Origin of the sequence: Nonomuraea sp. B10E15, from assembly GCF_039871615.1 — a bacterium.
GTDB lineage: Bacteria > Actinomycetota > Actinomycetes > Streptosporangiales > Streptosporangiaceae > Nonomuraea.
Genome location: NZ_JBDPMB010000008.1, coordinates 1 through 332,157 on the forward strand (window position 1 = coordinate 1; position 332,157 = coordinate 332,157).

General features: G+C 70.3%; 330 protein-coding genes, 4 tRNA genes, 2 pseudogenes and 1 riboswitch. Of the genes and pseudogenes, 174 read left to right on the forward strand and 162 right to left on the reverse strand.

Annotated elements, in window-relative coordinates; all coding sequences use genetic code 11:
* Positions 1 to 517 precede the first annotated feature (517 nt).
* Positions 518 to 1,117 carry a hypothetical protein gene (locus tag ABGB14_RS22915; RefSeq protein WP_347645866.1) on the forward strand — a complete coding sequence of 200 codons (600 nt, stop codon included), beginning with the start codon at positions 518 to 520 and terminating at the stop codon, positions 1,115 to 1,117.
* Positions 1,118 to 1,165: 48 nt separating this feature from the next.
* Here the strand turns inward: ABGB14_RS22915 and ABGB14_RS22920 are convergent, their stop codons facing one another.
* Positions 1,166 to 2,569, reverse strand: a complete 1,404-nt coding sequence (locus tag ABGB14_RS22920; protein ID WP_347645867.1) for an MFS transporter — start codon at positions 2,567 to 2,569, stop codon at positions 1,166 to 1,168.
* 84 nt (positions 2,570 to 2,653) lie between these two features.
* Between ABGB14_RS22920 and ABGB14_RS22925 the strand changes: the two genes are divergently transcribed.
* The 3 genes from ABGB14_RS22925 (at position 2,654) to ABGB14_RS22935 (ending at position 6,335) form a co-directional block, all read left to right on the forward strand.
* Positions 2,654 to 3,457, forward strand: a complete 804-nt coding sequence (locus ABGB14_RS22925; protein ID WP_347645868.1) for an AraC family transcriptional regulator — start codon at positions 2,654 to 2,656, stop codon at positions 3,455 to 3,457.
* A gap of 28 nt (positions 3,458 to 3,485) precedes the next feature.
* Positions 3,486 to 4,421, forward strand: coding sequence for a hypothetical protein (locus ABGB14_RS22930; protein ID WP_347645869.1), 936 nt, complete (start codon positions 3,486 to 3,488; stop codon positions 4,419 to 4,421).
* A gap of 147 nt (positions 4,422 to 4,568) precedes the next feature.
* The gene (locus ABGB14_RS22935) at positions 4,569 to 6,335 is read left to right on the forward strand and encodes an alpha/beta fold hydrolase (protein ID WP_347645870.1); all 1,767 of its coding nucleotides are present in this window, start codon (positions 4,569 to 4,571) and stop codon (positions 6,333 to 6,335) included.
* A 47-nt stretch (positions 6,336 to 6,382) separates the two neighbouring features.
* On the opposite strand, the gene ABGB14_RS22940 is transcribed toward ABGB14_RS22935, so the two are convergent.
* The gene (locus ABGB14_RS22940) at positions 6,383 to 7,282 is read right to left on the reverse strand and encodes an aminoglycoside phosphotransferase family protein (protein ID WP_347645871.1); all 900 of its coding nucleotides are present in this window, start codon (positions 7,280 to 7,282) and stop codon (positions 6,383 to 6,385) included.
* Positions 7,283 to 7,599: 317 nt separating this feature from the next.
* On the opposite strand from ABGB14_RS22940, the gene ABGB14_RS22945 reads away from it, so the two are divergent.
* From ABGB14_RS22945 to ABGB14_RS22960, 4 genes are all read left to right on the forward strand, one after another.
* On the forward strand, positions 7,600 to 8,301 hold the full coding sequence (locus tag ABGB14_RS22945) for a VWA domain-containing protein (RefSeq protein ID WP_347645872.1): 702 nt from the start codon (positions 7,600 to 7,602) through the stop codon (positions 8,299 to 8,301).
* Between the two features lie 83 nt (positions 8,302 to 8,384).
* Entirely contained in the window at positions 8,385 to 9,362 is a 978-nt protein-coding gene (locus ABGB14_RS22950; RefSeq protein ID WP_347645873.1) for a protein phosphatase 2C domain-containing protein, read from the forward strand.
* A gap of 21 nt (positions 9,363 to 9,383) precedes the next feature.
* A complete protein-coding gene (locus tag ABGB14_RS22955) occupies positions 9,384 to 10,421 on the forward strand; it encodes a hypothetical protein (RefSeq protein ID WP_347645874.1) in 1,038 nt (345 codons plus the stop codon).
* Positions 10,422 to 11,612: an FHA domain-containing serine/threonine-protein kinase gene (locus ABGB14_RS22960; protein WP_347645875.1), complete on the forward strand. Its 1,191-nt coding sequence runs from the start codon at positions 10,422 to 10,424 to the stop codon at positions 11,610 to 11,612.
* Here the strand turns inward: ABGB14_RS22960 and ABGB14_RS22965 are convergent.
* Positions 11,602 to 13,008, reverse strand: a complete 1,407-nt coding sequence (locus ABGB14_RS22965) for a hypothetical protein (protein WP_347645876.1) — start codon at positions 13,006 to 13,008, stop codon at positions 11,602 to 11,604. The two genes, ABGB14_RS22960 and ABGB14_RS22965, sit on opposite strands and share 11 nt — an antisense overlap.
* 316 nt (positions 13,009 to 13,324) lie before the next feature.
* Here ABGB14_RS22965 and ABGB14_RS22970 point away from each other — a divergent pair, with 316 nt between their 5' ends.
* Positions 13,325 to 14,056 carry an aminoglycoside phosphotransferase family protein gene (locus ABGB14_RS22970; protein WP_347645877.1) on the forward strand — a complete coding sequence of 244 codons (732 nt, stop codon included), beginning with the start codon at positions 13,325 to 13,327 and terminating at the stop codon, positions 14,054 to 14,056.
* Here ABGB14_RS22970 and ABGB14_RS22975 read toward each other — a convergent pair.
* Entirely contained in the window at positions 14,037 to 14,672 is a 636-nt protein-coding gene (locus tag ABGB14_RS22975) for an NAD(P)H-binding protein (protein ID WP_347645878.1), read from the reverse strand. The genes ABGB14_RS22970 and ABGB14_RS22975 overlap by 20 nt on opposite strands.
* Before the next feature lie 81 nt (positions 14,673 to 14,753).
* On the opposite strand from ABGB14_RS22975, the gene ABGB14_RS22980 reads away from it, so the two are divergent.
* Positions 14,754 to 15,110, forward strand: a complete 357-nt coding sequence (locus ABGB14_RS22980; protein WP_347645879.1) for a helix-turn-helix domain-containing protein — start codon at positions 14,754 to 14,756, stop codon at positions 15,108 to 15,110.
* Here ABGB14_RS22980 and proS read toward each other — a convergent pair.
* Entirely contained in the window at positions 15,104 to 16,546 is a 1,443-nt protein-coding gene (gene proS, locus ABGB14_RS22985; protein ID WP_347645880.1) for a proline--tRNA ligase, read from the reverse strand. The genes ABGB14_RS22980 and proS overlap by 7 nt on opposite strands.
* Positions 16,547 to 16,821: 275 nt before the next feature.
* Between proS and ABGB14_RS22990 the strand changes: the two genes are divergently transcribed.
* Positions 16,822 to 17,502, forward strand: coding sequence for a hypothetical protein (locus ABGB14_RS22990; protein WP_347645881.1), 681 nt, complete (start codon positions 16,822 to 16,824; stop codon positions 17,500 to 17,502).
* Here ABGB14_RS22990 and ABGB14_RS22995 read toward each other — a convergent pair.
* A complete protein-coding gene (locus ABGB14_RS22995) occupies positions 17,499 to 17,897 on the reverse strand; it encodes a PIN domain-containing protein (protein WP_347646175.1) in 399 nt (132 codons plus the stop codon). The genes ABGB14_RS22990 and ABGB14_RS22995 overlap by 4 nt on opposite strands.
* A gap of 558 nt (positions 17,898 to 18,455) precedes the next feature.
* Between ABGB14_RS22995 and ehuB the strand changes: the two genes are divergently transcribed.
* Genes ehuB through ehuA form a run of 4 tightly spaced genes read left to right on the forward strand, consistent with a single transcriptional unit; the run spans position 18,456 to position 21,588 of the window.
* Positions 18,456 to 19,388, forward strand: a complete 933-nt coding sequence (gene ehuB / locus ABGB14_RS23000) for an ectoine/hydroxyectoine ABC transporter substrate-binding protein EhuB (RefSeq protein ID WP_347645882.1) — start codon at positions 18,456 to 18,458, stop codon at positions 19,386 to 19,388.
* A gap of 7 nt (positions 19,389 to 19,395) precedes the next feature.
* Entirely contained in the window at positions 19,396 to 20,130 is a 735-nt protein-coding gene (ehuC, locus tag ABGB14_RS23005; RefSeq protein ID WP_347645883.1) for an ectoine/hydroxyectoine ABC transporter permease subunit EhuC, read from the forward strand.
* Positions 20,127 to 20,780, forward strand: coding sequence for an ectoine/hydroxyectoine ABC transporter permease subunit EhuD (gene ehuD, locus ABGB14_RS23010; RefSeq protein ID WP_347645884.1), 654 nt, complete (start codon positions 20,127 to 20,129; stop codon positions 20,778 to 20,780). Before ehuC ends, ehuD begins: the two co-directional genes overlap by 4 nt.
* 46 nt (positions 20,781 to 20,826) lie before the next feature.
* Positions 20,827 to 21,588: an ectoine/hydroxyectoine ABC transporter ATP-binding protein EhuA gene (gene ehuA / locus ABGB14_RS23015; protein WP_347646176.1), complete on the forward strand. Its 762-nt coding sequence runs from the start codon at positions 20,827 to 20,829 to the stop codon at positions 21,586 to 21,588.
* A gap of 78 nt (positions 21,589 to 21,666) precedes the next feature.
* On the opposite strand, the gene katG is transcribed toward ehuA, so the two are convergent.
* The 3 genes from katG to ABGB14_RS23030 all read right to left on the reverse strand — a co-directional run bounded on the left by katG (position 21,667) and on the right by ABGB14_RS23030 (position 24,896).
* A complete protein-coding gene (gene katG, locus ABGB14_RS23020) occupies positions 21,667 to 23,898 on the reverse strand; it encodes a catalase/peroxidase HPI (protein WP_347645885.1) in 2,232 nt (743 codons plus the stop codon).
* Positions 23,899 to 23,929: 31 nt separating this feature from the next.
* Positions 23,930 to 24,367: a Fur family transcriptional regulator gene (locus ABGB14_RS23025; RefSeq protein WP_347617628.1), complete on the reverse strand. Its 438-nt coding sequence runs from the start codon at positions 24,365 to 24,367 to the stop codon at positions 23,930 to 23,932.
* 79 nt (positions 24,368 to 24,446) lie between these two features.
* Positions 24,447 to 24,896: a hypothetical protein gene (locus ABGB14_RS23030; RefSeq protein ID WP_347645886.1), complete on the reverse strand. Its 450-nt coding sequence runs from the start codon at positions 24,894 to 24,896 to the stop codon at positions 24,447 to 24,449.
* 150 nt (positions 24,897 to 25,046) lie between these two features.
* Here ABGB14_RS23030 and ABGB14_RS23035 point away from each other — a divergent pair, with 150 nt between their 5' ends.
* A complete protein-coding gene (locus tag ABGB14_RS23035) occupies positions 25,047 to 25,790 on the forward strand; it encodes an NUDIX domain-containing protein (RefSeq protein WP_347645887.1) in 744 nt (247 codons plus the stop codon).
* Here ABGB14_RS23035 and ABGB14_RS23040 read toward each other — a convergent pair.
* A complete protein-coding gene (locus tag ABGB14_RS23040; protein WP_347645888.1) occupies positions 25,769 to 26,185 on the reverse strand; it encodes a MerR family transcriptional regulator in 417 nt (138 codons plus the stop codon). The two genes, ABGB14_RS23035 and ABGB14_RS23040, sit on opposite strands and share 22 nt — an antisense overlap.
* A 52-nt stretch (positions 26,186 to 26,237) precedes the next feature.
* Here ABGB14_RS23040 and ABGB14_RS23045 point away from each other — a divergent pair, with 52 nt between their 5' ends.
* The gene (locus tag ABGB14_RS23045) at positions 26,238 to 27,179 is read left to right on the forward strand and encodes an NAD(P)/FAD-dependent oxidoreductase (protein WP_347645889.1); all 942 of its coding nucleotides are present in this window, start codon (positions 26,238 to 26,240) and stop codon (positions 27,177 to 27,179) included.
* Positions 27,180 to 27,214: 35 nt separating this feature from the next.
* Positions 27,215 to 28,591: an MFS transporter gene (locus ABGB14_RS23050; RefSeq protein WP_347645890.1), complete on the forward strand. Its 1,377-nt coding sequence runs from the start codon at positions 27,215 to 27,217 to the stop codon at positions 28,589 to 28,591.
* 31 nt (positions 28,592 to 28,622) lie between these two features.
* On the opposite strand, the gene ABGB14_RS23055 is transcribed toward ABGB14_RS23050, so the two are convergent.
* Genes ABGB14_RS23055 through ABGB14_RS23070 form a run of 4 tightly spaced genes read right to left on the reverse strand, consistent with a single transcriptional unit; the run spans position 28,623 to position 32,048 of the window.
* Entirely contained in the window at positions 28,623 to 29,234 is a 612-nt protein-coding gene (locus ABGB14_RS23055) for a methyltransferase domain-containing protein (RefSeq protein WP_347645891.1), read from the reverse strand.
* A complete protein-coding gene (locus tag ABGB14_RS23060; RefSeq protein WP_347645892.1) occupies positions 29,231 to 29,845 on the reverse strand; it encodes a TIGR04282 family arsenosugar biosynthesis glycosyltransferase in 615 nt (204 codons plus the stop codon). Before ABGB14_RS23060 ends, ABGB14_RS23055 begins: the two co-directional genes overlap by 4 nt.
* Positions 29,846 to 29,874: 29 nt before the next feature.
* Entirely contained in the window at positions 29,875 to 30,735 is an 861-nt protein-coding gene (locus ABGB14_RS23065; protein WP_347645893.1) for a molybdopterin-dependent oxidoreductase, read from the reverse strand.
* The gene (locus ABGB14_RS23070; RefSeq protein ID WP_347645894.1) at positions 30,732 to 32,048 is read right to left on the reverse strand and encodes a glycosyltransferase 87 family protein; all 1,317 of its coding nucleotides are present in this window, start codon (positions 32,046 to 32,048) and stop codon (positions 30,732 to 30,734) included. The genes ABGB14_RS23065 and ABGB14_RS23070 overlap by 4 nt, the downstream gene beginning before the upstream one ends.
* 130 nt (positions 32,049 to 32,178) lie before the next feature.
* On the opposite strand from ABGB14_RS23070, the gene ABGB14_RS23075 reads away from it, so the two are divergent.
* The gene (locus ABGB14_RS23075) at positions 32,179 to 33,159 is read left to right on the forward strand and encodes an NAD-dependent epimerase/dehydratase family protein (protein WP_347645895.1); all 981 of its coding nucleotides are present in this window, start codon (positions 32,179 to 32,181) and stop codon (positions 33,157 to 33,159) included.
* A complete protein-coding gene (locus ABGB14_RS23080; protein ID WP_347645896.1) occupies positions 33,156 to 33,812 on the forward strand; it encodes a glycosyltransferase family 2 protein in 657 nt (218 codons plus the stop codon). The genes ABGB14_RS23075 and ABGB14_RS23080 overlap by 4 nt, the downstream gene beginning before the upstream one ends.
* A gap of 12 nt (positions 33,813 to 33,824) precedes the next feature.
* On the opposite strand, the gene ABGB14_RS23085 is transcribed toward ABGB14_RS23080, so the two are convergent.
* The 3 genes from ABGB14_RS23085 to ABGB14_RS23095 all read right to left on the reverse strand — a co-directional run bounded on the left by ABGB14_RS23085 (position 33,825) and on the right by ABGB14_RS23095 (position 35,847).
* Entirely contained in the window at positions 33,825 to 34,406 is a 582-nt protein-coding gene (locus ABGB14_RS23085) for a hypothetical protein (protein ID WP_347645897.1), read from the reverse strand.
* A 74-nt stretch (positions 34,407 to 34,480) separates the two neighbouring features.
* On the reverse strand, positions 34,481 to 35,407 hold the full coding sequence (locus tag ABGB14_RS23090) for an NAD(P)H-binding protein (RefSeq protein WP_347645898.1): 927 nt from the start codon (positions 35,405 to 35,407) through the stop codon (positions 34,481 to 34,483).
* On the reverse strand, positions 35,404 to 35,847 hold the full coding sequence (locus ABGB14_RS23095) for a nuclear transport factor 2 family protein (protein WP_347645899.1): 444 nt from the start codon (positions 35,845 to 35,847) through the stop codon (positions 35,404 to 35,406). Before ABGB14_RS23095 ends, ABGB14_RS23090 begins: the two co-directional genes overlap by 4 nt.
* A gap of 98 nt (positions 35,848 to 35,945) precedes the next feature.
* On the opposite strand from ABGB14_RS23095, the gene ABGB14_RS23100 reads away from it, so the two are divergent.
* Positions 35,946 to 36,551 carry a TetR/AcrR family transcriptional regulator gene (locus ABGB14_RS23100; protein ID WP_347645900.1) on the forward strand — a complete coding sequence of 202 codons (606 nt, stop codon included), beginning with the start codon at positions 35,946 to 35,948 and terminating at the stop codon, positions 36,549 to 36,551.
* A 277-nt stretch (positions 36,552 to 36,828) separates the two neighbouring features.
* Here ABGB14_RS23100 and ABGB14_RS23105 read toward each other — a convergent pair whose 3' ends face one another.
* Positions 36,829 to 37,698, reverse strand: a complete 870-nt coding sequence (locus tag ABGB14_RS23105; RefSeq protein WP_347645901.1) for a hypothetical protein — start codon at positions 37,696 to 37,698, stop codon at positions 36,829 to 36,831.
* A 400-nt stretch (positions 37,699 to 38,098) separates the two neighbouring features.
* Between ABGB14_RS23105 and ABGB14_RS23110 the strand changes: the two genes are divergently transcribed.
* The gene (locus tag ABGB14_RS23110) at positions 38,099 to 39,769 is read left to right on the forward strand and encodes a serine/threonine-protein kinase (protein ID WP_347645902.1); all 1,671 of its coding nucleotides are present in this window, start codon (positions 38,099 to 38,101) and stop codon (positions 39,767 to 39,769) included.
* Positions 39,770 to 39,809: 40 nt separating this feature from the next.
* Here ABGB14_RS23110 and ABGB14_RS23115 read toward each other — a convergent pair whose 3' ends face one another.
* On the reverse strand, positions 39,810 to 41,156 hold the full coding sequence (locus ABGB14_RS23115) for a hypothetical protein (protein WP_347645903.1): 1,347 nt from the start codon (positions 41,154 to 41,156) through the stop codon (positions 39,810 to 39,812).
* A gap of 229 nt (positions 41,157 to 41,385) precedes the next feature.
* Between ABGB14_RS23115 and ABGB14_RS23120 the strand changes: the two genes are divergently transcribed.
* From ABGB14_RS23120 to ABGB14_RS23135, 4 genes are all read left to right on the forward strand, one after another.
* Complete coding sequence (locus ABGB14_RS23120; RefSeq protein WP_347645904.1) at positions 41,386 to 43,203, forward strand: NAD(P)/FAD-dependent oxidoreductase; 1,818 nt, start codon at positions 41,386 to 41,388, stop codon at positions 43,201 to 43,203.
* 14 nt (positions 43,204 to 43,217) lie between these two features.
* Complete coding sequence (locus ABGB14_RS23125) at positions 43,218 to 43,649, forward strand: hypothetical protein (protein ID WP_347645905.1); 432 nt, start codon at positions 43,218 to 43,220, stop codon at positions 43,647 to 43,649.
* Positions 43,650 to 43,746: 97 nt separating this feature from the next.
* Positions 43,747 to 44,904 carry a histidine kinase gene (locus ABGB14_RS23130; protein WP_347645906.1) on the forward strand — a complete coding sequence of 386 codons (1,158 nt, stop codon included), beginning with the start codon at positions 43,747 to 43,749 and terminating at the stop codon, positions 44,902 to 44,904.
* Positions 44,895 to 45,536 carry a response regulator transcription factor gene (locus ABGB14_RS23135; RefSeq protein ID WP_347645907.1) on the forward strand — a complete coding sequence of 214 codons (642 nt, stop codon included), beginning with the start codon at positions 44,895 to 44,897 and terminating at the stop codon, positions 45,534 to 45,536. Before ABGB14_RS23130 ends, ABGB14_RS23135 begins: the two co-directional genes overlap by 10 nt.
* Positions 45,537 to 45,568: 32 nt before the next feature.
* Here the strand turns inward: ABGB14_RS23135 and ABGB14_RS23140 are convergent, their stop codons facing one another.
* Positions 45,569 to 46,000 (reverse strand): VOC family protein, encoded by a 432-nt coding sequence (locus ABGB14_RS23140; RefSeq protein ID WP_347645908.1) that lies wholly within the window; start codon positions 45,998 to 46,000, stop codon positions 45,569 to 45,571.
* A 31-nt stretch (positions 46,001 to 46,031) separates the two neighbouring features.
* Between ABGB14_RS23140 and ABGB14_RS23145 the strand changes: the two genes are divergently transcribed.
* The 5 genes from ABGB14_RS23145 to ABGB14_RS23165 all read left to right on the forward strand — a co-directional run bounded on the left by ABGB14_RS23145 (position 46,032) and on the right by ABGB14_RS23165 (position 49,266).
* On the forward strand, positions 46,032 to 46,829 hold the full coding sequence (locus ABGB14_RS23145; protein WP_347645909.1) for an MBL fold metallo-hydrolase: 798 nt from the start codon (positions 46,032 to 46,034) through the stop codon (positions 46,827 to 46,829).
* Positions 46,830 to 46,897: 68 nt separating this feature from the next.
* Positions 46,898 to 47,470 carry a PadR family transcriptional regulator gene (locus tag ABGB14_RS23150; protein WP_347645910.1) on the forward strand — a complete coding sequence of 191 codons (573 nt, stop codon included), beginning with the start codon at positions 46,898 to 46,900 and terminating at the stop codon, positions 47,468 to 47,470.
* Between the two features lie 110 nt (positions 47,471 to 47,580).
* The gene (locus ABGB14_RS23155) at positions 47,581 to 47,958 is read left to right on the forward strand and encodes an SgcJ/EcaC family oxidoreductase (protein ID WP_347645911.1); all 378 of its coding nucleotides are present in this window, start codon (positions 47,581 to 47,583) and stop codon (positions 47,956 to 47,958) included.
* Complete coding sequence (locus tag ABGB14_RS23160; RefSeq protein ID WP_347645912.1) at positions 47,955 to 48,302, forward strand: hypothetical protein; 348 nt, start codon at positions 47,955 to 47,957, stop codon at positions 48,300 to 48,302. The genes ABGB14_RS23155 and ABGB14_RS23160 overlap by 4 nt, the downstream gene beginning before the upstream one ends.
* Before the next feature lie 10 nt (positions 48,303 to 48,312).
* Positions 48,313 to 49,266 (forward strand): GNAT family N-acetyltransferase, encoded by a 954-nt coding sequence (locus ABGB14_RS23165; protein WP_347645913.1) that lies wholly within the window; start codon positions 48,313 to 48,315, stop codon positions 49,264 to 49,266.
* On the opposite strand, the gene ABGB14_RS23170 is transcribed toward ABGB14_RS23165, so the two are convergent.
* The gene (locus ABGB14_RS23170) at positions 49,245 to 50,780 is read right to left on the reverse strand and encodes a HAMP domain-containing sensor histidine kinase (RefSeq protein WP_347645914.1); all 1,536 of its coding nucleotides are present in this window, start codon (positions 50,778 to 50,780) and stop codon (positions 49,245 to 49,247) included. The genes ABGB14_RS23165 and ABGB14_RS23170 overlap by 22 nt on opposite strands.
* A complete protein-coding gene (locus tag ABGB14_RS23175; RefSeq protein ID WP_347645915.1) occupies positions 50,777 to 51,448 on the reverse strand; it encodes a response regulator transcription factor in 672 nt (223 codons plus the stop codon). The genes ABGB14_RS23170 and ABGB14_RS23175 overlap by 4 nt, the downstream gene beginning before the upstream one ends.
* A 124-nt stretch (positions 51,449 to 51,572) precedes the next feature.
* Here ABGB14_RS23175 and ABGB14_RS23180 point away from each other — a divergent pair, with 124 nt between their 5' ends.
* Complete coding sequence (locus ABGB14_RS23180; RefSeq protein WP_347645916.1) at positions 51,573 to 52,007, forward strand: hypothetical protein; 435 nt, start codon at positions 51,573 to 51,575, stop codon at positions 52,005 to 52,007.
* Between the two features lie 84 nt (positions 52,008 to 52,091).
* Here ABGB14_RS23180 and ABGB14_RS23185 read toward each other — a convergent pair whose 3' ends face one another.
* The 3 genes from ABGB14_RS23185 to ABGB14_RS23195 form a co-directional block, all read right to left on the reverse strand.
* On the reverse strand, positions 52,092 to 53,672 hold the full coding sequence (locus ABGB14_RS23185) for a hypothetical protein (protein ID WP_347645917.1): 1,581 nt from the start codon (positions 53,670 to 53,672) through the stop codon (positions 52,092 to 52,094).
* A 164-nt stretch (positions 53,673 to 53,836) separates the two neighbouring features.
* Positions 53,837 to 54,250, reverse strand: a complete 414-nt coding sequence (locus ABGB14_RS23190) for a hypothetical protein (protein WP_347645918.1) — start codon at positions 54,248 to 54,250, stop codon at positions 53,837 to 53,839.
* Between the two features lie 192 nt (positions 54,251 to 54,442).
* On the reverse strand, positions 54,443 to 54,880 hold the full coding sequence (locus tag ABGB14_RS23195) for a hypothetical protein (protein WP_347645919.1): 438 nt from the start codon (positions 54,878 to 54,880) through the stop codon (positions 54,443 to 54,445).
* Positions 54,881 to 55,101: 221 nt separating this feature from the next.
* On the opposite strand from ABGB14_RS23195, the gene ABGB14_RS23200 reads away from it, so the two are divergent.
* On the forward strand, positions 55,102 to 55,641 hold the full coding sequence (locus ABGB14_RS23200) for a peptidylprolyl isomerase (RefSeq protein ID WP_347645920.1): 540 nt from the start codon (positions 55,102 to 55,104) through the stop codon (positions 55,639 to 55,641).
* Between the two features lie 178 nt (positions 55,642 to 55,819).
* Complete coding sequence (locus tag ABGB14_RS23205) at positions 55,820 to 56,683, forward strand: rhomboid family intramembrane serine protease (RefSeq protein ID WP_347645921.1); 864 nt, start codon at positions 55,820 to 55,822, stop codon at positions 56,681 to 56,683.
* Positions 56,684 to 56,718: 35 nt separating this feature from the next.
* Here ABGB14_RS23205 and ABGB14_RS23210 read toward each other — a convergent pair whose 3' ends face one another.
* Complete coding sequence (locus tag ABGB14_RS23210) at positions 56,719 to 56,964, reverse strand: cell division protein CrgA (protein ID WP_132590961.1); 246 nt, start codon at positions 56,962 to 56,964, stop codon at positions 56,719 to 56,721.
* 157 nt (positions 56,965 to 57,121) lie between these two features.
* Here ABGB14_RS23210 and ABGB14_RS23215 point away from each other — a divergent pair, with 157 nt between their 5' ends.
* Genes ABGB14_RS23215 through ABGB14_RS23225 form a run of 3 tightly spaced genes read left to right on the forward strand, consistent with a single transcriptional unit; the run spans position 57,122 to position 58,468 of the window.
* Positions 57,122 to 57,739, forward strand: a complete 618-nt coding sequence (locus ABGB14_RS23215) for a class E sortase (RefSeq protein WP_347645922.1) — start codon at positions 57,122 to 57,124, stop codon at positions 57,737 to 57,739.
* A gap of 1 nt (position 57,740) precedes the next feature.
* Complete coding sequence (locus ABGB14_RS23220) at positions 57,741 to 57,899, forward strand: hypothetical protein (RefSeq protein WP_347645923.1); 159 nt, start codon at positions 57,741 to 57,743, stop codon at positions 57,897 to 57,899.
* Positions 57,896 to 58,468: a gamma-glutamyl-gamma-aminobutyrate hydrolase family protein gene (locus tag ABGB14_RS23225; RefSeq protein ID WP_347645924.1), complete on the forward strand. Its 573-nt coding sequence runs from the start codon at positions 57,896 to 57,898 to the stop codon at positions 58,466 to 58,468. Before ABGB14_RS23220 ends, ABGB14_RS23225 begins: the two co-directional genes overlap by 4 nt.
* 138 nt (positions 58,469 to 58,606) lie before the next feature.
* Here the strand turns inward: ABGB14_RS23225 and pknB are convergent, their stop codons facing one another.
* The 7 genes from pknB to ABGB14_RS23260 all read right to left on the reverse strand — a co-directional run bounded on the left by pknB (position 58,607) and on the right by ABGB14_RS23260 (position 67,347).
* Positions 58,607 to 60,472 carry a Stk1 family PASTA domain-containing Ser/Thr kinase gene (gene pknB, locus ABGB14_RS23230; RefSeq protein WP_347645925.1) on the reverse strand — a complete coding sequence of 622 codons (1,866 nt, stop codon included), beginning with the start codon at positions 60,470 to 60,472 and terminating at the stop codon, positions 58,607 to 58,609.
* 83 nt (positions 60,473 to 60,555) lie between these two features.
* On the reverse strand, positions 60,556 to 61,926 hold the full coding sequence (locus ABGB14_RS23235; protein WP_347645926.1) for a protein kinase: 1,371 nt from the start codon (positions 61,924 to 61,926) through the stop codon (positions 60,556 to 60,558).
* Between the two features lie 21 nt (positions 61,927 to 61,947).
* On the reverse strand, positions 61,948 to 63,408 hold the full coding sequence (locus ABGB14_RS23240; protein ID WP_347645927.1) for a penicillin-binding protein 2: 1,461 nt from the start codon (positions 63,406 to 63,408) through the stop codon (positions 61,948 to 61,950).
* The gene (locus ABGB14_RS23245) at positions 63,405 to 64,823 is read right to left on the reverse strand and encodes an FtsW/RodA/SpoVE family cell cycle protein (protein ID WP_347645928.1); all 1,419 of its coding nucleotides are present in this window, start codon (positions 64,821 to 64,823) and stop codon (positions 63,405 to 63,407) included. The genes ABGB14_RS23240 and ABGB14_RS23245 overlap by 4 nt, the downstream gene beginning before the upstream one ends.
* Positions 64,824 to 66,122, reverse strand: a complete 1,299-nt coding sequence (locus ABGB14_RS23250) for a Stp1/IreP family PP2C-type Ser/Thr phosphatase (protein ID WP_347645929.1) — start codon at positions 66,120 to 66,122, stop codon at positions 64,824 to 64,826.
* Positions 66,119 to 66,589 (reverse strand): FHA domain-containing protein, encoded by a 471-nt coding sequence (locus ABGB14_RS23255; RefSeq protein ID WP_132590700.1) that lies wholly within the window; start codon positions 66,587 to 66,589, stop codon positions 66,119 to 66,121. The genes ABGB14_RS23250 and ABGB14_RS23255 overlap by 4 nt, the downstream gene beginning before the upstream one ends.
* Before the next feature lie 17 nt (positions 66,590 to 66,606).
* A complete protein-coding gene (locus tag ABGB14_RS23260; RefSeq protein WP_132630681.1) occupies positions 66,607 to 67,347 on the reverse strand; it encodes a DUF3662 and FHA domain-containing protein in 741 nt (246 codons plus the stop codon).
* A 199-nt stretch (positions 67,348 to 67,546) separates the two neighbouring features.
* Here ABGB14_RS23260 and ABGB14_RS23265 point away from each other — a divergent pair.
* A tRNA-Leu gene (locus ABGB14_RS23265) sits at positions 67,547 to 67,629 on the forward strand.
* 441 nt (positions 67,630 to 68,070) lie between these two features.
* Here the strand turns inward: ABGB14_RS23265 and ABGB14_RS23270 are convergent.
* Entirely contained in the window at positions 68,071 to 69,087 is a 1,017-nt protein-coding gene (locus ABGB14_RS23270) for a hemolysin family protein (RefSeq protein ID WP_347645930.1), read from the reverse strand.
* The gene (locus ABGB14_RS23275; RefSeq protein WP_347645931.1) at positions 69,084 to 70,430 is read right to left on the reverse strand and encodes a hemolysin family protein; all 1,347 of its coding nucleotides are present in this window, start codon (positions 70,428 to 70,430) and stop codon (positions 69,084 to 69,086) included. The genes ABGB14_RS23270 and ABGB14_RS23275 overlap by 4 nt, the downstream gene beginning before the upstream one ends.
* A 292-nt stretch (positions 70,431 to 70,722) precedes the next feature.
* Here ABGB14_RS23275 and ABGB14_RS23280 point away from each other — a divergent pair, with 292 nt between their 5' ends.
* Positions 70,723 to 71,988, forward strand: a complete 1,266-nt coding sequence (locus tag ABGB14_RS23280; RefSeq protein ID WP_347645932.1) for an LCP family protein — start codon at positions 70,723 to 70,725, stop codon at positions 71,986 to 71,988.
* A 5-nt stretch (positions 71,989 to 71,993) separates the two neighbouring features.
* Here the strand turns inward: ABGB14_RS23280 and ABGB14_RS23285 are convergent, their stop codons facing one another.
* A complete protein-coding gene (locus tag ABGB14_RS23285) occupies positions 71,994 to 72,656 on the reverse strand; it encodes a GPP34 family phosphoprotein (protein ID WP_347645933.1) in 663 nt (220 codons plus the stop codon).
* Between the two features lie 23 nt (positions 72,657 to 72,679).
* On the opposite strand from ABGB14_RS23285, the gene ABGB14_RS23290 reads away from it, so the two are divergent.
* On the forward strand, positions 72,680 to 73,285 hold the full coding sequence (locus ABGB14_RS23290; protein WP_347645934.1) for a transcriptional regulator: 606 nt from the start codon (positions 72,680 to 72,682) through the stop codon (positions 73,283 to 73,285).
* Positions 73,286 to 73,331: 46 nt separating this feature from the next.
* Positions 73,332 to 74,210 carry a DNA-formamidopyrimidine glycosylase family protein gene (locus ABGB14_RS23295; RefSeq protein ID WP_347645935.1) on the forward strand — a complete coding sequence of 293 codons (879 nt, stop codon included), beginning with the start codon at positions 73,332 to 73,334 and terminating at the stop codon, positions 74,208 to 74,210.
* A 57-nt stretch (positions 74,211 to 74,267) separates the two neighbouring features.
* Here the strand turns inward: ABGB14_RS23295 and ABGB14_RS23300 are convergent, their stop codons facing one another.
* Positions 74,268 to 75,785 carry an MFS transporter gene (locus ABGB14_RS23300; RefSeq protein ID WP_347645936.1) on the reverse strand — a complete coding sequence of 506 codons (1,518 nt, stop codon included), beginning with the start codon at positions 75,783 to 75,785 and terminating at the stop codon, positions 74,268 to 74,270.
* A 75-nt stretch (positions 75,786 to 75,860) separates the two neighbouring features.
* Between ABGB14_RS23300 and ABGB14_RS23305 the strand changes: the two genes are divergently transcribed.
* From ABGB14_RS23305 to ABGB14_RS23325, 5 genes are all read left to right on the forward strand, one after another.
* Positions 75,861 to 76,295 (forward strand): helix-turn-helix domain-containing protein, encoded by a 435-nt coding sequence (locus ABGB14_RS23305; RefSeq protein WP_347645937.1) that lies wholly within the window; start codon positions 75,861 to 75,863, stop codon positions 76,293 to 76,295.
* Between the two features lie 199 nt (positions 76,296 to 76,494).
* Entirely contained in the window at positions 76,495 to 76,818 is a 324-nt protein-coding gene (locus ABGB14_RS23310) for a rhodanese-like domain-containing protein (RefSeq protein WP_347645938.1), read from the forward strand.
* A gap of 719 nt (positions 76,819 to 77,537) precedes the next feature.
* Positions 77,538 to 77,981: a peptidase inhibitor family I36 protein gene (locus tag ABGB14_RS23315; RefSeq protein ID WP_347645939.1), complete on the forward strand. Its 444-nt coding sequence runs from the start codon at positions 77,538 to 77,540 to the stop codon at positions 77,979 to 77,981.
* Between the two features lie 72 nt (positions 77,982 to 78,053).
* Positions 78,054 to 78,899, forward strand: coding sequence for a hypothetical protein (locus tag ABGB14_RS23320; RefSeq protein ID WP_347645940.1), 846 nt, complete (start codon positions 78,054 to 78,056; stop codon positions 78,897 to 78,899).
* 329 nt (positions 78,900 to 79,228) lie between these two features.
* A riboswitch (TPP riboswitch) is annotated at positions 79,229 to 79,341 on the forward strand.
* Entirely contained in the window at positions 79,332 to 80,666 is a 1,335-nt protein-coding gene (locus ABGB14_RS23325; RefSeq protein ID WP_347645941.1) for a cytosine permease, read from the forward strand. (Overlaps the previous riboswitch by 10 nt.)
* On the opposite strand, the gene ABGB14_RS23330 is transcribed toward ABGB14_RS23325, so the two are convergent.
* The gene (locus ABGB14_RS23330) at positions 80,629 to 81,204 is read right to left on the reverse strand and encodes a methylated-DNA--[protein]-cysteine S-methyltransferase (protein WP_347645942.1); all 576 of its coding nucleotides are present in this window, start codon (positions 81,202 to 81,204) and stop codon (positions 80,629 to 80,631) included. The genes ABGB14_RS23325 and ABGB14_RS23330 overlap by 38 nt on opposite strands.
* 96 nt (positions 81,205 to 81,300) lie before the next feature.
* On the opposite strand from ABGB14_RS23330, the gene ABGB14_RS23335 reads away from it, so the two are divergent.
* Together ABGB14_RS23335 and ABGB14_RS23340 are read left to right on the forward strand one after the other, a co-directional pair.
* Positions 81,301 to 83,181 carry an ATP-binding protein gene (locus tag ABGB14_RS23335; protein ID WP_347645943.1) on the forward strand — a complete coding sequence of 627 codons (1,881 nt, stop codon included), beginning with the start codon at positions 81,301 to 81,303 and terminating at the stop codon, positions 83,179 to 83,181.
* A 119-nt stretch (positions 83,182 to 83,300) separates the two neighbouring features.
* Entirely contained in the window at positions 83,301 to 83,738 is a 438-nt protein-coding gene (locus tag ABGB14_RS23340; RefSeq protein WP_347645944.1) for an ATP-binding protein, read from the forward strand.
* Here ABGB14_RS23340 and yidC read toward each other — a convergent pair.
* From yidC to ABGB14_RS23355, 3 genes are all read right to left on the reverse strand, one after another.
* Positions 83,722 to 84,363, reverse strand: a complete 642-nt coding sequence (gene yidC, locus ABGB14_RS23345) for a membrane protein insertase YidC (RefSeq protein WP_347645945.1) — start codon at positions 84,361 to 84,363, stop codon at positions 83,722 to 83,724. The genes ABGB14_RS23340 and yidC overlap by 17 nt on opposite strands.
* 81 nt (positions 84,364 to 84,444) lie before the next feature.
* The gene (locus tag ABGB14_RS23350; RefSeq protein WP_132505839.1) at positions 84,445 to 84,645 is read right to left on the reverse strand and encodes a DUF6412 domain-containing protein; all 201 of its coding nucleotides are present in this window, start codon (positions 84,643 to 84,645) and stop codon (positions 84,445 to 84,447) included.
* Between the two features lie 4 nt (positions 84,646 to 84,649).
* Entirely contained in the window at positions 84,650 to 84,823 is a 174-nt protein-coding gene (locus tag ABGB14_RS23355; RefSeq protein ID WP_161714338.1) for a hypothetical protein, read from the reverse strand.
* Positions 84,824 to 84,917: 94 nt separating this feature from the next.
* On the opposite strand from ABGB14_RS23355, the gene ABGB14_RS23360 reads away from it, so the two are divergent.
* Both ABGB14_RS23360 and ABGB14_RS23365 read left to right on the forward strand, forming a co-directional pair.
* On the forward strand, positions 84,918 to 85,616 hold the full coding sequence (locus ABGB14_RS23360; RefSeq protein WP_347645946.1) for a response regulator transcription factor: 699 nt from the start codon (positions 84,918 to 84,920) through the stop codon (positions 85,614 to 85,616).
* On the forward strand, positions 85,616 to 86,749 hold the full coding sequence (locus tag ABGB14_RS23365) for an ATP-binding protein (RefSeq protein WP_347645947.1): 1,134 nt from the start codon (positions 85,616 to 85,618) through the stop codon (positions 86,747 to 86,749). Before ABGB14_RS23360 ends, ABGB14_RS23365 begins: the two co-directional genes overlap by 1 nt.
* Positions 86,750 to 86,761: 12 nt before the next feature.
* Here the strand turns inward: ABGB14_RS23365 and ABGB14_RS23370 are convergent, their stop codons facing one another.
* Positions 86,762 to 87,043 carry a hypothetical protein gene (locus tag ABGB14_RS23370; protein WP_347617572.1) on the reverse strand — a complete coding sequence of 94 codons (282 nt, stop codon included), beginning with the start codon at positions 87,041 to 87,043 and terminating at the stop codon, positions 86,762 to 86,764.
* 312 nt (positions 87,044 to 87,355) lie between these two features.
* On the opposite strand from ABGB14_RS23370, the gene ABGB14_RS23375 reads away from it, so the two are divergent.
* The 3 genes and pseudogenes from ABGB14_RS23375 to mptB form a co-directional block, all read left to right on the forward strand.
* A complete protein-coding gene (locus tag ABGB14_RS23375) occupies positions 87,356 to 87,703 on the forward strand; it encodes an STAS domain-containing protein (protein WP_132328427.1) in 348 nt (115 codons plus the stop codon).
* Positions 87,704 to 87,733: 30 nt separating this feature from the next.
* Positions 87,734 to 88,462 carry a glycosyltransferase gene (locus tag ABGB14_RS23380; protein ID WP_347645948.1) on the forward strand — a complete coding sequence of 243 codons (729 nt, stop codon included), beginning with the start codon at positions 87,734 to 87,736 and terminating at the stop codon, positions 88,460 to 88,462.
* Between the two features lie 409 nt (positions 88,463 to 88,871).
* Positions 88,872 to 89,693 (forward strand): annotated as a pseudogene (gene mptB, locus ABGB14_RS23385) (polyprenol phosphomannose-dependent alpha 1,6 mannosyltransferase MptB); the annotation flags it as partial.
* A 265-nt stretch (positions 89,694 to 89,958) separates the two neighbouring features.
* Here the strand turns inward: mptB and ABGB14_RS23390 are convergent.
* A complete protein-coding gene (locus ABGB14_RS23390; protein WP_347645949.1) occupies positions 89,959 to 92,232 on the reverse strand; it encodes a hypothetical protein in 2,274 nt (757 codons plus the stop codon).
* Positions 92,233 to 92,705: 473 nt separating this feature from the next.
* Between ABGB14_RS23390 and ABGB14_RS23395 the strand changes: the two genes are divergently transcribed.
* The 4 genes from ABGB14_RS23395 (at position 92,706) to serS (ending at position 96,699) form a co-directional block, all read left to right on the forward strand.
* Complete coding sequence (locus ABGB14_RS23395) at positions 92,706 to 93,896, forward strand: glycosyltransferase 87 family protein (protein WP_347645950.1); 1,191 nt, start codon at positions 92,706 to 92,708, stop codon at positions 93,894 to 93,896.
* Between the two features lie 22 nt (positions 93,897 to 93,918).
* Positions 93,919 to 94,338, forward strand: a complete 420-nt coding sequence (locus ABGB14_RS23400; RefSeq protein ID WP_347645951.1) for a DUF4446 family protein — start codon at positions 93,919 to 93,921, stop codon at positions 94,336 to 94,338.
* Positions 94,339 to 94,406: 68 nt separating this feature from the next.
* Positions 94,407 to 95,327, forward strand: a complete 921-nt coding sequence (pheA, locus tag ABGB14_RS23405) for a prephenate dehydratase (protein WP_347645952.1) — start codon at positions 94,407 to 94,409, stop codon at positions 95,325 to 95,327.
* 109 nt (positions 95,328 to 95,436) lie between these two features.
* A complete protein-coding gene (gene serS, locus ABGB14_RS23410) occupies positions 95,437 to 96,699 on the forward strand; it encodes a serine--tRNA ligase (protein ID WP_347645953.1) in 1,263 nt (420 codons plus the stop codon).
* Between the two features lie 9 nt (positions 96,700 to 96,708).
* Here the strand turns inward: serS and ABGB14_RS23415 are convergent, their stop codons facing one another.
* The 3 genes from ABGB14_RS23415 to ABGB14_RS23425 all read right to left on the reverse strand — a co-directional run bounded on the left by ABGB14_RS23415 (position 96,709) and on the right by ABGB14_RS23425 (position 99,635).
* Positions 96,709 to 97,872, reverse strand: coding sequence for an FAD-dependent monooxygenase (locus ABGB14_RS23415; RefSeq protein WP_347645954.1), 1,164 nt, complete (start codon positions 97,870 to 97,872; stop codon positions 96,709 to 96,711).
* A gap of 71 nt (positions 97,873 to 97,943) precedes the next feature.
* Complete coding sequence (locus ABGB14_RS23420) at positions 97,944 to 99,269, reverse strand: hypothetical protein (protein WP_347645955.1); 1,326 nt, start codon at positions 99,267 to 99,269, stop codon at positions 97,944 to 97,946.
* 162 nt (positions 99,270 to 99,431) lie between these two features.
* Positions 99,432 to 99,635, reverse strand: coding sequence for a cold-shock protein (locus ABGB14_RS23425; RefSeq protein WP_043619750.1), 204 nt, complete (start codon positions 99,633 to 99,635; stop codon positions 99,432 to 99,434).
* Positions 99,636 to 99,885: 250 nt separating this feature from the next.
* Here ABGB14_RS23425 and ABGB14_RS23430 point away from each other — a divergent pair, with 250 nt between their 5' ends.
* Positions 99,886 to 100,656, forward strand: a complete 771-nt coding sequence (locus tag ABGB14_RS23430; protein WP_347645956.1) for an HAD family hydrolase — start codon at positions 99,886 to 99,888, stop codon at positions 100,654 to 100,656.
* Here the strand turns inward: ABGB14_RS23430 and ABGB14_RS23435 are convergent.
* Positions 100,647 to 101,165, reverse strand: a complete 519-nt coding sequence (locus tag ABGB14_RS23435; RefSeq protein ID WP_132505806.1) for a bacterial proteasome activator family protein — start codon at positions 101,163 to 101,165, stop codon at positions 100,647 to 100,649. The two genes, ABGB14_RS23430 and ABGB14_RS23435, sit on opposite strands and share 10 nt — an antisense overlap.
* A 5-nt stretch (positions 101,166 to 101,170) precedes the next feature.
* Positions 101,171 to 102,127 carry an NAD(P)H-quinone oxidoreductase gene (locus ABGB14_RS23440; protein ID WP_347645957.1) on the reverse strand — a complete coding sequence of 319 codons (957 nt, stop codon included), beginning with the start codon at positions 102,125 to 102,127 and terminating at the stop codon, positions 101,171 to 101,173.
* Between the two features lie 114 nt (positions 102,128 to 102,241).
* Here ABGB14_RS23440 and ABGB14_RS23445 point away from each other — a divergent pair, with 114 nt between their 5' ends.
* Positions 102,242 to 104,425 carry an AAA family ATPase gene (locus ABGB14_RS23445; RefSeq protein ID WP_347645958.1) on the forward strand — a complete coding sequence of 728 codons (2,184 nt, stop codon included), beginning with the start codon at positions 102,242 to 102,244 and terminating at the stop codon, positions 104,423 to 104,425.
* 94 nt (positions 104,426 to 104,519) lie between these two features.
* Entirely contained in the window at positions 104,520 to 108,071 is a 3,552-nt protein-coding gene (gene dnaE / locus ABGB14_RS23450) for a DNA polymerase III subunit alpha (RefSeq protein ID WP_347645959.1), read from the forward strand.
* A 17-nt stretch (positions 108,072 to 108,088) separates the two neighbouring features.
* On the opposite strand, the gene ABGB14_RS23455 is transcribed toward dnaE, so the two are convergent.
* Positions 108,089 to 108,178, reverse strand: a tRNA-Ser gene (locus ABGB14_RS23455).
* A gap of 51 nt (positions 108,179 to 108,229) precedes the next feature.
* Here ABGB14_RS23455 and ABGB14_RS23460 point away from each other — a divergent pair.
* Positions 108,230 to 108,556 (forward strand): STAS domain-containing protein, encoded by a 327-nt coding sequence (locus tag ABGB14_RS23460; RefSeq protein ID WP_347645960.1) that lies wholly within the window; start codon positions 108,230 to 108,232, stop codon positions 108,554 to 108,556.
* 109 nt (positions 108,557 to 108,665) lie between these two features.
* Here ABGB14_RS23460 and ABGB14_RS23465 read toward each other — a convergent pair whose 3' ends face one another.
* Genes ABGB14_RS23465 through ABGB14_RS23490 form a run of 6 tightly spaced genes read right to left on the reverse strand, consistent with a single transcriptional unit; the run spans position 108,666 to position 113,219 of the window.
* Positions 108,666 to 109,511 carry an NUDIX domain-containing protein gene (locus ABGB14_RS23465; RefSeq protein WP_347645961.1) on the reverse strand — a complete coding sequence of 282 codons (846 nt, stop codon included), beginning with the start codon at positions 109,509 to 109,511 and terminating at the stop codon, positions 108,666 to 108,668.
* 10 nt (positions 109,512 to 109,521) lie between these two features.
* Entirely contained in the window at positions 109,522 to 110,253 is a 732-nt protein-coding gene (locus ABGB14_RS23470; protein WP_347645962.1) for a M15 family metallopeptidase, read from the reverse strand.
* A 29-nt stretch (positions 110,254 to 110,282) separates the two neighbouring features.
* On the reverse strand, positions 110,283 to 110,723 hold the full coding sequence (locus tag ABGB14_RS23475) for a universal stress protein (RefSeq protein WP_347645963.1): 441 nt from the start codon (positions 110,721 to 110,723) through the stop codon (positions 110,283 to 110,285).
* Positions 110,724 to 110,770: 47 nt separating this feature from the next.
* Entirely contained in the window at positions 110,771 to 111,007 is a 237-nt protein-coding gene (locus ABGB14_RS23480) for a hypothetical protein (protein WP_347645964.1), read from the reverse strand.
* Positions 111,004 to 111,414: a hypothetical protein gene (locus ABGB14_RS23485; RefSeq protein WP_347645965.1), complete on the reverse strand. Its 411-nt coding sequence runs from the start codon at positions 111,412 to 111,414 to the stop codon at positions 111,004 to 111,006. Before ABGB14_RS23485 ends, ABGB14_RS23480 begins: the two co-directional genes overlap by 4 nt.
* Positions 111,411 to 113,219, reverse strand: coding sequence for an MDR family MFS transporter (locus tag ABGB14_RS23490; RefSeq protein ID WP_347645966.1), 1,809 nt, complete (start codon positions 113,217 to 113,219; stop codon positions 111,411 to 111,413). The genes ABGB14_RS23485 and ABGB14_RS23490 overlap by 4 nt, the downstream gene beginning before the upstream one ends.
* Before the next feature lie 108 nt (positions 113,220 to 113,327).
* On the opposite strand from ABGB14_RS23490, the gene ABGB14_RS23495 reads away from it, so the two are divergent.
* The 3 genes from ABGB14_RS23495 (at position 113,328) to ABGB14_RS23505 (ending at position 116,457) form a co-directional block, all read left to right on the forward strand.
* Complete coding sequence (locus tag ABGB14_RS23495) at positions 113,328 to 113,894, forward strand: TetR family transcriptional regulator (protein ID WP_347645967.1); 567 nt, start codon at positions 113,328 to 113,330, stop codon at positions 113,892 to 113,894.
* 138 nt (positions 113,895 to 114,032) lie between these two features.
* Entirely contained in the window at positions 114,033 to 115,376 is a 1,344-nt protein-coding gene (locus ABGB14_RS23500) for a glycoside hydrolase family 6 protein (RefSeq protein ID WP_347645968.1), read from the forward strand.
* A gap of 94 nt (positions 115,377 to 115,470) precedes the next feature.
* Entirely contained in the window at positions 115,471 to 116,457 is a 987-nt protein-coding gene (locus tag ABGB14_RS23505; RefSeq protein ID WP_347645969.1) for an LLM class flavin-dependent oxidoreductase, read from the forward strand.
* 8 nt (positions 116,458 to 116,465) lie between these two features.
* Here the strand turns inward: ABGB14_RS23505 and ABGB14_RS23510 are convergent, their stop codons facing one another.
* From ABGB14_RS23510 to ABGB14_RS23520, 3 genes are all read right to left on the reverse strand, one after another.
* Complete coding sequence (locus tag ABGB14_RS23510; RefSeq protein ID WP_347645970.1) at positions 116,466 to 116,903, reverse strand: hypothetical protein; 438 nt, start codon at positions 116,901 to 116,903, stop codon at positions 116,466 to 116,468.
* A 10-nt stretch (positions 116,904 to 116,913) separates the two neighbouring features.
* Complete coding sequence (locus ABGB14_RS23515; protein WP_347645971.1) at positions 116,914 to 117,972, reverse strand: DUF6745 domain-containing protein; 1,059 nt, start codon at positions 117,970 to 117,972, stop codon at positions 116,914 to 116,916.
* Between the two features lie 87 nt (positions 117,973 to 118,059).
* Entirely contained in the window at positions 118,060 to 118,407 is a 348-nt protein-coding gene (locus ABGB14_RS23520; RefSeq protein WP_347645972.1) for a MarR family transcriptional regulator, read from the reverse strand.
* A gap of 298 nt (positions 118,408 to 118,705) precedes the next feature.
* Here ABGB14_RS23520 and ABGB14_RS23525 point away from each other — a divergent pair, with 298 nt between their 5' ends.
* Positions 118,706 to 119,038 (forward strand): STAS domain-containing protein, encoded by a 333-nt coding sequence (locus tag ABGB14_RS23525; protein ID WP_347645973.1) that lies wholly within the window; start codon positions 118,706 to 118,708, stop codon positions 119,036 to 119,038.
* Positions 119,039 to 119,066: 28 nt separating this feature from the next.
* Here the strand turns inward: ABGB14_RS23525 and ABGB14_RS23530 are convergent, their stop codons facing one another.
* Together ABGB14_RS23530 and ABGB14_RS23535 are read right to left on the reverse strand one after the other, a co-directional pair.
* Positions 119,067 to 119,528 (reverse strand): VOC family protein, encoded by a 462-nt coding sequence (locus ABGB14_RS23530; protein WP_347645974.1) that lies wholly within the window; start codon positions 119,526 to 119,528, stop codon positions 119,067 to 119,069.
* Positions 119,525 to 120,109: a DinB family protein gene (locus ABGB14_RS23535; RefSeq protein ID WP_347645975.1), complete on the reverse strand. Its 585-nt coding sequence runs from the start codon at positions 120,107 to 120,109 to the stop codon at positions 119,525 to 119,527. Before ABGB14_RS23535 ends, ABGB14_RS23530 begins: the two co-directional genes overlap by 4 nt.
* Before the next feature lie 60 nt (positions 120,110 to 120,169).
* Between ABGB14_RS23535 and ABGB14_RS23540 the strand changes: the two genes are divergently transcribed.
* From ABGB14_RS23540 to ABGB14_RS23550, 3 genes are all read left to right on the forward strand, one after another.
* On the forward strand, positions 120,170 to 121,153 hold the full coding sequence (locus ABGB14_RS23540; RefSeq protein ID WP_347645976.1) for a YafY family protein: 984 nt from the start codon (positions 120,170 to 120,172) through the stop codon (positions 121,151 to 121,153).
* Between the two features lie 175 nt (positions 121,154 to 121,328).
* On the forward strand, positions 121,329 to 121,733 hold the full coding sequence (locus ABGB14_RS23545; RefSeq protein ID WP_347645977.1) for a hypothetical protein: 405 nt from the start codon (positions 121,329 to 121,331) through the stop codon (positions 121,731 to 121,733).
* A 35-nt stretch (positions 121,734 to 121,768) separates the two neighbouring features.
* Entirely contained in the window at positions 121,769 to 122,074 is a 306-nt protein-coding gene (locus ABGB14_RS23550; protein ID WP_347645978.1) for a hypothetical protein, read from the forward strand.
* 10 nt (positions 122,075 to 122,084) lie between these two features.
* Here the strand turns inward: ABGB14_RS23550 and ABGB14_RS23555 are convergent, their stop codons facing one another.
* Complete coding sequence (locus ABGB14_RS23555) at positions 122,085 to 123,035, reverse strand: helix-turn-helix domain-containing protein (protein WP_347645979.1); 951 nt, start codon at positions 123,033 to 123,035, stop codon at positions 122,085 to 122,087.
* 71 nt (positions 123,036 to 123,106) lie between these two features.
* Between ABGB14_RS23555 and ABGB14_RS23560 the strand changes: the two genes are divergently transcribed.
* Positions 123,107 to 123,439, forward strand: coding sequence for a cupin domain-containing protein (locus tag ABGB14_RS23560; protein WP_347645980.1), 333 nt, complete (start codon positions 123,107 to 123,109; stop codon positions 123,437 to 123,439).
* Between the two features lie 47 nt (positions 123,440 to 123,486).
* Here ABGB14_RS23560 and ABGB14_RS23565 read toward each other — a convergent pair whose 3' ends face one another.
* Both ABGB14_RS23565 and ABGB14_RS23570 read right to left on the reverse strand, forming a co-directional pair.
* The gene (locus ABGB14_RS23565; protein ID WP_347645981.1) at positions 123,487 to 123,873 is read right to left on the reverse strand and encodes a hypothetical protein; all 387 of its coding nucleotides are present in this window, start codon (positions 123,871 to 123,873) and stop codon (positions 123,487 to 123,489) included.
* 156 nt (positions 123,874 to 124,029) lie between these two features.
* Entirely contained in the window at positions 124,030 to 125,214 is a 1,185-nt protein-coding gene (locus ABGB14_RS23570; protein WP_347645982.1) for a helix-turn-helix domain-containing protein, read from the reverse strand.
* A 575-nt stretch (positions 125,215 to 125,789) separates the two neighbouring features.
* Here ABGB14_RS23570 and ABGB14_RS23575 point away from each other — a divergent pair.
* The 10 genes from ABGB14_RS23575 to ABGB14_RS23620 all read left to right on the forward strand — a co-directional run bounded on the left by ABGB14_RS23575 (position 125,790) and on the right by ABGB14_RS23620 (position 133,531).
* Entirely contained in the window at positions 125,790 to 126,515 is a 726-nt protein-coding gene (locus ABGB14_RS23575; RefSeq protein WP_347645983.1) for a hypothetical protein, read from the forward strand.
* Positions 126,516 to 126,699: 184 nt separating this feature from the next.
* A complete protein-coding gene (locus tag ABGB14_RS23580) occupies positions 126,700 to 127,092 on the forward strand; it encodes an SHOCT domain-containing protein (RefSeq protein WP_347645984.1) in 393 nt (130 codons plus the stop codon).
* A gap of 279 nt (positions 127,093 to 127,371) precedes the next feature.
* Entirely contained in the window at positions 127,372 to 128,193 is an 822-nt protein-coding gene (locus ABGB14_RS23585) for an FCD domain-containing protein (RefSeq protein ID WP_347645985.1), read from the forward strand.
* The gene (locus ABGB14_RS23590) at positions 128,186 to 128,914 is read left to right on the forward strand and encodes an amino acid ABC transporter ATP-binding protein (RefSeq protein WP_347646177.1); all 729 of its coding nucleotides are present in this window, start codon (positions 128,186 to 128,188) and stop codon (positions 128,912 to 128,914) included. The genes ABGB14_RS23585 and ABGB14_RS23590 overlap by 8 nt, the downstream gene beginning before the upstream one ends.
* Before the next feature lie 19 nt (positions 128,915 to 128,933).
* Entirely contained in the window at positions 128,934 to 129,791 is an 858-nt protein-coding gene (locus ABGB14_RS23595; RefSeq protein ID WP_347645986.1) for a transporter substrate-binding domain-containing protein, read from the forward strand.
* A 3-nt stretch (positions 129,792 to 129,794) separates the two neighbouring features.
* Entirely contained in the window at positions 129,795 to 130,550 is a 756-nt protein-coding gene (locus ABGB14_RS23600) for an amino acid ABC transporter permease (RefSeq protein ID WP_347645987.1), read from the forward strand.
* Between the two features lie 2 nt (positions 130,551 to 130,552).
* Entirely contained in the window at positions 130,553 to 131,194 is a 642-nt protein-coding gene (locus ABGB14_RS23605) for an amino acid ABC transporter permease (RefSeq protein WP_347645988.1), read from the forward strand.
* Between the two features lie 32 nt (positions 131,195 to 131,226).
* A complete protein-coding gene (locus ABGB14_RS23610) occupies positions 131,227 to 132,210 on the forward strand; it encodes an arginase family protein (protein ID WP_347645989.1) in 984 nt (327 codons plus the stop codon).
* Positions 132,211 to 132,276: 66 nt separating this feature from the next.
* Entirely contained in the window at positions 132,277 to 132,705 is a 429-nt protein-coding gene (locus ABGB14_RS23615; protein WP_347645990.1) for a DUF1801 domain-containing protein, read from the forward strand.
* A gap of 10 nt (positions 132,706 to 132,715) precedes the next feature.
* Positions 132,716 to 133,531 carry a class I SAM-dependent methyltransferase gene (locus tag ABGB14_RS23620; protein ID WP_347645991.1) on the forward strand — a complete coding sequence of 272 codons (816 nt, stop codon included), beginning with the start codon at positions 132,716 to 132,718 and terminating at the stop codon, positions 133,529 to 133,531.
* 15 nt (positions 133,532 to 133,546) lie between these two features.
* Here ABGB14_RS23620 and ABGB14_RS23625 read toward each other — a convergent pair whose 3' ends face one another.
* On the reverse strand, positions 133,547 to 134,542 hold the full coding sequence (locus ABGB14_RS23625; RefSeq protein ID WP_347645992.1) for an aldo/keto reductase: 996 nt from the start codon (positions 134,540 to 134,542) through the stop codon (positions 133,547 to 133,549).
* A gap of 128 nt (positions 134,543 to 134,670) precedes the next feature.
* Here ABGB14_RS23625 and ABGB14_RS23630 point away from each other — a divergent pair, with 128 nt between their 5' ends.
* Complete coding sequence (locus tag ABGB14_RS23630; protein ID WP_347645993.1) at positions 134,671 to 135,522, forward strand: helix-turn-helix transcriptional regulator; 852 nt, start codon at positions 134,671 to 134,673, stop codon at positions 135,520 to 135,522.
* 39 nt (positions 135,523 to 135,561) lie between these two features.
* Positions 135,562 to 136,017, forward strand: coding sequence for a tetratricopeptide repeat protein (locus ABGB14_RS23635; protein WP_347645994.1), 456 nt, complete (start codon positions 135,562 to 135,564; stop codon positions 136,015 to 136,017).
* 44 nt (positions 136,018 to 136,061) lie between these two features.
* On the opposite strand, the gene ABGB14_RS23640 is transcribed toward ABGB14_RS23635, so the two are convergent.
* Positions 136,062 to 136,523: a hypothetical protein gene (locus ABGB14_RS23640; protein WP_347645995.1), complete on the reverse strand. Its 462-nt coding sequence runs from the start codon at positions 136,521 to 136,523 to the stop codon at positions 136,062 to 136,064.
* A gap of 75 nt (positions 136,524 to 136,598) precedes the next feature.
* Here ABGB14_RS23640 and ABGB14_RS23645 point away from each other — a divergent pair, with 75 nt between their 5' ends.
* Complete coding sequence (locus ABGB14_RS23645; RefSeq protein ID WP_347645996.1) at positions 136,599 to 137,306, forward strand: SDR family oxidoreductase; 708 nt, start codon at positions 136,599 to 136,601, stop codon at positions 137,304 to 137,306.
* A gap of 567 nt (positions 137,307 to 137,873) precedes the next feature.
* Here the strand turns inward: ABGB14_RS23645 and ABGB14_RS23650 are convergent.
* Entirely contained in the window at positions 137,874 to 138,257 is a 384-nt protein-coding gene (locus ABGB14_RS23650; RefSeq protein ID WP_347645997.1) for a hypothetical protein, read from the reverse strand.
* A gap of 270 nt (positions 138,258 to 138,527) precedes the next feature.
* Entirely contained in the window at positions 138,528 to 138,956 is a 429-nt protein-coding gene (tnpA, locus tag ABGB14_RS23655; RefSeq protein ID WP_347645998.1) for an IS200/IS605 family transposase, read from the reverse strand.
* 25 nt (positions 138,957 to 138,981) lie between these two features.
* Here tnpA and ABGB14_RS23660 point away from each other — a divergent pair, with 25 nt between their 5' ends.
* Complete coding sequence (locus tag ABGB14_RS23660; protein WP_347645999.1) at positions 138,982 to 140,136, forward strand: transposase; 1,155 nt, start codon at positions 138,982 to 138,984, stop codon at positions 140,134 to 140,136.
* A gap of 44 nt (positions 140,137 to 140,180) precedes the next feature.
* Here the strand turns inward: ABGB14_RS23660 and ABGB14_RS23665 are convergent, their stop codons facing one another.
* From ABGB14_RS23665 to ABGB14_RS23690, 6 genes are all read right to left on the reverse strand, one after another.
* Positions 140,181 to 141,242: a questin oxidase family protein gene (locus tag ABGB14_RS23665; RefSeq protein WP_347646000.1), complete on the reverse strand. Its 1,062-nt coding sequence runs from the start codon at positions 141,240 to 141,242 to the stop codon at positions 140,181 to 140,183.
* 763 nt (positions 141,243 to 142,005) lie between these two features.
* Positions 142,006 to 142,191 (reverse strand): hypothetical protein, encoded by a 186-nt coding sequence (locus ABGB14_RS23670; protein WP_347646001.1) that lies wholly within the window; start codon positions 142,189 to 142,191, stop codon positions 142,006 to 142,008.
* Positions 142,192 to 142,308: 117 nt separating this feature from the next.
* A complete protein-coding gene (locus ABGB14_RS23675) occupies positions 142,309 to 142,878 on the reverse strand; it encodes a hypothetical protein (RefSeq protein ID WP_347646002.1) in 570 nt (189 codons plus the stop codon).
* 4 nt (positions 142,879 to 142,882) lie between these two features.
* Positions 142,883 to 144,043: a hypothetical protein gene (locus tag ABGB14_RS23680; RefSeq protein WP_347646003.1), complete on the reverse strand. Its 1,161-nt coding sequence runs from the start codon at positions 144,041 to 144,043 to the stop codon at positions 142,883 to 142,885.
* Positions 144,040 to 144,492: a hypothetical protein gene (locus tag ABGB14_RS23685; protein ID WP_347646004.1), complete on the reverse strand. Its 453-nt coding sequence runs from the start codon at positions 144,490 to 144,492 to the stop codon at positions 144,040 to 144,042. Before ABGB14_RS23685 ends, ABGB14_RS23680 begins: the two co-directional genes overlap by 4 nt.
* Positions 144,489 to 146,132: a hypothetical protein gene (locus ABGB14_RS23690; RefSeq protein WP_347646005.1), complete on the reverse strand. Its 1,644-nt coding sequence runs from the start codon at positions 146,130 to 146,132 to the stop codon at positions 144,489 to 144,491. Before ABGB14_RS23690 ends, ABGB14_RS23685 begins: the two co-directional genes overlap by 4 nt.
* 83 nt (positions 146,133 to 146,215) lie before the next feature.
* Between ABGB14_RS23690 and ABGB14_RS23695 the strand changes: the two genes are divergently transcribed.
* Positions 146,216 to 147,556: a histidine kinase gene (locus ABGB14_RS23695; RefSeq protein WP_347646006.1), complete on the forward strand. Its 1,341-nt coding sequence runs from the start codon at positions 146,216 to 146,218 to the stop codon at positions 147,554 to 147,556.
* The gene (locus ABGB14_RS23700; RefSeq protein ID WP_347646007.1) at positions 147,553 to 148,254 is read left to right on the forward strand and encodes a response regulator transcription factor; all 702 of its coding nucleotides are present in this window, start codon (positions 147,553 to 147,555) and stop codon (positions 148,252 to 148,254) included. The genes ABGB14_RS23695 and ABGB14_RS23700 overlap by 4 nt, the downstream gene beginning before the upstream one ends.
* Positions 148,255 to 148,621: 367 nt before the next feature.
* Here ABGB14_RS23700 and ABGB14_RS23705 read toward each other — a convergent pair whose 3' ends face one another.
* The 3 genes from ABGB14_RS23705 to ABGB14_RS23715 form a co-directional block, all read right to left on the reverse strand.
* Entirely contained in the window at positions 148,622 to 149,047 is a 426-nt protein-coding gene (locus tag ABGB14_RS23705; RefSeq protein ID WP_347646008.1) for a DUF5980 family protein, read from the reverse strand.
* A 344-nt stretch (positions 149,048 to 149,391) separates the two neighbouring features.
* Positions 149,392 to 149,464: transfer RNA gene (locus ABGB14_RS23710), tRNA-Arg, on the reverse strand.
* Between the two features lie 56 nt (positions 149,465 to 149,520).
* Entirely contained in the window at positions 149,521 to 150,066 is a 546-nt protein-coding gene (locus ABGB14_RS23715) for a hypothetical protein (RefSeq protein ID WP_347646009.1), read from the reverse strand.
* 134 nt (positions 150,067 to 150,200) lie between these two features.
* Between ABGB14_RS23715 and ABGB14_RS23720 the strand changes: the two genes are divergently transcribed.
* From ABGB14_RS23720 to ABGB14_RS23745, 6 genes are all read left to right on the forward strand, one after another.
* Positions 150,201 to 151,337, forward strand: coding sequence for a histidine kinase (locus tag ABGB14_RS23720; protein WP_347646010.1), 1,137 nt, complete (start codon positions 150,201 to 150,203; stop codon positions 151,335 to 151,337).
* Between the two features lie 28 nt (positions 151,338 to 151,365).
* The gene (locus tag ABGB14_RS23725) at positions 151,366 to 151,995 is read left to right on the forward strand and encodes a response regulator transcription factor (protein ID WP_347646011.1); all 630 of its coding nucleotides are present in this window, start codon (positions 151,366 to 151,368) and stop codon (positions 151,993 to 151,995) included.
* A gap of 355 nt (positions 151,996 to 152,350) precedes the next feature.
* Positions 152,351 to 152,644 carry a hypothetical protein gene (locus ABGB14_RS23730; protein ID WP_347646012.1) on the forward strand — a complete coding sequence of 98 codons (294 nt, stop codon included), beginning with the start codon at positions 152,351 to 152,353 and terminating at the stop codon, positions 152,642 to 152,644.
* A gap of 3 nt (positions 152,645 to 152,647) precedes the next feature.
* Positions 152,648 to 153,379, forward strand: a complete 732-nt coding sequence (locus tag ABGB14_RS23735; RefSeq protein WP_347646013.1) for a prolipoprotein diacylglyceryl transferase family protein — start codon at positions 152,648 to 152,650, stop codon at positions 153,377 to 153,379.
* Positions 153,376 to 154,920, forward strand: a complete 1,545-nt coding sequence (locus tag ABGB14_RS23740; RefSeq protein WP_347646014.1) for a radical SAM protein — start codon at positions 153,376 to 153,378, stop codon at positions 154,918 to 154,920. The genes ABGB14_RS23735 and ABGB14_RS23740 overlap by 4 nt, the downstream gene beginning before the upstream one ends.
* Positions 154,917 to 155,153, forward strand: coding sequence for a hypothetical protein (locus ABGB14_RS23745; protein WP_347646015.1), 237 nt, complete (start codon positions 154,917 to 154,919; stop codon positions 155,151 to 155,153). The genes ABGB14_RS23740 and ABGB14_RS23745 overlap by 4 nt, the downstream gene beginning before the upstream one ends.
* A gap of 2 nt (positions 155,154 to 155,155) precedes the next feature.
* Here ABGB14_RS23745 and ABGB14_RS23750 read toward each other — a convergent pair whose 3' ends face one another.
* Entirely contained in the window at positions 155,156 to 155,614 is a 459-nt protein-coding gene (locus ABGB14_RS23750) for a MaoC family dehydratase (protein WP_347646016.1), read from the reverse strand.
* Positions 155,615 to 155,888: 274 nt separating this feature from the next.
* Here ABGB14_RS23750 and ABGB14_RS23755 point away from each other — a divergent pair, with 274 nt between their 5' ends.
* On the forward strand, positions 155,889 to 157,070 hold the full coding sequence (locus tag ABGB14_RS23755; protein ID WP_347646017.1) for an ATP-binding protein: 1,182 nt from the start codon (positions 155,889 to 155,891) through the stop codon (positions 157,068 to 157,070).
* Between the two features lie 103 nt (positions 157,071 to 157,173).
* On the opposite strand, the gene ABGB14_RS23760 is transcribed toward ABGB14_RS23755, so the two are convergent.
* Both ABGB14_RS23760 and ABGB14_RS23765 read right to left on the reverse strand, forming a co-directional pair.
* Positions 157,174 to 157,965 carry a MauE/DoxX family redox-associated membrane protein gene (locus tag ABGB14_RS23760; RefSeq protein WP_347646018.1) on the reverse strand — a complete coding sequence of 264 codons (792 nt, stop codon included), beginning with the start codon at positions 157,963 to 157,965 and terminating at the stop codon, positions 157,174 to 157,176.
* A 5-nt stretch (positions 157,966 to 157,970) separates the two neighbouring features.
* The gene (locus tag ABGB14_RS23765; RefSeq protein ID WP_347646019.1) at positions 157,971 to 158,909 is read right to left on the reverse strand and encodes a hypothetical protein; all 939 of its coding nucleotides are present in this window, start codon (positions 158,907 to 158,909) and stop codon (positions 157,971 to 157,973) included.
* A 217-nt stretch (positions 158,910 to 159,126) separates the two neighbouring features.
* Here ABGB14_RS23765 and ABGB14_RS23770 point away from each other — a divergent pair, with 217 nt between their 5' ends.
* On the forward strand, positions 159,127 to 159,621 hold the full coding sequence (locus tag ABGB14_RS23770; protein WP_347646020.1) for a SigE family RNA polymerase sigma factor: 495 nt from the start codon (positions 159,127 to 159,129) through the stop codon (positions 159,619 to 159,621).
* A gap of 64 nt (positions 159,622 to 159,685) precedes the next feature.
* On the opposite strand, the gene ABGB14_RS23775 is transcribed toward ABGB14_RS23770, so the two are convergent.
* Complete coding sequence (locus ABGB14_RS23775; RefSeq protein WP_347646021.1) at positions 159,686 to 160,180, reverse strand: MarR family transcriptional regulator; 495 nt, start codon at positions 160,178 to 160,180, stop codon at positions 159,686 to 159,688.
* A gap of 103 nt (positions 160,181 to 160,283) precedes the next feature.
* On the opposite strand from ABGB14_RS23775, the gene ABGB14_RS23780 reads away from it, so the two are divergent.
* Positions 160,284 to 160,844, forward strand: a complete 561-nt coding sequence (locus ABGB14_RS23780) for a YceI family protein (protein WP_347646022.1) — start codon at positions 160,284 to 160,286, stop codon at positions 160,842 to 160,844.
* Positions 160,845 to 161,035: 191 nt separating this feature from the next.
* A tRNA-Ser gene (locus ABGB14_RS23785) sits at positions 161,036 to 161,124 on the forward strand.
* 300 nt (positions 161,125 to 161,424) lie between these two features.
* On the opposite strand, the gene ABGB14_RS23790 is transcribed toward ABGB14_RS23785, so the two are convergent.
* Positions 161,425 to 161,802 carry a hypothetical protein gene (locus ABGB14_RS23790; protein ID WP_347646023.1) on the reverse strand — a complete coding sequence of 126 codons (378 nt, stop codon included), beginning with the start codon at positions 161,800 to 161,802 and terminating at the stop codon, positions 161,425 to 161,427.
* 844 nt (positions 161,803 to 162,646) lie between these two features.
* Here ABGB14_RS23790 and ABGB14_RS23795 point away from each other — a divergent pair.
* From ABGB14_RS23795 to ABGB14_RS23810, 4 genes are read left to right on the forward strand one after another with little or no spacing between them, the layout of a single operon-like run.
* Positions 162,647 to 162,805 carry a hypothetical protein gene (locus ABGB14_RS23795; protein WP_347646024.1) on the forward strand — a complete coding sequence of 53 codons (159 nt, stop codon included), beginning with the start codon at positions 162,647 to 162,649 and terminating at the stop codon, positions 162,803 to 162,805.
* A 23-nt stretch (positions 162,806 to 162,828) separates the two neighbouring features.
* Positions 162,829 to 163,506: a MauE/DoxX family redox-associated membrane protein gene (locus ABGB14_RS23800; RefSeq protein WP_347646025.1), complete on the forward strand. Its 678-nt coding sequence runs from the start codon at positions 162,829 to 162,831 to the stop codon at positions 163,504 to 163,506.
* The gene (locus tag ABGB14_RS23805) at positions 163,415 to 163,966 is read left to right on the forward strand and encodes a hypothetical protein (protein WP_347646026.1); all 552 of its coding nucleotides are present in this window, start codon (positions 163,415 to 163,417) and stop codon (positions 163,964 to 163,966) included. The genes ABGB14_RS23800 and ABGB14_RS23805 overlap by 92 nt, the downstream gene beginning before the upstream one ends.
* Positions 163,963 to 165,855 carry an ABC transporter ATP-binding protein gene (locus ABGB14_RS23810; RefSeq protein WP_347646027.1) on the forward strand — a complete coding sequence of 631 codons (1,893 nt, stop codon included), beginning with the start codon at positions 163,963 to 163,965 and terminating at the stop codon, positions 165,853 to 165,855. The genes ABGB14_RS23805 and ABGB14_RS23810 overlap by 4 nt, the downstream gene beginning before the upstream one ends.
* Here ABGB14_RS23810 and ABGB14_RS23815 read toward each other — a convergent pair.
* On the reverse strand, positions 165,777 to 166,256 hold the full coding sequence (locus ABGB14_RS23815; protein WP_347646028.1) for a S26 family signal peptidase: 480 nt from the start codon (positions 166,254 to 166,256) through the stop codon (positions 165,777 to 165,779). The genes ABGB14_RS23810 and ABGB14_RS23815 overlap by 79 nt on opposite strands.
* A 197-nt stretch (positions 166,257 to 166,453) precedes the next feature.
* Here ABGB14_RS23815 and ABGB14_RS23820 point away from each other — a divergent pair, with 197 nt between their 5' ends.
* The gene (locus ABGB14_RS23820) at positions 166,454 to 170,623 is read left to right on the forward strand and encodes a phospholipase A2 (protein WP_347646029.1); all 4,170 of its coding nucleotides are present in this window, start codon (positions 166,454 to 166,456) and stop codon (positions 170,621 to 170,623) included.
* A 75-nt stretch (positions 170,624 to 170,698) separates the two neighbouring features.
* On the opposite strand, the gene ABGB14_RS23825 is transcribed toward ABGB14_RS23820, so the two are convergent.
* Entirely contained in the window at positions 170,699 to 173,437 is a 2,739-nt protein-coding gene (locus tag ABGB14_RS23825) for an AAA family ATPase (RefSeq protein ID WP_347646030.1), read from the reverse strand.
* 746 nt (positions 173,438 to 174,183) lie between these two features.
* Here ABGB14_RS23825 and ABGB14_RS23830 point away from each other — a divergent pair.
* A complete protein-coding gene (locus tag ABGB14_RS23830) occupies positions 174,184 to 174,408 on the forward strand; it encodes a hypothetical protein (protein WP_347646031.1) in 225 nt (74 codons plus the stop codon).
* A gap of 59 nt (positions 174,409 to 174,467) precedes the next feature.
* Positions 174,468 to 175,661, forward strand: a complete 1,194-nt coding sequence (locus ABGB14_RS23835; protein ID WP_347646032.1) for an FxsB family cyclophane-forming radical SAM/SPASM peptide maturase — start codon at positions 174,468 to 174,470, stop codon at positions 175,659 to 175,661.
* A 440-nt stretch (positions 175,662 to 176,101) separates the two neighbouring features.
* Here ABGB14_RS23835 and ABGB14_RS23840 read toward each other — a convergent pair whose 3' ends face one another.
* Positions 176,102 to 176,722, reverse strand: a complete 621-nt coding sequence (locus ABGB14_RS23840) for an SMI1/KNR4 family protein (protein ID WP_347646033.1) — start codon at positions 176,720 to 176,722, stop codon at positions 176,102 to 176,104.
* Between the two features lie 177 nt (positions 176,723 to 176,899).
* On the opposite strand from ABGB14_RS23840, the gene ABGB14_RS23845 reads away from it, so the two are divergent.
* Entirely contained in the window at positions 176,900 to 177,886 is a 987-nt protein-coding gene (locus ABGB14_RS23845; RefSeq protein ID WP_347646034.1) for a hypothetical protein, read from the forward strand.
* A 76-nt stretch (positions 177,887 to 177,962) separates the two neighbouring features.
* On the opposite strand, the gene ABGB14_RS23850 is transcribed toward ABGB14_RS23845, so the two are convergent.
* Complete coding sequence (locus tag ABGB14_RS23850) at positions 177,963 to 178,553, reverse strand: CGNR zinc finger domain-containing protein (RefSeq protein WP_347646035.1); 591 nt, start codon at positions 178,551 to 178,553, stop codon at positions 177,963 to 177,965.
* Positions 178,554 to 178,613: 60 nt separating this feature from the next.
* Here ABGB14_RS23850 and ABGB14_RS23855 point away from each other — a divergent pair, with 60 nt between their 5' ends.
* On the forward strand, positions 178,614 to 179,450 hold the full coding sequence (locus tag ABGB14_RS23855) for an alpha/beta hydrolase (protein WP_347646036.1): 837 nt from the start codon (positions 178,614 to 178,616) through the stop codon (positions 179,448 to 179,450).
* 43 nt (positions 179,451 to 179,493) lie between these two features.
* Here ABGB14_RS23855 and ABGB14_RS23860 read toward each other — a convergent pair whose 3' ends face one another.
* From ABGB14_RS23860 to ABGB14_RS23870, 3 genes are all read right to left on the reverse strand, one after another.
* The gene (locus ABGB14_RS23860; RefSeq protein WP_347646037.1) at positions 179,494 to 179,829 is read right to left on the reverse strand and encodes a hypothetical protein; all 336 of its coding nucleotides are present in this window, start codon (positions 179,827 to 179,829) and stop codon (positions 179,494 to 179,496) included.
* A gap of 39 nt (positions 179,830 to 179,868) precedes the next feature.
* Positions 179,869 to 181,173, reverse strand: coding sequence for an MFS transporter (locus ABGB14_RS23865; protein ID WP_347646038.1), 1,305 nt, complete (start codon positions 181,171 to 181,173; stop codon positions 179,869 to 179,871).
* A gap of 160 nt (positions 181,174 to 181,333) precedes the next feature.
* Positions 181,334 to 182,224, reverse strand: a complete 891-nt coding sequence (locus tag ABGB14_RS23870; protein ID WP_347646039.1) for an NAD-dependent epimerase — start codon at positions 182,222 to 182,224, stop codon at positions 181,334 to 181,336.
* A 71-nt stretch (positions 182,225 to 182,295) separates the two neighbouring features.
* On the opposite strand from ABGB14_RS23870, the gene ABGB14_RS23875 reads away from it, so the two are divergent.
* Both ABGB14_RS23875 and ABGB14_RS23880 read left to right on the forward strand, forming a co-directional pair.
* A complete protein-coding gene (locus ABGB14_RS23875; RefSeq protein WP_347646040.1) occupies positions 182,296 to 183,231 on the forward strand; it encodes a helix-turn-helix domain-containing protein in 936 nt (311 codons plus the stop codon).
* A 7-nt stretch (positions 183,232 to 183,238) separates the two neighbouring features.
* Positions 183,239 to 183,655: a TIGR03668 family PPOX class F420-dependent oxidoreductase gene (locus ABGB14_RS23880; protein ID WP_347646041.1), complete on the forward strand. Its 417-nt coding sequence runs from the start codon at positions 183,239 to 183,241 to the stop codon at positions 183,653 to 183,655.
* 23 nt (positions 183,656 to 183,678) lie between these two features.
* Here the strand turns inward: ABGB14_RS23880 and ABGB14_RS23885 are convergent, their stop codons facing one another.
* From ABGB14_RS23885 to ABGB14_RS23940, 12 genes are all read right to left on the reverse strand, one after another.
* Positions 183,679 to 183,966 (reverse strand): YbaB/EbfC family nucleoid-associated protein, encoded by a 288-nt coding sequence (locus ABGB14_RS23885; protein WP_347646042.1) that lies wholly within the window; start codon positions 183,964 to 183,966, stop codon positions 183,679 to 183,681.
* A gap of 3 nt (positions 183,967 to 183,969) precedes the next feature.
* Positions 183,970 to 184,359 (reverse strand): YbaB/EbfC family nucleoid-associated protein, encoded by a 390-nt coding sequence (locus ABGB14_RS23890; RefSeq protein ID WP_347646043.1) that lies wholly within the window; start codon positions 184,357 to 184,359, stop codon positions 183,970 to 183,972.
* A complete protein-coding gene (locus ABGB14_RS23895) occupies positions 184,356 to 185,198 on the reverse strand; it encodes a hypothetical protein (protein ID WP_347646044.1) in 843 nt (280 codons plus the stop codon). Before ABGB14_RS23895 ends, ABGB14_RS23890 begins: the two co-directional genes overlap by 4 nt.
* Positions 185,199 to 185,208: 10 nt before the next feature.
* A complete protein-coding gene (locus tag ABGB14_RS23900; protein WP_347646045.1) occupies positions 185,209 to 185,634 on the reverse strand; it encodes a hypothetical protein in 426 nt (141 codons plus the stop codon).
* Positions 185,635 to 186,164: 530 nt separating this feature from the next.
* A complete protein-coding gene (locus tag ABGB14_RS23905) occupies positions 186,165 to 186,725 on the reverse strand; it encodes a fasciclin domain-containing protein (RefSeq protein WP_347646046.1) in 561 nt (186 codons plus the stop codon).
* Positions 186,726 to 186,978: 253 nt separating this feature from the next.
* On the reverse strand, positions 186,979 to 188,112 hold the full coding sequence (locus tag ABGB14_RS23910) for an aspartyl protease family protein (RefSeq protein ID WP_347646047.1): 1,134 nt from the start codon (positions 188,110 to 188,112) through the stop codon (positions 186,979 to 186,981).
* Between the two features lie 90 nt (positions 188,113 to 188,202).
* The gene (locus tag ABGB14_RS23915) at positions 188,203 to 188,574 is read right to left on the reverse strand and encodes a VOC family protein (RefSeq protein WP_347646048.1); all 372 of its coding nucleotides are present in this window, start codon (positions 188,572 to 188,574) and stop codon (positions 188,203 to 188,205) included.
* 18 nt (positions 188,575 to 188,592) lie between these two features.
* Entirely contained in the window at positions 188,593 to 188,970 is a 378-nt protein-coding gene (locus ABGB14_RS23920; protein WP_347646049.1) for a VOC family protein, read from the reverse strand.
* Positions 188,971 to 189,122: 152 nt separating this feature from the next.
* On the reverse strand, positions 189,123 to 190,130 hold the full coding sequence (locus ABGB14_RS23925; RefSeq protein WP_347646050.1) for a S1 family peptidase: 1,008 nt from the start codon (positions 190,128 to 190,130) through the stop codon (positions 189,123 to 189,125).
* A gap of 304 nt (positions 190,131 to 190,434) precedes the next feature.
* Complete coding sequence (locus tag ABGB14_RS23930) at positions 190,435 to 191,592, reverse strand: MFS transporter (protein WP_347646051.1); 1,158 nt, start codon at positions 191,590 to 191,592, stop codon at positions 190,435 to 190,437.
* Between the two features lie 191 nt (positions 191,593 to 191,783).
* Positions 191,784 to 192,017, reverse strand: a complete 234-nt coding sequence (locus tag ABGB14_RS23935; protein WP_347646052.1) for a hypothetical protein — start codon at positions 192,015 to 192,017, stop codon at positions 191,784 to 191,786.
* Between the two features lie 69 nt (positions 192,018 to 192,086).
* Complete coding sequence (locus ABGB14_RS23940) at positions 192,087 to 192,596, reverse strand: VOC family protein (protein ID WP_347646053.1); 510 nt, start codon at positions 192,594 to 192,596, stop codon at positions 192,087 to 192,089.
* A 196-nt stretch (positions 192,597 to 192,792) separates the two neighbouring features.
* On the opposite strand from ABGB14_RS23940, the gene ABGB14_RS23945 reads away from it, so the two are divergent.
* From ABGB14_RS23945 to ABGB14_RS23965, 5 genes are all read left to right on the forward strand, one after another.
* A complete protein-coding gene (locus tag ABGB14_RS23945; RefSeq protein WP_132341854.1) occupies positions 192,793 to 192,981 on the forward strand; it encodes a hypothetical protein in 189 nt (62 codons plus the stop codon).
* Between the two features lie 169 nt (positions 192,982 to 193,150).
* A complete protein-coding gene (locus ABGB14_RS23950) occupies positions 193,151 to 194,566 on the forward strand; it encodes an FGGY family carbohydrate kinase (RefSeq protein ID WP_347646054.1) in 1,416 nt (471 codons plus the stop codon).
* Positions 194,567 to 194,711: 145 nt separating this feature from the next.
* Complete coding sequence (locus ABGB14_RS23955) at positions 194,712 to 195,386, forward strand: DUF998 domain-containing protein (RefSeq protein ID WP_347646055.1); 675 nt, start codon at positions 194,712 to 194,714, stop codon at positions 195,384 to 195,386.
* Between the two features lie 56 nt (positions 195,387 to 195,442).
* Positions 195,443 to 197,893 carry a nitrate- and nitrite sensing domain-containing protein gene (locus ABGB14_RS23960; RefSeq protein WP_347646056.1) on the forward strand — a complete coding sequence of 817 codons (2,451 nt, stop codon included), beginning with the start codon at positions 195,443 to 195,445 and terminating at the stop codon, positions 197,891 to 197,893.
* A complete protein-coding gene (locus ABGB14_RS23965; RefSeq protein ID WP_347646057.1) occupies positions 197,890 to 198,267 on the forward strand; it encodes a DUF742 domain-containing protein in 378 nt (125 codons plus the stop codon). Before ABGB14_RS23960 ends, ABGB14_RS23965 begins: the two co-directional genes overlap by 4 nt.
* 14 nt (positions 198,268 to 198,281) lie before the next feature.
* Here ABGB14_RS23965 and ABGB14_RS23970 read toward each other — a convergent pair whose 3' ends face one another.
* The 5 genes from ABGB14_RS23970 to ABGB14_RS23990 all read right to left on the reverse strand — a co-directional run bounded on the left by ABGB14_RS23970 (position 198,282) and on the right by ABGB14_RS23990 (position 203,733).
* Complete coding sequence (locus ABGB14_RS23970) at positions 198,282 to 198,854, reverse strand: ATP/GTP-binding protein (protein ID WP_347646058.1); 573 nt, start codon at positions 198,852 to 198,854, stop codon at positions 198,282 to 198,284.
* Entirely contained in the window at positions 198,835 to 199,197 is a 363-nt protein-coding gene (locus tag ABGB14_RS23975) for a DUF742 domain-containing protein (RefSeq protein WP_347617458.1), read from the reverse strand. Before ABGB14_RS23975 ends, ABGB14_RS23970 begins: the two co-directional genes overlap by 20 nt.
* Positions 199,194 to 199,601, reverse strand: a complete 408-nt coding sequence (locus ABGB14_RS23980; RefSeq protein WP_347617457.1) for a roadblock/LC7 domain-containing protein — start codon at positions 199,599 to 199,601, stop codon at positions 199,194 to 199,196. The genes ABGB14_RS23975 and ABGB14_RS23980 overlap by 4 nt, the downstream gene beginning before the upstream one ends.
* Positions 199,598 to 201,709, reverse strand: a complete 2,112-nt coding sequence (locus ABGB14_RS23985; RefSeq protein WP_347646059.1) for an ATP-binding protein — start codon at positions 201,707 to 201,709, stop codon at positions 199,598 to 199,600. The genes ABGB14_RS23980 and ABGB14_RS23985 overlap by 4 nt, the downstream gene beginning before the upstream one ends.
* Positions 201,710 to 202,131: 422 nt before the next feature.
* Complete coding sequence (locus tag ABGB14_RS23990) at positions 202,132 to 203,733, reverse strand: hypothetical protein (RefSeq protein WP_347646060.1); 1,602 nt, start codon at positions 203,731 to 203,733, stop codon at positions 202,132 to 202,134.
* A 329-nt stretch (positions 203,734 to 204,062) separates the two neighbouring features.
* Between ABGB14_RS23990 and ABGB14_RS23995 the strand changes: the two genes are divergently transcribed.
* The gene (locus ABGB14_RS23995; RefSeq protein ID WP_347646061.1) at positions 204,063 to 204,734 is read left to right on the forward strand and encodes a hypothetical protein; all 672 of its coding nucleotides are present in this window, start codon (positions 204,063 to 204,065) and stop codon (positions 204,732 to 204,734) included.
* Between the two features lie 4 nt (positions 204,735 to 204,738).
* Here the strand turns inward: ABGB14_RS23995 and ABGB14_RS24000 are convergent, their stop codons facing one another.
* Complete coding sequence (locus ABGB14_RS24000; RefSeq protein WP_347646062.1) at positions 204,739 to 206,751, reverse strand: glycosyltransferase; 2,013 nt, start codon at positions 206,749 to 206,751, stop codon at positions 204,739 to 204,741.
* 150 nt (positions 206,752 to 206,901) lie between these two features.
* Entirely contained in the window at positions 206,902 to 208,032 is a 1,131-nt protein-coding gene (gene wecB, locus ABGB14_RS24005; RefSeq protein ID WP_347646063.1) for a UDP-N-acetylglucosamine 2-epimerase (non-hydrolyzing), read from the reverse strand.
* 188 nt (positions 208,033 to 208,220) lie between these two features.
* On the opposite strand from wecB, the gene ABGB14_RS24010 reads away from it, so the two are divergent.
* From ABGB14_RS24010 to hisC, 7 genes are all read left to right on the forward strand, one after another.
* A complete protein-coding gene (locus ABGB14_RS24010; protein ID WP_347646064.1) occupies positions 208,221 to 209,771 on the forward strand; it encodes a glycosyltransferase family 4 protein in 1,551 nt (516 codons plus the stop codon).
* 133 nt (positions 209,772 to 209,904) lie between these two features.
* Complete coding sequence (locus ABGB14_RS24015; protein ID WP_347646065.1) at positions 209,905 to 211,152, forward strand: nucleotide sugar dehydrogenase; 1,248 nt, start codon at positions 209,905 to 209,907, stop codon at positions 211,150 to 211,152.
* 19 nt (positions 211,153 to 211,171) lie between these two features.
* A complete protein-coding gene (locus ABGB14_RS24020; RefSeq protein ID WP_347646066.1) occupies positions 211,172 to 212,260 on the forward strand; it encodes a glycosyltransferase in 1,089 nt (362 codons plus the stop codon).
* A 33-nt stretch (positions 212,261 to 212,293) separates the two neighbouring features.
* On the forward strand, positions 212,294 to 214,081 hold the full coding sequence (locus ABGB14_RS24025) for a DUF4434 domain-containing protein (RefSeq protein ID WP_347646067.1): 1,788 nt from the start codon (positions 212,294 to 212,296) through the stop codon (positions 214,079 to 214,081).
* Between the two features lie 58 nt (positions 214,082 to 214,139).
* Positions 214,140 to 214,805 carry an NUDIX domain-containing protein gene (locus tag ABGB14_RS24030; protein WP_347646068.1) on the forward strand — a complete coding sequence of 222 codons (666 nt, stop codon included), beginning with the start codon at positions 214,140 to 214,142 and terminating at the stop codon, positions 214,803 to 214,805.
* A 99-nt stretch (positions 214,806 to 214,904) separates the two neighbouring features.
* Entirely contained in the window at positions 214,905 to 216,440 is a 1,536-nt protein-coding gene (locus tag ABGB14_RS24035; RefSeq protein ID WP_347646069.1) for a serine/threonine-protein kinase, read from the forward strand.
* A gap of 50 nt (positions 216,441 to 216,490) precedes the next feature.
* The gene (hisC, locus tag ABGB14_RS24040; protein ID WP_347646070.1) at positions 216,491 to 217,549 is read left to right on the forward strand and encodes a histidinol-phosphate transaminase; all 1,059 of its coding nucleotides are present in this window, start codon (positions 216,491 to 216,493) and stop codon (positions 217,547 to 217,549) included.
* Between the two features lie 5 nt (positions 217,550 to 217,554).
* Here hisC and ABGB14_RS24045 read toward each other — a convergent pair whose 3' ends face one another.
* The 3 genes from ABGB14_RS24045 to ABGB14_RS24055 are packed head-to-tail and all read right to left on the reverse strand — an operon-like array spanning position 217,555 to position 220,824.
* Positions 217,555 to 219,090 carry a hypothetical protein gene (locus ABGB14_RS24045; RefSeq protein ID WP_347646071.1) on the reverse strand — a complete coding sequence of 512 codons (1,536 nt, stop codon included), beginning with the start codon at positions 219,088 to 219,090 and terminating at the stop codon, positions 217,555 to 217,557.
* 22 nt (positions 219,091 to 219,112) lie between these two features.
* Positions 219,113 to 219,940, reverse strand: a complete 828-nt coding sequence (locus ABGB14_RS24050; protein WP_347646072.1) for a carbohydrate ABC transporter permease — start codon at positions 219,938 to 219,940, stop codon at positions 219,113 to 219,115.
* Positions 219,937 to 220,824 (reverse strand): sugar ABC transporter permease, encoded by an 888-nt coding sequence (locus tag ABGB14_RS24055; RefSeq protein WP_347646073.1) that lies wholly within the window; start codon positions 220,822 to 220,824, stop codon positions 219,937 to 219,939. The genes ABGB14_RS24050 and ABGB14_RS24055 overlap by 4 nt, the downstream gene beginning before the upstream one ends.
* Before the next feature lie 177 nt (positions 220,825 to 221,001).
* Here ABGB14_RS24055 and ABGB14_RS24060 point away from each other — a divergent pair, with 177 nt between their 5' ends.
* Genes ABGB14_RS24060 through ABGB14_RS24085 form a run of 6 tightly spaced genes read left to right on the forward strand, consistent with a single transcriptional unit; the run spans position 221,002 to position 227,844 of the window.
* Positions 221,002 to 222,285: a sugar ABC transporter substrate-binding protein gene (locus tag ABGB14_RS24060; RefSeq protein WP_347646074.1), complete on the forward strand. Its 1,284-nt coding sequence runs from the start codon at positions 221,002 to 221,004 to the stop codon at positions 222,283 to 222,285.
* The gene (locus tag ABGB14_RS24065) at positions 222,269 to 223,267 is read left to right on the forward strand and encodes a Gfo/Idh/MocA family oxidoreductase (protein WP_347646075.1); all 999 of its coding nucleotides are present in this window, start codon (positions 222,269 to 222,271) and stop codon (positions 223,265 to 223,267) included. Before ABGB14_RS24060 ends, ABGB14_RS24065 begins: the two co-directional genes overlap by 17 nt.
* Positions 223,267 to 224,976, forward strand: a complete 1,710-nt coding sequence (locus ABGB14_RS24070) for a heparinase II/III family protein (RefSeq protein ID WP_347646076.1) — start codon at positions 223,267 to 223,269, stop codon at positions 224,974 to 224,976. Before ABGB14_RS24065 ends, ABGB14_RS24070 begins: the two co-directional genes overlap by 1 nt.
* Positions 224,973 to 225,728 carry an amidohydrolase family protein gene (locus ABGB14_RS24075; protein ID WP_347646077.1) on the forward strand — a complete coding sequence of 252 codons (756 nt, stop codon included), beginning with the start codon at positions 224,973 to 224,975 and terminating at the stop codon, positions 225,726 to 225,728. The genes ABGB14_RS24070 and ABGB14_RS24075 overlap by 4 nt, the downstream gene beginning before the upstream one ends.
* Positions 225,725 to 226,525 (forward strand): amidohydrolase family protein, encoded by an 801-nt coding sequence (locus ABGB14_RS24080; protein WP_347646078.1) that lies wholly within the window; start codon positions 225,725 to 225,727, stop codon positions 226,523 to 226,525. Before ABGB14_RS24075 ends, ABGB14_RS24080 begins: the two co-directional genes overlap by 4 nt.
* 2 nt (positions 226,526 to 226,527) lie before the next feature.
* Entirely contained in the window at positions 226,528 to 227,844 is a 1,317-nt protein-coding gene (locus ABGB14_RS24085) for a transcriptional regulator (protein ID WP_347646079.1), read from the forward strand.
* An 18-nt stretch (positions 227,845 to 227,862) separates the two neighbouring features.
* Here ABGB14_RS24085 and ABGB14_RS24090 read toward each other — a convergent pair whose 3' ends face one another.
* Complete coding sequence (locus ABGB14_RS24090; RefSeq protein WP_347646080.1) at positions 227,863 to 228,942, reverse strand: helix-turn-helix transcriptional regulator; 1,080 nt, start codon at positions 228,940 to 228,942, stop codon at positions 227,863 to 227,865.
* 40 nt (positions 228,943 to 228,982) lie between these two features.
* Positions 228,983 to 229,843: a fumarylacetoacetate hydrolase family protein gene (locus ABGB14_RS24095; RefSeq protein ID WP_347646081.1), complete on the reverse strand. Its 861-nt coding sequence runs from the start codon at positions 229,841 to 229,843 to the stop codon at positions 228,983 to 228,985.
* Positions 229,844 to 230,052: 209 nt separating this feature from the next.
* Here ABGB14_RS24095 and ABGB14_RS24100 point away from each other — a divergent pair, with 209 nt between their 5' ends.
* Positions 230,053 to 231,354 (forward strand): glutamate-1-semialdehyde 2,1-aminomutase, encoded by a 1,302-nt coding sequence (locus ABGB14_RS24100; RefSeq protein ID WP_347646082.1) that lies wholly within the window; start codon positions 230,053 to 230,055, stop codon positions 231,352 to 231,354.
* Here ABGB14_RS24100 and ABGB14_RS24105 read toward each other — a convergent pair.
* From ABGB14_RS24105 to purD, 5 genes are all read right to left on the reverse strand, one after another.
* The gene (locus ABGB14_RS24105) at positions 231,235 to 232,248 is read right to left on the reverse strand and encodes an EamA family transporter (RefSeq protein WP_347646083.1); all 1,014 of its coding nucleotides are present in this window, start codon (positions 232,246 to 232,248) and stop codon (positions 231,235 to 231,237) included. The genes ABGB14_RS24100 and ABGB14_RS24105 overlap by 120 nt on opposite strands.
* 400 nt (positions 232,249 to 232,648) lie before the next feature.
* Positions 232,649 to 233,938 (reverse strand): GTP cyclohydrolase IIa, encoded by a 1,290-nt coding sequence (locus tag ABGB14_RS24110; RefSeq protein ID WP_347646178.1) that lies wholly within the window; start codon positions 233,936 to 233,938, stop codon positions 232,649 to 232,651.
* A gap of 201 nt (positions 233,939 to 234,139) precedes the next feature.
* Positions 234,140 to 235,405, reverse strand: coding sequence for a UDP-N-acetylglucosamine 1-carboxyvinyltransferase (murA, locus tag ABGB14_RS24115; RefSeq protein WP_347646084.1), 1,266 nt, complete (start codon positions 235,403 to 235,405; stop codon positions 234,140 to 234,142).
* 79 nt (positions 235,406 to 235,484) lie between these two features.
* Positions 235,485 to 236,321, reverse strand: a complete 837-nt coding sequence (locus ABGB14_RS24120; protein WP_347646085.1) for a phosphoribosylaminoimidazolesuccinocarboxamide synthase — start codon at positions 236,319 to 236,321, stop codon at positions 235,485 to 235,487.
* Positions 236,318 to 237,532, reverse strand: coding sequence for a phosphoribosylamine--glycine ligase (gene purD, locus ABGB14_RS24125; protein WP_347646086.1), 1,215 nt, complete (start codon positions 237,530 to 237,532; stop codon positions 236,318 to 236,320). The genes ABGB14_RS24120 and purD overlap by 4 nt, the downstream gene beginning before the upstream one ends.
* A 403-nt stretch (positions 237,533 to 237,935) precedes the next feature.
* On the opposite strand from purD, the gene corA reads away from it, so the two are divergent.
* Positions 237,936 to 239,015 (forward strand): magnesium/cobalt transporter CorA, encoded by a 1,080-nt coding sequence (gene corA / locus ABGB14_RS24130; RefSeq protein WP_347646087.1) that lies wholly within the window; start codon positions 237,936 to 237,938, stop codon positions 239,013 to 239,015.
* Between the two features lie 21 nt (positions 239,016 to 239,036).
* Here the strand turns inward: corA and ABGB14_RS24135 are convergent, their stop codons facing one another.
* Positions 239,037 to 239,942: a glycerophosphodiester phosphodiesterase family protein gene (locus ABGB14_RS24135; protein ID WP_347646088.1), complete on the reverse strand. Its 906-nt coding sequence runs from the start codon at positions 239,940 to 239,942 to the stop codon at positions 239,037 to 239,039.
* Between the two features lie 109 nt (positions 239,943 to 240,051).
* On the opposite strand from ABGB14_RS24135, the gene ABGB14_RS24140 reads away from it, so the two are divergent.
* Positions 240,052 to 240,708 carry a GNAT family N-acetyltransferase gene (locus ABGB14_RS24140; protein WP_347646089.1) on the forward strand — a complete coding sequence of 219 codons (657 nt, stop codon included), beginning with the start codon at positions 240,052 to 240,054 and terminating at the stop codon, positions 240,706 to 240,708.
* Positions 240,709 to 240,842: 134 nt separating this feature from the next.
* Here ABGB14_RS24140 and ABGB14_RS24145 read toward each other — a convergent pair whose 3' ends face one another.
* From ABGB14_RS24145 to fbaA, 4 genes are all read right to left on the reverse strand, one after another.
* The gene (locus ABGB14_RS24145) at positions 240,843 to 241,370 is read right to left on the reverse strand and encodes a hypothetical protein (protein ID WP_347646090.1); all 528 of its coding nucleotides are present in this window, start codon (positions 241,368 to 241,370) and stop codon (positions 240,843 to 240,845) included.
* Positions 241,371 to 241,667: 297 nt separating this feature from the next.
* Positions 241,668 to 242,951, reverse strand: a complete 1,284-nt coding sequence (locus ABGB14_RS24150) for an adenylosuccinate synthase (protein ID WP_347646091.1) — start codon at positions 242,949 to 242,951, stop codon at positions 241,668 to 241,670.
* A gap of 98 nt (positions 242,952 to 243,049) precedes the next feature.
* Positions 243,050 to 243,460 carry a DUF3151 domain-containing protein gene (locus tag ABGB14_RS24155; RefSeq protein WP_347617423.1) on the reverse strand — a complete coding sequence of 137 codons (411 nt, stop codon included), beginning with the start codon at positions 243,458 to 243,460 and terminating at the stop codon, positions 243,050 to 243,052.
* Between the two features lie 34 nt (positions 243,461 to 243,494).
* Positions 243,495 to 244,517 carry a class II fructose-bisphosphate aldolase gene (gene fbaA / locus ABGB14_RS24160; RefSeq protein ID WP_347646092.1) on the reverse strand — a complete coding sequence of 341 codons (1,023 nt, stop codon included), beginning with the start codon at positions 244,515 to 244,517 and terminating at the stop codon, positions 243,495 to 243,497.
* A gap of 127 nt (positions 244,518 to 244,644) precedes the next feature.
* On the opposite strand from fbaA, the gene ABGB14_RS24165 reads away from it, so the two are divergent.
* Entirely contained in the window at positions 244,645 to 245,346 is a 702-nt protein-coding gene (locus tag ABGB14_RS24165; protein ID WP_347646093.1) for a DedA family protein, read from the forward strand.
* A 65-nt stretch (positions 245,347 to 245,411) separates the two neighbouring features.
* Positions 245,412 to 245,825: a hypothetical protein gene (locus tag ABGB14_RS24170; RefSeq protein ID WP_347646094.1), complete on the forward strand. Its 414-nt coding sequence runs from the start codon at positions 245,412 to 245,414 to the stop codon at positions 245,823 to 245,825.
* Here the strand turns inward: ABGB14_RS24170 and pyrE are convergent.
* The gene (gene pyrE, locus ABGB14_RS24175; RefSeq protein ID WP_347646095.1) at positions 245,822 to 246,355 is read right to left on the reverse strand and encodes an orotate phosphoribosyltransferase; all 534 of its coding nucleotides are present in this window, start codon (positions 246,353 to 246,355) and stop codon (positions 245,822 to 245,824) included. The two genes, ABGB14_RS24170 and pyrE, sit on opposite strands and share 4 nt — an antisense overlap.
* Before the next feature lie 110 nt (positions 246,356 to 246,465).
* Between pyrE and ABGB14_RS24180 the strand changes: the two genes are divergently transcribed.
* Positions 246,466 to 248,835, forward strand: a complete 2,370-nt coding sequence (locus ABGB14_RS24180) for a sigma-70 family RNA polymerase sigma factor (protein ID WP_347646096.1) — start codon at positions 246,466 to 246,468, stop codon at positions 248,833 to 248,835.
* Positions 248,836 to 249,021: 186 nt separating this feature from the next.
* On the forward strand, positions 249,022 to 250,416 hold the full coding sequence (locus ABGB14_RS24185) for an NYN domain-containing protein (protein WP_347646097.1): 1,395 nt from the start codon (positions 249,022 to 249,024) through the stop codon (positions 250,414 to 250,416).
* A 31-nt stretch (positions 250,417 to 250,447) separates the two neighbouring features.
* Here ABGB14_RS24185 and ABGB14_RS24190 read toward each other — a convergent pair whose 3' ends face one another.
* Entirely contained in the window at positions 250,448 to 251,077 is a 630-nt protein-coding gene (locus ABGB14_RS24190; RefSeq protein WP_347646098.1) for a response regulator, read from the reverse strand.
* Between the two features lie 3 nt (positions 251,078 to 251,080).
* A complete protein-coding gene (locus tag ABGB14_RS24195; protein WP_347646099.1) occupies positions 251,081 to 255,256 on the reverse strand; it encodes a HAMP domain-containing protein in 4,176 nt (1,391 codons plus the stop codon).
* A gap of 471 nt (positions 255,257 to 255,727) precedes the next feature.
* Here ABGB14_RS24195 and ABGB14_RS24200 point away from each other — a divergent pair, with 471 nt between their 5' ends.
* A complete protein-coding gene (locus tag ABGB14_RS24200) occupies positions 255,728 to 256,918 on the forward strand; it encodes a GAF domain-containing SpoIIE family protein phosphatase (RefSeq protein ID WP_347646100.1) in 1,191 nt (396 codons plus the stop codon).
* Between the two features lie 200 nt (positions 256,919 to 257,118).
* On the opposite strand, the gene ABGB14_RS24205 is transcribed toward ABGB14_RS24200, so the two are convergent.
* From ABGB14_RS24205 to rho, 3 genes are all read right to left on the reverse strand, one after another.
* Complete coding sequence (locus tag ABGB14_RS24205) at positions 257,119 to 258,885, reverse strand: prolyl oligopeptidase family serine peptidase (RefSeq protein ID WP_347646101.1); 1,767 nt, start codon at positions 258,883 to 258,885, stop codon at positions 257,119 to 257,121.
* A 142-nt stretch (positions 258,886 to 259,027) separates the two neighbouring features.
* Complete coding sequence (locus ABGB14_RS24210) at positions 259,028 to 260,059, reverse strand: putative RNA methyltransferase (protein WP_347646102.1); 1,032 nt, start codon at positions 260,057 to 260,059, stop codon at positions 259,028 to 259,030.
* A gap of 23 nt (positions 260,060 to 260,082) precedes the next feature.
* The gene (gene rho / locus ABGB14_RS24215; RefSeq protein WP_347646103.1) at positions 260,083 to 261,186 is read right to left on the reverse strand and encodes a transcription termination factor Rho; all 1,104 of its coding nucleotides are present in this window, start codon (positions 261,184 to 261,186) and stop codon (positions 260,083 to 260,085) included.
* Between the two features lie 393 nt (positions 261,187 to 261,579).
* Between rho and ABGB14_RS24220 the strand changes: the two genes are divergently transcribed.
* Both ABGB14_RS24220 and ABGB14_RS24225 read left to right on the forward strand, forming a co-directional pair.
* Positions 261,580 to 261,720, forward strand: a complete 141-nt coding sequence (locus tag ABGB14_RS24220) for a hypothetical protein (RefSeq protein ID WP_347646104.1) — start codon at positions 261,580 to 261,582, stop codon at positions 261,718 to 261,720.
* Positions 261,721 to 261,741: 21 nt separating this feature from the next.
* Entirely contained in the window at positions 261,742 to 262,563 is an 822-nt protein-coding gene (locus ABGB14_RS24225; protein ID WP_347646105.1) for an MBL fold metallo-hydrolase, read from the forward strand.
* On the opposite strand, the gene ABGB14_RS24230 is transcribed toward ABGB14_RS24225, so the two are convergent.
* Positions 262,550 to 264,451 (reverse strand): nitrate- and nitrite sensing domain-containing protein, encoded by a 1,902-nt coding sequence (locus ABGB14_RS24230; protein WP_347646106.1) that lies wholly within the window; start codon positions 264,449 to 264,451, stop codon positions 262,550 to 262,552. The two genes, ABGB14_RS24225 and ABGB14_RS24230, sit on opposite strands and share 14 nt — an antisense overlap.
* Before the next feature lie 62 nt (positions 264,452 to 264,513).
* Here ABGB14_RS24230 and ABGB14_RS24235 point away from each other — a divergent pair, with 62 nt between their 5' ends.
* Entirely contained in the window at positions 264,514 to 264,939 is a 426-nt protein-coding gene (locus ABGB14_RS24235; protein ID WP_347646107.1) for a hypothetical protein, read from the forward strand.
* 6 nt (positions 264,940 to 264,945) lie between these two features.
* On the opposite strand, the gene ABGB14_RS24240 is transcribed toward ABGB14_RS24235, so the two are convergent.
* Positions 264,946 to 265,302, reverse strand: a complete 357-nt coding sequence (locus ABGB14_RS24240) for a hypothetical protein (RefSeq protein ID WP_347646108.1) — start codon at positions 265,300 to 265,302, stop codon at positions 264,946 to 264,948.
* A 75-nt stretch (positions 265,303 to 265,377) separates the two neighbouring features.
* Between ABGB14_RS24240 and ABGB14_RS24245 the strand changes: the two genes are divergently transcribed.
* Positions 265,378 to 265,905, forward strand: coding sequence for a DUF6886 family protein (locus ABGB14_RS24245; protein WP_347646109.1), 528 nt, complete (start codon positions 265,378 to 265,380; stop codon positions 265,903 to 265,905).
* On the opposite strand, the gene ABGB14_RS24250 is transcribed toward ABGB14_RS24245, so the two are convergent.
* The 7 genes from ABGB14_RS24250 to xylA form a co-directional block, all read right to left on the reverse strand.
* Positions 265,880 to 266,842, reverse strand: a complete 963-nt coding sequence (locus tag ABGB14_RS24250; RefSeq protein ID WP_347646110.1) for a 2-dehydropantoate 2-reductase N-terminal domain-containing protein — start codon at positions 266,840 to 266,842, stop codon at positions 265,880 to 265,882. The two genes, ABGB14_RS24245 and ABGB14_RS24250, sit on opposite strands and share 26 nt — an antisense overlap.
* Positions 266,843 to 266,883: 41 nt before the next feature.
* A complete protein-coding gene (locus ABGB14_RS24255) occupies positions 266,884 to 267,618 on the reverse strand; it encodes a glycosyltransferase family 2 protein (RefSeq protein ID WP_347646111.1) in 735 nt (244 codons plus the stop codon).
* Positions 267,619 to 267,681: 63 nt separating this feature from the next.
* Positions 267,682 to 268,221 (reverse strand): AAA family ATPase, encoded by a 540-nt coding sequence (locus tag ABGB14_RS24260; protein ID WP_347646112.1) that lies wholly within the window; start codon positions 268,219 to 268,221, stop codon positions 267,682 to 267,684.
* On the reverse strand, positions 268,218 to 269,819 hold the full coding sequence (gene lysS / locus ABGB14_RS24265; RefSeq protein WP_347646113.1) for a lysine--tRNA ligase: 1,602 nt from the start codon (positions 269,817 to 269,819) through the stop codon (positions 268,218 to 268,220). Before lysS ends, ABGB14_RS24260 begins: the two co-directional genes overlap by 4 nt.
* A gap of 218 nt (positions 269,820 to 270,037) precedes the next feature.
* Entirely contained in the window at positions 270,038 to 271,141 is a 1,104-nt protein-coding gene (locus ABGB14_RS24270) for a Gfo/Idh/MocA family oxidoreductase (RefSeq protein WP_347646114.1), read from the reverse strand.
* Positions 271,138 to 271,881: a sugar phosphate isomerase/epimerase gene (locus ABGB14_RS24275; RefSeq protein ID WP_347646115.1), complete on the reverse strand. Its 744-nt coding sequence runs from the start codon at positions 271,879 to 271,881 to the stop codon at positions 271,138 to 271,140. The genes ABGB14_RS24270 and ABGB14_RS24275 overlap by 4 nt, the downstream gene beginning before the upstream one ends.
* Positions 271,878 to 273,029, reverse strand: coding sequence for a xylose isomerase (xylA, locus tag ABGB14_RS24280; RefSeq protein WP_347646116.1), 1,152 nt, complete (start codon positions 273,027 to 273,029; stop codon positions 271,878 to 271,880). Before xylA ends, ABGB14_RS24275 begins: the two co-directional genes overlap by 4 nt.
* An 88-nt stretch (positions 273,030 to 273,117) precedes the next feature.
* Between xylA and ABGB14_RS24285 the strand changes: the two genes are divergently transcribed.
* On the forward strand, positions 273,118 to 274,230 hold the full coding sequence (locus ABGB14_RS24285; protein WP_347646117.1) for an ROK family transcriptional regulator: 1,113 nt from the start codon (positions 273,118 to 273,120) through the stop codon (positions 274,228 to 274,230).
* On the opposite strand, the gene ABGB14_RS24290 is transcribed toward ABGB14_RS24285, so the two are convergent.
* On the reverse strand, positions 274,227 to 274,745 hold the full coding sequence (locus ABGB14_RS24290) for a DinB family protein (protein ID WP_347646118.1): 519 nt from the start codon (positions 274,743 to 274,745) through the stop codon (positions 274,227 to 274,229). The two genes, ABGB14_RS24285 and ABGB14_RS24290, sit on opposite strands and share 4 nt — an antisense overlap.
* A 78-nt stretch (positions 274,746 to 274,823) precedes the next feature.
* A complete protein-coding gene (locus tag ABGB14_RS24295) occupies positions 274,824 to 275,210 on the reverse strand; it encodes a hypothetical protein (protein ID WP_347646119.1) in 387 nt (128 codons plus the stop codon).
* Positions 275,211 to 275,305: 95 nt separating this feature from the next.
* Here ABGB14_RS24295 and ABGB14_RS24300 point away from each other — a divergent pair, with 95 nt between their 5' ends.
* Both ABGB14_RS24300 and ABGB14_RS24305 read left to right on the forward strand, forming a co-directional pair.
* On the forward strand, positions 275,306 to 275,692 hold the full coding sequence (locus ABGB14_RS24300) for a PadR family transcriptional regulator (protein WP_347646120.1): 387 nt from the start codon (positions 275,306 to 275,308) through the stop codon (positions 275,690 to 275,692).
* The gene (locus ABGB14_RS24305) at positions 275,689 to 276,399 is read left to right on the forward strand and encodes an RDD family protein (protein ID WP_347646121.1); all 711 of its coding nucleotides are present in this window, start codon (positions 275,689 to 275,691) and stop codon (positions 276,397 to 276,399) included. The genes ABGB14_RS24300 and ABGB14_RS24305 overlap by 4 nt, the downstream gene beginning before the upstream one ends.
* A 10-nt stretch (positions 276,400 to 276,409) precedes the next feature.
* Here the strand turns inward: ABGB14_RS24305 and ABGB14_RS24310 are convergent, their stop codons facing one another.
* The 3 genes from ABGB14_RS24310 to ABGB14_RS24320 form a co-directional block, all read right to left on the reverse strand.
* The gene (locus ABGB14_RS24310; protein WP_347646122.1) at positions 276,410 to 277,273 is read right to left on the reverse strand and encodes a discoidin domain-containing protein; all 864 of its coding nucleotides are present in this window, start codon (positions 277,271 to 277,273) and stop codon (positions 276,410 to 276,412) included.
* Between the two features lie 12 nt (positions 277,274 to 277,285).
* Positions 277,286 to 278,857 carry an alkaline phosphatase D family protein gene (locus ABGB14_RS24315; protein WP_347646123.1) on the reverse strand — a complete coding sequence of 524 codons (1,572 nt, stop codon included), beginning with the start codon at positions 278,855 to 278,857 and terminating at the stop codon, positions 277,286 to 277,288.
* Positions 278,858 to 278,952: 95 nt separating this feature from the next.
* Complete coding sequence (locus ABGB14_RS24320; protein ID WP_347646124.1) at positions 278,953 to 279,690, reverse strand: DeoR/GlpR family DNA-binding transcription regulator; 738 nt, start codon at positions 279,688 to 279,690, stop codon at positions 278,953 to 278,955.
* A gap of 188 nt (positions 279,691 to 279,878) precedes the next feature.
* Here ABGB14_RS24320 and ABGB14_RS24325 point away from each other — a divergent pair, with 188 nt between their 5' ends.
* From ABGB14_RS24325 to ABGB14_RS24355, 7 genes are all read left to right on the forward strand, one after another.
* Positions 279,879 to 281,180 (forward strand): extracellular solute-binding protein, encoded by a 1,302-nt coding sequence (locus ABGB14_RS24325; protein WP_347646125.1) that lies wholly within the window; start codon positions 279,879 to 279,881, stop codon positions 281,178 to 281,180.
* Entirely contained in the window at positions 281,177 to 282,061 is an 885-nt protein-coding gene (locus ABGB14_RS24330; protein WP_347646126.1) for a sugar ABC transporter permease, read from the forward strand. Before ABGB14_RS24325 ends, ABGB14_RS24330 begins: the two co-directional genes overlap by 4 nt.
* The gene (locus ABGB14_RS24335) at positions 282,058 to 282,870 is read left to right on the forward strand and encodes a carbohydrate ABC transporter permease (RefSeq protein WP_347646127.1); all 813 of its coding nucleotides are present in this window, start codon (positions 282,058 to 282,060) and stop codon (positions 282,868 to 282,870) included. Before ABGB14_RS24330 ends, ABGB14_RS24335 begins: the two co-directional genes overlap by 4 nt.
* Complete coding sequence (locus ABGB14_RS24340) at positions 282,867 to 286,346, forward strand: hypothetical protein (protein WP_347646128.1); 3,480 nt, start codon at positions 282,867 to 282,869, stop codon at positions 286,344 to 286,346. Before ABGB14_RS24335 ends, ABGB14_RS24340 begins: the two co-directional genes overlap by 4 nt.
* 141 nt (positions 286,347 to 286,487) lie before the next feature.
* Complete coding sequence (locus ABGB14_RS24345) at positions 286,488 to 287,312, forward strand: hypothetical protein (RefSeq protein WP_347646129.1); 825 nt, start codon at positions 286,488 to 286,490, stop codon at positions 287,310 to 287,312.
* Between the two features lie 61 nt (positions 287,313 to 287,373).
* Complete coding sequence (locus tag ABGB14_RS24350) at positions 287,374 to 287,784, forward strand: VOC family protein (RefSeq protein WP_347646130.1); 411 nt, start codon at positions 287,374 to 287,376, stop codon at positions 287,782 to 287,784.
* A gap of 25 nt (positions 287,785 to 287,809) precedes the next feature.
* Positions 287,810 to 288,265: a helix-turn-helix transcriptional regulator gene (locus ABGB14_RS24355; protein WP_347646131.1), complete on the forward strand. Its 456-nt coding sequence runs from the start codon at positions 287,810 to 287,812 to the stop codon at positions 288,263 to 288,265.
* 16 nt (positions 288,266 to 288,281) lie between these two features.
* Here ABGB14_RS24355 and ABGB14_RS24360 read toward each other — a convergent pair whose 3' ends face one another.
* A complete protein-coding gene (locus tag ABGB14_RS24360) occupies positions 288,282 to 289,535 on the reverse strand; it encodes a serine hydrolase domain-containing protein (protein ID WP_347646132.1) in 1,254 nt (417 codons plus the stop codon).
* A gap of 246 nt (positions 289,536 to 289,781) precedes the next feature.
* Here ABGB14_RS24360 and ABGB14_RS24365 point away from each other — a divergent pair, with 246 nt between their 5' ends.
* The 10 genes from ABGB14_RS24365 to ABGB14_RS24410 all read left to right on the forward strand — a co-directional run bounded on the left by ABGB14_RS24365 (position 289,782) and on the right by ABGB14_RS24410 (position 301,566).
* A complete protein-coding gene (locus ABGB14_RS24365) occupies positions 289,782 to 290,588 on the forward strand; it encodes an ABC transporter ATP-binding protein (RefSeq protein ID WP_347646133.1) in 807 nt (268 codons plus the stop codon).
* Positions 290,575 to 291,282 carry an ABC transporter ATP-binding protein gene (locus tag ABGB14_RS24370; protein WP_347646134.1) on the forward strand — a complete coding sequence of 236 codons (708 nt, stop codon included), beginning with the start codon at positions 290,575 to 290,577 and terminating at the stop codon, positions 291,280 to 291,282. Before ABGB14_RS24365 ends, ABGB14_RS24370 begins: the two co-directional genes overlap by 14 nt.
* A 34-nt stretch (positions 291,283 to 291,316) precedes the next feature.
* On the forward strand, positions 291,317 to 292,558 hold the full coding sequence (locus ABGB14_RS24375) for an ABC transporter substrate-binding protein (RefSeq protein ID WP_347646135.1): 1,242 nt from the start codon (positions 291,317 to 291,319) through the stop codon (positions 292,556 to 292,558).
* A 9-nt stretch (positions 292,559 to 292,567) separates the two neighbouring features.
* On the forward strand, positions 292,568 to 293,431 hold the full coding sequence (locus ABGB14_RS24380) for a branched-chain amino acid ABC transporter permease (RefSeq protein WP_347646136.1): 864 nt from the start codon (positions 292,568 to 292,570) through the stop codon (positions 293,429 to 293,431).
* Entirely contained in the window at positions 293,428 to 294,435 is a 1,008-nt protein-coding gene (locus ABGB14_RS24385) for a branched-chain amino acid ABC transporter permease (protein ID WP_347646137.1), read from the forward strand. Before ABGB14_RS24380 ends, ABGB14_RS24385 begins: the two co-directional genes overlap by 4 nt.
* A gap of 137 nt (positions 294,436 to 294,572) precedes the next feature.
* A complete protein-coding gene (locus ABGB14_RS24390) occupies positions 294,573 to 296,471 on the forward strand; it encodes a helix-turn-helix domain-containing protein (RefSeq protein ID WP_347646138.1) in 1,899 nt (632 codons plus the stop codon).
* A 128-nt stretch (positions 296,472 to 296,599) separates the two neighbouring features.
* The gene (locus ABGB14_RS24395; protein ID WP_347646139.1) at positions 296,600 to 298,144 is read left to right on the forward strand and encodes an alpha/beta fold hydrolase; all 1,545 of its coding nucleotides are present in this window, start codon (positions 296,600 to 296,602) and stop codon (positions 298,142 to 298,144) included.
* Between the two features lie 112 nt (positions 298,145 to 298,256).
* On the forward strand, positions 298,257 to 299,027 hold the full coding sequence (locus tag ABGB14_RS24400; RefSeq protein ID WP_347646140.1) for a carotenoid biosynthesis protein: 771 nt from the start codon (positions 298,257 to 298,259) through the stop codon (positions 299,025 to 299,027).
* On the forward strand, positions 299,015 to 300,454 hold the full coding sequence (gene crtI / locus ABGB14_RS24405) for a phytoene desaturase family protein (protein WP_347646141.1): 1,440 nt from the start codon (positions 299,015 to 299,017) through the stop codon (positions 300,452 to 300,454). Before ABGB14_RS24400 ends, crtI (ABGB14_RS24405) begins: the two co-directional genes overlap by 13 nt.
* Positions 300,451 to 301,566 (forward strand): glycosyltransferase, encoded by a 1,116-nt coding sequence (locus ABGB14_RS24410; RefSeq protein WP_347646142.1) that lies wholly within the window; start codon positions 300,451 to 300,453, stop codon positions 301,564 to 301,566. Before crtI (ABGB14_RS24405) ends, ABGB14_RS24410 begins: the two co-directional genes overlap by 4 nt.
* On the opposite strand, the gene ABGB14_RS24415 is transcribed toward ABGB14_RS24410, so the two are convergent.
* The gene (locus ABGB14_RS24415) at positions 301,517 to 302,113 is read right to left on the reverse strand and encodes a glycerol-3-phosphate acyltransferase (RefSeq protein WP_347646143.1); all 597 of its coding nucleotides are present in this window, start codon (positions 302,111 to 302,113) and stop codon (positions 301,517 to 301,519) included. The two genes, ABGB14_RS24410 and ABGB14_RS24415, sit on opposite strands and share 50 nt — an antisense overlap.
* Here ABGB14_RS24415 and ABGB14_RS24420 point away from each other — a divergent pair.
* Positions 302,088 to 302,792 (forward strand): spheroidene monooxygenase, encoded by a 705-nt coding sequence (locus ABGB14_RS24420; protein ID WP_347646144.1) that lies wholly within the window; start codon positions 302,088 to 302,090, stop codon positions 302,790 to 302,792. The genes ABGB14_RS24415 and ABGB14_RS24420 overlap by 26 nt on opposite strands.
* Before the next feature lie 5 nt (positions 302,793 to 302,797).
* Here ABGB14_RS24420 and ABGB14_RS24425 read toward each other — a convergent pair whose 3' ends face one another.
* The 7 genes from ABGB14_RS24425 to ABGB14_RS24455 all read right to left on the reverse strand — a co-directional run bounded on the left by ABGB14_RS24425 (position 302,798) and on the right by ABGB14_RS24455 (position 310,102).
* Positions 302,798 to 303,769: a phosphate acyltransferase PlsX gene (locus ABGB14_RS24425; protein WP_347646145.1), complete on the reverse strand. Its 972-nt coding sequence runs from the start codon at positions 303,767 to 303,769 to the stop codon at positions 302,798 to 302,800.
* On the reverse strand, positions 303,766 to 304,665 hold the full coding sequence (locus ABGB14_RS24430; RefSeq protein ID WP_347646146.1) for a phytoene/squalene synthase family protein: 900 nt from the start codon (positions 304,663 to 304,665) through the stop codon (positions 303,766 to 303,768). The genes ABGB14_RS24425 and ABGB14_RS24430 overlap by 4 nt, the downstream gene beginning before the upstream one ends.
* Complete coding sequence (crtI, locus tag ABGB14_RS24435; protein WP_347646147.1) at positions 304,662 to 306,119, reverse strand: phytoene desaturase family protein; 1,458 nt, start codon at positions 306,117 to 306,119, stop codon at positions 304,662 to 304,664. The genes ABGB14_RS24430 and crtI (ABGB14_RS24435) overlap by 4 nt, the downstream gene beginning before the upstream one ends.
* Positions 306,116 to 307,153 carry a polyprenyl synthetase family protein gene (locus ABGB14_RS24440; RefSeq protein WP_347646179.1) on the reverse strand — a complete coding sequence of 346 codons (1,038 nt, stop codon included), beginning with the start codon at positions 307,151 to 307,153 and terminating at the stop codon, positions 306,116 to 306,118. The genes crtI (ABGB14_RS24435) and ABGB14_RS24440 overlap by 4 nt, the downstream gene beginning before the upstream one ends.
* 135 nt (positions 307,154 to 307,288) lie before the next feature.
* Complete coding sequence (locus ABGB14_RS24445) at positions 307,289 to 308,131, reverse strand: phosphotransferase (protein WP_347646148.1); 843 nt, start codon at positions 308,129 to 308,131, stop codon at positions 307,289 to 307,291.
* A 48-nt stretch (positions 308,132 to 308,179) separates the two neighbouring features.
* Positions 308,180 to 308,653: a lamin tail domain-containing protein gene (locus ABGB14_RS24450; RefSeq protein ID WP_347646149.1), complete on the reverse strand. Its 474-nt coding sequence runs from the start codon at positions 308,651 to 308,653 to the stop codon at positions 308,180 to 308,182.
* Between the two features lie 147 nt (positions 308,654 to 308,800).
* Positions 308,801 to 310,102 (reverse strand): aminotransferase class V-fold PLP-dependent enzyme, encoded by a 1,302-nt coding sequence (locus ABGB14_RS24455; RefSeq protein ID WP_347646150.1) that lies wholly within the window; start codon positions 310,100 to 310,102, stop codon positions 308,801 to 308,803.
* A 310-nt stretch (positions 310,103 to 310,412) separates the two neighbouring features.
* Between ABGB14_RS24455 and ABGB14_RS24460 the strand changes: the two genes are divergently transcribed.
* The 5 genes and pseudogenes from ABGB14_RS24460 to ABGB14_RS24480 all read left to right on the forward strand — a co-directional run.
* Positions 310,413 to 310,775 (forward strand): hypothetical protein, encoded by a 363-nt coding sequence (locus ABGB14_RS24460; protein WP_347646151.1) that lies wholly within the window; start codon positions 310,413 to 310,415, stop codon positions 310,773 to 310,775.
* Positions 310,776 to 310,865: 90 nt separating this feature from the next.
* Positions 310,866 to 311,957 carry a PLP-dependent cysteine synthase family protein gene (locus ABGB14_RS24465; RefSeq protein WP_347646152.1) on the forward strand — a complete coding sequence of 364 codons (1,092 nt, stop codon included), beginning with the start codon at positions 310,866 to 310,868 and terminating at the stop codon, positions 311,955 to 311,957.
* Positions 311,954 to 313,201: an MFS transporter gene (locus ABGB14_RS24470; RefSeq protein ID WP_347646153.1), complete on the forward strand. Its 1,248-nt coding sequence runs from the start codon at positions 311,954 to 311,956 to the stop codon at positions 313,199 to 313,201. Before ABGB14_RS24465 ends, ABGB14_RS24470 begins: the two co-directional genes overlap by 4 nt.
* A gap of 98 nt (positions 313,202 to 313,299) precedes the next feature.
* On the forward strand, positions 313,300 to 313,686 hold the full coding sequence (locus tag ABGB14_RS24475; RefSeq protein WP_347646154.1) for a metalloregulator ArsR/SmtB family transcription factor: 387 nt from the start codon (positions 313,300 to 313,302) through the stop codon (positions 313,684 to 313,686).
* Positions 313,683 to 314,297, forward strand: a pseudogene (locus ABGB14_RS24480) (cation transporter); the annotation flags it as partial. The gene ABGB14_RS24475 and the pseudogene ABGB14_RS24480, both read left to right, overlap by 4 nt.
* A gap of 78 nt (positions 314,298 to 314,375) precedes the next feature.
* Here ABGB14_RS24480 and ABGB14_RS24485 read toward each other — a convergent pair.
* Positions 314,376 to 314,855, reverse strand: a complete 480-nt coding sequence (locus tag ABGB14_RS24485; RefSeq protein WP_347646155.1) for a DUF1232 domain-containing protein — start codon at positions 314,853 to 314,855, stop codon at positions 314,376 to 314,378.
* 112 nt (positions 314,856 to 314,967) lie between these two features.
* Here ABGB14_RS24485 and ABGB14_RS24490 point away from each other — a divergent pair, with 112 nt between their 5' ends.
* From ABGB14_RS24490 to ABGB14_RS24500, 3 genes are all read left to right on the forward strand, one after another.
* Positions 314,968 to 315,450 carry a carboxymuconolactone decarboxylase family protein gene (locus ABGB14_RS24490; RefSeq protein ID WP_347646156.1) on the forward strand — a complete coding sequence of 161 codons (483 nt, stop codon included), beginning with the start codon at positions 314,968 to 314,970 and terminating at the stop codon, positions 315,448 to 315,450.
* A 50-nt stretch (positions 315,451 to 315,500) separates the two neighbouring features.
* Entirely contained in the window at positions 315,501 to 316,436 is a 936-nt protein-coding gene (gene sigJ, locus ABGB14_RS24495) for an RNA polymerase sigma factor SigJ (RefSeq protein WP_347646157.1), read from the forward strand.
* Between the two features lie 63 nt (positions 316,437 to 316,499).
* On the forward strand, positions 316,500 to 317,324 hold the full coding sequence (locus ABGB14_RS24500; RefSeq protein ID WP_347646158.1) for an SDR family NAD(P)-dependent oxidoreductase: 825 nt from the start codon (positions 316,500 to 316,502) through the stop codon (positions 317,322 to 317,324).
* A gap of 90 nt (positions 317,325 to 317,414) precedes the next feature.
* Here ABGB14_RS24500 and ABGB14_RS24505 read toward each other — a convergent pair whose 3' ends face one another.
* Both ABGB14_RS24505 and ABGB14_RS24510 read right to left on the reverse strand, forming a co-directional pair.
* Entirely contained in the window at positions 317,415 to 317,900 is a 486-nt protein-coding gene (locus ABGB14_RS24505) for a hypothetical protein (RefSeq protein WP_347646159.1), read from the reverse strand.
* Positions 317,897 to 318,424 (reverse strand): sigma-70 family RNA polymerase sigma factor, encoded by a 528-nt coding sequence (locus ABGB14_RS24510; RefSeq protein WP_347646160.1) that lies wholly within the window; start codon positions 318,422 to 318,424, stop codon positions 317,897 to 317,899. The genes ABGB14_RS24505 and ABGB14_RS24510 overlap by 4 nt, the downstream gene beginning before the upstream one ends.
* Before the next feature lie 138 nt (positions 318,425 to 318,562).
* Here ABGB14_RS24510 and ABGB14_RS24515 point away from each other — a divergent pair, with 138 nt between their 5' ends.
* Positions 318,563 to 319,387, forward strand: a complete 825-nt coding sequence (locus tag ABGB14_RS24515; RefSeq protein ID WP_347646161.1) for an Atu4866 domain-containing protein — start codon at positions 318,563 to 318,565, stop codon at positions 319,385 to 319,387.
* Here the strand turns inward: ABGB14_RS24515 and ABGB14_RS24520 are convergent.
* Together ABGB14_RS24520 and ABGB14_RS24525 are read right to left on the reverse strand one after the other, a co-directional pair.
* Positions 319,374 to 320,306, reverse strand: coding sequence for an NmrA family NAD(P)-binding protein (locus ABGB14_RS24520; RefSeq protein ID WP_347646162.1), 933 nt, complete (start codon positions 320,304 to 320,306; stop codon positions 319,374 to 319,376). The genes ABGB14_RS24515 and ABGB14_RS24520 overlap by 14 nt on opposite strands.
* Before the next feature lie 167 nt (positions 320,307 to 320,473).
* The gene (locus tag ABGB14_RS24525; RefSeq protein ID WP_347646163.1) at positions 320,474 to 321,013 is read right to left on the reverse strand and encodes a GNAT family N-acetyltransferase; all 540 of its coding nucleotides are present in this window, start codon (positions 321,011 to 321,013) and stop codon (positions 320,474 to 320,476) included.
* 77 nt (positions 321,014 to 321,090) lie between these two features.
* Here ABGB14_RS24525 and ABGB14_RS24530 point away from each other — a divergent pair, with 77 nt between their 5' ends.
* The 5 genes from ABGB14_RS24530 (at position 321,091) to ABGB14_RS24550 (ending at position 327,419) form a co-directional block, all read left to right on the forward strand.
* On the forward strand, positions 321,091 to 322,026 hold the full coding sequence (locus tag ABGB14_RS24530) for an acyltransferase domain-containing protein (protein WP_347646180.1): 936 nt from the start codon (positions 321,091 to 321,093) through the stop codon (positions 322,024 to 322,026).
* A gap of 210 nt (positions 322,027 to 322,236) precedes the next feature.
* Positions 322,237 to 323,286, forward strand: a complete 1,050-nt coding sequence (locus ABGB14_RS24535; RefSeq protein ID WP_347646164.1) for a TerC family protein — start codon at positions 322,237 to 322,239, stop codon at positions 323,284 to 323,286.
* Positions 323,287 to 325,061: 1,775 nt separating this feature from the next.
* On the forward strand, positions 325,062 to 325,193 hold the full coding sequence (locus ABGB14_RS24540; protein ID WP_347646165.1) for a hypothetical protein: 132 nt from the start codon (positions 325,062 to 325,064) through the stop codon (positions 325,191 to 325,193).
* An 86-nt stretch (positions 325,194 to 325,279) separates the two neighbouring features.
* Positions 325,280 to 326,326, forward strand: coding sequence for an alpha/beta hydrolase (locus ABGB14_RS24545; protein WP_347646166.1), 1,047 nt, complete (start codon positions 325,280 to 325,282; stop codon positions 326,324 to 326,326).
* Between the two features lie 229 nt (positions 326,327 to 326,555).
* A complete protein-coding gene (locus ABGB14_RS24550; protein WP_347646167.1) occupies positions 326,556 to 327,419 on the forward strand; it encodes a WD40 repeat domain-containing protein in 864 nt (287 codons plus the stop codon).
* Here ABGB14_RS24550 and ABGB14_RS24555 read toward each other — a convergent pair whose 3' ends face one another.
* The 6 genes from ABGB14_RS24555 to ABGB14_RS24580 form a co-directional block, all read right to left on the reverse strand.
* On the reverse strand, positions 327,420 to 327,812 hold the full coding sequence (locus ABGB14_RS24555; protein WP_347646181.1) for a hypothetical protein: 393 nt from the start codon (positions 327,810 to 327,812) through the stop codon (positions 327,420 to 327,422).
* Positions 327,813 to 327,960: 148 nt separating this feature from the next.
* Positions 327,961 to 328,146, reverse strand: coding sequence for a hypothetical protein (locus ABGB14_RS24560; protein WP_347646168.1), 186 nt, complete (start codon positions 328,144 to 328,146; stop codon positions 327,961 to 327,963).
* Positions 328,147 to 328,263: 117 nt separating this feature from the next.
* Positions 328,264 to 328,356, reverse strand: coding sequence for an NmrA family NAD(P)-binding protein (locus ABGB14_RS24565; RefSeq protein ID WP_347646169.1), 93 nt, complete (start codon positions 328,354 to 328,356; stop codon positions 328,264 to 328,266).
* Between the two features lie 64 nt (positions 328,357 to 328,420).
* Positions 328,421 to 329,095, reverse strand: coding sequence for a hypothetical protein (locus tag ABGB14_RS24570; RefSeq protein WP_347646170.1), 675 nt, complete (start codon positions 329,093 to 329,095; stop codon positions 328,421 to 328,423).
* A gap of 53 nt (positions 329,096 to 329,148) precedes the next feature.
* Positions 329,149 to 329,868 (reverse strand): SDR family oxidoreductase, encoded by a 720-nt coding sequence (locus ABGB14_RS24575; RefSeq protein WP_347646171.1) that lies wholly within the window; start codon positions 329,866 to 329,868, stop codon positions 329,149 to 329,151.
* Between the two features lie 45 nt (positions 329,869 to 329,913).
* A complete protein-coding gene (locus tag ABGB14_RS24580) occupies positions 329,914 to 330,501 on the reverse strand; it encodes an NAD(P)H-dependent oxidoreductase (RefSeq protein ID WP_347646172.1) in 588 nt (195 codons plus the stop codon).
* A 160-nt stretch (positions 330,502 to 330,661) separates the two neighbouring features.
* Here ABGB14_RS24580 and ABGB14_RS24585 point away from each other — a divergent pair, with 160 nt between their 5' ends.
* Complete coding sequence (locus tag ABGB14_RS24585; protein WP_347646173.1) at positions 330,662 to 331,429, forward strand: TetR/AcrR family transcriptional regulator; 768 nt, start codon at positions 330,662 to 330,664, stop codon at positions 331,427 to 331,429.
* A gap of 163 nt (positions 331,430 to 331,592) precedes the next feature.
* Positions 331,593 to 332,024, forward strand: coding sequence for a hypothetical protein (locus ABGB14_RS24590; protein ID WP_347646174.1), 432 nt, complete (start codon positions 331,593 to 331,595; stop codon positions 332,022 to 332,024).
* The last annotated feature ends 133 nt before the right edge of the window (positions 332,025 to 332,157 follow it).

A 332,157-nucleotide genomic window follows, 5' to 3' on the forward strand; every position in this document is an offset into this window, starting at 1 on the left:
CCCGTGGACCCGGCACCACCGGCGTGACCGCCGACCCACCCCGCTGCCCAGAAACCCAATTGAAGATCCACAAATCATCCAGCCGTCACGCTGGGCGAAGCCACCCAAACCCGTGAATCATCGAGGTTGAAGATCTGCAAGAATTCACGGCTGTAACTCACGTTGCAGTCCGCGTGGTTGATAGCGAATGCGGGCGTGGGGAAGGCCACCATGACCGCCAGGGCGGCGGCGCAACCGGCGAGGGCCTTACGGAGGTATGACTTCATAACCTTCTCTTTTTCGGGGAGTGATCACACAGGAGAGGGATCATACAGGGCGTCCGCGAACGTCGCGCTCGCACCACTCGAAAACGGGATCACGTCGGCATTCCCCGGAGATTCATTTCGAAATGTTTCGCCGCCGGAGTGGCTCAGGGGATTGATGTCATTCGCCAGATTGGTGGCGCAAGACCGATAGACGGCCCCGAACGTACGACGACGAGCGGCATACGCTCCTGGTGGCGACTACAGTGGCCGGCGTGCCATACGCCGGACGCCAAGGACGCGTCATCTTCCTCAACGGGACATCGAGCGCCGGCAAGACCACTCTGGCCCGGGCCATCCAGGACGAGAGCGACATCCCCTTCGTCTACTGGGGAATCGACACCCTGTTCAGCCTCGTCCCCCCGAACTGGGGCGGCGGACGCGACGGCCCGCTCAGCAGGTCCGGCTTCTGGTACGACCGCACCACTCAGGACGAGGACGGCCATCCCCACGTGGTCATCCGCTACGGCCCGGTCGGCCGCCGGATGATCCGTTCGGCCTGCACCGCCGCGGCCTCCTTCGCCCGCGGCGGCGACGACGTCGTCATCGACGAGATGTTGCTGACCCCGGACCTGCTGCCGATGTGGATGGAAGCGCTGGCCGGTCTCGATGTCCTGCTCGTGGGCGTGATGTGTCCGCTGGCGGTCGCCGAGCAACGAGAAACGGGGCGCCGCAACCCACCCGGTCTGGCACGCGGGCATTTCCGGACGGTCCACGACCATGGCGTCGCCTATGACGTGACGGTGGACACCAGCACGGGGACACCCGCGGACCTGGCCAGGGCCGTCCTGCTGCGTCACGCGGACAGGCGGTGAACCCTGTGCGGTCCCGCACGTGGGCGACCGCGACCACCGTCCCGCACCTCAGTTCGCACCTTCTCGTACGGTACGCCGGGCCAGCAGGGCGACCCGGATGGCGCAGGCCGTACCGATCGCGGCGAGGACGATGCCGGCGGTGACCACGCGCAGGAGGCCGTCGGCGGAGGAGGGCGCCGCGAAGTAGACGCTTCCGAGCCCGGCGACGGCGGTCACCCCGGCGAGCAGCGGGCCGCTGGCGTTCAGTGCCGAGATCGCTGACGCGAACCGCGCCTCCATCAGGGAGGTGATCTGCGCGATCAGCGGACTGTATCCGGCGGCGTGGCCGGCCCCGGCGATGAGCAGCAGCGGGATGGAGCCGAGCGGGCTCCACTCGTCACGGTAGAGGAGCACCACCAGGGCCGACCCTGCCGCGAACATGATCGGTCCGGCGATCGGCAGCGCGTTCTGCAGCCACTGCGGGTAGCGGCTCCAGCTCAGGCTGAGCGTGCCGAAGCCGAGGGCGTACGGGACGAACGCCAGTCCTGCCTCCAGCGGGGAGTAGCCGAGCGCGGTCTGGAGGTGCAGGGTCAGGGTGAGCAGGAAAACGGTGTAGCACCCCATGATGATCCAGCAGGCCGCCAGCCCTGACTTGGTTCCGCCCGGCCGCAGCGCCGCGAGGTCCAGCAGCGGGTGCGGCGCTCCGGCTTCGTGGCGGACGAACGCCACCAGCAGCGCGGCGCCGCACGCCAGGGAGATCCACGCCCACGTGGGCCAGCCGTGGTCCTGGCCGAAGATGAGCGGGACGGTGAGCGCCGTCATGGCGACGGTCAGGAGGGCCACCCCGGCCACATCGAGGCGTACCGGCTGGTCGGTGCGGGAGTTCAGCAGGACGCGCGGGCCGGCCATCAGCAGGATCACGCCGATCGGGATGTTGATCAGGAAGATGGGCCGCCAGGAGAGGCCGAACAGGTCGGCGCCGGCGACCAGCCCTCCGATGACCTGCCCCAGCGCGACTCCCAGGGCGAGCACCATGCTGTAGACGCCGATCGCCCTGCGGCGTGCCGCGCCCTCCCAGTGCATGTGGATGAGCGAGAAGATCTGCGGCGTGAGCAGTGCCGCACCCATGGCCTGGGCGATGCGGGCGAGCACCAGCACGGTCGGGTCAGGGGCCAGCCCGCACAGCAGCGACGCCCCGGTGAACCAGCCGAGCCCCAGCAGGAACGCGCGCCTGTGCCCGATGACGTCGCCGATCCGCGCGCATGTGACCAGGAGCACGCCGGTGATCAGCAGGTAGCCCGACACGATCAGCTGGATCTCGGCGCCACTGGCGTGCAGGCCCTCGCGAATGGTCACCGCGCCCACGGACACGATCGACCCGTCCATGGACGCCATGGCCTGCCCGGTGAGCAGCACGGCCAGCATCCGGCCCCGGCGGGCAGCCGTCACCGACTGAGGAACAACAGTAACCATGTACGCAGCATCGGCCGTTCGCGCCGCCCGGTCTTGAAGAAATATGCGGACGAAACTGTCGGTGGTGCTGCTTAGGGTTGTCCGGTGCGTACGGCGAGAAGGCTCATCGAGAACCCACACTTCGTGGTCAGCGCGGTGGAGTGCGCGGACGACCACGCCGGCTGGTCGGCTCCCGAGACGTCGTCCGCCGCCCAGATCGTGCTGGTGCGGCGGGGCCGGTTCCGCCTCGAGTCCCAGGGCCGGCAGCTGACGGTCGAGCCCACCACCGGCTATCTGCACCGTCCGGGGCAGGAGATCCGTTTCGCCCATCCGGCGGGCGGTGACGTGTGCACGTCGATCACGTTCACCGGCGATGTGCTGACGGCCGGGCTCGATGCGGTCCGTTCTCCCGCGGTCCGGGTCGACGCGCGGCTCGAACTCGCCCACCGCCTGCTGCTGCGTCCTGGCGCCGACCCGGGCTTCGCCGCCGTCGAGGCTCTGCTGGACCTCCTCCTGCCGGCCCTGCGCGAGCAGCCCTGGGACGTGTCCCCGCCCGGCCGGCGGGAGTTGGCGGACCGGGCCCGGGAGGCGATCGTCGCTGACGAGCCGGGCTGCGCCAGCCTGACAGCCCTGGCCCGGCGGTTGCGGACCTCCCCATCCCATTTGAGCCACACCTTCCGCCATCACGTGGGCATGCCGTTGAGCCGCTACCGCAACCGCGTGCGGGTGAGCCGCGCGCTGACGCGCCTGGACCAGGGCGAGACGGACCTCGCGGCGCTCGCGGCCGGCCTAGGCTTCAGCGACCAGGCCCACCTGACCAGGGTGATGCGCGACGAGCTGGGTCACACTCCCGGCCGGGTCCGTGCCCTTCTCTCCCCGGATGCCGGCCCGTGCCGGCCGTCCCCGTGACCTTTTCGATCTCGTCTTCGGAGGATCCATGTCCCGCCCCGAGCTTCCCCATCCGGCGCCCGGCGAGGTGCTGCTGGTCTGCACGTGTTACGAGGACGGTAAGGCTCTGTACGGCGGGTTGCCCGACGAGATCGGCGGGCGCAGGGACGGCGACGTGCTCGTTCTCGGGGACAGCGGGATGCGGCTCCGCCCTGTCGAGGACTCCGGATGGGATTACCTGCACGGAGGCAACGTCCCGGCGCTCATCCCGGACGGCGGCCCCGTGCCGCCGGTCGCCGTCCTGGTGGACATCCCGGTGGTGTACGGCGGAGACGGGCCCCTGCTGGTGGACCTGGCGGCGATCCCCGGTCGCGGGGTCCGGGTCGCGCCGGACCGGCTCGGCGAGATCCTGGCGGCCCTGCGATCCGGCACGCTCGCGTTCGACGACCTGGTACGCGACATGGACCGGTCGGGCGTCTACCTCGGTGACGGCGGCCGGCCCGCCTTCCCCGTGCCGGCGGCGCCGCCGCACCGGTCGTTCCCCGCGCTGCCCTCGACCGACCTCGCCCTGCTCGTCCGCACCTCCTTCGACGACGAGGAGGGCTGGCGCGCCCTGTTGGACGAGCTGGGCGGGGCCGACGAGGACGGCCATGTCGGCATGGACGAGGACGCGATCGACGACGACGCACCGTTGGCGGCGCTGGTCGTCGACGACCGGGCCTTCGAGGGTCTCCAGCCCGGCGAGGTCCCGGCGCTGGTGCCGCCCGAGGAGCACACCACGCTGGTCGCGCTGGCCGACGGCCGCACCTTCGCCGAGCCCGGCCGGCCGCTGACCGTGGTCGACCTGTACGACACGCCCGGGCAATCCGCCGTTCTCCCATGCCGCATGGCCGGGTCGCTCGCGTGCAACCTGGAGATCGCCAACATGGACTTCCACGAGTTCGTCGCCGAGGAGGGCGTGCAGCCGTGGTGGGAACGCCCCTGACGCGACGCGGGCGCGTCCGGTCGGAGAGGCGGCTGGTCAGGGCGCTGAGATCATCCCAGGGTCGCTGACGGCTCTGGGAGCCGGCTCCCAGAGGGAATCCTCCGCCAGGCCGAAGACATCCGGTGCACGGCAGGCGAAGCTGTCGGCATGATCGCAGAAGCCTTGGGATCAACGCTGGTCGCGGCCCTGTTGCCCGGCACGCTGGCCCCTTCGACCGACCTGCATGACTGCGCGAATGCGGCCACGCGCTGCGACGGCAGCATCGAGGTTCCCCTCGACTGGGACAACCCCTCCTCCGAGCGCATTTCCGTAGCCTTCGCCTGGATTCCAGCCAAAGTCGCCGACGGAACCGTGGTGGCCAATCTCGGCGGGCCAGGGCAGACTCTGACGACCGTACCCACGATGCAGCACGTTCTCGGGCCCGTGCTCGAACGCAAGAACCTGCTGGTCATGGATCCGCGCGGGATGGGGAAGTCCTCGCCGCTGCACTGCCCGGGAGCCGGCCTCGACAAGCCCGAGTCCCTCGCCGCCTGCGCCAAGAGCGTGGGGCCGCGGGGCGCGTACTTCACCGCTGACCAGGCTTCGCACGATCTCGACGCGATTCGGAGGGCGCTCGGTCTGGGCAAGGTGAGTTTCTACGGCAACTCCTACGGCACCCTGTACGCCCAGGCGTACGCCGCCCGCTATCCGGCCGGTCTGGACGCGATCTTCCTGGACAGCTCCGTGGTGGTGAACCGCGACGGGTACGCGAGCTGGAAGAACTACTGGTCCAGACTTCGCCAACTCGATCTCGTCTGCGCGCGGTCGAAGGCGTGCGACGCGCTGCCGGGCAGCGCCACCGACACGTGGACGCGGTTGGTGGACCGGCTGCGGAAGCGGCCCGACTCCGAGGTGTCGGTGTTCCAGACCGTGGCGCTCAGCAACGTGTGGGAGCCGGTGTTCGGCCGGGAGGCCACCGCGGCCGCGGACGCCTACCTGCACGGCGACCCGGCTCCGCTGCACCGCCTGGCCCGGCTGATTCCCGCGGCGCTTCCCCCGGCCAACGATGCGTACGTTGCCGGATATCTGGGCTTTCGCTGCGGTGACGGCACCTTCCCCTTCGACCGGCGCGCCTCGGCGGCCGAGCGGCAGGTCCAGGCCGAGCGCTACTACGAGCGGGCACGCCCGCTGGGGCCCTATCGGATCACCGACATCTTGCCTTCGGGAATCGGCAGCGTCGAGCCGTGCATCTACTGGCCGACTCCGCGCCACAGCCCGCCGCGCCCACCTGGACTGGCGCTGCCCGCCGTGCCCGTCCTGGTGATGGCGGGGGAGATCGACCAGAACAGCCCCGCCGAAGTGGCCCGATCGTTGCGGGCCTTCCCGAACGCGACCGTCGTGCGGGTGCCCTTCGGGCCGCATGCGCTGACCTCCTTCGCGTCGCCGATGGGTGACTGCGTGCGCGGCATGCTGCGTACCTTCCTGACCACCAGGCAGGTGAGTGACTCGCAGTGCACCGGCGAGAACTATCGTGCCCTCGGCGCCTTCCCGCGGACCGTCGGGGACGTGCCGCCACAGACGGCTCGCAACCTCAGCGTCGCCCAGCGGCGGGTGCTCGCGGCCACCTTCGCCACCGCCGCGGACGCCACTGCCCGCCGCAACCCCAACGGTCACGCCTACACCAGCGTGCGGGACGAGCCGGGGCTACGCGGCGGCCTGGTCACCTTCGGCCAGGACATCACACTCGACGAGGTGCGGTTCGTGCGCGACCTGCGGGTGAGCGGGCCGATCAAGCTCACTCCGGAGGGCCGCGCCACCGCCACGCTCCGCGCCGAGACCGGCGGACGCACCCACGAGGTGGCGCTGACCTGGGCGGCGTTCTCCACCCGCCCAGCCCTGTCGGGCACCTTCGACGGAGTCTCCTTCGGCCAGTAGCCCCGCCACGTCTTCGCCGGCGGCGGCGGGATCAGCCCGCTGCCGACCTAGCCGATGAGGGCCTCGGTGATCTGGCGGGCGGTCTGCGCGGCGATCCTCGGGTTGACGGCGGCGTAGGAGGTGTAGGCGTTCAGGCCGGTGGTGAGGGCCCAGCCGCGACCGCGGGTCCAGGTGGCGTCGTCCACGCCGAGCGCGGCGCGGAAGGCGGCCCGGCTGCCGGCCGACATCAGGGTGTAGGCGATGGTGAGGTCGCAGGCCGGATCGCCGATGCCGAGCCCGCCGAAGTCGATGACGGCGTTGAGGCGGCCGTCGACGGTCAGCAGGTTGCCGGTGTGGAAGTCGCCGTGGAACCAGACCGGCGGGCGATCCCATGCGGGGGCGTGCAGGGCTCTCTCCCACAGGCCGGTCATGGCGGTGGCGTCGAACACGTCGCCGACCTGGGCGATGGCGGCCCGCGTCGCCTGATCGCGGCTCTTCAACGACTGTCCGGTGAGGTCGTCGCGGGCCTGCAGGGTCCGTACGTCATCGGCCGCGAACTGCTGGAGGGCGGCCAGGAACTCCGCCAGTCGCACGGCCGCCGCGGACGAGTGGGCCAGCGCCTCGACGGTCGCCACCTCGCCCTCCAGCCAGCGCGACACCGCCCACCGCCACGGGTAGCCGAGGTCGGGCTCGCCCACTCCCACCGGCACCGGGATGGCCAGGGGCAGGTGGGGAGCGAGCCGGGGCAGCCACTCGAGTTCTTTGGCGGCCTGCCCGATGGCGCCGGCGTGGCGGGGCAGCCGCACGGACAGCTGCTCGCCCAGCCGGTAGATCACGTGGTCGGAGCCGGCCGGGTCGAGCAGCTTCAGCGGCAGCCCGGCCCACCGCGGAAACTGCGTGTCGACGAGCCTCCTGGCCAGCGCGTCAGTGATCGTGGGCCGGGACCCGGCGGTGCCCGAGGTCGCCAAGAGCAACTCCTGAGATCGGCCCGCTCCGCGCGGCGGGCGGCCGCACCATCACAGTGCACCGCAGGCTTGCCTGTCGAACGGATTTCCGCGCCGGCGTGGCCACCGCTGTGCCGCCTGTTCCGCGCTCCCGTGGCCGGGGTCGCCTACTGGGTGCTCCCGGCCGCCCGTGGCGCCGGAGCGCCGCCGTGCATGACGACGGCCGGCATGACATGCACCTGCACGCCCGTGTCCGAGGGACGTGAGCAGGTCCGGTAGGCCGCATCCTTTCGTTCGCCGACCTTGCCAAGACCGGTAATCCCTATAAGGATGAAAATCCGATGACATCGGCTAACGGGCGCCCTCGTGCCTTCCCCTTCTACATCGTGTGCGACGTGTCGCATTCGATGCACACCGCCCGCGAGGACGGACGGCCCACCCCCTTCGAGGTGCTGTCGAACTGCGTGGGGGAGTTGCTTTTCGAGCTGGAGGCGGGCGACCCGGGTGTCAGCGAGGCCGCGCACGTCGCGGTGGTGTCCTTCGCCGACAAGGTCGAGGTGGTGCTGCCGCTGACCAGGCCGTGCGACGCGATCAGGGTCCCGGCTCTGAGGCCCGGCATGCAGACGGACTACCTGGCGGCTTTCCGCGGGCTCGTGAAGATCATCGAAAAGGACCACAGAAAGCTGTCCAGGCACTTCGACGTACGGGCGCCGGTGGTCTTCTTCATCACCGACGGCGAGCCGTACGTCGGCGCGAACCATCAGGACGTCGAGATCTGGGGCCCCGCGCGCGACCGGCTGGCGAGCCTCGACCCGGCCCCGTACATCGTGGCCCTCGGCTTCGGGACGGTGCAGGAGGACACCCTGCGACGGGTCGCCACCACGCTGAGAGGTGACGTGCTGGCCTTCGCGGGCGAGGTCGCGACAGGGGCGGCCACGGTGCTGCACGGCATCGCGCAGGCCGTGTCCGACAGCATCAGCGCCTCCGTCAACAGGAACACGGCGGTTCTACGCGGGCCCGCGGGGATGCGGCAGCTGAGATGATCAAAGCGGCGCTGGCGGGATTACTTCTGGTCATCGGCATCGGTCCGGTGGGAGCGCGGCCTGCTGCGTCACCGGAGCCGACGGTGACGGTGACCGTGACGCCCAGCCCGGCGCAGGAGGGCTGGCCGCTGTGGATCCTGTCCGGCGTCGCCGGCGCCGGCGCCGTACTCCTGGGGCGGTTCGTGCTGGCGCGCAGGAACCGTACCGCTGCCGCCGTCGACGGCAGGACGCCGCTCGGCCCGCCTCCCCAGCCGCTGCCGGTCCTGCTGGCGGGCGGCGCGGATTCGCGCGCCCCGGGCGTCGCGCTCGACGGCGGCATGCTCGCGCAGACCACGATCCGCGCCGTGAGCATCCGCGGGCGGCGCCATCGCTACCGAGGCGAGCCCCTCCAGGACGCCTACGCGGTACGGCTGAGCGCGGACGGACGGTGGGTCATCGCGGCCGTGGCCGACGGGCTGGGCAGCACGCCGCACGCCGAACACGCCGCCGCGGTGGCCGTACGCGCCGCCACGAACCTCGCCCTGACCCCCGAGCCCGGCTGGCACGCGGCCTTCGCCACCATCGCCAGGGAGGTCGTGCGCGCCACCGCCCGGTTCGCCGGCCCCGTCAGCCAACCAGCCGGCAGGGGGACGGATCCGCCCGCCACGACGCTGACGATCGCGGTGGTCCCCGCGGACGGCGGGCGCGGGATCGCCGCCTGCGCGGCCATCGGCGACTCGCCGGCGTTGTGGCTCCACGACGGGACGTGGACCGAGCTGTTCCCTCCGGACGGGCGGCGACCGGACAACGTCACGTCCGCCCTGCCGGACGACCTCGGCGAGCTGCGCGAACGGCAGATCGACTGGCAGCCGGGCGATGTGCTCGTCCTGTGCAGCGACGGGTTCGGGACGGCCATGGGCGGCGGCGGCAGCGTGCTCGCCCAGCAGCTCGTCACATCGTGGAGCTCGCCGCCCGCGCTGCGCAGCTTCTACCGCGATGTGGGTTTCCATCTGTCGACCTACGACGACGACCGGACCGTTCTGGCGTTGTGGGCGGGCCGCCACGACACGGCCGTCTTGTGACAGGAGTGCGGCGGCAGAACGATGAATCCCCCAGACGTGGTCGACGAAGCGGATCTGACACCCCCCACGGACGCCGATGCCTACTCCCTGCGCCCGGGAGGCCAGGCGCGCAGCCTGGCGCCGTGCGGGGTCAGCGGCGTCCCAGGCCGGTTCCTGTTCAAACGGTACGACGAGGAGACGCTGGCCGGGCTGGACGAGAAGGCCCTGCTGGCCATGGTGCGCTGGCGGCGCGAACTTCCCCGGCACGACCGCGCGACGCTCGACCAGCGTTGTGCGTGGCCGGTCGCGGCGGTCCGGCACGACCGGATCACCGGCATCCTGATCAGGCCCGCTCCCAGGCAGATGTTCGTCGAGCTGCGCGACCGGCTGGTGCCGCGGCACCTCGATGAGCTCACGCGCTCGCCCGAGCGGGTGAGTGCCCTTCGCGATCACTACGGCACGCGCTACTACGAGCCGCCCTACAAACTGGCCGTCCTCGGGCAGCTGCTCGCGACGGTCCAGTGGCTGCACGAGCAGGGCTACGTGGTGGGCGATCTGCAACTGCGCAACGCCGTCTTCACCATCGACCCCGCGCCCGCGGTGTACCTGCTGGACTGCGACTCCTGCCTGCCGGCCGGGGGCCGCGGCGCCCTGGCGGAGGCCGATCCCGAGCAGTGGAAACTCCCCCGTGAAGGCGCGTTCACCCAGGAGTCCGACTACTACAAGTTCGCCTGGGCCGTCGTACGGTGCCTCCAGGAGAGCGCCGAGGCGTGGTCGCCCGACGAGGCCGCGCTCGCCAGGGTGCTGCCCTTGCGGCACCGCCGCCTGATAAGGCAGTGTCTGGACGGTTCACCGGAATCAGTGGACACCGCGCGATGGCGGGCGGCCGGCGAGTCGTGGCAGTGGCTCGTCACTCCCGAACGCATCTACGTCGAAACCGACTCCAACCTGCGCGAGGCGTGGCGGCGGGGGAGGTCCGCGGTGGGGGACGGCTCGCGGGGCCGGCGCGGGGCGGTCGTGGTGCTGCTCGTCGTCCTGGCGGCGATCGCCGTCGTCGTAGCGGTCACGTTGGGAGCGTGAATGGACACCGGCGAGCCACGGCACATCGGGCCCTACGAGGTGCTCGGCCGTCTGGGTGCCGGCGGTCAGGGGACGGTCTACCTCGGGCAGAGCGAGGCCGGCCGGGTCGCGATCAAGGTGATCCACGCGCAGGGGGCGGCCGACCCGAGGGCGCGCAGGCGGTTCGCGGACGAGGTGTCCATCGCGTCGCGGGTGCCCAGGGCTTATACCGCGATGATCATCGACGCCGCCATCGACCGTGACCAGCCGTACATCGTGAGCGAGTACGTGGAAGGCCCGTCCCTGCAGAAGCTCGTCGACAACCACGGGCCGCTGTCGGGGCCCGCGCTCGAACGGCTGGCGACCTATACGGCCACCGCGCTGGCGGCCATCCACGGCGTGGGAGTCGTCCACCGGGACCTCAAGCCCGCCAACGTCATCGTCGGGCCGGACGGGCCACGGGTCGTGGACTTCGGGGTCGCCCGGGCCCTCGAGGCGACCGCCGTGATCACCACGCCCGTGGGAACTCCCGGCTATCTCGCGCCGGAGCAGGTGGTGGGGGCGGACGCCGAAGTGGGCTTCCCCGCCGACGTGCACGCCTGGGCGGCCACCATGTACTTCGCCGCCACCGGCAGGATGCCGTTCGCGGGCAGCAACGTGGCCGTCATCATCAACCGGGTCCTGAACGAGACCCCCGACGTGACGGTGATCTCCGAGCCGCTGCGTTCGCTGATCGCCGACTGCCTCGCCAAGGATCCGGCGCGGCGGCCGACCACCATGGAACTGCTCGGCCGCCTCGTGGGGCACCAGTCGGAGAACGCGCAGGCGACGGTGCCCCGCACCCGGATCCTGTCGGCCGTCATCGGAACGCTGAAGGAGACCACCACGCTGGGCAGCGGGCCCGCGGCCGACATCGTGATCGACGAGGAGGGGATCGCCCCGGCGCACGCCACCGTCCGCAAGGTGAGCGCCGGGTACCGGCTGCACGACCACAGCGGGGGCCTGGGGACGTACATCGACGGCAGCCCCGTGCTCTACGCGACCCTGCGACCGGGTGATCGGTTCACGATCGGCACGGCGGTGCTCCGCCTCACCGAGGCGGGGGAGTTGGAGCGCGTACGGCTCGGCCGGATACCCGCCGCACGCTGGTGGCTGCTGCTGCTCCTCGTCGCGGCGGTGGCGCTGATGGCCGTGGTCGCCGTTACGGGATAGTCACGGGCGTGGGCGCGGTGACGTTCACGCGTTCCCCGGTCTTGGAGTCGAGGGTGAAGGCGCCGCTGGCGCCGCGGATGACGTTGGTGCCGGTGAACAGGTAGAGCTGCCCGCGCACCGCCGCGGTGGACGGCAGGCTGAGCTGGGACGGGTCGGCGCCGATGGCGGCCTTCTGCACCGCGGTGGCGGCGGCGGTCACCGCGTCGTACGCCATGATCGCCAAGCCGCTGCCGAGGTGCGCCGCGGAGAACGTCTCGCCATGGTGGGGCGCCACGAACTCGTTACGGAACTGCTGGTAGAGCTGGCGGTGCTCGTTGTCCTCGTGATCGAGCCGCTTGGGGTCGGCGAGCGGCACGAACATCACCTTGATGGGCGCTTCCGGGTCGTGCAGCGACGGGTCCTCCGGGTCCTGGTTCTGGGCGTCGTCACCGGTGACCACGGTGATCGGCGTGGACCGGCAGGGCCGGTTGCGCAGGAGCTTGAGGAACGTCGGCATGAACGTCTGGCGGCCGGCGTAGAAGATCATGTCGGTCTTCGTGCCGCAGATCGTGTCGCTGATGGTCCGGAGGAGCGAAGGGCCGCCGCGCGGGTCGAAGGGGAAGCTGAGCCCGGACTCGTCGACGTACGGCTTCAGCCCCAGCTCCGGATCGAGAAAGGCGTCCTTCAACGACAGGGCGTAAAGGTCCTTGGTGCCCTGCGGGGTCACCTCGGCCCACATCAGCGCCGCGCTGCCCTTGACCTTCTTGTCCTTGAGCTCTTTCGCGATGGCTTCGAGCTGGGCAGAGGTGCTGACCGCGGTGCGGGTGAGACCGGGAATGGGTCCGCTGCCGTCGATCTCGCCGGTGGTGTTGAATCCGGCCGCGGTGATGAAGTCGGCCACCATCGGAATTCCGGGATCCTTGGCCAGGGCCCGCGCGGCGTCGATGCTTTCCTGCTGGCTCGGGCCCATTCCGGTGACCGCGACGATCTGACCGGGACTGCCCGTCGCGCCCGTCGCGGCGTTCTTCCGCACCGCCTGCACCGCCGTATGCCACTTCGAGCCGTCGTGGCCGGTGTTGGCGAGCACGAGCCGGATCTTGGGGAACGTCTCGGACTGGTTGGCTCGGTACTGGCCGATGAACGCCCCTTCGAGCTGGTGGAGAGCACGATCTCCGACCAGCCCGCGCGGGCCCGCCCCCATCGGGGCCATGAGCGCGATCGTGCTGTAGTCGGTGCCTTCGGTGACCTTGCGGTTCTCCGCCGCGATGACCTCGAGCAGCGGCCGGTATTCCTCGCCCAGGACCATCGTCCCCTCGGCCGGGTCCATCAGCCCGACGCATTCGCCGTCGATGGCGACGACGTCCTCGCTCTGCGTTTCGCAACCGCCCCAGGGCCACCACCCCTGGGTGTAATTCACGAGTACGACTGTGGATATCAGTACGGCGACAACAACGACGATCACCACGAGTCTGCGGCGGAAAAGTGCCCCCACCTGGCGTAAGAGGTTCCAGACGCGCGCTGCGAGTGAGGGTGCCGGTGCCGGTTCGTCATACATCTGGACTCCCACCCGTCACTGATGCCTTGACCGCGCTCTCCAGAATGTCGGTCGCACGCTTCCCCTCCCTGGGTCGACGGGCGCCTAAACTCTTTGTCATTAAAACGTGATCGATGACGCCCGACAACGGGCTTCGTCATGCGGAGCGTTTGCGGAACAGCCAGGAGAACTCCCCGCCATGCGCGACGTCCCCGCCGAAATTCCCCTGACCGGAGGGCGCATCACCCCGGGCGTCGTCCGCGTCGCCGATACGGTTCGGCGCCCCGCCACCGACTCGTCCGATTTCGTCGCCCGGCTGCTCACGCACCTTCAGCGCTGCCGGTTCCAGGGAGCGCCGCGCCATCTCGGACGCGACCTGGCCGGCCGTGACGTTCTCAGCTACCTGCCCGGCTGGGTGCCGGCCACGTTCCGGCGCTGGAGCGACTCCCAGGTCGCCGCGGCCGGCGTGCTGCTCCGTTCGTTGCACGACGCCACGCGGGGCAGCGGGCTCACCGGCGAGCACCCGGTCGTCTGCCATCACGATCCCGGGCCGAACAACACGGTGTTCCGCGCCGGGCTGCCGGTCGCCTTCATCGACTTCGACACCGCCGCCCCCGGCGATCCGCTCGAGGACATCGGCTACATGGCCTGGACGTGGTGCGTCTCGTCCAAGAGCACCGCGCCGCCTGCCGCCGAACAGGCCGCCCAGGTGCGGGTCCTCGCCGACGCCTACGGACTCGATGCCGAGCGCCGCGCCGCCGTCGTCGACGCGATCCTCGACCGCCAGGTCCGCAACATCCGGTGGTGGACCGGGCGCCTGACCGGCCCCGCTCACGGGTCGGCCGACCCGGAGGAGAGCATCGCCTGGTCCGAGCGCGAACACGCCTTCACCAGCGCCAACCGCCCTCACTTCACCGCGGCGCTGCGGTGACGCCGATGTGCGTGCGATGGTGGCGAGGGTTGTCGATCTCGTCGAGCAGGGCGACCGCCAGGTCGCCGTAGGAGATGCGACCGGTCATGTCGACGGCTGCGACGGCATAGCGGCCGGAACGTGCGCCGGCGTGGTCGAAGTCGCCGGCCGGGCTGACGATCAGCCAGTCCATCCGGTCGTCCGAGGAGCGCAGCACGGCCGCCGCGGCCGCGTGCCCCAGGCAGATGGGGCGGAATTCCTGAGGAAAGCCTGGGGTGTCCATCAACGGTGTGCCGTCGGCGGTCTCGAGCGTCGCCGCGAGGCCGACGGCGACCAGCCTGCCCACCGCGGCCCGCGCCAGGCCGTCGAGCAGGGCGCGGGCGGCGGCCGGGAAGAAGGCGTCGGGCCGTGCGCCGGCGTCGTACGCGGCCATGATCGCGGCGTCGTGCCCGGCCGCGAGGCCGGCGACCGCGCCGGCCTCGGTGACGTCGCCGGCGCGGACTGCGGCGCCCGTGAGGTGCCGGTGCCTGTCCGGGTCGCGGACGACTGCGGTGACCTGGTGGCCGCGGCGAAGGGCCTCGCCGACGGCCGCACGCCCAGCGCGCCCACCGGCACCGAACACAATGATCTTTCCCATGGTCCACCTCTTCTCCGATGTGCTGCGCCAAGGTAGCCGGGGCCGTGGTTACCGCGTGGATAGCGCGGTTACGGTGGTTCCGTGACGCAGCCGCTGGATCCGGAGATGTTCGACCCGGTTTGCCCCTCCGGCCTGATGCCGATCAGGATCGGGGACAAATGGGCGGGAATGATCATCCAGTGCCTCGAAGAGGGTCCCCGGCGGTTCTCCGAACTCCTCGTACCGCTGCGGACCATCACCCCCAAAGTGCTCACGAAGTCGCTGCGGGCGCTGGAACGCGACGGCTTCGTCGTCCGTACGGTCCACGCCGGGCCCGCCAGGCACGTCGACTACGCGCTGACCCCGCTCGGCCGGAGCCTGCTCGGGCTGCTGGACGCGGCGCGTGCCTGGGCGGAGACGCACATGGACGAGCTGATCGACGCCCGCGAGAGTCAGTAGGCCCGCCCGAAGATGACCCGCTTGCCGTAGGCGGAGGCATCGCCGCAGAGCACGCACCGCCCGGTCTCGGAGGCGCCGTCGAGCGGAACGCAGCGCGGAGTCGCCGCGACCTTGCCCTTGATGTCGGCCTCGCACGCGGCTTTGCCGCAGTGCAACGCCAACGCCCATCCCGACGCGACGGCCTCCGCGAAGGAGCCCCAGGTGTCCACCGTCACGGTGTGAGCGTCGCGGAACTCGGTGGCCCGCCGGAGCAGGAAAGCCTGGAAGTCTTCGAGCACGCCGGGAAGGAGCTCCGGCGCGGACGACAGGGGGATGCTCTGCTTGCCTTCGTCGCCGAGCCGCCTGACCATCACCACGGTGCCGGACTCGAGGTCGCGCGGGCCGAGCTCGAGCCGTACGGGAGCTCCGCGCAGCTCCCAGTCGTTGAACCGGAAACCGGGCGAGAGCTGCGCGCGATCGTCGACGTGGACGCGCACCCCGGCCGCCTTGAGCCGCCCCGCGAGCTCCCGCGCCGCGGCCGCGGTCCGCGTGCCCTGCTCGCCGCGTCCGATGGGCACGATGACCACCTGGTAGGGGGCCAGCCTGGGCGGCAGGACGAGCCCCTTGTCGTCGCCGTGGGTCATGATGACCCCGCCGATCATCCGCGTCGACATGCCCCATGACGTGGTGTGACACAGCTCCAGCTGACCGGCTTCCGAGGTGTACTGGATGTCGAAGGCCTTGGCGAAGTTGGTGCCCATGTAGTGGGAGGTGCCGGCCTGGAGCGCCTTGCCGTCCCGCATCATGCCCTCGATGGTGAACGTGCGGACCGCGCCGGCGAACCGCTCACCGGCCGTCTTCTCGCCCGGCACGACCGGGATCGCCGCGACGTCCCGCGCGACCTCCGTGTAGAGATCGAGCGCCAGCATCGTCTCGCGCATCGCGTCGGCCTCGTCGGCGTGCGCCGTGTGCCCCTCCTGCCAGAGGAACTCCGTCGTGCGCAGGAACATGCGCGGCCGCAGCTCCCAGCGCACGACGTTGGCCCACTGGTTGAGCAGGAGCGGCAGGTCGCGATGGGAGGAGACCCACTTGGCCATCATCTCGCCGATGATCGTCTCCGAGGTGGGCCGGACGATCAGCGGCTCCTCGAGCTCCTTGCCGCCGGCGTGCGTGACGACGGCGAGCTCGGGCGAGAACCCCTCGACGTGATCGGCCTCGCGCCGGAGGTAGCTCTCGGGGATCAGGAGAGGGAAATAGGCGTTCTCGTGCCCGGTGTCCTTGATCCGGCGGTCGAGCTCGTCCTGGATGAGCTCCCACAGGCAGTAGCCGTACGGTCGGATGACCATGGTGCCCTTGGCCGGGCCTCTGTCGACGAGCTGCGCCTTGGCGACGAGCTCGTTGTACCAGGCCGAGAAGTCCTCATCCTGAGGAGTCACACCACGTTCGTCACGTCCCATGACCGGAGAATATCGCTCATGGCCAGCCATCGTGGCTCGCCCTACCTGATCGTCTTGCCCGTAGTGTCCCTCCATGGTGGACATCGGATTTCTCCTGGTTTACGTGGCCTTTGCGGGCTTACCCGTGGCGCTGACGTTCAGCTCGACGATCCTCGCGGCGGTCACAGCTCCTCGCGGCAGGTACGGCGAGATGCCGGAGGGCCTACATCGGCGACGAATCGCTGCTCCGCTACCTCACCGGAGATCCGTCGTCTCCCTACGACGAGGGCAGGGCTGTGGCGGTCACGGGGGAGGACGGCCGGCGCGACAGCGTGGAGATCACGTACGCCTCCGCGCCGTTCGCTGAGACGACCGTGAAAGCCGTGCCCGCGATCAGCGCCGGACCCGCGACTCCCGAGGTCGAGGCCGTCTTCATTCCCGCGAAGGTCGTGCGGGAGCTGGGACTGCAACTCGACACGGAGGCGCTGATCGTCGATCCTTCCCTGCATCGGGTCTCGGAAGCCGACCGCGACCGGCTCCAGGACCGGCTGGGCGACAGCGCCGAGGTGTACCTGGAGCAGGGGTATCAGGCCTCGTCCCGCTGGTTGTACGTCGCCGGGACGATGGCGCTCATCGCCCTCGCCGGCGCGCTGGTGGCCACCATCCGGTCGAACCGCTCGCACCTGCTGCTGCGCCGGGTGGGCGGCGGCTCCGGCTTCGCCGTACGCGGTCTCGTCGCGTGCCGGGCTGCCTTGGCCGCGGCCTGCGGCACCGTGACGGGTGCGTCGGCAGGGTGCGCGATCGGCCTGCTGCTGGCCTGGCCCTTCACGGCCTCGCCCAGCTGGGATGCGCTGCCGCGGGTGTCGTTCGGGACCCCGTGGACGTCGATCGGCCTGCTGACCGTCGCGATCCCGCTGCTCGCGGCGGCGGTGACGCTGCTCGTGAAGCCCTCGCCGGGGATGACGACCGGCTCTTAGCGGGGAACCACCTGAGCGCGGACGCCCGGCAGATCATCGAACGCGGCGGAAGCGTCCATCGTGATCACTGTTCTCGCCGTGGCCGCAGCTGTCGCGGCGATCAGCAGATCGTACGCTCCACGAGGCTTGCCTTCTCGTCGAGCATGCGCCATGAGACGTGCATGGACTCTGGCGACGTTGGTCGTGTATTCCTCGACGGGAATCAACGCCAGAACGTTGTCCACGAAGGTCTGCCGGTCGGGCCGTCGGGCAGCATCGGCCAGTTCCACACCGCCCAGCAGTTCGGCCACAGTGATCGCCGCGATCGCCACATCATCGGCATTCGAGTCCAAGTGTGCCAAGTTCTCCTTGCTTGAGCTGGGACTTTGCCGAAGTGTCCGGCCCTGCGCGCGCAGGTGGTGCCGGTGGGACGGATGGGTTTACCCAGGTCACAGGTTGACATCAATGTCACGTAACACGAATCACATATTTATCCCCTGGACGCGGGACCCTGTGCTCGGTTCGAGATCTTCCCGTGACGGCTCCGCAAGCGTTTCGGAAAGCCGGAGAGATCGCGGGGCCGACGACGTTTTCCCAGCTCAGGCGGGGTAGTTGCTAACCTTGGCGCGACGTTTAACCCACCGGACGACTCGGAAAAAGGACAAGCCGTTTTCCCTACCCGGCTAAACCGGGGCCTCAAACATCGCGGACCGAAGCCGGTTCGGAGGAGCACACAGGTCCGTCCGCTAGGTTCGGGGCCCATGTTGGCGAAACGCATCGCCGGTTCGACGTACGCATGGAGGCCCTGCCCGCGTGCGCGGGGCCGGGTGTCTACGAGCGGCGCCGAAGCGGCGGAGCGCATCGCGAGGCCACGGTACCTCCGGGCCTTCCCCTTTCGCAGAGGAAACCGAACGGCGGTTGATGATCCGTTCGGATGAGCATAGTAACGACAACGGCACGAACGGGAGTAAAGCGTGACGGCCAACCGTTGGACGCGTCGGGATTTTTTGAGAAGCTCGGGACTCGCTGCGGCGGCCCTCGTCGGCGGCCCCGCCCTCATCGCCGGTTGCAGCCGCGTCGACGACGGCGGCACCACCAGCGCCTCACAGAGCGCTGACCCCCTCGCCCGCTTCAAGCAGACGGGCACCATCAAGGTCGGCATCGCCAACGAGCAGCCGTACGGCTACCGCGACAAGGACGGCAACCTGACCGGCGAGGCCCCAGAGGTGGCCCGCGTGATCTTCAAGGCGCTCGGCGTGGACAACATGGAAGCGCAGATCGTCGACTCCTTCGGCTCCCTGATCCCCGGGTTGCAGTCGAAGCAGTACGACTTCATCGCCGCCGGCATGTTCATCACCCCCGAGCGGTGCTCGCAGATCGCTTTCTCCAACCCCGACTACGCCGGCACGACCGCGTTCCTGGTGGCCAAGGGCAACCCGAAGAAGATCACCAGCTTCGAGGAGATCGCGAAGGGCGGCGCCAAGGTCGGCGTGCTCGAAGGCGCCGTCGAGAAGGGCTACGCGGAGGCCGGTGGCGTGAAGGGCGGCCAGATCCAGGTCTTCCCCAACCAGAACGCGGCCTTCAAGGGCATCCTCGCCGGCCGGGTGGACGCCATCGCGCTCACCGCAGTCTCGCTGCGCTGGACGCTCCAGCAGCAGTACGCGGACGAGCCGCTGGAGGTGACCGAGTCGTTCGTGCCGGTCGTCGACGGCAAGGAGCAGGTCGGCGCGGGCGGGTTCGGCTTCCGCAAGGAGGACACCGGGCTCATCGAGGCGTTCAACGCCGAGCTGAAGAAGCTGCAGGACTCGAACGGCGTGCTGCCGCTCATCGAGAAGTTCGGCTTCACCAAGACCGAGGTCGACAACGCCGCCAAGCTCACCGCCCAGCAGCTCTGCGCGGGTTCCTGACGCGAGCATGATGACTGTCAACCCGTGCAGCGGGGACCTGCCAGGCGTCTTCGGCGAGACGATGCCCTTCCTGTGCCAGGGGGCCGCGGTCACGTTGCAGAGCGCGGCGGGCGGCGCCGCGCTCGCCATCGTCATCGCGCTGATCGTGGGGCTGATGGCGTCCTCGCCGCTGCGGACGGTACGAGGCGTCGCCCGCGTCTACATGGAGTTCTTCCGTGGCACGTCGGTCCTCGTCCAGCTGTTCTGGCTCTTCTACGCGATGCCCATCCTCACGGGCTACCAGCTGGACAAGGTTTTCGCCGGCGTGCTGGCGCTCGGTCTCAACCTCGGCGCCTACGGCTCGGAGGTGGTGCGCGGCGCGCTGCAGGCCGTGCCGCCCAGCCAGCGTGAGGCCGCGATCGCACTGAACTTCTCGCCGTTGCAGCGGATGCGCTACGTCATCCTGCCGCAGGCGTTCGTCGAGATGATCCCGCCGATGAACAACCTGCTCATCGAGCTGCTCAAGGCGACGTCGCTGCTGTCCGTCATCACCGTGGCCGATCTGGCCTACGAGGGCCGGCTGCTCGTCAACTCCGGCAGCGACCAGCTGATCGTGTTCGCGCTGATGCTGGTGATCTATTTCCTGTTCTCGTACGCGATCACGCTGGTGATGAGGTTCGTCGAGCGGCGGGCCGCCCGCATGGTGGGCCGGGGCACGCCGCGGCGGCGGCGGGCCACGGCGGCAGTGGAGGCGGCCCGATGATCTGGGACTGGGACTGGACGCTGGAGATCCTTCCCCAGCTGCTCACGCAGGGACTGCTGGTCACCGTGCAGGCGACGCTCGGCGGCGCGGTGCTCGCGTTCGTGCTGGGGTTGTTCGTGGCGCTGCTGCGCCGCTCGCGCAGGGCGTACGTCAGCCGGCCGGTGGGCGCGGTCATGGAGTTCATCCGCAGCACGCCGCTGCTGGTGCAGCTGTTCGTGCTCTACTACGTGCTGCCGGACTTCGGGTTCAAGATGACCGCGCTGACGACGGGCATCATCGGGCTTGGCGTGCACTACGCCGCCTACACCTCGGAGGTCTACCGTGCGGGCATCGACGGTGTGCCGAAGGGGCAGTGGGAGGCGGCGATCGCCCTCAACATGCCCCGCCCCTACACCTGGATCAGCATCGTCCTCCCGCAGGCCGTACGCCGGGCGCTGCCCGCCCTGGGCAACTACGTCGTGGCGATCTTCAAGGAGTCGCCGCAGCTGTCCGTGATCACTGTCGTCGACGTCGTCGGGCTCGCCCGCGGTGTCGGCTCCGAGAGTTTCCGCTACCTGGAGCCGATGACCATCGCCGGGCTGTTCTTCCTGCTCATCGCAATCCCGGCATCGATGCTCGTCCGTCGTATGGAGCGCCGTCTTGATACCTGATACGCAGTCCGAGAAAGATCCACATGTGGGCGACGACCAGCAGTGGATGATCCAGTTCGACAAGGTCGTCAAACGGTTCGGCGACGTGACGGTGCTGCGCGAGCTCGACTTCCACGTCAAACCCGCCGAACGCGTCACCCTGATCGGGCCGAGCGGGTCGGGCAAGACGACGATCCTGCGCCTGCTGATGACCCTCGAACGGGTCACCTCCGGCACCATCGAGGTCGACGGCCAGTGCCTGTCCCACATGAAACGCGGCGACCGCGTGGTGCCCGCCGACGAGAAGCACCTGCGTCAGGTCCGCAAGAAGATCGGCATGGTGTTCCAGCAGTTCAACCTGTTCCCCAACATGAACGTGCTGCGCAACATCACCGAGGCGCCGGTGCGGGCCCTCGGCGTCCCGCGCGAGCAGGCGGAGGAGAAGGCCCGCGAGCTGCTGGAGATGGTGGAGCTGTCCGACAAGGCGCTCGCGCATCCGTCGCAGCTGTCGGGAGGCCAGCAGCAGCGGGTCGCCATCGCTCGGGCGCTCGCGATGGAGCCGGAAGTGCTGCTGCTCGACGAGGTCACCTCGGCGCTCGACCCCGAGCTCGTCTCCGGCGTGCAGTGCCTGCTGCGTGACATCGCGCGTTCGAGCAACCTGACCCTGCTGTGCGTCACCCACGAGATGAACTTCGCCAGGGACATCTCCCACCGGGTCCTCATGTTCGACCAGGGGCAGATCGTCGAGGACGGGCCTCCGGAGCAGATCTTCAACGAGCCGGAGCAGCAGCGCACGCGGGACTTCCTCCAGGCGGTGCTGGACACCTGATTGTCTCCTCTTCAGGCGGTGCTGGACGCCTGAGGACGTCCAGGCCGGCCCGCGCCGGCCGGCCTGGACGCCGTCTGATCAGCGCAGGCCGAACCGGTCGAGGTTCATCACCTTGTCCCACGCCGCGACGAAGTCGGTCACGAACTTCTCGCTCGCGTCGTCACTCGCGTAGACCTCCGCGAGCGCGCGCAGCTCGGAGTTCGAGCCGAAGACGAGGTCGGCCCGGGTGCCGGTCCACTTGACCTCGCCCGTGGCGCTGTCGCGGCCCTCGAACGTGGTCTGGTCCTGCGACGTCGACTTCCACGTCGTGCCCAGGTCGAGCAGGTTGACGAAGAAGTCGTTGGTGAGCTTCCCCGGCGTCTCGGTGAGGACGCCGAGCGGCGACTGCCCGTGGTTCGCGCCCAGGACGCGCAGGCCGCCGACGAGCACGGTCATCTCGGGCGCGCTCAGGGTCAGCAGGTTGGCCCGGTCGAGCAGCAGGAACTCGGCGGGCAGCCGGTGGCCCTTCCCGACGTAGTTGCGGAAGCCGTCGGCGGTGAGCTCCATCGCCGCGAACGACTCCACGTCGGTCTGCTCCTGCGAGGCGTCCACGCGGCCCGGCGTGAAGGGCACCTGGACGTCGAAGCCGGCGTCCTTGGCGGCCTTCTCGACGGCCGCGCACCCGCCCAGCACGATCAGGTCGGCCAGCGAGACCTGCTTGCCGCCGGACTGGGCGGAGTTGAAGGCCTGCTGGACCCCCTCCAGCGAGCGCAACGCCAGCGCCAGCTCGTCGGGGTCGTTGACCTCCCACCCGTTCTGCGGCTCGAGGCGGATGCGGGCGCCGTTGGCGCCGCCGCGCTTGTCGCTGCCGCGGAACGACGAGGCCGAAGCCCACGCCGTGGACACGAGCTGCGACACCGACAGGCCGGAGGCGAGGATCTTGCCCTTGAGCTCGGCGATGTCCGCCGCGTCGATCAGCTCGTACGTCCTCGCCGGCAGCGGGTCCTGCCACAGCAGCGTCTCGGACGGGACCTCCGGGCCGAGGTAGCGCTCGACCGGGCCCATGTCGCGGTGGGTCAGCTTGAACCACGCCCTGGCGAACGCGTCCGCGAACGCGTCGGGGTTCTCGAGGAAGCGCCGCGAGATCGGCTCGTAGACCGGGTCGACCCGCAGCGACAGGTCGGTGGTCAGCATGGTCGGGGCGTGACGCTTCGACGGGTCGTGGGCGTCCGGCACGGTGCCGGCGCCGGCGCCGTCCTTCGGCCGCCACTGGTGGGCGCCCGCCGGGCTCTTGAACAGCTCCCACTCGTAGCCGAAGAGGATCTCGAAGAAGCTGTTGTCCCAGGCGGTCGGGGTGTTGGTCCAGATGCCTTCGAGGCCGCTGGTGATGGTGTCGCCGCCCTTGCCGGTGCCGAAGGTGTTGCGCCAGCCGAGGCCCTGCTCCTCGAAGCCGGCGGCCTCGGGGTCGGGGCCGACGTGGTCGGACGGGCCAGCGCCGTGGGTCTTGCCGAAGGTGTGACCGCCCGCGATCAGGGCGACCGTCTCCTCGTCGTTCATCGCCATGCGGCGGAACGTCTCGCGGATGTCGCGGGCCGCGGCGAGCGGGTCGGGGTTGCCGTTCGGGCCCTCCGGGTTGACGTAGATGAGGCCCATCTGCACCGCGCCGAGCGGGTTCTCCAGCTCGCGGTCGCCGGTGTAGCGCTCGTCGCCGAGCCAGGTGGACTCGGGACCCCAGTAGACGTCCTCCTCCGGCTCCCACACGTCCTCGCGGCCGCCGGCGAAGCCGAAGGTCTTGAAGCCCATCGACTCCAGGGCGACGTTGCCGGACAGGACCAGGAGGTCGGCCCACGAGAGGTTCTTGCCGTACTTCTTCTTGACCGGCCACAGCAGGCGGCGGGCCTTGTCGAGGTTGGCGTTGTCCGGCCAGCTGTTGAGGGGGGCGAAACGCTGCTGGCCGGAGCCGGCGCCGCCGCGGCCGTCGCTGATCCGGTAGGTGCCCGCGCTGTGCCACGCCATCCGGATGATGAACGGGCCGTAGTGGCCGAAGTCGGCCGGCCACCAGTCCTGCGAGGTGGTCAGCACCTCCGCGATGTCGCGCTTCACGGCCGCGAGGTCGAGGCTCTTGAACGCCTCGGCGTAGTCGAACTCCGCGCCGAGCGGGTTGGCCACGGCCGGGTTCTTGGCGAGGATCTTCAGGTTGAGGCGCTCAGGCCACCACTGGCGGTTTCCGCCGCCCTGCGTCGGGTGCAGCGCGCGCTCGTGCGCCACCGGGCAGCCGCCCTCGCCCTCGGTTTTGGGGTCAGTGACGATTGCTTCGTGGTTCTCGGACATGGATTCCTTCCGATATCGGGCTTCCTGGTACTCAGGAACTGCGACTGGTGGAACAGCCGGGGCACAGGCCCCAGTAGATGACCTCGGCCTCGTCGATGGAGAAACCGTGGTCGTCCGACGCGGCCAGGCAGGGTGCGTGACCGACCGCGCAGTCGACGTCGGCGACGGCACCGCACGACCGGCACACGACGTGGTGGTGGTTGTCCCCGACCCGCCCCTCGAACAGGGCGGCGCTGCCGGCCGGCTCGATGCGGCGTACGAGGCCCGCGGCGGTGAGCGCGTGAAGGGCTTCGTACACGGCTTGCAGGGAGATGTGGCCGACGCGCTCGCGCACCCCGGCGGCGATCGCTTCGACGCCGAGATGGTCACCGTGCCTGACGGTCTCCAGCAGCGCGACGCGGGCCGCCGTCACCCGAAGCCCTGCCCCGCGCAGCTCGTCGGCGGTCGTCGGCGTCTTGGGTGCGGTCATGGCCGCCACCGTATCCCCATAAACACGAACGATACAAGATAATGAACCATGCAATTTAGTGGCGTGTCGCCGAGCGGGCTCAGCTCTCGTCGAGGCGGGCGAAGGTCGCCCCCGCGGCGGCGGCGCGGGCGCCGAAGACATGCCCGTCGCACATCCGCGTCTCCGTGCCGGCCCGGTCGATCACCTTCCAGGTCACCGGCTCCTCGCACGGCCGGCCGAGCCGGTCATGGTCCCAGGCGCGCCCGCACACGCGGCACGTGGTGACACCGGCCCTGGAGGACAGGGTGTTGCCGTGCTCCGGGCAGACGCCCCATGGCAGGCCGCACGGCTGGACCTGGAGCCTGGCCAGGTCGGCGGCCGCCCGGTGGAGGTCTTCCGCGCCCCGCGCCAGCCGGCTCGCGGCCTGCCGCGCGGTCGTGAGGGGCTCGGGCTCCGGCCGGGCGGCGCGGTCACAGAGCGCCAGGACCTCGGCGGTGAGCGCCTCGGCGCGGCTCGCGAGGTCGCGCAGGTGTGCGGGAGTGACGGTCATGTCGGCGTCCATCTCGCGAGGGCCGGCGTGCGCACGGCGGGAATGGGTGCAGATCTGGACCCTACGTCTTATCCGGCACGACGGGTGCTCCGGCGACAAAGGTCGGGTCAAGTCCGGTGATGGAGTCATCACCAAGGGTGACCATGAGGTATGACCCGACCGCTGCCGCGCACGCCCGGCGTCGAGCTCCTGGACGTCCACCGGCTCTCCCTGGTCGAAACCGTCGCGCCCCGGCTGTCGCCGGACGAGCGGGCGGCCATGGACCGCCTGTGGGAGGAGGCGGTCCAGGCCAACCCGAGCCTCTTCGACGGTCCGGTGGTGGCGTGCGCGAGCCTCGGCTGGGAGGGGCCGCACCGCCTGGTGGTCTCGTGGGTACGCACGACGTTCCGGCATCACGTCCTGCGCCGGGTCATGGGCTGCGCCGCGTGGCTGCCGTCCCTCTTCGTCGCCGTCGTGCAGCCGGCGGACGACGGGCGCCTGCTGGTCGGGCGGATGTCGCGGGTCACGGTCGCGCCCGGCCGCTGGCAGCTGCCCGGCGGCTCCATGGAACCGCCCCAGGGCGACGACCCCCTCGACCTGGCCGCGCTGGGCAGGCATGCCGCGCGCGAGCTGGTCGAGGAGACCGGCGTCGACACGGCACCTGAAGACCTGAGCCTCTGGCTCGTCACACGCGGAGCCACCGGGAACGTCGGCGTGCTGTTCAGCGCGCCGAGCCGGCCGACGGCGTACCTGCGCGAACGGTTCGCGGCCCTGCAGGCCGCGGAGGAGGACCCGGAGTTCGACCGGATCGCCCTCGTACGCTCCCCGGCCGAGCTGGGCGGGCCGCTGGTCGACTACCTGGAGCCGGTCGTCCGCCGCTGCCAGCGGTCGGGTCAGATCATGCACATGTCCTGAGCGGGTGTCGCGGTCTCCACGATGCGCCGGTAGTCGGGGCACCGGGTCCAGTCGTCCGCGCGGCACTCCATGAGGTGCTCGATCAGCGTCTTGGACGCCGCGATCTCCCGCGACCGGCGTTCGAGCTCCTCGTGGTGCCGCCGGAGGAGCGCCTGGCGCTCGGCCTGGCCGGAGACGTTCAGGATCTCCCTGATCTGCTCCAGGCTCATTCCCGCCGACTTGGCGCGGATGATCGTCATGACGCGAATGACGTGCTCCTGCGTGTAGCGGCGGCGGCCGTTCACCCTGGCGGCGGGGGCCAGCAGGGACATCGCCTCCCAGTGGCGCAGCACGTGCGGCGCGAGCCCGAACCGCTCGGCGAGCTCCCCGATCCGCATGGATTCGCTTGACTTCATGTTGACATTAACTTGCAGACTCTCCTCCACGTCAAGACACGTGGAGGACAACATGATCGACGTCGTCATCGCCGGCGCAGGCCCTGCCGGCATGGCCGCCGCCCTGACCCTGGGAAGGACGTGCCGTACGGTCCTGCTGGTCGACGCGGGCGAGGGCCGCAACGCCAGGGCCGGGCAGGTGCACAACTTCCTGACCCGCGACGGCACGCCGCCCGCCCGGCTGCGGGAACTCGGCCGCGCCGACCTCGCCGCGTACCCGTCGGTGCGGGTCGAGGCCGGGACGGTCACCGACGCCGCGGTGCTGGACGGCGGCTTCCGCCTGGACCTGGCGGACGGCGGCACGGTGGACGCGCGCCGGCTCCTGCTGGCCACCGGGCTGGCCGACGACCTGCCAGGCCCGCGCGGGGTCGAGGCGCTGTGGGGCCGCTCCGCCTTCCACTGCCCCTACTGCCACGGCTACGAGTGCGCCGGCAAGCGGGTCGCGGTGCTCGGCGCGGCGCCGGCCCGGGTGCGGCTGGCGCTGCAGCTGAGCCGCTTCGCCGCCGACGTCGCCCTCTGCACCGGCGGCGAGCCGCTGGACGCGGCGTCGCGGACCACGCTGGAGACGAACGGCGTCACCGTACGGTGCGAGCCCGTCGCCCGCCTGGAGGGCACGGGCGACCGGCTCGGACGGGTCGTCTTCGAGGGCGGCCCGCCCCTGGCCAGGGAGGCGGTGTTCGTCGTGAACGTGCCGCGGCAGCGCTCCGAGCTTGCCGCCCGCCTCGGCTGCGCGACGTTCGCCGACGGATGCGTCGAGATCGACGAGTTCGCCCGGACGAGCGTGCCCGGCGTGTACGCGGCCGGCGACATGGCCCGGCGGGCCACCGTACCGGTGCCGCTGGCCGCCGTCGTCGCCGCCGCGGCCGGCGGCACCCTGGCCGGCGCCGTCATCGACCAGGACCTGATCGGCGCCGACTTCGGCCTGCCGGACCCCTTCGCGCGGGCAAAGGGCTGACCGCTGTGCTCCGCGCCTCATCGAGAACGAGCAACGTGCCGCTCGCCACGGCCGGCCTCCTGCTCGGCATGCTGCTGTCGGTCCTCGACCAGACGGTGGTCGCCATCGCCCTGCCCGACATCGCCGCCGACCTGGGCGGCCTGGACACGATCGGCTGGGTCGTCACGTCGTACGTGCTGGCCTCGACGGCGACCGGCGCGCTCTACGGCCGGATAAGCGACCGGTACGGCCGCCGCCCGGTCCTGCTCGTCGCCATCGCCGTCTTCGTCGCGGGCTCCGCGCTGTGCGGCCTGGCGCAGACGATGCCCCAGCTGATCGCCGCCAGGACCGTGCAGGGCGTCGGCGCCGGCGCGCTGTTCGTGTTGCCCACGACCGTGCTGTCCGAGCTCTACCCGCAGCGGCTGCGCAGCCGCGTGCAGGGCTTCACCGGCGGCGTGTTCGCCCTGGCCAGCGTGGGCGGCCCGCTCGCCGGCGGAGCGATCACCGACGCCGCGGGCTGGCGCTGGATCTTCACCGTCAACCTGCTGCTCGGCCTGCTCAGCATGGCGCTCGTCGCGTACGCGCTGCGGCTGCCCAGGGCGGGCGGGGACGGCAAGGTGGACCTGGCGGGGGCCGCGCTGATCGTGGGCGCGACGGTGAGCCTGCTGCTGGTGGCCGAGTGGGGCGGCCGCGTGCACGCGTGGGACTCCGGCGTGATCCTCGCGCTGATCGGGGCGGTGGTCGTGCTGGCGGCCCTGTTCGTGTGGCGGGAACGACGTGCCGCCGATCCGCTGCTCCCGCCGCGGTTGTTCGCCGACCGCACGCTGCGGGTCGTCCTGCCCGCCGGTGCGCTGCTCGGCGCCCTGCTCGGCGGCTCCGTCGTCTATCTGCCCACCTATCTGCAGGCGGCGCACGGCATGGGAGCCACCCAGGCGGGCCTGGCGCTCAATCCGTACGTGCTCACCTTCATGGCGGTCTCGTCGCTCGCCGGCGCCCGCATCGGCGCGAGCGGCCGGTTCAGGCCGTACCTGATCGCCGGTGCGGCGATCGCGGCGGCCGGGTTCGTCCTGCTGGGCAACCTCGGCCCCGGCGCCGGCTACGCGCTGTTCGCCGTGGAGATCGGCGTGCTGGGGCTCGCCTTCGGCCTGCTGATGCAGAACCTCGTGGTCGTCGCCCAGAACGCGGCCACCTCGGCTGACCTCGCCGCCACCACCTCCGCCACGGTGTCGGTGCGCGGCCTGGGCCTGTCGGCCGGCGTGGCCGCCGCGGGGAACCTGCTCGCCCGGGAGCTCCACGACCGCGCCCCCGGCCCGGAGTCGACGGCCGCGGCGATCCCCGACGTGCTCATCTGGGGCGCGCCGGTCGCCGTCGTGCTGGTGGCGCTGATGGCCGCGCTGCCCAGGACGGTCGATCGGCCCGCGACGCCCGCATGACGGAGGCCGGCAGGCAGGCCAGGACCCGTGCCTAGCGCAGGCGTGCCAGCCAGCGGCCGTGCGCGGTCCAGCAGCCGGCGTCCGCGAAGCCGGCGGCCAGCCCGATGCGCCGGATGTCGCTGGCGGAAACGGTCGCCCAGCCGAACCACTCCCCGGCCAGCGGCCCCCGGCGCAGCCGGAGCCGGTCCACCCGGCTGCGCGTCCCGGGCGGCGCGACCTCGGCCACGATCGTGCCGCCCGGCCGGAGGAGCTGCCTGACCCTGTGCAGCAGCGCCTCGGGGTTGCCGCCGATGCCGATGTTGCCGTCGGCGAGCAACGCCGTCGCATAGCGGCCGCTGCCGGGAACGTCGTCGAAGACGTCCCGCAGCAGCGCGAAGCCTCCGGCGCGGCGGGTCAGGGCGACGGCGCGCGGTGTGATGTCGATGCCGAGCGCGCGGATCCCGCGCCGGGTCAACGCCGCCGTGAGACGCCCGGGGCCCGAGCCGACGTCCAGCGTGGGGCTGGCGCAGCGGCGGAGGAGCTCCTCGTCTCCGTCGATCGGCTCGAACCAGCGGGCGGTCTCGAGCGTGGCGCGGGTGCCGTCCACGTATTCGAGCTCGGCGCTCTCGCCCGCCAGGGCGTCGGCGTACAGTTCCCCGATCACCGGCTCAGCTCCCTCAGCGCGGCGGCGAAACAGGACGCGGGCGCTTCGGCGGCGACGGCGGCGGCGTCCGCCGCGGTGTCGACGTCGGTCAGCTCGGGCAGGTGGTGCACGGCCAGCCCGGCGCGTTCGAGCCGGTCCAGCTGGAGCTTGCCGGTCTCCGGATGCGACATGGGCACCCCGGAAAGCAGCCCGGGGTCCGGCCGTCGCAGGCCGAGCAGCCAGAAGCCGCCGTCGGCGGCCGGGCCGTACACCGCGTCGTGCCGCTCCAGCGCCTGCCCGGCCTCGCGCAGCAGGGCGGGGGTGACCTGCGGGGTGTCCATGCCGATCAGCACGACGGGGTCCGGCCGCAGCCGGTGGGCGTCGGCGAAGGCCGCCGCCAGGCGTTCGTCCAGGCCGGCGCCGCGCTGCGGGATCACCACGAACCCGGCGGGCAGCCAGCGGCCCGGCAGCCCGTCGAGGGCGAGCACGCGCTGGGTGGCCGGGGCCGCGGCGACGGCGCGCACGCTGTCGCGGAGCGCGGCCGCGGCGAGGGCGGCGGCCTCGGCCGGGGTGTAGGGCGGGCTGAGGCGCGTCTTGACCCTCCCCGGCAGCGGTTCCTTGGCGATGATCACGATCTGGAACGGGTGATGGCTCAGGGTGCTCAGTCCTTCCTGGAAGCCGGCAGCAGGCGATCCCCCACCGCGAGCAGGGCGATGGCTGCGAGGACGATGACGAGGTTGACGCCGTACGACAGCGGGAGGATCGACGGGTTGTCGGCCCGACGGCCCAGCGCCAGCACGGTGGGGAGGGCGGCGAGCACCAGGGTCCCCGCCAGCATCAGGGCGGTCCGCAGGGCCAGCAGCGTCAGCGGATCGCTCCAGTGAGGCGGCCGGACCTCGCTGCTGCGATACCCTCCCGCCCGCTCCAGGGACTTGACGACGACGAAGGCGTCCAGGGAGGCGCCGGCGGAAAGGAGCAGGTCACGCAGCCGTACGCCGGTCCGCTCGCGCTCCACGCTCCAGCCCTCCACGCACGCGATCGGCAGGCGTACGGTGTGCTGCGGCAGCCGTAGCAGGTCGGCGTAGCCGAGCGACGCAGGCGTGCGGACGGCGCCCGTGACCAGCAGCCGGTAGCCGTCGGGGACGGTGATCACGCCGGCCGCGGCGACGGTGAGCAACAGGCGTCTGCGTTCCTGGCTCTCCACGCGGGTCCACAGGTTCCGCCTGACCTTCGCCCACTCGTCGGCCACGTGGATCAGCAGCGCGCCGTAGACGACGTACGCCGTCCAGTGGTGCGCCTGGAGGAAGCCGAACGGGTACGGGTGTCCCTGGGTGAACCGGTAGAGGTTGACCGGCCGGGAAGGCCACAGCAGCCAGGCGGGCGGGTGCTGCATGAAGTGGCTGGACAGCCCGGTGACGAACGCGACGGTGAAGCTCACGCCCAGCCAGACGCCCAGCTTGGCGGCCACCTGCTCGGAGCGCAGCCGGCTGGTGAACCTGGCGGAGATGGTGCTGGGGTTCATGGGCGTACCTCCGCGGGACGAGGCCTCCGTACGGCCCAGCCGATCAGCACGGCCAGCGCGGCGGCGGCGTAGAAGGGGGCGCCGAGGCTGTCGGGGTCGGTCGGGCCGGCGGTGTAGGCGACCGCGCCCGCCAGGGCGGCGCCCAGCCATTCCCTCCGCCCGTCCATGGCGACCAGCGCGACGAGCAGCAGCGCGTACCAGGAGTATCCGGGGGTGAACAGCAGCAGGAGCGAGCCGCTGACCAGCAGCGCGCCCTGCCAGGGCCGGTCGGCGTCGCCGTACCGCAGGACGAGGAGGACGATCAGGGCGAGCAGCGCGATGGCGGCATAAGGGGCCCAGGAGTCCGGGAGGAGCAGCCGCAGGACGGCGTAGCGGTTGCCGTGGCCGGCTCCGTCGTAGCGCTCCTCCTTGAGGTAGCCCGGCAGGTATCCCAGGACGGCGGCGCCCGAGGCCAGGACATAGGGCAGGTAGGACAGCGCCACCACGAGCACGGCGGGCACCACGGTGACGAGGGCGCGCCGCCACGCCACGCCGTTCGCCAGCACGCCGGACAGGGCGCCGGGGAGTGCCGTCGCGGGCAGCAGCTTGGCCGCCACGGCCGCGCCGAGCAGCGCGCCGCGGGCGCGACCCGCGCCGACCGCGCCGAACGCCAGCACCACCAGCAGCACGCCGAGCATGTCGACGTGCGCGTTGTTCACGGCCTCGACCGGAACCGCGGGGCACCACGCCCAGCACGCCGCCCGCCGGGCGCCCGCGAGCCGGCACAGCGCCAGCAGCGCGAGCACGGCCATCACCCAGCCGCCGAGCTGGAGGACCTTGTGCCGGGAGCCCTCCGGCGACAGCCAGTGGACCAGCAGGAAGTAGCCCTGCGCCACCGGCGGGTAGATCGTGGGCTCGGCGGGGCGGTTGATCCTGGTGCAGCCGTCGCCGGGCAGGGGCCACAGGCGGGGGGCGTCGCAGGCGGGTGGGAAGAGCCAGCCGTCGCGTAAGCCGGCCAGCGCGGGGTCGGCCGGCGGGTGGTCGTAGGGGGAGATGCCCGCGGCCTGCACCCGGCCGTCCCACGCGTACCGGAAGGAGTCGGTGCTGCTGCTCGGCGGGGCCGCCAGCCCGGTCGCGGCGAGCAAGATCCCGCCGGCGACGACCAGCGCGCCGAGCCGCCGCTCCGGCACCCGCCTGACCAGCCACAGGGCGGCCGCGAACAGCGCCCAGGCCGCCAGGGTCCAGCCCAGGCCGGGCGGCCCGGCGACCATCCTGAGCAGGACGGCCGCCAGGGCGGCGAGGGCCCCGCAGGCGAGGAGCAGGCTTCGTCTCACAGGCCGCAGCCTCGCATTCCCGGGCCGCTCACGGACTCCGGCGGCGCCGGCTGTTCGCCCTCCGTAAGAGCCCTTACGAACCGCTTACGTCTCTTCGGCGCGGCCGGGGTCACGGGCTAGCGTCGGCGGAGTGAGAGTGATGGTCACCGGCTCGGCCGGTTTCGTCGGCGGGCACGTGGCCGAGACGCTGGAGGCGGCGGGTCACGAGGTCACCGCCCTGGACCTGCGCGACGGCGCCGACGTGCGCGACGCGGCGGTCCTGGACGCGCTGCTGCCGGGCGTCGATGTCGTCGTGCACCAGGCCGCCAAGGTGGGGCTCGGCGTGGACGTCTCCGACCTGCCCGACTACGCCTCGGTCAACGTGTACGGCACCGCCGTCCTGCTGGCCGCCATGGCCGGGCACCGGATCGGCCGCCTGGTGCTCGCCTCCTCGATGGTGATCTACGGCGAGGGCGACTACGAATGTGTCCGGCACGGCCGGGTCCGGCCGGGGCCGCGTACCGTGCAGGACCTGGAGCGGGGCCGGTTCGAGCCGACCTGCCCGCAGTGCGGCGAGCCGGTGCGCTGCGCCTCCATCGGCGAGGACGCCGCACCCGATCCGCGCAACGCCTACGCCACCAGCAAGCTCGCCCAGGAACACCTGGCCGCCAACTGGGCCAGGGAGACGGGCGGGAGCGCCGTGGCGCTCAGATACCACAACGTGTACGGCCCGCGCATGCCCCGCGACACCCCCTACGCGGGAGTGGCCGCGATCTTCCGCTCCGAGCTGGCGGCGGGCCGGGCTCCGAAGGTGTTCGAGGACGGCCGCCAGCTCCGCGACTTCGTGCACGTGCGCGACGTCGCCCGTGCGAACTTGGCGGCGGTCATGGCCCCGTCGCGGCCCGGCGCGCTGAGGGCGTACAACATCGCCAGCGGCGCCCCGCACACCGTGGGCGAGATGGCGGACGCGCTGGCCGCCGAGCAGGGCGGACCGAGCCCGGAGATCACCGGAGGCTACCGGCTGGGCGACGTCCGCCACATCGTGGCCTCTCCTGAACGGGCGGGCCTGGAGCTCGGCTTCCGTGCCGAGATCGGCTTCGACGCGGGGATGAAGGAGTTCGCCCGGTCATGACGGTCGACGTGATCCTGCCCTGCCTGAACGAGGAGGCCGCGCTCGGCTGGGTCCTCGGACACATGCCCGCCGGCTGTCGCCCGCTCGTGGTCGACAACGGCTCGACCGACCGCTCGGCCGAGGTCGCCCGCGAGCTCGGCGCCCACGTCGTGCACGAGCCGCGGCGCGGCTTCGGCGCCGCCTGCCACGCCGGCCTGCTGGCCGCGACCGCCGACGTCGTCTGCTTCATGGACGCGGACGCCTCGCTCGACCCTCGCCAGCTCCCCTCGGTGGTGGCGCCGGTCGCCGCCGGCCACGCCGACTTGGCGCTCGGCGCCCGCCGGCCGCGCACCGTGGGGGTCTGGCCCTGGCATGCCCGGCTCGGCAACGCCGTCCTTGCCCGCATCCTGCGCCGCCGCACCGGGGCCCTGCTGCACGACCTCGGGCCGATGCGGGCCGCCGGGCGCGAGCGGCTCCTCGCGCTCGGGCTGACCGACCGCCGGTTCGGCTATCCGTGCGAGATGGTCCTGCGTGCCGCCGCCGCCGGCTGGCGGATCACCGAGACACAGGTCGACTACCTGCCCAGGTCGGGACGCTCCAAGGTGACCGGGACCGTGCGCGGCACCCTGCAGGCCGTCTCCGACATGCGGCGCGTCATGGCCGAACTCGGATGATCCTGCGGCGCTTCAGAGCTTGCCGTCGAGGAACACGACGCGGTGACCGGCCAGCCGGGAGGTGATCCCGGCGACGAAGCCGGTGCGGAGCGGCGGCCAGCCCCAGAACCTGAAGCCCAGGTGGCCGAACGCGAAATAGTCGTCCGCCCACCGCCAGCCGGTCGGCTCCACCGCCCGGCCGCAGGACGGACACGGGATGACGACGTCGCGCCCCTCGTCCCAGTCGTGCACGACGTCGCGGAAGGGCTCCCACGCCTGGCGGTCGAGCGTGAAGTCGTCGTCCATGAGCTCGACCGTCGCCGAGCAGTGGGGGCAGGTCACCGCCGTCGGGTCGCCCTGCCCCGCGTCGAAGACGGTGCGGCCGACGCTGATCTCCAGGCCGCCCTGCCACGGCCCGCTCCAGCCGGAGGCGTCCACCACCTCGCCGGCGCGCGGGCCCGACGCGTGGCCGAGCTCGGCGCCGAGAACGCAGTCGGTGCGCTCGGCGGCGACCACGCCGGACGAGACCAGCCAGCTGAGAACGCCCTCCGCCAGCGCGCCCGCCTCCTCGGGCGACGCCTCGACGTCCACGATCGTCTGGAACCAATCCCCCACGTGACTTCCTTCCTGCTCGTCCTGCCAGCCGAACGACGTGAAGCCTACGGTCCTCCACCGACATCCCGCGCCGGTCAGCCGGCGACGGAAGCGCCGGAAGAGCCGGCCCGCGTGCCTTCTCCTGCGACCTCCCGGGTCTGGTGTGTGACCCCCTCGTCCGCGCGCCCGGGAGCGGTGAACGCGGCCCGGTGCTCGGTGACGAACTCGGCGAAAGACCGGGCCCGGCGCCCGGTCACGTCGGGAACGGTGCTGGTCACGCGGTCCTCCGCGCCGTGCCGGATGTCCTCGTCGAGGGCGGCGAGCATGCCGGCGTACGCGCGGGGCAGGCCGGTGGCGGCGAACCGCTCGGCCATCTCGGCGGCCTCGACGGGCCGGTGCCGTACGGGCAGGCCCGTGACGTCGGTGATGACGGCGGCGGCGTCGGCGTAGCTCAGCGCCTGCGGGCCGGTGATCAGGTGGTCGGTGTCGTGCGGCGCGGCGTCCAGCAGCGCCCGTACGGCGACCGCGGCGATGTCGGCGGCGTCCACGAATCCCACCCGGCCGTCCCCGGTCGCGGTGACGATCTCGCCGTCCGTGCGGATGCCCTGCGCCACGGGGTGGTCGCCGGTGAAGTTCTGCATGAACCAGGAAGGACGCAGGATCGCCCACTCCGGCACCGTCGCCCGTACGACCCGGGGCAGGGCGCCGACGCCGGGCGCGTCCTCGGGCAGCGCGGACGAGCTCAGCAACACCGCCCGGCGCACCCCGGCGTCCACCGCGCCGGCCAGGAAGGACCGCACCAGCGGCGCCGGGTCGAGCGAGCCGGCGGGGGCGATCAGGTAGATCCCGTCCACCCCGGCGACGGCGGGGCGGTGGGTGTCCGGATCGTTCCAGTCGAAGCGTACGTGGTCGGCGGCGGCCGGTGACCGCGTGGCGACGCGCACGTCCGCGCCCTGTTCGCCCAGCCCGGCGGCGACCCGGCGGCCGGTGGTGCCGGTGCCGCCGATGACCAGCACGTTCATGCGCCCGCGCTCCCGCTGGTGAAGGCCGCCGTCATCGCGTCGAGCCCGCCCATCGTCTCGGCCGCGGCGAGCGGGCTCCAGTAGTCGCGGCAGCGCACGATCTCGCCGTCGCGCACGGTGACGACCGTGACGTACCGCATCGTGTACGGCTTCCCGGTGGCCACCGCCACCCCCGCGATCTCGAACTCCGCGACGGCGACGGCCGGATCGGCCGTCTCGTGGACCACCTGCTCGGTGATCTCCTTCACGTCCAGCAGGTCGGGATATCCGCGCAGGTAGTCCTCGATGGCGGCCCTGCCGTTCAGCCGGGCGGGGTAGCCCTTCGGGGCGAACGGGAACTCGATGACGCCGTCGACGGCCCAGAGCCCGGCGTAGCCGATCATGTCTTTGGCGAGCAGGCGCCGGAGCGCTTCTGCGATGAGGTCGCGCGCGGTGGTCATGGGTCTCTCCCCAGGGTCGAACAAATGGACGGTACGGTACCGTCCCGTTCATCATAGGACGGGACGGTACCGTACCGTCCACATGTATGCTGCGGGGCATGACCGCACGTACGCGCCGCCCGCCGACCGGTGCCGCCGTTCTCCAGCCGCAGATCACCACGGCGATCACCGAAGCCGTGCTGGACGAGCTGGCCAAGCGCGGCTACGGGCGGTTGGCGATGGAGGCGGTGGCCCGGCGCGCGGGCGTGGGCAAGAGCGCGCTCTACCGGCGCTGGCCGGGCAAGCAGGACATGGTGCTCGCGGTGTTGTCGGAGATGAGCGTGCCGCTGGCGGAGTTCCCGGACACCGGGTCGCTACGCGGAGATCTGATCGGGGGCCTGCACGCCATCCGCGACTGGCTGACCCACCCGCGGTTCGTCCTCATCCTGCCCGACCTGACCGCCGAGGCCGCCCGCAACCCCGACCTGGCCGAGGCGATCCAGAACGCCATCGGCACCCCGAGGCGGCTGCTCGGCGCGGCCGGCCTGCGCCGGGCCGTCGACCGCGGCGAACTCCCCGCCGACCTGGACCTCGAACTCGCTCTCGACCTGATCGCCGCCCCCATCCACTGGCGGCTCAACGTCCGCCAGGCGCCCGTGGAGCCCGGCTACCTCGAAGCCCTCGCCGACCACATCATGCGCGCGCTGGGCGCCACCGAAAGGTGACTGCGGGCCACCCCGCCCGGCGAGCTCCCGGTGCGTACCGCCGCCGGCTGAGCTGCGGCCCACCCGGCGATCAAGGAAAGGACGTCCCTGATCGCCGGGGGAGGGGGATGGCCGCCGCGGCGTCGGGGGGATCGGCGCGCCGCACCCCGCTCGTCCCGTACGCTGCCGGTCACGCGCGGTCGGCAGGTCGGGCTCCGGCGAGGTGGCGTCGGGCGCGCGCTGAGGATCACGGCGGCCGCGGCTTCACCGGAATCCTCGGCTCTTCACGAGCGAGTCGTCAGCCCTTGCTCCAGATCGCCGCGAAGGTGTTGCCCGCGGTGTCCAGGACGACGGGCGTGTAGCCCAGGGCCTTCATCTTGGTGTTCTGCAGGGTGTAGGTCACGCGGGACAGCTGCAGGTTCTCCTTCAGGCCGGTCGTGGGGCCCTTGCTCCACACGGTGGTGTAGAGCTGGCCGGGCTCGATGGCCATGAGGACGGGGCGCAGGCCCTGCCTGGCCATCGCCAGGAGCTCCTTGCCGCGCTCCTCCACAGTCTGGCCGAGGCTCACCTTGACGGCTCCGGTGGCGGCGCCGGCGACCCAGACGGCCGCGTAGAGCGGCTTCTCGACGGTGCCGTAGACGTCGACCGAGGCGAGGCTGAGGCCGGCGCCGCTGAGCTGGGCGTTGAGCTTCTGGAAGGCGCCCTTGGTCAGGTCGACCTTGGCCTCGGCCTTGCCGGAGGGCTTCTTCTCGAAGACGGCCGCGAAAATGGCGCCAGGGCCCGAGCCGGTGCCGCTGATGATGGTGGGCACGTAGCCCAGCTTCAGCTGCTCGGTGATGCGCTTCTGCAGGTCGATGGCCGTCAGGCCCTGCAGGACGTTGACCTTGCGGGTGACGTCCTTGACCCAGAGAGACGCGTACTGGGGGTTGGCCGCGTTCGTCACGCTCAGCGCCTGCGGCACGTAGCCGCTCTTCAGCAGCTGCTTGACGCGCTTCAGCTGTGCCAGGGGGTTGAGGCCCTGGAGGGGAAGCACGTCGTCCAGCGGCAAGTTCCGCTGGACGGTCGTCGTCGCGGGCTGCGCGGCTGCAGGGGACGCAACAGCCAGCAGGGGAGCGGTGGCCGCCGCCAGAGCGGTGCTGATGGCGATGATCCTTCGGGCGCTCCGCATGATCCTCCTCGGGTAAAGGGTGTCCCTTATTTTGGGGCAGGAAGGGACCATAACAGAGGATGAGGGATATTTGACCATGCGTCATGGTGATCGTGATGCGGCTGTGTCAGATCGTTCACGCCTAGAATGCGATTCGATAACGGGGTGGAAAAGCGCGGCGTCTTCGCAGGTCAGGGCATGTGTCGCGAGCAAGATCATCAAGAGAATGGCACGGTCTAATTAGCAGACCTGGTGCTCCGAATTTGCTGTCTCGATCAATTCCCGTTTTCTTCATAAATCGGACATTTCGGTCCCAGCTTTGTGGAAGCGGCCGGCCACCTTGATCATCACCCTGTTCGAGGGCTCGCGGAATCAAGCGATCTGCTACCTGTCGCCAAGGACTCCCGGAACAATCACCACTGTGAGTCACGAACCCCAGCACATCGGCCCATACGCCATCGTTCGCCCGCTGGGGGAGGGCGGGATGGGCATCGTGTACCTCGCCCGCGATCGCGCGTCGAAGCTCGTCGCGCTCAAGACGCTCCGCCCCGGCCTGGGCGCCGACGCCGACTTCAGGCGCCGGTTCAGCAGGGAGATCGAGGCGGCGCGGAGCGTGGCACGCTTCTGTACGGCGCCGGTGCTGGACGCGGGCATCGACGGCGACGTCCCCTACCTCGTCACCGACTACGTCGAGGGCCCCGACCTGGCCGGCGAGATCAGGAAGAAGGGGCCCATGGCGGGGGCCGACCTGGAGGCGCTCGCGGTGGGCGTGGCGACCGCGCTCACCGCCATCCACCAGGCCGGCGTCGTGCACCGCGATCTCAAACCCGCCAACATCCTGCTCAGCTCCGTGGGACCGCGCGTGATCGACTTCGGCATCGCCCAGCTGGTGGAGCCGGACGCGACCCGGTCCGCGTCGATCGTGGGCACGCCCGCGTACATGTCGCCGGAGCAGGCCACCGGCGAGCAGGTCACGGCGGCCGGCGACGTGTTCGCCTGGGGCGGCGTGGTGGCGTACGCGGCCACCGGGCGGGCGCCGTTCGGCACGGGCGGTGCGCCGGAGGTGCTGTTCAGGGTGGTTCACTACGCACCCGACCTGCGCGGCATGGACGATCGGCTGCGGCCGCTGGTGGAGCAGGCGCTGGCCAAGGAGCCGGAGCGGCGGCCGACGGCCCAGCAGCTCCTCGACCGCCTGCTCGGGCGCGAGGCGATCACGGCGGCCACGGCGACGCATCTGGTGAGCGATTCCTGGTCGGCCCGCCTGCTCGACGGCCCTGACCCCTCGTCCGGGTCACCTGGTGACCAGGATCCGTCGTCCGGGCTTTCCGGCGGCTCGGACCTTTCGTCCGGGGTGCCCGGCGTCTCGGATCCGTTGTCCGGGAGGCTCGGAGGCGCCGGCCGCTCGCCCGGGGACGCGGACCCGGCGCCGGCCCTTCGCCGGTCCGGTTCGCCATCCTCGCGCCGGTTCCGGCCCGGCTCTCCGCTGCCGTCCCTGCGGGGCTGGGACCGGTTGCCGCACAGGTGGTGGGGCCGGCCGGCGGCGGCGATCGGCGCCGTGCTGCTGGCGTCGTCGGGTACGGCAGCCGTGTGGTGGCAGACGTCGCGGACCGGCCCACCCGCGGACGACCGGGTGACCGCCACCGCCACGCCGCCGGTCACCCGCCCCCCTCGTGATCCGGACGCCCTCGCGCAACGCGACGCGTCGATGACGAACGCGTCAGGGGAGCGGGTGCCGCTCTCCCTCACGATCAGATCGCTCCACCGGTGGGGCGGCGAGATCCGCTTCGAAGGCACGCTCACGAATCTCAGCTCCACCGGCGCGAGCGCCGACTTCTCTTCCATGCTGGGCAGGCCGGCGTGGAACCTCCAGGAGATCACCCTGACGCCGTCCGGCACGACCGAGCGGCTCTCCCCTCTCATGGAGGGCGAGGTCTGCTCGTGCACGCAGTGGTGGAGTCACGCCAACGCGATCGACCCGAACGAGTCCGTCACCCTTCACGCGATCTTCCCCGACGTGCCGGGAGGGAAGGCCGAGAAGGCCGACCTCGACCTGCTGGATCTGGGCGCCTTCAGGAGCCTCCCCATCGACTAGCGCACGGCACGGTTACCGGAGGCGGTTACCGGAGGCGCCCTCAGGCCCGGGTGTGGCCGGCGGGCTCGGGTTCGGCGGCGGCCGGGTCCTGGCGCGAGGGTGAGCGGGCGCCGAGGGTCAGCCCCACGGCCAGGCACACCAGCGGGATCGCCGGGATCACATATCGGACGTCGTAGGCGGCGAGGAAGGGCGGGGAGGCGACCAGCGCGAGCGCCGCGACCCCGGGCAGGAGCGCGTCCCACCGCCGCCGCACCACCGCCGCGACCAGGGCCCCGCCGAGGGCCAGCACGAGCAGCGGGAAGGGCACGTAACCGAACCGCTGGTACGCGCGCAGCCACCCCGCGACCGGTTCCACGACCCGGGTCGCAGCCGGCCCCGCTTCGTACGACTCGGCCACGTCGCGCACCGATTCGTTGATCGGCCGCTCCGACTCGGGGAGCTTGTAGGGGGTCTTCTCGTCCACGGCCGTGCGCTCCCAGCGCAGCAGCTGCCCGAGGTCGGTCGCCGCCGCGGCCAGATAGTCGCCGGGCTGGGCCAGGATCGCCATCCTGGCGAACTCGCCGGCGAGCTGGTTGCGGTTGGCCTTGCCCGGCACCTTGAGCAGCGGCGAGAAGTCCTCCCAGAGCCAGTGCGGCGGGTAGGGCCGCTGCTCCACCGGCATGTCGGGGCAGAGCACGGCCAGCCGCTCGGGGGGCTTGATCACGCCGCAGTCGGCGAAGCTCATGGTCCGCGACCACAGGAAGTTGCCGTCGGCCTCGGTCAGCCCGAACTTGCCCTTCTCCACCTTCATCCACGTCGCGTACGCGCCCAGCGGGATGGCGCCGGCGACCAGCAGCGCCACCAGCGGGCGCCAGCCGTACCGGCGGATCAGCAGGTAGGCGGCGACGAGGATGAGCAGCGGCAGCCCGACGGTCCTGGTGATGCCGGCCAGGCCGAGCAGCAGCCCGCCGACGGCGGCCGTGGCCGGGCTGACGCGCAGGACGATGAGCACGACCGCGGCGGTGACCAGCACGATGAAGATCGCGTCTGCCATGATCATGTGCTCGAGGAGCAGCATGAACTCGTCGTACAGCAGCGGCGTGACCAGCAGCGCGGCTCCCCAGCCGGGCAGGCCGCGCCGGCGCAGCAGCGCGTAGATCGCCACGGCGAGCCCCAGCACCAGCAGGTGCTGCAGCACCGTGACCAGGGTCAGGCTGTGCGCGGGGCGGAGCAGCGCCAGGAGCAGCGAATATCCGGACGGCCGCGTGGTGCCCGGCGCCAGCTCCTCGCTCAGGAACGCGAACGAGTCGCCGTAGAAGAGCAGCGCCGGCGGGAACCCGAGCAGGGTGAGCACGCGGAGCCCGATCGCGGGCAGCATGGCGATGACCAGTGCGCGATGAGCCAACATGAATCCGCTTCCTCGTGAGCCGGGCCCCCACAATAGTGGGTGTTCCGGTCACCGAGCGGGGGCCGGGAGCTGGTCTCTATGGTGGTCGCCCACCACTGTCAGGCAGCGCGGACTCCTGATCTCCGCGTCGGACCCGGCGTAAGCCGTCAGTCATCCTTGCCGGGGGTTTTCCCGAATGTCATTCTGGAATTGGTGTCCCGGCGTCCTGACCACTCGTCGCGGAGGATGCATGACCGACCGCCCGATCATCGACAAAGAGGCGCTTCGCCTGAAATATCGGGAGGAGCGTGACAAGCGGCTGCGTCCGGACGGCAACGACCAGTACCTCCGCCTCACCGGCCGCTTCGCGCACTACCTCGACGACCCCTACACCCCGGTCACCGAACGCCCGCCGAAGACCGACCACGTGACGGTCGCCGTCATCGGCGGCGGCTTCGCCGGGCTCGTCACCGGCGCGCGGCTGAAGGAGGCAGGCGTCGAGGACGTGCGCGTCGTCGAGAAGGGCGGCGACTTCGGCGGCACGTGGTACTGGAACCGCTACCCGGGCGCGCAGTGCGACACGGCCTCGTACGTGTACATGCCGCTGCTCGAGGAGACCGGGCACATGCCGACGGAGAAGTACGCGCACGCGCCCGAGATCCTCGAACACTGCCGCCGCATCGGCAAGCACTTCGGCCTGTACGACAACGCCCTCCTCCACACCGAGGTCAAGAGCCTCGAATGGGACGCGGCCCGCTCCCGCTGGCGCATCAGCACGAACCGGGGCGACCGCTTCACCGCCCGGTTCGTCACCATGGGCATCGGCCCGCTGCACGTGCCCAAACTCCCCGGCATCCCGGGCATCCAGACGTTCCGCGGGCACGCGTTCCACACGAGCCGCTGGGACTACGCCTACACCGGCGGCGACCCGTCGGGCGCGCCCCTGGACCGGCTGGCCGGCAAGCGGGTGGCCGTCATCGGCACCGGCGCGACGGCCGTACAGTGCGTGCCGCACCTCGCGCGAGCCTGCAAGGAGCTGTACGTCTTCCAGCGCACGCCCTCGTCGGTCGACGTGCGGGACAACCGGCCGACCGACCCCGAGTGGTTCGCCCGGGTCGCGAGCCCCGGATGGCAGCAGCGCTGGCTGGAGAACTTCACCGCCAACCAGACCGGCGCGCCGGCCGACGAGGACCTGGTCATGGACGGCTGGACCGATCTGGCCCGCCGCGTGCGCTCGCGCATCCAGGCGCTCCCGCCCGGGCGGCGTACGGCGGAGCACATGCTGGCCGCGTTCGAGGACTCCGACTTCGAGAAGATGGAGGAGATCCGCGCCCGCGTCGACGCCGTCGTCACCGACAGGGAGACCGCGCGGAAGCTCAAGGCGTGGTATCGCCAGCTCTGCAAGCGCCCCTGCTTCCACGACGAATACCTGCAGGCCTTCAACGTCCCCGGCACCCACCTCGTCGACACCGACGGCAAGGGCGTGGAACGCATCACCGAGAAGGGGGTCGTGGCCGCGGGCAGGGAGTACGAAGTCGACTGCGTCATCTACGCCTCCGGCTTCGAGGTGGGCACCGACTACACCCGCCGCGCGGGCTACGAGGTGACGGGACGCGACGGGGTCAGGCTGTCGGAGCGCTGGGCGGAGGGCATGCGCACGCTGCACGGCATCCACGTGCACGGCTTCCCCAACGTCTTCCTCGTCCAGCCGACGCAGGGCGCGAACCTCATCTCCAACATCCCGCACAACCTCACGGAGGCGGGCAGGACCATCGCGCTCACCATCCGGCACGCCCTCGACCACGGTCACGGCGAGATCGAGGTCACCAAGGAGGCCGAGGACGCCTGGATCGAGCTGCTGCTGTCGGGCGGCGGCGGGATCCTCGGCTCCCCCGACTGCACGCCGGGCTACTACAACAACGAGGGCCAGGACCTCGGCCTGCGCAGCTGGCTCAACGCCGGCTATCCGCACGGGGCCATGGCGTACTTCGGCTACATCGACCGGTGGCGCACGTCGGGCGCGTTCGAGGGGCTGGAGTTCCGGTACGGGGCCGGTCCCGAGGGCTAGTACCTTCGTCCGGCATGAGCTACGACCTCTATTTCGCCCGTCGCGCGCCCGGCCAGTCCTGGGAGGAGGCGCTGGAGGAGCCGCGATCGCCCGACCCGGCGGCCTGGGAGCGCGTCGTCGGTCGGGCCCGCGAGATCCTCGGCGAGGTGCGGATCATCGAATATCCGCCCAACTGGGAGATGGACCACGAGGGCACCGGCATCTCCGTGAACCACTGGGAGGGCGGCTGGGAGATGAGCGCCCCCTACTGGACGCACGGCGAGGACGCGCGGCGGACCGTCGACGCGCTCTACGAGATGGCGCGGGCCGTCGAGCGCGAGTCCGGCCTCGAGTGCTACGACCCGCAGGTCGGCCTGCCGCTCGCGGAGATCGCCGACACGGCGCGCGCGGTGGAGGCGTTCGACACGGTGGCCGACCGGTTCGGCCGGCGGACGGAGGCGACCTGACCGTCCGGCTCGGGTGACAGGGCGAGGAGGCCTGGCCCTCGCGAAAGGTACACCCTGGACTACTGCCCGGTCCTCCGGCCCTGGTTACCGTCATAGGGTGCTGAACAGGACCGCGCTGGAGGCGTTGACCCGGCGCCCGCTGCCCTTCCTCAGGTCGGCCTGGCCGTGGCGGAGTGTGGCGTACCTGCTGGCCAGCGCCGTCCCCGGCGCGGCCTTCGCGCTCGCCGCCATCGCCGCGACGCTCATCGAGTCGCCCCAGGGCTTCGCCGTGGGCGCGGCGGTCGTCGTCGGAGCCGTACTGCCCGTCGCCTGGTTCGAGCCGCGGCGGCTGCGGCTGGTCGACGACGTGCCCGTACCCGCGACGCCGGACCGGCGCAGGCGGGAGCTGGGGCTCGCGGTCATGACGTTGCTCGCGATGTGGTGGATCGACCTGATCATGGTGCTCTTCACCGTCGTGGGTCCCGTGCTGCTCATCCTCACCCCGGCCGTGCAGCCGAACGTGGCGACGTCCGTCGGGGTCGCGGCCGGCGTGGTCGGCGTGCTGCTGCTGCCCGTTGCCGCGTACACGGCCACCGCCTGGGGCGGCGCGCGAGGGGCCATGGCCCGGGCGGTGCTCGCCCCGCAGGGGTCCGAGCTGAACGAGGTGCTGAGGTCGCGGGCGCGGCTGGTGGACGCGTTCGAGATGGAGCGCCGCAGGATCGAGCGGGACCTGCACGACGGCGCTCAGCAGCGGCTGGTGTCCCTGTCGATGACGCTCGGCCTGGCCAAGCTGGACCTGCCGGAGGACTCGCCCACCGGACGGCTGATCGGGCTGGCCCACGACGAGGCCAAGCAGGCGCTGGCCGAGCTCCGCGAGCTGATCAGGGGCGTGCACTCGCAGGTGCTCACCGACCGGGGGCTGGGCGCGGCCGCGCAGGACGTCGCGGGACGCTCGCCGGTGCCGGTGGACGTCGACGTCCAGCTGCCGGGACGGCTGCCCACCGCCGTGGAGGTCACCGCCTACTATGTGATCAGCGAGACCCTGGCGAACCTCGCCAAGCACGCCCGGGCCACCAGGGGCGCCGTCACCGGCCGGCTTGAGCGCGGCACGCTGGTCGTCGAGGTGCGCGACGACGGCGTGGGCGGCGCCGACCCGGCCAGGGGAACGGGGCTGAGCGGCCTGGCCGACCGGCTGGCCGTCGTGGGCGGGAGACTGTCGGTGTCCAGCCCGGCAGGAGGGCCGACCCTGGTACGAGTGGAGATTCCGTGCGCATAGTGATCGCGGAGGACGCCGTCCTGCTCAGGGAGGGCCTGGCCGGGCTGCTCGAACGGTTCGGCCACACCGTGGCCGCCTCGGTCGGTGACGCGCCCGCCCTGCTGTCCGCCGTCGCCGAGCACCGCCCCGACGCCGTGGTGACCGACGTGCGCATGCCGCCCGGCTTCTCCGACGAGGGCCTGCGGGCCGCCCTGCACCTGCGCGGCTCCCATCCCGACGTCGCCGTGCTGGTGCTCAGCCAGTACGTCGAGCAGACGTACGCCGCCGAGCTGCTCGAGTCCGGCGGCGGCGCGGGCGTCGGTTACCTGTTGAAGGACCGCATCGGCGACGTACGCGAGTTCGTCGACGCGCTCGACCGGGTGGCCGCGGGCGGCACGGTCGTCGACCCCGAGGTGGTGCGGCAGCTGCTGCGACGGCGGCGCGACCCGCTGGGCAGGCTCACCCCGCGCGAGCAGGAGGTGCTCGGCCTGATCGCCGAAGGGCGCTCCAACGCCTCCATCGCGAAGGAGCTGGTCGTCACCGACGCGGCCGTGGCCAAGCACATCGCCAACATCTTCGCCAAGCTCGACCTGCCGCCCGCCGCAGACGGGCACCGCAGGGTGCTGGCGGTGCTGGCGTACCTGCGAGGCTGACCGGACGGTGCGGGAGCCCGCGTACGTGCGGGTCAGGTGATGCAGAGCTCGTTGCCCTCGGGGTCGGCGATGGTGATCCACCAGTTGGGCCCCTGGCGGCCGCGGTGCAGCACCTTCGCCCCCTTCGCGGTCAGCCGCTCGACCACGGGCTCGATGTTGTCGGCGCCCACGCGTACGTCGAGGTGCACGCGGTTCTTGGCCGTCTTGGGCTCGGCCACGAGCTGGAACAGCACCCGTGGTGCGCGTTCGAGCCCGTCGGGGTGCCTGATGGCCGCGCCCGCCTTCCACACCAGCGCGCCGTTGTGCGTGGTGGTGTCGTCGTCGGTGGCGTGCCCCTTCTCGATCATGGCGCGGATGAACGCCTCGTTCGAGGGCTCCACCTGCCAGCCGAGCGCGTCGGCCCACCAGTCGGCGAGTGGATGGGGGTCGCCCGTGTCGATGACGACTTGGAAGTCATATGCCATGAGTCCAATGCTAAAAGTAGGGTTCGTGGGCATGAGTGAGCAGTGGCAGGAGATCGGTGACCGGGTCTACGTCCGGCGCCACCGGTCGTACGACATGAACGTGGGTCTGGTCGTGGGCGACGGGCACTGCATGGTGCTCGACACGCGCACGTCGTACCGGGAGGCGGCGGACCTGATCGCGGCGGTCAGGACGATCACCTCCGCTCCGTGGACGGTCGTCAACAGCCATTCCCACTTCGACCACTGCTTCGGCAACGCCCTCTTCCGCCCCGCCGAGATCTGGGGCCACGTCCGGTGCGCGGAGGAGCTGGAGCTGTACGGCGAGCGGCAGCGGGCCGCTGTCATCAAGAACTCGCCGGAGCTGCGCGACGAGCTGGAGGAGCTCAGCATCGTGCCCCCGGACCAGACGTTCAGCGCCGCGGCCGGCCTCGACATCGGCGGTCGCATGGTGCATCTGCGGCATTTCGGGCTCGGGCACAGCAGCAACGACGTCGTCGTGCACGTTCCCGACGCGGGGGTGGTGTTCGCCGGCGACCTGGTGGAGGAGGGCGCGCCTCCGGCGTTCAGCGACTCCTACCCGCTCGACTGGCCGGTGACCGTGGGGAAGATGCTGGAGGAGATGCCCGAGCCGGTGGTCGTGCCGGGGCACGGCGCGGTGGTGGACCGGGCGTACGCGCTGGCGCAGCGCGAGGAGCTGTCCCTGGTGGCCGAGCTGGCCGAACGGGCTCATGTGGAGGGTCTGCGTGACCTGATCAAGCTCTTCCCCTTTCCCGAGGACGTGACCAGGCAGGCGATCGACCGCGCCTTCATGCAGCTCGACGCGGCCTGAGTGGCCGGCGGTCGACATGACCGCCATCGATCCGCTATATTGCAAAATGCAATATAAAAGGAGGCGGGATGGCGCGACGGCACGACCTGGTGGGCCTCACCGTGCTGGCCATGCTCACGGTGCGCGCCGCTCATCCGTACGAGCTGCACCGGTTCATCGTCGACACGCACAAGGACTTCATCACCGGCCTGCCACGCAGCCTCTACCACGCCGTGGAGCGGCTGGCGAAGGACGAGCTGATCGTGCCCGCCGGCACCGGCCGCGAGGGCCGCAGGCCGGAGCGCACGGTCTACGAGATCACCGACGAGGGCCGTGAGGAGCTGGCCACCCGGCTGCGCCGGCTGCTGGAGACGCCCGACCCCAACCGGCTCACGTTCGTCGCGGCCGTCTCTCTCATGGGGTGCCTCCCGCTGGCGGACGCGCAGCGCGCGCTGCGCACCCGCGGGGCCGCGATCGAGGGCGTCCTGGCCGGGCTGGACGCCCACATGCGCGCGCTCGACGCCGGCGGCCTGCCGCGCGTCCTCATGCTCGAGATCGAGTACGAGCAGGCGCTCTACACCGCCGAGCTCGGCTGGATCACCGGGCTGCTCGACCGCCTCGGCAAGGGGGAGCTCGACTGGTCCCCCACGATCGAGATGTGAAAGGCCGCCGGAGTGCGCCAACACCCCGGCGGCCGTAGACCCGAACAAGGCGCCTGCCCTGCCCGAACTCGCATTCACAGGATAGGCGCCGCGACAGAAGGAGCAGTGCCATGTCCGCAGAAGTCACCCACCTGCTGGCCCGCATGACGGAGACCTGGAACGCCGGGGACGCCACGGCGTACGCCGAGTTGTTCACGCGGGACGCCGAGTACATCACGTTCTTCGGCCTGCACCTGCGCGGCAGGCAGGCCATCGAGGACACGCACAGGAAACTGTTCCAGACCCCGATCAAGCTCGGACCCGCCGACGAGGCGCCGCTGGTCAAGGCGCTGTCCGACGACGTCGCCCTGGTGATCTCGGGCGGCGGCTCCACCGTGGACGGCGAGCCCGACCCGAGCCGCGCCTCCATCATCACCCTCACCGCCCTGCGCACCCCTGAGGGCTGGCGCTTCGCCTCGTTCCAGAACACCCGGGTGCAGCGGCCGTGAGGAAGCTGGTCACCGAGGTCGCCGGCGTGGTCTCGGCCCCCGTCGAGCAGGTGTGGCAGGCCCTGCTCGGCCAGGGGCCCGGCGGCGCGGTGAGAACCGAGCTGGGCGAGCACACCGTCGCCTACCAGGGCGGCTGGTGGTACCGCGGCGAATGGTCGGTCACCTCCCACCCCGAGGGCGCCCGCGTCGTCCACCGCGTCTACAACGTGGCCGAGTGGCTGCGGTGGGGCGTGCCGCTGGCCAACCGGCTCTTCATCGGGTTCGACCGGCGGACGCGCCAGGCGTTCGCCGAGGGCCTGGCCCGCATCGGGGAGAAGTTGGGGTGCCCGACGCGGCTCACCTAGGCTTCCCGGCATGGAGTGGGGACCGCTGACACGGGAGGACGCCCGGCCCTTGGCCGAGCTCTGGGCCGCCATCGAGGCCGAGGACATGACCGGCGCCGTCTACAGCGCCGACGACGTGGCGGAGCGGCTCTCCTCCCGCCTGCTCGACATGGCCGAGGGCACGCTGGCGGCCAGAGACGGCGACCGGATCGTCGCCTTCGGCTGCCTCCCGGCCCGGCAGTCCGCCGGCGACGTGCACCTGATGCAGCTGTGGGGCGGCGTGCACCCGGCCTGCCGCAGGCGAGGGCTGGGCCGGCGGGTCATCGACTGGAGCCTGCGGGCGGCGCCCGAGGTGGGCGCGATGGTTCATCCCGGTGTGCCGGTGGAGATCTCGTTCGACGTCTTCGACGACCGGCCCGGCACGCGGGTGCTCGCGGAGGGCGCCGGGTTCACCGCCGCGCGCTTCTTCGCCCGCATGGAGCGGTCCGTGACCGGCGACCTGCCCTCGGCGCGCCCGCCCGAGGGCGTGTCGATCGCCGCCTGGTCGCCCGAGCTCGACGACGGGGCCCGCCACGTGCGCAACGAGGCGTTCCGCGATCACTGGGGCAGCGTGCCGCACACCCCCGAGAGCTGGCGCCACAACCTGACCGGCTCCCGCAACTTCGTCCCCGAGGCCACGTTCGTCGCCATGGCCGGCGACCAGCCGGTGGGCGTGCTGGTCACCCACTTCTTCGACCACAAGTTCGCCCTGACCGGTGAGCGCCAGGCCTGGATCCAGATCGTCGGCACGCTGAAGGAGTGGCGCGGCAAGGGCGTGGCGAGCGCGCTGATCGCCCACGCCCTGTCCGCCTTCGCCGCCCAGGGCTACACCAGCACCGGGCTCGGCGTCGACGCCCACAACCCCACGGGAGCGGTCCGCGTCTACACCGGGTCGGGCTTCGCCGTCACGCGCCGCTGCACCGTCTATGTTCGCTCCGTGTCCTGACCCGCGTTCGCGGCCTGGGCCGGGGTCAAGGGAAATCTCGCGATAAATCCGGCGTCTTCGTACACCAGAGTCCCGCCGTGCAGGGCGGCGATGTCGCGGGCGATCGACAGCCCGAGCCCGGCCCCGCCCGCGTCACGGGCGCGGGCCTCGTCCAGCCGGGTGAACCGGTCGAAGACCGCCTCCCTGTGCTCCGGCGGGATCCCGGGCCCGTCGTCGGCCACTTCGAGCACCGCCTGATCACCTTCGGCGCGCACCCCCACCCGCACGGTGGAGGCGGCGTGCCGGACCGCGTTGTCGACCAGGTTGGTCACCAGGCGGTCGAGATGCGCACGCGAGCCCTTCATCACCACGTCGGGCTCGACGTCGAGCTCCACCCGCACGTCGGGCCGCCGCCTGACCCGCAGCGACTCCTCGGCCGCCACCTGCCCCAGGTCCAGCTCCGTCGTGCGCGGCGGCTCACCGGCGTCCAGCTTGGCCAGCATGAGCAGGTCGGCGGCCAGGGACTGCAGGCGTTCGACGTCGGCCAGCGCCTCCTGGGTGAGCTCGCTCCGCTCGGCCAGCTCCAGCCGGGCGCGCAGGGTGGCGATCGGGCTGCGCAGCTCGTGGGCCGCGTCGGCGACGAACCTCTTGTGGGTGCCGACCGCCGTCTCCAGCCGGTCGAGCGTCGCGTTGACGGTGGTGGCCAGCGCGGCGATCTCGTCCTTGGAATCAGGTACGGGCACCCGCTGGTGCAGGTCGCGGGCCGTGATGTCGGACACCTTCGCCCTGATCGCGGCCACGGGCGCCAGCGCGCGGCCCACCGAGAACCACGTCATCCCGGCCACCACGGCCAGCACGGCGGGCATGCCGGGCAGCAGGGCGCCGTACAGCGTGTTCAGGGCTTCCTCGGCGCTCGCCAGGGAGACCCTTGACCACACCATCGCGGGGCCGGCCTCCGTGCTCACCTTGACACCGGCGATGGCGTACTGGCCCGGCTCGGCCCACTCGACGGTCGCGGCGGGCGCGGGTTTCACCTTGGTCAGCATGACGTCGGGGTCGGCGACCCTGACCACCGCGCCGTCGTTCGCGTAGATCAGCTCTCTTGTGCTCTCCGCGCCCACCGGCCGCTCGCCGCTCGGCTCCGCCTTCCGCGCGGGGCGGGACGGCCCGGCGGGTGAGTCCGCGGGAGGCCCGGTGGTCGGCTCGGTGGGAGGCCCGGTGGTCGGCCCGGTGGCTTCCTGCACGGGGTGGAACCCGGTGGCCGGCGGTGTCACCTTTTGAGCGGGTACGACCGACAAGGTCTGCGCGTACGGCACCGCCTCCACGGCCTTCCTGACCGCCGCGGCGTCGGCGCTGCGTTCCAGGCTGCCCCGCAGCACCGCGACCAGTCCCAGGGCGACGACGCCGAGCGCGAGCGCCACCACGAGCGTCGCCGCAGCGGTCGCCCGCAGCCGTACGGACGACAACCCCGAGGCCGGCCACTCTGAGGACGTCGAGGACGACAGCCCCGGGAAGGAAAGCTTCGGCCGTTTCACGCCGCCTCCAACCGGTAGCCGGCCCCGCGTACCGTCACGAGCGTCGTCCGGCCGAACGGCCCGTCGATCTTGCGGCGCAGGGCGCTGATGTAGACCTCGACGATGTTCGGGTCGCCGTCGTAGGAGAAGTCCCACGCCTGGGCCAGCAGCTCGCTCTTGGACACCACCTCGCCGGCCCGCCGCGCCAGCGCGTGCAGCACCGCGAACTCCTTCGGCGTCAGCGCGATCTCCGCCTCACCCCGGTGGCAGCGCAGCCCGGCGGGGTCGATCACCAGGTCGCCCACGCTGATCGACACGGGCCGCTCCCGCCCGCCCCGCCGTACCAGCGCGCGCAGCCTGGCCAGCAGCACCACGTAGGAGAACGGCTTGGCCAGGTAGTCGTCGGCGCCGTTGTCGAGCGCCTCGGCCTCGTCGTAGATGCCGTCCTTGGCGGTGAGCATCATGATCGGCGTCCAGTCGCCCGCCTCGCGCAGCTTGGAGCAGACGGCGTAGCCGTTCATTCTCGGCAACATCACGTCGAGCACGATCACGTCGTACGTGTTCTCGGTGGCCATCCAGAGCCCGTCGCGCCCGTCGTGCGCCACGTCCACCGCGAAGCCCTCACCGGCCAGGCCGCCCTTCACCAGGTCGGCCAGTCGCTCCTCGTCCTCCACCAGTAGCACTCGCACACGCACAAGAGTGCCGCAGCGCACCTAAAGCCAACCTGAAGATCGTTTCGGGTCTCTTCAGGGTCGCTTCAGGTACGCGCGAGCACGATCGGGGGCGTTCGATCGACATCGAGTGAGGAGAACCATGTTCAAGCGACGTCTCGCGGTCCTCGCCGCGGTTGCCACCCTGGCCGTGACCGGGCTGGCCGGCTCGGCCCTGGCCGACGAGCCCGCCCGCCCCACCTCCGGCGCGAAGGTGATCTGCAAGACGAGCGACGGCAAGACCATCGAGCTGGCCAAGGCCCTGCCCGCGAAGGGATTCAAGGCGACCCGCCCCGACGGCGAGATCAGGAAGGCCGAGCCCGGGGAGACGGTGGTGCTCCGGGACGGTGACCCGGCCGCGGAGGTGAAGGCCCTGCCGCGCCCCGAGGACGAGGCGGAACGGCACACGCGGGTCGAGGACGGTTACGCGGTGGCGGCGCCCGCCCTGCCTGCAGAGGGAGTGTTGATCAGGGACCACGCCGACGCACCCAAGGGCGTGGCCAAGACCATTAGGATCTCGTGCGAGAAGGCCGAGTAACCAGGTCGCTCCGCTGACGACGGCTGCGGCCCGGCGCCGGGCCGCAGCCCTCGGCCCGGCACGGCGTGTGTGGCCCCTTGGCCCTCAAACCAGGCCGGTGACGACCGGGCTCGCCATCTGGGCGACGACCAACGCGCCGGGCGCGCGCAGCAGTCGCAGGGAGTATGGCTGGAGGGAACCCGTCGGCCCCGCCCAGGGAAGGCCGATGGGGACCCGCACCGTGTCGGCCGTGTCCCACGGGGTGACCAGCACGGTTACGGTCATCTTCGTGCGGCTCTCCCAGGACGGGTACGCCACGGCCAGCGAGTCGGCCAGCGGTGTGTGCCCGGTTTCAAGATCTCCGGTGCGCGATCGATGGAGCCCTCCGAGGGAGAACGACACCCGCTTCGCTCCACCCGCGCCGAACGTCTTCCAGCGGTAGGTCCACTTCTTGTCGTAGTTCTTACCGTTCACGACGTCGAGGAAGCCCTCTGTACTGAACGAGCCGGTCACCCGCTGCCGGGCGAGGACCTTTCCCGACGCCTGCTCCAGCACCACGCCCTCGCGCTCGCCCCAGACCACCGACAGGGCCTCGGCGTCTCCAGATCGGCGGATCTCGACGCTCTCCGGACTGGCCGACACCTTCCGCTCATGCCGCCACACCTCGGCGCCGGTAGCGGGATCCAGCCCGAGTACGGCGATGGTGAACGCGCTCGACCCGTACCACCAGTCAAGGTCATATGTTTTCTGCTTGATCCGCGGAGCGCAGATGATGATCTGGGCGAACACGTCCCGGGCCATCGTCCGGAATTGGTGCTCGTCCCGGTCCTTGCCGGTCAAGCAATCTCGCGGCGGGGCGTAGTGCCAGGCGGGCTCAGAGGCGGTCGGCTGCCAGCCGGTGAGCGTTCCGGGCCACAGAGTTGCGAGCGGCTGTCCACGGCTGGAGGTGACCACACCAGTGGAGTTCAGCCACGGGTCTTCATCTCCCCACCCCTTCGAGTGCTCGGAGAGGACCACCCCTGTGTACGCGTCCAGAAGCACCGTCCGCCGGGTGAAGCGGATCGCAACGGTGCTCCCGTCAGGTGACGCCCGGAAACCTTTCGCGAAGCTTCCCGGCCGGCGGTAGTGCCAGCGTTCCCGGCCGGTGACGCTGTCCAGCGCCACGACGCCGTTTCTCACCCACACCACCAGGCCGGCACCCGCGACGGCGACGTCATATGGGGGCGCGCCGTCCGGGGTCTGCCACCGCCATGCGATCTTTCCCACCGAAGCCGGCACCGCCGCGTGCGGGGCGGCTTTCGTCGTGGTGCCGGCGTCAACGGGCAGCACCACGACGGCGATCAGGACGATTGCGCTTGTCACCACCGCGACGGCCGATCCGCCCAGCACCCCGGTGAGCCCTCTTTTCGCCGGTCTGAACGCGAGCGCTGTCACGGCGAACCCTGCCGCCGTCGCCGTCAGGCCCGTGGTGAAGGCGGCCTCGGACGCCCCCGGCTCACCCAGCGCGAAGGCGCCCTTCAACGCAATCCACTGAAATACGGCGGCTACCACAAGTCCTGCGGCGCAGGTCAGCGTTGATACACGCCATTCGTCGGCTTGCGGCCCGCCGTACGAGTCGCGCCGGCCTGTGCCGCGGACCGTCCTGACGATGGTGACCAGCCACCAGACCAGCAGAATCCCCAGCACGAGCGCCGCCATACTGAGGCCGGGCGGCTCCGGGGACGAGGCGGGTAACGATGGCCAGTCAGGCGGCGACCACCAGGCCACGTACGCCGAAACCGCTGTAACCGCTCCGGTGGTCGCCAGACCGACGCCGAACCACCCCCACCACGGACGGTTCACCATGTGCGTCAGCCGCAGTGGACGCCCCGCAGCCAGCGACCCGCACCGCCGACCGCGCCGTAAACGTCGATGCACTTGCTCGGAGCCTTGGCGTACACCGGTCCGGCGTAGTACTTGAACCATCCGTGGTCGTTGTCGGTGGAACCGCCGGAGGGCCTGATCTTCGCTGTCTTGTAGTTCTCCGCGTTGGCGAAGCTCCCGTACCCGTAGGTGAGAGCGCAGTTCTTGCCGTTGCCGGCGTTGTAGTAGACCTCGATCGTGCCGTGCCTCTTGACGTCTCCGTTGATGGCGTAGACGCCGACCCTGGCGTAGCCGGCGCCGCACGGGCCGGCCGCGCTGGCCGATGTGGCCCCGGCCACCAGCCAGGTGGAGGCAAGCGTCGCGCCGGCCATGACCAGTCCGAGCGTTCTACGGATCTGCATGTGTTTCCCTTCGCCGATCGCCGGCGGCCTCAGGCCCGTTGAGCGGGTCATGCGCCGTTCCCGCGGGAACATACTGGGCTCACCTGGACATCGCATCTGAATGTCCGAATGCGAGGGATGGGCGACCGGAGACGGGCCCCGGCACAACGGAAGCGCGCCCCCAGCCGGCAGGGGGCGCGCTTCCCAGCGGGATCAGGACATCTTGCGAGACGCCTCATCCGCCTTGTCGGACGCCTTCGTGGCCATCCGGTCCGCCGACTCCGCGGTCTTGTTCGCACTCTCGTTGACCCAGCGTGACGCATCGGAAGCGGAGTCCTTCATGTGTTCGGTCCACTGCTGGGCGTTTCGGCGGTAGAACATGTAGCCGATCGACCCCACCGTGAGGCCGGTCAGCAGCATGAGCATCGGCCATCGCCGCGACCGCTCGGGCTTGGGGTCGATCTTCCTGGCCGCCGTGGTCAGCATGTGGCTGACCTTGGGGGCGAGTTGCTCCTCGAACCCGTGTGCCGCGGACTCCAGCCGCGGCGCCGCCCAGTAGCGGGCGTCCTCGATGCGCCGGGCGGTGACCACTTTGGCCTGGTCCGCCATCGGCGCCATACGGTGGCCCGTACGGACGGCCTGGGCCCGCATTCGGCCCACCCATGTGGCGGGAATCTCCACTACCACGCGGCGTCTTTTCATTGTCAGGGACACGTCAACCTCCCCTGTCGTTGGGTGCCCGAGCCTGACCTTCCCTGGACAAGGCGGCTCAATCATTGCCGTCCGTGGGAGGATGGCCCGGAAAGGCCGTACGGCCATAGTCCTCAGAACATGACGAATCGACCCTGTACATAGAGGGGGGCAGCTGTCTCGTGGCTGAGAAGCTGATCGCTAACCTGCAGACCAATCGCGGCACCATCAAAATAGAGCTCTTTCCCAACAAGGCCCCGAAAACGGTGCGAAACTTCGTCGAGCTCGCCGAGGGCACGCGCGAGTGGACCCACCCGGGCACCGGCGAGAAGGGCGTCGGCCCCTACTATGACGGCACGATCTTCCACCGGGTGATCTCCGGCTTCATGATCCAGGGCGGTGACCCGCTGGGCCAGGGCGTCGGCGGCCCCGGCTACGAGTTCGACGACGAGATCCACCCCGAGCTCCTCTTCGACCGCCCCTACCTGCTGGCCATGGCCAACGCGGGCATCCGCTTCGGCAAGGGCACCAACGGCTCGCAGTTCTTCGTGACGGTCCACGCGCCGTTGCGGCACCTCAACGGCAAGCACACCATCTTCGGCGAGGTCGTCGAGGGCCGGGACGTCGTCGACGCCATCTCGAAGACCCGCACCGGCGCCAACGACCGCCCCGTGGAGGACGTCGTCCTGGAGTCGGTCACCATCGACCGCGTCCCGGCCTGACCCAGCACCACGCTCCGGCGCTTCGAGGCCGCCCGATCCGCGGCGGCCTCGCCGGGGTGCGGGCCCCGCGGCCGGCTGCATGCCCGCACCGGCCTCAGCCCGGCGCCCGCACGGCACGTCCGCACCGGCCTCGGGCGGCGGTCACGCGGCATCCCCGCACAAGCCATAGGCTTCGGTCATGACCAGCCAGCCGCCGAGCCCGCCCCCGCAGCCCGAGCAGCCTGCTGAGGCGGTGCCCACCTGCTTCCGGCACCCCGACAAGGAGACCTGGGTACGCTGCCAGCGGTGCGAGCGTCCCATCTGCCCCGACTGCATGCGTGACGCGGCGGTCGGCTTCCAGTGCCCCGAGTGCGTGGCCGAGGGCAACAAGGGCATCCGCCAGGCCAAGTCCACCTTCGGCGGCGGCATCGTGCGCACGCCGATCGTGACGTACACGATCCTCGTGATCAACGTCCTGGTCTTCGGCGCCCAATATCTCACCGACACGGTCACCAGGCAGCTGGCCATGTGGCCCGCCGGCGTGGCCCTGCTGGACGAATATCACCGCCTGCTCACGGCGGCGTTCGTGCACAGCGGCGTGTTCCACATCCTGTTCAACTGCTGGGCGCTCTATGTCATCGGCCCCTACCTGGAGCGCGCCTTCGGCCATGTCCGATTCGTCGCCCTCTACCTGATCAGCGCGCTCGGCGGCTCGGTGCTCGGCCTCTGGATCGACCCGATCGCCCAGCCCACGGTCGGCGCGTCCGGAGCCATCTTCGGCCTGTTCGGGGCGGTGTTCGTGGTGGGCCGCAAGCTCAACATGGACGTGCGCGGCATCGCCGTGCTCATCGTGATCAACCTGGTGATCACCTTCGTCTTCCCCAACATCAGCTGGACAGGACACATCGGCGGGCTGATCACGGGCTCGCTGCTGGCGGGGGCGCTGGCCTACGCCCCCAAGAACAACAGGACCCTGTGGCAAGGGCTGGCGATCGGCGGAGCGCTGATCCTGCTGGCCGTGCTCGTGCTGGTCAGGGTGTCGGCCATCCTGGCCATGAGCTGAGCTTCCCCAGGCTGTGGAAAAGACTGTGGAAAGAACTAACGCCAGCGGGTGGAAAGCACCACACCGAAGATGATGAAAACAAACCCGATCAGCAGATTCCAGTTCTGGAGGTCGCCGATGAAGGGCGTCGTCGGTGCGACGTAATAGACGGCGATCCACAGGATGCCGATGATCCACGCCGTGACCATGGTGGGCGCCAGCCAGCGGGGGCTGACCTTGACCTGCTGGGACCTCTGCGGCGGGGTGTAAACCGCCTTCTTGCGAGCCTTCGACTTGGGCACTGGGTAACTCCTGCTGAGGGCCTGGGCTTCCGGATCGTCCACAGGCCTTTCGGTAAGCGTAGTTCAAGCACAGTAGTGCGAGCGTGCCAAGGATAGTCGCCACGCGCATGACATGGCGATCCCTGGAGCCCGCATCGTCCAGGAATACCCTGATCGCATGCGGGCCATGCTCCGGGCCGTGGGGGAGACGAGCATCACCGCGGGCCTCATCCTCATGTTGTTCTGCGCCTACCTGCTCTGGGGCACCGGCGCCTACACCCAGAGGCAGCAGCTGCTGCTCCAGCGCGAGCTGGCGGCCGACCGGGCGGCGCAGGAGCGCCTGCGCACGGTCAGCCCGGGCCAGGCCCTCGCCGTGCTGCGCATCCCCCGGCTGGGCCACGACTACGAGTACGCCATCGTCGAAGGCGTCGGCGCCACCCACCTGAAACGCGGCCCGGGCCACTACCCCGACAGCGCCATGCCCGGCCAGGTCGGCAACTTCGTGCTGTCGGGACACCGCACCACGTACGCGGCCCCGTTCAACGAGATCGACGAGCTCGAACGCGACGACGAGATCGTCGTGGAGAGCCGCGAGGCCCGCTACACCTACCGCGTCACCTCCCAGGACATCGTGCGGCCCGACGAGGTCGACGTGCTCGCCCCCGTGCCCGGCAAGCCCGGCATCCGCCCCGTGCGCGCCTTCATCACCCTGACCACCTGCCACCCCGAATACTCGGCCGCCGAGCGCCTCATCGTGTACGGCGTGCTCAAGGAGACCGAACCGAGAGAGGAGTGACATGTACGCCTGGCTCTGGCGCAAGTTGCCGGGCACCCCGCGCACCAGGGTGCTGACGGCCCTGGTGCTGGTCGCGGCGGCGGTGGCCGTACTCTGGTTCGTGGTGTTCCCGCTCTTCGAGCCCGTGGTGACGCTGGACGAGGTGACCGTCAGAAGATGACCCGTGTGCTGGTGGTGGACAACCACGACAGCTTCGTCCACACCATCGTGCAGTACCTGCGCGAGCTGGGCGCCGACTGCGACGTGCGGCCGCGCGACGACGTGGACGTGAGCGACGCCGACGGCTTCGACGGCGTCCTCGTCAGCCCTGGCCCCGGCACGCCCGAGGCGGCCGGCGTGAGCGTTCCTCTGGTCCGACACGCGGTCGAGCGCGGCCTGCCGCTGCTCGGCGTCTGCCTCGGCCACCAGGCCATCGCCATCGCCTGCGGCGCCACCGTGGCCCGCGCGCCCGAGCTCTTCCACGGGCAGACCAGCGCCGTCGTCCACGACGGCCAGGGCGTGTTCGAGGCGCTGCCCTCCCCCGTGCGGATGACCCGCTACCACTCGCTCGCCGTGCTGCCCGCCACGGTGCCCGACGTGCTCGACGTGAGCGCCCGCACCGGCGACGGCGTCATCATGGGCCTGCGCCACCGCCTGGCGCCCGTCGAAGGCATCCAGTTCCACCCCGAGTCCGTGCTGTCGGAGCACGGCCACCGCCTGCTGGGCAATTGGCTGCGCCGGATCCTGTAACAAACCTCTCGCGGCGAGCGACAGACAAGTGAGCGTCCCCGCCGTTGCCCCCGAGCGGCGGGGGCGTTCTTGCGTGCGCGACATGACGAAGGGCCGTCCACCCCCCTCGGGGATGGACGGCCCTGTCACGTGCGAGGCTCAGTTGAAGCCGCCGTCGCCGATCGGGTTGTCGTCGGCCGGCGGCTCGTCCTCTGTCGGGAAGTCGTCGGTCGGCGGGTCATCCGTCGGGACATCGTCCGTCGGGAAGTCGTCCGTGGGCGGCGCCTCGTCGGTGACCGAGGGACCGGTGGACACCACGATCGTGATCGTCGTGTCCTGCGGCAGCTTGGTGCCCTCGCCCGGGTTCTGCTGGATGACCGTGCCCTCGGGCTGCTCGTTGGGCTGCTCGGAGACCTTGACCTTGAACCCGGCGCCCCTGATCTGCTTGGTCGCGTCCTCCTGGGTGAGCCCGATCACGCTGGGCACCTCGGCGAGGTCCTTCGGCACGTAGAGGGTGACGGTGCCGCCCTTCTCCAGCGACTCGCCGGCCTTCGGCCGGGTGTCGATGACCGTGCCCTGCTCCTTGGTGGAGTTTCGGGTCTTGACCGTGCCGCGCAGCCCTGCCGCCTCCAGAGCCGCCATGGCATCGGCCTGCTGCTGGCCGACGAGGCCGTCGGGCACCTTCACCCGCTCGGTGCCCTTGGACACGAACAGCTGGACGCTGGAGCCCTTGTCGACCTTGGTGCCCGGGGCGGGCTCCGTCCTGATCACGGTGCCCTTCTCGACGTCGGAGCTGAACTCCTGCACCGTCTGGACGGTGAGCCCCAGACCCTTGAGCTTTTGCTCGGCGAACGTGCCCTTCTGCGTGGTGAGCTCGGGAATCGCCACCTGGGTCTCGGCCGGTGTGTCCTTGGAGCCGAACACCAGGTAGCCGGCCGTGATGAACCCGCCGATGATCAGCAGCGGAATGATGATCCACATCGCGGTCTTGACCGCGTTGCCGCCACCGCCGCTGGAAGCCCTGCGCCGGCCGCCCCGGCCGCCGCCGTCGCCGTCGTCGTACTCGTAGGGCGGAATGGCTCCGCTGCGCTGCGTGGCCGGCCCGCCGGACGTCTGGGGCGAGGCCATCATGCGCGTGCCCTGGCCGTAGTCGCCGGTCATCGCCATCGTCTGGGCGTCGACCGGCATGCCGGACATCGCCCGCTGGATGTCGGCCCGCATCTCGCCCGCGCTCTGATAGCGGTGCGCAGGATCCTTCGCCATGGCCTTCAGCACGATCGCGTCGGCCCACGGCGGGATCTCGCGGTCGATCTGGGAGGGCGGGATCGGCTCCTCGCGCACGTGCTGGTAGGCGATCGCGACAGGCGAGTCACCGGTGAACGGCGGCTGGCCCGTCAGCAGCTCGTAGAGCACGCAGCCGGTGGAGTAGATGTCGCTGCGGGCGTCGACCCGCTCGCCCCGCGCCTGTTCGGGCGAGAGGTATTGGGCGGTGCCGATCACCTGGGCCGTCTGCGTCATGGTGGCCGCGGAGTCGGCCATGGCCCGCGCGATGCCGAAGTCCATCACCTTGACGTCGCCCGCCCTCGTGATCATCACGTTGGCCGGCTTGATGTCGCGGTGCACGATGCCGCCGCGGTGGCTGTAGTCGAGGGCCCGCAGGATGCCGTCGACCAGCTCGACCGCGCGCTCGGGGAGCAACCGCCGATCCTGGCGCAGCAGGTCGCGCAGCGTCCGGCCGTCGACGTATTCCATCACGATGTACGGCACGGGGGTGCCGTCGGTGACGTCTTCGCCGGTGTCGTAGACGGCGACCACGGCAGGGTGGTTGAGTGAGGCCGCCGACTGCGCCTCACGGCGGAATCGGGCCTGGAAGGTGTGGTCGCGAGCCAGGTCGGACCGGAGCGTCTTGATCGCGACTATACGGTCCAGCCGGATGTCTCGGGCGCGATACACCTCGGCCATGCCGCCGCGCCCGACGACACCGTCGAGCTCGTAACGACCTCCGAGTAGCCGAGGCTGAGTCATTTCCTGCACTGTCCCTTACCGTTCATCTTGGGTACCGGCCTGCTCGGGGGGCCGCCGGTGTCCATCATCGACCCCATTGCGCGTCACGTCTGCTCCTTGGGTGGGTTTGTCTCACCCGGGTCCGGCGAGGCGGTGGGTGTCGGGGTAGTGGGTGTGGTGGTGGGCGTCGGGGTTGGCGTGGGCGTAGGGGTCCGCGTCGTCCGTGTCGGGGTCGGTTTCGGCGTCGGCTTCTTGCTGGGAGTTGCCGACTTGCTTACGGTAGCCGACCGAGAGGGTATAGGCCGCTGCGACTTCACCGGAAGCGCCGGTGGCCGCTTGGTGCGCTTTTTCTTCGTGGGCTCGGCCTGCTGCGGCGTCGGCGGCGGCGACTCGCGCGGCTCGGCCACGTCAGGCGTCGGCGCGGGCGGCGGCCGGTTGGCGAAGGTGACGGCGCTGAGCCCGACCGCGGCCGCGCAGCCCGCCGTGGCGACCACAACCAGCGCCCTGGCGCCCTTACGGCGCCTGCGGGCAGGCGGGGCATGGGGCTCGGTGGCCGGGGCGATGCGGTCGGTCGCCTGCTGGTCCTCGGGCTCAGGCTCGCGTACGCGGAAGCCGCCCGGGTCGGTCAGCATGCTGAGGTCGGCGCCGGACCGGGCGCCGGACCGGGTGCCCGCCAGCGACTCGCGCAGCGCATGGGCCCGCTCGGCCAGCTCGAGCGCCGTGGCCGGGCGCTGGCCCGGCTCCTTCGCCAGCAGCGCCATGACGAGCGCGCGCACCTGCGAGGGAACGTCCACACCGAGCGGCTGCGGTTGCTCGTTGAGGTGCTGCAGGGCGATCGCCACCTGGGTGTCGCCGCGGAACGGCGTGCGCCCCGCCAGGCACTCGTAGGCCACCACGCCGAGTGAGTAGAGATCGGTGGCGGGCGTGAGCGGGAAACCCTGCGCCTGCTCAGGGCTGACGTACTGGGCGGTGCCCACCACCGTGCCCGTCTGCGTCACCGGCGCCGCCTCCAGCGCCCGCGCGATGCCGAAGTCGGTCACCTTGATGGAGCCCTCGGGCGTGACCAGCAGGTTGCCGGGCTTGATGTCGCGGTGGATGATCCCGGAGGAGTGGGCGGCGTGCAGCGCCCTGGCGGTCTGGTGCACGACGTCGAGCGCCACCTCGGCCCCGAGCGCGCCGTTGCGCGCCAGGATGGCCGACAGCGGCTCGCCCTGCACCAGCTCCATCACCAGATAGGCGAGGTCGCTCTCCTCGCCGTAGTCGAAGATCTGGGCCACCCCGGGGTCGGCCAGCGCCGCGGTGAGCCGCGCCTCGTTGCGGAACCGCTCGCGGAAGGTGGGGTCGGCGTGGATGTGGCTGCGCAGGATCTTCACCGCGACCTCGCGCCCGAGCAGCTCGTCGCGGGCACGCCAGACCTCTCCCATACCGCCGGTGGCGATGCGGGAGATCAGGAGGTAGCGGTTACGGAGCCGCATGGTCCAGCAGGTTACCGTCTCTCACTTGTTCAGCACCGCCTCCATCACGGCCTTGCCGATCGGCGCGGCGGTGCCGCCGCCCGTGGCCTCCGCGCCGACGTTGGCCGCACCGGACTCGACGATGACCGCCAGGGCCACCTTGGGATCCTCGGCCGGCGCGAAGGAGATGAACCAGGCGTGCGGAGGCTGGTTGTCGGACGTCTCCGCGGTGCCCGTCTTGCCCGCTACTTGGACGCCCGGCACCTGCGCCCGGTTGGCGGTGCCGTTGCTGACGACGCTCACCATCATGTCGCGCAGCTTGGCCGCCGTCTCGGTGCTGACCGCCTCGCTCAGCTCTTCCTGCTCGGCCTCTTCGATCGAGTCGCCCTGGGCGTCGGTGACCTTCTTCACGAGGTACGGCTTCATCACCGTGCCCTCGTTGGCGATGCCCGCGGAGATCATGGCCATCTGCAGCGGCGTCATCTGGTTGCTGCGCTGCCCGATGGAGGCCATCGCGACGGCCGCTTCGTCCTCACGGGGGCCGAAGTCGCTCTGGGCCACGGGCATCGGGATCGCGAGCTGCTCGCCCATGCCGAACTTGACCGACTGCTCCTGCACCTTGTCGTAGCCCAGGTCGATGCCCATCTTGCCGAACGGCGTGTTGCACGACCTCTCCAGCGCGAAGACCAGCGTGACCTGGCCGCTGCCGCAGGCGGCGCCGCCGTAGTTGGGCAGGCTGATGTTCGTGTTGGGCAGCGGGAGCCGCTGCGGCGCCTCCACGGTGGTCTGCGGCCCCCGTGAGGTGTCGTCCTCGAGGTAGGCCGCCATGGTCACGACCTTGAACGTCGAGCCGGGCGGGTAGGTGCGGTCGATGGTGCGGTTGAGCAGCGGCTGGTTCTTCTGCTTGGCCAGCTCGTCGTAGCGCGGGAAAACCTTGCTCTTGTCGGTCAGCGACAGCTCGGCGGGGTCGTAGGTCGGCAGCGACACCATCGCGAGGATCGCGCCCGTCTTCGGCTCGAGCGCGACGACGGCGCCGCGCTTGCCGCTCTGGCGCAGCGCGTCGTAGGCGGCCTTCTGCACCTTGGGGTCGATCGTGACCTCGACGTTGGCGCCCTTGGTCGGCTCGCCGGTGAACAGGTCGATGCTCCGCCTCAGCAACAGGTCGGCGCTGGAGCCGTCGAGCAGTTTGTTCTGGGTGCCCTCGATGGCGCTCGCGCTCTCCGGCGAGAAGAAGCCGGTGACGTGCGCGTAGAGCTCGCCCTCGGGGTATTTCCTGACGAACCTGAACCGCGTGCTGTCGGTCTCGACGGACTGCGCGATCACCTTGCCGCCGGCGGTGATGCGGCCGCGCTCGATGGCGTAACGGTCGTAGTAGTTACGGGTGTTACGGGCATCGGTGCTCAGGCCTTCTGCCCTCACGGCCTGCAGGTAGTTCACATTGATCATCAGAAGCGCGAACATGGCCAGGCAGGCCACGGCCGTGCGCTTGAGCGTGCTGTTCATCGCTGGAACACCTGCGTCATCCCTTCGTTCTGGATCGCCTGAGGAGGAGGCTTACGCGCCGCATCAGACATGCGTACCAATAGCGCGATAAGGATCCAGTTAGCCAGCAGCGCCGAGCCACCCTGCGACATGAACGGCGTCACCAGGCCGGTCAGGGGAATCAGGTTGGTCACACCGCCCACGATGATGAACACCTGCCAGGCGAGGATGAACGACAGGCCGCCCGCGAGCAGCTTGGAGAACGGGTCACGGGCCGCCAGCGAGGTGCGCAGGCCCCGCTGCACCACCAGGGCGTAGAGCATGAGCAGCGCCATCAGCCCGGTCAGGCCCAGCTCCTCACCCGTCGCGGCGAAGATGAAGTCGGAGAACGACAGCGGGATCAGCTCGGGATGGCCCTGCCCCAGGCCGGTGCCGAGGATGCCGCCCGCGCCGAACCCGAACAGGCTCTGCATGATCTGGTAGCTCTTGCCGCACATCGCGTCGCTCGGCGGATCCGTCTGGCAGACGGCGTCGTTGCCGTAGTAGATCGGGTTGGCCGGGTCGAGCCACGAGTCGAAACGCGCGCCGACGTGGTCGAAGACCTGCCCGGCGAGGAAGGCGCCGCCGACGAAGAGCAGGATGCCGATCAGGACCCACGACGTGCGCTGGGTGGCGATGTAGAGCATCGCGACGAACGTGCCGAACAGCAGCAGCGACGTGCCCAGGTCCTTCTCGAAGACCAGGACGAGCAGGCTGAGCACCCAGGTGGCGAGGACGGGACCGAGGTCTCTCGCCCTCGGCAGGTCGATGAAGAGCAGTCGCCGGCCGGCCAGGGCCAGCACGTCACGCTTGGCCACCAGGTAGCCGGCGAAGAAGACGACCAGCGCCAGCTTGGCGAACTCGCCCGGCTGGATGGAGAAACCGCCGATGCGGATCCAGATCTTGGCGCCCTGCACCTCGCTCAGCGAGCCTGGCAGCACCGCCGGGATGGCGAGCAGCACCAGGCCGACCGCGCCCGCGGTGTAGGTGAGGCGCTGCAACATGCGGTGGTCACGCAGCACGATCAGGGTGGCCGAGAACATCACGACGCCGAGGCCCGTCCACATGATCTGGCTGGTCGAGGACGCGCCGCCCATGCCGGCGGACTCCAGCCGGTAGATCATCGCCAGGCCCAGGCCGTTGATCACCGTCACCAGCGGCAGGATCAGCGGGTCGGCCCACGGCGCGAACTTCGCCAGCACCGCGTAGGCGGCCAGCATCAGAGCCCCCAGGCCCAGCCCGTACGTCAGCATGCCGGCCGGGATCTGGCCGTCGACCGCCAGGCCCACGTTGGCGTACGCGCCCATGACGATCAGCACCGCGAGAGCGAGCATGACCAGCTGAGCCCCGCGGCGCTTGGCCGGCATCGGGACCGGTTCGGCGGCGACTTCGCTCATCTACTGCTGCTGTTTCGTCTTGGTCGCGCTCGCGGTCGGCGTGGGCGACGTGGTGGCTGACGGGGACGTTTCGCTCTGCTGGTCCTCGGAGAACTTCAACGCGTTGATCCTCGTGATGCCTTCGTCGACGGTGGTGACGGGGAAGGTGCTCTTGATGAGCTCCTGATCCGCCTCCGACAGCTGGGAGAGCTGCCGGCCAGTGGGCCGCGAGACCTCGAAGAGCTGGAAGGGGCCCACCTCGACCTTGATCCCCTGGAACACGACCACCTCGTCGCCCCTCGCACCGACGAAGAACTGGTCCTGGGTCCACTGGTATCCAAAGTAACCGCCGACACCGACGGCGAGCGTTCCGATGCCGAGCACGGTGACCAGCACGGGCCACAGACGACGGCGGCCCGACCGGCGGGTCGCCTGCGCGACCGGCTCGTCGAAGTCACCGTCGTCCGCGATCACCGGCTGGGGTGCGGTCACCGCGCCGGCTCGCCCCGGCGGTTCCGCCTCCTGCGCGGCGCCCCGCAGGCGGTTCATGCCCGCGGCGCCCACGACGGCGGCGTCGGCCGGCACCTGCTGCCCATCGGTGATCTCGAGCACGTCGGCCAGCACACACGTGATGTTGTCGGGCCCGCCGCCTCGGTTCGCCAGGTCGATGAGCTGGCGGACGACCTCTTCAGGATCGTCGATGTTGGTGAGCGTGGCGTGCATCGTCTCCGCGCTCACCACGCCCGACAGGCCGTCGGAACACAGGAGGTAGCGGTCGCCCACCTGCGCCTCGCGGAGCGTGAGGTCGGGATCGACCTCGCCGCTGCCGTCGAGCGCGCGCAGCAGGATCGACCGCTGCGGGTGCGTGGCCGCCTCCTCCGGCGTGATGCGCCCGTCGTCGACGAGCTGCTGGACCAGAGTGTGGTCATGGGTGATCTGGTAGAGCTCCCCGCGCCTGAGCAGGTAGGCGCGCGAGTCGCCGACGTGCACCAAAGCGACCTGGGTGCCGTGCCAGAGCATGGCTGTGAGAGTCGTGCCCATGCCTTTGAGGCTGGGATCCCGCCCCACCATCTCGTGCAGCTTGCGGTTGGCGTCGCGTACGGCTGCCTCGATGGCGTTGAGCAGGTCACCCCCCTGTTGAGCCTCTTCCAGAGAGGCCATGGCGTCGATGGCGACTGAGCTCGCCACCTCGCCGTGTGCGTGCCCGCCCATGCCGTCGGCGACGGCGAGCAGGCGGCCGCTGGCGTACGCCGAGTCCTCGTTCCCTTCACGGAGGAGGCCGACGTCCGAGCGGGCGGCGTAGCGGAGTGCGATGGTCATTTGCGCAATTCAATGACTGTCTTGCCGACGCGGATCGGAACACCGAGCGGCACCGGGGTCGGGCGGGTGACTTTCGAGCGGTCGAGATACGTGCCGTTCGTCGAACCGAGATCTTCCACGATCCACTGACCGTCCTGAGGGAAGAGCCGGGCATGCCGGCTGGATGCGTAGTCGTCGCTGACTACCAGCGTGGCGTCGTTCGCCCGGCCAATGGTGATGGGCGTCTCCGTGAGGTTAATGGTGGTGCCTTGCAGGGGGCCACCGGTAACGACGAGCTGGCGTGGCTCACCCTTCTTGCTCTTGGGCTTGGCCACGGGTTTGGCGGGTTTCACGCCCTTGCGTGGGCCCGCGGGAGCCGTGCGTGAACCGAACAAGTCAGTCCGGATCACGCCGACTGCGGCAATGACGAAAAACCACAGCACCGCCAGGAAGGCGAGCCGGATCAGCAGCAGCGTGAGCTCGGACATGGACCGTCTGTCTACCTCTAATCGCGCCGGAACACCAGAGTCGTGCGCCCCAACGTCACTCGCGTGCCGTTCTGGAGCTCGATCCTGCGTACCGGCTGGCCGTTGACAAAAGTGCCGTTCGTCGACCCGAGATCGACGAGAGCCACGAGCTGGCCCTCGACACGCAGCTCCGCGTGATGACGCGAAACGCCCGGATCGACCAGACGAAGATCGCAGTCGGTGCCCCTGCCCAGCAAGGTCACCGGAGTGGTGAGCTCGTAGGAACGGTCGCCCTGCGGGTCGTCCTGGGTGGAGACGAGCAGCCTGGGCCGCCCCTGGAACGCGTGCGGCCTCGACGGAGGCAGGTCGCTCGCCGGGTGGCGAATCTCGTCCTGCTCCACCGTGGCGCCGCGGATGACGCCTGACCTGATGCGGAACAGCCCGACAGCCAGGTCGCCGGCCGTCTCGAAACGCACCCGGACCGGTCCCACGAAGGAGTAGCCCTGCTCCTTGGCGTACTCCCTGGCGAGGTTGGCCAGTTCGTGGCTGATGCTGTCGGCGTAGACCTCAAGCCGCTCGCTGTCGGTCGTGGACAGCTCAACCACGAAGTCGTTGGGCACGAGTGTGCGGCCTTGGGCGACGATCGCCGCACGCTCATCCATCTCCCGCTGAACCGCGCTGGCGACCTCGACCGGCTGAAGGTCAGATTTGAACGCCCGCGCAAAGGCTCCCTCAACCAAGCCTTCGAGCCTTCGCTCGAAGCGCTGAAGGACTCCCACCGGGTACCTCCCTTCCTCCGTGCATATGATCGCGGCCCCCAGGCGCCCGTGGCGCCCGGTCTCCGCTCGTTCCACTTCACGGCGTCCCTGGCGCTCGTCAGCTGTCGCGCCCAGCTCCTCCGCTCCCGTGTCTTATGCGATCGTATCCGGGTTCAGTACCAGTGACTGTTCCGTGCTACTGTTCTTTCCGCACCCACAAGGGCGGGTGGCGGAACGGCAGACGCGCACGGTTCAGGTCCGTGTGTCCGAAAGGACGTGAGGGTTCAAATCCCTCCTCGCCCACTCGTTGACAGGGGATCCTTGGTCGCAAGCCTTTCAGGCGTTGCTCCCTGGGGTCCCCTCGTCGTGTCTCCCGGGGGATAACCCCCGGACCCCCAGGCAGGTCGCTGGCGCTCCCGGGGGAGACCCCCGGGCCCCCATCACAACCCCGTTGTGGCTGGTGGTCGACCAGGGCCTTTTGTGGTGGTGTCGGACCTTTCCCCTCGTGGGTGGTGTTCGGCCTTCCCTCTGTGGGTGGTGTCCGGCCTTCCCCTGTGGGTGTCCGGTGGTGTTCCTGGGTTCTTTTGTGCAGACCCACATTGGCGAAGCTCGTTGCGGATCGCAAGGGTCGGGGTCTTCCTTTTCGAGAATCTGTCGGTGATGGGGGCTCTCGGGACCGTACGCCTTGGTGGTTGCAAGATGCTTTCTGGTCGCTTGACCGTTGGTGTGTGTTTTAGTTCACAGTCAGGCTGCTTTGGTTCTGGTGTCCAGGAGTTCGCCCACCAGGTCCGTGAGGCTCACCATTCCGATGACCGCGTCCTGCTGGTCCGTGACCAGGGCGAGGTGGGCTCTGGCCTCCTGGAGGGCCGTCACCGCCTCGGGGATCTGGGTGGTGCTGCGGAGCCTCGGCACCTCCCTGGCCAGCTCGCGTGCCGTCTTGCCGGGGTTGAGCAGGGCGTCCCTGGCGTGCAGGGCGCCTTCCAGGGCCGACTCGTTCTCCACCAGGAGGCGCAGGTGGTTCGTGGCCACCGCTGTCTGCTTGATCTCAGAAGCGCTGGCCGTGGGGGCGACCTTGGCCGCTTGGGCGATGGGGGTCATCAGGCGTTCGATGCCTTCGTCGTCCAGGCGCAGGGCGCGGGTCAGGAGGTCGTGCTCCTCCCTGTCCAGCAGGCCCATGCGGCCCGACTCGCCCACCAGCATGGCGAGCTGGCGCGGCGTCCTGGTCGTCGCCAGCTCGTCCCTCGGCTTGACGCCGAAGAGGCGGAGTATGACGTTCGTCAGGCCGTTGAGCGCCGAGAGCAGAGGGCGCATCAGCCACGTGAAGCCGCGGAACGGCAGGGTCAGCAGGAGCGCCGCGCGCTCCGGGTGGGTCAGCGCCCAGGACTTGGGGGCCATCTCGCCGATCACCATGTGGAGGAACGTCACCAGGGCCAGGGACAGGGTCAGGGCGATCGGGAGGCGCAGGCCCTCAGGGACGCCCGCCATGGCGAAGACGGGCTCCAGATAGTGCTCGATCGCCGGCTCGGTCACCTGACCCAGGCCCAGCGTGCACAGGGTGATGCCGAGCTGGGCGCCGGCCAGCATGAGGGAGAGCTGGCGGCCGCCGCGCACCGCCGACTTCGCGGTGAGCCTGACCAGGCGGTTGCCGCCCGAGGCCATCTCCTCGAGGCGGTGGCGGCGCGAGGAGACGAAGGCGAACTCGGCGGCCACGAACAGCGCGTTGAAGGCCAGCAGCGCCAGGCTCAGAATGATCATGCTCATCGGGCGGCCTCCGCGTGTCGCGCAGGAGCCAGCCGCACCCACTCCGGCACTCTGCGGTTGAGTGACATGACCGTGAGCTCCGCCAGGTGCTCCTCGACGTCCTCGGTGAACGGGTCGGTGTCAGGCTTGATCGGGACGGTGACCGTGTCACCCTGTTCGGGCATCCTGCCCAGCTTGGCCAGCACCAGCCCGGCGAGCGTGTCGTAGTCGTCGCTCTCCGGCAGTGCCACGCCGGTGGCCCGCTCGACCTCGTCGAGCCTGAGACTGCCCGGCACCTCCCAGACGCCGCCCGGGTGTTCGAGGGCGCCGACCGGCTCCGGGTCGTTCTCGTCGACGAGCTCGCCGACCAGCTCTTCCGCAAGGTCCTCGACGGTGATCACGCCTGCCAGGCCGCCGTACTCGTCGATGACGCAGGCGACGTCGTCCTTGGCCACCCGCATTCTCTCCAGTACGGCGGGCAGCGGCACCGAGGCCGGCACCAGCAGCGCGGGGCGGGTGATCGTGGAGATCGAGCCCTCCTCCAGGCCGGAGGTGAGCAGCTCGCGCACGCCCGTCACGCCGACGACGTCGCCGTCCTCGGCGAGGACCGGGTAGCGGGAGTGACCGCACGCGCGCATGGCGTCGAGCAAATCGGAGATGGGCTGTCCGTCGCGCAGCGCGACCACGCGGGGCCGCGGGACCATGATCTCCTCCGCGCTGCGGTCGCCGAACTCCAGCGCCCGTTCGAGCAGCTCCGACAGCTTGGGAGGCAACTCGCCCGCCTGGGTCGACTCCGCGATGATGCGCGAGAGCTCCTCGGGCGTCACGCCGTGCTCGACCTCCTCCACGGGCTCGATGCCGACCCGCCTGAGCAGCCCGGTGGCGGCCGAGTCGAAGAACCGGATCACCGGGCCCACCACCGTGAGGTAGGCCAGCGTCGAGCGGGCCAGGAACTTGGCCACCGCCTCCGGCCTGGCGATGCCGAGGTTCTTCGGGGCCAGCTCGCCGAGCACCATCTGCACCACGGTCGCCACGAACACGCCCATGGCCACGGAGACGCCGGTCATCATGCCGTCGGGAAGCCCCCAGTCGGACAGCCACGGGCGTACGATCACGGCGATCGCCGGCTCGGCCAGGAACCCGACCAGCAGCGCGGTGACCGTGATGCCGAGCTGCGCGCCTGAGAGCATGAAGGAGAGGCGGGACGTCACCTGGAGGGCCCTCTCGGCGGCGGTGTCACCGGCGGAGGCCTGCTCGCGCAGGATGCCGCGGTCGGCGGCGACGAAGGCGAACTCCTGGGCGACGAAATAGCCGGTCGCCGCCGTGAGGAGGATGAGGGACAGCAGCCCGAGATAAGCGCTCACCGCAGTGAGCCTTCAGGGGAACCCGTGCCTGAGCACGGGCAAAGACTCCACGAGTCCGGAGCGGACACGATCATCCCTTCGATAGAGGTCGTCCCTAACCGTAACGATGCCGATGGCCTCTATGTTTCCCGAGCCCGCGCAAGGACCCGTCGCCGGTTTGGCGGCGGCCCGGCTCCACCGTTACGGTCGGCTGGTTCTGTGTACTTTTCCGTGGGAAATCCTTGACCGAACGCCTTCACTGCCGGGGGGTTGGACGTAGCGTCTATGTACGAAGCAAAGGGGAGAAGGCGAAGTGTCTGAGGACGACCGTACGCGGGCCATGCGCTCGCCGGGCGACGGCCGCCCGCTGCCACCGCGGCCCAACGACGTCCCGCGCTCAGGGGGCGCTCCCGCGCACCGGTTCCCGGCGGGCGGGCCGGGCGCGCCCACCCACAAGCTTCCTGCCGCCTCCCAGATCCCCGAGCCGCCGCCGGGCCCGCCCGGCTCCGAGCCGCGCCGGTCGGGCGGGCGCGTGTACGGCAGGCAGCGCTCCGGCGGCGGGGGCGGTCCCGTCCGGCCGTTGAGGTCGAGGGGCGGGCAGGAGCCGAGGGAACCTCGCAAGAGGCTCTCGGGCAGGACGATCGTGAAGATCGTCGCGGGGCTCCTGGTCGCGCTGCTGGTCGCGGCCGTCGGCATGTTCTTCTGGATCGACTCGAGGCTGGGCGGCATCGACGACGTGCTCGCCGACTACGAGGAGCGCCCCCCTGACGGCCCCGGCACCAACTGGCTGCTCGTCGGCTCCGACAGCCGCAAAGGGCTGTCGAAGGCCCAGCGCAAGAAGCTGGCCACGGGGCGCGCCGTCGGGCAGCGTACGGACTCGATGATGTTGTTGCACATCCCCGACACCGACGACCCGCCCACGCTGGTCAGCCTGCCGCGCGACCTGGCCGTCACCATCTACGGCAAGCAGCGCGACAAGCTCAACGCCGCCTACAACGGCGGGCCGCAGCTGCTGGTCCGCACCATCGAGACGGTCACGGACCTGCGCGTCGACAACTACATGGAGATCGGGTTCGCCGGGTTCGTCGACATCGTGGACGCGGTGGGCGGGGTCGAGATGAACGTGACGGCCGCCGTGAACGACCCCAAGGCGGGGCTCAAGCTGAAGAAGGGCAAGCAGGTGCTCGACGGCGCCCAGGCCCTGGGCTACGTACGCACGCGCAAGGGCGGCGCGCTGCCCGACTACGAGCGCACCAAGCGGCAGCGCCAGTTCCTCGCGGCGGTGGTGAAGAAGGCGGCCAGCCCGGGGGTGCTCATCAACCCGTTCACGTCGATCCCGCTGGCGATGAGCGCCACGGACGCGGTGACCGTCGATTCGAGCACCGGCGCCTTCGACCTGCTCTCGCTGGGGCTCGCCATGGGCGACAGCCCGGTGACGACGGTGGTGCCGTTCGGCGGCAACGAGAACCTCCCCAACGGCGGCGTGGCCGTCAAGTCCGACCGGCAGAAGGCGCTGGCGCTGTTCAACGCGCTGAAGGAGGACAAGCCGGTGCCGAAGAGCGTGCTCGACGCCCGCTGACGTCGTCAGCCGCCGCTGGCGCTGCCGGCAGCGCCAGCGGCGGTCGCGGCGCTGATGGCGGCCATCGTGGCCGCGTTGATGGCGGCGATGGTCTTGGCGACGGCGTCGGCCGTCCACGCGCCCTCGGAGATCTCCTTGATCCGCTGCTTGTCCGCGTCGGGGAAGACCTTGCGGTCCAGCCTGGCCGCGTGCGCGATCGCGATCAGCACCGCCGTGCGGGGGTCGGGGGTGGCGCCCGCGAGCACGGCCGACACCCGCTCGCGCACGTCGGCCTCGACACCGGGGTGCGCCTCCGGCCAGCGGGTGACGGGGAAGATGCCGAGGGCCCTGCCGCGCTCCTCGGCCAGCACGCCCGATTCCGCCAGCTTGGTCAGCAGGCGCGTGCGCAGCTTGCCCGTCTTCAGCCGCTGCACCCACCAGGCGGGTTTCCTGGCCTTGCCCTCGGTGGCGATGCGGGTCAGCGTGGCGTCCAGCTCCGCGTCGCCGAGCGGGCTCGGGTCCGTGACCGCCACCTTCTTGTCGGACAACTCGAGCCGCCCGGCCACGGCGAGCTCGGCGAGGAGCGCGCCGGCGAGCGCGGAGTCGAGTCGCGTGGAGTCGATGAGCGGGGTGCCCTTGTCGTCCCGGTAGGACAGCAGGAGGAACTCTTCGGCGATCGTCACAGTCATCTTCCGACACTAACCTCCCAGCCATGAGCATTTCGGAGAAGTTGCACGCCATCGGCCGTCCCTTGCTGCAGGCGCAGCTCGACCATCCCACGGTGATCGGGATCGGCCGCGGCGACCTGGCGGAACCGGTGTTCAGGTCGTGGCTGGAGCAGGACTACCTGTTCCTGCTGGACTATGTGCGGGTGTTCGCGCGGCTGGCCTGGCAGGCGCCCGACCCGCATCTGGGCGACCTGGTGGACCTGGCGCACGCGACGTACCACGACGAGCTGAACCTGCACAGGTCGCTGTCGGCGGAGTTCGGGGCCGACCTGGAGGGCGCGGTGAAAGGGCCGGCGTGTGCGGCGTACACGGGGTTCCTGCTGGAGTCGGCGGCGTCGTACGGGGAGGGGTTGGCGGCGCTTTACCCGTGTATGTGGGGATATTCGACCCTCGGGCAGATATTGGCGGAGAATCCGCCTACTGAGCCGAGATATCGGGCCTGGGTGGACACGTACGCCGATCCCGGGTTCGCCGCGCTCGCCGTACGCATCGCCCAGATGATCGACGAGGCTGACCCGGACCCGGCGCGGGCGGAGGCGAAGTTCAGGGAGGGCATGGCGCACGAGCTGGCCTTCTGGAGCGTGCCGTAGCATCCACAGGCTGTGGACGGCGTGGCGCGGACCGTACCCTGGTGACATGCCGGAACTTCCCGAAGTGGAGTCACTCACCCACTTCCTGCGCGAGCGGGCGGTGGGCCGCACGATCGTGGGGGTCGACGTGGTCGGCTTCCAGGCACTCAAGACCTTCGACCCGCCCGCCACGGCGCTCGGCGGGCTGAGCATCACCGGCGTGGCGAGGCACGGCAAGTTCCTCGACCTCGACTGCGACGGCCTGCACCTGGTCATCCACCTGGCCAGGGCGGGATGGCTGCGCTGGCGCGACGACCTGTCGGGCGCCAAGCCCGTCCGCCCCGGCAAGGGGCCGCTCGCGTTGCGGGTCCGGCTCGCGCCCGACGACGAGGGGGCTGCGCCCGGCTTCGAGCTGACGGAGGCGGGCACACAGAAGCGGCTCGCCGTCTATGTCACGCGCGATCCGGGCGAGGTCCCCGGCATCGCCGCACTCGGTCCCGACCCCCTCGACCCGTCCTTCACGGTCGCCGCGCTCAAGCGCATCGTGGGCGGCAACCGCACGCAGATCAAGGGGCTGCTGCGCGACCAGAAGATCATCGCGGGCATCGGCAACGCCTATTCCGACGAGGTGCTGCACGCGGCCAGGATGTCCCCGTTCAAGATCGCGGCGACACTCACGGACGCCCAGATCGCCGACCTGCACGAGGCCATCGTCACCACGCTCGGCGAAGCGGTCGAGCGGGCGCACGGGCTGGCCGCGAAGGACCTCAAGGCGGAGAAGAAGTCGGGGCTGCGGGTGCACAACCGCGCGGGGCAGCCGTGCGACGTCTGCGGCGACACGATCCGCGAGGTGTCGTTCGCGGACTCGGCGCTGCAGTATTGCCCCACCTGCCAGACCGGCGGCAAGCCCCTCGCCGACCGGAGGTTGTCCCGTCTGTTGAAATAATCCATCTTTTACGGCACAGCCGGCGTCACCGCACGCGCCGACGCCGGCCGCCGTCTGTCATGGCCGGTCGTGAAGGCTCACGGGTTGCTCGCCGTGACGAGCGCCTCCTTGACCGTGTTCCGTGGTTCCCGCGCCTGCTTGGCCGTGTCCTGTGGGTTCTTCCGGCAGCCCGGCTGCCAGGACGTCGGTTGTCCTGTGGGGCCGCCTGGCGAGCAGGGCCGTTGCCGCGACGGCGCTGGCCAGGAGCGCGGCCGCCAGCGGGACCGCCAGGGCCGTGCGGAAGGCGGTCATCCCGGCCTCCTGCGTGGTCGCGCCGCCGAGTGCGGCCACGTTGACCGCCGTGACCATCGACACGCCCAGCGCGGCGCCGAACTGGAACGACGAGTTGATCAGCCCTCCGGCCAGCCCTTGCTCGCGGGCCGCGATCCCGTCCGTGGCGGTGATCATGAGCGGGCCGTAGGCGAAGGCGAACATCAGGGCGATCAGCACCATCGACGGCACCATCGCGGCGTAGGTCCAGTCCAGCCCGGCGCCCAGGAAGAGCACGTAGGCCAGCAGGCCCGACAGCAGGCCGCCGAGGACGACCTTGGCGCTGCCGTACCGGTTGACCAGCCACGGGGTGAGCGTCGGCGCGATCACGACGTCGGTGGCGGCCGCCAGCAGGGCGAGCCCGGTCTGCATGGGTGACCAGCCGCGCAACTCCTGCAGGTAGAGCGTGACCAGGAACTGGAAGCCGAAGAAGGAGGCCGTGAGCAGGACGGCCATCACGTTGGCGCGGACCAGCGCCGCCGACCTGAAGATGCCGAGGCGGACCAGGGGGTGCCGTGAGCGGCGTTCGACGGTCACGAACGCCGCCAGCAGTCCCAGGGCCGCGGCGAAGATCGCGAGCGTCAGCGGCAGGCCCTCGGACGGGTGCTCAAGGCGTACCACTCCATAGACCAGCAACATCATCGTGCCCGTCACGCTCGCCGCGCCCGCCAGGTCGAAACCGCCGGCCGGGCGCTCCTCCGCCGGCGCCCTCTCGATCAGCAGGCTCGCGGCGATCAGGACCACCAGCGACATCAGCACCGGGGCGAAGAAGACCCAGCGCCAGCCGAACGTGGTGAGCACCCCGCCGAACACCAGGCCGAGTGCGAAGCCGGCGGCGCCGGTGCTGCCGTAGATGATCAGGGCGCGGTTGCGGTCGCGACCCTCGGGGAAGCTCGTGGTGATCAGCGACAGCCCCGCGGGCGTCATGAAGCCGGCGGCCACTCCGGTGACGAACCTCGCCAACAACAACACCCAGCCGTCGTTCGCCACTCCGCCGAGCCCGGAGAAGGCCATGAACACCCCCAGCCAGAGCAGGAACATGCGCCGCCGGCCCAGCAGGTCGGCGGCCCGGCCGCCGAGCAGCACGAAACCGCCGTAGCCCAGGACGTAGGCGCTCACCACCCCGCTGAGCATGCTCGTGGGCACGCCGAGATCGGCCCGGATGGCGGGGAGGGCGACGTTCAGCATGGCGACGTCGATGCCTTCGAGAAAGATGGCCCCGCAAAGAACGATCAGTACGCCCCACGTACGAGCAGGGACAGGCATGACAACCCCCGGTTACGGAGAATTATGTTGGTTCCTTGTGGTAACCGTCCACATCATCGGCCACCATGAGACTTCATGGAAGAAGGCACTTCTGCGTCACTCGGTTACTCCGCAGGCACCATGGACGACGACTACGACGCGCGCCAGTGGGACACCCGTGAGGACTGCGAGGTGCGCCAGATCCTCGATCGCATCGCCGACAAGTGGTCGCTCCTCGTCATCGCCCTGCTCGACTGCGAGAGCCTGCGTTTCACCCAGCTCCGCCGTGAGATCGACGGCGTCAGCCAGCGCATGCTGAGCGTCACGCTGCGCCAGCTCGAACGCGACGGCCTGGTCAGCCGCACGGTCCACCCCGTCGTCCCGCCCAGGGTCGACTACGCGCTGACGCCGCTCGGCCGTACGCTGCACGAGACCATCAAGTCCCTGGTCACCTGGACCGAGGCCCACCAGGAGGAGATCGCCCGCGCCCGCGCCGCGTACGACGCCCGCGTTCAGGGCCCCACTTCGTAAGACGGGCTCGGTCGTATGCCGTCGCGTTCCCCCGTCGCTCCTGCGTCGCTCCTCCTCCAGGCGACGGCACTCCCTCCCGTGTTCATGGCCTCACTTCGTGAGGCGGGCTCGGTCGCCTGATGCCGTCGCCTTCCCCCGTCGCTCCTGCGTCGCTCCTCCTCCAGGCGACGGCACTCCCTCGCCGGGAGATGATGGGGTCATGACCGTTCCTGAGATCGAGCCGGGCGGCATCCCGGCAGACGCCTACCTTCTCGACGTCCGCGAGCAGGACGAATGGCGGGCGGGCCATGCCCGTGAGGCGGTGCACATTCCGATGACCCAGATCCAGGGCCGGGTCGAGGAGGTGCCGAGCGACCGGACGGTCTACGTCGTCTGCCGGGTGGGCGGCCGGTCGCTGCAGGTGGCGGCCTGGCTCAACCAGCTCGGGCGCGACGCGGTCAACGTCGGGGGCGGCATGCAGTCGTGGGAGGCGGCCGGGCGTCCGCTGGTCAGCGAGACCGGGGAGCAACCCTTCGTGGCCTGAGCCGGACGCCCCGCCGCCGCGCACCATAGGCGCTCGGGAGCAGACCAGAAGGGCTACCCATGGCACTCCATGTGCCGGAGCGTTCTCGGCTGATGGGCCGCATGTGCTGTGAGGCCGGGCGGTTGAGGCACCCCGGGCACACATGACAAACGCGACCCCTGGTGATCGTTGGGTTTCTACGCCAGCCGATCAGGAACAGGGGCCGCGTTCGCGTGCCATCATCCCGGTCAACGTGCTCACCCGCCACCTGGAGCACGTCACCCTCGCCGGCCCACCGACCGACCTGCCGGTCCTGACCGAGGCGCTGGACACCATCCCCCGATCCGCGCAGCCGTCGAGGAGGCCGCTGCCGACTCGGCCTGCTGCCGGCGTGATCCCTACTCGCCGTGGACGTGAGGAACGCGGCACTCTCAAGGTCGTCACGGTCACGGGGGGACTGCGTTTCCGCACGCCGGGCAGGCGATGCCGGTCGAACGCCAGGTCAGGGACGGCACGACAGGAAAGTGGCGGACCGTGACCGTCTGTCCGCGACGCCACCCGCGGCCTCGCCGTTCCTTGCCTCACATGACCAAGAAACCGGACAAATATCCACTACGCCGGGGTCTGGCCCTGAAGTGGACTGTCTGCGCATAAGGCGTGGAATCTGGGCTATTTACGGCGCTGAAACGGGTCTGAAGACTGGGATCGCCTCAAAAGAGATCTCAGGGAAAGGACTTGTGATGAGAGTGGAGCGTAAGGTCGCGCTGGCTGTCACGGCGGCCACGACGGTCGCCGTTCTTTTCGCCGGGGGAACACCCGCTGCCGCAGACTCCTTCGGCAAGTGTAGTGCTGGTTGGGTTTGCTTGTACGAGAACGAGGACTTCAACCAGGATAAGGGTCTGGATGGTGATCACTGGCGCAACTTCAAGAAAAGCAAGCCCGACCTCAGGAAGTACAATTGGCTGGACGCTCACGGCTGGGACAGTGGTGACGGGATGGACAACGAGACCAGCTCGATCAAAGTCAGAAAAGGGTGGTGCTGGGTTCAGCTTTATCAGGACGTCGGATACGGCGGGGCGATGAGCGTATTCGGACGGGGGGTGGGTCAGCCTGAGGATGGCAAGCTGAAAAATGATGAGATCGGCGACAATCGGGCCAGCGCGTTTAAAATTGTTAACTGCTGAATCTCGCTGCGTATGGGGATCAAGCGAGCGTCGGCACGACGAACGAGTGCGCAAGGAAAGAATTCCTCTTTCTTGGCAGGGGCGGTCGTAGCGCTGGTCGGCGTCGGGGTCGCCGCCTGTGCGGGCGCTGCCCAGAAGCCAGGCACACCGCCGTTCCGGGCAGCCTTCGCGCTGCCCTTCGATGCCTACCGGCTCAATGATGAAGACCTTGTTACGGTCACCGCCGCACGCACCAGGCTCAGACGGGAATGCATGGCCAAGAAGGGCTTCGTCTGGACTGGGAAACAGTCGGCTGCGGATGCCCACCCGCTCCTCAGCAAAAACGCCCGCCGCTACGGCCTTGCCGACTCAGAAGCCGCCCGGCGCTACGGTTACCACGTCCCTGACACGCCGCAAGAAGCACAGGCCCAGGCGGAGGAGGCAGCATGGGCCGGCCGTGCGAGCAAGGCCGAGCAGTCCGCCCTGCTCGGCCCGGGCGGGTGCGTGGACCAGGCGGATTCTGCCCTTTGGAAAGGCGTCCGCGACCGGGACTCCGCATGGCTTGTCGACCTGGAATACGCGGCGGTCGACCAATCCGCGGCAGACCCGGCGGTGGTCATAGCCACCCGGGCATGGAGCGATTGCATGCGCGACAACGGCTTCGACTACCAGACCCCACAAGCCGCGGTGGAGGACCGGCGGTGGAACCTCAACGTACCCAAGGTCTCACCGGCGGAACGGGCCGTGGCCGCCGCTGACGTACGCTGCAAGCAAAAGACCGATCTTGTCACCACTCGCGCCGCAGCGGAATGGCGAATTCAGACGAAGATGATCGAACAGCATGCCAAGCGGTTCGAGGCCCTGCGGAAGGCGAATCAGAGTTACCTCGGCAACGCACGACACACCCTTGACCGGCGAGCGGACAGCGAAGCACGGTGAAGGCGTAATACTTCCGGCAGGAAGCCACGTACCCCGGATCAGGTCGGGTCGCCCGAGGGGATCCCCCCTCGGGCGGCTTCGCCAGGGGCCTGCCGACGGTCGCGGTCATGACCCTGTGGGCGAGAACCTTGGGGCGGCCGGCTCCGTACGAGTTGCGGATGACGTCGTCGTTCTGTACGGCTACGCCCGCTGGGAGTGGTGCTGCCATGGCGGGCGCAGCCGCCACCACGGAGCCGGCCACCCGGGTCATGTCCCCCGGGCTGGCCGAACTCGGAGGGATGAGGCATCATGGGGCCCGCGGAACTTGGACATTCCGGCTCCGCACGTACAAATCAATCCGCGGGAGCTTGAGGCAATCAGGCTGAGAGGGCGACTACGGCTGTCGCCGACCGCATGAACCTGTCCGGGTAATGCCGGCGTAGGGAGTGTGCGATGTCGCACGTCGCCGACGAAGTTCCGCTGACTCTCGACGGTCAGCCCCCCAAGACTCTGGGCGTGCTCGATCAGGGCGCGCTCTGGGCCAACCTCGGTGTCAGCCTCCTCGGCTTCTCAGGGGCGCTGCTCCTGCTCAACCCGACCGGCGACGCGCCGCTGAGCCTGGCCGCCGCGCTGGTGGCGACGGTGGTCGGCAGCCTGATCGGAACGGCCATGGTGGGCCTGTCCGCCATCCCCGGCACCCGCACCGGCCAGCCCGCGATGGTGCTGCTGCGCGGCCTGTTCGGGGCCAGGATCTCCTACGCGCCCACGGTGCTGAACATCGTGCAGATGCTCGGATGGGGCGCTTTCGAGCTGTGGGTGATCGCCAAGGCCGCCACCGCGATCTTCGACGGGGTGGCGTACCCCGTGTGGGTGGTTCTGGCGGGCGTGCTGACCACCGCGCTCACGATCTGGCCGCTCGGCGCGATCCGCCTGCTGCGGCGGTACGTCACCGTCGGCGTGATCGTGTCGATGATCTGGTTCACCTGGTACTTCCTGTCCGAGGCGCCCGCCCCCGCCGGCGGGTCGTGGACCGGGTTCGCTCCGGCCGTCGACTACGTGATCGCGCTGTCGGTGTCCTGGGTGCCGCTGGCCGCCGACTTCGCCCGGCACTCCCGCTCCGGGCGCGCCGCGTTCACCGGGATCGTCGGCGGCTACACGGTGGCCCAGGTGGCCTGCCTCGGGCTCGGCGTCTACGCCGTGGCCATCGCCGGCGCCGCCGCCGTGAACGCCGACAACACGGCCGTGTTCGACCCGTTCGTGGCCGCGCCGCTCGGAGCGGTGTTCTTCGGCATCCTGGTGTTGCGCGAGACCGACCAGTCGTTCGCGAACGTCTACTCCACCACCATGTCGCTGCAGAACCTGATGCCGCGCGTCGACCGGCGGGTCATCTCGACCGCCATCGGCGTGTTCACGGTCGTGATCGCCCTGGTCGTCGACGTCACCTCGTACGGCGCGTTCCTGGGCGTGATCGGGGCGGTGTTCGTGCCGATGTTCGCGGTGCTGGCCGTCGACTATTTCGGGTTCGGCCGCTCCGACCGCTGGAACACCGACGAGGACGCCCCCTCGCGCTGGTCGATGCTGGTGCCGTGGGCGCTCGGCTTCGCCGCCTACTGGCTCACCACCTCGACGCCCACCATCGCGGCGTGGGACGGGTTCTGGGCGTCGGCCCGCGACGCCATCGGCTTCACCAGGCAACCGTGGATGAACGGCGCGCTCGGCGCGGCGGTGGTGGCGGCCCTCGTGACCGCGCTCATCGGCGTGTTGCGGAGGCGCGCTGTTCGACGTTGAGCAGGTGCTGCTTGGCGCTCGCGCCACCCGCGTAGTCTCCGAGCGCGCCGTCCTCGCGCACCACCCGGTGGCAGGGCACGATCACGCAGACGGGATTGGAGGCCAGCGCGTTGCCGATCGCGCGCAGCGCGCGCGGCCTGCCGATGCTCTGGCCGATCTCCTCCAGCGTTGTGGTCGTGCCGTAGGGGACCGCCGTGGTCTTCTGCAGCACCGACCGGGCGAACGTGGTGGCCAGCGCCCAGTCGACCGGCGTGGCGAACGCGCGCAGCCGGCCGGAGAAATAGGCATCCAGCTCTCTGCGCACCGGGTCGAGCCGCCGCGCGTCGTTGCCGATGAACGTGCCCACATGCCGGCTGACCAGCTCGAAGACGTCGTTTTCCGCCTCGAAGCTGCAGGCCGCGATGCCCTTGCCCGTCACGGCCAGCACCAGCCTGCCCACGGCGCCGTCGTAGGTGCCGAACGCGATGTCGGGCGGCGTCTCGCCGCGGTAGGTGCTGGAGGTCACCCGCAACAGGGCATCGAGATCACCGCTCGCCATTCGCCCTCACCCTCCACACCCGCCGAGATCGCCGTGACCGCAGCGTATCGGACGGATCGCCCGACGCACCTACCAAGCCACGTGCACTATGGAGGTGTGGGGGACGAATGGGCCGGTAGTGACGACGAGATCGCACGCGCGGTGCTCGCCGGTTCGCCCAACGCCGTGGTGGTGCTCGACCGTGACCAGAGCGTGCTGGTCTGGAACGAGGCCGCCGAGCGGTTGTTCGGGTGGCCGGCCGAGGACCTGCTCGGGCGGCGGGCGCCGATCGTGCCGGGCGAGCTGACCGCCGAGCTCAACGCCGTGCTGGAGCGCGTACGCACGGGCGAGTCCGTGTCGTTGCGCACCAAACGCCTGCGCAAGGACGGCGTCCCCCTCGACCTCCGGGTGGACATCAGCGCGCTGCGCCTGGGCAACGCCGTGGCCGGATACATCTGCGTGCACCATCCGGCGCGGGCCGACGAGCTGGCCAGGCACCGCATGGCGCGCAGGGAACGTCTCGTGCGCCGGTTGACGGACGTCGTCGGCGACATCAACTCCGAGCTGGAATTGTCGGCCGTGCTCGACCGGATCTCGGCCAGCCTCACGGAGCTCACCGGCGCGGACGCGGGCGGGTTCGTGCTGATCGAGGGCGACCGGTTGCGGCTGGTCAGCACCTACCAGTTGCCCGAGGCGATCAGGGGCACCACCACCGACCTGCGTACGAGCCTGGTGGACAAGCTGTTACGCACCGGCAAGACCGTCATGCTGGAGACGAACGGGCTCGAAGAGCTGGTGTGGGCGCGGCTGGACGGCCTGCACACGATCACTCTGGGCCTGGCCGCCGTCGGCGGGCGCCCGTACGGAGCCCTCTACGCGCTCTTCGCCCGGCGTGTCCCCGGGCATCTCGAACTGGAACTGCTGGAGCTGCTCGCCGGGCATGCGGGCATCGCGGTGGGCAACGCGGTCGCCTACCAGGAGGCGGTGCGGCAGCGCGCACACGAGCGGGCCGTCTTCGACGCCAGTGCCGACGGCATCGCCGTGCTCGACGGGGCGGGCCGCGTGGTCCGCTGGAACCCGGCCGCCGCCGCGCTGACCGCGTTCTCGGCCGACGACGTCATCGGCGGGCCGCCGCCGTTCCCGCTGCCCGAGCCGGGGGAGAAGGTCACGTTCCAGCTGGAGACGGGCCGCTGGCTGGACGTGGTGAGCGCGCGGATCGAGGAGACCGGCGAGGTGGTCATCGACTTCCGCGACGTGACCGCGGCCAAGGAGCTCGAGGAGGCCAAGGACCTGTTCCTGGCCACGACCAGCCATGAGCTGCGCACTCCGATCACGATCGTGCGGGGGTTCGCCAGCACGCTGGACTCGCGCTGGGACAAGCTGAGCGACCCCGAGCGCCGTTCGGCCGTGCACACGATCGCCGAGCGGTCCAGGTCGCTCGGCCAGCTCATGGACCACCTGCTGCTGGGCTCCAGGGCGGGGGCGGACGAGCTCAAGGTCCGGATCGAGGAGTTCGACCTGGCCGAGCGGATCCGGGCCGCCACGCTCGGGCTCCCCGTGCTGTCGGACAGGCACCGGGTCGAGGTGAGGCTCCCCGACGAACTGCCGAACGTGCTGGGCGACGCGCTGGCCACGGACATCGTTCTGGGGCAGTTGCTGGAGAACGCCTTCAAGTACTCGCCCAAGGGCGGGTTGATCGCCGTGGAGGCCTGGCCCGAGGCCGGCAACGTCGTCGTGGTGGTCGACGATGAGGGCGTCGGAATCGCCCCGCCTGACCGGGAGCGGATCTTTGAGCGCTTCGTCCAGGTGGACAGCGGCGACCGGAGAAGGTTTGGTGGAGTAGGGCTCGGGCTCTACATCGTCCGCAGCCTCGCGAGGGCACAAGGGGGTGACGTGAGCGCCCATCCGAGACCGGGAGGTGGCACCCGCATGCGGCTGGTTCTGCCCTATCGGATCCGACACACCGATGCGGTAACGAGGCGGTCACAGTTGCGCTGATCTATCGTCCAATGTGTACAAGCTGTGATCGAGATGCGGTTTCTGGAGTCGGCTAACGGGGCATTTCGGTCGTACCGGGGAGTGTTCCCGTGGGGGGCACAGGGAACGGGGAGGTGGGTGTGTCAAGCGTGGTGCTGCTGCCGTACGCGCCGTCCAGCGTCGCCGTCGCCCGCCAGCGTCTGAGCACTGACCTGCAGGACGGCGGGGTTTTCTCCGCGGCGATCGACGACGCCGTGCTCGTGGTGAGCGAGCTGCTGAGCAACGCGTTGCGGCACGCGCATCCGCTTCCTTCGGGCATGGTGCGGGTCGCCTGGCTGCGCAACGACGACCACATCGAGGTGGCGGTGAGCGACGGAGGAGCGGCGACGGAGCCACGCGCCGGCCGCCCGACCCTGTCCTCGCTCGGGGGCCGGGGGCTCGGCATCGTCGAATATGTGGCGGAAAGCTGGGGCGTCCGGCACGAGGGCGAGACGACGACGGTGTGGGCGATCCTGCCCGCTCCGCACGGCAACGGCTCGGTGAACGGGCAGGTGGCGACGCTCAGAGAGGCCGGCTAGCGAGCACGGCCCGCTCGCTCACGGCCCACGCCGTGGAGACGAGCAGATAGATCCCGGCCGCCAGCGGCAGCACGAGCGCGGCGAGCACGGAGCCGTACGGGAGCAGCGGCATGATCTTCTTCATCAGCTCCGGCTGCTCTTCGGTGATCTTGATCTGCCTCGCGGAGAACCACGCCACCGCTGCGACCAGTACGATGACCAAGAAGAAGACCAAAACCGGGGTGCTGACCAGACCGTAATTAGCGATCACGCCCGCCACCTGCTGCCCCAGCGGAGCCCCGAAGAGGTCATGCCCGGCCAGCGCGGTCGGATGCGTGGCCACCCGGTACATCAGCCACATGAACGGCAGCTGCGCCAGCATCGGCATGATTCCGGCGAACGGCGAGCTGCCCTCCTTGGCGTAGAGGGCGGAGACCTCCTTGGCCAGCCGCTCGGGATTGCGCTGGTGGCGCTTCTGCAGCGCGCGCAGCCTGGGCGCCAGCCTCTCCTTGATCTTGGCGGTGCGGGCCTGGCGCACGTTGAGCGGCAGCAGCAGAAGGCGTACGGCCAGCGTGAAGAGCACGACGCCGAGCGCGGCATGGCCCCCGGACACGGTGATGACGAACGTGACAAGAGAATCGATCATGAGCCCTGTTTCTGCGTGAGAGAGGAAGGGCTCACCCGGCCTGTGCCTGAGGAGCCCCGCTTGGAAGGAAGCGGGGCATGCCTAGGGCGCGCGCGGACGCGGGCGGCCGGCCGCGTCCGGGTCGCGCAGGCGCTGGAACGCCGTGCGCCGCGCGTAGGTCAGCGGGAAGCGTCGTGGCTCGCCGCCGAAGGCGGGCAGCAACGTGGCCGCCCATGTGACCAGCAGCAGGACCGCCACCAGGGTGATCCCCGCCAGCCACGGGTCGAACAGGAGCTGCGTCACCGGCTCAGTGCGACCGTGACGACTTGCCCATCACCGTGACCACGACGAAGACGAGCAGAGCGACCACGCCGATGATCAGGGCGACCTTGAGCAGCCCCAGCACCATCGGCAGGAGGAAGTTGAACAACACGAAGAGACCCAGCAGGGTCCCGAGAACGAGCATCACGACTCTACCCATGAGGCCACCGTACGTCCTCGTGGCATGATCCGCGACGCTTACGAAGTAATGACGTCCTTGCCACCTTCGCGAAGCCGGGCCGTACCGTGAAGTGGTGAACACCCGCATCCTGGTCGTGGACGACGATCCGACCGTCTCGGAGGTCGTTGCCCGCTATCTGGAGCGCGACGGGCACGAGGTCGAATGCGTGGGCGACGGCGTCGAGGCGCTGCGCAGGGCGCTGGCCCACCCGCCGGACCTGATGGTGCTCGACCTGATGTTGCCGAAGCTCGACGGGCTTCAGGTGTGCAGGAAGCTCAGGGAACGCTGGCCCGTACCCGTGATCATGCTGACCGCGCTCGGCGAGGAGATCGACCGGGTGGCCGGGCTCGAGACCGGGGCCGACGACTACGTGACCAAGCCGTTCAGCCCGCGCGAACTGGCGCTGCGCGTCCAGTCGGTGCTGCGCCGCGCCCGCGGCGCCTCCGTCACGGGCGGCACCGGCGTGCTCCGCGACGGGGGCCTGGTGGTGGACGTGGGCGCCCACGAGGTGCACCTGGAGGGTGGGGAGGTGCTGCTGACGGCGCGGGAGTTCGACCTGCTGGCCCACCTCATGCGCAACCCCCGCCAGGCGTTCAGCAGGTCCGCGCTGCTCAACCAGGTGTGGGGATGGTCGTTCGGCGACTCGTCCACCGTGACCGTGCACGTGCGGCGGCTGCGCGAGAAGATCGAGCCCGACCCCACCAGGCCGCGCAGGATCGTGACGGTGTGGGGGGTCGGCTACCGGTACGAACCTCTGGAAGACGGGCCCTGATGCCTCGGACGACCGCTCTGACGCAGCCGGCGGTGGCCGTCGGCGACCTGGCCATGGTCGTCGCCGTGACGGCCGGGCTCGGGCTGCTGATCGCGTTCGCGGGCGTGGCGGTGATGTGGCGGCTGCGCACCCGGTCGATCGGCGTGATGCTGGCCGTGGTCGTGGTCGTCGCCGTGGCGGCCACGCTGGCGGGCGTCGTGGCGATCATCATGAAGATGATCATCGCGGGGGCGGTCAAGGACTTCGTGCTGAGCGTGGTGACCGTGGGCGGGCTCGTGGGGCTCGGGGTCGCGTTCGTGCTGGCCAAGCGGGTGGTCGGGGAGAGCAGGCGGCTGGTGGCCGCCGTGCTCCATCCGCCCTTCGTGGCGCCCGAGGGGCTGCCCGCCGAGCTCCAGACGATCGCCAACACCCTGGAGGAGGCGCACGCGCGCGAGCGGGCACTCGAAGGGGCGCGGCGGGAGCTGGTGGCCTGGGTGAGTCACGACCTCCGCACGCCGCTGGCCGGGATGCGGGCCATGGCCGAGGCGCTGGAGGACGGCGTGGTCTCCGACCCCGAGACGGTCGCGCGCTACCACGGGCAGATCAAGCAGGAGGTGGAGCGGCTCTCCGTGATGGTGGACGACCTGTTCGAGCTGTCACGCATCCATGCGGGCGCCCTGCGGCTGTCGCGGGCCAGGATCGGGCTGGCCGACCTCGTCGCCGACACCCTGGCAGGGGCCGAGCCGCTGGCCCGCGCGAAGGGCGTGGTGCTCACGGCCGAGGCGGCGGCGGTCGTGCCCGTGGAGGCCGATGCGGGGGCGCTGGGGCGGGCCCTGGGCAACCTGGTGGTCAACGCCATCCGGCACACGCCGTCTGACCAGACCGTGGTGCTGCGGGCCCGCGTGGACGACACGGGCATGGCATGCCTGTCGGTGACCGACTGCTGTGGGGGGATCCCCGAGGAGGATCTGCCCCGGTTGTTCGAGGTGGCCTTCCGAGGGGAGGCCGCACGCACCCCTACGGCCGACGGCGGGGCGGGGCTCGGGCTGGCCATCGCGCAGGGGATCGTGGAGGCGCACGACGGAAGGATCGAGGTGGTCAACGACGGGCCGGGGTGCCGGTTCGAGATCCGGCTTCCCCTGGTCGCCGGCTGATCCCTCGGGTGTTCAGGCGCTCTCCGGAAGGTCGACGTCGGAGCGGGGCAGGCCGAATGACTCCGACATCGCCCGGAAGGTCGGGCAAGGCCAGCGCCACATGCAGCTCCTGCACCGCAGGATCGGGTGGGCCGTGTCACTCGTGATGCCCCCCGCGTCCCTCGGCTGGTGGAGGTCGAGCAGCCTGAGCCCGAGCTCGGAGAACCTGAGCAGGTCGGCGCGCGCGCCGGCGAGGAAGTCGAGGTCCTCGATCGCGAGCCGGGTGCGGATGGGGACATAGCCTTCGTGGTTCACCAGGCCGCGGAGGCGTCCTGCTTCGTCATCCCATGAGGTGGCCTTCTCTGTGCGGATGAGGATGGTCTCCAGCCGTTCGCGGAGCCCCTGACGCTGAGGATCTTCAGGATTGTCTGCGTTCATCGATCCGGGGGCCCGCCGGACGTGCCCCAGCCCCTCCTTCGCCATGACGCGGTTGCCAGTTCCGATGTCACGCTGTCAAGCTTCGCGTACTCTCCGTTTCCATGGAGCCCAAACGGAGGACAAAAACCTGTGGTCGCCCTATCGGCGTGACAACGTGACCGGAAGCCTCCGCGCCGCTAGCCTGCCCATGTGGAGCTCAAGGTCTCGACTCGATCACAGGCCGGGTGCGCGCTCGTCGCCATCACCGGAGAAATCGACCTGTACACGGCGCCCCACCTGCAGTCCGAGTTCACTCGGCTCCTGCAGGAAGGGCCTAGCCGGGTGGTCATCGACATGTCCGCCGTGGATTTCTGCGACTCCACGGGGATGAACGTGCTGCTCTCGGCACTCAAGCGCATGAAAGAGCAGGGAGGGGCGCTCGACGTGGCCGCGCCGCGTCCCGCCGTACGCAAGATCCTGCAGGTCACGGGGCTCGACTCGGTGTTCACCGTGTACGACGAGGTGCCGCAGGAGTTTCTCATAGCCGAGGGATCATGACGGAAGCCGCGCGTGCGGAGGTGACGCTCGATGGGCGGTGACACGGCGGCCGTCATCCCGGCCGCCAACGAGGCGGACCGCATCGCGGCCACCGTCAGGGCGGCGGCGGCGCTGCCCGGCGTCGACCTCGTCGTGGTCGTCGACGACGGCTCGTCCGACCAGACCGGCCGGGTCGCCCGCGCGGCCGGCGCCCGGGTGGTGCGCCACAGCCGCAACAAGGGCAAGGCCGCCGCGATGGAGACGGGTGCGGAGTCCGTACGCCTCCTCGACGAGGACGCCGCTCCCCGGCATCTCCTCTTCCTCGACGCCGATCTGGGCGACACGGCCCAGGCCGCCGCTCCGCTCATCGAGCCCGTACGCGCGGGCGAGGCCGACATGACCATCGCCGTGTTCACCACCCGGGTGCGGCTCGGCGGCCACGGCTTAGTCGTCCGCCTGTCGAAAGAGGGCATCCGCCGGGCGACCGGCTTCGAGCCCGCCCAGCCGCTCAACGGCCAGCGCTGCCTCACGAGAGCCGCTTTCGAGGCGGCCAGGCCGCTGGCGCACGGGTTCGGCGTGGAGACGGCGCTGACGATCGACCTGTTGCGCAAGGGCTTCCGGGTCACCGAAGTCGAGGTCGACATGGCACACCGCGCCACCGGCACCGACTGGCGGGCGCAACTTCACCGGGCCGTGCAGTTGCGCGATGTGGCACGCGCCCTGGCCACGCGGGAGCCACTTGTCACCCAAAATCTGGACAAAGTTCGATTCAAGCGCTGACCACATGCCGTACGGGAAACGTTCGCTCGGTGATCGGGAGAACGTCCGGCGTGAGGAGGTCTGACCTCGTCCGTCCGGAACCACCTGGCGAATGTGCTGGAATCTTCCGGTGACTTCGCAATCGTGGCGCGACAAGGCACGAGGCCGGCTCGCGTGGGCGGCCACGGCGGCGATCGGCGCCTCGATCCTGCTGACGCTCAGCATCGGCCTGCTCGGTCCTTCGCCGATGGTCCCCGCGTTGACCGGCGCTGCCTGGCAACCGCCCTACTCCTTCGAGGTCCGGCCCGACCCCCGTCTCACGATCGCCATGGCCGCCGCCGCCCTCGTCCTCGGCGGCCTCGGCCTCCTGCTCGCCCTGTCCCTCATCCGCGGTCCCCGGGTCCCCCCTGAGCTCGCGCGCACGGCGGTCATGATCGGTTGCCTGGCCGCCGGCGTGCTCGCGTTCCTGCCTCCCTCGGGTTCCGGCGACCACCTCAACTACGCCGTCTACGGCCGCATGGTGACGCTGGGCGTCGACCCCTACACCCACGGCGCGGTGGATCTTCCCGGCGACCCCGTCGCCGATGCGGTCGAGGAGCCGTGGCGGGAGGAGCCGAGCGTCTACGGTCCGGTGGCGACGGCTCTGCAGGCGGTGGCGAGCTGGGCGGGCGGCGACTCGCTCCGGCTGACCATATTCGTGCTGGCCCTGTTCAACGCCGCCGCCTTCATCGTGACGGGCCTGCTCATCGACCGGTTCGCCCGTGGCGACCCGGCGAGACGCCTGCGCGCCGCGTTGTTGTGGACCGCCAACCCGCTCCTGCTCTACCAGTTGGTGGCGGGCCTGCACGCCGACACCCTCGCCGTCGCCTGCATGGTCGCGGCACTGCTGTCCAGGGCCCGCCCGGCGGGTTCGGGTGTCCTGCTCGGCCTCGGCGTGGCCATCAAGATCAACGCCGGCCTCGTCGCCCTGGGCCCGGCCTGGGAGTTGCGACGGCGCCCTGCCCGGCTGGCGCTCATGGCCGGGTGCGCCCTCGCCGTGGTGGTCGCCGGTTACGCGATCGTCGGCACGGCGGCGATCGAGCCGATCACCCGCACCAGCAAGGCCGTCTCGCACGCCTCGTTCTGGAAGCTCGTCCAGGGCTGGCTGCAGTCCGTCGTGGGCACCGGCAGCGCCTACCGAGGAGAGATCCAGGTGGGCTCCCTCCTCGTGCTCGCACTCGTCGCCTGGTCCCTGTTCCGCCTCGCATCCGGTACGGCGTCGCGTGCCGGTTCTGTGGCCACGGACGGAGGAGGACCGGAGGCTCCCGTCGTGGCGGCGGTGCTGGTGGTGGCGTACGTGTTCGCGACCCCCTACATCCTGCCGTGGTACGACGGGCTGGCGCTCGGCCTGCTGGCGCTCGTGACGGCGTCGGCGCTCGACATGTTCGTGGTCGCGCACCTGCTGGTCCTGTCGCTGGCCTACCTGCCCGCCAGGGTGGAGGGCCAGCCACAGGACCTCGTGTGGCTCAGTACGGAGCTCAGGCCCCGGCTCGCGTGGGCCCTGCTGGCCCTGACCGTGGCACTGCTGGTGTGGGCGTGGCGAGCTGCAGGGCGCGCACGCACGCGGCCAGCGTCAGCGGCACGGCTACCGTCAACGCCATAGAGGGGATGGCGATGCCCGAGTCGTTCATGAGGAAGGCGACGAACGCGCACGCGAGCGTACCGAAAAGGCCCGCCCTGAGCACCGGGGCCAGCGCGTAGACCTGGCCCAGCGCGGAGGCGCCCCAGCGTGACGGGCGGGCGAGCACCAGGAAGAGGAAGGCCAGCGCGACCACGGAAAGGAGGGTCAGCGACCAGTTGCCGACGGTCACGCCGACCATGGCGGTGAGCTTGCGCCCGACCACCGTCCACGCCTGGCCGTCGATGATCTGCTGCACGAAGGTGCCCAGGTGGGTGCGTTCAGGCTCCGGCCGCAGCCAGTCGAACACCGACAGCGTCCCCACGAGCAGCGCCCCCGCCAGGCCGACGAGCGCCAGTTTCAGCAGTGACACGCGCCGGCCCGACAGGAGGATGAGGAAGACGGCCAGCCCGATCACGAAGGCCGGCACGCCGCCGAAGTCGGCCCCCCACGACGGCCAGCCGTCCGCGAAGACGGCCAGCCCTCCATAGGCCGCGCACGCCGCGACGACCACGACCCTGGACGTCCCCTTGCCGAGCAGCCACTGGGCCACTCCGGCCAGGCCGAGCAGGGTGCCGGTGGCGTAGACGGCGAAGGCGATGTTGCTGAAACCGTAGAACCGTCCTCCGGTGACGGGCTCGTAGCCGGTCACGGCGTTCACCTGGAGCTTGGAGCCGGTCATGACGTCGAGGAGGAGCGCGAGCGAGGTGACGGCGGCGACCACGGTGAGAGGGCCGAGCACGTGGGAGCGCCACGGCCCCGCGAAGGCCGCGGCGGTGATCAGGGCGGCGATGGCGACGATCGTCACGATCACCGACGCCATCGGGACCGGCAGCGTCCACCAGGGCACCAGCTGGGCCAGGAAGGTCGACACCGGAATGGCGCCGCTGACCACCGCGACGACCTGGACGGCGGCGAGCAGCCTGGACGCGCTCGCCAGGCCCGCGGCCGAGCCGTCCGCCGGCGGCACGACCGCGGAGGTGGCCGGTGTTTCCGGCGAGGAGGGGGGCGGCGGGGTGCCGTTCTTGAAGCGGCGGCGCAGAGCCAGGGCGGCGAGGGCGTAGAAGAGGAGCTGCACCGTCACCAGGACGGTGAAGAAGGGGCCGCGTACGTCGCGTAGCACCTGGCTGGCCAGGTCGGCGTCGGCCAGGTCCGCCACCGTGCCGGCCGGGTCGGGCGGGGCGGCGTCGCCGGAGCGCCACGGGCGGCCGACGACCTCGCGGGGCGCCGGCAGGCCGAGGAGCTGGACCGTGGTGGCGGTGAGGTCGGTGATCGTGACCAGGGAGTCCTGGCGGGTGGAGGTGGCCGTGAGGCGGCCGTGCGGGAACGGCGGGCCGCCGGGAGCCGACGGGCCGGCGGCGATGGCCACGTGGAGGTGGGCGTTGGGCGTCACGTCGGAGACGCCGGCCAGCAGGACGGAGGTGCCGGCGGGCAGCTTGCCGAGGAGGGCGCCGATCTGCCGGTCGGCCCGGGCCACCGCCGCCTTCCTGGCCTCGGCGGGCATCGGTGCGGGGACTCCGTACTCGTCCAGGGGGCGGACGGCCCAGGCGGTCGCCAGGTCAGCGGCTTCGAAGACGACGAGGTCGTAGGGGGTCAGGTCGGCGGCCGAGCCCAGGTCGGGGGCGTAGGCGGCGACGTCTCCCGAGGCGTCGGCCGCTGCGAGCGCCGCTCCGGGGCCGATCGCGGCCACCTTCCCTCCGCCGTCCCCCACGGCCCGGCCCAGGGTGCCCAGCCGGGCGTCGAAGCCGGTCTCGCCCTGGTGGGCGCTCAGCGCCTCCCATCCGGGGATCGTGGCGCCCTGCCCCGACTGCCGGGGCGCGGGGGCCGGGGTGCAGCCCCTGCCCGGCGTACCCGCTCGCTGGCCTGCCGAGACGGTCAGCCAGCCCGCCGTGGGGCAGGTGATGCCCCGGTCGGGGGGCGGCACCGTACGGGTGGAGAGCGAGGCGGAGGAACCCCTGCCGACGAGGTCCCACAGGTGGGGCGTGCGTGACCGGTCGAGGTCGCTCCACTCCAGGCCGGGCACGCCGACCAGGGCCACGCGCCCCCCGACCGCCCGCTCCTGCGTCGGATCCGCGCCCGCCGCCGCGGGCGCGACGGCCGTGGCCAGGGCGATGCCCAGCAGCAACGTCAACACGCGGCGGAGGGAACGGCCTGATCGCACTCGCCGTCGGCCGCGCGACTCGTGCCCGCCGTCGTACGGGTCCGGCCTGGCGTCGTTGGGCATGTGCGGGAGCTCCAGCGTTTCGGGGAAGGATGTGCGTCCGATCGTAGATGCTGAGCGCGGGCGGGCCGGGTCGTCGGCACGGCGCGGGCCGAGGCCCCGGGAGCGGGCAAGGCGGCGGCCGGGACGGCGTGCCCGGCACGGTACGCTGCTCGGTCATGAGGTCCGTGAGTACGTGCCACCCCCAAGGGGCGGGAACCGTGCGGCGAGCAACACTCCGTTGACCCTTGGCCACGTCAAGCCCCGATCCCGAAGCGACTCCCGGCCCGGCAGCCTCCGGCGGGCCGGCGGCCACGCCTGCGCGATCACCGGAAAAGACCACCCGTGAGCGCCCAGCCGGCGATCCGCCCGCCCCGCGACGCGGGGGAAGCGACGGAGCAGGTCCGATGACCGGGGGCGTGGGGCGGCGGCAGTGGTGGGCGTGGGCGGTCGTCGTGCTCGTCGTCGCGGCGGCCGTGACCCCGCTGGTGCACACATGGCTCACCAATGCGGACGATCAACGCCTGGTCGACCTGGACGTCTATCGCACCGGCGGGCAGATGCTCCTCGACGGGCGGCCGGTGTACGACTACTTCACCCCCGCGCCGCAACTGCTGCCGTTCACCTACCCGCCCGTCGCGGCGATGCTGGCCGTCGGGCTGGCCGGGATGTCCTGGGGCGTCGCGCAGTGGGTGTGGACGGCCGGGATCTTCGTGGCGCTCGCCGTGACCGTGGGCTTCGCGTTCAGGGGCGCCCTCGGCACGTGGCGGAACTACGCGCCGTGGGCCTTCGCCCTGTTCATGGTGGCCTGCGCGTACATGATGCCCATCCGGGACCAGGTGCGGTTCGGCCAGGTCGACATCCTGCTGGTCGCGTTGTGCCTGGCGGACTGCGTGGCCAGGAGGCCGTGGTGGCCGCGGGGGTTCCTGATCGGGCTGGCCACGGCGGTGAAGCTGACGCCCGGAGTCTTCCTGATCTACCTGCTGGTCACCCGTCAGTGGCGGACGTTCTTCATGGCGGCGTTCGCGGCGGCGGTGCTCACGCTGCTGCCGTTCGCGGTGATCCCGCAGGACGCGGCCGACTTCTGGTTCTCGGCGCTGCTCGATCCCGAACGCCTCGGCGCCAACGCGGCCACCACCAACCAGTCGATCCGCGGCATGCTGATCCGCCTCTACCTGCCCGACCTGCTGACGTCCGCGATCTGGCTGGTGATCGTGGCGGCGGTCGGCTGGTACGGGTTCCGCGGCGCGCGGGACGCCTACCAGGCGGGCGACTCCATCACCGCGGTCGCGCTCGTCGGGCTGATGGCCGTGCTGCTCTCGCCGGTCGCCTGGATCCACCACCTGGCCTACGTCGTCGTGGTGCTCGGCGCGATCGTCGGCGACGGCCGCGATCCGGTCAGGCTGCGGGTGGCGGCCGGGGTGTGGCTCTATTACGTGGTGCCCGTCCCGTGGTGGGGCGTATCGCTGAAGGCGGCCGACATCCCGGGCGTCAGCCTGGTGCTCGGGAAGATCGTCCAGAACGGGTTCGGGTTGGGTGCGCTGGCCCTGGTGTGGCTGCTGGTGTCCTGGGTGCCGAAACGCCGGATGCTTGCTTGACCCGGCCATTACGCTATGTGTCGTGCTCGTTACCGCATGGGTCTTCGTGGGCGTTCTGGCCGGGGTCAGCGGCGTGCTCATCGGCTGTCTGGCCCTCCGCCGGGCGCAGGCCACGGTGGAGGACTGCCGGCGGCTGCTCGCCCGGCAGACGCACGAGGGCGGGCGCGATCTCAAGGCCGTCAGAGACGTGGCCGTCTGCCGGTACGACGCCCTCGCGGAGATGACCGGGCGGCTGTCGTTCTCGGTGGCGATGATCAACGGGCTGGGTGACGGCATCGTGCTGACCTCGATCAACGGGCGCAGCGAGACGCGTACGTACGTGCGGTCCGTGGTGGGAGGAAAGGGCGAGCAGCAGCTGTCGCCCGAAGAGGAGGAGGCCGTGCGCGCGGCCCGCCTGGGGCTGGGTCCGCTGATCACGGCGCGGGCTTCGTGGCAGCTGTAGCCGGTCGTCCACCACGCGCTCGGCCGAATGGTCACCATGCGCTGTCCACCTGCGGATATTCTGGACTCATGCCCCGTCTCGCCTATCTCGGACCCGAAGGCACCTTCACCGAAGAGGCCCTGCGGCTCCTCGACCCCACCGCCGAGCGCCTGCCCTGCGCCAACGTGAGCGCCGCGCTCAACGCCGCCCGCGCGGGCGATGCCGACGGCGCCGTCGTGCCGCTGGAAAACTCCATCGAGGGCGCCATCACCACGACGCTCGACGAGTTCGCCTGGGGCGAGCCGCTGCTGATCACGGCCGAGCTGCTGCTGCCCGTGCAGTTCTCGCTGCTGGCCCGGCCCGACACCGAGATGGCCCACGTCAAGCGGGTCTACACGCATCCCGCTGCCATCACCCAGTGCCGCGCCTTCATCTCCCGCGAGCTGCCCGACGCCGTCGTGGTGGCCGCCCCGTCGACGGCGGCCGCGGCCCAGGAAGTGTCGCTGCCCGGCTCCCCCTACGACGCGGCCATCGCCGCCCGCATCGCGGGCGAGCACTACGGGCTGGTCGAGCTGGCCTCCGACATCGGCGACAGGTCCGACACGGTGACCAGGTTCGTCCGGGTCGGCCGCCCTCAGCCGCTGCCCGCGCCGACCGGTTCCGACCGCACCACGCTGGTGGTCTTCCTCGCCGACGACCACCCGGGCGCGCTGCTGGAGATGCTGACGGAGTTCTCCGTACGCGGGGTCAACCTGACGCGCATCGAGTCGCGGCCGACGGGCGACGGCATCGGCCGCTACTTCTTCCACTTCGACTTCGAGGGGCACATCGCCGACGCCCGTGTCGGCGAGGCGATCGCGGGGCTGCACCGCGTCTGCGGCGAGGTGCGGTTCCTGGGGAGCTATCCGCGGGCCGACGGGGTGACGCCGCTGATCAGGCGCGGCACGTCCGACGGCGCGTTCGGCGAGGCGGCCGAGTGGCTGGCGCGGGTCCGCTCCGGCCAGGTCTGAGTACGCCGGCACGTGCGGCGGCTCGTGACGCGGGGTGGCGGCGGCGGGCGGCGGCGACTCGGCGTAATAGAGGGGCGGGCCGCGGTCCGGCGCCGGTAGCCTTTTCCTTGTGATTGACCTGCGTACCCTTCGTGAGGATCCCGACCGGCTACGGGCGTCGCAGCGTGCCCGCGGTGAGGACGACTCTGTCGTCGACACGCTGCTCGACCTTGACGGACGCCGGCGTTCCGCGCTGACCGCGTTCGAGTCCATGCGGGCCGAGCAGAAGAGCATGGGCAAGTCGGTCTCCAAGGCGCAGGGCGAGGAGAAGGCCGCTCTGCTCCAGCGGGCCAAAGACCTCGCGAGCCAGGTCAAGGCCGCGGAAGCCGAGGCGGAGAAGCTGGGGGCCGAGCTCGACGAGGTGCTCCAGACGGTGCCCAACATCGTCGATGAGGGCGCGCCCGAGGGCGGCGAGGACGACTACGTCGTGCTGGAGACCCATGGCGAGCCGCGCGCGTTCGACTTCACCCCCAAAGACCACCTGGAGCTGGGGGAGGCGCTCGGGGCCATCGACATGGAGCGAGGCGCCAAGGTGTCCGGCTCGCGGTTCTTCTTCCTCAAGGGCGTCGGCGCCCGGCTGCAGCTCGGCCTGCTCAACATGGCCATGCAGCAGGCGATCGAGGCGGGGTTCACGCCGATGATCACTCCGGTGCTGGTCAAGCCGGAGACCATGCAGGGCACCGGCTTCCACGTGGCCCACGACAAGGAGATCTACCGCCTCCCTGAGGACGACCTCTATCTGGTCGGCACCTCAGAGGTGTCGCTGGCCGGCTATCACGCGCAGGAGATCCTCGCGGCCGACGACCTGCCGCTGCGCTACGCGGGCTGGTCGTCGTGCTTCCGCCGCGAGGCGGGCTCGTACGGCAAGGACACCAGGGGCATCATCCGGGTCCACCAGTTCGACAAGGTCGAGATGTTCTCCTACGTGCGTCCCGAGGACGCCCAGGAGGAGCACCGGCGGCTGCTGGCCTGGGAGAAGGAGATGCTGGCCAGGATCGAGGTCCCCTACCGCATCATCGACACGGCGGCGGGCGACCTCGGCATGTCGGCGGCCCGGAAGTTCGACTGCGAGGCGTGGATCCCGACCCAGGGCCGCTACCGCGAGCTGACCTCGACCTCCAACTGCACCGAGTTCCAGGCGCGCAGGCTCGCCGTCCGCTATCGCGACAAGGACGGCAAGCCCCAGCACCTGGCCACGCTCAACGGCACGCTGGCCACGACCCGCTGGATCGTCGCGATCCTGGAGAACCACCAGCAGGCCGACGGCTCCGTGGTGGTCCCGCAGGCGCTGCGCCCCTACGTCGGCCTCGACGTGCTGGAGCCGGCCAAATAGCGACCGCCGTCAGCGCCCGAACCCGAAGAGCCCTCCGACCCGCCCGGCGATCCGGTCGAACTGGTAGTAGAGCGCCGGCGGGACGAACGGCTGCATGACCGAGTGCCGCTGGCCCAGCAGCGTGATCACCTGCATGGGCGAGCGGTCGATGTAGCGCGGGAGGTTCTCGAACCACCGGGCGCTGTTGCGGGCGGCCCTCTGCGGCGAGCGGAGCTTCGCCTTCGACTCGCGTTCGTAGGCGGCGAGGGCCGTTTCGAGATTTTTCTGCTGGTAGAGCTCCTTGGCCAGGACGGAGGCGTCCGCCAGGGCCAGGGCGGTGCCCGCGCCGATGGAATAGTGCGTGGTGTGCGCGGCGTCCCCCACCAGCACGACGTTGCCGTGGTGCCACGTGCGGTTGGTCAGCGTGCGGAAGTGCAGCCAGTGCGCGGTGCCGTCGGCCTGTGCCCGCCCGATCAGCGGGTGCCCGTCGAGGATGTCGGCGAAGAGCTTCTCCAGGATGGCCAGGCTGTCGGCTTCCTTCCCCTGGTCGAGCCCGAGCCCCCGCCAGGTTTCCGGGGTGCACTCGATGACGCAGGTGCTGTGCTCCTTGCTGTACTTGTAGCCGTAACACCAGATCCAGCCGTGCTCGGTCTCCACGAAGGCGAAGACGAACGCGTCGAAGACCTTGGTGGTGCCGAGCCAGATGTAGATGTTCTGGCCGGTATGGAACTCGGGGCCGAAGTGCTCGCCGTGGCGGTCGCGCAGCCCGCTGTTGACGCCGTCGCCCGCCACGACGAGGTCGGCGTCGCCGAACTCGTCCTCGTCGGTGATCTCCCGCTCCCACTCGATGCGTACGCCGAGCGATTCGGCGCGTTCCGCGAGGATGCCCAGCAACCTGCGCCGGCTGATGCCGTAGCCGGCCTCCCCTTGCTCGACCGTCACCGTGGCGCGTTCGCGGATGTCCGCGACCCAGGAGTCCCAGCGGACCGAGCTCTCGCTGATGGCCCGCGCGGAGTCGGCGTCGGCCCGGTGGAGATCGTTGAACAGTTCGTCCCAGTAGGTCACGCCCCAGCCGTATGTCGAGCCGGCCGGGTTCCGTTCGTAGATGGTGATGTCGTGGGACGGATCCACACGTTTCATCAGGATCGAGAAGTACAGGTTGGCGGGTCCACCGCCGACGCAGGCGACTTTCACCAGAGCCCCCATTGTGACGCAAAGTAATCAATCTATGCCACAGAGTAGCAGAGGGGCAGAGGGGTCCCAGGTCACGGGCCGGAACGGCTCGCGTCGTTCCTGATGAGGGCGGCGCCCGCCACCAGCACGAGAACGGTGAGCGCCGCGGCGATCGCGACGGCGGCCTCGTACGCCTCGGGCGTGCCGCCGGCCCAGCCGTCGAAGGGCAGATAGACGGCCGCGTAGACGAGCGGCCCGCCCACGACTCCGACCGCGGCCGTCACGGGACGCGCCCGGCCCGCGAACGCCAGCACGAGGCAGACCAGGGTGCCGAGCACGGCCGCGACGACGCCGAGCGCCACCAGGCCGAGCGCGTCATGACCCAGAAGGGCGGCCTCGGCGACCATGGCGAAGAAGCCCAGGCAGGCGAATATGGCGAAGCCGGTGTAGACGCGGTGGAACTGGCGCATCCCCGCTCCGACGCCGCCGAAGAGCATGCAGGCGGCCAGGAAGAGCGCCACGCTCCGCTCCAGGCTCACGTCCACGGCCGGGGCCTGCTCCGTGGCCGAGCCGGGCCAGCCCACCCGCCGCCACGTCCCCTGGACGTCGCGGACCAGGATGCCGTCCCGGCCGTTCGCGACGACCACGTCGTGCCCGCCGGGCCGGGGCACCACGGCCAGGCCCATCGGGTGATTCCCGTGCCCGCCGGAGTAGGTCCTGCGCAGCCGCTCGCGGTCGTCGCCGGACGTGGGCCACGACGGCCGCCACGTCTTGCCGCCGTCGTCGGACTGCTGCACGGCCATCCGGTCCGGCACCACCCGGTAGCACCGGGTCGCCTGCCTGGGCACGCACGCGGCGCTCTGCGGCCTTCTGGGCTCGTCCGCCATCACCCGGTCGATCTCCGACCACGTGGCTCCGCCGTCGCGGGAGATCCAGTCCTGGCCGCTCGAAACGTGGACGACGATCCGGTCGCCGTCCACCTCGACGGACTCCGCGGCGGGCATGTGGTCGGCCGACGTGGCGGCCACCGCCAGCACGGTCAGCGGCATCGCCGCGACGATCCGCCATCTGGAGGAGCGGGTACGGAGGCTGCGCCCGCGTACCCACCAGGCCAGCGCGAGCGCGGGGAGGGCCAGCAGGTCCGTGGGATCGGCCAGGACGCGCGACGGGCCCGCCACGAGGCTCCAGACCTGGGAGGCGACCTCAGCGCCCGTCTCCGTCGATTTCACGAGCGTGAACAGCGCCCCGGCGAGCGCGGTGGCCGCCAGATCGGCCCGCCGCCGGAAGAGCAGGGCGAGCAGGGCGGGCGCCACCACGAGACCTGCCACGTCGCTGAGCTTGCCCGTGACGAACCCGGGCCAGGCCTGCTTGAGCAGGTGGTCGTTGACCAGTAGTACGAAGACCCCGGCGACGGTCACGGGGTGACATGACCACGCATACCTCATATAGAGGTCGATGTATGGGAGGGTCCGGCGGTTCAACGGCTGTGTGAGTCGAGTCACAGCCGTGACCTGGCCGACACATGCGAAGACCGGAGCCCGCTGGAATGCGGACCCCGGTCTCTCTCTCGCTGCTACAGGTCAGATGGCTCGGACCTGCGAGGCCTGCGGCCCCTTCTGGCCCTGCGTGATCTCGAACTCGACCCGCTGGCCGTCTTCAAGGCTGCGGTAGCCGTTGCCGACGATCTCGGAGAAGTGCACGAACACGTCCGGCGCACCGCCGTCCGGGGCGATGAAGCCGAAGCCCTTCTCGGCGTTGAACCACTTGACGGTTCCCTGAGCCATAAAAGCTCTCCCTCAGGATGTGAATCTATGGGACCCACACCTCGTGGATCCCGGTGTGTCGTACAGCAAGCACCCGGGGTGGCTCAGACAAAGTCATGCTGGTTTTCACTACGGGATCAGCTAATACAACGCCATCACATCTAACACCATTCTGGCGCGTTGGTGTTCCCGTCCCTAGGAAGATTTCTGTCAGGCGGCATCACCAGGCAAACTGGAACCTGTTATGCAGAGCCTTCCCGCACCCCGTCTAGTGGCCACCGACCTCGACGGCACCGCGTTGCGCACCGACGGAACCTTGTCTCCCCGCACGGCCGCGGCCTTCACCAAAGTCGAGGAATCGGGGGCGGCGCTGGTGTTCGTGACAGGGCGGCCGCCGCGCTGGATGGGCGGCGTCGCGGGTGCGGTGCGTCACCACGGGCTCGCCATCTGTGCGAACGGGGCACTGATCTACGATCTCCATACCGAACGGATAGTGGAATCTCACCTGATCACGGTGGATGTACTCGAGGAAGTCGTGGCTCAGCTAAGAGCGAACGTGGCCGATCTCGCATTTTCGGTCGAGTATGAAGCCGGTTTTGCGCATGAGTCGGATTTCCTCCTCGGCGCCCTTGACAAGGCCAAGGGGAGCGCCCGCGCCGGCTCCCTCACGGCACGTCCGTGCGCCAAGCTGCTGGCCCTGCACCCGGGCATGGGCCCGGACGAACTCCAGGCCACCGTGCACGAGCTGGTGGGGCACCTGGTGACCGCCACCCACTCCAGCCGCAGAGGCCTGATCGAGATGAGCGCCCAAGGCGTCACGAAGGCCAGTGCCCTGGCGGCGCTGGCCGCACAGCACGAGATCAAACCCGCGCAGGCCGTGGCGTTCGGCGACATGCCGAACGACCTGCCCATGCTGAGCTGGGCAGGCACGGCGTACGCCGTCGCCAACGCTCATCCCACCGTGCTGGCGGCGGTCGATCACGTGACCGCGAGCAACGACGACGACGGCGTCGCGCAGGTGATCGAGAAGCTCTACAGGTAGGGGCCGGAACCACCGGGCGGCCGCGGCTGCGGCTCCTCGCCGTGCGGCACGCCGGGCAGCGCCCTGCGCATCTGCTCAAGCTGGGCACGGGCGGCCATCTGCTGCGCGAACAGCGTGGTCTGGATGCCGTGGAACAAGCCTTCGAGCCAGCCGACGAGCTGGGCGTGCGCGATGCGCAGCTCGGCCTCGCTCGGCGGCGTGCCGGTCTCGTCGGTGAACGGGAGCGACAGGCGTTCCAGCTCGTCGACCAGCTCCGGCGCCAGGCCGTCCTCGAGCTCCTTGATGGACGACTCGTGGATCTCCTTCAACCTCTTACGGCTGGCCTCGTCGAGGGGAGCCGCGCGGACCTCCTCGAGAAGCTGCCTGATCATGCTGCCGATGCGCATCACCTTCGCGGGCTGCTCGACCAGGTTGGTGACCGACCGATCGTCCTCGCCGCTATCGCCCTGACCTTGGAAGTCGGGGCCCACCACCACGATGTGAGGGGTGTTGTTGTCCTCAGCATTCATAACTCTCACCGTACTAGCAGGATCTTGCCGATGTGCTCCCCGGAATCCAGCATTCGGTGAGCTTCGGCGGCGTCCGCCATGGGCACCTCCGCGTGGACCACGGGACGCACCGCACCGGCCCCGACCAGCGGCCAGACGTTGTCGACGACGCTGCGGACGATGGCGCCCTTCTCCTCCACGGGACGCGAGCGCAGCCCTGTCGCGTGCACGGCCGCGCGCTTGGCGAGCAGGGCGCCCAGGTCGAGTTCGGCCTTGCGGCCGCCCTGGAGCCCGATGATCACCAGCCGGCCGCCGGTGCGCAGCGCTTTGACGTTGCCCGCGAGGTATTTCGCGCCCATGATGTCGAGGATGACGTCGGCGCGTACCTTGTCCGCGAAGTTCTCCTCGCGGTAGTTGATCACCTCGTCGGCGCCGAGCTCCTTGACCCGCTCGGCCTTCTCCGCCGTGCCGACCGTCGCGACCACGTGGGAGCCGAGCGCCTTGGCCAGCTGCACCGCGAACGTCCCGATCCCGCTCGCGCCGCCGTGCACGAGCAGCGTCTCACCCCGGCGCAGCCGCCCGACCATGAACACGTTGGACCAGACGGTGCAGGCCACCTCCGGCAGCCCGGCCGCCTCCCGCGGCGACACGCCCTCGGGCAGCGGCATGACCTGTTGCCAGGGCACGGCTACGCGCTCGGCGTAACCGCCGCCCCCGAGCAGCGCGCACACCGCGTCGCCCGGCTTGAACTGCTCGACGTCGGCGCCCACCGCGGCCACCACGCCCGAGGCCTCCAGCCCCGGGTAGGGCGACGTTCCGGGAGGAGGATCGTAGAACCCCTGACGTTGCAGGACATCGGCACGGTTGACCGCGGAGGCGGTCACGTCGATGAGCACGTCTCCGCGCCCCACCTCGGGATCCGGCACCTCGTGCCACTCCAGCACCTCGGGGCCGCCCGGCTCGGTGATCTCAATGGCTCGCATGCGAACCACGGTAGCCGGGCAAAGAAGTTCTGGGTTGCCGGGCTGCGTAGGAGCAGGTGGCGTTAATCTGCAAGGTATTTGCTGCCCCTTTAGACCCACCCGAGGGGGAACACGGTGGCAAGACACGATCGAGAAGAATCTCTCGAGGAACAGCTGGCCTGGCTTGACGCGATCAAGGAGACGGAGGAGACCCCCGTCTCTGTCAGCGTCTCGACTGCGTCCGCCGACGAGCCGGTCGCCTCGCCGTACCCCCAGGACCCGTGGTCGCTCGTGCCCCAGCAGCACGAGACGCCGACGCCGCCGTTGTTCCGCGCGGCGGTCGACTCCGTGTACGGCACGGCCGCGGCCGAGGACGTACCCGAAGGGGAGAGCGAGGCGGGGGAGTGGCTCGGCGAGGCCGGAGCCGCCAAGAAGGAGGAGCCGGCCGCGCCGCCCGCGGACGACCCCTTCAACACTCCGCTGAAGCCGCTGCCGCGCCCCGACGACACCGAGACCTTCACGCTGTCGTTCGCGCCGCCGGAGACGGCCGACAAGGACAAGACGGCGGAGCCGGCGGACGATCCGTGGTCCACGCCGCCCGAGTGGCCGCCGCCCGCGGAGCCGTCCGCGTCATCCGCGTCCCAGCCCCCGTCCCAGCCCCCGTCCCAGCCCCCGTCCCAGCCCTCGGCCGCGTCCATCCAGCCGGCCGAGGGATCGGCTGTGGAGGATCCGCTGACGGCCCGGCAGCCGGCCGTGGCCGAGGAGACCGCACGCCCGGAGGAGCAGACGGAGAAGCAGGCGGAGGAGAAGCCGGCCGACGAGGAGAAGCCCACCTGGGAGAGCACGCCCCCCAAGAGCGAGCCCTCGCAGTGGCCCTCCGGATCCGACCAGACCCTTCCCGGGAACGAGACCCCGCGGTGGACAGGTTCCGACGAGACCCTGCCGCGGAACGAGCGCCCGCGGTGGGCCGATTCCGGGCCGCAGTGGGCGGGCCCTGAGCAGCGGGGTGATTCCGGTCCCCAGTGGGCAGGCTCCGAGCAGCGGGGTGATTCCGGGCCGCAGTGGGCGGGCCCCGAGCGGCGGGCCGAACCCGAGCAGCAGCGGGAGGAGCGTCCGCAGCCCGATGAGCGCTCTCCGTGGTCCGAGCCGGTCCAGGAGGACCGCCACCAGGACCGCCCCCTGCGGCTGGAGCGCTCCCAGCGCCAGGACCGCCCGCCCCACGACGACCCGCCGCGTGAGCGTCCCGCCGGGCAGGAGGGTTCTCCGTGGGCCGACCAGCCCGAGTGGCGCCCCGCGGACCGGGACATCCCTCCGGCGCCGCCGCGCCGCCGACCCGCCCCGGCGCCCGTCTTCAGCGCCCCGCCCAGACCCCCGGTCACCGGGAGGCCGACGGCCGAGAGCCTCGACCCGGAGTCCCTGCTCCGCGGACGGCGTAACGCTCCCTCCAAGGGGTGGCGCCGCGTGGTCTACAAGGCGTCGGGCGGCTGGATCAAGCCGGGCGAACCCCCGGAGGTGCGCCGCCGCCGCGAGCTCGTGACCAGGGCGCGCACTCCGGTGACCGCCGGGCACCACCGCGTGGCCGTGCTGAGCCTCAAGGGCGGAGTGGGCAAGACCACGACCACGGTCGGCCTGGGCGCCACCCTCGCCCAGATCCGCGGCGACCGCGTGATCGCCGTGGACGCCAACCCCGACAGGGGCACGCTCTCCGACAAGCTCGTCCTGGAGACCTCGGCGACCGTGCGTGACCTGCTCAACGAGCGTGACCAGGTCAAGCGTTACGTGGACATCAGGGCGTTCACCTCGCAGGCGCCGTCGCGGCTGGAGGTGCTCGCCTCCGACCGTGACCCGTCGGTCTCCGAGGCGTTCAGCGGCGACGACTACCAGGACGTCTCCCAGGTGCTGGAGAACTTCTACTCCATCTGCATCACCGACTGCGGCACCGGCCTGCTCCACTCCGCCATGGGCGGCGTGCTCGGGCTCGCCGACCAGATCGTGCTGGTCAGCTCCCCGTCCGTCGACGGCGCCAGGGCGGCTTCGGCGACGCTCGACTGGCTGGAGGCGCACCAGTACGGCGACCTGGTCAAGAACGCGACCGTGGTGCTGTGCAGCGTCAGGCCGCGCTCGAAGTCGGCGGTCGACATCAAGAAGCTGGAGGCCCATTTCGCCGCCCGATGCCGAGCGGTGATCCGGGTGCCGTACGACCCGCACCTGGAGGAGGGCGCGGAGATCGATCTGGACCGGCTCCAGGAGCCCACCAGGGACGCCTATCTGCAGCTCGCCGCCAGCGTGGGCGACGGCTTCGCGGGCGTCCCCGAGTGAGGCCGCGGGCGCGGGCCTAGCGGCAGGCGTCATCAGTCCCGCGAGACGCAATAAGCTCAGGCGATAGGTCGGGCGAAGTGGGATCGGGGGACGGGTGAGCAAGTCGTTCGTGCACCTGCACGTGCATACCGAATACAGCATGCTGGACGGAGCGGCCAAGATCAAACCGCTGTTCAAAGAGGCAGCGCGGCTTGATATGCCGGCCATCGCCATGTCGGATCACGGCAACATGTTCGGTGCGTACGAGTTCCAGAAGGTGGCGAAGGACAGCCCGGTCAAGCCGATCATCGGGATCGAAGCGTACGTGGCGCCAGGATCCCGGTTGTTCAAGAAACCGGTCTTCTGGGGTTCTCGCGCGGAGACCGGTGTCGCGGACGGCGAGGGCGGCAAGGACGTCTCCGGCGGCGGCCGGTTCACCCACATGACCATGTGGGCGAAGGACGCGGACGGGCTCCGTAACCTGTTCCGGCTGTCGTCGCTGGCCTCGGTCGAGGGCTACTACGGCAAGCCCCGCATGGACCAGGAACTGGTCTCGCAGCACGCGGCCGGGATCATCGCCACCACCGGCTGCCCGTCCGGCGCGGTGCAGACGCGCCTGCGGCTCGGCCAGTACGACGAGGCCGTCAAGGTCGCCGGCGAATACCAGGAGATCTTCGGCAAGCAGAACTACTTCCTGGAGTTGATGGACCACGGCATCGACATCGAGCGGGAGGTGCGGGCCGACCTGCTGCGGCTGGCCAGGCAGCTCGACATCCCGCTGCTGGTCACCAACGACTCCCACTACGTCACCGAGGACCAGGCCGACGCCCACGACAGCCTCCTGTGCGTCGGCGTCGGCAAGAACAAGGACGACCCCAACCGGTTCCGGTTCAACGGCTCCGGCTACTACCTCAAGCCGGCCGACGAGATGTACGCGCTGTTCTCCGAACTGCCGGAGGCGTGCGACAACACGCTGCTGGTCGCCGAGATGGTCGGCGACTACAGCGACGTGTTCGCACAGGTGGACCGGATGCCCGACTACCCCGACGTGCCCGAGGGCGAGACGCAGGAGTCGTGGCTTCGCCAGGAGGTGGAGCGCGGCCTGGAGATGCGGTACGGCGCCCCGGTCCCCGCCGAGGTGATGGAGCGGTACGAGACCGAGATGAAGGTCATCGGGCCGATGGGCTTCTCCTCCTACTTCCTCGTGGTGGCCGACATCTGCCGCTACGCGCGGGACAACGGCATCCCGGTCGGTCCCGGCCGCGGCAGCGCCACCGGATCGATCGTCGCCTACGCCACGCGGATCACGGAGCTCGATCCGCTGGAGCACGGCCTGCTGTTCGAGCGGTTCCTGAATCCGGAGCGGATCAACCCGCCGGACGTCGACCTCGACTTCGACGACCGCCACCGGGACCGGATGGTCAACTACGTCACCGACAAGTACGGCAGCGCCATGACCGCGCAGGTCAACACGTTCGGCACGATCAAGGCCAAGGCCGCCGTCAAGGACGCGTCGCGCATTCTCGGCTACCCGTTCGCCGTCGGCGACAAGATCACCAAGGCGATGCCGCCGGACGTCATGGGCAAGGGCGTCCCCCTGGCGGACATGTTCAACGAGGATCACCCGCGCTACAACGAGGGCGGCGAGATCCGCGCGCTGTACGAGAGCGACCCGGACGTGAAGAAGGTGATCGACACCGGCCGCGGCATCGAGGGACTGATCCGCGGCACCGGTGTGCACGCGGCCGCGGTCATCCTGTCCTCGGCGCCGCTGATGGATCTGATCCCCCTGCACCGGCGGGACAAGGACGGCGTGATCATCACCGGGTTCGACTACCCGTCGTGTGAGGACATGGGCCTGGTCAAGATGGACTTCCTGGGGCTGAGGAACCTGGGCATCATCGACCACGCCATCAAGATCATCGAGCAGAACCGGGGCATCACGCTCGACACCCTGACGATCCCGCTCGACGACGCGAAGACGTACCAGCTCATGGCGCGCGGTGACACCCTGGGCGTGTTCCAGCTCGACGGCGGGCCGATGCGCCAGCTGCTGAAACTGATGGAGCCGACCCGGTTCGAGGACATCGCCGCCGTACTCGCCCTGTACCGGCCGGGCCCGATGGCGGCCAACGCGCACACCAACTACGCGCACAGGAAGAACGCCCGGCAGGACATCGAGCCCATCCACCCGGAGCTGAAGGAGGCCCTGGAGCCGATCCTCGGCCCGACGTTCCACCTGCTCGTCTACCAGGAGCAGATCATGGCCGTCGCCCGCGAGCTGGCCGGCTACACCCTGGGCGGCGCCGACCTGCTGCGCCGCGCCATGGGCAAGAAGAAGAAGGAGATCCTGGACGCGGAGTTCGCCAACTTCCAGAAGGGCATGCGCGGCAACGGCTACAGCGACGACGCCATCCAGGCCCTGTGGGACGTCATGCTGCCGTTCTCCGGCTACGCCTTCAACAAGTCCCACACCGCCGGATACGGCCTGGTCGCCTACTGGACCGCGTACCTGAAGGCCAACTACCCGGCCGAGTACATGGCCGCGCTGCTGACCTCCGTGGGAGACGACAAGGACAAGGCGGCCGTCTACCTCGCGGAGTGCCGCAAGATGGGCATCCAGGTCCTGCCCCCTGACGTCAACGACAGCCAACTCGACTTCGTCGCGGTCGGCGACACCCAGGTGCGGTTCGGCATGGGCGCGGTCCGCAACGTCGGCGAGAACGTCGTCGAAGCGATCGTGAAGGCCCGCAAGGAGAAGGGCCTCTACCAGGACTTCAACGACTTCCTGGGCAAGATCCCGCTCACCGCCTGCAACAAGCGGGTCATCGAATCGTTGATCAAGGCAGGGGCGTACGACTCGCTCGACCACCCGCGCAAGGGCCTGCTCATGGTTCACGAACAGGCCGTCGACCAGGTCAGCGGCATCAAGAAGCAGGAAGCGCACGGCCAGGACTCGCTGTTCGGCGGGCTGGCCGACGCGGGCGCCGACGATGCCTTCACCGTCACGGTCCCCGACACGGAGTGGGACAAGAAGACCAAGCTCGACTTCGAGCGGGAGATGCTCGGCCTGTACGTCTCCGATCATCCCCTGGCCGGCACGGAACGGCTCCTGGCCAGGAACCGCGACACCACGATCGCCGACCTGCTCGAATCCGGCCGCGACGACCGCGGCGACGTGAGCGTGTGCGGCCTCGTCACCAAGGTGGACAAGAGGGTCAACAAGGCCGGCAACCTCTGGGCGATCGCCACGGTCGAGGACATGGACGCCGCCGTCGAGTGCCTGTTCTTCCCCAAGAGTTACGTGCTGTACGCCGACTCGCTGCGTGAGGACAGCGTGGTGGCCGTCCGCGGCCAGATCAACAACCGGGACGGCGCCATCAGCATCTTCGCGACGGACCTCACCGTGGTCGACGTGTCCGGCGTCAACAGCGACGGCGCCCCGATCACCCTCCTGCTCAGGGAGGAACGCGTCACCCCGCAGTTGCTGGAGGAGCTCCGGCAGGTGCTGAAGCTGCACGAGGGCAAGGTTCCGCTGCACATCAACCTGAAGCGCCCGGCGGGGAAGACCATGGTGCTGGCGGTGCCGGACTTCCCCGTCAACGCGGAGCCCAGCTTCGCCGCCGATGTGAAGGCGCTGCTGGGGCCGGAGGCCATCACGCTGTGAACCAGCCGGTCGTCACCTGGCGGAGGGTGTGGGATTCGAACCCACGAGGCCATCGCTGACCTGGCCGCTTTCAAGGCGGCTGCACTCGTCCACTATGCGAACCCTCCTGTGCGGAACCCACGATAGCGGCTGTGGTGGCAGGGGTGTACGTTCAGGAGGTGGCGGATCTAGACGTCGAGGTGGAGCGGGGGCCGTGTCGCGCGCTGGTGCGGCTCGACGGCGACCTCGACAAGCTCACGGCGCCGCTGCTCAAGGAGTGGTTGCTCAAGCTCTACACCGAGGGCTTCGTGCAGGTGGTCATCGACACCTCCAGGCTCGAGTTCTGTGACTCCAGCGGCCTGTGGGCGCTGGTGGAGCACCGGCGACGGGTGGCCGAGCACGCGGGGTCGTTACGGCTCGTCGGGGTGCACGGCGTGCTGCAGCGGGTGCTCGACGTGACGCGGCTCAAGGCCGCCTTCGACAGCGTCGCGTCCGCCGACGGCTGACACGGCTCAGAGCCGGCGTCCACAGTGCGCCGACGGCTGATGCGCCTCAGGGCCGCCGTCCGCGGTGTCGCGTGCGCGGACGGCCGGCGTGCCGGGCCGCTGGCGGGGTCTACGTGCCGAGCTGGGCCAGCAGCCACTTCGGGCCCATGGTCTCGGCGCCCAGCGCGCCGACCCGCTCCTTCAGCCCCCGGTCGGCGGTGACGACGACCACGCGCTCCCACGGCCTGGCCCTGCGCACGACGTCGACGATCGCGTCGTCGCCGCTGCCGGTGGCCGCGACCACCTGGATGCCCGGCACGTCCGGCGCGTTCCTCGCCGCGCCCTCGACGACCGCCACCATCCTGGGGAACCACTGGGCCAGCACCGGATGCGCCAGCCGGTGCCGGGAGACGTCCTGGAGCAGGCGGGTCGCGGCGCCGAGCCGGTCGTTCCACCAGCCGTGCTCGGCCCGCGCGCCGACGATGTTGGCCACGTCGAGGACGATGATCTCGGGCTTGATCGCCGCCTGCACCTCACCCCAGGTCGCGGCGAAGCCCGGATGGAGGTTTCTGCCGGTGATCTCGGGCAACGGCAGCCAGCGCAGCTCGTCGCTCTCGGCGTTGGCGGGCGCCGCGGCCAGCAGCTCGGCCGACTCGGCGATCACCGTCTCGAACGCCCACCCGCCGTGGTCGTCGAGGTAGACGCCCTGCACGCGGAGCGCGTCGCCGGCGAGCGCGGCCTCCTCGTGGGCCTCGCGCAGCGCGCTGGTGACGGCGTCCTCGTGGCTGTCCCGGGCTCCGCCCGGCAGGCCCCACGTGCCGCCGTGGTGGCTCCACACGGCGCGCTTCTGCATGAGCACGTGCGGGACGCCGCGGTCGTCATGGTGGACGATGAGAAGTCCTGACGCGCCGTGGATGCCCCAGTGGCGGTGCCCCAGGCCGCATTCGGTCCAGCCGTCGCCGTCTCTGGCCGTCATGGCGTGATGCTCAGCCTCCGCCCTTGGAGAAATGCTGGTAGTCCTTGGTGCCCGACCAGTAGCCGCCCCACTCCCAGCCGACCCGGGCGAACGCCTTGACGACCTTGTCACCAGGATTTATCACACCTTTACCCTTAGTTGGGCGCTGGGTGAACTTTTTCGCATTCTGGTGTGCGGTGTTGCCACTGGCGGTGACATATGGGTTCTCGCGGGGATTGATGTCTATCGCTGCACCGTAGGCGTGATTGGACCAATTGCTCGATCCGGTGGCCCGGCGGCAGTTGAAGGCCGAGGTGTTGTCGGCGTCGATCGAGTCGTAGTCGTCCGCCTTGTACGCGTCGACCAGCTCCATCTTCCGGATCGGCCAGCGCTCGTCGTACAGCTTCTCGAAGACCGTCACGATGTCGTCGGTGACCGTCTTGCGCACCACCAGCTCCCCGGTGTGCGGCTTGTCGTCGAACCCCCAGTACGTCAGCGTGACCAGCCGCAGGTCGCGGTAGGAGACCGGGCAGCCGGCCTTCCAGGAGTACGGCAGGCGGTCGCGGGTGACCCGCGAGACCTTGGCGCTGAACGGCGGCGGGCCCGTCGGCTCGGGCGTGACGGCCACGGGCCTGGACGTCTCGTGTGGCGGATCGGACGCAGGGGGGACGGGAACGGAGGTCGTGGGCGAGGCGCCCCGCTCCTGAGCCCCACAGGAAACGGACGCGAGCACCACGAACGCCATGGCGGCAGTACGTTTCATCTGGCCACCATATGCGACGTCGGAGCAGGTCAGGGGACGATCAGCACCGTACGGCGAGCCCGTTTGGCCAGCTTGGCCGCCACCGAGCCGCCAAGGCGGGAGCGCGAGCGGCCCACCACGATGGCGTCGGCCCTGTAGGCGCCGGCCAGCGTCTCCAGCTCCCGCGCCGCGTCACCGCGGACGCTGACGAACCGCCAGGGGACGCCCGCGCCCTTCAGCTCGTCCCTGAGGTCATCGGTCAGGTCGGCCGCCGCGTCGGGGATGACGGGCGACCCGTAGAGGAACCACAGTGACGGGCTGTAGAGCGACTCCACGAAGGCGACGACCAGCGCGGCGTCGTCTCTCCTGGCGAGCCCGGCCGCGTACGCGAGCGCGTTGCGGCTCGGGTCGGATCCGTCGTATCCCACGACGAGAAGGCCGGCGCCGTCCTTGCCGATCTCGAACCGCCCTGCGGGGAGCCGGCCTTCCAACGGCTCCCCGTGAGGGTCCGTGCCACTGCCGAACACGGCTGGTCTCGTCAGGTGTCGGCGTGCTTGCCGCGGCGGGTGAGCTCGCGCAGCGCGTCGGCCGCGTAGATCACGAGGGACACGAACGCGAGCGCGGCGATCGAGCCGCCGAGCCACAGGTCGTTGACGGTCGCGTCCGCGTAGGCCGCGCCGCGGGGCTGGTAGCCGACGACGAACGGGGCCGCGACGAGCCACAGGCCGCCGAGGAACAGCAGGACGAGGGCGGATACGCCCAGCTTGGCCTTCACCGGTTCTCCTCCACTCCGACCAGGGAGCCCTTGCCGTTCGGGCGAGGGGTGTTGTTCAGGTCCTCGCGCAGCGCCTCGACGAGCGGGGCGAGCAGGGTGGCCAGCTCCGCGGACGACGCCTGCGGCGCGGGGGCCGGCACCGGCTCGGGCGCCGGCTCGGGGGCGCGCTGCTTCACCTCCACCAGGCCGCGCGCCACCAGGTCCGCGTGGATGGCCAGCACGAACGCGATCGCGCCCGCCAGGCCCACGACGGCCACGCCGATGCCGGTGAAGAACTCGGAACGGGTGGCGTCCGTCCAGTCGCCGGCCTCCGGCTGGGTGCCGAGGGCGAACGGCGCGATCATCAGCCACAACCCGGCCAGGGTGGCCAGGGCGGCCGTGACGGCGCCGACAAACTTGCGAATCATTGCGAGATTCCTCCCGTGACAAGGTCCTTCTCCGGTGGCGCGGCCTGCGCGATCAGGGCGCGCGAGGTGGGTCGCAACACGTCCTGGGCGACCGACCTGGCCCGCTCCCGCTCGGAGCGGCCGTCGGGCGGCGCCATCCTCGCGACCGCGGTGAGCAGCGCGGAGCGCTCGCCGTTCGTCCGCTCGATGCGCTGGGCCACGAGCTCCAGCAGCAGCCCGGCCAGCACCAGGTCGTCCTTGCCGAGCGGCTTGGGCTCGGGCGGCGCCGCCATGGTCGACCCGCGCAGCGGCAGCTCCTTGAGGAAGATCGTGGCCACGAACCCGATCAGGGCGATGGGCACGCCCACCATGAACACGGTCTCCAGGCCGCGGGTGAACGACTCCAGCACGATGTGCTTGATCGGCTCGGGCAGCCGCTGGATGGCGTCTGGGCTGCCGAGCTTGACGTCGGAGCCGCCGGGCAGCGCGATGTTCGCGGCCCTGAGCATCTCGGCCATCTCGTCCTTGAGCCGGTTGGTCAGGATCGCGCCGAACGCGGCCACGCCGACGGCGCCGCCCAGCGAGCGGAAGAACGACACGCCCGACGTGGTGGAGGCCATGTCGCGCGGCTCCGAGCCGTTCTGGGCGGCCAGGATGAGCATCTGCATGGACATGCCGAGCCCGGTGCCCAGCACCGCGACGTCGAACCCGATGAGCCACTCGCTGGAGTCGACGTGCAGCCTGGACAGCAGGAGCAGCCCGACGGCCACCACCAGCAGGCCCGCGACCGGAAAGAGCTTCCACCGGCCGGTCTTGGTGACGATCTTCCCGGAGATCACGCCGGAGACGAACAGCGCCGCCACCATGGGCAGCGTCATCAGGCCCGAGTCGGTCGGGCTGAGCCCCTTGACGATCTGCAGGTACTGCGGCAGGTAGATCATCGCGCCGAACATCGCCATGCCGACGAACAGCGAGGCGAGGCTGGTGAGCACGAACGTACGGTTGCGGAACAACCGCGGCGGAAGGATGGGGTCGCGGGCGGTCCGCTCGGACAACACGGCGAGCGCCAGCATGAGCAGGGCGATCGCGGTGAGGAAGTAGGTCCAGACCGAGTTCCACTCGAACTCGTTGCCGCCGAGCGTCAGCAGCAGCATGAGGGCGCTCGCGCTGGCGGTGATGGTCGTCGCGCCCCAGATGTCGATCGAGGTCTCCCGCTTGACGACCGGAAGTTTCAGCACCTTCTGGATCACCAGGAAGGACACGATGGCGAACGGCACGACGACGTAGAAGCACCAGCGCCAGCCCAGCCAGTCGGCGTCCACGATGAACCCGCCGAGCAGCGGGCCCGCGACCGTGGAGATGCCGAAGACGGCCCCCATGTAGCCGGAGTAGCGGCCGCGCTCGCGGGGCGAGACGATGTCACCGAGGATCACCTGGGAAAGGGCCGACAGGCCGCCGACGCCCAGGCCCTGCACGGCGCGCGCCGCGATGAGCTGCCCCATGTCCTGCGACATCCCGGCGACGACCGACGCGGCGACGAACAACCCCAGAGCGGTCTGGAAGAGCAGCTTGCGCCCGAACAGGTCGGACAGTTTGCCCCACAACGGCGTGGAGACCGTCATCGTCAGCATGGTCGCGCTCGCGACCCACGAGTACTGATCCTGCCCGCCGAGTTCCCCCACGATCGTCGGCAGCGCGGTGCCCACCACGGATGTCGAGATCATCGACGTGAGCATCGCGAGCATCAGCCCGGACATGATCTCGAGGATTTCGCGGTGGGTGTACTGCCGCTTCGTGGGGGTCGCGGTATGTGCCTGGGCTACCAAGACACCACATCCCCCCTGAAACAGTCGTGACTCAGTGGAGTATACGCCCGTTTACTAGCCGTGCGGCAAGTGGGTCGGCGGTCGCGCGCCGCCGACTAGAGTCCTGGTATGGACGGCCAGGCAACGGAGGCGGGAGCCAGGCCGCGCGACCGGGAGGCCACGCGCGAGCGCATCCTGCAGGCGGCCCGCACCCTGTTCGGCGAGCAGGGCTACGAGACGGTGACCGTACGCATGATCGCCGCGGCGGCCGAGGCCAACGTCGCCCTGGTGGGCCGCTATTTCGGCTCCAAGGCGGGGCTCTTCCACGCTGTCCTGCAGGGCGAGCCGACGCTCAACACGTTGTTCGAGGGGGACGCGGAGGCCCTGCCGCGCAGGCTGGCCGAATACGCCGCCGAGCGCATGCGGCGACCGCCGGACAGCCCGATCCTGCGGGCGCTCGAACGTTCCGCGGCACACCCCGAGGTGCGGGCCGTGGCCCGTGAGCGCCTCATCACCGCCGTGCTCAATCCCATCGCCGAGCGACTCGACGGCCCCGACGCGCAGGTCAGGGCCCGCATGGCCACCGCGGTCTTCCTCGGCATCGGCGCCACCCGGCGCCGCCTCGGCCCGCAGGAGCCCACGCCGGCCGACGTCGACCGCCTCACCGCGGTCTTCGAGGCGTGCCTGGCCGGCTGAAAGTTTCAGCTCCCGAGGCGGCTCTGGCCTGGGGCGATGGTGTGATGACCGATCCGATGTCTTGGTGCGGGCGGTGATGGCTCCCTACATTCGGGGTGCCGGTGGGAGCGCTCCCACATGACGGACGGAGTAAAACCCATGTCTCGCAGGAAGCCCCTCCTGGGGGTGCTCCTCGCCGCGGCCGCCACGGTCGCCGCGGGGGCGGTCGTCCTCTCCTCGTCCACAGCCAGGGCCGCCGACTCCGCTTTCTACGTGGACCCCCAGACGAACGCCGCCGAATGGGTGGCCGAGAACCCGGGCGACAGCCGTACCCCCGTGATCAGGGACCGGATCGCCGCCGTGCCGCAGGGCAGGTGGTTCGCCACGTACAACCCCTCGACCGTGCGCGGCCAGGTCGACGCGTACGTCGGCGCGGCAGCGGCGGCGGGCAAGAACCCCATCATGGTCGTCTACGCCATGCCGAACCGCGACTGCGGCGGCCCCAGCGCGGGCGGCGCCCCCGACCACTCCGCCTATCGGGGCTGGATCGACCAGATCGCCGCCGGGATCGGCGGCCGGGCGGCCACCATCGTGCTGGAGCCCGACGCGCTGGCCATCATGTCCAACTGCATGAACAACTCCGAGCAGGCCCAGGTCCAGGCCTCCATGGCGTACGCGGGCAAGAAGTTCAAGGCCGCGTCGTCGCAGGCCGAGGTCTACTTCGACATCGGGCACGACGCCTGGCTGTCCGCCTCGGAGGCCGCGACCAGGCTGAACGGCGCCGACGTGGCCGGCAGCGCCGACGGCATCGCGGTCAACACCTCCAACTACCGCTCCACGCCCGGCCTGGTGTCGTACGCGAAGAACGTGCTCGCGGCGACCGGCGTGTCCGGGCTGAAGGCGGTCATCGACACCAGCCGCAACGGCAACGGCCCTTCCGGCAGCGAGTGGTGCGATCCGCCCGGACGCGCGACGGGCATCTGGAGCACCACGGACACGGGTGACTCGGCGATCGCCGCCTACCTGTGGGTCAAGCCGCCCGGCGAGGCCGACGGGTGCATCGCGGCCGCCGGGCAGTTCGTGCCGCAGCGGGCGTACGACCTGGCCATGGCCGCGCCCTCGCCCACGGTCACGCCGACCGTGACACCCACCGTGACACCCACTGTGACACCCACTGTGACACCCACTGGGGGCCCCGGCGGGTGCACCGCGACGTACAAGGTGACGAACGAGTGGCAGGGCGGCTTCCAGGGCGAGGTCACCGTCACCAACACCGGCTCGTCCCCGATCGGCGGCTGGCAGGTCGGCTGGACGTTCCCCAACGGGCAGACGATCTCGCAACTCTGGAACGGCACCCTGTCCGGCGGCGGCGGCTCCGTCTCCGTCACCAACCTCGGCTGGAACGGCACCGTGCCGGCGGGCGGCAGCACCACGTTCGGCTTCCTCGCCGCTCACAGCGGCCAGAACGGCACGCCCTCCACCCTCACCTGCACCGCCTCCTGATCATTCGCCGGGCCCCGTCCGGGGCCCGGCGAAATATCCGCGCCCCGGACGATGTTGCACAGAGCCATCCGCACTCCTCGAAAGGCGCGTACCCATGGCTCTGCCGTTGTCCATACTTGATCTTGCGCACATCGGCGAGGGCGAGACGGCGCGCGACAGCTTCACCGCGAGCGTGGCGCTCGCCCAGCGCGCGGAAGAGCTCGGCTACAAGCGCATCTGGTACGCCGAGCACCACAACATGCCGAGCATCGCCTCCTCGGCGACCAGCGTGCTGATCGCCCACGTCGCCGCGCACACCAGCACCATCCGCCTCGGCGCGGGCGGCGTCATGCTCCCCAACCACGCGCCGCTGACCATCGCCGAGCAGTTCGGCACCCTGGAGACCCTGCACCCCGGGCGCATCGACCTCGGCCTCGGGCGGGCGCCGGGCAGCGACCAGCAGACCTTTCGGGCCTTGCGCCGCAGCCCGGCCTCCGCCGACTCGTTCCCGCAGGACGTGCTCGAACTCCAGGGCTACCTGACGGGCGAGTCCCGCATCCCCGGCGTCGAGGCCACGCCCGGCAAGGGCACCGACGTGCCGCTCTACATCCTCGGCTCCTCCCTGTTCGGCGCCCAGCTCGCGGCGGCGCTCGGCCTGCCGTACGCGTTCGCCTCGCACTTCGCGCCCAACGCGCTGGAGGAGGCCGTGGCCGTCTACCGGCGCGACTTCAAGCCATCGGCGCAGCTCGACCGGCCGCACGTCATCGCGGCGCTCAACGTGATCGCCGCCGAGACGACGGAGGAGGCCGAGGAGCAGTTCCTGGCCTCCAAGCGGCTCAGGGTCACCCGGTTCCTCGGCCGGGGGCGCACGTTCACGCAGGAGGAGGCCGACATGATCCTGGAGTCGCCGGCCGGGCAGCAGATCGTGCAGATGGCCAAATACTCCGCCGTCGGCAACCCGGCCGAGGTCGAGGCGTACGTCGCCCGCTTCGCCGAGCACGCCCAGGCCGACGAGCTGATCGTCGCGTTCTCCGCGGTCGACAGGAAGGCCTGGATGCGCTCGGCCGAGCTCCTCGCGGACGTTCACGGGCTGCGCGCCTGAGGTCGGAGTCAGTCGGCGACGAGGCGCATCCTGGGGCCTTCGCGCTCGCGCTGCCGCCGCACCACGTACGTGCCCGGCGCGCACCCCGTGCCTCCATGCTCGGGGTGCAGCAGGTAGACGGTGGCGTGCGCCTGGAACATGCCGATCGCCAGCCGGTCGGAGTCCATCACCTGATTCGTCCAGAGGCACGTGCCGGGGTCGGCGACGAGCGTGTGCGGGTTGCCGCCGGCCTCGCCGCGCAGCAGCTCGACGCCCGCCGACGGCACGGGCTCCCACTCGGCCTGGTGCCGGGCCTCGACGGAGCCGGCGACCATCGCGAGCGGGATGACGATGAGGTCGCCCTGGGCCTGGAGGCCGTCGACGACGGGGATGCGGACCGACTGCTCGAGGTGGTCGAGCACGGTGAGACCGGTCCGCCGGGTCAGGGAAGCAAGAGTCACGTTCATGGTCATCACCTCAGGTTCTGCGCTGGAGCAGGGAGTAGTGCTCGGCGGACAGCCCGTAGGTCCAGCCGGCGGCGGCGATCGGGTCGTCGAAGGCCGGCACGGTGAGCCCGTAGCGGCGCCGGTGGCCGTCGCGTTCGACGGATCCGTTGACGGCGAGGAGCACCCTCGTTCCCCCTCGCATGTCGTAGAGCCGCAGCTCGCAGCCCGGGTTGCCGGGGTCGGGCGCGGTGGCGACGAGCCGTAGCCCGGCCTGGCCGACGTACGCGGCCCAGCCCATGTGCTCGATCGCGCACCGCCTGACCTCCACGTTCGGCTCGTCCGCGATCCGCCGCACGTTCGGATCCGTGATCACCCAGGCGGGTACCGGCATGCCGTGCCAGGCGTGCAGGTCCCAGCCGTCCGCGTACCGCACGGCCGGGCCGTCCGCGTGGTGCGGCCGGACCTCGCCGTTCTCGCCGCACACCTCGGTGTGCAGGGCGGCGGGACGCTCGGAGACCACGCACGTGTCCTCCCTGGGCCACCACCAGCCGCACGACGTGGTCGCGGCGGTCCACAGGCCGAGGTGGCGCCGCTGCTCGCCGGTGAAGACCGCGCCGGCGGCACGGCGCAGCGCGTCGTACTCGGCGATCCAGGAGACGTACAGCGTGTCGTACCAGACGCGCCGGAGCGCCCGCGACTCGTGCGCCGCGTTCAGCGCCGGGACGAGGGTGCTGGTGACGGACCGCTGTAGGGGAAAGAACGTCGTACGGCGGACGATCTGGTCGAGCGGCTGCCGACGCGGTCTGACCCGTGCGTCGAGCTCGTGGCGCAGCGTGCTCGCCAGCGTGGACAGCCGTCCGGGCACGGGCCACTCGGCCAGGCGGTCGATGCTCTCCCAGGCGCGGGTCCCCGGCGGCACGGTCGCCAGGCCCTTGGCGGGCGACGAGACCCAGTGGAAACGGGGTGGGGGCAGGCCGATCAGTCGGTAGAGCCCCGAGATGGCGGCCTCTGCGGCCGGACGGTCGGCGGGCCGCGTCGACAACGCCCGGCCCAGCCATGCTTCGCGGATTGCGGCAGCTTCCCGCTGCACGTGGACGCTCACCGGATGCGGGTGGCGTCGTCCTTTCTCACGATCATGGATGAATGGTGACAGATCGGCGTCGCCCGTGTCCAGCGGCTAGCGGGCCTGGCCCTGCTCCTTGAGGGAGGGCGTGCCGCCATCGGGGAGATCGCGGTGGGTGAAGATGTCGATCAGCACCTGCACGGGCATGTCGGCCTCCGTGTGGTGGCGGAAGCTCAGGCCGGGCTCGATGTGGTAGTGGTTGCGGCGGCCGACCCTGTTGCGCTGGATGTAGCCGGACTCCTCCAGGTCGGAGACGATGCTCTGGGCCGCGCGCTCGGTGATGCCGATCGATGCGGCGATGTCACGGACCCTCACCTGCGGGTCGACGGCGATCGCCAGGAGCACCCGCGCATGGTTGGTCAGGAACGTCCACGCTGCGCGGCGTGCGCCTTCCCTTTCCATCCCTGTACGGCTCCTCCCGGTGTCGAGCTGACCAGCAGCATACGATGATCTGCACCTCGTTGCACGAAGTTTGATTGCAGAAAAGCTATTCCGGTATTCTGCTTACTAGTTTAGCGTAGAGGTGTCCGCCCGCCCAGGCTCGACGCCCATGATGATCAGAGGGGATGCGATGTCGCACGCGAGGCACAGCGTCAAGCCGCGACCGGCTTACGGATCGCGTCGCCCTGCGAACGCGGCTCGGCACGTGCGCCGAGACCGCCACACGACTGTCGAGACCTCGTGCGCCGACGAGGGCGACATGGTCTTGTCAGCGCCTCCGCCCACGCCGGAGCACCTGTTGTACGTGGACCACATCCTGCAGGTCACCTGCACCGTCAACGCCGGGCCTTCCGTGATCCGTCTCATCGGTGAGATCGACTCCAGCAACAGCGGAGAGGTCCTGCGCACGCTGACCGAGGCCCGCTACATCGACGATCACCTGATCATCGACGTCAGCGACCTCTCCTTCGCCGACGTGTCGGCCGTACGGATTCTGCAGTCCTTCGCCTCCGGCGGCTCAACCGTCATCCGCAACGCTCAGCCGCAGCTGAGCCGCCTGGCGGGCCTGCTCGGCCTGACCCTTCTCGACTGACGTGCCGCCCCCGTTCCCGCGGGGGCGGTCAGTCCAGACAGAACTCGTTGCCCTCGGGGTCGGTCATCACGATGAATCCGGCGCTCATCTGCTGGTCGGGTTCGTGGCGGCGGACACGCGTCGCGCCCAACGCGACGAGCCGGTCGCACTCGGACTCTAGCGCCGCCATCCGCTCGTCTCCCTCCAGCCCGGGAGCCGCGCGGACGTCGAGGTGGACACGGTTCTTGGCCACCTTGTCCTCCGGCACCCGCTGGAAGAACAGGCGTGGGCCCCGCCCGTCCGGGTCCTCGACGGCCGACGCCACGTTGCGCTGGTCCTCGGGCACGCCGGCGCGCTCCAGGAAGTCCTCCCACGCGGCCAGCGGGTCGGCGCCCTCGGGCAGGTCCACCCCGGGCGGTCCGGGGTGGACGTAACCGAGCGCGTCCCGCCAGAAGGTGGACAGGGCCTTCGGGTCGTGGGCGTCGAAGGTGACCTGGATCTCGCGGCTCATCGGGCTGCTCCGTTCGCGGCTTTCGTGTGCAGGTAGAGGTCGCGCAGCAGGCACACCTCGGACATGTGGTGGATCAGCTCACGGTGGATGTGCAACACCAGATCCGCCATGGGCGCGTCCGGGTAGGGCTCCTTCTCGCCGACCGGGACCAGGAGCCCGTCCTCGCCGAGGCCGCGCACCCCGGCCAGCCAGACGTCGAGCTGGGTCTCGAGCTGGTCGAGCGCGGTGGCCGCGTCGCCCGCGTACTCCCAGGTCTCGTACGACGCGGGCGGCGCGCCGAAGTGCGCCGCGTTGCGCATGGCGAGCACGCCGACGATGACGTGGCCGAGCCGCCAGGCGATCGTGGTGAAAGGCGAGGGGGACGGCTCGGGAAAGGCGTAGTCGATCGTGAGATCCCCGGCGCCGGCCTGCACGGGCGCCGTCGAGGTCCCGCGCGGCCGCACGCTCCAGGCGTCGGGAACCGGTGACCAGAGATATTCCTCGTCGGTGAGGCCGTCGAGCCTCGGCCTGAGGTGGTGATTCCAGTGCCACTCCGCCTGCTCGCGCAGGGAGCGGTTCCAGTCGGGTGTTCGTGTGTCCATGGATTCACTGTCGCTGCACTAGCGGACAGAATCGGTCCGCTATCTGGCAGGCTGGACGTCATGGACGTGGCGAACGGTGACGAGCGGGGGACGACCGAGCGGGTGCTCACCCTGCTCGGGCTGCTGCAACAGCGCCAGCTCTGGACCGGTCCCGAGCTCGCCGGCCGGCTGGGGGTCACGCCGCGCACGGTACGCCGCGACGTCGAGCGGCTTCGCACCCTCGGCTATCCGGTGCACGCCACCCAGGGCGTCGGTGGCGGCTACCGCCTCGGCCGCGGGCAGGACCTGCCGCCGCTCCTTCTCGACGACCAGGAGGCCATCGCCATCGCGGTCTCGCTGCTGGCCGGCGCGGGCGGCGCTGTCGCCGGAGCCGGCGACGCCGCACTGGGGGCGCTGAGCAAGCTCGACCGGGTGCTTCCCGCCCGGCTGCGGCACGAGGTCCGCGCCCTTTCCGGCTCGGTCGAGTCGTTCGGCGGGGGTCGCACGCCGGTCGACCCCGAGATGCTCATGACGCTGGCCCGAGCCTGCCGCGACGAGGTCGAGGCCGGCTTCGACTACCCGTCAGGCGGCGAGGTGCGTCGGCGGCGGGTCGAGCCCTACCGCCTCGTCGCCTCCGACCGGCGCTGGTACCTCCTCGCCTACGACCTCGACCGCGACGGCTGGCGCAGCTTCCGCGTCGACCGGATGGCCGGCGTGACGGCCAGGACCTGGCGCTTCAGCCCTCGCGCGGCGCCCGACGCGGCGGCGTACGTGCAGGAGAGCGTGGCGAGCCGGGTCTACCCGCACCAGGCACGCTTTCTCGTGCACGCCCCGGCCGACACGGTGCGCGCGCAGGTCCCGCCGTCGGCGGCCGTGGTGCGACCGTGCGGAGCCGGGCGGTGCGAGGTGCTCAGCGGCGGCGGCAACCTCGACTTCGTGCTCATGCACGTGCTCCTGCTCGGGCACGCCTTCGAGGTGCTCTACCCTCCGGAGCTCGTCGGGCGCTGCCGCGAGCTGGCGGAGAGGCTGCTCGCGGCAGGCGCGGCCGACGCCGGACCGGTGTGATCATCCCCAGCACCGAGGTCTCCCCGCGCGTCGCGGCGACTTTTCCACCGGTAAATTTTGTGTAGCCGGCTTTCACGGAAACTCCGGCAGGGTGCCGACGCCGTTGTTCGCTTTTTGCGGGTGACTCTACGCTCGGCGGCGACGGGAAGTTCCTGGCCCGAAACCGGAGGCGTTTGTGAGATTTTTCGCGAGAAATGCGTTGCGGCTGGCGGCGGTCGTGGTGGCCGGTTGCGGCGTGGTGCTGGCCGGCGCCGTCAGTTCGGTGGCAGAACCGCGGCCTCCGTCCCAGCTGGCCCAGCTGGCCGGCGCCGACCTGGGCACGGTCATCACCATGGTCCCCAGCTTCTTCTGCGGAAACCGGCTGGTCGCCTACAACTCTCCTTCGTCCAACTCGCCCACGAAGTGCATCAACGGCGCTGAAAACAGCGGCAACTCCACCAACAGCGGGAATTACCACAACGAAGGCGATCCCATCAACAGCGGCAACTTCGTGAACGGGAACGGATCCACGGACAGCAACAACGCGACCAGCAGCGGCAACGCGGCCAACGGAGCCCAGACCCACTCGGTGCGCCGATGACGCACCACGCGCGGACCTTCGGGAGGACGAACGATATGAGCAGGGCCGGACTGTTGATCGCCGGTTGCGGGCTGGCGGTGCTCGCGGCCGGCACACCGGCTTCTCCAGGGCAACAGGTGCTCGTGGCGGATTCCTCGGCCTTCGCGGCGGAGACCGGAAATATCCGGCCCCGGGGAAATGCCAAGAAGGCGGGAAATTACTGGAGCAAGGGCCGGTCGGTCAACAGCGGCAACTTCTCCAACGTGATCGATTCCTACCGGTCCAACAATTCGACACGCGGCAGCGCCAACAACGTCAACGGTCCGCAACGGCTCGTCGTGAAATCCGGCAGGAGCAAGTGAGATCGCCGCGTCATCGCGGTCCGGCCCGGAACGCCCGGCGATAGGCGCCGGGCGTCGTGCCCAGGGCGTTGAGGAAACGCCTGCGGAGGTTGGTGGCCGAAGAGAGACCGACGCGGCGGGCGACGGCGTCCAGCGGGAGGTCGGACGACTCCAGCAGGCCCCGGGCGGTGGCGATCCGCTGGGCGAGCAGCCACTGCCCCGGGCTGGTGCCGAGCTGATCGACGAACCGCCGGGTGAGCGTGCGCGTCGACAGGCCCGCGTGCGCGGCCATGCTCTCGATGGTGACCGCTTCGCCGAGCCTTCCGGCGACCCACTCCAGCAACGGCGCGAGCGTGCCGTCGATCTGGACGGGGTGCGGCGGCGCCGCGTACTGCAACTGCCCGCCCTCGCGGTGCGGCGGCATGACCATGGTTCGTGCGATGTGCGCGGCGTACCAGGCGCCCTGGTCGTTGCGGACCAGGTGCATGCACAGGTCGATGCCGGCCCCGGCGCCTGCGCTGGTCGCCACGTCGCCATGGTCGACGTACAGCACATCCGGGTCGACCCGCACCTCGGGGAAACGCGTGGCGAGCTTGTCCGCCAGCGCCCAGTGCGTGGTCGCCCGCCGCCCGTCCAGCAGGCCGGCGTGCGCCAGCGCGAAGGCGCCGGAGCAGATGCTGACCACCCGCGTTCCGCGGGAGTGCGCCCGGCGCAGTGCATGAACGACCGCGGGCGCGGGCGGGACATCGGCGGGCAGCCAGCCCGGGACGATCACGGTGTCGGCACGGTCGAGCGCGTCCAGCCCGTCGGTCACGAGCATGTCGTAGCCGGCATGGGTCGCGACCGGGCCAGGACGCTCGGTGCACACGCTGAAGGTGTAGCGCTTCGGGAGCCCTGGCCGCTCGATGCCGAACACCTGGGCCGCGCAGCCGAGCTCGAAAGTGGACTGCGGCGGGCGGATCAGCGCCGTTACCCGATGCATGGCGTAAAAGTACCGCATGATGTCTTTTCTGACACTCGGCGAGGGCCATGACCGGCCGCCAGGCTGGCCCTATGACGACAGAACAGAGCGCCTCCGCCTATGCGTGGGCAGCCGTCCAGGACGCTCCGGTTCGCGAGCTTTTCCCGGGCATCCGGGCGCGGATGTTGTGGACCGGGGACAACGGCGCGAAGGCCTGCGTGCTGGAGATGGACGCGAACACCTGCTGGCAGGGGATCGACGTCCACGAACCCGGCCCCGAGGAGGTCTTCGTGGTCTCCGGCGTCTTCAACGACGGCGACCGGGACTACCCGGCCGGCTCCTTCATCCACGCCCCCGCGGGGTCCTCGCACGTTCCGCAGACGGTGACGGGCTGCACGTTGTTCCTCTTCTATCCGGAAGGCTGAAAGAGCCACCCGGCGATCCCGGGTGGCTCCGGTGACGGATGTTCCGGTCAGAACACCTGTTCGACGTTCGTGGTCCGTACGGTCCACGGCGGCCCGCACGTGCCGCGCCCGGTGAACCGGTAGCCGGCGAAGATGATCGGGCTGGCGAACTGGTAACCGTCGGAGCAGATCACCACGACCCTGATCGCCCCGCTGAACACCGAGCAGTCGATGTCGACGTAGTACGCGGGGATGGGGACGCTGCGGGAGCACGAGTAGGTGGCGGCCAGCCCGGCGCCGCCCTTGCCCTGGGCGTCAGAAAGCTCGGTCGACTGGTCGGTGAACCCGCGTTCGGGCGCCGCGGCGGCCGAACCCGTGTGGAGCGCGACAGAGAACAGCAGCGCCGCGATCGCGGTCAGCACGCCGATGAGCGTTCTTCTCGCATGTACAGCCATGTGATCGAACCTCTCGCTGGGTTTCCTGGCGGCCGGCCGAGCCTTGTCAGTGCTACTTTCGCCAAGCCAGGAGCGCCGGTCATCGTCACTTCTCGTAAATCTCCGCCGCGGCCGCCGGGGGACGGTTGTCACTGATGTCAAAGGGCTCGGGCGCGGTCAGGCCAGGCCGTGCTCGGTCCACGCGCCCGCCAGCATCCGCGTGACGGTGGTGCTCAGCACCCGTACGCCGTGCGTGGAGCCCGGCTCGATCCCCACCAGCTCCCGCACCCGCCGCAGCCGGTAGTCGAGGGTGCGGGGATGGATGTGCAGGGATTCGGCGGTACGCAGGCGGTTCATGTCGTTGCGGTAGTAGGCGTCCAGCGTGGGCACCAGTTCCGGCCCGTCGCCGAGCCGCTGCGCGGTCTCCCGTAACCACTGGTCCACCTGCGGCGTCTCCACCGCGCCGAGCTCCGCGAACACGTCGGCCACCCCGTACGACCGGCGCGGCACCCGCTCGATCGGCGCCACCCGGCTGACCTTCCGCGCCAGCGCGGCCGCCTGGACGAGCGCGCGGCGGCGCCCGTGGGCGATGCCGACGGAGCACGGCCGTCCCACGCCCTCCGCGACCGCCCGCGCCAGCGCCAGTCCTGAGCCCTCCGCGGCCGCCCGGTGCTCCGGCCGCGCCCCGTGGTACGGCACGAGCGCCACGAACTCGTCCGGCTCCTGCCATCCGAACGGCACGCGATGCCGCTGCAGCAGGGTGCACACGACCTCCTCCCTGCACTCCTTCGGCGGCGCCGTGGCCACCCGGACCACCGTGACCAGGTAGTGCTCGGCCAGCGGCACTCCGAGGCTGCCGGCCAGCCCGCCGGCCATGGGGTCGTCGTGCAGCACCATGGTGGCCAGCAGGTGGACGCGCGAGGCGGTCGGCAGGAAACGCTCGTATCCCCGGAAGTAGCCGCGGGTGTAGGCCGCCTGCGCCGTCGCGCCCTGCTGGGCCAGCCAGTCGATCATGCGCATCGTGTCGGTCAGGTCGCCGGGCCCGGCCGCCTCGGAGATCTCTCGCATGGTGAAGGCCGCGTGCAGCGCGAGCGCGCCGCGCTGGCATCCCGGAGCCACGCCCTGCATGCCGCGCTGCTCGCCGACCGACTCGATGAAGGCCAGGTCGCTGTCCAGCAGCGGCTCGCCGGAGGCGGCCAGGTCGGCCGTCCGCTGCCGTACGACGACCGCGAACTCCATCATCGACGCCCGCGCTCTCGGCTCGATCGCCTGGAAACCGGCGAGCTCGCCGACGCAGGCGTCCACCACCCTCCTCGCGTTGTCGTCGACCCGGTTTCTGAGCATGCCGAAGAGGTCGCCCATGAATTCTCCCCGTGACGTCGCCATTGGTCGTGTCTCCCTGAAACGCGCGTCCGGTATTCGTCGGCCGGATGCTTTCGTATCAGTGGGTTTCTTGGAAATCGGCGCGTGACCAGGTGGGGAAGGTGGAAAGCGCCATTATGGCCGTGGGGTGCGGTGAAAGTTTCATGCGGCCGGTGATTCGTGATGACCGAAATTGTGACGCACGATCACGAGGTGATTGCATTCCGCCTCGGTGCGCTCGGGCGGGCCCGGCAACAATGGCCCGACTAAGGATTTTCCACGGGTCTGACCCTCTGTGGGGAGAAGGATTAGCGCTGTTTCTTCCGCGCTGTGGCCCGGATTGGCTGAAGGACCCGGAAGAGTACGAACCCGACCTGGCTCCGAGGGCCCCGGCTCGGACAGCCGGCCGGGACCCGCGCGTGGACGGATGCCGGTCAAATGCCTCGTCCCGTCAGACGAAGGCCGCCCCGGCGAAGTCCACCTGGCACAATCGCACCTCACCTGCTTTGACCCCATAGACCCGATCTGCACGGCTGTGACCAGTCGCCCGCGTACGCGTCTCATCGGAGCTCACGATGCCCTCGAGTTACCAGGCGTTCGTCGAACGCGCAGCAGCCGACCCCGCCGTCGTCGGCCTCGTGCTCAAGGGCTCCCACGCCCACGACGGCATGACTACCGAGCACTCCGACCACGACCTGTACGTCGTCCTCGCCGACGGCGCCACCACGGATCTCACCCGGTTCGCGGGCCACCGCAGCCCCGAACTCGACCTCGTCATCGTCTCCCTCGCCGAGTTCCGTACGGTCGGCATGCCCGGCTTCGAGCGCTACGCCCTCGCCCGCGCCAGGATCGTGCTCGACCGCCTCGACGGAGGCATCGCCCGGATCGTGGCGGCCAAGGCGCGGCTCGGCGCCGACGAAGCGTTCCGCGACTGCGGCGAATGGCTCGACGCGTACGCCAACTCCCTTTACCGATCCGTCAAGAACGACCGCGACGGACACGCGCTGGCCGCCCGGCTCGACGCCGCCGACAGCGTCAGGTTCCTGCTGGAACTGCTCTTCGCCATGGACCGCCGCCCCCGCCCCTACAACAAGTACCTGGAGTGGGAGCTCACCCGGCATCCGCTGCCGGGCTGGGACACCGGCAGGTTGCTGGACGCCGCCGACCGCATCTCGGCAACGGGTGATGTGCTCGTGCAGCGCCGCCTCTTCGCCCAGGTCGAGGCGGCGGCCCGGCACGCCGGGCACGGCGCGGTGCTGGACGCATGGGGCGAGGACCTCGACCTGATGCGACCGCAGTAATCTCCCGCGGCTGCCGGAGAAAAAGTCGAGGTGATCCATCCTAAAATCTCGTGCCATTTCGCGCGTTTTCTTGATTGGCGGTTTGCTCGCGGTGGGAGGGTTTTCGTAGACTGCTTTCATCCTATGGCTCTCCGGTGACGTATCCAGAAACGCCGGACAGGCTAGGTGGAAGGGGCGAGGGCCAATGGATGATTATCCGTTGCTCAATATCTTCCTCACGATGATGTGGTTCTTCCTCTGGGTCCTGTGGCTGATGCTGCTCTTCCAGATCATCATCGACATCTTCCGCGACGACAGGCTGAGTGGCTGGGGCAAGGCGGGCTGGTCGATCTTCGTCATCGTGCTGCCGTTGCTGGGCGCCCTTGTGTACCTGATCGCTCGCGGCAAGGGGATGGGCGAGAGAGAACTCGCGGTGAGGGCCGGACGCGAGTCCCGCTACTACGAAGCCGTCGAACGCCGCCTGGGGCGGACGACCGGACAGGCCGACGAACTCACTCGTCTGGCCGATCTCAAGAACCATGGTGAACTCACCGCGGAGGAGTACGAGCACGCCAAGGCCAAAGTCCTGGCGATGTGAAGGGCCTGGTGCCGGTCGGGTGGACCGGGTGGTGTGCTCTCTCATGCCGGGGCAGCCACGTCGGAATCGCCGGCGCCGTTCGTCACCCCGCTCCCGCCTGACCGTCGCCGGGAACCCACGCCAGGCCAGCCGTAACCTTACCTTTACCTAAATGCATCACGCCTGTAACCCATGACGGACGTCTGTCAGATTTGACTGATGTACCAACGCGGCAAAGAGGTACAAAACGGGACGTAACGGACATGGGCTCGTGGGTGGTCCGCCGGTGGGAGTGGTGTGGTGAAGGTGGAGGAACGCTCGGCTGACGCCATCCTCGAGGTGCTCGCCGGAGCGCCGGAACCGCTGGGCGCGCGGCAGGTGCTGCAGGCGCTGAAGCTGGACACCGACCTGGAGATCAGCGAGGCCACGGTCGCCCGGCGGCTGCGACTGCTGGACCGGCGCGGGCTCACCGTGGCCGCGGGGACCAAGGGCCGGATGCTCACCTCGTCCGGCCGCCAGCACGTCGCCGCGGTGCTGCGCGGGCGCACCACCGCGACCCGGTTCCTGGAAGGCACGCAGGTACGTACCTCTGAAGGGCTGATCAACCTGCTGCGTGCGCGGCGGACGGTGGAGCCCGAGGCGGCCAGGGAAGCGGCGCTCGCCCAGGACAACGGCTCCTCGGCGGAGGCGCTCACCCGGCTGGTCGAGCGGCACGGCAGGCATTTCGCCGACGTTCACGAAGTGCCGCGGGACATCGCGCTGACCTTTCATCGCCGGGTGGCCAGGTGCACCCGCAATCCGATCGTGAAGGCCATGCTCGACGTCGTCCTCGATCCGGCGCTCGACCGCCTGGAGGCGGCCCTGGACGTCGTGCTCGACTCGCACCGTTCCGGCGAGGTCACGGTGATCGAGCACCAGCGGATCGCCGACGCGATCGCCGCGGGGCGGGCGGACGCGGCGGAGGAGGCGATGCGCGCCCACATGGATCGATTGCTGGACGAGGCCGGCCGCTTCCTCACCGAAGAGACCGCCCCCATCGTCGAGCGGCTGCTCACCTGGGGCATGCCCGGACCTACCGGACACGACACGCGCGGAGGGCCTGAGCCGGATGCCGATCATTGAGTTCACCGGCGTACAGAAGTCGTACGGCGACCTTGAGGTGCTGAACGGCATCGACCTGTCGGTCGCCGAGGGCGAGGTGGTGGTTCTGCTCGGCCCGTCGGGCTCGGGCAAGAGCACGCTGCTGCGCTGCGTCAACGCCCTGGAGGACGTCTCCGGCGGCACGATCGTGGTCAACGGCCGCGATCCGCACAACAAGGCCACGAACCTGAACGAGCTGCGGAGCGGAGTGGGCTTCGTCTTCCAGCACTTCAACCTCTACCCGCACATGACGGTGGCGCAGAACATCATGCTCGCCCCCGTCAGGGTGAAGAAGGTCTCCAAGGACGTGGCCCGCCGCCGGGCGATGGACCTGCTGGAACGGGTGGGGATGCCGGAGAAGGCGGACAGCCTGCCCACGCAGCTCTCCGGCGGGCAACAGCAGCGGGTGGCCATCGCCCGCGCGCTGGCCATGGACCCGGCGATCATGCTGTTCGACGAGCCGACCAGCGCCCTGGACCCGGAGATGATCCAGGAGGTCCTGGAGGTCATGGTCGACCTGGCCGGCAGCGGGATGACCATGGTCGTGGTCACGCACGAGATGGGTTTCGCGCGCAAGGTGGCCGACCGGGTCGTGTTCATGGACGGCGGTCGCGTCGTGGAGTGCGCCGCGCCCGAGGACTTCTTCGCCAGCCCGTCGACCGAGAGGGCCCAGGAGTTTCTGCGCCGGGTCTCACATATCTGACAGAGAGGTGCCTGTACGGATGAAAGGGGTCGTGTGCCTGGCGCTCGCGCTGCTCCTGCTCACCGCCTGCGGTGACCGCCCGAGGGCGGGGCTGTCCCCGGTGGCGGAGACCAAGGGCGGGACCGGAGTCAACTCGATGGAGAAGATCAGGAAACGCGGGGAGATCGTGTTCGGAGTCAAGTTCGACACCCCGCCGTTCGGGTCGATCGGGCAGGGCGAAACCGAGCCGGAAGGCTTCGAGATCGACCTCGTCACGGAGGTCGCCAAGCGGCTGAAGGTCAGGCCGAAGTTCGTCGAGGTCAACCCGAAGAACCGGGTGGCCAACCTGGACAGCGGGAAGATCGACGTGATCACCGCGACCATGATCGCGACTCGGGCGCGTGACAGGGCGGTCGACTTCTCCGAGCCGTACTTCGAGGACGACCAGCGCCTGATGGTGCGCGGCGACTCCAAGATCTCCAGCGTCGACCAGCTCGACGGCAAGACGGTGGCGCTGGTCCAGGGCTCGACGGAAGAGAGCGTGCTGAGGGAGAAGGCGCCGGGCGCGAAGATCCTCAGCTTCCAGTCCTGGCCCACGGCGCTGCAGTCACTGCTGCGCGGCGACGCCGACGCCGTCAGCACCACCGTCGGCATCCTCACCGGCCTGAAGTCGGCCGCCGACAAGGCGGGCGAGCAGGTCAAGATCGTCAGCCCGGGGATCGCGCAGGGACCGCTCGCCATGGGGTTCCGCCAGGGCGACGCCGCCCTCCGCGACGAGGTCAACACCGCGCTGATGGGCATGGCCGAGGACGGCACCTACGACCGCATCTACGCCAAGTGGTGGGGCAAGGTGCTGCCCGAGCCGTACGAGATCCGTGTCCTTCCCGCGGGGTCCTGAGCCATGTTCAACGACCTCAGCTGGTCCGTGGTGCTCGAGGATCCGGGCAGGAGCTTCCTGCTGCACGGCGCGTGGGTGAGCCTCCAGCTCGCCGTGCTCGCCATCATCGGCTCCACGGTGGTGGGCACGCTGGTGGCGCTCGGCCGCGTGTCGACGGTGCCCGCGCTGGCGCCGCTGCGCTGGCTGCTCTCCGCCTACGTCGAGTTCTTCCGCAACGTGCCGCTGCTCGTGCAGCTGGTCTTCTGGAGCTTCGGCATGTTCAGCCTGGACCTCGTCAGGGCCGCTGCCGCGCCGCTGAACCCGGTCTACAGCAACCAGTTCCTCGCCGGGCTGCTCGGCCTGACGATCTACACCTCGGCGTACGTGGCGGAGGCGCTGCGCAGCGGGATCCAGTCGGTGCCCAGAGGGCAGCTGGAGGCGGCCAGGGCCGGCGGCCTCGGCTACTGGACGGCGATGCGCGCGGTGGTGTTGCCGCAGGCGTTCGCGCTGGCCTTCCCCGCGATCGGCAACCAGTACATCAGCGCCACCAAGAACACCTCCGTCGTCATGGCCATCGGCGTCACCGACCTGGTCTTCCAGGCGCAGCAGATCGAGTCGGCCACCTTCGCCGCATTCGAGGCCTACACCGCTGCGCTCGTCATCTTCATCGTGATCTGCCTGGCCGAGTCCGCGCTGCTGGCTCTGATCGTCCGGGGAATGCTGACCAGGATGCGGCCGGGCGCCAGGACCGCCACCCCAACGCCGGCGTTGGAGGCGTGACCATGGGCGCGATCATCGACAACCTGCCGTTCATGCTGGCCGGGCTCTGGGAGACGGCGAAGCTGGCGGTGCTGGCCATCGTGCTCAGCTCCGTGCTCGGCGTGCTGGCGGGCGCGATGCGCTCGGCCCGCTCGCGGCTCGTCCGGTGGCCGGCGATCGGCTACATCCAGCTCATCCGCAGCGCGCCACTGATCGTTTTCATCCTCTACTGCTATTTCGTCCTGGCGGACCTCGGGTTCGACCTGACCCCCTTCTGGGCGGGTGTGGTCGCGCTGGGCGTGTTCACCAGCGCCTATCTGGCGGAGATCGTCCACGCCGGCATCGCCTCCGTGCCGCCCGGGCAGTGGGAGGCCGCGCGCGCCTCCGGCCTGTCCCAGGCGAGCACGATGCGTGACGTGGTGCTGCCCCAGGCGCTGCGCCGCATGGCCCCGGCACTGGTGTCGGAGTTCATCAAGCTGATCAAGGACACCTCGCTGGTCTCGATCATCGGGGTCTTCGAGTTCTTCCACCGGGTCGAGGTCACCAACTCCCGGCTGCTGACCGAGCCGTTCGCGGTGCTCGGCTTCGCCGCCGTCTGCTACTTCCTGCTCAACTATGGCCTCAGCCGCGTCGCTCGCCGTCTTGAGCTGCGGCTGGATGCCTGACGCATCACCTACAAGAAGGAAAATCACGCACTATGTCGGATCTACGGCTCAACCTTCCGTTCGTTGGCATCCCGAGCTTCCAGCGGTCGCCCATCGTGAGCGACCTCTCCCAGCTGGATGCCGACCTGGCCATCCTGGGGGTGCCCAACGACGAGGGCTCTCCCTGGTACCCGGGCGCGCGGATGGCACCGCGGGCGATCCGGGAGCAGTCGGTACGGTACGCCGGCTACGGCCGCATGCAGGCCAGGTCCGGATATTTCGACATTGAGGAGGACAGGCGCTTCCTCGAGTACGAAACCGCGAACCAGCGCATCGTGGACTGCGGCGACGTCGACATCATCTACTCCAACCCCGAGCAGACCTTCAAGAACATCACCCGCAACACCGCCCAGATCCTGGAGGCCGGAGCCGTCCCCATCGTCCTCGGCGGCGAGCACTCGGTCACCTACGGCGTGGTGCGGGCCTACGAGGAGCCGATCTGCGTCGTCCACTTCGACGCGCACCTCGACTACCGGCCCTTCATCCACGGCGCCGAATACGGCAACGGCAGCCCCATGCTCAAGATCGGGAAACTGCCGAACGTCGAGAAGATCGTCCAGATCGGCAGCCGCGGGATGCGGGCCGCCCAGGACGACCTCGCCGAGAGCCGCGCCAACGGCAACGACGTGTTCACCATGAAGGGCTTCAGGAAGGCCGGCATCGACGACGTGCTCGCGACCCTGCCCAAGGGCAGGAAGGTGTACGTCAGCGTCGACATCGACGTGCTCGACATGCCACTCGTGCCCGGATGCGCCTCCGCCGAGGCGGACGGCATGTCGTACGAGGAACTCCGCCAGACGATCTTCGCGATCGTCCGCGAGCACGAGCTCGTCGGTTTCGACGTCGTGGAGATCAACCCGATGCTGGACGTGGCCTCCAACGTCACCTCCCAGCTCGGCGCCCAGCTGGCCATCGAGACGATGGCCCGCGCCGTCGAGAACCCCGAATACCTGCGCCGCAAGGGCCGCCTGTCCTGACACCCGGTCCCGCGCGGGGACCTGACCGGCGCCCCGCGCGGCGACCACGTGGAGGATGATGTCCTCATGAGTCCAGCGCCGAAGAAGGCACCCGCCATGAGCCCCACCGGCGCATCGGTCGAGGAGTTCCTGGCCGCGGTGCCGGTCGAGACCCGGCGAGCGGACGCCGAGCAGGTGTCCTCGCTCATGGCGGAGATCACCGGGGAGCCGCCGGCGATGTGGGGCACGAGCATCGTCGGGTTCGGCGCCTATCACTACCGCTACGCCAGCGGCCACGAGGGAGACGCGCCCCTGACCGGCTTCTCCCCGCGCAAGGCGCACCTGGTCGTCTACCTGGTCGCCGGGTACGAGGACCGCTGTCCCGCGGCGCTCGCCCGCCTCGGGCCGTACAAGGCGGGCAAGGGATGCCTCTACCTGAAGCGGTTGTCCGACGTCGACCTCGGCGCGCTGCGCGAGCTCATCGACCACTCCGTCCGCGTACACCGAGGGGCGTAGCCTGACGTCCATGCAGAAGGTGCAGCTGAGTGGCGAGAAGGCGACGATGCTCGCCACTCTGTACGGCCGGGCCGTGGACGCCGAATCCCCCACCCCCATCCTGGGCGACACGATGGCGCTCGAAGCGATGCGCGCCATCGACACCGACTTCACGAAAGTCGGCTTGAGGCGCGGCGACGCCGTGACCGTCGCCATGCGCGCCAGACACCTGGACGACTGGACGCGCGACTTCCTCGCCGAGCATCCGGAGGCGATCGTGCTGCACCTGGGGTGCGGCATGGACACCCGGGTCCACCGCGTCGACCCCGGGCCGGGCGTGCACTGGTACGACGTGGACTTCCCGGAGGTCATCGACCTGCGCGAGCGCCTCTACCCGGCACGCGACCACCACACCGTGATCCCCTCGTCGGTCACCGACCTGGCCTGGCTCGACCGGGTGGAGGGCGACCTTCCCGTACTGGTCGTCGCCGAGGGCCTGACCATGTACCTCGAAGAGGGAGAAGGCCACGCGCTGTTCCGCGCGATCATCGACCGGTTCCCCTCCGGCCGGTTCGTGTTCGACGCGTTCAGCAGGCGCGGCATCAAGTGGCAGAAGATCAACCGGGTGGTCCGGCTCGCCGGCGCGACCCTGCACTGGGGAGTGGACAACCGTGCCGACCTCGAGGCCATCGACCCCCGGTTACGCGTCGTCACCGAACTGAGCGCGTTCGACCTGCCGGGATACGAAAGGCTCAAGCCCGGCTACCGCGCGCTGGTCGCGGTGGCGAGAGCGCTGCCGTTCATGCGCAGGATGGCCGTCTTCTACCGCCTGGACTTCCCCGCGTGACCGCCGCCGGACTGTTCAGTTGCCCACGCCGAGGTCGGCCATGAACGCGGACGGGTACCGGTCGCCGCGGGCCGCGTTCGGCGGCACCGCCTTCTCGATCTCCGCGAGGTCGTCCGCGGTGAGGCGCAGGTCCATCGCGGGCAGCGCCTCGGCCAGCCGCTCCCGCGTACGGGCGCCGACCAGCGGCACGATGTCCTCGCCCCGCGCGGCCACCCAGGCGATGGCCAGCTGGGCGACGGTGCAGCCCTTCGCCTCGGCGACCCGGCGCAGGGCCTCCACGAGGGCGAGGTTGTGCTCCACGTTCTCGCCGGAGAAGCGCGGGCTGAAGCCGCGCACGTCGCCGGGGCGGGCGGCGCGGTCGGCGGACCAGTGCCCCGAGATGAGGCCGCGGCTGAGCACGCCGTAGGCGGTCAGGCCGATGCCGAGCTCCCGCAGTGTGGGCAGGACGTCCGCCTCCACCGCGCGGGAGATCAGTGAGTACTCGATCTGCAGGTCGGCGATCGGGTGCACGGCGTGCGCCCGGCGGATCGTCGCCGCATCGACCTCCGACAGGCCGATGTGCCGTACGTATCCCGCGTCGACCATGTCCTTGATCGCGCCCACCGTCTCCTCGATCGGCACCGCCGGGTCCAGGCGGGCGGGGCGGTAGACGTCGATGTGGTCGGTGCCCAGCCGGGTCAGCGAGTAGGCCAGGAAGTTCTTGACCGCCTCGGGACGGTTGTCCTGCCCCCCGAACTCGCGGCCCGGCCCTCGCAGGGCGCCGAACTTGACGCTCAGCTGGTAGCTGTCGCGGTCCCGGCCGCGCAGCGCCTCGGCGAGCAGCATCTCGTTGTGGCCCATGGCGTAGAAGTCGCCGGTGTCGATCAGCGTGACGCCGCTGTCCAGCGCGGCGTGCACCGTTGCGATGCTCTCGGCCCGGTCGGTTGCGCCGTAAGCGTCCGACATCCCCATCGCACCCAGGCCCAGCGCGGAAACGGCCGGACCTGTGCGGCCCAGGGTTCGTCGCTGCATCACATTCACCCCTCGTTGTCGATGTCGCCACCATGCTGTGCCCGGGCAGGCAGGCGCGAAAGCGGAGCGTTCATCATGGGAGAGCCGCTCCCTGGCTCGGCCGTTGCCCCGCGAGGCAGGATGAAGGCATGCAACGTGTCCAGCTCGCCGACTTCCTCCGCCGCCGCCGCGAGGCGATCCGGCCGACGGAGGTGGGTCTGGCCGACAGCCCTCGCCGCCGCACCGCCGGCCTGCGCCGGGAAGAGGTGGCGATGCTCGCCGGCATGTCGGTGGACTATGTCGTACGCCTCGAGCAGGGCCGCAGCAGCCAGCCGTCGACCCAGCTGCTCGGCGCGCTGGCCCGGGCGTTGCGCCTGTCCGACGACGAGCGCGACCATCTGTTCCACCTGGCCGGCCACCGGCCACCGCCCGCCGACGGGGTGGCCCGCCTGGCCCGCGCGGGCCTGATGCGCATGCTCAACCTGCTCGGTGACAACCCGGCCATGGTGCTGTCCGACCTGAGCGAGGTTCTCGCCCAGAACCGGGCGGCCCTCCTGCTGACAGGCGACCACACCGGCTTCTCCGGCGACCGGCGCTACGTCGTGTACCGCTGGTTCACCGAGCCCGCCTCCCGAGCCACTTACCCGTCCGAGGAGCACGACCACCAGACCCGCCAGCTGGTGGCCGACCTGCGTGCGGTCGCCGGCCGCCGGTCCGGCGACCCGGTGGTCGAGGGGCTCGTCGACCGTTTGCAGGCCGCGAGCGCCGACTTCCGCCGGCTCTGGGCCGAGCACGAGGTGGCGGTCCGGCGCGCCGACCGCAAGACCGTGCTGCACGCGAGAGTCGGCCGGCTGACCATGGACTGCGAGACCCTGGTCACTCCCGATCAGGGTCAGCAGCTGCTGGTGCTCACCCCCGCGGACGCCGAGACGCGCGAGCGGCTTGAGCTGCTGCTGGTGCTCGGCATCGAGGAGTTCCCCTCGGGGTCAACGGTGAAATGATTCAATGTACGTTCGCATCCCGCCGATGAAGGAGTGACCGTGATCACCGACCCCACGCTCACCCGGATCGGCCAGGCGGTGGAGCTGCACCACCACCAAGGCCAGCGTGAGGCCGCCCGCGACCTGTTCGCACAGATCTGGGATGACATCGGCGGCGAGCAGGGCGACCCGCTGCACATCTGCGTCCTCGCCCACTCGATGGCCGACGTGCAGGACGACGTGCAGCAGGAGCTGCTGTGGGACCTGCGAGCGCTCGCCGCCGCCGATTCGATCACCGATGAGCGGGTGGCGCACGCCGGGGTGGCGTTTCCGGTGGCCGGCCTCTACCCGTCGTTGCACCTCAACCTGGGCGAGTGCTACCGCAAGCTGGGCGATCTCGACCGCGCCCGTGAGCATCTCCAGCACGCACAGGCCACGATCGGCGCGCTCGGCGACGACGAATATGCGCGGCTCATCAAGGGTGGTCTGGAACGGCTGACCGAACAACTCGGCTGATTCCACCGACATGCCGCATTCTGGAGCGGCAACAAGCGTGAAGGTCACATCGCCAAGTCCCAGACGCTCCATCCGGGCCCGCATGCCACGCTCCGATACGACGACTTGGCCGCATCCGAGAACATGAGGGTGTAGGCGAAGCATTTCCGCAGGTGGGCGAGCCGGCCATGCTGTGTATCGGCGTACGCGTGGACTCTGATCACCACATCGGTGCGATCGGTCCGAGCGCTGTAGGCCGTGAGGTCGACCCCGCGTCCGGCCAGGACTTCGTGGAAGTTCCCCTTGGAGGCCGACGCCGGTAGCGCTGAGAATTCCCGGAAAACCTCGGCCGCCGTTTTCTGCACGCGGCCCTCAGCCTCACGGCGTTGCATCTGCTCCCATTGCGAGTTGCGGTGCACTATCCAGCCGAACCCGCCGACAACAAGCGCGACAAGAACGACCACGAAGAAGAGCGCACCGATCGAGCCTTTGTCCCCGTCGGACTTTGCCCTGGCCGATGACTCCATGACGGCTCCGCTCGCGCCGTGACTTCCCTCACAGGACTTGCCTCTGACATCGATGTGAGGTTCTAGCGTATCCGCATGCAGATCAACGGAGCACACGTGCTGGTCACCGGGGCCAACCGGGGCCTGGGCCGGCAATTCGTCCTGTCCCTCCTCGACCGCGGCGCCGGCAAGGTGTACGCCACGGCCCGCCGGCCCGACCTCGTCGACGTACCGGGGGTCGTCCCGCTGCGCCTGGACATCACCGATCCGGAATCGATCGCCGCTGCGGCGGCAGCGGCACCTGACGTGAAGATCGTCATCAACAACGCGGGCATCTCGAGCGGAGCAAATCTGGTCGCCGGGGACCTGGACACGATTCGCCGCGAGATGGACACCCACTTCTACGGCACCCTGAACATGATCCGCGCCTTCGCGCCCCAACTGGCCGGCGGCGCGATCCTCAACGTCATGTCCGCGATCTCGTGGCTCGCCGTCGACGGTGCGGGCGCCTACCACGCGGCGAAGGCCGCCGAGTGGGCGCTCACCAACAGCGTACGCCTGGAATTGGCCGAACAGCGCACCCTGGTGACGGGACTGCACCTGGGCGCTGCCGACACCGACATGATGGCCTGGTACGAGGGCGACAAGAGCGCCCCCGAGGTGATCGTCGCGGCGGCCCTCGACGGGATCGAGGCGCACCGGCCCGAGGTCCTCGCCGACGACTGGAGCCGCCAGGTGAAGGCTTGGCTGTCCGCGGACCCGGACGTCATCTACCGGGAAGCTGCGGCCGCCCTCACGACCTGACGTGCCGCTCCTGCCGGCCATGGCGTCCACGGCCGTGACCTCGAAGAGGCCCTGATGGCGGGCCTTTCAGCTGCGCGCGGCCGACAAGGCCGAACCCGTGTACGTTACTGCCGCACACCACTTCACGAGATGCGACCCACTTCACCGGGTGAGCTGCACGGCAAATACCGGGAAGGTGTGCTCGATCTGCTCGTCCGGGCCGGCGTCCTCCTCGGCGGTGACCTCCCGCAGATCCACGGCACCGCACCCGGCAGTGTGTCCGCGGCCATCAGTGCGAGCACCGGTGCGGGACTGTCCACAGGCCGAAACCTGCCCCGGAACGGCAGACCACTCGGCTCGACGACGAGAGCCCGCTCCACGGACCCGGCGTCGAAGCCCTCCGGGGCGAAGCCGAACGCCATCAGATTGCCCCGAGCCTCCGCGTTCGCATTTCCCCGGTCGAGAACCAGTTCCTGATCCAGGAACGATTGCACAAGCCGCGCGAGACTCGCCGGCACCCACCAGCGCCGATCCCCAATGTGTCACTATCCGAGAACACACGCCAAGGCTGGGCGCTAATCGCTTCAGTCAGGTCTTTCCCCCGTGCTCCGTGTGGCAGACCTTTGTCGACGAGCTGGAGGTGCACACTTTTACGGAGACCGCCTTGCCTTCGTCGTAGCTCAGGTCCCGGTTGCCCGCGCCCTCGAACCTCGCTGTTCCCGAGCCTGCCACGGTCAGGTAGGCCACCACGCTGTTGGGGTCGCTGCCGTGGTGGTCTTCGAGCTCCAACCTCTCGTCGTATGCCCGGAAATACGCCCGCACCCACTCGCTGCCCTTGTGGCACTCGGCCCATACATCTCGGCCGCCCTTGTCATCGGTCGATTCGCCGGAACCGCTGAGGCTGGTGCAGTTCCATGCACTCACCGACTGCGCCGCCGCCGGCGAGGCCGTCGACAGGAGCGGCCCGATCACCGCGACAGCTGCCAGCGCGACAGCCGTTGATCTCGGTAGATTCATGAGCTGAATTCCCCCTGTGATGCCGTTGTGTTTTCATGGCTACGGTAGTGTGCGTCGATTTATCTTTGCTTTCGATCCGGTTGAGCGCATTACACGGGCCGGCGGTTCCCCGGTTCAGCCGACTCTGGCGTGGAACCCCGGGGGCGTTTACGCCCGGGAGGAAACGACAGCGCGGGAGGGCCGCCAGCCCGAGCGGTGCCGTGACGGCTGGTTGGTGTGAGCGGCTCAGCCTGGCCGTTTCTGGTTCTCGATGTACTCCTTGATGATGGACAAGGGTGCGCCGCCGCAGGAAGCGGCGAAATAGCTGGGCGACCAGAAATGCCCGCCCCACAGGTAGCGGCGGACATGGGCGCTGTACTCCTTGCGTAGCAGCCGGGCCGAGACGCCCTTGAGCGAATTGACCAAGACCGAGAGGGCGACCTTGGGCGGGTAGTGGACCAGCAGGTGGACATGGTCGTGCTCGCCGTTGAACTCGACCAGTTCGGCGCCGAAGCTGTCACACACTTCGATCATGATCTCTTCGCAGCGGCGCAGGATTTCATCGGTGAACACGCCGCGCCGGTATTTGGGTGTGAAGACCAAATGGGCATGCAGGCTGTAGACCACGCTACGGCCTCGCCGGATATCGGGATCCGGTTCCCATCGCGGTGACATGGACTGAACGGTAGTGTGTTCGATTGTGAGGCTGGTGGTGCAGGTGAAGCTGCTGCCGACGCCCGAGCAGGCGGTGGCCCTGGACGCCACCCTGCGCGCGGCCAACGCCGCCGCCATACGGGTCGCCGCGCTCGCCTTCGAGGCCCGCTGTTTCCGCAATTACGACCTGCGCAAGGCCGCCTATGAGCTGATCAAGGCCGAGTTCGGGCTGGCCGCCCAAGCCGCCCAGCATGTGATCAAGAAGGTGTGCGACGCCTACCGCACCCTGCACGCCACCCTGGCCGCCGGGCACCTCGGCAAGCCCGGCACGGCGCGGCGGATCAAAGCCGAAAGCAAACCCATCTCCTTCCGCCCGCGCGCGGCCCAGCCCTACGACGACCGGTGCCTGTCCTGGCAACACCACGACCGGACGGTGTCGATCTGGACCATCGCCGGGCGGCTGCGTGGCATCGCCTTCACCGGCTCGGACGGCCAACTGGCGCTGCTGGCCGCCCATCGCCGGGGCGAATCGGACCTGGTCTGCCGGGACGGCCTGTGGTTCCTGCACGCCACCATCGAAGTCCCGGACCGGCCGGTGGCCGTCCCGGATGGCTTCCTCGGGACCGATCTGGGCATCGCCAACATCGCCACCACCAGCGACGGGGTTCGGCACAGCGGCAAGGTCTTGAACGCGGTCCAGCACCGGCACCGAGAGCTACGCCGCCGTTTGCAGGCCAAGAAGACCAAATCGGCCAAGCGGTTGTTGAAGCGGCGGCGCCGCAAGGAGGCGCGGTTCGCCGCCAACGTCAACCACGTCATCGCCAAACGCATCGTGACCGAGGCAGAACGCACCGGACGCGGCATCGCCCTGGAAGACCTCCAGGGCATCCGCGAGCGGGTACGGCTTCGCAAGCCCCAGCGGGTCGCGTTGCATTCGTGGAGCTTCCACCAGTTGGGAGGCTTCATCGCCTACAAGGCGGCCCGGGCCGGGGTCGCGGTGATCTTTGTTGACCCGTCCTACACCAGCCAGCAATGCTCCCGGTGCGGGCACATCGACAAGCTCAACCGGCCCGACCAGGACACTTTCCTGTGCACGTCGTGCGGCTTCGCTGAGCACGCCGACGTCAACGCAGCCCGCAACATCGCCGCACGCGGTGAGGTGGGCTGGGCAGTGAGTCACGCTGCCGACGACGCGGCCTGAACCGTCGAATCCATCGACGGCGAGGAGCTGCAAGCTCGGTCCCTTCAGGGCCGAGAAGCTGACGAGAAGAAGGGTTTGATCAGAGCGGCCGCGCGGACCACCGCGGCGAGGGCATCGGGATCGTTGGTGCGGTGGTAGACGTCCAGGGCCGTGTCGGCGAGTTTGATCACGTGCTCATCCCCGTGCCGGACGGCGAGTTCGAACACCTCCTCCGCCGATCCGGGGACAACAGGCAGATCCCGGCGGGGTGTGGGTTCGCCCGGGGCGTAGGCGGCGGTCACCGCGGCCCCTGCCGCCCACGCCGCGTTGAGGCTGGCGCCCCATACACCGGCAGGCAACGCGGGTAGAGCCCGCAGCACGGCTGTCGGCGCCGTCGCGGTGTGGACCAGCATGATGGGATTGCCGTGCGCGTGAGCGGCGTAACGCAGGGTCGCCGCGTCCGCGAGCCCGGTGAGGTGCGCACGAGCTTGCTCGGCGTCGGCGGCCGGTTTGAGCGCGGTGAGCGAGGAGCCCCACTCGGTGATGCCAGCCAGCTGTTCGAGGCGATGGTTGATGCCCTTGCTCTGGTCCGGCACGCGGGGGATCCCGGCGAAGGCGCGCTCCGGCCCGGCGGCGCCGGACGGCGCGTCGACGCCCGCGATGGCCTGCCAGCGCGCTGCCCAGTAACCGAGTGACTGGCCCAGTTCGGCAAGACGCCTCTCGTCCTGCTGCCGCAACAACGCATGGATCGCATGCCCCGTGCGAATCACCCCGTGGGTGGCTCCGGCCGCGATACCGGGCAGCAATCGTGGCCACCAGGTTTCCAGTACGGCACGCCACGGCTGCTGCCTCAACTTCCTGTCGAAGTACGTCAGCCAGTCGCCGAGACGGTTCGGGTCGCCGAGCGCCTCGCGCCAATCCTCGGCGCCGATCGGCGAGATGCCGCGTGGAAGCTCGTCCAGGCGGCCGACGTATGCGTCGAGCCAACGGTGCACTTCACGGCTGTATCCGTGTCTGACCATGGATTCGACCGCCATCGGACCGTGGTTGGACAGCCATCCGTCGAACTCGGGGCCCGTCCTGTGCAGCCGCCCGTACGCTTCTTCCAACGTCCCGGTGTCATTCATGACAGTGGACGCTAGTGGCGATCGCCGGCACGCACCTCGGTCCCGCGAACGAGAGACCCTACAGCCTTGGACCTAGGCATGTGTACTCTGACCTTTTCGCGTGCCGGAGCCAGAGCACGCTCAGCTCTGCTGGGCCATTCCGCAAGGGGCGCCCCGCATGACCTGACCGCGGCCCCCGTCGCCGGCCTGATCGAAGCGCTGACCGCCACAGGGGTGAAGACCTGGAAGATCCTGGCCCGGTTGCGTCGCTGCCCGCTCCGCCACGACCGTGCAGGTGTTCCTCGTCCTGCCTAATCAGCGGCGAAGTGATCCACCGTCCGCGACCAAATCGGGCTGGCTCTGTAGGTGAAACGGGGAGCCAGATGTCAGTCAGTGGCTCTGTGCCGCCTGAGAGGGCCGGGGTCGTGTTGGTGAATTCGGGAGCCACCTGAGGAATAACGGTGGGAACATCGATGCGTTACTCCGCGTGAGGAGGCCACCCTAGCGGTGACGAGACGGTTCGACCCGACCGATGAGCAGTGGGCGGTGCTGGAGCCGTTGCCACCTGCGCCCAAGCGGCCGGGACGGCCATCGCTGTTCGGCAAGCGGCAGTTGATCGACGGGATCCGCTGGCAGGTGCGAGTCGGCGCCCCGTGGCGCGACGTGCCCGCCTGCCACGGATCCTGGTCGGCGGTCTATGCGCTGTTTCGACGGTTGCAGCGCAACGGGACCTGGCAGCGGATCTTGACCGCGTTGCAGGCGATGGCCGATGCGGCCGGGCACATCACCGGAACGTCAGCGTGGATTCCACCATCACCCGCGCGCACCAGCACGCCGCCGGTGCGCGTAAAAGCGGGATCTGCAGGCCGAGCCGCCCGGCGGCGAGCGTCTCGAACCGGCCGATCATGCGCTGGGCCGTTCCCGCGGCGGCTGGACCACCAAGCTGCATCTGGCCTGCGAGCAGGGTCAAAAGCGACCCGGCCCGGCCGCCGGGTGTCGCAATCGGACGCGCTCGCGCTGCCGGGGGCCACCTGACCTCTGCTTGAGAGATGGCCCTGTGAGGTTGGCCGGGGCGTGCGCCGCGCTGTCAGAGGCCCAGCGTCGCGAGGCGGCGGGACGGGCGGTGCCGTCGCCAGGCGGCGACCAGGAAGGCGATCAGCCCGAGCACGGGCAGCGTGCACAACGTCCAGCTCAGTGCCAGCGGCGGGCCGGGCTGCTCCAGCACGGTGACATCGGCGAGCGTGGCCGTGCCCTGGCCTTGCGGGCCGTTCACAGTGAAGGTGAAGCTCCACGGCCCGGCCGTGGGCAGGGCGTGGATGTCCAGGCCCCAGACGTCCCGTTTGCGTGGGTGGCGGGACAGCGGGCTCGTCCTGCGCATCCCTTGCTTCATGCCGGGGCCGGTCATGCTGAGGGTGCCGGACTTGCCGGTCAGCCCTCCGTCGGGGACGAAGGTGAAGTCCAGCGACTGCATGGCGCGCAGCGGCCAGGTGGAGAAGCCAACGGTCAGGTGGTAGGGGCCGGCCTGCACCCGCTCGGTGTGGACGACCCCGACCGGCGCGTACGCCTGCTCCGGCTCGGGCTCGGCTTGAGCGGCCGGGGAGGCGAGGAGCACGACCGCGCCGACGACGCAGGGCGCGAGGAGCGTTGTGAGACGCATCGGTTCAGCGTCCTTCCTGGTCGAGGGCGGGGGCGGGAGCGTTGAGGTGCAGCAGGACTGCGAAGCGGGCGGCGAGGAACCCGGCCAGCGCGCCAAGTGCCAGCCCGAGGAGCACGTTGGCCACCACCGAGGTCACGGAGGTGGCGGGCCGGCCCATCGGCCCTCCCGCGCGCAGCAGCGACGTCTGCACGAGCATCGACAGGCTCACCACCAGGCCGCCGGCCGCGCCGGTGAGCTGGGGCAGCCAGCGGGCCGGCCAGCCGCGCCCGCGTCCGAGCCGGAGCAGCCCTTCGATCACCAGGGCCGCGGCGAGCAGGAACATCGGGATGCCCGAGGGCAACTGCGGCGGGACGTCCAGGAGGTTGTCGCGCAGCGGCAAGCGCACGTAGTCCGCGTAAACCCGCGCCGCCCACGGCGCGAACCACCAGAGGAACAGCTGCATGAGGCCGAGGACGACCGCGATGGACACGGCCACCCGCGAGCGGCGCAGCGTCATCGCGCCCATCAGGACGAAACAAACGGCGAAGAAGACGCTGCTCGCGAGCTGAGGGCTGACGGGCAGACCCAGCCTGTTGAAGGCGCTCGTGGTGAGGGGAGTGAACATGATCAGCACGGGGATGCTGGTGATGAGCCCGATCTGCCCCCACCGTCGTGCGCGGGCGGCGGCGAAGACGATGACGCTGCCGAGCATGGTCAGGCTGATGGAGATGAACAGGGCGACGTGGGGCGGGGAGTCCAGGACGGCGTCGAAGCCGTACAGGGAGTGCCACCACAGGTCGAGCAGGCCGTACAGCAGGAACAACGCGCCGCCGATCCCGGCGACGAGGTAACCCAGGGGCGCGGTGAACGTGCCGCCGAGAACCCGGACCGGGCTGCCGCCGACCGTGGGATCGGGCGGGTGCCCGGCCCGCTGCGCGGAGGTGGCGCGCAGCACCATCACCAGGCTGGCGACGCCGGCGACGGCGCTTCCTGAGTACAGCAGGAGGTGGGGCAGGGTGAAGAAGGTGTCCGGGCCGACGTCGACGTGCCATTGCACGTCCCAGTTGATGCCGACCAGCGACAACAGGGTGCCGGCCAGCACGGTGTACGCGCCGGCCGGGGCCGCCTGCCGGGACGTGGATGCGGGGACAGGGGCCATCAGGCTCATGCCTTTCGGGGGGATCAACGGGGGACGGTGAGCGGGAAGACGAGCCGGTCGTGGCGGCCGTCGCCGTCGACGGCGACGACGACCTGCCAGCGGCCCGGCATCATCAGCGGAAGGTCCGCCACGTGGTAACGGCCGTCCACGGTCCGCGCAGCGGGGTGGTCCGGTACCGCGTGACCTGCGGTGGGCAGCACCGCAGAGACCGTGACCACCGGTGGGGCCCCGCCGGTCGCCGCCGCGTCGCGCGGCACGAGCCGGACGTCGACAGCCGTGGTGCCGGTGACCGGCGTGGAGACCGTCAGTGTCACCGTCTCGCGGGCGGTGCCGCCGGTGAGCGTCGCCGCACCGGGCGGGGCATCCGAGGCGGGCTGCGCCGTGCCGGACCACGGCGCCCACAGGGCACGCACCGACAACGCGGTGAGCAGGGTTCCCGCCAGGAGCACCGCGGCGACCAGGAACCGCCGGCTCATGGCGTCTTATCCGCGGCGCCGGTGACGTGGAGCAGATACGGGACGGTCAGGATGGTGTTGCCGCGTTCGGCCTGGATCCAGACCCGGTAGTGGCCGGCCGCCGGGAAGGTGTAGACGAAGGAGACGTCGGGGCCGTAGGCGGCCACGGTCTCGTCGGCGGTGCTGTCGCCGTTGACGGAGGTCAGTCCGCTCATCCCGGGCATGCCCGCGTCCATGTCATGGGCGGATGAATGCGTCGCGTGCCCCGTGCCCGCCGGATCGCTCATCTCGTGAGGGCCGTCCGGCAACGCGCCCATGGAGTGGGAGTGGGCCCAGACCTGGGCACCCTGCGTCCCCGTCCCCGCCGCCGCCGTAGGAGAGAGCGGGCCGACGACGATCAGGTGCCCGATCATGCCGAGCCAGGGCTGCAGGGTCGCGGTGTCGCCCACGCGGGCGGTCAGCACGGCCGTCTCGCCCGCCACCAGCGAGGACGCCGTGAGCCGCACCTTTACGCCGGCCACCGTCCGCGGACCGGTGCCCACCTGGAGACCGCCCGGTTCCGTCCGCGCGGGCGCGGCCGATACCGCGTCGATGCCGGTGGCGGAGCGCAGCTGCTGGACGCCGCCGCCCCGGCGGGCGAACTCGGCGGAGAGCGCGTAATGGCCGGCCTCGGGCAGCGACAACGGGACCTCGTACACGCCGGTCCCGGTCCGCACCGGGTGCAGATGCCGCAACCGGCCCGAAGGGCTGACGACCAGCAGATGCAGCAGCGCCCCGTCGTGCACGACGATGTCGTCCAGGGGCAGGCCGGTGGCGGCGTCGGAGAGGACGAGCCGCAGATCAGCCACCTGTCCCGCTCGGTTGGTGGACGACGACAACAGCAGCGTGCCCGGCGGGCGGGAATAGTTGCTCACCTGCTGCTCCACGTGCGCATAGGGATCGGTGACGCCGTCGATGGTGGCGTCGACCTGCCCGCCCTGGGAAGGCGGCAGCGGCAGCCGGGACGACAGCAGCGCGCCGGTGACCGCCACGGCCAGGCAGGCGACCAGGGCGCCGCCCGGCACCAGCGTCCACCAGCCGCGGCGCGCGCGCACGGCGACCAGGACGGCGACCAGGACCAGCAGCCCGGCACCGCTGAACCCCAGGTACACCGCGGTCTCGGGCGGCGAGGTCACCTGCTTCGGCACGACGAAGGGGATCGTCGCGGTCCTCTTCTCGTCGCGCAGCGACAACTCCCACGGCCCGGCCCGGGTGACGTCCAGCACCGCGGAGTAGGTGCCGGGCCGGCTGCCCAAGGTGACCACGGCGGTGTCGACGGTCGTGCCCGACGCCGAGCCGGCGGACGCGGAGGCGGAGACGCCGGTGGGGACCACCGCCAGGTCGAGCCGGCCGGCGGCCGTGCCCGTGTGGGTGATCACGTCCACGTGCAGCGGCCCGGGCACGCCGGTGACGCGGCGCAGGATGACGGTCAGCTCCCGATCACCGAGCGTCTGGGCGACGTGCAGGTCCGCGCCGTCGGCGGAGTCCGCTTCGGCCACCGGGCCCAGGACGAGCAGCAGCGTCACGCCGCTCAGCAGGACGGCGAGCACGGCGCGGAGGCGGCGTGGCGGAGGAGCCGTGCTGTCGTGCCCCGTCATCGTGCGCGCTGCGGTGTCGTTCATCGTGCGGGCAGCCTAGGGATGCCCGCCTGCCGCTGTCGTCACGGTGTCAGGGGATGCGGGTCCCCCGGACGGGGGACCCACCTATGCTGCATGACCAGGCATTATGGGTGATCATGGTGGCCCGCCCACGTAGCCGCGGGCCGTTGCGGCGCAGGACGGGAGGGGTGCCGGTGTCCGGCAGCGAAGGGCGTGGCGGGCGCGGGGCAGGGCCGGTCCGCATCCGCGACGTCAGCGGGTCGCTGACCCGCCAGGCGATCATGATCGCCGCTGTCACCCTCGGGGTGGACGTCCTGGCCTTCGCCCTGTTCATGGGATACGGCCCCGCTCCGGCGGTGTGGAGTTGGGCCGTGCTGGCGGCGATCGTCGTGGTGGACGCGGCCCTGGCCGGCGCGCCGCGCCTGTCGGGCGTGGTGGCCGTCGCCCAGGCGGCCGTCATGGTGGCGGGCGCGGTCCTGTTCGCCCATGCCGGTCAGGCAGGGCCCGCCGAGCCCAGGCCGGTGCCCCTGCTGAACAGGGCGGGCATGCTCATCTCCGCCTACCGGGTCGGCGCCTGGCTGAACCGGGCGCCGGCGGTGGTGTCCCTGCTCTGCCTGACCGCGGGCGCGGTCATGCGGCCGATCCTCGGCGGGGCGCCCTTCGAGCAGGGACGGTTCCTGCTCAACGTCCTGGGCGATGCCCTGCTGCCCTGGCTCGTCGGGCGTTACACCACCGCGCGCCGCGCCTACATCGCCGAATTGGAGCAGCGCTCCGAGCGGGAACAGGCCGAAGCCCGGCAGGCGATGGCCGCGGCCATCGCCGAAGAGCGCAGCAACATCGCCCGCGACCTGCACGACGTGATCTCGCACCACGTCAGCGCGATCGGCATGCACGCGGGGGTGGCCCGGATGCGGGCCACCACGACGGCCGGCGCCCAGGACCTGACGGCATCGCTGACCGCCGTGGAGACCTCCAGCCGGGCCGCCATGCTGGACCTGCGACGCCTGCTGGATGTCCTGCACGGCAACCCGGCCGAGGAGGACAGCCAGCCCGGGCTGGACAACCTGCCCGAACTGCTCGACACCCTGTGCGCCGTGGGCCTGCGGGCGCGGGTGAGCGTCCACGGCGTTCCGTCCCGGCTGCCGGAGTCACTGGACATCGCCGCCTATCGGGTGGTGCAGGAGACGCTGGCCAACGCCCTGCGGCACGGCGCCGGCGGCGTCGCGGAGGTCGAACTGCGCTACGACCGCGCCGGGCTCACCGTGACCACCTCCAACCCCCTCGGCGCGAACGCCCCCGCCATCCGCGCCCGGCCGGACTCGCCTCACCGTGGCCTGCAGGGCATCCGCAACCGTGTCACCATGTTCGCGGGGTCGGCCAGTTACGGGCCCGCCCCCGACGGCAACACCTGGATCACCACCGTGACCTTCCCCTTGGACCCCTCGTGACCCTGCGCGTCCTGATCGCCGACGACCACGCCATGTTCCGCTCCGGCCTGCGCGCCGTCCTGGACACCCAGGCCGACCTGGTATGCGTGGGGGAGGCTGCCGACGGGCGGAGCGCGGTCGACGAAGTGTCGCGGCTGCGTCCCGACGTGGCGATCATCGACATCCGCATGCCGCGCCTGGACGGCCTGCGCGCCACGGAGGCGATACTCGCCGACCCCGCCAACACCACCAAGGTGATCCTGCTGACCACCTACGACCAGGACACCTACGTCCATCGTGCACTGCGGGCCGGAGCCGGCGGGTTTCTGCTCAAGAGCCTGCCGCCGGAGGAACTGATCGCAGCCATCCGGGTGGCCGCCCGCGGCGACACCCTCATCGACCCGTCGGTCACCCGGCGCCTCAGCGCCCGCCTCGCCGACGGCATCGCCCCGCCCCCCACCCCGACCGGCCTGGATCTTCTCACCACCCGGGAACGTGAGGTGTTGTTGCTGCTGGCCGAGGCCCACAGCAACGCCGAGATCGCCGACCGCCTCGGCATCGGCGACGAGACCGTCAAGACGCACGTGTCGCGCATCCTCGGCAAACTGCACCTGCGCGACCGGATCCACGCGGTCGCCTACGCCCACCTGCACGGCCTCGTCGGCCAGGCCTCCGCGCGGCCTCCGTCCGCCGGACGTCCGTGCGGCCCAGGCGGGTGAGCAGGTCCGCGCGGGTGGCGGGCAGCAGGTGGTAGCCCGCCAGGTCCAGCTCGTCGACGGCGGCCGCGCGAGTGCCGGCCCGTGCACATCGGCGACGGCGCGGTGGAGCGCGTGCGCCACCTGCGTGACCAGCGGGTCCAGCCGAGCCATGCCCCGCCCGCTGGGGCATGGCACTCGTTTTCACCGACACTCCAGGCCCAGTTGGTCACCAAATGGCTCTCAAACTGACTGACATCTGGCTCTCGGATTCACCTACATAGCCATCGGGCGCCGCGGACGGTGTTTTGCCGCTATGCAAAGGCTGATACACCTACCGAATAGAGCAGATCCCTTGCCCACTTCCGAGCATATTTTGTGGATGCGCGTTTCAGGGGCAGCGCTCCTTAACGGTGATGGTGACGGGGTCGGACAGAGTCTGCGTCCCGTCCGAAGCCGTCAACTGCGCCGTGTAGACGCCGATCGGCAGCGGCTCGAACTCTGCGGTGACCCAGCCGTTGAGCGTTGTCGAACCGTTGGGCCTGGTGTAGTTAGAGCCGGGGGGAATCGCGTCGGCATTGGTGACGACCGCACCGGGGGGCAGGTCCTCCAGCGTGACGTGAACGGTCGACGACCAGCTGCCGACGATGGCGGCTACGAAGTATGTCCAGTGGGAGTGGGGATGTTGGATGCAGATTTGATTTTCCCCCCAGAGGTCCCATGTGGCCGCCGACGCGGGTGGGCTGCCGGCCAAGGTGATGGCCAGTCCTGCCGTCAGGCCGAGCGCTGCCCTGGCGGCGCGGTGACTCTTTTTCACGGCTGCCTCCCTTGGTGCTTATGCCTAAAGTTCCCTTACTCGGCGATCATTGATCATTAAAGGACCCTTGACAAGAAAGTTTCTGCATTCTTATGAAATTTTCATCCTGAGGTGAAAGGGCTCGTTGCGATCTCGGCAAAGAGGGGCTGTTGGAGACCGGCAGGGTGCGAGTTGAGCAGGCCTTTTCTGCGGCTCGAGTCCACAGCCTTCGAGGGGCTCGCCGGCACCTCAGTGGCGGGCGTCCCATCGGCATGGGCTGTTCGCGGGGGGATCGGCTGTGCCGGGCTGCGCTGCCGTACGCAAAAGGCCCTCCGGAATCATCCCGGAGGGCCTTTGACCAGGTGCGCGGCCGACAGGAGTCGAACCCGTAACCTTCTGATCCGTAGTCAGATGCTCTATCCATTGAGCTACGGCCGCTTGTTGCTAGACCAGCATAGCGGGTCCTTGGGAGTGCCTCGAACCACATGCCGCAATCATGAGCTCGCCGATTCCACCTTGCGGGGCCACAGCGTGTAGCTGAGCGGCCAGAGTACGGCGATCAGCGGTATCTTGAACAGCCCTTCCATGAAAGCGACCAGGCCCTCCGTACGCGCCGGGTCGTCGACGAGCCACACCAGGCCGAGCAGCACGACGCAGGCGATCCCGTACGCCAGGACGATGCGCAGCCACAGCACCCATTCGTACCGGGCTCTCGCCATGCCCCCGGCGGGCGGTTTCCAGGGTGGGGGGCCGCCGGCGAAGCGGTGGTGGAAGGTGGCGTCGGCCCAGCGGATGGTGCGGTGGCCGAAGACGATGGAATAGGCGAGGTACGCCGCCGCCAGCCCGTGGCGGACGTCGCCCGTGGCGCCGCCGCGCATGTCGATGACGGCCGCCGCCAGGAGGATCACGTCCAGGAGAGGGACGGCGAGCAGGAGGGCGGTGCTCAGCGTGCGGCGATGCCAGAGGTAGCGGGAGGCCAGTCCGAGGGCCAGCAGGATCCAGAAGCCGATCTCGCAGCCGATGATGATGGCGACAATCACGTGTTCCAGTCTCCGGCCGGGGGCGGGCCGGCACATCGTCAGTGAAAACGAGACTGTGGATACATCGAAGGGTGTATCCACAGGCGGTCGCGCAGCAGGAGGGAACCGGGTCCGGAGGGTGGTGGGATGAGGACATGAAACGGGTGGCGTTGGGTGCCGGGCTCGCGTTCGCGACGGGGCTGGTGCTGATCGCGGGCGGGGCGCACTTCCAGCGTGGCCTGCCCGAATGGTGGCTCGCCGGGCCGCTGGCGTTGACCTGTGCCGCGGTTCTGGTGCGGCGGCGGGCGCCGCTGCTGTGCCTGGGGCTGGGGACGGCGGGGATCGCCCTCGACGTGGCGGTGGGTCCGTCGCTGGGCACCATTCTCGTCTTCACCGACAACCTGTACGCCGCGGCGCTCTACGGGCCGGCCAGGCTGGCCCGGTGGCTGCTCGGCGTCAGCTCGGTGCTGGCGGTGGTCGTGGGGGCGGTGACGGGGTTCGTCGAGGGTGACTGGCTCGTGCCGGCCGTCATGGGCATCCAGGCGGGGCTCGTGCTGGTGACTCCGGTCCTCACGGCGATGGTGCTGCGCGAGCAGCGGGATCGGGCGGCGGCCGAGCGGGAACGGGCCGAGCAGGTGGCGCGTCTGGCCGAGCTCGATCGGCAGGCGGCGGTGGCGGCCGAGCGCACCCGGATGGCTCGCGAGCTGCACGACATGATCGCCAACCATTTCAGCGCCATCGCCATCCAGTCCACGGCCGCGCTCTCGCGCAAGGACCTCGATCGGGCGACGGTGCAGAAGATCATGGAGTCCGTACGCGAGAACAGCCTGAAGGGCATGGCCGAGATGCGGGCGATGATCGGGCTGCTGCGACAGGAGGGCGATGAGGCGGAAGAGGCGACCCGGCCGCGGCTGGCCGACGCGGAGAGCCTGGTCGACAGGGCCAGGCGGGCGGGCATGGAGGCGGAGTTCCGGGTCGAGGGCGAGCCGCGCGAGATCCCTGCGGCCGTCGATCTGGCCGGCTACCGCATCCTGCAGGAGGCGCTGACCAACGCGCTCAAGCACGGCGACCTGCTGGTGGAGGTCGTCGTGTCCTACGGCCCCGAGCAGGTGTCGTTGACGGTCGTCAACGCGGTCCAGGGGAGCGACGCGCGGCTGCCGGGGGCCGGGGCGGGGCTGATCGGGATGCGGGAGCGGGCGTCCCTGGTCGAGGGCTCCTTCGAGGCGGGTCCTCGGGGAGACGGATGGCGGGTGGCCGCGGTGCTTCCCGCGGCTCCTGGTGAGAAGTCGTGAGAAGGGGTGACGTGGTGGAGGTGCGCGGGTGAGCATCAGGGTGCTGGTGGCCGACGATCACGCGGCGGTCAGGGCCGGGATCGTGCTGATCCTCGACGGTGTGGACGACATCGAGGTGGTCGGTGAGGCGGCCGACGGGGAGCAGGCCGTGGCGATGGCCCGGGAGTTGCGGCCGCATGTGGTGTTGATGGACGTACGCATGCCGAGGCTCGACGGCATCTCCGCCGCCAGGGAACTGTCGGGGGTGTGTGATGTGCTGATCCTGACGACGTTCGATGTGGACGACTACGTTTTCGGGGCGCTGCGGGCCGGGGCCGCCGGCTTCCTGTTGAAGAACACCGACGCCGACGCGCTGGTCGAGGCGGTCCGGCTGGTGGCGCGGGGCGACGGGCTCATCTCGCCCGGTGTCACGCGGAGGCTGATCGCCGCTTTCGCGGATCAGGCGCCGCGCAGGGAGCCGCGCCCCGGCCCGGAGATTCTGACGCCGCGGGAGCGGGAGGTGCTGGCCTGCGTCGGGCGGGGCCTGTCCAACGCCGAGATCGCCAGAGAGCTCGACATGGCGGAGGCCACGACGAAGACGCACGTCAGCCGGGTGCTCAACAAGCTGGGCCTCAAGAGTCGCGTGCAGGCGGCGATCTACTACTCGGAAGGGGCATAAGGCTGGCTGACCGGAAAGCCTCGTCGGGGAGGGACGATCGGGCGGGCGCCGGCGTCGCTTGTGCACGGAGCTGTATGCCTAGCCGGGGCCTGTTGGCCAATGTCAACCGGTTCCTCCTAGTCTGATCCCGACTAGGAGGTGAGCGTCAGTGAGCACGCCGGGTGATGAGGGGCCGGAGCAGCGGTGGGTGCCACCGCAGGGGCCTCCGTCCCAAGGGCCTCCCTCTCAAGGGCCGCCGCACGGACCACCGCACGGGGGTCCGCCCCAAGGCCCGCAAGGTCCGCACCAGGGACAACCGCCCTACCAGCACCTCCCGTACGGCCCGCCGCCCCCGTCGGGCGGCGCCTCCACCGGTGTGCTGGTCGCGTTCGTGTTCGTCGGCCTGACCGTCTACAGCCTCATCAACGCGGTGCTCGGGTTCGCCGTCTTCGTCGCCGCCATGGAAGCCGAGGGCAGCTCCACCCCTTACGTGATCGTCGGCGCGGCCGTGCTCGCCCTGGTCGGCCTGGGCGCGGGCATCGGGTTGTGCCTGGTCCGCGGCAAGGTCTGGGCGAGGGGCACCGGTCTCGGGTTGATGATCGGGTGGGCGCTCTGGTCGATCCTGACCGCCGGCCTCTGCACGGGGCTCAACCCCAGCTTGTACGGCTGAAGCATGCCCTACCACGAGATCTTCGTCGGCCTGGGCGTCCTGGTGGCCTCCGTGGTCTTCGTGCGGGAGGCGAGAAGGCGTGGGGCGCTCAGCGAGCAGTCGTTGATCGCTGTCGCCGGGGCTCTGGTGGGCGGCGCCATCGGGATGCGCCTGGCGGGCTGGCTGGAGACGCTCGACGCCAAGGACCTCTGGCTGTACGGCTCCCGCAGCATTCTCGGCGGCCTGACGGGCGCGTACGCGGGCGTCCTGGTGGCCAAGAAGCTCATCGGCTACAAGGAGCGCACCGGTGACCTGTTCGCCCCGGCCGTGGCGCTGGGGATGGCGGTCGGCCGGATCGGCTGCCATCTGACGGAGGCGCCGGGCAGGCCCACCGACCTGCCGTGGGGCGTGCACGCCCCGGCGACCACCCCCGAATGCCCCGGCTGCCTCACCGGCCAGGCGATGCATCCGTCGTTCGTCTACGAGATCGTCTTCCAGCTCGCCGCGTTCGCCGCGCTGCTCTGGGCCCGCGGACGGCTCACCCAGCCGGGGGAGTTGTTCACCCTCTACGTCGCCGCGTACGCCGTCTTCCGTTTCCTCGTCGAGTTCACCAGGGCCAACGAGACGGTCTGGCTGGATCTGACCAGGCCGCAGTGGTTCCTGATCCCGGGCGTGCTGCTGCTCGCCCTCAGGCTCGGGTACGGCTGGCGGCGCGGCTACTACGTTTCCCTCTTCAACCGGAAGGTCCTGTCGTGAGCACAGGGATGGGGTTGCGGGGCGACCGCATTCTCAGGTACGTCAACGCGTTCTGCCCGAGGTGCCATGGCCGGGACCTCGACCGGGTGGAGCGGCTGAGCGGCTATCTGGCCGAGCGTGACGGCAAGGTCTGGCTGGAACGCGGATGCCGAGAACACGGATATATCCGGACTTTGTACGACGAAGACCCAGAAATCCTGGCGTACCTGGAGGAATGGACCGCCCCCACCAAGCAGCACATGCCGGATATGTCGGGGAACTTCCTCCCGATCCCCGAGGCCTACCTCCACGGACTCCCCGAGATGCAGACCCAGCACACCTGCATCCTCCTCGAGGACATCGCCGAAGCCTGCAACCTGCGCTGCCCCACCTGCTTCGCCGACAGCTCGCCCGACCTGACCGGCATCGTCCCCGTCTCCGACATCCTCGCGAACGTCGACCAGCGCCTCCAGCGCGAGAACGGCAAGCTCGACGTCCTCATGCTGAGCGGCGGCGAGCCGACCCTCCACCCCGAGCTCGGCACCCTCCTGGCCGAGCTGGCGGACCGCCCGGTCACCCGCATCCTGATCAACACCAACGGCGTCCTCATCGCCAGGGACGACGCCCTGCTCGACCTGCTCACCGAGCACAGGGAGCGGGTCGAGGTCTACCTCCAGTACGACGGCTCCGCCGAGGCCTCGAAACACCACAGGGGCGGCGACCTCACCCGCATCAAGGCCCAGGCCGTGCAGCGCCTGTCCGGACGCGAGATCTTCACCACCCTCGTCATGACCGCCGCGCTCGGCGTCAACGACGGTGAGATCGGCGACGTCGTACGCCTCGCCCTCGACACCCCGTACGTCGGAGGCGTGTCACTCCAGCCCCAGTTCGGCTCCGGCAGGTCGGGCACCATCGACCCGGAGGACCGCCTCACGCACACGGGCGTGCTGAGCCGCCTGGGCCCGCAGACCGGCGGCCTGGTCACCTGGCGCGACCTGACCGCGCTGCCCTGTTCCCACCCGCACTGCTGCTCGGTCGGCTACCTCATCCGCGACGACGCCCGCGAGTGGCGCTCGCTGACGGCGCTGATCGGCCACGACCGGCTCAAGGAGAACCTCGGCCTGGTCTCCAACCGCATCGCCGACTCGGAGATCCCGCGCGAGCTGCGGCTGGCCGTACAGGAGTCCCTGCTCGGGCTGCTGTCGGAGCAGTCGTCGCTCTCGCACCCCCAGATCGGCGACCTGTGGCGCAACATCTGCGAGAACTGCGACCTCGGCGTCTCCACCCTCCTCACCCTGGCGTCGTCGGCCCTGCCGGGCCGGCGGAAGAAGCTGCGCAGGATGATGGGGGAGCGGATCGTGCGCATCACCGTCAAACCGTTCATGGACATCTCGACCATGATCGAGGAGCGGCTCACACAGTGCTGCGTGCACGTGGGGACGCGCGCCGAGCAGGACCAGTGCGCGCCGTTCTGCGCCGTGCAGGCCTGGCCGCAGCTCTCCCGGCAGCGGTTGTCCGCGGTGGCCGCGCGGCCCCGCGCCCCGTTCGAGGTGGTGTTGTGAACAAGGAGCCGTACGATCCGCTCCGGTTGTGCGTGTACGCGACCGTCGCGCTGCTGGCCTGGCTGCTCGGGCCGTGGGCGGTGCTGGCGTTCGCGGTCCTGGGGTTCGCCGGTTACTGGAGGGCGCGGCGAGCCGGGCTGACCCGGAGCAAGTGCCTGCTCAGGGACACCCGGCTCGTGCTGGCCTACCTCGCCCTCATCGGCCTGGCGGCGATCGCGGCGATCGTCCTCTGACGCTATTGGGCGGGCACGTAGAGGCTGAGGGTCTCGGCGACGCAGGCCGGGCGCTTCTCGCCCTCGATCTCGATCGTCATCTTCAGGTTGGACAGGTAGCCGGCCGGCGTGCCCTTGACGTCGGTGAGCTCGCCGGTGGCCCTGATGCGTGCGCCGACGAGCACCGGCCGGGGGAAGCGGACCTTGTTGAGGCCGTAGTTGACGCCCATGGCGATGCCCTCGACCTTGACCATCTCGAACATGAACGACGGCAGCAGCGACAGGCTCAGATAGCCGTGCGCGATCGTGCCGCCGAACGGGCCCTCCTTGGCGCGCTCCACGTCCACGTGGATCCACTGGTGGTCATGGGTGGCGTCGGCGAAGAGGTTGACCTGGTCCTGGGTCACCGTCTGCCACTCGGTCGGGCCGAAGGTCTCGCCGACGGCCACCTTGAGCTCCTGAACGTTCGCGAAGGTCCGCATGGTCCCGAACGCTATTGCCCGGGTGGCGCGGCTGCCAAGTTCGCCGCCTTCAGCAGGACGCGTCGAGCTGTTGCGAAGATCTTTACTCGAAACCATCGCATAGATGTTCGAGTCCGCGCTACAGTCTTCAGTACCGCAATCGAACAAGGGTTCGGCCTGGTGAGAGGGGGTGTGTCCGATGACGGTGCTCGCACTGGCCCCTGTCCGGACACGCCGTAGCACTTTCTTCCCAAATCTAAGACGGCCGCTATATCCGGCAATAGAGTCCGAGAGCGTGGATCCTGTGCGCAACCCCTATGCCCCCGGCGCCGGGCAGCGTCCGCCGGAGCTCGCCGGGCGCGATCGAGAGCTGCAGCAGTTCGAGGTCGTGCTGGAGCGAGTGGCCCGTGGGCGGCCCGAGCGCAGCATGGTCGTCACCGGCCTGCGGGGGGTCGGCAAGACCGTCCTGCTCAACACGTTCAAGTCCATGGCCATGCAGCGGTTGTGGGGCACGGGCAAGATCGAGGCCCGGCCCGACCAGTCGATCAGGCGGCCGGTCGCGGCCGCCCTGCACATGGCGATCCGCGAGCTGGCCCCGCGTCACCGCGCGCCCGAGCGCATCGAGGAGTTCCTCGGGGTGCTCAAGGCGTTCGCCATGCGCGATCCGTCCGCGGCCAAGGGCACCTCGCACTGGTCGCCCGGCATCGAGGTGCCCGCCAGCCGCGGGCGCGCCGACTCCGGCGACCTGGAGATCGACCTCACCGAGCTGTTCGTCGACGCCGCCGGCGTCGCCACCGACCTGGCGGTGGGCATCGCGCTGTTCATCGACGAGATGCAGGACGTGCAGCCCGCCGACGTCTCCGCGCTCTGCGCCGCCTGCCACGAGCTGTCGCAGTCGGGCGGGCCGCTGATCGTGGTGGGCGCCGGGCTGCCGCACCTGCCGAGCGTGCTGTCGGCCAGCAAGAGCTATTCCGAGCGGCTCTTCCGTTACGCGCGCATCGACAAGCTCGACCGCGACGCCGCCGACATGGCGCTGATCCTGCCGGCGCGTGAGGAGGAGGTGGAGTTCACCCAGGAGGCGCTCGACGCCCTCTACGAAGCCGCCGACGGTTATCCCTACTTCGTCCAGGCCTACGGCAAGGTCGCGTGGGATCTCGCGCCGCGCAGCCCGATCACCATCGACGACGTCAAGGTCTCCGCCCCGGAGGCAGAGGAAGAGCTCGCCGTCGGGTTCTTCGGCAGCCGCTACGAGCGGGCCACCCCCGCCGAGCGCGACTACATGCACGCCATGGCGCAGATCGGCGACGAGCCGGTCGCGACCGCCGAGGTGGCCGACGCCCTCGGGCGCAAGCCGTCCAGCCTCTCGCCTGCCCGCGACAGCCTCATCAAGAAAGGGCTCATCTACAGCGCCGAGCGCGGCCTGATCGCGTTCACGGTGCCGCACTTCGGCAAGTTCCTGCGCGCTCAACCCGTTTGAGCGACGCCCCTAGACCTCTATTGGGCTGTCTAGTGGGGAAGCTAGACAGCCCAATAGAGCTATATCAGCCTGCCTGTCGAGCGAAATCTAACGCTCTCTAGCGTCAGGCCGATACTGGCGTATATTCCGTCAGAGATTCGCTGCCCTCCGAACCGACCACGGCCATCCGCACCGCCGGGCGCCGGCCGCTGAGATAGACGGCGAAGACGACGTCGTCGTGGTCGTGGTTCTGGAAGGCGAAAAACCGCCAGCACAACTCGCGCCAGCTGTCGTACGGCTCCGGCGACGCCAGCCCGTCCCGATGGGTGCGCCAGGCGCCACTCGACCTGAGCCGGGCCAGCGTCGCCGACTCCGACGGGCCGCGCCGCCGCTCGCACGGCGCACGGAAGCGGGCGCGTTCGATCAGCTCGTCGATCTCCGGCGACAACCCGAGCAGCAGGGCCATCCCCGCGGCCGTGAGCCACGACGGGTGCGACACGGCCACCCACCCGGGCACCGGTGCCAGCACCGAGACCCCGGCCATCCCGGTCAACACCACGGTCCGGCCGATCGAACGCAGCCCGACCGGCGCCGAGCTCACCTCGCCGAAGCAGCCGCACCCCGCGTCCGGCCGCCGCCTGCGCAGCTCCAGCAGCACGTACGTGGACATCGCGAAGAAGGCGACCGTCGCCCACCTGAAGATCGCGTGGTCGGTCACCAGCAGGCCCGTGGCCAGCACCAGCTCGCCGGCCGCGCACGCCAGCAGCGCCGGAACCCGCAGGCGCCCCGGCACCAGGACCGCCGGCCCCAGGTTGGACAGCGCGCCCGGCTCACCCCCCGAGCGCACCGTGATCACCTTGGCCATGGTGCCCAGAACGAGCAGCACGACCAGCAGCGGGAGCTGCGATTCCCACACGTGCGTCACCCCAATCCGATCTGAGCGTTGAAGCACCCCTTGACCAGGTCACCGCCGAGCTCCACGTAGGAGAACGGCGACAGCTCGACGATCCGCCCGCGCGGCGAGGTGTCGCACTCGACGCACCGGTCACAGAACCGCCCGGCCAGACATCCGCACGCCACCACCGGCACGTCGGCGGCGCGCTCGGAGCACACGTTCGTGACCCGGAGCAGCGACCCGACCGACAGGTACGGCAGCCCGGCGCACGACACCCCCGCCTGGGCGCAGCCGGTGTCGGCCCGCTCCAGCATCGGGTAGGCCGCGCCCCGCTCCTCCTCGTCGAACGTGTCGGACCAGGTGGCGGTGCCCGAGATGCCGCCCGCCATCCCCGCGTGCACGTGCGGTGGCGAGGGCACGGCCCGCGCCGGGTAAGGAGGTTGGGAGGTCGCGGGGAGCAGCGCCAGGCTCCCGCCGTCCTGCCTGATCCCGATCGCGTCGAACAGGTAACCGGGCTCGAACTTGGGATGCCGTACCTGGATCCGTCCTGAAGCCCGGTAGGGGATGGTGATCGTCCGGTGGCCGCGGTGCGGGCCGCAGTCGAGCTCGACCGTCAGGTCCCTGCGTCCCTGGATGGACAGGATCGTTCCCGTGACGCGCGTGGCGTCGGCCCAGATCCGCTCCACCACCCGCCCGTCGCGTAAGGCGCGCATCATGACCATGGCCCCTACGGGAAGGTCGGTGGGAGCCGCGTCCCGCCCGTGCCACGCGGTGGCCCACGGCGCGATCACGAGCCGTTCCTCGGCGCCGCCGGGGGTCTCGATGATGATCAGGTGCGGGCTGACGTCCAGAATCTCGCCGGCGACGGCGCGTAAAGGGTCCGCGTTGTCCGGAGCGGGATCCGAATCGCGACCCAGTACGGCGGCGGCGAGCACCCGGCGGCGCTCAACGCTCGGATACCCCATGCGCCCCTCCCTCGTCGGGTACTAGATTCACACGACTTGGGGGTGGCTTACACCGTACCGGGGCAGACAAGAGCAAAATACGCAACCCCGGGGAAGTGACTAGACACCCGGCGGCGTACAAACCGCCACCGACCTTGACGGACCTTTGTCGTGGGCGGGCCGAAACCTGAATTCCGGTTCAGGCCCAATAGGGCATCGGGCTGCGATTCTGGCCACGATGCAGACCACCGGCTGGGAAGACGAGTTCCGCGAGTACGTGCAGGCCCGCGGGCCCGCACTGCTGCGCGCGGCCAACCAGCTCACCGGGCATCCGCTGGACGCCGAGGACCTGCTGCAGAACGCGCTGACCAAGACGTACCTGGCCTGGGATCGCATCGAGGACAGGGGCGCACTCGACGGCTACGTGCGGCGGGCCATGGTGAACATCAACATCTCGCAGTGGCGGCGCCGCAAGCTGGAGGAATATCCGTCGGCCGACCTGCCCGAGGCGACCATGTCCGAGCCGGTGGGCGGCGGCGAGGTGCACGAGCAGCTCGAACAGGCGCTGGAGGAACTGCCCGAGCGGATGCGGGCGGCGATCGTGCTGCGCTACTACGAGGACATGACCGAGCCGGAGATCGCCAGGACGCTGGGGATCAGCGTCGGCACGGTCAAGAGCACGGTGTCGCGGGCGATGGCCAAGCTGAGAAGCGCCCTGCTGCCGTCACGCTGAGGCCGGACGCCTCTCTCCGCGTTTCTCCGCGTTCGTCATGAGGAAGCCGGCGACGGCCCTCTCCTCACGAGGAGGCCGGCGCCTCGGCCTCCGCTTCGACCGCGCCGGCGGTGGCGCAGGGGCGTACGACGGCTCTGATCTTGCGCAGGCTGCCCAGGAACGCCTCCAACTCGGACCTGCTCAGCAGCCCGGTGAAGCAGTCGTCGATGTCCTGCACATGTTGCGGCACCACGGTCTCCAGCCGCTCGCGCCCGGCGTCGGTCAGCACCGCGTAGGAGGCCCTGCGGTCGGTGGGGCACGCCTCGCGGCGCACCAGCCCTTCGCGTTCGAGCCGGTCGACGACCCTGGTCACGCCGCTGGTGGACAGCCCGGTCTGGGCGGCGAGATCACTCATCCGCAGCCGCTGCCAAGGCGAGCGGGCCAGCCGGATGAGGGTCTCGAAGTCGATCTCGGACAACCCCGCCGCAGTCAGCACGGGCTGGAAGCGGGCCATCAGACCGGCGTACGCCTCGCTCAGGAGTCCGATGGCCGTCAGCCGGGGGTCGTCGAAGTTCAGCACACTCACAGCCTAACCGACGATAGTTGACGTTCGGAATATTCCTCGTGTACATAGTTGTTGTCGCAGATAACTGCACCGGAACCCCCTTCTGAGGAGAACCCCTATGAGCACTCGTACCTGGGAGTCCCTGACCATCCCGGCCGCCGGCACCTACAACCTAGACGTGGCCCACACGCGCGTCGGTTTCGTGGTGAAGCACATGATGGTCAGCAAGGTCCGCGGCTCGTTCGACACCTTCAGCGGCTCGGTCACGATCGCCGAGAACCCGCTCGAGTCGTCCGCCGAGCTCACGATCAAGGCCGACAGCATCACCACGGGCGTCGCCGACCGCGACGGCCACCTGCGCGGCGACGACTTCCTGTCCGCCGGGAAATACCCGGAGATCACCTTCAGGAGCACGCGCGTGGTCGGGCACAAGGGCGACGAGTTCACCGTCGCCGGCGACCTGACCATCCGTGACGTCACCAAGGAGGTCGAGCTCACGGTCGAGTACGGCGGCGCAGGCACCAACCCGTGGGGCCAGGCCGTGTGGGGCTACACGATCACCACGGAGATCGACCGCGAGGAGTTCGGCCTGACCTGGAACCAGACCCTGGAGACGGGCGGCGTGCTCGTGGGCAAGAAGGTCAAGATCGAGATCGAGGGCGAAGCCAACCCCGCCTGACGCCCGTTGGGGTCGCAGCCGTCCGTGGGTAGGGTTATCCACAGCCCCGAAGCCCGTCCACGCTGTGGGCGGGCTTCATCCACAGACAGTTACCCACAGCCTGTTGATAACTCTTGGCGAAGCCGGGCGGGGAATCGCTTTGCCGCCTCGCCTGAAGGCCGGTACGCTGTGCTGAGCCGCGGTGGCTTCCGGGAGGATTCGCCTAGTCAGGTCTATGGCGCCGCACTGCTAATGCGGTTTGGTGGCAACACCATCCGGGGTTCAAATCCCCGATCCTCCGCAGTTGAGTGGCCCTCACCCTGAGAGCGGGTGAGGGCCTTCTCCTTGCCTGTGGACATCAGGGTTGCAGGTGCCCGTCAGGGCCGGTCCCCAAAGGGCTTCGTCCACGCGCTGGCCGGCGTCCTTCATCTGCAGTGTGGCGACATGGTGTAGCGCTCTGTCGTGGTGACACGGGTGTGGCGGAGGACCCCCTGGACGACTCGGAGGTTGACGCCCTCCTCGATCAGGAGGTCGCGGCGTTGTGGCGTGTCGTGCACCCGGAGGCGAGTTCTCCCGAGTCATCCATCTCCGCGAGGGCCGGTCAGCCTACCCATGCGGAGCACGCGCCGTCGGGCGTCCCATCGTTCTCGCAGACCCGGATTCCGCGTACGGGGCCGGGGGCGTTGCCCGTGACGCTTTCACCGTCCGCTTTGCGGTCCCATACGTTGTGCACGCGTATCTGCGCGTACCGAGAATCCCACCACTTGACCTGCCCGACGACATCACGTCCATCCTTCTCGCCGTCGTTCACATAGATCGTTTCGGAGGCGATCCAGACAGTCGCAGTGTCAGACCCGTGCTTGGCTTTGTAGGTGTCGCGTGCTGATGCCGAAGCCGGCCCTTGTACGGCCGCTGTCGCCAATAGTGCAGACAGCACGCCGACGGAAGCCGGAATGGCGCGGAGTAGCATTTTGCTCACCGTGTTCCCTCCACAGGGGCAGGCGGCTCTCTTCCACGTGGTCTCGTGGGCCGCAAGGGCTTTTCCGATTTCCAGTCTGCAGACATCAAGTTAAGTTGTCATTGACGCTGGGCATTCAGATACTTCGCTATCCGTCTACTCCGCTGGGTTCGCGGGGGCCGATCATGCAACCCGGTCAGGTTGCAGTCCCCCGTGATGTCGTCCCGTTCCGGGAAGATGGCATGCCGGGCGGGTTTGCCGCCGGTCGGACATACCTTGGCGATATACGGCCTCCGCATCGTCGAAACGGCTCTGCAAACGGAGGCGATGCCGGGTGCTGTGGCTGTCGTTTCGGAATGAGATTCGCCGAGCACTCGGCCTCGATGAATCGCGCGGTGGTCGTCCCTCCTGATCAGTTTGGACTGATGAAGATCTCCGCCTGATCGCCCCATGCGCCTCCGGGCCGGGTGGTGAAGATCAAATCGTGATCGGTCCACTCATCCCCAGCCTTCAGCCTCTCTCCCATCCGGAGCCCACGTATTCCACCAGCGCCGTCTCGCCGAGTCCCGGCCTCGCCATCGCAAGCACGCGCCGCGGTCGCGTCCAGCCCTGCTGCTCATGGCCGATCCATGAGATACGGGTTATATGTCGGTCGACGAGCACCCGTGTGGGACAACACCGTGCGGAGGCGTGTCGTATATGACAGGTGACTGGGTTTTGATGATGTACCTATTCTCCGGGCGGCACGACAGTTAGGTTTGCGGTCGATACGGGCATGATCGATCGCCCTTCTGCACACGAGGGTGATGCACGCCCATCGGCTGCGGGCGTCGTGATGACGTCGGCTTGAATGAAGGAACCCCCCATGCTCCGTTCCATCAATCACCTGGCCGACCGGCTCCTTGACCGAGTACTGCCCAGCACGACGGCCAACGCCGAGACGTGCTGGTATGAGTACCCCTCCCCCTTCTACCGCCTCCGGTGCTGCATCGTCGCCGGCAGGACGTACTGCAACCCTGCCTGATCGACGAGCCGTCTCACTCGAACATGCAGTATGTGGCCCTGGGCTTGCGTTGCGCGATCGGCCTGGTGTTTCTGGTGGCGGTGCTCGGCAAGCTCAGAAGCAAGGACGCGTTCGGCCGGTTCGCCGGGTCGGTGCCTGATGTGCTTCCCCGTCTACCTTCCAGGGTGACGGTCGCCGTCGGCGCGGCTGTCGTTGCCGCTGAGGCGAGCGTCGTCGTACTGCTGGTGGCCGAAGGGACGGCGCCGGCCGGTCTCGTGCTGGCCGGCGCCGTGCTCCTGACCTTCTGCGCGGCGATCGGGCGGGTGATCCGCACCGGCGCCCGGACCCCTTGCCGATGTTTCGGCGCCACGGCGTCGCCGCTGGGCGGCCGGCATCTGATCCGCAACGTGCTCCTCGTTCTCGCCGCTGCGGCGGGTGTCGCGGCTCATCAGGAAGCACAGCCCGACAGCCTGCATCCCGCGGGCGTCGTGATCGCCTTGGTGGCTGGTGCGGCTGCCGCGCTGGCGGTCGTCCTCCTCGACGACCTCGTGGACCTGTTCGCCGGCCGGCCGGCCGTTCAAACGCCACGCCCTCCGCGAACGCTCGCAGCCCTCACCCAAGGACCGCCTCATGCCGTATCTGGTCGCCGCCGTGATCCTCCTCGGCTGCCTGACCGCTGTCAACCTGCTGCTGGTGCTCGGCGTCACGCGCCGCCTGCGTGAGCACGGCAGCCGCCTGGACAACCTGTTCACGCCGCCGCCATTTGCCCTGCCGGGCACGGAACTGCCGGACTTCACCGCGGTGAGTCTCGACGGGAGCGTCATTTCGCGTGGGTTCTTCACCGGCGCGGAGACTGCCGGCGGGGCGTCGGCGCCCTATTGTCTCGTCGGGGTGTTCTCGACCGACTGCTCGGTCTGCAGGGTGTACCTACCGGGGTTCGTCGAGCGCGCCAAGGCGGCCGGGCAGGCGCTGGCGATCATCGCGGCCGACGACGGCGACGCCGCGATCTACGCCGACGACCTGGCGCAGGCGGCCACCATCGTGGTCGAGCCGCATGACGGGCCGGTGGGCAAGGCGTTCCAGGTGACCTCGTACCCTACCTTTTTCCTGGTCGACGCCGGCGCCGTGATCGTTGCGGTTGCGGGCGACCCCGCCGAGCTGTCCGGGTCGGCACTGGCGTGAGCGTCCCCGGTTCCCGGCCGGGCGCGGGCTCGCTGCCCGAGCGTGCCCGTACGGCTGCCGCGCTCAGCTGGCGGGCGCACCCGCTCGCGACGGTGGGCTCGGTGCTGATCGCGCTGGTCTCCGGCGTTGCCCCGGTCCTGACGGCATGGCTGACCAAGCTGGTCATCGACGGCCTGGCGACCCGGCAGGACCTCGGCCGGCTGTTGCCGGTGACGGCCGCCCTGGCGGTGGCGGGGCTGGTGCTCATCGCCGCGCCCTCCCTGTCGACGTATGTGCAGGGGCAGCTGCGCCGCACGCTCAGGACGCTCATCTATGACCGCCTGTTCGCAGCCGTCAACATCCATCCAGGACTGAGCAGGTTCGAGGATCCCGGATTCCATGATGATCTGCGGCTGGGTACCGAGGCGGGCGAGACCGCTCCCGACCGCCTGGTGACCTCCTCGCTGGCGGCCGGCCAGGCCCTGGTGACCATGGCGGGTTTCGTCGCGACGCTTGCGGCGATCAACCCGCCATTGGTGGCGATCATCATCGTGGCCGCGCTTCCGTCGGTGGGGGTGCAACTCTCGCTGAGCCGCCGCCGGGCGGCCGTGCAGGCGCGGATCACGCCCAACATGCGGCGGCAGATCTTCTTCGGCTCCCTGCTCACCACGCCGGAGGCGGCAAAGGAGGTCCGCCTGTTCGGGTTGGGGGATTACCTGCGCGGACTGATGCTCGCCGAGTTGCGCACGGTCAACACCGCTGAACGTGACCTGGACAGGAGCGCCCTGCGCCATCATGGGCTGCTGTCGCTGCTGGGGACGGCCGTAGCCGGGGCCGGGATCTTGTGGGCGGTCGTGAGCGCCGCCGGGGGCGGCATCAGCGTCGGCGATGTGACCGTCTTCATCGCCGCGACCGCAGGCGTGCAGGCGGCGCTCGGCTCCCTGGTGGGGCAGTGGGCTGAGGCGCACCACGCTCTGTTGCTGTTCGGGCACTATCTCGCCGTGGTGCGGGACCGGCCGGACCTGCCGATTCCAGCCGCACCTGCCCCGCTGCCCGCGCTGCGCGCCGGCATCGAGCTACGGGACGTCTGGTTCCGCTACTCCAGCGATCATGCCTGGATCCTTCGCGGCATCGACCTGTTCATCCCGTACGGCCGGTCCGTGGCACTGGTGGGACTCAACGGCGCAGGCAAGAGCACCCTGGTCAAGCTGCTGTGCCGGATGTACGACCCGGACCGCGGAGTCATTCGCTGGGACGGGACGGACCTGCGCGAGGTCAGTCCCGTCGACCTGCGTGAACGAATCGGCGCGGTCTTCCAGGACTACATGTCCTACGATCTGACGGCCGGGCAGAACATCATGTTGGGCGACCTGGCCTCCGCCGGAGACAACGGCGGGGACCGCATCGAGGCCGCCGCCGCCGAAGCCGGCGTCCATGGGACTGTCAGCGCGTTGCCGCGCGGCTACGACACCCTGCTCAGCAGGACCTTCTTCGGGGAGCACGATCAGGAGTCCGGGGTCGTGCTCTCGGGCGGTCAATGGCAGCGGGTCGCCCTCGCTCGGGCCCTCATGAGACGCCATCGTGACCTGCTGATCCTGGACGAGCCCAGCTCCGGCCTCGACGCCGAGGCCGAGCATGCCGTGCATATGAGCCTGCGCCGGCTCAGGCAGGGCCGGACCAGCGTGCTCATCTCCCACCGGCTCGGCGCCATCAGGCACGCGGACCTCATCGCGGTGCTGGATGACGGGCGGATCGTCGAACGGGGAAGTCACGACGATCTCATCGCCGCGGGCGGCGTCTATGCGCGGCTGTTCGACCTGCAGGCCTCGGGTTATGAGCCCGCCCCGGCCACTCCGGGAGGCGACAGCGTGCGCACCACCACCCCCAGGACGCGGTCGTCCGGTAGGTAGCCCCAGATCCGGGAGTCGGCACTGTCCACGCCGTCCCCGACCACGACCAGATTCCCCGGCGGCACCGTCGCGCCTTCGGAGGCGCCGACGGCGGTGATGACCTGCGGCGGCACTGCATCGCCAGGCAAGGCGACCAGGCGTTTGATGACCCACTCGGCGGCTTCTGGCCGTGGCAGCGGGCCCCTGCTCCAGCCCTGGGGGCCGCACGGCTCGAACACCAGCACGTGGTCACGCCGCAGTCGCCGGAGGGCGATCTTCCGCACCAGCACCCTGTCTCCCGGGCGGTAGGTGGGCAGCATGCTGCTCCCCGCCACCGTCACGATCGTCAGGCGGCGGCGGGCGAGGACCAGCGCTGTTGCGGCAGCCACGCACACCGCGAAAGCTGCCATGAGGTAGGACATCGGCCGATGCTAGCTCAAGCCGCCAGTGCCGCGGCCCGCCGCACCGGCTGAACCACGCGTGCCCGTGCCGGAACGGATCCGCCAGGTCGCCGCCAAGGCGCATACCGCGAAACCCAGTCAGGAGACTGATTCGCGGGGTCGCCTGGGTCCTTACCGTCTACGTCGTGCCCAGTCGGTGTAAGCACCAGGGAGGCTCCATGCGTCACGCCCGCCTGCCGGCCGCGATCATCTCGCTGATTCTGGCCCTGGTGCTGGTCACCCCGCTGCCCGCTGTCGCGTCGGCGCTCCTCCCGCCGGGGTCCGCCCAGGCCGCCGCGGCCCAGAGCTCCGCCAACCCCGACGCGTCCGAGCTGCGGGCCATGTTCGGCAACTACGGCAACAGCGGCGGCCACTGGACGGGCGGCGACTCCACCGTCTCGGTGCCGCTGCCCGACGGCCGCACGGCGTGGTTGTTCTCCGACACCTTCCTCGGCACGGTCAACAGCGACTTCTCCAGGCCGAAAAGCGCACCCTTCATCAACAACTCGATCGTCGTGCAGCAGGGTTCAGCTCTCGGCCCCACGATCCACGGCGGGAGCAGTGCTCAGCCCAAGTCCCTGGTGATCGCCTCAGCCGCCGACGAGTTCTACTGGGTCGGCGACGCGACCGTGGCGGACGGGCAGTTACAGGCTGTCTATGGGAAGTTCCGAAAGACGGGGGAGGAGGGCCCGTTCGCCTTCGAACGCGTCGGGACCTCGCTCGTGACGTTCGCCCTGCCGGGCCTGACCGTCTCGTCGGTCCGCGACCTGTCGTTGACAGGGCCGGTGGGCTGGGGCTCGGCCATCATGGAGGACAGCGCGTACACCTATGTCTACGGCAGCGAGCCGGCCGGAGGACTGAAGTTCGGCCACGTCGCCAGGGTCGCGTCCGGTGATCTCGGCGGGGCGTGGGAGTTCTGGACCGGGAGCGGCTGGTCGGCGCAGGAGTCGGCGTCGGCCCGGTTCATGAGCGGCGTCCCTGAGGGCATTTCGGTCCACAAGAGCGGCAACCAGTACGTTCTGGTGACGCAGGAGAGCCACGAGCCGTTCAGTCACTGGCTCGTCGCGTACGTCTCCAACGCCGCGACCGGCCCGTTCACCGGGCCCATCTATCTGGAGAGCGCGCCGGAGCCGGAGCTGAGCGCGTACCGCCAGTTCATCTACCACGGCCGGGCCCACCCGCAGCTCTCTGATCCCGGCGAGCTGCTGCTGTCCTACGACGTCAACACCATCGAGAACGCCGATCATTACAAGGACGTCCGCATCTACCGGCCCAGATTCCTGGAGGTGCCCTGGCCGCCCCCGTCGACCGGCGGCCCCGCGGCGCCGACCGGCGTGCAGGTGAAGGTGTCCAGCGAAGGGGTCGCCACGATCAGCTGGACGCCGCCGCCGGGCGACTCGCTGGACTACTGGGTCTACCGCAAGAACCTCGACAACGGTCAGACGCACTTCGCCCGTACCGGATATCCCACCCAGGAGCGAAGCCTGCAGGACGGCGGGTTGTCTCCCGGCGTGAACTACGCCTACTACGTGCGCGCAGTCGCCGCCAACGGGGTGGAGGGGACGCCGAGCGCCGTGGTCACCACGCGCGGCCGCAGTTCCGTGCCGCCCGCGCCGACGAACCTGCGCGTCACCGCCGGGACCGTGGGCGATGCCACGCTGACGTGGACCGCGGCCGAGGAGGAGGTGGCCTACCTGGTGCACCAGCGGGATGTCACCGCAGGCGAAACCCTCTTCACGCAGGTGCCGGTGGAGGAGGCGGAGGCCACCACGCAGAAGATCGAAGGGCTCGAGAGCGGCCACACGTACGAGTTCAAGGTGACCGCAGCCAACTCCGTGGGCGAGAGCCTCCCCAGCAACGTCGTCACCATGACGGCGCGGTTCGCCACGCCCAGCGCGCCCACAGGCCTGACGGCGACCGCCGAGGTGGACGCGACGGTCACCCTGCGCTGGACCGGGTCGGCCACCGGCGACCCGGAGACGTACCAGGTCTACCACCGTCCCACCGGCACGACCGAGTTCACGCCGCTCGACCTGCCCAGCGACACGACCACCATGCGGTCCACGCAGCTCATCTCGGGAACCACCTACGACTTCAGGGTCGCCGGCGTCAACGCGGGCGGCGAAGGGCCGGCGAGCAACGTCGTGAGCGCCACGGCCACCATGCGTCCACCCGGCGCTCCGACGGGCCTGACCGCGACCGCCGGGACCGACGGCACGATCAAGCTCACCTGGAACGCGGTCGCGCGGGCCGGCGCGTACTGGGTCCACCGGCGCGACGTCACCTCGGGGCAGACGGACTTCGCCAGGTCGGACGCCCCGGTGGAGACCACGACGGCGACAGTGGACCGGCTGATCAGCGGTAACACCTATGAGTTCAAGGTGACTGCGGTCGGCGACGGCGGCGAGGGCCCTGCCGGCGACGTGGCGAGGGCGGTGGCCGACGTGCCGCCACCCGCCGCGCCCACCGGCGTGGCCGCGACTGCCGGCGACGGGAAGGTCACGCTCACCTGGCAGGCCGTGGAGACCGCCGGTACGTACTGGGTCTATCAGCGCGACGTCACCGCCGGGGAGAGCACGTTCGTCAAGCTGGCCTATCCCGCGTTCGAACCGCGTGCCGAGCTGGGCCTGCTGACCAACGCGCACACCTACGAGTTCAAGGTGACCGCCGAGAACGCGGGCGGCGAGGGGAAGGCGAGCGCGGTGGTGTCCGCCGAGCCGATGCCGCCGCTTCCCCGACAGATCACCGGGCTGACCGCGACCCCGCAGGCCGGCGGGAAGGTCGATCTCACCTGGACCGCCATCGACGGCGCCTTCTACTGGGTTCACTACCGCGACGTCACGGCCGGGGAGACGGAGCTGCGCAAGCTCGAGTATCCCGCGACCACGGCCCAGGCCCAAGTGGGGCCCTTCACGGGCGGGCACGTATACGAGTTCGCCGTCGCTGGGACCAACGCGGCCGGTGACGGGCCGCTGTCGGACCGGGTCCGCGTGACCGTCACCTCTTCCGCCTCCTCCGCCACCGCCACGCTGTCCAGCCCGGCTCAGTCGAGCCGGGCCGCGCGACCGGCCGCACGGCGTGAAGCCGCCGGGGCCACGGCTGCGGCCACGTCCCTCCCCAAACCGCCGACCGGTCTGCAGGTCGCCGGCACCGGTGACGGATATGTCCAGCTCGAATGGAATGCCACCCCGTCCTTCCCCGTCTACTACCAGATCCACTTCAAACCACACGACCGCAGCGCCTGGTACGTCCTGCAGGACACGACGCCCGCGACCGTGACCAAGAAGATGGTGACCGCGCCCCTGTGGAACCACTTCTGGTACGACTTCCGGGTCGTCGCGGTCAACGGCGTCGGCGCGAGCAGCCCGACCAACACGGTCACAGCCATGCCGGGCCCCGGCCTCCCCAAGCCTCCGTCCGATCTGGTGTTCCTCGGCACGGGCAACGGCTATGTGGATCTGGCCTGGAGCCCGAGCCCGACCTCTCGCGTCTACTACTGGCTGTTCTTCAGGTCGGCGGGCTCCAGCACCTGGTACTACTTCCAGCTCCCGACCCTGAAGACACGGACGCGGGTCGGCTACCCCCTGTGGAACGACCAGCCCTACGACTTCAAGGTCGTCGCGGCCAATTCCTTCGGTCAGAGTTCGGCGACCAACGTGGTGCGCGGCGGGCCGAAGCTGTCCCCGCCGCAATCGCCCACCGCCTTACGCGCCGAAGGCCACCAGGGATACGTCACCCTCAACTGGAACCCCAGCGCGACCCGCGACGTCTACTACTGGCTCCACTACCGCAGGGCCGGCGGCACCTCCTGGAAGCGGGCGCGCTATCCGATCGCGAGGACGTCGATCACCTTCAAGTACGTTCCGTGGGGCGACTACGACTTCAAGGTGACGGCGGTGAACAGGGCGGGGAGCGCGGACAGCAACGTGGCCTTCGCCACGCTGTGGACCAGCAAACGCGGCCTCATGTACCTCATGACCCTGAACACCAAGGCCAGCCGCGACATGTTCTGGGCGGCGCGGCACAACGTCCGTTACGACAGTTACAACTTCAACTGGGACACGAACGAATGCACCCACTCGCCCACCCGCCCGTTCGTGCCGTCGAGGGGCGCCGAGTGGCCCAAACAGGTGGATTTCACCAGGGCCTGCACCCGGCATGACTTCGGTTACCGGAACTACAAGCACGTCGGCTGGGACGGCTACGCCAAGCGCCTGTACCTGGACCGGCTCCTCGTCGCGGACATGTACCTCGCGTGCGACAACCAGTTGCCGCCGAACTACAACGAGAACTGCAGAGGGATGGTCTGGATATATTACGGATTTGTCCGGAAGTTCGCTCATTTCTGATGAATGGGTGGCATGGAGGACGGCACTCACACATACGTATACGGCCGCGAACAGGCCCGCTACCGCCTCCCACCGTCATCCGTCCGGGTCGAGGTCCATGCGGGCCAGGTCGTTGCGCGAGCCGATGCCGAGTTTGGGATAGGCCTTGTACAGGTGATAACTGACGGTACGCGGGCTGAGATACAGGCGGGCCGCGATGTCGGCGTTGCTGAGCCCGGTTGCGGCCAGCCTGACGACCTGCAGCTCTTGAGAGGTGAGCCGGTCCAGCAGCCCAGACGTCTGCTCCTTGGGTTGGGAGGTCTCGCCGGTGGCGCGCAGCTCGCTGCGGACGCGGTCGATCCAGGGGACTGCGCCGAGTTGCTCGAAGGTGTCGAGCGCGGACCGCAGAAGCGGGCGAGCCCTGTTGCGCTTCCGCCTGCGGCGCAGGAACTCACCGTAGAGCAGATGGGTGCGGGCCGCTTCGAAGGGGTACGCATCGTCTTGCCGGTGTAGGCGTATGGCCTGCTCGTAGTGTCGTTCGGCCTCCTCGCCGCTGGCAAGCTGGGCCTGGCATCGTGCCGCGATGGCCACGGTCCACGGCTGGCCCGTAGCGTGTGCCCATCGCCGCAGCCGGGCGAGTGGGACCACGGCGAGGGTGGGGTGGCCCTGACGGACCGCGGCCTCCACGAGGGTGGCGGTGCCAAGGCTGTGATCGATGGCGGGATGGTGGCGCATCAGAGCCTCGGGAACTCGCGCGAGGCGGCGCAGCACCGCCTCGTGCTGTCCGTTTCCCAGGTCCAGCAGCGCGCGTGCATACACGCATTCGATGCCGCGCTCGCTCACACCATCGGCGAGGATGTCCTCGGTCAACTCGGTGCACCGCGCCTGGTCGCCCTCGATCGCCGCCACGCAGGCCAGCAGTCCGGCGTGGTGGCCGACGAAGTGGGGCTGTTCGGTGTGCGCTGCGACGCGCAGGCCCTCCTCGCTGGTGGACAGCACGTCTCGGTGCCGGCCGAGGAGCAACTGGCTGCGCGCCAGATGCAGCAGGGCGCGGGGCAGCATACCGATGTTGCCCTGGGCCTGGCATCGGTCGGCCAGGACCATCGCGCCCTCCTGGCCCGCATGGATGTCGGCGAGCCACAGGAACCACCACTGTACGGTTATGCGCTGCCACGTAGCCAGGTTCGCGGTGTTGGAGATTTCCTGGACGAGCGATCTGATGTGGGGGACGGCCTGCGCCCATCGCTCGTCGGCGAGGTGAGCGATCGCTGCGGTGACATCGGCCAGCATGGGTGAAGAGCGGGGCACGATGGCCGTACTGGCGGCGAGCTGGGGCAGCTGGTACGGCTCGCCATCGCTCCAGACGCTGATCAGTGCGAAGAGGAGCATGGTGGCGGCGGTGTCAGGAGCCTGCTTCGCGAGCCCGGCGGCGGCCTCGACCGTCTCCTCCGGCCGAGCCCGCAAGTCCTGCTCCTGGGCGATGGCCGCGCGGACCATCGCCAGGCCGGCGCGGACCATCGGGTCGCGCGCGATCGGCCAGGCGCGATCGGCCAGGTGGGTCGCGAAAGAGGTCATCCCGGCATGGAGTGCGGCCTGTGCCGCCGCGTCCAGGCGGCGGGCGCGCTGCCCCAGGTCGGATGTGAGCTGAGCGGCTCGATGATAGGCGGTGGCCACCGCTGCGTGACCGCCCCTGGCGCGAGCGTTCTCGGCGGTGCGTTCCATCTCCGCGGCCACGCTCTCGTCGGTGCCGTGTACGGTGGCGGCGCGATGCCACGCGCTTCGGTCTGCCATGCCGCCCTCCCTGAACGCCTCCGACAGCGCGGCATGAGCGGCCAGGCGGGCCGGCAGCGACGACGAACGGTAGGCGGCGGCGCGGAAGAGCGGGTGGGTGAATCTCAACCGGTCACCGCAGATGTGGATCATCCGGTCGTCCTCGGCCGGCTCCAGGTCGGCGACGTCGGCGCCCAACTGCCGGCCCGCCGTGAGCAAGAGGTGCAGATCGCCGCTGTCGTCGGCCGCCGCGGCGAGGAGCAGCGATCGGGTTCGCTCGGGCAGCGCTCTGACTCGCTGGGCGAAGGCCGATTCCAGCCGTCCGGACATCGGGCCGTGATGGAGGTGGAACGTGGCGCCGGGCAGTTCGCCGGCACGCTGCTCGGGCGTGAGGGCGGCCGACAGTTCCAGCAGGGCGAGCGGGTTGCCCTGGGCCTCGGCCAGAAGATGGTCTTTGACGTGACCGGCCAGGTCGCCCAGCAGCATGGCACTGGAGTCCCGGTCCAGGGCCGTCAGCCGCAGGTCCCGTACGTCCGGTACGCCCTGCGCGGGCGTCGGGTACCCGTCTCGCACGGCGAAAAGCAGCGCGACGCCCTGGGCACGCAACCGGCGCGCCACCGACGACAACACCGCAGCCGAGCACCGGTCCATCCATTGCGTGTCATCGACCAGCACGAGCAGGGGATCCGCCGCCGCCACCTCGCCCAGCAGCGACAAGGTGGCCAGCCCGAGCAGGAACCGGTCACTCTTGGCCTGGTCGACCAGGCCGAACGCCGCACCCAACGCCTCGGACTGCGGCCTTGGCAGCTTGTTCCGGAGGTGCAGCAGGGGAGCGAGCACGAGATGCAGCCCTGAGAACGGCAGCTCCGTCTCCGATTCGATGCCCGCAGCACGCAGCACCCGCATGTCCGTGGCGGCGTTGGTCGCGGCGTACTCCAGCAGCGCCGTCTTACCGATTCCCGCCTCACCACGCACCACCACGACCCCGCTGTCGCCGGCGCGCGCGCTGGCGAGCACCTCGTCGATGACAGCCCTCTCCGCACTTCTTCCGTAGATTTCAGCCACAGGGAGTCCCAAAGGGTCGTCGCGCTCGCTCAGTCGAAACAGCTACGGCACGGTCGCGAAACGGCCACCGCTGCCCGCTCTCCCATGGGCGGCGCGTTACAGCTCTGGCCACACCGCGCCGTGCGACGCGTGCGCCACGGCCCTGTCTGGCCATGCTGCGCGTGCCCGCTCCACGTGAAGTGTGCTCATATCCGGTTGACGAACGAGCATCCACCGAAGGGACGGGCCCGAGCAGAGAGGATCGGAGGGGACGATGTCCTGGCCGAGATCACCCGTCACCCGGTCTCCGCGCTGGGCAGCCCACGCATCCAGGACGAGCACTACCCGACCACCCCCGGCGGGCGCAGCGTCCACGCCTCCCAGACCGCGGTCCCGCACCGAGGTGGAGGCCGCCCGCTCGCCCGCTTCTGCTCGGTCATCTGTCGCATTTCTCCGTTTCGCCAGTCATAACAAGTGACGCGGCCAGGCCGAGAAATGTGACACCCGGGCGTTACAGCGCCCAGGGGCTCAAAAGCCGGCACTCAGGACCATGTCCAGTCATGCGACGGATGCGCAGCCGGAACGGGGCCGCCAGTCTTGGATCATGCTCGCCAACCTGGAACCGGTCGCGACCCGGCCATGACCAAGGTCACTGCCCCACGGCGGACAAGTATCCGGGTGGGTTCGTCCAGGGCCCTGCCGCCTGGCCACCGTGTGGTGTTGATCGCAAGGAAAACCGAATGTCGTTCCGACAAAGGAGGATTCCCATGGACGCTACACACGCCGAGAGTCACAACACGCGGATCGTGGTTGCGCTGGCAGCCGCGGCGTCGCTCGCGCTCGCACCGCAGGCCCCGCTGATCGCGCAGGCCGTGACCGAGACCGCGGCCGAGGCCGTCTCGACCGCCTCCTCCGTCCTGGACAACGCGCTGGCCATCCGCGCGGGGGCCGAGCCCGAGGCCAAGATCCTCGCTGGCAGGCACAACCGGTAGGTCCAGAAGAGAGCGGGCGCGGCTGACCACCGCGCCCGTCCAGCGTCGAAGGGACCCTGATGATGTGGCCCACCGAGGAGTGGAGCGCGGCTGCCCGCGACAGCGGGGCCTGGCGACCGGCGCCGTTCCAGCAGTTCTCGCTCAAGCTACACGGCTGGTGCAACCTGGCCTGCGACTACTGCTACGTCTACGAGATGGCCGACCAGTCGTGGCGGGACCGTCCGCGAAAAATGGACCCAGCCACGGTGGAGCGCGCCGCATTCCGCATCGCGGAGCACGTGGTCACGCATGGCGTCGAGTACGTCAACGTCGTCTTCCACGGCGGCGAGCCGCTGCTGGCTGGACGCGAAGCCGTCGCCCATGCCGCACGCAGCGTCCGCGCCGCGCTCCCGTCCGGAACCGAGCTCAGCTTCCGGCTGCAGACGAACGGCACGCTGCTGACCGACGAGGTGCTGGACGTGCTGCTGGCCGAGGGTATCGCGGTCGGCGTCAGCCTCGATGGGGACGCGCGGGCGCAAGACAGGCACCGCCGCTACACCGGTGGCCGTGGAAGCCACGCCGAGGTGACCGCTGGGCTGCGGCGGCTGCGGGCCGAGCCGTACCGGGAGTTGTTCTCGCACCTGTACTGCGTGGTCGATGTGGCGAACGATCCGGTGCAGGTGTACGAGTCGCTGCTGGAGTTCGGGCCGCCCGTCGTCGACTTTCTGCTGCCGGACGGCACCTGGTCCACGCCGCCGCCACTGCGCGCGGCCGGGGTGGAGGCGACGCCGTACGCGGACTGGCTGATCGCCGTGTTCGAGCGCTGGTACGGCGCACCCCGGCAGGAGACGGGTGTGCGGTTGTTCGAGTCGATCATCCAGCTGGTGCTCGGTGGGCAAAGCAGGGTGGACTCCGTGGGGCTGGCGCCGAACGTGCTGGTCGTGGTGGAGACCGACGGGACCATCGAGCAGGTGGACACGCTGAAGTCGGGGTACGAGGGTGCTGCCGGGACTGGGCTGAATGTCTTCGACCATCCCTTCGACCGGGCGCTGGAGCACCCAGGCATGGCGGCACGTCAGGCGGGGGCGGCCGCGCTGTGCGAGACCTGCGTGAGTTGTCCGGTGGCGAGGGTGTGCGGCGGAGGTTACTACGCCCACCGCTACCGCGAGGGCACCGGGTACCTCAATCCGTCGGTGTACTGCCCGGACCTGTTCAAGCTGATAACGCACATCCATGAGCGGGTCCAGGCAGATCTGCGGCTACGCGCTTCCTGAACTTTGAAGAGCGAACCCGGACGAGAAACGCGTCCTCATGGCCCGCCGCGTGTACGGCTCCCAGGTGTGCGTGTCCGTTCTCTTTCGGTGGTGCGGCGGCGGGACCTGCCGAATGGGAGCACCGCCGCGCCTGCTCAGGGGGTGTAACGGTCACACCGCCGGCGCCCCGGCTTCCGTCGCTGTCGCGCGCCATACTCCGTGGGTGCATCAGTCAGGGGCGATACCGGCGAAGTCGCGAAATGGTACCAGCAGCTCACCGAGGTTCAGAGGTCCGCAGACTCCTTCGAAGTGGATCCCGTCGCTGCAGGCGTGTACCCAGTCGTCCTCGGTGCGTTCCGCTACCTGGCGGTCCAGCGAGGCCCCGGCGAGAGGCACGTCGACCAGGTCGATCTTTCAGCCGGTTAGGAGCCCTGTCCTTGGAACTTCTTGGCCCTGAGCCGTCAGCCATCGGACTGGTGACGGCGCTCCCAGGTGCCGGCCTTCCTGCCTTTCACCCAGACGGGTGGCACCCACATGCACGGTTCATCCTCCTCTCCGCTGGGGCTCACCGCGCTCCCTGTGTTGTCTTGCGACGAGTTCTCGAAGTAACCGTCATAGAAGGGCTCGGGGAAGTCGCGGCCGATCGACTCCGCGAGCCACGAAGCGAAGGTGATGTCCTGAGGAAAAAGCGCATGATCCAAGCAGCACGCGTTGGGATCCCATCCCCACATCGCGCCCTCAGGATCACGGCAATCCACCAGTGACGCGATCGCACACCCCCAGTCCAACAACTGGATCATGCCTGCCCGTCGTCCATGGGACGCGGTGCGAAACGCCTCAGCCGATTCGGTGATGTCCGCGAAGATGTCGCTGCTCCAGAAGTCGTGACCCCGTACGCCGATGATGCCACCTCGAGGTCCGAAACCTCCGTTTCCCACCTCCAGATACAACCGCCGTAGCAGCGAAGGGAGCGGGTATCCAATGGCCGCTTCAGCCTCAGCGACCGCCTCGGCCGAGGCCATCGGCAGGACATCTGGCCCAGCGCCGGACCGTATCGCTTCGAAGATCTCACCCTCGGTCATGATCTGCACTCCGCCTGCGGGGATCGTTGGAGGACGAGCCTGAAGTCGTTCACGTCCATAAGGCTGCATCCTGCCGGCTTCGGCCGACACTGACCTTGCCCGGAACGCGCGAACTCGGAGCCGGTGGGAGCCGAGTGTAGTTGGACAGCTACCCCGGAGAGCTGGCACGGTGTCCTGATGAATTTTGTCAGGGGATTTGTCGCGAGTTTGTTAGTTCTGGTCGGGTGTCTCGTGGCGATCACCGCCGTACCTGTGCGGTGGGCCGATGGCCAGCTGCAGACCGATGCGTACGGAACCACGGTGGCTCCGCTCCTGCAGGATCGGGAGCTGCAACGCCTGTTGGCCAACGCCGCGTTCGACGCGGCCGACGAGAAGGGTTACGCGGTTCCGCCCCGGTGGAAGGACCGCGTGCACACCCAGATGGCCACCATTCTCGCGACCCCGGAGGCGCGGCAGATCTGGCTGGACGCGAACCTGGCGGCGCGTGACCTCGTGGTGGACGGCACCGGCACCAAGATAGTGGTGGACACCGGCGACCTGATCGATTACGTGCGCAAGCGACTCAGGGCCCACGGCATCACCCTGCCGCGGGCGCCGGCTGAGGCGGACACCCGGCTCACGCTGGTCGACTCGCCGCAGATCGCTCGGGCCCGGGAGTCCGTCACCCAGCTCGGGACGCTGGCCGGCGTGCTGCCGGTTGCCGCGCTGGGCGTACTGGGGCTCGCCATCCTGATCGCGCGGCGGCGGTTCGTGACGTTGGCTGCGGCCGGCTGCGCGGTCGCGCTCGGCATGGGTGGTGCGATGGTCGCGCTGGACGTCGGCAAGGATCAGCTGCTCGGCAACAGCGCGGTCGCGGCCGACGAGGTGACCGGCACACTGGTCGCGGCGGTCTACGACGCGTTCGGGAATTCGTTGCGCGCGGATCTGTTCGGCGTTCTCATCGCGGCGGTCGTCCTCGGCGCGGCGGGCGTGGCGGGGGCGATCGCGGTCCCGCTGCTTCGCCGGCGTGCCGGCGCGGCGGAGCGGCCAGACGGACCATGGGAGGACGGCGCCCCCATGCAGCCGGGGTACGAGCAGCCGTACGCGCAACAGCGGCACCAGCAGGCACCCTGCGAGTCGCAACGGCCGTACTCGGAGCCGGGCCGGGGACGGCCGTGGTCCTGACGCGCGATGCCGCGCCCGCTCGATCCTCCGGCGAATAGCGATCTTCGCGGTTGCGAGCCCTTCGTTGGTGTCCCGCTCAGCCGGAACGGGGGCCGGCGGCCGGGCGGCGGGCGCGGTGGTTGGCGACGTTGACGCGGTTGCCGCAGAGGTCGGGCGTGCAGTAGCGGCGGCGTCCCGCGCGGCTGGTGTCGACGAACATGCCGTCGCACGTAGGGGAGGCGCAGTGGCGGAAGCGGTCGTGGCTCAGGGTCCGCAGGACGGCGAGCAGGCCCACGCCTATGAGTACGGCCAGCTCGTCGGCGACGGAGGCCTGCGGGGTGGTCGCGACGTACCACTGCCATCTGCCGTCGGCGTCACGGTAGAGGCCCGGAGCGGTGCCTGCTCTTCTGGCGAGCGTGGTGGCCAGGAGCGCGGCGTGCTCCTCGGCGGTGGCCTCGAGGACGGCGCGGACCTCATGGCGGAGGGCGAGCACCTGGGCGAGGTCGTCGCGGGACGGGGTGCGGCCGGCGGCCAGGGCGTCGGGGTGGAGGTCGTGCTCGGCCAGGAACCGGGAGAGCGCGGCCGGATCGGGCAGCAGCTCGCCCGCGCTCTGGACTGCCGGTGAGGTGTTGACCAGGTCTGTCGCCACCCCGGCCGCCCACGCGTAACCGGTAAAAGTTGCCTTCAAGCCTTACATCTCCTACTGTAACCGGAATAAGCCAACTATACCCCTTACAGGAGGAGTGGTATGAGCGCGCACACCGAGTCCGGCACATGGCAGCTTCGTCACCGGGTCCGCGTGTCCGGCGGTGAGGTCGCCACCGACGTCTTCGGCCAGGGATCACCCGTGATCCTCATCCACGGCACCCCCGCCTCCTCCTTCCTGTGGCGCGAGGTCGCTCCCATCCTGGCCCGCGAGCACGCCGTACACGTGTGGGACCTGCTCGGATACGGCGACTCCCAGCCGGGTCCGGGCGTCGTCCCGTCCATCGACCTGCAGGCCCGCACGCTCGCCGAGCTCGTCGGGCACTGGGACCTCGACGCCCCCGCCCTGGTCGGGCACGACATCGGCGGGGCCACCGCGCTCCGCGCCCACCTGGTGCACGGGATGCCCGTCCGTCGCCTCGCGCTCCTGGACGCCGCCGTCCTCGGAGCGTGGCTGACGCCGTTCACCCACCACATGCGGACCCACGCCGACGTCTACCGCACGATGCCCGCGCACGTCTTCGCCGACATCATCCGCCCGCGCCTGCACACCGCCACCCACCGGCCCATGTCCGAGGCCGTCGCGAGCTCCTACCTGGCCCCGTGGGACGGAGCCGCCGGGCAGCAGCGCTGGATCGATCAGGTCGCGGCGGTGAGCGACGACGACACCAGGGACATCGAGGACCGGCTGCCCGAGATCACCGTTCCGACCCAGGTCCTGTGGGGGGAGAACGACCAGTGGCTTCCCCCTGCCACCGCCGCCCGCCTCGCCGCCGCGATCCCCGGCGCCGGCCTGACCATGATCCCGGACGCGGGCCACTTCCTTCCCGAGGACAGCCCGTACGACACCGCGCAGGCGCTCCTGCGGTTCCTCGGCTGACGGCCGAAGAGGAGACAGGCGCGCACGTCAGCCGGCGCGCGGGTCAGCTGGCGAACCGCTGCGCCCGGTCGCGGGCCCAGCGCGCGGCCTGGGTGGCCTGGTCACCGGTGATGGGGGAGCCGGGCATACCGCCCAGCCGCTCCGTCAGGTCGGCGAAGCGTACATATTCCTGCTGGGCGTGTTCGCGGCAGGCGAGGCAGGTGACGCTTTCCGGATGCGGCGAGGTCATCGCGCTGGACACCTGGATGCCGCAGCCGGTGGTGACGACCCCAGGCGCGTCAGGTGCGCGGCCCAGCGTCGATGCGATCACGTTGCGGAAGTCGGCGCCGGCCTCCAGCACCTTCCGGTCGACATGGATGTGCGGATCGGTCTCGCTCATTCGCGCCCGCGCCTCCGTCCGGGTCGTCCCCGAACCAGACTAGTGCGCTGCCCCTTCATCGGTCGCCTTGGTGTCCGGTGCGCCGTTCCGGGCGGTGTCCGTGGGCCCGGACGTTCGGCGCTCCTGAGGCAGGCGATGCTCGAGGCGCAGCATCAGCGCCGCGCCCAGCGCGGCGAGAAGGCCCACGGCGAGCCAGGGGAGCAGCCGATTCTGGCCGAAGAGCAGGCCGAACAGGCCGGGGGCGAGGATGTTGGCGGCAGCGAAGGAGTACTGGAACGCCGCCAGGTAGGTTCCCCTGGACCCTGGCGGTGCGGCCTCGGCGGCGAGCGCGTTCGACGCGGGTCCGTACACCATCTCGGCGGCCGTGTAGCACAACACCACCGCCACGAGGTAAGGCACCAGCGCCTCGGACGGCAGCAGCACGGCGGCCGCGGACGCGGCGCACCACAGCGTCCACAGCACCCCGGCCCACGCCATGGCGCGGGGACGGGTGCAGCGGCGACGGACGAAGCGGGTGAGGGCGGCTGTACAGGTGGCCAGCAGCAGGGTGTTCAGGGCCAGCAGCGGCCCGGACACCCAGCTCGGTCCTGACAGGCCCTGGACGACGTAGACGGGCAACGACAGGGCGAGGAACGAACTGCACAACGCGAAGATCGTGGACGTCCCGATCAGAGCGAGGTAGGGGCGGTCCCGCAGCAGCGCCCGGTGGCCGGAGGGGCCCTGGACCGGGGCCTGGACGTGTGGTGTGGACGGCACCGCGAACACGACCAGCAGCGCGGCGGCCAGGAACGCCAGCGCGCTGCCGAGAACCAGCCCGTCGTAGACGCGCGCGGAGTCGACGGCGAGCACCGCGCCCGCGAGCAGCGCTCCACCGCCGGCCCCCGCCTCCCGGATCATCCCCGTCCTCGCGAACCAGTGGTCCTTGGCCTCGCTCCCCTCGGCGTCCGCCTGGTCGGCGACGAGCGTGAAGACGGAGGACCAGTAGACCCGCAGGCCGACCCCCGTCATCAGGACGGCGACCACCAGGGAGGCCGCTCCGGAGACCGTCAGGTAGAGCAGGAAGCCGAACCCTTGCAGCGCCTGACCGCCGGCGACCACCATCCGCGGCCCGAACCGGTCGACCAGCCAGCCGACGACAATCGGCACCGGCAGGGTCAGGGCGGTGGTCACGCTGACGAGGACACCGATCGTCGCCAGGTCCAGGTCGGTGACTTCGAGGAAGTACAGCAGCGACAGCGGGAGGTACAGGCCCGTGCCCAGCGCGTCGATCGCCACCGCCAGCAGGAGCGGCCAGCGCCTCCGTCCGTTCCGTGTCGTGCCGTCGTCCGCTGCTGCCTGTGCCACGCGCTGCACCGCCCTGTGTACCGCTCCCGCTTGAAGCCGTGGTCATCCAACACGGGCCGCTGACGGTTCCTCAACCCCTTTTGTGTGGTTTGCGGCGGGCATGGTCCGTGCGGCGACCTCGTGCTCCGGCGCCCGCTCACCTCACCAACCGGCGGCCGCGTCAGATCAGTTCGCGGAGCACGTCGTCGACCGGTGTGGCACTCACTCCCAGGACCTTCTCGGTCTCGGAGTGGTCGACGACGAACGGGTGGCCCGGCTTGATCAGCACCTCGTGCAATTCCGCCCAGAACGGATCATTCAGCGCGAGCAGGGTCAGGTCGCGTTCGGTCAGCTCTTCCAGGCGCGGCCGCGGCGCCCCGGCGAGTTCGGCGAGCCGGCCGGCCAGGTCCCGCACCGACAGGGTGGAGGTGGGCGCGTGCCACGCCCGCCCGTACGCCTGCTCGTCGCGGGCGGCGGCGACCAGCGTACGCGCGGTGTCGCCGATCGCCGAGTAGCTGTGCGGCACGTCGGGTTCCTGCGGCACGAGGGCGAGCCGGCCTTCGAGCACCGGGCGCTGCACCATGAGGCTGAACACCGAGAAGGCGCCGGCGCCGAAGAACTGGCCGGCCCGCACCTCGGTGACCCTCACCCCCGAGGCGGCGGCCTCCTCCCACACCCGCGCCCTGGCCCGTCCCTTGGGTCCGGTGGCGGCCAGCGGGAAGTCGGGTCTGATCGGCTGGTCCACCGGCCCGTAGCCGTACAGGTTGCCGAGCATGACGTAGGCGGGTCCGGTCCGCTTGACCGCGGTGAGCAGCGACGCCGACAGGATGGGGAACTGCTCCGGCCACGTGTGGTACGGCGGCGCGGCGGTGGTGAACAGGGTGTCCGCCCCTTCCGCCAGCCGGGTGAGCCGGTCAGTGTCGGTGGCGTCCGCGGCGACCCTCTCGACGAGGCGGTGCTCGGGCCCTCCGCCGGTGCGGCTGATCATTCGTACGCGCTCGCCGTCGCCGGCCAGGTGCAGGGCGGTCCTGGTCGCGGTGGCCCCGCGACCCACGATCACATGAAAGGTCATGCGGACCACGATGCCGATCGGCGACTTCATGGCATAGTGGCCGGAATGCCGATATTCCGGAGGATCTGGCCATGCACCGCATCGCCGCAGTCGTCGTGCCCCCCGTGCTGAGTTTCGACGTCTCGATCCCGCTCATGGTGTTCAACAGCGTTCCGCACTATGACGTGCGCATCTGTACGGCAAACCCCGGCCCGCTGGCGACCGTCGGAGGCCCGGACATCGTGGTGCCGTACGGGCTGGACGCGGTGGAGGGCGCCGACACGGTGATCGCCGTCGGCAGCGGCGGCGAACGGGCTCCCTCCGAGACGCTCGACGCCCTGCGGAAAGCCGCGGCCGGCGGCACGCGCATCGCCTCCCTGTGCACGGGCGCGTTCGTCCTGGCCCAGGCCGGCCTGCTGGACGGGCGCCGCGCCACCACCCACTGGAACCTGGCCGGCGACCTCGCCGCCCGTTTCCCGTCGGTCGAGGTGCAACCCGACCTGCTCTTCGTCGAGGACGGCGGCATCTACACCTCGGCGGGCGCGGCCGCCGCCATCGACCTGTGCCTCCATCTGGTCAGGGCCGACTACGGCGCCGCGGTGGCCAACACGGCCGCCCGGCTCGCCGTCGTCCCTCCCGTGCGGCCAGGCGGCCAGTCCCAGTACATCGAGACGCCGATGCCCGCCGAGCACGGCACCTCGCTCGCCGCCACCCGAGCCTGGGCGCTCGAGCGCCTCGACCGCCCGCTCTCCCTGGCCGACCTGGCCGGTCACGCGAGGATGAGCGTGCGGACCCTGACCAGGCGGTTCCACACGGAGACCGGGATGAGCCCGCTCCAGTGGCTGCTGCACCGGCGCATCGACCGTGCCAGGGAACTCCTGGAGACCACCCGGCTGCACATGGATCAGGTGGCCGCGCGGAGCGGGCTGGGCAGCGCCGATTCCCTCCGCAAGCACATGGTCGGCCGGGTCGGGCTCACCCCCACGGCCTACCGCGCGAGCTTCACCCAGGTGCCCGCGGGTACGTAGGCAAGGCATGGACCCCGATCGTGCCCGTGCTCTGTTCGCCGGCGAGCGGGTCGCCCGCCTGGCCACGGTGGGTGGCGACGGTGTCCCCCATCTGGTGCCCGTCACGTTCGCCGTGTCGGGCGACGTCGTCGCGACCGCCGTCGATCACAAACCGAAGTCGGCCACCCGCCTGCGGCGGCTGCGCAACATCGAGGAGAACCCCTCCACCTGCCTCCTGGCCGACCGCTACGACGACGAGGAGTGGGCGCGGTTGTGGTGGGTGCGCGCCGACGGCCGGGCCCGTGTCGTGTCCGGCGGACCGGATCACGACCGGGCGATCGACGACCTCGTCACCAAGTACGCGCAGTATCGCGAGCGACGCCCGCGCGGGCCGGTGATCCTCGTGTACGTGAGCCGATGGTCCGGCTGGGCTTCTGCGGAATAGCCGGGGCGGATGCACTCGGTCCCTTACCGCCCGAGGTCGGCGAGGAACTTGTCCCGGGCGGCCGCCGCGGCCTCCTCGGCCGTGGTGATCGCTGCGAAGATGGCGTCGGCCAGGTTCGCCGCGTCCAGCTTTCTCCTGCTCCGTGGTGAGATCTCCAGCCGGGTGAGGACGCCGAGCGCGTCGGTGACGGCCACGATGCCGCCACGGTCGGCGCGGCCCGTGAACTCGGCGGCCGTCCACTCCTCCACCCTGGCCTCCGCCCGTTCGGCGGCGGCGATCAGCGCATCGAGCCGTGCCTGCGCCTCCTCCATCGATCACTCTCCCCGAAGGACGTCGCGGATGTGGCCAGCGAGCGGGTCTGCGGGCACCGCGGTGTCCGAGGGACTGCCCGCGAGGGTCTGGACGACCTCGGTCAGCCGCTCGTCCATCGCGAGGTGGGCGGCGACGATCGCCTCGCGGACGGCCTGGGCGAGCTGCTCGTGGTCGAGGGCACGCAGACCGCGCGGATCGATGGACAACTTGCGCAGGCGGCCGGTGCCGGACACTTCGACGCGGACGGTGGCGGACGGGTCGGCGCCCGCCAGGCGCTCCTCTTCCAGCTCGCCCAGCGCCCCGGTCACGGCGCGGGCCCAGCCGTCGGTCTCTCGCAGCAGCCCGGCGACGTCGTCCTGCCGGCCTGCCGAGAACGCGTCCGCGCGCCTCATGAGGACTCCCCGCCGACGGGGATCCAGTAGTCGTCCACCATGGACGGATCCTCGATGTTGGGCGTGAGGTGGAGGGGGCGCGCACCCATGTCCGGGTTCCCGGAGCGGTAGAAGGCGCCCCTCACGTCGTTGAGCTTGAGCTCCAGCTTGTTGAGCTCACCCTCGTAGGAGTTGTACACGTCGACGAACTGCTTGACCAGGTTGCCGGCCGCGCTCATGAACAGGCCGACCTGGGCCATCAGGGCGACCTTCCCCACGGGGTGCGCGCTCATGGCGGCCACCCTGCGCAGGATGGGAGCCGAGCTGGCGTAGAGCCCTAACACCGACATGTCGTACCCCAGCACCTGCTTGTACTGGCTGTGCATGGTGCTGCTCATCGCTTCGGAGACCTTGGCCAGCTGGCCGTACAGGCCGTTGATGTTGAACCGCACGTATTGCTGGAGAGTTTCCACCGCCGCGCCCTTCCAGTTGGGCGAGATGTCGTCGAAGTAGGAGCGCCACAGGTCGGACCGGCTGGCCTCCAGCAGCCCGGCCATCTCCTTCCACTGCTCGCGGCGGTCGTAGAAGAGACGCGGGTTGCCCAGGTTGAGGGTGGCCGCCACGTCCAGGGCGAGCGCGGCGACGCCGATCCCCGACATCCACGCCGCCTCCCTGGTGGACTGGCGCAGCGGGTTCAGCTGCGTGATCAGCCGCTTGTAGAAGCCGGGGTCGGTGCGCCCCGGAGCGACCGTGACGGTCCGTTCCACCGTTCCGCGGGGGTTGGCGACGTGGAGTTGCTGGTCGGCCGTCGGCGTGCTCTGGCCGGGCAGGATCAGCTTCGGCGGTTCGCCGGTCGACATCGTGCCCCTCTCACTTGATGGTGCCGGCCCGCTCGGCGGCGACGTAGTTGTCAGCGGCCCTGGAGACCTTGCCGCTGTCGGTGCGCAGCACTTCGGAGAGGATGCCGGCGCTGTCCTTCCAGGTGTCGGTGATCGTGTTGAACCGGCTGACGAATATCTGCCCGACGATGGGTATGCCGGCCAGAGGGATGAGGCTCCAGCCCTCGAAGCGGGGGGTCGCCTCCTTGACCGTGTCGACCCCGGTGGCTGAGATGTCCATGATGCCGGCGAACTTGCGTACGTGGCTCACGCTGGTCTCGTAGCCGCCCTGGGATCCGCCCGAGGTGTCCGGGGCCTGCGTGGGCTCGGGGGTGGCGGCCGGCGTCGGCGTGGTGCGCAGGCTCGACGGGAGGCAGACGGGCGGAGGGCACGCGGGAGCGTGCGGGCACGGGCTCACCAGAGATTCCGAAGGGCCGGGTGTTCCGGGCGTGGCCGCCGGAGGCGTCGTGGGCGGTTGGTCCGTTGCCGTCGGCGGTGTGGTGGGCGGTGTGGTGGGCGGTGTGGTCGGCGGCTGCGTCGGCGTGTTGGTCGCTGACGGCGTGGGGGCCGGGTCGGACGCCGACGGGCTCGGAGAGGCGGTCGGCGAACCGCTCGCGGATGGCGTACTGGCCGTGAAAGACGATTCATCGGTCGACACGGGGTCTTTCTACCATCACCGGGTGCCGCCAGACCGCCCGCCCCCATTCTTTTGGCAGCATCTCCAAGACGTTCAGCCGGAATTCACTCCCGCGAGGCCTTGACGACAGCAGATACTCAGGTTCTCTCGGTGTAAATAGCCAGGTCAGTGACTGGTTGATCAGGCCTTTCTTCGTACGGCCGCTCGTGCATTTCGGAGCGGGCAGGGAAACGCCCCGGGTAAGGGCGCGGTCACGAGGGTGGTGGCCTGGCGATCGCGCCCGGTCCGGGGCGTGGATCCGGTGGTGGCGGTCACTCGGGCATGAGGACCTTGTCGATGACGTAGATGGTCGCGTTCTTCGTCTGCACGCCGCCGCAGACCAGCTTCGCGTCGTTGATCATGAGGTTCTCGCCCGAGCCCTCGATCTTGAGCTCGCCGCCCTCCAGCGACGTCAGGGTGCCTTCCTCCTCGAGGTCGGCGGGCGTCTTCTTGCCCTCCACGACGTGGTAGGTCAGAACCCTGGTGAGCTCTTCGTTGTCGCCCATGAGCTGGTCGCGGGCATCCTGCGGGATGGCCTCGAACGCCTTGTTGTCGGGCGCGAAGATCGTGAGCTCTTCGGCCTGGTCGAGCCGGTCGGCCAGACCCGCCTCCTGTACGGCCTCGTCCAGCGAGGACAGGTCGGGCACCTCGGACAGCGCGGTCGCGGCCGTCTGGTCGGCGAGGCCCGGCAGGCTGCTCTCGAGCGCGGAGCATCCGGGGCCGATCGGGGCGCCTCCCGGCCCTGGCGACGTGCCGGGCGACGTGCCGGGCGACGAATCCGGCGAGGGGACCGGCGAGGAGAGGGCTGGCGAGTGCGCGGATGCGCCGGTCATACCGGCAGTGGAGGCGGTCAGCGCCAAGGCCGCCGCGAGAAGCATTCGTTTCACTGTGTACCCCCGTGTTCTGTGGCGCCGTGCGGGGCGGGGCCCCGGCACGGCGTCGAGGTGCCCGGGTTCGCGACCCGGGTCTCCACTACCAGTGTCGGAGGTCGTTGAGCATGTCGGAGTTGCATTTACCCCAAAAGGCACAAAAGGCATAGAACTAAACTTTTGCCATATAAGGGATTTAAACCTCATAAGTAGTTATTCAACGCGACTGTGCCCCGGGCGGGCCGGTGACGTAGAGGCCCATGCCGGTGAAGTCGAACGTGACGGCGAAACGCTTGAGGAACTCGTGGCCGAAGGTCGCGATCGTGTCGAATCCCAGACGGTCGTCGAACAACGGCCCCACGACCCCCGGAATCCCGCGGCCCGTCGCGGCGCCGAGCGCCACCTGGTCCGCGACGATCGGATAGCACGGGCCGCCGCCGCTCCCCGTACGAGGGGTCTCGAACTTCAGGCCACAGAGCGTGGCGAACTTCTCCGAGGTGGTCACCCCGACGCCGGGCTCGCCCGTGGACAGGCAGACCAGGCGCGGGCCGTGGCCGTTGACGCTGCCCACCGTGCACGGGAAACGCCCGCCCGCCAGCCACAGCGGCAGGATCTCCGCGTCATGCCGCGCCGACTCCGCCCTGAACGCCCGCAGCTGCGACCTGCGGCGCAGGACGAGGGCCTGGCGGACGTAGTCGATCGTGGTGAGGAAACGGGAGAAGACGCTCATCCCGATGGTGCCGGACGCGGACACGTCGGCATCGCGCCAGACGACGGGTACGTTGCGCACCTCGATCGATCCCAGCCGGAAGGATCTCGCGACGCCGAGATGCGTCTCCGTGCCGTCCCTGGCACGGGTGGAGGCCACCGCGCGCAGGCGCGCCCGCTCGGCCGCCTCCATGGTGAGGAGCGGCTCCGCCACCGTGTCCAGCAGGAACCTCATCGGCTCCGACCCGTTGACCGACGCCTCCACGGTGGGCAGCGGGTCCAGTTGCTGGAAGACCAGCTTGGTGCTGCGCGGGCCGTACAGGTCGAACGGGGTGTCGCCGGCGGCGGCGTACTGCGCGGCGACCGCGTCCCTCCCGGCGGCCCTGAGCATCGGGACGGCTCGGGCAAGCTTGTACTGGCGTGCGTAGCAGTCCGCCAGCAGCTCCTTGAGCACGTCGTCGCCGGGGGCCAGCTCCACGGCTCTGGCCAGATACTTCTCGGCGGTGATGAACGCGTTCGACAGCAGGGCGATGCGGCCGATCTGCGCGTTGGCGTGGGCATCACCCGGGTCGGTGCGCAGGATGTCCGCGTAGCCGCGGCGAGCCTGCGCGAAATGGCCGGCGCGGAACAGGCTGTCAAGCAAGGTCGGCATGGTCAGACCAGGAGACCAGGCGGCGTGTTTCCAGGGCGTTTCCGGCGGCGGGGGCACCCTTGGGGCGCCCCCGCGCGAGGCCTAGATCTGAATGACCGACAGGACGTTGCCCGCCGGATCCCTGAACCACGCGATCGGCGGGCCCTCCGCGCGGAAAACCCCCTTCTCGTCCATCGGCATGCCCTCGTAACGCTCGAAACGCACTCCCCGCGCCGCGAGCTCCTCCACCGCCTTGTCGATGTCCTCGACCGGGAAGTTGAGAACCGTGAACGAGGCCGGCGTGTGGGCGTCGCCCTTCGGATATACCAGGACGCCGTTGCCGCCCTCGATGTGCAGCGTCAGCATTCCGTGCTCCTCCGAAACCCGGAGCCCGAGCGTGCCGCCGTAGAAACTTCTCGCTGCCGCGACGTCATTCACGGAGAAACCGCTGAACGCCTTCGTCGTGCCGAACACGATAACCGCCCCCTCTCGTCACATCGCCGCGCGGTGCGCCTCGCTGAGCTGGATGATCTGGACGTAGTTGCCGTCGGGATCGATCGCGGTGGCGAACAGGCTGCCGTCGCGGTCCTCCAGCTCGGCCAGCCACGAAACTCCCAGACTCTCCATCCGGGCGACCACGGCGCGGGCATCGGCCACGTCGAAGTTCAGTATCACCCTGCCGGGCTCGGCATTCTTGTCCGCGATGTCCGCCCGCGTGTCGATCAGCAGATGGAAGCCGCCGTACTTCAGCACCCGGATCACGCCGACGTCGGTCTTCTCCTCCGGCTCCAGCGCCGCGGCGTACCAGTCGCGCAGCCGGTCGGGATCGGTGCTCGCGAGCAGCATGCTGTCGAGAACGGGTCGCCTCATGGCCCACTCCTCTGTCGTCGATGTGCCTTACACCACGACAGACCGGCCCGCCGCCAGAAACTCATCGCCGCCGCCGCGACGGTCCTGCGCACGGACCAGAAAGGCGCAGCGCGCCCGCGGCGGCGGGCGCGCTGCGCGTGTTCGCGGGAAGGTCAGCCGGTGCGGAGCGTGAGCCCGTACACGCTGAGGATCTCATTGACCGGCTGGTGGTACGTCGTGCCACCGAAACTGCAGTTGCCCGAGCCGCCGGACGTCACGCCCTGGGCCTGGTTGCCGGAGATGAACGAGCCGCCGGAGTCGCCGGGCTCGGCACAGGCGGACGTGCGGGTGAGGCCGCGTACCGTGCCCTGCGGGTAGGTGACGCTGGCGTTGTGCTGCTGGATGGTGCCGCAGCGCCAGCCGGTGGTGGAGCCGGAGCGGCAGATGGAGGAGCCGACGGAGGCCTGCGAGGAGCCGCGTACGGTCACGGTCGAGCCGCCGGAGCCGCGCACCAACGGCTGCGGGGTGTTGCCGGGCGCGGCGACCCAGGCGTAGTCGTTGCCAGGGAAGGACGAGCCCTGGAAGGTGCCGGTCGGGTTGGTGGTCCTGGAGCCGGCCCGGCCGCAGTGCCCGGCGGTGACGAAGCCGGGGGTGCTGCCTCGCGTGACCGAGAAGCCGACACTGCAGCGGCTCGAGCCGATGTAGTAGGCCGACCCGCCGATGATGTTGATGAACGGCTTCGGCTGCTCAGTCGTCGCCGACACGGTCAGCGCCTCCTTGTCGACGCCCGCGGCGTCGGCGAGGGCCTGCGCGGCCTCCACCGTGGAGGCCTGGACGGAGACGTTGTTGGCGGTCACGTCCACGTACCAGAGGGCGGCACCGGACCTGGCGGTCTCCGGAGCCTGGTCGATCTCCTGAACGATCCCCTCGAGCTCGGCCAGCGTGCGCTTGACGACGACGGGCTGCGCGCCCTGCTCCTCGATGGCGGCGGTCTCGGCGGCGTCGGTGGTGGCGACCATGAGCTTGGAGGCGTCCTTGTTGAGCCAGGCGCCGCCGAACGAGTCGGCACCCAGCTTGCCGCTGAGCGAGGCCTCGGTGGCCGCGGCGCGCTGCTCGTTGGCGAGCCGGGTGATGACCTGCTCCTCGGAAAGGCCGAGGTCGCGTTCGAGTGCGTCGATCACGGGGGGAGGCGCGGAGGGGGGAGCTGATTGCGGTGCCGGCTCAGCGAACGCTGGGCTGAGGGGGGTGGCCAGGCAGGCGGCGAGGATGATGGATCCTGCCACCGCACCGCGTTTACTCAACATGAGCACTCCTCGGTTGGGGGTGCTGTCAAGTTAACGGAGGTTAACGCTTCTCGTCAGATGTCAAACAGGCCCTATTTCGGTGTTATATCCGCGGTTTCGGCCGTGGGCCCGAACCGGCGGCCCTCCGCCCATAAGGCCGTCCCCGGCGGCGAGCAGGGCCGCCGCCGGGGAACGGCCCCGGTCACCGGCGCGCCGGGGCGAGCGCCGTCGAGCGCGCCGTCACCAGGGCGATGAACGCGTACGGCACCACCATGAGGGCGAACGTCAGGCCGTTCGACACGTACGACGACGTCGCCCCGTACGCGGCGTACACGGCGAGCGTGACCACGTTCATGCCCAGACCGGCGACCGACGTCACGGTGGCCCTGGCCGTGCCGGTGATCTGCTCCTGCATCCGCGCGTCCGCCACCACCCCGGCCAGCTGGAACGCCCCGAAGGCCAGGGCGATCAGCACGAACCCGGCCGGGTGCCCGCTCACCGCCCCCGCCGCCATGGCCAGCGCCGCGAGGGCGAGGGTCAGGGCGTACGCGCGGGGCGGCATGTGCCGGGCGCGTCCGGCCAGCAGGCCGCCCGCCGTGGCGCCGACCCAGGTCAGGAGGATGAGCATCGGGATCACGGCCTTGGTCACGCCCGCCTCGATCGCGAGGTAGGGGACGTACTCCTCCAGCGCTCCCCAGATCGCCGTCACGAAGGCGACCAGCAGCACAGCGCGCAGGACCCGGCGATCCGTGCGGACCTCCGTCAGGCCGGCCTTCAGGATCGCCAGGTAACCCTCCTCAGCGCCGTCGCCGCGCGTGCGGTGCTCGGGCAGGGTGAGCGCCGTGGCCGCGCACAGGACGCAGGCCAGCACGCTGGCGACGCCCACGGCCGGATAGCCGCCGGCCGCGAGAACGGGCGTGGCCAGGCCGATCGCCGCCGCGGCGGCGACGGTGCCCACGGCGGTGGCCCGGCCCATGACGGCGGTGTAACGGTGCGCCTGGCCGCGGCGCTCCAGCTCCTCGTAGGAGAGGGCCTCGAACGCGCCGGAAACCAGCGCCCCCTCGGCGCCCCACAACACGAAGCCGAGCGCGAACGCCCAGTAGGAAGGGAAGACCAACCACAGGGTGAAACCCAGCCCGGCCAGCAGCGGCCCGAGGAACAGGGTGACGCGCCTGGACAGCCGGTCGGCCCAGGCACCGGACGGGATCTCGAGCACCATGCCCGTCGCCGACCAGATGACGAACAGGGACGAGGTCTCGGCCACGGACAACCCGGTGTCGATGAACAGCAGCGTGTAGACCGGGTAGATCAGCAGGAATTCGCCGAGGAACGCGTAGACGTAGAGTGATGCGACAAGCATGAGGCCTTCCAGGGGGACGAGTAGGGACTCCGAGTGCTTGTCGCCTCGGAGGCCCGCGCGCCCCGCGCCGGCCCCTGGTTATGGATCAATGTCGCCAGATCATGCGAGCCAGTCTAGTGCACCCTCTGTCACCGTCCACCCCTCCGCGACACCAGGCCGAGCGGACGGGCCTGCCGGTGGAGGGGGTCGCGTCAGCGGTCGTCGTCGTCGAACGACTGCAGGACCCGTTCGAACGCGTCGCCGACGGGCCGCAGCACCTCCGTGAACGCGTTGACCAGCGGGCCGAAGATCTCGGTCACCTCGGTCATGAGGTCGGGACTCTTGCTCTCGGGAGGCGCCCAGCGCATGGCGTCGGCGCTCAGCGTCTCCCACTCGTCGACTACGCCGTCGATCGCGTCGAGCACATGGTCAGGATCGCTTGGCATGGCCGTTTCCCCTGGAAGTCACCCGGTGGAATCGCTCCGTGGCGAAGGAGCCGTCATCACCACGGTACTTCAGGCCGGGACGGACACGCCCACGCCGCCTCGGGTCCGTGCGCCGTACCGCTCCTTGTCGGCGCTCAGGTCGAGCGGGCGGATGCTGGAGCGGGCGGCGAGCACCTCGTCGGTCAGCAACGCCGCGGGCACCAGCCACGACACCTCGAACTCCAGCCCGTCGGGGTCCTTCGCGTAGAGCGCCTTGGTGGTGCCGTGGTCGGAGGCGCCGACCAGCGCGCCGAGCTCGCGCAGCCTGGCGGCGATGCGATCGAGCTCGTCGAGGGTGTCGACCTCCCAGGCCAGGTGGTAGAGGCCGACCGAGGTGCGGCCCGCCGGTGAGGGGGCCGCGTCGCCGCCGATCTCGAACAGGCCCAGGTCGTGGTCGTTCGTCGAGCCGGGGGCCTGCAGGAAGGCGGCGCCCGGCAGGCTCATGACGACCTCGAAACCGAGGGCTTCACGGTAGAAGGCGACGCTGCGCTCCATGTCGCGCACGTAGAGGACCGCGTGGTTGAGCCGCTGAACCGGCATGGTGTACCCCTTTCGATGGAGCCACCTCAAATGTATGAGAATTCAACCACTTGGAGAGCCCCGCTGCCGCCGAGCGACGGCCGGTGGGGCCTGCCGGGGCCCATCGGCGGCGGGGAACACGCGGGCGGGGTGTGGCGCGCAACTGTCGGACAGAGGCCGTACCGTTCTCCGGGTACCCGAACCGAGGAGATTGCCGATGCACGACACCGAAGAGGCGCTGTTCAGGGCGGTCCACGGCATCGCGGGCAGGCTCGCAGGCCAGCCCGTGCCCGTGGTGATGGACGCGCTGCTGCGCGACCTGCCCAAGGCTCCCGGCCTCGAGGTGACGGAGATCCGCAGGATCGCCGAGGAGATCAGCGTGGGCCGCGACCCGTCGGGCTTGTGAACACCTGATCGCGGGGGGAGCATCGAGACATGGGCGAGCCGACCGCGCCGACGGGCGCATCTCCCGGACGGCTGCGGACGCCCTGGTCACCCGCGTCCCCGCCGGGCGCGGGTAGCATTCCCCCCATCTCAACCAGTTTGGCGCTGGAACACGTGTTAGGAGTACGCGGGTGACGCTGGTCGCAGGGGTCGATTCCTCCACGCAGAGTTGCAAGGTCGTCATCCGCGACGCCGAGACGGGCGCGCTGGTCCGGCAGGGCCGGGCCCCGCACCCCGACGGCACCGAGGTCCACCCGTCACACTGGTGGGCCGCATTACTGCAGGCCATCGAGGAGGCCGGCGGGCTCGACGACGTGGCCGCCGTCAGCGTGGCCGGCCAGCAGCACGGCATGGTCTGCCTCGACGCCTCGGGCGACGTCGTCCGCGACGCCCTCCTGTGGAACGACACCCGCTCCGCCCGGGCCGCCGCCGACCTGGTCACCGAGCTGGGCGGCCCGCAGGCATGGGCCGACGCGGTGGGTTCGGTGCCCGTGGCGTCGTTCACCGTGACCAAGCTGCGCTGGCTGGCCGAGCACGAGCCGGCCGGCGTCCAGCGCACGGCGGCGGTGTGCCTGCCGCACGACTGGCTCACCTGGCGCCTGGCCGGCGCCCTCGCCTCCGGCCCCTTCGACGCGCGGGCCTGGCGCGAGGCCCCCACGCCGCCCCTCGACCAGCTCGCCACCGACCGCGGCGACGCCTCCGGCACCGGCTACTGGTCCCCCGCGACCGGCGCCTACCGCACCGACCTGCTGAAGACCGCACTCGGCACCGTCCCGCACCTGCCCAAGGTGCTCGGGCCGCAGGAGGCGGCGCCGGGTTCCGGGCGCGTGCTGATCGCGCCGGGCACCGGCGACAACATGGCGGCTGCGCTCGGCGTCGGCGCCCGGCCCGGCGACGTCGTGGTGTCGCTCGGCACGTCCGGCACCGTGTTCGCGGTCGCCGAGACACCCAGCGCCGACCCCACCGGCGCGGTCGCCGGGTTCGCCGACGCGACGGGGCGCTTCCTGCCGCTGGTGTGCACGCTCAACGCCGCCCGCGTCATGGACGCCGCCGCCCGCATCGCCGGCGTCTCGCTCGACGAGCTGAGCGACCTCGCCCTCCAGGCGCCGCCGGGGGCCGAAGGGCTCACGCTGGTCCCCTACCTCGAAGGCGAGCGCACCCCCAACCGGCCCACCGCGACGGGGTCGATCCACGGGCTTACCCTGTCCACCGCCACCCCCGCCCACCTGGCCAGGGCCGCCGTCGAAGGCATGTTGTGCGGGCTGGCCGACGCGCACGACGCGCTCGGCCTGCGGCCGGAACGGGTGCTGCTGATCGGGGGCGCGGCCCGCTCGGAGGCGGTCCGCCGCATCGCCCCCACGATCTTCGGCGTGCCGATCGCGGTGCCGCCACCCGCCGAATACGTCGCCGACGGCGCCGCCCACCAGGCCGCCACCCTGGTCACCACCCCCGACTGGCGCTCGGGGGACACCCAGACGTACGAAGGTCAGGCGGTGCAGGAGATCCGCCACCGCTACGCCCGCGCGACCGCGCACATCCTCGACTGACGCCGGCCCCGCCGCGCCGGCTCCGCGCCGCGTGGCGGCACGGGCGCGCGCCCTGCCCACAGATGAGGACTCAGGGACGGGTCAGGGTCGGGTCGGGGGCGGGGCCTGATGCGGGGGAGCGGTCGCCAGGGGCAGGGTAGGGCCTATGACCGCAGCAAAGAGGCTCTACCCCCTGATCGCCTGCGCCTCGATCCTGTTCTCGGTGGTCGCCGTGGTGGCCGGCCAGTTCGGTTCGGCCCCCTACCTCGACCCCATGAACGTGACCGTGAGCGAGTTCGCCGTGTCCGACCGCGGGGGCGTGACGGAGATGGCGATGGCGGTTCTCGGGGTCGGGTCTCTGGTGTTGCTGGCGGGGCTGCGGTCCGCGGGGGCGCCCGTGCGGGGGATGCCCGGGCGGTTGCTGATGGTGTGGTCGGGAGCGCTGATCGTGGCGGCGATCATCCCGACCACACCCATCGGCCAGGATCCGGATCTCGCGGCGCAGATCCACAGGTACGCGTCGGTCGCGGCGTTCGTGAGCCTGCCGGCCGCGGGCGCGCTGCTGGTGCCCCGGCTGACCGCGCACGCGGCGTGGAAGCCCGTCGCGCGGGCTGTGGAGTGGGTGGCGCTGGCGGGCGGGTTCGGGCTGCTGGCGATCACCTACGTGGCGCTGCCGGGCGAGCGGGTGATGATCGGGTTGGTGGAGCGGTTGCTGCTGGCCGCGGAGGTGTCGTTGCTGGCGGTGCTCGCGGGGTGGCTGGCGTGGCTGGCCTGGCGTCCGGCCGCCGCAAAGGCCGTCAATTTCCCGACATATCACAGATTTATCGCTAGTCGATCTTAAAAGCATCTGTTTCGGTGCTATTCTCTCCCGCGATCTTCTATCCGGGAGCAGGTGTCATGGCATCGGGCAGATCCATCAGATTCAAGATCTCGACGCTGCTCGTCATCCCCTTGGTCTCCCTGATCGCGCTCTGGGGCTTCGCCGCGAGCACAACGTCGGGAGAGGCGCTCAGCCTGCTCAAGGTCGAGACCATCTGGACCGGTGTCATCAACAGGGCCGACGCCCTGGTGTCCGGCCTGCAGGCCGAGCGACTGGCCTCGGCCGAGCGGCTCGCGGGCGCGGTGCAGGATCCGAAGGCGCTGGCGCAGGCTCGGGAGAAGGTCGACGTGGCCAGGAAGGAGCTGCGCGACGGAGCGATGGCGCAGGACACCCAGGACGTCCTCACCCCGGACATGCGGACCCAGCTCCAGACCGTGCTCGCGGAGGCCGACCGGCTGCCCGACATCAGGAAGAAGGTCGACGACCGTAGGTTCGTCGCCGGCAACCTCGTCACGGAATACTCGAAGGTCTCCGACGAGATCCACCTGCTGTACTCCAGGCTGGTGGTCAGCACCGACCTGGAGCTGTCCCTGCAGGGGCAGGGCCTGATCACCGCCGACCAGGCGCGCGAGCTGCTGAGCCGTGAGCACGCGCTGATCGTGGCCACGAACGGCCGCGCCACCATGCACGAGACGCACATGCTGGCCGGAATCGACGGGGCCAGGACGTACCTGTATCCCCAGGCCCTGGCCAACCTCGACACCGAGCTGCGGGCGCCGTTCGAGAAGCTGTACTACTCGCCCCGATACGTCACGATGGAGAACCTCCTGGAGGGCTACATCGGCGGCCAGCGGGTGGACATGCAGCTCTGGCGCGGCATCGCCGATCAGGTGCAGGCCGAATATCGGGAGGCCATCGGCACCACCGGCGACAAGCTGCTCGCCAGGATGGAGCCCGCGGGCGTGTCCGTCCTGGTGCAGGCCGGCGTCGCCGGCGCGCTCGGCCTGATCGCGGTCGTGTTCTCCGTCGTCGTCTCGATCAGGGTCGGCCGCCGCATCACCCGCGAGCTGGCCGCGCTGCGCCGCACGGCGCTCGACCTGGCGGAGATCAGGCTGCCCGAGGTCGTGTCGAAGCTGAGCAAGGGCGAGAGCGTCGACATCGCGACCGAGGCCCCGCCGATCAGGGTGAGCGAGAACTCGACCAGCGAGGTCAGCGACCTCGCGGCGGCGTTCGACAGCGTCCAGAGCACGGCCGTGGACGCCGCCGTCGAGCAGGCCAGGCTGCGCGAGGGCGTGTCGGAGGCGCTGCGCAACCTGGCCAGGCGCAGCCAGTCGTTGCTCCAGCGCCAGCTCCGGCTGCTGGACGAGATGCAGCGGCAGACGGAGGAGCCCGAGGCCCTGGAACGGCTGTTCAGGCTCGACCATCTCACCACCCGCATGCGCCGCCACGCCGAGGGCCTCGTGCTGCTGTCCGGCGGCTCGGCGGGCCGCAGGTGGCGCGGCGTCATCCCGATGGAGGACGTGCTGAGCGGCGCGGCCGCCCAGGTCGAGGAGTACACCCGCGTTCGCGTCTACCCGATGGCCGAGTGCGGCGTCTCCGGCGCCGCGGTGGCCGACCTGATGCACCTGTTCGCCGAGCTGATCGAGAACGGCACCTCGTTCTCCTCCCCCGGCAACGAGGTCTCCGTGCGCGGCGAGATGGTCGGCAAGGGCTTCGCGGTCGAGATCGAGGACCGCGGCCTGGGCATGGACGAGCACACCCGCAGGGCCATCAACGAGCGCCTGGCCAGCGCGCCGGAGTTCGACCCCGCGCAGACCGAACGGCTCGGGTTCGCGGTGGTCGCGATGCTCGCCGCCAGGCACGGCGTCAAGGTCACGGTCAAACCCTCACCGTACGGCGGCACCACCGCCATCGTGCTGGTGCCCGGTTCGCTGGTCGAGCCCATCCCCACGCCCGTGCAGCCGATGGACTTCGAGCCCGTCTCCGTGTCGGTCGTCAGGGAGGAGCCGACCGGGCCGGGCGAGCTGCCGCGCCGGATCCGTACCAGCAGACGGGCGGTGGGGGGCGGCCCCGCGGCGGTGCCGCAGCAGGGTCAGGGGAACGCTCGCACGGTGGTGCCGCAACAATCCCAGGGGAACGGTCGTACGGCGGTGCCGCAGCAACTCCAGGGCGGCCCGACGGCGTTGCCACAGCGGCAGGACCCCGAGCCGGCCGAGCCGCCGCAGCGCGAGCGGGAGACAGGGCTGCCGCAGCGGGAAAGGGAGACAGGGCTGCCGCAGCGCGAGCGGGACGCGGGGCTTCCGAGGCGCGAGCGGACGACGGGCCTGCCCCAGCGGGAACGGGAGACGGGGTTGCCGCGGCGCGAGCGGCAGGCGAACCTGCCGCAGCGGCTCAAGGAGGCGCCGCCCGCCGAGCAGCCGGTCGCGGAGCGCTCACCTGAGGAGGCCAGAGCGCTGCTCTCCTCGCTCCAGTCCGGCTGGCAGCGCGGGCGGCAGGACAGCGAGCAGGATGGGGGATCTGGATCGTGAGTCGCGAGCACGAGTGGGTCGACGAGGAGGCGGGGCCGGTCGTCCGGCCGTACGCGGTCACCCGCGGGCGCACCAGGCCCACGTCGTCGTCGGCGCTCGACCTGCTGGCGACCGTCGCCTCGACGGGCCTGCCCGCGCCCGCCAAGGCGGAACTCGGCTCCCAGCACCGCCGGCTGCTGACCTGCGTGGCGGGGCAGTCGAAGCCCGTCGCCGAGGTCGCCTCGACCCTCGGCCTGCCGGTCGCCGTGGTGCGGGTGCTGCTGGGAGACCTGCTCGACCACGGCCTGGTGACCGTACGCCCGCCGCGCGACAAGGCCGCCGCCCCCTCGGAGTCGTTGCTCCGAGAGGTGATCAACGGCCTGCGTGCCCTGTAGCCGGGGCCCGCGCGTCAGTTCGCCGAGGCGAGGGTCCGCAAGGAGTGCTCGACCAGGGTGATCATGACCTCCTTGGCGGAGGTGCGCCGCCGCACGTCGCAGAGCATCACCGGTACGTCGTCCTCGAGGTCGAGCGCGATGCGCACGTCGTCGACGCTGTGCCGGGCGGCGCCGTCGAAGCAGTTGACGGCCACCACGAACGGCGTGCCGCGCTGCTCGAAGTAGTCGACGGACGGGAAGCAGTCGGTCAGCCGCCTGGTGTCGGCGATCACGACCGCGCCCAGCGCGCCGTGGGACAGCTCGTCCCACATGAACCAGAACCGCTCCTGGCCCGGCGTTCCGAACAGGTACACCACGAGCCCGTCGCGGATCGTGATGCGACCGAAGTCCATCGCGACGGTGGTGGTGGACTTGGCCTCCACCCCGTCGAGGTCGTCGACGCCGATCCCGCGGTCGGAGAGCACCTCCTCCGTGCGCAGCGGCTTGATCTCGCTGATCGACCCGACCAGTGTGGTCTTGCCGACGCCGAACCCCCCCGCGACAAGAATCTTGAGCGCGACGGGGTCCTCAGAGAGCACGGAGTCCATTGATCACTTCCTTGAGAATGCGCTCGTTCGAGCGCGCCCCTCCAGCCGAGGGCGACGTCACCGAGATGAGGCCGTTGTCACGCAGGTCGCCGAGCATGACCCGGACGACGCCGACGGGCAGGTCGATCTCGACGGCCAGGTCCGCCACCGAGATCGGGTTTCGCGCTGCCCGCAGGATCAGTTGCTGTTCTGGGCCGAGCTCGTCAGGCGGGTCGCCGATGACGCGCACGGTGGCCACGAGGTCGAACGTGTCTCCGGAGGAGTGCGTGCGACCGCGGATGAGAGCATAGGGCCGGACGATCGGCCCCGCCTCCTCATCGAACCACTGCGGGCTATCGCTCATGACGCTCCAGCGCGTGGGTTGGTGCTGATGTGCTGACCCACCCGCTTGACCAGCATCGCCATCTCGTAGGCGATGTGGCCGACGTCCACGCTGGCATCGGCGATGACGGCCAGGCAGGTGCCCTGTCCGGCCGCGGTGACGAACATGAACGCGCTCTCCATCTCCACGATGGTCTGGCGCACGTCGCCGCCGCCGAAATGCCGCCCGGTGCCGCGGGCCAGGCTCTGGAACCCGGCCGCGACCGCTGACAGGTGCTCGGCGTCGTCACGGGTCAGCGCGCTGGAATAACCCACCGCCAGCCCGTCCGTCGACAGGATGACCGCCTGGCGGACCGCGGCGACCCTCGTCGCGAGGTCGTCCAGCAGCCAGTTCAGTTCACCGGTGTTGGTGGCCGGCACACTCATGCATCCCCCTTACTCATGGGCCCCTCCTCAGAGGCTTCTTCTCGGGCGCGTTGCGTTCCCCGCTGGAACGCGGAGAACAGGTCGCGTACCTCTTCGGGAGAGCGTTCGGCCTGCGGCTCCGGCTCAGGCGGTTGTTGCTTGAGCTGCGGCGCCAGCTTGGCCTGACGCACTCGCCTGGGCAGCCCGGCGTGGGTGCCCGAGGTCACGACCGCGAGCGCCTTCTTTCTCGTACGGCTCGGCAGGGCGGCCTTGCCGTCGCCGCCGCCCGCCTCCAGTGTCGCCTGGTCGGACACCAGCGTCCGCGGCACGAGCACGATGGCCGTCGTGCCGCCGAAGGGCGAGCGTCGCAGCAGCACCTGGATCCCGTGCCGTTCGGCCAGCCTGGCCACCACGAACAGGCCGAGCCTGTCGCTGTCGGCCAGGTCGAACTCGGGTGGCGCGGCCAGCAGCGCGTTGAACTGGGCGTATTCGCCGGCCGACAGCCCGAGGCCTTTGTCCTCCACCTCGATGGCGTAGCCGTTGCTCACCATGTCGCCGCTCACCCGGACCGTGGTGTCGGGCGGCGAGTAGATGGTGGCGTTCTCGACCAGCTCGGCCACCAGGTGGGTGATGTCGGCCGCTGTGGTGCCGTCGACCGCGCCGACCGGCATCGCCTCCACGGCGACCCTGGTGTAGTCCTCGACCTCGGCGACCGCGGCCCTGACGATGTCGATCACGGACACCGGCTTGCGCCAGGCCCTTCCTGGCTCGGCGCCCGACAGCACCATCAGGCTCTCCGCGTGGCGGCGCATGCGGGTGGTCAGGTGGTCGAGCCGGAAGAGCTCTTCCAGCCGGTCGGGGTCGTGCGTGCGGCGCTGCATGCCGTCGAGGAGCGCGAGCTGGCGGTGCAGCAGGCCCTGCTTGCGGCGGGCGAGGTTGAGGAAGACCTGGCCGACGCCGCGCCGCAGCGAGGCCTGGCCGACCGCTGCGTTGACGGCGGTGCGCTGCACGGAGCCGAAGGCCCTGGCCACGTCGGTGATCTCAGCGGAACCGCTCACCTTGATCGCCTTCGTTTCCTTCCGTACGTCGACGTCCTCGCCCCTGCGCAGCCTCGCCACGATCTCGGGCAGCCGGGTCTGCGACAGCTCGACCGCGGCCGAACGCAGCCCGCCCAGCTCGCCGGCCAGGCGGCGACCGAAGCGTACAGAGATGATGATTGACGCGAGCACCGCGATCAAACCGACGCCGCCCGCGATGGCGATCTTGACGATGGTTGAGGTGGCGGCCTCGGCCGCGCGCGTGGCCACGGTCGCGGACGACTCGGCGCCGATCTCGTCGAGCTGGGTGGTGAGCCGGTCGACGATTTCGTGCCAGCGGTCGTTGTCGGCGGGCAGCTCGCCGGATCCGGCGACGCGCGCCTCCAGGCTGGTGAAGGAGAGGAAGGGGTCGGTGGCGAAGACCAGCTTGTACGGCTCGCGCAGCCGCACGTCGAGCCCGGCCAGCCCGCGCGCGTGCAGGAACTTCCTGGAGGCGACGTACTCGGTGAAGGCGGCCGCCTCGGCGTCGCTGAGCCGTTCGGCGCCGCGCGTCCCGACGATGAGGGCGTGCTCCCTGGCGATGTACTCCCGGGCCATGCCCATGGCCTGCATCGCGGAGGCCTGCTGGTAGATGGCCAGGTCGGAGACCGTGACCAGGTGGTCGTAGACCAGGAAGAGCCGGTCGAGCACGTGGTTGTAGGCGTTGAGCGTGGTGAGGCGGTTGCCGCGGCTCTCGTCGACGCCGGCCCTGATCTGGCCGAGCCGGTCGAGGGCGACGTTGAGGTTTCCGATGGGGCGGCGCAGGTCGCTGTCGACGGCGTCGCCGGCCTCGTCGACGGCCCGGCGGAAGTCGTCGACGGCCTTGTCGGTACGGGAGCGCTGGCTGCCGAGCACCTCGGAGAGCTCACGCGCGGTGAGCGGTTCCATCGAGCGCACGCGTTCGGCCTGCAGCTGTAAGCCCAGGTCGGTGGAGGTCACACCGATCGTCTGGTAGAGCGTGTCCGCCCGGAGCAGTGACTGGGTGTCGCCCATGGTGAGGTTGAGCACGAAACCCCACAGCGCGCTCAGAGACAGGAGGGGTAGCAGCAGCAATAAGAAGATCTTGAACCGAATTGACCGGTTTCGCGAGCCCATGTCCCAACCTCGAGTCGGGGGCATTTCCACACCTTGTGTAAATACACCTCCGGAAGATCGCACAGGAGACTAGCACCGTTTATGGTCCCCGCGCAGTGGGGGGAAGACGTTCATTACCGGGATTATTGGGACGGGATCTTGGGCTCTCGGCGGGCCGAAGCGGGTTGATGGCGATCCTGCGGATCGCGGCTCGGTCGCTTGGATCCGGTGTCTTCCCTCGTCGTTCGGTCGCTGCGCTCCCTCTCTCCTCAGTCCAGACACCGGCGCTCCCTCGCGGGTTGATGGCGATCCTGCGGATCGCGGCTCGGTCGCTTGGGTCCGGTGTCTTCCCTCGTCGTTCGGTCGCTGCGCTTCCTCTCTCCTCAGTCCAGACACCGGCGTCATCGCCCGAGTTCCGCGACGGCGCGCAGCGCGGCGGACACGGCCGCGTCGGCGCGTCCGACGGGCGCGGAGTCGGAGCCCGCGATCGCGATCCTGCCGAAGCTCCTGCGCGCGACATCCGCGGGGAAGGGCCCGTCGGGATAGTACGGGTGCCAGGGCCGGCAGTACTCGGGCGTGTTCGCGTGCCCCCACCGGTCGACCGTGATCGCCTCGATGTCCGCCGCGGGGTCGAAGCCGGCAGGGCCGAGCAGCCGGGCCAGCTGGTCGCGGATGGTGTGCTCGAGCCGCCCGTACGGCGTCCTGACCAGTTCCCGCCTGCCCGCCGCGGCGCCCGCGCCGGGCCCCAGCTCGGAGCGGCAGGGCGCGGCCAGGAGGTGCACGGTGGCGGGCGGTTCGAGCTCGCAGAAGCACCAGTACGCGCCCGTCCAGCGCACCCGCCGGACGCCGAGCCGCCGCCATGCGTGCGCGTCGCGCACCTGCACCGTGGCGTGCAGCAGCGGCACCCTGATCGCCGAGCGCAGCGCCCGCCGCTGGTCCTCGGGGAGTTCGGGCACCAGGTACGGGACGACCGCGCTCCAGCAGGCCAGGATCACCGCCCCGGCCTCGACCGTCATGACCTGGTGGCCGTCGAAGTAGCCCACGGTCGCGGCGCGGGCGCCGTCGCGCGCGAACACCACCGGGCTGGACAGCCGCAGCCGCGCCCGGCCGTCGGACGGCGGCGGGGCGACGTGGTCGCCTCGGACGCCGGCCTGCCATTCCTGCCGCACGCTGGGCGAGTTGAGCCGGGAGGGTTTGTCCCGGTCGAGCCCGAGGCCGGCGAACCCCGGATAGCCGGTGCCCCAGGCGTCGATCGCGCCGAAGGCCCGGGTGTCGTAGGCCCATTCGCGGCACGGCATGGTCCGGCAGAACCGCTCGACGTCGGGATGGACGCCGCACACCTGGAGCAGGAACTCGGAGTACGTGAGCGCGGCCAGCCGCTCCTGCTTCTCCTCCGCCGACAGCCTGGGGAACCAGTCGGGCGGGTTCTCGTGGAGCATGCGCAGGTCGCGCCTGGCCCGCTCGGCGATCGGCGCCTCGCCGGCCCATCCGGGCGAGTCGAGCCTGACCAGCGTGTCCGCGCCGAAGGTCTCCGCGTCGCACATCACGCCGTCGGGCCGTCCCCGCTCGGCTCCCTGGCGGGTCCTGCGGCGCAGCGCGTCGCGCCGGGCCTGCCCCGCGGCCTCGTCGTGGTTGTCGAGGACGAGGACGGAGGCGCCGGGATCGTGCCGCAGCCATGCGGTGGCGGCGCTCATCCCGCTGCGCCCGCCGCCGGCCACCACGAGGTCGTAGCGCTCGCCTGTCGCCTCCGGCGCGCCCGCGTGGGCCCAGAACCGCCCGTCCCGCAGCGCGTGCGGCACGCTGAGCGCCTCACTGGTGTCTCCCCGCACCGTGAAGCCGCCCGGCCCGTACGCGGCGTTCTGGGGCGTCTCAGCCTGCCCAGGGGCGCCATGCGCCACTCGTGCCGCCGCCGGGCTCCCCAGAGCGCTCACGGCTATGCCGTCGAAGAAGTCCCGGCGGGAAATGATCTGTTTCATCCCGAGGTCGCGTGGAGTCAGGCCCATGGCGCGATCATCAGCAGCCGGGTGAAAAGCGGCGTCATGCCGCGCAGTGGTTCGAGAAACATTTTGCGCGACCTATTACGGCGAATGCCTGATCGGGTCACCCGTCCGGCATGTCAGGCCGGAGAGTCAAGTGGCCGGCACGCCCCTCTTGGCAGCCTCCTGGCGGTGGCGGGTGCCTGACCAGCACGATCGCGGCACCCTACGTGGGTCGCGGAACCGGAAAAAGCCGCGAAACCATTGAATCCCGCGAATAGCGACGTTGCCCGGCTGCGTACTCTCCGCTTCCTCTAGCGTTTTCGACAATGCCGCGCGAGCGAATTGGAGCGTATATGCTTAAGACCATTTCTGGCATATGTCTGGGCATGCTGGCCCTTGCCGGATGTTCCTCCGGGGAGGAGCCGCAGGCCCCCGCCGCCTCGGCGTCCGCGTCCTCGCCGTCCGCCGCATCGGCCAAGCTCCGCGCCGCCCTGCTGCCGGTGCCCGACGGCATGCACGTCGCCTACGGCCCCGAGCTGGGCGCGTTCGGCAAGCTCAAGTCCACCCAGCAGGGCATCGCCGCGCTGCGCCAGGCCAAGCTGCAGCGCCCGGAGTGCGCGGGCGCGGCGCAGCTCGACATCGAGCAGCCCGACATCGCGGGGGCGCCCGCCGCGGTGATCGCGTTCGCCGCCGAGCGCGGCTCGATCACGCAGGCGGTGGTGTCGCTGCCGTCGGAGTCCTTCCCCAAGCCGCTGCCGCGCCAGTGCGCCTCCTACACGGCCGACGTCGGCGGCACGCAGGTGACGTACACGACCAGGACGCTGAAGATGCCGCCCAAGGGCGACGAGTCGCGGGCCTACCTCACCTCGGCGGCCGGCGGCGAGAAGAACGCGCAGATCGGCTCCGTCATGATCAGGCGGGGCACCGTGGTCATGAGCATGCTCGTGGTCGGCCAGAAGGTGAAGGCGCAGGGCCTGTACGAACTGGCCCGCCTCGCCGACAAGAACCTCGAACAGGTCGCCTGACGGGTCAGATGAGCACGTGGTCGTCAGGGCGGCCGACGAAGGCGAACTGCGCGTTGCGGGTCAGCTTGATGTGGTCGGCCTGCCACGTGTGCATCGAGGCGTCCGCGCTGCGCCAGTAGACGAAGTTGAAGCGGTCCGCCGAGTAGATCTTGACGGAGTCCTCCTTCAGCCGCCGTACCAGCTGGGTGTCCTCGCCGCGGGTGATGTCCGCGAAGCCGTACGAACGGAACATGTCGGCCTTGCCGAGGAACGTGCCGCCCTGGACGAGGAACGAGTAGCGGTGCTCCAGACCGGGCAGGCGCAGCATGGTCGTGTTCATGCCCTCGAAATAGGCGTAGTGCGCGCCCTTGCCGACCAGCTCGGCGTCGGAGTAGTCGAACGCCCTGACCAGGTCCGACAGATAGTGCTCGCCGTAGAGGTTGTCGTCGTCCATCTTGGCGATCAGGTCGCCCTCGGCGGCGGCGATGCCCAGGTTCATGCAGGCGCCGAGCGAGAGCGAGGCGTCCGCGGGCAGGACGACGACGTCGGTGATGCCCGCCATGCGGGCCTTGTCGGCGACCACGACCGGGTCGATGTCCAGGCCGTGCAGCACCATGACGAGCTGGAGCGGCCGGTGGATCTGGCGGGCCACCGACGAGATCGCGTGCTCGATCTGGGCGGCGCGGTTGGTGGGCAGCACGACCGAGATCGAGCGCGACCTCGCCGGCGTCTGCTGCCCGAGGAGCTGGAGGATCTGGTCGACGCGGTGGGAGAACAGGTGCTTGTCGAAGACCTCGCGCATCGCCAGGTGGCCCGTCCTGGCCCGCAGCTCGGGGCTGTTGATCAGGTGCAGCACCTGGTTGTACGACTCGACCGGCTCGCGCGCGATGGGGACGAGCTCGCCGAAGGTCTCCTCGATCGCCCGTGACCACCCCGACACGACGGGGGTGGCGCAGGCCGACAGCTCGAAGACGCGGCGGGCGCACATGGTCGGCGAGTCCAGCACCGAGTTGACGTTGAGGAAGACCTTGTACATCCGGTACGCGGCCAGCATCCGGTCGTAGGGCAGCTCGCCCACGATGTGCGGCCGGTACTTCTCCGGCCAGGCGTACTTCTCGTCCACCTCGCCGTTGCGGGCGAAGATGTGCAGCCCGAGCTCCCTGATCGGGTCGAGCACGGTCTCCATCTGCTCGCGGCGCTCGGGGTGCTTGTCGCGGAAGTACATCCCGGCGAACACCACGTCGTGCAGGCGGCCCTGGCGCTGCTGGATGGGGTTGTGCACGCGGGGCTGGGCGGCGAACTGCAGCACGTCCACCCGGTCATGTCCGAGAACTTCGCGATATTTCGGCAACATGTCACCGTCGCAGGTGAACACGTAGTCGAACAGCTTGGCCGTGTCGATGAAGAAGTCGAAGTTCGGCGGGTCCTCCTTGTTCCAGAAGACCGTGGGGATGCCCTCCTGCCTGCACCAGGCCACCAGGTCGCGCAGCGGCTCCTTGGGAGCGTTGGTGCCGGTCATCTGGTAGCGCCAGCGGCCCTGGTTGCCGTGCCAGGCCGACTCGCAGAACAGCAGGTCGGGCCGCTTGTCCGCGAAGATCTCGGGCCAGTCCTTGAGCCCGAACTCGATCTGGTCCCACTCGTAGCGGAAGGCCATCCTGGAGAAGTCGTCGAGGATCACCGCGACCTTCAGGTCGGGCCGGTTGACCGGGCCCGCCGGCCACTTCACCGCGGGCACGTCGACCAGCGGCGGCCGGTTGTTCGCCGCCTCGATGGCCTCGGTGACGGGTGTGGGCGGCTTGGGGGCCTTCTGCTTCGACCTGACCGCCTCGACGATCTTTCCGGGGCTCTTCGTGCCCAGCGCCTCGCCCAGCTTGAACGTGCGCTTGGCCTGCGTGGCCTCCAGCTTCCAGCCGGCGTACGCGGCCTTGGCCTCGGCGATCTCCAGCCGCCGCCGCAACTCTCTCAGCTCCGCCTCGTACCGCTCGACGACCTTGCGGTCCTCGGGCAGCCAGTTGACGGGGCCGAGTCGCTGGTACACGAACTCGGAGGGTTCGTGTTGGGAAGATCCGTGCGAAGCACCGAGATTCTCGGGGGGAACGCGGGGGGCCTGCCCCCCGCGAGGATTTTCGGCCATGGTGGGACGCCTAACGCTCAGCGGAGGTACATCATGCTACGGCGGAAATGGCCACTATTCGGGGCGTTTGCCCTGAGAGGCAGGGGCCAGGTTGTCCCCCTTGAGCCAGGCGGAGATCACCTTCGCGATCCGCGGGCCGGCCTGGCCGTCCCACAACACCGGGAGCTCGCCCGCGGGCGTCGAGGCGCCGTCGGCCAGTGACTTCTCCGCCGCCGCCGGCAGCAGCGCGGGCGTGACCAGCCGGTTCGTGCCGTGGGTGATCGTGATCGGCCGCTCGGTGTTGGGCCGTACGGTCAGGCACGGCACGCCCAGCACGGTCGTCTCCTCCTGCACGCCCCCGGAGTCGGTGACCACCAGCGCGGCCCCGCGGACGAGGGAGAGGAAGTCCACGTAACCCAGCGGATCCACCACCTTGACCGACGGGCCGTCGACCAGGCCCGCCTCGGCCAGCCGGGCCTTGCCCCTCGGGTGCACGGGCACCACGAGCGGGATCTGCCGCGACACGTCCAGAACCGCGTCGACCAGCTCCTTGGCGGCCTCGGCCGTGTCCACGTTCGCCGGCCTGTGCAGGGTCGCCACGGCGTAGCGGCCGGGCAGGCCGAGCCGTTCCACCACGGGCGCCGGGTCCAGCGAGGGCAGGGCCGCGTACAGGCTGTCGATCATGGGGTTGCCCACCAGGTGCACCTTCGACGCGGGCACGCCCTCGGACGCCAGGTAGGACAGCGCCTCGGGCGAGGTGGCGAACAGCACGTCGGCCAGCGCGTCGGTGACGACCCGGTTGACCTCCTCCGGCATGCCGCGGTCGAACGAGCGCAGCCCCGCCTCCACGTGCGCGGTCTTCACGCCCAGCTTGGCGCAGACGAGGATCGCGGCCAGCGTCGAGTTGACGTCGCCGTACACCACGACCAGGTCGGGCTCCTGCTCCTGCACGACCTCCTCCAGGCCGACGAGCAGCGCCGCGGTCTGCCTGGCGTGGCTGCCCGAGCCGACGCCCAGGTTCGCCACCGGCTCGGGCAGGCCGAGATCGGCGAAGAACACGTCCGACATCAGCGCGTCATAGTGCTGACCGGTGTGGATGATGCCCTGCCGCACGCCGAGTTCACCGAGTGCCCGGACCACCGGGGCCGCTTTCACGAAATTGGGACGAGCACCCAATACGTGCAGGACCAGGGGGTTCTCCCTCATTGACCTCGCCTTTCATAGCGGAAGGGAAAAAACGCTGCCTATGGTACGGTCACCGCGTGGCATCCGACGCCAGTCGTCAAGACTCCTCCCGCTCATCCGACAGGGTTTCCGCGAAGTCCGCCCGTGCCGGCGTCGGTGGACTTCTCAAAGGCTTCGTCCAGCACCCGATCATCGTTTCCCGGGTGGTCATGACGAAGGTCAGATCCGACCCCGTCCGCGTGGCCCAGGCCGCCGCCGACACGCTTCCGCCCCGGATGCGGCCCATCGTGGGCAGCGTGGCCTGGCCGGCCGCGCGCCGGGCCCGGCGCATGGTGCGCAAGTTCGGCATGCGCGTGGTCAAGGGTCCGTGGAACGAAGCCAAGACCCACTGGGACGCCGGCCGCGTCAGCGAGGCCGCCGCCGTGCTCGAGGCGCACACCAAATACCCCTTCGTCAAGCGCAGGGCCGCCTACTACCGAGGCGAGTTAGCCGCCATCAGCCCCGACCCGATCCCGCCGGCCCCCAAGGTGGCCATCCTGAGCCGGGTCGAGAACCGCGTGCTGCACGTCGTCACCAACGCGCTGCCGTACACGCAGGCCGGCTACACCGTCCGCACCCACCGCATCGTCAGCTCGCAGAAGGCCGCGGGCATCGATCCGCACGTGGTCACGAGCTGGGGCTGGCCGATGTTGCAGGGCCACGCCGACGCGGCCCCGTACGAAGAGATCGACGGCATCCCCTACTACCGGCTGCTGCCGGACGGGCACGGGGAGATGCCGTTCGAGACCCAGGGCCGCATCACGCGGGGCGCCGACGGGGTCACCAAGCTGGTGACCGAGCTGCGGCCGCGGGTCGTGCACGCCGCCACCGACCACCGCAACGGCTCGATCGCCCACGCCGTGCGCGACAGGACGGGCACGCCGTTCGTCTACGAGGTGCGCGGCTTCCTGGAGGAGACCTGGGCCTCGCGCGACCCGATCCGCGTCGGCAGCCAGCGGCACGTGCTCCAGCGCGAGCGCGAGGCGTTCCTGATGCGCGAGGCGGACGCCGTGGTGACGCTGGCCGAGACGATGGCCGCCGAGATCGTCGAGCGCGGCGTGCCCAGGGAGAAGATCCACCTGGCGCCCAACGCCGTGGACGACTCGCTGCTGTCGGCCCACTACGACGGCGCCTCGTTCAGGCAGGCGTACGGCATCGAGCCCGGCGAGATCGTGGTCGGGTCGGTGTCCAGCATCGTGGCCTACGAGGGATTCGCCACACTGTTGCGGGCCGCCGCGCTGCTGCGTGACGACCGCACCCCGGTGCGGGTGCTCATCGTCGGCGACGGCACCGAGCGCGACAACCTGCTCGAGCTGGTCGACGAGCTGGGTCTGAGTGACGCCGTCCTGCCGGGGCGGGTCGGTCCCGAGGAGGCGCTGCAGGCGCAGGACGCCATCGACATCTTCGTCTGCCCGCGCGAGGACCTTCGCGTGTGCCGACTTGTTACGCCATTGAAACCGGTCGAGGCGATGGCGCTCGGCAAACCCGTCGTGCTGAGCGATCTGCCCGCGCTTTCCGAGCTCGTCGGCTCCGACGGCGCCGGAATGCTCGTGCCGCCCGGCGATCCCGCCGCGCTGGCCAAGGCGCTCGCCGGGCTCAGGGAAGATCCCGGCAAGCGCGCGGAGATGGGCGATGCGGGACGGGCCGAAGTGGCGGCGAAGCGCACGTGGAGCCGGGTTGCCGAGACTTATCAAGCTCTATACCGGTCTCTTGGTGAATGATGACCTTCGTGTTGGCTGTCTCTTACGACGGGTTCGGTCGCATTAGGCGTGAGCTAGGTGGACTTGAGATAACCTTTGCGACCATGAAGTGTTGTTTCCGGCTCCTCAAGGCACAGCTGTGACAGAAATCGACTTGGCTGTCATCGGTCTGGGCTACGTCGGCATGCCGCTCGCCAAAGAGGCGGCGGCCGCCGGGTTGCGGGTCGTCGGCGTGGACGTCGACCCCCGCAAGGTCGACGCGCTCAACGCCGGGCAGTCCTACATCGATGACCTGACCGACGCGGACCTCGAGCACATGCTGGCCAACGGGTTCAGCGCCACGCTCGACGAGACCGTGCTGGCCAGAAGCAACACCATCGTCATCTGCGTGCCCACCCCGCTCGACGAGGACCACCGTCCTGACCTGTCGGCCGTGGAGGGCGCCACCAAGACCGTCGCCCGCAACCTGAGCAAGGGCACGCTCGTCGTGCTCGAGTCCACCACCTGGCCGGGCACCACCGACGAGGTGGCCAGGCCGCTGCTGGAGAGCTCGGGACTGCGCGCCGGCGAGGACTTCCACCTGGCGTTCTCACCCGAGCGCATCGACCCGGGCAACCCCAAGTTCGGGCTGCACAACACCCCCAAGGTCGTCGGCGGCTACACGCTGACCTGCCGCGACCGGGCGACGGCGTTCTACGGGGGATTCATCGAGCAGGTGGTGCCGGTCAGCGGCACTCGCGAGGCCGAGATGGCCAAGCTGCTGGAGAACACCTACCGGCACGTCAACATCGCCCTCGTCAACGAGATGGCGATCTTCTGCGACGAGCTCGGCATCGACCTGTGGGAGTCGATAGAGGCCGCCGCGACCAAGCCGTTCGGCTTCCAGAAGTTCCTGCCAGGGCCGGGCGTCGGCGGGCACTGCATCCCCGTCGACCCGTCCTACCTCTCCTACACCGTGCGCAAGCTCGGCTACCCGTTCCGGTTCGTCGAGCTGGCGCAGGAGATCAACGAGCGGATGCCGTCGTATGTGGTGGCGCGGGTCCAGCGATTGCTGAACAGCAACAAGAAGCCCGTGAACGGCGCCAAAGTGGTTATGCTCGGCGTCACGTACAAACCGGATATCGCCGACGAACGTGAAACCCCGGCGCTCCCGGTGGCGCGGGCGCTGCTGGAACTGGGAGCGGAGCTCTCGTTCGCCGATCCGTACGTCAAGGAGTGGTCGGTCGACGGCACCGCGGTGCCGCGTGAGGAGGATCTCGCCGAGGCCGTGACCAACGCGGACGTGACGCTGCTCCTGCAGCAGCACGCCGCGTTCGACCTCGACATGGTCGAAGCGAAAGCCAGGCTCGTGCTGGACACCCGAGGCGTTCTCGCCGAGGGTGAACGCGTCGAGCGGCTGTAGCGACGGAGGGCTGCGCGCAGTGCACGTGCTCGTCATGACGGTGGTGCATAACCCCGAGGACGCGAGGATTCTGCATCGGCAGATACGCGCTCTCGTGGACGCCGGTCATGAGGTCACGTACGCGGCGTCCTTCACCGCCTTCGGCGTCGTCCCCCGTCCCTGGGTCACGGGCGTCGATCTGCCCAGGGCCGCGCAGCGCAAACGCCTGTCCGCGGTGTGGGCCGCCCGCCGGCTGTTCAAGCGCATGCGCGACAAGGTCGACCTGGTCCTGGTCCACGACCCCGAGCTGCTGTTCGCCGTGTGGGGCGTACGCAACAGGCCGCCCGTGGTGTGGGACGTGCACGAGGACACCCCGGCCACGCTCTCGCTGAAGCCCTGGCTCCCCTCGCCCCTGCGGCCGCCCGTGCGCTTCATGGCCCGCATGCTCGAAGGCACCGCCGAGCGCCACATGCACCTGATGCTGGCCGAGACGGCGTACGCGGGCCGGTTCAAGCACGCCCACCCCATCGTGCCCAACGAGACCTGGGTGCCCGACTCCGTGACCCCGCCCGGCGACGACCGGGTCGTCTATCTCGGCTGGCTGTCGCGGGCCAGGGGCGTGATCGAGGCCGTCGAGGTGGCCAAGCTGCTGCAGCCGTACCGCGTGGCCGTCGAGCTGATCGGGTACGCCGACCCGCAGAGCCGTCCGATGCTCAACCAGGCCGTCACCGAGGGCCTGCTGGAATGGCGCGACTTCATGCCCAACGACGAGGCGCTCAAGCGGCTCGACGGGGCGCTCGCGGGGCTTTCCTTACTCCACGACGAGCCCAACTACCGGCATTCCATGCCGACGAAGATCGTTGAGTACATGGCCCACGGCATCCCCGTCATCACCACCCCCTCCCCGCGCGCTGTCGAGCTGGTCGAACGTTACGACAGCGGCGTCGTCGTGCCGTGGGAGGACCCCAAGGCGGTCGCGCAGGCGGTGCTGACCCTCCGCGACGACGTGCGGGAGCGGCGGGCCCAGGGGGCGCGCGGTTACGCGGCGGCCCGCACCAACCACCACTGGCCCAACTCCGCGAAGCGGTTCGTCGCCCAGCTGGAGTCGTGGGCGGGCCTCAGCCGATAACGGTTCTCCTTCAAGGGCGGTAGGTACCTGAACGTGCGCTGGCTTTTCCTCGCTGTGGGCGCGGCCATTCTCGCCGTTGTGGCGGCGGCGATCATCGTGTTTCCCATCTCGTCGGAGAAACCGGTCACCCGGCCGGCCACGCCCAAGCCGTCGAGCACCCAGCCGACGCCGAAGGTGAGCGCGGTCACCGACCGGTGTGGAACGTTCGAGACGAAGGAACAGGCCCCCTACGCCGTCACCGGCTACTGGATCACCCCCAAGTCCAACCCCTGCACCTGGCGCAAGCAGTTGCAGGAGATCCACAGCGTCGGCGGCGACACGATCATCAGGATCGGCTACGGCCTGCAATACCGCCCCGTCACCCGCTCCGGCGAGATCAAGACCAAGGACGGCGAGCTCGACTCGCTGTACGAGGCGTGCGAAGAGGACGGCCTGACCTGTCACGACGCCGCCGAGCGGGATCTGAAGAAGGCCAACCCCGGCAACCGGATCGGCCGCACGTACGTCTACCGCACCGACGAGTCGTTCGGCGAGGGCCTGTTCCGCTGCCCCGAGATGGAACACGCCATCCAGACGCCCAAGCGCACCTATTTCCGGCTCATCACCCAGCCGGACGGCTCGGACGACTCCACGTGCGACTTCAGCGGCAAGGCCGTCTCCTACGACATGATCCTGATCGCGGGCAAGCCCACGGACAGCCTGACGGAGCTGCTCGGGCTGGCCGACCAGTTCGGCATGCGGGTCTTCCCCGCGCTGCCGCTCGCGCCCCGCGACCCCAAGACGCCGACGAGGGCCAACAAGAAGCACATCGGCACGCTCACCACGGTGACGCGGCGCATCCTGCAGGACTACGGCGTGCGCTTCGCCGAGCGCGAGTCGCTGGGCGGCGTCTACCAGCCGTTCGAGGTCCAGATGTCCGACACCCTGGCCGACAACCCGACGCTGGAGGTCTACGCCGACCAGCACCGGATCGTGGAGCAGGAACTCCCCGGCAAGCCCATCCTGATCAGCCCCTACCTCGACGCCCGCAAGCGGGTGGCGTTCGGCCAGACGCCCAGGCAGGTGGCCGAGGGGTTCAGGGCGCTGACGAAGACGGGCGTCGGCATCATCGCGCCCCAGGACAGCCGCGGCACCGGCAAGGTGGGCCTGTTCTGGCCCGACGAGCGCGAGAGCGAGGTCGACGAGCGGCTGCGGCCTGTGGTGGGGGAGTCGACGTACGAGACCGCGTACCACGGCTCCACGCGCGACTACTACCGCGAGATGTCGCTCGCCCGCGAAGAGCTGCTCATGGCCGGTTACGAGGTGCAGCTGTGGGCGAACGTGGAGGCGTTCGAGCCGTCCGGCGACCAGCCGTGCGCCCCGCACGGCACCCGCGGCAAGACTGACAAGAAGCGGCTCGACCAGGCCGTGACCATGGCCGGGCGCTACGTGCAGAAGATCGTCTCCTACATGTGGAGCGACTTCATGACGTGCGGCCAGCCCTCGCTGGAGCAGGAGATCACCGCCGACTGGCGGCGGCCGCTCGCGGTCGACGCGATCCGCCGCGGGCGTGACGTCCAGGACGGCGTGGAGGTGCGCGGCTACAACTTCAGGGGCGGCACGGTCACCGTCCAGTGGTCCGGCGGGACCGAGGAGCTGGTGGTGTCCGCGGTCGGCTGGCTCGACGAGGACCCGCTGGAGGAACTGCCCGAGGGCATGGCCACCGCGTGGGTGCCGTTCAACTGGTCACAGGTGCCGGCCGGAGAGTGGGTCAGGATCGGGGTGAAGCTGCCGTCAGGCCAGTCGACGACGGAGCCGTTACACGTGCGGATCGACACCTGACCCCGAGGGCCGTCGCAGCGTTCGCTCCCCGTCCGCGGCTGCGTGTAACGTGCCTGCCATGGTCCCGAGCATCCCGGTCAGCGTCGACCTGGTCGTGCTCACCGTCCGCAACCAGGCGCTGAGCGCGCTGGTGTGGCGGCGCGACAATCCGCCGTTCCTGCGGCGCTGGTCGCTGCCCGGCGGCTTCATCCAGCTCGACGAGGACCTGCCGGCCGCCGCCCACCGCATCCTGGCCGAGCGGGCCGGCCTGCCGGGGGCGCCCGTGCACCTGGAGCAGCTCCAGACCTACGGCTATCCCGACCGCGATCCCCGCCAGCGGGTGCTGAGCGTCGCCTACCTCGGCCTCGCCCCCGACCTGCCGGCCTCGGAGAAGGCCCACATGAGCTGGCAGCCGGTCGACTCGCTCGCCGTCATGGCCTTCGACCACCGCCGCATCATGAAGGACGGCGTCGAGCGGGCCCGTTCCAAGCTGGAATACACCCCGCTGGGCGCGGCCTTCTGCCCGCCCGACTTCACGGTGGCCGACCTGCGCCGCGTCTACGAGATCGTCTGGGGCCGGGTGCTCGACCCCCGCAACTTCCACCGCAAGGTCACCAAGGCCGAGGGGTTCCTGGTGGAGACGGGCGCGACCACGACCCGCGACGGGGGCCGCCCGGCCAAGCTCTACCGCCGGGGCCCGGCCGAGCTGCTCCACCCGCCGATGTTGCGCACCCTCAAAGACTGACGCGCTCGCGCTTCCCCAGAAAACCGGACATTCAGCTCCGTACGCCCGTAAGATCACATGTCAACATGCGGGCCGGTCGCGAATCGAGGGAGACGGCGGATGGCAGGGGATCCCTTCGGCGCCGGCGACGGCCCGATGACGCCGCTGCTCGCCGACCGCTACCGGCTGCTGGCGGAGCTCGGCCAGGGCGGCATGGGCACGGTCTGGCGGGCCATGGACGAGCTGCTCCAGCAGGAGGTCGCCGTCAAGGAGGTCAAGCTGCCGCCCGACCTCGACGCGGCGTCGCGCGAGGAGCTGACCCAGCGCACGCTGCGCGAGGCGCGGGCCGCGGCGCGGCTGCGCTCCCACCCGTCCATCGTCACCGTGCACGACGTCGTCCTCGACGGCGGCCGGCCGTGGATCGTCATGGAGCTGGTGCGGGGCCGCTCCCTCGACCAGGCCGTACGCGAGGGCGGGCCGCTGCCGCCGCACAGGGTCGCCTGGATCGGCACGCGCATGCTCGACGCGCTCGGCGCCGCGCACGCGTCGGGCATCCTGCACCGGGACGTCAAACCCGCCAACGTCATGCTCACCGACGACGGGCGGGTCCTGCTCACCGACTTCGGCATCGCGAGCGTCTCCGGGGACGCCGAGCTCACCCAGACCGGGTTCCTGAGCGGCTCGCCCGGCTACATCGCCCCCGAGCGCCTGCGCGGCGAGGCCGACGGCCCGCTCGGAGACCTGTGGTCGCTCGGCGCCACGCTGTTCACGGCGGTGGAGGGCACGCCGCCCTTCGCCCGGCCCAACCAGGCGGCCGTGATGGCGGCGGTGCTGATGCAGGAGCCCGACCCCGCACGGCGGGCCGGCCCGCTCGCACCCGTGCTCGCCGCCCTCCTCGACAAGGACCCGGCGCGACGCTGCACCTCCGACCAGGTGGCCGGCTGGCTCGACGCCGTCGCTCAGGGCAACCCCACGACCGACCCGGCCCTGAGCAGGCAGCGGACCGCGCCCGGCCGCCTGCCCCGCCGCCCCCGCCGCCGGGTCGTCGTGGGCTCCACGATCGCGGTGGCGCTGGTCACGGCGGCTGCGGTGGCCATGGTGCCGTTCATGCCGAACATCATCCGCACGATCGCGTTCATCGTGACGCCCCGCGCCACCTACTCCGTGCCGCAGACGTTCGCGAGCGTGCAGCCGTCGCCGTCGCCGCCGAAGAAGAAGACCCGCGACTTCGAAGCCTGCGACCTGCTGACGGCCGCGCAGGTGCGCAAGGTGCTCGGAGGACCGGCGAAACGCCAGTTCGTCGTCGCCGCCAGCTGCGGGTGGAGACGGGACGACGGCAGCAACGTGAGCCTCGTGGCGAGCCGCATGGCCATGGGCGTCGAGATGGCCTTCGACCAGTCGGTCGTGACCATGAAGGAAGAGCCGAAACGTGTCCCGGGGACCAAGCTCCGCAAGGGGCCGAAGGTCGGGGACGAGGCGTTCAGCTACACCCAGAAGAGCCCCTTCTCGTTCAGCGGGCAGCTCTACAAGACCGACATCACCTTCCGCTCGTCGGACGTCTGGGTGCAGGTGGCCGTCACCACGCGTAGACCCGGGTTCGCCGCGGGCGACAGGACGGCCAGGTTCGTCCAGGCGTCCCTCGTCAAGCTCCGCTGAAGGCAGGGACGGGTGATGCTTCACCGCGCCGCGCCTTCTACAGTTGGGCCATGCCTCGTTTCCGCCACATTCTCGACACCATGGCCCCGTACAAACCGGGCAAGGCCGTAGCGGCTCCCGATGGGCGGTCGTACAAACTGTCGTCCAACGAGACGCCGTACGACCCGCTGCCGTCCGTGGTCGAGGCCATCGCCGAGGGGGCGCGGCAGATCAACCGCTACCCCGATCCCGGTGCGACGAAGCTGACCGAGGCCGTCGCCGAGCGCTGCTCCGTGCCGCCCGAGCACGTCGCGCTCGGGGCCGGGTCGGTCACGGTGGCGCAGCAGCTGTTCGAGACGGTGGGCGAGCCGGGGGTCGAGGTCGTCTACGCGTGGCGCTCCTTCGAGGCCTACCCGCTCCTCGCCGACCTGGCCGGGGTCACCTCGGTCCAGGTGCCGCTGGCTGGCGAGGACCACGACCTCGACGCCATGGCCGAGGCGATCAACGACCGCACGCGCCTGGTGTTCGTGTGCAACCCCAACAACCCCACGGGCACGGCCATCCGCCGCGGCGCGCTGGAGGCGTTCCTCGACCGCGTGCCCGAGCACGTGCTCGTCGTGCTGGACGAGGCCTACCACGAATACGTCCGCGACCGCGACGTCCCCGACGGCCTCACCCTCTACCGCGACCGGCCCAACGTCTGCGTCCTGCGCACCTTCTCCAAGGCGTACGGGCTGGCGGGCCTGCGGGTCGGCTACCTGATCGCGCAGGAGCCGGTGGCCTCGGCCGTGCGCAAGACGATCATCCCGTTCGCGGTCAACCACCTCGCGCAGGTCGCGGCCATCGCCTCGCTGCGGGCGGAGGAGGAGCTGTTCGACCGGGTCGAGCAGGTGGTCAAGGAGCGCACCCGGGTGCGGGAGTCGCTGCTCGCGCAGGGCTGGACGGTGCCGCCCACCGAGGCCAACTTCGTCTGGCTCCGGCTCGGCGGGCGCACCCTCGACTTCGCCGCCGCGTGCGCGGCGGAGGGCGTGGCGGTCAGGCCCTTCGCGGAGGAGGGCGTCCGCGTCTCGATCGGCTCTCCCGAGGCCAATGACGCGTTCCTGGCCGCCGCCGCCACTTTCGCCAGGTAGGGCCGTCAATCCTGCCGGCGGGCCTGCCAGTTGAGGTAGCCCACGCCGGCGATGTGGGAGCCCTGGCTGGGTTCCAGCGCGCGGGCTTCGTAGATCGACCTGGCGTGGTCGAACACCACCCGGTCCCACTGCGCCACGGCCATCCACCGCGGCGCCTGGAGATACTGGCCCGAGGAGGCCAGGCCGCCGGTGCCGTCGACGCGCAGGAACGTGGTCGGCACGCCGTCGGGATCGGTGGTGGCCATGTTCTTGCTGTAGGACCTGGCGAACCTGGCCATGTCGGCGCCCTTGAAGCCGAGCCCGTGACGGAAGGCGAGTGCGGCGAACTCGACGTCGATCGCGCCGTGGCTGAGGTCCTCGATCTGCTTGGCGCCGTTGCCCGACGGGGTGAACTCCGAGATGCCGTCGGCGGCCGAGAAGCCCCGGTAGGTCACGCCGAAGGACGGCCAGTAGGACCAGGTGTAGGCGTCCTTGTCGTTCGTCCTGAGCTCGCGGGCGAAGGTGCGGGCCATCCGTCTGGCCCGGTCGGCGTAGGCGGGGTCGCCGGTGGCGGCGGCGATCTCGGCGTAGGTGAGCCCGAGCGCGAGGAACTGGTTGGTGGGCATCTCGGTGCCGTCGTAGCCGAGCGGGGTGCCCTTCACCCAGGCGAGGTGCCCGCCGCCGTCGTCGCTCTGCCGCCATTCGCGGTCGTGCACGGCGGCCGCGGCCTTGGCGGCCTCGAGATACTCCGCGGCCTTGGCCCGGTAGCGCGGGTCGGCGCGGAGCTTCGGCGTGCGCATCACGATCCGGGCGAACGACGCGATCGGGTAGGTGATCATGCCGGTGTGCACCGCGAAGATCACGGGCTGGGAGACGAGCTGGGTCGCGCCCTGGGCGGGGGGCGCGACCTCCCCTCCCTCGCGCAGGTCGCGCGCGGTGACCTGGGTGGGCGTCGGGTAGGCGTCGAGGATCCTGCGTACGGCGTAGTCGGGGGAGCCGGGGTCCATGGACAGGTCGGTGAAGGTGGCGACCGCGCCGGTCCTGCTGGTCTTCACCTCTAACGTGAAGCGGTCCTCGCCGCTGCCCGCCCGTACGGTGGCCGTGGTCAGGTCGGCGTAGGACAGCGAGCTGCGCACCTCCAGCACGGGCCGGCCGGTCGCGTCCTTCAACGCGGCGATGCCGACCGTGTAGGGGTGCATCGCCCGCCACGCGGGCGGCGACTCCCCGCGATAGTCGGCCACGCCGCGCTCGGAGTCGCGGTTGCCCAGTACGAGGTCGATGTTGGTGACCAGCCGGTCCAGGTAGTGGGTGTCGCGGTAGGCCTCGTACATGCGGATGAAGGCGGCCAGCACGTAGGACTGGCCCCAGGCCAGGCCGCCGTGCTCGTTGGTGTCGGTCGGCTGCCCCACGCCGCCGCTCTCGTGGAAGGTCCGCTCGAAGAGGTCGAACGTCTCCCGCGCCGTGTAGTCGTGGCCCGCCGAGGCGCGAGCCGTGCCCGTGTGCACGGTTCCCAGCACGCCCATCGCGAGCGCGCCGAGACCGAACTGCCTGCGTGTCACCATCGATCCATCACCTCCGGCGGCGTCAGCCCTTGACCGCGCCGCGCATGCCTTCGAGTACGTGCCGTTGCATGATCATGAAAACGATGACGACCGGGATGATCGAGATGATCGTTCCGGCCGCCAGGCTGCGAACATCCGTGCCGGTGATTCCGGCGAGATAGGCGATCCCCAGCGCAACCGGGTATTTCGCCGAGTCCTTCAGCACCACGAGCGGCCAGATGAAGCTGTTCCAGACCGAGATGAAGCCGAAGATGCCGAGGATCGCGAGGGTGGGGCGGGCGGCGGGGAGCATGACGTGCCAGAAGATCCGCAGTTCGTGGCAGCCGTCGGTGCGGGCGGCGTCCACGACCTCGCGGGGCACGCCCGCGAACGTCTGCCGGAGCAGGAAGATCCCGAAGGCGGAGAGCACCCCGGGCAGGATCACCCCGGCGAACGTGTCGGCCATCCCGAGTTCGGAGACCACGAGGAACCTGGGGATGAGCATGACCTCGCTCGGCAGGAACATCGTGGACAGGATGGCGAAGAAGATGAGGTTCTTGCCCCTGAAGGTCATCAGGGCGAGCGGGTAGGCGCACAACGCGGAGACGACGATGTAGAGCGGCACCGTCACGCCGACGTAGATCACCGAGTTGAGCAGGTAGGTGGGGAACGGGATGGCGGTCCAGGCCTCGACCGCCCAGTCGAGCACGGGCGGCCGGGGGATGACGTCGGGCGGGAAGGAGAAGACCGCCTGGCCGGCGGGCTTCAGCCCCGCGCTGAGCAGGATCAGGAACGGGCCGACGAAGACCAGGGCGATCGCCGTCAGCAGGATGTACATCCCCGCGCGCCGCAGTTTCATGGGCAGGCTCATGGGGTGACCGTCCGTCCGCGGGTGAGCCGGTAGTTGAGGATGGCCATGGCGATCATCAGCACCCAGAGCACCAGGCCCATCGCGCTGGCGTAGCCCATCTCGTAGTGCTCGAACGCCGCCGACCAGATGTAGTAGCCGAGGGTGAGGGTGGCGTCCTGCGGGCCGCCCCTGGTCATCACGTAGATGGAGGTGAAGGCCTGCATGGCGTCCAGCATCTCCACCGTCACCGCGACCGCGATGTACGGCACCATCAGCGGCACCGTGATGTGGCGCAGCCGGTGCCAGGCGGTGGCGCCGTCGACCTTCGCGGCTTCGTACAGGTTGGCGGGGATGGTCTGCAGCCCGGCCAGATAGATCATCATGTAGAAGCCCATGCTCTTCCAGCCCTCGACCAGGACGAGCGCGGGCAGCGCCCAGAAGGGGTCGAGGAGGTACTGGATGGGCTGGTCGAGGAGCCCGGCTCCGGTGAGGATCCAGTTGAGCACGCCCTGCTGGTGGAAGACGTATTCCCAGGCGACGCCGACGGCGACCATCGAGGTCACGACCGGCAGGTAGTAGAGCATCCGGAACGTTCTGATGCCGGGGAGTTTCTGGTTGACCAGCACGGCCAGCAGCAGTGGCACGACCACCAGCAGCGGGAACATGCCCACCAGGAAGAGCAGCGAGTTGAGCAGCGCGGTCCAGAATCTGCTGTCTCCGACGATCCTGGTGAAGTTCTCCACCCCGACGAAGACCGGCTGCGACACCACGTCGTACTCGAGGAATGACAGCTGGATCGCGGTGATCGCCGGCCAGGCGAAGAACACGCCGAACAGGGCGAGTGCCGGGATCACGAACAGGTAGGGCGTGTACCACCGCTGCCCTGGGATCCGGCCGGCGGCCATCGCATCACATCCTTTTTGCCGTCCTAAGATTTGATAAAGGCTGGCCAGAATTTGGGGAAGCGTACATTCGGCTGATCGACATGGTCAAGACCTGCCTCTTGACGTTCCGTCTCAGGGCTGACATGGTGCCGAAAGTGGCGATAAAGGACGGCCATATCTTGCAGGAGGCTCGCGGAGATGACTCGATGTGCCTTAACGATCGGCGCGCTGGCGCTGTCCCTCTTCACCGCCGGCTGCGTCGCCGGCACGTCGCCCCAGACCGCCGCCGCGCCCGCGGACGACCAGCCCTTCGAGGGTGAGGTCGAGTTCTGGACGATCAACCTGAAGAAGAACTACAGCGACTACATCACCGGCCTGATCGCCCAGTACGAGAAGGAACACCCCAAGGTCAGCATCAAGTGGGTGGACGTCCCCGGCCAGGAGAGCGCGACCAAGCTGCTCGCCGCCGTCGCCAGCGGCGACGTGCCCGACGCGGTCAACGTCAACTCGGTCGAGCTGGGCAGGTTCGTCCCGTCGCTGGAGCCGCTCGACGCCTTTTTCGGCCAGAAAGAGCTGGCCGACTTCCAGCCCAACCTGGTCGAGCCGATGCGGATGGACGGCAAGCTCTACGCCGTGCCCTGGTACAACGGCGGCTCCCCGGTCGCGATGTACCGCAAGTCGGTCGTCAGCAAGGCCGGCTTCGACGAGAAGGCTCCGCCCACCTCCTTCGCCGAGGCGCTCGCGCTGGCCGACAAGGTCTACGAGAAGACCAAGGTCAACGGCACCAACGCCATCCCCGACCACACCGCGCTGCGCTATCACGGCGTCTCCCTGCTGACGGACGACAAGAAGAAGGCGGCCTTCAACACGCCCGAGGCGATCGCCGTCCTGGAGACGTTCAAGAAGAGCTACGACAAGCACGGCATCGCGCCCGGCGCCATCTCCAAGGACATCCGCAACCTGCCCCAGTCGCTGGAGAACGGCCAGGTCGCCTTCAAACCGATGGCCAACGCCGCCGAGCTGCTCAACATCCAGAAGAACGCCCCCGACGTCTACAAGGACCTCGTCATCACCGAGCCGGTGAAGATGAACACCGGCGGCTACCTGCTGCTCGCGCAGCAGGCCTTCTCCATCCCGAAGGCCTCCACGCACAAGAAGGCCGCCGCCGAGTTCATCAAGTTCTTCACCAACGGCGTCAACCAGCTGGCGTTCTGCAAGATCGTGCCGATCTACCCGTCCACGGTCTCGTCGACCAAGGACCCCTTCTTCACCGAGGCCGCGGGCGACGACCCCATGGCCGCCGCCCGCCAGGTGATCGTCAAGGGGCTGCCCCAGCTGCAGTACCTCCCGCTCGGCACCAGCAAGGACGCCGAGCTCGCCGAATACCTCATGGAAGAGGTCAGAGCCTTCCTCCAGGGATCCCAGAGCGCCGAGGAAGCACTCGACGCCGCCGAGAAAAAATGGAATGACGCACTTGCCTGAACTTCGCATCGGGATCGTCGGCGCCGGCCTGATGGGCCGCGGCCACGCCGAGGTCCTCGCCGCCCATCCCGCAACCGAGATCACCGCGGTCGCCCGCAGGCCCCTCGAACACGCCCCAGGAGCGACCGTCTACCCCGGCTACCAGGAGCTGCTCGACTCCGGCACCGTGGACGCGATCTCCATCACCACACCCGACCACCTGCACGCCGACGTCATGGTGGCCGCCGCCCGCGCCGGCGTGCACATCCTGGTCGAGAAGCCGTTCACCACCACCGTGGCCGACGCCGACCGCGCCGTCGCCGCGATCCGGTCGGCCGGCGTGGTGGCCATGTGCCTGTTCAACCACCGCTGGGTGCCGGCGTACGCGCAGGCCAAGGAGCAGATGCGGGTGATCGGCGAGCCGGTCGTGGGCTACGCGCGCAAGGACGACACGATCTACGTGCCCACCGAGATGATCGGCTGGGCCGACCGGACCACCTGCGCCTGGTTCCTGTCCAGCCACGACATCGACCTGCTGACCTGGCTGTACGACGACGAGGTCGTCGAGGTGTTCGCCACGGCCAGATACGGCAAGCTGCGCGGCCGGGGCATCGACACTCCCGACGCCATGCAGATCCAGGCCAGGTTCGGAAGGGGCGCGGTCGCCACGTTCGAGTCGGCCTGGATCTACCCCAACACCTTCCCGACCATGGTGGACAGCTACGTCACCGTGGCCGGCGAGACGGGCGTCATCCAGCTCGACCGGCAGAAGGAGAACATCCAGCTGGCCACCGAGGACGGCTACACCTACCCGAGGAACATGCTGCAGCGGGTCGTGCACGGGGTGCCCGCGGGGGCCTACCGCGACGCCATCCACCACTTCGTGGACTGCGCGATCGCCGGCGCCGAGCCGCTGATCACCGTGGAGAGCTCCCGGCACGTGACCGCGGTCCTGGCGGCCGCGCACGAGTCGGCCCGGACGGGGCAGCCGGTGAAGCTCTGATGGGGACGTACGTGGAGAAGCCGCCGCACGTTGACCAGGCGCGGATGCGGCACATCACCGACGAGGCGCTGCTCGCCGAGCTGGGCGTGACAACGGTCGCGCAGGCCCGGCCGTGGCGGCGGCCCGACCCGGTGTGGCCGCAGCCCCGTCCCGAGGACGTGGCGGAGGCGGACCGGCTGATCGGGACCGAGGTCGACTTCCTCGACAAGGGCCACGGCCGGTCCCGGCTGTACGGGTTCCACTACCTGCGGTGGATGATGCCCCTGGTCTCGGCCTACGCGCAGACCCGTGACCCGCGCTACGCCCGCGAGTGGGACCGCTTCTTCCGGCAGTGGTACGCGAGCCGCGACCAGGTCGAAGGCGACTGGCCAGGGCTCGACGTGGTCTGGTACTCCCTCGGGGTGTCCTCCCGGTCGATGCACGTCACCCGGGCGCTGGCCGTCTTCTCCACCGAGCCCGCGCTCAGCGACGAGTGCTGGCTGCAGATGATGAAGACCGTGCTCGGCGGCGCCCGGTGGGCGGCCGAGGAGCACGACGAGTTCCGGCACGGCAACTGGCAGTTCGCCACCGTCTGCGAGCTGCTGCACGTCGCCCGCGTGTTCGCCGACCTGCCCGAGTCGGGGCAGTGGGCCGAGGTGGCCAGGGCGCGCATCCTGGAACACCTGGAACGGGACGTGCGCGAGGACGGCGGCCACCACGAGCGCTCCCCCGGCTACCACGGCATGTGCCTGGGAGGCGTGCAGCGGGCCGCGTCCGTCGACTCCGACCTGGTCGCGCACCCCCGTTTCCGCGCCATGCACGACTGGCTGGTCTCGCTGACGACCTCGGGCGGGTGGGTCCCGCACCTGCAGGACAGCGGCGTGGTCTGGCCCGCCGAGATGGTGCGCACAGGGGAGAGGCTGCTGGGTGAGGCGATCGCGCCCGCCGAGGGCTCGCACGCCCTGGAGGACAGCGCCTACACGATCTTCCGCGCAGGCACCCTGCACACCGTGATCAACCACGGCCCGTACATCGGGCACGAGCTGGAGCCGCACAGCCACCACGCGGCGCTCGACTTCGTGCTGTCCGGCTGGGGGGCGCCGCTGGCGTGGGAGGCGGGCGGCCCGCCGTCGTACGACGATCCCGGCTACTACGACTGGTTCCAGGCCACCAGGGGCCACAACACCCTGCTCGTGCCCGGCGAGGAGTACACCGAGGACCGCAGGGCGGCCCGCGACCTGTTCCACGCGGGCGAGCACGTGGACGTCTTCGCCGGTCACCACCACGGCTACCGGGCCAGGCACGACCGCCGGATCGTCTTCGTCAGGAGCGAGCCGTCGTACTGGCTGATCACCGACGCGATCGACGCGGAGGCGATCTGGCTGCTGCACGGCACGTCGCCGTGGGTCGAGCACGGCGGCGGCTACGCGAGCAGCCAGGGCCCCGGGCTGCTCGTGGTGCCCGTGGAGCCGCCGGACGAGGTCACGTTCGGCAGCGGGCGGGCCAGGATCCCCGACCCGGAGACCGCGACCGCCCCGTACGGCGAGATCCACTCGCTGGGGCTGCGCCGCCGCGACGGCCGGTTCACGGTCGCGGTCTTCCCGTTCAGGGACGCGCCGCCCGAGGTGCAGGCGAGCCCGTCCACCATCAGCGTGGGCGGCGTGACCGACACGTTCACCGCGCACGGCTGGGCGCGGGACGGGCTCGCCGAGCACTGGGGCGGCCGATGAGCGAGGACCGGCCGGTCCTGATCGACGCGGACGCCATGCTCGGCCGCCATCCGCGTCGCGACGTGGGCGGGGGGACCGTGGCCGAGCTGCTCGCCGCGATGGACCGCGTGGGCATCGCCGAGGCCGTGGTCGGCAGCATGACGTCGTGGCTGCACGACCCGGCGCGGGGCAACCGCGAGCTGATCGGCCGGCTCGCGGGGGAGCCCAGGCTCAGCCCCTGCTGGGTGATGGTGCCCGACACGTGCGGCGAGACGGGCGCCGGGTTCGCCGGGGCCGCCGTGGAGGCGGGCGTGGTCGCCGTGCGCGCCTTCCCGCTCGATCACGGCTGGGACCTCGCGGGCCCCGACGCGGCCGCCGTTCTCGGCGCCGTGGAGTCCGTACGCCTGCCGCTGCTCGTGGACGCCGGCCAGACCAGCTGGCAGGAGGTGGAGGCGCTCGCGCGGGCGCACCCGTGCCTGCGGATCGTCGTCGGCGGCGTGGGCTACCGGAAACTGCGGCAGATCGCCGGCGTCCTGGACAGGACCGGCAACGTGCACATCGGGCTGGCCGACCTGTCCTCCCACCGCGGGCTGGAGTGGCTGGTCGCCCGGTTCGGCGCGGACAGGTTCGTCTTCGGCACCGGAGCGCCCTACCGCGATCCCGCCGAGGCGGTCACCCGGCTGCTCTGGTCGGAGCTCGGGCAGGCGGAGGTCGCGGCCATCGGCGCGGGGAACGTGCACCGGCTGCTGAGGAGGGAGATCAGAGCGGCATGAACGAGCTGACGACGGCTCTGTGGGAGCGCCGCCCGCAGCAGGCGACGAGGATCGTCGACGCGCACGCCCATGCCGGGCCGTACAGCGTGTTCTTCATCCCCGACCCCGACCCGGCCGGGATGATCGGGGTGATGGACCGGTGCGGCGTCGCGCACGCGATGCTCTCCAGCCATCTGGCGATCCAGCTCGACGCCGCCAGGGGCAACGCGGTCACCGCGGAGATCGTGGACCGGGCGCCCGACAGGTTCACCGGCTACCTGACCGTCAACCCGTGGCAGGACCCGGTGGCCGAGCTCGACCGGTGGGGCGGCGACCCGCGCTTCGGCGGGATCAAGCTCCATCCCGACCTGCACGAATACCCGCTGACCGGCTCGCGCTACGCGCCGGTCTGGGAGTACGCGGAGTTCACCGGGCGGCCGGTGCTCACCCACACCTACTCCGGCTCGCCGTACAACGACCTGCCCCTGGTCGACGAGGTGGCCGGGAGGCACCCGCGGGCCACGATCCTGGCGGGGCACTCGGGGGTGACGCCGCTGGGCATCGACCAGTCGATCGAGGTGGCCGAGCGGCACGAGCGGGTCGTCCTGGAGGTGTGCGGGTCCTTCAACACGGGCGCGGACATCGCCGAGATGGTCCGCAGGCTCGGCGCGCACCGGGTCGTGTACGGGTCGGACTTTCCCTTCATCGATCTGCGCATGTCGCTAGGGCGGATACTGTTCTCAGATCTCGGTGACGACGACAGGGCAGCGGTACTCGGGGGCACGATCACCGCTCTGCTCGGGAGAACAGGGGCATAGAGGTGGACGGGCTACGATCCAAGATCGCGATTGGTGTGGTGGGGCCGCACGATCTGGTCGAGCAGATCGTGCACATCGGCGCGAGCCTGCCGTCGGCCGCGTCGTTCCGGCTGGTGGGCGCCCCCCACGCGGGTGAGCACGAGACGCGCGAGAAGCTCGCCAAGATAGCGGGCAACATCGACGCGGTCCTGTTCACCGGGCCTCTCCAGCACGACCTGGCCACCGAGGCGGGCGAGCTGCCGGTGCCCGCCACGTTCGTGCCGGTGAGCGGGGCCGGCCTCTACTCCAGCCTGCTGCGCGGCACGCTGTCCATGCGGATCGACCCCGCCAGGGTGAGCATCGACTCGATCGCGCGCGCCGACGTGGCCGAGGCCTACCAGGAGATCGGCGTGCCCATGGACGGCGTGCACGTCTCCGAATACCGCCAGCCCGACTCGGTGCGCGACTTCGTCGGCTTCCACGAGCGCCTCTACCGCGAGGGCGCCACCACGGCGGCGCTGACCACGGTCAGGACCGTGGCCCGCAAGCTGGAGGCGGCCAAGGTGCCGGTGTTGCGGATGATGCCCACTCCGCACACGCTGCGCCTGGCCATCAACACCGCGACGCTGCTGGGCACGGGCAGTCGCCTGGAGGAGTCGCAGATCGCCATCGTGCTGGTCGAGCTCGCGGCCTCGGCCCGCCCCGCCCAGTCGGGTCCTGGCAACTACTGGCAGCAGGAGCTGAAGCTGTCGTTGCACAGGTCGCTGCTCGCCGAGGCCCGGCTGATGGGCGCGACCGTGGCCCCGCGCGAGGAGAACAGCTACGTGATCACGGCTACCGTGGGGGCGCTCTCGCAGGCCACCGACGGGTTCCGGGTGGCGCCGTTCGCCGACCGGGTGCGCGCCGACCTTGGGATGGTCGTCGAGGTGGGCATCGGGCTCGGCAACACCGCCCGCGACGCCGACGCCCACGCCCTCATCGCCGTCGAGCGGGCGCGTGCGGCCGACGCCACCGCCGCCTTCCTGGTCAGCGGCGACGGCACCGCGACCTCGCTGCCCCTGCGGCAGCGGCGCAGGCGGGAGCAGGTGGACGAGCCCATGGCCGACTCCAAGGCGGCCAGGACGCTCGACCGGCTCCTCCAGCGGCTGGGCGACGACCCCGAGGCGATGGTGGTCGACGCGGAGAGCGTGGCCGAGGTGCTGGGCGTCGCGCCGCGCAGCGCCCGCCGGGTGTTGCAGAGCCTCGTCGAGGAAGGGCTGGCGTGGGCTCTCCCGCCGGTCAGGTCGTCGCAGGCGGGGCGGCCGAGGCAGCCGTACCGGCTGGTGTCGCGCGTCGACTAGCGCGCCCGGGTGCGGGTCTCACAGGGGCAGGGGCCGGTGGTTGCGGCGATATTCGCTGGGCGAGCAGCCGACGTGGCGCTTGAACACGCCGCGGAACACCTTCGCGCTCAGATAGCCCGAGCGGGCGGCGACCGTGTCGATCGGCGCGGTGGTGGCGGTGAGCAGGACGCGGGCGTGGCGCAGCCGCAGCCCGGTCAGGTGGCGCAGGAACGTCGTCCCGAGCACGTCGGCGAACAGGTGCGCGATGTAGAACGGACTGGCCGAGACGGCCTCCGCGACCGTCGCGAGCCGCAGGCGCGGGTCGGTGTAGTGCGCCGCCATGTAGCTCTCGGCCATCGAGAGGATGTCGCGCGCGGCGGGCGGCATCAGCCGCCACAACGTCTCCTCGATCCAGATGTGCAGGTAGGAGCGCTCGTGGATCTGGGTCACCGTCGTGAGCTCCTCGATCGGCAGGCGCGCGAAGGCGTCGACCCAGTCGGTGGAGCCGCCCGCGAGCCGGCCCCTGTTGACCACGTCCACGACGAAGAGCAGTTCGCCCATCAGCCAGTTGTGCAGCGTCCTCGGGGACAGGCCGCGCTCCTGGACGCACCTGTCCACCCAGCCCGCCAGCAGCCCGGCCGCGCCGCCCCTGTCGCCGGCCTGGATCCGGCGGGCCAGCTCCGCCTCGATGCGCACGGGCGGCGCCGCCTCGGAGCGCTCCTCCTGCGGGGCCGTGATGACCCTGTCGCCGCCGAGCAGCAGCTTGTAGGCGTTGGTACGCCGCGCGTCCCGTTCGGTCGCCGTCGTGCTGTCTGGGCCCCGCCGAGGGGTGCCCAGGCTCACGGTCGCGGTGAGGTCGGTGGCGCTGACGATGCCGGCGCGGATCTGCTCGGCCAGCGCGGTCGCCTCGCCCATCAGCCTGTCGGGGTCGTCGCCGCTCAGCCGGACCAGCCACTCGTCGGGAGGCAGCGGCTCGCAGGAGGCCGGCCGTCGTGCCGCCACCGCGCGCACCGCGCGATCGGCCTGGCCGAGTTGCCGGCGCGCCCACTCCCGGCCGCGGGCCCGCGTCGAGGCGACGTAGTCGTCGATGTCGATGAGGGCGCCGACCGTGAAGTCCATGCCTCCAAGGGTACGAGTAAGGTGCGCCGATATCTATGGTTTAGGCGGGCCGAAAGTCGACACGGTTGACCAGAGTGCCCACGCCCTGCACGGTGGCCCGCATGACGTCCCCGTCCCTGAGCGGGGCGATCCCCGCGATGGTGCCGGTGGCGATGAGGTCGCCGGGCAGCAGCGTCATCCCGTCCGACAGGTCGGCGATCAGCTCGGGGATCCCGAACACCATCTGCTTGGTGTTCGCCCGCTGCCGCACCTCCCCGTCGACCTCCAGCGTCAGCTCCAGGTCCTGCGGGTCGGGCACCTCGTCCACCGTCGCGAGGTACGGCCCGGCGGGGGCGAACGTGTCGAACCCCTTGGACTGGTCCCACGGAGCGTTACGGGCGATGTTGGCCAGCTGGAGGTCGCGGGCCGTCATGTCGTTGATCACGGTGTATCCGGCCACGGCCTCCCGCCAGCGCTCGGCGGGCAGGTCGCGGACCGTCGAGCCGATCACGACCGCCAGCTCGACCTCGTGCTCCAGATGCCTCGTACGGGCCGGAGCGGTCACCGGGCGGTTGTGGCCCGTCAGCGCGGACGGCGGCTTGAAGAACAGCACCGGCTCGGGCGGCACCTCCAGCCCGCTCTCCTCGGCGTGCGCGACGTAGTTCAGCGCCAGGCAGCAGATCTTGGTGCAGGTCGCCACCGGCGGCTCGAACACCACCGACGACTCGTCGAGCACGGCCGGCGTGCCGGCCCAGAGCCGGTTCACCTCGCCGGTGAGCCGGTCCAGCCCGTACCGATCGAGCAGGGCCACCGGATCGTCACCGGCGTCCAGCCCGGCCAGGCTGAGGAGTTCGCCACCCTCGCGCCAGGCCACCAGTTCGACTTGCTCGGCGGGAGACCGCCGGATGCGCCCGAGAAACACGGCCGTTCCTTCCTGGAAGTCGCTTCACTCACAGGAAACCTGCTCAGACGTCTTCTCCGGTCAGGCCGTGGCGGCAGCCCCCTCAGCAGATCTCCATGAGCAGCTCACCAGGAGCGTCGCGGGCCTCACAAGGGCCCGTCCTTGCGATGCCGCCCTCCTTGTTGCTCTCCTCCTTGTCGGCGGGCGGAGCCGCGGCCTTTGATGGTCACATGAGCAGGACCTTGCACGTCAGCCGTGACCTCTATGCCGCCGGCCGGCACTACCTGGCCGGCGGCGTCTCCAGCGACGCCCGCCGGGTGGCCGGTGTCCCCCTCTACGTGGACCGTGCCCAGGGCGCGCGCCTGTGGGACGTGGACGGCAACTCCTACGTCGACTACGTGCTCGGCCAGGGGCCCGCGCTGCTCGGCCACTGCCCGCCGGCGGTCGTCGAGGCCATCGCGGCCCAGGCGGCGCGCGGCATGGTCTACTCGGCCCAGCACGCCGCCGAGGTGCGCGTGGCCGAGCGGATCTGTGCCATGGTGCCCTCGGCCGAACGGGTCAGGTTCAACACCGTCGGGTCGGAGGCCGTCCACGGCGCTCTCAGGCTGGCCCGCGGCTACACCGGCCGGTCGAAGATCCTCAAGTTCGAGGGCCACTACCACGGCTGGCTCGACCCCGTCCTCTACAGCGTGCACCCGGCGGTGGACGCGGCCGGGCCGGCCGGCGCCCCCATGGCGGTGCCCGGCACGGCGGGACAGCAGCCGGGGCACGCGGACGACCTGGTCATCTGCCCGTGGAACGACCTGGAGACCCTGGCCGGCCTGATGGAACGGCACTCGGGGGAGATCGCCGCCGTCATCGCCGAGCCGATCCTGTGCAACACCGGGGCGATCAGCCCGGACCCCGGCTACCTGGAGGGCGTGCGGCGGCTGTGCGACGAGCACGGCACCCTGCTGATCTTCGACGAGATCATCACCGGCTTCCGGCTTGCCCCCGGAGGCGCCCAGGAACACCTCGGGGTCACTCCCGACCTGTCGGTGTTCGGCAAGGCCATGGCCGCGGGCATGCAGGTGTCGGCGCTGACCGGCCGGGCGGCCGTCATGGACCACATCTCGACGGGCAAGGTGGCCCACGCGGGGACGTTCAACTCCCAGCCGGTCGGCATCGCCGCCGCCGAGGCCACGCTGCGCATCCTCGACGAGCAGCGCGACGAGATCTACGGCACGCTGTACGAGCGCGGCAAGTCGCTGATGGAGGGCCTGCGGTCGGCCGCGGCCGGCGCCGGCGTGCCGATGCTCGTGGACGGCCCGGGACCGGTGTTCCAGACGTACTTCACCGACGCGCCCGCCGTGCGGAACTACCGGGACTTCGCCGCCACCGACCGGGCCGGGATGGCCAGGCTGCACGCCGCGCTACTCGACCGGGGAGTCAACATGGTCCCGCGCGGCCTGTGGTTCATGTCCACGGCGCACACCGAGGCGGACGTCGCCGCCACGGTCGACGCGTTCGCCGGCGCGCTGCGGGACCTTTGACCTGCGTTCGGTCGAGATGACCAGCGCGACGCCGACCAGGATGATCACGCCGCCCACGAGGATCCGCGGCGTGATCGGCTCGCTCAGCACCAGCGCGCCGAGCACCACCGCCACGGCGGGGTTGACGTAGGCGTACGTGGACACGAGCGAGATGGGGGCGTTGCCGAGCAGCCACGAGAACGCCGTGAACCCGATCAGCGATCCCACGAGGATGAGGTAGGCGAGCGCGATCCAGGACCTGCCGGTGATCGTCGACGGGTCGAGCCGCTCACCCGTCGCGGTGCCGAGCACCGCCAGGCCGAGGCCGCCCGCGAGCATCTCGATCGTGCTCGTCGCGAACGAGTTGGCCGGCATCGTGACGCGGCCCGACAGGAACGCTCCCACGGCCCACAGCAGCGAGGCGACCAGCACCACCGCGATCCCCGTGGCGGCCGCCCCTTCGTTGCCGGTGAGTGAGAGCGCCGCCACCCCGCCGAGGCCCACCAGCACGCCCGCCATCGTGGCGGCCCTGGGACGGTCACGCACCGCGAACCTGAAGGCGACGAGCCACAGCGGAACCGACGCCACGAGCAGCGCCGCCAGCCCGGTCGAGATGTACTGCTCCGCCACGGACAACATGCCGTTGCCCAGGGTGAGCAGCAGCACGCCCACCAGCGAGGCGCTGAGGAGCTGCCGCCGGGTCATCGTGAACGCCCGCCTGCCGGACGTGAGGAGCAGGAACCCGCCGAGGAGCACGGCCGCGGCGAGGAACCGCATGGAGGCGCCGAGCAGCGGCGGGATCGACTCGACCACGATGCCGATGCCGAGGTAGGTCGACCCCCAGACCACGTAGACGATGGCGAGGGCGCCCCAGACGATGAGCGGGGATCGTTGGTCAGGAGCGTTGCGGTCCATGGGTCATGACAGTAGTCGAGCAGCCCGACAGAAACCGCGCGACTATCGGACAACCTACTGGCCCGATCCTTGCGGTTGCGGGGAGCTCTCACCTGCGCGCGCCGGACGAGGGACCATCGAAAGATTGGTGCCCCCGTCCGAATCCCGTCGATCGGGGGCGTCGCAATTCATACCCCTTCTCACGAGGACCAACCGCCATTTCCCCAAATGTCAACCGCCAGTTGGCCAAGTGCTGGCCCGCCGGACAGTCGCCAGGGCACGGGAGGCCCCGCTGCGGGGCAACCGGAAGCGGGCCCGCCGCCGTCGGAGGGGGAAGGTGCGGCGGCGGGCCCTGTATCCGGTGGATCAGCCCTCCGGGGGTCAGCCCGGTGGAGGATCGGCCCGGATCAGCCCTGACGGATCAGCGCGGCCCGAGCTTCTCCACGATCAGCCGGTACAGCTGCCGGGGCCGGCCGGGCTGGGGGGTGCGGTTGGGCGGTAGCGGCCACGCGAGTCCCTCGTCAACCAACGTGCGCAGCAACCGCCGAGCCGTACGGGGTGTCACCCCCAGCATCTTGCCGGCCCCTTCGGCGTCCACGACCGTGTCGCCGCCTTCCAGCTTGGCCGCCAGCCGGGCCAGCACCTCGACCCCTTTGGGTTTGAGTGCGGTGGCCCCGGTCGGCGGCATCCGCGGGGCCGGGATGAGCGCCCGCCCCTCGCGGTCGACCGCGAACCCCTGCGCCTGCTTGCCCGCCTGCGTGCGGGCCAGCGCCGCCCGCGCGTGCGACTCCGCGTCGTGGGTCGTACGACCCATGCCCACGCCGACCTCGACCGCCAGCCCCAACTCGTCCCTGATCCTGGCCGCGAACGGCAACACCCGGAAGCCGTCGGTGGCCGCCGCGATCGAGCCCCTGGTCGCCGTGACCAGATAGCTGTGATCGTCGATGGGCCAGACGGTGGCGTTGATGCGGTTCGCCTCCTGGACCAGCAGCCGGTGCAGCGACAGCCGCAGCTCGTCGCGCCAGTAGCGGGGCGCGGCGCGGCGCACGGGCTCGCGCAGCGTCGGCACCTCCACCAGCACCACGGTCAGCTGCGACTCCTCCAGCCGGTGATGCGCCCCGAGCAGCGCCGCTGTGTGCAGCGCCGTGCGGACCGCGGCGGAGGTCGGCCTGATCCTGATGACCGGTACGCCCGCCGTGTGCAGGCGCTCGGCCACCGAGGGCAGGCACGTCAGCGCTCCCATGGTCGCGCCCTGCCTGGCCAGGCGTTCGTGGTAGGCCGCGATCGTGCCGGTGGCTCCCGGCTCGTCGCGGCTGTGCACGTCCGTGGCGGGGATGCCGAGGTCGGTGTACGCCTCCTCGACGTCAGCCCGGCTGACCACGTCGATGCTGACCCGTTTGGGGTCCATCCGGGTGTCGATCGCGGCCTTGGCCAGCGCCGCCACCAGTGCTGCTCCGCCGAGTTGCACGTAGGTCGCGGGCATCGTCAGCACGCCGGATCGCCTGGCCAGGTCGTAGGGGACCGGGCTGGCGAACAAGCATGCGTCGACACCGGGCCCGAGCCTCGTCACCTTGTCGGGTGCCTCCTGCTCGTCGCGGTAGGCGGCCGCCACCAGTCGACATGGCAGCGGTGCCGCGGCGTGACCCATCAGCATGACTCGCTCGACAAGGTCGTGGGGTCCGACCACGCCGATGGTGAGGTCCGGTGTCATGGCGCCCGGGCGTGACACTCGGGGAGTTTCTTCGGCCCTCTCGACCAATGTTCGTCCCATCCTGCTGTCCGTTGCAGTGCTCTCTTTTGGAACGATCGCTCGCGGGGGCCGTAATGTCACGCCCGACTTTTCCGGAAAGCCGTTCAGGTTGACCGCCCGACAAGATGTCCTAGCAGCTCAACGAGGTTTTTCTCGCCTTTGTTAGTGCGTGGAAATCTCTCGTGTAATGTCCGCGCCGAGCGCGCGCATTCGGGCGGCGAGATGCGCGTGGCCGCGGTCGATCAGGTAGCCGGAGCCGATCACGGTCTCGCCTTCAGCGGCGAGTCCGGCGAGCACGAGGGCGATCCCGGAACGCAGATCGTGGGCCGTCACCTCGGCGCCGGTCAGGGGTGTGCGGCCGCGCACGATGGCCCTGCTGCCGTCGACCTCGACGCCGGCGCCCATCTTGTTGAGCTCGCCGGCCAGCGCGAAGCGGCCGTCGAAGATGCGCTCGTGGATGTAGCTGGTGCCGTCGGCGAGCGCCGCGACGGCCATCATCGGCGACTGCAGGTCGGTCGCGAACCCGGGATAGGTGTCGGTGATGATGTTGATCGGCCGCAGCGGGCCCTCGCAGCGCACGTGCAGCACCGCGCCCTGCCGGGCGAACTCGACGCCCATCTGCTCCAGTTTGTAGCGCACCACGCCCAGGTCGAGGCCGGTGCCCACGAGGCTCAGCTCGCCCCCGGTGATCGCCGCGGCCATCGCGAACACGCCCGCGTCGAGCCGGTCGGGCATGACCGTGTGCTCGACGGCGTGAAGCTCGTCGACGCCCTCGACGGTGATGAAGCCGGTGCCGCCGCCGCTGATGCGCGCGCCCATCTTGGTGAGCATGTCGATGACGTCGAGCACCTCGGGCTCGAGCGCGGCGTTCTCGATCACGGTGGTGCCGTTGGCCAGGGAGGCGGCCATGATGAGGTTCTCGGTGCCGGTGTGCGAGGGGGTGTCGAGGTAGAGGGTCGCCCCGGTCAGGCCGGACGCCTTGACGTGGATGACGGTCTCGCCCTCGTCGACGATCGCGCCCAGCCGCTTGTAGCCGAGGTAGTGGAAGTCGAGGTTGCGGCTGCCTAGGTTGCAGCCGCCGACGCCCTCGACGACGGCCTCGCCGAGCCGGTGCAGCAGCGCGGGGGTGAACAGCACCGAGCCGCGGAAGCGCCGGGCGATCTCCGCGGGCAGCACCGGGCTGGACAGCCGGGAGGCGTCGATGACGAGCGTGCGCTCGGACTCGTGGAGTTCGACGTACGCGCCGACCGCCTCGGCGAGCTCGATCGCGCGGCGGACGTCTTCGATGATCGGCACGTTGCGCAGGACGGTGCGGCCCTTCGCGGCCAGCAGAGCCGCACCGATCATGGGAAGCACGGCGTTCTTCGCGCCCTGGATGAACGCGGTTCCACGCAGTGCGTTGCCACCGCGCACGCGGTAACGGACCATTTCGTGCGGCTCCTTGAATTCTGGCGGTGAGGCTCGATCGGGCCAACAGTAGTCGCTAACACCACATGACCCAGCCGAATCATCCGCTAAAGGGAGCTCCCGTGATGCGCTCATACGCTTCTAGGTATCGTTCGCGTGTGCGTTCCACGATGGGGTCAGGTAGGCGAGGTGGGGGGTTTCCAGATGCTTTGTCCCATCCGGATTCGGGCGATAGTAGCCAATCGCGTACAAATTGCTTATCGAAAGAAGGTTGCGAACGGCCTGGTCGCCAGGCGTCAGCCGGCCAGAAACGCGACGAGTCGGGCGTCAGAACCTCATCGCCCAGGGTGAGCACACCGTCGGAGTCCCAGCCGAGCTCGATCTTGGTGTCGGCCACGATGATGCCCCGCTCGCGGGCGATCTCGGCGCCGCGCGTGTAGACGGCCAGCGTGATGCGGCGCAGCTCCTCCGCCGTCTCCGCGCCGACCTCCGCCACCACCTGGCCGTAGGAGATCGGCTCGTCGTGCTGTCCCATCGGCGCCTTGGTGGACGGCGTGAAGATCGGCTCGGGCAACCGCGACCCGTCCTGCAGCCCTTCGGGCAGGCGCACCCCGGAGACGGTGCCGCCTTCGCGATATTCGGCCAGCCCGCCGCCCGTCAGATAGCCCCGGGCCACGCACTCGACCTGGACCATCGTCAACGGCCTGCACACCACGCTGCGCGGCTCGTCGCCCCTGGCCACGATGTGGTTGGGCACGACGTCCTTGAGCTGGTCGAACCACCACAACGACATCTGCGTGAGGATCGCGCCCTTGTCGGGGATGCCGGGCTCCAGCACGTGGTCGAAGGCCGAGACCCGGTCGGAGGCGACCATCAGCAGCAGGCCGTCGTCCGTCTCGTAGAGATCGCGCACCTTGCCGGAGTGCACGTGCTTCATGGGGCGATGTCCGTCCTGTAGTGGGAGCCGCGCAGCGTGATCCGCGCGGCGAGGTCGTAGGCGTTGCGCCGCGCGCTCTCCTGGTCGGGGCCGTGGCCCACCACGCTGAGCACCCGCCCGCCGTTGGAGACGATCGTGTCGCCCTCGCGCCTGGTGCCGGCGTGGATCACGTAGGCGTCGTCGGACGGTTCGATCCCCGTGATCACGTCGCCCTTGACCGGGGTGTCGGGGTAGTTCTCGGCGGCGATCACCACCGTGACGGCGGAGCCGCCCTTGAACACCGGGTCGAGCCCCAGCTCACCGGTCGCGCTCGCCATCAGCAGCCCGCCCAGCGGCGTCTCCAGCCGGTCGAGCAGCACCTGCGTCTCGGGGTCGCCGAAGCGCGCGTTGAACTCGACCACCTTCGGGCCCTTCGTGGTCAGGGCCAGCCCGACGTAGAGCACCCCCTGGTAGGGCAGCCCGCGCCGCGCCAGCTCCGCGATCGTCGGGTGCACGACCTCCCGCATGACCTGGTCGGTGAGCCCGTCGGGCGCCCACGGCAGCGGCGTGTAGGCGCCCATGCCGCCGGTGTTGGGGCCCTGGTCGCCGTCGTGGGCGCGCTTGAAGTCCTGGGCGAGCTGGAGCGGGACGGCGGTGCTGCCGTCGCACAGCGCGAACAGCGACACCTCGGGCCCGTCGAGGAACTCCTCGATCACCACGCGCCCGCACGACCGCGCGTGGTCGAGCGCCGCCCGCCTGTCATCGGTGACGACGACGCCCTTGCCCGCCGCCAGCCCGTCGTCCTTGACCACGTAGGGAGGGCCGAACTCGTCGAGCGCCGCCGCGGCCTGCTCCTCGCTGTCGCAGGTCCGCGACCGTGCGGTGGGCACGTCGGCGGCCTGCATGATCTCCTTGGCGAACGCCTTGCTGCCCTCGATCATGGCCGCCTGGCTGGACGGCCCGAAGCAGGCGATGCCGGCCTCGCGCACCGCGTCGGACACCCCCGCCACGAGCGGCGCCTCGGGCCCGACGACGACGAGATCGACCCGCAGCCGCGTCGCCAGGCCGGCCACCTGGCCCGGGTCGAGCGGATCGACCGCGTGGACGGTCGCGACCTGCTCGATGCCCGGATTGCCCGGAGCGCAGTGGAGCTCGCTGACCTGGGGATCGAGCTTGAGGGAACGGCACAGGGCGTGCTCACGCCCACCGGAACCAATGACTAGAACGCGCACCCGCTCATTGTCGCAGGCCCGCCGCCATGCGCACCCACAGGTCTACCGCGCCCGACACGTGCCGGAACAGGCGACAATCTTTGGTGAGTTCTACCGGAGACGCGTGCTCTCAGGCGAGTATCGTCAGATTGGTTCACCCGCCTGTGATAGGTTGAGGCGGCTTTGCGGCGTCCCTGTGTGATTGGAGGTGGTCCGGGATGAAACCTGGTGATCCCAGCAGTACGTGCTTTTTCACGTACTCCGTGCGTACCCCCGACCACTCCAATACGGCAGCCTGATCGTGCCTCCACGCCCTTGTTCTTGATTGAGGTGACTTCTCGTCGCGCGTGGAGCGTGCCAGGTCGGGCGGAAAGGGCCCGCCATGCGCTCGTCCACTCTTTTCCGTCGCATCAACCGTCACCCTGTGCGCCAGCACGTCGCACGCCAGCACGCCGCTCCGGCGGGCGGCGCGGTGCGCGACGTCCGCGTCCCTCCCGTTGACTCGGTCGTCGAGTTCGGCGCCTACGTCCACGGCGAGAAGGTCGCGGCCCCGGCCATCGTCGAAGCACTCGACCTCGTACGCGAGCACAACGAGAGCGCCGAAGGCGCCAACGCGTTCGTCTGGGTCGGGCTGCACGAGCCCGGCGCGCCCGAGGTGGAGTGGCTGGCCGAGGTGTTCGACCTGCACCCGCTCTCCGTCGAGGACGCGGTCAAGGCCCACCAGCGCCCCAAGATCGAGCGGTACGGCGACTCGTTGTTCATGGTGCTCAAGACCATCGCCTACCTCGACCCCGTCCGGGCGCCGGGCACCAGCGAGATCATCGCCACCGGCGAGATCATGGTGTTCCTCGGCGCCGACTTCGTGGTCACCGTGCGGCACGGCGAGCACTGCCCGCTCACCGCGGTCCGCGAGCGCCTCGAGGACAAGCCCACGCTGATGAGCCGCGGCCCGGCCGGCGTCCTGCACGCCATCGCCGACCACGTGGTCGACCAGTACCTCCAGGTGTCCGACCTCATGCAGCTCGAGCTGGAGGAGGTCGAGGCGACCGTGTTCGCCGACGTCAGCTCCCGTGACATCAACCGGATCTACCAGCTCAAGCGCGAGATGCTGGAGATGAAGCGGGCCGTCACCCCGCTGCAGGCGCCGCTGTCGGCGCTGCCCCAGCGCCGCGTCGTCCCGTCGGAGATGCGCGAATACTTCCGCGACGTCGGCGACCACCTGTCGCGGGTGTGCGAGCAGGTGGAGTCGTCCAACGAGCTGTGCAGCTCCATCCTCCAGGCCGCGCTCGCCCGCTCCAACGCGCTGGCCAACGAGGACATGCGCAAGATCTCCTCGTGGGTGGCCATCCTCGCGGTGCCCACCATGATCGCCGGCATCTACGGCATGAACTTCGACTTCATGCCGGAGACCGAGCAGGTCTGGGGCTATCCGGCGGTGCTGGGCGTCATGATCACGGCCTGCGTGCTGCTCCATCGCGGCTTCCGCCGCAACGGCTGGCTCTAGGCACCGGCCGGCTCCGGCCCTCTAGACGCCGACCGGCTTGAGCGGGCCCACCGGCTCGGGCAGCTCCAGGCCGCGCTCGCGCCACAACTCCCGCATCCGGTCGGGATAGTCGGTCACGATCCCGGCCACTCCCAGATCCAGCATCCGGCCCGCCAGCTCGGTGTCGTTGACCGTCCACACCGCCACGTCGAGACCGGCCGCCCCCACCTGCGCCATCAGGGCCTCGTCGACCATGGGGTGCTTGGGCGAGAGCGTGGTCGCACCGGCCTCGCGCGCGGTGGCCGGCATGTCGTCGCCCAGGTCGTCGTGCCAGTGCAGGGTGTCGGGCTCGATCAGCGCGAACCTGCGCGTGCCCGGGACGAGCCGGGCGGCGTGGCGGATGATCCGCCAGTCGAAGCTGAGGACGGCGACGTTGTCCAGCCGTCCGTGCCGGTCGAGCTCCTCCACGACGAGCTCGGTGAAGGCCTCGGGGTCGGGCGTCAGCTCGGGCCTGGTCGGGTCGGACTTCAGCTCGACGTGCAGGCGTACGCTCTCGGCGTCGTAGGCGTTCACCAGGCCCAGCACCGCGCCGAGCGTCGGCATCCGGGTCTCGGGCATCGGCACCTGGGTCAGCGCGAAGGGGTCGTCGGGATGGCGCGGCAGCCGCACGCCCACGTCGAGCGTGCGCAGCTGCGCGAGGGTGAGCGCGTTGATCGGCCGGCCGACATAGGGGAAGAGCGGGTCGCCGGCGCGGATGGGACGCCTGTCGGCGCTGGTCACGGCGGAGACCGTGAGGTCGTGCGTGAGCACGAGGCGCCGATCGGCGGTGAGCGCGACGTCGAGCTCGAGCGCGTGCACGCCCAGCTCCATCGTGCGGCTCATCCCCGGCAGGGTGTTTTCCGGCCAGAGGCCGCGAGCACCCCGGTGACCATGAATCTCAACGCGCACAACCCGGACCCTACCTGGCTGGAGGGGCGACTAGACAGTGCCACGCCGTGTCCTTTTTATCCTGCTACGCCCGGTCGATGACTAGACCTCAGACAATAGGCTGGATTGCATGACGGAGGTTCTCAAAAAGGCCCATTCCGCAACGGTCGGGGCATGGGTGGACGGGTGGGTGATCTCCCGCAGAGCCCCACGGCCCGTACCCCAACCGTGGGGGTGGAGAGTCGACGTCGGCCTCCCCGGACACGTGGCCCGCCACATCGTGGCCGCCCCCACCCCCGACATCCTCCACCAGCTGACCAGCAGGATCACGACCCCCGGCACCTGGCTCAAACTCTGCGCGCCCGCCGAGGCCGTCGTCCCGCACCTCCCGCCCGGCTGGCGCGTCGAGGAGCCGGAGTACATGATGACCGCGACCCTCCCGCTCCGCACGCCCCAGCCCTCGGCGCCCGCGGGCTACACGCTGGCCGTCACGACCAGGGCCGGCGTCACGGTGGCCCGCGTACTGACGAACGCCGGCGAGGTCGCCGCCAGAGGCCAGTTCGCACCGACGGGCCGGACGGCCGTCGTGGACCAGGTGGAGACGGCCGCCCGCCACCGCCGGCGCGGCCTCGGCACCGTCATCATGCGCACCCTCGCCTCGGCCGCCGCCTCGGCGGGCGCACGCCACGGCATCCTGGTGGCCACGGCGGACGGCAGAGCCCTGTACGAAACGCTCGGCTGGACCGTCCACACCCCGATGACGGCCGCCGTACTGACCAAGGCCTGATTCATAGTCTTCACCCTTGATGCGTTGCGGGCGCGGGAAATCGTCGTGCCGCCGCTCCCAGTTACTGACCGCTGGACGCTTCACCTGGGCCAACCGTGCAATGTCCGGCCGGGATACGAATCCTTCCGGGGCTTTCACGTCCGGGCTCCTCCTGGCCGGCGAGCTAACACCTCCGGCACACGGTCGAAGGCTCGCAACCATGAGCCGATCCGCAGCTCAAGATAGCCGAGCAGCGTGTATATCTTGGCATGGTCGGCCGCCAGATGCCGGTGATGGATGGGTTCGTGATGCATGATCCTATTGCGCAACAGGAGCATGGTCTGCAGACTCTCACGCAGCGGTTCTCTACTGCCGGTGTAATGCGGAAACGCCCGGTGAAGCGCCGGAACCCACAGGTGGCGATCGTGCCTACGGCTCAGGAGTGACACCCAGAAACCGAACGACAACTCGGCCACCACATCGTCGGCGGTGAAGTCACCGGCGCATCTCCTGAGCAGCTTCTGTCTTGCCACCGCGACCTTGGTGGCGGTGTGCTCGTCCAGAGGAGCCACTCGCCACCAATCATTGCGCCCGTACTGTGCACAGAGTCGATCGTGCTCCGCATTGCGGAGGGTGATTTCCAGGCAGTGCAGCGGACCGTAGAACGCCTCCGATACCTCCACATTCCACCGGTACAGCTCCCACGCCGGCTCGCAGTTGCCGGAAAACGCGATGCGGTAAGGAGCGAAGCGGGGCAGCGTTGCCTCAGGTATCGTTGGTGTCGTACGCCCCGGGTCCGCCTCTGCTCTGCATGTCGCCCGGGGCACGGCCTTTCTCGGGCACCAAATACGTCCGGCACGTGCCGTCACCTTAGAAGGCTCATTGCTGTACCTCGAAGGTACACGCCTGCCCCGATCAAGCGCATTGCACGACAAAAAGTGTTAACTCTGTGGGGGTTTCCCACGCCCCCACAGATGGGTTCAGACGAGCGGTCTGACCACGACGGTCTGGTCGCGGCCGGGGCCGACGCCGATGGCGGAGATCGGGGCGCCGCTCATCTCCTCCAGCGCCCTGACGTACGCCTGGGCGTTCGGCGGCAGGTCCTCGAAGACCTTGGCCCCCGTGATGTCCTCCTGCCAGCCGGGGAACTCCTCGTAGATCGGCTTGGCGTGGTGGAAGTCGGTCTGCGTCATGGGGATCTCGTCGTGGCGCACGCCGTCCACGTCGTACGCGACGCACACCGGGACGCGCTCCAGCCCGGACAGGACGTCCAGCTTGGTGAGGAAATAGTCGGTGACGCCGTTGATGCGGGTGGCGTACCGGGCGATCACCGCGTCGAACCAGCCGCAGCGGCGGTCGCGGCCGGTCGTGACGCCGAACTCGCCGCCGGTCTGGCGGAGCCACTCGCCCATGTCGTCCGTGAGCTCCGTCGGGAACGGCCCGGAGCCGACGCGGGTGGTGTACGCCTTGAGGATCCCGATGATCTTCGTGAGGCGGTTGGGCGGGATGCCGGCCCCGGCGCACGCGCCCCCCGAGGTGGGCGACGACGACGTGACGAACGGGTAGGTGCCGTGGTCGAGGTCGAGCAGCGTGCCCTGCCCGCCCTCCAGCAGCACGAACTTGTCGTCGTCCAGTGCCTTGGACAGCACCAGCGAGGTGTCGGCGATGTGCGGCTTGAGGCGCTCCGCGAAGGAGAGATATTCCTCCACGACCGCCGCCGGGTCGATCCCGCGCCGGTTGTAGACCTTGGTCAGCACCTGGTTCTTCTCGGTCAGGGCGACCTCGATCTTCTTCGCCAGGATGCCGGGGTCGAGCAGGTCCTGGACGCGCACCCCCATGCGGGCGACCTTGTCGCCGTACGCGGGCCCGATGCCGCGCCCCGTGGTGCCGATCCTGGCCTTGCCGAGGTAGCGCTCGGTGACCTTGTCGAGCGCCTTGTGGTGCGGCATGATCAGGTGCGCGTTGGACGAGATGAGCAGCCGCTCCGCGGAGATGCCCCGCGCGGCCAGCCCGTCGATCTCGCCCAGCAGCACGCCGGGGTCGATGACCACGCCGTTGCCGATGACCGGCACCACCTCAGGCGACAGGATCCCCGTCGGTAGCAGGTGCAGCGCGTATTTCTGGTCTCCGATGACCACGGTGTGACCCGCGTTGTTGCCACCCTGATAGCGGACGACGTAGTCGACGTCGCCACCGAGCAGATCGGTGGCCTTGCCCTTGCCCTCATCGCCCCACTGGGCACCAACGAGTACGGCAGCCGGCATGGTTCAGTCTCCCGAGCACAAAACGAAACCCCTGGCGCAAGCGCGACAGGGGCTCTTGCGTGGAGAGACTACCCGAACGTGGTTATTCGTCCCAAGGGCTAGCTCTGGGTCAGCGCGTCGTAACCCGTTTCCGTGCTGTCCTTGAGGAACTGCAGGCACCGCTCGGCTTCGTCCTTCTCGCCGATGGCCTGGGCGGCCCTGGACAGCGCGTAGAGGCAGCGCAGGAAGCCGCGGTTGGGCTCGTGCTCCCAGGGAACGGGCCCGTGACCCTTCCAGCCGTTACGGCGCAACTGGTCGAGCCCGCGGTGGTAGCCCGTGCGGGCGAAGGCGTACGAGGTGACGGCGTGCCCCTGGGCGAAGGCCTCTTCCGCGAGCGAAGCCCAGGCCGCGGGGAATGCGGGGAAGCGGGCGGCCACGTCGGAGGCCTTGGCCCCGGATTCGAGCGCCTCCCTGGCCTCGGGCAGGTCCGGCAGGTGCGTCGGGGGCGGCCCGGCGAGAAGGTTATCCATACGACAAGTCATACCCGCCGGGCCGCCGAAGTGGCTAGGAGATCTTCGTCCCACTCGACTTCAGGCTCTGGCACGCCTCCGCGACGCGCGCGGCCATCCCGGCCTCGGCGGCCTTGCCGTAGGAGCGCGGGTCGTAGGTCTTCTTGTTGCCCACGTCGCCGTCGACCTTGAGCACCCCGTCGTAGTTGCGGAACATGTGGTCCGCGATCGGCCTGGTGAAGGCGTACTGCGTGTCGGTGTCGACGTTCATCTTCACCACGCCGTACGAGATGGCCTCGTGGATCTCCTCGAGCAGCGAGCCGGAGCCGCCGTGGAAGACCAGGTCGAACGGCTTGTCCTTGCCGAACTTCGCGCCGACCGCGTCCTGGATCTCCTTCAGCACGCTCGGGCGCAGCTTGACGTGGCCGGGCTTGTAGACGCCGTGCACGTTGCCGAACGTGGCGGCCAGCATGTAGCGGCCCCTGTCGCCGATGCCCACGGCCTCGGCGGTGGCCAGCGCGTCGCCGGCGGTCGTGTAGAGCTTCTCGTTGATCTCGCCGACGACGCCGTCCTCCTCGCCGCCGACGACGCCGATCTCCATCTCCATGATGATCCGCGCCCGGGCGCACTTGTCCAGGAGCTCCTTGGCGATGTCGAGGTTCTCCTCGAGAGGTACGGCGGAGCCGTCCCACATGTGCGACTGGAACAGCGGGTCGAGCCCCTTGGCCACCCGCTCCAGCGAGATGTCGATCAGCGGCCGCATGAAGCCGTCGAGCTTGTCCTTCGGGCAGTGGTCGGTGTGCAACGCCACCGTGACCGGATAGTTGGCGGCCACCACCCTGGCGTATTCGGCCAGCGCCGTCGCGCCCGTGACCATGTCCTTCACCGTGGTGCCGGACAGGAAGTCGGCGCCGCCGGTGGAGACCTGCACGATGCCGTCGCTCTCGGCTTCGGCGAAGCCCCGCAGGGCGGCGTTCAGCGTCTGCGATGAGGTCACGTTGATCGCCGGGTAGGCGAATCCGCCGGCCTTCGCCCGGTCGAGCATCTCAGCGTAGACCTCTGGAGTCGCTATAGGCATGATTCATCTCCCTGAGAAGTAAACGGCTTCGCGCGAGCCCAGTATCCCGGCTCCCTACCCCGCGTGGTAGAGACAACGCGACCTCATTGGTCATCTGGCGCCTCTCCAGTACAGGTAGGCTCTCCTGGTGGACTGGCTTTGGAACCTCCTGGACCCGACGTGGTGGCTGACGATTCTCGGCGCTTTCGCCACGGTCGGCGTTCTGGCGATCATCTTCGCCGAAACCGGTTTGCTGCTCGGGTTCTTCCTGCCCGGCGACTCGCTGTTGGTGGCGGCGGGAATCTTCAGCTCGGCGGCGGTGGCCCAGGGAATGGGCATCACCCCGCTTTCGCTGCCCGTGCTGCTGGTCGGCACGCCGCTGTGCGCGATCGCGGGCGCCCAGCTCGGGCATTACCTGGGGGCCAGGTTCGGCCGGAGAATGTTCGACAGGCCGGATTCACGGTTGTTCAAGCGCGAGCACGTGCTGCGGGCCGAGGAGTTCTTCGAGAAGTTCGGCCCCGCGAAGGCGGTGGTGCTGGCGAGATTCGTGCCGATCGTCCGCACGTTCATGAACCCGGTGGCGGGCGTGCTGGAGATGCCGGCCAAACGTTTCCTCGTCTGGAACGTCATCGGCGGCATCGTCTGGACCGAGGGGCTCATCCTGCTCGGCAACGCCCTCGGCAGAGAGGTCGATCCCAAGCAGATCGACAAGTACATCCTGCCCGGCGTCTTCCTCATCGTGTTCATCTCGATCATCCCCATCATCGTCGAGGTGATCAAGAAGCGCAGGGGTGACAAGGTCGCCGCCGTCCCCGGCGGCAGGCATCGGGTGACCAACGGCCGGCACTAGCCGCGACGGCGGATCATCCGCTGTACGCTCCCCCTGTGGGACGCCACAGGTCAGATCCGATGGGCATGGCCCGATTAGCCCTCACCGTCCTGGCGGCGGGAGCCGTGGTGACACTGCTGGTCATCGGCGGTCGCGCGCTGCTCGTGTCGCCCGGCGAGCAGGTCCCTGAACGCGAGCGCGCCTCCGCTCCGGCCACCGGCCTCGCCACCGCCCCGGCCTCCGACGCCACCGCGCGGGTGCCGACCGTGCGCATCGAGTGCCTGGCGGAGACCTGCCCCGTGGTCACCGTACGCGTGCCGGGCGGTGACGTGCTCCACCACCACGAGATGGCCAGGGGCGAGGAGCTCAACTACTTCGAGCCCGAACTCGACGTGGTGCTCAGCGACGCGGGCACGGTGCGGGTCACCGAGAACGGCAAGCCGCGCGAGCAGGGCGAGAGCGGCGAGAGAGAGGCGTTCACCGTCCGGGAGCCCGGCTAGAGCCCCAGGTCGCCGAGCGTGTAAGCGGTGCGGTAGTCGAGGCCCTCGCTGGTGACGCGCTCGGTGGCGCCCCTGTCGACGATCGTCGCCACCGCCACCACCTCGGCCCCGGCCTCCCGCAGCGCCTCCACGGCCGTCAGCGGCGAGGCGCCCGTCGTCGAGGTGTCCTCGACGGCCAGCACGCGCCGCCCCTTCACCTCGGGCCCCTCGATCCTGCGCTGCATGCCGTGCGCCTTCTGCGCCTTGCGCACCACGAACGCGTCGAGCGTGCGGCCGCGCGCCGCCGCCGCGTGCATCATCGCGCCCGCCACCGGGTCGGCCCCCAGCGTGAGGCCGCCCACCGCGTCGTATTCCAGGTCGGCGGTCAGGTCCAGCATCACCCTGCCGACGAGCGGCGCGGCCACCCCGTCGAGCGTGATGCGCCGCAGATCGAGGTAGAAGTCGGCCTCCTTGCCCGAGGAGAGCGTGACCTTGCCGTGGACGATGGCCTTGCTCTTGATCTCGGCCAGCAGGTTGTCGCGATCCGTCATGCGCCCAAGCTTATGGCCCGCCCGTGATCGCCTCCGCGCACCCGGTTTAGCCGTGACAGGTAATGCGGAATGTATGCGCGGGGCAACCCTTCGTAATCGTGGAGCCGATCATGGGTGTCGAATTGCCGCAAAGCGATGCAAGCCTGCTACAGGCCGCCCGACAGGGCGATGCCACCGCCTACGGGCGGCTCTACGAGCGGCACGTGGCCGCGGCCCGTGCCATGGCCAGGCAGCTCGTACGGCGCGCCGAGGCCGAGGACGTCGTCACCGAGGCGTTCACCAAGATCCTCGATCTCGTGGGCAGGGGCGGCGGGCCGGAGTCCGGCTTCCGCACCTACTTGCTGACCGTGGTGCGGCGCACGGTCCACGACCGTTCCAAGCTGGCGGGCCGCCAGGCGGGCGAGGTCGAGGAGTACGACCCGGCGGCGCCGTTCGTCGATCCCGCGCTCGCCGGGCTGGAACGGTCCCTGATCGCCAGGGCGTACCTGTCGCTGCCCGAGCGCTGGCGGGCGGTGCTCTGGCACACGCAGGTGGAGAGGTGCAAGCCCGTCGCGGTGGCTCCGCTGCTCGGGTTGTCGGCCAACGGCGTGGCCGCGCTGGCGTACCGGGCCACGGAAGGGCTGCGGCGCGCGTACCTGCAGATGCACCTCGGCGCCGCGCCGCCGCACGACTGCCGACCCGTGCTCGGCAAGATGGGCGCCTACGTGAGGGGCGGGCTGGCCAGGCGGGAGGCGAGAGCCGTCGAGCGGCACGTGGACGGCTGCGAGGAGTGCCACGGGGTGATCCTGGAGCTCACCGACGTCAACCGCGGGCTGCGGGTGCTGGTGGGGCCGTTGATCGCGGGGCCCATGTTCGGCGGGTACGCGGCGGCGCTGGCCAGGCCGGACGCGGCCGAGAGCGGGCCGCCCCCGGGAGTCCGGCGGCTCTGGCGGGCACGCCGGCGGCAGCCCGTCATGCTGGTCGCCGGCGTGGCCCTCACGGTGGCCGCGGCGGCGTCGTTGTGGCAGACCGCCGGCAGGGCGCCCGACGGCACACCGGCGACCGCGACGGTGGCCGCCCAGCCGTCGGAGCCCGTCCACGCGGTGGGCGTGCCGCCGCACGGCGGCGACCCCGAGCGGATGCCGCCGCAGGAGAACCCCGATCAGGCGCCGCCGCGGGGCGGGGAGCCGGAACGGGTGCCGCCACCCCCCGCGGAGCGGGAGCCGGCGGGCCAGGCGCGGCTGCGCGCCACCATCGACGTGCTCGGCGCACTCGTACGTGCCCAGCCCGGCATCGTCGGTCTGCGGCTGCGCAACTACGGGGGGCGGCCGAGCGAGAAGCTGACGGCGTACGTGACCCTGCCGCCGGGCGTGACGCTCATGCCGCCCGCGCGCCGCGGGCTTCCGTCCGTCGTGGGGCCCGCGGACGGCTGGGAATGCCGTTCCTCGGTGGGCGGCGCCCGCTGCGCCAGGAAGCCGCTGGCGGAAGGGCGGGCGACGGCCGTCTTCCTGCGGGTGACGGTGGCCCGACGGGCTCCGCGGAGCACGGGACCCGCCGCGCGGGTCGCCGCGGGCCCGCTGCAGGTCAGGGCGCGGGCCGGCAAGGGAGTGCGCGCGACGGGCGCGCCGGCCAGGTTCGCCGCAGACGGGAGGGTGACGGTCAGGGCGGTGGGCAACGCGCTGCTGAGCTGCCCCGAGGAGAGCCCCGGCTGCGAGCAGGCCCGCGGTCGCGAGGGCGGCAGGCGCGACAACGACCTCTGGCCGATGGTCGCCGTGGACCGGGACGACACCCTCGGCACCGGCGCCTCCAGCGGGGCGAGGCTGTCGTTGCCGAAGGGGGGCAGGGTCGTGTGGGCCGGGCTCTACTGGTCGGCCGGTGGCGCGAGGACCGGGCCGATCAAGTTCAGGCCCCCTGGGCGGCGCAAATACGCGACGATCCGGCCCAGCCACGTGGCCGTGCGCGAGCTGCCCCAGGGCCCGGCCTACCACGCGTTCGCCGACGTCACGGGGCTGGCGGCGGGCGCACGCAGGACCGGCGTGTGGTGGGCGGCCGACGCTCCCATGGAGGAGGGGGCCTCGCGCCACGCGGGCTGGAGCCTCGTGCTGGTCGTGACCGATCCGGCGCAGCCGTACAGCCAGGCCATGGTGCTCGACGCGGCCACCGTGGTCGGCGGGCCCGCCCGTCGGGTGCGCCTTCCGCTGGGCGGGCTGCACCCCGCCGCCACCCCCGCGAGGGCCGCGCTGGTGACGTGGGAGGGCGACGCCGATCTGAAGGGCGACAAGGTCTCGCTCGGGTCCGGCGCGCTGCGGCCGGCGGGCGGCGACCGCGATCTCGCGAACGTCTTCGACGGGTCGTCGGGTGGGGTGTCGGGGATGACGTTCGGCGTCGACGTCGACACGGTCAGCGCCCGGCTCGGAACGGATCCCTGGCTGACGATCGCGACGGGCAAGGACGCCGTACTCTTCGGGGCCGCGGCCATAAGCGTGCGAGCACGGTCGTGACCATAATCAGGACAAAATGGTACCGTCGGCCTGAGTGGTCCGGCGCGACGGTGGCTGAGGGGCGAATCGTCAGGATTAACCCTCGCACGATCACCTGCTTTCATTACCCTGAGAAAGGGCCGCCGAGTCCGGTCTCTGACGGTGCAGAGCCAGCAAGGTCGGACCACCAGGAAAGGGGCGGTGTCAGTGGATCGCTGTGCGCTGTTCGTGGACGCCGGCTATCTGCTGGCTGATGGCGCGATGGCCGTGCACGGCACGCGTCATCGTGAAGCGGTTTCCTGGGATTATCCGGGTCTGCTCCAGCTGATGACCGGCCTGTCACGCGAGCGCACAGGCCTGCCGCTGCTGCGGTGCTACTGGTACGAAGCGACCGTCGAAGGCCGCCGCACACCGGAGCACGACGCGCTGGCCGACATACCGGGTCTCAAGCTCAGGCTGTCCCGCATCCGGCCGGGCCGGCGCGAGGGCGTGGACGCCCAGGTGCATCGCGATCTCATGACCCTCGCCCGCAACAACGCCATCTGCGACGCCGTGGTCCTGAGCGGCGACGAGGACCTCACGCAGGTCGTGTGCGACGCCCAGGATCTCGGCATCAGGGTGAGCGTCATCCACATCGCGGTCGAAGGCAGCTGGGCCGTGTCGCGCTCGCTGCGGCAGGAGTGCGACGACCTGGTCGAGCTGGGCGCCGTCCACCTGCGGCAGTACGTCAGCCTGGTCAGCGGCGCCGCCGAGGCGGCCAACGGGCACCACCAGCCGATCAGCAACGGGCAGGCCACCCACTCGCTGCCTCCCGGGCAGAGCTCCACGCCGTCGCTGCCCTCGTTGCCGCAGGCCCCGCCGTCCGGCAGCCACGCCTCAAGCGGGCACACCTCAAGCGGGCACACCTCAAGCGGGCACACCTCAAGCGGGCACACCTCAAGCGGGCACACCTCGGGCGGGCACACCTCGGGCGGGCACACCTCGGGCGGTCACGCCACGGGTGGGCATGCGGCGGGCAGTCACGCATCGGGGAGCCATGCCACCGGGAGCCACTCCGGCAGCCACGCCGCCGGCGGTTCCGCCGCGCCGGGCCAGCCTTCGGTTAACGGGCCATCGCCGTCGGGGCAGGGCCAGTCGTCCCCGCCTCCGGTGCTGCCCACGTACAACTACCAGCCCGAGCCCCAACCGCAACAGCAGCAGCCGGCCACGCCGCCGCCCTCGGCGCCCGCGCAGCCGCAACAGCCCAGCACCGGCCAGTTCTCCTCGCCGACCGGCGGCTACCAGCAGTCGCAGCACGGCCCCTACACCGGTCCGCAACCCGCGCCGGTCACGCCGTCGGCCTCGACGGCCGGCGCCACCACGCTGTCCGACGCGGTCAAGGCCGCGCACCGGGAAGGGCACGACTTCGGCGAGTCGGTCGCGCGGGACGCGCCCGCGCTCTGGCTGGAGGCGGTGCTGGCCCGCAAGCCGCGCATGCCCTCCGATCTGGAGGCGCGGTTGCTGCAGGGGTCGTCGCTGCCGATCGACTTCCTGCTGCACGACGAGGTGCGCCACGCCCTGCGCCGCGGCTTCTGGGACGCGCTCGAACGCGCCCGCCAATGACCCCTCGACGTCAGCGCGCGCGGCCCTGGCGTCAGGACAGGGCGTCGAACCCCGCGCGCAGGCTGTTCACCCGGTCCGTCAGGTCGGCCAGCGGCGCGGCCAGCGCGGGGTCCTGGGACTTGCGGGCCAGCTCGCGCACCCTGGCCAGCTCGTCCTCCACGGCCGTGAGCCGCCGCGACAACTCGGGCAGCACCGCCGCGTGGTCGCCGGCGCCGGGCGGCAGCTCGCCGGTCAGGCGATCCCTGAGCATGGACGCCTGCTCCGCCAGGCGCTTGTTCATGTTGTACAGCTCGGTGAACACCGACACCTTCGCCCGCAGCACCCACGGGTCGAACGGTTTGGTGAGATAGTCGACCGCGCCCGCCGCGTAGCCGCGGAAGGCGTAGTCGGGGGCGCTGTCGACGACGGTCAGGAAGATGATCGGGATGTTCCTGGTGCGTTCGCGCCGCTTGATGTGCGCGGCCGTCTCGAAGCCGTCCATGCCGGGCATGCGCACGTCGAGCAGGATGAGCGCGAACTCCGTGTTGAGCAGCGCCTTGAGAGCCTCCTCGCCGGACCTGGCGCGTACGGGCACCAGGTCGAGGGAGCTGAGGATGGCCTCGAGGGCGATCAGGTTTTCCTCGCGGTCATCTACCAGGAGGATCTTCGCACGGTCTGTCACCGATCACGACCCTTCGGCTGGTGAGTCGGACGCGGCGCCGCGTCCGCGGCTGAGCCAGCCGCGCAGGCGTTCGAGCAGGCGGTCCACGTCGACCGGCTTGGGCACGTAGTCGGACGCGCCCGAGGCGATGCTCTTCTCCCGGTCGCCCCGCATGACCTTGGCCGTGAGCGCGATGATCGGCAGATCGGCGAACTGGGGCATGCGCCGGATCGCCGACGTCGTTGCCCAGCCGTCCATCTCCGGCATCATGATGTCCATCAGCACGAGCGCGACGTCCTCGTTCCGTTCGAGCTGCTCGATCCCCTCACGACCGTTTTCAGCGTAGACGACCGTGGAACCATGTCGCTCCAGCACGCTCGTCAGCGCGAAGACGTTGCGGATGTCGTCGTCGACGATGAGGATCTTCGCGCCGGCGAGCGGATCGTCGCCCTGCCACTGCGCGGGCGTCTCGGTCGGCGTCTCGACCAGCTCGGGCAACGGCAGGTCGAGCGGCATCGGCGGCTCGGGCGCCGGCGAAGTGGGCTCCTCCGCCGGCTTGGTCATGAGCTGCCTGCGCGCGGCGCCGCCGTCGGTCACGGCCAGCGGGCCGGTGTAGGAGGCCGGCAGGTAGAGGGTGAACGTGCTGCCCTTGCCGAGCTCGCTGTCGACGTGGATCTCGCCGCCGAGCAGCCGGGCGATGTCGCGGCAGATGGCCAGGCCCAGGCCCGTGCCGCCGTATTTGCGGCTCGTGGTGCCGTCGGCCTGCCGGAACGCCTCGAAGATGACGTCCCGCTTGTCGGGGGCGATGCCGATGCCGGTGTCGATCACCTGGAAGGCGAGCAGGTCGTCGGCGTCGTGCAGGGTGTCGTCGTCGAACTGCACCCCGGTGGGCGGGGTGGAGATGCGCAGCCTCACCTCGCCCCGCGGCGTGAACTTCACCGCGTTGGAGAGCAGGTTGCGCAGCACCTGTTGCAGGCGCTGCTCGTCGGCGCGCAGCTCCTGCGGCACGTCGGGCGCGACCTCGACGCTGAACGACAGCCCCTTGTCCTGTGCCAGCGGCGCGAACGCCGCCTCCAGCAGGTCGACCATCTTGGGCAGCGACACCTGGATGGGGTGGATGTCCATCCGGCCCGCCTCGACCTTCGACAGGTCGAGCATGTCGTTGATGAGCTGGAGCAGCGCCGAGCCCGCGCTGTGGATCGTACGGGCGAACTCGACCTGCTGCGAGGTCAGGTTGCCCTCGGCGTTCTCGGTCAGCAGCTTGGCCAGCACCAGCAGGCTGTTGAGCGGCGTGCGCAGCTCGTGAGACATGTTGGCGAGGAACTCGGACTTGTAGCGCGAGGACACCGCGAGCTGCTCGGCGCGCTCCTCCAGGGTGCGGCGGGCCTGCTCGATCTGGAAGTTCTGGATCTCGATCGCGCGGTTCTGCTTGGCCAGCAGCGCCGCCTTGTCCTCAAGCTCGGCGTTGGACCTGCGCAACTCCTCCTGCTGGCGCTGCAGCTCGTCGGAGCGCTCCTGCAGCTCCCTGGTGAGCCGCTGCGACTCGGTCAGCAGGTCTTCGGTGCGGGAATTGGCGATGATCGTGTTCATCGTGACGCCGATGGTCTCGACGAGCTGCGTCAGGAAGTCGAGGTGCACCTCGCCGAACGGCGTGAACGAGGCCAGCTCGAGCGCGCCGAGCACCCGGCTTTCGAACAGGATGGGCAGCACGACGATCTGCGCGGGCGTGGACCTGCTGAGCCCGCTGTCGATGGTGATGAACTCCGGCGGGACGTCGTCGAGGATGATGTGCCGGCCCTCGGCCGCCGCCTGGCCGACGATGCCCTGGCCGATCGCGAAGCGCTGGCGCGGCCCCCGGTCGGGGCGTACGCCGTAGCCGCCGATCAGCATCAGCTCGTGGTCGCCTTCCGGGTCGATGCTGTAGAAGGCGCCGTAGCGGGCCGACACCAGCGGGGTCAGCTCGCTCATCGTGAGCTTGGCGACCTCGAGGAGGTCGCGGTGGCCCTGCATGAGCCTGGAGATGCGGGCCAGGTTGGACTTGAGCCAGTCCTGTTCCTGGTTGGCCTGGGTGGTCTCGCGGAGGTTGGCCACCATCGAGTTGATGTAGTCCTTCAGCTCCGCCAGCTCGCCCTGCGCCTCGACGGCGATGGAGCGGGTGAGGTCGCCGCGCGCCACGGCGCTGGTCACGGTGGCGATGGCGCGCACCTGCGTGGTGAGGTTGCCGGCCAGCTCGTTGACGCTCTCGGTGAGCCGCTTCCACGTGCCCTCGACGCCCTCGACGCGGGCCTGGCCGCCGAGCTGGCCTTCCGAGCCGACCTCGCGGGCGACTCGGGTGACCTCGGAGGCGAACGACGACAGCTGGTCGACCATGCGGTTGATGGTGGTCTTCAGCGCGAGGATCTCGCCCTGGGCGTCGACGTCGATCTTGCGGGTGAGGTCGCCGTTGGCGACCGCGGTGGTCACCTCGGCGATGTTGCGCACCTGGTAGGTCAGGTTGTTGGCCATGAAGTTGACGTTGTCGGTGAGGTCTTTCCAGACGCCCGACACGCCCTGCACCCGGGCCTGGCCGCCCAGCTGCCCCTGCGTGCCCACCTCACGGGCGACGCGGGTGACCTCGTCGGCGAAGGACGACAGCTGGTCGACCATGGTGTTCAGGGTGTCCTTCAGCTGGAGGATCTCGCCCTGCGCGTCGACGGTGATCTTCCTGGACAGGTTGCCCTGCGCCACCGCGGCCGAGACCGCCGCGATCTGGCGCACCTGCGAGGTCAGGTTGTTGGCCATGGAGTTGACGTTGTCGGTGAGGTCCTTCCAGACCCCGGACACGCCGCGCACCTGCGCCTGGCCGCCGAGCTGGCCCTCGGTGCCCACCTCGCGGGCGACGCGGGTCACCTCGGAGGCGAACAACGACAACTGCTCGACCATCGTGTTCATGGTCGACTTGAGCTCGAGGATCTCGCCCTGGGCGTCGACGTCGATCTTGCGGGTGAGGTCGCCGTTGGCGACGGCCGTGGTCACCTGGGCGATGTTGCGCACCTGGTAGGTCAGGTTGTTGGCCATCGAGTTGACGTTGTCGGTGAGGTCTTTCCAGACGCCCGACACGCCCTTCACCTCGGCGCGGCCGCCCAGCTTGCCCTCGGTGCCCACCTCGCGGGCGACGCGGGTGACCTCGTCGGCGAAGGACGACAGCTGGTCGACCATGGTGTTCAGGGTGTCCTTCAGCTGGAGGATCTCGCCCTGCGCGTCGACGGTGATCTTCTTCGACAGGTTGCCCTGGGCCACCGCCGTCGCCACGGTCGCGATGCTGCGCACCTGGGAGGTGAGGTTGTTGGCCATGAAGTTGACGTTGTCGGTGAGGTCTTCCCAGACCCCGGACACGCCGGGCACCTGCGCCTGGCCGCCGAGCTGGCCCTCGGTGCCCACCTCGCGGGCGACTCGCGTCACCTCTTCCGCGAAGCCGGAGAGCTGGTCGACCATCGTGTTGACGGTGTTCTTCAGCTCGAACATCTCGCCCACCGCGTCGACCGTCACCTTGCGGCTCAGGTCGCCCTTGGCCACCGCGGTGGTCACGACCGCGATGTCGCGCACCTGCGCGGCCACGCGGGACGACATCGTGTTGACGGCCTCGGTGAGGTCGCGCCAGCTGCCCGACATGCCCCGCAGGTTGGCCGAGCCGCCCAGCCGGCCCTCCGTGCCCGCTTCGCGCGCGACCCTCGTCACCTCGGTGTTGAACAGCGCGAGCTGGTCGACCATGCCGTTGATGGCCTTGCCCAGCCGCCGCACCTCGCCGCGCGCCGTGCGGTCGAGGTCGATGCGTCGTGACAGATCGCCCTTGGCCACCGCGTCGATGACGTCGGCCGCGCCGCTCACCGGGCTGACCAGCGCGTCGATCAGGATGTTGACCGACTCGACGCTCTCCGCCCAGGCGCCGACGCCGGGACCGGGGGTCAGCCGCTCCCCGAATCGGCCTTCCTTGACGACTTCCTTGCGTACGCGTGTGAGCTCGTTGGAGAGATGCTCGCGCCGGTCGGCCACTTCGTTGAGCAGCAGCCGCACCTCGCTGAGTATCCCGGGAGGGGCATGAGGGACCCGTCGCCGGAAGTCGCCGTCCCGCCAGGAGAACAGGGTCTCCAGGATGGGAACGAGATCCGACTCGGTGTACGTCCTCTCCTCCGGGGTTAGCGTGGCTTTGGCCGTGGTCATGGGGCCTCCTTCACTCGCGGCGTGCTCCGGCGAGTGATTCAAGTCTGTCACGATGAGTAGCTCGTAGTCCTGTCCTTGGATTTACCCCAAGTCAACGGGAAGTGTGGTAGGCACGTTGGGATGACTGCTTCTCCCCATGCGGTGCTCGCTGCGACGTTCGCGCCGGGCGGGACCGCTGTGACCGCTGCGATGAGGTTCACGCGCGAGGTGATGACCGCGTGGGCCACCGGTGGCGTGCTCCACACCGCGGAGCAGGTCGCGGGGGACTTGGCGGAGCAAGTCGCTGACGAGCCGTTTGAGGTGATTTGGAAGCATTTTGGGGACGCCGTACAGGTCGAGTTGCGGCAGCAAAACCTCTCCCAGAGTGATCCAAAGGCTCCTTCCGCGAATGTCGAAGAGTGGGGAGTCACCTTCGCGGGTGATTCCCGTGTCCACTGGGCTAGGATCACGGTACCCGGCTCGGCGGACAGAGTGGCAGCCGAATGGCTGGAGGAAAGTTCCAGGGGTCCCCACTGGCTGGGGTTCCTCGCCGACGCGAGTGACCTGCTGGCGGGCACGCTCGATCCCGACATGGTCCCCGCGATCGTCGCCCAGGTCGTGGTGCCGAGGCTGTCCAGCTGGTGCGCCGTCTACACCTCCGACAACGCCGTGGGCCCGCTGCGGCTGGTCTACCTCTGGCACGCCGACGAGGCCAGGATCGACGGCCTGCGCGAGCAGCTCGACGGCATGGACGTCGACGGCGCCGACACCGGGGCCACCTCCGCGTTCCACGTGAACGACTCGCACGTCCTCGCGGTGCCGCTCACGGCGCGCGGCCGCAGCCTCGGCATGATGTGCCTGGGCCGCCCCGACCGCTTCCCCGACGAGGTCATCCAGTTCGCCGAGGACATCGGCAGGCGCGCCGCGCTCGCCATGGACAACGCCAGGCTCTACGCCCAGCAGGCGGCCGCCAACCGCGCGCTCCAGCGCAGCCTGCTGCCGCCCAACGAGCCCGAGGTCCCCGGCCTCGACTACGGCGTCATCTACGAACCCGCCGGCGAGGCCAACGAGGTCGGCGGCGACTTCTACGACCTGTTCAAGGCGGGCGACGGGTCGTGGCGCTTCGCGATCGGCGACGTCTGCGGCACCGGCCCCGAGGCCGCCGCCGTGACCGGCCTCGCCCGCCACACGCTGCGGCTGCTCGCCAGGGAGGGGTACGGCGTGGCGGCCGTGCTCGGCCGGCTCAACCAGGCGATCCTCGAGGAGGGCGAGCGGGCCAGGTTCCTCACGTTGTTGCACGGCGAGATCACGCCGGTGGAGACCGGGCTGGAGTTGCGCCTGGTGTCGGCGGGTCACCCCGAGGCGCTGCGGCTCAAGGGCGGCAAGGTGGAGGCGGTGACCACCCCGCAGTCGCTGCTGGGGGTCTTCAACGAGGTGACGTTCGAGGCCGACACGATCCGCCTCGACCATGGCGACGTGCTGCTGGCGGTGACCGACGGGGTGACCGAGCGGCGCTCCGGCGGGCGGCTGCTCGACGACGACGGCGGCCTGGCCAAGCTGCTGGCCGAGTGCGCGGGACTGTCGGCCAGAGCGGTGGCCGAGCGCATCCGCAGGGGTGCGGCCGACTTCGCCTCCGAGCCGAGCGCCGACGACCTGGCGATCGTGGTGTTGCGCGCCCGCTAGCACGTCAGGCCGGCGGTCGTGGTGCTGCGCGGCCGCCGGGACGACAGGCCGGCGATCGTGGCGCGCGTCCGCTGGCACGACAACGCGGCGATCGTGGAGCTCCAAGTACGCCCTTCCGGCTCGGGTGGCGTGATGGTGGCAGCCGGGAAGCCCGACGATCAAGCGACGGAGTCGCCCAACTTCTTACGACATGTCAGTGGTTAGTGCAGTTTGACGTGCTTTCGGGCGAAATCGAGTTGGCACGCGAGCTGGGCGATGCGCTCCGAGACCAGGAGCGAGCTCGCGGCGGCGTCGTAGGCGTAGACCTCGTGATCGCGCCCGTGCTCGGCCAGCTTGGCCACGTACTTCTCGATCTGGCGCATCGGGCAGCGGGCGTCGTTCTCGCCCGCCAGGATCAGCAGCGGGCTCTGCACCTGCTCGACGTAGGTGATGGGGGAGCTGGCCGCGTACCGCTCGGGCTGCTCGTCGGGTGAGCCGCCGAACAACGCCCGATGGTAGGCCCGCAGGCTCTCCGCCTCGTCCTCGTACGACGTCTGGTGGCAGGCCAGCGGCACCGCGGCGATGCCGGCCGCCCACAGGTCGGGCTGGGTGCCGAGGCCGAGCAGCGTGAGATAGCCGCCCCAGCCCGAGCCCGCGAGCACCGTCCGGCCGGGGTCGGAGATGCCGCGCTCGACCACGCACCGGTGCACGGCGGCCACGTCGGCCAGCTCGGTGTGCCCGACGTCGCCGCGGAGCGCGTCACGCCAGGCCGACCCGTAGCCGGTCGAGCCGCGGTAGTTGACCCGCACCACCGCGAACCCGGCGTCCACCCAGGCCGCGACCTCGGGTGAGAAGGCGTCGCGGTCGTGTGCCGCCGGCCCGCCGTGCAGCAGGAAGATCGTCGGGTAGGGCGAGGTGCCGGTCTCCGGCCTGCTGACCAGCGCGTGGATGCGGCCGCCCTCGCCCTCGACGTCGAGGTCCTCCACGGGGACGCTCGGAGGGGCGGGCGGGCCGCTGGAGTTGACCACGACCTGGTCGTTGCTCGACCGGATGACCGGCGGGTGGGAGGCGCTCGACCAGGAGTATTCGACATGGCCGCCGGGCCGCGGGGCGGCGTCGTCGATCACGCCGTGCGGCGTCTCGATGAGCTTCAGCACGCCGCCGGCCAGGTCGTAGCGGTGCAGGTGGCTGCGGGCGCGGTCGTCGCGCAGGATGAGCAGGCCGCGGCCGTCGTCGTACCACTCGGCTGCCAGGTCGCCGGAGTCCCGCAGCCAGATCTCGCGCTGCTCGCCGGTCACCGGGTCCCACACCAGTGGCTCGTGGCGCCGGCGGCGCTCGTGCAGGGCGAGCAGGCGGCGGTCGCCCATGACCGGGGCGAAGGTGAGGCCGAGGACCCCCTTGCCGGGGCCGTCGTGGAGCTCGCCGACCGTGTCGCCGTCGGGGCGGACGACGCGCAGCGCCGGGTGCCGGTAGTCGGCGTACTCGCCGTGGTTGATGGCGATCAGGGAGCCGTCGAGTGACATGTCGGTCACCCAGTTGGCCTCGGGGTGCTCGTACAGGAGCGTGGCAGGCTCGCCGGCGCGTACCAGGTGGATGCGGAACGCTCCGCCGCTGGCCAGGCTGATCGCCGCGACGCCTGTCGCGGACAGCGCGATCCCGCCGGGCTGGCCGGGCGGGATGCCGGGCGCGACCGGCTCGTCGGGGCCGCCGTTGAACGGCTGGCGCCACCACGAGCCGAACTCGTCGCCCTCGGTGTCGGCGAACCAGTAGATCCACTGGCCGGTCGGGTCGATGGCGGCGTACACCGCGCCCCTGGGCCGGTCGGTGACCTGGCGGGTGGAGCCCGACACGCGGTCCCACGCGTAGACCTGCCAGGTGCCGGTGGCGTTGGAACGGTAGATGGAGCGGTTGGGGGCCTGCCGGGCCCAGGACGGCAGCGTCATGCGCGAGGCCCGGAACCTGGCCTGCCAGCGTTCCTCCGCCTTCATCCGGCGCGCTCCCTCCCTGAAGTCCTTCGCCTCGGGGCGATGGATGTCGTCCAGTATTGCGCCTGTGCCGGGGAAATACTTAGGAAATGTGGGGGAATTTCGGACTAAATGCCCCATCAGTAACATCGGCCACGTGGGCCCGTCAAGGAACGGGACTTGATCGGGGGACGGGTTCATAGATAGACAGGTGAAACGCCGCGTGCGTCGTTACTTTATGACGTCCTTTCGCGACGTTATGGGAGATAAATGAGGCAATTCGCTCATCGAGCGTAGTCGCATCGGTATGCCACGCACTCGGGCCCATCCCGATCACCTGGGCGATGTCATCGTGCCCCAACTCCATCTCGAACTCCACCGAACGCCGCTCGCGCTCGGCGAACCCCTCCAGGCTCCGGGCCACCCTGCGCTCCTTCTCGTCGTCCACGGAGAGCAGGCCCAGCTCCTCGACCAGCGGGCTCAGATGAGCCCTCGCGGGAGTGACGACCACCGCGACGCCGCCGGGCCGCAGAATCCTGCCGAACTCCGGCCCGTTCCTGGGCGCGAACACGTCGATCACCACATCGGCCACCCCATCCCGGATCGGGAGGGGCCGCCACACGTCGGCCACGAACGCTCCCGCCCTCGGATGCACCCGCGCCGCCCGGCGCACAGCGTGCTTCGACACATCGAATGCCATCCCGATGCCATCGGTCACCGCGTTGAGCGTGGCCGCCAGGTAGTGCCCGGTGCCCGCTCCTGCGTCGACGATCACCGGCGCGGCCCTGCCCTCCGCGCGACGACCCTCGACGATCTCCGGCCCCTGCCCGCGGCCGGCCGGCCCCGGGCCGTCACCGGCCTCCATTTGCGCCCCACGGTACGCCCTCAGCTCGGCGCCGTCACTCGTTTCCGTGGAGGACTCATGTTCTGCCCGCCGCGTGACATGCGCCCGCACGGTTTGCGCCACGGCGTCCGCCAAAGGGGCATAGTGCCCCGCGTCCAGGAAACCGGCCCGCGCGGCCACCATCGCGGCGGTGTCGGCGGTGCCCGGCGGCCTGGAGCCGACCAGGAGGCTGACGTATCCCTGCCTGGCCATGTCGAACGTGTGCCCCTGCGCGCACCGCACCGTGGCCGCGTCGATCCGCAGCCCCGCACGGCACACGGGACAACTCAGACAGTCGACGATGTCAGCCAGCATGCGCCCATTCTGGTGCACGCACGTCACGCGCTCGCTTCCAGGAGGAACGCGGCGTTGGACGGGGTGGCGCGGAGCTTGCCGACGAGCATCTCGAGCCCCTGCTGCTTCTCCTGCGTGGTGAGCATCCGGCGCAGCCGCCAGATGACCTGCCGCTCCTGCGGGTGCAGCAGGATCTCCTCCCGCCGGGTGCCCGATGCGTCCAGGTCGACGGCCGGGAACAACCGCCGCTCGGCCAGCTCGCGGGTCAGGTGCAGCTCCATGTTGCCCGTGCCCTTGAACTCCTCGTACAGGCTGTTGTCCATCCGCGAGCCGGTCTCCACCAGTGCGGTGGCGAGGATGGTGAGGGAGCCGCCGCCCTCGACGTTACGGGCGGCGCCGAAGAAGCGTTTGGGCGGGTAGAGGGCGGTGGCGTCGATGCCGCCGGTGAGCACGCGTCCCCCGCCGGGCGCCAGGTTGTTGTACGCGCGCCCGAGCCGCGTCAGCGAGTCGAGCAGCAGCACCACGTCCTGCCCCGCCTCGACGAGCCGCTTGGCCCGTTCGACGGCCAGCTCGGCGAGGGCGGCGTGGTCGCGGTCGGGGTGGTCGAAGGTGGAGGAGAAGACCTCGCCGTCGATGGTGGCGCGCATCTCGGTGACCTCCTCTGGCCGCTCGCCGACCAGGAGGACCATGAGGTGCACCTCGGGGTGGTTGCGGGAGATCCCGGCGGCCAGCGCCTGCATCGCCATGGTCTTGCCGGCCTTGGGCGGCGCCACGATCAGGCCGCGCTGCCCCTTGCCGATGGGGGCGAACAGGTCGATGACGCGCGTGCTGAGCGACTCCGTCTCGATGCTGAGCCGTTCTGTCGGGTGGATCGGTGTCAGGTCGGCGAAGCGGGGGCGGTCCCGCCATTGTGCGGCGCCGTTGACGGACTCGACACCGACCAGCTTGTTGCCGGCGAGGGTGGCGGTCACGTGGTCGCCGGGACGCAGGTCGTACTGGCGGAGTTTGTCGGGTGTGAGGCGTACGTCGCCCGGTCCTGGCAGATGGCCGGCCCGGAGAAATGCGGATTTTTCGCGTACGTCCAGAAGGCCGGTCACATGCCGGACCGACGTGGAGGCACGCTGCCGCGGAATGGTTTGCACAGACATGATGGACCCCTCAGGGGAATGCGCCGAACCCGTAACGGGTTGGCAGAGAAAGGAACACGAGCCGGGCCCCCGTGAAGCGGGGCGGGGCTGTGAGGTGAGGATCAGCGGAGCCTGAGCTCAACGCTGGTTGGGAACATACCACACCATCTGGCCCATGCAACGCCTAGCCCGCTCGGACTATTCCCGGGCCGTTCCCGTGTCTTGACCGGCGAACGCCGGGTAGACGCGTGACAATGTTCTTCTCGACACCGCGGGGCGAGGAAAATTACCGCGCTCGGTGTACCGAAGGACACAACTCCCATCGACGCAGCGGCGTCATATCTAGTGGCATGCAGGATCCCTGCAACTCGATGGGGGTTCCATGAAGGCGAAGAGAGAATCTGGGGGAGCATCATGAAGACCGTCAACTGCCCGCGGTGCCACAACGAGCTCGACGAAGGCCCGATCATGTACAGGTGCGCCCGCTGCCGCCGCGCCGTCTTCGCCGCCGACGTCGAGAACGAATACGTCCCGGGCGAGCCGGTCGCCGCCTGAGCGACGGCGTAGCCTTACCGGGTGCCGCACCGACCGATCACCGTGTCCGGCGTCGACGTGACCCCGCTCTGCGACGCCGTCGGCCCCATGGGCCCCGCCATCCGACGCCCGCTCGACGAGATGTTCGCCGGCTCGGGCCTGCCCGACGAGCCCTGGGTCCTGCACTTCCACTGCTACCTGCTGCGTGACGCGGCCGGCCGCCTGACGCTGGTCGACACCGGCATCGGCGGCGTCGACTCACCGGCGGCCAGCTGGGCGCCGGTCCCCGGCACGCTGGCCGGCGAGCTCGCCGCCGTGGGCGTGTCGCCCGCCGACATCGGCACCGTCATCCTGACCCACCTGCACGGCGACCACGCCTCGGGCGCGGTCGCGGACGGCAGGCCCGCGTTCGAGAACGCCCGCTACGTGCTCCAGCGGGCCGAGCTCGACGCCGCCGCCGGCCCGATGCTCGACGACGTCGTCACCACGATCAAGGATCAGCTGCACGTCGTCGAGGGCGACGCGGACGTCGCGCCGGGCGTGCGCGTGCACCTCGCACCCGGCCACACCCCCGGACACCAGATCGCCAGGGCCGGCGACGTGGCCATGACCGGCGACCTCGTACTCCACCCGGTGCAGCTGGACGATCCGAGCCTGCGCTACCTCTACGACGGCGACCAGGAGGCAGCCGCGCGCACCCGCGCGGAGACCCTCGCCGCGCTCCGCGCCGAGCGGGCGATCCTCGCCACCGCGCACTTCAGCGAGCCGTTCCTGCGCCTGGCACCGGCCGGCGCGACGCCTGTCACCGGCCCTCTCACTGACCCGGCCACTGACCCGGCCACTGGGCCCGTCACCGGCCGCTGAGCACCGGCTGGCCGGCCAGCAGCGACGAAGGCAGGGCGACCATCGCGGTCAGCCCGCCGTACGGCGAGGGCGCCAGGGTGACCTTGATGCCGTGCCTGGACGCGAGCCTGCCGACCACGAACAGGCCGAGCCGGTCGCTCTGCGCCAGGTCGAACTCCGGCACCGTCGACAGCCGCTCGTTGAGCTCGTCGAGCTCGACGCGGGGCAGGCCGAGGCCGCGGTCCTCGATCTCGATCATGAGGCCGTGCGCGGTGCTGGAGCTGCGCACGTCCACCTTGGTCTGCGGCGGGGAGAAGAGAGTGGCGTTCTCCACCAGCTCGGCCACCAGGTGGGCCACGTCCGTGACCACCGAGCCCAGCAGGGAGACCGGCGGCGGCTGGAGCACCTCGACCCGCTCGTACTCCTCGACCTCCGCGACGGCCGCGCGCAACACGTCGTGCACCGGCACCGGGTTGCGCCAGCCGCGCCCCGGAGCCTGGTCGGACAGGATGATGAGGCTCTCCGCGTGCCGGCGCATGCGGGTGGTGAGGTGGTCGAGCTTGAACAGGTCCGCAAGCGTCTCCGGCTCCTCGGTGGCCCGCTCCATGCTGTCGAGCTGCAGCAGCTGCCGGTGCAGCAGCGACTGGTTGCGTCTGGCCAGGTTCACGAAGACCTGGCTGACGCCGTACCGCAGCTTGGCCTGGCCCAGCGCGGCCTCGACGGCCGTGGACTGCACCTCGTTGAACGCCTGGACGATGTCGCTCACCTCGGAGGTGCTGGTCCTGACCTTCAGCGGCGCCACCTCCTCGGGCTTGGGCGGGTCGACGTTCTTGCGCAGCCGCCTGACCAGCTCGGCCAGCCGTACCTCGGCCAGCTCCGTGGCGGCGTCGCGGAGCCCGGCCAGCTCGCTCACCAGGCGCCTGCGGAAGCGCAGCGAGAGCACGATCGAGGCGATGACGGCGATCAGGCCCACGCCGCCCGCCACGCCGAGCTTGACCAGCATGCCGATGGCCGTCGGCGTGACCCGGGCGGTGATGCCCCGCACGGCCGCGCTCTGGTTGTCCTCGACGGCCTGCCACAGGTTCTGTGCGTCGACGGGCCAGGTGGCCGCCGTGGGCGGCAGGCCGATGGCGGCGGTCCGGGTGCGGATGGTGTCCTCGGTGCGGACGAACTCCCGGTAGACCGGCGACGCGGACAACCGCTCGTACGGGCCGCGCAGTTCGTCGTCGAGGTGGGAGAGCGCCTGGGAGTAGAGCAGCCGCCTGGTGGCGACCATGGCCGTGAACGCCCCCCGCTCCCTGGGCTCCACCTTGCCCTTGGCGAGCACCACCGCGATCACGGCCTGCTCCCTGGACAACATGTCCTTGGCCTCGCCGAGCATCGTGATCGCCCTGGCCTGCTTGTAGAGGGACATGTCGGGCACCAGCACCATGGCGTCGTACATGCGGAAGGACGCGTCGACGATCTGGCTGTAGCCCTCGACGATGTCGAGCGGCGCGGCCGTGCCGCCGTCGACCGCGCGCCTGAGGTCGGGGAGCCCGCCGAGCTTGGTGTTCAGCGCGTTGAGCTGCGTGGTCATGGCGGGGGTCAGGTCCTGTTGGACCCTGGCCAGCCTGCGGAACGTGGCCATGGCCTGGTCGGTGGACTTGCGCTGCTGGGCCACCTTGCCGGCGCCCTTGCCCGTGGCCAGGAACTGCGTCGAGACGAGCCGCTCGTTCTGCAGGTGGATGTTGACCTGCTCCGACGGGATGGCCAGGTTGCCCGCCAGGTCGTTGATCGCCAGCAGCCGGACGCCGTCGCCGCCGGTCAGTCCTGCGGCGAACGCCCACAGGCCCACGAGGGACAGCAGCGGGACGAGGAGGAGGATGAGGATTTTCAGCGCGATGGGGCGGCCACGCGTGGGGGGCATGCGACCTCCGGGTGCATGATGAGATCGCCTCGCAGAGTACACCCCCCTTTGGAAGGATTTCTGTGCGTCTCCCGCGTTCTTTTTCGGGCTGGACCATCGCGGTCTTCGGCTTCCTCGCCTTCGCCCTCGGCCTGCTCGGTCTGATCTCTCCTGACACCCTGCTGGTCATGCTGGGTTTCGAGGTGCTCGACACCAGGCCGACGGGGGACTACACGCTGGTCTACATGGCCGCTTCGTCGATGGCTGCGGTCAACATGGGCGTCTACTACGTCTTCGCGGCCTCGGCGAACTACACCCCGTTCTTCCGCTGGACGGTGCCGTTCCGGCTGGTGACGTTCGCGGTGTTCACCACGCTGGTGCTGACGGGCGCGGCGCCGGCCAAGTTCTTCGGCGTCGGGCTCTGGGAGGGGCTCGGCGCGCTGATCACGGGGTTCGCGCTCTGGCGTGAGGGCAACCTGCTACCCGCACGCCAGAGCGTGAACGCCTGACCGGCGTCACGGACGCGTGTCCTGGGGTCCGCGCGACACGAGGCGGTCACCGGAGGAGCCGTCGCGTTCGAGCTTGCGTTCCAGATCGCGTTTCTCGTCCTCCAGCCGGGCCACCCGGCTGGAGGCCTCGGCCTTGGCGCTGCGGAGCCTGCGGCGCTGCCTGGCGGTCCTGCGGGACCCCGAGCCGATCAGCCAGAACCCCGCGAGCAGGACGGCCGCGACGGCCGTCCCCGCGAGGAACATCTCCAGGTGACTGGGCTCGAAGGTGTATCCGAACAGGATGTACCTGGCGCTCTCCTCGGTGAGGACCAGCGCGACGGCGGCGCCGGCGAGCAGGACCAGAAGCACACCTAAAAAGATCATCCGAACTCACCCCTTGTCGTCAGAGCGGGTTTCCCCTGCCCTGGCGGCGGCGGGATATGCGCCATGATGGTCATCATGAGACCTGGACCGGGCGAGGTGCTGCACTTCTCCGAGGACCCGACCATCGAGCGGTTCGTGCCGCATGTCGCGCCGACGTCCGTACGGACCGAGCCCTACGTGTGGGCGGTCGGCCACGACCGGTGCCCCGACTACTGGTTCCCCCGCGACTGCCCCCGGGCGATGGCGTGGGCCGGCCCGCGCACCACCCAGGAGGACCTCGACCGGATCGTCGGCGTGGGCTGCGGCGATCGGGTCCACGCCGTCGAGTACGGCTGGCTGCGGGCCATCATGGACGTCCGGCTCTACGCTTACCGGCTCCCGGCCGACGACTTCAAGCCCATCGGCGATCCGCCGCACGCCGTGGTCGCGACGGTTCCCGTGGCGCCGTTGGGTCCGCCCGAGCCGGTCTCCGACCTGTTCGAGCTGCACGAGGAGGCCGGCATCCAGCTCAGGGTGATGGCCGACCTGTGGCCGTTCTGGAACGAGGTGACGGCGAGCACGCTGGAGTTCAGCGGGATCAGGATGCGCAACGCTCGTCGATGAGCGCTCGCAGCGTTTCCAACCGCATCGAGCCGGGCGGCAGCTTCTCGCGGGCGGCGCTGTTGGCCTCGCGCCGCAGCACCTCGTTGACGGGGGTGGGCACGCCGTGCAGCCGGCCGAGCAGGACGATCTCGCCGTTGAGGTAGTCGGCCTCGATCGAGCCGCTGCCCCTGGCCAGGCTCTGCCACGACGACCCGCCGCCGCGCTGGGCGCCCTCGACCGGGCGGATGTCGACCCGCCGGCCGCGCACCTCGGCCTCCTCCTCGTTCGTCGAGTACGCGATGCCGGCCGTGTCGAGCACGGCCATGGCCTCCACCCTGGCCCGCGTGACCACCTCGGCGACTCCGTCCACGCGGCCGAGCAGCGCCTCGACGGCGTTGCCCAGGTTGCCGATCAGCTTGCCGTGCTTCCAGCGCATCACGTCGGGGACGGCCCGCCCGACGAGTCCGTGCTTGCCGAGGTCGGTGGCGATCTGCTCGGTGAGTTCGTCCACACCCTGTGGATAGCGGCCGACGTGCAGCAGGCCGGAGTACGGGTGGCCGTTCGCGGTCACCACGCCGGGCCGCAGATGTTCGGCGGGCAACCACACGCACATGCCGTGGACGTGCTCGAACCGCCGCAGGGCCATGCGCTCGTTGGCGACGCCGTTCTGGGCGCAGACCACGGGCAGGCCGGTCGGCCACGGGTCGAGTGCGGCGATGGTGTCCTGCGACTTGGTGGCCAGGATCAGCACGTCGCCGTCGCGTGTGGGCACGGGGCCGTCGGCGGTGGGGATGTGGAGGGTTTCGGTGGAATCCGGGGTGATCAGGCGCAGGCCGTCACGTTTGAGCGCGTCGTGGTGGGCGCCTCTCGCGATGAGCAGAACGTCGTGGCCGCCTTGGAACAGGCGGGCCCCGATGGTTCCCCCGACTGCTCCCGCTCCGATCACTATGTAGCGCATTGTCAGAGAATGTCACTATTCACGTGGCCGGCGCCACCGGCTCACTTCGCCAGGGCCACCTGCGCCTGGGCCGTGACGGCGCTGCCGCGACCGCGCTCCCGCAGGATCGTTCTGAGCACGCGCCAGCCGTCGCGCAGCGCGTGCAGATTGCTCTCGCCGTGGATGCGGGAGCGCTCGTGGCTGGGGACCTCGCGGATGACGAGGCCGGCCTGGGCGGCCCTGACGTTCATCAGGGTCTCGATCTCGAACCCGTCGCAGTCGAGGTCGAGGGCGTCGAGGTGGCGGGTCCAGAAGGCGTTGTAGCCATAGCAGAGGTCGGTGTAGCGAGTGCCGTAGAGGAGGTTCGTCAGCCCGGTGAGGACCTTGTTGCCGAGCGAGCGGATCGGGCTGAGGTCGTCCGAGCCGCCACCAGGGGCGTACCTGGAGCCCTTGGCGAAGTCGGCGCCGTTGACGAGCGTGGCGACGAACGAGCGGATCTCCCGGCCGTTGGTGGAGCCGTCGGCGTCGATCATGACGATGATGTCGCCGCGTGCGGCCTGGAAACCCTCGATGAGGGCGTTGCCCTTGCCGCGCCGTGTCTGCGTGACGACCCGGAGGCCGGGGCGCAGCTCGCGCGCCACGGCGACGGTGTCGTCGGTCGAGTTGCCGTCGACGAGGATCACCTCGTCGATCCACTCGGGCAGCGTGGCGAACACGTGGGGGAGGTTGTCGGCCTCGTTCATCGCGGGAACGATGACGCTGACGCTGACGCTGACGGCGAAAGGCTGGTTGTTCATGGCAGAAAAATCCCCCCTTTCGCATGCAGTTCACTTGACGATTCCTTGCATGGGTCAGGGTTCTTATCCATCGCCTCCTATTTGAGCCTCTCTGACCCGAGAGATAATCTCGTTCACGGTTTCTTCCGGGCGCTGCCGGGAGGTGTCGAGCCACAGGCCGAGGCGCGGCGTCTCGTCGCGCAACACGGCGTCCAGCTGGGCAATCGTCCATCCGCCCGCGTATCCGCGCTTGCCGCGCGCCCGCTCGCGGCGCTCCACGGCCGCCGGGTCGGGAGCGAGAACGACGACCTGCAAAGGCCGAGAACGGACCATTTCCGTGAACTGCTCCAAATCCCCACCAATAACGACGTCCTGAACAATTGATGTGAATCCGGCTTCGCAATACATGTCCGCAGTATTCGCTGCAATGCGGTAACGAAGGTGGAGCTGGCGTTGCGCCTCGTCCGTCTCCTCCGGCGTCATCTCGGCGCGGCCGCCGACCACCATGCGCCGGAACACGTCGCCCCGCACGTGGGCGGAGCGCGGCAGCCGCTCGGCCAGGGCCTGCGCCACGGTGGACTTGCCGGCGGCCGAGATGCCGGTGATGAGGACGACGCCCCTCATGCGCCGACGAGCTTGCGCACCCGGTCGGCGCCGACGGCCATCAGCAGCGTGGGCAGCCTGGGGCCGGTCTCGCGGCCGACGAGCAGCTTGTAGAGCAGGGCGAAGAAGGCCCGCTGCGCCGCCTTCAGCTCCGGTGTCGCCTGGGCGTCGGCCGGCAGCCCGGCCTGGACCTTCGGCACGCCGTACACCAGCGCGGTGAGGCCCTCGATCGACCAGTCGTCGAGGCCGTCGGCCAGCAGCCGCAACGAGTCGCGCGCGCCAGGGCCGAGCGAGTCGAGCAGCTCGTAGTCGGGAGTGCCGCGCACGCGGGTGCGCAGGTCGGGGGGCAGGTGGTCGTCGACCCAGCTCTGCGCCTTGTCCAGGCGCGGGCGGGCGTCGTCGAGCGAGCCGACCCCGTCGAGGTCGCGCAGGATGCGGATGGTCTGCCCGGCGTGCCCGGTCGTGATGTCGAGGACGGAGGCCAGCGTGCGGTAGGGGATCGGGTGCGGCGTGGCGGGCAGCGGGCCCGCGGCGGTGCTGACCGCGCGCCTGTGCGCGGCCAGCTCGGCCGGCTGGGCCTGCCCGGCGCCGACCTTGCGGCCCAGCGCGTCCCACTCGTCGTAGAGGCGCTGGATCTCCTGGTCGAAGGCGATCTTGAAGGACTGTGCGGGCTTGCGGCGGGCGTACAGCCAGCGCAGCACCGGCGCCTCCATGATCTCCAGGGCGTCGGCCGGGGTCGGCACGTCGCCCTTGGAGCTGCTCATCTTGGCCATTCCGGTGATGCCGACGAACGCGTACATGGGGCCGATCGGCTGCCTGCCGCCGAACACCTCGCCCACGATCTGCCCGCCGACGATCCAGGCGGAGCCGGGAGAGTGGTGGTCGACGCCGGACGGCTCGAAGATCACGCCCTCGTAGGCCCAGCGCATCGGCCAGTCGACCTTCCACACCAGCTTGCCGTGGTCGTGCTCGGCCAGCCGGACCGTCTCGCCGAAGCCGCACTCGCAGGTGTAGGCCAGCTCGGTGGTCTCGTCGTCGTAGGCGGTGACCGTCGTCAGGTCGCGCCCGCACAGGTCACAGTACGGTTTGTACGGAAAGTAGTCCTCGACCTGCTTCGAGCGGTAGCGCGACAGCACGGCGTCGATCGCCGCCCGCTCGCGCACCGCCCGCAGGATCTGCTCGCGGTAGGCGCCCGAGGTGTACTGCTCCGTCTGGCTGATGCCGCGACAGTCGACGCCCAGCTCCTTGAGAGCCTCGGCCATCGGCGCCTTGAAGTGCTCGGCCCAGTTGGCGTGCACGCTGCCGGGAGGGGCGGGCACCGAGGTCAGCGGCTTGCCGATGTGCTCGGCCCAGGACGGGTCGACGCCCGCGGGGACCCGGCGGAAGCGGTCGTAGTCGTCCCACGACAGCAGGTGGACGCAGTCGAGGCCGCGCCGGCGGATCTCGTCGGCGACCAGGTGGGGGGTCATGACCTCACGCAGGTTGCCCAGGTGGATCGGGCCCGACGGGCTCAACCCCGACGCGCAGACGATCGGTTTGCCCGGAGCGCGTCTCTCCGCCTCGGAGATCACCTCGTCCGCGAACCTGGAGACCCAGTCGGTCTCGGCACTTTCCGCCATCGCGCCATTCTTGCGGGTCCGGCCGGTTCAAGCCAACGCGATACCTCACGGGTCGGTCGCGCTGCTGCCTGCGATCCGGCTTGCCCGAGGGGGAGGGCGGGGTCTCGGTGGGGGCGCCGCAGCCGGCAAGCACGACCACGGCGGCCGCGGCGAGGAACGATCTTCTGGGCATGGCGCTAGACCATACTCCGTGCAACGGAGTATGGTCTAGCGCCGGATCAGGACAGGGTGGCCGCGTGCGGATCCCAGTCCGCCGGAAGCGGCTCCGGCGCGGTCGTGGTGGAGGAGATGGGACGGAACTCCGAACGCTCGCCCGACTGCGCGATCGACGACATGAGCTCCAGCACGTGGTAGGCCAGCTCGCCCGACGCCCGGTGCGGCGTGCCCGCGCGCAACGATCTGGCCAGGTCCAGCACGCCGATGCCGCGGCTCACCGTCGTGCCAGACACGGGCAGCTCGCGCCAGTCCGTCTCGCGCGGGCCGCGGGCCAGCAGCGGGCCCTCGAACGTGTTGGGATCGGGAAGCGACAGCGCGCCCTCGGTGCCGATGACCTCGATCATCCTGCGGTTGATGGGCGAGTCGAAGCTGAACGTCGCCGTCGCCGTGGCGGCGCCGGGGAAGTCCAGCAGGGCGTTGACGTGGGTGGGGACATCGACGGGGAAGGCCGTGCCCGCCTTGGGCCCTGACCCGACGACGCGCTGCTCGCGGGCCTTGCGGGTGCCGGCCGCGACCCGCTTGACCGGGCCGAACAGGGACACGAGGGCGGTCAGGTAGTAAGGGCCGAGGTCGAAGAGCGGGCCCCCGCCGGGCTGGTAGAAGAACTCGGGGTTGGGGTGCCACGACTCGGGGCCCAGGCTCTGCGTGGCCGCCGCGACCGCGACCGGCGTGCCGATGAGGCCGGAGCGCAGGGCGTGCAGGGTCGACTGGAGCCCGGCGCCCAGGAACGTGTCGGGGGCGCAACCGAGGCGCAGGCCCCGGTTGGCGGCCTCGGCCATGACCTTGGCGCCCTCGTCCATGTCCATGGCGAAGGGCTTCTCGCCGTACACGTGCTTGCCGGCGCGCAGGGCCTCCAGCGCGACGGCCGCGTGCGCCGACGGGACCGTGAGGTTGACCACGATCTCCACCTCGGGCAGCGCGAGCGCCGTGCCGAGGTCGCCGGAGACGGGAACGCCGTGTTCGCGGGCGACGGTCGCGGCCCGGTCGGCGTCGAGGTCCGCGACGGCGAGCACGCGCACGTCGGGGAAGGCGGTGAGGTTGCGGAGGTACTGGCCACTGATGACTCCGGCGCCGACCAGGGCGACGCCGACGGGGCCGTTGCTCAAAGGCTCTCCAAGGAGGTGAGATAGGCGTGGCTGTCCGCCAGGGCGGCGAAGATGTCGGTGGCGCACTCGTCGAGCTCGACGACGCGCCAGGCGTCAGGGGCCGCGGCGAGGATCTCCGGCACGGGCATGACACCCCTGCCGACCGCGGTGTGCGGCTCGCCCTTGACCACCGGGCCGTCCTTGACGTGCAGCGCGATCACGCGCTCCCCCAGGCGGCCGAGCAGGGCGGGCACGTCGGCGCCGCCGACCGCCGCCCAGTAGGTGTCGATCTGCAGGAACACCTCGGGAGCCAGCCGGTCGGCCAGCACCTCGATGGCGTGCCGGCCGTCGATCTTCGGCTCGAGCTCCCACCAGTGGTTGTGGTAGCCGACCCGCATCCCGTGCCCGGCCGCCTGCTCGGCCAGGCCGTTCAACAGGTCGGCCGTACGGGCGATGCCGTCGGCGGTGGTGAACTCCTCGTGCGCGATCCCGGCGGGGACGATCACCAGATCGGTGCCGAGCGTGGCGACCGCGTCGAAGACCTCGGCGGGCTCCTGCCGGAGCAGCGCGCCCGCGTGCGTGCTCGACACGCGTAACCCCAGGTCGTCGGCTACCTGGCGGAAACCCTTGGGGTCGGAGGTGGGGTCGTACGGCTCGACCGCGGTGTAGCCGATCTCCGAGATCCGCCTGAGCACGTCGTCGCGGCCCGCGGCCAGCGGCTCCCTGACGGTGTAGAGCTGGACACTGACGGGTTTCGTCATCCGCGTACCCCCATGAGGTGCTCGAGCGCGAGCTGGTTCAGCCGGGTGAAGTGGAAGCCGCGCTCGGCCGCGGCCTCGGGGTCGAAGTCGTCCTTGGCCAGGTCGGTCCACGTCTCGCCGGCCGCGAGGGTGGGCTGGGCGAGCTCGTCCACGCGGGAGGCGCGCAGGGCCTCCCGCACTTCGGGGTCGGCCCGGTAGGCGCGCGACTTCTCCTTGAGGATGAGGTAGGTCCGCATGTTCGCCGCCGCCGAGACCCACACGTCCTCGCGGTCCTCGGTGCGCAGCGGCTTGTAGTCGAAGTGCCGGGGGCCGTCGTAGCCGCCGTTCTCCAGCAGGTCGACCAGGAAGAACGCGCTCTTCAGGTCGCCGTGGCCGAAGACCAGGTCCTGGTCGTACTTCGGCCCGTGCTGGCCGTTGAGGTCGATGTGGAAGAGCTTGCCGTGCCACAGCGCCTGGGCGATGCCGTGCACGAAGTTGAGCCCGGCCATCTGCTCGTGGCCGACCTCGGGGTTGAGGCCCACCATCTCGGGGTGCTCCAGCTCGTTGATCAGCGCCAGGGCGTGGCCGATCGTGGGCAGCAGGATGTCGCCGCGGGGCTCGTTGGGCTTGGGCTCCAGGGCGAAGCGCAGGTCGTAGCCGCGGTCGCGGACGTACGAGCAGAGCAGGTCCAGGCCCTCCTTGTAGCGCTCCATGGCCGCCTTGACGTCCTTGGCGGCGTCGGACTCGGCGCCCTCGCGGCCGCCCCAGCACACGTACGTCTTCGCGCCCAGCGAGGCGGCCAGGTCGATGTTGCGCATGACCTTGCGCAGGGCGTAGCGCCGCACGTCGCGGTCGTTGCTGGTGAACGCGCCGTCCTTGAAGACCGGGTGGGTGAACAGGTTGGTGGTGGCCATCGGCACCTTCATGCCGGTCTCGTCGAGGGCCTTCCTGAACGCCGCGATGGCCTTGTCCCGGTCGGGTTCGACCGCGAGGAGGTCGTCGTCGTGGAAGGTGACGCCGTGCGCGCCGAGCTCGGCCAGGCGGTGCACGCTCTCGACCGGGTCGAGCGGCGGCCTGGAGGCGTCGCCGAACGGGTCGCGGGCCTGCCATCCGACGGTCCAGAGGCCGAAGGTGAAGCGGTCGTCGGGGGTGGGTGTGAATGCGGTCATGGTGCGTCCTTCGGTCTTTAGTCCATAATCTGTACATAATCCTGAGGAGGTGAGCATGGTGGCGTCAAGAGGGGTCCGTCATGATTCCATGCGTGCCCGTAACCTGGCCGTCGTACTCGGCGCGATCCACCGGTCGGGGCCGCACACCCGCGCCGCGCTCGCCGAGCTGACCGGGCTCACCAAGACCACCGTGTCCAGCCTCGTCGCCGACCTGCTGGAGGCGGGGGTGGTGACCGAACGCGGCGCCGTCAGGGACGGCGAGCGGGGCCGCCCGGGAGTCGCCGTGAGCCTGAGCGGCCACCGGGTGGCCACGCTGGGGCTGGAGATCAACATCGACTATCTGGCGGCCTGCGTGGTCGACCTCACCCGCACCGTACGCCTGCGCCGCACCCGCCCGGCCGACAACCGCAACTCCGACCCCGCGCACATCCTGCACGAGCTGCGCGGACTGGCCAAGGAGACCATCGCCGAGGCCGAGGCGGCCGGGTTGCGGGTCATCGGCGCCGCGCTCGCCGTGCCCGGCACCGTCGAGGGCGAGACGCTGCGCAGCGCGCCGCACCTCGGCTGGCGGGACGTACGGGTGGCCGACGTGGTCGACCTGCCGTTCGCCATCGACAACGAGGCCAACCTGGCGGCGCTCGGCGAGTTGTGGTTCGGCGCGCGGGAGACCGACTTCCTCTACGTGTCGGGCGAGATCGGCGTCGGCGCCGGGCTCGTGGTGGCCGGCAGCCTGTTCAGGGGCACGTTCGGGCTGGCGGGCGAGCTGGGCCACGTCGTCGTCGTGCCCGACGGGCCCGCGTGCCGGTGCGGCGGCCGCGGCTGCCTGGAGGTCTATGCCGGGCAGGACACCCTGCTCGGAGCGCTGGACTCGGTCTCCGAGCTGGTGGCACGGCTGGAGTCGGGCGACCCGCGGGCGCTGGAGACGTGCGAGCGGGCCGGCGAAGCCCTCGGCGTGGCGCTCACCTCGGCCGTGCACCTGCTCGACCCGGGCATGATCGTGCTCGGCGGCGTCTTCGCGCCGCTGTTCCCGTGGCTGGAGGGGCCCGTGGCCGGCGGGCTGGGGGCCAGGCTGGCGCACATGCGCGACGGCCCGCCCGCCCTCGTGGTCTCGCGGACCGGCCCGGACGCGGCGGTGCTGGGGGCGGCCGGGATGATCATCCAGCGCGTCATCGCCGAACCCGCCGAGGTCCTCGGCGTCTAGTAGTAGCCCTTCCTCCCGTCGAGCAGCTCGCGGATCGTGTCAAGGTGGCCGGCGTGCCTGGCGGTCTCCTCGACCATGTGGATCACCATCCAGCGCAGGCTCGCCGGCGCGGCGCCGAAGTGCGGATGCCTGCCGGCGTCGTCGAGCGAGTGAGCCGCGATGATCTCGTTGGAGGTCCGGCACTGGCGTTCGTAGTCGTCGAGCAGCCGGGCCGTCGGCACGCCGTCGGCGACCATGTCGGCGTCCTCCTCCGCCTCCTCGTCGAACTGCGGGTTGCCGGCGGCGGAACGGCCCAGGAAGAGCACCTCGAACCAGCAGTGCTCGGTCCAGCGCAGGTGGGCGAGCACGCCGGCCACCGTCATGAGGGGAGAGGTGGGCAGGACGGGGCGGTGCGCGTCCTCCTCCGACAACCCCTCGCACTTCCACTGGACGATCGCGCGCTGCATGTCGAGCCAGCCCACGAGCTGCGTGCGCTCGTCGGCCATGAAGGGAGGTCGTTCGCGGGGGAGTGTCATGACGGCCGACGCTACTTCAACCGCACCGATATCGCGCGATCTTTTCGGCCGGCCCGCCACGACGGGAGAGCCCGGCGCTCAGGCGCGGGCGCTGAGCGCGAAGACCTTCAGGTCGGGGGTCGGGGAGCTGGTGAACGAGACGGCCTCGCGGGCCGGGTCGACCGGTACGGACACCCGCCAGATGGTGACCTTGCGGCCGTCCGAGGTGCCGTTGACGTGGTAACGGGTGTCGGCCGTGAGCGCGGCCTGCTCCCCGAAGTGCGGTGACGCGCTCGCCCAGTCGGTCACCCGCAGGGGCGCCGCCGACGTGCCGCCGCCGGCGTAGGTGATCGTGAGCTCGGTCCGCTGGTCGCCGTTCACGGCCGTGACCAGCAGGTCGAGCGCGCGGTAGCGGCCCTTCGTCAGGTAGGTGCGCTGGCCGGGAGAACACCTCGTGATCACACCGTCCCACATTAACCGGATCATTGACGGCGTTGTAAGAGCGCGGGAACATCCGGTTCCTCGGTCATCGCTCGACCCGATACCTTGCTACCCGAGGTATCAGGTCGTACTGTGGTCGTATGAGTGAGGATGTCGAGGCGACGCCGGGATCGGCCACCATCGCACGGCTCCGTCGCGAGCTCGCGCGGGGCACGACCGAGCTGGCCGTGCTGTCCGTCCTCAGCGTCCGCCGCCGTTACGGCTACGAGCTGCTGAAAGTGCTGCGCCACGCGGGCGAGGGCGTCCTGGAGGTCAAGGAGGGCACGCTCTACCCGCTGCTGCACCGGTTGGAGGACTCCGGCCACATCGTCGCGACCTGGGAGGCCGAAGGGCGCGCCAGGCCGCGGAAGTACTACGTCATCACCCCGGACGGCCGCGCCTATCTCGCCATGCTGCGCGTGGAGTGGAGCGGCCTGGTCGACGCGATGCGACAACTACTCAACACCCTTGGCGAGGTGCAGGAATGAGCGACGTACGGCAGACCATCGACGACTACACCGACAGGGTCGCGCGCCACCTCACCGGCGCGGCCCGCGACAGGGCCAGGGCGGAGCTCGGCGACCATCTGTCCGAGGCGGCGGAGGCCGGCGAGCTGCCCGAGGCGTTAGGCCGGCTCGGCACCCCGGCGGAGGCGGCCGCCTCCTTCGCCGAGCTGCGCACCGCCCAGCCCGCGTCCATCAATGTGCGCTTCGTCGCCGTGCTGATCGACAACCTGCCGCTCGTCGGGGTCTCGGCCGCGCTGTTCCTCCAAGGGCTGTACGGGATCATCGAACATGGCACCGGCTTCGCGCTGTCGTTCCCTCCTTTCGTGTACGTCAAGATCGGCGACGGCTGCGTCGCCCTCATGACCGTGCAGTGCGGCGCCTACGACGGCGCCGGCCTGACCTACGCCCTGGGCCTCCCTCTCGCCCTCGCCTGGTCGATCGTCGGGCTCGGCCTGCTGGAGGCGCGCACCGGCACGACACCGGGCAAACGCCTGATGAAGCTCCGCGTCGTCACCGAGACCGGCCTGCGCATCCACCCGGTCACGGGCATCGTCCGCAGGCTCAGCATGCTGCTGGGGCCGGCCGCCTGGCTGGACTGGCTCCCCGTCGTGTGGGGCGACCGGCGGCGGGTGCTCGACCGCCTGACCGAGACCAAGGTCGTGCCCGCCACCCCCGCCGAGGAGCCGTAGGAGGAGGTCCTCAGCGGACCTCGACCTCGATGATGCGCGTGTAGTCGTTGGCGCCGTTGGAGGCGAGCGCGACGATGCGGACGGCGTCCGCGGTGACGGGCGCGAAGTCCGAGCGCACGTTTCCGGCGGTGTTGCCGCGCACCTGCGCGACCGTTCGCCACTCGCCGTCCACCTGGGCCTGGACGTCCCAGTCGCGCAGCCCGTGGCGGGATGCCGGGTAACGCTCGGTGTCGAGGGTGTACAGGTTGACGCGGGAGACCTGCTTCGGCCCGCCCAGCGCGACCGCGATGGTGTCGGGCCAGGCCCGGCCGGTGGCGTCGTTCCAGCCGTTGCCGCCGGCCCAGCCGTTGGAGGAGGTGTCGCCGTCGGCGACGCTGCACGGCGGGTAGTTGGCGTTGGTGTGCTGGGAGGAGGCGGTGACGGGGCGGTGCAGCGCGAGGTTGCCGCCGTCGTCGAGCCTGTCGAGGGGCACGACGTCGACCGGCACCTTCAGCGTCCTGGCGGGGGTGCGCAGCCGCAGCTCGTACGTGCCCTCCTCGGTCTCGGGCGGGACGGCGACCAGGAGTTTCGCGCCGAGCTCGTACCCGGGCGGCAGGTAACTGGTCAGCATCGTGCGGGAGGCGGTCAGCGGCGGGTCGATCTCGACGTCCATCGTGGCGTACGCGGGTTTCTTCGCGTCGCTGCGCATGCCGATCTCGATCTTCGCGGGGCAGGCGGGATCCACGCCGAGCGCGGCGACGAGCCGGTCGGCGCCCGCGATGGGGGTGAGGTCGCCGGAGGGCTTGCCAGCGGTTGCGGCGGGGTGCCAGGCGGCTCCCGTGGTGAGCGTGACGGCGGCGGTGGCGACGGTGAGCGCGGCGGCGAGGTGACGCATGATCGTTCCTTCCTAGAGCGCCTGCAGGCCGGGGGCGCCGTCGAGCGTGACGAGGCTCGCCCTGGTGGAGACGGGGGCGCCGGGGCGGTCCACGTACGGGACGACCTTGAAGTCCGCCCGCCACTGGTCGCGGGTGACCTCGCAGGAGACGTAGCCGCGCTGGTAGCTGGAGAAGCGCAGGTGGGGGTTGACCGGGTCGGTGCCGCCCGGCGGCAGGCCGGCGTCAGGGTTGCCGTTGCCGCCGCTGCTGACGGAGGTGCAGACGAACTCCACGCCGGCCGTGCGGGAGGAGGGGTCGTCGAAGTTCTGCTTGAGCTCGCCGGCCAGGTTGTAGTGGATGTCGCCGGTCAGCACGACCGGGTTGCTGACCTCGCGCTCGATCATGCCGTTGATCAGGCGGTCCTTGGCGGCCTTGTACCCGTCCCACAGGTCCATGCTGAGCTTCTGGGCGGGGCCGGGGTCGAAGTCGAGCTGCATCATGGCGACCTGCTGGGCGAGCACGTTCCACCGGGCGCGGGAGGCGCCCATGCCGTCGAGTAACCACCGCTCCTGCTCGGTGCCGAGCATCTGCCTGGACGGGTCGAGGCGGTCGGCGCAGTCGACCTGCTGCCCGTCGCCGCACACCTGGTCGTCGCGGTATTGGCGGGTGTCGAGCACGTTGAACTCGGCCAGGTCGCCGAAGGTGTACCTGCGGTAGACGCGGGCGTCCGGCCCCCGCACGGCGGGCACGCGGACGGGCAGGTTCTCCCAGAAGGCACGGAAGGCGTTGGCGCGGATCACCAGGTAGTCCTGCTCGGTCACCTCGCCGCCCGGGCCGTGCGGGCCGGCCCAGTTGTCGAGCACCTCGTGGTCGTCCCAGGTGACGATCCACGGCGCCCGGTGGTGGGCGGCCTGCAGGTCGGGGTCGCTCTTGTAGAGGCCGTACTGGATGCGGAAGCGGTCGAGGGTGTCGCACTGCACGCGGTACTGCTCGGGCACGGGGACCCCGCGGTTGCCGCCGGTCGGCACGATGCCGTACTCGTAGATGTAGTCGCCGAGGTGGAAGACCACGTCGGGGTTCTCGTCGGCGAGGTGGCGGTAGGCGGTGTAGTGGCCGTCCTGCCACAGCGCGCACGAGGCGAAGGCCAAGCGCAGCGCCTCCGGGTCGCCTCCGGGCGCGGGCGCGGTCCTGGTCCGGCCCACCGGGCTGATCTCGCCCCCGGCGCGGAAGCGGTAGAAGTAGTCGCGGCCGGGGCGCAGGCCCTTGGCGTCCACGTGGACCGAGTGGCCGTATTCGGGGGTGGCCCAGGTGGAGCCGCGGCGGGCGCGCCGGGTGAACGCCTCGTCCTCCGCGATCTCCCAGTCAACCCTGATCTTGTTGTACGGCAGCCCGCCGAGCGGCTCCAGCGGCTCGGGCGCCAGCCGCGTCCAGAGGATGACCCGGTCGGGCAGGGGGTCGCCCGAGGCGACGCCGAGTTTGAAGGGGTAGTCACCGCGGACGGCGGCCGTCTGCGCGGTGGAGGGGTCGGCCAGGTTCGTGGTGAAGGCCAGGGCGAACGCGGCGCCGCCGAGGCCGAGGAAGGATCGACGTGAGGGGTGATCCATGCCGCTTCCTGAGCTGGGGGGGTGAAAGCCCTCACTTTGTAACAAGCCACCGCACTTTTTAACAAGACTCAAGTGAAAAATAACGCGCAATCGCGTTACATCTGCGCCACCTGGACGTTGGCGTGCCGGTCGCGCAGCCGTTGGAGCAGGTCGGCAGGGGCGGCCGAGTCGACGACGATCGCGTCGAAGTCGTCCAGCGGCGCGACCCGGTGCAGCGCCACCCGGGCGAGCTTGGAGCCGTCGACCGCCAGGATGCGGCGGGCGCCCGCGCGCAACATCGCCCGCTTCACCAGGACGATCTCCTGCTCCTGGTGGAAGGCGTACTCGTCGGAGACGGCGGAGGTGGAGACCACGACCACGTCGACGCTCACCGCCTCGACCGCGTCGACGCAGCCCAGGCCGAGGAAGGAGTCGTGGGTGGCACGATATTCCCCGCCCAGCGCGATGAGCCGGATGTCGGGGCTGCCGGCCAGCAGCCTGATCGCCTCGAGGAAGTTCGTCACCACGGTCAGCGGCGCCAGATCGCCGAGATGGCGGGCCACGGCCAGCGCCGTCGTCGAGTCGTCGAGCATGACGGACCCGCCGGGCTCGATCATGCCCGCCACCACCCGGGCGATCGCGTCCTTCTCGGCGGTGTGGGCCTGGAGCCGGTAGGCGATGTTGCTCTCCCACACGTTGCTGGCCTGGGCGGTGACCCCGCCTCTGACCTTGCGCACCATGCCCTGGCGCTCCAGCTCGTCCAGGTCGCGGTGCACGGTCATCACGCTGACGCCGAAGCTCTCGGCGAGCTCCGCCACCGAGGCCGAGCCCTGGCGCACGATGTGCTCGGCCATGCCCCGCCACCGGGCGGACTTGCTTGAGGTGTGCTGACGCGAATCCACCGGGAGCCCTCTCACCCTTTCGACGGCTGCGAATCCTAACCTTGACACCCAACTTGGGCGACTCGTACCCTCCCCACATCCATCACTTTTAACAAATTTGGCTGTTAAATTAACAGCCAAATCATGGAGGTGGGCGGGACATGACCGGCCTTCTGCACGACGCCAGGGTGAGCCGCGGGCAGTTCCTGCGCATGATGGGCGGCCTGGCCGTGGCCGCGACGGCCACCGCCTGCTCCACCAGGCCGGAGACCACGGCGACGACCGGCGACGGCGCCACGACGGAGCTGAAGTTCATCGGCGTGGCCGACCAGAAGACGCCGATGGACGAGCTGGTCGGCGCCTACCAGAAGGCCAGGCCCGCGGTGCGCATCACCGCCTCCTACGCTCCCACCGACCAGGTGCAGACCTCCCTGCGCACGCAACTCGGCGCCGGAAACGCCCCCGACCTGCACGTCGTCTACCCCGGCAACGGCAGCGCGATGTCGATGACCCAGATCGCCGAGGCCGGGCTGCTCGCCGACCTGTCCGCCCAGCCGTGGGCGGCGACCGTCCCCGCCGGGTTCAGGCCCGCCTTCCAGCTCGACGGCAAGACCTACATCTACTCCGCCGGCTCGTCGGTCATCGGCGCCGTCTACAACAAGAAGGCCTTCGACAAGGCGGGCATCGACGCCCCGCCCACCACGTGGAACGAGTTCCTCGCCGCCTGCGACAAGCTGAAGAAGGCCGGCGTGGTGCCGATCGCGCTGGGCGCGCAGACGCCGTGGGTCACCCAGCTCATCACGTACGCGCTGGTGCCCTCGACCGTCTACGCCAAGGACCCGACGTTCGACGACAAGCAGCTCGCCGGGCAGGCGACCTTCGCCGGATCCGGCTGGCAGGACGCCATGGAGATGTATCTGGAGCTGCAGAAACGCGGCTACTTCAACGACAACCCGAACGGCACCACCTTCGAGCAGCAGACCTCCATGGTGGCCGGCGGAAAGGCCGGCATGGCCGTCCAGGTCTCCGCCGTCCTGCCCGACTTCCGCAAGGCGGCCTCCTCGCCCGACGACCTGTCGATGTTCCCCGTGCCGGGCGCCGACGACGCCGGCTCCGTGTGGATCCCCGCCGGCGTCGTCGTCGGCCTCGGAGCCGCCGCCAAGGGCAAGAACGTCGAGGAGGCCAAGGCGTTCATCGACTTCCTCGGCAAGCAGGAGAACATCAACGCCTGGGCCAAGGCGATCTCCGCCATCCCGCTCACGCAGGACGACTCCTCGACCATCGACCCCGCCGTCGAGTCGTTCCTGCCGTTCACCAAGGACCGCGCGGTGCCGTTCATGGACCAGCGCTGGCCCAACGCCGAGGTGCAGCCGGTGCACTTCGCCGTCGTCCAGGAGCTGCTGGCCGGGGAGTCGACCATCGACGAGGCGCTGAAGAAGATGGACGAGGCGTACCGGAAGTGACCGCCAGCTCCTCCCGCCGCCGCTTCACCGCGTCCGCCCCGTCCTGGCTGTTCGCCGCGCCCGCGCTCGCGGTCTACGCGCTGGTCGTGCTCTACCCGGCGGTCAGCGGCGTGGTGTACGCGTTCACGGACTGGAGCGGCATCGGCCAGGACATGTCCTTCGTCGGCCTGGCCAACTTCCGCACGCTGCTCGGCGACGACCAGGCCATGGGCTCGATCGGCAACACGCTGCTGCTGACCGTGGCCACCGTGGCCGTGCAGAACGGCGTCGGGCTGCTGCTGGCGCTCGGCGTGCACGCCAAGCTCAGGAGCCGGGCGCTGCTCCGCGTGATCTTCTTCGCGCCGGTCGTGGTCAGCCCGGTCATGGTGGCCTTCCTGTGGAAGTACATCTACAACCCCGACCCGTCCGCCGGCCTCAACGGGCTGCTCGGCCTGCACGTCGACTGGCTGGGCGACCCGTCGATCGCGTTGTGGTCGATCGCCGGCATGGTCGTGTGGCAGTACGCCGGGTATTCCATGGTCATCTTCCTGGCCGGGCTGGAGGGCGTGCCGAAGGAACTGCGCGAGGCCGCCATGATCGACGGCGCGGGCACCCTCCAGCGTTTCCGCTACGTCACCTGGCCGCTGCTGGCCCCCGCCGTGACGATCAACCTGATGTTGTCCACGATCGGCGGGCTCAAGCTCTTCGACCAGGTCTTCGCCGCCACCAACGGCGGCCCCGGCTACGCCACCGAGACCCTGTCGACCGTGCTGTACAAGCAGGCGTTCGTGTTCGGCAAGTTCGGCTACAGCACCGCGGTCGCCCTCGTGCTCGCGCTGTTCGTGGCCGCCGTCTCGCTCGTCCAGGTCTACTACCTGCGCCGCCGGGAGGTGACCGCGTGAGGAAGACGTTCCTGCTGGAAATCGTCATGATCGCCGTGGCTGTGGCGTTCCTGTTCCCCGTCTACACCCTGGTCTCGCTGTCGCTGAAGGACCCCGGGCAGATCTCGCGCTCGCCGCTGGCGCTGCCCGACCCGCCGGCGCTCGACAACTACGGCTCCGCGTGGACGGCCGCCGCCCTCGGCCCGTCGCTCGTCAACAGCACCGTCGTCACCGTGGCCAGCCTGGTCGCGCTCATCGCGCTCGGCTCGTTCGCCGCCTATTTCCTGGCCCGGGTGCGGACCCGCCTCGGCTACGGCCTCTACGTGCTCTTCCTGCTCGGCATCGTGCTGCCCTTCCAGCTCGGCATGATCCCGCTCTACGAGCTGGTGAACGATCTCGGGCTGATCGGCACGCACGCCGGGATGATCCTCTTCTACACCGGCATCCAGCTGCCGTTCACCGTCTTCCTCTACACCGGCTTCATCCGTGCCCTGCCCCGCGAGTACGCCTCCGCCGCCCAGATCGACGGCGCCTCCCACCTGACGGCGTTCACCCGCGTCGTCTTCCCCCTGCTGCGGCCCATCACCGGCACCGTGCTCATCCTCAACGTCGTCTTCATCTGGAACGACTTCTTCACGCCGCTCGTCTACCTCGGCGGCTCCGGCTACGAGACCGTCCCGGTCAGCGTCTTCGCCTTCGTCGGCCAGTACGTCTCCCAGCACGGCCTCGTCTTCGCCGGGCTCGTGCTCGGCGCGGTGCCGATCGTGGTGGTCTTCCTCGCGCTGCAGCGGTACGTCATCAAGGGCTTCGCCAGCGGGCTCAAAGGATGAGCGGCGACCCGCCTCCCAGGGAGTACTCCCCCGCGGCCATCTGGTGGTGGAGCGGCGAGCCGCTGCGCCGCGACCGGCTCCGCCGGCAGATGGAACGCCTGGTGGACGGGGGAGTGCACAACCTCGTCATCCTCAACCTCGCCCCCTCGGGGCCCGCCTTCGGCGCCGACGCCGACGACCCGCCGTTCCTGTCGGAGGCCTGGTGGGAGCTGTTCGACGAGGTGTGCGCCGACGCGTACGAGCTGGGGGCGTACCTGTGGTTCTACGACCAGCTCGGCTTCTCCGGCGCGGACCTGCAGGCCAGGCTCGTCCAGGAACATCCGTCGTTCGCCGGGCAGTGGCTGAACCCCGACGGGTCGGTCACGCTGCGCGGCTTCGACTACCTGTCGCGCGAGGCGTGCGCGGTGCTGCTCGACCGGGTGCACGGCGAGTTCGAGCGGCGCGCCGGGCACTGGTTCGGCCGGGTGATCGCCGGGTCGTTCCAGGACGAGCTGCCGACCCTGCCCACCTGGTCCGCCCGCTTCGCCGAGGAGTACCGCGCCAGGCGGGGCACGGAGTTCTCGCCGGCCGACCCGGACTGGCAGGCGTACCAGCGCACCCGCGCCGAGCTTGCCGAGGAGGCGTTCTTCCGGCCGCTGGGCGAGTGGCACGCGCGGCACGGGCTGCTCAACGGTTGTGACCAGCAGGACCCGGCCCGCGCCGGGCACCCGGTGGCCGGGGTGGAGCTGTACGCCGACTACGCCCGCACCCACCGCTGGTTCGGCGCGCCCGGCTCCGACCACCACGGCGACGCCCGCCTGCACGCCTCGCTCGCCCACCTCTACGGCCGGCCGCGCACCTGGATCGAGGCGTTCCACTCCAGCGGCTGGGGCGGCACGCTGGAGGAGACCTTCGACTGGCTGCTGCCGTGGCTGCGGGCCGGGGCCACGCTGTACAACCCGCACGCGGTCTACTACACGACCAGGCGCGGCTGGTGGGAGTGGGCGCCGCCGGCCACGGACTGGCGGCAGCCGTACTGGCGGCACCACCGGGTCTTCGCCGACGCCGTCACCCGGTTGTGCGCCGCCCTGTCGCGGGGCCGCCACGCCTGCGACGTCGCCGTTCTCCTCCCCACGGCCACCGTCCAGGCCGCCGGTCCTGCGGCACGGGCCCCGGCCGAGCGGGCGCAGGAGGTGTACCGGGAGATCGTCGGCGACATGGCGTGGTTCGCCACCAGGCCGGGCGTGCTGGACCGGCTCGGCTACGACGCCGACGTCATCGACGAGGACTCCGTACGGCGGGCGGCGGTCGAGGACGGGCGGCTCGCCGTGTCCACCGAGGCGTATCGGGCCGTCGTGCTGCCCGCCGTCACCGTGCTCGACGAGGACGTCGCCGCCCGGCTCGCCGCGTTCGCCGCGGACGGCGGGCTGGTCGTCTCCGTCGGCACGGATCCGCTGGGCGGGGCGGGCCGCTTCGTCCCGTCCCCGGACCGCCTGGGCGACGCGCTGGCCGGGCTGCCGCGCCGGGTGGAGGCTCCGGTGCCCGCCCTGGTGCGCGAGGCCGGTGACACCACGCTGGTGTTCCTGACGGCGGCCTTCCCGATGGCGAGCAGGATCGGCGTCGGACGGCCTGAGCGGCGCGGGGTCGAGCTCGGCTGGCTGGACGCCGACATCGACTTCGACCCCGCCAGGTACGCCCGCGAGATGCGCGTCACCGTCAGGGGCGTGTCGGGGACGCCGCGGCTGGCCCGGCCCTTCGCCGGCGGTGATCCCGTCGCGCTGCCGCACACGCGCGACGGCGACGCGACGGAGGTGGTCGTGCCGTTCGACGACGGGCCCGCCGCGCTGCTGGCGTTCGACGGCACGCACGCCGAGCCCGCGCCGCCGCGGCCCGCGTACCCGGTGGAGGTGGACCTCGGGGACGAGTGGGACGTCGAGCTCGTCCCGACCATGGACGACACCTGGTCGGACTTCGGTCTCACCACGGCAACCGCCACCGGGTCCGCCACCGGGTCCGCCACCGGGTCCGCGTACGCCGCCGGAGTCGGCGGCGACACCGGTGCCCGCGTTGAACGCTGGTCGTTGCGCAGGCCCGGCGGAGAGCCCGCGCGCGTGACGTTCGGCCCGCGCGGGGAGCAGCGCGTCGGCGACGGCCCGTGGACGCCCTCGGTGTGGTCGACGTCGCGGGGCCTGCACAAGGACCCCATCCACCGGGAGACCCTGGGCCCCAAGGGACACGTGCCGGTGGAGTTCCTCGCGTTCGGCCGGGTCGCGGCCGGCGCCGAGGCGCGCTTCCGCAGCGTGCTCACCGTGCCGGAGGGCGCTCCCGTCTGGCTCGCGATCGGCGCCGGCGCCGCCAAGGCCCTCCGGCTCGACGGCGAGGAGCGGCCGCTCGACGACTCCGGTTACGCCGCCGTCACGCTCTCACCCGTCGCGCCCGGCGACCACCTGCTGGACCTGGCGCTCGTCCCTGACGAGGAGCACGACCTGCGGGCCTACGCCTGCCTGGTGGACGACCCCGGCGACGCCGCCCGCCCCGAGTGGATCGCCGGCACGCCCCTGGAGACCACCGTGCACGTCCAGGAAGGAGGCGGGCCGCTGCTCCAGGTCGCCTCGACCGCGTTCTGCCGGGTGCTGGTGAACGGTGTGGAGGCCGGCCGCCAGGGCGGCTTCGACCCGTACGCGGAGGCCGACATCCCGCGCGTACGCCGCTACGACGTGGCCCGCCTGCTGCGCCCCGGCGACAACACGATCGGGATCGAGTCGGACGGCTGGGTGCTGGCCGACGGCCTGGCCGTCTCCGGCCCCGGCTGGACGCCCCGCCCCCGGGTACGCCGCCGCCAGCAGGGCGACCCCGCCGCCCTGTGGTCGCGGGTCCGCCCGCACCCGCTGCCGGAGGCGGGCTGGCTCGACGGCCGCCCCTCCGCCCCCGCCGCCACGTTCACCGCGCCCGGCGCCCGCCCCCGGACCGAACGGTTCCTCCTCGACCCGCCTCCGGGCGCGACCGGCGTCTCCGTGGACGTCGCGGACGGCGTCGAGTGCGTCGTGGACGGCGGCGAGCTGCGCGTGACCACGGTCCCCGGCCGGCAGTCGGGCGCCGCGTTCACCGGCCCCGTCCGCTTCACCTGCGGCCCTGGCCGGATGCGGCTCGGCGACTGGGAGGAGCGCGGCCTGGCCGGCTACAGCGGCGGCGTGCGCTACCGCGCCACCTTCACCGCCCAGGCCGGGCCGGGCGAGCTCGACCTCGGCCGCGTCAGGGGCACGGCGGAGGTCACGGTGAACGGCCGCCCGTGCGGGATCAGGGTGTGCTCGCCGTACGTCTTCGACGTCGAGCTGGACGAAGGCGACAATGCCGTCGAGGTCCTGGTGCTGGGCACGCTGGCCCCCTATTTCGACGAGGTCAGCCCCACGCACTTCGTCTTCGCCGGCCAGCGCGTCACGGGCCTGTTCGGCCCCGTACGCCTGCGCGCGGCGATGACGGAACCGCACACGCCCTGAGGCGGGCCCCGCCCGGACGTGCCGTTCCGGCTGCGTCACCGGCGACGATCGCGAAGGCGCGGGGTGAAAGTTTCACGCCGTCACCGCCGCTTGACCTGTGGCGGTGAGGATTCCTTTCCCGCCGGTGTTTCCTCCCGCCGGATGCGGCCTTACGGTGACCCCACCTCCTGTCGGAACCGGTCTCGGCGGCCCCGGCTTCGTCGAAGCGCTTCGACACGGCGGTTTCGACAAGGCGCCGCCTGCCACCGGCGGACAACAGCGGAAAGGGAGATCATGCTCAGGACGCTCCGCCTCTTCGTCCCGGTGTCCATGCTCGTCGCGCTCCTCGGAGTGCTCGCTCAGCCGGCCCAGGCCGCCGTCTGGTCCTCGTCGGACCGGTGGGGCACATGGACCAACGGCGGCTACACCCTCTACAACAACATCTGGGGCAGCGGCGCCGGCCCGCAGACCATCTGGGCGAACTCGTACGGCGACTGGGGGGTCTGGGCGGACCACCCCAACACCGGCGGCGTCAAGTCCTACCCCAACGCCACCAGGAACGTGAACCGGCGGCTCAGCGCACTCCGCAGCGTGACCAGCAGCTTCAACGTCACCGTGCCGAGCGCCGGCGCCTACGCGAGCGCGTACGACATCTGGTGCGACGGCCACACCTACGAGATCATGCTCTGGATGAACAAGTACGGCCCGGTGGGCCCGCTCGGTTCGTGGCAGGCGAGCGCGTCGGTGGGCGGCCACAGCTGGGACGTCTACCGCGGCTCCAACGGGTCCAACGAGGTGTTCTCCTTCATCCGGCAGGGCAACGCCACCTCGGGAACCGTCGACATCAAGGCGGTGCTGGACTGGATCAGGTCCAGGAACTGGTTCGGCGACGTGACGGTCGGCGACGTCCAGTTCGGCTACGAGATCACGTCGTCCGGCGGCGGGATGGACTTCCGTACCAACGGTTTCTCGGTGTCGGCGAGCTGACCACGGGACTCGGTCAGGATCGGAGAAGCGCTGGTCGCCGGGCCGCGGTTAACGTGGCGCCATGGACGTCACCATTCACACGACCTTTCTTCCGCACGACGACCCGGAGGCCTCCCTGGCCTTCTACCGCGACACCCTCGGATTCGAGGTGCGCAGCGACGTCGGGCAGGGCAGGATGCGCTGGATCACGGTCGGCCCGCCCGGCCAGCCCGGCACGTCCATCCTCCTGGCGCCGCCGGCCGCCGACCCCGGCATCACCGAGGACGAGCGCCGCACCATCATCGAGATGATGGCCAAGGGCACCTACGGCTGGATCCTGCTGGCCACCCGGGACCTCGACGGCGTCTTCGAGAAGGTGCAGGCCGGCGCCGCCGAGGTCGTCCAGGAGCCGACGGAGCAGTCGTACGGTGTCCGCGACTGCGCCTTCCGCGACCCCGCGGGCAACCTGGTCCGCATCCAGCAGGTTCGCTGAGCCGCTCGACGAAAGGGGTTTGTTCATGTGCCATCCCGCATGGGGGCGCGCTCTCACCGCGGCGGCACGCCTGAAGGACCTGGCGCGGCTACGCCGCGTCCGCGACCGCATCGACAGGGACTACGCGCAGCCGCTGAACGTCGAGGCGCTGGCCCGCGGCGTGCACATGTCGGCCGGGCACCTCAGCCGCCAGTTCCGGCTCGCGTACGGCGAGTCCCCGTACGCCTACCTGATGACGCGTCGCATCGAGCGCGCGATGGCGCTGCTGCGCCGTGGCGACCTCAGCGTCACCGAGATCTGTTTCGCGGTCGGCTGCTCGTCGCTGGGCACCTTCAGCACCCGCTTCACCGAGTTGGTCGGCATGCCGCCCAGCGACTACCAGCGCCGTGCGGCGGGTGTCGTGGCGGGGCTGCCCTCCTGCGTGGCCAAGCAGGTGACGAGACCGGTCAGGAGCCGGGAGGCCGAGCCGCAACCGGCGTGAGTCACGGACGCCGCGGTCAGAAGTACAGCGAGCTGTAGTCCACCGAGGGCCACGTGGCGATCCTGTCGGCCACGTCGTACAGGAGGTCGCCGATGACGCCGAAGGCGGCGGGCCCGTCACCCTCGTCGCGGCGGTTGAAGCAGGCGGCGTAGGTGACGCCGTCGTACCTCCTGACGAGGTAGGTGTAGGTGCCGGCCAGGCCGCCGGTGTGCCAGGTGTTGTACCCGCCGTTCTTCTCGCGGACGTACCAGCCGGCGCCGTACCAGGAGCCGGAGGCGAACGTGCCCCACTCGGGCCTGGCGAAAGCCCGGGAGATCGACCGTGAGTCCAGGACGTTCGCGGCCGAGGGCACGTCGAAGACCCGCTCGAACCTGACGAGGTCCATGGCGGTGGCCACCCAGCCGCCGCTGGCGTCCTTGTTGTCCATGTTGAACCCGCCGTACGGGTACGGGACCTTCGCGCCCGACTCGTCGAGCACGGTCGTGGCGGTGTAGCGCGACTCGTAGGGCACCTCGCCCGGGGTGTCGGCCTTCAGCGTGCTTCCCAGCCGCATGCGGGTGATCCCCAGCGGGCCGAGCAGCCCGCCGGTGACGTACGACCCGTAGCTCCGGCCCGTGATCTCCTCGATCACCCGGCCGAGCAGCAGGTAGCCGTAGTTGCAGTAGGCGAACCTGGAGCCGGGCGCGAAGTCGAGGGGCAGGCTCGTCATGTAGGTCATCATGTCGGACTTGTCGTTCGGCAAGCCGGTGCCGAGAATGTCGGCGATCTTGTGCTCGATGACGCCGGGGTCGTCGGAGATCTCGCGATCCCAGCCTCCGGAGTGCTGCAGCAGCCGCCACATGGTCACGTTCGCCAGCCGCGCGTCCGCCTGCCTGCCGGCCATCGGCCTGAGGTCCAGCAGGCTGGTCACCGGGGTGCTGAGGTTCAGTCTCCCCTCCTGCGCCAGCCGAAGGACGGCGGTGGCCGTGATGTGCTTGCTCAGGCTCGCGATCCTGAACAGGCTCGTCGGCGTCACGGCGGGCACCGGCTTTGCCGGGGTCGACAGCGTGTAGGCGCGGGTGAAGACCAGCTTGCCCTTGCGGGCGACGGCGAGCTGCCCGGCGGTGATCCCGCGTTCGATCATGTACTTCTTCATCGTGGTGTCGAACGGGATCAGCGCGGTGGGCACGTGGCCTCTGGCCACCACGGCTTCCCACGGCTCCGCGGATGACGCCGCCGCGGGTCGTGCCGCTTCCAGTCCGATCGGCGCGACCAGGGCGGCCTTCAGCACATCTCGACGATTCAACACCATGGGCCTCGATCGGTAGTCACGGTCAGAATGGGACGCATGCTACTTATGGGGCGCTTGTGAGCGAAGGCGAATGATCTAGCGGCGGCCCGATGTGTGCCAGCTCATAGCGGGCTGCCGGAATGTGTGTCCTTCTCACCTGGTCCACCGGCCCGGCTCCCACTTAGCGTTCACGGTTACGGCGGCCTGAGCGTGACGCGGTCACGTCATGACGCGCGAGGAGGGCGCATGGGAGCAGATCCGGTGGGGAGCGGGCACGGCGCCGCCCCGGGCGGATCCGTCCCCGTCCTGAAGGTGCGCGGGCTGAGCAGGGAGTTCCGTGGCTTCCTCGCCGTGGACGGCGTGGACCTGGACGTGGCCGAGGGCAGCGTGCACGCGCTGGTGGGACCCAACGGCGCCGGCAAGACCACCCTGTTCAACCTGCTCACCGGCTTCCTGAAGCCGACCGCGGGCAGCGTGCTGCTGGCCGGCGGCCGGGAGCTGGCCGGGCGCAGCCCCGAGGCGATCACCCGGCTGGGCGTGGCGCGCTCGTTCCAGATCACCAGCCTGTTCGCCGAGCTGACCCCGCACCAGCACGTGGAGCTGGCGCTGGCGAGCCCCACCGGTCTCGGCTGGCGGTTCTGGCGTTCCGACCGGGCGCTGGCCCGCTTCGCGGAGCGCGCTGAGGAGCTGCTCGACCAGGTCGGGTTGTCCGGCCACGGCGGCGTCCCGGCGGGTTCGCTGCCGTACGGGAGCAAACGCGCGCTGGAGCTGGCGCTCGCCCTGGCCCTCGACCCCAAGGTGCTCCTGCTCGACGAGCCGACCGCCGGGATGGGCGTGGAGGACGTCGACCGTACGTGCGAGCTCGTCCGCAGGATCCGTGCGGGCCGCACCGTGGTCCTGGTCGAGCACAACATGAACGTGGTGGCCAGCCTCGCCGACCGGGTGACCGTCCTGCAGCACGGCAAGGTGCTGGCAGAAGGCCCGTACGCCGAGATCCGCCACGACCCGCGGGTCATCACCGCCTACCTCGGAGACTCTCATGCTGCGCGTTGACGGGCTGTCGGCCTGGTACGGCGAGGCGCAGGCCCTGCGCGAGGTGTCGATGCGGGTCGACGAGGGCGAGATCGTCACGCTGGTCGGCCGCAACGGCGCCGGGAAGACCACGCTGCTGCGCTGCCTGATGGGGCTGCACGGCGCGTACGGCAGGACCACGGGCACGATCGCGTTGTCCGGCGAGGACATCACGGGCCTGGCCCCGCACCGCAGGGCCCGCCGTGGCCTGGGCTTCGTCCCCGACGACCGGGGCGTGTACGCCACCCTGTCGGTGGAGGAGAACCTGCTGCTCCCGCCCGTGACCAAGGGGAGCCGGGAGCCGTGGTCGCTGAAGCGGGTGTACGAGACGTTCCCGCCGCTGCGCGAGCGGCGCCGCTTCCCGGGGACGAAGTTGTCGGGCGGCGAGCAGCAGATGCTCGCGCTGGCCCGCGTGTTGCGGACGGGCGCCCGGTTGCTGTTGTGCGACGAGCCGACCGAGGGCCTGTCGCCGCTGATCGTCCAGCAGATCGGCGAGATCCTGCGCGAGGTCAAGGCGGCCGGCGTCACCGTGTTGCTGATCGAGCAGAACGTGCACTTCGCCGCCACCGTCGCCGACCGCCACTACCTGCTCGCCGAGGGCCGGATCGTCGAGTCGCTGGACAACGACCAGGTCCGCGAGCGCGAGCACGAGCTGCTCGAATACCTCGGAATCTGACGACCACCCCGCCGGGAAAAGAGGAGATGCCTGAATGAGAGTCACAGGCTGGAGCGGCTGCCTGGCCGCCACGGGGCTGCTGCTGGCCGGGTGCGGAGGCGGTCCTGGCGGTGGTGACGAGAAGATCAGCAGCGGCAAGGTGGTGCTGGCCGTGCTGAACGACCAGTCGGGCATCTACGCCGACACCTCCGGGCGCCTGACGATCGAGGCCGTCAGGATGGCGGTGGCCGACCATCAGGCGAAATATGGTGACAAGGCGGTGGCCAAGACCATCGAGGTGAAGGACGCCGACCACCAGAACAAGCCCGAGATCGCCAACTCCAAGGCGCAGGAGCTCTACGACCGGCAGCAGGCCGACGTGATCCTCGACGTGCCGACCTCCTCGGCCGCGTTCGCCGTCGCCACCATCGCCAAGAACAAGAAGAAGGTGTTCATCGACGTCGGCGCCGCCAGCACCGAGCTGGAGGGCAAGCAGTGCAACAAGTACACCTTCCACTACGGCTACAACAGCTACATGCTGGCCCACGGCACCGGCACCGAGGTCACCAAGGACGGCTCGAAGAACTGGTACATCGTCTACCCCGACTACGCGTTCGGGCAGGACATGCAGAAGACGTTCAGCACGGCGATCAACGCGGCCGGCGGCACCGTGGTCGAGTCCGACCCGACGCCGTTCCCCAACGACAACTTCTCCACGTTCCTGCTCAAGGCGCCGAACCTGGACCCCAAGCCGCAGGTGATCGGCACGATGCAGGCCGGCGGTGACCTGGTCAACCTGGTGAAGCAGTACAACGAGTACAAGCTGCGCGACAAGGGCGTCGGGCTCGCGGTCGGGCTGCTGGCCCTCAGCGACATCCACTCGCTCGGCGCGGACGCCCTGGCCGGGACCCGCTACACCGACATGTGGTACTGGAACGCCGACGAGCAGTCCCGCGCCTGGGCCGACAAGTTCCACGCCAGGACCGGCAAGCGGCCCACCGCCAACATGGCGGCCAACTACTCGGCCGCCCTGCAGTATCTCGAGGCCGTCCAGCGCGGCGGCACCGACAACTCCGACGAGGTGGTCAAGCAGCTCGAAGGCCACAAGATCGAGGACATGTTCGCCCGCAACGCCACCATCCGCGCCCAGGACCACCTGCTGCTGCACGACGCGTACCTGTCGCAGGTCAAGCCGTCCAGCGAGGTCAAGGAGCCGTACGACTACGTGAAGGTGCTCAAGACCATCCCGGCGTCGGAGGCGTTCCAGCCGCAGCCCGACCCCGCCTGCAAGCTGTAGGCGGCCGGCGTGCTCCAGCAGGCGTTCAACGGGCTGGTGGGCGGAGCCTTCTACGCTCTGCTCGCCCTCGGCCTGTCCGTCATCTTCGGCATGCTCGGCGTGGTCAACCTGGCCCACGGCGCGTTCTACATGCTCGGCGCCTTCGGGGCGTTCGTCGCGCTCGACGCGTTCGGCCTGAACTTCTGGGTGTCCCTGCTGCTGGTGCCGCCGCTGCTGGGCGCCGCGGGGATCGTGCTGGAACGGCTGTTCATCCGGCGGCTGACGCCGCTCGACCCGCTCTACGGCTTCCTGTTCACCTTCGGTCTCGCGCTCATCCTGCAGGACCTGGTGAAACGGGAGTACGGGGTGAGCTCGCAGCCGTACCCGCGGCCGCAGGCCCTGGACGGCACGGTCGACCTGGGGCTGTTCACCTACCCCGCCTACCAGGTGTTCGTGCTGGCCGTGTCGGTGCTGATGTGCGTGGCGGTGTGGCTGGTGCTCACCCGTACCCGCGTCGGGGTGATCGTGCGGGCCGCGACCGAGCGGCCCGAGCTGACCCGGGCGCTCGGCATCGACGTCGGCCGGTGGGTGACCCCGGTGTTCGGCTTCGGCATCGCGCTGGCCGCGTTCGCCGGGGTGCTGGCCGCGCCGATGCGGGCGGTCAACCCGCTCATGGGCGCCGACCTCATCATCACCGTCTTCGCGGTCGTGGTGATCGGCGGTCTCGGCTCGGTGTTCGGCTCGGTCGCCGCGGGCTTCGCCGTCGGGCTGGTGTCGGCCCTCGGGAACCTGTACGTGCCGGCGCTCTCCCAGATCCTGGTGTTCATCCTCATGGCCGCCGTGCTGTTGTGGCGCCCGGCCGGGCTGTTCGGACGCGAGGAGGCGTTCCGGTGATCCTGACCAGGCTGGCCCGCTCGGGCCGGGGCGGGTGGCTGCTCCTGGCGGCCGGGCTCGTCACCGCCTTCGCCCTGCCCTGGCTGATCTACCCGCCGGTGGCGCTCGACATCGCCTGCTGGGCGCTGTTCGCCGCGTCGGTGGACCTGCTGCTGGGCTTCACCGGGCTGCTGTCGTTCGGGCACGCCGCGTTCTGGGGCGGGTCGGCGTACTGCACCGGCCTGATCGCGCTGCACAGCGGGCTGCCGTTCCCGGTCGCGATCGCGGGCGGCGCGGCGTTCACGGCACTGCTGGCGCTCCCGATCGGATTCCTGTCCGTACGGCTCAGCGGCATCTATTTCGCCATGGTCACCCTGGCCTTCGCCCAGATGATCTATTTCGTGGCCAACCAGTGGCGGGACGTCACGGGCGGGGAGAACGGCCTGCAGGGGATCCCCCGGGAGCTGTTCGGGCTCGACCTGTCCGACTCGTTCTTCTTCTACTACGCGGGCCTGCCGTTCGTGCTGGCCGGGCTGTTCGTCGCCTGGCGCATCGTACGCTCGCCGTTCGGCCGGGTGCTGGTGTCCATCCGCGCCAACCCGGACCGGGCCCGCGCTCTCGGCTACCCGGTCGACCGCTACAAGCTGCAGGCGTTCGTCCTGTCCGCCGCGCTCGCCGGGACGGCCGGAGGAGTCTTCGCCATCGGCCACGGCTTCGCCTCGCTCGAAGGCGTCTACTGGACCACCTCCGGGCAGGCCGTGATGATGGTCATCCTCGGCGGGATCGGCACGCTGTGGGGCGGCGCCATCGGCGCGGCGCTGATCGTCCAGCTCCAGGACTTCCTGGCCACCGCCGGGTTCGCCGAGACCGGGATCATCACCGGCTCGATCTTCATCGTGGTCGTGCTGCTGTTCCGCCGGGGCATCTGGGGAACGGCCCGCCACCTGCTGGCCGCCCGGCGTGCGCCCGACGCGCCCGCGGACGTGCCCGCCGAGCCCAAGAAGTCGGTCGACACCCCGGCCTGACCGTGAAAGCCCGCCCGTTGCATGGGTGAACGCCCTGTGAATTCACCTATCTCCGCAGCAGCCTGGTAATTGGCGATCCGCGGGACTTGACTAGTGCCCATTGTGGAAGCGCGAGTGCTACAACGATGGGCAAGGGCGTGAACAGGCGCAGTTTCCTCCAGCTTCTCGTGGACGGGGCCCCGCTGCCCCACTACGACGAGGTCCTGCACGACGCGGTGGCCGGCGCCGCCTCACCCGCCGAGATAGCGGACCTGCACGCCGAGCACACGCTCGCGCTCCAGCTCCGCGACACGCTGGAGAAGCGGCGCAGCCGCCACGAACAGCAGCGCGCGCTCGTCGAGTGCGCGAAGGAGCTGGCGGAGGACCGCAGCGACCCCGACACGATCCTCAGCCTGATCGTGAGCCAGGCACAGCGGCTGCTCGGCTGCGACATGGCCTACCTCAGCCTCAACGACAACGAGGGCCGGGCGACCTGCATGCAGGTGATGGTCGGCGCGACCTCCTCGGCGTGGAAGGACGTCAGGATCCCGTTCGGGATCGGCATCGGCGGCAGGGTCGCCGCCACCGGCACGCCGTTCTCGACGCCCGACTACTTCAGCGACGAACGGCTGACGCACGACCCGGCGGTCGACACCTCGGTCAGGGCCGAGCGGCAGGTGTCGATCGTCGGCGTGCCGCTGCGGACCAGCGCCGTCATCGGGGTGCTGTTCGCCTCCAACCGCACGCCGGGGTGGTTCTCCCACGACGCCATCGCTCTGCTCGGCTCCTTCGCCACCCTCGCCGCGACCGCCATCGAGCAGGCGCGGTCGAGGGACGACCAGAAGCAGACCCTGGCGGCCCTCCGGCGGGAGAACGAGGCTCTGCGGCAACGTACGGTCGACCAGGAAAGGGCGGTCGCGGCGCACGACCAGAGCATGGCCATCGTGCTCCGGGGCGGCGGCGTGCAGGAGGTCGTGGCCGCGGCGGGCGACCAGCTCGGTGGCGTGCTCGCCATCTTCGACGAGTTCGAGACGCCCGTCGCCTGGACGCCCGGGGCCTCCCGTGAGGTGTTGCGGGCGATGGCCGCCGCCGCGGGCGGGGCCGCGGGCCGCTCCGCCGTCGCCCACGACGGGACGTACTGGGTCACCGGCCTCGTCGCCGGCACCGAGAACCTCGGCACCCTGGCGTGGGGGCCGCCGGCCGCACCGTCCGAGGTCGGCGACCTGGACAGGCGGCTGCTCGCCCGGGCCGCCGTCGTCGCGTCGTTGCTCCAGCTGTTCAGCCGCAACCTCGCCGCCGCGGAGGCCAGGGTGCGCGGCGAGTTGCTGGACGACCTCCTCACGCCCACCCCACGCACGTACTCCTCGCTGGCCGAGCGGGCCCTGCGGATCGGCTACCAGCCCCAGAAGCGGCATGCCGTCGTCGTCGCGCACATCCGGGCGGAGAACCGGCAGAGCCTCGCCTCCGTGGCGTCCGACCTCGCGGCCGCCCGCGACGGTCTGAGCACGGTGCGGGACGGCCAGGCGATCCTGGTCGTCCCCTCCGACGACCCGTCGCTGACCGGCCGCCAGATAGCACGCTCGCTGACCACGCGGCTGGGCTCGCCGGTCACCGCCGGCGCCGCGGGACCGGTCGACGACCCGGCCGACCTGCCCAGCGCGTACGCGGAGGCGCTGGCCTGCGTGCAGGCCCTGCTCCGGCTCGAACGGGTGGGAGCCGCCGCCACGGCCGACGACCTCGGATACGCCGGACTGCTGCTCGGCGACGGCGCGTCCGCGGTGCGCTTCGTGGAACGCACTCTCGGGCCGGTCATCCGGCACGACGAGCAGCGGTCCACCGCGCTGATGGAGACGCTCGGAACCTACTTCGCCACCGGGCAGAGCCTGGTCGCCAGCGCCAAACGGCTGCACATCCATCCGAACACCGTCACCCAGCGCCTCGACCGGGTCAGACGCCTGCTCGGCATGGACTGGAACAGCCCGGACCACACCCTGGAAGTGCAGCTGGCCCTGCGGTTGCACCGGCTCCGCCGCGAGCTGCGCGAGCCCGACGGCTGACGTGCCCGCAGGCGGAAACGGCAGGGAAACAGGCGGCGGTGCATAAAGGAGCGGAACCGCAGAAGACCGGCATGTGCGGCCCTTCGCGTGCCCCGCCCGATCACCCTCCGCCGAAAGGACCTCGACCAGTGAACCGTGCGACAGCGGCCCGCGGGTTGTTCTCGGGAGCCCTGCTGATGAGCTCCCTCACGGTCGGCGTGCCCGCCGCCGCCGACTCCAAGCCCAAGCCCTCATCCATCACCTGGCAGAAGTGTCAGGAGTTCTCGGACGAGGACCTCCGCAAGCAGGGCCTCAAGGAGAATCAGTTCGCCGAGTTCAGGCGGCTGCTCGCCCGTACGGACTGCGGCACGATCCGCGTCCCCCAGGACTACGGCGACCCGGACGGCAAGCAGATCACCGTGGCCCTGACCAGGTTGCGGGCCTCCGACCAGAAGAACCGCCTGGGCAGCATCGCGCTCAACCCGGGAGGGCCGGGCGGCTCCGGCTACCTGATGTCCATCAACCTCGCGATGAGGGGCGCCAAAGCACTCAACGAGCGCTACGACCTGATCGGGATCGACCCGCGCGGCATCGGCCGCAGCACCAAGGTCTCCTGCCCCGACATCCCGCGCGGCACGCCCGCGCCGGGACCGATCACCGAGGAGCACGCCAGGAAGGCCTACGCCGACATGGTCGCCTGGAGCAAGCAGTGCGTCCAGCGGGATCCCGCGTTCCTCAGGCAGCTCACCACCCCCAACGTGGCCCGTGACATCGACCGGATCCGCGCCGCCCTGGGCGAGCGTAAGATCAACTTCTACGGCGTCTCGTGGGGCACGTGGCTCGGCGCCGTCATGAGGACCATGTACCCCACCAGGGTGGGCCGGATGTGGCTGGACAGCGTGACCCCGCCCGACATCTGGAAGAGCTTCTGGACGAAGACCCACACCGACGCCGTCGACCGCAACTTCGAGCGCATGGCCGCCTGGATGGCCGAACGCGACGACACCTACGGCCTCGGCACGTCGAAGCGGCAGGTGGTCTCCGCGGTGGAGGACATGGTCAGGCGGTACGACGCCGAACCGCTGACCTTCACCGACATCGGCCTCACCGTGGACGGCGGGCTGATCTCCCGGGCCGCCGGCCGGCCCAGCGGCCAGTGGCCCAGGATGGCCCAGGTGCTCAAGGAACTCGCCGACGCCAAGGGCCCGGCCGCGCCCCCGGCGGTCAAGGAGGCGTTCGGCAAGCCGGGCGAGGGTGAGGGCGGAGGTGGGGACGGGGGGACTGACAAGACGGCCGGCCGCGCGTTCCACTGCAACGAGGATCCGACCGCGAGCACGTTCCAGCCGAACTGGAAGGCCTACCAGCAGCGTCTCAAGCACTATCCGGTGACCGGCCGGACGGGCAACTTCGTGCACATGTGCGCGGGGTGGCCGTTGCCGGCGAAGACGCCGAAGGTGCGGCCCACCGGCGGCTCGCTGATTCTGTCGGGCCACCGCTACGAGACCGTGACACCGTACGAGTGGGCGCGCGCCATGCGCGCGGCCGTCGGCGGCACCCTGGTGACCGTCGACGACGACGTCCACGGCTCCGCCTCCCAGGTGCCCGGCTGCGCCGAGAAGATCGTCGCCTACTTCGAGACCGGCAGGCGCACCACCACGTGCCCGGGAAAGCCGGCCCCCGCCACGACCGGCTGACCCGCACCGCGCACGGAGCGAATCTTGTCCCGATGCTCGGACGGCCATGAGGCTCGCTTGGCACGCGTCCGGGCACGTAGATCGTGATTGCGGCCGCTCCGGAAGACAGCGTGTGGAACAGACGTCAGGCGAACGGGTGACGGGTGCGGCCCTGCGGCCGGCACGCGCGCTCGGCGTGCTGTCGCTGCTCGCCATGATGACTCTGCAGGTGGCGTCCGGGCTGGACGCGCGGCCGGAGCGGTACACCGGGCCGATCGTGGTGCTGCTGGCGGCGTGTGCCGTGGCCTTCGCGGCCGGCACGTGGGGGACGGCCAGGGCGGTGGCCGCGTTCGGCGCGGCGGTGCTCACCGGTTACGCGGCCGAGGTGGCCGGGGTGCTGACCGGATTCCCGTTCGGCGTCTACCGCTACAACGACGTGCTGTGGCCGCAGGTGGGCGGCGTCCCCGTCGTGGTGGCGCTGGCCTGGGGCGGCATGGGGCTGGCGGCGTACGCGGTGGCGGCCGCCGTCGCGCCGGCGGGGAGGTGGGCGCGGGCCGCCGCGGGCGCGGGCGCGCTGACGGCGTGGGACCTGTTCCTCGACCCGCAGATGGTCCGGCTCGGGATGTGGACGTGGGCCGAGGGCGGCGCGTACCGCGGCATCCCGCTGAGCAACTTCGCGGGCTGGCTGCTGGTGTCGGCGCTGGTCATGCTGGCCGTCGGACGCGTGTGCGGCGACGCCGGGCCAGGGCGGGGCCTGCTCGTGCTGTACACGGTCATGGCGGTGATGGAGACGGTCGCCTTCGCGGCGGTGTTCGAGCCCGCCGACCCGCTGGTGGCGGCGGCCGGAGGGATCACGATGGGCGTGTTCGCCGCGCTGGCCTGGAGGCGGTCATGGCAGAGGTGACGGTGATCGGCGGCGGCGTGGGCGGCATGGTGTGCGCGCTGCTGCTGGCCAGGCAGGGGCACGAGGTCCGGCTGTACGAGCAGTCCGCGCGGCTGGGCGGCAAGCTGGCCGAGCACCGCCGGGACGGGTTCGCCTTCTCCCTCGGGCCTTCGCTGCTCACCATGCCGGAGCTGTTCCGCGAGCTGGGGCTGCGGCGCGAGCTCGTCGAGCCGGAGCTCCTGTGCCGCTACCGGTTCGCCGACGGCACGGTGCTGGACGCGCCGCGAGACCCGGACCGGATGGCGGCCGAGGTGGAGCGGCTGGCCCCCGGAGAGGGACCGAGCTGGCGCGCCTTCCACAGATGGGCGCGGGGCTGCCTGCGGGCCGCGCACCGGACGGTGTTCGCCGGGCCGCTGATCCGCCCGCCCGGCCAGGCCCGGCTGTCCGATCTGCTGGCCGTGGCGCCCGCGCGTACGCTGGACGGGCTGGCCCGCCGCTACTTCCGTGACCCCCGCCTGCGCCAGTACACCGGCCGCTACGCCACCTACGCCGGGTCGAGCCCGTACCTCGCGCCCGCCGCGCTGGGGTGCGTGCCGGCGCTGGAGCACGGGCAGGGTGTCTGGTACACGCCCGGCGGCCTGGCCCGGCTGGCCGACGACCTGGCCCTGCTGCTGAAAACGGCAGGTGTGCAGGTGTTCCTGTCGGAGCCGGTCGCCGCCGTCGAGGCCGGCGGTTCCCGGGTCACGGGGGTGCGGCTGGCGAGCGGAGAGCGCGTGCGCTCCGACGTCGTGGTGGCCAACACCGACGCCGCCGCCCTGTACGCGCGCCTGCTGCCGGACCGCCGGCGGCTGCGCCGCATCGCGCGGCTGGGGCGCTCGTCGTCCGCGCTGCTGCTGCTGGCCGGGGTGGAGGGGCGCACGCCGGGACTGCCGCATCACTCGGTGCTGTTCTCGGCCGGCTACGAGCGGGAGTTCGCCGACATCTTCGAACGCGGGAGCCCGCCGCGCGACCCGACGATCTACGTCGGCTGCTCGGCCGTGGACGACCCCTCCCAGGCACCGCGCGGCGCCGAGAACTGGACCGTGCTGGTCAACGTGCCCGCCCGCGACCCCGGCCGATGGCCGATCGGGGTGCCGGCGTACCGGGATCTCGTGCTGGAGCGGCTGGCCGAGCGCGGCCACGACCTGGCTGGTCGGCTGCGTTTCGTCGACGTCTTCACCCCTGCCGACCTGCGGGAACGCTACGGATCCTGGGGCGGCGCCATCTACGGGAGCGCCTGCGGGGGCAGGCTGGCGCCCTTCCTGCGCCCGGGCAACCGGGGGCCGCGCCGCGGCCTGTACCTGGTGGGCGGCTCGGTGCACCCGGGCGGCGGGCTGCCGATGGTGGCTCTGGGCGCGCGCATCGTGGCCGGGCTGGTGGCACGGGACCTCCCCGGGGGCGCGCCGTGAGGCCGCTCACCGCGGCCCAGATCGTCGCCGCCGCTGTCGTCGCCGCCAGGCTCGCGCGCGGCCGGCGGCGGCTGCCGCGGCTCCGGCCCCGCCTGGACGCCGGCACGACGATCTCCGTGGTGATCCCCGCCCGCGACGAGGCGGCCAGGATCGGACCGTGCCTGCGGGCCGTGCCGGCGGCGCCCGCCGTGACCGAGGTGATCGTCGTCGACGACGGCTCCCGCGACGGCACGGCCCGGGTGGCCGCGTCGCTGGGCGCCAAGGTCGTCACCGCGGGACCGCTGCCACCGGGATGGGTGGGCAAGCAGTGGGCGCTGCACCAGGGGATGGCCGCCGCCGCCGGCGAGGTCGTGGTGACGCTCGACGCCGACGCCCGGCCCGCGCCCGGCCTGTTCGGCGCGCTGGCGGCGGCTCTGGAGCGGTACGACCTGGTGAGCGCCGGTCCCCGGTTCGTCTGCGACGGCGTGCTGGAGCAGGCCCTGCACGCTTCCATGCTGGCCACGCTGGTCTACCGGTTCGGGCCCATCGGCCCGCCGAGCCCGCCGCCGCCGCGCCGCGTCGTCGCCAACGGCCAGTGCATGGCCTTCCGGCGGGCCCGGATGGCCGAAGTGGAGGGGTTCGCGCTCGTACGTGATCGCATGACCGACGATGTGGCGCTGGCCCGCTGCCTGGCCGGGCAAGGCTGGACGGTGGGCTTCCTGGACGCGGGCGGCCTGCTGGAGGTGGACATGCACGACTCGGTCCGCGAGCTGTGGCGGGAGTGGGGCCGTTCGCTGCCGCTGCGGGACGTGACCGGGCCCGGCCGGCAGGCGGCCGACCTGGCCGTCCTCTGGCTGACCGGGGCGCTGCCCGTGCTCCGGCTGGCCGCCGGCCGCCCGGCCGCGCTGGACGTGGCGCTGCTGGGGATGCGGCTGCTGCTGGCCAGGGCGTTGCGGGGCAGCTATCGCGAACCGGGCGCGGGCGTGCTGCTGTCGCCGCTGCTCGATCCGGCGTCCGCGTTCCGGCTGACCCAGGCCACGCTGCGACCCGTCCGCGCGTGGCGTGGCCGCACGTACCCGCGCGTCAGCGGCGGCGGGCGGCCAGCGCGGCCAGGCAGAAGCGCAGCCCGATGAGGCACATCAGCCCGCCGGTGGCCGCCACCACCTCCACGGGCGCGAACAGCAGTTGCAGCACCGGCACCGCGAACACCGCCAGGCGCGCCCCCGCGGCGAACGAGCGCAGCGCCAGCGCCGTCACGACCAGCACGGCCACCGCCAGCACGAACGCCGGCGGGCAGATGACCGCGACGCCGCCGGCGAAGGTGAGGACCGAGCGGCCGCCCCGGAAGGAGGCGAGGACCGGCCACGCGTGCCCGGCCATGGCCGCCGCCACCGCGAGGTACACCGGCACCACGCTCGGGCCCGACACCACGCCGAGCCCGGTGGTGTGGCCGCCGCTGACCAGCAGCCCCGCCAGGGCCGCCAGCGTGCCCTTCAGCGTGTCGCCGGCGAACACCGGCACGGCCGCCCGCCGCCCGAGCTGCTCCTTGACGTTCCAGTACCCCGGGTTGCGGTCGCCGACGTCACGCGGATCGACGCCGTGCCCGCCCGCCACCACGACCGCGACCGGCACCGAGCCGAGCAGGTAGCCGGCGGTGACCGCCACGAGCACCTCGACCATCGCCTCGTTCCACCTCGTCCGGTACGGCAGCGCGGGCGCCATGAAGCACATGGCCTTCGACCGGCCGCTGCTGCGGGGCGCCGGCGGGCTGCTGTTCTGGCGGCTGCTCGGCACCGGCCGGGGCCGCTCCATGTCGCTGGGAGCCGATCTGCGCCGGTGGGCGCTGTTCGCGGTCTGGCGCGGAGAGGACGACCTGGAGGAGTTCCTGCGCGTCTCGCCGATCGCCGCCCGCTGGCGTGCGGAGGCGTACGAGAGCTGGCACGCGCGGCTGGTCCCGCTGGCCTCGCGCGGCGCCTGGGCCGGGCGCGACCCCTTCGACGGCATGGCGGCCCGCCCCGAGGGCGGGAGAGGGCCGGTGGCGGTGCTCACCAGGGCGTCCATCCGGCCCGGCCGCCTGGTCGCCTTCTACCGGTCGGTTCCGCCCGTCGACGACCTGCTCCGGCGGCAGGACGGCTGCCTGCGCTCGATCGGCATGGGGGAGTGGCCGCTGGCCCGGCAGGCGACGTTCTCGTTGTGGCGGGACCAGGAGGCGGTGCGCGCCTTCGCCTACCGGGACGGGGCACACCAGCGGGTCATCCGCAAGGTACGGGCGCACAACTGGTACGCCGAGGAGCTGTTCGCCCGCTTCGCCCCCTACGCCAGTGAAGGAACCTGGAACGGCGCCGACCCGCTGCGCTGAGCGGGTCATGTCACCCGCTCCGCCGCCGTCGCCTCGATGCCGGTCCCCGGTTCCGGCCCCGCCAGCGCGTACGCCACCACGCACGCCCTGGCGATCGTGGCGGCCGGCGACGAGCCGTGGGCGACGACGACGGTGCCGCGCAGGCCGAGCAGGGCGGCGCCGCCATGGGTCTCAGGGTCGTAGCGGCGGGCCACCTTCGCGAGCTGCCGCGGGGAGGCGATGCCGGCCTGGGCGACCATGGTCAGCGCCGTGCGTACGCACCCCTCGACGTTCTTCAGCACGACGTTGCCGGTGAACCCGTCGGTGACGATCACGTCCACGGTGCCGGCCAGCACGTCATGGCCCTCGACGTTGCCGTGGAAGCGCAGCGGCAGGGCGGCGAGCAGCTCCCCGGCCTGGCGGGTCAGCCGGTTGCCCTTGCCCGGCTCCGACCCGATAGACAACAACCCCACGACCGGGTCGGGGCGGCCGAGCACGGCTCGCGCGTACCCGGCGCCCAGCTGCGCGAACTCGGCCATCATGGCCGGGCTCGGATCGGCTGTCGCGCCGGCGTCCACCAGCACGCTCGCGCCGCCCCGCAGCGACGGCAGCGCCACCGCCAGCGCGGGCCGCAGCACGCCGGACCGTCCGATGCCGCGCACCGCGCAGGAGACCACCGCGCCGGTGGATCCCGCGGACACCAGCGCCCCGCCGTGGCCCCGGCCGACCAGCTCGCAGCCGACCGCGAGGCTGGAGGTCGCCAGCGCCGTGGCGGCGGGGCCGCGCTCGGCCATCGGGACGGCGTCGTCGGCGTGCACGACCGCGAGCTCGCCCGCGGCGCCGTGCCTGCGCAGCTCCCTGGTCACGCGCGCTTCGTCGCCGACCAGGATGACCGGCACCTTGTGCGCGCGCCACGCCGCCACCGCACCGGCGACCGTCTCCGCCGGTCCGTGGTCGCCGCCCATCGCGTCCAGGACCACCGGGCGCACGGCTGTCACGGGAGTTCCACGCGGACGCGGCGCTCGGTCCTGCCCGCCTCGGCGGAGGCCAGCAGGTGGCGGGCGAACACGGCCGCCTGCCGCCGGCGCGGCACCCGTACGCGGCCGGCCAGGACCTCGAACCCGCCGCGCTCGATCTCGTCGAGGATGCCGCCGTAGAGATCGACGGCGGCGCGTACGCAGGGCCGTGACGAGGCGACGAGCAGGCCGATGCCGCCGGCGGCGGCGCGGTAGTGCTCGCGGGCGCGCCCGGCCTCGAAGGCCAGCAGCCGCCGTACGGCCCGTCCGGTGCGGGCGGCGCCCAGCTCGCCCGGCTCGACGCCGAACTTGCCGAGGTCCTCCATCGGCAGGTAGACCCGGCCGCGGGCGAAGTCCTCGCCGACGTCACGCAGGAAGTTGGTGAGCTGGAAGGCCAGGCCGAGCTGGCGGGCGGGCTCGCGGGCCGCCTCTTCGCAGCCCGGCGCCGGCTCCAGCACCGGCAGCATCATCGTGCCGATGGCGGCGGCCGATCCGGCCATGTAGCCGAGCAGGTCGTCGTAGGTGGCGTACCGGGTGACCGACAGGTCCGCCCGCATCGAGGCGAGGAAGGCGGCGATGTCGTCGTGGTCGATGCCGAAGGAGTTGACGGTGTGCAGCAGCGCCGGCAGCACCGGATCGTCCGGTCTGGTCCCGGTGAGCCCGGCCTCGACCCTGGCGCACAGCCCGTCGAGCGCTCGGGACCGGTCGGCGGTCATGGTGAACGAGTCGACGATCTCGTCGGCGTAGCGGGCGAAACCGTACAGCGCGTGCACGTGCCGCCGCTTCCACTGCGGCAGCAGCCGGGTGGCGAGGTAGTAGGAGCGGCCGTAGCGGGCGTGAAGCCGCCGGCACCGTTCGTAGCTGGCGGTGAGCGTCAACGGGCCTCCTTGAGGATGCGTTCGGCGGCGAGCCGGCCGGAGATCAGCACCGTGGGCACCCCGACACCGGGTGCGGTGTACATGCCGGCGAAGTGCAGCCCGGGCACCCGCCGGGCGACGGCGGAGGGGCGCAGCCAGGCCGTCTGGGTGAAACGGTGGTCCAGCGCGAACGGCGTGCCCGCGCTGTGCCCGCGCGCCGCCCAGGCGGGCGGGTCCACCACCAGCCGGGGCGCGCCCGCGAGGTCGCCGTAGCCGAGCGTGGCCAGGCGGCCGAGCAGCCGCGCCTCGAGCTCCGGGCGCAGCCGGCCCCAGTCGGCGACGCGCTGCAGGTTGGGCGCCGGTTCGAGGACGCTGAGCGTGGCGTGCCCGTCGGGCGCCGCGTCGCCGTCCGGTTCCGGGCAGGTGACCAGCAGGCTCGGGTCCGGCTGTGGCCGGCCCGCCGCCAGCGCGGTGAACGTCTCCTCCCAGGCCCGCCCGAAGTGCAGCGTGTGGTGCGCCTGGCCGGCCGGTGGGCGGTCCAGGCCGGCGTGCATCACCAGGCAGGAGGGGGAGTGGTGGGGGCGGCGCAGCCGCCAGTCGTCCGCCCGTGCGGGCAGCAGCCTCCGGGCCGCCAGCCGGTCGCAGGCCACGACCACCTGCCTGGCGGGCAGCCGTTCGCCGCCCTCCAGCAGCACCCCGGTGACGCCGTCGCCGTCCGTCCCGATCTCGCGAGCGCGCACGCCGTAGCGGATGCCCGCGCCCAGCTTCTCCAGCAGCGCCGCCATGGCGGCCGGTATGGCGTGCATGCCGCCGCGTTCGGGAAAGAACACGCCGCCGACGGTGTCCATGTGCGCGATCACGGCGTAGATGCCCAGCGCGTGCTGCGGCGACAGGCCCACGTACAGCGCCTGGAACGTGTGCGCCCTGATCAGCCGCGGGTCCGTCAGATGGCGGGCGGCCAGGCGGTCCAGCCGGCGAAAGCCGCCCAGCCCGGCCAGCCGGAGCAGCGCAGCCGGCCGGGCCAGGCCGCGCAACCTGGTCATGTCGGCGTTGATGAACGCCGGCCACTCGATCCGGAAGAGCTCGCCGAGCAGCCGCCGGTAGCGCTCGTAGCGCGCCGCCTCCGCGGGCCCGCACACCATCCGCACCTGCTCGGTCATCGCCTCGCGCTCGGGCAGCATGTCCAGCCGCGACCCGTCGTCGAAGACGAGCCGGTAGGACGGTTCGAGGCGGCGCAGCGGCAACCAGCGCCGCAGCTCCTCACCGGCCGCGCCGAAGACCTCGGCGAGCACGCCGGGCATGGTCAGCACGGACGGGCCGGCGTCGAACCGGTACGCCCCGACGCGGGTGGTGCCGCAGCAGCCCCCGGGCTCGTCGAGAGCCTCGACCACGGTGACCTCGCGGCCGGCCGCGGCCAGGTGGACGGCCGCCGCCAGGCCGCCGAGACCGGCTCCGACGACCACGACAGGACTCATCCGGGGGCTCCCGCGGCGCACAGGGCCGCCAGCTCGACCAGAGCCTGCCTGGCCTCGGGCGGGATGCCGGGCGGCTCGTCCAGCGCCGCGACCGCCTCGCCGGCGAGCGCGGCGATGCGCTGCTCCGCCGCGTCCAGCGCGCCGCACTCGACGATCAGCCTGCGCGCCGCCGCCACGCCGCGCTGATCGGTGACGCCGTCCAGGATCGGGCTCCCGGTCCGCCGGCGGGCGACGGCGAGCAGGTAGGTCGCCTTGCCCTGGAGCAGGTCGGCCCCGGCGGGCTTACCGGTGCCGGCCGGGTCGCCGAACACGCCGTTGACGTCGTCCCTGAGCTGGAACGCCTCCCCCAGCGGCAGCGCGTACGCGCTCAGCAGCCGCAGCGTGCCCGGGCAGCCGCCCGCGACGGCGTGCCCGAGGTGCAGGGGCCGCTCCACGGTGTACTTGCCCGACTTGTAGAGGGAGATGAGCCTGGCCTGCTCGTCGTCGCCGTTGCCGCCGGGCGCGCGGGCCAGGTCGAGGTACTGCCCGCAGATCGTTTCCACGCGCAGCCGGGTGAGGACGTCGAGCGCGGCCTCCAGACGCGGACCCGTCTCGAGGAGGACCGCATCGGCCCAGCTCAGGGCCAGCAGCGCGAGCAACGTCGCAGCCGACTCGCCGAACCGGCCGGCGTCGCCCCGCCGTCCCGACCGCCGGTGCAGGCCGGCCAGCGCGACGTGTGCCGCCGCCCGGCCGCGCCGCGTGTCCGCCTCGTCCATCACGTCGTCGAGCAGCAGCGCCGCGGCGTGTACGAGCTCCATGGCGCACGCCGCGGGCAGCACCTCCTCAGGTCGCCCGCCGCCGGCGGCCCGGTAGCCCCAGTAGACGAACGCGGGCCGCAACCGCTTGCCGCCCTCCAGGACGAACGCCACCAGGAGCTCGCGCACCAGGTCGACGTCCGGGCCGTCCAGGAAGTCGAGCCGCCCCACCTGCTCGTCAAGCAGCCGCGCCAGGTGCCGGTCGATCAGCTCGCGCACCTGGCCGGCCTGCGAGGTCACCGTGTCCAATTCACGCAGCTCCTTCTGTCGCCGTACACGCTTTCGCAGGAGGAGCGGACCTGGTGCACACGATCCGGAACGCTTCTTTACGGTAACCACCGGACACTGGATCCCAAACGGGACACGCCCAGGGTGTCAGGCGTTCCTGTCGAGCCAGGCCACGATGCTGCGCACGAACGCGTCGACGTTGATCAGCGGGCGGCCGTCGAGAATCCCGATGAGATGCCCGACACCGAACGGCGCATCGTAGACGCGGGCGCGCCGGTACGTCTCCGGATCCACCGCCCGCCTGACGTTGTCCCAGCCGTGCCAGGCCATCAGAGCCGCGTCGATGGCGGGATCGAACAGATGGGCCTGGTCCCAGTCCAGGACGCCGATCAGCCGACCGTCCGGGCTCCAGTGCACGTTGGAGGCCCCGAGGTCGCCGTGGACCAGCACATCGGGCACGGCCTCCAGGTCCCGCGCCGCCTCCAGCCGCCTGCGGCACTCGTCCCTCCATCTGCCGGGCAGGTGCGGGACGACGTGCTCGGCCAGGGCATCGGCCCAGCCCTTCTCCCGGGGGGCGTTGAGCAGCCGCCGCAGGCGTGGGGTGACGGTGGCCTCGCGCACGGCGCGGAGCAGCCTTCCGATCTGCTCGGGGTCGCCCTGCCCCTCGGCCTGCGGCTCACCGTCGATCCACGAGACGGCGGCCGCCGTACGTTCGCCGAACCTGGTGACGGGGGTGAGCGGCTCCGGCACCGCGAAGGGCAGCCCCGCGTCGGCGATCTCCCGCAGCGCCTCCATCCGCCGCGGCATCTCCTGCGCCGAGAGCGGGGTCTTGGTCACCCGTACGGCCGCCGTTCCCGGCAGGAGGACGACGTGATGGAGGTTGCCCTCGGTGAGCCGGGCCGAGCCGAGGGAGTGGCCGGGGAGCAGGGCGCCGGCGATCTCCAGCAGTTCGCCGGCGCTCGGAGCGGCTGGCGCGGGTTTCACGGTCATGCCGTGAACAGTACGGCCGGGCCCTCCGGGATGAACCTCGCGGTCAGCTCAGCAGATCTTGTACGCCTGCCGCGTCGAGTTGTACGAGCAGGAGTCGACCAGCTTCCCGGACGCGTTCCGCAGGTAGGCGGCGTCGCTGGCCTGGTTCCAGATGTAGGCCAGAGTCCCGCCGCTCCTGCCCCAGTAGCGGGTGGTGGTGGTGTTCTTGCCCCTGCCGGTCCGCAGGGTGACCGTTTTGCCGGCCCTGAGGGTGAGCCTGCCGAAGGTGTAGATGTGATCGGCCCGCCGGGTCCTGTCCCGGACGGTCCAGCCGGCGAGGTTGACGGCCTTCCTGGTCATGTTCTTGATCTGCACGTACTCGCCGTTCAGGCTGCTGTTCGCGCCGGAGTCCGGCGATCCCGGCGAGTCGTAGTAGATCTTGGTGATCTGGACGGCCGGGGCGGCCGCGTACGCGGGCTGGGCGGCGACGGCCGCGGACGCGGCTAACAGGGCGGCGGCGGTCAGCAGGGATCCGATACGCACAGGGACACTCCTGAGGTGTGAGACATGATCTGGATTGATGGTATTGATGGGAGTCGGGTCCGTATGGACCGTTCCCATATCGGTTTGGTGTCCGTTGCGCAGCCACTCCGTCCCTTCCGCCACGCTGAGTGCTCAACGCTGATCCGGTCACCGGCACCCGGTACGCGCGCAGATGTCCTTCAGGGCGGCCGCCAGCCGGTCCACGTCGCCGGCGGAGGTGAACAGGGCGGGTGTGACGCGGACGGCGTCGCCGCCGCTCATGCCGCTGCGGGCGACGGTGAAGATGCGATGCCTGGTCATGAGGTCATCGGCGATGGCGACGTTGTCGTCCTTGGAGGTCCGGCCGTGGAGCCGGAAGGCGGTGATGGCGCCGTACATGCCGGGTTCGTCCGGGGTGAGGATCTGCACGGAGCCGAGTTCGTGCGCCTGCCGCACCCAGCGGTCGCGCAGGAAACGCAGGCGGGCCTGCTTGACCTTCGCCCCCAAGGCCTCGTGGAAGTCCAGGGCGGTGTCCACGGTCAGGTGCGGCGCGACGTTCATGGTGCCGGAGTGCACCCGGGAGCGGATGTCCGAGGCCGGGTAGGTCTCGTCGTTGTAGAGGAGGTCGATGTCGGCCAGCCGGCCGTCGCGGATGTAGAGGAATCCGGCGCCCAGGGGCACGCCCATCCACTTGTGCAGGGAGAAGATGGCGAAGTCGGCGTCGAGGTCGGCAAGGGTGAAGTCGAGCTGTCCCCAGGAGTGGGCGGCGTCCACGATGACGTCGACGCCTCGCCGGCGGGCCATGGCGACGATCTCGCGGACCGGCGTGACCAGGCCGGTGCGGTTGTTCATGTGGCTGAGCAGGAGCAGCCGCACCTTGGAATGCTGGTTCAGCGCGCGCTCGTACGTGTCGAGCACCGCCTGGCGGGTGGCGGGTTCGGGGATGACGATGCGCTCGACGTGGACGCCTCGCCGGGCCGGGAGCCAGTTCATGACGTACTGGGCGCTGTGGTAGTCGAGGTCGGCGTACATGATCGCATCCCCGGGGCGCAGGCGGTTGTAGCCGGCGATGAGGTTCTGCAGGGCCTCGGTGCCGCCCCTGGTCAGCGCGATCTCGTTCCCGGTGACGCCGAGCAGGGCGGCGATGCGCTCGCGTACCTCGTCGGCGCGCGGCTTGTACTCGGTGCGCAGCAGGTGCGAGCTGCGTTCGTTGAGGTGGTCGACGTGGTGGTGGTAGGCCCGCCGTACCGTGTCCGGCATGATCCCGTAGTAGCCGTTCTCCAGGTTGACGAAGTCGGGGCTCACCTGGAACTGCCTGGCGACCGTGCCCCAGAAGCGCTCGTCGCGGGCCAGAAGCTCGGGGGCGACACCTGGCGGCACGGTCAGCGCCTCAGCCGCGGCGGGACGGATCGCGGCACCGGCCGCCAGCGCGCCGAACCCGGCGACCATCCGGCGTCTGGACAAAGTCATCACGGGCTCCACTGATATCAGCGAAATGAACGGACGATGAACACGGCCGATATTCCGCGCGGCACAATTTCTTCCTCAACCGTGCCGGCGGGATACGGCGTAAATGGCAGAACACTCAAGAGGATGAACACGCAGGGCCGTACGATCTTCGTGCGACGCGCGCTGCACGTCCCATAAAGGCGAGAGCTTTACTGGAACCTTTGCTGCCGCTGGGCGCGTCAAACCGCCTCGCGGGCACTATCACCCAGTGATGCTCGCGACACGATCTGCCCGATCTCGCCGCCCGGCCGCATGCGGAGCCGGCCGGCTGATGGCGCATGTGGTGCTCGCGATCACCCTGGTCGTCAGCGTGGTGTTCGCCCACGGCGGCGCGTGCGCGGCCGTGGAGTTGTCGGAAGGGTCCGCCCACAGCGCTCACCTGCCCGGCGCCGACCGCGCACACGCCGACCACGACGCGCGGTGCCTGCACCACAAGCTCCCGGCCCGCCACCGGCACGGAACGGAAGCGGACTGCCCGGTGACCAGCCCCGCGGGCGTGCCGGCTCCCGTGGCGCTGCCCGCGTCCGCGTCCCTCTCTCCCGCCCGGCCCGCAGGAGAGGCTCCTTCCGCGCGGGCGGACCTGGGCTGCCTTTCCGCACCCCATCTGGCGGGCCTCTGCGTGATGCGCATATAGGACTGGCGGCGTTCGTCAGCCGTCCACCGTCCGTTCACATCGCGGCTTCCTGTTCCGCGAATCGCGCTCTTCACTTCGGGGATTTCACCAATGTCATCGCAAACGACTTTCGCGCGCCCGCAAGAGGCGCCGCCCGCCGGTTATTCGGCGCTTTCTCTCACCGTCGGGAACACGCCGCTGGCATTCATCTCCCAGCCGTTCGTGCCGGGCGGCGGAGGTTTCTGGGCCAAGCTGGAGGGCTTCAACCCGGGCGGGATCAAGGACCGTCCCGCCCTGCACATGGTCCGCAGGGCACGGGCTCGGGGAGACCTCCTGCCGGGCGCGACCATCATCGAGTCGACCAGCGGCACCCTGGGGCTCGGCCTGGCGCTGGCCGGGATCGTCTTCGGCCACCCGGTCGTGCTGGTGGGCGACCCCGGCATGGAGCCGCTCATGTGCCGGTTGCTGGCCTCCTACGGGGTACGCCTGGAGATCGTCACCGAACCGCATCCCGTCGGCGGCTGGCAGCAGGCCCGCCGCGAGCGGGTGCAGCGTCTGCTGGCCGAGATCGGCGACTCCTACTGCCCCGACCAGTACAACAACCCCGACAACGTCGAGGCCTACGCCGGGCTGGCGCACGAGTTGCTGGCCCGGCTCCCGCACATCGACCTGCTGGTGTGCTCGGTCGGCACGGGCGGGCACAGCGCGGGCATCTTCAACGTGCTGCGCCGCCACTTCCCGGACGTGAGGCTGGTCGGCGTCGACACGGTCGGCTCCACCATCTTCGGGCAACCCGCGCGGCCCCGGCTGATGCGCGGTCTCGGCTCCAGCATCCACCCGCGCAACGTCGCCTACGACGCCTTCAGCGAGGTGCACTGGGTCAGCCCCGCCGAGGCGGTGTGGGCCTGCCGCACGCTGGCCGGCGGTCACTACATCTCCGGCGGCTGGAGCACCGGCGCCGTGGCGCTGGCGGCCCGCTGGCTGGCCGGCGTGCACCCCGGCCAGACGATCGTGGCGATCTTCCCCGACGGGCCCTGGCGCTATTACGGCACCGTCTACGACGACGCCTACTGCCGCGCCCACAACCTGCTCGCGGGCCCTCCGGCCGATGAGCCCGACCTGCTGGCCTCCGCCACCTCGCGCGAGGTGCACCGCTGGAGCCGCTGCACCACGGTGACCGACCCGCTGGGCGGCACCCGGTGAAGGACACCCTGCGGCAGTTCCGCTCCTTCGACCGGCCCATCCAGCTCCTGCAGATCAACCAGCTCGGCATCAACCTCGGCTTCTACATGCTCATGCCCTACCTCGCCCGCCACCTGGCCGACGACGTGGGCCTGGCGGCCTGGACGATCGGACTGGTCCTGGGCCTGCGCAACGCCAGCCAGCAGGGCCTGTTCCTCATCGGCGGCACCCTGGCCGACCGGCTCGGCCACAAGCCGCTGATCATGGCCGGATGCGCGCTGCGCACCCTCGGGTTCGCGGCGTTCGGGCTGAGCACCTCGCTGCCGCTCCTCGTCGGCGCCGCGGTCGTGACGGGGCTGGCCGGGGCGCTGTTCAACCCGGCGGCGCGTGCCTACCTCGCCGCGGAGGCCGGCGAGCGCAAGGTGGCCGCCTTCGCCGTGTTCAACGTCTTCTACCAGGGTGGCATCCTGCTCGGCCCGCTGCTCGGCCTCGTGCTGCTGGGCGGCGGGTTCACCGTCGTGTGCCTGAGCGCGGCGGCCATCTTCGCGGCGCTGACCCTCCTGCAGGCCCGATACCTCCCCCGCCGCGGCGCAGCCCCGGCCGGCGAGCGGCCTCCGGTGCTGAGCGAATGGCGGCAGGCGTTCGGTGACCGGGCCTTCGTCTCCTTCGCCACCGCGATGATCGCCTCGTACGCGCTGTCGTACCAGATGTATCTGGGCCTGCCGCTGGAGGTGGCGCGCATAGGCGGCGGCGACGCCGGCGTGATGGCCCTGTACGCGCTGTCCGCGCTGCTCGGCATCGCCGGGCAGGTGCGCGTCACCGCCTGGTGCGCCGCCCGCTGGAGCCGGGGTCAGGCGATCGCGCGGGGCCTGGCCCTGCTCGGGCTGGCCTTCGTCCCGCTCGCGGTCACGGCGCCGCTGCCGCTGCCGCCGCCGTGGGGGATGGCGGCGATGATCTCCTGTACGGCCCTGCTCACCCTCGGCACGCTCGTGGCCTTCCCGTTCGAGATGGCCACCATCGCCGACATGGCCGGAAACCGGCTGATCGGCACCTACTACGGCCTGTACAACCTGCTGTCCGGCATCGGCATCCTGGCAGGGAATCTGGTGGCAGGCGCCCTGGTGGACGTGGCCCGCTCCTCCGGCATGGTGAGCCTGCCGTGGCTGCTGCTGGCAGGTGCGGGTCTGGTCTCCGCGGCCGCGGTCGCACGGCTGGAGCACCGCAACCGGATCCCGGCCGCCGGCCCGCTGCGGGCCACCGCCTGAGCCCGCCGGACGGAAGCCCGGGGAGCCCTCCGCTCCCCGGGTGAGGCGCATTCGAGGGTTTCTGCCACAACATGTCGATTTCGGGCTATCATCGCCATATGGCGATCAATCAGGAGTCCGGCTTGTGCGTCAGCGCCGACATCGCCGCCGGCGTCCCCCCGGCGGCGGCGCTGTTCCACTCCCTGGCCGACGAAACCCGGCTGCGCATCGTGGCCCGACTCGCCCGCGGCGAGGCCCGCGTGGTCGACCTGACCGCCGAGCTCGGGCTGGCGCAGTCCACGGTGTCCAAGCACCTGGCCTGCCTGCGCGGCTGCGGCCTGATCGACTATCGCGCCGAAGGGCGGCAGTCGTTCTACTCCCTGACCCGGCCCGAGCTGATGGACCTGCTGGCCTCGGCCGAGCAGTTGCTGGCGGCCACCGGCCACGCGGTCACGCTCCGCCCCGCTCCCGGCGCCGCGCTCGACGCAGGGGACGTCATGGCATGACGGCGCTCAACCCGCCCGCCCCTGACCGGCGGACGTCACTGCGGCGCCGCATCCGCCTGCTGGTCGCGGCCACCATCACCTACAACGTGATCGAAGCCGCCGTGGCCATCACCGCGGGCAGCATCGCCTCCTCGGCCGCGCTGATCGGATTCGGCCTCGACTCCGTCGTCGAAGTCGCCTCCGCCGCCGCCGTGGCCTGGCAGTTCTCCGCCACCGACCACGAGGCACGGGAGAAGACGGCGCTGCGCGTCATCGCGATCTCGTTCTTCGCCCTGGCCGCCTACGTCACCTTCGACGCCGTACGGGCGCTGCTGGGCGCAGGCGAGGCCGAGCACTCCACCCCCGGCCTGATCCTGGCGGCCCTCTCGCTCGTGATCATGCCCTTCCTGTCGTACGCGCAGCGCCACGCCGGTCGCGAGCTCGGGTCCGCCTCCGCGGTGGCCGACTCCAAGCAGACCCTGCTGTGCACCTACCTGTCGGCGGTGCTGCTGGCGGGCCTGGCGCTCAACAGCCTGTTCGGCTGGTCCTGGGCCGACCCGATCGCCGCGCTGGTGATCGCCGCCGTCGCCGTCAAGGAAGGCCGCGAAGCGTGGCGCGGCGACGCCTGCTGCCCGCACCCCCTGGCCGACGAGGTCTCCAGCACGGAGAACGACGCCGGCTGCTGCCCGCCGACCCCCGCCGCAGGACAGTCAGGGCTGCCCCGAGCCGGGTGGGGCCAGGCCGGTCAGCCGGGTCAGGGCGGCGAAGCCGTCGTCGGTGCCCGGCCAGTGCCGGCGTACGACGTCGATCCCGGCACGGCGCACCACCGACCGGAGCACGGCGACCACGATGATGGCGTCGTCGGCGTAGCCCAGGACCGGGATGAAGTCCGGCACCACGTCGACGGGAAAGGCCAGATAGGCCAGCAGCAGCGCGAGCCGGACACGGACGCCGCGGGGCAGGGCACGGTCGGCGGCCAGGCGCCGGATCAGGCGTAGCACGTCGGGCAGCAGGCGCAGCGCCTCGCGCAGCAGGGCGCCGCGCGGCCGGACGGCGGCCAGGGCCGCGAGCAACGCCGACCAGGTGACCAGCAACGCCACGGCGACCCCGATCAGCAGATCCCATCCCCAGGCGCCCATCACGACCGAGAGGCTATCTGGCGCGCCAGAGGCCGGGTCGGCGTGCAGCATGACGACCGCTTCCGCACGGGTGGGAGACGCACGTCACATCCGGTTGGTGGTGACATCTCGCCGGACTGCTTCGTCGGTGGGGTGTAGCAGCCAACACGGCAAGGAGAACAGCATGAACACCCGTCTCGACTTCGTCGGCACCCCGATCGCGGCGAAGCTTCTGAAGTACGTCCTGTCCGCGGGCAGGGTCGTGAACGACTCGGCCCTGCCCGTCGCGACGCAGGAGCTGGTGGCGCTGCGCGTCAGCCAGATCAACGGCTGCAGCGTGTGCGTCGACATGCACACCAAGGAGGCCGCGCACCGCGGGGAGACCTCGGTGCGGCTCAACCTGGTCGCGGCGTGGCGGGAGGCGACGGTCTTCACCGACGCGGAGCGGGCCGCCCTGGAACTAGCCGAGCAGGGCACCCGCGTCGCCGACGCGGCCGGCGGCGTCACCGACGAGGTCTGGGCGACGGCGGCCAAGCACTACGACGAGGACCAGCTCGCCGCCCTGGTGGGCCTCATCGCCATCATGAACACCGTCAACCGGCTGAACATCATCACCCAGCAGCCCGCCGGCGACTACCGGCCCGGCCAGTACGGCCAGCACGGATAGCGGCGCTGTCTCGGTGAGGGCAGTTGCGACCAAGGGAGTCGGGCGACGTCATGAGCACCCCATCCGATCCAGGTGACGGCCGGTTCGATCCGGGGCTGAGCGCGATCATGAGCGAGCGGCGTCAGCTGATCAATCTCGCCTACCGGATGCTCGGCTCTCTGGCCGATGCCGAGGATGTCGTGCAGGAGACCTACGCCCGCTGGTACGCCATGACCCGGCGACAGCAGGAGGCCATCGAGTCGCCGGGCGCCTGGCTCACCACGGTCGCCAGCCGCATCTGCCTCGACCTGCTCGGCTCGGCGCGGGCCCGGCGCGAGCGCTATGTGGGCGAGTGGATTCCTGAGCCGCTGCCCGATCTCACGGAATGGAGCGACGGCCGACCGGGCGGCAGCACGGCCGACCCGGCCGACCGGGTCACCCTCGACGAGTCGATCAACATGGCCTTCCTCGTCGTGCTCGAAGCGATGACCCCGGCCGAGCGGGTCGCTTTCGTCCTGCACGACGTCTTCCGCTACTCCTTCGCCGAGGTGGCCGAGATCGTCGGCCGTACGCCGGCGGCGTGTCGCCAGCTGGCGTGGTTGGCCCGCCGCCGCATTCGCGCGTCTCGGGCGCCCGCTGCTCCGACGGCCCGGCAGACCGGGATCGTCAGGGACTTCAAGAGGGCATGGGAAGCCAAGGACATCGACGCCCTCATCGGCCTCCTCGACCCTGAGGCCACGGGGACCGCCGACGGCGGCGGCCTGGTCAGCGCCATGCTCCGCCCGATGGAGGGCGGCGAGCGGATCGCGCGCGCCTTCGTCGCCGTCGCCGGCCTGGCACCCGGCCTGACGATCCTGGAGCGTACGGTCAACGGTCAGCCCGGTCTGGTGGCCCAGCAGGACGGCGTCACCGTGGTGGTGCTGGCCTTCGATGTCGTGGGTGACCGGATCAAGCGCATCTGGTCGGTGTTGAATCCCGACAAACTTCGTCCCTGGACGACGGGCTGACGTGCCCTGTCGCCAGGGGCGAGTCGCTGATGTCTCGTGTTCGACCGGAGGAGGAAACAACTGATGACGGAGCAAGGAAGGTTTTCCCTGGCGGGGAGGGTCGCGGTCGTGACCGGAGCGGGGTCCGGAATCGGCGCGGCGACCGCGGTGGCGCTGGCGGCCCTGGGAGCGCGGGTGTGCTGTGCCGGGCGTACCCTCGACAAGGTCGAGCGGACGGCAGGAGAGATCGTGGCGGCCGGCGGCGAGGCGTTCGGGTTGCGGGTCGACGTGGCGTCGCCGGAGGACAACGATGCGATGGTTCGCGAGACGGTCGCCCGTTACGGGGGCGTGCACATCGCGCATCTCAACGCCGCTACGGGGCACTGGGGCGGTCTTCTGGACTACCCGCTGGAGGAGTGGGACCGCACGATGGCGGTGAATCTGCGGGGTGTGCTGCTCGGTCTGCAGGCGGCGGGCCGGTCGATGCGCGAGGCGGGTGGGGGCTCGGTCGTGGTCACCTCGTCGGCGGCCGGGCTCACCGGAGTTCGGATGTCGGCTGCGTACGCGGCGTCGAAGCATGGTGTGCTCGGTCTGGTCAAGTCGGCTGCGCTGGAGCTGGGGCCGGTCGGGATCCGGGTCAACGCCGTCTGCCCGGGGTACATCGCCAGTAACGATCTCACCAGGAAGATGGGTGAGGAGCTCGACGTCGCCAGCCGCTTTCCGCTGGGCAGACCGGGGCGCAGCGAGGAGGTCGCCAACCTGGTCGCGTTCCTGGCCAGTGAGAACGCGTCGTTCATCACCGGCAGCGTGCTCACCATCGATGGCGGCTGGCTGGCCGGCGGCATCGACCTCGGACATGACGCCGAGAACCGAACAGCCGCCGTCCACGCGTACTCCCATAACCCGTAGGGCCGTCAAGGCCACGCTGCATGAGCCCGTGCAGGCGGGCCATGGACCGTGCCGGGTGGCGGCGTGGACCCCGTCGACGCCGGCGCCCGGTCACGCCTGCTCGCCACGGGTCAGCTCGCGCTTGCGGCGCAGCAGCGCGGCCCGGCGCGCGTGCGCCCGTACGACCAGCACCAGCGACACCGCGACGAGCGCGCCGCCCGTCGCCAGCGCGGTGCCCGGGCCGGCATCGCGCTGGGTGGCGATGCCCGCCAGGCCCGCGGTCGTGACCAGCGACGCGCTCAGGGCGATCCAGGCGGCGATCACCCGGTCGGTGGCGAACAACGGCACCCTGCGCGTCAGCAGCCACGTACCGTAACCCGCCCAGGCCAGGCAGAACACGGCGAGCACCGCGAACGCCAGATGCGTACGGCCGGGCACCTGCCCCGGCTCGCTCCACCACAGCGCGGTCACGAACACCACGCCGGCCAGCCCGGCCAGCAGCGCCGCCACGGCGCGCACCCGCCGCCACGGTGACAGCGGCGATTCGAGCCGCTCGATCAGCTCCTCCGCCGACAGGCGAGGCCCCTCTTCGGTCATGGCTGGTATCCCCTTTTCTCCAGGTGCTCCCGCAACATCCGGCGAGCCCGATTGAGTCTGGATTTGACCGTGCCGGGCGGGACGAGACAGACCTGTGCGCACTCCTCCACCGACAGGTCCTCCAGGTAGAAGAGGACGAGAATCTCCCGTTCCAGGACCGGCAGCCCGGCCAGTGCGGCGACGAGCTCGGCGCGGTCCACCATGGCCTGGACGGGGTCCTCCACCATGGCCTCGTCGGTCGTGACGCCTTCCACCCTCTCCCTGGCGTACTCACCGCGCAGGCGGTCGGTCACCGAACGGCGGGCGATCGTGAAGAGCCAGGGTGCGAACCGGCCGGGCTCCCGCAGCCCCGGCAGGCCACGGACCACGGCCAGCCAGATCTCCTGCGTGACGTCGTCGGCTCGCTCCGCATCCAGCATCCGCCGAACATAGGTCCACACCGGCACCCGCCATCGGGCCACCAGCTCGGCCCATGCGGCCCGCTCTCCCAGCTGGGCGCGGACCACCAGCAGCTCATCGGTCATCTCGCCCCTTCCCGTCACCCTGCACAGTCGGGCGAGAAGCCGCTCAGGTTCACCACGATCGGCGCGAGCATGGGCGTGGCGCTCCCAGGAGAACCGCGGCCTTCTCCCGCACCCCAGCCCTCGTCGAGGGTAAGGCGCATGAGCGACGCGCCCACCGTGGTCACCTCCGCACCGAAGACCGGCCGCCCCTGGTGGATCCTGCCGGCGGCCGCGCTGGCCGCCGGCCTCGCGATCTTTTCGGTACGCCCGCATCCGATCGGCGCCCCCGCAGCCGATACGGCCTCACGAGGAGCACAGCCGATGTCAGGAAACGATGCCTCCGATCCCCTGGTCGTGATAGACGCCACGGTCCACGTCACGCCGTCACGGACGGTCCGCGGAGACCTGTGGGCCGAGGACGGGAGGATCACGCACGTCGGCCCGCGCGGGAAGAAGCCCCGTCCGGCCCGGGCCCGGGTGATCGAGGCGGACGGCGCGTTCGTCGTACCGCTGCTGGTGGACACCGCGATGCGCGCCCGCGCCGAGGACCAGCGCGGCGTCTATGATGTGGCCCCGGGCAACCCGGCGACCTTCGCCGTCACCCGGGAGCGTATGAGCGAGTCGCGGATCGGGCAGATGCTGGTCCTCCGGCCGTACGACCTGCTCGCCGTCGTCGTGTCGGGACATGTCGAGGCGTGGCAGGGCGAACCCACCCGTCCCGCCGGAACCCCCGCCCCAGGGCTCCAGAGATGGCACGGCGTCTGGGTCGACGAATCGCATGAATTGGAACAACACCTGCTCCTCGACGGCAGGTACACCGAGACGCGCCACGGCCGGACCGATGCCTACACAGGCAGATACTGGGTCCGCGACGACCGCGTCACCTACCTCGACGACACCGGGTTCTGGGCCTTCGGAGAGCTGGTCGACGGGGTGCTCCACCACGCCGGGTTCGTCATGCGCAAACGCCTCACACCCGGGTGACCGTCTCCGGCAGGTGCCGCCGCGCCCACTCCTCGAAGCCGGTGAGCGGGAGGCCGAGGTCCCTGGCGTACTGCGGCCGGGCCGGTTGACCGGCCACGTTCATCCACTCGTGCGAGGCGCCCATCGGCGGCATTCCGGCGGCGAGCGCCTCTTCCTCGGTCATGTCCGGCGCGGGCAGGTACGTGCCCAGCGTGCGGGAGAGGATCTCGGCGATCGCCGACATCGGCAGATAGTCGCTCGCCAGCTCCAGCTCCAGCCCGTCGAAGCGCGCGGGGTCGGCGATGGCCGCGGCGACCGTCGTGCCGATGTCGTCCACCGCGGCGAGGGACAGCCGGGTCCCGGGCTTCACCACGCTCACCAGGCCGCCCTCGATGCCGCGCGGGAACAGGAACGCCATGGACGGCAGGAAGTTCTCCATGAAGAAGCCCGGCTTGAGGATCGTCCAGTGGGGGAAACCGGCCGCGCGAACCCGGTCCTGGATCGTGCTCTTGGCTTCCAGGCTGTCGTCCAGCGAGCCCCAGCGGCCTGCCACCCAGCCGGGCGTCTCGGTGTGCCCGCCCGCGCCGCTGGTGGACGTCTGCACGAACTGCGGCACCCCCGCGGCCTTCGCACCCTCGATGAGGTTGACGGCCTGGGCCACCTCTCCGTCGAAACCGAAGCCATCGGCGGTCAGCGCGGGCATCTGTACGGAGAAGACGGCGCGGACGCCCTCGGCGGCCCGGACCACCGAGTCGCGGTCGTGGAGATCGCCGGTGACGAGTTCGGCGCCGAGCGCCTCGACGGCTCTGGCCCGGGCGGTGGCCGGGTCGCGTACCAGGGCGCGGACGGGAACGCCGGCCCTGCGCAGGGCGCGGGCGGCGGCCCCGCCCTGCTTGCCTGTGGCGCCGGTGACCAGGACGGGCGCGGAGGTGGTGACCATGCTTCTCCCTCGTACGGCTGAAACGGCGGGCCCCGCCGTTTTGTGCGCGATACAATACGACGGACCCTGCCACTTAGCAATGTCCGGAGAGACGACCACCTGACACCCCGTGGCCGCCGGCATGACCCTCGCACCGGAGCACCCCCGGCCGTCGCAGGTCTCAGCCCTCAGAGCTCGTGACGAGGCAGGTTCGTCGCGAAGATCCAGTCCAGGCCGTCCTCGCCGCTGGTGTCGAGATGTTCGGCTCGCGCCAGACCAGCGCGTACGGCCACACGTTGGGAGGCGATGTTGGCCGGCCGGACACGGGCGATGAGCGGCAGGTCGGGAACGCGTCCGGACACCCACCCGACCACTGACTCGGCGGCCTCGCCCGCCAGCCCCCGACCCCACGATGAGGCCTCGAAGCGGTAGAAGAGGTTGAGCACCCTCATGCCGTTCAGGTCCATGGCCTTGGTGCCGCAGAACCCCAGCTGCCGCTCCGAGCCGCGGCGCCGCACCACCCAGTACCCGAAGCCGAAGCGCTGCCAGTGATCGTTCCAGCGCTCGAAGAGCTCCCGGGCCTCCTCGCGCCGGGACAGAGCGTCGGAGGGGTTGTGCAGGCAGGTGGCAGGGTCGTGATGGATGCTGAAGATCGCGTCGACGTCCTCCGGCGCGGGCCGCCGCAGCGACAGCCGTGCGGTCACAAGCTCCTCGCCGTCTCCGCTCACACGGCGATGGTAATCACGCACCGACGGGATCACTCCGGCGGGTGACCCGTACGGACGGTCCGCGTAGGTTGGGTCACATGCTCGAACTTCCCTCGAACGCGGAAGCGGCGCGGTTGCTGGAGCAGTTGGGTGCATCGCCCGCCGATCGGAACGAAGCGCTGGCGGCGCGGCCCGATCCCGAGGAGCATCCGGAGCTGTGGCGGCACCTGGAACGGTGCCACCAGGATGTGACGTCGCACATGGGTTCAGGGCTCTCGGTCGGTGGCTATCGCGGCTTCCCGGCGTTCCCGGCCGGCGCCGGCCCGGTGGCGCTCCACCTCTACGTCTGGCTCTATCTCGCCGTCCTGCCGGAGACGCTGCGCTACCACGCCGAGCGCGGCATCGACCCCCGAACGTCATGGGAGACGTTGTCGACACTCGGCCCCATGATGGCCGAACACCGCTCCGTGCACGGGATCGGTGGAGTCGGACGATTCGAGCAGTGGTGTCCACCGCTGAAGTTCAGAGGCGCCGAATATCGGCTCGGCCGATTGGAGTACGACCGCGGCCGGGGCGAATGCCCGGACGGCACGACAGGATTCCTCCTGCATCTGCACATCCCGTCCGGTGCACCGCTGTCCCCGGCTTCCTGCGACGAATCGCTCGGCCAGGCCCGGAGGTTCTTCGGCCGCCATTTCCCTGACGAGCCGCTCTCGTACGTCGTCTGTCACTCCTGGTTGCTCGACCCGCAGCTCATCGAATATCTCCCCGAGCGGTCGAACATCGTGCGATTCCTCCGCCGCTTCGCGTTGAGGCCGCTGACGTCCGGCGATGAGGATCTCGCCGACGGTTCCATGCTGGAGTACGTCTTCGGACAGCCGAGCCGGACGGGGCCGGTCACCGCACGTCAACTCGCGGAGCTACCACAGGGCACTTCCCTGCAGAGGGCCTATGTGGCCCACCTCAGATCCGGACGGAACTGGCGGGCACGCACCGGCTGGATCGCCTTGCCGGCACGCCCGGAATCCGCCTGACCTCGACCGCCTACGCTGAAACATACGAGGGGGGATGTTGGCCTACAGCATTCCATATGTATGATCGCAGGCGAAGTGGAGGGGAGTACTCCTTCGCGGCCACGTCGTCATCACGGACCCTTTCTCGGGACCCGGCGCGGTCGGTCCGCGACGCCGCGGGCGGAGAAGACCTCCGACGGACGTGTCAACGCCTAAGTCGGAGGAGCTTTCATGCCCCCACCCATGCCCGTGCCCGCCTGGCTGTGGGCGGCCACCATCGCCGCCCTTCTCGGACTCATCCTCCTCGACCTGATCATCGTCAACAGGAAACCCCACAAGGTCACGATCGCCGAGTCGGCGCGGTGGATCGCCTTCTACATCGCCTGTGCGGTCGCTTTCGGCGCAGGAGTGTGGATCTTCGGTGGCGATGACCAGGCGGCCGCCTACATCACCGGCTACATCACCGAGTACACGCTCAGCGTCGACAACCTGTTCATCTTCATGCTCATCATGGCGAACTTCGCCGTGCCCGCGATCTACCAGCACCGCGTCCTGCTCATCGGGATCGTGATGGCGCTGGTCATGCGCGGGATCTTCATCGGCGTGGGCGCGCAGGCCGTACAGCGTTTCAGCTGGGTGTTCTGGATCTTCGGCGGCATCCTCATCTACACCGCGTGGAAATTCGCCTTCAACCACAACGACGACGACGAGTACGACCCCAACGGCGGCGTCGTCCGGTTGGCGCGCAAGTTGTTCCCGGTCACCGACGCCTACCACGGTGCGCGGATGACCGTCCGGCAGGACGGTCGCCGCCTGCTGACCCCGATGTTCATCGTCATCATCGCCATCGGCGGCGCGGACCTGGTGTTCGCCGTCGACTCCATCCCCGCGATCTTCGGCATCACCCAGGACGCCTACCTGGTCTTCGCGGCCAACGCGTTCGCGCTGATGGGGCTGAGACAGCTGTTCTTCCTGCTCGGCGGGCTGGTGGAGAAGCTCGTCTACCTCACCTACGGGCTGGCGGTCATCCTCGGCTTCATCGGCGTGAAACTCGTCCTGCACGCCCTGCACGAGAACGAGCTGCCGTTCATCAACGGCGGCGAGCACGTCACCTGGGTCCCCGAGATCAACAACTGGCTCTCGTTGTCCGTCATCGTCACCGTGCTCACCATCACGACGGTGGCCAGCCTGCTCAAGTCCAGGAGGGACACCCGCCAGGCCGCCGAGCCGGCTGCGTCGGGGCCGGCTGCGTCCGAGCCCGCCGACCGCGCTCGCAACTGAGAAAGAGGGCAGGCTCGTCGCCGGCCGGCGACGAGCCTGCCCGGACATGCCGTCCCCCGCACTAGCGTGGCGCCCGTCCAGGGGACGGGCTCAGAGATGCGGGGCGGGCCGGTGGACGAGCTCCTGGATGTCGCCGTCGAGCGTCCGGCTCTCGATCAGCTCGACGTCGAAGTCGGCCGCGCCCTGGAAGACCGGGTCTGCGACACGAGGGCCCTTCGCCCGTTCTCTATTGTCCTATGAACCATCACCGACCGCGAAACGACACGTGGAATGTCGCTACGCCAGAAACGAATGTCGAACCATCGGGATGAAGAAGAGAAAGCCCGGGTCGACCGGTCATCCGGACGGATCGACCCGGGTCCGTTGATCAGCCCCAACCAGTGGTGCGCTTCATGCCTTCCTCCTTCTTCGTCACGACGCGACACATTGTCGATAGAAGGCTCTCAAGGCAAGATGATTGGCGTCATGAGGTGATACTCGGACACGCATGCCGCCCCCTCTCGCCTTGATATCGGTCAGGCCCAAGGCTATGAGGATCGCCCGTTCGTTGTCATCGGCATGGGGTCGACAGATTCTTCGCATGGCGTGCATGCCGAGGATTCAAACTCGACTCCTTCTTGCCCAGGCCCATGCACCAACACCTTTAACGACGAAGTGTTGCGGGCACCGATTGATTTTGCCTGGGCACCCCGCGATCGGAGAGATACCCACCTGGCGCATCAGCTAGCGCACGGTGCACCGTGCCCCCCGAACGTCGGCCCCGACGAACGGACCGGACTTACGCAACGGGACATCGGCCTGCCTCGAGGAAGGTTCGAGACGGGTAGGCAGTGCACAGTTTTTGTCGACGCTGCGCGCTGGACATCGACGACCGGTTTGACCAACCTTGGTTGCGCCTTCATCGATCGTTCTCGAAAGGTTTCGCGTCATGCGTCCTTCGTTGGTTGCGGCCGGCGCGCTGCTGTTCCTTTCCTTCTCCGCCGGAGCCGTACCCGCTTCGGCCGCCGCTTCCTCTTCAGCGGGTGCCGCGCAGGCTTTCGCGGCAGGACCGCGCACGTTGTGCGCGGGGGACAGAGCAGTCGCCGCGCCCATGCGGTGGAGTCAGTGGCGTTCAGCGTGCGCGCTGGACTTGAGCAGCAAACTCACCTACAGGTGGAGCGCGGACAGTCGGGTCTGCGTGCAGGTCCGGAGCATTCTCCGTGGCAGATCGCACGTTGTTTCCGCGCCTAAGTGTGGTAAGAGGGGCATGATCACGGTTCCCTGGTCGAGCAAGCCGAAGGATGTGCGCAACCCCAAGCTCCGTGCCTATGGCTCATCCGACACGCGCACCACGGTGACTCGATGGAACGCTCAGCTCATTAGCTGAGAATGCGACGCATGTCAGTCTAAAATCGCTTATTATTCTTCGCTTGTTGTCCTGGTCGGAGCCTGTGGCACGCCACGGTCGGTCGCACTCAATGAATGAGGAGATGCCGGCGACAGCGTCAGTGTGGGATTTACTTTCGACCGACCAGGCAAGGCCGACCCTCCCGCACAGCACTGGTGTGCTCCACACACTTCCGCGCTGTGGACAGCGCGGAAACCTTTCGGGCGGGTGTTCTTCCCTTCATCTCCAGAGCACTGCCCCTTGGGCAAGGCCATGCAGCCCGCCGCAACCCGATCTAGGGGATCAACCGGTGGCTGTGTTCACAAGTGATCGCTAACTACGCTTTATCAGTATAACTCGTACTGCTATTCCAAATACACTCCCAAGTGTGCCTAGAGAGGTGCTTCAGATGACGCTGGGCATGCTCGAGAGGTCAGATGGCACGTACATCGCCGCCACAGTCAAGGTGGACGAGACGGTGTCGATCCTGATCCCCGAGGATGGCGTTCTGGTCGCCCGGTCCGCAGAGGACGGGCGATGACGGGCCAGCCGGTGGAGACTCCGCCAAAGCCGAGGCGGCGCCGTCGCTGGCTGCGTGTCGTCCGGTACACCGCCGGAGGTCTTGCCGTGCTCACCGCCCTCTTCCTCGGCGGATACGTTTATCAGAACGTCACCGGCCTGGAAAATGGCATGGATGACGTCGCCGAGGCCGGGTTCGTCGAGAAGCAGATCCGAGTGGACGGGCGCCGCCTCAACTACGCGGAGGGGCCGGACAACGGTCCCCCGCTGGTACTGATCCACGGGCAGGCTTCCCAGTGGGAGGACTACATGCTCGCGCTGCCCGAACTGGCGGGAGACCACCACATTTTCGCCGTTGATGTCCCCGGTCACGGCGGCTCCGACCGGCTAGACCCCAAGGAATACTCCAACGCCCGGGTCGGCGCGCTGCTCGCCGGGTTCATGGAGGAGGCCGTTGGCGAGCCCGCGATCGTCTCCGGGCACTCCTCCGGAGGACTGCTCGCTCTGTGGATCACTGCCCAGCGCCGAGAACTCGTCTCCGGACTCGTCCTGGAGGACCCTCCGCTGTTCTCGTCCGAGATGCCCCGCCTACCGCGTACCACCGGAGGTCTCCTGACGGCGCTCGCCGATCAATACCTCAAGGCGGGTAAGCCACGGAATGATTTTCAGCGCTATTTCCTGGAGCACGGCAGCTACTTCGAGTTCTTCGGCTCCCTGGAGGGGTCGATCAAGAGCTATGCGTTGAACTGGATCGACGACAATCCGCGCGATCCGCTGCAGATCTTCTACCTCCCTCCGCTGGTCAGCGTCTTCTTCCAAGGTCTGGTCAGCTACGACCCGGAGTTCGGCGCCGCCTGGACACGCGAAGAAGGCGGCTGGTTCTCGGGATTCGACACTGAGGCGGCGCTGCGCGCCGTCAACGTACCGACCACGCTGATCCACACCAACTACTTCGAGAGCAAGGACGGCACCGCATACAACGACAAGGGCATCCTGATGGCCGCCATGGATGCGAAAGACGTCGACCGCGCACTCGGTCTGCTGCCCAAGGGCACCAAACTCGTGCAGGTCCAATCCGGCCATCTGGTCCACTTCGAGAAGCCGCGGGACTTCATCGACTCCGTCCAGGCCCTCTCGTCCCGTGTCAAGGAGTGAGCAACCGCCCCAGTCCCCAACCCGGCTACGGATCGAAAGGCGGTGTGGTGAGCAGCGTCCCTCCTGAAACGTCAGGACGTCGATCCACCAGGGGTGCAGTTGTTCATTCCGGCCGGTTGAACCTGAGCCATCTAATGTGGATTGCGTAAATTTCGAGGGAGTTCGGTTCATGCTGCGTGAGTACGTCACAGGGCTGGACGGGTGCAGGGCCACAACGGTCCTGCCCGACGTGCCGGTCGCGGTACTCGGTGACGACGGGCACCTCGCCCTTGTCGACCTGGACACCGGTACGGTCGACTCTTACGAGGTCGATGACGATCTGCCGCCAGTCGCCCTGGTCGGCCTGACCGATCGCCGCGTGCTCGTGGTTCGCTTCAACACGATCGAGCTCTACCGGCTCGACGGGCCGGCGGAATGGAAGGCGCCGATACGCCAGTGGCAGATCAAGTCCGACACATCGGTCCTCGACGTGGCGGCCACGGAGTCCGGCTCCCGGTTCGTGGTCGCCGCCGGAGACCGGTTCTATGTCGGTGACGTCGACAACCCGGACCTGGTCGAGGTCGACAGCCCTGACCGTACCTGGTACGGCTCCGCAGGGTGCCTCGCCGGGTACGTTTCACCCGATGGCGCCACTTTTGCGGTCGGGCGGGTGGGGTCGATCGACGTTTACACCACAGCGCCGCTTTGCCGGATCCACGACCTATGTATGAACGAGAAGGGTGACGCCGTCCTGTCCCTCGCGTTGTCGCCGGACGGGCGACGCCTCGTGGCTGGAGACGACGCCGCCCGTAGCGCCCTGTTCGACCTCGGCGGCGGCGACCGAGCCCAGGTGAGCAAGGGCGGCAAGGTGATCGCGGCACAGTGGAGCCGGGATGGCAGCGTCTGCGCACTCGTCGTACTCACTCGGGCCGTCGGCGTGGTCGACCTGTCCGGCCGGCTGCTGGCCGAACTCACACCACAGGAACCGGGCACCTACTACTTTCTCGGTGGAGGCTGGGTCGCTGGCGGTGGCCGGTTCGCGGTCGGCACCGAGCACGGCAAGATCCTGGCGTGGAACCTTGAAGCTGAGGCACAGCTCGGCGCAGCTCGCTGATCATGCGGGCGAGGTCGGCGTCACGGGGTAACGGGCTTGGGCGGCGCGGAGCGTGCCGACGGCGGCGCGGGTGGTGGCCTCGTCCTCGCCCGGGTCCGCGGCGACCTGGCAGCGGCTGCTGCCGAGGAAGCGCTGCCAGATGAGGTTGCGCCGGTGCCGGGGCCAGGCGGACATGTCGCCCTGCAGCGCCGCCGCCAGCGGGTTCCAGGCCAGCACGTCGCCCTTGGCCGACAGCACCAGCACCGGCAGATCCGCCATGCGGTCCAGCAGCCGCAACACGCTCGGCCGTACGACCATTTCGACACGTCCTGGCTGTGGCGGCTCGTGACCGGCCAGGCGGAACACCAGCTCGCGGTCGTCGTCGCCGAGCCGCAGCGCCTCGCCGCAGACCACGGTCAACGCGATCCGCCGCTGGATGTAGCCGGACGCGGCCCTCGCGGAGGAGGCTGACGCCCGTGTATCGCGTCCGCCAGGGTACGGCTTTCTCCTCTCGTGGCAGGAAGGTTCCCGACGCTGACGGCCAGCGCGAACCGGCGGGCGGTCAGCGGAAGCCGGCGGCGTGATCGGTGGCCCACTGACGGAATGTACGGGGCGGCTTTCCGGTGACGTCCTCGACAGTGGACGTGATGGGGCCTGGCCACTTCATCATGTCGGCGTATGCGTTGAGGACGATATCGACGACTTCGGCCGGCTGCCATGCCAGCATCTCCTGCCGCGCCGTGGCCAATGAGATCTCCTCCCAGCGCAGCGCCCGACCGATCGCATCGCCGATGATGCGTACCTGCTCGGCCTGGGTGAGAAGTCCAGGGCCGGTGAGGACGTAGTCGCGCCCGCCATGGCCCCGCTAGGTCATCGCCCGCACGCGCACGCCTGTGTCCTGGAGTTGGGACACGACCTGCTTGCCGACGATGCCGGTGGCCCCTATGACCAGGATCACGCCAGTGAGTAGTGGTTGACGGGTTCGATGGGCGTGAGTTCGGGGTGTCGACGTGTCCGCTGCCTCAGCCATGTGCCGGCCGCCCCGTCGCAGACGAGCCGGTGGCGCTGCGAAGCAGGCGGTACCTCTGAAAACCGCTGGACTCCACACCTGAGAACTCCTGGACGTCGCGCCATTCGGGCGCGTTCCCCACCGTGCCGCGCCCGGACCTGGCCAGGGCGTCGCGGTGGGAGTCCTCGTCGATCCACTCCGCGTAGTTGAGCACCTTGGTGCCATCGGCGCTCAGGTGGAAGTAGGCGGAGATGCCGTCGGGGTGGGGTTCGGTCTCGGCCTCCATCGCGGCGAATACGGTGTCCACCCATCGCCGCTGCCGCTGCTGGTCCGGCCCGTCGAACTGGACGCTCACCACCACGATGCACCCGGGAACCGGACGGGCATCTCGGCTGCCACCGCGATACAGCCGATACTCGGTCGGCTCGGCATCGGTGACCTCGGCGACGAACCGGTTCTCTGCCTGCCCGGCGCATTGCGTGTAGGTCAGGACCGAATCTCCGTCGGTGCTCAGCAAGACATCGAACGAGATGACCCCAGGCGGCCACGGCACGCGCTCCAGCCGGGCGAACATCTGCTCCACCCTTTCCTGTCGGCGCCCGGGCTCACAGGGGCTCCATTGGCTGACCACTATGGCGCCCACGTCATCTCTGGCGAGGTCGGGCATCCGGATGCGATCGCTGATCATTTTTCTCTTCACTTGAGTGGTGTACGAGTGACCGAGGTCGGCCGGCAGGTGCTTTACATCGTCGTTCCGCCAGATACGTCCAGGCGGTGTCCGGTGATGTAGCGGCTGTCGTCGGAGGCCAAGAAGGCGACGGTGTCGGCGATATCTTGCGGCGTGCCCAGTCGCCCGAGGGGCGTCTGCGACAACAGCCACTCCAGGGCCTGGCCGACCAGACGGCCCTGGTGCATGTCGGTGTCGACCACGCCGGGGGCCACGAGGTTGACCGTGATGCCACGCGGCCCGAGCTGCTTGGCCAGAGCGGTGGTGAGGACGTCGAGCCCGGCCTTGGACATGGCGTAGCCGATGGCCTGGGGCATGGCCGCTCCTCGGGTCAGCATGGTGCCCACGGAGATGATCCGCCCACCGTCGCGCAGCCGGGGCAGAGCCTGTTGGGTGATGAAAAACGGGGCGGCGGTGTTGACCGCGTACAGGTGCTCGAGCCCTTCGCGCGTCACGCTGTCGATCGTGCTCTGAGGGCCGAGTATGCCCGCGTTGTTGACCAGGATATCCAGCGCATCGGCGTGGGCGTCGAAGCCAGCCCACAGGGCTTCGGCGTCGCCTGGCACGCCCAGCTCGCCCTGCACGGCGAAGGCTTGCCCGCCGGACACTTCGATGGCGTCGACGGTGTCCTTGGCGGCCGCGTGATTGCCGCCGTAGTGCACGGCGACTCGGGCGCCCTCGCGGGCCAGCCGGACGGCGATCGCGCGGCCGATGCCCCGGCTGGCACCGGTCACCAGCGCCGTCTTTCCGGTAAGTCTCGTCATGATCAACTCTTCCGTCTATGCGATGTAGGGTGTGGTGGCCTTAGCGTCGCCCAGCACCTGAGCCCACCAGCTCACTTGGTCCAGGAGGGTCTCAGCGGCCATCGCCGGACCTTCAGGGTCCTTGGGTTGTCCGTTGCCGTCGAAGCACTCCCAAGCGCGGTGGAAGCTGATGGTGTCCCGGGTGGTGACGGCATGCAGCTCGGCGAATACGGCGCGCAGGTGCTCCACCGCGCGCAGCCCGCCGGAGATGCCGCCGTAGGAGACGAACGCCACCGGCTTGGCATGAAACTGCTCGTTGTGCCAGTCGATCGCGTTCTTCAACGCGGCCGGGTCGCTGTGGTTGTACTCGGGCGTCACCACCACGAACGCGTCGGCGGCCGCCAGTCGCGGGGTCAGCTCACCGAGCGCTCTTCGTACCGGCTCCGGCACCGACATCGAGGGGCCCGCCGCCCCGAGCGGCGCGTCGGCCAGATCGATCACATCGACGTCGAGGTTCGGGCGTGCTGTGGCCTGACCAGCAAGCCAGGCCGCCACTGTCGGGCCGAGACGGCCGTCGCGGACACTGCCGACGATCACGGCGAGCCGCAGCGCGGCATCGATCATTGGATGCTCCTTTCCTGGCGGCCTGTCGCGTAGCCGCCAGTGGTGTGGTCTCGTGGGAGATCAGGTAGTCCATTCACGCATCCTCTATTCGCGTACGGAGTACCTAAAATGCACGATAACCTTTCGGGTATCATGTACGCAAATAAGGGGAGGGGCGTACGTGGCCGACGAGGAACCGACGAGCATCTGGATGCAACCAGAGCGGCACGAGCGCTCCGGGCCTGGCCGGCGGCCCGGCTACAGTCGCGAGCAGATCACCCAGACGGCCGTCCGGCTCGCCGACGCCGAAGGGATGGAGGCCGCGACCATGCGGCGGATCGCGCAGGAGTTGGGCACCGGCGCCATGTCGCTCTATCGCTACTTGCCCCGGCGCGACGACCTGTTCGACCTCATGATCGATATGGCGATGAGCGAGGTCGAACTCTCCGACGGCCCGTCCGGTGACTGGCGGTCCGACTTGACGCTGCTGGCCCGGCAGATCCGCGCCACGAGCCTGCGTCATCCCTGGCTGGTCGGGCTGCTCACCAGCCGGCCGACCCTCGGCCCTAACCTGCTACGGGTGCACGAGTACGCGCTCGGCGCGTTCGACGGGTTCGGACTCGACATCGACGACATCACCGGCTACGTCGGCATGCTCGACGACTACGTCCACAGCGCTACCCGCCGCGAGCTCGGCTGGCTGGAGGAGGCCCGCCGTACCGGCCTGGACCCCGAGCGCTGGAAGCAGGACTATATGGGACCGTATGTGCGCCAGATCGTCGAATCCGGCACCTTTCCGCTGTTCAACCGATCGGTTCTCGACTCCCGCACCGCTCACCTTGCCCCCGTGGAGCGCTTCCGGCACGGACTCGATCGAATCCTCGATGCCATCGCCGCGCTCATCACATCCTCTCGCGGTCACGCCGTAGGGCAAGCCGAGGAACCGTGAGCGTCAGGGGAACGCCTGGTGTCGAAGCGGCCCCCGGGACCGAGTGCCGTCAACAGTGGACTATGTGGCACTAGCAGTGGTCTCTGTGCTATTTACAGCACTGAAGCGGTGCCTGAAGACTTTGATCTCGTCTTCAGATTCTCGCGAGTCAGGTAGGAATCCCATGCAGGCCATTCTCCGCCGTGTCTCCGTCACCGGCCTCGCCGCTCTCACCTTCGCCGGGTCCGGCGGTTTCACCGCACCCGCCGCCCAGGCGGCCCCCATTAAGACGGTCACGTTCCACTGCAGCGCGGGCGGGTTCGTGGGGCAGATCAAAGTCAACTATCAGGGAACCTGGAACGGCCGGTCCGTCGTGACCTTCATGTGGTACCGGATCACCCCGGCCAACGAGCGGCGCAAGCACAACGTCAAGGTCGTGGACTTCGGCAAACGAGGGGCCACCGGCCCGGTCGCGGATATCGACCACGGGCTGTCGTACGGCGAACATTGGAACCCGTTGCGCTACAGCGATTACAAGCGGACGCGCGGCAAGGTCCGCATCGAGTTCGTATTCGACCGTAAGGGTTCCGACCCCCGGTGCAAGCAGACGGTTTAGCTAGCGCTAGTACGGCAGCCGCCATTTGCTGTGTGAGCTGGGACGACGTGGTGCCGGGCCAGTGTGAGTTTCTGGTGGGATACCCATACAACGAGAGCAGCCGCTCGTGATCATGTCTGTGTGACGAGAACAA

Bases quoted from the DNA above. Each gene is read 5' to 3' on its own strand.
- ABGB14_RS22920 (WP_347645867.1), bottom strand. From the start codon at position 2,569: ATGGTTACTGTTGTTCCTCAGTCGGTGACGGCTGCCCGCCGGGGCCGG.
- ABGB14_RS22930 (WP_347645869.1), top strand. From the start codon at position 3,486: ATGTCCCGCCCCGAGCTTCCCCATCCGGCGCCCGGCGAGGTGCTGCTG.
- ABGB14_RS22935 (WP_347645870.1), top strand. From the start codon at position 4,569: ATGATCGCAGAAGCCTTGGGATCAACGCTGGTCGCGGCCCTGTTGCCC.
- ABGB14_RS22945 (WP_347645872.1), top strand. From the start codon at position 7,600: ATGACATCGGCTAACGGGCGCCCTCGTGCCTTCCCCTTCTACATCGTG.
- ABGB14_RS22955 (WP_347645874.1), top strand. From the start codon at position 9,384: ATGAATCCCCCAGACGTGGTCGACGAAGCGGATCTGACACCCCCCACG.
- ABGB14_RS22960 (WP_347645875.1), top strand. From the start codon at position 10,422: ATGGACACCGGCGAGCCACGGCACATCGGGCCCTACGAGGTGCTCGGC.
- ABGB14_RS22970 (WP_347645877.1), top strand. From the start codon at position 13,325: ATGCGCGACGTCCCCGCCGAAATTCCCCTGACCGGAGGGCGCATCACC.
- ABGB14_RS22975 (WP_347645878.1), bottom strand. From the start codon at position 14,672: ATGGGAAAGATCATTGTGTTCGGTGCCGGTGGGCGCGCTGGGCGTGCG.
- proS (WP_347645880.1), bottom strand. From the start codon at position 16,546: ATGGGACGTGACGAACGTGGTGTGACTCCTCAGGATGAGGACTTCTCG.
- ehuC (WP_347645883.1), top strand. From the start codon at position 19,396: ATGATGACTGTCAACCCGTGCAGCGGGGACCTGCCAGGCGTCTTCGGC.
- ehuD (WP_347645884.1), top strand. From the start codon at position 20,127: ATGATCTGGGACTGGGACTGGACGCTGGAGATCCTTCCCCAGCTGCTC.
- ehuA (WP_347646176.1), top strand. From the start codon at position 20,827: ATGATCCAGTTCGACAAGGTCGTCAAACGGTTCGGCGACGTGACGGTG.
- katG (WP_347645885.1), bottom strand. From the start codon at position 23,898: ATGTCCGAGAACCACGAAGCAATCGTCACTGACCCCAAAACCGAGGGC.
- ABGB14_RS23025 (WP_347617628.1), bottom strand. From the start codon at position 24,367: ATGACCGCACCCAAGACGCCGACGACCGCCGACGAGCTGCGCGGGGCA.
- ABGB14_RS23030 (WP_347645886.1), bottom strand. From the start codon at position 24,896: ATGACCGTCACTCCCGCACACCTGCGCGACCTCGCGAGCCGCGCCGAG.
- ABGB14_RS23035 (WP_347645887.1), top strand. From the start codon at position 25,047: ATGACCCGACCGCTGCCGCGCACGCCCGGCGTCGAGCTCCTGGACGTC.
- ABGB14_RS23040 (WP_347645888.1), bottom strand. From the start codon at position 26,185: ATGAAGTCAAGCGAATCCATGCGGATCGGGGAGCTCGCCGAGCGGTTC.
- ABGB14_RS23045 (WP_347645889.1), top strand. From the start codon at position 26,238: ATGATCGACGTCGTCATCGCCGGCGCAGGCCCTGCCGGCATGGCCGCC.
- ABGB14_RS23065 (WP_347645893.1), bottom strand. From the start codon at position 30,735: ATGAACCCCAGCACCATCTCCGCCAGGTTCACCAGCCGGCTGCGCTCC.
- ABGB14_RS23080 (WP_347645896.1), top strand. From the start codon at position 33,156: ATGACGGTCGACGTGATCCTGCCCTGCCTGAACGAGGAGGCCGCGCTC.
- ABGB14_RS23090 (WP_347645898.1), bottom strand. From the start codon at position 35,407: ATGAACGTGCTGGTCATCGGCGGCACCGGCACCACCGGCCGCCGGGTC.
- ABGB14_RS23095 (WP_347645899.1), bottom strand. From the start codon at position 35,847: ATGACCACCGCGCGCGACCTCATCGCAGAAGCGCTCCGGCGCCTGCTC.
- ABGB14_RS23100 (WP_347645900.1), top strand. From the start codon at position 35,946: ATGACCGCACGTACGCGCCGCCCGCCGACCGGTGCCGCCGTTCTCCAG.
- ABGB14_RS23105 (WP_347645901.1), bottom strand. From the start codon at position 37,698: ATGCGGAGCGCCCGAAGGATCATCGCCATCAGCACCGCTCTGGCGGCG.
- ABGB14_RS23115 (WP_347645903.1), bottom strand. From the start codon at position 41,156: ATGTTGGCTCATCGCGCACTGGTCATCGCCATGCTGCCCGCGATCGGG.
- ABGB14_RS23120 (WP_347645904.1), top strand. From the start codon at position 41,386: ATGACCGACCGCCCGATCATCGACAAAGAGGCGCTTCGCCTGAAATAT.
- ABGB14_RS23125 (WP_347645905.1), top strand. From the start codon at position 43,218: ATGAGCTACGACCTCTATTTCGCCCGTCGCGCGCCCGGCCAGTCCTGG.
- ABGB14_RS23140 (WP_347645908.1), bottom strand. From the start codon at position 46,000: ATGGCATATGACTTCCAAGTCGTCATCGACACGGGCGACCCCCATCCA.
- ABGB14_RS23145 (WP_347645909.1), top strand. From the start codon at position 46,032: ATGAGTGAGCAGTGGCAGGAGATCGGTGACCGGGTCTACGTCCGGCGC.
- ABGB14_RS23150 (WP_347645910.1), top strand. From the start codon at position 46,898: ATGGCGCGACGGCACGACCTGGTGGGCCTCACCGTGCTGGCCATGCTC.
- ABGB14_RS23155 (WP_347645911.1), top strand. From the start codon at position 47,581: ATGTCCGCAGAAGTCACCCACCTGCTGGCCCGCATGACGGAGACCTGG.
- ABGB14_RS23165 (WP_347645913.1), top strand. From the start codon at position 48,313: ATGGAGTGGGGACCGCTGACACGGGAGGACGCCCGGCCCTTGGCCGAG.
- ABGB14_RS23180 (WP_347645916.1), top strand. From the start codon at position 51,573: ATGTTCAAGCGACGTCTCGCGGTCCTCGCCGCGGTTGCCACCCTGGCC.
- ABGB14_RS23190 (WP_347645918.1), bottom strand. From the start codon at position 54,250: ATGCAGATCCGTAGAACGCTCGGACTGGTCATGGCCGGCGCGACGCTT.
- ABGB14_RS23195 (WP_347645919.1), bottom strand. From the start codon at position 54,880: ATGCGGGCCCAGGCCGTCCGTACGGGCCACCGTATGGCGCCGATGGCG.
- ABGB14_RS23205 (WP_347645921.1), top strand. From the start codon at position 55,820: ATGACCAGCCAGCCGCCGAGCCCGCCCCCGCAGCCCGAGCAGCCTGCT.
- ABGB14_RS23215 (WP_347645922.1), top strand. From the start codon at position 57,122: ATGCGGGCCATGCTCCGGGCCGTGGGGGAGACGAGCATCACCGCGGGC.
- ABGB14_RS23220 (WP_347645923.1), top strand. From the start codon at position 57,741: ATGTACGCCTGGCTCTGGCGCAAGTTGCCGGGCACCCCGCGCACCAGG.
- ABGB14_RS23225 (WP_347645924.1), top strand. From the start codon at position 57,896: ATGACCCGTGTGCTGGTGGTGGACAACCACGACAGCTTCGTCCACACC.
- pknB (WP_347645925.1), bottom strand. From the start codon at position 60,472: ATGACTCAGCCTCGGCTACTCGGAGGTCGTTACGAGCTCGACGGTGTC.
- ABGB14_RS23235 (WP_347645926.1), bottom strand. From the start codon at position 61,926: ATGCGGCTCCGTAACCGCTACCTCCTGATCTCCCGCATCGCCACCGGC.
- ABGB14_RS23240 (WP_347645927.1), bottom strand. From the start codon at position 63,408: ATGAACAGCACGCTCAAGCGCACGGCCGTGGCCTGCCTGGCCATGTTC.
- ABGB14_RS23245 (WP_347645928.1), bottom strand. From the start codon at position 64,823: ATGAGCGAAGTCGCCGCCGAACCGGTCCCGATGCCGGCCAAGCGCCGC.
- ABGB14_RS23250 (WP_347645929.1), bottom strand. From the start codon at position 66,122: ATGACCATCGCACTCCGCTACGCCGCCCGCTCGGACGTCGGCCTCCTC.
- ABGB14_RS23255 (WP_132590700.1), bottom strand. From the start codon at position 66,589: ATGTCCGAGCTCACGCTGCTGCTGATCCGGCTCGCCTTCCTGGCGGTG.
- ABGB14_RS23270 (WP_347645930.1), bottom strand. From the start codon at position 69,087: ATGAGCATGATCATTCTGAGCCTGGCGCTGCTGGCCTTCAACGCGCTG.
- ABGB14_RS23285 (WP_347645933.1), bottom strand. From the start codon at position 72,656: ATGACTGTGACGATCGCCGAAGAGTTCCTCCTGCTGTCCTACCGGGAC.
- ABGB14_RS23290 (WP_347645934.1), top strand. From the start codon at position 72,680: ATGAGCATTTCGGAGAAGTTGCACGCCATCGGCCGTCCCTTGCTGCAG.
- ABGB14_RS23295 (WP_347645935.1), top strand. From the start codon at position 73,332: ATGCCGGAACTTCCCGAAGTGGAGTCACTCACCCACTTCCTGCGCGAG.
- ABGB14_RS23300 (WP_347645936.1), bottom strand. From the start codon at position 75,785: ATGCCTGTCCCTGCTCGTACGTGGGGCGTACTGATCGTTCTTTGCGGG.
- ABGB14_RS23305 (WP_347645937.1), top strand. From the start codon at position 75,861: ATGGAAGAAGGCACTTCTGCGTCACTCGGTTACTCCGCAGGCACCATG.
- ABGB14_RS23310 (WP_347645938.1), top strand. From the start codon at position 76,495: ATGACCGTTCCTGAGATCGAGCCGGGCGGCATCCCGGCAGACGCCTAC.
- ABGB14_RS23315 (WP_347645939.1), top strand. From the start codon at position 77,538: ATGAGAGTGGAGCGTAAGGTCGCGCTGGCTGTCACGGCGGCCACGACG.
- ABGB14_RS23325 (WP_347645941.1), top strand. From the start codon at position 79,332: ATGTCGCACGTCGCCGACGAAGTTCCGCTGACTCTCGACGGTCAGCCC.
- ABGB14_RS23330 (WP_347645942.1), bottom strand. From the start codon at position 81,204: ATGGCGAGCGGTGATCTCGATGCCCTGTTGCGGGTGACCTCCAGCACC.
- yidC (WP_347645945.1), bottom strand. From the start codon at position 84,363: ATGATCGATTCTCTTGTCACGTTCGTCATCACCGTGTCCGGGGGCCAT.
- ABGB14_RS23355 (WP_161714338.1), bottom strand. From the start codon at position 84,823: ATGGGTAGAGTCGTGATGCTCGTTCTCGGGACCCTGCTGGGTCTCTTC.
- ABGB14_RS23365 (WP_347645947.1), top strand. From the start codon at position 85,616: ATGCCTCGGACGACCGCTCTGACGCAGCCGGCGGTGGCCGTCGGCGAC.
- ABGB14_RS23380 (WP_347645948.1), top strand. From the start codon at position 87,734: ATGGGCGGTGACACGGCGGCCGTCATCCCGGCCGCCAACGAGGCGGAC.
- ABGB14_RS23395 (WP_347645950.1), top strand. From the start codon at position 92,706: ATGACCGGGGGCGTGGGGCGGCGGCAGTGGTGGGCGTGGGCGGTCGTC.
- pheA (WP_347645952.1), top strand. From the start codon at position 94,407: ATGCCCCGTCTCGCCTATCTCGGACCCGAAGGCACCTTCACCGAAGAG.
- ABGB14_RS23425 (WP_043619750.1), bottom strand. From the start codon at position 99,635: ATGGCTCAGGGAACCGTCAAGTGGTTCAACGCCGAGAAGGGCTTCGGC.
- ABGB14_RS23435 (WP_132505806.1), bottom strand. From the start codon at position 101,165: ATGAATGCTGAGGACAACAACACCCCTCACATCGTGGTGGTGGGCCCC.
- ABGB14_RS23440 (WP_347645957.1), bottom strand. From the start codon at position 102,127: ATGCGAGCCATTGAGATCACCGAGCCGGGCGGCCCCGAGGTGCTGGAG.
- ABGB14_RS23465 (WP_347645961.1), bottom strand. From the start codon at position 109,511: ATGACGGCCAGAGACGGCGACGGCTGGACCGAATGCGGCCTGGGGCAC.
- ABGB14_RS23470 (WP_347645962.1), bottom strand. From the start codon at position 110,253: ATGAAACGTACTGCCGCCATGGCGTTCGTGGTGCTCGCGTCCGTTTCC.
- ABGB14_RS23485 (WP_347645965.1), bottom strand. From the start codon at position 111,414: ATGATTCGCAAGTTTGTCGGCGCCGTCACGGCCGCCCTGGCCACCCTG.
- ABGB14_RS23495 (WP_347645967.1), top strand. From the start codon at position 113,328: ATGGACGGCCAGGCAACGGAGGCGGGAGCCAGGCCGCGCGACCGGGAG.
- ABGB14_RS23500 (WP_347645968.1), top strand. From the start codon at position 114,033: ATGTCTCGCAGGAAGCCCCTCCTGGGGGTGCTCCTCGCCGCGGCCGCC.
- ABGB14_RS23505 (WP_347645969.1), top strand. From the start codon at position 115,471: ATGGCTCTGCCGTTGTCCATACTTGATCTTGCGCACATCGGCGAGGGC.
- ABGB14_RS23510 (WP_347645970.1), bottom strand. From the start codon at position 116,903: ATGAACGTGACTCTTGCTTCCCTGACCCGGCGGACCGGTCTCACCGTG.
- ABGB14_RS23520 (WP_347645972.1), bottom strand. From the start codon at position 118,407: ATGGAAAGGGAAGGCGCACGCCGCGCAGCGTGGACGTTCCTGACCAAC.
- ABGB14_RS23525 (WP_347645973.1), top strand. From the start codon at position 118,706: ATGGTCTTGTCAGCGCCTCCGCCCACGCCGGAGCACCTGTTGTACGTG.
- ABGB14_RS23530 (WP_347645974.1), bottom strand. From the start codon at position 119,528: ATGAGCCGCGAGATCCAGGTCACCTTCGACGCCCACGACCCGAAGGCC.
- ABGB14_RS23535 (WP_347645975.1), bottom strand. From the start codon at position 120,109: ATGGACACACGAACACCCGACTGGAACCGCTCCCTGCGCGAGCAGGCG.
- ABGB14_RS23540 (WP_347645976.1), top strand. From the start codon at position 120,170: ATGGACGTGGCGAACGGTGACGAGCGGGGGACGACCGAGCGGGTGCTC.
- ABGB14_RS23550 (WP_347645978.1), top strand. From the start codon at position 121,769: ATGAGCAGGGCCGGACTGTTGATCGCCGGTTGCGGGCTGGCGGTGCTC.
- ABGB14_RS23555 (WP_347645979.1), bottom strand. From the start codon at position 123,035: ATGCATCGGGTAACGGCGCTGATCCGCCCGCCGCAGTCCACTTTCGAG.
- ABGB14_RS23560 (WP_347645980.1), top strand. From the start codon at position 123,107: ATGACGACAGAACAGAGCGCCTCCGCCTATGCGTGGGCAGCCGTCCAG.
- ABGB14_RS23565 (WP_347645981.1), bottom strand. From the start codon at position 123,873: ATGGCTGTACATGCGAGAAGAACGCTCATCGGCGTGCTGACCGCGATC.
- ABGB14_RS23570 (WP_347645982.1), bottom strand. From the start codon at position 125,214: ATGGGCGACCTCTTCGGCATGCTCAGAAACCGGGTCGACGACAACGCG.
- ABGB14_RS23575 (WP_347645983.1), top strand. From the start codon at position 125,790: ATGCCCTCGAGTTACCAGGCGTTCGTCGAACGCGCAGCAGCCGACCCC.
- ABGB14_RS23580 (WP_347645984.1), top strand. From the start codon at position 126,700: ATGGATGATTATCCGTTGCTCAATATCTTCCTCACGATGATGTGGTTC.
- ABGB14_RS23595 (WP_347645986.1), top strand. From the start codon at position 128,934: ATGAAAGGGGTCGTGTGCCTGGCGCTCGCGCTGCTCCTGCTCACCGCC.
- ABGB14_RS23600 (WP_347645987.1), top strand. From the start codon at position 129,795: ATGTTCAACGACCTCAGCTGGTCCGTGGTGCTCGAGGATCCGGGCAGG.
- ABGB14_RS23605 (WP_347645988.1), top strand. From the start codon at position 130,553: ATGGGCGCGATCATCGACAACCTGCCGTTCATGCTGGCCGGGCTCTGG.
- ABGB14_RS23610 (WP_347645989.1), top strand. From the start codon at position 131,227: ATGTCGGATCTACGGCTCAACCTTCCGTTCGTTGGCATCCCGAGCTTC.
- ABGB14_RS23615 (WP_347645990.1), top strand. From the start codon at position 132,277: ATGAGTCCAGCGCCGAAGAAGGCACCCGCCATGAGCCCCACCGGCGCA.
- ABGB14_RS23620 (WP_347645991.1), top strand. From the start codon at position 132,716: ATGCAGAAGGTGCAGCTGAGTGGCGAGAAGGCGACGATGCTCGCCACT.
- ABGB14_RS23625 (WP_347645992.1), bottom strand. From the start codon at position 134,542: ATGCAGCGACGAACCCTGGGCCGCACAGGTCCGGCCGTTTCCGCGCTG.
- ABGB14_RS23630 (WP_347645993.1), top strand. From the start codon at position 134,671: ATGCAACGTGTCCAGCTCGCCGACTTCCTCCGCCGCCGCCGCGAGGCG.
- ABGB14_RS23640 (WP_347645995.1), bottom strand. From the start codon at position 136,523: ATGGAGTCATCGGCCAGGGCAAAGTCCGACGGGGACAAAGGCTCGATC.
- ABGB14_RS23645 (WP_347645996.1), top strand. From the start codon at position 136,599: ATGCAGATCAACGGAGCACACGTGCTGGTCACCGGGGCCAACCGGGGC.
- tnpA (WP_347645998.1), bottom strand. From the start codon at position 138,956: ATGTCACCGCGATGGGAACCGGATCCCGATATCCGGCGAGGCCGTAGC.
- ABGB14_RS23665 (WP_347646000.1), bottom strand. From the start codon at position 141,242: ATGAATGACACCGGGACGTTGGAAGAAGCGTACGGGCGGCTGCACAGG.
- ABGB14_RS23675 (WP_347646002.1), bottom strand. From the start codon at position 142,878: ATGCGTCTCACAACGCTCCTCGCGCCCTGCGTCGTCGGCGCGGTCGTG.
- ABGB14_RS23685 (WP_347646004.1), bottom strand. From the start codon at position 144,492: ATGAGCCGGCGGTTCCTGGTCGCCGCGGTGCTCCTGGCGGGAACCCTG.
- ABGB14_RS23690 (WP_347646005.1), bottom strand. From the start codon at position 146,132: ATGAACGACACCGCAGCGCGCACGATGACGGGGCACGACAGCACGGCT.
- ABGB14_RS23695 (WP_347646006.1), top strand. From the start codon at position 146,216: ATGCTGCATGACCAGGCATTATGGGTGATCATGGTGGCCCGCCCACGT.
- ABGB14_RS23720 (WP_347646010.1), top strand. From the start codon at position 150,201: ATGAAACGGGTGGCGTTGGGTGCCGGGCTCGCGTTCGCGACGGGGCTG.
- ABGB14_RS23735 (WP_347646013.1), top strand. From the start codon at position 152,648: ATGCCCTACCACGAGATCTTCGTCGGCCTGGGCGTCCTGGTGGCCTCC.
- ABGB14_RS23750 (WP_347646016.1), bottom strand. From the start codon at position 155,614: ATGCGGACCTTCGCGAACGTTCAGGAGCTCAAGGTGGCCGTCGGCGAG.
- ABGB14_RS23765 (WP_347646019.1), bottom strand. From the start codon at position 158,909: ATGGGGTATCCGAGCGTTGAGCGCCGCCGGGTGCTCGCCGCCGCCGTA.
- ABGB14_RS23770 (WP_347646020.1), top strand. From the start codon at position 159,127: ATGCAGACCACCGGCTGGGAAGACGAGTTCCGCGAGTACGTGCAGGCC.
- ABGB14_RS23780 (WP_347646022.1), top strand. From the start codon at position 160,284: ATGAGCACTCGTACCTGGGAGTCCCTGACCATCCCGGCCGCCGGCACC.
- ABGB14_RS23795 (WP_347646024.1), top strand. From the start codon at position 162,647: ATGCTCCGTTCCATCAATCACCTGGCCGACCGGCTCCTTGACCGAGTA.
- ABGB14_RS23800 (WP_347646025.1), top strand. From the start codon at position 162,829: ATGCAGTATGTGGCCCTGGGCTTGCGTTGCGCGATCGGCCTGGTGTTT.
- ABGB14_RS23805 (WP_347646026.1), top strand. From the start codon at position 163,415: ATGCCGTATCTGGTCGCCGCCGTGATCCTCCTCGGCTGCCTGACCGCT.
- ABGB14_RS23815 (WP_347646028.1), bottom strand. From the start codon at position 166,256: ATGTCCTACCTCATGGCAGCTTTCGCGGTGTGCGTGGCTGCCGCAACA.
- ABGB14_RS23820 (WP_347646029.1), top strand. From the start codon at position 166,454: ATGCGTCACGCCCGCCTGCCGGCCGCGATCATCTCGCTGATTCTGGCC.
- ABGB14_RS23830 (WP_347646031.1), top strand. From the start codon at position 174,184: ATGGACGCTACACACGCCGAGAGTCACAACACGCGGATCGTGGTTGCG.
- ABGB14_RS23835 (WP_347646032.1), top strand. From the start codon at position 174,468: ATGATGTGGCCCACCGAGGAGTGGAGCGCGGCTGCCCGCGACAGCGGG.
- ABGB14_RS23840 (WP_347646033.1), bottom strand. From the start codon at position 176,722: ATGACCGAGGGTGAGATCTTCGAAGCGATACGGTCCGGCGCTGGGCCA.
- ABGB14_RS23845 (WP_347646034.1), top strand. From the start codon at position 176,900: ATGAATTTTGTCAGGGGATTTGTCGCGAGTTTGTTAGTTCTGGTCGGG.
- ABGB14_RS23855 (WP_347646036.1), top strand. From the start codon at position 178,614: ATGAGCGCGCACACCGAGTCCGGCACATGGCAGCTTCGTCACCGGGTC.
- ABGB14_RS23860 (WP_347646037.1), bottom strand. From the start codon at position 179,829: ATGAGCGAGACCGATCCGCACATCCATGTCGACCGGAAGGTGCTGGAG.
- ABGB14_RS23870 (WP_347646039.1), bottom strand. From the start codon at position 182,224: ATGACCTTTCATGTGATCGTGGGTCGCGGGGCCACCGCGACCAGGACC.
- ABGB14_RS23875 (WP_347646040.1), top strand. From the start codon at position 182,296: ATGCACCGCATCGCCGCAGTCGTCGTGCCCCCCGTGCTGAGTTTCGAC.
- ABGB14_RS23880 (WP_347646041.1), top strand. From the start codon at position 183,239: ATGGACCCCGATCGTGCCCGTGCTCTGTTCGCCGGCGAGCGGGTCGCC.
- ABGB14_RS23885 (WP_347646042.1), bottom strand. From the start codon at position 183,966: ATGGAGGAGGCGCAGGCACGGCTCGATGCGCTGATCGCCGCCGCCGAA.
- ABGB14_RS23890 (WP_347646043.1), bottom strand. From the start codon at position 184,359: ATGAGGCGCGCGGACGCGTTCTCGGCAGGCCGGCAGGACGACGTCGCC.
- ABGB14_RS23895 (WP_347646044.1), bottom strand. From the start codon at position 185,198: ATGTCGACCGGCGAACCGCCGAAGCTGATCCTGCCCGGCCAGAGCACG.
- ABGB14_RS23905 (WP_347646046.1), bottom strand. From the start codon at position 186,725: ATGACCGGCGCATCCGCGCACTCGCCAGCCCTCTCCTCGCCGGTCCCC.
- ABGB14_RS23920 (WP_347646049.1), bottom strand. From the start codon at position 188,970: ATGAGGCGACCCGTTCTCGACAGCATGCTGCTCGCGAGCACCGATCCC.
- ABGB14_RS23930 (WP_347646051.1), bottom strand. From the start codon at position 191,592: ATGCTTGTCGCATCACTCTACGTCTACGCGTTCCTCGGCGAATTCCTG.
- ABGB14_RS23935 (WP_347646052.1), bottom strand. From the start codon at position 192,017: ATGCCAAGCGATCCTGACCATGTGCTCGACGCGATCGACGGCGTAGTC.
- ABGB14_RS23940 (WP_347646053.1), bottom strand. From the start codon at position 192,596: ATGCCGGTTCAGCGGCTCAACCACGCGGTCCTCTACGTGCGCGACATG.
- ABGB14_RS23945 (WP_132341854.1), top strand. From the start codon at position 192,793: ATGCACGACACCGAAGAGGCGCTGTTCAGGGCGGTCCACGGCATCGCG.
- ABGB14_RS23955 (WP_347646055.1), top strand. From the start codon at position 194,712: ATGACCGCAGCAAAGAGGCTCTACCCCCTGATCGCCTGCGCCTCGATC.
- ABGB14_RS23960 (WP_347646056.1), top strand. From the start codon at position 195,443: ATGGCATCGGGCAGATCCATCAGATTCAAGATCTCGACGCTGCTCGTC.
- ABGB14_RS23970 (WP_347646058.1), bottom strand. From the start codon at position 198,854: ATGGACTCCGTGCTCTCTGAGGACCCCGTCGCGCTCAAGATTCTTGTC.
- ABGB14_RS23975 (WP_347617458.1), bottom strand. From the start codon at position 199,197: ATGAGCGATAGCCCGCAGTGGTTCGATGAGGAGGCGGGGCCGATCGTC.
- ABGB14_RS23980 (WP_347617457.1), bottom strand. From the start codon at position 199,601: ATGAGTGTGCCGGCCACCAACACCGGTGAACTGAACTGGCTGCTGGAC.
- ABGB14_RS23990 (WP_347646060.1), bottom strand. From the start codon at position 203,733: ATGGGCCTGACTCCACGCGACCTCGGGATGAAACAGATCATTTCCCGC.
- ABGB14_RS23995 (WP_347646061.1), top strand. From the start codon at position 204,063: ATGCTTAAGACCATTTCTGGCATATGTCTGGGCATGCTGGCCCTTGCC.
- wecB (WP_347646063.1), bottom strand. From the start codon at position 208,032: ATGAGGGAGAACCCCCTGGTCCTGCACGTATTGGGTGCTCGTCCCAAT.
- ABGB14_RS24010 (WP_347646064.1), top strand. From the start codon at position 208,221: ATGACGAAGGTCAGATCCGACCCCGTCCGCGTGGCCCAGGCCGCCGCC.
- ABGB14_RS24030 (WP_347646068.1), top strand. From the start codon at position 214,140: ATGGTCCCGAGCATCCCGGTCAGCGTCGACCTGGTCGTGCTCACCGTC.
- ABGB14_RS24035 (WP_347646069.1), top strand. From the start codon at position 214,905: ATGGCAGGGGATCCCTTCGGCGCCGGCGACGGCCCGATGACGCCGCTG.
- hisC (WP_347646070.1), top strand. From the start codon at position 216,491: ATGCCTCGTTTCCGCCACATTCTCGACACCATGGCCCCGTACAAACCG.
- ABGB14_RS24045 (WP_347646071.1), bottom strand. From the start codon at position 219,090: ATGGTGACACGCAGGCAGTTCGGTCTCGGCGCGCTCGCGATGGGCGTG.
- ABGB14_RS24050 (WP_347646072.1), bottom strand. From the start codon at position 219,940: ATGAGCCTGCCCATGAAACTGCGGCGCGCGGGGATGTACATCCTGCTG.
- ABGB14_RS24055 (WP_347646073.1), bottom strand. From the start codon at position 220,824: ATGGCCGCCGGCCGGATCCCAGGGCAGCGGTGGTACACGCCCTACCTG.
- ABGB14_RS24060 (WP_347646074.1), top strand. From the start codon at position 221,002: ATGACTCGATGTGCCTTAACGATCGGCGCGCTGGCGCTGTCCCTCTTC.
- ABGB14_RS24065 (WP_347646075.1), top strand. From the start codon at position 222,269: ATGACGCACTTGCCTGAACTTCGCATCGGGATCGTCGGCGCCGGCCTG.
- ABGB14_RS24070 (WP_347646076.1), top strand. From the start codon at position 223,267: ATGGGGACGTACGTGGAGAAGCCGCCGCACGTTGACCAGGCGCGGATG.
- ABGB14_RS24075 (WP_347646077.1), top strand. From the start codon at position 224,973: ATGAGCGAGGACCGGCCGGTCCTGATCGACGCGGACGCCATGCTCGGC.
- ABGB14_RS24080 (WP_347646078.1), top strand. From the start codon at position 225,725: ATGAACGAGCTGACGACGGCTCTGTGGGAGCGCCGCCCGCAGCAGGCG.
- ABGB14_RS24090 (WP_347646080.1), bottom strand. From the start codon at position 228,942: ATGGACTTCACGGTCGGCGCCCTCATCGACATCGACGACTACGTCGCC.
- ABGB14_RS24100 (WP_347646082.1), top strand. From the start codon at position 230,053: ATGAGCAGGACCTTGCACGTCAGCCGTGACCTCTATGCCGCCGGCCGG.
- ABGB14_RS24105 (WP_347646083.1), bottom strand. From the start codon at position 232,248: ATGGACCGCAACGCTCCTGACCAACGATCCCCGCTCATCGTCTGGGGC.
- ABGB14_RS24110 (WP_347646178.1), bottom strand. From the start codon at position 233,938: ATGACACCGGACCTCACCATCGGCGTGGTCGGACCCCACGACCTTGTC.
- murA (WP_347646084.1), bottom strand. From the start codon at position 235,405: ATGGTCCGTTACCGCGTGCGCGGTGGCAACGCACTGCGTGGAACCGCG.
- ABGB14_RS24120 (WP_347646085.1), bottom strand. From the start codon at position 236,321: ATGAAGCACGTGCACTCCGGCAAGGTGCGCGATCTCTACGAGACGGAC.
- ABGB14_RS24140 (WP_347646089.1), top strand. From the start codon at position 240,052: ATGACGGAGGTTCTCAAAAAGGCCCATTCCGCAACGGTCGGGGCATGG.
- ABGB14_RS24150 (WP_347646091.1), bottom strand. From the start codon at position 242,951: ATGCCGGCTGCCGTACTCGTTGGTGCCCAGTGGGGCGATGAGGGCAAG.
- ABGB14_RS24155 (WP_347617423.1), bottom strand. From the start codon at position 243,460: ATGGATAACCTTCTCGCCGGGCCGCCCCCGACGCACCTGCCGGACCTG.
- fbaA (WP_347646092.1), bottom strand. From the start codon at position 244,517: ATGCCTATAGCGACTCCAGAGGTCTACGCTGAGATGCTCGACCGGGCG.
- ABGB14_RS24170 (WP_347646094.1), top strand. From the start codon at position 245,412: ATGGCCCGATTAGCCCTCACCGTCCTGGCGGCGGGAGCCGTGGTGACA.
- pyrE (WP_347646095.1), bottom strand. From the start codon at position 246,355: ATGACGGATCGCGACAACCTGCTGGCCGAGATCAAGAGCAAGGCCATC.
- ABGB14_RS24180 (WP_347646096.1), top strand. From the start codon at position 246,466: ATGGGTGTCGAATTGCCGCAAAGCGATGCAAGCCTGCTACAGGCCGCC.
- ABGB14_RS24195 (WP_347646099.1), bottom strand. From the start codon at position 255,256: ATGACCACGGCCAAAGCCACGCTAACCCCGGAGGAGAGGACGTACACC.
- ABGB14_RS24205 (WP_347646101.1), bottom strand. From the start codon at position 258,885: ATGAAGGCGGAGGAACGCTGGCAGGCCAGGTTCCGGGCCTCGCGCATG.
- ABGB14_RS24210 (WP_347646102.1), bottom strand. From the start codon at position 260,059: ATGCTGGCTGACATCGTCGACTGTCTGAGTTGTCCCGTGTGCCGTGCG.
- rho (WP_347646103.1), bottom strand. From the start codon at position 261,186: ATGTCTGTGCAAACCATTCCGCGGCAGCGTGCCTCCACGTCGGTCCGG.
- ABGB14_RS24220 (WP_347646104.1), top strand. From the start codon at position 261,580: ATGAAGACCGTCAACTGCCCGCGGTGCCACAACGAGCTCGACGAAGGC.
- ABGB14_RS24230 (WP_347646106.1), bottom strand. From the start codon at position 264,451: ATGCCCCCCACGCGTGGCCGCCCCATCGCGCTGAAAATCCTCATCCTC.
- ABGB14_RS24240 (WP_347646108.1), bottom strand. From the start codon at position 265,302: ATGATCTTTTTAGGTGTGCTTCTGGTCCTGCTCGCCGGCGCCGCCGTC.
- ABGB14_RS24245 (WP_347646109.1), top strand. From the start codon at position 265,378: ATGAGACCTGGACCGGGCGAGGTGCTGCACTTCTCCGAGGACCCGACC.
- ABGB14_RS24250 (WP_347646110.1), bottom strand. From the start codon at position 266,842: ATGCGCTACATAGTGATCGGAGCGGGAGCAGTCGGGGGAACCATCGGG.
- ABGB14_RS24255 (WP_347646111.1), bottom strand. From the start codon at position 267,618: ATGAACAACCAGCCTTTCGCCGTCAGCGTCAGCGTCAGCGTCATCGTT.
- ABGB14_RS24260 (WP_347646112.1), bottom strand. From the start codon at position 268,221: ATGAGGGGCGTCGTCCTCATCACCGGCATCTCGGCCGCCGGCAAGTCC.
- lysS (WP_347646113.1), bottom strand. From the start codon at position 269,819: ATGGCGGAAAGTGCCGAGACCGACTGGGTCTCCAGGTTCGCGGACGAG.
- ABGB14_RS24275 (WP_347646115.1), bottom strand. From the start codon at position 271,881: ATGACGAAACCCGTCAGTGTCCAGCTCTACACCGTCAGGGAGCCGCTG.
- xylA (WP_347646116.1), bottom strand. From the start codon at position 273,029: ATGACCGCATTCACACCCACCCCCGACGACCGCTTCACCTTCGGCCTC.
- ABGB14_RS24285 (WP_347646117.1), top strand. From the start codon at position 273,118: ATGCGTGCCCGTAACCTGGCCGTCGTACTCGGCGCGATCCACCGGTCG.
- ABGB14_RS24290 (WP_347646118.1), bottom strand. From the start codon at position 274,745: ATGACACTCCCCCGCGAACGACCTCCCTTCATGGCCGACGAGCGCACG.
- ABGB14_RS24295 (WP_347646119.1), bottom strand. From the start codon at position 275,210: ATGATCCGGTTAATGTGGGACGGTGTGATCACGAGGTGTTCTCCCGGC.
- ABGB14_RS24300 (WP_347646120.1), top strand. From the start codon at position 275,306: ATGAGTGAGGATGTCGAGGCGACGCCGGGATCGGCCACCATCGCACGG.
- ABGB14_RS24305 (WP_347646121.1), top strand. From the start codon at position 275,689: ATGAGCGACGTACGGCAGACCATCGACGACTACACCGACAGGGTCGCG.
- ABGB14_RS24310 (WP_347646122.1), bottom strand. From the start codon at position 277,273: ATGCGTCACCTCGCCGCCGCGCTCACCGTCGCCACCGCCGCCGTCACG.
- ABGB14_RS24315 (WP_347646123.1), bottom strand. From the start codon at position 278,857: ATGGATCACCCCTCACGTCGATCCTTCCTCGGCCTCGGCGGCGCCGCG.
- ABGB14_RS24320 (WP_347646124.1), bottom strand. From the start codon at position 279,690: ATGGCCGAGCACATCGTGCGCCAGGGCTCGGCCTCGGTGGCGGAGCTC.
- ABGB14_RS24325 (WP_347646125.1), top strand. From the start codon at position 279,879: ATGACCGGCCTTCTGCACGACGCCAGGGTGAGCCGCGGGCAGTTCCTG.
- ABGB14_RS24340 (WP_347646128.1), top strand. From the start codon at position 282,867: ATGAGCGGCGACCCGCCTCCCAGGGAGTACTCCCCCGCGGCCATCTGG.
- ABGB14_RS24345 (WP_347646129.1), top strand. From the start codon at position 286,488: ATGCGGCCTTACGGTGACCCCACCTCCTGTCGGAACCGGTCTCGGCGG.
- ABGB14_RS24350 (WP_347646130.1), top strand. From the start codon at position 287,374: ATGGACGTCACCATTCACACGACCTTTCTTCCGCACGACGACCCGGAG.
- ABGB14_RS24355 (WP_347646131.1), top strand. From the start codon at position 287,810: ATGTGCCATCCCGCATGGGGGCGCGCTCTCACCGCGGCGGCACGCCTG.
- ABGB14_RS24365 (WP_347646133.1), top strand. From the start codon at position 289,782: ATGGGAGCAGATCCGGTGGGGAGCGGGCACGGCGCCGCCCCGGGCGGA.
- ABGB14_RS24370 (WP_347646134.1), top strand. From the start codon at position 290,575: ATGCTGCGCGTTGACGGGCTGTCGGCCTGGTACGGCGAGGCGCAGGCC.
- ABGB14_RS24375 (WP_347646135.1), top strand. From the start codon at position 291,317: ATGAGAGTCACAGGCTGGAGCGGCTGCCTGGCCGCCACGGGGCTGCTG.
- crtI (WP_347646141.1), top strand. From the start codon at position 299,015: ATGGCAGAGGTGACGGTGATCGGCGGCGGCGTGGGCGGCATGGTGTGC.
- ABGB14_RS24415 (WP_347646143.1), bottom strand. From the start codon at position 302,113: ATGGTCGAGGTGCTCGTGGCGGTCACCGCCGGCTACCTGCTCGGCTCG.
- crtI (WP_347646147.1), bottom strand. From the start codon at position 306,119: ATGAGTCCTGTCGTGGTCGTCGGAGCCGGTCTCGGCGGCCTGGCGGCG.
- ABGB14_RS24445 (WP_347646148.1), bottom strand. From the start codon at position 308,131: ATGACCGTGAAACCCGCGCCAGCCGCTCCGAGCGCCGGCGAACTGCTG.
- ABGB14_RS24455 (WP_347646150.1), bottom strand. From the start codon at position 310,102: ATGACTTTGTCCAGACGCCGGATGGTCGCCGGGTTCGGCGCGCTGGCG.
- ABGB14_RS24460 (WP_347646151.1), top strand. From the start codon at position 310,413: ATGGCGCATGTGGTGCTCGCGATCACCCTGGTCGTCAGCGTGGTGTTC.
- ABGB14_RS24465 (WP_347646152.1), top strand. From the start codon at position 310,866: ATGTCATCGCAAACGACTTTCGCGCGCCCGCAAGAGGCGCCGCCCGCC.
- ABGB14_RS24475 (WP_347646154.1), top strand. From the start codon at position 313,300: ATGGCGATCAATCAGGAGTCCGGCTTGTGCGTCAGCGCCGACATCGCC.
- ABGB14_RS24485 (WP_347646155.1), bottom strand. From the start codon at position 314,855: ATGCTGCACGCCGACCCGGCCTCTGGCGCGCCAGATAGCCTCTCGGTC.
- ABGB14_RS24490 (WP_347646156.1), top strand. From the start codon at position 314,968: ATGAACACCCGTCTCGACTTCGTCGGCACCCCGATCGCGGCGAAGCTT.
- sigJ (WP_347646157.1), top strand. From the start codon at position 315,501: ATGAGCACCCCATCCGATCCAGGTGACGGCCGGTTCGATCCGGGGCTG.
- ABGB14_RS24500 (WP_347646158.1), top strand. From the start codon at position 316,500: ATGACGGAGCAAGGAAGGTTTTCCCTGGCGGGGAGGGTCGCGGTCGTG.
- ABGB14_RS24505 (WP_347646159.1), bottom strand. From the start codon at position 317,900: ATGACCGAAGAGGGGCCTCGCCTGTCGGCGGAGGAGCTGATCGAGCGG.
- ABGB14_RS24510 (WP_347646160.1), bottom strand. From the start codon at position 318,424: ATGACCGATGAGCTGCTGGTGGTCCGCGCCCAGCTGGGAGAGCGGGCC.
- ABGB14_RS24515 (WP_347646161.1), top strand. From the start codon at position 318,563: ATGAGCGACGCGCCCACCGTGGTCACCTCCGCACCGAAGACCGGCCGC.
- ABGB14_RS24520 (WP_347646162.1), bottom strand. From the start codon at position 320,306: ATGGTCACCACCTCCGCGCCCGTCCTGGTCACCGGCGCCACAGGCAAG.
- ABGB14_RS24530 (WP_347646180.1), top strand. From the start codon at position 321,091: ATGCTCGAACTTCCCTCGAACGCGGAAGCGGCGCGGTTGCTGGAGCAG.
- ABGB14_RS24535 (WP_347646164.1), top strand. From the start codon at position 322,237: ATGCCCCCACCCATGCCCGTGCCCGCCTGGCTGTGGGCGGCCACCATC.
- ABGB14_RS24540 (WP_347646165.1), top strand. From the start codon at position 325,062: ATGACGCTGGGCATGCTCGAGAGGTCAGATGGCACGTACATCGCCGCC.
- ABGB14_RS24570 (WP_347646170.1), bottom strand. From the start codon at position 329,095: ATGATCAGCGATCGCATCCGGATGCCCGACCTCGCCAGAGATGACGTG.
- ABGB14_RS24580 (WP_347646172.1), bottom strand. From the start codon at position 330,501: ATGATCGATGCCGCGCTGCGGCTCGCCGTGATCGTCGGCAGTGTCCGC.
- ABGB14_RS24590 (WP_347646174.1), top strand. From the start codon at position 331,593: ATGCAGGCCATTCTCCGCCGTGTCTCCGTCACCGGCCTCGCCGCTCTC.